We start from the raw sequence: 440,442 nt of genomic DNA, 5'->3' as shown, positions 1-440,442 counted from the left end.
GTTTGATTGGCCTTTCACCCCTACCCACAGGTCATCCGAAGACTTTTCAACGTCAACCGGTTCGGGCCTCCACTATGTGTTACCACAGCTTCACCCTGCCCATGGGTAGATCACACGGTTTCGCGTCTACCACTGCTAACTATATCGCCCTATTCAGACTCGCTTTCGCTACGGCTGCGCACCTGAAGTGCTTAACCTTGCTAACAACGGTAACTCGTAGGCTCATTATGCAAAAGGCACGCCGTCACCACACTAGGTGGCTCCGACCGCTTGTAAGCGTATGGTTTCAGGTTCTATTTCACTCCCTTATTCAGGGTTCTTTTCACCTTTCCCTCACGGTACTGGTTCACTATCGGTCTCTCAGGAGTATTTAGCCTTGGCGGATGGTCCCGCCGGATTCATACAGGGTTTCACGTGCCCCGCACTACTCAGGATACCACTATCAATAACATTTCTTACCTATACAGGGCTATCACCTTCTACGGCTCCTCTTTCCAAAGGATTTTAATTCAAAATGCATCAAACGTTGTGGTCCTACAACCCCATGCAGTCCGTAAACTGAATGGTTTGGGCTATTCCGCGTTCGCTCGCCACTACTAGCGGAATCACTATTGTTTTCTCTTCCTCCGGCTACTTAGATGTTTCAGTTCACCGGGTTTGCTTCCTTTCGGATGACATGTCTTCAACATGACGGGTTGCCCCATTCGGAAATCTGCGGATCACATCGTATGTGCCAATCCCCGCAGCTTATCGCAGCTTATCACGTCCTTCATCGCCTCTGAGAGCCTAGGCATCCCCCATACGCCCTTAATTTGCTTATGGTATTCAATGTCGATTCTCTAACGATAGAAAATCAACGCCTTGCTCTTGTATTCTTATTTTACTAATAACAAACACATCTTTCAATGTGCCTATCTGTTTCTCGTTTAATCTTTTCAATATGTCAATGAACGTTTTCAATATCAAGTAAATGATACCAATAGTGGAGAATATCGGAGTCGAACCGATGACCTCCTGCGTGCAAGGCAGGCGCTCTAGCCAGCTGAGCTAATCCCCCATTTTTAGTTATGAGTTATTAGTTATGAGTTAAGAGTGATCCCACTCGCAACAAACCCAACTTCTAAAATTTCCTTCAATATGTAATGAACTAGGTGCGGTTTAGGCTTCCGCGAAAGCGTAAAAGTAGTCTCAGGCAGACTCGAACTGCCGACCTCTACATTATCAGTGTAGCGCTCTAACCAGCTGAGCTATGAGACTGTAACGAACCCCGAAAGGCACATCACTCGTCTTTCGACATTTTTATTAATAAGATTGACAGTTATAGATAATAATATAAACAAACACGCCATTTGCATGTAGTAGGCCATGGAACTCTCATTTTTAGGTTCCATTATTTCAGGAACTCCAGAAAGGAGGTGTTCCAGCCGCACCTTCCGGTACGGCTACCTTGTTACGACTTAGCCCCAGTTACCGGTTTTACCCTAGGCAGCTCCTTGCGGTCACCGACTTCAGGTACCCCCAGCTTCCATGGCTTGACGGGCGGTGTGTACAAGGCCCGGGAACGTATTCACCGCATCATGGCTGATATGCGATTACTAGCGATTCCAGCTTCACGTAGTCGAGTTGCAGACTACGATCCGAACTGTGATAGGGTTTATAGATTCGCTCCCTCTCACGAGGTGGCTGCTCTCTGTCCCTACCATTGTAGCACGTGTGTGGCCCAGGACGTAAGGGCCGTGATGATTTGACGTCATCCCCACCTTCCTCACGGTTTGCACCGGCAGTCTCGCTAGAGTCCCCGACATGACTCGCTGGCAACTAGCAATAGGGGTTGCGCTCGTTATAGGACTTAACCTGACACCTCACGGCACGAGCTGACGACAACCATGCAGCACCTTGCAAACTGTCCGAAGAAAAGCCTGTTTCCAAGCCTGTCAGTCTGCATTTAAGCCCTGGTAAGGTTCCTCGCGTATCATCGAATTAAACCACATGCTCCACCGCTTGTGCGGGCCCCCGTCAATTCCTTTGAGTTTCATTCTTGCGAACGTACTCCCCAGGTGGGTTACTTATCACTTTCGCTTGGCCACCCAGTACTCAATCGTACCGGACAGCTAGTAACCATCGTTTACGGCGTGGACTACCAGGGTATCTAATCCTGTTCGCTACCCACGCTTTCGTCCCTCAGCGTCAATGTATTGTTAGTGACCTGCCTTCGCAATCGGTATTCTATGTAATATCTAAGCATTTCACCGCTACACTACATATTCTAGCCACTTCACAATAATTCAAGATGTTCAGTATCAATGGCAGTGCCGGAGTTGAGCCCCTGCATTTCACCACTGACTTAAACACCCGCCTACGGACCCTTTAAACCCAATGATTCCGGATAACGCTTGCACCCTCCGTATTACCGCGGCTGCTGGCACGGAGTTAGCCGGTGCTTATTCTTACGGTACCGTCAGCCCTCTACACGTAGAGGGGTTTCTTCCCGTACAAAAGCAGTTTACAACCCATAGGGCCGTCTTCCTGCACGCGGCATGGCTGGATCAGGCTCTCGCCCATTGTCCAATATTCCTCACTGCTGCCTCCCGTAGGAGTCTGGTCCGTGTCTCAGTACCAGTGTGGGGGATCTCCCTCTCAGGACCCCTACCTATCGTAGCCATGGGGAGCCGTTACCTCTCCATCTAGCTAATAGGACGCATACTCATCTATCACCGTAACCTTTAACCAGTAAATCATGCGATTAGCTGGTACCATGAGGCGTTAATCCAAATTTCTTCGGGCTATTCCTCAGTGATAGGTAGATTGTATACGCGTTACGCACCCGTGCGCCGGTCGCCACCATCCGAAGACGTGCTGCCCCTCGACTTGCATGTGTTAGGCCTGCCGCTAGCGTTCATCCTGAGCCAGGATCAAACTCTTCATCGTAGAATCTTGTTAAAAAGATCTCTTGCGAGAATCCCATAACCTATATACTACTAGCAATTGGCGTTCTTGTCTGTTTACACTATATTATTCTTATTCTTACCGATCTGATTCCCCTAAAGGAAACAAACCTGTTCTTTTTGTGCTGTCAATCAATATCTCAATGAACTTATTAGGAGTCTTCAAAATGGAACTTGAAAAGCAGCCTCTTCACGACGCCTGACCTATCAGTATTCCCCATCTCCTAATGAACGTTGCTTCAACTTTCGACTTAACGTCTCTTGCAAAGCGGGTGCAAATATACAGAGCATTTTCTTTTCCAACCAAACTTTTTGAAGAGAAAAATCAATAAATATTTAAAATAAATTTCAACCCGCTGAAAAACACCCAAATACACCTCCAAAAAAAATCAAAAATTCTCTATCCAAACCTACCACCTCACCAACCAAACCACCAATTCCGCAGTCCCGGACATCCTTGACAACACCCCAAGCCAACCACCCCAAACCAAACCCAACAAAAAAAGGCAGCCATAAAGCTGCCTTTTTGTTGGATTTGAGGGGTTAGAATTGCATAGGAACTTCAATAAGTAACAAATCTGATTTTGATGTTGCCCTTATATGAATAGTATCACTTTCTACCACGCCCATGGCATCTCGATGCTTTAACTGGTCGCCATCAATTTCTACATTACCCTCAATCACCATAATGTAAACTCCATTGCTTGGGTTTTTCAATCGATAATCATTAACCGTATCGGGATCCAGACTAATCATATGCATCCAGGCATCTTGATGTATCCATACTCCTTCATCGTCTGGTGAAGGCGATAGTATTTGTTGAAATCTGTTTTTATGATCCTCTAAATTAAGTTTTAGTTCGTCATATCGAGGCGTGACATTTTTCTTGTTTGGAAAAAGCCAGATTTGAAATAATTTCAATTCTTCCGTTTGACTGCCGTTGTATTCTGAATGGGTGACTCCAGTACCAGCACTCATTACTTGAACCTCACCCGTTTTGATTTGGGCAACGTTCCCCATACTATCCTTATGTTCCAACACTCCAGATAGTGGTATGGTAATAATTTCCATATTATCATGTGGATGAGTAGGGAAACCAGCGCCTGGAGCTATGGTGTCATCATTCAACACTCTTATGGCGCCAAAATTGATTCGCTCTGGATTGTACCAACTTGCAAAACTGAAACTGTGGTTAGCCTTGAGCCACCCATGATTTGCGTGACCTCTGCTTTCTGCTCTGTGAATTACTTTTTTCATAATTTAAAACTACTATTTATTTGTATGTACAACAAATATTTAATACATCTTTAGCTATCTCTTCCGCTAGCTACCTAAGCTAAGATCTTTAGGCGGCTTCCTTTCGTTGTTTTATGCGATGAGGATGATGGTAGTACGCTTTCGCGAAAGCGTACCCATGACCATACTCTATTTTATAGTAAACTACCGCGATGCAGCCAGCTATGCTACAAAAGGTGACGATAGCTAATAAAGGCATGATCCCATCTACCAAGAGTTGAGCCACCAAGGTGCTTGCAATACTCCCAAAAATCATACTAACCGCACCCACGAGCGCGCTGGCGCTACCAGCCTGTAGATTGAATGGTTGCAAACTAAGCGCCGTCACATTAGGGTTTTGGAAGCCAATAAAAAAAAGCATGGTGAACAAACCAGGGTAAATCACCCAAAACTGTGGCTGCACCAACAAACTATAAATGGTGATACCACCCGTTAAAAAAGCCATGATGATTGCCACCGTGAATGTTATTTGGAACGTAGTAAATCTTTTTAGAAAAAGCCTGTTGAGCTGACTGCCCAAAATCAAACCAGCTGCATTACCACCAAAAATATAACCGAACATATCTTCGCTCATCCCAAAAAACTCTATAAACACAAAAGGTGCACTGGCGACATAAGCCAGCAGTGCTCCTATCGCAAAGCCTCGAGTGGTTGAAAAGAGGAAGAAATCCTTATTCTTATATATAGACCAGTATTCTCTAGCAACTTTAGTGGGCCGCAGACTTGTCGAGCTATTCGGTTCTGCGCTTTCTGGCAATACATAGATTACATTCAGAAGCATCAGGCCAGCAAATGCGGCAAGACAGAAGAACACCACTTCCCAGTGAAAAGCGGTTATGATAAAACCACCTACCGTAGGCGCAATGATAGGTGCAACACCCATGATGAGCATGAGCGTACTTAAGACATCTGCCACTTGATCCTTTTCAAAATAATCCCTTACCACAGCCTTACTGGCTACCATACCGGCACAACCTCCTAGTGCCATGAAGAATCTGAAAAATGCCAGCGACCATAGATTCCATGCGATTCCGCAAAGTATGCTCATGACAATATAGAGGGCAAGCCCAACAATAAGTGGCTTGCGTCGTCCATATTTGTCCATCAATGGACCATAGGCAAGTTGACCTAGACCTATACCAATAAAGTATGTGGTAAGCGTCAATCCTACAGCACTAGTATCGACATTGAAATCTCCTGCAATTTGTTTAAACGCAGGTAGGTAAGTATCTATGGAAAATGGACCTATAGCAATGAGCGTCCCCAACAATAAAATGATGACGTTTTTTCTTCTTTTGCTTATGTCGGTCTGTACAGTTCTCTTTCTCACGCTGCAAAGGTACTTTTCAATCCTAGGCCCTAAACCTATATTCACAAACCTTTACGATTTCATAACGGCCTATAAATCGTACTTTTGAATCTCATAACCCAACAACCTTTGCCATGAAAAAATTCATATTACCCATTCTATTTTCTATAGCCATCATTTCTTGTAAGAATGAAAAAAATGAGGAGACTACTGTGGAAGAAACTCCAGAACTAGCCATGCAAGTAGCGCAATCCAGCGGCCTTGAAAACTGGAAAGATGTAGAATCGATGGAGTTTACATTTAACATAGAACGCAACGGCGAGACCCTTGCCACCAGAGCTTGGAAATGGAATCCTAATTCTGACCAAGTAACCCTAGATTCAAAAGGAGAGCAAATTACCTATAATAGAACACAACAAATGGACAGCCTTGCCCAGAGTGCAGATCGTGCCTTTATCAACGACGTCTACTGGTTATTGCCACAATTCAAACTGGCTTGGGACACTGGTAAGCAAGTGACCTATCCAGATTCCACTGCAGGTAAGATGGTGCAGGTACAGTATACCGGCGATGATGGCTACACACCTGGCGATCGCTATGATATGGTTATCGATGAGAACATGATGATCAATAAATGGATGTACTACCCTAAAGGAAAAACTGAGCCTGCGATGATCACCTCGTTTGAAGATTATAAGGATTATGGCGGCATCAAAATAGCGACCAACCACAGATCAGAAGACGGTACTTTGAACATCTACTTTTCAGATATCAACATCACCAAAAAATAAAAATGACCTACAACTCCACAAAAGAATTTGCACAATCACTAGACCAGGCAGATGAATTGGCTCGCTTTCGCGAAAGCTTTACCATCCCGAAACATGTTGACGGTACAGAAAGTATTTACCTGTGCGGGAACTCCTTGGGAGTACAACCTAAAAAAGCAGTGGAATATGTAGCCGATGAATTGAATGATTGGGCACAATTGGGAGTTAAAGGTCACTTTGACAAGACCTTTCCCTGGACCAGGTATCATGAATTCTTGAATGAACCTATGGCCAAGGTTGTTGGAGCCTTGCCACATGAAGTCGTGGTGATGAACACTTTGACGCCTAACCTTCATTTTATGATGGTCAGTTTTTACAAACCATCAGGCAAGCGCAGGAAAATAGTAATGGAAGCCGACGCTTTCCCCAGCGATACATATGCCGTAGATTCCCAAATCAAATGGCATGGCGGCGATCCTGCAGAAGATATCATCCTATGGCAACCTAGACCTGGTAACTCTACCTTGCAGATGGAAGATCTGGAACAGATCTTTCGCAAACATGGTGATGAGATTGCTTTGGTCATGATTGCTTCCATCAATTATTACACGGGACAATTTTTTGACCTTAAAAAAATTACAGAATTAGGCCACTCACACGGTGCGATGGTAGGTTTTGATTGCGCGCACGGCGCTGGTAATGTAGATTTAAAATTGCATGACAGCGGTGCAGATTTTGCCGTATGGTGCACCTATAAATACATGAACTCAGGTCCTGGTAGTATAGGTGGCTGTTTTGTTCACGAGCGACATGCAGAAAGTGACAAACTGGATCGCATGGCCGGTTGGTGGGGACACAATAAGGAAGAACGCTTTTTAATGAAACCTAAATTCGATCCTATTTATGGAGCCGAAGGATGGCAACAAAGCAACGCTCCTATTTTAAGTATGGCACCTATTCGTGCCAGCATGGAATTATTTGATGAAGCAGGGTTTGATAATCTGTTGGCCAAATCGAATCAACTCACCAATTATCTGGAGTACCTTATCAATAATATAGAAGGTAATCGCATCAAGATCATAACCCCTAAAAATCCCAAGGATCGTGGTTGCCAATTATCGCTGGCCGTTAAAAATGCTGACAAAAGCCTTTTTGAAGCCATAAGTGACAAAGGTGTTATTGCAGACTGGCGCGAGCCAGATGTGATACGTGTGGCACCGGTACCTCTTTATAATTCCTATATGGATTGCTGGAACTTTGTCCAGATCCTTACTGCTGCGCTATAGCCAGCACCTAGAAAGTTTTAATGAAAATATCAGATACGAATACCAATATATTAATCACCGGTGCTGGTCTTTGTGGTGCACTTTTGGGATTACGATTGGCGCAGCGCGGTTACACCGTCAATGTTTTGGAGAAGCGTCCAGACATGCGTTCCAAAATTGTGGATGCAGGTAGATCCATAAATCTAGCTCTTTCAGATCGTGGATTGAACGCCTTGAAAATGGTAGGCCTGGGCGATAAAGTCAAGGAGCTATGCATTCCTATGAAGGCACGAATGATCCATCCTAAAAATGGCAAGGTGCTCACTTCTAATTATAGTGGTCGTGACGATGACTTTATCAATTCCATATCCAGAGAAGACCTCAACAAGCTTTTGTTGGACAAGGCAGATGAATACGATAAGGTCCAGATCGATTTTAATGACGAGGTACTTTCTGTAGATGTAAAGAAAGGCAGTATAGAATACAAGGATTCAGAAACCGAAACCATTAAACAATGGAATCCTGATATCTTATTGGGAACCGACGGTGCTGGATCTAAGGTACGCCAGGCCATGGCCAGACAGCGCGACTTCTTCTTCTCCTACACGACAGAATGGTTACCGCATGCTTATAAAGAATTGCGCATGCCACCAGCAGACGATGGCGGCTGGCGTATTGACAAACACGCTTTACACATCTGGCCTCGTGGTGGTTTTATGTTGATCGCTCTTCCTAATCTGGACGGTAGCTTTACCATGACGCTATTCATGCGTCGCAAGGAATCACCGCAAAGCTTTGAGCAGATCACCACAGATGAAGAGGTGACGGCTTTCTTCAAGGAAGAGTTCCCTGATGTCTTTGATGAAATACCCGACCTGTTGGAACAATACCAGCGCAATCCTGTGCCACCTTTGGGCACCGTGCGTTGCTCTCCATGGACCGCTCACGGCAAGGTCTTGATGATGGGTGATGCCTGTCACGCAATCGTACCTTTTTACGGTCAAGGCATGAACGCAGGTTTTGAAGACGTGATGGTTTTTGACCAGATCCTCAATGAATGCGACGATTGGGAAGAAGCCATGAAGCGATTCTCGGTCGAGCGCAAACCAGATACAGATGCCATTGCAGACCTCGCTTTGGATAATTTTGTAGAGATGCGAGACAGCGTTTCGCATCCTGATTTTCAAATTAAACGGGCCATTGAGATGAAATTGGAGCACGCTTTCGCGAAAGCGGTATACTCATCAAAATATTCACTAGTCACTTTCCCACCAGCAGGAATGGGTTACCGCGAGGCCATGAGGAAAGGCCGTGCGCAGGACAAAGCTATTTTGTGGTTGATCAATAACGGCGACATCAAATTAGAGGACAGCGCCGAAAGCTTGCTTGCAGCGATAAACAAAAAGACCGCAGAAGTTATTTGGCATAGGAATTAATGAGTCCACATCATACAGTTACGGATGTAATCATAGTAGGCGGTGGCGCGGCAGGCTTCTTCACAGCCATTAACCTCGCCGAACAGCGTCCGGATCTTTCCATCACGATTTTGGAACGTGGTAAGGACGTGCTTCAAAAAGTGCGTATTTCGGGTGGTGGACGATGCAACGTCACTCATGCCGAATTCGATCCAAAACCATTAACGGGTAATTATCCGCGAGGTGAAAAAGAGCTTTTGGGACCTTTTCACAAATTCATGACCGGCGACACCATTGCATGGTTTGCAGATCATGGTGTGGAACTTAAAATAGAGGATGACGGCCGCATGTTTCCCATCACAGATTCTTCTCAGACTATCATCGATTGCTTCCTCAGCCTGGCCAAAAAACACCATATTAAAGTATTGACCTCGCAAAATGTTGTACGACTAGAGCGCGATGAACATTGGAAAGTAGTTACCAAAACCGACGAATTCACTTGCGAGCATCTAGTCGTTACAGCTGGTAGTAGCCCAAAGATTTGGGAGATGATGAAGTCTTTGGGTCATACCATTATAGATGCCGTACCATCACTGTTTACTTTTAATATAGTCGACAAAACCATTACAGAACTTGCTGGTATTGCGCTGGAAGCTCGCGTTGAAGTGCCGCAGTTGCACTTGGAATCTCAAGGGCCGTTATTGATTACTCATTGGGGCTTTTCTGGACCAGCCATTCTCAAAATGAGCGCTTGGGGCGCGGTACAGCTTCATAGTTCCAACTACAAATTTGATGTGGTTATCAACTGGCTTAATTACATTTCGCAAGAAGAATGTTACGAGATGCTGCTCGCCAAACGGGACGATAGTAAAAAACAGATCTCTAACGATCGGTTATATGAGATCCCAAAAAGGCTCTGGAATTACTTGGTTCACAGCATGAATTTACAAGATAAAACTTGGGCAGAATGCTCCAACCAGACCTTAAAAGAATTAGCCATTACTTTAACCGCAAGTGTTTTTAAAGTCGATGGTAAGAGCACTTTCAAAGAAGAATTTGTTACCGCTGGCGGCATTGATTTGAAGGAGGTTGACTTTAGGACCTTTGCAAGTCGCAAACAGGAAAACCTCTATTTTGCTGGCGAGATCTTAAATATTGACGCCATTACCGGCGGCTTTAATTTCCAAAACGCCTGGACTGGTGGATGGATGGTGGCGCAAGCGATTTCGCAATCTTAAGTTCATTTTATCGCAATAATTTGGTGGTTTCCGTACCTTTATTTGCTTAAAACCATTCCATTGAATAAGAAAACCATGTTGATGATCCTGGACGGTTGGGGAATTACCCAAGATCCCAAGGTCAGCGCGATCGCACAGGCAAACACGCCATATATAGACAGTCTTTACGATAAATATCCACACGCCACGCTACGCACAGATGGCGAGAACGTTGGCCTGCCAGACGGCCAGATGGGCAATAGCGAGGTAGGTCACATGAACCTGGGCGCTGGTCGCATCGTGTATCAGGACCTTGCCAAAATCAATAAAGCCGTTCGAGAAAATAGCCTTAAAGATGAACAAGTGCTGGTGGATGCATTCGCTTTCGCGAAAGCGAACTCCAAAAAAGTACACTTTGCAGGATTGGTATCAGATGGTGGCGTTCACGCACACATCAACCACTTGAAAGCATTGATCGATGCTGCGCTGGATTATGGGCTGGAAGATCTTTTTGTACACGCCTTTACAGACGGTCGCGATGTGGACCCAAAATCTGGAGCTGGATTTCTGGAAGAGTTGGAACAGCACATTGCACAGACACCGGCACAAATCGCCAGCGTCATAGGTAGATATTTTGCCATGGATCGTGACCAGCGATGGGAACGCGTTGCCAAGGCCTACCACCTAATGACCGATGGAATGGGCGCACCCAGCCATGAGGTGGTAGCATCGGTACGTGATAGTTATGCGTCTGGATTGACAGATGAATTTATTGAGCCTATCGTCGCATTAAATGGTGGCGAACCAGTCGCCAAAGTAGAAAGCGGCGATGTAGTCATCTTCTTCAATTACCGTACAGATCGTGGTCGTGAACTGACAGACATGCTATCCCAACGGGATTTTCATGAGCAAAATGCGCACAAACTGGACTTGTACTATGTGACGATGACGACCTATGATGAAAACTTCAAGGACATCAAGGTCATTTTTGAAAAACCAAATTTGAAAAACACCTTAGGCGAGATCCTATCGGGTGCAGGAAAGAAACAAATACGCATTGCGGAAACCGAGAAGTATCCTCATGTGACCTTCTTTTTTAATGGTGGAGAGGAGAAACCTTTTGATGGCGAGGAGCGCATCATGTGTAAATCACCCAAGGTGGCTACCTATGACCTGCAACCAGAAATGTCCATCGATTGCGTTTCAGGAAAAATAATCCCTGAAATCAAAAAACAATATGCCGATTTCATTTGTTTGAACTTTGCAAATCCTGACATGGTAGGACACACTGGAAGCATGGAAGCTGCGGTTGCTGCCTGTGAAGCGGTAGACCATGCTGCACAACAAGTAATTGACGCTGCCGTTGATAATGGTTACACGGTGATTGTGATTGCAGACCATGGGAATTGTGAAGTGATGATCAATCCTGATGGTAGTGTAAACACAGCGCATACGACTAATCCTGTACCGCTTATTCTGGTAGATCAAGATATTAAGTCGATAAAAGATGGTGTTTTGGGCGATATTGCACCTACCATTTTAAAATTGATAGGCGTTGAACAGCCGGCAGAAATGACACAAAAACCTTTAATATAAAATTAGAAATGAGAAGAATACTACCTGCAGCCATAGCTGCCATATTACTTACCGCTTGTGGTTCTCAAAAAGAAGCAACCACAACCAGCACTAGCGAGGCTAAAACTGTAGCCACCGTAGAAATGACAAAACCAGAAGCACAAATGGCCACTATGGTTAACGGCAACCTGCAAGGCGTTGCGTCTTTGAAAGATTTCCAGAGTGAGCCATTCAGCACTTGGTTTACACCTAGATATGACGACTACACACCAGATGCCGCAGTGGTGTCAGAATTGAAATCGGAGATGACGGATGTAAGCATTCGCGCTTACATGGGAACTTGGTGCGGTGACTCTAAAAGAGAAACCCCTAAATTTTTCAAGCTGTTGGATGCAGTTGGATATGATCAGAACAATCTTACCATGGTCACAGTAGACCGTTCCAAAAGAGAACCGGCAGATCTTGTCAACGGTTATGACATTAGCAGGGTTCCAACGTTTATCTTTTATAGGGATGGTGAAGAGTTGGGTCGCTTTGTGGAATATCCGCGAGAGACTTTGGAACAGGACATTTTAAAAATCGTCAGCGGTCAGGATTATAAACATTCCTACCAAAACTAAAACCTTTTAAAGGAGAGCAATTCGCTCTCCTTTTTTATTTTCCTATTATGGACAAAATAAATCTAGCTGAAAAATTTGATCTATTCCAAGAAACATGGACGCCTAAAATCATTAGCGAACTCAATGGGCAGCAGGTCAAGCTAGCTAAACTTCACGGTGAGTTTGTATGGCACAATCATGAGCAGGAAGATGAACTTTTTTATGTGGTAAAAGGAACTTTGAAAATTCGCTTTCGCGCCTGCCTGCCGGACAGGCAAGAAAGCGAGGTCATTCTTCATCCAGGTGAAATGATTGTGGTTCCTGCAGGTGTGGATCATCTACCAGTGGCAGAAGAGGAAGTTCATGTGATGCTTATTGAACCAGCTGCGATCAAACACACCGGAAACGTACAACATGAATTGACTAAGGAGCAACTGGACTGGATCTAGATTTCACTTGTTTAAAAAGGAATTGCGTTAGGGATTGAAATGGAAATCCTTTTGTTGCGGCGGTAGCGCAACAAAAGATTGTTGTGTAAAGCCCGACCGTAGGGAACGCCACCATCTTTAATATTACAGGATCCTTACATCTTTCTTATTTTTGCAGCTTGTAAACGACAAGATGATAGTTACCAAAACCAAAGAAGAGCTAGAAATCATGCGCCAGGCGGCGTTGATGGTAAGCAAAACCTTAGGGATGATCGCGGCAGAGATCAAACCTGGCGTAACCTCGCAACGACTGGACGACCTAGCGGAACAATACATAAGAGACAACGGTGCCATTCCTGGATTTAAGGGGTTGTACGATTGTCCCAGCACGCTGCTGATCAGCCCTAATGAAGAGGTGGTTCATGGGTTGCCCAAGGATGTGGCGATCAAGGACGGCGATGTACTATCCATTGACTGCGGTGCGATCGTGGATGGTTTTTATGGCGACCATGCGTACACTTTTACGGTTGGCGAGGTCCCAGAAGAGACCAAGTTGCTTCTCGAGCGTACCAAGAACTCCTTATATATAGGTATTGAGCAATTCCGTTTAGGGAATCGTGTGGGCGATGTTGGTTATGCGATCCAGGAATATTGTGAAGGTTTTGGTTATGGTGTGGTGCGTGAATTGGTAGGTCATGGTTTGGGACGTGTGATGCATGAAGATCCACAAATGCCTAACTACGGGAAACGTGGTCGCGGTAAAAAGTTTGTAGAAGGAATGACTGTCGCCATTGAACCTATGATCAACATGGGAACCAAAAACATCAAGCATTTCCCAGATGGCTGGACCATCAAAACTCGCGACGGTAAGCCCAGCGCACACTTTGAGCATGATGTGGCCATCGTTGATGGCGAGCCTAGGTTATTAAGCACGTTTGACTATGTGCACGAGGTTTTGGGAATTACTTCAGATGAAGAAGATCCTTATCGCTGGAAGGAATAAAATCTCAAGCAGCTATTACATATTATTCTTATATAAAACTGCATTTCAAGAGTTCTTTTGCTTAATGAAACCTTTAGGGTGGCAGTAGGTCGTAGAGATGCTGGCTATCGCCTAATTTAGCTTTAGTAAATAGAGAATATGAAAGATCCTATATACTTCTTTTCCTTGTATTGTATATTAATTTTTACAGCTATTGGGTGTCGTTCTACTAAAAACAATATGAATCAAATGATATCCAGCATGGATACAATTGTTTTAAAAAGCAAGAAGGTGAAAGGATTCGGACCCTTTTCTGGAATGGCTACAGTAATTAATTTTCGAGATACGTCTGATACATTTACTCAGCAGATTGTTTATCCAAACGGTTTGAATGGATTGAAGCGTTTGGAACTAAAAACTGACTTGTGGGATCCAAAAAGTCCTAAAATTGAAATATTGGAAGGAACATTTGGTCAGGATTCTATTTATGTAGTTGATCAAAACAACAATAAAGATTTGAGTGATGATCCTGTCAACATTTATAAAAAAATGGACTGGAGTAAAAATGCAGATATAATACCAATCACCTACTCGATCTCACGAGGTGATAGTATCGTCCAAGACTCTTCATGGATTTCCATCGGAAGAGGTACAGGGGACAATACTTTATTAGGTAAAAGAGAATATCTTGAAGCATCTTTTACGATTGATAAGGAAGAGTTTCAAATAGGAGTCTTTGAAAAAAGGAACACCTCAAGTTTTACTTACGGCTACTTCCCAGAGGCAGCATTACTTTCATCTTTAGGAGTAAGAAAAGACACCATCATCTATTCGGATATGGTTAAAGTGGATGAGTTATTGAACTTAAATGGAAGATTCTATAGATTTCACAGTGTCTCCAGTTATGGTGATCAAATTGTTCTGATAAGGGATACAACTCTGAATACCAAAATTGGAACACAAATTGGAATGATCGCCCCAAGTTTTAAAGCAATTACCACCGCAAATGATACTATTCTTAGCTCTGAAGTAAAGGGTAAGTTTACTGTTATTGCTAATACTTGTGGCTGCGGCGGCGATACAAAATCAACTGATGCATATTTAGAAATCGAAGAAAGATACGGAGACACCATCAGGTTATTACATGTTGATTCTAACATAGGTGAAAGCCTTGCCGGTGTCCATATCGATTCAATGGATGATTTCAATCAAAATTTTTATAATATTTATCGAGAGCAGTATTGTTCACGCATTTGTTATGTCATAGACCGAAACAACCGTATAGTCGACAAATTCGATATTGATGAGTGGGATAATAAGTTACCTACTATCCTGAATATAAATTAAAACTTAAAAGACTTGAAGAGCCAGAGATCTGATTTTCTTATCAAAGCGAAATAATAGCTACAAATCTGTTCTCCAGATCAGGTCAAGCCCGAAGAAGATCGAGCTATCAAACTCTGTATTCAATCTTGTACGGTCGTCTCCAGAAACCTGGAAGGTCAATATTTGGGCGCCAACGGTGTCTCCTTGATTATATAAACCATAGTCCGTAGTGTCATAACCTACTTTTCCTCTTAGGATCATCGTGTTATCAAAGAATGCGTAAGCTGCATAAAGCCCAAAACGTATACTTTCTTCCTGCACATAAAACTGCGAATCGGTTTCTTGAAGATTATAGGCTTTTATAGAGGTTACCAGATTCGCACCTAGGCTAAAATCTTCGGTGAAATTGTAATTGACATCTGTACGAATAGGAAGCGTCGCGTTGATGTAAAACTTATCGTTTTCGCTTTTGTACCACAACCCTACAAGCGGAGTAATAGTAGTACCGAATTGTTCTGTACTTACATAACTACCAAATTTTAAGCTGTAACTACTAGAATATCTCTTTTCAAACAATGCGAGTCCACCCAACTGTAGGTCTGGTGTATCAAGGCTTCCCACAAAGTCGGAAGCGAATTTTGGTAAAAACACATAGGTTCCACTCCATTTATTACCATGGTCCTGTTTCACACCTAGATTGAGACGCGTCATGATAAGATTACTTCTATCTGCATTATACTGTAGGCCCAATCGTGTATTCTCGTAAGTGAAACCACCTATGATGGTCGTCTTTGCAGAAATAGGATAGGGAAAGTAAAATTCAATATTGGTATTGCTCACCTCAGTATCCACCTCTGTTTCTGGGTCAATATTACCTAGATCAGCATAATTATAGGAGTACTTAAATAGGTCAAAATAATCCTGAGCGTTAGAAAAACTAGCCGTGAAAAGTACAGCAAGGATAAATAGAAGATTTCTCATAAAGTTGGTTTTAATTGATGGAAATCTACGTTATAATTATTATATAATAAAATATAAAGTTAAATACTGATACATATGTAATAATTAGCCTGCAAAAATACAGAATTGACAAAGCTGCTCTAATAAAACCAAAATGACACTTTAAACTGTCATCATTTGATCAAGATCAATCTAGTACACGTATTTTTGCTTCAGGATATCTATTAACTCGATTCAAAAGGTTCTCCATCCAGTGAAAAAACTATTCAAATTCTTTCTCAACTTGATACCACGGCCATGGTTGATCAGTGCGAGTTATGCCGTGCGGCCTTTACTTGCCTGGTGGTATCGCGGTGATCGCTATGAAGATCCTATTGATGGGAAGAAATTCCGTAGTTTTTTACCCTATGGCTATGGCAAGGTGCGCGAGAATGTACTGTCACCTTCTACTCTATCGCTAGAGCGCCACCGATTGTTATGGCTGTATTTGCAGCGAGAAACGCGTTTGTTTACCGCACCTACAAAGCTGCTTCATTTTGCACCAGAGCAATGTTTTTATCATCGCTTTCGCGAAAGCGAACTCATTCAATACACCACTACAGATCTTAATTCACCACTGGCAGATGTTCAGGCAGATATCTGCAACCTGCCTTTTGAGGATAACGCATTTGACATGATTTTATGTAATCATGTTCTGGAGCACATTCCTGATGATGCCACGGCCATGAAAGAATTGTATCGCGTTCTCAAACCTGGCGGCAAGGCCATTTTTCAAGTACCGCTGGAAAATGATCGCGCCAAAACTTTTGAGGACGATTCCATCACAAATCGTGCAGAACGTGCGCGCATTTTTGGTCAATACGATCATGTACGCATTTATGGTATGGATTATTTTGATCGCCTGCGCGAGGTTGGATTTAAAGTAGAGGCTTGTGATTACACCAATACCTTATCTCCAGAAAAGATCGATTATTACCGTCTAGCGGCTGGCGAACTTATTCCCGTTGTTACAAAATAGGTTGTTTCACGTACTGATTGAAGCCTGGCGTGGTCTCAAACTTGAGCTTACCGTCGGTTCCCATATACATGATCAGGACTTCAATTTCAGGAAGATTTGATAGCAGCCTTCTGGATTTTTCTAGTGGCATCGCCATAAATGCCGTGGCATATCCATCTGCCAGCGTACAGTTTTCTGCAATTACATTGACACCTAGCACCTCACTGGGAACTGCCTTTCCGGTCAAAGGATTTACGGTATGCACGTACTCCTTTCCAGATTCCTGATCAATCTTGAACTTGCGGTAATTGCCACTGCCAGCCATGGCCTTATCTTTTAGTTTGACCGCAGTGACGAGTTCTCTCTGGCCAGCAACTTGTGTGGGATCATCAATGCCTACACTCCACTCTTGTTGCTTCTCAAGGTTGATTCCCGCAGCGGTGACCTCACCACCAACTTCTACCAAGTAATCTGTGATACCATGATTCTCCAGCATTCTGGCGATGTAATCTACCAGAGTACCTTTAGCAATCGCATTGAATTCCAGATAAATACCGCTATGGCTGCTTTCCACAAAATACTGGTCTTCTTTTCCGGCAGGTACCATATCCAGCTTGTAAAAACCCACGTATTGCAATAAGCTATCGATTTGATAATCTTGTGGAATTTTCTCCTTTTTGCCGTCAGCGCCAAAGCCGTAGGCATTCACTAGATTCCCTACAGTTGGATCAAAATAGCCATCGGTTTTACGATAGATTTCTTGGGCATAATCAAAAACTTCCTTGAACTCCTTTCCTACCGCGACACTGTCCTTTCCATCGTTGATCTGGTTGATTTTGGAATCTGGAACCCAAGTGGACATACTTTGATTAAAAAGGTCAATCAGACTATCTACTTTAGGCTCTAGATCCATGGTCTCGTTAGAAAAGTACTTGATAGAATAAGTCGTGCCTATGGCGTTGCCGTATAACTCCTGTGTGGTTCTAGAAAGGTCCTGATCAGTCTTTTTACACGAACTCAAGAGAAACAAAAACGATATTACTGCTAGATATTTCATAACCTCAATGATTGATGTCCAAAGTTACCAATTGCACACGATCCAATAGGTAGTAAACATTTAAGATTTGGCCGGCTATTATAACTTTTTGTTAGTTCTCCAGCCTTGCCCATCAGTTTACCTTTAAATAAAAAAACAATGGACTTAAAGCTACAAGGGAAAACAGCACTCGTTACAGGATCAACCAAAGGAATAGGAAAAGCCATCGCTCAAAAACTGTTGGAAGAAGGTGCCACCGTAATCGTGCACGGTAGTAGTCAGGATTCCGTGGATAGGAGTAAAAGTGCTTTTAGCTCTTATGAAAAGGTAAGCTTCATGCCAGCCGATTTTGCCGATGTCAATTCTATCAATACCTTCATTGAAAAACTGCCCGAAATTGACATTCTCGTCAATAATCTGGGCATTTTTGGCGGTAAAGAATTTACGGATATTACTGATGAAGACTGGATGTCCTTTTTTGAAATCAACGTCATGAGTGGTGTGCGGTTAAGCCGTGCCCTATTTCCCAAAATGATGGAGAAAAACGAAAATGGCCGGATCATATTTATAAGCAGTGAGAGCGCTCTCAATATTCCCGAAGGAATGATTCATTATGGAATGACTAAAACAGCGCAACTCTCCATCTCAAGAGGACTTGCTAAACTCACTAAAGGTTCTACCGTAACGGTAAATAGCGTGTTGCCTGGACCTACATATTCCGACGGTGTTCAAGACATGCTGGACGACATGAGCGATGATGGAAGTCACGACAAAGAAAAAATGGAACAACATTTTTTCAATGAGGAGCGACCATCCAGTTTGATACAGCGTTTTACAGATCCAGTAGAAATAGCAAATATGGTGGCCTATGTGGCCAGTCCATTATCCAGCGCTACCAACGGTGCATCCTTAAGAGCCGAAGGTGGAATCGTCGATTTTATCTAATCCTTGATTTCTATCAGACCAGCATAGTTGACCACATAATCGTCCTCATGATGGACAGGCATGTCATAATCCCTAGAATTAGCCAGACCTACACCAGCAAAGTAGGTTCTGGCTTTATATTTTACCGCGTGATCATAAACCGTCTTCATCAACTTCTCGTCATACTCTACGGGATTTGCTGGATACGTGATGGCGCGCACCACAACAAAATGTAACTTTTTGTTTTTGAGGGCCACAAACTGCGGGTCCTTTTTGGGCTTGGAATTCACGGCTAGAAATTCAAAGCCTTGCTCCTCCATTTCCTTGCCCACGATATTCATTGCAAGCTGATGTAGTTCTTGAGTTGTCAATGGTGTCATTGTACAAAGATAACGACTGTAGGTAAGTTCGCTTTCGCGAAAGCGAATTCATCCACCAGCTATTTCCTATATTTAGTCGATAATTTTTTAAAATGAAATACGGCAAGCTGTGTTTGATAGCCATGTCTTTGGCTTGGTTCATTTCCTGCGACAAAACTGAAGATCCTATCGAGGCCATCGCCGCAAAACCTGTAACGGAATATGTGAATCCGTTTGTGGGAACTGGCGGTCATGGGCACACCTATCCTGGCGCCACGATGCCTTTTGGAATGATGCAATTAAGTCCAGATACCCGACTGGAAGGTTGGGACGGCTGCAGCGGCTACCATTACAGCGATGATAAGATCTATGGTTTTTCCCATACACACCTGAGTGGTACTGGAGTGAGCGACTATGGCGACGTGCTTTTAATGCCTACCAACGAGCCCATTTTAAACAATGGCGCCGATGGACAGAAAGGATACCGCTCTACATTTTCTCATGAAAAAGAAGAAGCGAGTCCTGGATACTACAGTGTCCATCTGGATGACACTAATATTGATGTGGAACTGACCGTATCGCGCAGAAGTGGCATGCATCGCTACCAATATCCAGATAGCTCTAATCAATTTCTGATTTTGGACCTGGAACATCGTGATAAATTGTTGGAGCATGAATTGAGTCTTGAATCTGCGACAGAGGTTTCTGGAAAAAGATTCTCCAGCGCCTGGGCGAGTAAGCAGATGCTGTATTATTATATTCAAACCTCGCATCCCATAAAAAACTGGGATCAAGATGCAGGTGATTCACCCACGAAGCGAGCGCTAGAGTTTGAGAATCCAAATAACGAACCAATAATTATCAAAATAGGAATTTCTGCAGTTGATGTAGATGGAGCAAAGAATAACCTAATAGAGGAAATTGGAGTGAAGTCCTTTGAGGATATACGTCAGGAAGCGACGACGACTTGGGAAAATGAACTCTCTAAAATCATTGTGGAAGATAGCGATGAGGAAAAAGTCAGCACCTTCTACACAGCTTTGTATCATACTATGCTGGCTCCAAATCTATACCAAGATGTAGATGGTCGTTACCGAGGCATGGATCTAGAGATTCATCAAACCAAAGATTTTGATTACTACACCGTTTTCTCTTTATGGGACACCTATCGAGCCGCTCATCCACTATACACGATTGTTGATCAAAAAAGAACCAACGATTACATCAACACTTTTACGGCAAAATATGATGAAGGCGGCATCATGCCTATCTGGGATCTTAGCGGTAATTACACGGGTTGTATGATAGGCTACCATGCCGTTCCTGTAATTGCAGATGCCTATCTCAAAGGAATCAGGAATTATGATGTGGACAAGGCCTTTGAAGCCATGAAGCACAGTGCGATGCAGGATCATTTAGGTTTGAAATCTTATAAAGAATTAGGTTTCATACCGGTGGAAGAAGAAAGTGAGTCGGTTTCAAAAACTCTGGAATATGCCTACGATGATTGGACCATAGCCCAAATGGCAAAGGCGCTAGGCGCCAAAGCAGACTATGAAGTTTTCATTAAACGAGCGCAGAACTATAAAAATCTATACAATCCAGAAACTGGCTTTTTTCAAGGTCGCTACAGAAATACGTGGTTTTCACCATTTGATCCCTTTGAGGTAAACTTTAATTATACTGAGGCCAATGCCTGGCAATATTCCATGTATGTGCCACAAGATATCAATGGACACATAAGGCTAATGGGTGGCGAGGCTAATTATGAAGCACATCTAGATAAACTATTTACCGCTGCAGCTGAAACCTCTGGTCGCAACCAAGCAGACATTACCGGCCTCATCGGGCAATATGCGCACGGCAACGAGCCCAGCCATCATATGGCCTATTTATATAATTATGTTGGTAAAGCCTCGAAGACTCAAGAAAAAGTTCATGAAATCTTGACGACCCTATACTCCAATACACCTTACGGAATTTCGGGCAATGAAGATTGCGGTCAAATGAGTGCCTGGTATGTATTGAGTTCGCTAGGATTTTATCCGGTAACTCCAGCCAGTAATCAGTATGCCATAGGATCACCCTTATTTGATAAGGCTACGATTCATTTTGAAAATGGAACATCGTTGACCATCAAGAAAAACGGTAGCGGAAAATATATTGACGCCATGCATATGGACGAAGACCCAAATGATTGGGTTAATAGCAGATCGCACAATACTGCTTTTATTACTCACGAACAGTTAATGGCTGGCGGGTTTTGGGAATTTGATATGTCAACCGTTCCAGATTCTTGGGGTAGTTCGCTTTATCAAACACTAACTACCAGAATCACAAATAACTCAATTGTAACGCCACCATTCATCAAAAAAGGTGACATCACTTTTCCCAACCAAACGGAGATAGAACTGGAAACTACCAGCTCCAATCAGGATATATATTATTCACTCAACGATGAGCGATTTACCAAATATGATTCTACCATCACTATTGCTAACTCCCAACTTCTAAAAACCTACTCGGTTTATAAAGGCATTCATAGCGACACGATACAAACAGACTTTTACAAATATGATGCAGATCGATCTGTGACTCTTAATTATCAATTTGCAAATGAATATAGCGCCGGCGGCACGGATGCTTTGATTGACGGTTTAAAGGGAACAAGAGATTACCGTTCTGGCGCCTGGCAAGGAATTAAAAATCAAGATCTTGATATTATGGTAGATCTTGGATCACTAAAGAGCGTTAACGAGGTGAGCATCAATTTTCTTAAAGAACAAAGAAGTTGGATATTCTACCCGCAAGATGTGGAGATAATGCTGCTGGATTCCAAACAAGAAGTTATTACTTCAAAAACAATAGAACTGCCTGAAACAGGAAGGGAAGAAATTAGCGAGATCTATACTGCAAATAGTTCTTTTGAAAAAATGGCTGCAAGGTATGTAAAGGTTGTGGCCACCAATTACGGTGCGTTACCGGATTGGCACCTAGGCTATCCCATGAAAGGAACGGCCTGGATATTTGTTGACGAAATCACTATTGAATAAGATTTGAAAAGAAGAAACTTTATAGCCACCAGTATTAAAGGTAGCCTAGCGTTGAGCATGGGCATCCAATTATTAGCTTGTAAAACACCCAAAATGACAAAACAAAAAATAAATCCCATAGCCATTTGCACTTGGGGTTTTGTATCTGCAAACGAGGCAGCTGGAAAAGCTTTGGATGCTGGAATGAATGCCCTAGACGCATCCATTGTAGGCGTGGCAGTAGAAGAGGAAAATATCAAAAACACCACTGTAGGCAAAGGTGGCGCTCCAGACCGTGAGGGAAATGTGACTCTTGACGCCACCGTTATGGATCATACCGGTAATTGCGGCGCTGTAGTTTGTGTAGAAGATTATACCAACGTAGCCGCAATAGCAAAAAAGGTCATGACTGAAACTCCTCACGTCATGCTCGCAGGCAAAGGAGCCGAAGAATTTGCCGCAAAACAAGGATTTCAAAAAGAAAACCTGTTAACTGAATCTTCAGAGAACGCCTATAGGGAATGGTTAAAAACCAGCCAGTACAAGCCCATCATCAACATTGAGAACCACGATACCATAGGCATGGTGTGTATGGATGGCAACGGCGATATTTCTGGTGCCTGTTCCACCTCTGGATTATCCTATAAAATGAAAGGTCGTGTGGGCGACTCTCCTATCATAGGCGCTGGTTTGTTTATCGATAATGAAATAGGTGGTGCTGCCGCCACTGGAATGGGTGAAGAGATTATGAAATCTGTAGGCAGCTTTTTGATAGTAGAATTGATGCGCAACGGTATGAGTCCGCAGGAAGCTTGCGAGGAAGCTGTGATGAGAACCATACGCAAAAATCCAGGCTATAAAGATTTCCAGGTGGCCTACATCGCCATGAACAAAAAAGGCGAGACAGGCTCCTTCTGCATCCATAAAGGCTTTTCCATGATGGAATATCGTGAGGGTACAAATCGTCAGATTCCTTCCTCATATTATCTAAAAGATTGATTACTTGGTAAAAATCAGTATGTTTAATTACGCTTTCGCGAAAGCGAGAACACCACAATCATTAATTACCTAATTATAGTAATCCTATTACCCCAATGAATTCTAATAAAACCAATTACACCGTTCCGTTTATTATTATAACAGTACTCTTCTTTTTATGGGGTTTTATCACCGTATTGGTAGATAGTCTGGTACCACGGCTTAGGGAAGTTTTTGAATTAAGTTATTTCCAGGCTGGATTGGTACAATTCGCCTTTTTCCTGGCCTATTTTGTGTTTTCCATTCCTGCTGGGATCCTGCTTTCCAAAGTAGGTTACAAAAAAGGAATCGTCATAGGGCTTGCCACCATGGCAGTAGGTTGTTTGTTATTTTACCCGGCATCATCAGAGCGTATTTTTGGAGTGTTTTTGTTGGGATATTTCACGCTAGCTGCTGGTATCACTATATTACAAGTGGCCGCAAATCCTTATGTAGCCGTTCTGGGATCAGAAGAAGGTGCAGGCAGCCGTCTTAATCTTGCGCAGGCATTTAACTCTTTAGGTGCCTCGATCGCTCCTATTGCTGGTGCCGCCTTTCTATTGAGTGACAAAATCCTAACCTCTCAAGAAATCACCACATTAACTGACGCTCAACGGGAAAGTTATTTTATCACTGAAGCCGGTGCGGTTCAAACTCCGTTTCTGTTCTTTGCTGGACTGATAGGATTGCTTGCTGTGGCTTTCATTTTCATCAAATTACCACAACTACAAAAAACTGCCAAAGGTGGTTATGCGGCACTTCTCAAGAAAAAATCCGTATGGATGGGAGCTGCTGGGATTTTTGTCTATGTAGGTGCAGAGGTTGCCATAGGAAGTTACCTGGTCAACTATTTTATCGATCTGAATCTGGAAGAGACCATACGCAATAACGAGTTCATGGGGAATATCGCTTCGTTTTTCCTCAACGCAGATATCAACGATATTGATGCCAAAGCCGTGGTAGGTGCGTTCCTGTTCTTCTACTGGACCGGTGCCATGGTAGGTCGTTTTATAGGATCTGCCTTAATGCGTTTTATAGCTCCATTTAAGGTGCTTATGACATTCACCGCTCTAGCTATTCTGATGATCCTTATAAGTGTATCCACTGACGGCTTGCTGGCCATGTGGTCCATCCTAGCGGTTGGTTTATTCAATTCCATCATGTTCCCTACGATTTTCACCTTGACCTTAAATGGATTGGGCGACTTGAAACCTCAAGCCTCTGGATTGTTATGTATGGCCATTGTAGGTGGAGCTATTGTGCCCATCAGTTTTGGCGCGCTAGCCGACTCTCTAGGCTTTGCACTGGCATTTCTATTACCTATGGCATGTTACGCCTACATCATGTTCTTTGCCTTTTATAAGGGTAGGAAGATTGAGGCTGTTACCGTGTAAATCTTAAAAGCTATTTACGGAAAGGCTGCCTTTTTGGCGAGAACTATTTGAAATACAATTTGTCACACTGATCTATTTCAGTGTGACATTTTAGTTTATACATCTTTTGTACGGCATATAAAAGCATTGATCGCAATTGATGAGTGGTTAAATTAGAGCAAAATTGTAACTCGCCTAACACTCAAAATTTATTTACTAGCAATAATAACTACTTCTAGATAAGCTCTGTGTAGCAAAATTCCCTTCACATAAGCAAGGAAACTAATTAAACAGAAGAAAGATCTATAGGAGATGCTGACCAGCGTCAGTATGACAACTCATAAGGTGATTCGTTTAAGCAATAAAAAATCCCGATCTAAATAGATCGGGATTTTTTAATGTTACGCTTTCCTGCCTGCGGCAGGCAGGCGGAAAGCGAAATAATTTAAAGGTTATCCTCCAAAGTCATCAAAACGTATGTTCTCTGGCGGTACACCGAAGTCTTCTGCCATCTTACCTACAGCGTTATTCATCAATGGCGGTCCACAGAAGTAGACTTCAATATCTTCAGGAGCCTCGTGCTTACTTAAATACTGATCTATTACCACCTGGTGAATGAATCCAACGAATCCATCACCTGACTCATCATCGATGCTTTCTTTCACTTTCCAGTTGTCTTCTTCCATAGGCTCAGAAAGCGCTAGGTAGAACTTAAAGTTAGGAAATTCACGCTCTAATGAACGGAAATGCTCGATATAGAACAACTCACGCTTTGAACGTCCACCGTACCAATACGTCACCTTACGATCTGTTTTCAAGGTCTTGAAAAGCTCGTATAAGTGAGATCTCATAGGTGCCATTCCAGCTCCACCACCTACGTAAAGCATTTCTGCATCTGAGTGGTTGATGAAGAATTCTCCATAAGGTCCAGAAACAATTACCTTGTCTCCTTCCTTTTGGTTAAAGATGTAAGAACTAGCGATTCCAGGATTTACATCCATCCAACCATTCTTAGCGCGATCCCATGGTGGCGTAGCAATACGTACGTTAAGCATGATCTCACGACCTTCTGCAGGAAAAGAGGCCATAGAGTAGGCTCTTTCTACTGTTTCAGGGTTTTTCATAACTAATGGCCATAAGTTGAACTTATCCCATTCTGCTTTAAACTTATCCGGTGAGTCGTGTTCCTCTGGGTGAGCCGTGATGTCGATATCTTCATACCTTACTTCACACTTAGGGATCTCGATCTGGATATAACCACCAGCTTCATAATCCATATCTTCCGGAAGTTCTACTACAAACTCTTTAATAAAAGATGCCACGTTGTAGTTACGAACTACAGTAGCTTCCCATTTCTTGATACCAAAAACTTCTTCTGGAATCTCGATCTTCATGTCTTGTTTAACCTTAACCTGACATCCCAATCTCCATCCAGCGGCAATTTCTTTACGCGTAAAGTGTGGAACCTCAGTTGGCAGTATGGAACCACCACCTTCAGTCACGACACATTTACATTGTACGCAAGTTCCTCCACCACCACAGGCAGATGGTAAGAACAGTTTATTATCACCCAAGGTTCCCAGAAGAGTTCCTCCAGATCCTGTGGTAATGTCCTTTTCTCCATTTACATTGATCGTCACAGGACCAGATGGGAGCAATTTTGATTTTGCCGTAAGCAACAGGACAACTAATAATAATATTAGTGTCAAGAATATAGCTACACTGGCAAGTATGGTAAGCAAGTTAGAATCCATGAATTGTTCTTTCTAAATATTAAATTTCAATTCCCATAAAACTCATGAACCCTAGAGCCATAAGTCCTGTGATGATAAAAGTAATTCCCAATCCACGTAGTGGCGCAGGAACGTTTGAATAAGATATCTTTTCACGTATCGCAGCGATGGCTAGAATGGCAAGAAAGAATCCAAAACCAGACCCTATTCCATAAACCGCAGCCTCATCAATACCTGAAAAGTCTTTTTGTTGCATAAATAATGACCCACCTAGAATCGCACAGTTTACCGCGATCAATGGTAGGAAGATACCCAGGGCTCCATATAATGCTGGAGCAAAACGCTCTACCACCATTTCTACCAGTTGTACCATACTCGCGATTACCGCAATAAACATGATAAAACTCAAGAAACTCAAGTCAATGTTAGCAGCATTTTCCATACCTGTCCAGGTCAAAGCGCCTGGCTTTAATAGATAGGTATCGAGCAACCAGTTGATAGGTACGGTAATACCTAATACGAATACTACAGCAGCACCAAGTCCTACGGCAGTTTTAACCGATTTTGAAACGGCTAGATAAGAACACATCCCTAAGAAATAGGCGAAGACCATGTTCTCAATGAAAATACTTCTTACAGCGAGATTGATTAATTCCATTTTCTAATTCTTAGTATGATTAATTCTGTTCTATTAATGTTCTATTGCGGCTGCGTTGTACCCATATGATGATACCTACCGTGATCAATGCCATAGGAGATAACAACATCAAACCATTGTTCTCATAACCAAATTCATAAAAAGATTCTGGTATCACCTCAAATCCTAGCAATTTACCAGCACCTAATAGTTCTCTAAAGAAAGCCACAAGAATCAAGATAAATGCATATCCAGCAGCATTACCTATTCCATCAAGAAAGGATTTATAAACGCCATTTCCTAAAGCAAATGCTTCCAAACGACCCATCACGATACAGTTGGTAATAATTAGTCCTACGAATACCGATAACTCTTTGGACACGTCATAGGCATAAGCTCTTAATACTTGGTCTACAAGAATTACCAAAGCAGCAACAACTACTAGTTGAACGATAATCCTGATACGAGATGGTATCAAATTACGCAATGCAGAAATAATCATGTTACTAAAAGCCATTACCGCCATTACGGCAATGCTCATAACGATCGCTGGTTTCAATTGTACCGTAATCGCAAGGGCAGAACAGATTCCCAACACCTGGACGGTAATCGGGTTGTTGTCAGTTAAGGGATCAGATAACAATTTACGGTTTTTCTTACCCAGTAGGCCTTCGCGCTCTTCTGTATCAGACAGGAAGAGGATAAGTCCTTGTTTTTTTGATTCTTTATTTTGAGCCATGAGGTGTTTATTTAGTTCGCTTTCGCGAAAGCGTAATCATCAAAAGCAGGTTTACTGCATTGCTACTTTTACGTTGGTTTTTTCTTTAAAGTATGGAAGGTAACGTTGCAATCTTTCAGAAATCATGTCTGTCACCCCATCACCAGTGATAGTAGCACCAGCGATTGCGTCCACGGCATTGTCATCCTTATTGTCACCACCTTGATAACCTTTGGCTACTGATACGCCAATGAAGTTTCCAGATTCGTCCATGATCTTCTCATCATCAAAACGCTTCTTGAACCAACCTTGAGTAATCTCTGCTCCTAAACCTGGAGTTTCACCCTTGTGATCAAATACGGCACCTTTAATAGTATTCACGTCATCCTTGAGGGCTACATAACCCCAAATGGCATCCCAAAGACCTTTACCTCTCAATGGTACGATGTAATATTGCGATCCTTCAACATCTGCTACGTAAAGCGGAAACGCCTGCTCTTCTACCGGTTTTTTAAGTTCCTTTTTAAGGTCTACCGTAAAGGCGTCCACATCAGTACGCTCTTTGCCTTGATCGTTGAGCGCTACTTGCTCTACAATGTACTTGTTAAACAGTGCCTCTGCAGAATCTCTCGTCGTCTCGATACCTACGGTAGCGAGAATGTTCTGCATTTTTTCTTGTTTCACGTTTTCAGCTTGTGCCGGCTGCAGGTTTGTTGCTGCAAAAGCCAGTGCACTTGCCACTACTGCCACCAGGATGATAGCAAATATGAACGTGTATGCATTTGAATTTCTATCCATTTCTTAAGCTGTTTGAAGTTGAACTTTAGCTTTTTTCAATCGTTTCTTTCTTTTATTCACGTTTCCTTGAATCACGTAGTGATCAATAGTTGGAGCGAATACGTTTAGGAGAAGGATGGCAAGCATGATCCCTTCTGGATATGCTGGGTTGAAAATACGTATCAACAACCCGAAGAATCCTATCAAGATACCATAGATCCATTTCCCTTTAGTAGTTTGCGCAGCACTAACTGGATCTGTTGCCATAAAGACAATACCAAATAAGATACTACCTACCACAAGATGCTGGTAGAACGGGAAGTTGAACAATTGATTTGTCCCCATTTCCAACAGTGTTGCATCCCATCCACCCAATTCTAGAGCGGCGACAGCGCCTGCATCGTTTAATACTTGATCCATTGTGATTCTACCACTATCGACCAGTTGCGTCACAAAGTCTTCTCCCAATCCTCCAAAGAAGTTGAAAATAAGTCCCATTACAACACCACCTATCAAACCACCTAATATGATTCTCCAACTACCAACTTTAGTAGCTATCAAAATGATAGCACCTATGATAATCATCAATGCAGAAGTTTCTGCTACAGATCCTGGTATGAATCCCATAAACATGTCATAGAAATCAATACCAGCTAGAACTGATGTCTCGCTTGCTGCAGTCGTATTTGAAAATGCGACGGCGTTACTCGCAGCACCGCTAATCTGACCATCATAACTTCCACTTGCTAGAGCACCAAGAATTGTTTCTCCAGAAACAGCATCTGTAGATCCTTCATGAACCCAGATGGCGTTACCAGACATATAGAGCGGATATGCGAAAAACGCAAAGGCTCTTGCTGTTAACGCTGGATTCAGAATGTTCATTCCAGTACCACCAAAAGCTTCCTTACCTATTAATACCGCAAAAGCTACAGATAAAGCAAGCATCCATAATGGGATATCAACTGGGAAAATCATAGGAATCAAAAGACCTGTTACCAAGTAACCTTCGTTCACCTCGTGACCTCTATAGATGGCAAAGATGAATTCTATCGTCAATCCTACTACATAGGATACAATAATCAAAGGCAACACTAAGATGGCTCCTTCTACAAATGCATCCATAAATGGAACGTCTAGAACACTGGAAAGACCGCGCTCTTGATACAGGTATTGTGCTCCACTATTCCACATTCCAAAGATCAAAGCTGGAATAAGCGCTAAGACTACAGTAATCATTGTACGCTTCAAATCTGACACGTCACGTATGTGCGCTCCTTTTTGAGTAGTATGGTTGGGAGTAAATAAGAACGTATCAAAAGCATTGATTGCCGGAGCAAACTTTTCATACTTCTCACCAGGTTCGAAAGGTTTTCTAGCCTGATCTAATTTATTTCTAAGCCATTTCATAGTTTATCCTACTTCAGTTATCATTAAATCAAGACCCAAACGTATTACTTCTTGAGCCTCTAACTTTGATGTGTTAATATAATCTACAAGGGCAAAATCCTCTGGAGCTACTTCATAGATCCCTAGGTTTTCCATTTTTTCAATATCTCCTGCCATACAGGCCTTGATCAATTGCATAGGATAAATATCCATAGGCAACACTTCTTCCATCTCACCAGTCACCACTAAGGCGCGCTCTTCACCGTTAAGGTTTGTGTCGACTTTGCTGCGACCACCTTTCATCCAAGACAGGGAAGTTCCAGAGATACTTGGAATATTATTTCTTGTGAATGGCAACCACCCTAATAAGGCATATTCATTACCTTCCGGAATAAGGGTTAATGTGTTATGATAGAAATTCAGGAATTGATTGTTGTCAAGTTTATCTCCTGTCAACACATCACCAGAAATGATTCTAGTTTCGTTAGTATTTACATTAGAAACCAATGTAGAAACGTTGGCACCTATGATCGTTCTATAATATTTACGATCTGCATCAGCTACTTCAGATCCCGCTAGTGCTACTGTGCGTTCTCCATGGAATTGACCGGTCAAGAAAAGATTACCAATGGTAGCAACATCTTCTGCTGCAACAACCCAAACCTTCTCGCCAAAGTTGATAGGATCAATCTTATGAATTTGAACACCTGCGTTACCTGCTGGGTGCGGTCCTTTCACCTTATGTATGACTGCGTTTGCAATCGATCCTAGTTTTGAATCCTTACCAACACCTATATGCACATCACCACTTGTTAGTTTACTAAGCGCATCAACTCCTGCTTGAAAAGCTTCCTTTTTACCAGAAACGATAAAATCCACATCACCAGCAAGTGGCGCTGTAGTGTAAACAGAAATAAAAATAGACTTAGGCGTATCTTCAGAGCTGGCGACAATGTCGTAAGGACGCTGAATGATAAACGGCCAGCAGCCACCTTCCAAAATTCTGGTTTTAACCGCTGCAGCATCTGCAGTATTGGGATCCATTTTACCAAAATCAACATGCTCATCAACAGCATCTGCAGTGATACGCACCTCTAGAATGCGCCTTTTGGCACCTCTAACCACTTCAGAAATGGTACCGCTTACCGGCGCCACAAACTTTACAGGCTCGTCGTATTTGGAATAAAAAATGGCTTCACCAGCTTTGACCTTTGCACCTTCCTTGTGCACAAGCTTGGGAACTACCGCATGAAAATCTAATGGTTTGATCGCGTAAACGCTAGATCGCGGCGCATCGACAATTGATTTGTCTGCCACGCCTTTGAGCTTGAGGTCGAGCCCTTTTCTAACTCTAATGTCCTTTGACATAGGATGAATGGATTTAGTCCTTTTTTGAGTCTGCAAATTTAAGTAATAAAGGTTTCAGTTGATCCTGTGAATTTTATTTAGATTACTTCTAAATAGTTATTTAAGGTTGCTTTGGCACTGCTTTGGCAACCTGATTGCCACAGGTTTTTGATTTATATTTATCCAGCCAATTTTCATTCTATGAGGTCGATTATTTTCATGTTCATTACAATGGTTTTTTGTTCCGCTTTCGCGGAAGCGCAAGAACTTTCAGACCTAGTCAATGATCCTGACTACATCAAAACGGTTACCTTCAACAAACCACCAGAAAATATGGTGCCAGTCTACAAACTGGGAGAAACCATCAACATTAGTTTTGATGATATCATAGGCGACGAGGCTGATTATTTTTACCAGATCGAGCATTACGATTATGACTGGAAGCCTAGCGCTCTTTTTAAAAATGAATTTTTGAGAGGTGTGGATGACAGGCGTATACTTAACTATCGCAACTCCTTTACCACACTTCAATCCTACTCACATTATGAGTTGACCATTCCCAATCAATTTACTACCGCGCTTACCGTAAGTGGCAATTACATGGTCCATTTTTATAATGACGACCGCGAATTGGTCTTTTCCAGAAAATTCATGCTGCTGGATGACAAGTCGCTAGTAGGTGTTGCCATAAGACGCGCTCGAGATCTCAAATTTGTATCGGTCAAGCAGCGTGTGGAGTTTTTTGTAGATTCTGAACAGATCAACTTCATTAACCCAAAGGAAAACCTTAAGGTTGCCATCATTCAAAACAGCGACCTCAACACGGCGATCTATAATATCCAGCCACAATTTAATTTAGGCAACAAACAATTGTATGATTATGATGGGCCAACGTCCTTTTGGGCTGGAAATGAATACCTCAATTTTGAAAACAGGGATTTTAGATCACCTAATGTCAATATCGACTATGTACGTCGCAATGAATTGTATGAATCTTTTCTTTTTATAGATGCCTCACGACTCTATCAGGAATACACATATTTTCCTGACATCAATGGCAACTTTCTGGTGACTACAACTACTAATGAGGATAATGACATTCAAGCAGAATATCTCAAGGTGCACTTCAAACTAGACCCATTAGCAGTTCTTCCAGAGAATTCCAGTGTTTTTGTTACCGGTAATTACAACGGTCACCAGTATCAGGATGAGAATTTGATGACTTTTAATCCGCAGACTAATTTGTACGAAGTGACCATGTTGCTCAAGCAAGGTTTTTACAATTATAGATATACAGTGATTGATGAAAATGGCATGGAACTGCCAGGATTGATAAGCGGTAACAAATGGCAAACTGAAAATGAATACACCGTTCTGGCCTACTACCGAGAGCCTGGCGGCCGTTATGACCAGTTGATAGGTTACGGTTCTGGCAATAGCGCCAATATTTCCAATTAATTATATTTGATCGACCAACCATCGATCATGAGCTTACCAGTAAGATTATTGCCAGAGTATCGCAGTGAGAAATGTCTCAATTGCGATACGCCTCTTGAAAAGGCAGATAAGTATTGTCACCAGTGCGGCCAGATCAATTCAAAGAAACGCTTATCGCTATTTGATTTTTTCAGCGAGTTTTTGTCAAATTTCATCTCCTATGATAATCGCATCTGGAGGACAATAAGTGGTATACTTATAAGACCAGGAAAGGTTACTCAAGAATATTGCGCGGGTCGCAGGACACGATATGCCAATCCATTCCGGTTTTTTCTTACTGTAAGTATCGTATTCTTCTTGCTATTACAATTTAGCATCAAAATGGCTCCAGAGACCATGGCACCCATTCAAATCTCTGAAGACAATAATGAAAATACGGCAGAGGCTGGCTTGTTCCAACTCAAGATTGATAGTACCGTCCAGAACAAACAGGATCTGCTTAGACAAATGAGAGAGATCCAGGATTCCATAAGTAAAAACGGATCGCCTATTCAAAGATTTGTCACAGATAAAGCCATTGAAGAATTTGAAAAAGACACAACTTCAATAAAGCTAGGCCGTGATTCTTACACCAGTCAGGCAGAGCTGGACTCGATGTCTTTCATACCGCGGTACATCAATCAAATTGAAAGTTATGCCAACTTCTATGACGACCACCGCAACACAACCGCCACAGAAGCTCTGGAACAATTAGGCCATCGCAAGAACAATTCAAATGTTTTTAGATATCGCAAGGCGTCTAAATTGCAGGACGTTTTCTCCAACCCTATCACTTTATCAGATATTCTGTTGCCTAAAATACCCTTGTTTCTATTCTTTTTTGCACCAGCTTTGAGTCTCATCTTCTGGTTGCTATACGCAAGGCGCAACTTTACCTATATGGAACACATGGTGTTCAACTTTCACCTGTTCACCTTTATATTCCTTTCCTTCTATTTCATGCTGGCAGAGTTTGCATTTTTTGAGAGTAACATTCTAGCAAGCATTTTCTTTGCGCTTATTGGACCCTTCTATCTATATAAGGCGATGCGCAATTTTTATAAACAAGGACGATTTAAGACCATCTTGAAATTTCTAATGATAAATTTTGTATTTTTCATTCTTCTAGCAACAAGCAGTTCCTTGTTTGTAATAGTGAGTATTTTTTTAAGCGTATAATGTTACAGCAAATTACCAGAGGCATCAAGATCACGGTGCGCACGTCTTTCCAGGGTACATTTTATAAGAATTATAAGATGCACTTCGCCTTTGGCTACAACATTACCATTGAGAACCAAAGCAAGGACAGCGTCCAACTCACTTCTCGTCACTGGAAGATCAAGGATAGTTTGAGCCGTACAGAGCATATTGACGGTGAAGGCGTGATAGGCAAGAAACCTGTTCTTAAACCTGGTGAATCACACACGTACAGCAGCGGCTGTTTGCTGGCATCGCCCTTCGGTAGTATGAGCGGCACATATACTATGGTCAATTTTAGCTCGGCAAGACACTTTGCCGTGAACATTCCCAAGTTCAAGCTAAGCGCGCCATTTGCCTTGAATTAAACTTTAGATCAGATCTAAGTTGCGGTAAACTGCAAAATATTTCCGTACAACCTCGACAGCTTTTACTTTTTTAGATGATTTTGAAGGTTACGCTTTCGCGAAAGCGTAATAAAATCAATCTCCTTGCAACTATTTGACATCGTGCTTACACAAGATGTCGTAGAAATTGATCCGAATACGAATCAAAATCTGTTGAGACTTAAATGTAAGTTTAGGTTTATAAAAAGGCATTGCCGTCTCTATTTTGTATTTTCACAGCCAAATTTTAAACCGAGAAAAATACAATCATGGGAAAAGGATTTTTCAATGTACCAGTGGCCATTAACGAGCCGATTCTATCATATGCACCAGGCACTCCAGAGCGCGAGGAAGTTCTAAAAGCATACCAAGATTTTTATAACACAACTACCGAGGTGCCCGTCTACATAGGCGGCGAGGAAATCAAAACCAAAGACACCGGCGAGATAAGACCACCGCACGATCACAAGAAAGTAGTGGGAACTTACCATAGAGCTGGTAAAAAAGAAGTTCAAAAAGCTATTTCTACCGCTTTGGAAGCTCGCAAAGAGTGGTCTCAACTGCCATGGGAACAACGTGCTGGAATTTTCCTTAAAGCTGCGGAACTGATTGCTGGACCGTACCGTGCTCGCATTAATGCGGCAACTATGGTAAACCAATCCAAAACCGTATTCCAAGCAGAAATCGATAGCGCGTGTGAGCTGGTTGACTTTTTAAGATTCAATGTAGAATACATGACCGAGATCTATGCAGAGCAACCAGAATCCACTTCTGGCGCCTGGAATAGACTGGAATATCGCCCACTAGAAGGTTTTATCTACTGTATAAGCCCATTCAACTTTACCGCGATTGCCGGTAACTTGCCTGCGAGTGCCGCTCTTATGGGTAACGTTTGTGTGTGGAAACCTAGTGACCACCAGATGTTGAGCGCAAATGTGATTATGGAGATCTTCAAAGAAGCTGGAGTTCCTGATGGTGTGATCAACATGGTGAATGCAGAACCTGTGATGATGACTAAAGAAGTTTTGACTCATGCGGATTTTGCTGGTGTGCACTTTACAGGATCTACATCGGTATTTAAAGATATCTGGTCTCAAATAGGGCAAAATATCAATACGTATAAAACCTATCCACGTATCGTTGGTGAAACTGGTGGAAAAGACTTTATCGTGGCTCACAAGACAGCCGTTCCTGCACAAGTAGCTACCGCTATCGTACGTGGCGCGTTTGAATTCCAAGGTCAAAAATGTAGTGCTGCCTCTAGAGCTTACATTTCAAAAACCATCTGGCCAGAGGTCAAAGAATTGATAGGGAAAGATATCGAGAGCATCAAAATGGGATCGCCAGCAGATATGACCAATTTCATGACGGCTGTAATTCATGAAGGTTCTTTTGACAAGTTAGCTTCTTACATCGACCGAGCGAAGAAAAGCAAGAAAGCAGAAATCGTTTTTGGCGGTGGTTATGATAAGAGTGAAGGATGGTTTGTAGAACCTACCGTGATCGTGACGACAGATCCTAATTATGAAACCATGGAGACAGAACTCTTTGGTCCAGTGATTACAATTTATGTCTATGAAGACAGCAAGTGGGAAGAAACATTGAAACTGGTAGATGAGACGAGTATTTATGCCTTGACGGGTGCCATTCTTGCACAAGATCGTTATGCATTAAATCAGGCTACCAGAGCATTGGAAAATTGTGCCGGTAACTTCTATTTGAATGATAAGTGTACAGGTGCGGTGGTTGGACAACAGCCCTTTGGTGGTGCGAGAGCATCAGGAACCAACGACAAAGCTGGTTCAAAACTGAACTTGCTACGTTGGGTTTCTCCACGTATGATCAAGGAAACCTTTGTAACCCCAACAGATTATCGCTATCCGTTTATGGGTGAGTAATTAGTTTCTCATTATAGATTTGAAAAACGCCTTCTCATTAATTTGAGAAGGCGTTTTGTTTTAAGTGGGCTAGTCAAAGCTCCTGATAGTTGATCTGACATATGGGGCGCTTACGTCGTTATTATCAAAATTATAATTACTCATAAGGAGTATATTTGAGTTGATATATGTAGTTGTAAAACATTTTGACATAACCAAGTAATGAAAGAAATACTAAAGTCATTTTTTGAATCATCAAAAGAGAGAATTAAAAATCCTCTGATTGGAACTTTTATTATCTCTTGGATCGCTATAAACTGGAAACCTATAACAATTTTGTTGTTCTCGGACGAAATTATTGAGAACAGGATTAATTATATAGAAACTAATTATGCTTCTGTTGACACTTATCTTTTAATACCATTTGGTATTGCTTTAATTTATGTAATAATTCTTCCCTATTTTATGTGGGGAGTTGACGAATTAGTTAGAAAATCTACTATTGGGAGAAAGAAAAACTTAATAAAACAACAAGTCTTTGATTATGAAGGCAAGCAAGAAATCGCTATCCAGGAAAGTAAATTAGAAGATGTAAAAGCAAGTTACAGAGATAAAGCTGATTTTAATAAACAAATTGAACAATTACGAAACCAATTAGACGAAAGAGATGAATATTTAAAATCTCAATCAAAGGAACTGGAAACATTGAATAATGAGAATGAAGAATTGAAAAAACTTATTTCTGACAGTAGTAAAAACAAACAAAATACACAAAATTCAATTTTTGAAAATCAATATATAGAATTTCGAGAATCTGACTTATATGATTATTTCAGAGATGTGGGCGTAAAAATTAGAAATGGTGGAGAATTCCCACGTGGAATCAATGAAATTATCAAGGAAAAATATTTGATACAAGGTATAGTTGAAGAAGTAAGAGAAGAAAATAACTTTTATTATAGGTTTTCTAGCAAAGGTTTGTTCTTTTGGAAAAAATATGTAAATAGTATCCGTGTATCAAAGAATATAAAACCATCAGATGATCTCGATGATGATTTGCCATTTTAAAAACGTTTAACAACAATGGCTATAAGTAATTGCTTGTTCTCGCCTACTTCTGAAAATCCTCATGGATTTTCAGCTTGACGTGCACTTGCTAAGTTAAGTACAACATAACGCAACTGTTCATAGCCCAAACCGTTCAAGCCCATTGCGTGCGGCCGTAACTCACCGCTATGAAATTTTGAATCTAAGGTTTGCAACTGTAAATCATGCGAACACTAGGATTACCAAAACTTTAAATCAGTCAAAGGCCTTCTAAATTTCAAGACTTGCCTGCCGGTAGTAGATAGGGCAAGAAGCAGCGCTTTGAATAGATAAAAGATAGTGCTAAACCATATCTAGACACTTCGACTGCACTCAGTGCAACGCTATCGCTCGATATTGGTTTGAAAGCGATGTGAATTCTACAACGGCAAATGCACCACTTTCTTGGTCTCAAAAAAAGGATCTTCAAAGACCTGATCCAGTTCGTAGATGTCGGCGTGTTTGAAGGGTTTGAGTTCTTCGGTGAGGTCGCCGCCTTTTAGGTAAAGTATCCCATTTTCTATCTCGTGGTAGCTGTCCTTACGCACTTTATTGCGTGTCCAGCTTACAAAATCGGTCATGTTAGTCACGGCTCTGGAGACGATGAAGTCAAATCTGCCTTTTACTTTTTCGGCTCGACCGTGTTCTGTGGTGACGTTTTCCAGTCCCAATGCTTCTACGACCGCATCCACGACCTTCAGTTTTTTGGCAATGGAATCGACTAAATGGAATTTGGTTTTTGGGAACATGATCGCCAGCGGTATTCCAGGAAAGCCGCCGCCGGTTCCCACATCCATGACTCTTGTGCCACCAGGTGTGTTGGGTAAGCTTTCGCGAAAGCGAACTACACTTACAATTCCCAGCGAGTGTAAAACATGGCGCGTGTATAATTCATCAATGTCCTTTCTGGAGATCACATTGATCTGTGCGTTCCATTCTCGATACAATCCTTCCAGTTGTGCAAATTGCTCCTGTTGACGATCTGTTATATGTGGGAAGTGTTCTTTGATGATTTGTGACACGAATGCTGGGTTTTTAAGGTTTTACAAAAATAAACGAATATTATATGGCGATCTGTATTGCTAGTTGCGGATGAATGATATTTTTGTAACAAATACTTGTGATCATGAATGAGCATCTATCAGACCGTATCAACAATCTACCTACCAGTGCCACACTTGCCATGGCTGCAAAAGCGCGAGAATTGCGCGAAGAAGGCAAAGATATTATTGGTCTAAGTTTAGGAGAACCAGACTTTAATACACCAGATTTTGTAAAGGATGCGGCTATTCAAGCTGTTAATGACAACTACAATTCATATACACCAGTGGATGGTTATGTGGAATTGAAGGATGCGATCATCCATAAATTCAAACGCGACAACAACCTGACGTATGACCGCAGCCAGATTGTGGTATCAACAGGTGCCAAACAATCTATCGCCAATGTTGCGATGGTCTTGCTTAATAAAGGTGACGAGTGTATCCTACCTGCACCGTACTGGGTAAGCTACAGCGCCATCGTTGAACTCGCCGAAGGTGTTCCCGTAGAGGTTCACGCTGGTGTGGAACAAAATTTCAAAATTACCGCAGAACAGTTGCGTGCCGCGATCACGCCCAAAACCAAGATGATCTTATTCTCATCGCCCAACAATCCTAGCGGTTCTGTTTTTTCAAAAGAAGAACTGGATGCGTTTGCAGCCGTCTTGAAGGATTATCCAGACATTATCGTAGTGAGTGATGAGATCTATGAGCACATTAACTATGGATCTGGCCATGCGAGTATCGCAGCTTGTGAAGGGATGTATGATCGTACGGTAACCATCAACGGTGTAAGCAAGGCCTTTGCCATGACTGGATGGCGTGTAGGTTATATAGGTGCACCTACCTGGATTGCGCGTGCGTGCAACAAGTTTCAAGGACAAATTACTAGTGGTACTTGCTGTATCGCACAGCGTGCAGTAATCACTGCTCTTGAGGCACCAGTTTCTAAGATCCAGTACATGATCGATGCCTTTGCAGAGCGTCGCAAACTGATCCTAGAATTATTGAACCAGATCGACGGCTTTGTTACTGATGAGCCAGAAGGTGCTTTTTATGTGTTCCCAGATATTTCGGCCTTCTTTGGTCGTGAAATCAAAGGTCATAAAATTTATACAGCAGAGGATTTCTCTTTATTCATATTAGAAAAAGCGCTTGTAGCGACCGTATCAGGTGAATCTTTTGGAGCGCCTAACTGTATACGTATCTCTTATGCTGCAAGTACCGAACAGATCAAAGAAGCAATGGAGCGTATCCACCTAGCTTTGTCTTAAAACGATATTCCCATATTTTAAAAAGCCCGCCAATTGCGGGCTTTTCTTTTTGTTTTAGTAACTCAAATTTAACGGACTACCTACCCTAAGAAACTCTTTAAAGGCAGTACTTTTGCCGGCCAAATTTAAGAGGTGTGTTATGAGTATGGTTTCAGAGTTTTTTGCGGTCATCGATTTTAAAGAAATATTTACGGCAAGCATGATCTTGTTTGCGGTGATTGATATTGTAGGTAGTATTCCCATTATTGTGGACTTGCGTCGTAAAGTAGGACATATTCAAAGTGAAAAGGCCAGTGTCGTCGCTGGAATATTGATGATCGTTTTTATGTTCGTTGGTGAGAGCATGCTCAATCTGATAGGTATTGATGTGAATTCTTTTGCCGTGGCAGGCGCCTTCATCATTTTCTTTATTGCATTAGAAATGATTCTGGGCATTCAACTTTATAAAGACGACCAGCCAGAGACTGCCGCGATTATTCCCATTGCTTTTCCTTTGATTGCCGGTGCCGGTACGCTTACCTCAGTACTTTCCTTACGCTCTGAATATTATGCCATCAATATTATTGCTGCGATTCTTATCAATATCGTATTTGTCTATGCCGTATTGAAAAATTCTGGCCGCATTGAGAAGGCGATAGGAAAACAGGGAATCGATGTGGTAAGAAAAATCTTTGGAGTTATCTTGCTAGCGATAGCTGTCAAACTTTTTGCGACCAACATCAAAGAACTCTTTTAGTTATGAAATATGTATTCTATGCGATCATGATACTGGGAATTGCCAGTATTGCGTTCAATGTCTTTAAAATTGATTTTTCAAATCCGCTGGTAGGTGAAAGTCAGATTGCGGTCATTAGTATCGTTGCGGCACTTTGCGTGGTGATTTTAATGGGCATCATGCTTATTTCCTATAAGATCAAGGCAAAAGCTCCAGGTGGCAACTAGGCATTTTTGCGGTCTCGACTCAACTCTTTTAATCGATCTATCATGGGATCCATAGTGTTGAGCAATTTCACTTTAAGCTCTGTACCATAAAGCTGTTCTGCAAGTGAGGCTTTTAAAAGCAGCATCATGAATTCACGATTGCCCGTCAATCGCAGTGATTTATTATTTCCACCTCTGGCCCTTTGGTAAAATTCCAATAAAAGCGTTTCTGGAACCTGGTAGGAATCTACAAATTCCCTTTCTGGCATGTATCGCAAGTAAGAACCTTCAGTACGCAAGAAATCGTTAGCAATACGATCTGCAAAACCTGTTCTGGCAAAATAATCTAAGGTTTGGTTCTCGTAACCTTTAGGTCCTGCAACAAAAACATCGGGAATAATACCACCACCACCGTACACGATTTTTCCTGCTGGTGTTTTATACATTAAAGAATCGTTGACCTCAATATTGGATTTATCCTGTAGTTCACCATTCTCATAACGTTCAAGATATTCATTGAAGTAATCTTCATTACCAGAATCATAGGGCCTTTGAATACTACGACCTGTAGGCGTGTAATATCTAGCCACGGTTAATCGTACGGCACTACCATCGCCCAGTTGCATTTCCTGCTGCACCAATCCCTTGCCGAAACTGCGTCGACCTATGATAGTTCCCTTATCATTATCCTGTAGGGCACCTGCAACGACCTCGCTGGCGCTGGCACTATTTTCATTGATTAGAATAAATACAGGTTTGTCCTCAAAATCACCATCTGAGGTGGCATAACTGTTTTTTCGCTTATTGTTGCGATCCTTTTGAAATAGCATCAACTGGTCATCTTTCAAAAACTCATCGGCCATGTCTAGAGCCGCTTGTAAAACACCTCCAGGATTATCTCTTAAGTCGACAGCGACTTGCTGTGCTCCTTTTCTTTTCAAAATATCAATGGCACGATTGAACTCTGCCGTGGTGGATTCTGCAAAGCGGTTGACCTTAATGTAACCCAATTCATTAGTCAACATATAGGCGGCATCAACACTTTTAATGGCAATCTGGCCGCGAGTAACCGGTACGTTGAATACAGTACTGTCACCAGGTTTAAGGACACCTAACGTGATTCTTGAGCCAGATTCTCCTTTTAGTTGATCTGTAGAAACCTTGTTTTCTCCATACAATGGTCTGCCGTCCACGGTAAGAATACGGTCACCGCTTTTGATACCGGCTTTTTGGCTAGGTCCATCTTTGATCGTGCTCAAAACTGAAATCGTATCCTGATTTACAAAATACCTAATGCCAATACCCACGAAGTTACCTCGCATATCATCAGCGACGGCTTGTGCTTGATCTGTTGAGATGTAGATGGAATGTGGATCGAGATTTTGAAGAATACCATTGACGGTAACATCCACGATGCTATCTGTATTGACCTCATCCACATAACGCTGGTCAATAATATCTATGAGTCTGTTAAGCTTACGCTTCTTAAGGTTGCCAGAAGTTGTGAAGGCATCATCCATACCGTTGACAGACAATAGATTGCCTATCAAAATCCCTAGTCCAAAGAAGATCCCTAGAAATAATGGGTAGTATAGATATTGTTTTTTCATCAATCGAGTTGGCTAATCTGTTCTGTAATAACGCCTGCTTTCTCGAGGAATTGCAGACCGCTATCGTCCTTATAGGCATTGAGGTATACTACACGTTTGATGCCACTTTGATGGATCAATTTACTGCACTGCTGGCAAGGCGACATGGTAATATAGAGCGTTGCGCCCGTACAAGATTGTGTAGAAGCGGCCACTTTTAGTATTGCATTAGCCTCGGCATGCAACACGTACCATTTGGTATAGCCTTCTTCATCCTCACAAAAGTTCTCAAAACCACTAGGCGTGCCGTTATAACCATCACTTATGATCATGCGGTCGCGCACGATTAGCGCTCCTACTTTGCGACGCTTGCAATAGGAAAGTTGTGCCCATTCCTGTGCCATTTTGAGGTAGGCGACGTCGTATCTATGTTGCTTTTCAGGTTTCAATAGTGTGTTTTGTTAGGGTGATTGATAAGTAGTTCGCTTTCGCGAAAGCGAAATTCCCTTCAACCTCAACGCATGTTACCAGATCCATCTTGCGATCAACATGGGAATAACGATCCCAAAAATGATGGCCGAAATGATCTGTGCCCATTCCCGCTTACTGAAACGGAAAAGTCCTGTAAAGATAAAGTTTAGAATCAAGACAATCAGTACAATAACCAATTGTGCGCCCTCGATTCCCAAAGCAAATTCTGCCAGCGTCAAAAGGATGTTATCATCAGTTCCAGAAGCCAACATGCGGAAGGCTCCAGAGAAACCAAACCCATGAATGAGTCCAAAAAAGATGGCAATAATTACAGTAAGCCATGGCGTATTGTTCTGGTGGCGGCGTCCTGCGGTGAAGATGTTATATAATGCGGTCACTGCAATGGTGACAGGTATCAAGAATTCTATGTAAGCCGATGAAAAAGAAACCTTGCCAAAGGTGACCAGCAGCAAAGAGATGGAATGACCTATCGTAAAGGCGGTTACCAGCAGTAATAGCTTGCGCCAACCGTTAAACAAATAGGGAACCGCGAGCAAAATAATAAAAAGGATGTGGTCATAAGCCTGCAGGTCAAGCACATGCCAAAAACCCTCTAAAAAATAGAATTTAAAATTATCCATCAAAAGAAATCAACTTAGATTAAAAAGGGAAATATAACAAGATAGAAGGTCTATAGAAACACCTAACCGATTTATTCCTACCTAAAAACGAAGATTTAATCCAGTGTAAAAATTGATGCCTGGCGCTGGCTCATAATATCGATTACCGAAGGCATTGATGCGTATGTTGTCAAAGTACTGTGTGTCAAAGAGATTGTTGACACCTGCTCGCAAGGTGAGGTTCACGCGATTGAATTCTATGGGATATCCTAGGTTGATGTTGGAGATGATGGCATCTTCCACCTGGGTAGCGTTTGCATCGTCAGCCAATAGGCTGCCGCGGTAAGTATTGTTCCACTGGATGGTTAATTGATTACTGGCTTGATAGGTAAGTCCTAGAGCGGCCGTATGTTTTGGGATGCCAGGTAAGAGGTTGCCAGATAAATCGTTCTGGTCCAGCGTGTATTCATCATACTCAAACTGTGAAAACGTGTAAGATCCATTTACTGTTATAGATCTTGATAGCAGCAGTTCACCTGAAAGTTCCAAACCATACCTATTGGTGCTACCTGCATTCCTATAAAATGTACGATTGGGAAATTGGGAAATCTCAAACGGTACAAGATCATCACTTGTTCTCATGTAAAACAATGCGGCATTCCATCGCAGCTTACTGGCTGAATTTTTAAATCCAACCTCATAATTTATCGCGCGTTGTGGATCTAGATTTTCATTGAATCCTGTGGCGCCGTCTGGGTTTGACGATAACTCAGTCAACGCTGGTGTCTCAAAGCTGGTCGATACATTTCCATATAGGTAATTGGAATTGGGAAGCTCGTAAGTAACGCCAAGGCTACCGCTCCAGCTATTCAAGTTTTGCTTGCTGTTATTGGCTGCGACAGTTCTGTCTTCGGCCTCTAATGTGTTGATGTCATATCTTAAACCACCTTGTAGATTCCAGTTGGAAAACTCAAGATTATCTATGAGGTAAAACCCATAAGAATTGAACGACTCCAATTGATTAAAATCTGAATTACCTCGCACGCCATTTACGTTGTCAAAACGCTGACGTTGATCTGCCTGAAATGCGAGCGCATAGCCCAATTGTATTTTATTAGTGTAATTATTTCCTGATGTCTCATAAGTCAAGTAACTGCCTTGGCCATAATAATTGCGGTATAATTCCACCTGACCACCACTTTCAAATGGAAGATTATTATCAAAATCTCGATAGGAATAAAACCCGTAGGATTGAAATCCTATTTGGTCCCAACTCTTGTTAAACGAAACTCCTGTCTTGAGTTGGCGAACTTGCTCACGACTATCAAACTCTACGTTTCGTGAACGTGCCTGTCTCCTATCCTGGTTGACCTCTTCAATGGTCAAACCACCAGCGTCGAGAGCTACGGGACTATCAGTATAATTCAATTGGAAATCAAGACTGCTAGAGCCTTTGAGATTAAAGCGGGATCTAATGTTAAGTTGATTGGTTTCAAAGGCAGCGTGTTCTCGGTAACCATCTGTTGTGGTTCTGGAAAGCGATATAATTGTTGCTCCATTATTGTGCTTGACACCACTTAAAAGATCCCACTTGAACATATTATAATTTCCAATCGTGGATCCTGCTTGAACGAAAGAACTGTCAATTTCTCTAACGGTTTTGATATTGATAACACCGCCAGATGCGTTTCCATATAATAGGGATGCTGGACCTCGCAATACTTGAAGTTCATCAATAATACCTAGCGTGAGATTGTCCAGTTGCCCTTGACCATCTGGAGTTGTTTCTGGTATTCCATCGACCACAATCTTAATTCCTCTTATCCCAAAGGCAGATCGCGCTCCAAATCCTCTTAAGGAAATCCGTAAATCCTGTGAAAAATTGTTCGGACTCAAGATAAAGAGACCAGGAATACCTTCCAGATATTCATTAAAGGATAGTTGTTGTAGTCGTTGCCTCGATGTCTGGAACGATCTAGATTCTACAGAAAATGGTACTATTCCTCCGACCGTTTCCAGATCAATAGCTGGTTGAACCTTGATTGTTATGGTTTCTAGACTATCCACTTGTGCCATACAATAAGTGGATACTAATAATATACAAATGGAGGAAAGAAAATTGAAACGCAAGAAGTAGTTGGGATTGGTAAAGAGGCGCAATTTAGATAAGACCTCAACGATATCAGTCTTCAAAACATTTTTTAACGGGACTTTGATTTTGAGTGTTTTAAATATGTGCGAAAATTCTACAACAACAAAAAAATACCGGTTACGCTCTTCGTCTCTAAAGAGTTGCTCTTAATGTTGGCGTATATTTAGGCCTAAACTTTTCAATCATAAACTGTGCAGGCTTTGCATTTTAGGTTATTGTCCTTGTCAACACTACTGTTCTTTGCAGTTGGTAAGGCACAACAATCTGTAGATTCAGATAGTGCTAAGCGTACTTCAGTTGCCACAGACGAGCTTTTAAACGATATGATGTTTGAAAGTTTCAGGCTCTATTCAGAAGGTGATTTTCAAGGTTCGCTCAAGAACAACCTCGCCACCATTAAGCTTGCCGAAGAATCCAACAATCTAGAAATTGCTCACGAATCTTACAGCTATTTAGGATATGATTATCTGATTCTTGAAGACACTGTAAAGGCTTTGGAAGCTTTTGAGAAATCCTACTACTATGCCAGAGAAACCAGAGACAGTCGTCAAATAGCCAATGCTTACACAGATTTTGCTGCGGTTTATGTACAGGATAGCGCTACTTATGAAAAGGGACTGCATTACTTTAAAAATGCTTTTACGATATATCACACCTTAAATGACAGTTCTGGACTTCACGGTAGTTATTATGATTATGCTAAGGTACTTCTAGCACGTGGTGAGAAAAAAGAATTCAATGAGGTAGTGGATTCTCTCATGAACTACTCCAGCTATTCTGATCTCAATCCAGGATACAAAGCGAGGTCGTACAGCCTTAAGGCTCAAAGCTATTTACTTCGTGGAGATGTGGATCGAGCTCTTCAAAACTTAAATATTGCATTAGAACTGGGCGAGGAATCGCATTCCAATATAATCCTTGAAGAAATTTACAGGATTTATGCTACCGCCTTAGAATCAAAGCAAGACTACAAAATGGCCTATGCCATGATGGTCAAATATGATAGCATCTTCAACATCAATCAAAAGGACCGTAGTTATTCAGAAAGCAGGAAGATTGCTGCTAAATATGAAATTGCTCAAGTTCAGGAAGACCTATCACAAGCACAACTAGAAAAAGACCTGGAACAGGAAAAGGTTCAAAACCGCACCATCATCAATTATATTCTTATTGGGGTCATTCTGCTAGGGTTAGGCTTGATTGTATTCCTCTACTATATCTCTAGAAGAAGAAAATCCTATATCACCGCACTCCGAACTAAAAACATACAAGTAGAAAAAGCAAAGCTAGAGGCAGAACGTCTCGCCAAAGTCAAAAGCAATTTCTTCTCTACCGTAAGTCACGAGCTTAGAACCCCATTATATGGAGTGATCGGTTTGAGCAGCATACTCCTTGAAAAGAATAAGGACAAGGACAACCTTCAAGAGTTGCAATCGCTTAAATTCTCCGCAGACTATCTTCTAGCATTAGTGAATGACGTGTTGCACCTCAATAAAATAGACTCTCAAAATAGGCTCGAGAACCATGGCGATGTTTTCAACCTTGTGGATCTTATAGACAACATCACCTCATCCTTTGAATACCTGCGCGTTCAAAACAATAACGAACTGGAAGTTGAGTATGTACAACAGCCACCACATTTGGTAAAGGGCAACAGCACGGTACTCTCACAAATTCTTATGAACCTTATTGGAAACGCCTGTAAGTTCACAGAAAACGGAAGGATTCTGGTTCGAATAGCCTCCAATGCTACAAAAGATAACCATTGCGACATTACATTTTCAGTTCAAGACACTGGTCCAGGCATAGCACCAGACAAAGTAAAACAGATATTTGAAGAGTTCGCTCAAGGCGAAAGCAAAAACATCACCTTCCAGGGAACTGGTTTAGGCCTTTCCATTGTCAAAAGACTATTGCGCGCTTCTGGTTCAGAAATACATGTAGAGAGTACGCTTGGCAAAGGCTCGACTTTTAGTTTCTCAATGACTTACGAGGTCATCGAGCAGGAATCTGCGAAAAAGCTGAACATGCCTCTCAAGGTTTATGATGTTAGCGAACTCAAAGAGAAAAAGATCCTAATTGTGGAAGACAACCAGATCAATCAAATGGTGACCAAAAAAATCCTTGAGAAATTTGAGGTACAGTGCGATATCGCCGGCAATGGAAAAATTGCTGTAGAAAAAGTAAGAGACAACTCTTATGATCTGGTTCTGATGGATATTCACATGCCGGTCATGAACGGTATAGAGTCCACTAAAGAGATACGTAAATTCAGTAAAGTTCCCATTTTAGCACTTACCGCGGTAGAGCTGGAAGAAATGCGAGAACAGATTTACAACAGTGGCATGAACGACATCATTGTAAAACCTTACGATATCAAACATTTTCAACAAGCTATATTAAGAGGTATTCACCTAGACTGGAGAGAAAAACTAGATGTTCAAGAAACATAGGGCAACAAAAAAGCCGAGACTTTAATTGTCTCGGCTTTAGTACCTCAGGCCGGAATCGAACCGGCACGCCTTGCAGCATTGGATTTTGAATCCAACGTGTCTACCAATTCCACCACTGAGGCATAAAATTGGGTTGGCAAAAGTAACAAATAATATCAATGCGCAATGCGATTTATATAGCTTTTTATCTTTCCTCACAGAAAATAGTTTTACATTTGCAGCCTTAAAATCAAGACCCTAAACCTTTGACAATGCCATATTCTATTTCTGAAGCAAAACTTTTTGGTTGTAGACAAAGCATGGATCTCGCAAAATCCATAGCAAAAGAGTATGGTGCACCACTAGGGCAAGTAAACTTCACCACCTTTAGTGATGGTGAGTTCCAACCTTCATTTGAAGAATCTATAAGAGGTAGACGCATCTTTTTGATAGGCTCCACACATCCTAGTAGCGATAACTTGATGGAGTTACTATTGATGATTGATGGTGCAAAAAGAGCCAGCGCAAGACACATTACGGCAGTCATTCCTTATTTTGGTTGGGCACGTCAGGACCGTAAGGACAAACCTCGCGTCCCGATAGGTGCAAAAATGATTGCAAAAATCCTGGAAGCAGCTGGTGCGACACGCATTATTACCATGGATCTTCACGCAGATCAAATTCAGGGATTTTTTGAAAAACCGGTAGATCATTTATTTGCTTCTTCCCTATTCATACCTTACTTGAAAAGCTTAAAGCTTGATAATCTTACCATCGCCTCACCTGATATGGGTGGTTCTAAAAGAGCCTATGCATATTCTAAAACATTGGAAAGCGATGTAGTGGTATGTTATAAACAGCGTCAAAAGGCAAATGTCATTTCCCATATGGAATTGATTGGTGATGTGACTGGTAAAAATGTGGTGTTAGTAGATGACATGGTCGATACGGCCGGCACACTTACTAAGGCAGCAGATGTAATGATGGAACGTGGTGCAAAGAGCGTTAGAGCGATTTGTACACACGCGATACTTTCGGGTAAAGCCTATGAGCGCATTGAGCAATCAAAACTTGAAGAGCTTATCGTTACAGACTCTATTCCATTGAGACAACAAAGCGAAAAAATTAGAGTACTATCCTGTGCAGGCTTGTTCTCTGGCGTTATGAAGAGCGTCCAGAACAACGAGTCCATCAGCGATAATTTTATAATGTAATTTCAGATTAATAATTAAATAACCCAAAATGAAATCAATCACGATCAACGGATCTAAAAGAGAAAGCGTGGGCAAAAAGGCAACTAAAGCCCTACGTAATGCTGGATTGGTACCTTGTGTAATCTACGGAGGAGACGAGCCCATACATTTTTCAGCAGAAGAAAAAGCGTTCAAAGACTTAATCTACACACCAGATGCACACCTTGTGGTTATTGACCTAGGTAAGGACGGTAAATTCAACGCTATCGCACAAGATATGCAATGGCACCCAGTAAGAGAACTTTTGCTACATGCAGATTTCTACCAAATCTTTGATGACAAGCCAGTAACCATGGAAGTACCAGTGCGCAGCACAGGAACTGCTCGTGGTGTATTGAATGGTGGTGTATTGAGAAGAAACCTACGTAAACTACGTGTTAAGGCACTTCCAGGAAACCTTCCTGACTTTATCACGATGGACATCTCAAACATGAAGATAGGCCACAAAAAGTATGTGCGTGACCTAAGAGTAGATGAGTATGAAATCATGCATGCCGATAATATCGTGGTATTGATGGTGAAAAACTCTAGAACTGCCATCGCAGACACAGACGATGATGAAGAAGTACCAGCAGATGAGGTACCAGCAACTGAAGTCAATGATGAGGCTGCTGTTAAAGAAGGAACTGACGAATAGTTCAATTCCTGAATATTATACAAGCCGTTCCCGCAATTGCTGGAACGGCTTTTTTATTTTTGACTCATGAAAACCTTATGGAACAAATGGTTTGGAAATTCAAATTCCAACGATGAACCGCTACAAGACGATCACATGAAAAAATTCCTACTGGTAGGTCTGGGAAATCCAGGAGCTAAGTATGCAGAAACGCGCCATAACATAGGCTTTAAGGTTCTGGACCAGCTGGCGCAAGAAAAAGAAGTTCCTTTTGAGACCTTGAAACTGGGCGATGTGGCCAGCACCACACATAAAGGAAAATCCATACTGCTTCTCAAGCCCAATACCTTTATGAACCTTTCTGGCAAGGCGATAAAGTATTACATGAAGCAAGAAAATATTCCAAAAGAGCAAATTCTAGTCATTACAGACGATCTAAATCTGGAATTTGGCACCATACGCATGAAGGGAAAAGGTAGCGACGGCGGCCATAATGGGCTTAAAGACACACAGGTCCAGCTCAATACGCCCAACTATCCACGATTGAGATTTGGGATTTCAGATGCCTTTTCAAAAGGCAGACAGGTGGATTACGTACTGGGAGAATGGGATGATGAGGAGCGCAAATCCCTTCAGGAGCGCATAGAAACAGCAGCTGCCGCAGCGCTGGCCTTTGTACATGGTGGCCTCGCAAACGCCATGAACCAGTACAACGGTAAATAAATGCAGTGGTGTTTGAGGTTAATTCGCTTTCGCGAAAGCGAACTAAAACAAACCGCCTTTTAGCTAACTTTAAACCTCACACTTTGCGTTATTTTGCAAGTAGTGACTCAAACTTTAAGTGAATTGAACACCTATAAAAATATTGATCAATACCAGGCTCAAAAAAAAGCAGTGGTCACCATTGGCACATTTGACGGTGTACATTACGGTCACCAGCAAATCCTGAAAAAGATGGTGGATCGCGCCCGTGCAGAAGATCTCACGACCATCCTACTCACTTTTTTTCCACATCCCAGAATGGTACTGCAGCCAGAATATGACCTAAAACTCATAAACACTATTGATGAGCGTGTTGCTCTAGTGGCCCAAACTGGTGTGGAGCACATGATCATACACCCGTTTTCCAAAGAATTCTCCAGAACATCTGCCAAGGAGTACGTCAAGGATATCCTGGTGGATCAACTTAATGCTGGTGTGGTCGTTATAGGGTACGACCACCATTATGGTCGTAATAGAAGTGCCAACATCACAGACCTGCGCAAAGATGCGATTGAATATGGTTTTGAACTGATAGAAATCACCAAGGAAGAAATTGATGAAGTTGCGGTGAGTAGCACTAAAATACGCAGCGCCATCAACGATGGTGATGTGCAGACGGCCAACCAGTACCTGAGCAGGAATTTTAGCATTCATGGCTCTGTGGTCAAAGGAAAACAAATAGGCCGTACCATAGGCTATCCTACCGCAAACCTCAAGGTTGCTGAAAAGTATAAGCTCATACCTAAACTGGGCGTTTATGTCACGAGTAGTATCATCGATGGTGAGACCGTCTATGGTATGACAAACATTGGTAAAAATCCAACGGTCACCACATCTGATGGTAGCATTACCATAGAAACCTACTACCTGGATTTTAATAAAGACCTATACGGCCAAGACATGGAACTTTTCTTTCACAAGCGATTGAGGGATGAAGAGAAGTTTGAGTCACTGGAAGACTTAAAAAAGATCATGGCTCAAGATGAATTGAACACGAGAACCTATGCGAGCAACTCTTAATTCGTGGCTGTTTAAACAGGTAGATAATTCTGCTCTGGTCGCTTTTAGAATCATTTTTGGGTTGCTATTGGCTTGTGAGGCTTTTGGATCCATTGCAACCGGAATGGTAAGACGCCAGTTTATAGAGCCAGAATTTACGTTTACGTTCATAGGTTTTGAGTTTTTGGAACCGATACCTGGCAATTGGATGTATGTTTTTTACAGTGTCATGGGCGTTGCTGGTCTTATGGTGATGGTAGGTTATAAATACCGCATCGCCATTACCTACTATGCCATTACTTGGACTTATGTGTATTTGTTGCAAAAATCCAGCTACAACAACCACTGCTACCTAATGATGCTGCTCAATTACATTATGATTTTCTTGCCAGCGCATAGGTCGGTATCTGTGGACAGCACAATAGATCCAAGCATAAAAAGAGAACACATGTCGCGTGGCATCTATGTCTTTATCATAGGTTTGATATGGATCGTGTATGCATATGCTACGGTGGCCAAGTTTTATCCAGACTGGTTGGACGGCAGCTTCCCTAGATATTTAATGAGTACGCGTGGTAAGAACTGGGATATCCTTCAACATGAATGGGCGCATGAGGCGATAAAATATTTCGGGTTGACGTTTGATTTACTCATCGTACCCTTTCTATTGTGGAAAAGAACCAGATGGATCGCCGTTGCGGCATCAATATTCTTTCACTTGTTCAACAGCGTGGTGTTCAAGATTGGGATCTTTCCATACATGGCACTATCGTTCCTATTGTTTTTCTTTTCAGTACAAAAGGTGCACCAGTGGTTCTTATGGAAAAAACCATTTTATGATAAGGGCGAGATCATCGTTCCAAAATATCGCAATGTCATTATCGCTGCGGGAAGTATTTTTCTTGCCGTGATGCTATTGTTACCTCTACGGCACTGGACTATAAAAGATGACGTATTCTGGACTGAAGAAGGCCACCGATTAAGCTGGCGCATGATGCTGCGCAGCCGTACTGGTCGCGCAACGTTCATCATTCAAAATAAGGATACAGGCGATCGAAGTATTGTGAATCTTAGCGATTACTTGTCAAGCAAACAGGAGAGATCTGTACAAAGTAAGCCCGATTTTATGTGGCAGTTTGCACAAAAACTAAAACAGGAATATAAAGCAAAAGGCGAGGATATTGCGGTTTACATTGACGCTCAAGTAGGCATTAATGGTAGGCGTCCCTCACAATTCACAGATCCTACGGTCGATATCGCCGCTACAGAATGGGACCAGTTCAAACACCATGAATGGATCCTACCGTCACCAGGGTATGATCGTCCAAAGCCACCAGGTAAGTAAAGCAGTGATTGCCTGCTATTTTTCTTGATAGAAATAGTAATTTTGACACTTACTATTTAACGATTCCCATGTTACAGATTGCAGCCATTCGTGAGCATAAAGATGACTTTGTAAAAGCATTAAAAAAGAGAAATATCGACGCCGCACCGCTTTTTGAAAAAGCGATCGCGATGGATGAAAAACGTCGTTCCTTGCAAACTCAACTGGACGAGACGCTGGCAAAAAGCAACCTGTTATCTAAGGAAATAGGAAATCTATTCAAATCTGGACAGGCAGAAGAAGCCAACAATCTCAAGGCACAAACCGGAGAACTAAAGGAAAAATCAAAGGACCTGAGCGAGCAGCTCAACAACGCCGTTGAAGGATTGCAGTCTGTTCTTTATTTAATTCCCAACATACCACAAGAAAGCGTTCCTGCTGGAAACAGCGATGAAGATAACGAGGTTGTTTCTCAACATGGCACGATTCCAACGCTGGTAGGGAACGCGCAGCCGCACTGGGAACTTGCAAAGAAATACGATATCATTGATTTTGAATTAGGTAATAAAATCACAGGTGCTGGCTTCCCAGTTTATAAAAGAAAAGGTGCCAGATTACAGCGTGCCTTGATCAACTATTTTCTGGATAAAAACACCGCAGCTGGTTATGAAGAAATGCAGGTGCCTCATCTAGTCAATGAAGAAAGTGGTTATGGAACTGGACAGCTGCCAGACAAGGAAGGTCAAATGTATCATGTAGGTATAGACGATCTTTATTTGATACCTACTGCAGAAGTTCCTATTACCAATCTATATCGTGGTGATTTATTGGAACAAAAAGATCTGCCTATTGCGATGACAGGTTATACGCCATGTTTCCGTCGTGAGGCTGGTAGTTATGGAGCACACGTACGTGGACTTAACAGACTGCATCAATTTGACAAGGTTGAAATACTGAGAATTGAGCATCCAGATCAAAGCGATAGCGCGCTTGATGCGATGGTCGTTCATGTCAAGGGGATTTTGGAAGAACTGGAGTTGCCTTATAGAATTTTACGTCTTTGCGGCGGCGATCTAGGTTTCACCTCTACACTTACTTACGATTTTGAGGTGTATAGCACCGCACAGGAAAAATGGTTGGAAGTGAGTAGTGTATCAAATTTCAAAACTTTCCAAGCCAACCGCTTGAAATTGAGATACAGAAACGGTGATAATGGCACAGAATTGGCTCATACGTTGAACGGTAGCGCACTGGCGTTACCACGCATTTTGGCTTCCATTTTAGAAAATTTCCAAGAAGAAGACCACATCAATATCCCTAAAGTGCTCATTCCCTATTGCGGGTTTGATCGCATAGATTAAAACTAAATGAAGTATATCTTTCTTTTTCTCATGATGTCCTTTGCCTGTTTGGGTCACGCCCAAAACTTGCAACTGGCAGACAACTATGCAGATCAAGGAGAATATGAAAAAGCCTATGCCATCTATGCAAAGGCTTATGCTACGAACAATCGGAATTTTAATATCCTATTTCGCATGGTAGGTTTCCAGCAACAGTTGGAAAATTATAAACGTGCAGATAGTTTATTGGACACAGGTGAAAAAACGGCCTACAACAAGCTCTTGTTCCCTATAGAAAAAGGTTACAACGCCAGTCTGCAAGGCAAAGACAGTCTTGCCAGCGATTATTATCAAATCGCGATACAGCAAATTGATTCCATTCCTAAATATGGATACAACATTGCACAGTCATTTGAAAGACGCAGTCTTCTTAAAGAAGCCATAGAAAGTTATGAGCGCACCATGAAAGTAGATCCCAGTATGGACTACAACTTCCAGACCGCAAGGCTGTATGGTGAACAAGGTGAGTTGGAGTTGATGTTTGAAAAATACATCGACCTCATGGAAAATAATGAGCAGATCGTGCCGCGTATTCAGGCAGTGTTCTCACAGTATGTTACTGACGATGCCGCTACAGAAAGTAACCAGGCATTACGTAAAGCTTTGTTATTGCGCCTGCGTAAAGAGCCTAAACTATTGTACAATCAGATCTTGAGTTGGCTGTTTGTGCAGCAAAAGGATTTTAACGCGGCCTTCATCCAGGAAAAGGCGATTTATAATCGGACTAAGGAAAATATGTTTGGCCTAATGGATCTGGCCGCCACAGCAAATGAAGAGAATGACGATCTCGCGGCACAAAATATTCTGGAATACATCGTTGAGACCAGCCAGGTGGAGCGTATTAGATATCTCGCTCAAGTGCTACAACTCAAAATAGAAACGGCAAATGCCCAAGTTACAGACTACCCAGCAATAAAAACTAAGTATGAATCCATGCTCGAGCAGTATGGTAAAGCAGAAGAATCTTTTTTACTACAGCTGGATTATGCCAACTTTATGGCGTTTAAATCTGGTGATTACCAGCAGGCAATTGATTTGTTGACAGCGCTGGAGCAACAAAAACTAGCCAGCTTTCAAAAGGCAGAGGTAAAAATGCTACTGGCAGATATTCTCGTGTTGCAGGAGCAATTCAATCGTGCCCTCATTTTATACAGCCAGATACAAAATGACCTACCAGATTCTGAAATTGCCCAAGAATCTCAGTTCAAGGTGGCGCGTACCAGTTATTTTCAGGGTGATTTTAAATGGAGCCTGACGCAACTCAAAGTCTTGCGTGGTGCGACCAGTAAGTTGATCGCAAACGACGCCATGCAATTAAGCCTGACCATAAGTGATCACTCTTTGTATGACACGACGTTTGTGGCGTTGAAAGCTTTCGCGAAAGCGGAACTAAAACAATATCAAAACAAAAACCAAGAGGCCTTATCTCTCTACGAGGCCTTATTGCAAGAGCATAAAGGAGACGACATTGAAGACGAGGCGCTTTTACAACAGGCAAAGCTGTTCGAACTGGATGGAAAATGGCAAAAAGCCCAAGAAAATTATAGGTCGATTATAGACAACTTTGGCGATGGAATCCTGGCAGACGATGCTCTCTACCGTTTGGGAATGCTGCTGGAAGAAAAATTACAGCAACCAGAAGAGGCTCAAAAGATTTATGAGAAAATCATCTACAACCATGCAGACAGTATCTTTTTTATTGATGCCAGACGTCGTTACCGCAGGTTGAGAGGTGATTTTGAAACTAGCGAAATATAAGTACATGGTAATTTACAACGTGACCAGTAACATGGCACAATCACTGGAAAAAGAATGGCTGGAATGGACGCGTGAGCACATCGCACAGGTGTTGGGCACTGGCTTGTTCATGGATGCTCGATTGACTAGAGTCATGGTAGAAGAGCAAGATGGCAGCAGTACTTTTTCCATTCAATATAAAGCTTCCAGCCGTGAGGCACTGGAACTATACTATGAGAAGCACGCACCGGCATTGCGCCAGGAAGCCGTCAAAAAATTTGGTGACAGAGTGCTCTCTTTTAGGACAGAACTGGATATGATCGATGAATATCGAGTGACTGGAAACATGAATTAATTAGGTTAGAAAACCAAGATTTGGCTAAAAAGCAATTTAAAAAATACACCACACAGGATAAAGGCGTTACCGCCAAAAAGCATCTGGGACAACACTTTCTCAAGGATGAAAACGTCGCCATACAGATTGCAGACTCGCTTTCTTATAAAGGCTACGATCAAGTGCTGGAAATAGGTCCTGGAACAGGTGTGCTTACAAAACACGTCATAAGAAAAGGCATCAAGGTTACCGCACTGGAACTGGACAGCGAGTCTGTGGTGTATCTCAAACATTCCTTTCCTATTGAGCATGCAAAAATTGTGACGCCTCAAACTTTTGAAGTCATAGAAACAGACTTTTTGCAAAAGGATTTGACGGAGATTTATGGTGACCAACCTTTTGCGATCATAGGTAATTTCCCATATAATATTAGTACGCAAATCGTTTTCAAAACAGTTGAAAATCGGGATCAGATTCCTGAATTTGGTGGGATGTTTCAAAAAGAAGTGGCGCAGCGCATTTGCGCGCAGCACGGCTCAAAAACCTATGGGATTCTATCGGTTTTGACGCAAGCTTATTATGATGCTGAATATCTCTTCACGGTAGGTCCAGAAGTTTTTGATCCGCCACCACGAGTACATAGTGGTGTTTTATCGCTCAAGCGAAAGCCGAATCACGACCAGCTCTCCTGCTCTTATGACAAGCTTAGACAAGTTGTAAAATTGGCATTTAACCAGCGACGCAAGACCCTAAGAAATTCCTTGAAATCTATGGACTTACCAGATGCCATGCGGGAACGTGAGATATTTGATTTGAGACCAGAGCAAATATCAGTTCAGGAATTTGTGGATTTGACTACAGAAATTGAGGCCTTGTCCTAAATGGTTGATGTGTCATAACATTGATCTACGGTCGTATCAGCAGCCTCTTTGATGGAGCATTAAATCTGCGTTAAGCAGCGTGTTGATCTCAAGTTCATAGGTTACATTTATGGTATGAGCAGATTTCTTTTCTACATACTCATCCTAATCACAGGCACTATGAATTCTCAAGATCTTAAAACGCATCAATGGAAAAACCGATTGATTCTAGTATTCAATAATGGTTCAGATGCTACAGAGTACCGTAAGCAGATTTCTGATCTTAAGGAAGCCAGCGCAGGTTGTGAAGAGCGTAAATTACTCATGTATCAAGTATTGCCCAGCGAGGTGAGATTGAACGATTTCACTGGAGCAAAATCTGAAAAATGGAATGCCACTACAGATCTCTTTACAGAGTTCATGCAAAAGGATGATCGATTTAAAGTCGTACTCATTGGTCTAGACGGCACCGTCAAAGAGGAACGCGATGAACCCATCAGCTCAAAAGAATTATTTGAAATCATTGACGGTATGTCTATGAGACAGGCAGAAATGCGCCGGCAAGAATAACTTTTGAGATCACTATAGGTTTAGCGATTGTTTTTACCTTTCTTTTTGACTTAGCTGTGAATCAGCCATTATCTTTACCATTATGGATGCAAAGATTTATGATGTATTGATTATAGGTGCAGGACCTATAGGTATTGCTTGCGCGCTAGAAGCTAAGAAAGCAGGGCTTAATTATGTAGTTATTGAGAAAGGTCCTATTGTCAACTCGTTGTATCACTACCCAACAAACATGCATTTCTTCTCTACCAGTGAGAAACTGGAAATAGATGAAATTCCATTTATTTCTAAAGAAGCCAAACCCAGCAAGCAAGAGGCTTTAGAATATTACCGCCGCATTGCTACCTCCAATAAACTGAACATTTCTCTTTTTGAGAAAGTCCTCAAAGTGAACAACAACGACTTATTTGAAGTCATCACCGACAAAGGAAAATGGTATGCTCAACACATCATTATTGCAACCGGTTTTTACGACATACCCAACAAACTCAAATTACCTGGTGAGGATCTCAAAAAGGTCACGCACTATTATGATGATCCGCATTTATATGCCTTCCAGAAAGTGGCTGTCGTTGGAGCCAGTAATAGTGCTGTAGATGCTGCTCTTGAAATTTACCGTAAAGGTGGTGATGTTACCATGGTGGTACGTGGTGAATCCATAGGAGAACGAGTAAAATACTGGGTAAAACCAGACATTGAAAACCGAATTAAGGAAGGTAGCATCAAAGCCTACTTCAATTCAGAAATCACCGAGATAAGAGAAGATGAAATCACCATTTCCCACAATGGAGAATCGATTGATCTGGAGAATGATTTTGTGGTGGCGTTAACTGGCTACAAGCCTAATTTTGCCTTTCTAACCATGATGGGAATCGACCTGCAAGGTGACAAGATGATACCTAAGTATGATGAGGACACCATGGAAACCAATGTTGAGAATGTTTATCTAGCAGGTGTTATTTGTGGCGGTAAAGAAACGCATAAATGGTTTATAGAAAACAGCCGTGTGCATGCTACCATGATTATAGAAGATATCAAGACCAAAGAAAAAGCTGCGGTCTAATTAGAATTTCTCTATTAGTTCCAATATCCTTTTTCGAAGTAAATCAGCTTGTTCACTATATGCTATCATTCTTCTATCACGCCCTGGTTCTGTATCCTCATTAAATTGTGAATTATTAATGGGATTCCAAATTCTATTTGTTTCAAAATCATACCATTTATTCCATTCTAACTGATCTGCCACAAGAGTTTGAGCGTCATCCTGAACTATCAAATCAGTGTAAATTTCATTCATGAACTCGTGTAGGTTTATAAAATGGTTTCGCTCGGTGCTCAACATATCAACTCCTGTATTTAGCTCAATCTGATTCAGACTATCCATTTCTTTCAATAGTGAACTATAATCGGCTTTTTGAGCAAAACATATAGTTGCAAAACCCAAAAAGAAAACAAAAGAATAGTTCATAGTAAGAAATGTATTGCGGCAAAAGTTCTTTAAATATATGAAAGTATCCTCTCGACTAGAGATTACCTCGCTGTATAACCGCCATCAACCGTGTAATAGGATCCAGTGACATAACTCGCCTGATCACTGCATAACCAGTATACAAGATTAGCTACTTCATCTGGTTTTCCCAATCTACCTATAGGATGTTGGGAAACCAGCGCCTCTTTTTGTTCTTCATCAATTTGATCCAGTAATGGCGTCTGGATGTATCCTGGACCTACAGCGTTGATGCGCACTCCTTTTTGTGCATATTCTATGGCAGCGGTTTGCGTCAATCCTACGACTGCATGCTTTGCCATTACATAAGCTACCGATTGTGGTGACCCGACGGATCCCAATATACTAGACATGTTAACAATCGCTCCGCCATTTTTGAGCATGGCTGGTATTTGCGCCTGGCAACCGTAAAAAACACCATGTTGATTGATGTCGATTACTTTTTCATAGCTCTCTTGGGAATAATCTGCAGACAGCGCCATCTCACCACCTATCCCAGCATTATTTACCGCGGCGTCCAGTCCACCATATTTTTCTACAGTTTTCTTGACTAAATTCTCGCATTCGGATTTACTGGCAACGTTGGCTTTGATAAAATGAGCAGTACCGCCAGCATCTTGAATGGCAGTTACTACTTTATTTGCCGCTTCTTCCTGGATGTCAGAAACCACCACATTATAGCCTTCTTTACCAAATCTCAATGCGATCGCCTCACCTAGACCACTGGCCGCTCCTGTTACTATGACTGTCTTTTTCATGATTTTTATTTCTAAGTTAGAAACTAAATCAAGGCAAGGCAGTTAAGGAACTTAGAAAATCTGATGTCTAGAAAATGATGGATGATGTATTCGCTTTCGCGAAAGCGAACTCTCAAAACAGTTTTCTGCAAAATAAAATCAGTGGTTCTTTAAGCAGATTTGTGATCGCTTAACAAAGCCATCAAATCTGGATCCTGACCCAACAAAACAGCCTCGCTATTGATGCGACCTTCCATGGGACCGTTTTCCAATTTCAAGACGCCACGTGGACACACGGCACTACAAATCCCACAGCCTACGCAGCTGGAGCGCACGATGTTCTCACCTTTCTGGGCATAGGCACGTACGTCGATTCCCATCTCACAATACGTCGAGCAGTTCCCGCAAGAGATACATTGACCGCCATTGGTAGTGATTCTAAATCTTGAGAACATACGCTGTTGAAAGCCCAATATTGCCGCCATGGGACAGCCAAAACGACACCAAACACGATTCCCAAAAATGGGGTAAAAGCCTGTACCTATCACACCAGAAAAGACGGCGCCTATCAAAAACCCGTAGAACTGATTGAGCTTCCAGGATTCAAACAGAAAGAGTTTCCCAGAGCCATCCGTATAGGTGAAAAGCAACAGTCCAATGACAATCACAAAGTAGGCAACGGCGCCTATTTTAGCATCTTTGGCAAGCTGCTCCCGACGGAATAAAAACACCAATCCAAAAACCAGCGTCAGTAACCCAACAACGCCCCAAACAAAGAATTCCTTACTTAGCCAGACGTTATCATAAATGACGCTTTCTGTACCCTTGTCAATGAAAATATCCTCTTTACTGCGATCCATGGGTAATAACGTAGCCTGTTGTTGGTCCATGATCTGAGTAAGGCCTTGAGAGTTGTTTTCTTCCTTGACCACATCAAATGGGATGTTGACACCTTCAGTTGACTGTAATTCTATAGGCGTGTCACCTTCGGTGCGATCTAGATACACTACACGCGATGCACCAGCTTCTTGTGCAGCAAGGACCACTTCATGAACTGGTTTTTGATTTTGAGCGCCTATAAAAACTACTTTGTTGCTAAAGTCATTCCAGCTACCTATACTGCTCGCCGATTCATTTCCTTTTAAATATGAGTACACTACTGCGGTCGTCATGACCACCGCAAATACGACCACGCTGTGAATGACCCATCGCTCGACGTTCCAGGCGTACTTCTTTTTATTGGATAGTTGTCTAAAGGAATCTCCGGCAGTTTCTGCCAGACCACCGCAGCCACAAACCCAGCTACAATACCAGCGTTTCCCGTATTTGTAGGTGAGAATAGGTGTGATCACAAAAATGGATGCCACGCCAAAAATCAACATCGCTACCCCAAAATTCCCAGCACGTAAAAACTCATCAATTTTATATCCATTAAATAAATCATAGTTCAATGGCCAGATGTTTTTAAAGTCATAATACGGCTGATTCAAGCCTGTCATTATTTCAGGGATGATAAACGCAAAGGCCGTCTGGAAAAACATCACACTACCTGTGCGTATCATTTCATATCTATTGTGGCGGTATTTCCAGATAAACTTGATCCCAAAGGAAAGTATGGCAATCGTGTATAACGTACCGTAGACAAACCACTGGCTCGCTGGTCCACCATTTAGAAAATAGGACAAAGGATCAAACAAGGCAATCACTCCAGTGTTATCTCCATCTTGAACCAGTCCCAAGTACTGCGGATAAAAATAGAGTATGACATAAAATCCGCTAAATGCGAGTATGGCACACCAGGCCCAGAAACCACGACTGGAAATCGATTTGAACCAGACACCATCATTCTTGATTCCTGCGCTTTTGCCAGCATATGCAGACCAGGCAAACCCAACGACCCCAGCAAATATGCTACCTAGAGCAATGGACAGCCACAGCGTTTTATTGGGAAAACTCAGGTTGAAATTGGCCAGAATCAAAATGGCCAAGCCAAACAAGCCTAAGGCTGTGAAGATCTTTTGACCAGCGGTGAGCGATTTAGGTGGCTCGCCGGTAAGCGACATGTTACGTTGAAATACAGACATAAATGATATTTATAAAGTGTGATTAGTAAAACACCAATGGTTTTATGCTAAAAGGCAGTGACAGCTTCACCGTTATTGTGATCTAAGCTTCTACCGTTTTTTGAGATGTTGCAAAATCCTTTTTGATGGTTTCAAATGGTTTTTTATAGAACTCTGGATTGAAGCAGGATTTAGATAGATGCTTTACCACGTGATCTACAGACTGTTTCTCTGTAAGCCACTGGTCAAAAACCTCGTGCTTCATTCTAATGCCAAAGGTGTTGATCCCGATAAATACTCTTGAAGCTACATCATATTCTATGGTGATGGCGCGTTCATTTTTTTCGTCCTGCCAGTGGTAGTGCTCGTGACCTTCCTTTGGTTTGCTCCATACCCAGCCGTAGGTTTGATATTCAATATCCATAAACTTGGCACTATTGAACCAGTGTCCGGGATTCCATGGTGTAGGATCGCCGCATATGGTTTGAGCCAGGGTTTCTCCCATCATGCGACCGGTGTACCATACCGCTTCTACCGGTTTGCGCTCACCTACCGGCTCGCGTTGCTGGGCACAATCACCTATCGCGTACACATCGGGAACATTGGTTTGTAGTAAGCGATCCACCAAGACACCTCTATCTGTGTCAATGCCGCTGGAAGCTAGAAAACCTATTTGTGGCTTCACACCAGCACAAAGACCCACTAGGTTACAGTCGATAGTTTTTCCTGTTTTTGTCTTTATGGCTTTCACGCGACCATTTTCATCGCCTATGATCTCATCCAGTTCCTCTTCATGGCGCAGATCAATATGGTGTGACAAAATGTGATCAGAGATCATGGTAGCATCTGGCATAGGTAGAACACCACTCCAGAAAGCCTTTTCCCTTACTAGGAAAGTCACTGGAATTTTCCTGGTATGAAGCATTTCTGCAAGCTCCACGCCTATGAGTCCACCACCTATGATGACGGCCCTTTTACATACATCGTTATTGGGTGCATTTACTTCCAGTAGTTCCAGATCATTGCGAGTAACAAGGCCTTGAACGCCATGCAAATCTTCACCTTTCCAACCAAATTTATTAGGAACGCTACCCGTTGCGATGACCAGTTTTTCATAAGGAAACTGCTCGCCAGATTCCAGCGACAATATTTTAGTATCGGTATGAACGTGTTTTACATAATCACGCTTGAGTTCGATTCTATTCTTTTCCCAGAACCAGTTCTCATACGGCTGCGTGTGCTCAAACTTCATGTGTCCCATGTACACGTACATCAAGGCCGTACGTGAGAAGAAGTAATCCGTCTCGGCAGATATGACCGTGATGCGTTTGTCAGAAAACTTGCGCACATGTCTAGCCAGCGTGATTCCTGCGATCCCATTTCCTATGATAACAACGTGCTCCATACCTTACTTTGGTTTTGATTCAACAATGTAGCATTAAAGCTACAATAAATCACGATGAAACTAGCCGGAAGTCATGTTACATACTTCCGTGATTCGGGTTCATTTTTCCTGAATTTTAGCGTCGTAGTAAATGGCTTGATTGTTGTAAATTACTTAGGCGCAACAGCGTGTAACAATCAATTTATGAGTTTAAGAATTAGAATATTGGTATTGATGATTTTGGGGAGTTTCGCTTTCGCGAAAGCGCAACTATCCACCTTCTCCACAGCCACAAAAGAACTGCTCAATAACCAGGTAGCCAATGGCAATGTGAACTATGCGGCGATCAAAAAGAATCCGCAGAATCTGGATTTGGCCTTAAAATCATTGGAAAAGATCGAGCTGGATCAATTGACCAACAATGAAAGTAAAGCGTTATTAATCAACGCCTATAATTTATTTGTCATCAAAGGTGTGGTGGACCATTATCCCATCAAATCGGTTATGGATAAGGACAACTTTTTTGATGAAAAAGTTTACACATTAGGAAGCCAGAAGGTTTCCTTGAATCAATTGGAGAAGGAAATATTGTTGAAAAGATTCCCAGACGAGCGCCTACATTTTGCGCTGGTTTGTGGTGCGGTAAGTTGCCCGCCATTATCCATGAAACCCTACACAGCAGAAAATGTAGAGTTCATGCTCAAAAAAACGACCAAGGCCGCTATAAACAATCCCAATCTGGTAAAACTAGACATGCATGAAAAAAAGGTCTATGCTTCCAAGATTTTTGACTGGTACAATGCAGATTTCACTAAAAATCAGACCTTGATAGAATACCTGAATCGCTACCGTGAAGACATGATACCTGATGGGTTTGTCGTGCAATTCATGAATTATGACTGGGCTTTGAACGGTAAGTAGTGGTTTATGGAGTAATTTTAAAGCCATTAGTAGCAAGCCTATTAAAATGACGATGTTACCTTATGAATAAACTCCTATCGCTTTGCTTTTTAGGCATTTTACTTAGTGCCTGCAACGCTCAAACTGAACCACCTGCCGCGCCAAAATTAATTAGAGGTGTCTCTTTTGTGGCCACAAGGAATGCCATTACTGAAGAGATCGTACAACCTTTACTCAATTACAACGCCAACTATGTCGCGGTGCATCCTTACGGATTCATGCGGGATCTTGAGAATCCTGCCGTGATTCATAACAGTGAACGGCAATGGTGGGGCGAGCGTGTCGATGGCACCACAGCCACCATTGAAACTTTTCAATCCAAAGGGTTGAAAGTTATGCTCAAACCTCAAATATGGATAGGCCGCGGTATCTATACCGGTACGATAGACATGCCAGACGATTCCAGATGGGATACTCTCGAGGTGACCTATGAGAAATTCATTCTGGACTATGCTCAAGTGGCCCAAAATACAAACGCCGCCATGTTCTGCATCGGGACTGAACTGGAGTCTTTTGTAGCTGCGAGACCCGAATTTTGGAACCGATTGATTCAGAAAATACAAGCCATCTACAAAGGTAAACTGACTTATGCCGGGAATTGGGACAGCTATAAGAACGTTCCTTTTTGGGATCAAATGGATTACATAGGCGTTGATGCCTATTTCCCGATAAGCGACCAAAAAACTCCAGATATTTCATCTGCCATGGAAGGTTGGAGGAAATGGATGGTTGAATTGAGTTCGCTTTCGCGAAAGCATGATAAAAAAATCCTGTTTGCAGAATATGGATATGTCAGTGCAGATTATGCCGGCAAGGAACCATGGCTAACCGCTGATGAAACCAGAGAATCTAATGAAGAAGCGCAAAAGCATTTGTTGCAGGCTCAATACGATCTGGTCTGGAAACAGGACTGGTTTGCTGGCGGCTTTTTATGGAAACACCATTCAGAATATGGCAGACGCGGCTTTGAAAAAACATTCACGCCACAGGACAAACTGGCCCAAAAAACAGTTAGCGATGCCTACGGCGCCATGAAATCTAAAGAATAAGGCTGTTCTCAAATGAGAGTTTCAGGTTAATCAATAAATGATAGTCATTCCACATCCATCCAGAATAAGCTTTTAGTATCCAAAAAAATGAAGAAACAAATTGCCTTTTTATTATTGATCATGAGTTGCATCACTATTGCAGAAGCTCAGGTACTGACCAATAAGTCCCAATTTACACGTCAGGACACCTTGCGTGGTTCCATCACTCCAGAACGCGCTTGGTGGGAACTAACCTATTATCATCTAGATATTAAAGTAGCGCCAGACGATAAATTTATCTCTGGATCCAATACGATAAGTTACCAGGTTCTGGAACCTTATCAAACAATGCAAATTGATCTTCAAGAACCTATGCGCATTACAAAAGTGTTGCAGGATGGTCAGGAACTAGAGGTGCGCCACGATGGTAATGCTCATTTCATCAACCTAGAGAAAGAGCAAGTCATAGGAGCTAATGATAGCATTCAGGTATTTTATGAAGGTCACCCGCGAGAGGCAAAAAATGCGCCTTGGGATGGTGGTATCTCTTGGGAAAAAGATAAAAATGGAAATCATTTTATTGCTTCTTCATGTCAAGGATTGGGTGCCAGTGTATGGTGGCCTAATAAAGATCACATGTACCAAGAGGCTAATGGAATGACCATAAGCGTCAATGTACCCAGTGGTTTGATGAATGTCTCAAACGGTCGATTAGAATCGGTTGAAGCACTGGAAGATGACACTACCACCTACACGTGGAAAGTTGAAAATCCCATCAATAATTATGGGGTCAACATCAATATAGGCGACTATGTCAACTTTTCTGAAACCTACAAAGGCGAGAAAGGTGATCTAGATATGAACTATTATGTACTATCGTACAATCTCGAAAAAGCCAAAAAACAATTTACAGATGCTCCCAGAATGATGGAAGCCTTTGAACACTGGTTTGGGCCGTATCCGTTTTATGAAGATAGTTTTAAGTTGGTTGAGGTTCCATATTTGGGAATGGAGCATCAGAGTTCGGTCACCTACGGAAATCAATATGCGAATGGTTATTTAGGTCGCGACCTATCTGGTACCGGTTGGGGAATGAAGTTTGACTTTATCATCATTCATGAAGCTGGACATGAATGGTTCGCAAACAATATTACAAACAAGGACATTGCAGATATGTGGATCCACGAGAGTTTTACCGCATATTCGGAAAATTTATTCCTGGACTATTATTATGGCAAAGAAGCCAGCGCAGCCTATGTGATAGGCACACGTCGCAGCATAGGCAACAAGACACCTATTATAGGAACTTACAACGTCAACAGTGAAGGATCTGGAGATATGTATTATAAAGGTGCCAATATGCTACACACCATACGCCAACTGGTAAATGACGATGAAAAATGGCGACAGATCTTGCGCGGCTTGAACAAAGAATTCTACCACCGAACGGTGACTACAGAACAAATAGAGAGCTATATATCTGACCAAAGCGGTATGGATCTAAGTAAAGTCTTTGATCAATATTTGCGAGATGTGAGAATTCCAGAATTAGAATATACTATTGATGGAACCGAGTTATCTTACCGGTGGAATAATGTCGTAAACGGTTTTGAAATGCCCGTTGAGATTACAATAGATGGCAATACCCGAACCATAAAGCCGACTCAAGAATTTCAGAAAATGCAATTACCTGTTAAAAAGTTTACATTTAGTGTTGATAAAGATTATTATGTGAATTCTAAAGCGATTACGCATTAAACTAGGTCGCTCAAACATGATTCCACAGTATCATATTTAAAAGTAAATCCAGAGTTCATCAAATGTTGCGGATACACGTATCTGCTTTTCAATAACAGCTCTGTTTCTGTACCTATAAAGATTGCGCCTATTTCCAAGAGCCATTTAGGTTGATCGATACGGAATGGAACGTTTAATTGCTGGCTTAATAATTTCATGAAATTCTCGTTTTGCATAGGGTTAGGTGCTGTGACATTGACGGCGCCTTCCAAATCAGCATGTATCAGGAAATCTACCGCACGACAGAAATCTTGTACATGAATCCAGCTTATGAACTGATTGCCGCGACCTTGTTTACCGCCCATCCCTAATTTGGTAGTCTTTTTAAGCATTGGGAATGCGCCGCCATCATTGCCTAAAACTATTGAAGTACGCATGGCTACCTTTCGTACGCCATCCAGCTGGACAGAAAAGAATTCCTTTTCCCAGGCTTTGGCGATTCCTGTAGAGAAATCATCACCTAGAGTCCCGTTTTCTTCTGTATTAATTTGGGTTTCTGAGTGTGCATAGATAGTGGCCGTACTTGCGTTGAGGAAAACCTTGGGTTTGCTAATTGCCTGTTGCATTGCCAGATTGAGCACTCGCGTGCTGTAAATTCTTGAATCATGGATGGCTTTTCTATTGGTGTCATTGTATCGACAGTCCACCGATTTTCCCGCGAGGTTGATCAATACATCTGAATCTTCCAAATGTTTTGTCCACTCGCCCAGCTCAGAACCGTTCCAGTAAGTGGTGTCTGGAGTTCGCTTTCGCGAAAGCGATATGATTTGGATGTTCTGGTTTTGAAAATAAGCTTTCAAGGCATTTCCTAGGAATCCTGTGCCACCTGCGATAATTATTTTTTTCATAGTTGAAAATTTAATATGAGTAAATACTATTCTCTGGACGCCTTATATAATACTCCTGTAAACAGAAAAGCGAGAATACCTGCTAGGACAATAAGTATTATAAACACATACCTGGATGTGTCATACTCTAAATTGAGTTGGCGGAACAGTACTAAAAAGAAAGCCACAAGTAATGTTATTGCAGCAACAAGATGGTAAATATTCAGCTTTCTAACCGTAGGGCTAGTTTCTCTCCATCGGGTGGTTAACCAAACGCTAGAAATTATTTGAACGCAACCTAGTACAATCATGAACAGCATGGCGGTTGGCAGTTCTATGGCTAGACAACAATTAATGATTAGAACTATTAGATTTATTCTGTACGCTGTTTTCATCTTACAATGGTTAGTTTTTATTTGGATTTTCTAGAACAGTCCTTTTCTCTACCCTACGCTGCTCAGCTTCTTTGCTCTTCCTACGACCTCTAAAAAACAGTATCAAATTCAAGAACAGCATAAAGCCTAAGTAGATAGAAAAACCACCTATTTTACCGCTTAAGATTTCTACTAGGCTTTGATAGGTTTCATCAAATCCATACGAATTGATCTCTAGTATGTACAAGCCAAAACCTAGATTGAGGAGATAGAAACCTACCTCAAAAAGTTTGTTGGTAGAATGCGCAATTTCTTGTTGCCCTTGAAAAATATCCAGCATGAAGATCTTGCCGTTCTTGAATAAGGTTCGCGATACAAAGAACGTCATCCCAATGATGAGTGGAACATATACTAGATAACCAATTAGAATTTTTGAAGTTTCCATAAGATTAGATTTTAGATTTGGATTTATAAATAAGGTTGATCATCATCATATTAACATAGTGTATAAGGGCCAGTATTAAGGTAATGGCGGCGAGATGAGCCGTGACTGTTGATGCAACTTGTACTAGTGTGGTCACACTTTCCCAGGTGGAAATACCGTAAATCCCATAACCTATGTTGAGCAGATAATATCCAACAAGTAGGATGTCATTGATCCTATCACTCAATGCAGGATCCTCTGGAATCAATCGTCTTACATAAACCTTTCCATTGATGTAGCAAATATGACCCACTCGCAGGATGATCGTCAGGACGACAGTGGTGTAAATGGCATAGGCAACCAGATTATACATTGTTTTTAGTTTTAGAACTTTCAGTAAAAACTGAAAGCTTGTTTGAAATAAAAAGACTAGCTTATAGCCTTGATCATTTTCTTTAAGTAATTGTTGTTATTGATTTTAGTAGCTAGGTTCATCAAATTTTCCATTTGGCTAACAAAGTCCGATAAATCAGAAAGGATTTCTTGAAAGTGTTTGACATCTTCCTCATTCCCATCTAACTGTGAATTTTTCAATTCATTAAGCAGCAATCTTACCGGTTCAATCTCACGTCTGCGACGCTCTTCCATTATATGTTGTGCGATAGAATAAACGTCATGGTCTGCTATAAAAAACTCTTTGCGCTCGCCTAATACTGTTTCTTTACGCACCAGTCTCCAGTTAATCAATTCCCGTACATTAGTATTTACATTACCACGAGACAACTGTACCTGCTCCATGATCTCTTCAGCGCTTAAGCCATTAGGCGAGGACAACAGCAATGCATGGATCTGTGCCATGGACTTTGAGATTCCCCATTGACTGGCCAGAGATCCCCAAGCTTGTATAAATTTATTTTTGCCTTCTGCTAATTTCATATTTCAAATATACAACAACTTTTATATGTTTCAATATATTCTGAAAGTTTAATTAATCTTTAATGATTCTTTTAGGTAGTTTCGCTTTCGCTTTCGCGAAAGCGAATTGATAATATTCTCATACCATGCAACAACCCATCATCTCAACCACCATCAACTTTGTCAAACAACAACTCGCTGATGCCGAAGGCGGCCACGACTGGTTTCATATCGAGCGTGTATGGAAAAATGCGCAGCTCATCGGAAGTAAAGAAGCTAGTGCTGATCTTTTAGTGGTCGAATTAGGAGCCTTGCTGCACGACATTGCAGATTCTAAGTTCCATAACGGTGATGAAACCGTTGGGCCTCGCGTTGCCAGTGAATTTTTAACAAAGCAAAACGTAGATGCAGAAGTAATCGATCACGTGGTAAAGATCATTGAAAACATCTCTTTCAAAGGTGGAAATCAGTCCCAAAAATTCAAAAGTCTAGAACTAGATATTGTTCAAGATGCCGATCGATTGGATGCTTTAGGAGCGATAGGGATTGCCCGTACCTTTAATTATGGAGGCTTCAAAAACCGACCGCTGTACGATCCAGCCATTAAGCCAGATCTACATATGGATGTAGCAACTTACAAAAAAAGCAGCGCACCTACCATCAATCACTTTTACGAGAAATTATTGCTTCTCAAAGATCGCATGAACACGCAAACAGGAAAGGACCTAGCCCAGGAAAGACATGCCTTCATGGAGCATTTTCTGGATCAGTTTTATCAAGAATGGAATGGTATCGTCTAGCCTATCTAATCAGATACTTGCTCTACAGCATCTTTGGAAACACCACACCATTTGAGATAATATTCATAAATCTCGTCAATGCTGGAACCGTTACGTTTTTTCCAGTAGATGGTGAGGTAAAACCACTGTAACTTTAAAACACCTACTTCTTCATAACGTCTCGCGCTGGTCGTGAGCCATTTCTGGATCACGTGATAGGTGTTGATATTGTAAAGCTTGTTGATTAATAGGTAATCCTCATAAATAGGCACAGTAGTGTCATAACCTCCTATTTGATGATAGAGTTCGCGAGTAATGTATTGACTCTGGTCACCGCCACGACTAGCTTTCCAGCTAAATCTAGAGAACCAACCTATGATAATCAACCACCAATGCCAGCTCCTGAACCGCATACGGAAACAGCCTGCAGGATGGCCTGCAGCAATGGCTTTTAAAATATAAGAGTCAAAACCCTTAGGTGGATGAGAGTCTGCGTGCAAGAAATAGAAAATATCGTGACTTGCGGCGAGTGAGCCATTGTGCAATTGCACGCCACGACCTTTGGCAGAATCCACACACTTCACCGCTAGATCTTGAAATGAAGATGAAAAACGCTGCACCTCGCTAATGGTATTATCAATACTGCCACCGTCAACGACTACAAACTCAATATTTTTGGGATCATTAGCACGATCCTTCAAGAGTTCCAATAAATTAAAAATCCCATGCTCTTCATTAAGCACGGGAATAATAATGCTCATCATATGTTTAAATATACGATGAGCTTTTCAATATAGTTTTTGATTTTATGACTGTTTATTAAGAGACCAGTCATAATCCTTATAAGTCACTTTTGCACCAGTATTCAATTTATCACTGGCAAACTGATTGACGTATTCTACAAGCGTCATCCCATTAGACGTAAAGTCGCTAGTGTAGAATTTGAAAATACTGCTCAATCTAGGATTGTTGGGATCGCTCAAATCGTTTTTATCAGAATTCACAAACTCTGTAGCTGCGCGATCCATAAGTTCATCCACATTTTTACCGGTATAAGCTGTTCTCAATAGTTTAGGGCAAGAGTAACTGGCACAATTGATCGCAAAATGAATTCTGGGATCGCCCATTTTTTGAAGAACACTTTTTTCAATGTCGGCCAGTGCGTATTGCTTTCCATTGACGGTGATAAAATCCTTAAGCCAGACCTGACCCAGCGGCCCATCAATATCCTTGATACTGCCAGGCATGTCGTTGTCAATGATCAAATCTAGTGTCGATGCATTGTACAGGTTGATGTAATAGGCAAATTGCTCTCCTGTTTCCCAGTCAGATTTTGGAGGGTTTACGCTCAAGTAGGTCAAGTAGGATTTCAGTTTTGCCTGTTCTGTCGCTAGGCCTTGATAGTCTACAAAACCAGCCTCATTGACGTATTTCTTTAATAACTCATCATAATTGGAGTGATCCAGATTTGCTCTGGACGTTTCCATTTGTTCACCATTTTGTAGGGAATCGTAGTGTAATCCACCAGAACTCACGCAGGATGCTGCTATCAACAATACGGCTATTAGGTATGCAATCTTTTTCATAGTGTAGTTCGCTTTCGCGAAAGCGAAATAAGTTCCACTTTCAATCTTCACCTAAAAGTAGTAGGAAAACACGTCAACCCTGCTGGGCTTAACAACAGAATAACATTAGAGCGACTCGATGAGACCCTTGAACAACTGCACCAGTTTAGGCTCTGCCTTGCCCGCGATTTCAATGATCTCTGGAACACTGATGGGTTGTAGACTCTCTGGATCGCACTCGTCTGTCAGGACGCTTACCGCACAAACAGGAAGCTTAAGGTGGTTTGCCACGATCACCTCTGGAACGGTGCTCATTCCTACGGCATCTGCTCCTAGGATCTTGAGCATGCGATACTCTGCTCTGGTCTCAAGCTGTGGTCCTACCACACTGGCATATACACCTTTGTGTAAGGTAATATTGTGTTCCTGTGCCAGGCTTTTAAGAGTCTCGTTCATACCTTGATCATATGGTGCGCTCATGTCCGTAAAACGATCGCCAAACTCTGCAATATTTTTCAATGCCAGCGGGCTGCCGCCTTGCAAATTGATGTGGTCATCGAGCTGCATCAAATCTCCTTTTTTCATATCCAGATTGACCGCACCTGCAGCATTGGAAATCAATAAGTTCTTGATACCAAGACCATGCATCACTCGTATGGGATAAGTAATGTCCATAAAATCATAGCCTTCATAAAGATGGAAGCGACCTTGCATCACCACTACTTTTTTGCCACCTAGATTGCCATAGATCAGTTTACCGGTGTGAAACTCTACGGTCGCCAGCGGGAACGATGGAATGTTGTTATAATGAGCCACCTTCTGATCCTCGATTTGATTTACCAACTGTCCAAGACCAGTTCCCAGCACGATACCTACTTCAGGATTTTCAAAGCCGTGTTGTTTAAGGTATTCTATGGAGTTGTTCAATAATTTTCTGCTAAGCATAATCTTAATTTAATAGTATTTGAAAATCTGGATGGTCCTTGATATCATCTTCTGTATCAACATCATTGCGCTCTTCAAGCATGACATAATCCAGATTTTTTAAGTCTTTAAGTGTTTCTTCCAGTACGGTAGATGTTCCCCAATCTTTATTCTCAAAAATCCCGTGTGGTATTTTATTCTTGAATCCCAGCAAATAATATCCACCATCTGTTGCAGGACCTATGATAGCGTCCTTTTCATTAAGCTTTTTAAAAGCATCATCGATTTCTAATGCGCTCAAGTCGTACATGTCAGAGCCTATGATAATGACGCTTTCATGTCGCTCCAGCGCTTTTTCAAATGCATACTTCATACGTGCGCCTAAGTCTTCACCTTTTTGCTGATACTTTTCATAGGCCAAGTTATCCCAATCATCGTCTTCATGAACCTCTTCTGAATACCAGACTTGCTTGACGCCATAAATATTCTTCGTAATCGATCGCGTATGCTCCAGCAGGAATTTATAGATCTCGAGAGCCTTTTCATCGCCTACTGTGGCAGCAAGTCGTCGCTTTCCTTTTCCTAATTCTGGGTTACGGGTAAATATGATAAGGCAATTGGTCATGTTGTGGCTATACGTTAATGCTTCTAAGTAAAACAAATTGCCATCTATTGAGGTTAAATCACTGTTATGATTGCTTCATAAATCAGAGATGGACAATTTTGATAAAGCTAAAGATTGAAAAATCGCTGTACTACTTTTTAACTCTTTTTTCGTTTTGTTTTACAAACGCGGCCCAACCCGTGTAGCTCTTGCCTACCTCAACCCTACCGCTGGAATAAAAGTGACAAACAGCTGCGGCGAGTCCGTCGGTCATGTCGAGGTTTTTAGGAAGTTCTTTGAGATTCAAGGTGCTCTTGAGCATTAATGCCACCTGTTCCTTGCTCGCTGTTCCCTTACCCGTAATGGATTGCTTGATGCGTCGTGGTGCATATTCGGTAACTGGAATGTCTCTAGAAAGTCCAGCAGCCATGGCGACACCTTGAGCTCGGCCCAATTTGAGCATGGATTGCACATTTTTACCAAAAAAAGGTGCTTCCAGTGCGATCTCGTCTGGATGGTGCGTATCGATTAATTCTAGGGTACGCTCAAAGATTTTTCGCAGTTTGACATATGGATCGGTCACCTTCCGCAGGTCCAATTCGTTCATCTGGATAAAAGACATGGTTTTTCCAGTGATCTTAATGACTCCAAATCCCATGATCGCCGTTCCCGGATCGATACCCAAAATGATACGTTCTCTTGCCAATTGTTGTAATTTCCAGCCGTGATAGCCGTGTCCCACAAATCTAAGCAATTCCTATGGCAGGCCTGCAAGATAGCAGTGGCGTTATTCACGGTAGGATACATTGTTTGGTACTTGCAACAAACCGATTTCCAAGAGCAGAATATCTTGGACTATTTGAAGTCCATGCCATTGTATTTCTGGATGCTATTGCCGGTGTTTTCGATTTCCAGTTGGATGATGGAAACGATTAAATGGCAGCTGCTAGCAACGTCCAGCCAACGCATCACTTTTACCCAAAGCCTTTACCAAAACCTCACCAGTCAAGCTGCCAGTTTTCTAACACCTTTGCGGGCTGGAGAATTTGCCCTCAAGGCTTCCTATTTCCAACAACACCAGCGCAAGAATATCTTGAAGGCCGTAGCCTACGGCAACTTTTGCCAGATGACAGTTACCGTCATCTTTGGAGCAATCGGTTGGTGGTATTTAGCAGATTTGCCTTGGTGGATATTTTTTATAGGCTTTTTAATTCTTCTCATATTAATGATCTTGTCGCCACGATTGCATCAACGGCTTTCCCTATCGGCTGCCATTGCGCCAATTTTGGGATTATCAGCATTGCGATACGTTTTGTTTTCAAGCTCTTGGTTGCTTTTGTTAAGCTATTCCAGCATGTCACCAACACCTATGATTATAAGCTGTATCACAGCGATGTACCTTACCGTATCCATCGTTCCCAGCATGCAACTTTTTGATCTGGCACTCAAGTGGAGCGTGGCTAGCTTTTTTGCTGATTCCCTGGCAATCTCCATGGAGTCCATGACCGCCATCGTTGCGGTGGTCTGGCTATTTAATACAGTGTTGCCGGTTGTTTTGGGCAGCCTGATGTTGCCATTTCCTCAGTTTCAAAAAGCCGCGATCTCATGAGTTTTGTGGTACTGCTCATCAGTTTTGGGTACTGTTTGATACTGTTGGGACTCGCCATGCCAGCATTGAGGTATATACCTAGTTCGCTTTCGCGAAAGCGAACTCAACAACATCATCGCTTTTCCATCATCGTTGTGTATAGAAATGAGGTACGTGCTTTGCCCAGATTACTGGAGTCCATCCGGCAAATGAATTTCCCTAAAGATGCTTGCGAATGGTGGTTTGTCAACGATGAATCTACCGATGGAAGCAAAAGTGTGGTTCAGGATTTTGCTTCTGGAAATCCTTCCATACAGATTCATTTACTGGAACGACCCAAACGCAGCGCCAGTGCTAAAAAAGACGGCATCACCGCTGCGGTTTCACAATCCAGCTATGATCACATCATAACCACAGATGCCGACTGTGTCCTGCCTAAAACCTGGCTATTAAGCTTTAACGATCACTACCAGCAATTTGCCGATGCGATGCTGGTGGCCGCGCCAGTACAGTTATCTGGAAAGGGCTTTATTGCAGCCATACAACAGCTGGAAATGATGGCGCTACAAGCCATCACGGCTGGGTCGTTTGCCATGCGCCAACCTTTTATTTGCAATGGCGCCAATCTTTCCTTTTCCAAAAACGCTTTTAATCTAGTTGATGGTTATGTTGGTAACGACCAGTTTTCAAGTGGTGATGATGTTTTTCTTTTGGAAAAATTAGCCGCCGAGGATGTCCTACAGTGTCATTACCTCAAAAGCGAAGAAGCTATCGTAACCACACTTGCCAAAAGCTCTTTCAAAACTCTCATTGAACAACGCGCTCGATGGTCACGTAAGGGGAAGCACACTAAAAGCCTACTCAACAAACTGGTAAGCGCTCATGTATTCTTGATGAACCTGCTGTTTCTGGGCGTTCCCATATTACTCTTACTGGAGTTGATGGACTTCAAATTAGGAGTCATGGTTATGCTCATCAAGTTTTTTACAGATGCGGTAGTGCTACTGATAGGCAACCAAGTGACACCATTTTTATGGGCACGGTATTTTTTTATTCAGTTTTTTGTGTATCCATTTGTTGTCATCGCTGTTGCGGCGCGCAGTCTAGGCACTATTGAATGGCATGGTAGATCTATTGATCAAGAGTAGTCCCAACGGGTTGTACAACGATAGGCACGAGATAGGACGATGACACTGGTGTACCTTGCTTTAGTGCACTATCGATAGTAGGCAGATCCTGAAATTTTTGCTGCATGATAGAATCCAGGTACATTTTATCCAGATGGTTGGCACATCTGGAAATGCTGTCGTAGGAAATACGTCCTGCCTTATTCACGGTGAATTGTGCGACCAGACTGTCTTTTGCCTTGATCTCCATAGATAAGGTGTCACTAGATAATCTGGACTTAATCAATTGGTGAAGGTTCTTATAAAAACAGTCTGATGAAGAGAGCAACTCATCGCAGTCCTTAAATTGTGGATAGACGTCCACGGTGGTTGTATCCAGCTCTTGAAATCGCTTAGAGGCAATTTGAGCTGCTTCTCGATCCTTGTCCAACTCTGATTTACAAGCTGTGATGGATAGTAGCAATACTAACCCATATGAGAGAGTTAAAGTGATATGTTTTGAAACTAGCCTCACTTTTCTATGTTCATGAAAATTTCCTTCTTGAGGTCATTAGCTCGGGATTCCGCGATCTCTGCATAATCACTGGACGTTCCAAATTTGTCAAGAAAACGCTCATAGTACTTCAGAATGGACTTTTTATCCTTAAAATAACGGTCTGCCGCAACAACTAATTGGTAAGCGGCAACATCGTCTTCTGCGTTTTCTTTGACAGCTAATTGCATCGTTTCAAAAGTACCTTTAAAATCCTCTCTTGCCGCCATAATAGATGCCATTTGAAGATATTCCTGTGCAATAGATGGCCTTTTATACATGATGGCATATTCTATGGCATCTTGAGCCTCATCATATTCTTGAAGTCGCAGATGCGCTTTTGATTTTAGAAAATATAGGTCTGCATCCTTATCGTTATACTGCTCCAGAAAGATTTGAATGTTCTCAATGCCTTTTTGCCATTGAGCATCCTGGATGTAACTGATCGCCAGCGTACGGCGATTGAACTCTGTATCATTTCCCAATTCAAAAAGCCGCTCTAGGTGCTCAATGGCTTTTGAGTAGATCTTGGCATGATAATAGGCTTGAGCAATGAGACTATTGAATTTGATATCATCAGGGTTTTCATTTAAAACCTCAATACAGTATTTGATCGCTGGTCCTGTTTCCCTGTTTTGAATTAACAATGGAACCAGTTCCAATCTTGCCCTGCGGTAATCAGGATCCATTTTGAGGACATTCTCATAAACGTCCATGGCTAGATCCTCTGATTTTAATTGTTCATGAGCTTGTCCCTTATAAAATAGATAGGTTGCGTTTTCTGGAAACTCTTCGTTTAACTGTTTGAATAACCAAAGGCTTTCAAAAACATTGCTGGTCCGTAAATATAAGCGCCCCAATTCAAACCTTGGTCGTATCGCTTCTGGTTCCATTTCCAGGCCTTGCTTGTAAGAGTTGATGGCTTGATCTGTGTCGCCTAATGCGACATAAGCTCGAGCCATTTTAAACGTATTGTCAGCAGTGGTGTCAAGTTCACGATAGGAATTTAATGCCTCGCGGTAATTTCCTATTGCCATCAAGCTATCTGCTTCATACTCTTGAGCGGTCGTATTCAAGAAGTTTGCTAAATAAAGTACAATTAGAGTGAGGCAGGTTTTCATAGATCTTAATTTAGGCATACTTATTGAACTCTCAAAAACCTAAATTACTACATTATGAAAAAAATACTATTACTATTAGCTATAGCCGTTGGTTTTGCTTCTTGTGAAGGCGATCAAGGACCTCCAGGATTTGACGGTCTTGATGGACTGGATGCAGAAACCGCTTTGATTTTTGAGACCACTGTTAATTTCACGGCACCAGATTATTCTGTACCTGTGAATTACCCTAATAATTTTGAACTTTTTGACACTGATGTAGTTCTTGCTTACATCTTGTTTGAACAAGCTAGTACTGATGATGGTCGTACCGTTGATGTATGGAGAGCTTTGCCACAGACCATTTTTAGCGATTTTGGAGATTTCCGTTACAATTATGACTTTACCATCGTAGATGCAAGACTGTTTATCGACGGACCTATTTCCACCGATTTCAATAATTTGACAACAGCAGACGTCAACAACCAAACTTTTAGATTCGTTATTTTACCATCAGAGGTTGCCAGCGATCCAAGACTGGATGTTAGTGACTACAACTCTGTTATCAACATAGCAAATCTAGGATCTGCAGATGTGATCCAGATCCAGAACTAAGTTTACAACTTATAAAACACATCAAAAAGCGACCTACAGGGTCGCTTTTTTGTTGAGTACAAATTCCTCCAGCCATAGGGCCACGCCATCTTCCTTATGATGGGCTGTGATGTGATTTGCGGCCTGTTTGACCTCATCGCGGCCATTAGCTACCGCAACTCCATATCCAGCGCCAGCGAGCATCTCAGTATCATTATAATTATCGCCAAAGGCTGCCACGCCAGACATGGCGATGGATGGATAATTGCGCTGGATCAATAATTCCAGGGCTGATTTTTTGGAGATGTTCTTAGGCGATATTTCAGTATAGGTATCTTTTGAGCGGTACAAATGAACCATTGAGGAATGATATTTTTCCGCTTTCGCGAAAGCGAGTTCCATACGATCTGCATCACCCATGAACATAATTTTATGGGCACCACCGGCATCTTGAGTTTTTTTGAAATACTCCAAGGTCTCTTCCAAATCCTGAACGGTAGGCTCTACACGCGTGTTGTTGATTTCCCTAAGTGTCCACTGGTCCCGTTGGATTACAAACCACTCCTTGCCACGATACAAACTGACGTGGATATCGTGATCCAGGCCTATTGTAGCGAGGTCCTTGATGATATCAAAAGAAATACTATCACTATGTAGAACCTCTTCTTGATGCAGCACCAAGGCGCCGTTATAACAGACAATAGGCAGCCCTTGAATATTAAGCGCTTCCTGCAAGTAGTACATGGCTTGCGGCATGCGCGCAGAAATGAGGATCTTAGGCAGCTCCAATTGATTGAAGATTTCTGCAGTTTTTGCAGAAATAAAACGGTTTCCATCCAGTAGCGTACCGTCGATGTCTGTGGCGATGAGTTGTATCATGTTGTAAAACTACATCTTACCCTTCAGGCGGCATAAGTATTTCAACTTTTTTCAAAAATCATGGGTAAGAACTTGCTAGATTAAAAAACCTAGGTATATTTGCATCCGCTAAAGCAGAAATGTGATAGCATCGTTCTATAAGAACACGGTCTGGTAGTTCAGCTGGTTAGAATGTCGCCCTGTCACGGCGAAGGTCGCGGGTTCGAATCCCGTCCAGACCGCAATTACTTTCAATAGTAATGCAATTCAAGTTGTGTGTCCCCTAACAAAATTGGGGATTTGAAGGCCTCGGTAAACCGAGACTTTTTGAGAAGCTTTTCCGAATAGGAGAGGCTTTTTTGTTTTTGGGTTGATTTGGTACCTTTTCAACCATAGCTGATTCAAATTCTTGAGAGTTTATTCACTTAAAAGTCATGTGCATTAGACATTTTGTTTATGTAATTCACTCTAAAGCTATCGATTGCTATTACAAAGGCTACAGCCAGCACCCTGAGAATAGACTGGCACAACACAATGCTGCTCAAAGCAAGTTTACTTCAAGAGCAAATGACAAGAAATTAGTATTTAAAGAAGAGTTTCCAACTAAGAACGAAGCATTGACAAGAGAAAAAGTCATTTAAAAATATAGTAGATCCCAAATCGAGTATTTGATTAATTTAAACCGGAATATGCTTTGACTTGAAAGGGCTCACAAGTTATATCCACCTAAATATTACGTGCTGCGTCTATAGTTAGGAGAAAAAATGACTTCTAGGTTCAGAAGTTAATTCATTAACAGTTTGATGAAATCATCTGTAAACCGAGACTTTTTGATCCTCAAATTTTGGGGACGAATAAGAGAGGCTTTTTTGTTTTTGGGTTGATTTACTTTTTAGTTGATTTGGCTTTTTAAGGAAAATCTTTTCTATAGTAGTGCGTTAGTGCGCAGCCATTGCTCGCAGGCTGCTGGCCAATTCCTGGCAGGCCCATCTTCATTGAGTCCAAAACCGTGTCCACCTTTTTGATACAAGTGTATTTCTGACGATATATTGTGCTTTTGTAATGCTTCAAAATACATCACACTATTTTGATATGGCACGGATGTATCATCCAAAGCGTGAATCAAAATCGTTGGTGGCGTTTTTTGGTTAATTCTGTTTTCGGTGGAGTATATGTCAATTTGATCTGATGTAGGGTTCTCACCTAGAAGATTGGATTTAGATCCTTGATGCGTAAATTCATCATGCATAGTGATCACGGGATAAATCAACATAGAAAAATTAGGTTTTGCACTTACATCACTATTCTCAATATACACCTCATCATCGTATCCAGTGGATAAGGTAGCGGCTAGATGTCCACCAGCTGAAAATCCCATGACTCCAATTTTCGCTGGATCAATTCCCCAAGTAGCAGCGTTGCTTCTTGCGACTCTCAAGGCCTTTTGAGCATCCTGTAAAGGACCAATGCTTTTTTCATCCATGATAACATCTGATGGCAGACGATATTTGAGAACAATTCCCGTAATGCCCAAGGTATTCAACCATCGTGCGATCTTGGTTCCTTCCTTATGAATGGCAAGATGTTTATAACCACCTCCAGGTAAAATGAGTACAGCGGTACCGTTGGGGTTTTCTGGCTTAAAGATGGTCAAGGTAGGTGTAGTCACCTGAGAGGTCTTCATCAGCTCCTTGCCTTCTATTATTGGAGATTCCTGATAGTTTTGATTATTGATAGCATTAGGAATATTAGTTTCCCATACATCAATTTCAAAAGACTGTGCGATCATAAAACTGCTACTTATCAAGGAGCAAAATAGAAAGATAGATGTGAGAAAACGCATATTAATCTGCTTTTAAATAAACGGATAATGCTGGTACTTTTTGTATCAGGCTGGCTACTGCCAGTCGCGCCACATGAGTGGCTCCCAAAACAGATAAATGTGTATCATCCTCTTTACCTTCCGGGTAATATGCTATTTCTCTAGGCTTATAATGCAGGTAAAGATCCTTTGAATCTTCCTGGCCAAAGGACTCCACTAACAATTCGGTTTGATATTGAAGGTCAATCAAAGGGACATTGTATTCTTGAGCCACCTGACGGACTTCTACTGGGTAATCACCATGTGTATCGACTAGGGTTCCGTTTTCATTGTAATTGCGTCTTACAATCGATGTGAACAAAATTGGAATAGCTCCTTTAGCTCTGCTGTCTTCCACAAACTTGATGAGGTTCGCACGATATGCGGTATGCGGATTGGTATATCGTTTAGGGTCATTTTCCTTTTGATCGTTGTGACCAAACTGGATAAATACATAATCACCCATTTTTAAATTTTCCAGCACTTTTTCCCATCGTCCTTCTGTAATAAAGCTGCGTGTGCTCCTGCCGTTGACCGCATAATTTTCCAGGGCAATGTTACCCGATAAAAATCCTGGTAGCATTTGCGCCCAGCCTCGTTCTGGATTGTCATCTGGGTTGGGTTTTATCGCCATGGTAGAATCTCCAATGCTATGAATGGTGATTACCTGAGAGTCTTCCACATGCTCTTGTGCTATTGCAAAGGAGAATGTCAAAAGCAGCAGCAGTGCAAATTTGTTATAGAGTTTCATACCACTCCTTTTTTGATGATTTTTTATGTTCACCCAATATGTTTTTGATGTTGTACTTTTTAGCTTGGGACTTTTTCAATTGCTTGGACCATGAGACGCGGCGTTCTGGAGCATATCCTTTTCCTCGGTTTTTATATTCCGCATAAAAGGCTGTTTTTTCAGCATCAGGCTTGGACCAATTATCCCAACCTACCGGTAAGATGTGATCACCCATATCGCTATCCATAAAAACGGTTTGGGCATCAATTCTCCATGGTCTGCCTAGGTAGACTTCGTCTACATTTTCAGCAGCAGTTAGCTTACAGTTTTTGAATACAAAACCAAAATCTGCCATCTCATCGGTAGAAGCGGCTGTGATGTAAGAGTCCTTTTTACTGTGAATCTCACAGTTCTCAAAGAACGCCGTGGCGTTGCCAAAAATGAAATCCGTTGTTCCTTCAATATAGCAATCCTTGAAATATTGCTTACCATTTCCAGAGGCGTAAACCGTGTCTTGATTCCCTAACAAGTTGCAGTTGACCATCGCTACCCTATTTGAATTGATCGCTAATGCCACGGCTTGTCCAACTTCTCCAGCCGAATTTTCAATCGTCAAGTTTTTCACTAAAACATCATCTGCGTCTATGGATAAGGTTGGTGTATGGAAGGTGCTGTTGCGGCCTAAGGCCAATTTATCAAAATAGTCATCATAAGTAATGATGGTTTGCTCCTTACTTTCTCCTATCAAATTGATGTGTGTATTCCATTCGTAGATTCTGACCTTCTCTTTATATATTCCATTTTTGACCATAATTGTGATCTTTTCATAAGGAAAGGATTTTGCATTATTAATAGCATCCTGAATGGAAGAATAGTCGCCAGTGCCGTCCTTTGCCACCGTTACATTAAAAGGATCCTTTGGCGCAGCGGTCTTGGCTTTCAATTTTTCAATCACATTATGAGCTTTCACCCATCGGTCATAGGTTTTAAGTACTTCTTTAGGCTCGTTTGTGTACCAACCGTAACCGTTCCTGCGCTCTGCTCCTATCTCATCCAAAGAATATTTTTTGATTCCATCTCTATCACAAAAGAAAGGTCTATTGTTTTCCAGTTCCATAAAACGAGCCCACAATGGTGGTGCCTCTTCATCCTGCACCATTACCTTATTGATCACCTTGCCATCATCATCATAGGTTCTTACTTCTCTCAAGCCTTCAATCTTTACACGTTGCAACCATGCATGAGCGCTGGCAACAGATTCCATAACCGCGATTGATGGGTCCTCGATGGACATGAGTAGAAGAACGATTTTAGCAGATTCCTTTCCGCTTAATGACGGTAATTCATAGGCTCTTCCCATAGCGGGTTCAAGAGTCACCTCATCATGCTGCGCGCACCAGCCTGTCAATATACCATCCTGCACATATTGAGTTTGTAGGATGCAAGAGACACCTTTATCAAAAGCTGTTTTGACCCGTTCCAAAGTTTCCTTGGGCGGCTGGATGGAATAATAGCCAGAATTGTCTTTTACCTCTTTCAGCACATTCATGATATTGACCATGCTATCGTCATTATAGGTGATGTGAGTAGCATAACCCTTCTTGAGCGGATAAAACTGAGGCCAGCCGCCATTGGGATACTGTGCCTCCAGCAGGTAACCCAAGGCTTTTAAAAATGCAGTTCTATATCTTTCATCTGGCTGTTGCTCGTGAATCTTTGAAAGGAATAGCATTTCTTGAAAAGTCGCACCGTTATCTGTGGTAACGCCTTTGGCAGTCGATTGTATCTCGCTTAACTCTTGCTTTTCTTTGGTAGAGAGCGCTTCCTGCATCTGGATATTTTTAGGCCAGCCACCTATGTCTCTTTGATATAGCAAAACGTTTTCTGCTATTTCTCGAGCTTCACTAGACGCATACCATTCTGCGCTACTGTCTGTTACAATATCTCTCCAGGATTTGTCTAGGATTTGCGCCTGAACAGCTTGAAACAGCAGGAAGCAAACTAATGACATGTAAACTCTCATAAATTGATGATTTTTTTTGGCTATCCTGACAAGGATGAATTTAAAGGTAAAGGCTTGATTTTTATATGCTTTATACAACTTTGGTGATTGATAAAGATCTCGCTTTCGCGAAAGCGAAATTCTTCAACCTCCAATCTACTTCTAATCCTGAGTGATATTCCTGATGTTCGCAGCAATATGACATTATATCCCAATCCAAGATATCTGGAGAATCCCAATGGAACATCGAGATTAATTATCCACTTAATTATTTTATTTTCAGTTATTTAAACTATTTACAAGCTAATGATAACACGCTAAGGTAAAAAAATTATATTTACTAATGCAATCGATTACATAAAGAACGATGTAATCCTAAATGAATTGTTATGAAAACAGTTTTACTTTTTGGCATGTTTATGATGGCTTGCGCTTTGTCGACCGCACAATCTGTTAATATCACGGCCGCTACAGGATGGCTGGAGTCTGCCTATGTGACTTGGGAACCAGTGGCCGGCGCAGATCGTTATGACGTTTTTTACAGCGGTAATGGCATGACTGATCAACAGATCGATACCCAGCTCATACGCAGTTATAGCAGCTATTATCGTGCAGACATTATAGGTCTTACGGCTGGAGATTATACGTTTAAAATCGTTCCCGTCACTTCAAACAATCCTGGAGCAGCAGCGGTCACTGGTGTAGTAACCGTTATGGCTCACGATCGCAATGGATTTGCCCATGAAGGTGGTCATGTACCTGGAGCCTATAATCTGGAAGGAACATTAAAGGATAATGCGGTCGTTATTTATATTACTGAAAGTTCTAAAAATACGGTCTCTTTGAACGTCACTGGCGCCAATAGTAACCCTTGTGTTGGTCTACAAAATATACTGGATGGATTTAAAAAAGGTCGCGATAATCGACCTCTCGCGATACGACTTATAGGTAATATTACAGACTTGGATTATATGCTTAATGGAGACCTTGTCATTGAAAACGACAACAATGCTAATGGATCCATCACGTTTGAAGGAATAGGATCTGATGCGGTAGCTAACGGTTGGGGACTTAGAATCAAACGAGGAACCAACATTGAAGTACGCAATCTGGCTTTTATGCTCACTGATGCCGCCGAAGGTGATAACGTAGGGCTACAGCAAGATAACGACCATGTATGGGTTCATAATTGCGATATGTTTTATGGAGCGCCTGGTGGTGATGCTGATCAATCTAAAGGCGACGGTGCGCTGGATTGCAAGCGATCTACTTATGTAACGATGTCTTATAATCACTTTTGGGATACTGGTAAAAGCAATTTGCTGGGATTGAGCGAGGACACAACCACTGGTTTGTATATTACCTATCATCACAATTGGTACGATCATTCTGATTCTCGTCATCCACGAGTTAGATTTTATTCTGCTCACATCTACAATAATTACTTTGATGGTAATTCCAAATATGGCTCTGGATCAACTAACGGCTCTTCCTTATTCATTGAAGGAAATTACTTTAGAAAGTGTAAATACCCTATGCTTACTTCAAGGCAAGGAACTGACATCTCTGGCGGTTCTTCTGGCACCTTCTCTGGTGAGGATGGTGGCTTTATCAAAGCATTTAATAATACTATAAGTGGTCAACAACGTCTCGTTTATTATGACCCTGTCAATGCACCAGTCCAATTTGATGCCTATCAAGCTGCAGCCAGAAGCGAGCAAATCCCATCAAATCTCACCTCTTTCCAAGGAAACAATGCTTATAACAATTTTGATACAGACGCCAGCCTCTATGTGAATACCATTAATATCGATACACCAGAAGAGGCGCGTGACAAGGTCATGCAATATTCTGGCAGAGTCAGTGGTGGCGATATAACTTGGGCTTTTAATAATGCGGTCGATGACAATGATTCTGGAGTCAATTCTGGACTTGCGGCTCTATTGCAATCCTATAGTACTAGTATTGTCTCCATTCAAGGTGATCAAGGAACCAATCAAAGCGCTCAAACCTTGACAATCCCAGACAATAACGAACAAGCTGTAAATAGCGGTGAAAGTATTGAAGCTATGGTCTTTATTTGGGGCGGCGATGCTACGTCTGCCAGCGTTTCAGGTTTGCCTAGCGCTGGGATTGTTTTTACAATTGATTCTTCTGCAAAGACAGTGACGATAAGCGGAACTCCTACAGAAAACGTGAGCTTTACGGTAACGACGACAGGTACAGCAGGTTCACCAGTTTCCGGAACTGGATCTATTAGAATTAATGGAGTCGCAGGTGATGATGAGATCCACAATTTTACGGCCTCTGGTTTAACCAGTAATTTCTATTCCTTTTCAGGTGCAAACATCAACTCAACAGCAGGATCCACCACCTATGATGGTCTTACCTTGACGACACGACTCAAAATTGAGTCTTCCACAAACATATCCTACTCAACATCTACAGAGTCAGAACTTACACTGGTATTTGACCCGACTTTTAACGGTACGATCAAACTAGACAACACGAGCTACACTGCATCAAATGGGTTGCTAATCATCCCTTCAGTAAACAGCGGCTCACATCAGATCACCAAAGGCAGTGTTGCTAACTTATATTATATAAAAACAGCTTACACGTTAGGTATAGGAGACATTGAAGATCTTGAAAATGTCAGCCTATATCCTAATCCTACATCTGGAATAGTCTCTTTAAAACATAGCTTAGATCGCATCGAGCGAATAGAGGTGTATAATGTTTTAGGATCACTAATCAATGTTATGGAAAACCCAACCGATACCGTAGATCTTAGGTCCTTTAGCGCTGGTATCTACTTGATGAAGATCGTTACTCCTAATGGGTCGATTACCAAGCGGATGATTAAAAAGTAATTCGATTTCATTTATCTTAAATCGCCCTGCTGTTTTAGCAGGGCGATTTTTTGTGCTTACCATATCAAAAAATATGCGTTCGTAGAATAGGTTACTATGCGGTACATGCATTTGACACTTATTCCTAACTGTACATAGAAGTAAAGCTTACAAATACAATTAATGCGCCTGATTAGGATGAGCTGGATGTTGCCCTATTCTTGTTTCGCCATGAAGGATCGCGAAAAAGGGCTCAAAATAAAAGGCCCAATGAAATGAATCATTGGACCTTCTAAACTCTAATTAACAATGAAGCTATTGTACTTGTAGCTTGACAGACTTACTCCCAGCTGAAGTATTTATTTTCCCTATATACAATCCTGAAGAAACGTTGAAATCAAAACTAGCATCCTGATCAACACTTACAGATTTTACTAAAGCACCACTTAAATTATAAATCTCAATTTGAGTTTTTGATGTAACGTTAGAAACCAAAACTTGGCCGTCACGACTAATTAAGGTAGTTGGTATTTTGATTGCATTGTCCACACTCAACAATCTGCTTGCTCCAGTTCCAGTCACTTCAATTTTGTGAAGGCTGAAATTGTTATCGCCATAAACGTATAGATCTGCGTCTGAACCTGTATAAGATACTTCAAAAATTTTAGGAACGTCTTGTTCGCCATCGGTTGGTAATGTGCCTAAAATGGTAGATCCATCTGAAACGAAAAGGCTTCTTGCGCTACTTCCACCGGCAGCACACCAGATAGTAACGGTCACATCTCCTGAAACCGGTATTTTTAAATATCTACGAACTGGAAGTTCTGCTGTTCCTCCGGCGCTTCCATTGGTTCTAAATCTTAAGCTAGAAGTGAATCCATCAGAGAAATCTAGGACGCTAATGGTGATCTGTCCCATGTTGTTATTGGATGTATGTGGTTGTATCACAAGATTATCCACTACCACAGGATTAGTCCCATCAGGATCAGCAGCATAACCAGGAAACCCATCGGTTTCTGGCCATCCATCAGAAAAGTTCCAAGTTTTAGTTTGAGCTGTTGTCATTGCACTTACAAATAGTAAAGGCAAGAAGAATAGTAAAGTTTTTTTCATGTTTTTGAGTTTAGGTTAATCGATTACATTGTAAATATAGAGGTAAAAAGTATGTTTCCTAGTTAATATTTTGATTTGCATAACATTGTGGGTTTCATTGGTTTAATGAAACCCACAATAGCTTCTTATTAGTGTGCTATCACCTTAAAGGCTTTTCTGCCTTGATAATTTTCTGCACTAACGATATACAATCCGTCTTTAATTTGAACAGAAGTATCCACATCTGTATCAAAAGTTTGAATCAATGCACCTGCAAGATTGTAGATGCTGATTGTAGTTGGCATGGATACATTCTCAACAAATAGCTGATGACTGTACGCCTTTACAGATACTTGGAATACATTATTCGATTGTATTGTCTCAACATTTAAAGTTGCAAATGGGTCCCAATCATCAGTTCCTTTTGTAAAATTGAAGGTATTAATTTCAGTTCCATCATTAAGTGTTGGTGTACTCAAAACTGTGGACCACGCTACGCGACTATTTGAATTATCCACACCTGATGCATTCTCAATGGTTCCAAATTCATACATCTTATTGGATTCTCCAGCCAATGTATTGGTCCAGCCTACAGGCGATATTAGTGATTGACCTTCAGCACCTGGGAACGTAGATTCATCTATAGTTGTATTATAGAAAACCACCTCACTTGTATTAGGTGCCCATGGTCGACCAAAGAAACCAGGCTTTGATGAGTTTGTAGATGCCGTTTCCACCCCAGGAATAGGTGACTTCACGTTGCATTCGTACATTAAGAAACCTCTACCGCTGGTTTGTTGGGCAGCGGTGATATATGAGGCATCGCTGCTAGCGTCGCTAGTATTCAATACCAAATCTGTTTGATAGAAAACCGCTGTCATACCTCCAAAAAGATAATCAACTGCTCCCATCATTGCTCCTTTGTAGATAGCAACTCGTGCTCCAGCTGCTCCATAAAAAGAATCTTGTCTTCCCACGACTCTGGTTCCATTTAATATAACTCTATCTGCGCTTCCTGCGATACCTATGGCAGCGGCTTGAGTGACATAACCAGCGGCTCTATTTTGAACCGAGGTATTACCGTAATCAGTTGGTCTGGTAGGCTCACTAGATGCCTTTGCTTGAACTACATCCTGAGATTCTCTAAGAGAGATGTATTGATTAAAAGAGTTTTCTAGAATAATGTTCTCGATGGTTACATCTTTGGCCATTATTACAACCGTTGCGTTCCAGTAGGAGGAACCGCCACCAGTACCTTCTTTATTGACGTAATCTGTGAATCCATTTTCTTTATTGACGGCGAGTGTTTCTGCATCATACTTGTTGTCCAGTCCTTGGCTAAAGAAATTGTACTTCTGCCCATAGTAGGATGTAATTCTAACAGCCGTAGGATCTATGTTCACGCCTTTATCCAAAAGGCCGATGCTTGGACTGGAAGAGGCATTCTTAAGAGTCACATTATCCATATCAATCACTAGCATTTCCTCATAATTTCCAGGATCAATCATGACTGTGACCAACTCGTTGTTAGGTCGATCCATTCTTGTTATTGCATCTAGCGCTTCGTTAATCGTCTGGTAGTCTTTATCGACTCCAACAGTGATCTCAGACTTAAATGGGACAATGGTTAGCACTTCAAAAGATCTAAAATAGGTCGTCCCTAAGACATCGATCACCACAAAGCCGTCTGTACTGCCTTCATAAACATATTCTGTGGTAACACTGGTGCTTGTAGAGTTAGAGCTATTGATTACAGGGTCACCCATGTTTACCGTATAATTCGATTGATAATAGTCTTTAATAATGATCTTGGAATTGGGGCTAACAGGTATGCTAATTTTAGAGTTGGTTCCTGCATTAAGATCACCATTAGAACCTCTTACATTTATAGAGCCTTCAAAAAGTAATCCCTTATAAGCCGTTGCCGAACTAATACTGCGTTCATTAAACGCCCATTTTGTGACAGGCTTAAACGTTAAAGTCTTATCCTTTGCAGCTCCAGAAACGGTTAGGTTTGAAGTCAATGCAAGTTCTACAGGGTAATTGTCCAAGCCATCGTAAGAAATGGAATAAGTTCCATCTCTTAATGCAATTGCGGATAGATCGGAAAATGAGTAGCTATAACCATCCTCATCAAGGTTGTTAAAGGTTAATTCAAGATCGTTTCTCTGCTGGGTGTCCAAATCTGGTGTAGAAACATTAATGACATACACTGGTTTTAAAGAGAATTCAATACCTCTAGTACTATTTTGAGCTGTAATAGTCAAAGTATTATCGACGATCTCATAATCGTTTACACCTGTACCAGATATGGTATATTCTATATTGGCTTCCAGATCTACACTATAAGTGCCGTTTGTTTCATTTATGGACACTATTGGGTTGTATATCGTGTTTGCAGCAGGATCTGACGTAAACTGTAGGCCTAGATTACTCAAATCAGATAAGCCGCTGATAGATCCTGTAACTTCAAAAAGCTCAACCTGAAGAACTGTTATCGAGTGAGATGTGGTCGCTTCGGTTACGGTTAAGATTTTTCCACTGGTCACTATATACCCATTAGCATCTGCCAGGCTAACCTCATAGGTAATATCCACTGGCAAATCTACAGTGAACCCGGCATTGGATACTACGGCAGATACTATTTTACCTGCTGGATTGGTAAATTGAACTGAATATCCTGATGGAATATTCATGGCTTGCGTTTCATCAACTGTACCGACTATAGTAATATAGTTTGCCGCCTTCCTGTAAACCCTGAAGAAACTAGGCTTACCAGCGCTATCATAAATGCGATATTCCCCAGCGTATTTTGCAACAAAAACCAATTCTGTTTCCGCGGCAGCGATATCAACTTGATCCAGTTGTAATGCAGGATCCTGTGCATACTCAAAATTAAAAATTCCTCCAGAATCTGTTCTAGCGTTAATCACGACCTCATCATCTTCGGCAAGATTTAGTGACAAATACCTATCAGGACTTCCTGCAGTGTTCACGTATAATCTACCCGTAAAATTTGGAGAACTAGCAATATTACTGTCCCATCTGGTCAATGCCGTATTTGTAGTTCTTAAACGATCGTTGGTACCGTTAGTGACGTAACCTAAATCACCAGCAGTAAAAGAGAGAATATTCACACCAGCTGTTCCCGCAGTTACACCTGGATAAAAATCGTTGATGACTTCCTCAGTCAACAGGTTATTATAAAGTACTGGATCTAATTGTTCTGCACCAAAATCCCAAACATCGGTTGGGACTACAGTCGTTTCAGCATTGATAACCTGTATGGAAGGCGTGTAAGCGTTTGCCCCATCAAAAGTAAAATATAGGGTTCTAGGGCTACCCACATATGTAAACTCATAGTAGCCTGTCCTATCAGACATACCTTCATAAGCATCAAGGTCCACATTTGCGGTCCCTAGTTCGCTGCCATTTTGAGTAGTACCGCCAGACATCGTACCAGCGCTGTAAATCGAGCCCAAAAATCTTATAGTAGTTTCTGGACCAGCGACATCAATTTCCAACATGTTACCGTTTTTGAAGACAACGCCATAGTTGGAACTATGCCATAAGGTTGTAGCTGCTTGGGTTCTTAACTTACCGTCTGGACTTGTAGTAGAAGTTACTGGGTCATTTTGAACGCCAGTATTTGTGAATGTTGACTGGTCTGCAAGATTGTAAATAGAAGAATCTTGACTTAGGCCTGTTCCACATATCAAGAATGTGAAAATAGCAATTAGTGAGTAGAGTTTTTTCATAATTCTAGGTATTAGGTGATGGTAATAGTTACTGGTTAAAAAATTGAACCACAAATGATAATCAGAAACAAGGACTATCTATTGTGGTCTGTTGATGACTTTAAAGGTTTGTACTTTCTCTTTGTTCGAAAATTGACACAAATACACTCCAGGCGGTTGCTGCACAAAATCAACTTGTATCTTACCACCTTCTTTTTCAAGGTTTGCATTGCTATATATTTTTTTTCCGTCAAGCGAAAAAATGCTCAGCGAAGATCCTTTTAGGTCTAGATCAACTAGTTCAATAGTCAAAAGGCTTTCAATGATTGTGGGATAAATTTTGAATTTTGGCGAATTGATATCACCGTTTCCCAGGGTAGAACATTTAGAGCTAATCATTCCAGAGTTACTGATTGATAAAGTTGCTCCGGCTCCGCATTCTTCATCCTTTAGAATAGCGGACACATCCGCTACCGGGAAAGACGTATACGTATAGTTGGGTGCACTCACCTGTCCAATGTTAGATCGACCACCCAGGCAGTCCTCAAAATTGATAGCGACAGTACCACCATAACTGCGATATACCGTTCCAACACTTTCAAAGTCTGTCTTCTCCACTAAGCAGGAAGAAGTGTTGTCACCACCACTTATACCTATTGCTCTAGAACTGGAAACATCAGTACTATACAAACAATTAAAAATATGTAATTGAGCATTGCGAGCACGTGGCATGCGTTCACGGCAACCTTCTGCCCAGTAGCAGTTCTGAAATGTCACGCTATAATGACCATCAACAGGAGCATCAGAATCACTTGAACCTATAAGATTTGAAAAGCGATGATCGTCAGAACCACCAGAACCGCCAGGTGTAGGTGGTTTTAAATATATGAACTTACACCAGGACACGGTAACATTATCTGATAGGCCCTTGATGTCAAAATTGCCATCAACACCATCTCTGAATTCACAATGATCCACCCAAAGATCAGTACATCCATCTGAGGTTAAATTGTCTCTACCGTCGATGTCATAAGCACCAGCTCCCTCAAAAATCAGGTTACGTATGATTACATTTCTAGAGCCCTGTTTGAGATTTAGTATTCCAGAACCAGATTTAGTTTGTGAAGGATTGATAAGTGTAGCTCCCGGTAGACCCAAAATTGTTTTATCGATAACTATCTCACTTATTGATTGTCCAGTTGGTATAGAAATGATCCCAGAAACAAGAATGACACCTGGACCGCTAGATTTGATGGCATTTTTAAATTCCGTGTATGTGGAGACCGTTGTTGGATCGGCATTTCCTCCACCTGTAGCCGCAGCACCAAAGCCTTCTGGAGAATTTGCGGCGTATTGCTGTGATCTACCTATTGTAGCACTGAGTATCAAGATGATGTAAAGAAAACTTTTCATGGAAATAAAAAGATTTATATTTATGTAATCGATTACATAGTAGACAATGGTAATTCTATTTTTGAGATTTTGCAAATTTTATTTGTAGAAACCATATTGTTAACTCACCCATCCAAAAATTATGATTAATAAAAAAATTAAGATATAATTTGCATAATTCAAAATATACAATACATTTGTGCAATCGATTACATTTCAGTAATAGTTTAATTAAATCAGCTTATGGTTTTTAATTTATTTCATTCGTTGTTATTCGGATCAAAAGAAAAAAGACACTCTCGTTTTGCTCAAGGACTAGCAAGAGCATTCCTTTTTGCCACCTTATTTTTATCTGCCAGTTTATTGGCTCAAGGCCAAAATCTTATCACTGGTACGGTAAAAGCGGCAGATACAGGTGAACCCCTATTGAACGTAACAGTTTCTGTCAAAGGCAACCCTCAATTAGGAACTGTGACAGATTTTGATGGTAACTTTTCCTTAAGTACGCCTACAGAAAATCCGATTTTGGTGTTCTCTTACGTAGGATATTTAACTAAGGAAGTTTCTGTAACTAATGAAAGCTCCATCACTGTCTCTCTTGATCCTAGTACTGAATCTTTGGATGAGATCGTCATCATAGGGTATGGAAGCGTAAAAAAATCAGATTTGACAGGTTCTGTAGTATCTGTAGGTGGTGAAGCGCTAACAAAACAACCCATTTCTAGTGTCGCTGAAGCCTTAACAGGACGATTGGCTGGTGTACAAATTTCTTCGTCAGAAGGTTCTCCAGATGCAGAAATCAACATTAGAGTACGTGGTGCAGGCTCTTTAACACAAGATAGCTCACCCTTAATTATTGTTGATGGTTTTCCCATCAACAGTTTGAATGATATTTCTCCAACCGACATAGAAACGATTAGCGTTCTTAAAGACGCATCTGCAACAGCAATTTATGGTTCTAGAGGAGCAAATGGAGTTGTTCTCGTGACCACCAAAAAAGGAAAAGCAGGAAAAATCAGTGTGAATGCAAATGCCTATTTTGGGTACAGTAAAATTGCTAATACTATTGATGTACTGCAGCCTGATGACTTCGTTTTATGGCAACGTGAATATGCCTTGTTGAGAGACCTTCCAGAATCTTATGAACGATTCTTTGGTGAATGGCAAGATTATGATCAATATATTGGTCTTAAAGGTAACAATTGGCAAAAACAAGTGTACGGCGAACAAGGGACGCTTAATAGTAGAGACTTTGCCATAAGAGGTGGATCAGATGCTATTAATTTTAATTTCAACTATGCACATTTTGATCAAAAGGCCATACAAATAGGTTCTGATTTTAAACGTGACAACCTATCATTAGCCTTGAGAAGTGACGCTGGTGAAAAAATAGATCTATCGTTCACTATCAGATATTCTGACACAGAGATCAATGGTGGTGGTGCCAATGAGCAGAATGAATTCTCATCTGCAGATGCTCGATTGAGAAACAGTGTAGGATATTCTCCTATTCCTCTACCAGGCATCACGACAACAAATACTGATGAGGCATTAGCTGGATATCTAGTCAACCCGTTAGTGTCAGTCGCTGATAATCAAAGACAACAATTGAGAAGAAATTACAACCTGCTAGGAGGTTTAGGTTGGGAAATCCTTGACAACCTTAAGCTTCAATCAGACTTTGGTATCGATTTTAGAAATGATCAGGATTTCCGTTTCTATGGTCGTTCGACCTACTATTCCAATAACGTTCCTTCAGTAGAGAATCTTGGCCTTCCATCCTTGATCTTTTCTGATCGCAAGCGAGAATCGTTTAGAAATGCCAACACCTTAAACTATGATTTCGAAGAGTTTTTGAATAATGATCATAGTTTACAACTATTGGTTGGGGAAGAAATCATTATCAACAAGGACACACGCACTACAACAGAAATAAATGGTTACCCGGCAGATTTTGGCTTTGATAATGCTATGAGTCTGACCACACAAGGATCACCTAATTTAGTAGACAACTTCATTAGTGCAGATGATAAGTTATTATCGTTCTTTGGTCGTGCGAATTATGGTTTTCTAAATCGTTATTTGTTAACCGCTACCTTTAGAGCAGATGGTTCTAGCAAATTTGCCAAAGGCAATCGATGGGGTTACTTTCCATCTGCAGCCGTAGCGTGGAAATTAGACCAAGAGGACTTTTTAAACGAGGTGGATTGGGTTGACAACTTAAAACTAAGACTTAGTTATGGTGCCGTAGGTAACAATAACATCCCTCCTAACCAGGCTGTCCAAACCTTTGAATCTAATGATACCAACTATTTGAACAACATTACAGATTACTGGTCTACCTCTAGAACATTGTTTAATCCAGATTTAAAATGGGAAACTACAGTAACACAAAATGCTGGTTTAGACTTCACACTATTCAATGGACGTTTTTCAGGAACAGCAGAGGTTTATAAAAATCTGACTAAAGATCTGCTAGTAAATTTCCCAATACCTGGAACTGGATATATCAGTCAGTATAGAAACTTAGGGGAAATACAGAATTCAGGTGTAGAATTGACATTGAACTATACCCTATTTAATGAGCAGGATTATGGAGCTGACCTGTCCTTCAACGTTGGGTTTAATAAAAACAGGATTAACTCGTTAGGAGGTGATCTAATCAACTTTGGGGAAAACACAAACTGGGCATCGTCTCAGATAGGTAACGACTACCTTGTACAGGTAGGACAACCTATAGGGATAATGTATGGTTATCAAAGTGACGGAAGGTACGAGATTGACGACTTCACTTATGACCCAACTGCTGCTGAACCTTATACTTTGATTGACGGTGTTCCAAGCAATGAAGGTATTGTAGGAACTCCAAGACCAGGAAATATGAAACTAAAAGATATCAATGGTGATGGAGTCGTAGATGTTGATGATCGAACGATTATAGGTGATGCAAATCCAGATGCCGTAGGTGGTTTTAGCTTAAATGCCAATGCTTATGGTTTTGACCTGACTGCTGCTTTTAACTTCAGCATTGGTAATGATGTCTACAATGCCAATAAAATTGAATTCACTACATCAAACTTAAATAGTCAGTATAGAAACTTAAGCACGATGCAAGCAGATGGTGTGAGATGGACTAATTTAAATCCTGAAACAGGTTTACTAGTGCAGGATCCTCAGGAGCTTGCAGCCCTAAATGCAAACACAACCATGTGGTCACCGTTCTCCAACAACTTTGTATTTAGTGATTGGGCGGTTGAAGATGGATCATTCTTACGTTTGAACACCTTAAGTTTAGGTTATACATTACCAGAAACGATCATTTCAAACTACGGGCTTACCAAGGTTAGATTTTATGCTACAGCCAGCAACGTATTTATACTCACTAATTATTCGGGACTTGATCCAGAGGTTTCAACCCGTAGAAGAACACCTCTAACTCCTGGTGTGGACTTTTCTCCATATCCTAGAAATAGACAAATAGTGTTCGGACTTAACCTTAATTTCTAATTAAACATTTTACAAAAGATGAAATATATAAAACTTGCTATAGTAGTATTTACCATCAGTCTTTTAGGTTCTTGCGAGGATGTTGAAGGAGAGTTTTTGGAAGCTCCAGCGCAATCTACCTTAGATGAATCGGTAATATTTTCCACATTTGATTTAGCTAAAGGTGCTGTCGACGGAATCCTAGAACCTATGGGCCAAACAAATTCTTACAGAGGTAGATATTTACCTTTCTATGGATTTAACACCGATGCGGAATGGAATTACAATTCTGACGAAGCCAACAACCCAACAGGTGAATTGATGATCTATGATGCAGAACCTACCAATTCGCAGATGAATACTGACAACAATGCCTGGGCTCAAATGTATTTGGGTATCGAGCGCGCTAACATTTGTATCAAAGGGCTTCGCAGCTTTGGGAATACTGATGTAAATGAGGATTTAGGTCAGCTTTTAGGTGAAGCTTTAACCTATAGAGCTGTTTATTACGCGGACTTAATGAAGGCTTGGGGTGATGTTCCGGCTAGATTCGAACCTATTACCCCAGAGACTCTGTATCTTCCTAAAACTAATAGAGATGAGATATACAAACGACTTTTAGATGATCTAGCTGAGGCTTCGGAACTTGTAGCTTGGCCTAATGAGAATTCGCTTACTACTTCCGTTGAAAGAGTGAACAAAGCTTTTGTAAAGTCTCTAAGAGCGCGCTTAGCGATGGTCGCAAGTGGATTCCAACAATATCCTGATGGAGTAAGAAGATCCAACGATCCAGAGCTTTCGGTGACTAACATGTATACTTTAGCATTGAGAGAAGCAGACACAGTAATCACTAGTGGTCGAGTGCAGCTTTCACCGACTTTTGAAACACTTTGGAGAAATTATAACGAAGAGGTCTTGAGCGCAGGCAGAGAGTCACTTTGGGAAATACCGTTTGCGGCAGGTAGAGGCCGAATGCTTTTTTCTTTTGCTGTTAGACACCGTGGAGTAGACCAACATACCGGTCAGGCACGTGGTGGTATCGCTGGCCCATTACCTAACCTATTCTACGATTACGATGAAGATGATTTACGTAGAGATATTACGTGTATTCCATACCAGTGGGGTATACCAATAGACGGTTTTGCAAAACAAGAACTTGTAGGACTCAATACATGGTATTTTGGAAAGTACCGTTATGAATGGATGAATAGATATGTAACATCAACTAATGATGATGGTGTTAATAAGATTTACATGCGCTATGCAGAAGTCTTACTTATCGCTGCAGAGGCTGCCAATGAACTGCAAGGTCCAGGTGCCGCTGCTCCATACTTAAAAGAAGTTCGTAGAAGAGCATTCCCATCTGCTTTACAAGCGCAGAAAGTGGACGGCTATGTGGATAATTTAAATTCCCAACAGGCAATGTTTGATGCTATCGTTCAAGAAAATAAATATGAATTCACTGGTGAGGCAGAAAGAAAACAAAATCTCATTCGATGGAATTTACTCGGTGAGAATTTAAGAGAAGCAAAAGTAAAATTAGGAAACCTTCAAACGCGATCAGGAGAATATGCAGATGTCCCAACCACGGTTTATTTTAGATATGCTGAGGATAATGAAACCTTGGAAATATATGGACTAAACAGAGGTGAGACCCAACAACCAGGTCCAGAATTTTCAGCTTTTGATTGGACGACATTGACAGATGTAGAAGTAAACAGCTTGTTTAAGGAAGGTGTTGATCCAGATGACCGACAGTTCTGGCCTATCTGGCAAACTTTCATAGACGGTAGCAACGGTCAATTAACCAACGATTACGGATACTAAACGTCAACAAACTAATAACGAGTTATTATGATGAATAAAACCACAAAGGTCTTTAAAATCTTTTTAGGAGCACTATTGTTTCTTTTAGTGACCACCAATTGTACGGATGATGATGAATTAATCACAGAGCTAAATGTTAAAAGAGAATTTGCTCCTGTGAACGTTCGAGCTCAGATTAGAACTCAAACGACAGTAGAGCTGACCTGGAATGCGGACGAGAATGTAAATGACTACATTGTAGAGGTTAGTGAAGACCCTAATTTTGGTACGTTGACCGAATCTAGAGAAGTTACCTTTAACGAGCTTCCTGTTAGAATTCTACTAGCAGCAGAAACCCTTTATTATGTTAGAGTAAAAGCGGTGAGTTCTAGAGGGCTCGAGGATTCAAAATATTCGACAGCAGTTATCGCGCAAACCTTAACAGAGCAGATATTTTTACCTATCCAGGATGGAGACATCATGGCTAACCAAGCTTTGTTGAGATGGGTTCCCAATAGTACCGTTACTACAATCATCCTGAACAGAGAAAGTAACAATCCAATTACTCGTGAAATCACACCACAAGAAGTGATTGAAGGGACAGCTATAATTACAGGTCTAACCGGAGAAACCCAATATAGAGCTACTCTTTTAAATGGAAATAACATTAGGGGAATTATCGACTTTACAACAGAGGTTGATGCCAATTCTGGAAACGTGGTAACTCCTGCCGATGATCTTTTTCAAAAAGTAGCTGATGCCAACCCTGGTGATGTACTGCTTTTAGAAGCTGGCGATTATACAGATCAAGTAGGTACAATTACTCTGGACAAATCCCTGACCATTAGAGGTCTCCTAAGCTATGATAAACCGTTGCTCAAAGTAAGCATCTCTATTGTTGGAGGCGCAACTGATGTGAATTTAATCGACTTAGACCTATCTGGTGACATAGCCACAGATCTTACAGATACTGTACGTTACACTGGCGCTGGTGGCTTTAATACTTTGGTTCTTGATGGTTGTAATGTTCACGACTATAATAGATCGTTTGTTGCAGGCAATCAAACTGGAGCGATCTTACAATCCCTTACCGTTAACAACTGTATAGTAACAGACGTTCTTACTTCAGGTGGAGACTTCATCGATTTTAGAAATTCAGATGTATTGGATACTGCCGTTACCAACAGTACTTTCAACAATTGTGCTCCTGGACGTGACTTTTTTAGGTTGGATGCTGCTGGTGATTCTAATGGAACTACTAACATCAACGTGCTTTTAGAAAACTGTACGTTATATGGTGTTTCTGACACGTCAGACAGAATTCTATATGTGCGCTTTGAAACAAACACCATAACCGTGAGAAACAATCTGTTTGCTCAGACATCAGCATACTACTCTAACCAAAGTAGAACAGACCCGAACACTCTTTTTGATAACAACAATTATTTCAATGCAGAAGGCTTCTATGATGCCAGTAATACTGTTTTTGATGCTACTTCAACCTACTTTACTCTAGATCCAGAATTTGAGAATGTCGAAGAAGGAAACTTCAATGTGTCTAACCAGACCTTAATTGATAATAATATAGGTGACCCTAGATGGTTGCGATAAATAATTTTTAAAATGAGTTTGCAATGAAAAGAGGTATCCATTTTATGCATACCTCTTTTTAATTAAGCTAATTTTCTACAATCCCATAATTGACAAAAAACCCATGTTTAAAAACCCAACTTCTAATCTCAAGATTTATTTGTTGACCCTGCTGTCGTTCCTTACGCTTTTAAGCTGTAAGACATCAATTACTACAGACAATACAGCCGTCGATAATTTTGCTGCTGCAGATCAAATCATTGAGGATATCATCATACCTACTTTTCCTGATGCCACCTTTAATATTTTGGATTATGGAGCCGTAGCAGATGGCGTTACCAAAAACACAGTTGCCATTAAATTGGCAATAGAAGAGTGTAACGCTGCCGGTGGCGGTACTGTCCTAATACCTAGCGGGAAGTTCCTGACGGGCGCCATTTATTTAAAAAGCAATGTCAATCTACACTTAGAAGATGGAGCGGTCGTTTTATTTTCTACGGAAACAAAAGACTACACTCCTTTGGTCCATACATCTTATGAAGGCCAGGAATTGATGAATTACTCGCCCCTAATCTATTCTTATAACGAGAAAAATATTGCCATTACAGGCAAAGGCACCTTTGATGGACAAGCGAGTAACGCCAACTGGTGGAAATGGGCCGGCAAAGAAGAATATGGATATGTAGAAGGAGAACCTAAACAAGGTGACGATCATAACCTACCACGATTATGGGCATTCTCTGATGAAAACAAACCTGTCAGTGAACGTGTTTTTGGTGAAGGGCATCAATTACGTCCGCAATTTATTCAGCCATTTGGTTGTGAAAATGTACTTATTGAAGGTGTCACGATTTTGAATGCTCCATTCTGGGTAATTCATCCTATTAAATCTAACAATGTTACGGTTGATGGAGTAACCATTAATAGTCATGGGCCCAACAATGATGGCTGTGATCCAGAGTATGCAAAAAATGTTCACATCACAAACTGTACGTTTGATACTGGTGATGACTGTATCGCAATAAAGTCTGGTAGGAATAACGACGGGCGCCAGGTCAATATTCCCAGTGAGAATATTGTCGTAGAAAACTGCGACATGAAGGATGGACATGGTGGCGTTGTGATGGGCAGTGAGATATCTGCTGGAGTTCGCAATGTCTACGTGAGAAATTGTACCATGGACAGTCCAGAGCTGGATCGAGCCATACGTATCAAAACCAACACTCTTAGAGGTGGTTTTGTAGAAAACGTTTTTGTAAAGGATATCAAAGTAGGCAAGGTTAAAGAAGCCATGCTTAGAATCAATGCTTATTATGGCACTTACGCAAATCAGGAAGGTGACTTTATTCCTTCCATTAAAAACATCCATCTAGAAAACATAACGGTGGAAGATGGCGGTAAATATGGAGTGCTGATCAAAGGGCGACCAGAAAATATTGTCAAAAATGTGACGCTTAAAAACATCACCATCAAAAGTGCAGATACAGATCTTTCGGTAGAGAATTCTGAGCCACTTCAATTTGAGAATGTGACCATCAACGGTAAAAAATACTAATTCAAGATCTTTTGGATATGAAAAGAATATTGCTACCAGCTATGATTATCTTGATTACGCTTTCGTGTAAACGAGAACAGACAGAGCCGGCTACCCACGAAAACCAAGAAACAGTTACTGCAAGCACGACCTATGCAGAAATTTCTAGAAAGGAAGGTGGTTACTGGGAAGGCCGCGAATACATGGAAGGCAACTTCAAAAATGTAGATACGCTCATGGTACCTGCAGAGCATACAGACCACTCATGGTTCATACGTTATGAAGGTCCAGGATGGGAAAATAACCAGATAGGCTACAGGCTATATCTTGACTGGCGCAATGCGATTGACATTTTTGGGAAAAAGGTAGACACGCTTGTGCTACCGTATGTAGGTCAGGATGGATTTGACTCCTATCATGAAGAGCAACCCTGGGGACAGGACATCTTGAAAGCTGGTAAATCCATGGGAATAGGTGGTTACGGTCGTATTTTAAATGACACCGTTGCGCATTTTAGAAACGTTTCCAACACTACAGCGATAGTAGAAAATCTTGAGGGAAAGTCAATCGTTCACATAAATTATGAAAATTGGAAAACTGGCAACGACAGTATCGATCTCAACACCCAATTAAGCATCTTAGCCAGTGATAGATATACTAAGGCCGTTTTGAAACCTTCTCAAGAAATTGAAGGCCTGTGCACGGGAATCGTAAAGTTTGAAAATGTGCCTTTATCAAAAAAAGAAGGCGCAAAGTGGGCTTACATTGCCACGTACGGGAACCAGACCTTAGTGAGTGATGACGATAAATTGGGCATGGCTTTGTTTTATCGTTTGGACCAGGTAGAATTGCAAAAAGAAGGAGTCAACGACCACCTTGTCATTTTCAAACCTACCACTCAGGAACTCACTTATTATTTTTTGGGTGCCTGGGAACAAGAGCCTAATGGAATCAAAAATGAAACAGACTTTTTTACTGACCTAGACCAGAAATTAAATACTCTAGAAAACACAAACTCCCTATAATGGACCGTACTCATGTTGCCCAATTGGGCCTATTATTACTTTTGTTCACCTCTATAATTGCCTGCAAACCTACTGACGAGTCTTCTAAGAGCAGTGCTACAGCTAGCAAATCGGCAGAGCTGAGCTTACCTAAAGATCTCAAGTGGTCAGAGCGCATGATGCTTTCTGAAATGGAACGTGTACCAAAGGCTTCCATGCTGGATTTTCAAGAAAAGCCGCGTTGGAGCTATACTAACGGTTTAGTTCTTAGCGCTTGCGCGAAAGTGTATGAGCAAACAGGTAAAGAACAATATTATGACTACATCTATGCCTATGCAGATGAACTCATTGACAGTACAGGTACCATCGAAACCTATAAGTTATCCAACCAGAACCTAGATATGATCAAATCTGGTGATGTGTTGCTTTATCTATATCCCAAGACAAAAGAAGAACGTTTCCTGCTCGCGATGCAAACACTGGATGATCAAATGGAATCACAACCCAAAACATCTGACGGTGGTTACTGGCACAAAAAAGTATACCCATACCAGATGTGGCTGGACGGGCTATACATGGCAGAGCCTTTCCATATAAGATATGCACAGGAATATATAGACAATGAGGCAGAAGTACAGCAAATCTATGACGACGTAGTGTTGCAATTCGATCTTATTCAAAAGCATAGCCGTGATGAAGAGACCGGATTATTGTATCATGGCTGGGACGAGAGTAAAGAACAACAATGGGCTAACAAGGAAACAGGGAACTCACCTCATTTCTGGTCCAGAGCCATGGGCTGGTATGGTATGGCGATGGTAGACGTATTGGACTTCTTGCCAGAAGAGCATCCAGGTCATGAAAGAATAGTTACTTACCTCAATCAGTTTGCAGAGGCGATTACAAACGTTCAACACGAGTCTGGCCTATGGTATCAAGTGATCGATCAAGGCGACCGTGATGGCAACTATCTTGAAGCTTCTGGATCCTCTATGTTTACCTACACATTTGCCAAAGCAGTACGTAAAGGCTACTTACCTGAAAAATATGAGGACGTAGCCCAAAAGGCGTATCAAGGGATTATAGACAACCTCATCACAGTTGAAGAAAATGGACTAGTCAATCTTAATCAGGTTTGTGGCGTGGCCGGACTAGGTGGTAATCCTTATAGAGATGGTTCTTACGAGTACTATGTTGGAGAAATCATTAGGCCTAACGACCCTAAAGGTACTGGACCATTCATTTTGGCAAGTTTAGAATTAGATAAATAAACGAATGATAAAACCTTGCTCCTTGCTTTTGATATTATTTTGCATAGAGCTAGCTGTAGCCCAATCTACCCAGCCAGTTATTTCTGAAGTTTGGGTAGCAGATCAAGGCAATGGTTTATATAAAAACCCATTCTCCACGCAGACTATTCAGATCCTGACGTCGTTAGAGTTAGTGAAGATTACTTCATGACCGCTTCCAGTTTCAATGCTGCTCCTGCTCTACCTATTTTGCATTCTCAAGACATGGTCAATTGGAAACTGGTCAATCATGCCTTGCCTAAAATTGTTCCGCTCAACATATTTGAAGTTCCCCAACACGGTAATGGTGTCTGGGCGCCTAGCATTAGATTTCACAATGGCGAATATTACATTTATTGGGGTGATCCTGATTTAGGAATCTATATGGTTAAAACATCAGACCCATTTTCAAAATGGGATGATCCTATATTGGTAATGCCTGGCAAAGGTTTGATAGATCCATGTCCTTTATGGGATGACGATGGTAAAGTGTATTTGGTTCATGCTTACGCTGGAAGCCGCGCTGGTGTCAAGAGTCTACTAACCATCAACCAGATGAATTCTAGCGGTACTAAAGTTATTGATGAAGGTACTCATGTTTTTGACGGCCACGATGGACAAGACACTATTGAAGGTCCCAAAATCTATAAAAGGAACGGCTATTATTACATATTTGCTCCAGCTGGTGGTGTTCAATACGGCTGGCAGCTAGCCTTACGATCTAAGGATGTATATGGCCCTTATGAGGAAAAGCTGGTGCTTGAACAAGGAAGTACTGCCATCAATGGACCTCATCAAGGCGCTTGGGTAGAAAGTTCTCAAGGACAATCGTGGTTCTATCACTTTCAAGATAAGGATGCTTACGGCCGTGTCCTGCACCTCCAACCCATGACCTGGAAGAATGATTGGCCTATTATAGGTACCGATTTTGATGGAAATGGTATAGGAGAACCAATGTTATCTTATGCTAAACCTAAGACTGAAGGTGTTACTCGAATATCCACACCAGCAGAAAGTGATTTCTTTGAGGGATTCAAAATTGGACTACAATGGCAGTGGAACGCGAACCCAGAAGTAATTTGGCACGCAAAGCTTCCTAATGACGATTTTCTTAGACTCTTTTCGATCAAACCTAAGGAACCACGGAAGAATCTTTGGATGATGCCTAACCTTCTATTGCAAAAGTTTCCGGCACCTAACTTTACAGCAACAACTAGAATATCTCTAAATCCAGAGGAAGCAGTTTCAGGAAAGTCAGCTGGTTTAATCGTTATGGGGACAGATTATGCTACACTGACCGTTACTCATGATAAGGACGGATTTACTTTAAATCAAACTGAAGCTACTGACGCCATAGATGGAAATCCTGAACGTATCAATGAATCCATCCAGCTGGAATCCAACTACGCCTATCTTAAAGTTGAAGTTATAGCTCCTGATGCCATATGTCAATTTAGGTACTCTAAAGATGGAGAAGTTTACACCAAAATTGGAAAGCCTTTTAAGGCGCAGCCAGGTAAATGGATAGGTGCCAAAGTTGGCCTGTTTAGTGTAAGTACTATAGAGTCAAAACGTGGAGGTTATGCTGATGTTGACTTTTTTGAAATTAATAAATGAAAAAAATCCAGTTCTACTTAATAGCGTTCACTTTAACGATAGGCTCTTTAGTCCAGGGACAGGAAACCTCTCCTCAATTCAAGCCCTATACTGCTGAATCCACTTTTCAAAAACTAAAAAAAGACCATCCGTTCATAAAGCCTATCAAACCCATCGATGGTGCTCTTTTACTAAGTAAGGAAAATAAGACCTATAAAAAGGCAGGTGGAAAAAAATTAAAACTCGATATCTATCAACCTCAAAAAACTTCAAAAGGCCGATTTCCTGCTGTCATTTTAGTTCACGGTGGCGGCTGGCTCACGGGAAGCAAGGAAAACCAACGAGCGATGGCGCAACATCTATCTCAAAATGGATTTGTTGCGATCACCGTTGCTTACCGTTTAGGGCTTGAAGCTCCCTATCCTGCTGCTGTGCTTGACATAAAAGATGCAATCCAATGGAGCAGAAAGAATGCTAGAAAATATAATATTGATCCTGATCGAATAGCTATCCTTGGTGCTTCTGCGGGTGCGCAACTGGCCACACTGGTTGGAGAAACTGCAGACTCCAATATTTACGAAGTAAATCCGAAGGTTTCAGATAAAGTGCAGGCTATCGTGAACATTGATGGGATTGTGTCTTTTATCCATCCAGAAGCCGCCGCGGAAGGCAAGATGGCAGGAATATGGCTCAATGGCTCTAAAGAAGATAATTTCCAAAATTGGAAAGAAGCTTCTCCTCTAGAATACCTGTCTCCTGAGTCACCTCCTACGTTATTTATAAATAGTACTCAGCCACGATTTCACGCTGGTCGTGATGACATGATTGCTTATTTAAAGCAGAACAACATCTATCACGAGCAATATACCATTCCAGGAACTCCTCATTCCTTCTGGTTGGTAGAGCCTTGGTTCCAATCAACTTTGGAATATACTATTCGCTTTTTGAATAAAGTTTTTGAAATTAAAACTGAATAGCGCCAGACTATTCAAATTCAAAAGCACCTATATCAGGTGCAGGTCCATTGAACGGTAGACCTACATCAACGCCTTTATCGATCAAATCACTGCCAGAAACAAGCCTCAAGGCATCTACTTTGGGCAAATTACCATCTGCATCTCTAGCCGATAACAATAAGCTGATGTCTAAGCTTTTGAAGTCTTGGTCGTTGGTTACCAGTCCGTTTTGCCATCCATTATTAGTGATGTCCGTTTGTGTGGCACTGTAGCTATCTGAGTTAGTACCGTCAAATGATAAAGAGTTCTTGATTAACAAGGATGCTGCAATATTAGTAGTACTGAAACTGAAGTTTCTACGATTATCGTAAGCTGAACTATTGTAGATCTCTATGTTCCCACGGTTGCTATTGTGGTCAAAACCGTCCTGAGTATTTCCTACCGCTACACAGTTTTTGTAGATAGCATTATGCTTAAGTTGCTTGTCATCACTACCGCCAGTTTTAAAGCCGTTTCCATCACCAGCACCTACACTACCATCTTGCAACCTGCCGTTGTTAATGGACCAGCAATCTTCATGTGTGGTGGTAATATTATCGGTATTGCGTAAATAACCATCCCAACCGTCATCAAGATTTTGCCAAGCTCTACAACCTTTGAATTTATTGCCCGTTCCTGCATCGAGCTTACAAGCAAAACCATCTGCGTTTTCTAGTGTTGAATCTGCATTAAAATACGAGTCGCAGTTCAAAATCAAATTATTGCTGGCACCATTGTCGAGTTGTAACCCAGTATCTGCGTTCTCGCTAAATGTGCAAAATTCAATGATGTTGCTGTCTCCAGTAACATGCATTCCGTTGTCTCCTGCGGCATAGACATCAATGCCTTTGACATGCCAAAAGTCTGCAGATAACTCGATGCCTCTATTGGACGAGTTTTCGCTCATAGCGGAAAAATCAAACCTAGGCCTTTCACTATCTGATGGATAGGCATAAAACATAATAGGATTGGCACTGGTTCCATTTTTAGTGATTCTGATAGGTGAGCTAAAAGTATAAGTTCCACCACGTGCGTATATTTCTTCACCTGGCGTTGCGTTAGCAAGCGCATTGATGATTTCTTGTGAGGTTTGAACGATCGTGCCCTCAATTGCTTGAGCAACACCTGATATGGTAAATGTTTTGCTTCCAGACACATTTGAGCCATCCTGAGCCGTTACCGTGATGGTGACGTTACCATTTGATACCGCGCTAAGAACACCAGTTTCAGAAATAGTGGCTACTTGAGGGTCTGAGCTGCTCCAAGTGACTGTTTTATTGCTGGCATTGCTAGGAATAAAGCCTACCGACAGCTGGTTGGTACCACCATCTGCTATATTTCCTCCATAGATTACTAATGTTTCAATCTTGACCTCAGTTTCCTCAGACATGTCTTCTGAATCATCAGTACTACAATTGACAATTGTGAAAGCCATCAGGCATAATAACATTACCTTGAAAACACTTTTAAAATCTTTCATATCATTAAAATTTGAGATTCTTCTCAGACCGAAGGTAATCGATTACATTAAATTAGCCAATCGAAAATCCAGTTAAGTTGGAAAGCTCCTCACACTCATGCTGCAAGTACCTTGCATGACTATTCCATATTAAAGTTTCGTATTTTTACGGTGTACCACCAAACCATTGATGAAGAAGAAAACGACCATTTACGACATAGCGGCAAAACTTAATCTTACCGCAGCCACAGTATCAAGAGCACTTAATGATAACAAAAAAATAAGTGAAAACACTCGCAAGCTTGTAAAGCAAACCGCTCTAGAAATGAACTATGAGCAAAACACGCTTGCCCGAGCTCTCAAAAGTGGTAAAAGCTTTAACGTTGGTGTCATAGTCCCGAGAATGGATAGTAATTTTTTTGCATCTGTTATTAGAGGTATAGAAGAAGAGCTTTATCCTCAAGGATATCACGTCATTATTTGTCAAACACATGATCAGGAAAGCTTAGAAACTGGTAATATCAATTCTTTATTGAATGCTCAAGTGGATGGTGTTTTAATGTCCATTAGTAATTCAAAGGCCAATGGTAAAGTGTTTGATAGCCTGTTTCAAAAACAAGTCCCTTTGATCTTCTTTGATAGAAAACGGGATATGGAAGGTATCAGCTCTGTTACTATTGATGACTTTGATGGTGCCTATACCGCCACTAAACATTTGATTGATCAAGGTTGTAAGCGTATTGTTCATTTATCCAACAATCGTTCTTTAGAAATCTTTAGAGACCGTTATGCTGGCTATAAACAGGCATTGCTGGATCACGGACTAGAATTTGACGAAAACCTTGTAATCGAATCTGCCAGTAAAATTGATGAAGGTAGAAGGATCACTAAGGAATTTCTTGAAATGGAGCATAGACCTGACGGCATCTTTTCTTCCAGTGATTTTACGGCTTTGGGTGCCATTCAGGAAATCAAAGCCCATGGCTTGAAAATTCCTCAAGATATTTGTGTTGTAGGATTTAGTAATGAACCTTTTACCAGGTTTATGGATTTATCCATATCCTCTGTGGATCAATCACCTATCGAAATGGGCCGTCTCACGGCACAAGTTTTTCTGGAAGAAGTAAACAACAAGAAAAAATTGAAGACGCAAAAAAAGATTGTCCTCAAACCTGAGTTAGTAATTAGAAAGTCCTCGCAGCGATAGTCTTACAAGGAGACACCACGTTTCCACGGAATGAAATCATTTTGATTTAAGAGATTTGCTTTTGAAGGCACCTTACCTGAAGCAATTTCTATGATGGCATTGAGAGTTTCCTCTGCCATTTCTTCGATTGTTTTTTCTCCCGTAATAATACCACCGGTATCAATGTCGATGATGTCGCTCATTTTACGAGCCAATTCGGAATTCGAAGACACCTTTACAATAGGAGCAATTGGGTTTCCTGTTGGAGTTCCTAAACCGGTGGTGAACAAAACAATATTTGCTCCTGCACCTACCATCGCCGTAGTACTTTCTACATCATTACCTGGTGTACATAGCAGATTCAAACCTGGCTTAGTCACGTATTCACCATAATCCAAAACATCCACTACCGGTGATGTTCCGCCTTTTTTTGCTGCACCTGCAGACTTCATGGCATCTGTGATCAATCCATCCTTAATATTTCCAGGTGACGGGTTCATATCAAAACCAGAACCAGCATCTACCACAGATTTTTCAAATGCTTTCATTAAGTCTAGAAACTTATTGGCAGATTCTTCTGTCTCACATCGATTGACCAGCTCCTGCTCTACTCCACACAATTCTGGAAACTCTGATAATATTGCGGTACCGCCTAATGCCACAAGCATATCTGATGTGTAACCTAATGTTGGATTAGCAGAAATACCGGAAAATCCATCTGATCCACCACATTCTAATCCTAATTTAAGTTTTGACAGCGGTGCCGGTTTGCGTTCCAGTGTATTGGCCTCTTTGATGGCTTCAAATGAGCTTTTTATAATGCTATTAAGCATATCATCCACTGTTCCCATCTTTTGCTGCTCATACATCAAAATAGGTTTCTTGTTGTTGGGACTAATGGCTTTCAAGGCATTTTCAAAAACTTCTATTTGAAGGTTTTGACACCCTAAACTTAATACTGTTGCGCCTACAACATTAGGATTGTGTACGTAACCAGCAAGCAATCTAGCGAGGCTTTCTGAATCTTGTCGTATACCACCACAGCCTCCAGGATGCGTGATGAACTTCACGTCCACGTTTTTAAAAACTCTTTCTGGCTCATCAACCTCTACCGTTTCTGTATCACCTCCATTTTGAACCAAGGATCTCAAAAGGTTGCGGTAGTTGTTTTTAGGTTGTGTGAGCAGTTCCTTTTCAAAGACTTCTTTAAGAGTCTCAATATTTCTGTTTTCGCAAAATACCAATGGGAAAAACAGCCAGACATTAGCTGTTCCTACTTGTCCATCTTCTCTGTGATATCCCATAAAGGTGCGATCCTTCCATTGCTCTACATTGGGTGGATTCCAGCCAATAGTAGCGGTCTTCTGGGAAACTTCAGCACTTTGGTGCTTGACGTTTTCAATCGTGAGAACAGCTCCTCTTTGAATGGGTGAATTCGCTTTACCTACGAGAACGCCATACATGAAAATATCATCACCTTCATCAAGGTCTACCAGCGATATTTTGTGTTTTGCTTTGACATCTGTAACCGCTACTATGGATTGATCTTCAAAAGAAATTAAATCGCCAGCAAGAATTTTTACTAAGGCTACGGCGACATTATCCTCTAGATGTACCTTGATCAGTTTCTTTTGCATGATGTTTCTATTGATTACTGTTTTTTGTAGCGAAATTTTTAAATCCCTTTTCGATTCCATGGGAATCGATTTCATTTAAGGCTAAAATGATAGCGCTAGGTAAGTGAGGTACTTTTGTCAAGTCTTCATCCCAAAAGTCAGAATTTGATAAGGTCTGTTCCACCACTTGATTCAAGTCATTTGTTGACCAAACTTTTTTGAAAAAAGCGACCACCTCGTCACTATCTTTTATCGGTAGGTCTTCACCATTCCAGGTTCCTTTATAGAACCTGATCAAACAGGCAAAAGCAAAGGTCAAATGAGTAGGCAATCGATTGTATTTCTCAACATACTCTAAAAGGCTAGGTAACACGCGTACCTTGAATTTGGAAACAGAATTAAGGGCAATATCTGCTAATTGATGTTTGATAAATGGATTTCTGAAACGATCTAAAATCTCGTCCGCAAAACTGTCTAGTTCTGCCTTATCCATAGGCAACACATTATTAATCTCTTCAAAAATCGCGTTGTTCACGAAAGTACCCGTAAAGTCATTATCTACTGTTTCCTTTACGGTCGCGTTTCCATACAGTAATGAGAATGGTACCATTGCGGTATGCGCTCCATTTAATATACGCACCTTGCGCGTTCTATAAGGTTGCATATCCTTTACTATTTTGACATCTAGGTCAGTTTTATGGAAAGGTAATTTCGCCTTGAGCTCATCAGCACCTTCTATCACCCAAAGTAAAAAAGCTTCAGCACTCACGATTAAGTTATCCTTATACGGTAGCTGTGCGTTGTATGCTTCAATTTCATCCTTAGGATATCCTGGAACAATACGATCCACCAGCGTGCTGTGAAACGAACAATGGTTTTCCAACCATTTTTTGAAACTTTCATCCAGTTTCCAATCCTCACAATATTTATAGATGATTTCCTTTAGAGTTTCAGAATTATGATTGATCAACTCACATGGGATGATGGTCAATCCTTTCTCTGGATTCCCTTGAAAATGCTGGAATCTCTCGTGCAATAAAACAGTAAGCTTTGCGGGAAATGATGATGGTGGCTTCATTTCCATCGAGTCTGTAGCAACATAAGCAATACCAGCTTCTGTCGTGTTGGAAATAATAAATTGAAGCTCTTCTTCCTTGGCTAGACTCAAATAGTCCTCGAAATCCTTATAGGGATCTACGCCTTTTACGATATTGGTAATCAACTCTTGATGCTGTATTTCTTCACCTTTTTTGATTCCTTTCAAAAACAAGGTATAGAGTCCATCTTGATCATTGAGCATGTCGACCATACCGCGATCAATGGGTTGCACTACGGCGATACCGGCATTAAAGTTTGTTTTTTGATTGAGTTTTTGGAAAGCATATTCTATGAATGCTCTTAGGAAATTTCCCTCGCCAAACTGTACCACCTTTATAGGCAGTTTCTTGCCTGCATCGACATTGGTTCTGTTGAGTGCCGTCTTTTTTTCTACAACTTCAATCATGATTTTTGGTATTTTAGGTTGGAAGAGGTTGAATAGGTTCTATCCTATCACAGCTTCTCTGAGTGTTTTATCAACTTTTAAAATCAAAGTATTCGTTAGCATTGTGGTAGCAAATATTAGACACCATCTTGCCCACTAGCTCCATGTCATAAGGCAACTCGCCTCGCTTCATTTCATCACCCAGTAGATTACAAAGCACGCGTCTAAAATATTCGTGTCGTGGGAAGGAAAGGAAACTTCTGGAATCTGTTAGCATTCCAATAAAGCAGCTTATCAATCCCATATTGGATAAGGCATTCATTTGTTTGATCATGCCATCCTTTTGATCCAGGAACCACCATCCAGAACCAAACTGTACCTTGCCCTTGACACTACCATCATTAAAATTCCCAATCATGGTGGCGATCACTTCATTATCGGCAGGATTGAGGTTGTAAATAATAGTTTTTGTCAATTTATTGGTGCTGTCCAGTCGGTTTAAAAAGGAAGACAATTGCTGGGCTTGAGAGTAATCACCTATAGAATCCCAACCGGTATCAGGACCCAACAATTCATGCATTCTTTTGTTATTGTTGCGCAGTGCTCCTAGATGGAACTGCTGCACCCAACCGTGTTTGTGATAGGTCTCGCACAAGAAAATCAATAGTGCGCTTTCAAACTTCAAACGCTCTTGATCTGATAGTTCCTGACCGTTGCGTCTATTTTCAAATATAGTTTTCACCTCAGACTGCGTAAAAGGAACTGAAGAAATCTGGTTGAGTCCATGATCACATAATCTACAACCATGATCATGAAAATATTGTATCCTAGATTCTAGCGCAGCGCATAAATCTTCATAAGTACGTATGTCAGTATCTGCAGCCTTTGCCAAAGCATCGATGTAATCATTATAGCCGTCATTAGCAATCATGATCGCCTTGTCAGGTCTAAAAGCAGTGCTCACCGTGACCTTATAATCACTGTTTCTTAATTGCTTGTGATGCTCTAGTGTGTCTATGGGATCTTCTGTGGTACACACTACTTTAGCATTTGCCTTAACTAACAAGTTTCTGCAGCTATATTCTGGCGAGCTAAGTTTTTCCTGAGTTTGATTCCAGATACCTTCAGCAGATTTTTCATTGAGAAGATCATAAATATCAAAATAACGAGCCAGTTCCAGATGTGTCCAGTGATATAGTGGGTTTCTTAGCGTATAAGGAACCGTTTTTGCCCATTTCATAAACTTATCCTTGTCAGAAGCATCACCGGTGATGAATTTCTCATCAATGCCCAGTGTGCGCATTGCTCGCCATTTGTAATGGTCACCATCGATCCACACTTTGGTACAGTTGCCAAAAATATGATCCTCGGCAATCAGCTTTGGTGACAAGTGATTATGGTAATCAATGATGGGTTGATCCTTGGCAAACGTGTGGTACAACTCTTCAGAATAGGAGTTGTCCAACAGGAAATTCTCGTTTATAAATGTTTTACTCATTGCTATCTGCTATATAATGGATTACAAGTTTTAATGAATCTATCGCCTTCTACCCAGATTCCTATTTTGAAAATATAATTCACAGTAAGTTATCGTCCCGCATTATATTATTAAAAACAGCTTTGTAATCGATTACACAAATGTATAGATATTTTCTAACACGTTAAAATTTCTTAATAAACGTTTCCATTGGTATAAATGAAGAATAACCCTACAAAAAGTAAATAATCATCATTAGATCAGTTCTTGGTGAATATCCTAGGAAGCACACTTGCACCGACTTCTGGACGGCTTGATGCTGTTTGTCCCTGTAAAAAAGGATGGTTGATGTTTTCGCTTTCGCGAAAGCGAAAACATTAAATATCTACTCGTTAAAAGACCATCTCTCGTTATTACACCTATCAATTTGCTAGTTATGTTTGGGTTTTAACAATCAAATAGGAATCTGAAAGGCGTTGACATGACCGTTTTCTTTAATTTTAATATCAAAACTACATGCCAGAATTACCAGAAGTACATGGTTATAAAGTGTACATCGACAGCACGATCCTGCACAAGACGATCATATCTATGGATTGTCGGGACAAGAAGCTGCTCAAGAAAGCGTACGGTGATTTTGAAAAATTCCTGGTGAGCGAGCAGCTGACTTCTACACAGCGTATTGGGAAATATTTGTTTGTCAACACGACTGGGCCTAAGGTGCTGGTGATGCATTTTGGCATGACGGGTAGGCCCAATTATTATAAGGAAGCAGATGACCGACCTAAATTTGGCCATATCGTATTGGCTTTTGACAACAATTTTCACTTTGCGTTTGAGAACAAAAGAAAGTTCGGCTGGTGGGATTTGATAGATTCTATTGCCGATTATAAAGAGGAACATGGCTTGAGCGATGATGCTCGTGAGCTGTCCTTTGAGGACTTTAAAAATTCTTTAAGCACCCGAAAAACTGACATCAAAAAAGTATTGCTGGATCAGAGTGTTGCGGCTGGCGTGGGCAACTGGATGGCAGATGAGATCCTGTACCAGGCAAAAATGCATCCACAGAAAAAGATTGAGAACATGACCGAAACTGATGTCAAAGCCGTTTTTGACGCCATGAAAAAGGTTATCGAGGTGGCCATTGAAAACGACGCGCATTACGACAGCTTCCCAGAGGATTTTCTCATGCATTTTAGAAAAAAGGAAGGCACCTGTTTCCACACCGGTGGACCCATTGAGAAGATCAAGGTAGGTGGCCGCGCGACCTATTTCTCGCCTAAGCGGCAAGAGAAATAGAACGTACTAATTAGATCTCTTTAAAGCTGAGTTTTTAAAACAAAAAAGCCCTTCAAAATTGAAGGGCTTTTCTTGGTGCGGATGACAGGAATCGAACCTGCACGCCGTGAAGCACTAGATCCTAAGTTTGTGACCTTGTCGTTATTTATTCTTAATCCTCTCATTTACAGTACCTGTTTTTTAGAATATGTTGCAAATATAACCAAAATGATACTCGCTAATGATACTCGGCAAAAATCATGTGAAATGGGAGTTTAAGGGCGCTTAGAAAGGATTTTAGGTTTTGTTTTTATCTCCAATTCATTGCGCTAAAGCTATGTTAAGCATTAACGCTACTGTCATCACTGGTGAGTTTTAAAAAAACCAATGGGCTTAAGGTATTCACGATACTGCGATCAGAAACCCGAGTATAAAGCAATGTTGTCTTGATGTTATTGTGTCCCAATAAATTTTGTATGACTCTTAGGTTTGTTCCTGAATCTAAGAGATGCGTGGCATAAGAGTGTCGTAGGTTATGACAGGTTACATCTTTGGTTATTCCAGCGCGTTTGCATGCATTGTTGAAAACGGCTCGTAGGGATCCCGCACTATATTGTTCCCTTTTTTGACCTTCAAAAAGGTAGGTTTTAGGCTTATACTCTTGATAGTAGGCTTTTAAAATAGGCTTTAGGGAATCTGGGTATGGTACGATTCTATCTTTACGACCTTTTGACTGACTGATGAAAACGCAATTGCGGTTTTTGTCCAGATCAGATATCTTGAGGTTGATGAGTTCACCACTTCTAAGCCCAAGACCATATATTGTGGCCAGCATGGCCTTGTGCTTTTTATTTTCTGTCTTATTAAGCAGTAGAGTTACTTCTTCTAACGACAAGATTTGCGGCAATACTTGCTGCGGAGGCCGAGGTTGTAACTTTTTAAAATCCACCTCTCTTTTGTGCATTTCAAATAGATACAACCTGATGGCGCTCAACAATTGCTTTTGAGTTGTATATACGTAACTTTTAACAAGGATGAGTTCGCCCAATTTGTCAAAAAGGTAATAGTTATCTAACTTTTCTATAGGTGTTTGAAAGCCTATAAAGTCTTGAAATACGTGTAATAAGCCTATATAAGACCTGATAGTGTTCCTGCTGTATTTTTTGATTTGTAACAGCGTTTTAAAGTCTTCAAACATGCTGATATTTTTGTAGGATAAATATCATACAAAAAGAGATATATCCTATGATATTAAGTTAAGAAGGTATTGATTTAATTGGGGTTAAGTATTAACTTGCTTCTATACACTAGTTCAGGCCAATTGCCTGCGGCCGTAGCTCTCCGCTATGAAATTTTGATTTTAAGGCTTAAACACCAATCAATTCGAATGTGAGTATGGCTAAAACTACTAATCAGCCTGAAGATCTTCAAAATTTCAAGACTCCCAATCTACTCAATTGGCCTGAACGGCAAAGGTGTGAAACGCCTTGATCGAAAAGTAGGTCGGTACCTGGCTAGGATCTCGCTTCCTCCAACAACTGGCACGAACATCGCATAAAGCGCATAAGGCGTTCCAAATGCTCCACGCGAGGCTTCAATTCCTCAACAATAACTATCTTCATCAATCAAAACCAATCAATAGCAAGGTAACAGCCAAACGTGAGGGAACGCCTCACACGCATTATACCTTTGCCGTTGTGAGCAATATGAGAAAAACGCTATCGATATTAATTTTACTTCTGATTTTCTCTTGTACACAAAGAGAATATAAGACAATTGACTTCGGACAATTTGAAATAACTGTACCCGAAAATTGGAACAAATACGAAGCCAAAGGAATTGATAGTTATGTTGGCGGAATAATAACTGAAACAAACGACACTTTGGACTTTGATTTTGGAATGTATTCTGGCGATTTAAGTAGAAGTGATTTTCCAATGGTTTACGACTCTCTCGGATTAGCAGAACTGACTGAAAAAGAACTTGAACTACTGCCGAAAACAAAACATCTTATCGTTGACACTATAACTGGAGATATTGACTTTAAAGAATATTTACAATACCAATTTGAATACGATACGATTGATTGTTTCCAAGCAAAAATAATTACACCAAGAAATAAAGGTTTTGGCGGAACTGGAATTTATATAGATAGCTTAACTGGAACAAAACGGAATTTTGACAAAATCAAGTTTGGATTCTATGGTTTTTACCTAAACGATAAAGTACAAGCCGAATTTTTAAAAGCTCTGAAAACATTAAAATTTAAAAAATATTGTGGATAAAATACTGCTCACAACAAGGTATAACCGCAATTACGGCGGATTCGACTACGTCCGAATCCACTCGGAATTGATAAAGCCTATGCTAAACCGAAAATTAACGCATATTAACCCGTAACTGACGGTTATACGAGACCGTTCAGGCCAATTGCCTGCGGCCGTAGCTCTCCGCTATGAAATTTTGATTTTAAGGCTTAAACACCAATCAATTCGAATGTGAGTATGGCTAAAACTACTAATCAGCCTGAAGATCTTCAAAATTTCAAGACTCCCAATCTACTCAATTGGCCTGAACGGCAAAGGTGTGAAACGCCTTGATCGAAAAGTAGGTCGGTACCTGGCTAGGATCTCGCTTCCTCCAACAACTGGCACGAACATCGCATAAAGCGCATAAGGCGTTCCAAATGCTCCACGCGAGGCTTCAATTCCTCAACAATAACTATCTTCATCAATCAAAACCAATCAATAGCAAGGTAACAGCCAAACGTGAGGGAACGCCTCACACGCATTATACCTTTGCCGTTGTCTATAATGCTGAAAAACATCGTTCATTGAAAAAATATTCTCGAAAGAGATAAAAATCTTGATGCTCAAGGTTACTAAGTCTATTGACTTTACTATGCTCGTAATCAGAGTTAGTCTGTCGATAAATCCACAAAATTTATTAACATACACAAAAACGAAGATTATGAAAAAAATAGAACAGATTAACGGAATTCTGAAAAGAACAAAAATTATGAATTTTATAAAAAGTATAGTTTTAGGAGTCGCATTCGTGGAGAAGATGGTCTAACTTCTGATTATAAAGTATAGAAATAAATAGGTGCTTAGTGGCTATTCAAGACTGAATGCGTGGGCAGGTTCGATTCCTGCCTTCTCTACCATTCAAATATAAATTTTATGGAAATAGGACATTTTAAAATATCAGGACATTCAACAAAACGGAATTGGGCGGTTTACATTTTCGTGGCTACACCAAAAAATAAGTCTAAGAAAAAGATTCTTTATGTAGGTAAAGTTGGCGATAATCGAGCTGGTTGCAATCCTGTAATTTCAAGAGTTGGAAATCATTTTTCTCATAATAAGATTCATTCTCAAATCCGAAACGCAATTCCCGATACAGAAAATTATGATTATGAATATTTTTACTGCCATTTTGACGAATACAATACAAAAAAAGACTTGTGGGAAAATGGTCGTGAAAAAACAAATGAACTTGAACGAGAATTAAACAGAATTGTTCAAAAGAATATGAATAAAGCAACGTACGAATTATTAAATCCTTTTGGTGGAAAATCAGTTTCCACAGCGGACAAAAAATATCGTGCGAAACTGCTATCGAAAGAAGAAAAAGAAATGTTGGAAAAACTGTGTGCGAAAGCACTATAGACAACATTGTATATAAAAAATAGCGCAAGTCATTGCTAACACTATGATTTGGGCATTTTTGGAAAGTCGCCAAATTTTTAAATTTGACGATTTCCAATAAAAAAGATAAATAGTAAAATTTAAAAATTCGGCTTGTGTTTAATCCGAAAAGTTATCGCTTATTTTCAGCGCTACTTTTCATATACGGAGCCGTTCAGGCCAATTGCCTGCGGCCGTAGCTCTCCGCTATGAAATTTTGATTTTAAGGCTTAAACACCAATCAATTCGAATGTGAGTATGGCTAAAACTACTAATCAGCCTGAAGATCTTCAAAATTTCAAGACTCCCAATCTACTCAATTGGCCTGAACGGCAAAGGTGTGAAACGCCTTGATCGAAAAGTAGGTCGGTACCTGGCTAGGATCTCGCTTCCTCCAACAACTGGCACGAACATCGCATAAAGCGCATAAGGCGTTCCAAATGCTCCACGCGAGGCTTCAATTCCTCAACAATAACTATCTTCATCAATCAAAACCAATCAATAGCAAGGTAACAGCCAAACGTGAGGGAACGCCTCACACGCATTATACCTTTGCCGTTAGGCAATATTTGAAAAAAATGCAACTGAAATTAATCGCATCACATATTTTAATATTTATAATTTCCATTTTCGGAATCACACATCTGTATGAATATGTTGGAAACGGAACAACTGAAATAATTTATGCTATTTTTCATCTGACAATAGTTCTTATACTTTATTTAGTTAGCGGATATTTACTTACCGATAAAACTGAAAAATTTAAATTTTGGAATTATTATATTATAGCATTAATTGGAGCCGTAATTTGGTTGTGTGCTTTTCTAAATTCCCCTACTGATTTGGATTGGAAAAATGGAAACGGAGGAATTTTATGGCTGATTTACAGAATGTATATAAGTGGAATAGAAACGCCATTTAATTTTAGTGATAGTTTCTCTATTCATACAAAAAACATAAAACTCGAAATTATAATACTTCTGATTTTGACAATAACGCCTTCAATATTACAAGCATTTGGAGGTTTTATAAAAACTAATCGGAATAAAAAAACATTGCCTAACATTGGCTATAAGTAATTGCTTGTTCTCGCCTACTTCTGAAAATCCTCGCGGATTTTCAGTTTGGTGTGTACTTGCAATGGTAAGTGCTAAACCACGCAACTACTCATAGCCGAGACCGTTCAGGCCAATTGCCTGCGGCCGTAGCTCTCCGCTATGAAATTTTGATTTTAAGGCTTAAACACCAATCAATTCGAATGTGAGTATGGCTAAAACTACTAATCAGCCTGAAGATCTTCAAAATTTCAAGACTCCCAATCTACTCAATTGGCCTGAACGGCAAAGGTGTGAAACGCCTTGATCGAAAAGTAGGTCGGTACCTGGCTAGGATCTCGCTTCCTCCAACAACTGGCACGAACATCGCATAAAGCGCATAAGGCGTTCCAAATGCTCCACGCGAGGCTTCAATTCCTCAACAATAACTATCTTCATCAATCAAAACCAATCAATAGCAAGGTAACAGCCAAACGTGAGGGAACGCCTCACACGCATTATACCTTTGCCGTTACCACACATTTGAAAATGACCCGAACATTAAAAATAACACTTTCTATAATAACAGTAATTTTAGGTTGGTTAATGATTGGAATTGGATATACAGCGAAAATTGGTCATCCAATTAGTACAATTCTGTTTTTGCTCGGAATTGTTTGTTTTTTTATTGGATGCATATGGTTTATTCTTTCAATTAAATCAACTAAAAATATTAATTAATAACTTGAATTGAAAACAGCCGAATTTTTAAAAATAAAGACGAGTTATCTCGGAATCGGAATTAAGTCAGTTCTATTTTTCGGAATTCTGCTACTTCTGATTTTAATTCAGATATTAGCTTTTTTCTTAATATTTGGCTCTGGAGCTGGTGCAAGTAAAGTTTCCGAATTATGGTATGTTGAATTAAGATTTAACTATCTGCCGATTTTAATTGTTGACGGATTTTTAGTTTATAGAATTATTAAAAATACAACAATGGAGAATACGTGAAATTCAAAACGAATTTGATTACACTTTTGATTTTGATTCTTCTATTCTCAATCAGAAATCAAATCGAGCAACTGATTTACTGAATGGCTAATAAAATCGTGTGGTAACACCGTGTATAATTAATGGCTAGTTTTAGCTTGCTTACGAAAATCCTCGCGGATTTTCTATTAGGTTTTTATTTGCTAAATTATGTGCTTAAACAAGCCACTAATCATACACCACAACGTTGTGTTTAATTATGAACGACTTACCATTTGAAATATTTGCTTTTGGAGGGCTTTTACTTTTGTACTTGGCTTTATACTATTTGTCTGAATGGATAATAAAAATCGAGCTGAAAAAGAAAAAGACTAATAGAATATCCAAGGCAATAACTTACAGAACGATAACAAAACGTGGTGAGAAATATGATTATGAATTCCCATTGAACCCAAACATTGACGGATTTTGGATTAGACTATTTGCTAAGTTATTTGACTACGGAATTTATTTGAGTGTTTTATATTTGATTGACAGGTATCTGACAGAAATAAATCTTTACCCATTTTTGTTAGCATTTTTTGCTTTGTTTGTCATTAACCCGATTTTCGAATCTCTAACTGGAAGAACCTTTGGAAAATATATTTTTGGAATGAGAGTCATTGACGATTTTGGAGATAATCCGTCATTTTTGACATCATTTATAAAAAACTTATTGCAACTTTTCAGTATAGTCTTTTATGTACTATCAAGTGCAACAATATTGGAAGATGAAATGTTTTTCCATAATAAAAGGACTTTTACATACACGATTTGGAATAAAGACAAAGAAAAAATATTAACTGAATTAAATAACTAAACACAACAATGGCTATAAGTAATTGCTTGTTCTCGCCTACTTCCGAAAATCCTCGCGGATTTTCAGTTTGGTGTGTACTTGCAAAGTTAAGTGATAACCCACGCAACTACTCATAGCCGAAACCGTTCAGGCCAATTGCCTGCGGCCGTAGCTCTCCGCTATGAAATTTTGATTTTAAGGCTTAAACACCAATCAATTCGAATGTGAGTATGGCTAAAACTACTAATCAGCCTGAAGATCTTCAAAATTTCAAGACTCCCAATCTACTCAATTGGCCTGAACGGCAAAGGTGTGAAACGCCTTGATCGAAAAGTAGGTCGGTACCTGGCTAGGATCTCGCTTCCTCCAACAACTGGCACGAACATCGCATAAAGCGCATAAGGCGTTCCAAATGCTCCACGCGAGGCTTCAATTCCTCAACAATAACTATCTTCATCAATCAAAACCAATCAATAGCAAGGTAACAGCCAAACGTGAGGGAACGCCTCACACGCATTATACCTTTGCCGTTGTGCAACATTGAAAAAAAACATCGCGAATTGAAATTTAAAATCGGATTATCATTATTTTTTGTTGGCGGATTTTTCTTTTTTTGGATTTTAGGTCCGATAATAACTAACAAACTAAAAAACGGACTGAAAAAGCGGAACTCGATATTAGTTGAAAAGGCACCTGCGATTTTCAAGTTTTATCACTATTTCTTCAGAGCATTTGCAATATTTTGCCTGATATATATAGTTTTAATTTGGTCAGGATATGTACAAATTCCAAATGAATAGAAAATGAAAAATGTTCTGATTAACGCATTACTATTTATTCTTTTAAGCGGATGTTCGATATTGAAAAGTGAAAAGATTTATCAAGGCAGTTATAAAGAACATAACATCGAATTATCCTTTTTGAACTCGAAAAAAGGTAGAATTATAATTAACGAAAATGATACAATTCCTTTTGCATATAAGATTGAAAAAAACCGAATAAACCCAAAAACCAATAAAATTAATGACGTGGAGTTTTACGTTTATCGCTTTACGATTAATGCTGAATATGAATTGGATTTTCCGATTGGATTTTATGAAATCGGACAAAAAGGTGGCGATCTTTTACAAGGAAATGACGGAATAATTTTAGTGAGAAAACGGAACTAAAACTTAATAAAACAACGTTGCACAACAACGTATATAGCTCATAGCTAATTTGTTTCTTAATCGAAGTTAAGGCGTATTTGCAAGTCCGCCAAATTTTTTAATTTGGCTTTTTGACAAAAAAAGATAAAAAAGGAAATTAAAAAATTCGGCTCGTACTTAACCGAATATTTATCGCTAATTTGCACGCTACTAGCCATATACACAACCGTTGTAACACATTTTGAGAAACCTATTAACTTACATATTGATTTTTACTATTTGTTTCGGATGTTCTGACAACAACTCTGAATGGAAATCTGAAATGAATGCAACAATATTCTTTGGAGCAGTACCGAAAAATGAAAAGTTTAATTTGACTTTCAAAAAATCGAAAAATACACTGAATTTTAGATACGTAAATCAAATTGATACAACAAAAACGATAGCGATAAGCAAAATAATTAATGCTGACACTCTTCTTTTTGGATTTGACAAGTTTCTAAAAACTAACAAAAAGCCTTTCACAAATGATGAACTTCAAGGATTGGAGTTTGACTATTATGACACAATAGATTATGCAGATGACGCAACTGGACCGATTTTATTTAATGAGAAATATGGACTTCTCGCAATTAACAATGTATTCGGACCGACAATCATATTTTTGGATAAAAAAGATGATTATCTGACTGAATATATAATTGATAAACTAAATGAATAAAAAACGTGTTACAACAATGTATAACCGCAATTACGGCGGATTCGACTACGTCCGAATCCACTCTGAATTGCTAACGTCAGTGCTTAACCGAAAATTAATGCATATTAACCCGTAACTGCGGTTATACGCACCGTTCTACATCATATGACCAAAATCACGAAAGCAATTTTATTATGTACAGCTCTTCTAATTATAGGTTGTAGTAAGAAAATATATGAGTTTGACGACGGTAAACGAAAATCACAGTTCATTTTAAAAAATTTAAAATTTACGTATGTTGAAGAGAGTAACGCTGAGTCCTTCAGATCTGCTGGAACTTTCTATGCAACGGATACATCAATTGTCTTCAACTTTCGGAAAAGCTTAAAGCTTCCGTTTAGCTATGCAACTAAAAATATCAAGGTTGTTTCAAGTGTTAACCAAGATGAATTTCCAGAAATCACAGTAATAAGTAATTTCGATGACTTTCCAGAATTTGATGCCCAAGTAATACTTCGTGACGCAGAATTAAAAACGCTTGAAAGGTTGGAAACTGATTTTGATGGAAAAGTAAAAATTAAAAAACCAAGTAAGGTTTACGAAATAGAGATTTCTAATAATATTGGCTCTCGAAAATCAATTTTTAAGTTTAAGCCTTATACAAACAGCAATATCCAAGTCCATTTGTCAACTATCGATTATGGTGGCAAACCTATAGAAACTCCTTGCCTTTCTGTGCTCATAGAGCCGATTATAATCGCTGATATTCTAAAAGAAAACGAAACCGATGGGGTATTTGTTCTTAATAGCTACAAATACAAGCTAATCGAATAAATACGATGTAGAACACTGGCTATACGCAATTGCTCGGTTCTTGCTCATCCCTAAAATTTCTGCGAAATTTTCTATGGTTTGGGTATATTTGGGAAGACAAGGCTAAGACACGCAACTGCGCATAGCCTAAACCGTTCAGGCCAATTGCCTGCGGCCGTAGCTCTCCGCTATGAAATTTTGAAGCTAAGGCTTCGAATCACAAAATATTTGAGTGCCTAAATTCTCAAGATCTTCAACCAGTCACGGTACCACAAAATTTCAAGACTCCCGATCTACTCAATTGGCCTGAACGGCAAAGGTGTGAAACGCCTTGGTCGAAAAGTAGGTCGGTACCTGGCTAGGAGCTCGCTTCCTCCACCAACTGGCACGAACATAGCATAAAGCGCACGAGGCGTTCCAAATGCTCCACGCGAGGCTTCAATTCATCAACAATAACTATCTTCATCAATCAAAACCAATCAATAGCAAGGTAACAGCCAAACGTGAGGGAACGCCTCACACGCATTATACCTTTGCCGTTGCCCACAATTTGAAAAACATACTCTAAATGAAAAAAATACTGATTTTAATTCTATTCATTTATTCCAATATTGGATTTAGTCAATCAAAAGCAATTGATTCTCTTAAAATTAAAACGACTGAAATTTCTGCAGAATATAAAACTTCTGAGAAGTTGGAATGCCAAGCAGTGCAATCAAAATTGCTTTACGAAAATCCCGAAATGTATAGTTTTATTCTTGGAGAAACTATAGATAAAAGATTTCAAACTTTTGAATACGATGGAAAAAAAGGTTCTATATTATATTTCGAATTTGACAAAGACGCCGAAAACGGAAAAGGATTTATCGAAAGTCTACTCTGGGGCGGAAAAAAACCGAATAAAGCTCATCCCGAACAAATAATTACTAAAGGAAATGTAATGATTATATTGAGTTTCCCTTTCAAAAGCAAAGTGGGAAAAGAGCTAAACGAATTGATTACGAATAAATAAACTGTGGGCAACAATGTATATAAAAAATAGCGCAAGTCATTGCTATCACTAAGGTTTGGGCATTTTTGGAAAGTCGCCAAATTTTTAAATTTGACGATTTCCAATAAAAAAGATAAATAGTAAAATTTAAAAATTCGGCTTGTGTTAATCCGAAAAGAAACCGCTTATTTTCAGCGCCACTTTTCATATACGGAGCCGTTGTAAGCAAGCTGTAAAAACCGAAAATGAACGAAATTTTGAGTTGGAATATTAACAAAGAAAAACTGATTGACTACAAATCGGAAGGTTGGACTGAAGATTATTTCGTTTCATCGCCAAATAATGAATACGGAATTATAGTTTACAATATTGAAGAATGGAGAATGGGAGCTTATGCTGGACTAATTGGAATTTACTCAAACTCTGACAATCCGAAACTTGAACTGAATTCAAGCCGAACTTGGATATATTTTCAAAACGACAAAACGTTTGACTTCCTTGAAAAGTCGGAATGTATAGTTTGTAGAAAACCTGCCCACAATCCGAATAATCCGAAAGGTGGTTTTCCTTTTGTTATCATTAATCTGAAAAATAGAAAATTTGCATTCTTTGATTTTGACCCAACATCAATTTATTACGGACTTGAGGAAACTGAAAAAAATAAAGCAAAATTAATTGAGATTCATCCGAGAGATTTAGAATATCTGAACAGAGAAAAACGGACAGACGAAATTGTGGATTTAGATAAATTAAAATGGCTCGACTTGATTGACTTTGACCGAGCATTGGAAAAATATTATGAATAAAAAAAGCCAGCTTACAACAATGGCTATAAGTAATTGCTCGTTCTCGCCTACTTCTGAAAATCCTCGCGGATTTTCAGTTTGGTACGTACTTGCAAAGTTAAGTGCTAACCCACGCAACTACTCATAGCCAAAACCGTTCAGGCCAATTGCCTGCGGCCGTAGCTCTCCGCTATGAAATTTTGAAGCTAAGGCTTCGAATCACAAAACATTTGACTGCCTGCATTATCAAGATCTTCAACCAGTCACAGGACCACAAAATTTCAAGACTCCCAATCTACTCAATTGGCCTGAACGGCAAAGGTGTGAAACGCCTTGATCGAAAAGTAGGTCGGTACCTAGCTAGGATCTCGCTTCCTCCAACAACTGGCACGAACATAGCATAAAGCGCATAAGGCGTTCCAAATGCTCCACGCGAGGCTTCTATTCAACAACATTAACTATCTTCATCCATCAAAACCAATCAATAGCAAAGTAACAGCCAAACGTGAGGGAACGCCTCACACGCATTATACCTTTGCCGTTACCTGCAATTATGAAAAACATTCTGCTTATCATTATTATTTGTTTTTTAAACCAACTTTCTGCTCAAGAAATAGTCGGAATGAAAGACTTATATGTTGAAAATGATTTGACTTACAAAGTTGCGGACGATAAATTGTTTTCTGGACAAGCTCAACACGTTCGGAAAAATGAACATTTAGTCTATGAAGAATATTTTGAGAATGGAAAATTGACTAAATCTATTACCTATTACAACGGAACTGAAAAGCCAACACCTGCAAGTGAAACTGAATATTATTGGGAAACTCAAACAAAACGCAAGGAAACGAATTACGGACTGAACAAACCAACAACTGAATTTAAGCACTACAATAAAAACGGAAAAAAGACTCTAATCGAGCAGTACGAAAATGACAAACTGATTTATCGTTGTGAATATCAAAAAAATAAAAAGCACGGAACTGAATACTGCCTGAAAGATGATGGAACTGAATTACGAATTGAATATCGGAATGGCAAAAAAGTAAAAAAATAACAGCAGGTAACAGTGTATAACCGTAATTACGGCGGATTCGACTACGTCCGAATCCACTCGGAATTGCTTAGATCGGTATCATACGGAAAATTAACGCACGTTAACCCGTAACTGACGGTTATACGAGACCGTTGTGCCTAATTGCAGAATGACAGAAACTAAAGAAAAATACGAGAAAATTTTATTCAAATATCACAGCAATGTTCTTGATGAACTGACTGTAGAAACTATGTGGGCAGAAATAATTGACAAGGATAACGGAATTTATAAATTGGACAATATTCCTTTCTACGGACCACAAATCGCAACCGATGACGAATTTTACGCGGAATTTGACGAATCGGAAAAAATGCTGACTTATAAAAAAACAACCAAACATTCTGGAAATTCTATAGTTTTAGTAATCATAACCAAAAAAGGATTTGACAAAGAAATTATTAGAAACCGATTTAAAGAATTGGATTGTGAAAGTGAAGGACTTAATGACATTTACTTTTCAATGGAAATTGTAAAAAAAGTTAATTATTCGGGAATAAGAAAAATATTAGACGAGTATGAAAATGACGGAATTATTGAATTCGCAGAACCTTGTCTATCGGACAAACATCGAGCTGAATTAAAAAACAACTAGGCACAACAATGTATAAAAATAATTGCTCAGTTTTGGGCTTAACCAAAGGTAGTTGCAAGTTTACTACGTCTGATTTTCCTGCGGAAAATCCTCGCACGTAAACCCGCAACTATTCTTATACGAGACCGTTCAGGCCAATTGCCTGCGGCCGTAGCTCTCCGCTATGAAATTTTGATTTTAAGGCTTCGAATCACAAAACATTTGAGTGCCTGCATTATCAAGATATTCAATCAGTCACAAGACCACAAAATTTCAAGACTCCCAACCTACTCAATTGGCCTGAACGGCAAAGGTGTGAAACGCCTTGATCAATAGGTAAAGGTATACTTGGCAAGGCTACGCTTCCTCCAACAACTGGCACAAACATAGCATAAAGCGCATAAGGCGTTCCAAATGCTCCACGCGAGGCTTCTATTCAACAACATTAACTATATTCATCCATCAAAACCAAACAAAGACAAGGTAACAGCCAAACGTGAGGGAACGCCTCACACGCATTATACCTTTGCCGTTGTAAGCAAGCTATAAAAACAGAATGGCAACATTATTAGACGATATAAAAAAGCAATCCGATTGGACGGTTAAAGCGTTCAAATCGGATGGAATTGAACTTGATTATTCAATGGGAAGTTTAATTGAAATTGACCGATTTATCCAAAAATACACTAAAGACGGACAACCGATAAAAGGTGGTCGACTTGCCAAAGGTTATGGCGGAAAGATTTTTTCGATTGGCTCATATATTGGAGAAACTTTAATAAAAAATGTTCCTGATTCGAAATGGATTACTGATGACAATGACCCTCACGGAGAAGTGAATATCGAAGTAAATTTATCAGACGGAACTCAATGTTGGCCAATTCAAAAATTAATGAAAAGGATTCAAAACGGACTTGAGGACGGGATTTATCCTTATGGAGTAAGCGTGACAAACAATAAAGCGGATGAAAAGTGTGACGGAGAGTTTTGGAAAATAGAAAGTGAAGTAAAACCAATGGAACCGAAAAAACCTTGGTGGAAATTTTAAAAATAAAAAAGCCAGCTTACAACATTATATAACCGCAATTACGGCGGATTCGACTACGTCCGAATCCACGCGTAATTGCTACCGTAGGTGCTTATCCGTAAAACATTAAATTTAATCCCTTAACTGCGGTTATACTAAACGTTGGCATTAATTTGATGAAACACCCGGAATTAATCATATTATTTATAATGATAGTCCTTACTTCTTGTTTGTAAAATGTAGAAATGACTGAATATAGCTACGTTTACAAACAAAAAAGCTTGAATGAAAAATATGCTATTTATCAATATAGCAGACCTGGATTAATGGCTTTCAGCAGCGATATAACAGGAACAAGATTATTGCCAATTAATAAAGAGTTTTCTGAAAAAAACGGAATCGAAATAAATGGAAGAATAAAACAATGGATTTCTGAAGACACATTAGAAATTTATCGATTCAATAATCCAAAAGATTTTGAACAACCAAAAGATACTTTAAAAAAAGTATATTACGAGAAAGCATATGATTTGACTTTAAAAGTTGTCGAAAATGACAGAATAAATGCTGGAAGACTACAAGAAAAATATTTTGACTCATTGAAAATTAACCAAAATAAAATTACATTTTTCGGACTAAAGCACAAATTTGGACCTAAACCAATTAACGAAATTGAAACTTATAATTTAGGTGATTTTAAAATTCTATCGATTAAAGATTCAATCCAAAAAATTGAACACCACTTCCTCGAAAAAGGAATGGATCTTAAATATCACAATTCAGACGGAACTATAACTGAAAATCTACCTCGAATTGAAATTAAAACGGTTTGGTTTTACCCAACCAAAAAGTTAAAGACAAATGATTATAATGAAAAAAACGGAATATTTAACGAAATAAAAACTAATGCCAACAATGGCTATAAGTAATTGCTGGTTTTCGCCTACTTCTGAAAATCCTTGCGGATTTTCAGTATGGTGTGTACTTGCTAAGTTTAACGCTAAACCACGCAACTGCTCATAGCCGAGACGTTCTGTGCAAGCTGAAAAACAAATGAACAGCAAAAAGAAATGGAGGAAAGATTATTACGCTGGACAATTACTTTGGTTCGGAATTGCTTGTATTGGTTGTGCATTTTATTTTTTTGCGCCTACCCTATTCACAACAGAAAAGTCTCTAATTGAAAAACGTGGAGAAGTAGAGAATGTAAAAGCATTTTACACAAGAGTTAGTTCTAAAGGTCATAAAAGCGTGAAGTCGGAACTAATATTAAATCTTAAAAATGATACTCGAAACTATAAATTAGCTAAAAACATTGAACAGAGTTGGAATAATGAAAAGTATGAGCTAATTGAGAGAGAATTAAAAAAATCTGGAAAAGCAATTGTTTGGATTAAGGAAAGTGAACAATCTGAAATGGAACCTGAAGTATTTCAAATTGCAACTGGAGAAAACAATATACTCTATGATATGAATGACGTGAAATCTGAATTAAGATTTCTCTTTCCTTTTTTGTTAATAATGGGATTTTTTGGAATTGGAGTTTACCTAAACCATAAGTATCCGAATCGAATTAAAAGTTTGATGAGAAAAAAGCCAGCACACAACAATGTATAACCGCAATTGCGGCGGATTCGACTACGTCCGAATCCACTCGGAATTGCTAACGCCAGTTCTTAACCGAAAATCATTAACTTTAATCCCGTAACTGATGGTTATACGAGACCGTTCAGGCCAATTGCCTGCGGCCGTAGCTCTCCGCTATGAAATTTTGATTTTTAAGGCTTGAGCACACATCAATTCGAATGTTAGTATAGCTAAAACTACTAATCAGCCTTAAGATCTTCAAAATTTCAAGACTCCCAATCTACTCAATTGGCCTGAACGGCAAAGGTGTGAAACGCCTTGATCAATAGGTAAGTGTATACCTAGCAAGGCTACGCTTCCTCCAGCAACTTTCACGAACATAGCATAAAGCGCATAAGGCGTTCCAAATGCTCCACGCGAGGCTTCTATTCAACAACATTAACTATCTTCATCCATCAAAACCAATGAATAGCAAAGTAACAGCCAAACGTGAGGGAACGCCTCACACGCATTATACCTTTGCCGTTGGGCACAAGCTGAAAAAGATATGAGTTCGAAAAAAGAAAAAGGTCTATTTTTATTAGAAGAAGTAATCGAGAATCTTGAAAATCCAAAATTTTCTCTTTTTAGCTGTATCCAAAAGTTAAATAGAATTGGAAAATTACTTAATGAAAAAAAACTTATAATTTGGACTGAAATTCAATTAGGTAACACTATTTATACTACAAGTCTCAAAGAACTTATATCTGCATTTATTGAAAATGAAAATGAAAACAATAAAAAAACTAAGGAAAAACTTAAAGCAATTACTAAAACAGTAAAAGAATTAGGAATTGATGTAGGAATAGATATTACAAATGAAGAATTAACTGCAAAAGCGACTGATGCTGGTGGAAGTTTTTCTAATATTGGATACATAGAAGATAAATACAAAGACTATGTAAAAACGAAAAGGGGAAATGATGGAACTTACTATACTGCAAATTTATCTCAAACACTTTCTGTCGTAAAATCATTAGCATATAAAAAAGCTTCCTTTTATCATAAAAAATACGCTTACGAACATTTACCTGAATCAAATTTTGAGATTCTTAAAAATCAAGTAGAAGATGTACTTTTTGAAATCGACCCTGAATTAGCAGAACAACTACTTTTAGCATTTAAATCAGTTTCGTCAAATAGTGAAGAAGAATGGTCTCAAGGTTTAACAAGTTGTAGGCGATTCTTTGAAAAATTAGCAGATAATTTATATCCACCAACTGAAGAAAAAATAAATGGAAGAAGTTTATCCAAAGAAAATTATATAAATCGTCTTTGGGCTTATATGGACGAAAATATAGTCAGTAAATCTAATAAAGATTTAGCAAAAAAACACGTTGACTTTCTTGGTCTATACCTACAAAGTACATTCAAACTAACAAATAAGGGTGTACATTCAAGCTTAACTAGAGTTGAAGCAATTAAAACTGTAATGCATATTTATTTAGTTTGTGCTGACTTACTTGATTTTCTTGACAAGGATAAATTTTTAGATAAAAAGCCAAGTATATATTCTGCAACATTAGATGAAATTGTAGTTGTCGGAAATGTTTCTAAAAATATCGCTAAAGAAATAATTAAATTAAGAGTTAAAAAAAATAAGATAACCGAAGATGATTTAAAAGAAATTCCTGGACTTGGAGTTAAAACATTAAAAAGGTTATTAGAAAATATAACATTAGAATCAAAATAAAGCCTGTGTACAACACCGTATATAATTTATTGCTAGCTTCTTGCCTACTAGCGAAAGTCCTCGCGGACTTTCTTGGTCGGTAATTATTTACTAAATTAGTTGCTTAAACCACGCAACAAACCATATACAACAACGTTTAGGCCAATTGCCTACGGCCGTAGCTCTCCGCTATGAAATTTTGAAGCTAAGGCTTCGAATCACAAAACATTTGAGTGCCTGCATTATCAAGATCTTCAACCAATCACTGGAACACAAAATTTCAAGACTCCCGATCTACTCATCTGTCTTCCTCTCGCTCCTACCTCGCTCGTCGGAGACAGAAACGGCAGAGGTGTGAAACGCCTTTTCATGAGGTAGGTGTTTACCTAGCTAGAATCTCGCTTCCTCCACCAACTGGCACGAACATAGCATGAAGCGCAAGAGGTATGCATTCCTCTCGCTGTGCTCGTCGGATGCAGGATGCTCCACGTGAGGCTTCTATTCAACAACATTAACTATCTTCATCCATCAAAACCAACTAAAGGCAAGGTAACAGCCAAAAGTGAGGGAACGACTCACACGCATTATACCTTTGCCGTTAGCCACTATTTGAAGAAAATGGACCTATTCAATTTTAGTAAAAGGAAAATTCAAGGATACGTTTATGCATCGAATGATGAAAACGAATTATTTGAAAATGCTAAGGTTGGTGACTCAATTATTAAAAAGAATAAGAAACCACCTTTCATTGTAGTTGACCATTCATTAGAAACCAAAATTGTTACTCAATGGCCAGGGAAATTATTTAAAGTAGAAGTAATTAATCCTTCAAGAGAGAAAAGAATAAATAAAGGATTAGTAAATGATGTATGGTACACAAGAACATTTGGAGTTAAAATATTAGAAGAAGTTGCAATCAAAGAATTATTTGGAGACAATGGACAAGAGATTGAGCAAATTATCAACTTAACAAGAAATATATCCGAAAATAAAGTTCTGGAACTATCAAAGTTTGACAAAGGATTGAACAGTGAACTGTATACAAAGGCTTGGCAAAACTGTATAAAGATTTATGACGCTAATCATCCTTTTGTTAATGATAACCACGATAACACGATTGAGCTATCAGCTAAAAATGAAAGGTATAGTTCACCAATTAAAGAAGGTTTATCTATTATATCGTCTCAATTTGACATTAGAGCAAGAGAATTAGTTGGAGATTCTGCGTTCGGAATAGATGAAGATGGAGAGATTTATCTAAAACCTGTTTGGGCAAAAGCTGTGGAGAAAATACTTCACGCTGGAATGTCATATGCTTCGGACAATATTTTAACCGAAAGTGAAGGAAAAAAATTAAGAGAACCTTTTAAAAAAGTGTTCGGAATAAATTAAAAAAACAGTGGCTAACAATGGCTATAAGTAATTGCTGGTTCTCGCCTACTTCTGAAAATCCTCGCGGATTTTCAGCTTGGTGTGTACTTGCAAAGTTTTGTGCTAAACCACGCAACTACTTATAGCTGTGACCGTTCAGGCCAATTGCCTGCGGCCGTAGCTCTCCGCTATGAAATTTTGAAGCTAAGGCTTCGAATCACAAAATATTTGAGTGCCTGAATTCTCAAGATCTTCAACCAGTCACAGTACCACAAAATTTCAAGACTCCCGATCTACTCAATTGGCCTGAACGGATTTCCGTTTGGAAAGGATAAAGTGACTCATTCATGCGGAGAAAAAGATAGCTATGCATATTTTAAAATGGAATTCTATAAAATTGGATTGACAGGTAAATGCGGATTGCAAATCACATTGGAAGAAAATGTGGCAACGGTTTATAGAAAAGAAGAAAAAGACAAACTAACAATGGAGTTAATAGTTGACCCAAATTCGATTGATATATTTTGCCGAGAGTTGAAAGTATTGGCTCAAAAAGAAAGTGGGATTGCTGAATTAAAAGCTGTCGGAAAATACACTAACAACATTGCGTAGAATAACGCACTACAACAATGTATAAAAATAATCGCTCAATTTTGGGCTTAACCAAAGGTCGTTGCAAGTTTACTACGTCTGATTTTCCCGCGGAAAATCCTCGCACCTAAACTCGCAACTATTCTTATACGAGACCGTTGTAGCCAATTTACAAAATGGATAGAAAAGAATTTTTAATCACTGTTTGGAAACAAGGAATAAAACCAATTCTGATAATCGGAGTAATCTTTTTCTGCGGTAAATTTATCTACAACATCTTCGCTGAAAGTGGAACCGAACGATTTGTGACAATCTTGATTATCGGATTCGGACTCTTAATGTTGACAGCGCATCTTATTGGTTATTTCTTCAACTCATTGACAGAAAAACTTAAAACAATATTTCCAGAAAAAGTCAAAATTTGGCTTGGAGTAATTAACAGACTTCTTGATTACATATCACCAATAATACTAGGTGTGATAATTTACCACTTCTGGAAAGAAGATTGGATAACAGCTGCAATAGTATTGGGTGTATTGTTAATCCAAAGGATAGGAGAAATTATAAAAGAAGAAAAACTGGCTACAACAATGGCTAAAAAATCATAGCCACCCTACGAGATGGCAACGCTTTTTAGCTCAACCGTTCAGGCCAATTGCCTGCGGCCGTAGCTCTCCGCTATGAAATTTTGAAGCTAAGGCTTCGAATCACAAAACATTTGAGTACCTGCATTACAAAGACCTTCAACCAGTCGCAGGACCACAAAATTTCAAGACCTGCCTGCCGGCAGGCAGGCTCCCGATCTACTTCTGTGTCTTCCTCTCGCTCCTAACTCGCTCGTCGGAGACAGAAACGGCAAAGGTGTGAAACGCCTTGATCGAAAAGTAGGTCGGTACCTGGCTAGGATCTCGCTTCCTCCACCAACTGGCACGACCATAGCATAAAGCGCCTCAGGTATGCATTCCTCTCGCAGTGCTTGTCGGATGCAAGATGCTCCACGAGAGGCTTCAATTCCTCAACAATAACTATCTTCATCAATCAAAACCAATTAAGGCAAGGTAACGGGCAAACGTGAGGGAACGCCTCACACGCATTATACCTTTGCCGTTGTGTATAATGTAAAAATAGTGAAAGCGAAAAAAATCGTTCAGAACATAAATTTCAACTGAATAAACCAATAAAAATAAATTGAAACGAAAAGAAATATTTTGGCTGATTGGAACTCTAATAATTTGCTTTCTAATTCATTTTTCTCTTGACGGATTTGATAGTTTTACCGCAACGTCAACTTTAGATTTTAATTTACACGATAGCTATTTTGTAATTCCAAATATTTTCTTTTTTCTGTTATTGACGTCATTTATATTTTTCGGAGTATATCTCGTTAGAATGTTGCGACAGAATTTTAAAAATTTGTTCGCAAATGTTGTGTTTATGATTTCAAGCATTTTAGTCATTTTGATTTTAGTAAATGTGATAACGACAATAAATTCACTCGGTCAAATATATTCTTCGATGGATTATTCAAATATTGGCGACGAAGTAAAAGAGCAAACTCAAAACAGATATAATAATACCGCGAATAGCATTTTGACTATCCTACTGATTATATTGTTATTATTGACATATTGCGGATATAAAACAGGCAGAAATTATAAGCATCGTGAGGAAAACACTATGCACAACAACGGCTATAAGTAATGCAAGATTAAGTGCTTAACACGAAATTAATCGCTAATTTGCTATGACCGCCAAAACCTTGTTTTGGCTTTTGAAATATTAAAAAAAAACCGAAAACAAGGTTCTGGCTCTGTGCTCAACCGAAAGGAAAGTAGGTGTTTGCGCCCGCAGTACTCATAGCCAAGACCGTTGGGCAACATTTGAGAAATGACCGAAATCAAATTATATAAATCAAAGAAAAAAGTTCTGAAACAATTTCTACTTGCTGCGTCATTAATTGCAGCAGGAATATGGATGATTAATAGAGATGGAGGGTCTGAAACTGACCGAATAATGGGCTGGATAGGAACTTGCTTTTTTAGTTTAGCAATTCCAGTAGGACTTTTCCATATGTTTGACAAAAGACCTCAAGTAATAATTAATGAAATCGGAATTTATGATAGAACGACTCACGACGAATTTATAAATTGGGAAATTATCAAAGATGCTTATCCAGTAAATGTTTATGGACAACATTTTATTTGTCTTTTAGTGCCAGATAATTTCAAGCCTTCCAAAAGGAAAGGGAAGTTTCATAAAGCTATGAGCAAAATTAATGAAGCTCTTGATTTTCAAGAATTGAATATACAACTTGGACAATTAGAAATGGACACAATTAAACTGACTGAATTTATAATCGCAATGACACACGCTGAAAAAAATAAAAAAGCGGAATTAATAAAAACGTTGCCCAACAATGTATAACCGCAATTACGGTGGATTCGAGTACGTCCGAATCCATTCGGAATTGCTAACGTCTGTGCTAAAGCGAAAATTAACGCATATTAACCCGTAACTGACGGTTATACGAGACCGTTCAGGCCAATTGCCTGCGGCCGTAGCTCTCTGCTGTGAAATTTTGAGGCTAAGGCTTCGATTCAGAAAACATTTGAGCGCCTGCAATATCAAGATCTTCACCCAGTCACAGGACCATAAAATTTCAAGACTCCCAATCTACTCCAGTGTCTTCCTCTCGCTACTACCTCGCTCGTCGGAGACAGAAACGGCAAAGGTGTGAAACGCCTAATCTGTAATTAGATTTGTTCCAGTATAAGCTTCTCCGCTCCAACAACTGGCAGAAACTACAAATAATGCACATCAGGAAATTAATTCTTCTCGCTGCCCACGTCAGTTCTTGACTGCTCAACTTGAAGCTGCTGTTCAACAACAACACTAACTAATTTCAACAATAATAAACAACAACAAGGCAAGGCAACAGCCCAATGTTAAGAACGTCTCACACGCATTACACCTTTACTGTCAAGTAATTTTTCTCAGAAGACTAAATCATCACTCTATTAAACCATTGGTTTAAACCAATGGTTTACATAAATCTCTAGCTTTATTCACTTTGTCTTTACTAAATATTAATAATTTGATTTTCAATGTTTTGAAAACCTCAAACCTCGTTATCCCAGAGTCAACCAGAGGTTTTAAAAAATAGATAGTCAATCTTAGTAAAAAGAGGCTATATGCTAAGAACCATTTCCATACAAAAATTAGCAACTATAAGTTGAAAGTAAAACGCTCGCTATAATCAGGCGGTAACATGGCTCCAACTTCACGCAAATACGCAGTTAGTTCTTTTTCACTCTTATGACGAGTAATGGGCAACAGCTTATTGATGATCTCAGAATGAGATAGGCCATCATCCATATAGGATTGGTATAAGTGGTAAATCGCAGTATGACGAAAGCTATACAGTCCATAATTTTCATCAAGACCTATCTTGTCTTTAATTTTTTTAAACCTACGAGTAAAGACATTTGTTTTTCCCTTCTCACTTGCGGTCCAAACCATTGGTTTATTTTGATAAGTCAACAAAGTGTCTTCATCACTGCTGCATTGAGCAACAAGTTCAGAAACCAGAGGTTTTAGCTTATCAATTATATTGATCGTAGCCATTCCCTTTTTAGTATCGACAAATATTAAATTGTTGGTAATGCTCTTTTTTTGAAGACGAATTACTTCTCTAGGCCTAAGCATTGCAAAAACCATGAATTTGATAAAATTCAATATGTAAGGGTCATTCATCTCACAACATTGCAATACCTGCTTCAATTGAGAGGCCGTAAATGGTCGATTCTTCAAAGGCTTGCTAGTCTCGGTTTTAATCCCTGCTACTGGATTTATTTCAATAACAAAATCCGCTACCAATTTGCTAAATAAGGCACTTATTGCCCTTTTATTGTTATTAATACTCGTAGGGTTATTTCCTTCTTTTTTTAAGTAGTTTAGATACGTTGCAAACTGTTTCCTCTTGAACTCATGAATCAATATTCCAGCTATAAAATTTTGCTTACACCAAGTCATAAATCGGTTATAAGCGTTCTCGTACTGGCTAAAAGTACTTTCTTTTAAAACACTTTTTTTGTTTTCCAAAGCCGACTTGAGCGCCTGCTCTAGAGATAATTTCTGTTCTTGTTGATAGTTGTTATGGTTGTTGATACGGTCTAAAGGAGACCATCCACGTCTTAGCATTTCAGTAAATGCATCTATTAATGCTTGGCCCACCTTTTTTCGTTCGCTAACAGTTTTAAACTGATTTAAACCACTATATCTTTTTATGAGTTTGCCTTCGTACCTAAAGTATATATACCAACGTTTACCAGGATCAACTGTTGGCACCTTCTTACCATTTTTAAGAACTTTAGGAATGTAAAGCTTTGGTCGTTCGTAGTTTTTTTTACCCACGGTGATTTTAAAATGATACTCGCCTTGATACTCGGCAGGCGATTCTTGTTCAACTATTAAAGTTGTCAAACATAAGAAAAGCCGCTGATATAGCGGCTTATTCATAGAAGTGCGGATGACAGGAATCGAACCTGCACGCCGTGAAGCACTAGATCCTAAGTCTAGCATGTCTACCAGTTCCATCACATCCGCATACTGGTATTCCCTATTTGGGACGGCAAATATACATACTTTCCCGATATTACAAATTCTTTGTAATAAGAAAATTTCCTGCTGCTTATCTTTACATCAAACTCCTATTGAATGAATACCAAAACATACGTTGACCAACATAAAGACAGATTCACTAATGAACTCGTCGATCTTCTCAAAATACCGTCCATTAGTGCAGACAAAGCCTATAAGGACGACGTCATAAAAACAAGCGAAGTAGTAAAAACTGCTCTTGAAAAGGCAGGATGTGACCACGTAGAGATTTGCGATACACCTGGTTACCCTATTGTTTATGGAGAAAAGATTATCGATAAAGATTTACCTACGGTTTTAGTCTACGGTCATTATGACGTTCAACCGCCAGATCCTATTAATTTATGGGACAGTCCTCCTTTTGAACCTGTCATTAAAAAAACCGACCTACATCCTGACGGCGCCATATTTGCCCGCGGCGCCTGCGACGATAAGGGACAAATGTACATGCATGTCAAAGCCATGGAGTTCATGACGGCTAATGATGCTTTGCCCTGCAACGTAAAATTCATGATTGAAGGTGAAGAAGAAGTAGGTAGCGAGTCACTCGGTTGGTTCCTAGAACGCAATCGTGAGAAACTGGCTAATGATGTGATCCTTATTTCTGATACCGGAATGATTTCAAAGGAAACTCCTAGTATCACAACAGGACTGCGAGGCTTAAGTTATGTAGAGGTAGAAATTACGGGTCCTAATCGCGACCTGCATTCTGGTTTGTATGGTGGCGCGGTGGCAAACCCCATCAATATATTATGTCAGATGATCGCTTCACTGCATGATGAAAACAACCACATTACCATTCCTGGTTTTTACGACAAGGTAGAAGAATTGAGTAAGGAAGAACGCGCCGAAATGGCTAAAGCTCCATTCTCTCAAGAAGAATACAACAAGGCGCTCAACATAGCCTCAGAACATGGTGAGAAAGGCTACACCACTAACGAGCGTAATAGCATACGACCAACGCTGGATGTCAATGGCATTTGGGGTGGTTATACCGGTGAAGGTGCTAAAACCGTAATCGCAAGCAAGGCTTTTGCGAAGATCTCCATGCGCCTGGTTCCAAATCAAAACTGGAAAGAAATCACAGAACTTTTTAAAAACCACTTTGAAAGCATCGCTCCAGAAAGTGTTACCGTAACGGTAAAACCGCACCATGGTGGTACGGCCTACGTTACGCCTATCGACAGCATAGGTTATCAGGCCGCCAGCGCTGCTTATGAAGACACCTTTGGGAAAACACCAATACCACAACGCAGCGGTGGTTCCATTCCTATCGTCGCGCTGTTTGAAAAAGAGTTGAATTCCAAATCCATTCTGATGGGCTTTGGGCTGGACAGCGATGCGATTCACTCGCCTAATGAGCATTTTGGTATATGGAATTATCTGAAAGGTATAGAGACCATCCCACATTTTTACAAGCATTATGCAGCGATGAAAAAGTAATGTCATTTTACTCTTTGAAAAAGTCCCATGACTTGTTAATGGGATTTTTTTATTTACGCTTTCGCGAAAGCGTGACTTAAATAAAACAATTACAACTTACCTAGCTTTGTGCGTTCTGGTAATTACATATCTAATATCATAGATGTCTGTACTAGCGGTACAGGAAACCTTAACGAGGCCACCGTTTGCTTGCCATGTCCCCAAGGTGTAGGCGTTGAAAGAACTTAAATAAAAGTGTTCCACATCCTTACCTTTTGACAAAACAAAGTCCCTTGTGTAAATCTCATTTACTGGGGCACCAATGTCTATAGCTATTGTCAGTCTAGATTCTGTGGTGGTATTAGGCCTTGCTTTAAATTCAATAACGATATTGACTCCATCGCCATTTCGGCCAGTTATACTTTGACTTGCCGAGTCGTAAAATGTAGTCACATCTATAGGCTTCTGAGTATCCCTTATCGTACCAGCATTATTAGGAAGCGTCACACGATTAGGTGAAATGCTTGATGAAATGTCGCCGACGATAAATGGGTTATCTGTATCATGGATGGTATCGACATAATCGGCCCAACCAGTAAAATCGTTTGCTGCGCTAGTACCACCTATTGCTACCCATGCAGTACCATTATAAAATGAAAAACTTTCCTGATCGATATCATAAACCAAAAGTCCGGTCGCTGGAGTAGCGATGGCTGTTTTTTGGGCGGTAGTGAGTCTCGGCATAAGCATCCCACTATTATCAGACTTAACTTCAAGCATCGCACTAGGGTCTGGTGCGGCTGTATTGATACCTACCTGGCTAAATAGAGAATAAGTCCCTAGCAGGAAAACAAAGAGACAAATTTTGAACATAGGGAAGGATTTACCTACGAATTTAAATGAAATAGTATGTAAAATGTATCATTTAATAAATTTTAAGTGTTACATAGATGAAATACATCTTTTTCTGTCCTTAAAAGTGTATTTCATCGATTTTATTTAAAAATAGTTTTTTGAATAATTTTTATTAAAAACCAGGTTTGTTGGGTAAAAGATTATCAAATTCACAAAACCCTACATCGACACATCGTAAGCGTTTCAGGATTGTAACATTTTAAATGGAGCGAAGTCCTATTAAGGAACCAACCATTCACATCATGTTACTAACACAAGAGTATCGCGCGCGGTGGTCGCCGGCTTCCAAGATTTTTTTCAGATTCTTTTTTCTATTCTTTACGGTCTACATCTTGTTCATGTTTGGGCGGATTTTTATGGACCCCATTCTATCATGGATAGGACGCACCATTTTTGAAACGAACGGCAGGCTGGAGACTGTTTCTACCGGTAGCGGCGACGATACGATGTCATGGTTGTCCCTTTTTCTGCAAGCCGTCGTGGCCATTACCGGTACTGTTGTCTGGACCGCCATTGATTACAAAAGGCCTTCTTACAATCAACTGCGATATTGGTTTATCGTGGCGCTGCGCATCTTCTTGATATTCTTTATGATTACCTACGGCATGGTAAAAGTGTTCAAGATCCAATTCATGGATCCTTCACTGCTCAGGCTTTTACAACCTGTGGGCGATATGTCGCCTATGGGACTGGCCTGGACCTATATGGGACATAGCAATGCTTTTAATGTCTTTGTTGGTTTTGCAGAGGTTTTGGGAGGTTTGCTACTCATTCCCAGACGCACGCAAACGCTGGGTGCGCTCATCGTTACTGGCGTTATGACGCATGTGGCCGTGATGAATTTTACCTATGATATTCCTGTAAAGATCTTCTCGGTTCATCTGGTGCTCATGGCGTTGTTCATTTTCCTGACAGACAGCCGGCGCTTTATAGATGTTTTCTTTAAAAACAAAGCCGTCAAGAGCTATGAATATTACAATCCAGCAGATGGTAACACATGGAACAAAATTGTGATCTATTTTAAATGGATTGCTACTGGATTGTTGCTGGTGGCATTCTCCATTGGTGGATTCATAGGCGAGCATAGCCTAGGCCACAAAAGGGACAAGCCAGATTATTATGGCATCTGGGAAGTGCAATTGCATGTCGAGCAAGGTGATACTCTTATGCCGTTAACCACGGCAACGGGTCGCTGGCGGTATTTGATCTTGGACAACGAGAATATGGCATCCATCAAAATGACTAATGACAGTATCGAGTCTTATAAATTTGAACTGGACAGTACCAAAACGAGGATTAAGATGTATCCGAAAGATTCAGAGTTGGATGGCTACAATATAACATTGAGATCCATGGATTCCACCAACATGAGGCTGCAAAGCTCGCGTGATAATGATTCTTTGATCGTAGACCTTAGGCTTAAGGACTTGAAAAGCTTCCGTTTGTTGAATCGTGGTTTTCACTGGGTGAATGAATATCCCTATAACAGATAGTGCGAGTTCGCTTTCGCGAAAGCGAAATACATCAATCTCTAGGTAAATTGCGAATACCTGTAGACCTATCGGTGTTATTGTACACTTAGGTTTTCTGAAAAAATTACCACAGAGTCTGTACCAGTACCCGTCAATCGGTTGGTGAAGACCTCGATCCTGTCGCCAGGTTGCATGGTAAGCACTCCTGTGAGAGCGACATTTTGGATTTGAGTGTCATTATTGATAATAACCGTACTATTTGTCTCCGTCGCGATAACACCATTTTTTGCAATAGCAAAAGCATAAAAATCACCGGCAGCATTTACCACTCTTACACTCAAGGAAACGTTTACCTTAACCGTTCTTCTTTTTTTACCTTCATAAATCAAATCATTGTTATTGTCCTGTGCGGCAAATCTGAAAAGATCACTAGCAACAAAATTGCTACTGCTTTTAAGCTGTACAGGCGTATTATTAGATATGGGTTGTGTATATCCAGTGGTCAAGGTCCCATTGTAATAAAAATTTGCTGTGGCGTTTTGATCAACCTCAAGCGGTATTCCAGAGCAATTGACATTCCAGTCTTTGGTGAAGTTATATCCCGTATAGCTACCTGTTGTATATCTATTGACCAACGTCCCATCACCGACAAAACTAAGCTGTGCCAGTGTCGCGTCATTAACGATAGTAGGATTTGAGCTCACATCAATACCAGTCTCGCCAGTACCTGCCTCAATACGACCACCATTCATCTGCAGGTTTTCAAAAGTTCCCGTAAATCGCATAAAGGTTCCAGCGTTAGAAGCCGACCAAAAAATATTACTGACAAAGAAGTTATCAATGTTATCTATGGTGAGCCCATCTGCATTTGAAACATATTGTGTGACGCTTAGAAACACTGTACCTAAACCACTCAAGGTTCCAACGGTGCTCGCACCTGCAATGACGGTATTATTAATCAACAACAAATCTGTTGCGGTACCGGTGATGTCAAAGAGTTGCTTGCCGTTACCTGACAAGGTCAGGTTGCGCAAACCACCACCACTGGTCCCTTCAAATAGACTAACGCTGGAATTATTTACAAGTATATCTTCTGAAGAATCTACTCCTTCTATATAAGCGCCGTTCAAATCAATCGGGAAATCAAAAATGATGGTCCCATTAATCTCATAAAGAAAATCTGTGTTTAATACATATTTAGATCCACTTCCTGCGGTAAGCTCCTCAGAGAGGTCTGCAATAGACTGGACCAGCTTGTAATTGGTTCTTTTTTTTATTGGATCCAATGACGACCAGGAGTCACCTTCATAAAAGAAAAAGCTATTATCGTTTGTATCATAAACTAACAACCCATTGGCTGGTGAAACAATAGCTTGCCTTTGGGTAGTAGTCATTCTAGGAGCCAGCATTCCTTGAGTAGAAGAACTAATATCCAACAAAGCCGAAGGGTCTGGCATTGCCGTACCTATTCCCACTTGTGCGAACGAAATGACAAAACACAGAAAGCAAAAGATGAATAGGGACTTTTTCATAAATGCATATTTTATAAACAATTGCGAACCTTTTTAGTTTCCACTGAACTAATATACATTCATTTAACTGTATATTCATTATTTAGACTTATAATTTTACCTTTCATCTTGTTTTTTAAACACTTTATCTATTTATAGGTTGGGTATAATAGTTTTTAAACATCATTAAGCTGTTGAAATAGGTATATGGTTAAATTATTTATCTCTTATTCGGTATACTGGAAGCAGAATTACAATCTTTCACCTCTACACTTGTAGAATCAAATTATTATTCTACATTTGTAGAACATATTCTAAAATTGTAGAAATGAAGTTGTCAAAATCTGAAGAGGAATTAATGAATGTGCTTTGGAAACAAGAAAAAGCCTTTATGAAAGATTTGCTTGATGCTTATCCAGAACCCAAACCTGCCAACACGACTATTGCTACCATGCTCAAACGCATGACCGATAAAGGTTTTGTTGGATATGATCTTTTGGGGAACAGCCGCCAATATTATGCACTGGTAGAAAAGAGCACCTACTTCTCCAAACACGTGAACGGTCTTATCAAAAATTTCTTTAACGACAGCGCCTCACAATTCGCGTCCTTTTTTACTAAGGAAACCAACCTGTCTCAAAAAGAATTGAAGGAACTCAAGAAGATTATCGATGACCAAATCAGAGATCAATAGCCATGCAACACTTCTTAATCAATAGCTCTGTTTGTTTGTTCAGCTTATGGCTGGTGTACAAACTGTTGCTGGAAAATACGAGTTGGCATCAATTCAAGAGGTTTTATTTCCTGGCAGCCATCATCATTTCGGCCATAGTTCCTTTTGTGGTGGTCCGTACCGTAGTGGTTCCTTTAAATTACGGACCTGCACCAGATTTCACTACCATGGAATTGAACCCTGATACCATTGTAGAAACTGGTTTTACAATGGATTGGAGCTGGATCTTATGGGGTGCTTATTTGATAGGAGTTTTGATTATGGGTTACAGGTTTTCAAAAAACCTGTATGACCTACGCATCAAAACCACAGATGAAGTCACCACTTACACCTCTTACAAACTGATTTTAAGGGAATTGGTTCAGGTGCCTCACTCCTTCTTCAACAGTATCTATGCTTCAAAGAAGGATTACCACGCAGGCGATATTCCAGATACCGTACTACAGCATGAAAAGGCACATCTGGATCAAAGACACAGTGCCGATATCTTATTTATTGAACTTCTTATTGTTTTGTTTTGGTTCAACCCATTGTTGTATCTGGTCAAATATTCCATGAAGCTAAATCATGAATTCCTTGCAGATCAAGCGGTGCTTTCCAGTGGCGTACCCACAAAAACATATCAAGAAACATTACTCGCCTATTCGTCCAGCAGTCAACATCGAGCGCTGGCCAACACCTTTAATTTTCCCATCATCAAAAAAAGATTTACCATTATGAAAACACACACCACCACCGCCAGCGGACTCTTAAGAAGTCTTGCTATTGTACCTGTCCTTGCTTTACTCGTTATTAGTTGCGGGCAGGAAGAAGTCATGGTAGAATCCTCTAATAATGATGTAAAAAAGCTAGAAGATTCTAGGATTAAAAGCGATTCAATACCTGATGCAGTTATCTTATCTGAACCTACACTTGTTTATCTAAATGGCGCTCAAAATTCGGGTACCATTGAGCTAGATAATCAAGTGTATTACTACAATTTGAAAGAAAAAGGGATGAGTCTTTACAATGAAAAAGGAGATAAAATGAAACATACAAAAGACTTTGGTTTTGTTCCATTTGCACTTTGGGAGGCAGAGACCAAATATTCTGATTTACTCAATAATGCAGAAATCGAAAATTATTTTATTCAAGGTAAAGCTTGGGGTTATTCAAAAACTGGTGATTATTTTAATACATACAATGAGTTTAAAAATTTAGATACAAGCGATACTTACATTTATTACATAAAAACAAAAGAAGATAAGTATGCCTTTTATTTTTGGCCTAAAGAAAAAGTGAAAGAAACTTCTGATAAGGTATTGTTTGCTCCAAATTTCAATATTTAAAGATGATAGCATCGGTTTCCTTTAGCTTAATCTTTAATCACTCGAAGTAAGAATCATGCAACACTTCTTAATCAATAGCTCGGTGTGTTTGTTCAGCTTGTGGCTGGTGTACAAACTCTTGCTGGAAAATACGAGTTGGCATCAATTCAAGAGGTTTTACTTATTGACTTCGCTAGTCGTTTCGGTGATGGTACCATTTCTTGTAGTGCGCACGGTAATTTTACCGGTGCAAACAGCAATTCCCGCGATGGAATTCACAGCATCGGAAATACCAACCGAAGTGGTAGAACCTATTGCCGCAGCTCAAGAATCATTCACTGTAGATTGGAGTTTGATCGTTTTAGGCTTGTATCTCTTAGGCGTTGCGATTATGGCTGCGCGACTAACGCGAAATCTCTATAACCTGCGCATCAAGAAAACGGATGAATTGTCAATTTATAATGACCACAAATTGGTTTTGCGTAAGGATGTAGAAGTGCCACATTCCTTTTACAATCGTATTTATATCTCTGCAAAAGAATACAGATCAGGCAAAATACCTGAAGTGGTTATGGAGCACGAAATGGCGCACCTAGAACAACGACACAGCATTGATATATTATTAATGGAATTTTTGATCGTCGTCATGTGGTTCAACCCTTTATTGTACTTGATCAGGTTTTCCATCAAGCTCAATCACGAGTTTCTAGCAGACCATGCTGTACTTGCTAAAGGCTATCAGACAAGTACCTATCAAGAAACCTTGCTTGCCTTTACGGCAAGATCGCAATACCAAACCATCACCAACACTTTCAATTTTCCTATCATCAAAAAAAGATTTACGATTATGAAAAGTCATACTTCAAACGCTAGTATGCTAATGAGAAGCATAGTTGTTATTCTAGTCTTGGCCTTGCTGGTTGTAGGTTGTGGTAAGGAAATCACCGTCAAATCACAAGATAGCAATGAAATAATTCGAGAATCTAATTTAACTTCTCAGGACACTCTTAATGAAGAAAAAATATCTCTGGTACTGATTGATCCTGTTGCAGAAAATAAGAGCACTACCTTAAAAAACAAAAAGTATCGTTACTCCATAAAAGACGATGATATAATTTTTTACGATGAAAATGAAAATGTTTTTGACATCGCCGATATAAACTACAGACCTATTTTGGGTTCCTATAATTTTGAGTGGCCAGATGCAGAACGAACTACGGTAGCCAATATGAATCTTTTACAACAAATAGTTTATAAGATGAACAATGAAGTCCGTACAAATAAAACTTTTCTTATAGACGATCAACCTTATAATTATGAAGAAATGATGCGTCAATTGGAAAATATAGATGAGGCCAGTCTTAATATGGGAATTGGTAAAAGAGAAAAATGCATAATCTCTGTTGATACCAAGAAAGCTGGATTTTCTAAAAATTATTCAAATACCTTAAAAAATGTAGATGACTACTTTAACATCTACCTAGCTGAACTAGAGAGAATAGAACAGACTCATAATTAAGTGTTCCTGGATTTTACATCTATTTCAACTGAAAAACATACGGAACATTTCATTTCAAAATAATAAGACAATCAAAATGATGTATTCAAATAAATTAAAATCAAGTAATTATACTCTCAAAATAGCAAATCGTTTGATTTACGCTCTATTTGTGATAACTATTTTAACAGGGTGCGAAAACAAACAAAAAGATTTCGAACAATTAGAAAGTCAAGTCGAGAAAGAATACAAAAAAATTAAAAAGTTAAGCTATGATGTGCAGAACATAATGCATTTCGCCGACGGCACTATCTGGGATAATCAAGGTAGTGCCATCATTGAGAGAGATGAAAATGATGAAATATTTGGATTTTCGTTTTACGGAATAAGAAATGATTTAAATAGAGCATTGGTTTATGATAATGGAGAAGCCTTTCAATTATACAACCAAGATAAAAAGATTCGTATTGAAACTCCAGATTCACATTTACTTGGTACGCCTGGTGGTCAGATGATTTACGAAGACATTTTCAAGTTAGAAGAAGAGTATCAAAGCGTTGATCTAGTCGAAACAGACAGCACTTACCATGTCAGATATAAATTTGCGGATGACACTATATACAATAGCACGGAAAGGACAAAAGAGTTAATTCTAAGACATCATGATTTACTTCCAATTTACGTAAAAACAGAAGTCCAGCCAGAGGTAGGAAACAAATTTCAAAGCATTTACAAATTCAGCAATTATAAACTTAATGATAGTGTTCAAAGTTCAATTGAAAACAAAAAAAGAATACTGAACGAGTATGAACCAATAGTATATGACGAGCCAGCACCAAATCCTATTATTGGTAAAAAAATACCCGAAATAACTTTACCCAAGCTATTTGAACCAGAAACACAATATGCGCTGAATCAAAAAAAATTGACATTGATAGACTTTTGGGAAATATGGTGTGGTCCATGTATTCAATCATTTCCTAAAATTCAAAATCTAAATGATACCTATAGTGATAATTTACAGATAATTGGTGTAGTTACCGAAGATTATGACTTTGCTCAAGATCTCGTTAAAAAACGAAATGCAAATTTTCTGAATCTTAGAGGTAATAAAGATTTGAAAAAGGAATTTAGGGTATTCGGTGTACCTAATTATTTTTTAGTAGATGAGAAGGGCATTGTTCTACATCAATATGTGGGATATACAGAGAAAATTGAAAGCGATATTAAAGAGTATTTGAGCAAACAGATCAAAAGCAAACCAAAAGTTATGATGTGAGAAGGTTCGATAGCTTTTTTAGCGATTTGTAATGCTGATTCCGATACATCAAGTCAATATTTGATTCGGTAATTGCTCGTTATTTATCTAAATGAACGCTCAATTCCGATATAGGCAATCCAATTTTGCGTCAGCAAATAATAATTAGTAATTATTCCAAATCATCCATGTAACATTTTACCGCCTAGAGCGTTATAACCTCCTAACTTAATGTTTTCATGCAATCATTTTTCATTTTTTGTAGCGGTGCAGATGCAGATCTGCTGGATAAGTGTAGCGCTGGAGAGCGCAACAAATACGCCGGTATAGGCGCTACCGTTTTCTTTACCGCGCTCATGGCCTTTTTTGCCTCGGCCTACGCGCTATTTACCGTTTTTGACAGCTATCTGGTCGCTACGGCTTTTGGCCTGGTTTGGGGATTGTTGATTTTTAACCTGGATCGTTATATCGTTTCCACACTTAAGAAAAGCGACAAGAAAATCAACGAGATCTGGCAGGCGACGCCACGTATTTTGCTGGCCATCATCATTGCCGTGGTGATCTCAAAACCTCTCGAACTCAAAATGTTTGAGAAGGAAATCGACCGCGTGCTCCTTGCCGAAAAGAACGAGATGACCCTCGAGAATCAGGAGCAAGTAGGATTACTGTTTGCTGCTGAGGAGTCCGCTTTCGCGAAAGCGATACAAGATCTAAAAGACGAGGTCACCAACAAAGAGGCCGAAGTCGAGGCGCTCTATGCCACCTACATCGCAGAGGCTGAAGGTACCGCGGGAACCAACCGCCTAGGGAAAGGACCGGTCTACAAAGAGAAGCGCGACAAACACGACGCAGCCCTAGCCGAATTACAGGCACTGAAACCCGTCAATGCAGAAAAGATCCTGGCGCTGGAAACCCAGCTCGCCGAGGTCCAGGAACGTGAAGCAGCACAGTTACTCGCTACCCAACCCATCATCGATAACTTTGATGGACTCATGGCACGCATTAGTGCGTTGAACAAATTGCCGTTTTTGATTTCGTTCTTTATTTTCCTGTTGTTTCTAGCGATCGAGACCTCGCCCATTATTGCAAAATTACTCGCTCCTAAAGGTGAGTACGACTTCAAACTGGCAGAGCGTGAAGAACTGGTCAAATCATGGGTCACCCAGCAAAAGCAACAGCAAACGGTCATGGTGCAAACCGACCGCGACCTGAACAATCGCGTCTATGCGGACATAGCCGATGAGGAAGAACTGTACAACTACAAGAAGAAAACCGCACGCCAACTCATGCAAAAACAAGCCGATGCTTTTTATGAAAAGCAGAAAGGAATTTTGGGTTAGACCAAAAGTCAAACTTTTTAGAAACATGGCTGTAAGATGTATCTTGCAGCCATGTTTTTTTTACCCAAAGATCTAGACGACTACATCGTCAACCACTCACAGGATGAACCGCAGATTTTAAAAGATCTGACCCGGGAAACGCATTTAAAGGTGCTGCAACCCATCATGTTGTCTGGTGCTTATCAAGGTCGCGTGTTGAGTATGATCTCGCATTTGCGCGCTCCTAAACGTGTTCTGGAAATCGGTACGTTTACGGGTTATTCTGCGATATGTTTGATGGAAGGCATGCCGTCTGGCAGTGAATTGGTGACCATCGATATCAATGAAGAATTAGAGGATTTTGCGGGCAGATATTTTTCTCGCTTTCGCGAAAGCATAAACCCTAAAATCACGGTGCATCAAAAAATAGGCGATGCCACCCAAATCATCCCGCAACTTGAGGGAACTTTTGACCTGGTCTTTATCGATGCCGACAAACCCAATTATGTCACCTACTTGCAACAAGTGATGGAAAAGGTGAATTCTGGATCCTTGATCATTTCTGACAATGTCCTATGGCATGGAAAAGTAGTGGAAGAAGTACTGCCTAAAGACATTTCAACACCTGTATTGCTGGAATATAATAGACTACTTAAGGAAGATCCCAGATTGCAAACGGTGCTCCTATCCGTACGTGATGGATTAACGCTTTCTCGTGTTCTGTAGCACGTCAAAGAGAAATAGCGTCAGCTTGTAAAAAGCATAGCCGGTGAGAAGCCCGACGATCATTCCCACGGTGACATCTGCAGGGTAATGCACGCCCACAAATATTCTGGAAAGCGCAAAAACGATGGGCCAGATATAAAAAAGATAATACCATTTGCCGGGTTTATAATGCTGCAGCAATAGCACCACAATTGTCGTGGCTGCAAAACTTACGGCACTATGACCCGACCAGAAACTAAAGTTTTCTGGCTTTTGCAGAATGTTGATGCTATCCATCAACATGGGTTCATTGTTAGGTCGCAGGCGCTCCACATTGTTCTTGACAAAATTGGTACACCACAAGGTAAAAACAGCAGTGGTCAACACCATGCCAATGCTGGCCAATCCTTTGCGCCAAGACATAGATTTGTAGAGTAAATAAAAGAAGAAAAGGTAAAGCGGTATCCAGTGTTCTATCTGGGTAACAAACAGCCAAAAGTCGGTAAACCTACCTATCCAAAGACCATTGATAAAACTGAATATGTCACGATCTAACTGGACGAGTTCTTCCCACATTAGAACTTGCGTTTGATGGATCCAGAATCTTCAATCTGATCCTTGACTTGCTCAATTTGTTTGGTGATTTCCTTGATATCTTTTGAGAAACCATGCTCATCGGCAGATTTAGTGATCTCATTCTTGATATCGTCAGTGGCATTGCGCACGGTATTCATAGCCTTTGCGATACCTCGAACAATTTCGGGTAGCTTATCAGAACCAAATACCAAAATAATGACCAATCCTACGATCATCATTTCTGGCATGCTTATAAAAAGGGGCAATGAAACCATGATGCAAATATACGATCCCAGCAAGATCTTAGATATTCAAAAGCGTTAATTAAGGTAGGTAATTAAAAGTCTCTACCGTGGTTTGAGTGCCGGTTGCCGTAGTGGACGATACGGTTCTAGAACTGGGAAAATCGTCTTCCTGCAAGGTGTAATCGTAAGACACAAACCTACCATCTACAGGTGGACCGTTGGAATTGAATCGCTCTTCCAGCGTTGCAGGTAAATACCTGGTATAGGGAACGAACTCTTCAAAAATCAAAAACCGTATCACATCGTTCATGTCCCTAAACGGATTGTTGTTGAATAGATAGGTAAGCTCTGTAGTGGATTCAATAGAGTTTCCTGTTGGTCTCAAGTCGTTAATGCGCTCCACATTGAAGTTTTGCGAGTACACGTATTGGGTTTGATCAGTAGCAGTTCTGGAGCCGTTAGTGGCAACATCAAAAGTTCTAACGAAGTTGATCCTGTTTTGAAAGTCAATACTTAATTCCTTTTGCTGTACGGTGGCATCTGGGAATGTTGTAGTCAAGGTGATGAGGTTATTATTATAATCCAGCGTATTGCTAGTCGTTTGACCGTTCTGTACTTTCTCAAAGGCTATCAACCGATCATTAATCGCATACGTCATGTTATAGAGGACATTTTCCATGCCCGAGAACGTGATCTGCCTGATTAATGATTTCTCATCATAATCAATCTCTATTTCTTGAATCACGGTAGCCGCATCGTCTTCTATTGTGATGCCCTGCAATCTCACAAGATCATCTACAGGCTCAATGACTTCGACCAGCTCGTCATCACTCATGATATCATCATCACAAGCAACAAAGCTTAAAGCCAGAAAACTAACCGCGATATAGAAAAAGTGTTTTCTCATAACGTACAAACATAAAAAAGCCAGATTCATTGTAAATCTGGCTTGATAATTATTCCATGAGAATTTTTAGTTCTTCATTTCTTCGAACTTGTCTACTGTGGCTTCTTGCGGCCATGCATTGTTAGACACATCAATATCTGCTGTCTCAAGATCTGGATCGATAACGATTTTAGTGATCTCCTTAGCAGAACCTTTAGACAAGGTCACTTGCTTATCATTGTATCTCCAGATTTCTGCTGGGTGCGTTACTTTTTCAGTAGTTCCATCAGCATAGGTGTATTCTAGAATGATAGGCATAACCAATCCACCTGGTTTATCAACAGTGATTTGGTAGAAGAACTTAGGGTTTTTAAGCTGTGCTCTTTCTTCTGGTGTGAAGTTATCCATCAAGTATTCTTTCAAAGCAACCGCATCTTCTTTAGGGTCTTGACCGTCCATTTCGGCTTTGTAGTCTTCAGAGTCTTTTTTGACCATGAATACCAAACCTTTGAATCGCTCAAGTGGTATGTTGCGTTCTGCCGCTAGTTCTTTCATTTCAGCATTTACTTCATTGGAAACGTAGTATTGATCAACACCACCTATCGCCATATCTGTATATTGAGTGGAATAGAACCAACCTCTCCAGAACCAGTCTAGATCCACTGCACTGGCATCTTCCATAGTACGGAAGAAATCCTCTGGCGTTGGGTGCTTGAACATCCATCTGTTGGAATACTCACGGAATGCGTAGTCAAACAAGTCTCTACCCATGATCGTTTCACGTAGAATGTTTAGACCCGTAGCAGGTTTCGCGTAAGCGTTAGAACCAAACTGATAAGTGTTCAAACCTTTGGTCATAATTGGTGCAATATAACGCTGGTCACCGCCCATGTAAGGAACGATGGCTGCTGCTGGACCGCGACGTGATGGATATTTATCAAGATCTGTGTCACCTTTAAGGGCTTCTGGATAGCTTTCGCCAAAATCCTGCTCTGCTACATACTGTACAAAAGTGTTCAAACCTTCATCCATCCAAGTCCACTGGCGCTCGTCAGAGTTCACGATCATCGGGAAATAGTTGTGTCCTACCTCATGAATAATTACGGAAATCATTCCATACTTCACACGGTCAGAATAAGAACCGTCTGGCTCTGGACGACCATAGTTCCAACAAATCATAGGATATTCCATCCCTTGATTTTTAGCGTGTACAGAGATCGCCTTGTGGTAAGGATAATCAAAAGTCATTCTTGAGTACGACTTCAGTGTTTGTGCAACGGCATAAGTGGACCATTGTTCCCATAGAGGATTACCTTCTGGCGGATAGATGGAAACTGCCATCACATCGCTCTTTCCTACTTTTACGGCCATAGCGTCTGCAATGTATCTTCTAGAAGATGTCCATCCAAAGTCACGTACGAAGTCTGCTTTTAACTTCCATGTTTTGGTAGTTGTTGTGGTTTCTGCACTTCCTTGAGCAAACTTTTCAGCTTCTGCTTGTGTTCTAATAATCACAGGCTTCTCATAAGACTTCATCGCTCTTTCATAACGATTCATTTCTTCTTTGGTATAAACATCCTTACGGTTGGTCAATTTACCAGTACCGTCTAACCAGTGGTCAGAAGGAACAGTGATATTCACTTCAAAAGAACCGAATGGCAACGCAAACTCATCACGTCCCCAGAACTGGCTGTTTTGCCATCCTTCAACGTCATTATAAACTGCCATACGTGGATAGAATTGAGCGATAACATAAGAGCGGTTCCCATCAGGAGTTTGCTCATAACCACTACGGCCGCGACCGTTCACGTGATCGTTAATGTTGTAATCCCATTCAATATCAAATTCAAAATCGTCTCCAGACTCTAATGGTTCTGGCATCTCTACACGCATCATGGTTTGGTTGATGGTGTATTTTAAAGGATTTCCTTTACTGTCCAAAACCTTGGTGATGTTGAAACCACCATCAAATGGCTGCTCCAAGAAGCTACCAGTAAACCCGGCTGGAGTTGCATAAGGATCGATTCTTCCACCTTCAATCAAAGGGGTTTTACTGTCCTTGGCACGCATATTTTGATCCAGTTGTACCCATAAATAGCTTAGGACATCTGGAGATTTGTTAGTATAGGTAATGGTTTCATAACCGTATAGGTGATGGTTTGCATCATCCAGGCGTACGTCCATTTTGTAGTCTGCGCGCTGTTGATAGTACGCAGGACCTGGAGCACCACTGGCGCTACGGTATTCGTTAGGAGTTGAGAACTCCTGATACATTTGACGGAATTTGTTCTCGTTGTAGTGTTCTGGTGCTTTTTCTTCGGCAGGTGCATCTTGTGCAAAAGCGCCAAAAGAAATGAGCATCATACTCATGAACAAAAATTTAATTGCTTTCATTAATTGGTGTTTTTTTCTAATTGCTGCTAATTTAAGAATATTGGGATCGAATTATGGTATCCCTTTAAAAGTTTACGCGATCTGTAGGCGTATCCATGCTGTTAAGCAGTGATTTACGCTGGCTGCCCATTTTGAAATGCACGAGGTTTTTTTGCTCGGGAAAAAGTTCGAACAAGGCCTTGTAGCTCACCTCAACAGTCTTAGGCTGTTTTGCGGCCGGTAATTCTATGTAGATGATAATTTGGTCGGCATCGTATTCTGCGCCTATAACGGTAGGATCTGTGGTAGTTCCATCGGCCTTAACACGCAGTCTGCTATTGATGTAGCGGTTCAAAATCGGTTTGAGTTGTTCAAGACCATCGGGATTTCCCAGCGTGACCTTTTTATCCATGCGTTCATTAAGAACATCTTCCAGGTCATCAATAAAAAATCTAGAAACCATTTGCAGGGCCTTACTTTTCTCATTGTATTTCACGTTGGAAACAGACAGATAATATTTGTGATACTGTTGGGTGATTTCGCTTTCGCGAAAGCGAGAATCCTCAACAACCATGGGTAAATCAAAAGCCTCCTTGATTGTGGAAGCAGTGCTTGCAAGGGCACCAAAAAGAACCATGATCATTACGGCTACTTTAGTCAATTTCATAGGATGTGTATTCAATTATGGCGATTGCCAATATATTTTGAGCAATAACAATGCCTAAAAATGAACCTTTTATTCTTTTTTAGCGATCCTTTTCTTGAATGTAGTCGCCTGCTCATCCAGGAATTGCAACAATTGAAATTCATTTTCTGGCAACAACATGGCTTTATTCAAACCTTTTTCTTGGGCGAATACCATGAATTCAAAAAGTTTGTCTTCTGGAATGTCAAGGTAATCCACAAGATACTCGGTGCTGTACTCATTTTGAAGCAGCGTCTCTTTGAATCGGGTTTCTTGTTTGCTAGGTGCGTCGACAGATAGGTCAACGTTGCGCAATGCGCCTTCAATCAACAAACCACCTAGCAAGCCCACAAGATTGAAGGAGTTGTATCGCAGCTGGCTCTGATTGAACGCTGTATTTTCCAACGGGATTTCTTCTGGCTGGCGTATACGGTCAGAAAAAGTGTTCTCGATGCGGTCTACGGCGGCAACTCTTATGTTGCGCTCGCTTACCTTGTCCAGTCCAGTTTCAGGCATTTCAGTCTTCTTAACCGCGACTACAATCGACTCATCTGTCACAACGACTTCATCCAGCAAGTTGACGCCTTGGGTAAAAACGAGCTGGGTTTTTCTGTTTTCCACCGTGGTTTCTGTCACTGTTAAAGTAAATGGATCGTATTGCAAAGCGCTAAAGGACAATTTGTCGCCGACGCGCACATCCATATAAAATTTTCCATCCAGATTAGTCACCGTACCTTCTAAGGTATTCCCATTAAAAATGGTGATGCCGTCCAGCGGTTCTTTAGTCACGCCTAAGATGGTTCCTTCTATCTGGACGCGATCCTGTGCGAACGCAGCGCTGGTCATCAATAAAAAAAGTAAGAGATATTTCATGGGATGGGATTAAATACTAATATAAAGTTATAAAGAGTGTGCCGTGCATACTGCCTGAAAATTGTTAAATACCTTTGGTTAAAACCAACTCATCGCCATGAGAAATATGATTGTTGCCAGTACCTCGACGCTTTATGGCGGCGGCTATCTGGAGTATCTGACACCTTTTCTTTCCAAAAGATTAAAAGCAGCATCTATCAAAGAGCTTCTTTTCATTCCTTTTGCCAGACCTGGTGGCATTAGCCATGATGATTATACCAGTAAGGTTAGGGCTGTTTTTCAAACAATGGATGTGAACGTAAAGGGTGTTCATGAATTTGAGGATCCCATTAAAGCCATTCAAGATGCCCAAGGAATCTTCACTGGCGGCGGCAACACTTTTCAATTAATCAAAATGCTTCACGATTTGCAGTTGATAGAACCGTTGCGCAAAGCCATATATCAAGGTATTTTTTATCTGGGAACCAGTGCCGGCAGTAATATCTGCGGGCTCAACATAAGAACCACCAATGATATGCCGGTCGTGCAACCTTCCAGTTTTAAGGCCACTGGAGCTTTGGCTTATAATATCAATCCGCATTATCAAGATCCTATTGAGGGCGATCAGCACATGGGCGAGACTCGCGAGCAACGCATCAATGAATTTCACATATACAATCACATTCCAGTCATAGGGCTGCGTGAAGGTAGCTTTATCGATGTCCAAGGAACGACCGAAATCCTTAAAGGCACGCTCAAAGCCAGGCTTTTTCAGGCAGGAAAAGCACCCATAGAAATTGAACCAGAAACCGATTTTGCAACCCTTAACTTAAACCACTAAATTTATCTAGACACCATGAACACAGACAATATCCAACATAAACAGAACGACCGTCGCGGTATTTTTTACCTCAAACAAGACGATCAAACCATTGCAGAATTGACCTACTCACTGGAAGATGGCGTGATGACCATTGACCATACAGAGGTACAGCCAGAACATGAAAATCAAGGTCTAGGCAGCAAAATGATTGAGGAGAGTTATGCTTACGCGAAAGCGAACCACTTAAAGATCAATCCGCTATGTCCATTTGCCGAAGTCGTTTTTGACCAGCATGAAGAATGGAGTGACGTGCGCGTGGGATGAATCTAAATTTTGAAACCGAAAGATTGTTGTTGCGTCCTTTTGAAAAAAGGGATGCTTCTCATTTCTACCTCATGAACAATGATGAGGAAGTGATGAGATATACTGGCGATGTACCCTTTGAATCCATTGCCGCTGCAGAGGATTTTATTGAAGATTATACCAACAATCCAACGGGACAAATTCAAAAATATCACATGGGACGCCTGGCAGTACTTGATAAAATATCCAACAAGTTTGTTGGGTTTTGCGGCATCAAAACACACGAGGCATCACAGATTACAGACATAGGCTACCGACTGCTCAGATCCCAATGGGGAAAAGGGTATGCTACCGAGGCTTGTCACGAAATGCTGAAATTCGCCTTTGACCACCATCAAAAAGATCAAATCATCGCTCATGTACATGAACAAAATATTGGATCCCAACGCGTGGCAGAAAAGTTGGGGTTTCAGTTGGACCATCGATTTTTATGGGATGGATTATTGCCTGGACGTTATTATAAATTGACTAGAGATGCCTATTACAATTAAGGAAATTACGGCGTTAGAAACCTACAGCGTGCGCCACGTTGTTTTACGAGTAGGGCGACCACTGGAAGAATGTGCATTGGATGGCGATGATCTTTCAACCACCTTTCATTTAGGTGCTTTTGATGGTGACCTGCATGTAGGCGTCGCGACCTTTTTGAAATCGGAAGCTGTGGATTTACCCATAAGTTTCCCTGCAGAAACCACGTATTATCAAATGAGAGGAATGGGCGTTGTACCAGACCATCAAGGAAAAGGCATTGGAGCATACTTAGTGACCCAAGGCATCCGTCGTTTGAAAGAACTAAATATTGATGTCCTATGGTTCAATGCACGCATCAAGGCCGTGCCATTTTATGAACGTTTAGGTTTTACCAGTTATGGTGAGCCGTTTGAGGTCAAAAACATAGGCACTCATTATAAAATGTATGCAGCATTATGAGACTTTTATTAGCATTATTCTGTTTTTCAAGCTTCCTAACTACCGCTCAAATCACTCCAGCAGTATTGACTGGTCAATCTGCAAATCCATCCAACTCGTTAGAGAAAGAAACACAGATTGCGTTGAAGAAAATGCAGGCAGCAGCGCTTAAAGACGGTATAAAAATAGAAGTGGCTTCTGGATACCGCAGCTTCAATCGCCAGCGTCAAATCTGGAACGGTAAGTACTCAAGGTATCAAGCACAAGGCCTAACACCAGATGCCATTTTTGATAATATCGTAGAATATTCGACAGTTCCAGGAACATCCAGACATCATTGGGGAACGGACATGGATTTGATAGACGGCAATGCCAAGTACACTGGTTCTGTTCTTGTGACCGATAAATTTCACGGTGATGGTCCATTTTGTAAATTAATGGATTGGATGGATCAACATTCCACGGAGTATGGTTTTGAATTGGTTTATACCATGAATAATAACCGTACAGGTTTTGAATATGAACCTTGGCATTATAGCTATGCTCCAGTTTCCAAAAAATACCTACAGGAATATCTGAATCAAATAGACTTCATCAAGTTTCTACGCTCTCAAAATATCATGGGAATGGATGACATAAGTGATGCCAGGTTAGAACGTTACTACAAGGAACATATTCAAGGGATTAACGCAGAACTATTTTAAGAAAAAGAGTAAATTTAAATTCTAATCTATTTTATATGAAACGTGGCTCTGGTACCATAAGACTCTTCATAGGCCTAGCCATTGTGGCTTTTGCCGTTTTTAAATTTTGCTCTAGTGAGACCACCAATGAATACACAGGTCAAAAACAATATGTAGATCTAACCGTAGAGGAAGAAATAAGCATGGGATTGAGTGCCGCGCCCAGCATGATGCAGCAACACGGTGGATTACTTCAAAATCAAGCTGCTCAAGACCAATTGGATCGTATAGGTTATCAATTAGTACAAAGTAGCGTTGCTAAAAACAGTAACTATAAATGGGACTTTCATTTGTTAGCAGATGACCAAACCATCAATGCTTTTGCATTACCCGGCGGCCAGTGTTTTATTACTGCGGCATTGTATGCACAACTTGAAAATGAAGATCAGCTTGCAGGTGTGATGGGCCATGAAATAGGACACGTAATTGCAAGACACAGCGCAGAGCGCATCCAATAACAAGGACTGGCTAATGGTGTCATTACTGGTGTTTCCGTTGCTGCAGAAGGCGGCGGCGAGGCCGCTCAAGCGATCGCCCAGATGCTTACCATGAAATACGGTTGTGAAGATGAATTACAAAGCGATGAACTAGGCGTCAAAATGATGATTGATGCTGGTTATAATCCTTACGAGATGATAGGCGTTATGGAAATTCTTGCTGCCGCAGGCGGTCCTAACCGAGTGCCAGAATTCCAATCCACACATCCAGATCCAGAAAATCGGATCCAGAAGATTAAGGAAGCTATAGAGAAGTATCAGTAGAAAGAGGCAGGAGAAAAATTTAACGTCGGGTCGTGTATTGCCCTGAATTTATTTTCAGGAGCTTACTTCTTTAAACGATTTCAACCAACCTATGAGATGCTGAAACGAGTTCAGCATGACAGAGGTTAATTTTTTCAATTGCAGCCGCTTCGAGAGATAGTCTAGCAGTTGCGTTGTGTTTGCAACAAAAATCTTTTCAGAAAAACCATATCTCGACTGTCGCTCGATACTGGTTTAAAAGCTTCGACTTTACAAAACAAAATGCAGCCGCTTCGAACGATAGTCGAGAAGGAGCGTGTCTATAACACCTACTCTTTAATCGTCACTCGCACGCCTTCACTGTGGCTGGAGAACTCTGGTGCGTACATGCATTCCAGCTGAGTGATACCGTTAGAGAATTGGCCGGCGTTGTTGGCTCGTACGTCGTATTCAAAAACGTAGGTTCCCGGTTTTAACTGGTCAAAGAAAAAGTGCGTGGCCACATCTTTGGTACTTTGGTAGTAACCCAATCCATCCTGGTATTTGTGTTGCGAGATCACGTCTACCGGCTCAAAACCGCTGGCGCGCATATCCTTCAAATGAACAAAATCCAAATCCTTGGTGGATCGTATCTCCATGCGTACGGTAACCAGATCGCCTATTTCCAATGCATCCTCTGTAGTAATTTCTACCAGCTTCTTGCCAGCGTCTGTATTGACCTTCTTGAACAATCGTTTTTTGATAGACATGGGCAGGTCATCGTCAACGGTGATCTTGTCCAGGTCTTCAAAATATTGCCAGTACAACCCACCATATCCTGTGACTTCACTCTTGTTTTTTACATCAACAGTGGCATAGACAGGCTTCACTGCTTCTTCATGGAGCGACACCTTGAAATAACCGGTTCCAGCTTCTTTTTTTACGTCCTTCATCAACGATTCTGGAATAGGCTTGTCGCCCCATTTGATCACGTTACTTTCCTGGACATCCAGCCATTTATTGCCCTGCAACAGCAATGCATAGGTGGCATCTGCCGTGGCTTTGGTGGATTTCCAGCGGTTGGTGCGCTTGTTTTGCAGCAACCAGACTTTGAGTTCCTCAACGTTTTTGAGATCATTTGCCACTTCGCCAAAGGTCTCAATCGCCAGCGCCTGCGTCTCAATATCGCTGGAATACCAATTGTAACCGGTCACGTTTTCCTTCCAGTACATTCCGTTTTCACGGCTGTTGACGGCGCTTTGGCGCAATCCTTCCACGATTTTTTGTGCGGTTGCCACATTTCCGTTGCGGTGCAGGCTTATGGACATCAACAACTGCTGGTAGATGGATTGTGAGGAGAATGAGGTATTCGCTTTCGCGAAAGCGAACTCACGACCAGCTTTCAAAACACCGGTCAAGTTCTTGTCCTTCTTGAAACTACGTGCATATTGATAGTGCCAGTAACTCACACCATAGTTGAAATTCTCTAGGGATTTGTTTCTCTTCAAGTGCTCGTTGAAACTGTTTTCCCAAGAACGATCCAGCGCCTTGATGGCGTTCTCATAGATGCGGTCGGTTTGTGGGCGATCGCCATCATTGACTTGCAACTGGTTCAGATGACCTATTCCAGCAGCGATGTGGCGGGTGATGTACTCGCTCATGCGGCCACCGGCAAACCACGGGAAACCACCATTGGAAAGTTGTTGCCCTTCCAATTTTGCCAGCGTTTTCTTTTTCTCTCGAGCCGTTTTGGCCAAATCAAACATGGTAGCGAGACGCTTTTGCTTTTCGGCTTCTGACTGTGCGTCGCGCAGCCATGGCGTATGGGCGAGAATTACGCTTTTTAATTCTTCGTTCTTCTCCAGATTGCTGGAAGGTACATCGTTTGCTGCCCAGCTGTCAAACACCTCTTTGACCTTAGGGTTGCTGTTCAAGATGTGCGCTGCCATAGCATTAGCATAATACCTGGAGAAGGTTTGCTCTGCGCAATCATGCTCATACTCCATCAAATATGGTAATGACTGGATTGCGTACCATGATGGGTTTGAGGTGTATTCAAAGGTCAACTGGTGGTTAGTTCTGGAATCTGACGTGGTGTTTGCCAGCTTATCCATGGTGACGCTTTGGGTCTCTCCAGCTCGTACCCAAAGGGCGCGACTTTCCGTCACCAACATACGGTTAGTGAGCACCGGCAACGTATTTTCCTCACCATCAGAGAAGTTTCCGGATGTGGCGAGCACTCTGTAGGTTACAGCTTGCGTGCCCTTAGGTACATGAAACGTCCAGTTGACACTGGCGTTGCCACCGGTGGCCGCTTCAAAGGATTGAATGCTATCGGTATTTCCTAATTCCTGATCGATGGGTTGCATGGTGAGCGCATCGTACAATTGAAGCGTTGCTTTACCGCTCATGGGTTTGCCAGAGAGGTTGGCTACTTTAGTAGAGAATCTGATGGTATCTGTTTCCCTCAAGAATCTCGGCGGATTAGGAACGAGACTCAGCTCCTTTTGGGTTTGCACCAGTGCTTCATACTGCGCCGTTTGCGCTTGCTTATTGTGTGCCAACAATCTGAACCTCCATTGGGTTAATGCCTCTGGCGATGTAAAACTGAATTTTAAATTTCCGTTTTCGTCTGTGGAGAGCTCTGGTAAGAAGAAGGCGGTTTCGTCTAAGTTTTTGCGGACTTGTACGTTTTGCAATGCGAGATATTCATTGACAATATCTGCCGTGGAAACTCCATTTTTGGTGCTGATGACGATCACTCCATTGGCTCCACGGTTGCCGTAAATAGAAGTTGCGGCAGCATCTTTAAGAACAGCTACTTCTTGAATAGCATTTGGATCCAGAGCGCGGAATTCCGATTCAGTCATAGGTACGCCATCAACAATGATCATGGGCTCACCATTTCCAGAAGCAGAAGCCGCGCCACGTATAGTAATGAATGAATTTGCACCAGGCTGACCTTTTTGATAAGTGACCTCAACACCTGCCGCAAACCCAGATAACGTGTCAGAAATCATGGACGGCGCCATTGCATCACTGGGCATCATTTCAGTTTCTTTCATGACCGTCATAGCGGCCGTGCGGGATTTTTTAGATTGAGCAGCATAGCCTACAACAACAACCGAATCCAACGAGTCAGTATCTGATAACAAAGAAATATTCTCTACTGTATCGTTTGCTTTAATCTCCTTACTTACATATCCAATCATGGAAAATTGAAGGGTCGAACCTTTTACCGCATCGATCTCATACACGCCATCAAAATTAGTAGTTGTGCCTATTTCCTTACCTTTTACGGTAACAGTAGCACCCATGATAGGTGACCCATTCTCATCTGTAACCCGACCTACAATTTTTCCTGCAATGGGTTTGATGTGTGACAGCTTTCGCGAAAGCGAATTCTTATATGTTCTATAACGATATTCAAAATTTTGGAACGTCAATCCAAATAAATGGAGTTGTTCCTTTTCCAAGGCAAACACGGGATCGATTTGATAATCTATTCGACTGAAAAGATTAATGATCGTTGCACCCGCCAAATCACTGGCTGAGGATGAATTAAAATCCCTGTTGTAATTATAGAAATAGAAACCGGGCCAAGAGCTGCTGGCAAACTCATCCAGGCTTTTATCGTACATACTGGCAAGAACTTCTGCCTGCATCGCTGTACTGTCCTGATCCTTGATGGTAAATGACCATTCCTCATCTGTTCCTGGATACAACTTATTGCGAAAGGTCTGCGTCTGGATCGTGAACTGTTGGGTTGGTTTTACTGGTTTTGTAGCCTCAAAACTTCCTGATCTAAAGTCATTGTATTTATAGGTGTAGTATTGGAACTTCAAAGAATTTCCCATGGCCTGGCCCATAGGAAACTTCATGGTGGTTCTTCCACTAGGCAAATAGACCCATTTGGATTCTAGAATGCGTTTGCTGTCATAGGTTGTAAGGTAGATGTAGATGCCATCTGTACTGGTATAGAAGTCAACAACTGCTTGATCTCCATCGACGTTTACGTCTTGACTTACAATAGATGGCGTGGCTGGCAAATCCTTGTCCGCCCAGATTTGAACTTCTTGTTTTTCTTCCACATAATCTTTCTCGTCATCTAGGCTTAGGTTTTTGTCTGCTTCAACGGCTTTGGCGTAGAGGATGTAGTTCCCATTGTTCCAATCTACAGTAATTGGAATTTCAATGGTAGCGAGCGAATCTGTGGTAATCGTTTTTTTGAAAATGATGGGTGTTTTTTTCCAATCTTCTATCTTTTCTTCCTTGCGCAATTCGGCTACTGGGAACTGATCGCGGTATGCTTCCAGACCTAGTTCGTGAAACTCGGCATCCTTGAGGTTACTGTTGACGATGACATGATCACTCTCGATATTCTCGCGCACTTGTATCTCAATAGTGGCATTGATGGGTTTACCATTAAGATTACGAGCGATTACTTGAATCTGATTGTTTTGAACCGTGAGATTTCCTGTGGTAGAAATCTGTACCTCGATAGGTTTGTAGCCTACTCGCACACTGGTCTGTGCGGTTCTGGTCTCGCCATTCACGTCTGTGACGCTGGCCTCGATGCGGTAGTTGTAGTTGGATTCAATATCCTTAGCCACCAGCGTGGAATCTGGCAATGCTTTAAAAGGAATCGTAAAAGTTCCGTCTGATTTTGTAAAAGTAGTATCATTTGCCATGACTTGCTGGTCGACCGGTACATAACCGTATTTCCAGTAAGGTACGTTTGCTACACGCGTCACGGTATAGGTGACTTGGGCGTCTGTAATATTACTGCCTAATAAGGCTTTGGCAAATCCTTCTACTTTTACACTATCACCTACAATGTAGGTTTCAGTAATGTCATTGAATTCCGTTTTAAATCTGGGACGTTTGTATTCTTCTACTTGGAAACTTATTCCGCCTTCGTCGAAATTATCAACATCATCCCAATAGCTTCCATCCTCATCAGATTCTAGATAAATGGTAAATCTTCCGGTAAGTACCTCAGACGGCAAAGTGAATGAACCATTGATGCTTCCATATGCGTTAGTAGTAAGCTCCTGAGTGAAAACCTCTTCTTCATTGAAGTCTTCTACTACGACCTTAAATGTTTCATTGGGAAGCACTCGAGATTTGTTATTGTCATTCTCCACTACAATGGACTTGAAATAGACCTTTTGTCCTGGCCTATAGATCGCTCGATCTAGATAGATAAATGCTTTAACCTGTTTCTCTGAATCTGCATATGAACCTCTGTAATAGCCGCGATTGACGTAAGTCGAAATCGTATCGCCATTTTTAGAAGCCTCTACTCTATTTCTGTAATAACGATCTGCAAACAAAAATGAAACCTGACCATTTTTATCTGTTTTACCTCTGTAAATGGTGGATTTATCATCCCCAAAAATCTTGACGGAAACATCTTCCATGGGTTTTCCCGTATTGCGATCTGTAGCCGTTATCACAGTTTTACCAGATACCGTATTACTCGTCAGCGCGATTCCTGAAACCGTCATGAACCTACCAGAGGTGACTTCTTTTTGATCCTTTTCTCTAATCAACACAAGATATTTTCCGGCTTGCAATCCCGGAATCGCATATTCATACGTATGGGAAAAAGTGTCGTCGCCCTGTGGTAATTGTGCTTGTTCTATATGAGCAAAGTCGTTGTTTTGATTCGCTTTCGCGAAAGCGGCATTGTGAATAGAGTCTAGATTACCTTGTACCTCATCAAAATCCTGAGCGACTTTGAGGTAATAAACCGTAGCGTCTGTGACATTGCGATAGGATATCACACCGCGACTGGGCTGATTGGGAATGACATTAGTTTGCAATTGGGAACTTAATTCTGGCTGATAGATCTGTGATAATAGCCTTGTGCACTGCAGACTACCGTAGGTTTCTGGGTGCTTCTCGATGGCATCTTTGGCAATGCGTATGGCTTCTTTACGGTCTAACATACGATTCTCATTGGTTGTATCATGAGATCGTTTTAAAAAATACAAAGCAAGACTGTGTTGAATGATAGTTATCGCTCCATGATCTGCATATTTTTGGATCAACAGATTGTACAAACCAACCAATTCAGGTAATTCTTGATTTTGATCAATTTTAGATTGAACATAACCCATACGTCCATTTATCGCTGCGAGATAGGCTGGAATTTCCTTACGCTTTTTATGCAAGTTTTCCAGCTGTCCATAAAGCTGTAACACATCATAACTAGAATAAATAGTGTCATTTACCGGTCGTTTGAGTTGGATCAGTTCTTCAGTAGGTAGAAATCCGTTCTCTTTAGTGATCGTGAAAATTTCCCGTGGCATAGTAATACCATAGGCGCTGGACTTATAGAAATCTAAAGCATGTCCTACAAGAATATCAAAAAGGCTTGGCCATAACTCTCTACCTTGTGGTTTGATGTGCAAAATTGGGTCGTAGCTGGCTACATTGATTTTGGAAAGCCTATCACCATCAACTAACGATTTTTGGAAAACATCAGAGATCTCGCTGTAAAATCGTTTGAGATCCCAAGCCATAAAATCATCTCCACCAGCATCAGTACTGGTGCGGTTATTTATACGGTATCTATTTTCTTGCAAGTATTGCTCAAAAAGCTGTCCTTTGATAGAATAATAGATGTTGCGCTCTGGGAATTTAGAAGCTGTAATGCGCTTGTCCAAAGCTGCGATGATCTTTTTCTGGGCATCTTCTTCCTTGATAAGCCAGAATTTGGATTGAAAAATAAAGGCTTTGATAAGTTGTGCCTCGTCGTTTTTACGCGATGCTTTTTTAAAGACCTCATCAAGTAACTCTTGGGCTTCCTCAATTTTATTCTCTACCTCCAACTGTTCAATGGCGCGCCATTGCTCTTGATAATCTTGTCCAGAAACATTTTGAAATCCTAAAATAGTTAGGACGAGAATGATGAGATAGTTCTTCATAGTAGATTGGAATTATTTAAAGTTAGCCAAATTCTAGGCGCACCTCTTTTAAAAAACACTCCAATTCCCATACCACAACTTAATTGGTATTCTTTTTGCTAGTTTTGCCACACATGAGACATCTATTGATCATTTTAGGGGTATTGGTTTGCACTGGCGTTAGTGGTCAGTCCGCTTTCGCGAAAGCGGAACAGCTATTCAAACAATCCAAGTACAAAGCAGCCTTACCAATATATCTGGACCTATTGGAAGAAAAACCACAGGACCCAAAATTATTGCGCAAGACTGGTCAGACCTATGGCGAGATGGAACAGTTTGAAAAAGCCACGGCCATCTATAAACGATTACTGGCTACCGATGATACCAATGCAGATTATCATTTCTACTATGGTGGTTCCATGGGTTTGTGGGCAAAAAACGCATCTAAATTCAAGGCGCTGGGATTGCTGGACGACGTCAAGTTCCATCTAAAAAAAGCAGCCGAACTTGATTCAAAACACGTCGACACACGATGGGCACTGGTCCAGTTGTATACAGAATTGCCAGGTATCATAGGTGGTTCCCTCACAACTGCACGCAGTTATGCAGACCAATTAAAGAAAATCTCACCTGTCGATGGTTATCTGGCTCACGGTTATGTTGATGAGTATGACAAGGAATACACAGATGCCGAAACGGCTTATAAAAACGCCATCAAAGTAGGCGGCTCGCCACTTACTTACATGAAGCTTGCCACGCTCTATGCAGACAAAATGGATCGCACCTCAGATGCCAAGGCCATTTTAAAAAAAGGCTATGAAATCCATAAGGATGCCCAATTGCTGGCCCAGTTGGAGAAATTGGATTCCTAACCATTATCTATTCCAAAATCTGAAGTAGTTGCGCCGTTAAAATCTTATTTTTAACAGCAAAACCCATTTCTATGCGCGTACACTTTATCGCGATAGGCGGCAGCGCCATGCACAATCTAGCACTTGCTCTTCATCAAAAAGGGTATCAAGTAACCGGTAGCGACGACGCTATTTTTGAACCTAGCAAAACACGGCTTGAAAAAAAGAAGCTACTTCCTAAAAAAATGGGCTGGTTTCCAGAAAAAATTACAGCAGACCTTGACGCGGTAATCCTAGGTATGCATGCCAAAGCCGATAATCCCGAACTTCTCAAAGCTCAAGATCTTGATCTTAAAATTTATAGCTATCCAGAATATCTGTATGAGCAGTCCAAAGATAAAACGCGTGTCGTCATAGGTGGCTCGCATGGTAAGACCACCATTACTTCCATGATACTTCACGTGATGCATTATCATAGCAAAGAAGTGGATTATATGGTAGGAGCGCAACTGGAAGGTTTTGACACTATGGTTCATCTTACCAATGACAATGAGTTTATTGTTCTGGAAGGTGATGAATACTTATCCAGTCCCATCGATCGCAGACCTAAATTTCACTTGTACCAACCTAACATCGCTTTGATTTCTGGGATCGCCTGGGATCACATCAATGTTTTTCCAGACTATCAAAATTATGTAGAGCAGTTTGAAGAATTTGTGGACCTCATGAAGAACGGTAGTATCCTGGTCTACAATGAAGAAGATCCAGAAGTGAAACGCATTGCAGAAGCCAGCACCAAACCTACCAGAAAACATGCCTACAACGTACCACACCATACGGTAGACAACGGCACAACTTATCTTGAAACACCAGAAGGTGATATGCCTATAGAAGTTTTTGGCAAGCACAACTTGAGCAATCTGGCTGGAGCCAAATGGATTTGCCAGCACATGGGAATTGATGAAGATGATTTTTATGAGGCCATAGCAAGTTTTAAAGGAGCTTCAAAACGTCTTGAAAAAATTGCAGGAAATCAGCGGTCGGTGATCTATAAAGACTTTGCTCATTCGCCCAGTAAGGTTCAAGCGACTACTAATGCTGTGGCAGAACAATATAGCGAGCGCAAAATTATTGCCTGTCTGGAATTACACACCTATTCCAGCCTCAACCCAGAGTTTCTTAAAGAATATGCTCATACGCTAGACGCTGCAGATGTTGCTGTGGTGTTTTATAGTCCAGATGCTGTGGAATTGAAAGGTTTGGATCCCATTAGTAAAGATCAGATCAAGGAAGCATTCAATAATGAAGATCTTATTGTCATGACAGATCCTGCCGCTTTTAAAGAATGGTTGTACAAGCAAAAACTAGCCCATGCCGTTCTTTTGCTTATGAGCAGCGGTAATTACGGCGGTCTTGATTTTGATAAGCTGGGTAAACTACTTTAAACAATTCCCATTTTCTTCAATAGAAAACTAGCATTCATATTAGTAGCGACGCCATCTTTGAAAGCATAGTCAAAGAACAATTCATCGTCAATAATTTGTGCGTCAAAATAATAGTTGGAGATATGCTCGTGATCTTTGGCGACTTCGGTCAGGCTTAAGTCATGGGTTGCGATGATGCCGGTTGCCTGATTGAGCGTTAATTTCTCAATGAGTTTTCTGGAGCCACTGGCCTTGTCAACGCTATTAGTTCCTTTAAGGATCTCGTCCAGAACAATGAAATATTTTTCCTGTTCCATTTTGTCCACGATAAATTTCAAACGCTTCAACTCACTGAAGAAATAACTCTCATCGTCTTTTAAGGAATCACTAGTACGCATACTGGTAATAAGTTTGATGGGCGCATAGATCGCAGATTGTGCGCAAACAGGCAAACCTGTATTTGCCATTACGATGGACATGGAAACCGTTCTTAGAAATGTGCTCTTTCCGGCCATGTTGGCACCGGTTATAATGAAAAACTCACCAGAATGAATGTGAATCGGGTTTCCTACGGCTTTATCAGGATTAAGCAACGGATGCACCGCTTGAGCGGCCTGAAACTTAAAGTCTCCTGTTTTGATTTCGGGAAACACGTAATTGGGATGGTTGTAGGCAAAATTCCCTAGGGAATTTAAAGCATCCATTTGCGTTACGGCATCCAACCATGGTGCGATGTAGCTTTTGTTAGAAGTCAACCAGGCCTCAATACTGTAGACTTGCTTCAAATTCCACAACGCAAATGCATTGATAAAAACACCAACGAGTAAATTACTGCCTTGGTCCAGCCTTACCAGTGCTCTTCCCAGATCGTACAGCCGTCGTGATGCCGGTTTACCATCAGTGAGCACATTGCTCTTCAAGGTTTTCAATACTTCTCCGTTAAAGTCAGCCTTTTCAATAAGTTCCAGGAGCTTTCCATACTGGGTAAAGAAATCCTCCAACTCTGAAATGTACTTGTTGAGTTCAATAATCTTGGCAGCATAATTACCTGAGACCAATAAACCCACTAGGAAAATAACCAGCAGCCACCAGCCACTTAGCACATCGATCGCATAAAGAATCCCAATCGCTACCGAAACCGCAAATTGAACATAACACAACCACGAGAATACATTCGGCACAAAATTTTGATAGCTCTGTATCCAGCTTCTAATCGCCGCTGGTTTAGTGTCGTTCTCCAGCAATCTTGCCGTCGCCTCATACTCTTGACGATAATCCAGCATTTTGGCTAGCTCTTGAACGGCTTCTTGTCGCTTGGGAATATCGTGAATATCGTTTGCCATCAAACGAGCAGCCAGCAACTTCTTGCCTTCCTTCAATGCCGTTCTATTCATGAACTGAAAAAACGAACCCATACCGAACAAGTCTATATCACGGCTGTAATCGTGATCGTCGTCGTTAAATTCTGCTCCATCTGGAAGGTCTGTATAGTTGCCTTTGCCTACCTCAATTTCCTGCTCGTTAATGCGTAGCAATTCTTCATAATAATTGCGTTTCTTTTTGAGATCCTCGTGACGAGAAACCAAATAAAGAAAAAGCGCGATACCACCTACAGCAATCAATACAGCCGTCAAGGTAGAACTCCAGAAAAAATAAATCCCTGCAACAACGGCGATAAAGACCAGCAACCGGACCACACCAGAAATGCGCAACTGTTGATTGTATCGCTTTCGCGAAAGCGAAAACCCTTCAACTCGGGCTTCATATATGGATCGTAGTTCCTTCAATTAGATGGTGTTTAATTGGGCTTGTAGTTTTTTAGTCAATCCAGCTACAACAAGTGCATAACTGTGATCGATCCATTTCAGGACTTCAGCATCTGTCATGGACTGATTCAAATGTATGGTGTTCCAGTGGGTTTTATTCATGTGCCAGGCGCTGGTAACTACACCGTCATATTGCTCACGCAATTCAATGGCTTTTTGAGGATCACATTTGACATTTATGGATGGCTCACCGCGTTCCCAACGTTCCAGTCCCAGCAGCATGAACATCTTCCCCATAACTTTAAATACCAGTGTCTCGTTGTCAAAGGGCATTTCTTGCGTGGTTCCTTTTTTTGCGAGGCAATAGTCCTGAAGCTGGTCAATTTCCACTATTCTGGTAGTTTTTTGGTGTCCATCGCCTTGTCCAAAATCAAAGCGGTGTAATCCAATTTCCAACCTATGGTTTGCGCCAGTCCTTCCATGAGTTGGATGGTATTTAGGGCTTCCTTTCTGGCTTGTTCCATAAGACCGCTTTCTGGGATCTTATCGACGATGTGCTGTTTTGCATTGCGAGTGACCTCAGTCAGGTCATCACTGGTAAAATAATTGGCCCAACCTTCGCTCTTGTCGTAGTAATTAAAATCGGTCTCGATACTCATGAGTTGCGGTTGTGGGAACTCGGTCAAACGTATGATTTTATTGTCAGTATCGCTCTCCATGCGGATTTTTGTCAGGTCAAATCCTATGTGAGCTTTGGCATTGATAAGGATGATGGCTTTTTTCTTGCCCAGCAGGAAGTTGGCTATTTTGTCCTTGACATTTTGATAATGGTAGATTTCGGCAAAGTCGCCTTCAACCGTGATGAATTTACAAACCGTCCTGATTTTTTCCATCAACACCACGCTTTGCTCCTGCCGGTTGTCTTTAGAAGACCCACCGAACCATCTAAAAATAAAGAATGCAGCTACTGCTCCTACTGCAAGACATATGAATAAATACTCCATATGACAAAGTTAGGATTTAATCGCATATAGGATAGGCCGCGATGGCGCGGCGTCATTTTCAATTGGCGCCACCTGCAGGTCTAGAATATATTTCCCGTCAGCAACAGCGCTAGGAACGTAGATCAACTCTGTGATTGTGGCATTTAATCGTTGGTTTCCATCAAAATCCCAGAAGGCTTTGTGAGCCAGCAAGGCACCGTTATCTCTTTCTTTATCAACACTGGGTAAATCGATGAGGACGTGTTGGGTGCCGCTTTCGCGAAAGCGTAACATCACCTCTTCCATCAAATATGGCGGATTCGTATTGCTGTAATTCTTGCTTTTTTTGTCATCTGTATTGGGCAGCGTGCGTATGATCACTGCATCTACTTTATCCAAATCCTCAAACATGGCAGCCGTGATTACTTGGTCGCCATCACGACTTTCTGGAGTCACCGTGATGAGTTGAGCTGTGAAAAAGCTTTTATCCAGCGCCTTATTCACGCTATGAAATTCTTCGGTAATGTGACCTATGCATTCTGTATGCGTCCCATGACTGTGTGGATTGAAAAACACATCATTAAAATTAGTGCTGCCGCCCATGGAAACCTTGCCTACGTAACCGTCCACTTCAACATGTGTAATTTTGGGCTGATCGATATACCAGGCGCCAACGCCGGCATTGTTTTTTACCGCAAGACTTATGTCAATAGGATTGTTAAGATCGATGGAGAACGGTTGGTCGTCAATGAGTAAGGTAGTTTCCATAGGGTCGTTTTTTGTAGTGATACAAGAGACCAACGTGGCCAGAAGGAATAGGGTTATAACTTTCATTAGTTCAGTGGTTTTTGGACAACGCTAAATTCAATGTCCCAATGCGCCAGATATTCTGATAACGGGCCTAAGCCAACTGTGGCTCGTCTTGCATCTACCCTTTCTGGATCTTGTAACTGGTACAGCTCATAGATGCCGTCATTGATCAAAACTTGAGAACCGTAAATTTGAGGTTCATTCTTGTCCAGCAGCATGCGGTCCTTCATCAATGCGATGTCCTGCAAATCCAGATCACCTCTTTGTGCTGCCTTTTCCAATAACGGAAAATATTGCTCACGTTTGTCGGCACCAGCGTGCTGGATAACCAGCCAGATGCCTTGAAGGGATTTGCTACTGCTGGTATCACTGGTAGGCATGCCGCACTTGTCCAGAATAAGCTCAATAGCTTCCAGATTGTTCTGGTCGATAGACTCGTCCATCAAATTGTCGGTTCTATTTTGTTGATCGCGATCGTAGATTTCTTCAAGAATAGCATCAAGCCTGGCGCAATCCAGGTTATCGATGCTGGTAAATAAGGGCTCTTTCTTGCGACGTTTTCTTTCGGCGTCAGAATCATTTAATTGGACTTTGATGAGCACCAACTCGTTATTGATATACCAGTCTGCATAAAGCAGATCTTCAGACGCGGCTTCTCTTTCCTCTTCACTGAGCAATGTACCGTCCAGCCCATAATACTTCACATCATCAGGTAGTACCAAGGCATTAGAAATGACTAGATCTGTCATTTGATCATAAGTCAATCTGGTAAGCTGGTCTTCTTCCTCAGTTTTACAAGATGAAAAGATCAATAAGGAAATGAAAAGGAGTAAGAAATATTTCATGAATTAAGGTTGAGCATGAAGAGTTCACTGGCGATACCATCACTCAGAAATTTTCCCTTGCGAGTGACGCGCAATGTATCATCATCTAAATATAGTAAATGATCCTTGAGATAGTTTGTGGATTGCTGTAAGAGATACTCCTTGAATTTGGAACCGTATTCACGTTCCACATGCGATAAGGAAACTCCATAAATGGTGCGCAGACCAGTCATGATGTATTCATTGTAACGATCTACTACCGTAAGCTCCTCAATTTCTTGAGGCAAGTCTCCAGCCTCAATGGCTTTTACATATTTGACATTGTTGTTGATGTTCCAGGCGCGCCTTTTACCGTCAAAACTATGCGCGCTGGGACCAATGCCTATATAGGATTTACCTGTCCAGTAAGCGGTATTGTTGCGAGAGAAAAAGCCTTCTTTGCCAAAGTTTGAAAACTCATAATTCTCATAGGAATGCAACTGCATGGTATCCAGCAAAATATTGAATTGGCGTTGCGCCTGTTCATCGTCGACCTCATCAATAATACCTTTCTCAATAAACGTCTTAAGCGCGGTATCATCTTCCACGGTAAGCGCATAACTTGAAATGTGCGGTACTTTCAGGTCAATGGCCTTGAAAAGGTTTTCGCGCCAGCGGTCGTCAGTCAATCCTGGGATGCCGTAAATAAGATCAATGGATATGTTGGGAAAACGCTTTCGCGAAAGCGAGATACACTCCATCGCCTCTACCGCATTATGAGCTCTGTTCATTAACTTGAGATCTTCTTCAAAAAAGGATTGCACGCCTATGCTCAATCTATTGATTTTGGTCTTTGCAAGTGCTTCTATCTTTTCTGGTGTCAAGTCGTCAGGATTTGCCTCAAGAGTGATTTCTGGATCAGCAATTACCTGATAATTGGAATAAACGGTCTCAATAATAGCATCGATAGCGGTGCTTTCCAGAACGCTAGGAGTTCCACCGCCAAAATATATGGTCTCAATACTGGTGTTTTTTGCCTCGCTACTGCGCAGCCGCAATTCTTCCTGAAGCGCCGCCACTACACGATTCTTGTGTTTCATGGATGTCACAAAATGAAAGTCACAATAGTGACAAGCTTGCTTACAAAAAGGAATGTGAATATAAATGCCGCTCATGTGCAACAAATGTAACGTTCAATCGTTAAAAGGATGATTCAAATCATAGCCTAAGGATAAAAAGTGTTAAATGTTGGTTTTTAACGTTTTAAAACCATATCATTAAATACATTCGGCATGGTTTATGAATCTTTTAACATGAATCGAAAAACCCTAAAAATCAGTATGTTAAACAGAATTCTTATTTTTCTATTCCTAGCAGCTTCTTGGAATATGAGTGCAGCAGACGATGATGCACCGCTAGTAAACTTAGCATTGAATAATAAAGATGTTAAAACGTTTCAAAACACTACCCTACAACTCAATCTAAAAGCTCAATTGATGGCAAACCCTGACTGGAGGAAGTTGATCCAGCAAAAAAGGATGTCAGTAAGCCTAGTTGATCTTAATGATGCAGAGAATATAAAATACGCCAGTATCAATGGTAGCAACATGATGTATGCTGCCAGCCTTCCTAAAATTGCCGTTTTATATGCAGCAATGGACGCGATTGAAAATGGTGAACTAAAAGATACGCCTAAGGTTAGAGATGACATGTGGTTGATGATTTCAAAATCAAACAACGCAGCATCTACCAGAATGATTGATCGTGTAGGTTTTCAAAAGATTGAAGACCTGATGTGTGATCCATCCAATCCATTTTATGACAAGGATGGCGTTGGTGGTCTTTGGGTAGGTAAAAGATATGCCGCTCAAGGAAAAAGAAATCCAGAGCCTATAAGAGGTTTAAGCCACGCAGCAACAACAGATGCAGTAGCAAAATTCTACTATCAATTGGCTACCGGTCAATTGATCAACAAAACAAGAAGCAAGGAAATGTTGGACATTATGGAAAATCCATCATTGCACCACAAGTTTGTAAATACTCTTGATCGTATTGCGCCAGACGCACGCCTTTTTAGAAAAAGCGGATCATGGAAAAACTGGCATTCTGACTCTATCCTAGTTTGGGGAGAAGATGGCAGAAAGTACATTCTTGTTGCGCTGATTGAAGATCCTAACGGTGAACAAATTATCAGAAATTTAGTACAGCCAGCAGAATTGGCATTGCGCAAATCTGTTATCTTGCCTGTAGAATTAGAACAAGAGAATGAAGTGGTTGTCCGACAGGATACGTAAAGTTTTTGACATAAGGAGTGGCGAGCTTTCGATCTCGCTTCTCATGCAACTCTACATATTTTTAATTATAAGTGCGTTACTCGTAGTCAAGCCTACGGTTAACGCACTTTTCCTTTCTGAACTGGGCGCAGATGCCCTAGCGGAAGCTTTTGTGATCATCGCCCTTGCTGCAGTTGCAGGATCATTACTCTATAACAAGTCATTAGAGCGGTTCAAGCTCAAGTCACTCATACGCTACACATTGATGGTGTTTACCGTGATCTTTATGATCATGGGTGTCCTCATTGCTGTAGGTTACTTTAACGGTTTTCTAGCCTATTGTTTTTACACGATCGTTGCCTTGTTTGCCCTGTTGGCTACCAGTCAGTTTTGGGTTATGGCAAACGTCGTCTTCAATGTTAGAGAAGCAAAGCGACTTTTTGGTTTTATAGGTGCTGGTGGTATTGCTGGTGGTATTGTAGGTGGTTATCTCACGTCCCTACTGGCAGAACATGTTGGGAATGGCGCCCTATTGATACTGGCAAGTTTCATGATCATGGGCTGCATCTTTGTGATGAATTCCATCTGGCGCAATCGCGTTGATAAGTTGAGTTCTTTTAAACGTAAGGAACGTGCCACGGTTTCTAGCGAGAGCAGTGTTAAACTTATATTTAACTCAAAACACCTGTCTGCGCTGGCAGCAGTCATTGGGATAGGCGTTCTGGTGGCAAAACTGGTGGACTATCAATTTAGCTACATCTCGTCGCGCAATATTCCAGACTCGCAGGAACTGGCTTCCTTTTTTGGATTTTGGTTTTCTACATTCAATATAGTTTCTCTGGTTATTCAGCTATTTATTACAAGACACATTTTATCAAAAAGTGGCGTGAGTACTGGCCTTGCCGCACTTCCTATAGGAATCGTCTTTTGTTGCGTCGTGCTATTGTTCATACCAGAATTATGGGTAGTGATTGTTCTTAAAGGCCTAGATGGTAGCTTGAAGCAGTCGCTTCATAAGAGTGCGGTAGAACTACTCGCACTGCCTATTCCTAGCGATGTAAAGAACAAAACCAAAACCTTTATCGATGTCGTCGTGGATAGCGTTGCCACTGGACTCGCGGGTCTGATTCTGATATTCATTGTAAGGGCGTTTGATCTGTCGCCTGTTTTTATTACCATACTCATTCTGGTATTAGTGGTTGCATGGGTGATCATGATCATGAAGGTACGTGATGCGTACTTTGGCACCTTTAAGGAAATGATCGTGAGCAAGGAACAGATCAAACTCGAGAAACGCTCGAACAGTTTGATACGCAACAACATGAAAGTAGTCTTTGAATCTGGTGGGTCAAAAGACATCCTATACATGCTGGATCGCGTCCCAGAACTGGCACATCGATCTCTCAAAGCGCCCATCATCAACCTTTTGGAACATTCAGATCCACACGTGGTGGCTAGTGCGATTGCCAATTTAAAATATGTTGATCGAGGCCATCCCGTAGGTAAAGTTCACGACCTGATTTACACTGAAAACGACGAGGTCGTTCTCGCGGCCATGCAATACCTAATGAGCCAGGACACTAAATTCCCAGAGCAGTTTTTTGAAAATTACTTGGATCACGAGAGCGACTACATTTCCAGTGCAGCATTATTATGTCTGGCTCAGGAAACCGAAGACAATCCTAAGCTGGCCGCAAAATATAACCTAGACCTACGTATCAATCTATTTTTGGACGAACTGGACCGCAATGAAGGAAACTTCAGGAAAGAAGAAGTCATCGAACTGGTCAAGGCTATAGGGTATGCAAAAGGTGAAAATAGACACCGTTTTATCCTTAGATATTTTGAAAATCCAGATCACGAGTTGCGCACCGCAGCCATACTTGCAGCAGGAAATACAGCTCATGAAAACTTTTTACCGTTGTTAATCAATGAGTTGGATGATGCACGCTTTCGCGAAAGCGCCATAATAGCCATCTCTAATTATGGAAACAGCATCATTACATATTTGATAAAGCGTTACAAGGATCCAGTGGCTCCCATAGCCGTCAAGAAATATTTACCAGACATTCTTTTAGAACTGGGAACCACCAAGGCAGTGCGAGCACTCTTGAGCTTGAGTCAGGAAGGCAGCCTGAAATTGCGTACGAGAATCACTAATGAGCTTTCGGTTTTCAAAAAGGCCCAAGGCGACCTTCACATTCCGCAACGCGTATATTTTAAGATCATCAGGTCTGAATGTGAACAATATCGCCTCTTAGAAGCCTGCTATTACTGCCAGCGCATTGTAGAGCGATCCAATTTACATCCAGAAAGGGTGATTGACATCCATGAGACAGGTTCCAGAAAAGAACTCATCATAGGGTTGCGCAAGGCCCTGGACAACAATTTGAAGAGAATCTTTAATATCCTGGCGCTGCATTTTAATTCCAGGGATGTTTTCATCGCCTATCGCGGACTACAAAGTGATAAAAAGGAAACTCGTAGAGCCACCATGGAATTTCTGGAAGGGCTTATTTCACGTAATTTCAAAACCCAGCTGTTCCCTATCATTGAATCTTCCATAAGCAGCCATGATGCAAACCTATCAGAGATAAATGACCGCATTCATTTGCCTACTGAAAAGCAATGTTATCTACAATTACTAGAGCTACAGGATCGTGCTCTTAATAAACTTGTCATTCAAGTCATAGTAGATTCAGGAAACGAAGATTTCATGCCTTTACTGGTTAGAGCCACAACAAAAAAAGACCCCATAGTTGCTGCTGCAGCTAGTGAGGCCTATTTGAAAATGCGCAACATTAGAAATATTGCGTAATCCTTATTTAATCTTCTGAGCGGATGGCTTTATCGATAGCACTTGCTAAATACATGTGGTCTCCAGCAGAGTTCTTACCCAAGATATTTGACATCAAACAAACAATGTAATTCGTTCCATCTGGATGTTCTACCATGATGACACTATTCATATAATTGAACTTTGTCCCTGCATATTTTGCGCCACCACCGCTGTAATAACTTCCTGACTTAAAGTACACAGAAGCATCGTTCAATCTTGAACTGTAGGCATATCTTATACGGCGATCTGTCATGTACATCAATCTTTTCAATTCAAGACTGGATTGACGATCTACAATTTGACCTTGTTCCAGCTTAATGAACCATTTCATCAATCCCGCAGGTGTTCCTATGCTTCCACCAGTTGCTCTTGCAATACGATCAGGACCATTAGTGAAGAAACTACCCAATCTCCATTCATCATGAGTGATGCCTAAATCACGTAAAGGTTGATTGACCAACTCTGTAGCTACCTCACTGAGCATTTTCTTATCTGCGGTTTCCCAGTACTCATCGGCTTCTTCTTGAGTGAGGTCAAAGTACTCATCCCCAAAAAGCTTCATCAACAAGGCCTCTCTCCAGACAATGCTGGCTGCTCCATTATTACTCACGCTTAACATATGGTCTACCCATTCGTACAAGCTAAATTCATCACTGGCAATAACTTGTCTTTTGACTAACTTATCTTTTTCGATATTGTAAATAGGAACGGTATGGTGATCACCAACTCCCCAAATTCCAGAGCGCACCACTTTCTCACGCATCAGTTTTGTGCGTACTTCAAAGTCGTCTGGACACAGAGCTGCCAATTGTGTGAAGAATGCAGTCGCTACCGCTAGTTTACCTACACTACCTGGCTGGAAGCCACTGTTCTCGTTCATCTCTGCATAACGCATGTTCTCAGGATCTGTGATATCCAATACGGTAATCGCATATCCACTGCGTCTGGGAAAGAGTCGAGTCATTTTGTTTTGAAAGTCCTCGTCGACGATCATGATACTATCCGTCGCAACGGTGTCCTCGCACAACCATAGATTGATTTCATCAGTTTTTTTGAAGGAACCTGGTTTTAGATAATATTCCGTTATGGTGCTATCAAGCGTTTTTTCCAATCGCTTGAGGCGCTTTATTCCTGTTCTTTCATATCCATCTATGGGATAGATTGCCATAGTGATTACGGCAATGATCAAAATAGATGTGATGTAATAATGCTTTTTCAATTTCTTATATTTTTGTTGAGATACAGTTCTGTATTTAGGTTAACATCACTGTCTATCGATGATAGATATTCTGAGTTTTTTGCTTGATTGTTTTCTACAAACGGTCTGATCTGGAAGAGATATAACTTACCATCCTTGAAACCTAGCTCAATATCCCAAGCTCCAGTATAACTACCATTCTTGGAACCAGGCATGGTTTTATGAGCTTCTTCTGCAAATCTTTTAATCGTTTTTAAGTTTTCTGGAGTCAATATGCTAGAATTAAAATCTGCATGCTCCATGATAGAACCGCCAGTGATCGGTAATTTACGCTGCTTGTTTTCTCGTGCCGGTGATATGAGTTGGCCCATTCCGTCGTTATCGATGAGATAGGTTTCTGCAGATTGACCGTCTACGGCACCACCAGCACCACGACTCATAGCAACAGTTACTCTATCATCACTATTATTGATAAAATCCTTAGTAATCAAAACACCGCTGTAGTCCACATCCACGGTTGGTATGATAAGGATCGATGGGTACACATTTTCTGGATTTTCTAAATAGGCTTGTCTCCATTTAAAACTACGTTCTGTATATGGAGATGCCCATACATCTCGTATACCTTGAATGATCTTATCACGCTCTACAGCGTTAAAAACGGTAAGATTCAGTCCAGCACCAGTAAATTCTTCCAGGTCTTCCATATTGGTATCACTGCGCAAAAACACAGGAACAGTTCCTATTTTACCGTTAAGAATGGTTTTAAAATCACTCTCCAATTGACCTATAAAAGCCGGCTTCATAGGCATTCTATTGATCTCAGCTCTTAGTTTGGTAAATTCTGCTAGTTGATACTTGATCACTTCAGCCTCATCAACTTTTGCTTCATGCATAGATTTGGCCGTATTAAATATTTGAGTGAGGTATTGCCAATATGTTTGATCTTGACCAGGTATTTGCTGATTCATATGATCCTTAAAGACTCCAAAAGGAATCACGATGCCGTTGACCACATGTTCTGGAAATAACTGTTTGAGTTGTCCTAGATTAGCTGCTTTAGGGCCGCTCAATATGCCACTATCCGCACTAGAAACCTTACTCATGTCAAGTGGCATAGTGCCATCTAACTTCAACTTACCTTCAGGAATGCGAATGGTCTTCTTCTCCTTTTTGTTATTACTAAAGAGTGCTTTCTCAGTGTCAGACATCTCTTCAGCAGATTTGATTACTACCGTTCCACGACCACTTACAGCATAAAATATTTCCTTGCCATTAAATGCTTTCAAGTCGGCTAGGTTATCTGTAGAGATGGCCGCATTGGGAATCCCTAGATTTCTAGCTAATAATTGTACGTGTGACACTAAGTTACCTTCTGACACCGTTGCAATTCCAGCCACTGGTTTCAAATCACTAGGCGGTCTGTCAAAAATGTAGATCTTATTAGGGTCAACGGTCATGCCTTCTGCATTTCCTTCAACGACTACAAGTTTTCCTTTGGCATATCCAGCATTCAATCCACGAACCGTTGATGGGTTGCTTATCTTTTCGACTTGACTGGTCAAGCCTATTTGTCTAGAAACCAATCCACCTAAATCGCCAATAGCATCACCTAATGGTAGTAATAAAGAACTGCGTATGCGGTCGTCATAGAATCCATACGCCAAAGGTTCAAACTGCACATATTCTTCCACCACATCGCCATAGATGGCATTGACCATTCCTGTTCCCCATTCTACCTGACTGCGAGCTGCAGCGATAAAATCCAGTAACTTGCTTGTTTTAATGGTCTCACCTTCTGTTATGAAAAGTCTAGGTTCTACCGCATCCCATTCCCATTGTTCTACATAACCACCAGCAGCTAATGCCTCGCTGATTGCATAAATCTTGTCTAGATGTTCTTGTAAGGTATTTGGTTCCCAATTGGGCACCGTTTGAAAAATCAATTCTTCTAACCTCAAGCTCAGTTCCAAAGCAGAGGTCCTGCGTGTACCACGCTTATCGTCCTTTATGTTGTTTCTAATATCACACATCAATCCAGCAGCTGCAGGAACTAAAATGGAAGGCTCTGTGTCGTTTGTATATGTAGAAGAAAACAATATTGCTTGCTGTCTTATGTAAGAATCCTTATCCCAGTCAGCAACCATTTTTTCTAGACCAGCTACCGGCACCGGTTCAAAAAATTCCTGCATCACTTCAATGAGCTTTTCAAATTCTTCTCGCTCCTTAAAGCTCAACTCATCATTATGTTCTTTGACCCATTCGCGTGTGGAGGCAATGTCCTTAGCCTCTGGATTGCCATGAATCTTGATGCGTAAATCCATGAATTTGGGATGCTTTTCGGCAAGGGTTTTACTAATGCTACGCACTTCTTGCGCCAGGTTGGTATCGCCATCGTGTGGCAGATCGCGCAGGCTTTCTCTTAAAAGGAAAAAATCACGATCGATCAAATCATTGTCACCTAATACGGTATAATAAAACTTGCGACCCCATTCCTCTTCGTCCTCAATTTGTTTGGCACCACGGTAAAATCTGGATTTTTCCTGGATCCAACCATTATCTGCCGCAACTAGATAATTATTAAGCTGGTATTGCTTCAATCTAGAGTGGTCGTTGTCACCATCCCAAAAGCTCCACAAGTCTGCCGCTGCCAGAATCTCTCCAAAATAAATGTGGTTTCTCTTTGCAAGTTGTTCCACTTCAGTTTTATAGCTAGCATGCTGTATACCGCCGCCTAAGGCGTCAGGACATGGATCCTTAGAGTCGCGACGCGTCCCATCTGCACAAAACCATTCGATTCTTTTATAGGGACCACGATCCAGATCGCGATACTCTTCTATCATGGCTGCAATACGGTCGTTAGTAAATTCTTGAGCTAGTGCTGGAGTGGACAAAAGCAGCACTGCAAATAGTAGTAGGGTAATGTTTTTCATTGTTCAAAAATAGGATTTTGAATGTAAGTAAATACTGTTTAAGAGCGGTTTAACTAGGTAAAAGTCAATTACCGTACCGTAATGATGAAGATGTTTTCGCTTTCGCGAAAGCGAAATTACCTACAAGCCTAGTGATACCGAAGGACAAGTGACTGACACCAGCACATCGATCTAATATTACGCTTTCATTAACACGGCGATGCTGCCCTCTAAAGTAAATTGTTACAAAAATTAGAACTATGTCCATTTTCAGTAAAATAAAGGGAACCATCGATTTGATGAAAAATATTGATCTAGAGAAACTCGCGGCACTCAATGCCAAGGTGGACTTGTCAAAAGTGATGGATACGGTTGGTGAACTGGATGATCGACAACTTGCGGGATTGATGAAAATGCTGTCGACCAAAAAGAAAAAAGGACAACACAAACTGCCGCCTATTGATGGTGATTTTTACAATCTGAGCCTGGAGTTGACTGAAAAACAACGCGAGGTGCAAATGAAGGTACGCAATTTTATGGAAGATGAGGTGCAGCCTATTGCTAATGATTACTGGAATAGAGCCGCTTTCCCGCACGATCTTATTCCCAAAATGGCAAAACTGAACATCGCAGGTATCGCCTATGAAGGTTATGGTTGTCCAGCAATGGACTTTGTGACTGAAGGTATCATTGCAGAAGAAATCGCACGTGTGGATGTGTCTATTTCGACATTCTTCGGTGTGCATAGCGGTCTTGCCATGGGATCCATTTACATATGTGGTAGTGAAGAACAAAAACAGGAATGGCTGCCTCAAATGGCCCGAATGGAAAAGATTGGTGCCTTTGGTCTTACAGAGCCAGAAACCGGTAGCGGCATCGCTGGCGGTATGGAAACCACTTGTAAATGGGATGGCGAGAACTGGATCCTCAACGGTCAAAAGAAGTGGATAGGTAACGCCACTTTTGCAGATGTGGTGATCTTGTGGGCACGAGATGTGGACTCCAACCAGGTAAAAGGATTTTTGATACGCAAGGGCAATCCAGGTTTCCATGCAGAAAAAATGGAAGATAAAATGGCCTTGCGCATCGTGCAAAATGCGATTATCACACTGACTAATTGTGTGATACCAGAAGGTGATCGCCTGCAACATGCAGAGAGTTTTAAAGACACGGCCAAAGTATTGCGCATGACTCGCGCAGGTGTGGCGTGGCAAGCGGTAGGATGTGCTCGTGGCGCCTATGAGAACGCGTTGAAATACACTAAGAAGCGAGAGCAATTTGGTAGACCTATTGCAAGCTTCCAACTGGTTCAAAACCACCTCGTAGAAATGATATCCAATCTCACCAGTATGCAGACACTTTGCTTTAGACTGAGCGTAATGCAGGATCAAGGAATTTTGAAGGATGAGCACGCATCACTTGCCAAAGTGATTTGTTCCATGCGCACCAGAGATATCGTATCTCGTGCCCGTGAAGTTTTAGGTGGTAACGGAATCCTACTGGAACACAACGTCGCCAGATTTGTGGCAGATGCTGAAGCCATCTACAGTTATGAAGGAACCAAAGAAATTAATTCCCTAATTGTAGGTCGAGCGATCACTGGTTATAGCGCCTTTGTGAGCTAAAGTATTAAGCTTAACATAAAACCGTAATAAGGTTGACTTAAAGACTACTCTTGTGCTCTAGTAGGATTGTACCTTCATAAGGTAAACAATCAAACGATAAACTATTATGAGCGATAAAGGAATAACCACCATCAATCCAGCTACGGAAGAAAAGCTAAGTTTCTATCCATACATGACAGACCATGAACTAACTGGAACTATTGAAAAATGTCACAAAGCCTTTTTAGAATGGAAAACCAAAACCGTTGAAGAACGTGGCGAAGTATTAAAAGCCATTGGTAAAAAATTAAAGGAATACAAAAAAGAGCTTTCCCAACTGATGACTGCAGAAATGGGAAAACTTTTGTCCCAAAGTGAATCTGAAGTCGATCTTTGTGCCGGTATTTGTGATCATACGGCGCAAATTGCCCCTAAAGAATTAGCAGATGAAAAGCGTGAGTTGCCTAATGGCGGTCGCGGATTAATCACCTATTCTCCAATTGGTGTTATTTATGGAATACAGCCATGGAATTATCCAGCATACCAAGTTATAAGATACGCGATTGCTAATCTAGCTGCTGGAAATGGAGTTCTACTAAAACATGCGGAATCAGTTACGGGATGCGGTGAGAAAATCAGAGAGATTTTTGAAGAAGCCGGATTACCTAAAAATCTATTTACCACTCTAGTCATTAATCATGACCAGTCTGACAAGGTCATCAACAATGATCTAGTACGTGGTGTGACTTTGACCGGAAGTCCGGTTGCAGGAGAAATCATTGGAGAAAAAGCTGGAAAAGCATTGAAACCTATGGTATTGGAACTGGGATCAAATGATGCCTATTTGGTTCTTGAAGATGCAGACCTTGATGTAGCCGTTGAAGCTTGCGTGAAAGGAAGAATTTATAATAATGGTGAAACATGTATCGCAGCAAAACGATTTGTAGTTGTTGAGGCTGTTTATGATGAATTCAAGAAAGGATTTGTAAAGGCGATGAAAGACATCAAGCATGGAGATCCTACTAGCGATGAGTTTGATATGGGACCTATGGCTCGTAAAGATTTGAGAGATGATTTGCATAAGCAGGTTAAAAATAGCGTCACTAATGGAGCCAAGGTATTATGTGGTGGAGAGATGCCAGATGGAAAAGGATTTTATTATCCATCTACCGTTCTAGAAAATGTTCACCCAGGACAGCCAGGATATGATGACGAACTATTTGGACCAGTTGCTTCATTGATCAAAGCAAAAGATGCTGAAGATGCTATGCGCATTGCCAATGATAGCCGTTTTGGTTTAGGTGGCGGAATTTTCACCAAAGATGAAGACAAAGCCTTTGAACTTGCCAGCAAACATTTTGACACAGGAATGGTATTTATTAACTCCTTTGGACTAGCGCAGCCTAATATGCCATTTGGTGGTGTAAAACGTTCGGGATATGGACGTGAACATGGCGGGTTTGGTATCAAAGAGTTTGTAAATGTTAAAGCAATTATGCGATTAGAAAACTAATCTTTGTACGCACAGTAATAAAAAAGCCACTGCAATGCCGTGGCTTTTTTTATGACTCATTTTGTGACTATTCTAGTGGATCCAACTGGTCTGTAGGATCCCAGAAAATAGATTCAAGATCTTGTACCTGATCTTTCTTTACCCTAACGCCTTCACTCTCCAAAAGCTGCACCATTAAATTAGAACCTTGAAAATGATGCTTGCCCGTCAATAGACCTTTGCGATTGACGACGCGATGCGCCGGAACATCTGTTTGTGAATGTGAAGCGTTCATAGCATAACCTACCGCACGACTGCTGCGCGGCGCTCCTAAATGAGCAGCTATGGCGCCGTAACTAGTTACTCGACCTGCAGGAATTTGTTTGACAACTTCGTATACCTTTTCAAAAAAATCTCCAGCCATTAGTTAATTCTTATCAAGGTAAATACAGCAATTGCTAGCGTTAATGCAGACAACAGGTAATGAATTTTTCTGGCAAAAGTGTCGCTGTCAAATTTTAGCTTCTTTACATATTTGATATAGGCACATAGCATTAAAAATGTTCCAGTTGTGGCTCCTATGATAAAGAGATGTGCCATGGGAAATTCAAAAGTAAAGGCATTCCTACTCGCTAGAAAGGAGCTAAATCCTATATAAAATGGTATAGGAAATATATTGAGCGCTGAAAGAATAATTCCCTGACCAAAAACTTTATAATCTGACTTGTGAACCGTTTTAAATTCTGGTTTGCTATCCAGCCGAGCGCGTATAAAAAAGAAGATGCTAAGACCAAAGAATATGATGATCGCAAAACGCTCTACCATCAACAACACATCTGGATTGAGACTTAAAAGCTTAGAAAAGAAAACACCTATATAAACTTGCGCGATCACTACTGAAGAGGCTCCTATCGCAAAAATAATTGCCGCTCTTTTTCCACTCTTTACACTGATTTTTGCCGCGGTCAAATTAAGGAGTCCTGGTGGTATGACACCTATAAACCCTATGGTAAAACCGAACAGTAAGTGTAAAAAATAGGTCATCTACGCAACTTGAACTTCATATAAGTTATGGCTTTTCCAGCCTCAAGGTACTGCTTTTCATAGAATGTTTGCGTTCCTATGACCTCATCAGGCGCCTCGGTATTTGTATAGATGTTATGATGCGCATATAAAATCTCTTCTCCTAGTCCTTCCAGCAAACCTAGTGTGTACCCATGCATGTACTCAGAATCGGTTTTGAGATGAATGATGCCATCGGGCTTTAAGATCGTTCTGTACCGATCGAGAAATTCTGGATTGGTCATGCGGTGTTTGGTACGCTTGTATTTAATTTGCGGGTCTGGAAAGGTGATCCAAATTTCTGATATTTCCGCTTTCGCGAAAGCGAGATCCACCAACTCAATCTGCGTTCTCAAAAACGCAGCATTTTCAAGTTTCTCCTCGACAGCTGTTTTTGCACCACGCCAAAAACGAGCTCCCTTGATATCAATCCCTATAAAATTGCGGTCAGGATACTTGCGGGCCAGTGCCACGGTATACTCACCTTTTCCACAGCCCAATTCTAGTGTTATGGGGTTGTCATTCTTGAAGAACTGAGACCATTTTCCCTTCCATTCAAATCCATTAACCATCTGTTCTCTAGAGGGCTGGACCACATTGGGAAAGGTTTCATTCTCCCTAAAACGCTTCATTTTATTCTTACTTCCCACAACAATTATTTAAAGGTTAGATAAAGTGCAATTTCCACACTGCACACAGGCAAGGTGTATTTTTACCGCATGCAAATATCCAAAAACATTTTGGTTGCACCTCTTAATTGGGGTTTGGGTCACGCAACTCGCTGTATTCCCATCATAGAAGCCTTGCTGGACAATGGTGATCGCCCTATCATTGCCAGTGATGGTGATGCGCTGGAACTGCTTAAGAAGGAGTTTCCCAATCTGGTTGCCGTTGAACTTCCTGCCTATGATGTCGCTTATGCAGAAAAAGGCGAAAACCTCAAGCTCAAACTGCTTAAAGACTCGCCTAAAATTTGGAATGCCATACGGTTGGAGCATCAATTACTGCAACACCTTATTTTAGAACACGATCTACACGGTGTCATTAGTGACAATAGATTGGGACTTTACACAAGAACCATCCCTTGTGTAGTCATGTCGCACCAGCTGCAAGTATTGTCAGGTGGCACCACTTGGTTAAGCACTCAATTGCATTTGCACTACATTAAAAAATTTGATGCCTGCTGGATTCCAGACCATCAAACCGCACCTAACCTGACTGGCAAGCTTTCTCTAAATACAGACCCTACATTACACAAAGTCTACTTAGGCCCCATAAGCCGATTCAAAAAATCGAACGATGCCAAGGTCACTTATGATCTGCTCATCCTTTTGTCGGGTCCAGAACCTCAGCGCAGTATTCTAGAAAAAAAACTGTTGCGCCAAATAAAAGATTATCAGGGCAAAGTCCTGTTTGTCGCTGGTGTTATTGAGCCAGAGCAGCGCGTAGAAATAAAAGGGAAAGTTACCTATTACAATTATTTATCTACCAGCGGCCTTCAAAAAGCTATCGAAAGGTCCAAAGTTGTTCTATGCCGCAGCGGTTACACAAGCATTATGGATTTGTGCGAATTAGAGAAAAAAGCATTTTTAATACCAACGCCAGGACAATTTGAGCAAGAGTATCTGGCAAGGCACCTTAAGTTACAAAGAGTTGCTCCTTTTGCCACACAAGATGAGTTTGAAATAGAAATGCTAGAGCAAGTAAATGACTATGAAGGCTTAGCTAAACTTCAAGATGATGCAGCCTCTTTAGCCTTTTTGATCGAGTTGACTTTTTCTAAAGTGAATGAAAACTCAGACCCTATTCCCAACTCGCTATCCACATAGATCCTTTCCTGGTGTGCCTCTACGATATGCTTCACGATCGCAAGCCCTAATCCAGAACCACCTTCACGCCTTGAACCTGTGCGGTCCACTCTAAAGAAACGCTCAAAAAGTCGTGGTATGTAGGTCTTGTCGATTCCCTCGCCGTTATCGGTAACTCTTAGGATAATCTTATTGTTGATGAGATCTTCAATAGCGACCTCTGTGGTTCCATTAGGCTTACCATACTTTATAGAGTTCACCAAGAGATTAGAAATGACTTGCTGGATGCGTTCCTGATCTGCATGCACCATAATAGGTTTTGAATAGACCATGTCAAATACTAGAGAGATGCTCTTCTTTGCGGCTTTCATCTCAAACTGATCAAAAGTCTGCCTTACCAATTCTACAATATCAAAATCGGTTTTTTCAAGGTTCATGTCACCTATCTCCAGTTTTGTAATCATGTCCATATCGTTGACGATATAGGTAAGGCGTTCCACACCTTTTTGAGCACGCGCCAGATATTTCTTGCGTATAGCCTTATCCTTATGCGCTCCTTCAATAAGCGTATCAATATATCCTTGAACCGTAAAAAGCGGAGTTTTTAATTCGTGTGAGATGTTACCCAGAAATTCCTTCCTGTAGGCTTCTCGCACCTTAAGTGTTTCAATCTCAATTTTCTTATTGCGTGCAAATTGCTCTACCTGCCTGGTAAGTGTGCGCATGTCTGTCGCAATTTCACGATCTGCAAAGTTGGTTGACTCCAGTAAGGACACGTCTTCATAGATTTTTTTTATGCGGCGGTAGATGAATTTCTGAACGCGATATTGAATGACCAGAAAGCAGATAATAAAAATACTGGGAAGCATCACACCAAAGTGCCACACTTTAAAAGTTGCCCCAATTAACTGAAGTGCCACCATCAACAGCAACACAATAAGCACTATGAAAATAGAGGATCTTAAAGCAAATCTATAGCTGGGTCTGGTGCTGCTCTTATTTGGACTGGACATATTTGTAGCCTACTCCTTTGACGGTTTTAAAACGCTTATCGCCTAGTTTTTCTCGCAGTTTTCTAATGTGGACATCTATGGTTCTGCCGCCTACTACGACTTCATTTCCCCAGACAACATCCAGGATTTCTTCTCGCGTGTAAACCTTTCCCGGTTGACCCGTAAGTAAGGAAAGAAGTTCAAACTCCTTACGTGGCAATATGAGTTCTTCCTTTTTGAAGAAGATCTTATACTGGTCACGATCAATGACAAGATCTCCCAACTTCTTCACATTGTCTTCGGTTTCCTTCTCGGCCACGTTGCGTCGTAGTAGGGATTTTACTTTAGAAACCAAAACACGTGGTTTTACAGGTTTAGTAATATAATCATCTGCACCTGCATCAAATCCTGCAATCATAGAGTAATCCTCGCCTCTTGCGGTAAGGAAAGTGATAATGGTCTTATCCAGCTCTGGCATCTTGCGCATCTTCTCGCAGGCCTCGATACCATCCATCACCGGCATCATAACATCTAGGATCACTAGGTCTGGTTTTTTCTTTTTCGCCTTTTTGATGGCTTCCTCACCATTTTCGGCGGTATATACTTGATAACCTTCGTTTTTGAGGTTGTAGCTCACTATTTCCAGGATATCCGGCTCATCATCAACCAGTAGGATTTTTGCTTTGGATTCTTTCATAGATCAGATTAATAAAGGGCTAAGTTACTCAACTTTACAAACACTAAGGTTAGCATATGGTTAAGTGTCACATTGATAATTTAGGGAAGGAATTCTTGATGATATCGCTTTCGCGAAAGCGAACTACACCTCATCCCATCGCCTAACAATGTAGTTTATCGAACATAGTGTTATCTAATCATTAAATCCCAAAAACCAGCCGTCTATAATGATTTCAACCCCATATATTTGTGAAAAACATATTCAAATGAAACAAACTTACTCTTTGATCGTGATGTTCTTTATGGCCACGATCGCCTTTGCTCAACAACCTATAATTACGGGTATTCTGGATGCTACTTGTTCTGGTGGTACGCCTAAAGTAATTGAAATTTATGCCGACGGTGAGGTAGATTTCTCACAATATAGTCTAGAGAAAGAGGCTAATGCAAACGTTGGTTTTAGTGATGCGCAGGCACTCTCAGACTTAGGGATCAAGACGGATGAGTTCGTCTATGTTTACAGCAACGGGAACAATGCTAATGACATATTTGCTCAGGAGTTTCCTAATGTTCCTGCTGGAAATTCTTTAGAATCCAATGTCGCAAACAACAATGGTGATGACCGCGTACGTCTTGTAGACGGTTCTGGTGCCGTCATTGATCAATACGGCGCTAGCGGTACCGACGGTACGGGCGAGGTTTGGGAATATACAGATTCCTATGCTACCAGAATTAACGGTACTGGACCAGATGGAGGTTTTAGCGCAGGTAACTGGAGTTTTAACGCAACAGGTTCTCTTAATGGAGAAGGTTCATGTAATGGAGGATCTTTCTATGAAAACTTATTTGGCACCTATACTACAACGGCTAGTGAAGAGCCTACCATTAATGTTAACGGTAGCCCGGTAACAGGTCTAGACTACTTTGAAAACAATGGTCCATCCCAGGAAGGTCAATTCACGGTTTCTGGTATGAATTTAGAAGGTTCCGTTCTTGTTTCTTCAACTGTTTTTGAAGTTTCCTTAACGAGTGGCGCTGGGTTTTCTGACAGTGTAGAAGTAGCTTTTCCTTCAAACGGTGAACTTCCTATTACAGATATATATGTAAGACTACCTGCTGGTTTGACCGCAGGTGATTATGCAGAATCTATTGAGGTAAGTTCTGTAAATGCAACCACGCAAACGGTTGCCGTAGCAGGAACCGTTACCGCAGACGATCCACAAGTTACTATTTCAGGAAATGTAGATAATCTACAGTATACTGAGGGCAATGGTCCATCAACGGCTGATTCATTCACCGTTTCAGGATTGTTTTTAGATGCATCTGGTATCAATGTAGCCGTTAATGCACCATTTGAAGTAGCGCTTGTAGAAGATGGAACTTACAGCACATCTGTAGATATACCATCTGTCGATGGTGGAGTTGATTTTGTGGATGTCTTTGTAAGATTATCAGCTGGACAGACTCTTGGTGAATTCACTGGAACTGTAACCGCAACTGCTAACAATGCTCCAGATGATACTTTGGATATCACCGGTAGTGTTCTTGCATCTGCCACCTGCGCTCCAGTAGGTAGTATCATCATCACAGAAGTGATGCAGAATCCATCTGCCGCTGGAAACGATCCTAACGGTGAATACTTCGAGCTTTACAACACAACCGCAAATGATATAGACATTCAGTCTTGGGTGATTTCAGATGACAATCAAGCTGCCGAAACTCATACCATAGCGACGTCAGTTATTGTTCCAGCTGGTGGTTACATTGTTATCGCAAACAGTGCAACTCCTAACGGTGGTTTAACTCCTGACTATACCTATGGTAACGACATCTCTTTAGGCAATGGAACAGACGGCGTAATCATTAGTTGTGGCGCAACTGTAATTGATCAGGTCATTTGGGATAATGGAGTGACATTCCCAGATCCAACAGGAGCAAGTATGGAATTAATGAGTAATGCTTTCACAGCAGAACTTAATGACGACGGGACTAATTGGGTAACTGCAACAACTCCATACGGTGATGGTGACCTAGGTACTCCAGGAGCACCTAATGGAGCAACCGCTTCTAATGAATCCCAGTCCGTATTACAGTTCTCTATGTATCCTAATCCAGCAACTTCTGGAACGTTGAACATCAACGTAACTAACGGTGGTAGTGTAGATGTAGAGATCTTCTCCACATTAGGACAAAGAGTCGTGAACCAAAAAGCAGTAACGACTTCTGTTAACATCAGTGGCCTAAACACAGGTCTTTACATTGTGAAATTGACTCAAGGAGAAGCTTCCCAAACTAGAAAATTAGTAGTGAAGTAAATCCTTTAAAACAGATTATATCAAGAGCGCCGCAGGATATCCTGCGGCGCTTTTTGTTTACTTTTGAATCAAAATAGTTCAAGTGAGGTTTCCCGTTTTTGATATTGAAGATAATGAGCAGTTCGAACAGCTCGCCATGGAAATCTACCGGTATCAACTAGAACACAATACAGCTTACCAGCAATATTGTTCATTTTTAAGAAAACCCCTGGCTAGTCAGGTTAGCGACATTCCTTTTCTGCCTATTTCGTTTTTCAAAACGCACAAGATAACTACAGAGCCAGAAAAAAAACCAGAAATAGTATTTACGAGTAGCGGCACCACAGGAACCTCAACTTCAAAGCACCTCGTCCACGATCTGGAAATCTACAATCAAAGCCTTGATCATAGTTTTGAAAAATTCTACGGCAATCCTGAGGAATACACCATCCTCGCGCTTTTACCCCATTATCTAGAGCGTACAGGTTCTTCATTGGTCTACATGGTAGATCGATGGATCAAACATTCTAATAATTCAAAAAGCGGTTTTTACCTGAACAATCTTCAGGATCTATCTGTGATCCTTAAAGAATTACAACAATTAGATCGCAAGGTAATTTTGATAGGAGTCACTTTTGCGCTGTTACAGCTGGCAGAAAAATTCCCAATGGCCCTTGATAATACGATCATTATTGAAACTGGTGGCATGAAGGGAATGCGAAAAGAAATCATCAAACCAGAATTGCATAAAATTCTAAGCAGCGCGTTCCCAAAGGCACAAATTCATAGTGAATATGGTATGACGGAATTGCTATCACAAGCCTACGCTCCAGACGGCATCCACTTTAAACTACCATCATGGATGCAGGTAAGCGCAAGAGACACCAATGATCCCTTGAGCAGCATCGCTCATGGAAAAACTGGCGGACTCAACGTCATCGACCTAGCCAATATTGAATCCTGCTCTTTCATCGCCACTCAAGACCTTTGCAAAACCTATGCAGATGGGACTTTTGAAGTTTTGGGTAGATTTGATAATTCTGATATACGTGGCTGTAATTTACTGGCAATAGGCTAACGCATCAATTTAATGACGACCTTATTTTGAAAGATGTAGCTTGGTTCTTGTAACCTACTTTGTCTTTTTGATCACCAGCACGGCAAATCCTATGAATATGAGAAATCCTGCAAGCGCAGCAAAAAACTGCCATGAACCTGGCTTGTCAAGCTGTTGTATAAAGAAAAAGCCACCAACAATACAGGCAGCAACCACCAGTATTCTTGCCATTATTGACTGTGATTTTTTCATATTTGTTAGTCGACTAACACCAAGAAATAATTCTTTTTACCACGTTGCAGCAGTATCAAACTACCCGCAATCACATCGTCTAAGCCCACAATCTTATCCTCTTCAAACTTTTCCTTGTTGATAGCAAGGCTGTTTTCTTTTAAGGCTCTACGCGCTTCACTGTTTGAAGGCAAAAAGCCTGTAACATCAGTAAGGAAAGGAACGATTTCAATACCTTTTTCAAGATCTGATGTTGAAATGGTAGTCTGTGGAACGCCTTCAAAGATTTCTAATAGGGTTTCTTTATCAAGCCGGTTCCATTGCTCCATGGACACTTTCTTACTGAACAAAATCTTACTGGCTTCTACGGCAGTTTCATAGGCCTCTTGACCGTGAACCATAACAGTTACTTCTTCGGCCAGTCTTTTTTGTAAAATTCTAAAACCTGGATCCTTGGCGTGTTCCTCGATCAAGTCATTGCAGGTTTTCTCATCCAGAAACGTAAAAATCTTGATCCAATTAATCGCGTCCTCATCAGTTGCAGTGATCCAGAATTGGTAGAATTTATAAACACTAGTCTTATCAGCATCCAGCCAGATGTTACCAGATTCTGTTTTTCCAAATTTTGTACCATCAGCTTTTGTCACTAATGGAGTTGTCAAAGCATAAGCCTTGCCACCAGTGATTCTACGAACCAACTCTGTTCCCGTTGTGATATTTCCCCATTGGTCAGAGCCACCTATCTGTAGCTTGCAGTCCAACTTTTTATAAAGGTGTACAAAGTCGTAACCTTGAAACAGTTGGTAGGTAAACTCTGTAAAACTCATTCCATCACCTTCGCCAGAAACTCTCTTTTTGACAGAATCTTTCGCCATCATATAATTGACTGTGATATGCTTACCTATATCTCTGGCAAAATCAATCAAACTGAAATCCTTCATCCAGTCATAATTATTGACCAGTACGGCACGCGTTTCTTCTGGACCATCTTCAAAATCAATAAACCTAGAGATGACAGATTTTACACCAGCGATATTTTTATCTAGAATTTCCTGAGTGAGCAAGTTGCGCTCTGCACTTTTACCAGATGGATCTCCTATCATCCCAGTCGCACCACCTATCAACGCAATGGGTCTATGGCCAGCACGTTGCAGGTGCATGAGCAAAATGATTTGGACCATACTTCCTATGTGCAGGGAATCTGCCGTTGGGTCAAAACCTATGTAACCACTTACCGTTTCAGCGTTGAGTAATTCTTCCGTATCAGGCATGATATCGTGAATCATACCGCGCCATTGCAGTTCTTTTACAAAATCGTAGGACATAATCTAGCTTTAAAACCTGCAAATATATGGGCTTTACGCAACTTGCGGGCGCACAACGGCGGCTATTGTGTATTTTTACAGACATGATTCTAGTCACAGGAGGAACTGGTCTGGTAGGCGGCCATTTGTTATATCGCTTTCGCGAAAGCGAACTAACCATCAACGCCATTTACAGGACTAAAGCTTCTATTGATAAAACCAGGCGCATCTTTGAATCCTATGAGGGTGGAGCAGCCTCGCTGGTGGATGACATCAACTGGATCCAGGCAGATATTCTGGATTTACCCAGCCTTGAAAATGCGATGAAAGGTGTAACACAGGTGTATCACTGCGCCGCGGCACTAGATGCCGATTCCTTTGAGCAATTGAAGAAAGTGAACGTCACTGGAACCCAACACCTGATTGATCTATCCATTGCTCGTAAGGTGGAAAAGTTTTGTTATGTAAGCAGTATTGCGACGCTGGGAAATCCTCTAGGCGACCAGTCCATCAATGAGGAAGATTTTTTCAATCCAGATGCTAAAAATACCGATTATGCCATTTCAAAATACGGCGGTGAGATGGAAGCCTGGCGTGCTTCTCAAGAAGGTTTACCAGTTATCATAGTGAATCCTGGAGTTATTCTGGGAGAAGGTTGCTACGATACGGGTAGCGGTCAATTGTTTAGCAAAACGGCCAATAACCAACCTTTTTATGTCTCCGGAAGTTCTGGTTTTGTGGACGTGAGAGATGTGGTGAGTATCATGCAGCAACTCATGGAATCCAGCATCAAAAATGAACGCTTTATTCTAATTGCAGATAATCAGCTTTTTAAAGATTTGCTAGATCTTATCGCTACATCACTTAAATCAAAGAAACCCTATTTCAAATTGAGAAAATGGATGTTGTATACAGTCTATGCGCTTCTTAAAATACCATCTTGGCTAGGTATTACAAAGGGTCTAAGTCTCGCTCAGATTGAAACGTTTACCTCAAGAACCATTTACAGCAATGAAAAGGTAACCGATGCGCTATCCTATGAATTTAAAGATCTCAAGCCAACTATCGAGCGCGTTGCTCTAGATTACCAGAAACAGAAAAATTAAAACGGTTAATCGTTATCAGGATCCTTTTCTAAGGATACCTTAGGTTCCAGGCTTGCTGGACCTGATGTTTTTGGCGTGCGCATATTAGCGTCGATGGTGTCCCGCAAAACTTCCATCTTAGTTTTTACCTGCTCCATCAACTCCAAGTATTTGTCATTGCGGTCTGTGTAGTACTCAAGATTTTCTGCAAATGTGAGGCTATCTGTTTCGTATTTATCGTAGATAAATTCGTGAGGCAGTACCTTTAAATCTGTAAAAGTTACTCGATTTGTAGTCATGGAAGCTTCCATTAGATAAAGATCTGTCATGATCTCGATCATCTTGTCATCGCCATAGAAATCATCAGGTTTAGGTGACTTTTCTATATTTTGACAGCCAGCCAACCAGAACAATATACTACACGTCAATAATTTTCTCATCGCTTGAAAGTTAGAGCCTGCGCGGCTTTGTTTTCATTGACTTTGAAATTCTGATACACTACGTGACCATTGACAAGCGTGTGCGAGATTCTGCTTTTAAAGGTGACTCCTTCAAAAGGTGACCAGCCACATTTAGCAAGGATGTTCTCTTTAGTCACCGTCCATGGATTATTTGTGTCTACAACAACCAGGTCTGCTTTGAAACCTTCACGTATAAAACCTCGATCTGGAATATCAAATAGGATGGCAGGATTATGACACATTTTTTGTACAACCTTCTCTATGGTGATGCGTTCCTGGTGGACAAATTGCAACATAGCTGTAAGTGCATGTTGTACAAGCGGTCCACCACTAGGTGCTTTAAGGTATTTGTTGGATTTTTCTTCTAATGTGTGAGGTGCATGGTCTGTCGCAATAACATCGATCCTATCGTCCAGTAAGGCCTTCCATAGCTGCTCACGATCGTCTGCAGACTTGACTGCTGGATTCCATTTAATTTTTGATCCCTTTGACGCATAGTCTTCGTCAGTAAACCACAGGTGATGTATACAAACCTCTGAAGTGATTTGCTTGTCCTTTAGAGAGGCCTTTTTCTCAAACAAAGCCGTTTCCTTTCCTGTGGAAAGATGGAACACATGAATACGGGCTCCTGTCTTTTGTGCTAGTTTGATAGCTTGGGAACTGCTCTTGTAACAAGCGTCCACATCACGTATTACTGGATGTTGATCAAACGGAATGTCCTCGCCGTATTTTTCAATGGCTTTTTGCAAATTAGCCTTAATTGTACCTTCATCCTCGCAGTGTAGCGCGATTCTTAACTTGACCTTTGAAAATATTTTCTTGAGCACTTCTACATCATCGACCAACATATTACCAGTAGAAGATCCCAAAAACAATTTGAGTGCTGGAATACGTGAAGTATCAGCTTTAAGGATTTCGTCAAGATTATCGTTCGTGCCACCTAGCATAAAGGCATAGTTTGCATAACTATCTCTAGCGGCAATGTCCATTTTCTTTTGCCATTCTTCCATACTGGTGGTTTGGGGAATGGTATTGGGCATTTCCATGTAGGACGTGATTCCGCCAGCGACGGCAGCTGCGCTTTCACTAGCGATGTCACCTTTGTGTGTCAATCCTGGCTCTCTAAAATGCACCTGATCGTCGATCACTCCTGGAAGGACATATTTACCTTCTACATCAATGATGGATGTGTCACCACTTTTGGCACTGATGCTATCTGCTATCTCAACAATGGTGTCGCCTTCAATATATATATCACCATCGAACACTTTCATGTCTGTAACAATCTTGGCGTTCTTTATCAATGTCTTTTTCATATTTCCAACGTGCCTAAAAGGCTTTTCAATTTCATTTTCAAAATGCCGGTAACGGCTTCTCCTATAATACCTGTACTCATTTTTGACTGTCCTCTAGAGCGGTCTGTAAAAATTACCGGTACTTCAATAATCTTTGCCTTCAATAAGTAGGCCTTAAATTTCATTTCTATCTGGAAGGCGTAACCTACAAACTTAATCTTGTCGAGATTCAGCTTTCGCAAAAGCGACATTCTAAAACATTTGAATCCTGCTGTAGTGTCATGTATATCCATTCTTGTGATGAACCTCACATATTTTGAAGCTGTATAGGAAAGTAGTACTCTGGACATGGGCCAGTTCACAACATTTACTCCTTTTACATATCTACTGCCTATAGCCAGGTCCGCACCGTGAACCGCACAGGCTTCATACAAGGTTTGAATATCTGCTGGGTCGTGAGAGAAATCTGCATCCATTTCAAAAACATATTCATAATCTCTCGCCATCGCCCATTTAAAGCCATGAATGTAAGCCGTTCCCAATCCAGATTTTTTAGTACGGTTTTCAAGGAAAAGCCTATTAGGAAAATCCTTCATCTTTTCTTGCACCAATGCTGCCGTACCGTCTGGTGAATTATCATCTACAATCAACAAATGAATCTCTGGATAGTCCCCTAAAATAGCATCGATAATGGGCTTAATATTCTCGCGCTCGTTATAGGTTGGTATAATGACTAAAGTGTGATTCATAGCAACCCACAAAAGTAAGAAAATATAGTGCCGCCTTATCCTGACGATTATAAAATCCTCTTATTTTTACGTTCCTATGGACGCGTTGTATCGTATTACAGAATCCCTTGATTGGATAAGCATCATCATCTTTATGTGCCTGCTTTCTTTTGCAGTCGCAAGGCAGTTTACGACGCTACCGGTAAGTGAATTCTTGAGCGTTTACGTAAGCTCCAGATTTATTAAAATTTCTAGAGATGGCAGGATAGACAATCACCATGGCTATAAATATCTGGGCTTGATCATTTATGGAATAAGCATAGCCTTGATTTTATTTAAACTATCCACGGTACAAAATGGTTCCCAATCCTTGACCAATTTCATCCTGATTCTTACAGCCGTAAGCACTTTTTTGATCTTTAAACACTACCTGTCAAAGCTTCTTTCAACCATCGCAAATTTTGAAGATTTATTGATTTCCATTGATCATGAGCGCAATCTTTACCGGGCAGCATTAAGTGTTTTATTGATGGTGATCGTGATCTCGATTTACTACATCTTTCCTACATCAAAAGGCTTTATTCAAATCACGGCAGCCGTTGCTGGTGCTGTGATTATCGTCTATCATTTTTTGGTTTTTTACAACCATCGCAACGCCTTGTCCGCTTCATTTTTCTATTTTATTTTGTATCTTTGCACGCTTGAAATCGCACCCTACCTGCTTTTGTATAAGTATATTACAGTGTGAACCCTTTACTAATAAAGAAAATAGTGTATGAAAGTGAAAACGATTTTAGTTTCCCAACCTGAACCTAAAATGGAAAATTCACCTTACCAGAGTCTCGTTGATCGGACAAAGGTAAAGATAGATTTCCGCTCCTTTATTCATGTAGAAGGCGTGTCTGCAAAAGAGGTACGTGAGCAAAAAGTGGACCTCAACAAATACACCGCCATAATTCTTACCAGCCGCAATAGTGTCGATCACTTTTTTAGGGTGGCAGAAGAGATGCGGTTCAAAATTCCAGACACCTTAAAATATTTTTGTCAGAGCGAGGCTGTGGCCTACTACCTCCAAAAATATGTGGTCTATAGAAAGCGTAAGATTTATGTAGGGAAACGTACGTTTCCAGAGTTGATGCCTCTTATCAAAAAGCATAAAAACGAATCTTTCCTATTACCTACCACCGACAAGCTCAAGGACCTTGTTCCAGAGCAGTTGGATGAGTTAGGCATCAAATGGAAAATGGCGACGTTTTTCAGAACCGTTATAAGTGACCTTTCAGATCTTGCAGATGTGAAGTATGATGTACTGGTATTCTTTAGCCCTAGCGGTATTGAATCCCTTTTCCAAAACTTCCCTGATTTCACGCAGGATTCCACAAGAATAGCGGTTTATGGCAACACGACCAGCCAAGCGGCAAAGGATAAAGGATTACGCATCGATATTCAGGCACCTACACCAGAGTCTCCATCCATGACCATGGCCATTGAAAATTACATCAAGTCCTTAGATAAGGCTTAGAATGTTTTCGCTTTCGCGAAAGCGAAACTTCTCAAAATCATAGCATAAATAAAGCGTCCCATTCAGCTGAATGGGACGCTTTATTACATTTAAGGTGTATCTGATCTTATTTGAGTGGGCCACCAGCGATAATCTCTGGAGATGCCTGCGCCTCAAACTTCTTGAAATTCTCTCTGAAGAATCGGGTCAGTTTTGCAGCGGTCTCATAATAGCCGGTATCGTTGTTCCATGATTTACGCGGACTCAAGACTTCAGTCGGGACGTTAGGTACCACGCGTGGTTGCGCCAGTCCAAACATGGAGTGAACGTGGTAATTATCCTTATTTGCAGCTTCTAATGAGCCATCTAGAGCAGCAGCAATCATCGCTCTGGTATATTTGAGCGGCATGCGGTGACCGACACCATATGGACCACCGGTCCAACCTGTATTGACCAACCATACGGTAACGCCTTGCTCCTTCATCTTGCGACTCAACATCTGTGCATATTTAGTAGGATGTAACGGCATGAAGGGTGCACCAAAACAAGCCGAAAAACTAGGTTGAGGCTCCGTTACTCCAGCTTCAGTTCCTGCGACTTTTGCAGTGTAGCCACTTATGAAGTGGTAAGCCGCCTGGCCTGGAGTTAGTTTTGAAATAGGAGGTAAAACACCGAAGGCATCTGCCGTTAGAAAGAAAATATTCTTTGGATTCTTACCGACTGATGGTTCCTTGATGTTATCAATGTGGTGTATAGGGTAACTCACCCGTGTGTTTTGTGTGATGGATGTGTCCTCAAAATTCACGGTTTTGTCATCATTCAAAACCACATTTTCAAGAATAGCACCTGGCTTAATAGCATTAAAGATCTCTGGCTCTTGCTCTGCATTAAGATTGATGACCTTTGCATAACAGCCGCCTTCAAAATTAAAAACTTCATTATTAGAGGTCCAGCCGTGTTCATCATCGCCTATCAATTCTCTTTCAGGATCTGTAGATAAGGTAGTTTTTCCAGTACCACTTAAACCAAAAAAGATTGCTGTGTTGCCATCCTTCCCAACATTTGCACTACAGTGCATAGGCAAGGTGTTTTTGTAGACTGGTAAAATAAAATTAAGGGCACTGAAGATTCCTTTTTTAATCTCTCCAGTATAACCTGTACCGCCTATTAGCGCGATTTTTTGGGTAAAATTTAGAATAGCAAAATTATGCTGACGAGTACGATCCAGTTTGGGATCTGCCATGAAACCTGGCGCATTGATGATCGTCCATTCAGGTGTGAAGGATTCCAGTTCACTTTCTTCAGGTCTTAGAAACATATTGTGAGCAAACATGTTGGACCATGGATACTCATTTATGACTCTCAAATTCAAACGATAATCTTCATGTGCACAAGCATAAGCGTCTCGTACAAAGAGCTCTTTTCCATCCAGATAATCTGTCACACGAACCATAAGATTGTCAAAATCTTTTTTATTGAATGGGATATTTACATTTCCCCACCAGACCAGATCTTCAGTGACGTGGTCTTTGACGATAAATCGATCTAGAGGCGATCGACCTGTAAACTCACCTGTGTTGATGGCTAGAGTACCATTTTTTGTTTCTCTGCCACCATAATCTTCCAGAGAACGTGACTGTAACTCTTCTGGACTGAGTTGATAATTGATTTTTGAATTGTTGATACCAAAATTAGATAACGAAATCGTTTGCGTTGCTACCTTGTTAGAAGCCATGATTTAGTAATTATTCAAGTTGTTTTTGCAAAAGTAGAGATATAATGCGCTCTTCAACAACTATTCTACAATTTATATAGGCAAATTTTAACTATTCCATAAATCCAGCCTGATATAAGGAGCAATCCGCCTAGAGGCGTAATGGGACCTAAAAAACTAGCGTCAATACCATAAATAGAGCCCGTCGACAACAAGAAAATACTCCAGCTAAATAGGACCGTACCCGTAGAAAACAAGATCCATAGCACTTTTTTTGAAGAGTTCGATAAAAGTTTTACCTGGGAAAAAATCAATAAGGCCAGACCATGATACATTTGGTACCTCACACCTGTTTCAAAGCTACGCAACTGATCGATAGTAAGATAGTTTTCCAGAGCATGAGCAGCCATGGCACCTAGAACGACTGCCATTAAAATGAAAACACAACCTGTTACCAATAACTTCTTTTCCATTTGAAGGGTTATTAAAGTGAAGAATTTTAACTTCAACCAAAATTACGACAGGCATGCGACACATTCTGATTATAGGTGCTGGAAAATCCACCGGAGTTCTAGTTGATTATCTTTTAAAAAAGGAAGAAAAGGAACAATTTCATATCACTCTGGCAGATAAATCTGTTGAAGCTGCTCAGGCACTTGTAGATGGGAATGATAACGCCAAAGCTATGGAGTTGGACATATTCAATGCAAAAGCAAGAACGCAGATCATCAAAACGGCAGACATCATCATTTCCATGTTGCCAGCACGATTTCATATAGAAGTAGCAAGAGATTGTGTCAAACTGGGAAAAAGTATGGTTACCGCAAGCTACGTGAGTCCAGAAATGCAGGAACTGGATGGTCCGGCAAAAGAAAAGAAGCTGGTATTGATGAATGAAATAGGCGTGGATCCAGGAATCGATCATATGAGCGCCAAGCAGGTGATTGATCGTATTCAAAACAAAGGTGGCAAAATGATTCTTTTTGAATCCTTTACCGGTGGATTAGTAGCGCCAGAAGATGATAACAACCTATGGAATTATAAGTTTACCTGGAACCCACGTAACGTAGTGGTTGCCGGTCAAGGCGGTGCAGCAAAGTTCATACAGGAAAATAAATACAAATACATTCCATATCACAGGTTATTCCGTAGGACGGAATTTCTGGATGTGGATGGCTACGGTCGTTTTGAGGCCTATGCCAATAGAAATAGCCTGCAGTATCGAGAGATTTATGGGTTAGACGATATTGCCACGCTGTATCGTGGTACCATGCGTCGCGTAGGTTACAGCAAAGCTTGGAATATGTTTGTTCAACTAGGAATGACAGATGATTCCTATGTTTTGGACAACTCAGAGAACATGACCTACCGGGAATTTGTAAACAGCTTCCTGCCCTATTCGCCCACAGATAGTGTCGAGCTTAAAATGCGCCATGAACTCAAAATCGACCAAGATGATATCATGTGGGAAAAATTGATGGAACTGGACCTTTTCAATAACCAAAAAACCATAGGTATCAAGGACGCCTCACCAGCCATGGCGCTTCAAAAGATTTTGGAAGACAGCTGGACGCTCCAAAAAGGCGAAAAAGACATGATCGTGATGTACCACAAATTTGGCTATGAACTAGATGGTGAGAAGAAGCAAATAGACAGTACCATGGTATGCCTGGGCGATGGCGACCGACAAACGGCCATGGCCAAAACCGTTGGCCTACCCGTTGCTATGGCAGCCTTGGCTATCCTAAACGGCACCATCAAAACCTACGGCGTGCAAATCCCAATTTCTAAAGAGGTTTACGAGCCTATATTATCAGAACTGCAGGAATATGGAATTCGCTTTCGCGAAAGCGAAACTCCATATCTGGGCTATAACGCTTTGAATCGCTAACGTCTGCGCATATAAATCGATAGGAAATAAAGCAAGGTAGCAAGTGAGCCAATGGCAGCGACCAAATAAGTGCGTGCAGCCCATTTGAGGGCATCTTTGGCACCGGCGTGCTCATTTTGAGTGAGCATGCGCTCATTTACCAACCAGGCCAAGGCTCTGTTGCTCGCATCATACTCTACGGGCAAGGTGATAAACGCAAACAACGTTCCCGTGGCATACATGATAATACCTATCAAGAGTAAGGTGTTGCCAAAAGCGGTACTGGCCGCAAGTGCGATCCCACCTATAATGACCCATTGGGAATACTTAGAAGCTATACTTACCACAGGAACCAGTTTTGAGCGCATTCCCAACCAGGAATAGGCACGCGCGTGTTGCACGGCGTGACCTACCTCATGTGCTGCAACGGCTGCTGCAGCAGCATTGCGCATGGAATATACAGGTTCACTTAAGTTCACCGTTTTATTGGAAGGATTATAATGATCTGTTAGTTGACCTTTTACAGAGATCACATCAACATCTGTAATGCCGTGATCTGACAACATTTTTTGGGCGATTTGCGCACCGGTCAACCCATTTTGCAGTTGTATCTGTGAGTATTTCTTAAATTTTGATTTGAGCTTATTGCTTACAAACGCACTGATCAGAAATACAAGTCCGCCAATTATATAATATCCTATCATGACAAAAAAAATGAGTTTAAATGTAGCGCAATCTCATTGGATCTAATGATAATCTGTTCTTAAAACGCTATTTCTAGCGATCAAATCCCCAATTACTGATGTCAGTACGTATACCAAAATTGAACCAAGTTGTCGTGGCATCCTGCACCACGGCGTTATCAATCTCTGGCGATATGTTGCGATAAATGAATTGACCATAGACCTTCAGGTTACTCGCTGGGTTAATGAGGTAACCAGCCTCCAATTCCGCATAGGAGAAAGGTGCGTTATTACCTTGAGCTAGAGCGTTTCCATTGTCTGCGATGCGATCATCTTCCGTTCTATAAATATTACCACCATAATAGGCGTTGTCACCGTTGGACAAGATGTCAAAACCTCGTTCACCTATAATCGCTTTGGCAATTCCGTACCAGCGATCTTTAGTATATCTACCTATGAGTATCGCTTCATAAAAACTAGCACCCCATGGATGCGCAAGCGCTTGATTGCTGTTCCCGTAATTAAGCACGATGGTGTTGTGACTATACGTATAAGGTCGCACTCTGTTATATTCTGCCTGAAGCATCAAATTAGGAACTGAAAACGCATTCTGATACTTAACACCTAACTGATAGGCACTCTTATTTTGATAGCTTCCATCACCGCTAATGACAGAGCTGCTGGCAAATTCATCCAGCACCAATTGACCGTATGCCGTAACGCGATCGCTTATCTTGTACTTACCAGTGATTCCCAGCAAGGCGTTTCCACCTCTGGATCCGGTTTCTAGTTCTACAGTTTGATAGAATATCAATGGGTTAATGTAATTGAAATCAAAGCCGCGACCATTATCGTCTTGCCATAAAACACTCTCAAAAAAACCAAGTGTCAAACGTTTAGTTGCATTCCAACTCAAATAATGATGCGTCATGTACTTCGTCCTGAAAGAATCGTCCGCGGTCACTTCAGGTCGTACATCTCTTAGGGAAGTGTATAACACCGTGTAGTCGATCTTCCAGAATTTGGCATTCACTTTTACATATGGAAAAGGTTGTGAGTTATCACTCAAGACCAAAGACCTGTAACCATCACCTATAAAATGCTGCCCATGGCCTATTTGTAGATCAAAATATTTACTGGGCTTATAATTGACATAACCTGTCGCTACAGGGTAGTCATAGATGTTCTCGCCGCCATCCTCGGCAATACCACGGCCAGGAACAATTCCAGGATTACCACCATCTGGAGCACGCTGCGTGATCTCGCGATTAAAATACTGTGCAAACCGTCCTTGGGATTCTTGAATGGTTGCACCAAAGGTAATCTGTTTGCCTACGCCACCGTTTAGGGCTACCAGTCTTGTGTTGTTAAAGGTATTGACATCTTCGCCTGTATCCTTTCCCAATTGTAAATCCACACCTGGGTCGATAACAAACCAGTAATCCTCGCCTGCCACTTCAAAGAAATGCTCATTCCAAAACTTGCGACCTAGCCATGTATCGCTATCCGTTAATAAGGAATTGCGTTCTTCTTCCAGATCAAAATATTGATTCACATAGTTGAACGTATAGGGTTTGACCGCTGTATGCGCATTATTGCCCACCTTATTCATCGCAGCCTCATAGCGATGGTACCTCTGGTAAGAAAATGGAATGGTCGCATTGGACTTCAATTCTTGCCCATCGTAATTGTTGGATGTAATACTGTTGTAATTGTTGTTCGCTTTCGCGAAAGCGATATCACTACCATCATCTTGACCAGCATTAGCCGTTAGGTCCTCGTTCTGATTGATAATGTAGAAAGATCCATTCTCCTTCATAGGCAACTGAACATTAACGATGAACTGCATAAACGTAGGGTTGCCATTGTAGACCGCAGGAGTAATAGGTTCCAGTTTACTGAAAGCCTCATAGAGTGACTCCTTGAGAGCTGCAGTAGGCGCATCAAAAATAATAGGCTCAAATTTACCCTCGCGACTTACCTCAAAACGCAATGTAGCCTTACTTGAAGTGCTGTCCATGGCAGTCTGATCATAGGCTTGGCATAGGTTTTTGTATAGTTCACGGTAGAAGCATTGTTCCAGTGCAGCATTGTTATCTATTCGATCACAGGCCGGAAATATGGGAAAGGTCTCCAACTCGCTTTGAGCAACTGCAAAACATCCAAAAAAAAGAGCCCAAATGGCGCATATCATTCTCATAGAACATGGCAAATTTGGGCTAAATATACTGGAAATCCTTTGTGCAGTTGACATTAAGGCTTTGAATTCAATAGCAAAGGTATCGAATGTATCACCTTACTCCATCCTGATTTACTCTAGGATTGAATTGAAAGTATTACCGTACAATTGTTTTTACTGTATCCTAAAAATGATAGGTAGGGCATAAGTCGTATTGACGTCTGCACCCTCAAATTTTCCTGGTGTCATTTTAGGCAATTTTGAAACGATGCGATAGGCTTCTTTTTTCAACTTCTCATTAGGGGCTTGCACAATCAAATCTTTAGGCAACCCATCGGTTCCAATAGTAAAAACCACGGTGATATTGACTTGTTTTGTATTGTTTAACTCGTTGGCAAGGCTTAAATCAAAACGTCTTTGAACAAACCGCTGCATTTTTTCATTTAAACAATTGATACGCTCTTCGTTATTCAATGAAGCACTACAACCTGGGAACAAAGGGACTTCTGTAACACTCATGACATTACGAGGCTCGCTGGAAACGGGCGCTGTTTTTGACGGTTCAGACGTGGTAGTTGTGGGTGAGTCTTCTGCAGGCTCGTCTACAGGCGTATCGTTGGGCTCTGGATCTTCAGTTGGTTCTGGATCGCTGTTGTCAACAATTACCGGTGGTTTGATTTTATTGACTTTAGGTTCTTGAACTTTTGGCTCTTTAGGCTGCTTTACAGGACGTGGCTCTGGCTGTGACTTTTCAATCCTGAACCTGTCCAGATTGGACTCAATAACATAATCATCCCGTAGGCTTATGGTATATTCCCGATCGATTTTGGGAGTTTGTAATTCAATGACCACAAACGAAAACATCATTACCGCACAGAGCCCGATAAGGAAGTTGATGGATGAATTGGTCTTGATGCTCACGGATTTCTTGTCCGCTCTACTGGTTCCAGTTGGTGTTGCAGCACCTACCTTGGAGTCTAGATTTCTCATAATAATGGTTTTATGTTATTTAAAACCATCTTCAAGAAACATACCATAAAAAAATCCGCTCCATAAACATGAAGCGGATTTTTGTTAATTCTTTAAAGATTCTTAGTCTTGAACCTCAAAAATGATAGGAAGTCCATAAATAACACCTACTGGTTTACCTCTTTGTTTACCTGGTGTCATTGTAGGTAATTTATTAATGACTCGGGCAGCTTCAGTTTGTAGCTTAGGATCTTTTGCTCTAGAAACGATGTTAACCACTTTACCGCTTTTGTCGATTTTAAATTGAACACTTATCGTTTGCTTTCCAGAAAGACCTACTTCGTTTGCAATACCCGTATCGAATTCTTTTCTCACAAAACGTGTGATCTTCTCCTGCATACACTTTTTACGGTCTGCATTGTTTTTCTCATTTTCACAACCAGGATAAACAGGTACGTTTTCAATGATTGCAAATGGTACGTCAGCAATTTCTTCTACAACACCAACTTCTTCAGCTACCTCTTCAACTTCTACAATTTCCTCTTGCTCGTCAGTTTCAGTATCTTGAATTTCAACTTCTTCAATTTCAACTTCATCCTCAACGACCTCGATTATTTCAGGTGCTGGTGGCGGTGGTGGCGGCGGTGGCGGCGTATCCAACATCTGTGTGATAGGGATATCTTCCACTTCTTCCATTACCATAGGCTCATCATAGATTTCTTCTACGTCTACCTGCTTAGATTCGTATTCTAGTCCTTGCCATGAGAGCAATAACATAAATGCTAGCCCCATCAGGGCATAGATGGTAATGTTTTTACGCAAGTCTGCGTTTTCTGATTTTTTTACTTCCATGATGGATTAATTAAAGGCTAAAAATATATAAATACTAATTCAAATAAAAGCAAATGAAGCTTTATCTAGGACTCCTCATTGAAGATATAAGCCACAAAACTAAAACTGCAATTATAATGCCAGTCCCATTTGCCAGCATATCATAGCCGTCCATTGTTCTATTTTGCGAAATAAATCCTTGACCCAGCTCTAAAAAACCGCCTATGACTAACGAAAAAATAGAAGCTGCCACAGCAATCGTTCGTGACCATTGAGAGAGAATCATACCCAGATTGTATTCAAAATGAACCTGACGCTCTAAATATCGATGGTAAAAAAACAAATACCACACTACCATCATCAAAAAATAGGCGCCAGCATGATACGCTTTATCAATATTTTTAACATCAATGGAAGGAACCGTACTACTGGACAGAGAACCGTAGGCAATCAACGCCGTATAGAATGGTGCTATCCAGTAGAGAAGCTTTTGCATCTACCCTACTAATTCCTTATACGCGTCTGCGCTTAGCAAACTAGACAGTTGGGAATCATCTGAAATTTTCATTTTGATCATCCAGCCATCTCCATAGGGATCAGAATTCACCAATTCTGGTTCATCTTCTAGTTTCTCATTGAATTCCAGAATTTCACCAGACAGCGGCAAGAATAGATCAGAAACAGTTTTTACGGCTTCTACCGTACCAAATACTTCTTCTTGTTCAAGAGTTTCATCTATAGTTTCTACCTCTACATAGACGATATCACCCAACTCGCCTTGAGCGAAGTCCGTAATACCTACAGTTGCGATATCACCATCTATTTTGACCCACTCGTGATCCTTTGTGTATTTTAATTCTGCTGGAATATTCATAGTATAATTTGTAAGGGACAAAAGTAAAAAAGTATAACGTTATTTAGGCGCTGTGCCTCTTAATTCCCAAAAGTATATTGTAGGGTGATACCACTTCTAATGGTGGTTTGCGGGAATGCTGTAGAAATAGCAAATTCAGAAAACGTATGATCATAGTAAAAGAGCGCTTGAAATGCTCTACTAAAGGCATACTCTGCCGTGAATTTAGCACCATAAATGGTTTGTCCAGCTGTTGCTTGACTGTTTTCCAGATCCAGATATCTTATGATAGTGATATTATCCCTAACCGATCCATCCAGCCTTAAGTTAAGATCGCTTTTGATAACCCTGCTGCGACCACCTACACTCGTTCTAAAAGGAACGTCTTTAATACGGTATCCTACACCCAGAACAAGCTCATTACCGCTTATCTCAGTCAATAGGTTGTTATCAAAGCTCAAGGATATCGCTCTATCCTTTCTCCACTCGGCTGCTATGGACAGCGAGTTTCTCATTTCAAAATCTACCTTGATCAACGGGCTAAAAGCTTCGGTTAAATTGATGTTGTAATACAAATTGGCAGGCTTATAATCTCCGTTTTGATTCAATACCTGCTGGTTTTGCTGCTCATATTCTAAACCACCGTTTCCTGCAGAAAAATTCAAATTAGTCTGGAACCTGTTGATGGTATAATCAGAACGGTAACCATGTTGTAGGCTAAAGCGCTTGAATGTTTTTCTAAACCAGGCCAACTTCATGAGACCTGTGTACTTGATATCCCAGTTAGGCAATGGTATATCCTTAAAGGCATTATCATCTTGGTCGTTGACATCACGACCTTCGTAGGCTGCTAAAAATGATGGCAACAATACGTTTTGACTATTGCGGCTAAACCCGTTAGGGAAACCATCGTCATCACGTGAGAAATTATCAGTCCCATAAAATTCTCTTGCAAGCCTGTTTGCCACCTGCAATCTATTGTCTCTAAACTGGTCAAAAGTCTGGGAATCCTCGATACTACTTTTAGAAAAAGCCGTACCTAACATAAGTGTTGAAATACTGAAGTTACCAAAGGTTTGCGGCGTTAACGATTGATACGTCAGATCATCTGGATCTACCCTATAATTTTCATTAAAAGTCTCTTGATACTGTCTGTTGGAAACGATGTCGATCTTAAGGTCTGGCAACAAATCCACACTAAAGTTCACGTTCAGTTTACGTCGCTCGATTTCTGCATATTGCTCGTTGAAGTCTTGGTACAACGTCAACCATCCACGTCTAGCGGCGAGATCCCTAATTTCGGCTTGACTACCAAAAGTAAATCCTGTACTAGGTCTTAAGGTCCCAATAAATCCAACGCTAGGTGTATATCCTGGCAAGAAAATACCGTTACCTTCTTCATAATTAATGGTCGCTCGTTTTACAGATGTTGCGATCCCTATCAGCGTGTTGTAAGCCTGGTTGGCAAAATTCTTCTTTGGAATTTTTATTTCTTCAGTTTTTTCTTGCTCTTCACCTTTTTCCTGTCTGGCTGTAGGCAGTCGATTGCGCGATCTACTTGCCGTGCGTTGTTGTGCTTCTTTACGCGCCGCAGCGCCAAATTTCTTCTTCTCCAGTCCTACGTAGGAATACAATTTACCCAAATCCAAATTACCATTGATACGGTGCGTATTGGCGTTTTGGACACTGTTTCCTAAGTTGGGAATGCCGTCTAGCTGTGCAAATTGTTGTGAGTTACGCTGCCAGTTGAAATCTGCTGTGTAGGTGTATGTCGCTTTCGCGAAAGCGAGAAAAGGAAACTTCTCGAACGGCACCTCATAAGTCGCTCTAAACTGTCTGGTGTGCGAGTCTGGTATACCTTCATCCAAGAAATTAGTCCACAATGTGTAGCTCTCGTCAATGGTGTTGTCCTCTGTATTGATGTAACTGCGTATGATGCGGTCGTTGTTAGCTGTCAGGTTCAAGTTCAAGGAGTTGGTAAGGTCCCAAGTGATGGCATATTGATTGGCCAGTGTAAAATTACGATTGGTCAATGGTGCCAGAGCAATATTTTGCGCATCTGGGATACCATCACCATCCAGATCTACTGGGTTGGTATCCAGCTGTAAATCCCTAAAGGTTTGTGTGTTGAATTGACGACGTACAGTACCGCTGGCAGTAAACACATTAGGCAACAGATTGACGTTGAAATCCCTGAGGAATTTGAAATAATCACCTGAGAATGTAGTGTCTGCCTTAACGAGCGGTTCAAATTTCAACTCTGGAAATGCATAATTATAGGTAGCATTCACGTTCACGGATTGATCCTTGAACTCTTCGATTTCAAAATTGCGCTGGTCAGTCTGATTGTATGATCCAGAGAACACAAAGTTTTCTATATCATAAGGCATAGGCTTGCTGTCGCCTGTTCTGGCCTTACTAACACCTATAAGGTTAACGCTCTGTCTCTTTGTATAATCTTCTGACTGATTTCTAATCGCCTCACGTTCCTGGTCGCTGGTAGCATTTGCCAGTCTTGTATCCAACTCAATATCTTCAAACTGAGGATCAAATTGAGGTGTCACCGTTTCTTCTTCTATGCGATAGGAGAACGGCAAGTTCAATCCCCATTTTTGCGGGAACAACTGTCCTAGACTTAGACTTGTAGTGACATCATACTGGGTCACATCTTCACGACTGCGCTCATTGGGACCTTGTTCAATGGATCCAAAACCAATGGTACTGCGTCTACCGTTGGCACTGACCGTGGCAAAATCTGCCATGTTTGCATCCAGATTGAGAATGGCCGCATAACCTCCTTGATTTTGAAGTCCAGAAAGGCGCAATTCATTAAACCACACCTCACCACTAATGGAGCTTTTGACATTATTTCGTACACCCAACATGACCGCTCGCACATCTCCATAATTAGGGTTTCCTTTGATACCATAGATCTGCTGGTTGGGTTCACCTGCTGAATCTGGATCAAGATCTGCCTGATTAAAAAAGTTTACTTCACTATTGATCAAAGCAGGATCACTCAATACTCTGGACTTAATCTCCTGTAATAATGAAAGATCTATGTCAAATCGATTTGCGGCAGGCCAGATTTCTTCTGGACTAGTACTATTGAATGGTGTAGGCGTTAAGGGTAATCGTATCTCGTAGTAATTTTCAGTAAAGTCAACACCTATACGTATAAAGGCTTCCAGTTCACCATCAAGAAGCGGCTGCTTGTCCACCATAGATTCTGCATGTACAAACATCTCAAGATTTTCGTACTGCCTCATGTCAATTCTAATGTTCTTGAAAACGGCTCTTCTATCAAAAGCTTCTAGATCTTCCACTAAAAGAGCTAGCGACTGCTCATTCTGACGAATATTTTGGTTTTGAGTTCTCAGTTCTTCCCTGATCACACCTGGAGGCAATACATAAGGAATAGGTTCTCTTCTATCGTTATTCTCAATGTTGACGGCTTGAACCTCAAACGAGGTCTGATCATTATCAACGTTAGGATCATTAGGGTCGAGTGAAGCCGTGTATCTACGATAATCACCACGAACTAAATCCATCGCACCAAACCTCAAGAAAGTATCCACCTCAAAGTCTGACAGGTACATTCTCATAAATCGAATCGCCCTGAAATCTGCAATTTCTCCAATGGACTCACGAGTAGGATCATTTAATGGCACTCTAAATTGAACCCATCTAGTATCGATTGTAGAACCGTTAGGCAAGGTTGAAGTGACAAGTCTGGAGTCTGAGACATAAGGATTAGTACCTACTTGCATTCTGCCTGGTGCGATCTCGATCTCGTACTCAAAATAACTGTCGATGGTATTCATCGTGTTGTCACGGTTGATGTCTTCCACATCTGGTTGAGTGGTAGATCCACGATCTGTTTGGGTGACATCTGTAGGTGAGTTTCCTTCAGTATTATTGTATCGTTTGTAGCGCTCCAGGATATTTCCATCTGCAGCTATGAAATATTCATAATTGTCTGCCGCAGGATCTGGACCAAATTGAGGGAAATTTGCAATTTCTTCGGCATCGCTAAATCCATCGAGACCTATATCTTGATTGATACGTTCCTGACCTTCCGTATCAAAAGCATAAATCAGTGATTGGTTCAAGGGAACTTTTCCAAAAGCGGTTGAAACCGTCAAATCGGTGCCGCCATCTTCTGGCAACCCGTTTTCATATTGCTTGCGGTTATCCTTTAAAATATCTTCAGAGATACTTCCCAAGTTGATGGAGATCGTTCCACCATCATTTGTTTGATCATACATGAATGGATCCATGACCCAGAACTGGATGTACTCCACATTAGTAGCCTCAAAATCTGTACTTAAGAAACTGCGTGTGATTCCACCCCAACTGTCTGCTGGGTTAGGAAGAATATCGGTTCCAGCTGCTGCAGGATTGTAATTGTAGGATCCTCGTTCGTCTGGATAGAAGGATAAGTCCAAGGTGTTGATCACTTGGGTCTGTCCTTGCTGAATATCCACCTGTGGGAAAATCTCATCTATAAACACGCGCCTTGTACGGTAGTCAGAAACATCTGCATCGGTTATCTCATCGGGACGTTGATTACCATAAAATATAGGGTCAATAGTATACCAAGCCAGTCGACCGCGAGAATAATTGTAAGCTAACGGGTTGGAAGGTGATCCTGCTCCTTCAAAAGCTACTGGTGTACTCGCTAGGTTCCAAGCTAATGGAGATAAGATATTTATGGATGTTTGTGAACCTTCAAAATCATCCACATAGGCTGCGGCTCTACCATCAAAATTATCACTGTCTGGTGATCCCGGAAATAAATACGCGGCTTCACCTCTAACAGATAAATTGGAGATGACATCCGTATCAATATTGGGTAACTTATTGGCCAACCTTGTCAAAAACGGAACTTCAGTATTGTAGAGGAAGTTGGCACCTATGATCGTATTGTTGATAGGCTCCGTACCATAGTTGGACTTTTGGGTAATAGGTCGCTCTTTAAGATTCAAAAATGTTCCACCTACGATAAAGTTTTCATTGAAAGTATGCTCGACATTGATACCCGTAAACCTTTTGGTTTGCTGGTTAAAGGTTGAATTGTTTTCGGTAGAAACCTGTATAGGAGTATTTGAATTCAAGAGCGCTTGGTCGAGAATGATAACGCTACCTCGCGCATAATCCACTGTATAATCAATACCTTCTTGTAGCGTTCGACCACCAGCGGTCACCGTAACCGAACCTCGTGGTATATTGAAACCACCTATGGGAATTCCTTGCTGACCTGTCGCTTTGTATTCACCCTTGATTAGGTATTTATTTTTTTCAGCCGTTTGTAGCGCCTGTGCCTTGGTAGTACGATACATGTCTCTATAGACATATTTCGCCTGGTTAGCATTGTACGTATCTGGATTGTTGTACACTTCTGGACCTCCATTTGGGGTATTGTCCAGCTTATTGAAGAGGTACTCTCCAAAAGGTTCTACGCTGGTAAAGATGATTCGGCCTGTTTCAGAATCAATGGTGAGTCCTTCCACATAATCAAAGAACCCATCACCTGCTGGTTGCGGGTCGTTTTGCTTGTTTAAACGGTCCAGATTAAATACACGTATCAGGGTCGTCTCTTCCACATCATCAGGCAGTGGCACTGCAGGATTTGCCAGCGTACCTTCTGCTGGAGTGATGTAATTTAATTCTGGTGGGAATTGATAAAATATATTGAGTTTGAAATCTTCCTGAGATAATCTAGAACCGCCTAAGTTGTAGATGTTCTTCATCATCAAGTCCCAGATAGGTTCTGATACATTAGTGAGATTCCCTTTTAATAATTTGACAACTAGGTTTTGATTGGTTACCGCTTGCTCATTTGCAGCTGGGTTCTGGTTGACTTCTGTGGCGTTGACACCATCATTGGCAAATTCACCTACTTGAAATACCTGACCGCCTACGGTGTATTGAAATGCTACGGCTACGATTTCGTCATTACTCAATCGCTGGTTCAAAGAAATGTAACCCAACTGTGTGTTGAGTTTAAATTCATTTGGATTAAGCTGCCGCGCATTTTCAAGAGTAACATAATCAAAGCCTTCATTCACCTGCACACTTCCAAAACCTTGCTCTACAGTTGCGATATCTCTTATTTGACGATTAAGCACAGTCTCACCGCCAGAATTAATTGCAATAGGGTTAAAGTCATTGTTCCCGTTGCTAGGAAAACTACCTGCAGGAACATTGAGAAATCCTGGTGGCTGCTGGTCCAGACCTATATTGGTGGGATCTGATTCTCCAAGATCCTGGATCGCCACGAGGTTACGAACATCTTCAGTACGATTACCACGATTAGTGATCCAAACTTCAGCTCTTGTGATTTGTATGTTGTTATTGATGAAAGGATAGTTGACCAGCGATTGATCATAGGTATCCCTAAAATAATGTGCTAAAAAGAAGTGTCTGTTCTCGTCATAGTCCAGTGAGAAAAAGTCAAAATCGTTGACGGTGGCTCCACCAGCAGCCTGTACCGTACGGGATTCTGATTGCTGTTCTGAAAAGACGGTTGTGATGCGTGTTTTACCGAATTGCAAATCTGCCTTCACACCAAAAAGACTTTGAGCACCACGTATCAACTGGGAATTGAGCGGCATGCTCACATTACCTACCTCGATACCTTGAAGGATATCATCCTCAGTAGGCGTGTAGTCCAGTTTTATTTGATTCTGGAAATCAAAGGAACCTTGAGTGTCGTAGTTGGCGTTCACATTCAGTCGGGTTCCAACGGTTCCCGAAAGACTTAGGTTAATTCGCTGGTTAAAATCAAAAGTGACGTTTTGCCTATTTCTAGGAGAAAAGCTAGGGTTATCTGTCTTGTTATACAGCACGCCCAGATCGATCGCCACATTTCCCTGCGGAATGATACTGATCTCCGTACCGCCAAAGATGCTCTCAAAAAGATCAGAATCCACATAGAAATTGGGCAACAAATTCTTTTGCTTCTCCTTATCCGCTTCGGTTTTACCGGCAAGAAGTTTTGATTTCTCCCTAAAATAGGTGCGCATCTGTTCCTTGATCACGATTTTTTGGTATTCCTCGCGAGTCAGCGTGAATGGGTAATCGATACGATATTCTCCAAAACGCTGGTTAAAAATGTAACGATCCAGATCTGCATCATAGATGTACAGCGAGGTGATGCTAGGAGGATCTGGCAAGGTGATTCTTCCTAATTGTATTTGAGATGCAGTGGTGTCTGCAGGAGTGGTTGTGGGTTGTTGCGCTTTCGCGAAAGCGAAAACAATGAAACACATTACGACATATAAATACTTGCGTATCAGGTTAATATATACGTATCTCAAATCCTATAATTGTTTAAGTGCTTCCTTAATGAGTTGTTCTGTGCTGGCATCTGGCTTGCTGGAAAGGATCTTGTCGACCACCTTTTGAGCTTGTTTGCGCAGATAACCTAGGGTTTCCAATGCAGATAACGCCTCTTCGCGGCCTCTATTGCTTGGCAATACAGAAATCTGTGGATCTTCCAGTACTTGAAGAATTTTGTCGCGCAGGTCCAGAATGACACGTTGCGCCGTTTTTGCTCCTATTCCCTTGACACTTTGAATGGTTCTAACGTCACCATTTGCGATAGCTTGCGCGATCTGGGATGGATCTAGACTAGACAACATGGTACGCGCCGTGTTTGCACCTATACCAGAAACTGAAATGAGCAGTTTGAAAACTTCCCGCTCACTTTTTTCCATAAAACCAAAAAGTCGGTGCGCATCTTCCCGCACCAGCATATAGGTGTATAGCTTGACAAGGTCGCCATCTGGAATTAAAGAATAGGTATGAAGTGATATCTCTACAAAATAACCTACGCCGGCACAGTCTATAATGACATCAGTAAGATTTTTCTCGACCAGCTGGCCTTGCAATTGGGCTATCATTTAACAGGATATTAGCAATCGATCAAATGTAACAAAATAAATACAAGGATGCCGATAATATCTACCGGCATCCTTGTGGTCCATGAGAAGATGGTATGACTATGCCGTCTTCCCGCTTTTAGAAAGTTCAGCTGCTCTTTTTTCCTTTTGTTGTGCATCGATCACGGCCACAGCGGCCATGTTGACGATCTCGTCAACACTGGCACCCAATTGTAGTATGTGACAGGGTTTTTGCATTCCCATCATGATAGGTCCTATGGAGTCAATGCCACGCAATTCTTTCAACAATTTGTAGGTGGAGTTACTGCTTTCCAGGTTAGGAAAAATAAGCGTGTTGACTTTTTTTCCTGCCAGTTTTGAGAAAGGAAACTTTTGCTGGAGCATATCGGCATTCAAGGCAAAGTCCGTCTGGATCTCTCCATCTACCACTATACTAGGATAATATTGATGCAGGTATTTGACAGCGTCGGTCACCTTTGAAGCATTAGGGTGTTTGCTCGATCCAAAGTTAGCATAAGAGATCATAGCCATTACAGGATCAATACCAAACATGGCTGCAGTCCTGCCAGTCATTTGGGCAATTTTGGCCAACTCAATAGCGTCAGGATCTATGTTGATGGAAGTGTCAGAAATGAACAACGGCCCTCGATCTGTGATCATGAGGTTTGTCGTAGCGATTTTATCGACACCAGGAGCCATTCCTATAATTTCCATCATGGGTCGCACGGATCGCGGATACGATTGTGCCACACCAGTGATTAACGCATCTGCATCTCCTACCTTAACCATCATCGCTGCAAAATAATTGCGCTGTCGTATGGTTTTACCTGCATCAAATTCGGTGACTCCTTTGCGCTGGCGCAGTTTCCAGAATTCATGAGCATAACGATCACGTCTCGCAGACTCCTCATCTGTTTTAGGGTCAATGATCAAACACGGCTGATCAAAATCCAGATCTGCCATCATTTCTTCAATGACATCTTTTCTTCCTAAAAGTATAGGTGTTCCTATGCCTTCTTCCAACACGATTTGTGCGGCTTTTAGAACGTCAACATTATCTGCTTCGGCAAAAACAATTCTTTTTGGATTTGTTCTGGCACGGTTCAACAATAATCTTACGAGCTTATTGTCAGATCCCATACGGCTAAGCAATTGCTCCTCGTATTTTTCCCAATCTGTAATAGGCTCTTGAGCCACTCCAGATTCCATTGCCGCTCTAGCGACGGCTGGCGGTATGGTAGATATCAATCGTGGATCGAATGGCTTAGGGATGATGTAATCACGGCCAAAGTTGAGCTTCAACTCTCCATAGGCAATATTGACTTGCTCTGGTACGGCTTCTTTGGCTAGGTTAGCCAGTGCATAAGTCGCCGCCAGCTTCATTTCTTCATTGATTTTTGTGGCGCGAACGTCCATCGCACCTCTAAAAATAAATGGGAAACCCAATACATTATTCACCTGGTTAGGATGATCGCTGCGACCTGTGGCCATAATGATATCCTCACGAGCCGCCATGGCTAGATCATAATCAATTTCTGGCGTCGGGTTTGCCATCGCAAAAACAATGGGGTTATCACTCATGGATTGCACCATTTTTTGCGATACAATATTACCTGCAGAAAGTCCCAAAAAGACGTCTGCACCTACCATAGCCTCTTCTAAAGACATCGCCTCGCGACTGGTGGCAAACTGCATTTGCATTTTACCTAAATCCGTTCTATATTTTGTGATAAGACCATCTATATCAAACATCATGATGTTCTCCAACCTCGCTCCTAGTTTCACGTAAAGTGATGTACAGGAAATCGCGGCACTTCCCGCACCAGAAACGATAATCTTGACGTCCTCAATATTTTTTTCGGCGAGTTCTAAGGCGTTCAATAACGCTGCACTGGAAATAATTGCCGTACCGTGTTGGTCATCATGCATGACCGGTATGTCCAGTTCTTCCTTGAGTCTGCGCTCAATTTCAAAAGCCTCTGGAGCTTTGATGTCTTCCAGATTGATCCCACCAAAAGTAGGTGCGATATTTTTGACCGTTGCGATAAACTCTTCTACGTCTTTGGTATCTACCTCAATGTCAAAACAATCAAGGTCTGCAAAGATTTTAAACAGCAGTCCTTTTCCTTCCATGACGGGTTTACTGGCCTCAGGACCTATGTCGCCCAAGCCCAAAACAGCGGTACCGTTACTGATCACAGCCACTAAATTCCCTTTAGTAGTGTATTTATAGACGTTTGCTTTATCCTTGACAATTTCCAGACAAGGCTCTGCAACGCCAGGACTGTAGGCCAGTGACAAATCTCGCTGACTGCTATATTTTTTGGTAGGTACTACCTTGATTTTTCCAGGTGTAGGTTTGGCGTGATAAACCAGTGCTTCTCTTCTTCTGCTAGGTTTGCTGCTCATAGGTTGCTTTTTAGGCTGTGACAAAGGTAGCGATTATAGGGCTCAACCTGTTTTATCAAAACCGCATATATAGGTAAGAAAAGGGTAGTTTATAAAGAATTCGCTTTCGCGAAAGCGAACTCATTTACACATTCATTTTCCTGTCAAACATTTGAGCTAGCAATTTGCTAAGCTCTAGCAGTGAAGGTGACATGGGCGTTTTTGGGTCGTAAAGTGATCAACGGATGGTACTCGATGACATCGCCAATAGGCTTGAGATCATAGTTTTTCAAGATGTTCTTGATGACCAAAGCCATCTCGTACATCGCAAAATTATTACCTATACACATGCGTGGCCCAGCGCCAAACGGAAAGTATTGGTCGTTCCATTGCTTTTTGATTTCGGCATTAAAGCGTTCTGGCAGGAAGGTTTCTGGCTGGTCCCATAAATCCTGACGCCGATGCATTTCATAAAAACTGATGAGCCAGATGCTGCCAGCAGGTAATGAGATATCACCGCAAACATCGTCTTCTACCGCCACGCGATCTGTCACATAAGCTGGCGGATACATTCTCATGGTTTCTTCAAGGACTTGTCGTGTGTATTCCAGTTCCTTCATCTGGACCATGAGGTCATCGCTTTCCAGTTGGTCAATTTCATTTCTGGCAATGGCGGCCTTATCTGTATGATGTGCGAGCAATTGCGTGGCAAAAGTCAATGCGTTTGCCGTGGTTTCATGACCTGCGATAAACAATACAAGGATCTCGTCTATCAATTGTGGATCGGTCATATGGGACCCATCTTCATAGGTGGATTGCAACAGCATGTCCAGTAGATCGCCGTATTCCTTTTTCTCTGTCCTGCGCTGATTGATGATTTCCTGCAAAATGGATCGTGCCTCTTCTATCAATTCCATGTGATAAGAAATACTCGAGGTTCCTGAAAGCCATTTACTATTGAAGTACCAAAGCATCCACGGCACACGTAGTTCTTTGATCAACATTTTTTGAGCCGCCTCGGTAATATATTGCAAGCGTGCGATGCGCTCATCCATATCTTCTAGATAGAACAGGCTGCGCGCAACCACTTTAAAAGCTAGATCACTGAATATTTCATGAATATCAACGGGTTTATCCAGAGTAATCCTGGACAGCTCTTTTTGAATCACCTGATCCATGGAATCCATGAGTGTGGCAATTTGTTTCTTGTAAAATGCCGGCTGGACCAGCTTGCGGTTGGCACGCCACTTCTCGCCATTTTCAGTTAACAATCCGTGACCTATGTATTTACCAAGATCATCTGTTTGTAGGCTGGACTTGTTGTAATTGCGCTGATTGGTTTGGAGGATATGCTTTGTAAGCTCTGTGTCGCAGGTAAAATGAATAGTCAAGCCAGGCTTAGGGCTTATCTTAAATGTATTGCTGTACCTCTGGAAATTCTCCCTATGAAAAGGCAGCGGATCATTGTAGATCTGCCTGGTTTTTGACAAAAACCGTAACGTGGGTACTTTTTCAATCGATCGCATAGGCTATTGGTCGAAAAGACCACCCATTCTTGCATTAGGCGTTCTGCCTAGATGTTTGTAGGCATGCTCTGTCACTTCACGGCCACGAGGTGTCCTGATGATAAAACCTTGCTGAATCAAGAACGGCTCGTAGACTTCCTCGATGGTTTCCGCACTTTCTGAAACAGCTGTAGAAAGCGTAGTGATACCTACGGGTCCACCTTTAAATTTGTCGATGATGGTCGTCAATATTTTGTTGTCCATTTCATCCAGACCGTGTGCATCTACGTTCAGTGCTTTAAGTGAATATCTGGAAATATCCAGATCGATATTTCCTGTTCCTTTGATTTGAGCAAAATCACGCACTCTTCTAAGCAATGCATTTGCAATACGCGGTGTACCACGACTGCGTCCCGCAATTTCAATGGCAGCTTCCTGATCGATTTGTACCTGTAGGATCTCGCTGCTGCGTTCCACGATGGTGGATAAAAGTTCTGTAGTATAATATTGTAATCTTGATGAAATCCCAAATCTGGCTCGCATGGGTGCGGTTAATAGACCGCTACGAGTTGTCGCTCCAATAAGAGTGAAAGGTGCAAGATTGATCTGTACCGTACGGGCATTAGGACCAGTCTCGATCATGATGTCGATCTTATAGTCTTCCATCGCGCTATAGAGGTATTCTTCTACAATAGGACTAAGCCTATGGATCTCATCTATAAAAAGGACATCACGCTCGTCAAGATTGGTCAACAATCCAGCGAGATCACCAGGTTTATCCAGAACTGGTCCTGAAGTCACCTTGATGCCTACGCCTAATTCTGCAGCGAGAATATGCGCCAGTGTGGTTTTTCCCAATCCTGGAGGACCGTGAAAAAGAGTGTGGTCTAAAGCATCACCACGTTGATTTGCCGCCTGGACGAAGATTTTTAAGTTCTCCAATATTTGGTCCTGACCAGCAAAATCGTCAAATGATAACGGCCTTAAGGCACGCTCTATGTCGTGCTCTTCATTAGAAAAATTATCGCCGCTTGCGTCTAGGTGCTCATTCATAGTTTCAAAGATAGTCGATAGTGAAATTGTTCGTCGTGTTTTTGCTTTCGCGAAAGCGTAACTATTCTCAACATTATATCAATTAGCTTGAATTTAGTAGAAATAGGAAAAGGCAGCGCTATATTGAAAATAAAAATATGAAACCTACTCAAAAAGTACCACATCTAGAACTCGATCTCATCAACGATACCCAATGGTCCATGGCAAAGCAGGACCCAGAAAAGTATACGTTGATCTTGTTTTATCGTGGCTATCACTGCCCAGTTTGCAAAAAGCAATTGGAATCTTTGAAAGATAAATTAACTGATTTTGTAGATCGCGGCGTGAATGTTATCGCGATAAGCATGGACACTGAAGAGCGCGCTAAAAAAACGGGCGATGAATGGGATATTGAAAGCATTCCTGTAGGATACAACCTAACGAAAGAACAAGCCCAAGAATGGGGTCTTTACCTATCTGAAGGTATTAGCGAGAAAGAACCTGAATTGTTCTCTGAACCAGGACTGTTCCTCATCAAAAAAGACGGAACGTTATATGGTAGTACCGTGCAAACCATGCCATTTGCCAGACCACAACTGGATGATCTTCTAAACGCTATCGATTTTATTGAAGACAAGGGTTATCCTGCTCGTGGAGGAGCTTAAGCTGGATCTCATTACATCACACAAAAAAGGTGGAGCGAATGCTCCACCTTTTTTATTTAAGATCAATGATTTCTTAGTGATTCATTTCTTCTTCTTTAGGCTGTAGTGGAATGTGCTGTGGCACATAATCCTGTCCGGCTATAACATACTCATCATCTTCATTAAGTTTTGAGTAATCATAAGGCCATCTGTGTACATGAGGTATGTCTCCAGCCCAATTACCGTGGATGTGCTTGTCACCAGTAGTCCATTCCAAAGTATTGGATTTCCAAGGATTCGCTGGTGCTTTCTTACCAAAGAAGATACTCTTCACAAAGTTATATGCAAAGAACAATTGGGCTACCGCAGTAAAAATCGCGAAGTAGGTAATCAACGAGTTGGTATCTGCTAAATCATCAAAGTATGGAAAGTTTGTATTGGTGTAGTAACGTCTAGGTAATCCTGCCATTCCCACAAAGTGCATTGGGAAAAACACACCGTACGCTCCAACGGCGGTCATCCAGAAGTGTGCATAACCTAAATTCTTATCCATCATGCGGTTGAACATTTTAGGGAACCAATGGTAAACTCCAGCAAATAACCCATACAATGCAGATATACCCATTACCAAGTGGAAGTGAGCTACTACGAAATAGGTGTCGTGGACATTTATATCCAGTGTACTGTCACCTAATATAATTCCTGTAAGTCCACCCGTGATAAATGTTGATACTAGCCCAATAGAGAACAGCATCGCTGGATTCATCTGGAGGTTACCCTTCCACAAAGTGGTGATATAGTTAAATGCTTTTACTGCAGATGGTATCGCGATCAAAAGAGTTGTGAACGTAAATACCGATCCCAAGAAAGGATTCATCCCAGAAATAAACATATGGTGACCCCAAACAATTGTAGATAAGAATGCGATTGCAAGAATGGATGCAACCATGGCACGATAACCAAAGATAGGTTTACGAGAATTGGTAGCAATAATTTCAGATGTGATCCCTAGTGCAGGTAGCAATACAATGTAAACTTCTGGGTGACCCAAGAACCAGAATAAGTGTTCGAACAATACTGGAGAACCACCTTGGTTTGCTAAAACTTCACCTTGAATGTAGATGTCAGATAAGAAGAAGGAAGTTCCAAAACTTCTATCCATAATCAATAACAACGCTGCAGCAAACAATACTGGGAACGAAACAATACCAATAATAGCGGTAACGAAAAACGCCCAGATGGTCAATGGCAATCTTGTCATTGACATTCCTTTAGTTCTTAGGTTGATTACGGTTACTACATAATTCAAAGAACCTAATAATGATGAGGCAATGAAAATCGCCATAGATACTAGCCACAAGGTCATACCCATTGCAGAGCCTGGCATAGCCTCAGGCAATGCACTAAGTGGTGGATAAATGGTCCAACCAGCAGCGGCAGGTCCTAACTCTACGAATAAAGAACCAATCATTATCGCGGAAGACAGGAAAAACAACCAATAAGATACCATGTTTAAGAATCCAGATGCCATATCTCGAGCACCGATCTGTAATGGAATCAAGAAATTAGAGAACGTACCACTCAAACCAGCAGTTAGTACAAAGAATACCATGATAGTACCATGAATAGTAACCAGTGCGAGATAAATACCTGGATCCATAACTCCACCTGGAGCCCATTTCCCAAGTAGTGCTTCAAAGATTACGTTTGGCTCTTCGGGATTGGCAATTTGCATTCTCATTAAAAGAGACATGGCAATACCAATAACACCCATGATTAACCCAGTAATAAGATATTGCTTTGCAATCATCTTATGATCCTGAGAAAATATATATTTAGTTACAAAGGTTTCTTTGTGGTGGTGATGCCCATCGTCATGTCCGTGGTCATCGTGTGCAACTGCAACAGCTTGTCCCATAAGTACTAATTTTCAGCTTTCGCTAATGTTTGATCAAATGTTTCCTGAGCAGCTAGCCACTCATTAAATTCTTCTTCAGTCTCTACGACTATTTTTGCTTGCATATTGTAGTGGGATTTTCCACAGATCTTATTACAAAGCAAATAGTATTCAAATTCATAAGGATCTAAACCAACATCTCCTGCGGCTAAAAGCTCCTTGCTTTTTTGTCGTCGTATCTCATTAATCTTACGAACTTTTTCAGTCATAAATTCAGTAGACCTATAATCTTCGGAAGTAACCGTAGGCGTGAATTTGAATTGCGTGACCATTCCAGGTACAACGTTCATCTGTGCTCTAAAGTGTGGCATATATGCAGAGTGCAACACGTCTTGAGAACGGAACTTGAACAATACTGGTCTATTTACCGGCAAGTGCAATTCTTGCGCAAGTGCATCGTCCATACCATCTGCATCCGTTGGGTCTATACCAACAAGGTTAGTACCTTCAATAAAACGGACGTTTGCATCTCCTAGGGTATTATCTGCACCGCTATAACGAACTCTCCAACCAAATTGATAGGCATATACTTCAACGATCAAAGGATCATCATCGGTATTAGCATCCATGATATCATTCCATGAGAACAATCCCCATAAAATCAATCCAGCTAACACTACAACTGGGATAGCCGTCCAAATAAACTCTAGACGGTCATTATCAGCATAGAATAAGGCACGTTGACCTTTCTTTCCGTGATATTTATACGAGAACCAATGCAACAATGCTTGAGTCAAGAACTGTACAATCATGATCACCACTGTTGTTAGTAACAGTAGGTTGTCATATTCCACACCGTGCTCAGATCCAGCATCTGGTAAAAAGTAGTCTTGATAGCCTATGAAACAAGCTATCATCATGATGTACATCGCAATTACGAATATGAGCATTCCTTGCCCATTACGCTTGTTGTCATTGTCGTTAGCAACTTCGCTCTGATCCGTATCAGGATCTGGAGCCTTGCCTAGTTTAACAATCTTGGATATTTGCCAGATCGAAACGGCAAGAAGTGCTGCAATTAATATGATTAGAAATGCTGTCATTACAGTTTTTTTCTATGAAATTTTAATAATGAAAATGTTTGCTCTCACCTAGGAAAGGATCTCCTTTAGCCAATAGTGGTGCCTTCGTCATGGTATTGAATACGTATAGCAAGAATAGACCTGCAAAAAACATAAATGCTCCTATCTCTGGAAAACCAATAAACCAAGATGCTCCTACGGTTCCTGGCATCACCATCACATAAATGTCAAGATAGTGACCTATAAGGATGAAAATACCAGCCGTTACAACAAACCAATTCACACGTTTAAAGTCGGAATTCATCAGAATTAATAACGGGAAAAGGAAGTTAATTGCGACCATTCCAAAGAACAAAATGTTGTAGTCGTTGATACGTGTAACAAAGTATGTCACCTCTTCTGGAATATTAGAGTACCAGATCAACATGAACTGTGAAAACCACAGGTAAGTCCAAAAAATACTGAAACCGAACATGAACTTTGCAAGGTCATGGATGTGGGAATCGTTAACGAACTCCAAGTAACCTTTTCCTTTAAGGAATATAGTTACTAAAGCGATGACCGTTATAGCAGAAACCAACATACTCGCTAGAACATACCATCCAAATAATGTAGAGAACCAGTGTGGATCAAAACTAAGGATCCAATCCCAAGCCATGATAGATTCCGTAACAATAAAGAATACTAAAAACATAGCACTGTGCTTAAATGCCTTCTTGTACCAAACATTACCTTCTGGGCTCTCATCTTGCTTTAAACTGAACTTACGAATGTTCATTCTATAGATATTCCAACCTACCAAGAAAATACCGGCACGAATCAACCAAAATGGAACATTTAAAAATCCAGTCTTGCCAGCTACGATATGATCATAGGCTTCACTTGTTGGATCATCAATTCCCGGAGTCATCCAAGTAAAAATGTGGTTCAGACCTAGGCCTGTTACCAGTAACAATAAGAACATTAGAATACCACCAGGCAGTATGTAACTGCTGATACCTTCCATGACTCTAAATAGTACCGGAGACCAACCTGCTTGCGCTACTTTCTGGATGGCATAGAATGCTAAAACACCTAAACCAATCATAAAGAAAAAGAAACAAGCTACATATACCGCAGACCATGGACGATTTACCAACTGGTGATAAACATGCTCTGCATGAGAACCAGCGTGGTCTTCGGCCTCGTGTGGTGTCGTGGTATGAGCGTCGTCAGCATGAGCGACGTCGTTATCCGTAACATAACCCGTTTCCATGTGCATGTCTTCCGTGTCATGAGACTCCATAGCATGGTCACCAGCTGCACCTTCGTGTGTGGATCCAGAATGATCTTCACCGACTTGATGTGTTTCACCATGAGCACCGCCGTGAGCTGCTTCTTCTTTAGCAAGCATTTCCTCAACAGCTGCCTCATCTGCAGGAACAGCAAGAAAGCCAATAGCTGTAAACACAGCGCCCACAACCATTAGGATTATGGCAAATACTTTTAATTTAGTTGTAAGAGTATACATATATAATATCTTCTTGAATCCTTTTACTGGCCTTGGTTCATATTATCACCTTGAGCGTTCGCACTACCAGTTGTAGGCGGCACATCTGCTTCGATTTCAGAATCCTTATCTGTGTTTTGTGTAGAAAGTGAATCTGTTTCTTCTTGAGCGGCTGGCGTTTCAGGTGCTACCATCTTACCATCTTCGGTTAAGACAGGTTTACGAGCAACACCCATAAGGTCAGCTCTTAAGGCTTCCACATAATGAGTAATTTCCCAACGCTCTTCAATACTGGTTTGAGAAGCATAAGATCCCATATAGTTTATACCGTAATACATGACGTGATAGATAGACCCTTCCGTAATCTCACGAGCATCATAACTAGGAACACCTAAAATCTTTTCTGTAGTTACTAAATGACCTTGACCATCTCCTTTTGAACCATGACAAATCGCACAATATATATTGTAAAGGGCTTGTCCGTTCGTCAAATGAGCTTCAGTTAACGGTACTGGATTTTTTAAGTTCGCTTTCGCGGAAGCGTAACCATCATTATCATCTTCATAATCATAAGGCATCCAACCTCTGGAAACCGTTCCTTCTACTGGCTTTTGAGCCTCAACATCTCCTGGGAAAATGTCGCCTTCCTGATAAGTCTCATAACCTACAGATTCATACATGTTAGGAAAGTACTGAACGCTACGGTCAGATTTAGGACTCACTTCCTTAGTGCTACTGTCTCCACAGGAAACAAGCACCAGAGCCAAAATGGCAATCAGAAATGTGTTTGATAACTTATTCATCAGTGATTTTCTTTGTCAATTAGTACAAGTTCTACAGCACCTGTATCATATAAAAACTTAGTAATGGAATCAATGTCCTCACCATGTGCATCCAGTTCCATTAAGAAGTGATCGTCTGTAGTTCTTACGTCTGGATTTTCTGCCTTTTTGAATGGCCACAATCTACTGCGCAGGTAAAAAGTAATTACCATAAGGTGTGCAGCAAAAAATACCGTCAATTCAAACATGATAGGCACAAAAGCTGGCATGTTTTCCAAATAGGAAAAACTAGGTTTTCCACCTATGTTTTGAGGCCAGTCTTCTATCATTATGTAATTCATCATCACGGTCGCTACCGCAAGACCTACGATTCCATAAAGAAATGCGTTAATAGCTAGACGAGTGTCTGCAAGTCCCATGGCTTTTTCTAGACCATGTACGGGAAAAGGGCAAAAAACCTCTTCTATGTGATAATGTTGTTCTCTAATTTGCTTTATAGCACGCAACAAAACGTCATCGTCATTGTATAAAGCATGTATTTTGTGTGTCGCCATATTAATTTACTCGCTAGGATGAGCTATCGGGTCACCGGAAGCTTTATCGTGATTAGACGTCATTTTACTTTCTCTCAATTCCTTGTACTTATTTCCACTGGATTTAAGGATGGATTTCACCTCTGCCTGAGCAATTACTGGGAAAGTTCTGGAATACAACAAGAATAATACAAAGAAGAATCCAATAGTACCTATGAAGATACCTATATCGACAAACGTAGGTGAGAACATCGTCCATGAAGATGGTACGTAGTCACGGTGCAATGATGTGACAATAATTACGAAACGCTCAAACCACATTCCTATGTTTACTACAATGGATATTGCAAAGGAGAACATAATACTTGTTCTTAATTTTTTGAACCACATGAACTGCGGTGAGAACACATTACAAGTCATCATTGCCCAGTATGCCCATGCATAAGGACCTGTTGCTCTGTTCAAGAAGGCATATTGCTCATATTCTACTCCTGAATACCAAGCCATAAATAGCTCAGTGATATAAGCCACACCTACAATGGATCCGGTAATCATAATGACCAGATTCATCAACTCAATGTGCTGAATAGTAATGTAGTTTTCTAAGTGGCATACTTTTCTCATCACGATCAAAAGCGTATTCACCATGGCAAAACCAGAGAATACCGCACCAGCAACGAAGTATGGTGGGAAGATAGTAGTGTGCCATCCTGGAATAACTGATGTTGCAAAGTCAAAGGATACGATGGTGTGTACCGAAAGTACTAATGGTGTAGCCAAACCAGCTAATACGAGAGAAACCTCTTCAAAACGTTGCCAATCCTTAGCTCTACCAGACCATCCAAAAGATAGGATACCGTAAATCTTTTTGTTAAAGGGAGTTATCGCTCTATCGCGTATCATAGCAAAGTCAGGAAGCAATCCTGTCCACCAGAATACCAGTGAAACCGAGAGGTATGTTGAGATCGCAAATACGTCCCAAAGCAATGGTGAATTAAAGTTCACCCATAAGGAACCAAACTGGTTAGGTATAGGTAACACCCAGTAAGCCAGCCATGGACGACCCATGTGAATAATCGGGAACAAACCTGCCTGAATTACCGAAAAGATTGTCATCGCCTCTGCAGACCTATTGATCGCCATTCTCCATTTTTGACGGAATAATAACAGTACCGCCGAGATCAATGTCCCTGCATGACCTATTCCTACCCACCAAACGAAGTTGGTAATATCCCAAGCCCATCCAATGGTCTTGTTCAATCCCCAAACTCCAATACCGGTAGATATTGTGTAAGTAATACATCCTATTCCATAAAGAAAAGCAATTAGAGCGATAGTAAATACCAGCCACCATTGCTTATTTGCCGGTCCCTCAACAGGAAAGGCAATGTCCTTAGTAACATCAGCATACGTTTTGTCGCCGGTTACCAGTGGTCTTCTTATGGACGCTTCGTAATGAGCCATAATGCGTTGATTAGTTTCTTAATTATTATACGTTTCTTACCTTAACCTGATACATCACGTTAGGCTCTGTTCCTACTTCTTCCAACAAGTGGTACATACGATCTTGTTGCTTCAATTTAAATATCTCAGACTCCTTATCGTTGATATCACCAAATTTGATAGCTCCATTGTAACAAGCGTTAGAACATGCTGTTGCAAATTCACCATCTTTGATCATTCTACCGTCTTTCTTGGCTTCAAGAATGGTCATTTGCGTCATTTGCATACACATGGAACATTTTTCCATCACACCACGAGATCTCACGGTAACATCAGGATTGATCACCATACGACCTAGATCGTTATTCATGTGGTAGTCAAACTCGTCATTGCCATTATACAAGAACCAGTTGAATCTACGTACTTTATAAGGACAGTTGTTAGCACAATATCTTGTACCTACACAACGGTTGTAAATCATGTGGTTTTGACCTTGACGACCGTGTGACGATGCTGCAACTGGACAAACCGTCTCACATGGAGCGTGGTTACAGTGTTGACACATCAAAGGTTGGAAAGCAACTTGTGGTTGGTCTGCTGGAATTTCCAACTCACCAAAACCACCTAGAGAACCATTCTCACCAAACAATCCTGAGAATCCATCTTTTTTGGATTCATCATCTTCAAAACTATCTGTGGATGAGTAATATCTGTCAATACGCAACCAGTGCATATCTCTGGATCTTCTTACTTCTGTTTTTCCAACAACAGGTACGTTATTTTCTGCATGACATGCTACAACACACGCACCACAACCGGTACAAGCATTTAGGTCAATGGACATATTAAAATGATGTCCTACTGAGCGGTCAAAACTTTCCCAAAGGTCAACATCTGGCGATGTTACTGGAGTTTCAATGTGATTCAAAGAAACTTCAGGCATTGGGTTAAACTCATGCTGATCACCTGCAATATAAGTAGCAAGGTCTGTCTCACGAATAATATCGCGACCCATCATGGTATTTTGCAACTGTGTACATGCAAATTCATGAACCTCACCTGCAGCTTCAACACTTACAGATTGAACTGAAATCCCATCTTTATAGAAAGGGAATGCATTGACACCGGTTTGCATTTCTTCTTGTATACCAGAAGTTCTACCATAACCTAAAGCGATACCTATAGTTCCTGGCGCTTGTCCTGGCTGGATCAAAGCAGGAATCTTACGTTCCACACCGTCCATTTTCACAATGGCGTAAGTACCATCAAGGGCACCGTTGGCAACGTTGAAGTTTTCAATACCTAAAGCATCTGCATCCTTTTGCGAGATGGTCAAGTAATTATCCCAAGTGGTTCTAGTGATAGGATCTGGTAATTCTTGTAACCATGGATTGTTGGCTTGTGTACCATCACCCATTGATATTTTAGTGTACAATACCAACTCAAAATCTCCAGCAGCGGTAGCTCCAGAAAGATCTCTTAAGGCAGAAGTATTGTTTATATTAGGAACTTGATCGCCAGAGGACAAAGTTTCAGAACCTGCTGCAGCATAAAAACCATCCTGTAAGGATTGATTCCATGAAGCACCATTTGCAGTGGAGAAGGTTTTGATATAATCTTTATAAGACACATCACTTCCAGACCACTTCAAAAGTGAGTCCTGCATCTGGCGTGTATCAAACAATGGCTTGATCGTAGGCTGCATCAGGGAAACTGTTCCCATTTTCATTTCTACATCACCCCAAGATTCCAGATAATGAGGAGTTGTTGCCACATACATCGACTCCTTTGCAGTTGCATCTAACCTAGATGCAAATGAAACGGTTAAGGGTACATTTTTCCACGCTTTCGCGAAAGCGTCACTATCAGAATAGCTATATACTGGATCAACTCCAGCTACAAAAACAGCACCTACAGCACCGCTTTCCATATCTTTTACTAATTGAGCTACGGCGCGACGATTACCTTGACGGGTCATCACAGGCGCTGCTGTATCAATGATCGTACTACCCAATTGCTCATTGATTTCCAATGTCAATTGTTGGGCACCTTGATCAGGCAATCCACAAAGAACAACGGCTTTACTACCAGCTCTTCTCAATTTTTGAGCAGCTTCTTCAACTGCTTTATTTACTTTTTCAGAAAGGTTGTTGTTTGCCGAACCGCCTACCAACTTGCTGTAAAGCGCAGCAATAATTTGCTTTTGCTCTGTAGGAGTTACCGGATAACGCTTGTCTGCATTAGCACCAGAAAGAGTCATGTTAGCCTCAAACTGTATGTGGTGCGACATCTTACCATTCTTAGGAACCCTAGATTGTGCATAGTTGGTGTCAAAACCACCACCTTGCCAGTCGCCTACAAAGTCGGCACCTACACCTACAATGCATTCTGCATCCTCAAAATCATAATCTGCAAGACCACGCTGGAAGTACTTTGCCTCAAATGCATCAAGAGCAGCATCTTCACCAACCGTGTCATAAATTACTTGACGTACGTTAGGATAAGCCGCTTTAAAATCTTCAATCAGTCTAGCTGTTGATGGGCTAGCGAATGTCTGTGTCAAGAAAACAATTTGTTTCCCAGCATTGGCATTCAATTGCTGACGCACTTCCTTGTCAAGCTCTGACCAAGTCGCTTCTTTACCTTTAACTAAAGGAGTCTTTAATCTATTGTTGTCATACAATCCCAAAACAGAAGCATGAACTCTTGCGTTTGCGTTACCACGCGCAGCAATATCACGATTCCCTTCAACCTTGATAGGTCGACCTTCACGTGTCTTGATAACAACACTAGCAAAATCATAACCATCTGCTATAGTAGTGGCATAATAGTTTGCCATACCAGGAATGATACGATCTGGTTGGTTCACATAAGGAACCGAATGGATCACAGGACCTTCACAGGCAGCAAGTGATGCCGCTGCAGTGCTAAACCCAACATATTTCAAGAAGTCACGACGCGTAGTGCTGGATGCTTCCAACACTTCATCATTTCCTAAAAATTCTTCAGTAGGAATAGCTGTAGCGAACTCATTTTGCTCGAGATTTTTCACCATCTCATTGCTCTCATCGAGTTGTGCTGTGCTCTTCCAGTATTTTTTAGTAGTAGCCATAAATTTCTTAAGCTATAATATTAATAGTGGCACTTACCACATTCAAGTCCTCCTAAGTCTGCGATAGTCAATTGGCGACCGCCACGCTTTTCAGATAACTCCTTATGAATCTCTTCGTAATACCCGTTTCCTTGTAAGTCAACATTAGTCTCACGGTGACAATTGATACACCAGCCCATGGTTAATGGTGAGTATTGGTACATGATTTCCATTTCCTGTACTTCACCGTGACACGTTTGACATGCTATGTTACCCGCTTGTACGTGCTGTGCGTGATTAAAGTAGGCAAGATCTGGTAAGTTGTGAATACGCACCCATCGTACAGGCTCCTCTTCACCTACAAATGCCTGCTCTGCATCAGACCAACCCGTGGCTTTGTAAAGCTTTTGGATCTCTTTGTTATAGTCGATACCGTATTCTTCCATTCCTTCTGCATAGGTAGATTCAGCAACCTCAGCGATGGACTTGTGACAGTTCATACAAACTTTAAGCGATGGAATACCTGCATGCTTAGATTCTCTTACACTGGAGTGACAATATTTACACTCTATCTGGCTCACACCCGCGTGAATCCTGTGTGAATAGTGAATAGGCTGCACTGGAGCATAACCTTGATCCACACCTACACTCATCAAGCCACCATATACAAAGTAAGCACTTGCAAGCAATAGAAACACTGCAGACACTAACACTAGGAATTGATTTTGTATAAATGATTGCCAGATAGGCGTACGAGCAGGCTTCTCTTCTTCAAACTCTGTCTGTATACCGTTAGCTGCAGCAAATCTTTTTAAAGTTGTATTAACTGCAAAAAGGACTACGATCAACACGACAAGCACTAGAGCAAGCGCACCTAAAACAATGTTGTTCGTCATTGAATTGTCAACAGGAACTACTTCAGTCGTTGTTCCGCCACCACCAGAAGGCACCGGCTTCGGCGTGTCCGTGTAGGCAAGAATATCGTCAATGTCGCTGTTGCTCAATTGCGGGAAGGCATTCATGTTGGACTGTCCCCATTCATTGTAAAGAGCTACAGCTTCTGCATCACCACTTGCGATAAGTGCAGATGAATTCTTAATCCATTTGTACAACCACTCGCGATCGTGTCGTTGTGTCACATTAAATAACGCAGGACCTACCGCATCCTTATACAACCTGTGGCAGGATGCACAATTAGCTTTAAACAGCGCTTCTCCTTGAGTCGCGTTTCCTCCAGCGCCAGAATCTGCAGGAGCATCAGTGGCTTCTACAGGAGCTGAAGATTCACCATCAGAGGTTGTTGCATCCTCTTGTGCGGCCACTCCAGAAAAGGAGAAAACCACAAAAAGGGAAGCGATAATAAACTGATATAGTGAAATATGTAATTTCTTTTTTGTCATCTCGTTCTATAATTATTACGATAACTTTGGCACAATATTTACAGTAGTCAACTGTTTCCTTAATGCCTTGCAAAAATAGGTCATAAATGGTTTAATTTTGAGAGGAGATAATGAAGAAATTAATTTATAAAGGTTCTAAATAGATGTTCGCTTTCGCGAAAGCGAACTCATCAAACATACTGCTATGATTAGAAAAAACATCAAAAACACATTATGCGCTGGCGCTCTGATTTTTACACTTCAGATGACCACGGCACAGACAACCGACAAGGTGAGCGAGAGCACTCTTGAGCGCCTAATTACCACCAAAATTTCCATGGATAAGGAAGGTGCGTTCAACGATCGCTATACCATACACATCTTCCAGGGAGAAAATCAGCCGGCCAATGCCGTAAAGTCTAGATATGATGCGTTGGGCCTGGCTTGGAAATCTGAATTAAGGTATGAGTCACCCAACCATAAGGTTTGGGTAGGAAAATACAGTAACCGATTGGAAGCTGACCGTGCATTGCTGGAGATCAAGAAGACCTTTCCAAACGCTAAGGTTTTAAAGCCTTAAGAAACTGATCATTTTAAAAATGACCTAGTGGCAGTGATCTGACATAATTTGATAACCAAGCCACCTCAATCATTTCAAAGCATAAAAAAAGCCGTTTCAAATACTTGAAACGGCTTTCTTTTTATAATGACCTCAAGGTTTTACTTGAGTTTCTTTCTTACCTCTACTTCACGGAAACTTTCTATAACATCACCTTCCTGTAGGTCGTTGTAGTTCTTGATCTGTATACCACACTCGTAGCCTTTGGCCACTTCCTTGACATCGTCCTTAAATCTCTTCAAGGTAGCGAGCTCACCTGTGTACACCACTACTCCATCGCGTATCAATCTCACGCCACTGTTGCGGTAGATTTTCCCGTCTTGAACCATACAACCTGCAATGGTTCCCACTTTGGAAATCTTGAAGGTCGCACGAACCTCTGCAGATCCAGTAATCTCTTCCTTAAGCTCTGGAGAAAGCATTCCTTCCATCGCATCTTTAAGATCATTGATCGCGTCATAGATGATGGAGTACATTCTGATATCCACTTCTTCCTGATCTGCCACTGATCTAGCATTCCCTTGCGGACGAACGTTAAATCCAATGATGATCGCGTCTGAAGCACTTGCAAGAAGTACATCACTTTCAGTTATCGCACCTACAGCCTTGTGAATAATATTCACCTGAATCTCTTCGGTAGATAATTTCTGGAACGAGTCCGTCAATGCCTCTACAGAACCATCCACGTCACCTTTAAGGATCAAGTTCAATTCTTTAAAGTCACCTAGTGCAATACGTCTACCTATCTCGTCAAGAGACAATGTTTTCTGCGTTCTAACCGATTGCTCACGTTGTAATTGAGTTCTACGGGAAGCAATAGATTTAGCCTCTCTTTCATCTTCAAATACATGGAACTTGTCACCTGCTTGTGGTGCACCGTCCAGACCTAGTATTGAGACTGGAGTCGAAGGACCTGCTTTTGCCACATCATGACCACGCTCATCCTGCATCGCTTTTACTTTACCATGCGTACGTCCTGCGAGAACATAATCTCCAACTTTAAGCGTTCCTGCTTGAACTAGAATGGTAGATACATATCCACGACCTTTGTCAAGGAATGCTTCTACAACCGTACCTGTAGCTTGCTTATTAGGATTAGCTTTAAGATCCAATAATTCTGCCTCCAACAACACTTTCTCTAGAAGTTCTTCAACTCCTAAACCAGTTTTTGCTGAAATATCCTGAGACTGGATCTTTCCACCCCAATCTTCTACCAACAAATTCATGTTAGCTAAGGATTCTTTAATTTTTTCTGGGTTTGCCGCATCACGGTCCACCTTATTGATCGCAAAAATGATCGGTACATTAGCCGCTTGAGCGTGACTTATCGCCTCTTTAGTTTGAGGCATCACATCATCATCTGCAGCAATTACGATAATAGCAAGGTCGGTTACTTGAGCACCACGTGCACGCATTGCGGTAAACGCCTCGTGACCTGGTGTATCAAGGAATGCAATTTTTTGACCGCCTTTCAGTTCCACACCATAAGCACCAATGTGCTGTGTGATACCACCACTTTCACCTGCTATTACATTCTCTTCACGGATGTAATCCAGTAAGGATGTTTTACCGTGGTCAACGTGACCCATTACGGTAACGATAGGAGCACGAGAAACCAAGTCCTCTTCAGAATCTTCTACCTCTGCAATACTCTCTTCAATGTCTGCATTAACGAAGTCCATTTCAAAACCAAACTCCTCTGCAACGATGGACATCGTTTCTGCATCCAGACGTTGGTTCATGGTAACCATCATACCTAATGACATACAGGCACCAATTACTTGGTTCACTGGCACATCCATCATGGTAGATAAATCACTTACGGTTACGAACTCTGTAACTTGTATTTTTTTGTCTTCTGCTTGCTCTTGTTCTTGAGCCTCCACTTTTTCACGGTGAGTATCACGTTTATCACGACGATATCTTGCAGCTTTAGACTTTGAAGATTTCCCTTGAAGCTTTTCAAGAGTTTCTCTTACCTGCTTTTGGATTTCTTCTTCAGTAGGCTCTGCCTTGACAATATTTTTGCGACCACCACTTGGTGCTCCACGTCGATTACCCTTAGCGCCACCACCAGTGGCAGCTCCAGGTTTTGTAATACGTTTGCGCTTGCGTTTGTCGTCCTTCTTCTTAGGTTTGGCAAATTTGGAAAGGTCGATTTTTTGACCTGTCACTTTTAAGCCTCCTAATTTTTTGTATTCTGTTTTGATGACCTCAGACTCTCCTGATTCTGCGTCAGCAGTTGCAGCAGGCTCTTCTTTCACTGGAGTCTCAGCAGCTTTTGCCTTAGGCTCATCAGTGGTAATTTTTTCAGCTGGCTTAGAAGTCTCTTTAGATTCAGGTGCTTTTGCAGTTTCTGCTTTTGCTTCTGGAGCTGGCTTATCTGCTGCTTTCTTAGGCTTGTCCTTATCTAAATCAATTTTACCCTTGATGGTAGTTCCACCTGCCTTAGGCCTATTGGATACCACTTCTGGCTCTTGAACAGCTTCCTTGACGGCCTCCGCCATCTTTTCTTCAGGCTGCTTGTTGACCTCTACGTTATCCGTCGCCTTTTCAGGAGCCGTCTTTTTAGAGGCATCAAGATCGATACTTCCAACCGTTTTAGGGCCAGTAACCTCAGCCTTGGCCTTGATGACCTGTTGCTGCTTGCGCTGTCTCTCTTCTTGTTCCTGCTCACGTTGGATGCGCAATTCTTCCTGCTCTTTCCTGCGTTCAGCACCAACTTCTTTGGAGGCTACTTTTTTGCTTTTGTCTGTTTGAAACTCATCAGCAAGTGCTTGATAGACCGTCGCATCTATTTTTGTGGTAGGACGAGCCTCGATCTCAATACCTTGGGCATTGAGATGTTCCACTGCGCGATCTAAGGAAATATTGAATTCCCTAAGAACTTTATTGAGTCTCATGTTTTTTACTTCGGCCATAAATACCTAAAAGTTGTCTTTAATTTCTAATCTTCAAATTCTGACTTGAGGATGTTCATCAATGCTACGATGGTTTCCTCTTCCAGATCTGTACGCTTTACTAAATCGTCTACATCCTGCTCCAATACACTTTTTGCAGTATCTAGACCTATTTTACTTAGTTCTTCAATGATCCATCCTTCGATTTCATCAGAGAACTCTGTCAATTCTACATCTTCCTCAACACCTTCTCTTATCACATCAATTTCGTAACCGGTAAGCTTACCAGCTAGTCTAATGTTATGACCTCTACGACCTATGGCCTTAGAAACCTCTTCTGGGTTGAGTCTAACTTCTACCTTCTTGTTTTCCTCATCGATCACCATGGAAACGATTTTGGCAGGACTTAAGGCACGTCCTATATATAATTGAGTATTTGCTGTCCAGTTGATGACATCAATATTCTCATTACCTAACTCACGAACTATACCATGAATACGGCTACCCTTAACACCTACACAGGCACCAACCGGGTCAATTCTATCGTCATAACTATCAACAGCAACTTTAGCCTTTTCTCCTGGCTCACGAACTACCGCTTTTACAGTAATAACACCATCAAATACTTCAGGAATCTCTTGTTCAAAAAGCTTCTCCAAGAATCGTGGAGATGTTCTGGAAAGAATGATATTAGGCTTGTTACCTCTTAACTCTACACTTTCAATGATACCACGCACACTTTCTCCTTTACGGAAGAAGTCTGAAGGTATTTGTCGGTCTTTAGGCATAATAATTTCATTGCCATCGTCATCCAACAAAATAATAGCACGATGTCTTATGTGGTGCACCTCTGCATTATACAGCTCACCTTCTAGTTCTTTAAAGTGCTTGAAGATGTTCGTATTATCGTGCTCGTGAATTTTGGAAATTAGATTTTGACGCAATGCCAGTATCGCTCTACGACCCAACTGGATCAGTTTTACTTCTTCTGCAACGTCCTCGCCCACTTCATAATCCGGCTCAATTTTTCTCGCTTCAGTCAATGAAATCTCAGAATTGTCATCTTCAACCTCACCATCTGCCACAACCACACGATTACGCCATATCTCTAGGTCACCTTTATCTGGATTGATAATGATGTCAAAATTGTCATCCTCACCATATTTCCTTTTCAAGGCACTTCTAAAAACGTCTTCCAAGATCGCCATCAACGTGACGCGATCTATCATTTTATCATCTTTAAACTCAGAAAAAGACTCGATCAGTGCGAGATTTTCCATATTCACTTTTTAATTAAATGTTATAACAACTTTTGCTTGCTTAATCTTATCGTACTCTATTGACCATTCCTTGTCAACGGTAACTTTGCCTTTTCCTACTGGTTTGGGCTCTCTAACTTTCCAGACGATCTTGATACCGTTTTCATCGGCAGCTTCAAGGGTTCCTGTCTCCTTTACCTTCTCACGATCCAGAACTTCCAGCTTTCTACCAATGTTTTTGACAAATTGCCTGTGGTGCTTTAACGGTTTACCTACTCCAGCACTAGTGACTTCAAGAGAGAAATCCTCTTCTTCTCTATCTAGTTGATGTTCAACGGCGCGAGACACAAAAATACAATCTGCAACCTTAACATCCTGATCACCATCGATGATCACCTTAATGATATTTCCAGATGTGATATCCAGATCGATCAAAAACAGGTCTGGTCTTTCTTCAAATGCTGCGTCTAGCAGCTCACGAACTCTCTTTTCCAACATATTTTATAAAAAGAGGGGACTTTTTGTCCCCTCATATTGCTCAAATACCGTGCAAAGATAGTAATTTTTTAAGGTTCTGCAATAGGTCTGTAACGCATTGCTTTTTAAAGAGTTATTTTAGGTGGACAATTTTAAAAACAATGACGGTTTCAAAACGGCTGGAGATTATTTTTAGTTCGCTTTCGCGAAAGCGAAACCCATCAACTATCTACCTCATTAATCTTCTAACTTCTCTGCAGGAAAGAGCATTTGAAATGAGTTTGCTTAATGTGCAGCATTTTGAATAACAAACTACTTCCAACTTTTATGCTCGCCGGTCATAGAGGCACTCGCGGGCTCATACCAGAAAATACCATTCCCAGTATGATCAAAGCCATTGAAGACGGCGCCAACGTGCTGGAGATGGACATACAGTTTACTGCAGACGGCAAGGTGGTTGTAGCGCATGATCCCTACATCAATTATCGTTATAGTCTCGATCCTAAAGGACAGGAAATACCCCAAAAGCAAAAACTTGTCATCTACCAAATGGATTACCAGCAGGTTCGTCAGTACGACGTGGGCAGCAAGCATTATCCCGCATACCCCAAACAGCTCAAATTAAAAACCCATATCCCAGAATTGGGTGAGCTCATTGATGCCGTAGAAGAATTTACAGAATCCAGCAAACGAGATCCTATTATCTATAACATAGAGGTCAAAGCCAGCCCTAAAACCGATGGAATGTATCATCCATCTCCACAGCATATAGCTACCATGGTTGTATCTCTATTAAAACAAAAAAACATCAATAACCGATTCTACATTCAGTCATTTGATATACGCCAACTTCAAGAAGTGAGAAGGCTGGATAAGTCCATTCCTTTGGGTTATCTGACCGAGGAAAAAAGAAAGACCGTAAAGGATCAATTAGATAGGCTGGGTTTTAGACCCAACTTTTATAGTCCTTACTACAAATTAGCCCATCAGGAACTAGTCAATGAAGTCCAATCGATGGGCATGAAATTCATTCCATGGACGGTCAACCAGAAAAAAGACATGAAAAGGTTACTACAGATGAATGTAGATGGCATCATCACGGATTATCCTGGACTGCTGCACGAGATAATGACTGGTAAATACTAAAAACTTGATCTTGAGAACTTAGTTTAAGCATCTCAGATACACGCAGATTCCACCAATGATTTTAAAAACCGTGGACTGAGGTAACAAACTCCTTACACAGCAACCGCTTGAACGACAAGAAATTAATCAAAATAAACGCAACAAAAAATCCCGATTCTAAATAGAATCGGGATTTACCAGTTGTCCCACAAGGATTCGAACCTTGAATGACGGTACCAAAAACCGTAGTGTTACCATTACACCATGGGACAATTGCGGCTGCAAATTTAAAACAATTCTTTTTTTATGCAACTACTTTTAAATTTAATCTTGCATAAAATGAAAATAGACTAGCTGCGTTGTTATTACTCGTGTCCTTATAGTTTTACTATTTTAGCAGCTGTTAAAAATTCCCATGAATCTAAGTTACAATCAACTCAACAAAATATTAGGCTGGACGGTCTTCTTGATCGCCCTAACCATATACTGGATCACCCTAGAACCTACGGTAAGCTTCTGGGATGCTGGAGAATACATTACCACCTCAGCAAAATTAGAAGTAGGCCATCCACCTGGTGCACCACTGTACCAAATGATGGTAGCGACCGCGGCCATATTTGCCACAGACGTGACTAACATCGCCTACATGGTCAACTGGATGGCTGGATTTTCCAGCGCTTTGACCATTTTATTTATGTTCTGGTCGATGACTTTGTTGCTCAAACGCCATATTTTGAAAGGGAAATTTGATACCACTGTCGTCTTGGGATCGGCATTTGTGGGTTCGATTGCCTTTGCAGTATCCGACAGTTTTTGGTTCAACGCCGTTGAGGCAGAAGTCTATGCACCAGCAGCACTGATCATGAGCAGCATGTTCTATCTGGGCTTGTTGTGGGAGCGCGACATGATGGAGCCACGCGGTAATCGCTGGTTGATCCTCATGTCATTTATTATAGGGCTATCGTTTGGAGTTCACTTCTTGGGGATTTTAACCATTCCTGCCATAGGAATGATGTGGTTCTTTAGGCACTATAGAAAAGTCACACCAATCAATTTTACCGTGGCATTAATTGCCGTGGTAGCCGTGTTATTGTTTGTCTTTAAATTGCTGTTGCCTACCACGCTCAGTATCTTCGGTTACCTTGAGGTCTTTTTTGTAAACGACATAGGGTTGCCCTTCAACAGCGGTACTATCATCGCCTTTATCTTGATCGTGGCAGCTTTTGTTGGGTTAATATCGCTTTCGCGAAAGCGTAACAAACCACTTCTCAATACCATTACAATCTGCGTCATGTTTGTCCTTATAGGTTTCTCTAGCTGGACCATGCTGCCTATAAGAGCCAATGCGGGAACACCTATTAATGAGAACAACCCTAATGATGCTCGCGCGCTGCTCGCCTATTACAACAGGGAACAATATCCATCGCCAGCATTATTTTTTGGAGAAGCCTTTACAGATATGTATGCCGGTTTAGACCCAGATGATCCATATATTGATGAAAAACCCAAATACGAGCGCGATTATGAGCAAGGAAAATATGTGATCGTCAACCAATTTGAAAACGCACTGCAAAACACTCATGATGACCATAAAGGTTTCTTTCCCAGAATGACAGATGCGAGTCGCGCCAGCAATTATGTAGAGTTTATGGGTGGACTGGAATATGAAATCAAGCCAGGCTATCAAGGCAACCAAGAGCTCATAAGTGTACTTGATGACTATGAACGCCAATTTGATCGTGGGCGCATAAGCGCAGATGAGTATATACAGACCATAGCTTCCCTTTCTGAAGCTGTAGATATCAAGAAACCTAGTTTTGGTCAGAATTTAAGTTACTTATTTAATTACCAGATCAGTTACATGTACCTGCGGTACTTCATGTGGAATTTTACTGGTAGACAGAATGATATTCAGGGAATGGGTGATCGCTTTAACGGGAATTGGTTAAGTGGTATAGACTTCATTGACGAGCTGCATATAGGTTCGCAAGATGAGTTAAGCGATGACATGCTTAGCAACAAAGGTCGCAACCTCTATTATTTCTTGCCGTTGATCCTGGGGATTTTAGGCGCTGTGTTCCATGCCAAAAAAGATTGGAAGTCTTTTGTAGTGACCATGATGTTATTCCTCTTCACGGGTCTAGCGATCATCGTGTACCTTAATCAGAGCATGTACCAAGTGCGCGAGCGTGATTATGCTTATGTGGGATCCTTCCTGGTTTTTGCCATGTGGATAGGAATGGGCGTTTATGCGATCTATGAAGGCCTACTGGAGTATACCAAAAGTAAAGTTGTCAAATTTGCCACGATAGCAGTGTGTTTTGCCGCTGTGCCTCTATTGATGGGCTTCCAGAATTGGGATGACCACGATAGATCTGAAAAATATACAGCACTAGCCAGTGCCAAAAAATATTTGGACAGCTGCCTGCCCAACGCGTTACTGTTTACCATAGGTGATAACGACACATTCCCATTGTGGTATGCTCAAGAAGTAGAAGGCTACCGCACCGATGTACGCATCGTTTGTACCTCACTATTGAGTACTGATTGGTATATGGACGACATGAAGAAAAAGGCCTATGAGAGTGAGCCAGTGCCATCTACCTTGACGCATGACAAATATGTCTACGGTACGCGCGATGCCTTATGGTATACAGAAAAGGAACGCATCCAGGAACGCTTGCGTCAAGCCCAACAAAATCCCAACTATGTATTTCCAGACACCATGGATCTCAAAGACTGGATGGAATGGGTAGCAAGCGATAGCAAAATCACACAAGAATTGATGCGCAACGATCACTACGAGCATACGTTCCCAACTAAATACATTCGCATTCCAGTGAACAAAGAAGCCGTTTTGAAAAACGGTGTGGTAGCCGCAAAGGATGCTGATAAGATCGTGGATGAGATTATCATCAACATAGAATCCAACCTGGTTTATAAAAACCGCATGTTTATGCTGGACATCATCAATGCCAACAACTGGGAAAGACCGGTGTATTTCTCTGGTGGTGCCTTTGGAGATGAAGATTACATCTGGATGAAGGATTATTTGCAACTCGATGGAACCGCCTACCTATTGACGCCTATTTATACGCCACCAGTAGATCAAAGGGATCCATTTGATATGGGACGCATCAATCCAGATAGAGCCTATAAAATCATCAAAGGATGGGATTGGGGCAACAGCGGTAGTCCAGACATCTATCATGATGTAGAGACCCGTCGCAACAGTGTTGGATATAGAAGTAATGTAACTAAAGCTGCGCACGCGCTTATTGCAGACAACCAGCTGGAAAAAGCAGAAGAAATTCTTGACCTAGGTATGGAAAAAATGCCATTGGAATATTTTGAGCACTATTCCATGATCGAGCCCTTTATAAGTAGTTATTATGAAATAGGCACTACCGCAAAGGCTCAGGACCTACTCAACCGTGTGGTACTTAAATACCAAGATGAGTTGGATTATTATAAAGCCATGCCACTGGAAGAACAAAGTCTAATAAGTCGCGAAATCATCACCGCCATAGAGCGCTATCGCGGTTTAGTACGCACGGCGATCGACAATGATGATGACCTAATGATCGAGAAACACCTAGATGCCTTCAATAGTTATGTGAAGTCATTCCCTAGGGTTTACAATGACGACGAGCAATTGAGGCTGCCAGGAGAGGTTGGAGATGAGGAACTGATCAAGCTTCTTGAGAGCGAAATCGATAATGCAGACGCCGAAAGAACAGTTGAACCTGTAGGCGATACGGTCAACGAATAATGTGGTATCCAGATCGCATACCCGACTGGTTAAGCGGTTTGTTTCCAAAATATCATTGGCACGGTGACCGCAACAAATCCCAGGTGTATCTTACCTTTGACGATGGTCCTACACCTATGGTGACCCATTTCGTTCTGGAGCAACTGGAGCGTTTTGGATTTAAGGCCACCTTCTTTTTAATAGGTGATCGCGCCCAGCGTTTTCCCGACCTAAAAAAGGAAGTTCTGGATGCTGGACATTCCATTGGGAATCATACCTACCACCATTTGAACTCATGGAAGGTTTCCAGTGAAATGTATTTGAAGGATATCGCTTTCGCGAAAGCGAACACCAGCAACAGCCTATTCAGACCACCATACGGCCGCATCCATAGAAAAGTTGCCCAACAACTCGTGGCTGATGGTTATAAGATTGTTCTTTGGGATGTGCTATCAGGAGACTTTGACACCAATAGATCTCCAGGAAGAAGTTTGAAAAGCCTTAAAAGACACACTAGAAATGGAAGTGTAGTCGTGTTTCATGACAGTGAGAAAGCGTTTCCCGTTTTAAAAGAAGTTCTTCCAGCATACTTAGAATGGTTACAGGAGCAACAATTTGAGTGCCTACCTATTTCTTAGGATGCGTACTGCTTCAATAAATTGATGAGTGCCTCGCTATCCTGGGCACCGCTTTGTCGCCACTTCATCTCGCCCTGCTTGTAAATGATCAAGGTAGGCAAACCTTTGATGCGTAAGGCATCAGAGAGTTCTGGATTCTTATCTACATTGATTTTTATGATTCTGGCGTTATCACCTATTGCGGCTGCTACTTCACGCAGTACGGGATGCATGCTCGTACTTTCCTCGTTCCAATCTGTGAAGAAATTGAATAGAACAGGAACATTGGAACTGATTAACTCACCAAATTTTGACATAGAAAGCCGTGTTAGTATGGTAAATGTAATGAAATTGAATAATTATGCTGTAAACCTCTTCTTAACGGTATGATTAATGAGCCACACTGATCATCGTATTATGAACCTGCGCCCTTTCTTAATGTGATTACGGTAATCTCTGGCCAGATCCCAGCGCGGCCAGAATATCCCAAAAACCCAAAGCCTCGATTCACGTTCAAGAATCTGTCGTATTCCTTATAAATACCAGCCCATTTCTTGTAGACAAACCATGCCGGGCTCAGTTTGATCCATCCTGGGATCTCAATTCCCATTTGCATACCGTGCGTATGACCGCTCAATGTCAAGTGAAAGTTGGTTGGATTATCCTTAACCTGTGCATCCCAATGGGTTGGGTCGTGAGACATCAATACTTTAAAATCCTCAGGTTGCAAACCGGCAGAAGCCTTCTTGAGATCACCATATTTAGGAAAACGGCCGCCACCCCAATTTTGAACACCTACGAGCTTTAAGGAATCCGCGCCACGGTCGATGGAAACATTTTCATCAAGCAGCAATCGCCAGCCCATGGATTTTTGAATATCAAGAAGTTCTTGCAGATTGGCTTTCTTTTCCGCATCAGATTCCCAGGTGGCATAATCTCCATAATCATGATTCCCCAATATGGAATAGACTCCATCTTTAGCACTTAAGGAACCAAATAGTTCTTCCCAGCCATACATTTCTTCTGACACGTTATTGACTAAATCGCCTGTAAATAATATCACGTCAGATTTCTGTTTATTCACAAGTTTCAGTGCATAACTTACTTCTTCCCTATCGTCAAAAGACCCTACATGGATGTCACTTATCTGGGTAATCTTATAACCTTCAAATGCATCTGGCAAGTCTTTAAAAGTCAATTCGTACTCACGTACCTGATAATCGTATTTGCCTTTAAAAGCGCCATACAGTATCGCACCAAAAGGCAGCGCCGCAACGCCCAATCCAACCATGGAAATAAATTTACGCCTGCTGGAGAGAAAAGCATCACTTGTGGAGTCACCTTTGATTTTATGAAACAGACCTTCGGCCAGTCGATACAGATCTTCTCCTAGCATAAAAATTGTGAAAATCACTTTGGCGAGTAGCAAGGCAAGAAACAAGGTCACTGCAAAATCCCGTGCTCCAGAGACCACGGTACGGTCTGGATGCAGATAAAATTGCAAAATTAAGTTTGCAAACACGCCTATGGATATGGCTAGGTAAACCCATTTCCACCAGTGGCCACGTGATAAGGTTCTGATAAGTTGAAACGAATAAAATTCAAATACAACTACAACTAATAAGGCTACAATCCATCTCATACTGCGAAACTACTAGGAACAAACCCTGCAACCACCTTTTGCTCACTTAAGTTTGTCATAAATACATTCTAAAAATTAAAAATACCCGCAGTACGTCGCGAGCTTTTACAACTAAAGAACAAAGATACAGCAAGATGAAAACCATTGTTCGCATCCTGGAACGATTACACGCCTTGTCGGTCATTGTTTCACATTACAAAGCTAAACGGTAACCACTCGTGAACCCAAAGATCAAAGCATCTCTAGAGTTTCATTATTAATAGCCGCTTGTAAATTGTTTCGCTTTCGCGAAAGCGAACTACCTCAACATCAATCTTATAAATGTTAAAGTTGTTGACGTGCCTAGACTTTGAGTAACTTTAATGGTCTTAGTACAAATCACTGATATGAATAAGCAAGCCATATGGTCGCTACGGCTGGGATTTAGCACTGCGCAACAAGATTTGATTAGTGATTTGGGGTTTGCTGGATATCTCGCAAAATCCTTTGCCTATAACGATCCCATGGACATTCCAGAGTTTTTGGAAGGACAGCCCATGGATTTTCAATCGATCAGGTCTCGTCGCAGGGAACTGAACCAATTATCTCCAGAACAAAAAGCCGAAGCCCGACGGGAACAACGGCAAAACCTGCGCAGTATAAGCCTTGACTGGATACAGCGCATGCAGGGTGCCCAATTCCCTTTGCGCGAAAACATGGTGTGTTTCTGGCACAATCATTATGTGGCTACTTACCAGAAGGTCAAGGTAGCGCCATGGATTTTTGAACACTATACAGCGCTGTATGAACAGGCCTTCGGTAACTTTAGGGAATTGACCAAAACGATGGTTAAGTCCAACGCAGTGATTTCCTATTTGGACAATGATAAAAACCGAAAGGGCAGCAATAACGAAAATTTGAGTCGTGAACTGTTGGAACTTTTCACACTAGGCATAGGCAACTACACAGAAGCAGATGTAAAAAGTGGTGCCAAAGCTCTAGCTGGACTTACTTATGGTAATCAAAAAGGTAACTACCGCAACAGACAGCGAGAAAATGAAGAGATCACTTATTTAGGAAAAACTGGTTTTTTTGATAGCGATGCCATCGTGGATATTATTTTTGAACAAGAAGCCATTCCTTATCTTATTACAGAAAAGATCCTCCAATGGTTTGTATACGACAATCCATCTACAGCATTGATTAAGGAATACGGTGATTATTTTAGAGAGCAGGATTTTGAGATCCAACCGCTTCTTGAGAAAATATTCCTAACGGAATACGATAAAAATCCCATCGCTAGCAAAGTAAAGGATCCATTACGTTTTGCATTACAAACCATACAGGAGCTGCACCTTGAGGATCGTATAGAACCCAAACAAATTGTGACATTCCTGCGCGATCAATCCATGGATCTTTATAATCAACCGAATGTTAAGGGTTGGGAAGGCGGCAATTCCTGGATCACCTCTTCCATTTTATTAAGACGCAATCAAGTCGCTCGTATGTTAATTTCTGGGGAACGCATTTCCAAGCGCAACGTGATGAACAGGTCTACAGATCCTGAATTGCCTGATTTACAAATTCCAAAAGAATTGGAAAACAACAAGCAAATCATCGCGTACCTATTGGATCAGACCTTAACCATCACGACACCTACCATACAGGCAGATTTAGAAGAAATATTGAAGTATGACTTCCAACCCCATAAGGAAGGCTCAGAATTAGGAATTTTACGAGCCTATGAATACATCATCACCACACCAGAATATCAGGTGATTTAAAAGGCAGCCTCATGAACAGAAGAAATTTTATGACCTTGACCGCTACCGCATCCAGCGGTGCCATGATGCTGCCCAACTTTTTAAAGGCAGCTGCCCATAAATATGCTTCTATGGGTGAGCAATCTTTAGTTTTTCTACAATTGGATGGTGGTAACGACGGGCTCAATACTTATGTGCCATTTGAGGATCCTTTATATCAGGAATATCGTCCTACCATAAAACTATCTGCAGATGATGTGATCAATAAAAATAAAGGAATGGGATTTCACCCAGCATTGAAAGGCCTTGCGGCGATCCAGCAAGCTGGTGATTTAACGGTTCTTCAAAATGTAGGTTATCCAGAACCGGTGAAATCACATTTCCGTAGTCAGGAAATATGGCAAACCGGCAGCAAGTCCAGTGAATATTTACGCAATGGGTGGTTGGGACGTTATCTAGATGTGCAGTGTGATGATATCATCCCAACCGCTGGGATGAATGTGGATCGCATCGACAATCTCGCTTTAAAAGGATCTGAACCCAACAGCATCACGGTACGAGACGTCAACAGATTCAAGACTAACCTGCAAACTGAAATGGACCTATCTGGTCATCCATCACTAGACTTTGTACGCACTATAGCAGCAGGAACTCAAGATGGAAGCAAGGAAATCCAGAAAGCACTGAAAAAAGCCGGACAAGAATATGGTTATCCAAAATCTGCTCTTGCGGTACAGCTCAAATGGATTGCCCAGCTTATCAAAGGCGAGTTGAATTCTAAGGTCTACTACACATCCTTGGGTGGTTTTGATACGCACAACAATCAGTTGGGAACCCATGCGAGAAAACTAACTGAGGTAAACGATGCCGTATTTTCCTTCTACAAGGATTTGAAAAGTGCCGGACTTATGGACCGCATCACATTGGTGATTTTTTCAGAGTTTGGTCGTCGAGTCAAGGATAATGGCAGCGGTACAGATCACGGCACAGCGGCGCCAGTATTTATCGTGGGTGGCAACAATCGCGGTCGCGTACTGGGCAAGAATCCAAATCTCGCCAACCTATCTGATGGTGATCTCATTCATGACATTGATTTTAGAAGCGTTTATGCCTCTCTATTGAAAAATAAGCTAGACTTTGATCCGTCACTCATCGGGATTAACAATAGCGCTTACGCGGGAATTTTCTAGAATATCATTTCATTTTTACCTACCGAACTAAATAGTAACAATGAACGTGCTCATTCGAGCTTAATCTTTTGTCTCTGGATACAACATCGATATTCGGATGTAACTCTCGACCACAGTAGGTTTAGCACAAACACGTATTTCTTTGGAATTGATTTAATTTCGCATTCACAAAAATTCCACCTTGGCCATAAACGATCCTTACGCAGCACTGCGATATAGAGAATTCAACATTTTCCTGCTCATGCGTTTTTTGCTGGTCTTTGGGTGGTCCATGCAATTTATCGTCATAGAATGGGAAGTGTATTCGTTGACTAAAGATCCGTTGTCGCTTGCTATCATAGGTTTGATGGAATTTATTCCAGCATTTGGAATGGCACTTTTTGCAGGTCATATCGTAGATCAACGAGAAAAACGGAATTTACTGGCTTTGATCATTGGAGCATTTTCATTGATCAGTTTGGGTTTGTTTTTATTGACCTGGCCAGCATTTATTGACGGCTGGGAAACCAACACTATTTTATATTCTGTGTATGCGTTGGTGTTTTTTGGTGGCTTTTTGAGATCCTTTTTCGGTCCTATTTTGTTCTCGTTAATTGCGCTTATCGTTCCCAAAAAAGTCTATCCCAACGCAGCGACTTGGAGTAGCTCCTCGTGGCAAATCGCCTCTGTAGTAGGACTGGCTTTTTCAGGCTTTGCGATAAGCTGGTTTGGTGTGCACTGGTCGCTACTCATTGTATTTAGCCTCGTGATGCTGGCGTTATTAGCCGTCATGTTTATAGGCAAGAAACCCATCCTTAATACCAAAATCAACGAACCCATCAAACAAAGCCTTAAAGAAGGTTTGACTTTCGTATTTAAAACCAAATCGATTTTAGGAGCGCTCACACTAGACATGGTATCGGTACTTTTTGGTGGTGCCGTGATCCTGCTGCCGATTTTTGCGCAGGACATTCTTAAGGTAGGAAGTGAAGGTTTTGGCATCCTGCGAGCGGCACCATCGGTTGGAGCGATATTGACCATGATTGCTACCGCTTACATTCCCATCAGTAAAAACGCAGGTAAAAAGTTACTGGTAGCCATCTTTGGGTTTGGCCTTTGTATCATCGCATTTGGATTGTCCTCCATTTTTTGGGTATCTCTGGTGGCGCTCTTTTTTAGCGGAGTGACAGATGGAGTTTCTATGGTCATACGCCAGACCATCCTGCAACTCAAAACACCAGATCACATGCGCGGTCGGGTCGCCAGCGTGAATTCCATGTTTGTGGGATCTTCCAACGAGTTGGGTGCTTTTGAAAGCGGCGTCACTGCAAAGCTTATGGGTACCGTGACAGCCGTGGTCTTTGGTGGTACGATGACACTCATCACGGTGATCACTACTGCCGTGGTATCGCCTACTTTTAGAAACCTGGACTTGACCAAAGACTTTGAGGACAACGATAAGGATTGAATTATAAACCTGACTTTTAATTAGTTCGCTTTCGCGCCTGCCTGCCGGCAGGCAGGCGCGAAAGCGAGATAACATCAATCCTTCTCTTATGGGAGCCGCTTCGAGCGACAGCGCTGCATTGAGCTTACCGAAATGTCGAGAAGGAGCGTTTTCGTTCGATAAAAATTGTACTACAACCATATCTCGACTGTCGCTCGATACTGGTTGACAGACCTCAGGTTATTTTTCCATCCCAAGTTCGAGTTCAATTTCAAGTTCATTCTCGCAAGAGAATTTTATCTTAGCATTCCTAAAATCCACACACTTTGACAAACGACGGAACTGACGATAAAAGACTGTTTTTACTTGATGCCTATGCCCTGATTTTTAGAGGCTATTACGCACTCATCAAAAACCCGCGAATCAATTCGCAGGGCATGGATACCAGTGCCATCATGGGTTTTACCAACTCTTTATTTGACGTCATACGCCGTGAGAAACCGGAATATCTGGCCGTTGCTTTTGACAAGGAAGGAAGCGCAGAACGCACCGAATTGTACGAGGATTATAAGGCCAATCGCGATGAAACACCAGAAGCCATACGACTAGCCATTCCCTACATACAGCGCATCCTTAAAGCCATGCACATACCTATCGTGGTAGAAGCTGGTATCGAGGCAGATGATTTGATTGGGACACTTTCAAAACAAGCGGAAAAAGAAGGTTTTACCGTCTATATGGTCACGCCAGATAAGGATTATGCACAACTGGTTTCTGAAAAGATTTTTATGTACAAGCCAGCCCGCATGGGTAATGGTATTGAAATATGGGGCATTCCAGAGGTTCAAAAACGTTTTGAGGTAGAGCGACCAGAACAAGTGATTGATTATCTAGGAATGATGGGTGATTCCAGTGATAACATTCCTGGATTGCCTGGTGTAGGTGATAAAACCGCCAAAAAGTACATCAAAGAGTACGGCAGCATGGAAGCCTTGCTGGAAAATGCAGAGAATATCAAAGGCAAACTGGGCGAGAAAATTAGAGAGAATGCAGAGTTGGGGCGTCTTTCCAAACAACTCGCTACCATCAAATTAGATTGTCCCGTCACTTTTAGTGCCGACAAATACACGCTGGACGATCCAGATGTGGAAGCCGTTCACGAGATTTTTGACGAGTTGGAATTCCGTAGGGCTAAGGAGACGCTGGCTAAGATTTTTTCTAAAGAAATCCTTGAATCAACAGATTCAAATTCTAGTTCAAGTTCAGATTCATCAGCAGGAGCTGGTCAGTTTTCCTTGTTTGATACGCCTGGTTCTGGAACCAAAGCCGAAGCCCAAGCCACTGGAAGACAAACGCTCGCTACTACAGATCACTTATACCAAGTCGTACAGGAAGGAATGGGAACCAAGTTGTTCTTACAAACCCTCATGAAGCAAACCAGCGTCTGTTTTGATACAGAGACTACCAGTCTGGATCCACTAGCTGCAGAGCTGGTTGGGATCGCCTTTTGCTGGGAAAAAGGAAAAGGATATTACCTGCCTATTCCAGAGGATCGCGAGCAGGCTCAAGCCATAGTGGATCAACTCAAGCCATTTTTTGAATCGACGGAAATTGAGAAGATTGGACAGAATTTAAAGTATGACATTAAGGTGTTGGACAAGTACCAGGTAGATGTCAAAGGACCCATTTTTGACACCATGCTGGCGCATTACCTCATCAATCCAGACATGCGTCACAACATGGATATTTTGGCAGAAACCTATCTCAACTACACGCCTCAATCCATCGTGAAGCTGATCGGTAAAAAAGGCAAGAACCAAAAATCCATGCGTGACGTGGACGTGGAAAAAGTCAAGGAATATGCGGTAGAGGATGCAGATATCACCTTCCAACTCAAGCAACATTTCACGCCAGAGCTCAAAGCCGCAGGCACCGATAAACTCTTTGCAGACATCGAGATCCCATTGTTGAGAGTTCTTGCAGACATGGAAATAGAAGGAATCAATCTGGATGAGGATTATTTGAGTTCGCTTTCGCGAAAGCTAACAGAAGACATCGCTGCGCTGGAAAAAAATATCTACAAGGAAGCTGGCGAAGAGTTCAATATAGGCTCACCGAAGCAGTTGGGAGAAATCCTTTTTGGGAAATTGAAGCTGGTGGACAAGCCTAAAAAAACCAAAACCGGTCAATATTCCACCGCTGAAGATGTGTTGAGTTACCTTGCCAAAGACCACCAGATCATCGCAGATGTCCTGGAATATCGCGGTCTGGCAAAGTTGCAAAGCACCTATGTGGATGCCTTGCCTAATCAGGTGAATCCAGACACGCAACGCATCCATACCAATTACATGCAAACCGTGGCGGCTACCGGTAGATTGAGCTCGACAGATCCCAACCTGCAAAATATTCCTATCAGAACCGAACGTGGTCGACAGGTGCGCAAGGCCTTTGTCCCACGTGATGAAAATTACACGCTTCTCGCAGCCGATTACTCGCAAATTGAATTGCGCATTATCGCAGCGTTGAGTGAAGAAGAAAACATGATGGCTGCGTTCCAGAGTGGTGAAGATATTCACGCCTCTACGGCGGCTAAAGTTTTTGACGTCGCTCTGGAAGACGTGACTAGAGAACAGCGTAGCAATGCCAAAACCGTGAATTTTGGAATCATCTATGGCGTTTCGGCATTTGGGTTGAGCAATCAAACCGACCTGGACCGCAGTGAAGCCAAGGAACTAATCGACACCTACTACAAAACCTATCCCAAGCTGCGCGCCTATATGGATGATCAGGTCGCCTTTGCGAGAGAGAACGGTTATGTGGAAACGGTGCTGGGCAGACGTCGCTACTTAAAAGACATCAACAGTTCCAATGCCGTCGTACGAGGCGCTGCCGAGCGTAATGCCGTCAACGCACCTATACAAGGTAGTGCGGCAGACATCATTAAGATTGCGATGATCAATATTCATAAGAAATTTGAAAAGCTCAACTGCAGGTCAAATATGTTGCTTCAGGTACATGATGAATTGGTCTTTGACATTCACAATGATGAATTGGAGGACATGAAAAAACTAATTCAGGAAGAAATGCAAAACGCCTATAAAATGAGCGTACCGTTAGATGTGGAAGTTGGTATTGGTGAGAATTGGTTAGAGGCGCATTAAGCCTTTTTCTGCTCGATAGAAATACTTCTTATACTCTCCTTGTCTTAAACTTAAGCAAGCAAAAAACCCAGCAACTAGCGTTGCTGGGTTTTATGTTTTGGTGAACTTGAAAACTAATAGGTCACTGATGTGGTATCTACATTGATATACACCTCATCATCCTGTGATGCGTTCATTACATAGAACCCTAGATCTGTAATCATTTGGGTTTGGCCTTGATCGTTAGTGAATACAATACCATCTGCAATGGTTTCAAACTCCATATCTGCATCATACTCGCTATTGTATGTCAAGGTGATCTTCTTATCATATATACCATCGACATCTTTATCGATCCAAACGGTTTTGATGATTTTAGTAGGTGAACCATCTAGATCCAATTCTTGATTGGTATCGTTAGCGTCTTCTTTTTTGAACTGTAGATTTTTAATCTCTTCGGTAATTACTTTGTATTCAAAGACTTTTTTGCCGTCCTGCATCACTTCTTTAGTGACGGTTTCAGTGGACATGTCTTTGATCTGTTGACCGGTAGCGATAAATGAGGCACATAAGGCCACAAACACTGTTGCAAGTATATTTTTCATAATCTGTCTGTTTAACTATTTAAGTACCTTAAAATTATAGATAAGCTGGATATAGCAATTAAGCTTTAACCACGTTTAACCTTGATTCACAGTATTTAACAGAACAAATCGTTAAAGAAAAACAGATCGATTGAATGGACATTTGTCTTGAAATTTCACTATCGCGCCTGCCTGTCGGCAGACAGGAAAGCGAAATCATCAACCATCCTCTACTGGATGAGCAGTCGTTTGGTAGTTGTAGTATTCCCAGCAGTTACTTTTACCAAATACATGCCACTGGCAACGTTTTCAACTGCAAAGCTGTTCGCCGAATTCAAATTAACGGGAATCTCGGTACCCAGCATGCTATATAACTGTACGCTATCGATAGTTTGCTGCGATTGAATTGTCACCAGGTCTGTCGCCGGATTGGGAAACAATTGAAAGTCCGTTTCTTTGACCTCGCCTATTCCCAAGGTTTGATTTTGATACACTTTGACATAATCAATGATCATGGGACTTTGTGTAAAACCAGGCTCTACGTTTCCAGAAATACCACCTAATGCTACGTTTAATAGAAGGTAATGATCCTTGGCAAATGGCCAAGTGCGATCGTCCTTTACTTCTGGATTGTAGGTGTAGAAAGGCTCATTATCAACCAGGAACGTAATCTGGTTAGGCGACCAGTTCACAGAGTAGATATGCCAGTTGTCGGTCACATCGCTAACAAATTGGGATCTATAGTTGCGAGTCGCTCCAAAACATCCATCACATGGCGAGTGCAATGCACTTGAGGTCTCATTTCTTTGACCCAAACCGTGTTCCATAATATCAATCTCGCCGCTTGCAGGCCAGTTCGCCGTACCAAATTCATCATCCCAATAACCACCATCCTCATTCACGTCTTTACCAAGTGTCCAAATGGCCGGCCAGGTACCTTCGCCCAGTGGTAATCTAGCACGTACGTCTACTCTACCATAGGTGAATGCAAATTTTGAGTTGAGCCTGGCAGAGGTAAAATCCTTTGTCACGTTTTGATCTGTGAAGCGCTCACGCTTTGCGACAATATGAAGAAATCCGTTTTCTACATAAGAGTTATCGATACGGTCTGTATAATGTTGGATCTCTCCATTGTACCAGTTGCCACCTGCGGGAAGCTGTGTTTGATGAAACCAGTTTTCGCTATTGATGGGTTGCTTAGCACCATTCGGCGAGTCAAACTCGTCTGACCATACCAGTACATCGTATTCTTCATCAATAACATTGTTGTCCACAGCCTCAGAGCCATCGTCAATGTTGTCAATTAAATAGGTTCCTTCAATCAGAGCACCATTATCTATGAAAATTGTAATGCGTGAATAGCTTCCTTTATTTTGAACGGCAGAATAATCAAAGGTCAAGTTTTGCCAGGTATCCTGAGAATTTCCGGGAATCACAGCACTTACCTCAACGTCTTGTTCGCTACCTCTTTCTAATTTGAGGAGTACGTTATGTGAAGCATTATCTGTTGCGTAAAAATCCATAGTTATGAAATCTCTAAAATCAAGATCCACAACACGCTCCAGATCCAGGAAAAATCCTTGTGATTGATCTCTACCATTGTTTAAAAATCGTCCAACTTGATTAGCCGAGTCGTTGGGGTCTGTAGATGCTGAAAATGAAGAGCCGCCAAATCCTTCAAAAACCTCTAGCGATTCTGAAAAATCAACTGGCATTTGCTGCGCCTGAGCAGATGAAAAAACCAGTAATACGGCAAGGAGAAAACTTCTATAAACAAACATGGAATACAATTTTATCAAACTTAGAGCTTAGCCTAACCATTTTCAAAGAAACCGACTATACATGACCACAACACCCTTCAAAGTTTGAGATATGATATTACAGTCGTAATAAAAGCGTATTCTTTAAGATTCGTCTTGACAAATAGGTGACTTAAATCAATCTCCAATTTTAAGTTGACGACTGTAGTAACGTTAATTGCTGTCGATCACATCCAACAAGCGATGCAGGTCATCCATCGTGTTGTAGTAGGAAAAGCTCACGCGCAAGCCATCGCCACGCTGTGATACAATGATGTTTTGATCACTTAGACGTTCCTGCAGGACCTCATCACCGGTAATATTAAAAATAGAAGAGTGTCGATCGCGTGCCGTTACTTCAGGCTTTAAAAGATTACGTTGTGTAAAGGCTTTCATCGCGGCATCAGTAAGGGTTTTTATTTGTTTTTCAATGTGCTGCATACCGTATTCATCGCAAAACTCAACAGCTTTTTGTAAACCACCGAAGGCCATCATGTCCTGATGTCCAGGCTCAAAATGCCCCATAAAACTGCCGCGGTCGTTCTTGAAATCCTGCACGCTATTGAACCCAGTGAATTTTGGTTTGATCTGTTCCACCACATCTTCTTTGAAGGTGATAAAAGCATTACCGTCGCCAGCGTTGAGCCATTTATAACAGGATGCGGCGAGTATGTCTATTCCGCTTTCGCGAAAGCGAAATTCTTCCACACCTATAAATTGGGTTCCATCTGCGATAATGATCAAGTCTGGAAATTGGACTTTTAAATCCTTCAAAAACTTCAAGCTTATCCTAATACCAGAAATATATTGGACTACGGACAATGCCAAGAAATCCGGCTGGTGCTGCTCACAGGCTTGCCATATATTTTCTTCTAAAGTGGTATTGAGGTCTGCATAACAGCATTGAAATTTACGAGCCTCTACCGGCCAGTTGACGGATGGGTAATCGCCTTTGACCAGTAAAAATTTCTTCGAGGCTGGTATACCTTCCAGCAATGCATTGAACGCGAGTGAAAAATTAGGTACTAGAGCCGTGAGATGGTAATGTGCATCAAGATAGCTGGAAAGACTGTTGCGCACTTCATTCATAAATGGCGTACGCCGCTCAGCAAAATGAGCTGGATGATGAAGTAGCTCATGATTAAGAGAAGCCTTATAATCTGACACAACGGTACTAATCAATCCATGGGCTGCGGTGTTGAGATAGGTGTAATCCTGTAGCGCAGGATAGTGCGTTCTTAAATTATACATAGGTTAAGAAAGTGAATGGCGTGTAACACGTAAATTTGATATAAATGTAATCCAATGTTAGGTAGTAAGAAAAGAGAACGTACGGCAATCGATCCCGATCAAAAAGAGATGATTGAGAATGCGAGATTGCGCATCAAGCAAAAACGTAGATTATTCACGCATTTTGTGGTTTTCCTGATAGGATCAGTAGGTTTGATCATTGCGAGCCAGGTGTTGATCCAGGAAGAAATACCGCAGTTTTTGGGTATTGACTGGTGGATCTGGGTCATCATGGTCTGGTTTCTACTTCTTGCCTATCACGCCTTTAATGTTTTCATTACTAAAAGAATTCTTGGTCCAGAATGGGAAAAGCGACAGTACGAGAGACTGGTTCAAAAGCAAGTGGACAAGATCCAAAAGCTCCAATCCAAGGTGGACAAAAATCACCCGTTGCCAGAGGTGAAACTGGATAATCCCATGGCTCCACTTCCCAAAAGCAAAACAATCACCATGATCGCAGCCGCTGGAGAAAATAATGAGCTAGGTAAAAATGGCGAGATGGTATGGCATTTACCAGATGATTTCAAGAGATTCAAGGCTTTGACCACAGGTCACCATATCATCATGGGTCGCAAAACCTTTGACAGCTTTGACAAGCCATTACCCAATCGTACTCATATCGTGATTACACGTGATAAAAATTATACCAGTGATCATGCCATCATCGTTCACGATATGGACACGGCACTAGCTGCTGTAGGTAATGACGCTAATCCTTTTATTATAGGTGGCGGCGAGATCTACTCGCTAGGTATGTCATATGCCAATAAAATTGAGCTCACAAGAGTACACGGAACCTTTGATGCTGATGCCTATTTTCCACGCATCGACAAATCCAAATGGAAACTGGTAAACAGCACTTCTCACGGCACGGATGAGCGCCACAAGTATTCTTTTGATTATGAGACTTGGGAGCTTCGTTAGTTCTTAGGTTGTTTGCATTACAACATTGAAGATTTCGTTATTTAAAGTGAGTCTTCCTAGAACAGACAGCTAAAGCTAAACTCCAAATAATCCCTTAAATTTGAATTAAGAAAGTAATATATGAAAGCATACGTATTTCCAGGTCAAGGAGCCCAGTTTACGGGAATGGGAAAAGACTTATATGACCACTTTGAGGTGGCTCGTGATCTATTTCATAAAGCCAATGAGATTTTGGGTTTTGATATTTCTAAAATCATGTTTGAAGGCACTGCCGAAGAGCTTAAAGAAACCAAGGTGACGCAACCTGCGGTTTTTTTACATTCGGTTATTCTTGCCAAAGTACTGGGTGATGATTTTGCTCCAGATATGGTCGCAGGTCACAGTCTAGGCGAACTAAGTGCTTTGACTGCCGTTGGAGCATTAAGTTTTGAAGATGGATTACGCATTGTAAGCGAGCGCGCTCTTGCCATGCAAGATGCCTGTGAGATGCAGGCCAGTACCATGGCTGCCATTTTAGGTTTACAGGACGACATTATCGAACGTGTCTGTAGTGATACTCGTGGAGTTGTGGTTGCGGCCAATTATAATTGTCCAGGCCAGTTGGTGATTTCTGGAGAAATTCCTGCCGTTGAGGCGGCTTGCGAAAAACTCAAGGAAAAAGGCGCCAAGAGAGCATTGGTCTTACCTGTTGGTGGTGCGTTTCATTCTCCATTAATGGAACCAGCCAGAGAACGCCTTGCTAAGGCTATTGACGCAACAGAATTTGAGAAACCTAAATGTCCCGTCTATCAGAATGTGACGAATCTAGCTACCACAGCAACAGACGATATAGTAACTAATTTAATCTACCAGCTAACAGCTCCCGTAAAATGGACGCAGTCTATTCAAGAAATGATCAAAGATGGTGCTACCGAATTTATCGAGGTTGGTCCAGGAAAGGCATTACAAGGTATGATTGGAAAAATAGATCGGAACATTCCAGTGAGTCAAGCTTCTATTGCAGATAGGATTTAGTCTTATCTGAAAACCTACAACATCAAGCCATCTTGAAAAACCTACTGTTTTTCTCGATGGCTTTGTTAGTTTATTGTGTTAATTGCTTTTGCCGAAAACAGCAGTTTTTACTCCTTGTACACCAGGTTTCACTACAAAAACAGAACCTGCCAGAGGATATTTTTCAATCTCTTCATCTGTCATATCTTGGGTTGCGGTTGTGATGTAAAGCTCGTCCAGATTCTCACCGCCAAAAGCGCAAGAAGTCACATTATGTGCTGGAACTTCAATTTTAGATAAAAGTTCGCCGCTTTTAGGGTCATAGTGGGCAACGATACCGCCGTCCCATAATCCAATCCAGAGCTGGTCATTTTCATCAATCGCCATACCGTCTGGATTTCCCAATTCTTCCGGAACTTCAACAACGACACGCTCGTTACTTATGGTACTGGTAGCGACATCATAATCAAAAGCTCGCACGTTATTGAGCTTGGTGTCTATATAATACATGGTCGATTTATCCTTTGTCCATACAATACCGTTAGATATACCTATACCGGTGAGCATCACGGTTGCGTTTCCTTCACCATCAATTTTGTACAGCTTACCCGTTCTAGCTTCTTGATCCCACGGCATAGATCCTACCCAGAAATTCCCATTAGGATCTACTTTGCCGTCATTAAATCGACCCGGAACTTCCGTGTCTGTGGTGTCTGAAAACAACTCAACAGCTCCAGTAGTCAAGTCAATGGAAAAAATTCCCTCTACCAAAGCGACCATCACTTTCTCATCATTTACGGAAACTACCGTTCCTACCACCGATCCTGTATCATAGGTTTTGTCTGTATTCGTTACTGGATCAAAAACATGCAGTTCCTTTCCAAAAATATCGATCCAATAAAGCCTCTGCGTTGCTGCATCCCATAAGGCGCCTTCACCTAGTTGAGCTTTGTATTGATAAGCCAATTCGGCTTGATCGGTTTTTACTTCGTTTTCTGATTGTGGCGTTTCTGGTTGCTTTTCAGACTGATTATCATTTTTGCAAGAGAAAAATAATACTGGCAAGATGAATAATAGGTATCTCATGTATTTGGATTGTTTTGAATGGCAAAAGATACTGCGCCATTCCATCAGAATGACCTCAGCGTCTGAATTATTTCGCTTTCTCGTCTGACAACAGGCAGGCGCGAAAGCAGTAAAATAAAAAAACGACCTCATTTGAGATCGCTTTTATTTTAATTTTTCAAAACAGTGTAGTTCTCGACTTCGCTCGAACTAACATCGTAACTACTAATTACAGCTCCAAAGCCTTCTTAACATCATTATCCATCAACAGCTCGATTGGGTTTTCTAGTGCTTCTTTGATGGCTACCAAGAAGCCGACAGATTCCTTACCGTCGATGATTCTGTGGTCGTAAGAAACGGCTAAGTACATCATAGGTCTTGCAACAATATCACCACCAATAACCACTGGTCGCTCGATGATGTTATGCATACCTAGGATCGCACTTTGTGGCGGATTGATAATAGGTGTACTCATCATACTACCAAAAACTCCACCATTTGTGATGGTAAACGTACCACCAGTCATTTCGTCCACGGTGATCTCACCGTCACGAGCTCGTAGTGCAAGGCGTTTTACTTCTTGTTCTACACCTCTAAAAGATAGATTCTCTGCATTTCTAATTACTGGTACCATCAATCCTTTAGGTCCTGATACAGCAATGGAAATGTCCTTAAAGTCATAAGACACCATTTCCTTACCGTCGATCATAGAATTAACTGCTGGATACATGTCTAATGCTCTTACCACTGCTTTTGTGAAGAAGGACATAAACCCTAGAGAAACGCCATGCTTAGCTTTGAAGGCGTCTTTATATTCTGTACGCAATGCAAAAATCGCGTGCATGTCTGCCTCGTTAAAAGTGGTGAGCATTGCTGTCTCATTCTTGGCACTTACCAGACGTTCTGCGACTTTTCTACGTAACATAGAAAGCTTGGAACGTGACTCGCCACGTGATCCATTTCCTGGAGTTCCCATGGATGCTTTTCCTTCTGCTTTTACGGCATCGTCTTTAGTGATGCGGCCATCACGACCAGAACCACTCACAGAATTGGCATCAATTCCTTTCTCATCAAGTACCTTTCTTGCAGCAGGACTAGGTGTACCGCTCGCATAAGTATCTTTGGCCTGATTAGGCTGTGGTGCCTTTTCAGAATTCTTTTTGTCCGCAGTTTTGTCGTCTTTTTTGGCGATCTCCTTTTCTGGAGCCTTGCCGCCACCTTCATCACCTTTACCCATGGACGATGGTGCTTTTTTAGCATCTTCTTCATTGCTATCTGCGTCAGACTTTTTGTCTGATGAGCCGCCAGCGTTAGGGTTTTCTGCTTCAGTATCGATAAGGCAGACGACAGCACCTACGGCAACAGCGTCTCCTTCTTCAGCTTTGAGAGTGATGATACCGCTGGCCTCTGCTGGTAATTCCAGTGTGGCCTTGTCGCTATCTACCTCTGCAATGGCTTGATCTTTTTCAACCCAGTCACCATCGGCAACCAGCCATTCTGCTATTTCTACTTCTGTAATCGACTCGCCCGGTGAGGGCACTTTCATTTCTAGAGCCATAATGCTATTTGTTGGTATTAAATACGTCTTCTATTACTCGTGCCTGTCTCGCTTTGGATCTCGTAGAGCTTCCACTAGCTGGTGCGGCATACATGTTTCTTGAGCACACGCGCCATGTTCTGGTTTCTGGCATGTGTAACATTAAATGGGAATAAGCTCCCATGTTGCGCGGTTCTTCCTGCGCCCATACGACATCCTTGGATCCGTATTTTTTGATCACTTCCTTGATCTGCTCCACCGGTAGCGGGAACAATTGTTCCACACGTACAAGGACAACGTCATTGCGGTCGTGTTCTTCTCTATATTCCAATAGATCATAGTAGAATTTACCACTGGTGAATACTAGGGTTTCCGCTTTCGCGAAAGCGTCACCATCCACATCGATCACTTCTTGAAAATGACCGTTGACAAACTCGTCAATAGAGCTCACTGCACGTGGGCTTCTCAACAATGATTTAGGCGTAAAAACGGTCAACGGCTTGCGGTAGTTGACCAGCATCTGGCGTCTCAACAAGTGAAACATGTTTGCTGGCGTCGTACAGTTTGCCATCCACATATTGTCTTTAGCACACAATTGTAGATAACGCTCCATTCTTGCACTGGAATGCTCTGCACCTTGGCCTTCATAACCATGTGGCAATAGCAATACCAGTCCGTTTTGATTTTTCCATTTGTCCTCGCCAGCACTGATGTACTGGTCAATCATGATTTGTGCACCGTTTGAGAAATCACCAAATTGTGCTTCCCAAATGGTCAAGGTCTCTGGCTGTGCCATGGCATAACCGTATTCAAAACCTACCACTCCATATTCTGAAAGGTGTGAATTGTAGATTTCCATCTTACCTTCTGCATCCAAGAAATTGTGCAGAATAAATTCGTGCTCGTGATTCTCGGATTTCACTACCGCATGACGGTGAGAAAAAGTACCACGTTCCACGTCCTGACCGCTCATTCTTACATTGTAGCCTTCCAGCATCAAGGAACCATAAGCTAGGTGCTCGCCCATGGCCCAATCCAATTTGTCCTCATCCCACATTTGCTGACGGGATTCTACAATCTTCTTGATCTTGCGGATGAAGTTCTCATCCTTAGGTAATGTTGATATAGTTTTAGTGATCTCTTCAAGGGTCTTTTTCTTCACGCCAGACTTGACGACCTTCATCATCATTTCTTCATCTGCCGTTTCATAACCTTCCCATTCATCCTGCATGAATGGCGTGATCACTGTATTTTCTTGTTTTCTGGAAGTGATCAATTGATCCTCCAATTTGTCTTTGTAGTCCTTCTCTAGATCTGCCACTGTATTTTCCTCAATGACTCCAGCTTTCAACAATTTATCTGCATAAATATCTCGCGGATTTTCATGCTTGCTGATAGCCTTATACAATTGTGGTTGCGTGAATCGTGGCTCGTCACCTTCATTGTGACCGTATTTTCTATAACCCAACAGGTCGATAAATACATCACTCTGGAACTGCATTCTATATTCAAATGCAAAGTTCATGGCGTGTACCACAGCTTCTGCATCGTCTGCATTAACGTGAAGTACAGGCGACAAAGTCACTTTGGCAATGTCGGTACAATAAGTACTGGATCTTGCATCTAGATAATTAGTGGTAAAACCTACCTGGTTGTTCACCACTAGGTGAATGGTACCAGCGGTTTTGTAGGCATCCAGTTTTGCCATTTGCACCACCTCATAAACCACGCCTTGCCCTGCGATCGCCGCATCACCGTGCAATACAATAGGCAATACTTTAGAAAAATCGTCTGGCGTGTGCATGTCTTGTTTTGCTCGTGCAATACCTTCTACTACAGCGCCTACGGTTTCTAAGTGTGATGGGTTGGGAACAATGTTGATGTTGATTTGATTCCCATTATCGGTTTTACGTTTGCTGGTGTAACCTAAGTGATACTTAACGTCACCATCAAAAATATCCTGCTCATAATCCTTACCATCAAATTCTGAAAAGATATCAGACACCGGCTTGCCGAAGATGTTACTCAACACATTCAAACGACCACGGTGCGCCATTCCCAGTACAAACTGATTCACGCCTTTATCTGCAGCGTTTTCAATCAAGCTGTCCAATGCAGGAATCAACGACTCGTTCCCTTCCAGAGAGAAACGTTTCTGTCCTACGTATTTTGTATGTAAAAAGGATTCAAAAGAAACAGCCTCATTAAGCTTCTTAAGAATCTGTAATTTTTGGGATTTATCAAATTCTGGATGGTTGTTGTTTCTATGCAACCAGCTCTGTATCCATTTGACCTGCTCTGGAGAACGCACATACATGTACTCTACACCAATACTCTCACAATACACTTGCTTCAAGTGATTGACAATATTCTTCAAGGTGGTTTTACCTAAACCGATCAATTCGCCAGATTCAAACTCTGTATTCAAATCTGCATCAGACAGTCCAAAGTTGGATAGTTCTAAAGTAGGCTCGTATTTGCGACGTTCCCTTACTGGGTTGGTTTTTGTAAATAAGTGACCACGAGTCCTGTAGCCATCAATAAGCTGGACGACCTCAAACTCCTTGCGCATCTTTTCAGACACGTCCACTGTTTTGGTCTCGCCTCTATCTTCATAAACTACCTGTACCTCACCATCACCAGCAGACTCCATTCCAAAATCAAAGCCTTGGAAAAATGCGCGCCACGATGGCTCCACGCGGTCTGGATTGATTAGATATTCATCGTAAAGTTGTGCAAAGAATGCAGTGTGTGCTGCATTTAGAAAAGAAAATTTATCCATAAATCTATCGGGAAAAGTCCCGTTTTCGATAATTATAGCAAAAGTAAAGAATTGGCTTTGTACGGCATAGCGTTTTGTATATTTATAACGATTGCACTATAACTTCAGACAATGGCTTCTATTTTTTCTAAAAAACTGATAATCACTTTACTTTTTGGGATCTCGATTTGCAGCAGCATGGTTGCTCAAGATGCTGGTTCAGACTTTTGGAATCGCGTGCGTTATGGAGGTAATCTAGGTCTCAATTTTAGCACTGGATACACCGCAATTCAAGTAGCACCGCAGGCGATCTATCAGGTCAATCCATATGTAGGCGTTGGCATTGGTCTCAATGGTAGTTATGTAAAGCGCAATTTTGATAACCGCAATGGCTTTAACGATGGGCTGGATTTTACCAGCACCATTCTAGGTGGTAGCCTTATCGGTATTTTTCAACCCATTCGTGAGATCCAACTCAGCTCTGATTTTGAATTGCTCAATGTGAATAGAAATTTTGAGGACGATCAATTTCTCGATGACAATTATTGGGTTCCTGCATTATTCCTGGGCGCTGGTTATTCTAATGGTCCTGTGGTCATAGGTGTTCGCTATGATGTATTGTTTAATGAGGATCGCAGCATTTATAGAAACGGGTTGCAGCCGTTTGCACGAGTGCTTTTTTAAGAGTTCGCTTTCGCGAAAGCGAAATCATCCCACACATCCCAACTCCTTTCCATGCAGGTGCTGCCCATCTTGTGGCCTCACTATGTTAATACGGTTTTAATGCGGTAATAATATGTGTTAATTATCAATCGGTATAGGCTTCCCTACGCCAGACTTATGATTAAATTAAGGGTAATTCCTACACAATGGTCGTATGTTGCTATTAGAAAACCAAAAAATTATGAAAAAGATATTTATAACAATGATTGCTGTTTCTCTAGCAATGACAGCATGTAAAGAAGAAAAAACGGATGAGACACTTGTGATGGAAGTCTATGATGAAGATGCCGCAACGGAAGATGATTCTGACGTCGTTGCTGTTGTAACCCGTGAAGATGCCGAAACGATGGCAAATGAAATGAAAACCAATGTGAATGTGGATAAGGATAACAACTTAACCATTACAGGTTTTGAGGAATATGGCCAGTTGCAAAATGATATTAAAAATCTTTCTACAAGTCCCAATCTAAGAGACAAGATGAATGGTGAAAAAGCATACGCTTCTTTTGAAACCTTTGTAGCACAAATGCCGGCTTATTTAAAAACTAATCTGGTAATGAAAGAAGTAAGTGACGTTAGAAATAGAATGGATCGCTTAAACGCTACCTTAAATAATGCTAATGCTACAGAAAGTGCTATCAAAAGCCGTATTGTAGATGTAGAAGAAGCGGTGCAGGACCTTAATGATGAGATTGTAGACATACGCCTAAGTCTTGAAAACGATACTTCCATAGATTATGATGCGTACAGAGATTTTGTAGACAATGTGAATTATGACGATGCTGGATATGTGACCATCATCAATTTTGATAATTACGCAAAAGTACAGGATGATCGCATAGCCTTATATGAAGCTGCAGACGACGAAAAAAACACCTATCAAAAAACCTTGAGAGCGAGTTTTAATGAGATGGTGAATAGAATGCCAGCCTACTTAAAAATTGACGATGTGATGGATGCTGTTGCAGATGTGCAAAAGGAGATGAAAGAGTATGAGATGGAGAAAAACAATGCCGAAACAGATCTTGATGAGAATCTAGAAAACCTAGAGGAAATTGACGAGGCATTATACGACCTAAACAAGGAACTGATCAAGTCACGTAAAAAATATGACGATCAAAAAAGTGATGCTATTGAAGAGTTTATGGAAGAATTCAACAGCAATAGCAATCAAACTATGAGTGAGCGTATTAAAGATGCTACTGAAGAGTATAACGAAGAGATGAACAATTAAAATTATTGTTGATGATTGGTTTGGGCTGGTACGCCAGCCCTTACTGATTCAATCGATACTTAATTTTGATCCATTCTCTGGATAAGAAACCTAGAATAATTCCATGTTCTAGGTTTTTTTCTTGGACATCGGCGAGATAATAGAGTTGCTGTAGCTTAGGGTCTCCATCTTCAATCGCCTCATTCAACAAGTCGATCAAGGCTGCTAAAAACTCTTGCGGATTATTCTCTACGATCGCATCATAACCAGATCGTTCCAGATCTTTATTCACCTGATTGCGGTACACCATAAAAATGTGATGTTTCGCTTCCAGCTGTTCTTGAATGCGCGCCAGTTCCATGGTTAACTTATTCTAGACATAAGATCTTGAGAGAACTTTTTCAAGATCGTTTTGTGCTCCTTTTCCATATCGAGTGACTCGATGGTTTTGAGGGCTTTTTGAGTGTAATCTTCAATCGCTTCCAGTGTGCGATTAGCGCCACCGCTATTGACAAAAAGTTCTTTTGCTCGGTCCTTTTTATCTTCAATTTCTTGATCGGTCAGACTGCGGTAGTCCTGAGCAAAAAGATCTTTTAGTTCTGTAGCAAAATCTTTGTTGTCGATGGATTTCAAATACAGATAGGTTTTCTTGTTTTCTCTAATATCACCACCTACTTCCTTTCCAAAAGTCTCTGGATCACCAAAGGCGTCCAGATAGTCATCCATCAATTGAAATGCCATTCCCAACTCGATACCATAGTTGTAGATTTTTTCCTGCTCTGCAATATTCTTTTGCGCAATAATCGCTCCCATTTGCAGGGCACAACCTACTAAAACTGATGTTTTGAGCTTGATCATCAATAGATATTCATCAACAGTAACATCATCCCTAGTTTCAAAATCCACGTCATACTGCTGGCCTTCACAAACCTCAAGGGCTGTCTTTGAAAATAGTTTGTTTAGATCGTAAAAGGTTTTTGGCTCATAGGATAGAAACTGTTGATAGGCCATGATCATCATCGCATCACCACTCAAAATACCGGTATTGACATCCCATTTTTTATGGACCGTAGCCTGGCCACGACGCAAGTCTGCAGCATCCATAATATCATCATGCAACAAGGTGAAGTTGTGAAAAACCTCAACGGCTACAGCGGCATCCATGGCACTGGTGACAGGCGCGCCATACATCTGCGCGCTCATCAAAGTCATTAATGGTCGCAATCGCTTGCCGCCTAGTTGCAGGATGTAATGTACGGGATCGTAAAGCCCGGCAGGCTCTGTTAAAGTTACCTTTTGCTGCAGGTATTCTAGAAATTGGGATCGCAAGTGTTCCATTGATGTCATGGTTTCAAAAATAGGCAAGGTTACATACATCTTCTATGAAAAATAGTCCAATGTTAAATAAATATAAAACTTTGGAAACTTTCTTAGTTTTTAAAGTTTCCTAGCTGTACTTTTGCAGCTTCAATTATGGAAACTAAAGAACTAATTTTAACGGAGTCGCTGGACATGTTCATCAACCATGGTTTCAAAAGTGTGACCATGGACGAGATTGCCAACAAGATGGGAATGAGTAAGAAGACGCTCTACACCCATTATAAAAACAAGAGCGAACTGGTCGCAGCCACCTCGTTGCACATGTGTCATCACATATGCAATGGTGTTGAAAAAATCTCTACCTGTGAGGACCGCAATCCCATTGAGGAGCTTTATGAGATCAAGAGCTATGTCATGCGGGAACTCAAAGGTGACAACACCTCTTCTATTTATCAGCTTCAAAAGTACTATCCTGAAATACACAAGCTGGTCAACAAACAGATGTATGATTTTATGGACAACTGTATCTATCGCAATGTAGAAAGAGGCATCGAGCTGGGACTTTACCGCGATAATATTGACAAGACCTTTGTTGCACGCATGTATTTTATTGGCATTCAAGGAATAAAGGATATTTCCATTTTTCCAGTAGATCAGTTCCCACAAGACAAACTGTACGATCAATATCTGGAATATCACCTGCGCGGTATCGTCACGCCTACCGGACGTAAAATATTGAACCAACTAACCCAATCAAACCACGACTAAATGAACAGATTATCCTATGTGACGTTGATTTTGATGTTTTTCGCTTTCGCGAAAGCGAACTCGCAACAAACCACAACTGGTCTGGAGAGTTATGCTTTCACTCTGGAAGAAGCCATCGATTTTGCGCTCAGCAACAACTACCAAGCCTTGAACGCCAAGCGAGATATCGCCGCAGCGCTCAAGCAAAAATGGGAAACTACAGCAACTGGCCTGCCGCAAGTCACTGGTACGGCAGACTATCAAAATCAGCTCAAACAACCCATCACGCCACTACCAGGAGAAATTGCTGGCGGCGAGCCTGGAACTTTTGTTCCCGTAGCATTCTCGCCTAAACAGAGTGCTAATCTTACGGCCACTCTTTCCCAGATCATCTTTGACGGTAGCTACATTGTGGCGCTGGAAGCCTCAAAAACATTCCTGGATTTTTCTGAAAATTCCAATAACAAGACTAAACTGGAAGTGCGCAAAGGTGTCATCAACGCTTATGGCGGCGTGCTATTATCCCAAGAAAACGTGGATATCGTAACCCGGAATCTTGAGACAGTAGAAAAAAACCTCAACGAGACTCGCAAGATTTACGAGAACGGACTTACTGAAGAAGAAGATGTCGAGCAATTACAAATCACATATTTACAGTTGACCAACCAGCTCAACAGCGCGCGTCGACAAACTGAGATTGCGATGAATATGCTCCAACTGGCTTTAGGAATTGACCTTAAGGAAACCATTACCTTAAAAGATGATTTGGAAAGTCTGGCCCTAAAAACCATCGATCCTGCGTTAACCAATGAGAACCTCAACCTGGAGCAAAGCGTGGATTATCAAATTGCTAGAAACCTTTCTGAACAACGCAGACTGGAATACAAACTGGAACGCAGCAAGGCGTTGCCTAAAGTCACTGCCTTTGTGAATTATGGGACGCAAGCATTTGATGATGATTTTGTGTTCTTTAATAGCAACACGCAATGGTTCCAACAGTCCATTGCTGGATTGAGCATTAACTGGCCCGTGTTTACTTCTTTTGGTAGAAAGGCGCGAGTGGATCGTGCAAAAATTGCATGGGATCAAGCATTGACAGATCAAGTGCGTGCAGAACAGGAAATTGAGTTGGAATATGAACGTGCCGTCAATGAATATCAACTGGCGATAGACACCTATTTCACAAGCAAACAAAATCTGCAGCTCGCAGAGCGCATTGAAAACAAAAACGAAATAAAATTTACAGAAGGTATCGCTACCAGCTTTGATTTGAGACAGGCACAAACCCAACTTTATGAAGCACAAAGCGAGTACCTCAACAGTATGTATCAGGTCATCACAAATAAGGCTGCCCTAGAGACCGTACTCAACACACCAGAATATCTAACCAACAATGACCAAGACTGATTCCATTATGAAAACTAAATATTTATACCTACTGTTATTGCCTGTAATCGTTGCCTGTGGTGGTGGCGAGCCCAGCGTGGACGAACTTATTGCCAACGGTGATACAGAATCGATCTCACAAAAGAAAACAGAATTACTCAACCAGAAGAAGGAACTGGAAGATGAGATCAAAGCCATTGAATCCTACCTGGACAAAAACAGTGTAAAAAAAGAAGGATCGCTCGTGAGTGTGGAACCTATCGAGGATACGTTGTTCAACCACTATATCGAGCTTCAAGGTAGTGTAGATACTAAACAAAACATTACCGTTAAGGCAGAAACTTCAGGAATACTGCAGCGCGTCTATGTGACTGAAGGTCAAAAGGTGTCTAAAGGACAAACTCTTGCCAAAATTGATGACGGTGGTCTCTCTCAACAGATCGAACAAATGAAAGTCCAGGCGCAACTCGCTAAAACGACATTTGAAAGACAAAAGAGATTGTGGGATCAAAACATAGGATCTGAAATTCAATACCTACAGGCAAAAGCTAACTATGAATCCCAACAAAATGCGATTAATTCCATGCAACAGCAACTTGCTAAATCTGTCGTGAAAGCACCATTTGCTGGAGTAATTGACAATGTAATGACAGAACAAGGCAATGTCGTGTCTCCTGGTATGACAGAACTTTTTAGACTTGTCAACCTAGATAACATGTACATCGAGGTAGAAGTGCCAGAAACCTACATTGCATCCATCAATGAAGGTACTGATGTGCAAATTGAATTCCCAGTTTTAGGTGAAAAAATGGACAGTAAAGTGCGTCAGGCCAGTTCATTCATCAATCCTGCCAACCGTTCGTTTTCTATTGAAGTTCCCGTAAAGAATGAAAAGAAGAACGTGAAGCCTAACCTAACGGCCAAGCTAAAAATCAACGACTACACTAACAAAGAGGCCATTTTGATTCCTCTTGCCGTGATTAGTGAAAATCAAGATGGTGAGCAATATGTGATGGTCGCCGTGGATCGTCAATCTGGAGATGATTTTGATACCGCTGTCGCGAAAAGGAAACTGATTAAAACCGGTAAAACAAGCGACAACATGATCGAGATCGTAAACGGTCTAGAAGTAGGCGATGTCATTATCGTTGAAGGAGCACGTAGCGTGAAGGACGATCAACAAATTAGAATAAAAGCATAACAATGGGAAAGAAAAGCGAAAAGGAATTTGGTCTCTCCTCATGGGCGATCAATAATTCCACGGTGATATGGATCATAATAGGCTTGGTTCTCGTATTGGGAATTCAAGGCTATTTTGCCATGCCTAGAGAAGACTATCCAGAGGTAAAAGAGACTAAAATCTACATATCCAGCGTCTACCCAGGTAACACTGCTGAAGACATTGAGCGACTCATCACAGAGCCTTTAGAGGACAAGTTAAAAAACCTCTCTAATGTGGTGGAGATTCTATCCACCTCACAAGAGGATTACTCCATCATCACGGTAGAGTTTGATGAAAAAGTAAGCGTTGAAGAGGCCAAACAAAAAGTAAAGGATGAAGTTGATGTAGAGACCTCTAATGAGGACTGGCCTACTTTCAATAATGCCAAGATTGAGCCCAACATTTTTGACCTCAAGCTGAGTGAAGAAATGCCTATCATGAACATCAACTTGCGTGGTGATTATACCGTACGCGAGCTCAAGGAATATGCAGAATACCTGCAGGATGAGATTGAAGGTCTGGACCAGATCAAAGAAGCCAGTATACGTGGTGCTCAAGAACTAGAGGTTGAAGTTGCTGTCGACATCTACAAAATGACGGCAGCTCAAGTGAGCTTTGATAATGTAATCAATGCCGTTTCTGGTGGTAATGCTACCATGAGTGCCGGTAACATCAAAACCGAAAGTCAGCGACGTACCATCCGTATTTTAGGAGAAATTACTCGACCTGACCAGCTGGAAAACTTTGTGGTCAAAAACGAGAAAGGACCTATTTACCTAACTGACATTGCAGAGGTTCACTTTCAAGAAGAAGATAAAACAACCTTCGCACGGGAATTTGGTGATCCAGTGGTGATGATTGATGTCAAAAAGCAATCTGGTAAAAACACCATTGAAGCTGCAGAAAGCATTCGGGAGATCATAGCCGCATCACAAGAAAACGACAGGATTCCAGATGATGTGGAGATCACTATTACGAACGATGGTTCCAGCCGTACGCTCAATCAAGTGGACGACCTTGTAAACAATATCATTTTTGGGGTGATTCTCGTGGTCACAGTTCTCATGTTCTTCTTAGGCTTTAGAAATGCCTTATTTGTTGGTTTTGCGATCCCTATGTCCATGCTTATGAGTTTTATTATTCTAAGCTTTTTAGGATACACCTTAAACACAATGATCCTTTTTGCCATGATTATGGGACTAGGAATGCTTGTGGATAATGGTATTGTGGTGGTTGAGAACGTCTACAGATTGATGGATGAAGAAGGAATGTCACGCATCAAAGCAGCAAAAATCGGTATCGGTGAAATCGCCGTGCCTATCATCATCTCGACATTGACTACCGTGGCGGCTTTTGTCCCAATCGGTTTATGGCCTGGCGTTATGGGAGAATTTATGAAGTATTTCCCTATCACACTTTCCATTGTGTTGGGTAGTTCACTGATAGTGGCCATATTCTTCAATTCCATGTTAGTGTCCAAGTTCATGAGTGTGGATGAGAAAAAGATTCCTTTCAAGAACTTGATTTACATCACGGCCATCATGGGCGGCATAGGAATACTCATCATGATTTTTGGTGGTGCGATACGCGGTATTGGATCTGTGATGGTGGTGACCGTTATTCTTTTATGGCTTTACAAATACGTGGTAAAAGGATGGACTCTAAGATTCCAGAAGAACACGTTGAAAAGACTGGACAATGCCTATGAGCGCTTTTTGAAATATGCCTTGAGAGGGAAAAAGCCCTACTATCTTACAGCAGGTATGTTGGTCATGTTTGTAACGGTGTTGTTCCTCTACTTTGGTGTATCTGTAGCTAGTGGTAGAACAAAAGTGGAATTCTTCCCAGAGAACAAACCCAACCAGATCATCGTTTATATTGAGTATCCTGAAGGTACCTCTATTGCCAAGACCAATAGGACTACCAAAGAGATTGAAGATGTCGTTTATGAAGTTCTCAATGATCCAGAATACATTGAAGACGGTGAAAACTTCCTAGTAGAAAGCGCCGTTTCCCAGGTAGGTGAAGGTGCCGGTAACCCACAAACAGATGGCGGTAGCGCTGCCGAAATGCCCAATAAAGGGAAAATAACGGCTTCCATGCGAGAATATAAATATCGTAATGGTAAAGACAGTGAGGTACTGCGTAAAAAGGTCCAAGAAGCCGTTCAAGGCAAATTTCCTGGTATCGCCATAAGTGTTGAAAAAGACCAAGCAGGACCACCAGCAGGTTATCCTGTGAATATTGAGCTTCAAGGTGAAGATTATGGTGAGCTTATCGCAACAGCAAACCGTATGGTGAAATTCTTGAATGAGAAAAACATCGCACCGGTAGACGAACTTAAAATCGATGTGAACAAAAGCAAGCCTGCTTTACAAGTCAAAGTCGATCGCGAGAAAGCAGGAGAATTAGGCATTAGCGCTGGACAAGTAGGACAGCAATTGCGCAGATCTATTTTTGGTGAAAAAGCTGGTGTCTACAAAAAGGATGGCGAGGATTATGACATCTATGTTAGATTCAATGACGAGAACCGCTATGATCGCAGTGCGCTATTCAATCAGCGTATTACGTTTAGAGATATGGCGAGCGGTCAGGTGCGTGAAGTGCCTGTAAGTGCAGTGACTACACAGGAGAATGTTAGCGGTTTTAGTGCCATCAAGCACAAGGACAACAAACGTGTGGTCACCGTGTACAGTGCGCTCAAACCAGGTTATACCGATGCTGGCGCCGCTGTGGCACAGATACAGAATGAGATGCTGGATTTTGAGAATCTTCCTGATGATATTAAAATCGACTATACTGGGCAGCTAGAAGAGCAAAACAAGCAGCAAGCATTCTTGATGACCGCACTTTTAGGCGGACTGGCTTTGATTTTCTTCATTCTCATCTTTCAGTTTAGCGGTATTTCAAAACCTACCATAATCATGATCTCCATCTTCCTAAGTTTTATTGGGGTATTCCTAGGCTTGATGATTACAGGATGGCCATTTGTGATCATGATGACCATGATGGGAATTATCTCGCTCGCTGGTATTGTGGTAAACAACAGTGTGGTTCTTATTGACTACGTGGACATTCTAAAACTTAAAAGACGTGAAGAGTTGGGAATCGATGATGACAAATACCTTATAAGTAAAGAGGATTCATTTAACGCGATCGTTCAAGCTGGAAAGGCCCGTTTGCGACCTGTATTACTTACGGCAATCACAACAGTTCTAGGACTTATACCACTGGCCATAGGTTTGAATATTGACTTCTTCTCGCTATTTAGTGAGTTTGATCCTAACATTTACATGGGTGGTGACAATGTGATTTTCTGGGGACCACTGGCCTGGACGGTAATCTTTGGATTGTTGTTTGCGACGTTCCTGACACTTATCATCATACCTGTATTGCTCTACTTGGTACACAGGGCAAAGCTAAGATTCCGTAGGAAGTTTGGGGACCAACCTGAAGAAGGTGAAGAAATCCCAACCCAAACGGCAGCATAACTTAAAAGTGCTTAAAAAGTAAATCCCAACCGGTTCATGGTTGGGATTTTTTTATTGTCCTCAATTCGGGAATGTGAGGTACTGTATTTATATCAAAGAGATGTTGAAGTAGTTCGCTTTCGCGAAAGCGAACCCTATTCAATCCTTACTACTTTTACTCGCTTTCCTCGTTATCGAACCTGCTCGCGTCGTATTCTGAATAGTACTGCTCTGCCACCTGAATGGTCACGTTCATAAGGTCTCTGGTCTCGAGCAACAAACCGAAGTATAGCGTGGTGTTTTTAGGAGACTCGTCAGTATTCTTTGTGCGCTTGACCTGCTTTTCAATCTTGCTGTCCACCAGTTGAAGCAACTCGCGCTTCTCGTAAATGATCTTCTCAAGACCGCTAAATTCCTTAGACTTAAAGATCTTTTTAGAATCGTCAAAAATCTTCTGAATGCGCTCAATGATCTCTTTTAAATCCTTGATCTGCGTAAACTTAAGGCTCTTGTGATTGTTGTTGATGTGGTCTGTACTGGAACGCGAGATGTATTCCAACGACTGGGAAATATCCTGTAAATGTCCCAACACGTCGATGTAGAATTTACTGGCTCCTATACTTTTTTCATCAAGGTTTTTGATAAAAAAGTAGATGTTGTTGCGCAAACCATCGATTTCTACCGCCAGTTTTTTGGTGGCCTTGCGACCCGATTTAAGACTACCCAGATCTTGGGTAATCAATCCTTCCAGCGTGTTGCTATACATATCTCTAGCACGTTTAAAGACGGTAGCGACCGTTTCAGAGCTTTCCTCGATAATTCCTTGTATGGTGTTGCTTTCGGCCTTTTGAAGCTCGTCAGTCACCTTTTGTTGTGTCTGTGATCGCTTGTGCATGATAAAACTGCGTGTGATCAAGACCACGGCAAGAACGACCAATCCTATAATAGCATAAAAGCCACCCCAATAAATGATATAGGCAAATATCGCAGCTGCGGTAAACGCACTAAAGGCAGTAAAGAACCAACCACCTATTACGTTAAGAACTCCAGCAATACGGTACACCGCGCTTTCTGTTCCCCAAGCTTTATCTGCCAGCGAGGTTCCCATAGCCACCATAAAGGTCACATAAGTCGTGGATAATGGTAACTTATAGGATGTTGCCAAAGAAATAAGTATACTTGCCACCATTAGGTTGACTGACGCTCTAACGTAGTCAAAGGCCGGTTTATCTGCATTTTTTGAAACGATTCCCAGCGATGGTGCCTTCTCAAATCTTTTTGAGATGTAGGCACTTGCTTTGGCAGGCATGATGCGTTCAACGCCTTCGGCGGCTAGAATGGAGTAACGTACAAGGTATCTAGACAAGGCGTTAGATTTGAAACGCTCTGTACCGCTGTCTTGTCTCGCGAGGTCTACAGAAGTCTTCACTACCGCTTGGGCTTTAGACGAGAACCATAAAGTCAATACCATTACAACACCCGCGAGTAGTAATAACCATCTCTGGCTAGGCAGTTGACCTGCAAGTGCATCCATGGTAAAGTCTGCTGGCGAACCTGCTGCAGACCATACGTTGTAGGCATCGTAGGCACCTATTGGCACACCAATGAAATTCACAAGGTCATTACCGGCAAAAGCCATCGCAAGACCAAAGGTTCCCAAAATGATAATCAGTTTATAGATATCCCATTTCAAGACGTACACATAGATCAAACTGAATACCAACCAAAATATGAATCCATAACCTAAAGTGGTATAAACGTCTGTCGTGTAATCAAATATAAAATTAAGCGCGCCCAGGTCTGCGCCTTTAAGTCCTTTGACAAGGATGAAGTAATACAAGCTGGTTAGGGAAAGACCGCCAAAAATACCGGCCAGAAAAGCGGGTCTTTTGCTGTAATTAAAGGTCAGCATCAATCGCGATAAAAACTGCACCAGCGCACCTATAGTAAAGGCAATAACCACCGATAGTAGGATGCCGCTAACAATCTCTATGGCCGTATCACTGGCGATATACTTGCCCAGATCCAGAAAAGTCTCTGTGTCGCTCTCGCCTATCTTGAGCAACGACATACAAACCGCGGCACCCAACAATTCAAAAACGATGGAAACCGTAGTGGATGTAGGCAATCCCATACTGTTGAAGAAGTCCAACAAGAGGACGTCTGTAATCATCACAGCCATAAAGACGATCATGATCTCGTCAAAGTAGAACTCACCTGGATTAAAGATTCCCTTACGTGCCACTTCCATCATACCGCTGCTGGATAGCGCGCCCAGCGCGATTCCCAGACTGGCAATGATCATGATGGTCTTGAAGCTTATGGCCTTGGAACCTATGGCACTGTTCAAGAAGTTTACCGCATCATTACTAACACCAACAACAAGGTCAGTGATCGCCAGACCGGCGAGAATGATGAGCATGTAGATATAAATGTCTCCCATTTTTATAGAAATATTAATCCGCAAAAATGGTCTTTTGCTGGAACTTGTACGTTATGATAAGGTTATAAATATAGGAGTGTTTTAGTTCGCTTTCACGAAAGCGTATTCCATACCAGCTTTACCGCAATAAAAAAGCTGCCCATTTGAAGGCAGCTTTCTTTAAATTAACATGCAGGATGTCTTTATTGATACTTAGTTTCTAGTCCAACCTGCACCCCAAGTGGCATAATCTGTACCTGTTGCATTTGCAGAGGTACCTTTTATAACATCAGCTTGAGTTGGTGCTGGGTTTGCGGTTCCTACTCCAGTTTCAAATCCATAAGAATACTCTGTAGTCACGTTTGTAAAGGCTACATCAGTAAACAATAAGTCGTCTGGTATGTTATCGCTTGTTCTGAAGGCAGACTCGTCATCTTCTACTACAACACCTCTACCTGTGTTTGATATTACGACATTTGTGAAGATTCCGCCAGATCCTGCACGAACTCTAAATGCTCTACTGTTGTCATTGTTACCAACAATACTTACGTTGCTCACGGTTGGTCTTGATAGTAAAGAAGTGTCTTCTAGAGAGAAATCTGTATTGAAACCATCCATTTCAAATCCACTGTCTCCATCTGCACTAGCTAGCTGCTCTACATAAACGTTAGACAAGTTACCTCTATAACCTTCTGTCCAGTCAATAGAATCGTCCTCTGCTCCAACTACTGAAACAAAATCAAGATTTACCGTACCACCAAAGAATTCGACACCATCATCGGATCCTAGGTAAACCTGAACGTGATCGATACTTGTTCCATTTCCAACTGCGTATAAAGAAAGACCGTTCAATTCTGCATTTCCGTCGATTGCTCCACCTGCATATTCAATACGTAGGTAAGAAATAGTTCCAGAATTATCAGCTACTTCATTACCACCATAAGAAAGTTGTCCAACTTCAGAAGTTGCAGTGTCTGTAGAACCAGCAGCAGTCGAATTGATAGGTGCATTTCCTAATATGATCAAGCCACCCCAATCTCCAGATTGAGGATCTGCTGCTGCAGAAGTCAATACGATAGGATTGCTTTGAGTACCGCGAGCATCAATTCTTGCTCCTTGCTGTATTGCGATATACGCATTAACACCTACTGGCTGTGCTTTAAGTGTAGTACCTGCAGGAATAGTAAGCGTGGTACCTCTACTCATCAACAATGGACCATTGATAAGATATTCTGTGTTTGCATCTAGTGTTAGATTCTCTGTGTAGACACCGCTAATATTCACAGCACCACTCGTACCTGTACCGCCATTATTTATGTTGATTACGATATCTGCAGTATCATCGCTCGTACAATTAGTAAGTGCAATAGCAGATAAAAACAGTATTAAAAGTTTATTCAGTTTCATTGCTTCAGTTTTTATTGATTATTTGATTGTTTTAGAATTTATATTTAAGACTCATGCCTAAGTTCACACCAACTTTAAAGCTACTTATGGTGATATCACCACTACTGGTTTCTTCTCTAACATACTCGATGTCAGGATTAAGTAGGTTTTTAGCGCTAAATTTCAGACTTAAGTTTTCAGATAAAGGACTGCTCCATACAAAATCAAGAGTCGTCACTGATTTTTCTACTATATCTCCCAAAGAACCAGCACCAATCGCAGAAATACGATCACTAAAATAGGATGCCACTAGCGATGCAGTAGGTTTGTAGGTATTAAAGGTTGGAGTATAAGTCAAGTCTGCATTGAATATAAATGGAGACGCGCCCTGCAGTTCAATCTCATCACGGTCGAAGGACGTGGTATAAGTCACGTTATCTCCTGATATATTTTTAAGATCCTGAGTGGTATGCGTGTAAGCCATGTTAAGGCCAGCAACTAATACATTGTCATCCTCTTGATCTTTGATGACTCCAATTCTAGTTTCCAATTCAACACCTACAACATCTGCACTATCACCAGTCCTGAAATAACGCTGTGTCCCAGTAGCATCTGCTGCAACAACTCTGTTGACAGGATCGTTAATTTGTTTGTAAAAACCTCCAACAGACAGCACTTCTGACTTATTGAAAAACCATTCAAATTTTAAGTCAACATTGTTAATGGTTGAGTAAGTTGGGCCGCTACCATCTCTACCACCAAGTAAGTCTGGGTTACCACCATATCTAACGGTTACATCTTCATAGACAAAAGGTGCCACTTCTTTAAACTCTGGTAATGAGGCTGTCTGACTGTATGATCCTCTCAAGTTGATATCATCAGTTAAGGCATATTTCAAGTTCAAGCTAGGTAACAAGATGTTTTCATAAACACTTCTCAAGCCTGGATCATTAGGTGGTAAATTCACTACGTCGTAAGTAATGCTTTGATCCCACGTTTCAAAGCGTAATCCTGGGATTACTAATAATTTACCTATGTTGATTTCTGCATTTGCGCTAACACCTTGGTAGCTCATCTCACCGTTATAGATATTTTCTGGCAGTCCTGGAACATTCGTGTTTCCAATTTCATTAGAAATAGGATTGAGTACTACAGTATTATAAACGCCATTCCCATCTGTATTTAGGTTATTCAAGTTGAAGATCGCATCAAGATTATTGACGTGAAGAACTGGAACGTCGCTTCCATTAAGTTCTACCTCATACCCATATCTATAAGACGTAAAATCTCTCTCCTTTACCTTACCGCTATAGCGCAGATTAAGCTTGACTTTATCATTTAATTTTTTCTCTACGTTAAGAAAACCAGTCCATTCGTCATCCTGAACTGCCTGAGTAAATCTCTGGTTATCAAAGGCAATGTTTGAGAATAAATTTGGATTTGTTGTAGGGTCATTATCAAGGGCAAACTGATAATCCTCAAGCGTATTTCTACGTCTGTCTGGTTCGTCAGAAAAAACTTTGTTGTACGCAGCTCCCCAATTGATTGTCCAACTATCTGTCACTTCATGCTCACCTAATAATTGGGTTACGTGAACTCTGTCTTGGTTGAACTGTGTGTTTCTTACAAAATATCCATCTTCACTATCGTTAGCATCACGATTAAAACCTAAACCATTGATACCATAATTAGAAACCTCATTTGCTGATTTGTTTACAAACAAATTCACCAACTTAAATCGATTATAGCTATCAATACTAAAATCAATGTTAGCCTGTGCGGTAGTTCTTGCCGTATAACTAAATTCTTCGACTGCAGGAAAGTCCACCTTTAGAACGTTTGTATAATCGCGCGCTACACCAGTCTGGAAATAAGAACCATTAGAAAAACTTGCAGATCCATAAATACTCAATCTCATATCGTTATTAAACTTAATGGTATGACCACCATCAATACTCGCGTCAATGTTCACTGGAGCATATCCATCTACTGGATCAAGACCATGGGATAATAAAACAGCAAATGGATCATTGTCATATTTATTGTAGTAACCAAAGAAACTCGCGCCATCCATTCTTAGAAAATCCTCTCCTATGGCATTAGTATTTGCACCACTTCCCAGTGAAATGTTGATGAAACTATTACCCGTATGTTTTTTAGATCTTACATTCACATTTCCTGCAGAAAAATCTCCAAAGAAACGGACGTCATATGCCTTACTCACATCAATACTCTCAATAACATCAGAAGAGAAAATATCAAGATCAATGTTTTTCTTATTCACATCAGTTGATGGAAGTGATAAACCATTTAAGGAGGAGTTTTGGTAGCGGTCACCTAAGCCTCGAACATAAACATTGCTGCTGCTTTCCTGTTTTGATACTCCAGATATTTTTGCAACTGCTCCAGAGGCATCACTTACCCCTTTTTGAGAAAGCTCTTCTGCACCAATAGACTGTACGATCGTTACTGATTTCTTTTGCTCTTGTAGCAAAGCCTCTGCGCTCTCGCGGGATTTCGTCACTGTTATGGATACCGCATCTAGAGATGCAGCCTCTGCACTCATCGCTACATCAACGGTTGTGGTAAATCCGTTTCTCACGACCACATCTGGGATCTCCACTGTCTTCATACCTACAAAGGAAACTACAAGAGTGTAAGTTCCTGCAGGAGCTGTGATGGTATACTTACCATCAATATCTGATTGAGCGCCATAGTTAGTGCCCTTTAATACCACAGACGCAAACGACACTGGTTCATCTGCAGTTTGAGAATCTTTGTCTGTAAGCAACCCATTTACCTTACCTGTTTGGGCAGAAGCCACCACAGTTATAAAAAAAGATAAAATGAAAATCAATCTGTTCATTACGCTTCGTTTTGAGGTTACAAAAAAACAATCTTAATGCACTTGGATAGGTTATTACAGTATTAGCTTTATGATCGGGATTGTTAAGAAACGGTTAAGCCATGTTATGCCCTTCATTTACCTTATGGTACTTATATTGCAACAAAAAATAATATGAACTGGCTACAGCTCCTTTCTCTTAAAAAACATGGCGACACCACGCCCAGGGACAGAAAGGATCAGGACGATTTGCGACTGGGTTTTGAGGTGGATTATGACCGTATTATTTTTTCCTCACAGTTCCGCAGTCTGCAGGATAAAACGCAGGTAATTCCTTTAAGCCAGACGGGTTTTGTGCATACAAGGTTGACGCATAGCCTAGAGGTTTCGGTAGTAGGGCGATCCTTGGGTCGTATGGCTGGAAAGCACCTGCTGGAAAAGCATCCAGAATTACAGGAAAACGGGTACCAGCATCAGGATTTTGGCGCCATTGTGGCAGCAGCAGCGCTGGCTCACGATATAGGAAATCCACCCTTCGGTCACAGTGGTGAAAAGGCTATAGGCAGTTATTTTGCCAGTGAGAAGGGAAATGCTTTGATGAGTTCGCTTTCGCGAAAGCAACAACAAGACCTGCTTGATTTTGAAGGAAATGCCAATGGATATCACCTGCTTAACAAAACGGTAGCTGGATCGCCAGGTGGTCTTAGACTTTCTTATGCGACCTTAGGAGCCTTTGTGAAATACCCGAAAGAGTCTTTGCCAAAGAAGCCCACCACACACATATCTCAAAAGAAATATGGAATTTTCCAGGCAGATGTGGAACATTTCAACGATGTCGCTCTAGAACTAGGACTTAATTCCACAGATGAGAATCAGCCATTTCATCGCCATCCATTGACCTACCTGGTTGAGGCTGCAGATGATATTTGCTACACTATTATTGATTTTGAAGATGCCATCAACTTAGGCCACATTGCCGAAGATCATGCGCTGGAACTGCTCATCAATCTCGTACGAGACAACATAAAAACGGACACCTACACGGCTCTGACCACCACGGCAGATCGCATCGCATATTTAAGATCTCTAGCCATTGGTAGCCTAATTACGGATTGCGTCAATGTATTTATGGACAGGCAAAATGCTCTATTGGATGGCAGTCTCACTACATCTCTTACAGATTTGTCCAGGTTCAAGCCACAAATTGAGGATATACTTTCCATTACTAGAGAGCAACTGTACCGCCATCCAGATGTAGTGGAGAAGGAAATTGCGGGATACAAGATATTGACGTCTATCCTTGACGCCGTAATCACAGCGAGTGTCAATCATTTGAATGGTCAAGTCTCCAGTTACGATCGATTGATTTTGGAAATTTTACCCGCATCCGCATTAGTTTCAGAAGGTCTATACGACAGATTACTAGCGGCTTGCTGTTATGTGGCATCACTCACTGATACCAAATCTTCCCGATTATTTCACATCATCAACGGGAAAATTTAAGATTATCATAAAACTGAGACCATACCATTCCCGTACCTTTAAATAATAAAATTTACAAATGAAAAAAATTATTCTCGCGTTCGTTTCTGTTGCGTTAGTAGCTTTTGTTACTTTCTTACTTATCGATTTTTCCTCTAATGACGGAGAAATCGATGTGATGAAACAAAAACGTGATAAACACAGAAATTTTCTTGCAGAATCGCCATTCAATGAAACAAAAAACCTCACTAAAACCGAGAGAAAGAAATTAGGCCTTCCTCCTAACGCTTACAATGAAAGACTTTGGGAGCTCACCATGAATCCAGATCTTGGGTATCCTACACCTTTTAAAGTTGAACCTTATGACGTTAATTTAATTCAACAAAAAGCAAGTCCTGGCTCAGTTACATCACCGTGGATAGAGCGTGGCCCTCTAAATGTTGGTGGTCGTACAAGAGTAGTGTTTTTTGATCCAAACGACGTCGGTGACAATAATGGTGATGGTGTGGACTATAATAGAGTATTTGCTGGTGGCGTAGGTGGTGGTCTATGGGTAAATAACAATATCAATAGCTTGACAAGTCAATGGAGTATTGTCTCTGGATTGGCTGCGAATTTGAGTGTAAGTGCATATGCAATAGATCCTAACGATTCCCAGACAATATATATAGGTACTGGAGAGCAATATACAGATGGCGCTGCAATAGGTAGTGGACTCTATAGAAGTATAGATGGTGGAGTCAACTGGGAAAATGTAGAAATTGAAGTCGCGGGTGATGAAAGTACGAGTAATGATGAATCTTTATTTAAAGCTGGAATTTTTCATATAAATGATATTATTGCAAGAGATGTTAGTGGCACAACTGAAGTATATGTCGCTGTTGGAGCAAGTCTATATTCTAGCCCCAATTTCAGCACTCAAAACCCGGTAAATTTTTTAGGCTTACGCAATGCAGGTATTTATCGCAGTATAGATAACGGTCAAAATTGGGCTAGAAACGAAAGCGCTATTTTAAAGATATTTACAGAAGATGGGAGATTCCCAGTTATACCTAACGATTTTGAGCTTTCAGCGGATGGAACTTTATATATGGGTTCCATTAATAGTCCAGGGATCAACACTGGTGGTGGTAGGATTTACAGAAGTGTAAATGGAACAACATGGAGTTTAGCTCAAAATATTGCAGGAGCTAGTCGCGTAGAAATTGCAACCTCTGCAACGGATTCTGACAAAATCTATGCTTTGGCTAATGTAACTGGTCAAGCAGATATATTCGTCACAGAAAATGGATTCTCAACTTTTTCCAATCTTAATGAACCTGATGATGCAGATAATGGGATTCCAGCGTCAGATTTTACTAGAGGACAGGCATTTTATGATTTAGTTATTGAAGTTAATCCAACTAATGATGACGAAGTTTATGTAGGTGGTATAAACATTCATCGTACGAGAAATGGCGGCGACACCTGGCAACAAATGTCAAAATGGTCTCAAAATCCTAACATGAACCAATTAAATGTACCTTTCGTTCATGCAGACATTCATGCAATCTCATTTCAACCCAATAATGTCAATAGAGCTTTAATAGGCTCTGATGGTGGTGTTTCTTTGGCTTTAAATTTAAATAAGAGCGTATTATCAGAAAATGATATTCAAAACAGAAATTTTGGATATAACGTAACACAATTTTACTATGGTGACATCAACCAAGTTGATTTTGAGGATGGAGATGATTTTTTAGGAGGAACGCAGGATAATGGTTCTCCTGTGATAGACAGGTCAGTCGTAGGACCATTAATTTCTCAATCTTTTGATCCTCTAGGAGGTGATGGTTCTTACAGCGCAATAGATGATGAAGGCGGTTATGCCATCCTAGGATATACTAGTAGAACTCATGCCTATTTTGAATATCCAATAACTCAATCGAGCTCTAGCTACTTTATATCTGACGAGAACGACGGTGATTTTATCAACGTAGCAGAACTTGATAGCCGTTTTGATATTCTTTTTGCTAATTCCAGAACATCAAGTGGTGCTAACTCAATCACTGCATGTCAATTAGGAGACAGTTCTGCTGAATGTACTGAAATAGTAGCTGGAGCAATTTCTCAAGGAAGACCTACTGCGATGACCGCATCACCTTTTTCTACCGGCAGCCCGACATTATTTGTTGGATCTCAAGATTCAAGATTTTTCAAAATTACAAATGCAAATTCCTCCACAGCAAGAACGGTGACCAACTTGACAGGTCCAGATTTTCTAGGTAGTGTGTCTGATATTGAGTTTGGAGAGACAGAATTGGAAATCTATGTTACCTTCCATAACTACGGTGTTAATAACGTGTGGTTCACCAACGATGGCGGGCTAACTTGGGCACAAAAGGATGGTAACCTTCCTGATATACCCGTGAAAGCTATTTTGAGAAACCCATTAGTGCCTAATGAGGTGATCATAGGTACTCAGCAAGGTATTTTTTCCACCACTGATTTTGATAGTGCAAGTCCTACCTGGACACCATCCATGAATGGTATGACTAATGTTCCTGTTTACGACTTAGACTTAAGAACTGCAGACAATACCGTTCTAGCGACCACTCATGGAAGAGGTTTGTTCACCGGTAAGTTCACTGCAGATACTGCCAGCATAACGGCGACTATAGATGAAAATCAATTAAAAGTGTTTCCAACTCAAGCTACCTCAGAGATATTTATTTCTACTAAGCTGAACTACAACAACGCAGATATTACCATTTTCAATCTTAATGGTCAGCAAGTGTATCAGCAAAAGAAATCCTTGTCTTCCAGCCGTCAACGCATTGACGTTTCTGGATTAAGCACTGGATTGTATCTATTGAAGGTGCGCGGCAACGGCATTGACCAGACCGTCAAATTCGTCAAGGAGTAATTAAAGGCTTTTGATAAGTCTCAACAAGGTCTCACGATCGATTCCTGCTATTTGTTGCAGGTCGCTTGTGGGACCTTGTTCTATAAAAGAATCTGGTAAACCTAGTTTGTGGATGGATCCTTTGTACGCTTTCGCGAAAGCGTAATCTCCAACAGTACTACCCATTCCACCTACCATGGTGCCATCCTCAATCGTGATAACATGATCATGATTTTCAAAAAGACTATCCAGCTGACTCTTATCCAACGGCTTCAAGAACCTCAAATCTAAATGTGTGATATCGAGCTTTTCTGAACCGATCAATTCTTGAACCATGACGCCTATAGTTCCTATACTGATCACTGCAACCTGTTTCCCTTTTTGCAGTAATCTAGATTGTCCTATTTCCAATTTTGAAAAAGACTTTTTCCAATCTAAAATAGACCCGCGACCTCGCGGATAACGTATGGCAATAGGAAGGTCCAAGCCCAATTGTGCGGTGTACATCATATCGCGCAATTCAATGGCGTCCATGGGTGCGGCGATAATCAAATCAGGAATACAATTAAGAAAGGCCAAATCGAAGGCACCGTGATGTGTCGCACCGTCTTGACCCACTAATCCAGCGCGGTCCAGACAAAACACGACTGGTAACTTTTGCAATGCGACATCATGGATCACCTGATCGTAGGCGCGCTGTAAAAAGGTGGAATAAATATTACAAAAAGGAATCAGTCCTTGGGCTGCCATTCCGGCTGCGAGCGTCACCGCATGTTGCTCTGCAATGCCCACATCAAAAGCACGATCTGGTAACGCATCCATCATGATTTTCATGGAGCTACCCGTCGGCATCGCCGGTGTGATTCCCACGATCTTTTCATTTTGTTGCGCCAGTTCTAATAGCGTATGCCCAAATACATCCTGAAACTTAGGCGGTAACTTACTGTCATCTTTGGTAGGAATATCACCGGTAATTTTATCAAACTTTCCAGGCGCATGGTACCGCACTTGATCAAGTTCGGCTTGTTTGAGGCCTTTGCCTTTTGTGGTTCGCACATGCAACAGTCGCGGTCCATCGAGAGTTTTTTGCCTTTCTAATTCCTTAACTAAGGCTGGAAGATCATGACCATCGATAGGTCCTGAATAATCAAAATTGAGGGATTCAAAAATGTTATCGCGACCTGTTTCCTTACCGCTTTTTGTTTTAGTCAAGTAATCTTTGAGCGCACCAACCGCCGGATCAATCCCTATCGCATTGTCATTAAGAATCACGAGCAAATCGGCACCGCTCACGCCAGCATGGTTGAGTGCCTCAAAGGCCATACCGCTGGCAATACTCGCATCGCCCACCACGGCAATATGCTTGTGGGATTCGGCTTTTAACTGGCTCGCCATCGCCATACCTAGCGCAGCGCTTATTGCTGTAGAACTGTGACCTACACCAAAGGTATCGTACTCACTTTCCGATCGCTTTGGGAATCCAGAAATGCCACCTAGTTCACGATTGGTGTGAAACACATCGCGGCGACCCGTCAATATTTTATGCCCATAAGCCTGATGGCCTACATCCCAAACCAGTAGATCTTGCGGTGTATCAAACACATAATGTAATGCAATGGTAAGCTCGACAACGCCCAAACTAGCGCCCAGATGACCTTCCTTTGCAGCCACAGCGGCGATGATAAACGCTCTCAATTCTTGAGCTAGAATGAGGAGTTCGCTTTCGCGAAAGCGTCTTAAATCAACCGGTGAATCAATCTGTGAAAGTAGGTTTTGTGCCATGATTCAAAGGTAATTCTTATTGAAACTGAATGCGAACTCCTATCTGAAATTTGAATTTCTTATTTCAGAATCCGTTGGAAGTTGTAATTACACGTACATTTATATCATGCTAGAACCTTTTGACGACGCCGTTTTCATGAAGAAAGCCCTGCAAGAGGCAGAAGCTGCACTGGATCGCGGAGAAATTCCTGTGGGTGCCGTAATCGTCACCGATAACCGCATCATCGCCAAAGGTCACAACCTCACAGAAACCCTAACAGACGTCACGGCTCATGCCGAAATGCAAGCCATCACCGCTGGATCCAGTTTTCTAGGTGGTAAATACTTAAAAGATTGCACGCTGTATGTAACGCTGGAGCCTTGCCAGATGTGTGCGGGCGCCTTGTACTGGTCTCAAATTTCAAGAATCGTCTTTGGTGCCAGTGATGACCATCGCGGGTATCGCAAAATGGGAACGCAGTTGCACCCAAAAACACAAGTTAGCCATGGGATTTTAGCCAGTGAATGTTCGCAAATTCTGGATGATTTTTTTAAAGCTAGAAGACGGTTGAACTAGTTCCACCTGCTTTTATCATCCCAATCCTCATCTTCTTCCTCTTCCTGCTCTTCTTTACTCTTGTTATTGAAGTTGAATTTTGACAAATCCTTGTTCTTGTATCGCACTACAATAAACGCAGGCATCAATATGAGAAACATAAACAAGGTAGAAAAGCCGACAAGTTTGTTCCCTAATACAGGATCGCCATTATTCACAAAATAAAAACCCAATCCTATCACACCTAGCGTGCATAGAAGAAGAATCCCAATAAATTTTGTGGCGTTCAAGTTAGGCTCTGGATTTATTTAGACGGTCACTTTCAAGTTAAGTTCCTTCAACTGCTCATCGTCAATTTTTGATGGTGCGTCAATCATGACATCACGGCCATTATTGTTTTTAGGGAACGCGATAAAATCACGTATGGTTTCCTGACCACCTAAAATGGACACCAATCGGTCAAAGCCAAAAGCCAGTCCTGCGTGCGGTGGCGCTCCATATTCAAAAGCATCCATCAAAAAGCCAAATTGCGCTCGAGCTTCTTCTGGTGTGAATCCTAGATGATCAAACATCAAAGACTGCAGTTTTTTATCAAATATCCTTACAGATCCGCCACCTATCTCGTTACCGTTAAGGACAAGGTCGTAGGCATTTGCTCTCACATTTCCAGGATCTGTTGATAGTTTCTCGATATCTTCTGGTTTGGGCGATGTAAATGGATGGTGCATCGCGTGGTAGCGGTTGGTTTCTTCATCCCATTCCAGCAATGGGAAATCCACTACCCATAATGGAGCAAATTCATCGGCTTTTCTTAGGCCTAGACGCTCTGCCATTTCCATTCTTAGGGCACTCAATTGCGCTCTAGTTTTGTTAGCTGGTCCAGAAAGTACACATATCAAATCGCCTGGTTGTGCGCCAGTGGCTTCAGCCCATTGAGCAAGATCTTCCTGATTGTAAAACTTGTCAACACTGGACTTGAAAGTACCGTCTTCGTTGTATTTGGCATAGACCATTCCCATAGCGCCTACCTGTGGGCGCTTTACCCAGTCGATCAATCCGTCGATTTCCTTTCTAGTCATGGATGCACCGCTAGGAACTGCGATGGCGACAACTAATTCGGCTTCATTGAAGATTTTGAAGTCTCTCGCTTTCGCGAAAGCGGAAATATCTCCAAACTCCATCCCAAAACGAATGTCTGGTTTATCGTTACCGTACTTCTCCATCGCCTGCTGGTAGGTCATGCGAGGAAATTCTGTCACATCCACATTTTTCACTTTTTTAAGCAAGTGGCGTGTCATCTCTTCAAAAATATTGAGCACATCTTCCTGCTCTACAAAGGACATCTCGCAGTCAATTTGCGTAAACTCTGGCTGGCGATCTGCTCGCAAATCCTCATCCCTAAAGCATTTCACGATCTGGAAATATTTGTCCAATCCACCTACCATAAGCAGTTGCTTAAAGGTTTGTGGCGATTGTGGTAGGGCATAAAATTGGCCTTCATTCATTCTGGATGGCACCACAAAATCACGGGCACCTTCTGGAGTGGATTTGATCAGCACTGGTGTTTCCACCTCAACAAAATCTTTACCTGCAAGGAAATTGCGCACCTCCATGGCAACCTTGGAACGGAAGATCAGATTCTCACGCACAGGATTGCGACGTATATCCAGATAACGGTATTTCATACGCAGTTCCTCACCACCATCGGTTTTATCCTCTATGGTAAAAGGCGGCGTTTTTGACTCGCTCAATACTTTGAGTTCGTTTACAAGAATCTCGACATCGCCAGTAGGCATTTTGTCGTTTTTAGATTCACGTTCAATAACGGTTCCTTTGACCTGGATCACAAACTCGCGTCCTAGTTTTTGAGCTTGTTCGAGTACAGCTTTGTCGGAACGTTCTTCATCAAAGATCAATTGCGTGATGCCGTATCGATCTCTTAAATCTACCCAAACCATGAATCCTTTATCGCGGCTCTTTTGAACCCAACCGGCAAGTGTAACTTCCTTATTGATATCGCTGGAGCGCAAGCTGCCACAATCGTGTGATCTGTACATAATTAATTCTTGTAATAAGCCTGCAAAAATAAGCCGATTCTACCCATTTTATAGCTTAAACATACAGAGAATAGCTACCAAAATAGTTCAAAACCCTATTTAACGGTGTTTAATATTTATGTTTAACTGTTGATTGTCAGCGGTTTGTATACGTAATGTAAATTTAATGTTATCTAATGATGTATTTAATGTATATTTATGTTTAAATTTGAATGAATTAAACGGCATAACTATGAAGAATTTATTGATCCTATCTGTGATGATGTTAAGCATGATCACATTTGCACAAGAAGTTAAGCCCAAATTTGACCAGTTAAAAGATGGCAAGATTGCGGCAACTTATTTCCACGAAGATGGAACCATAGCCCAACAAGGCTTTTTCCTGAACAACAAACGACACGGTGAGTGGATAAGCTACAACAAAGAAGGCCAGAAGACAGCGCAGGCAGAATTCGATAACGGTAAGAAAACTGGAAAATGGTTTATCTGGAACGGTGATGAATTGACTGAGGTTGATTACCAAAACAACCAGATTGCATCTGTAAACACGTGGATCGATAAAGATCCAGTAGCAAGCAACAAGCCGTAATTGGTAAAAACACATTTAGTAAAAACCGCCTTTCTTATTTGAAAGGCGGTTTTTTTGTAGAACCGTTTTAAAAATGATACAGTGCACTGCAATTTATATGCACTTTTAACGACTTAATCTTAACACAGTTTTGTTTAATAAAATATGCAGAAACATTAAACAGACTGTATCTTTACCTAAAGAATTGATATTATGGCGACTGTGAAGAAAACGACTACAAAAAAGACGACCCAAAAAAAGGAAATCAATCGTCAAGATGTGATTACCGCTTATATGGAATACGTGCTTGAGCATGAGAAGACTCCTAAAAGTGTGTTCAAATTTGCTAAGGATAACAACATGACTGAAGCCGATTTCTACGGTTTTTTTGGAAGTTTTGAAGGTTTACGCAAAGAGATCTGGAATACCTTCTTTACCATGACCATGGATGTGGCTCATAAAAGCGAGGATTACCACAGCTTTTCCAACCGTGAGAAAATGCTCACCTTTTTCTATACGTTCTTTGAATTATTAACACTCAACCGCAGTTATGTCCTGTTTGCATTGCAAGAGAACCAGCACATGATGAGCAAGATGGAACAGCTTAAAGGTTTGCGCAAACACGTGAAAGGTTTTGCCAAAGAATTGATTCAGGATCGTAATGAGAACAAGACCAACATCCTTTTGGAACGCTCTGAAACTATATATAGCGAAGGTGCATGGGTTCAAATGTTATTCCTACTCAAATTCTGGATGGACGACGACAGTGCTGGTTTTGAGAAAACAGATATGGCGATCGAGAAGTCGGTCAATACCATTTTTGATGTTTTTGATAACACACCACTAGATGCTGTCTTTGATTTTGGAAAGTTTTTGTGGAAAGAGCGAATGGCCTAAACTTATTTCCATCGGCTAAATTTTAAATATTACTGACTGTAGGTTGAAAATGATTTTAGAAAAGTTCGCTTTCGCGCCTGCCTGTCGGCAGACAGGAAAGCGATAACATCAACCAACAGCAGCACAAGATTCAGTGATCTGAATTCATAATCAAGCAATGAAAACACTAGATAAAATACCCACCAGCAAAATAAGTCGCACAACAGAGCTTGTGAAGACTGGAGTGAAAATAGGTGGGAATTATCTTAAATATTATTCCAAGAAGGCTGTTTATCCAGGCATGGATCGCAGTGAGCTGGATGAAAATAATGCCAGCGATATTTATGACGGCTTGAAGAGTCTTAAGGGCAGCGCGCTCAAGGTCGCACAAATGCTGTCCATGGATAAAAGTTTATTGCCTGGCGCGTATGTAGAAAAGTTTAGCCTGGCTCAGTTTAGTGTGCCACCACTATCGGCACCGCTGGTACGCAAAACGTTCAAGCGCTATCAAGGAGCTTTTCCTGAAGAGATCTACGATACTTTTTCTAAGGATTCCATCAATGCCGCGAGCATTGGGCAAGTTCATAAAGCTACTAAAAACGGTAAGGAGCTCGCAGTTAAGATTCAGTATCCTGGTGTTGCAGATTCCATAAGTAGTGACCTTGCGATGGTAAAGCCTATTGCTATCAAGATGTTCAACTTAAAGGGTGAAGATTCCAAAAGATACTTTGCCGAGGTTGAAGACAAGCTCCTAGAAGAAACCGATTACAATCTTGAAGTTGAGCAAAGCATCGCTATAACTGAGGCTTGCTCGCACATACCTCATTTACATTTCCCTGAATACTACCCAGATCTATCCAGTAAACGCATCATCACGATGGACTGGATGAACGGCCAGCACTTGAGCGAATTTGCCCTAACCGAATTTGCTCAAGAAACTGGCAACAAACTGGGACAGACGTTATGGGATTTTTATATGTTCCAGATGCACGGCCTAAAAGCAGTTCATGCTGATCCACATCCTGGGAATTTCTTGATCTCAGAAAACAATGAGTTGATTGCGATTGACTTTGGTTGTATCAAGCAAATTCCAGATGAATTTTATCAGCCGTACTTTGAACTAGCGGTTCCTGCAAGTATCAATAATCCTGAAATCTTTGAGCAGAAACTTTATCAATTAGAGATTTTACGTGAGGACGATAGCGAGAAGGAAGTAAAGTATTTCTCTGCGTTGTTTCACGAGATGTTGAGTTTGTTTACCAAACCATTTCAAGAAGAAACCTTCAATTTTGCAGATGAATCCTTCTGGGATCAGATCAGTTCGCTTAGCGAGAAATACAGTAACGATAAAGAGTTGCGTAAAATGAATGGTAATCGTGGTAGCAAGCACTTTTTATACATTAACCGTACGTTCTTTGGTCTTTATAATTTGTTGCATGATCTAAAGGCAACCGTGAATACTCGGGATTATGTGCAGTATCTAAAAGACAAAGGATTTAAGAACCATCCAGCTTTATAAAGGATTTATTTATAAAACAAGAAACGCCGCGGATTGCGGCGTTTCTTGTTTTCTGCGATATTCAAGTTTTTTTTGAACTAATCCTTATAAACCTCACCGTCTTTCATCACAAACTTGACGTCATTAAGTGTAGCCACATTCTTTTCAGGATTATCTGAAACAGCGATAATATCTGCAAAAAAGCCTTTTTGCACTTGACCTATCTGGTCTTCCATCTGTAGGATTTTCGCAGGTGTGATGGTCGCACTTTGAATCGCTTCCATGGCGGGCATTCCTGCTTCTACCATATAACCAAACTCCATTGCGTTTTTACCGTGCTTAAACACGCCTGCATCAGTTCCAAAAACGATAGGTACACCACGTTTGTAGGCACGACCGAAGGTTCCCTGAATTTGCGGACCAACTGCTTTTGCTTTAGGCACAACGATGTCTGGATAAAAACCATCTTCTTCAGCTTTCATGGCGACTTCTTTTCCGGCAGTGATCGTTGGAACTAGATAACAGTTCATTTTTTTCATCAGGTCCATAGTTTCCTCGCTCATGTAAGTACCATGCTCAATGGTTTTAACGCCACCTTCTACCGCGCGACGCATTCCTTCATCACCATGGGCATGTGCCGCCACGTGAAAACCATAATCTGCTGCGGTGCTAGTGATTGCTTTGATTTCTTCAACAGTAAATTGCGGATTGCTACCATTTTTGGCGACGCTCAAGACGCCACCAGTAGCAGTAATCTTAATGCAATCGGCACCATTTTTATAGCGGTGACGCACGGCTTCACGAGCTTGGTCAGCACCATCGGCTACTCCTTCACGTGGTCCAGGATTTCCCATAAATGCTGCATTACCACCGTTGGTGGGATCTGCGTGACCGCCAGTGGTAGCGATGGATTTTCCAGCCGTGAAGATTCTAGGACCTACTAGCTTTCCTTTATTGATGGCATCTCTCAAGCTAATGTTGATACCGCTACCGCCTAAATCACGTACGGTTGTAAATCCCTTCATCAAAGTAGTTTCTGCAAAAGCGACCGAGTTGTACGCCACATCTGCTGGATCGTCAACAAATTTTGATATGTACGCCTGTGGATTATATTCCGTTTCCATGTGGACGTGCATGTCCGTCAGGCCTGGCAGTACCCATTGGTTTTTAAAATCAAAATATTTGACATCTTGAGGTATGGCGGCATAGCCTTTAGAAACATCTGTAATTTCAGTACCGCTCACCTTGATCGTCATCTCATCCAACCACTTACCAGATTTTGTGTCCAGTAAATGACCTGCATGAATAAATGTAGTGGTTTGTTGGGCAAACGCAGTAAAACTCAGCATTACCGAAAAGAGAAACGCAAATAGATGTCTCATGTTAGGATTTTAAAGTTTAATTATAGAGTTGTTTATAAGTTCCTTTACCGTCTGCCGGCAGGCAGACGCGAAAGCGAAAAAAACTACCCATTCACAAAGTCAATAACGGTTTTAGTAATAAAAGCGATCTGCTCGTCATCCAGCTCTGTATGCATAGGCAACGAGATACATTCTTGAACCAGCTTGTTCGTCACAGGGAAATCAGCCTCGTTGTAGCGCTCGTCCTGATACGCTTTTTGTTTGTGTAGCGGGATTGGGTAATAGACACCACATGGAATCCCTTTTTCATTCAAGTGCTTGACCAGTGCGTCGCGATCTGCATCCTTGATGATCAAGGTATATTGATGGAACACGTGGCAATCGCAGTTATCGCAAATAAGCGGTGTGATGATTTTTTCTTCCTGCGCAAAAGCAGCGGTGTATTTTCTTGCTGCACTGCGTCTCGCGTCATTGTAATCGTTCAAGTGGCGCAACTTAATGCGCAACACGGCCGCCTGCATGGAATCCAGTCTTGAATTGACACCAACCACATCGTGGTGGTATCGCTCATACATACCATGGTTGACAATCCCACGTATGGTGTGCGCTAGATCATCATCATTGGTAAAAATAGCACCACCATCGCCGTAACAACCTAGATTCTTAGAAGGGAAAAATGAAGTCGTTCCTGCATGGCCTATGGTTCCCGTTTTGGACTTTGAACCGTTGGAATGCATGAAATTGGCACCTATTCCTTGAGCGTTGTCCTCAATGACATAAAGATCGTTTTCTTCGGCAAGCTTCATGATCTCGTCCATATTTGCTGCTAAACCAAATAAATGCACCGGTACGATGGCTTTCGTTTTAGGAGTAATAGCACGTTTAACGGCCTCTATGTCGATATTGAAATCAAAAGGATTCACGTCGACTAGAACCGGCGTGAGTTGTAGCAATGCAATGACTTCTACCGTGGCAGCAAACGTAAAATCTGCAGTAATAACCTCGTCGCCAGGCTTGAGCCCCAATCCCATCATGGCAATTTGCAAGGCATCGGTACCGTTGGCACATGGAATCACGTGTTTCACGTTGAGATATTCCTCGAGTTCTTTTTGAAAAGCGTGTACCTCTGGTCCATTGATAAAAGCGGTCGTCTCAATGACATCCATCACGTTTTTATCAACTTCTGGTTTGATCTTTTCATACTGACCTTTTAGGTCTACCATTTGAATCTTGCGCATGCGATTTTCTAGATTAACAGCTGTAAACAGCGACATTATTGTAAAAATACGATATAAGTAGCGCATCACCCAACGGCTATTTTATGCTATTTTTACTGCCTATGCCTATTTTAAAAAGTTTGTATGATACGGGTTCCGCTTTCGCGAAAGCGGCACTTCCCATCGCAGGTTTCTTTAACAAGAAAATGAAGCTGGGATCACAAGGTCGGGAACGATCCTGGGACATTCTGGACACCAAAGTTAAGAGCACGATACCAAAAATCTGGGTGCACGTGGCTTCTCTAGGTGAATATGAACAAGTGGTACCGATCTTAGAAAAATTGAACCGAAGGAAATATCAGGTGGTACTCACCTTTTTCTCACCATCTGGATACGAGAATAAAAAGAACACCCAACTTGCTGATGTGGTTTGTTACCTGCCTATTGATGCGGTGTCAAACGTTTCAAAGTTTATGGGTCTGGTCGAGCCATCGCTGGCCATAATGGTCAAATATGAGTTCTGGCCCAATTATTTGAATGCGCTCAAGTCGCATAAAATTCCCACCATTCTAATAAGCGGAATCTTTAGAGAAAAGATGAGTTTCCATAAATGGTACGGCTCGTGGATGACCAGCTCTTTAGAAGCCTTTGACCATTTTTTCCTGCAAAATGAATCGTCCTTAAGAGAGCTCAAAAAGCTGGGTTTTGAAAACGCCAGTGTAAGTGGCGACACGAGATTTGATCGCGCCAGCCAGCTTATTGAACGAGATAATCGCATACCAGCATTGGAAAAATTCATCAACGGCAAGCCTTGTCTTGTGGTAGGCAGTAGCTGGCCCAAGGATATTGAGGTGATGAAAAAATGGCTTGTAGAGAATGACAAGACAAAAGAGATCAAAGTGATCATCGCACCGCATGAGGTGCATGAAGAAAAGGTAACAGAGTTAGAAAATAGTCTGCCCTTTGACACCTTGCGATGGACAGAAACCAAAGTTCACGAGAAGTTACTGACTTCCAACAAGAGCGTTCTTGTCATAGACACCATAGGATTACTCACTAAAATATACAGCTATGCAGATGTGGCCTATGTAGGTGGCGCCATGGATAATTCTGGCCTGCATAATATTTTAGAGGCAGCCACCTTTGGCGTTCCTGTTATGATCGGGAAGAATTATGACAAGTATCCTGAAGCTGGAAAACTGGAAGATCTAGGTGGACTTTTCTCCATATCTAACGCGCAGGATTTTGCAGATACGGTCAACAAGCTATTTGAGGATGATTTTTTAAGGGAGAAAACAGGCATGGTTTGTGGGCATTGGGTCAATAGCAACACCGGCGCGACAAATCACGTGCTCGAACACTTAAAAATCATTGATGAAGAACTTATTACTTCTTAGCTTACTTTGTACTGCCGTTCTCTCGAACGCACAAAAGATCACGCTCTTGGACTCGATTTCAAAAGAGCCGGTTTCTTTTGCGACCATCAGCTTTGGTAATGGGAAAGGCACCTTTGCAGATGGCGATGGAGTGTTTACGCTTTCGCGAAAGCGATATCCAGACGTAGATTCTCTAACAGTATCATCCATAGGTTATGAAGACTTGAAGGTTGCTACAGCAAATGTGGTTGATGAGCTGTACATGAATCCATCAACAGCGCAGATGGATGCGATTGTGGTACTTGCAAAACTGGAAGGAAAATTTAAGGAAGAAGAGATTGATGCGATCGTTCATGACAATTATTTTGATTGCTGGCTACCTACCGTAGAATCTGAAATTGCGGTAAAATTTGAACGACAGGATGGACGCCGCACATTGATCAAAACCCTACAAATACCGGTTGTTCTTGAAGAAAGTCAGGCCAGTAAAAAGGGAAAGCTGCGAGCATTTTCTACCATGTTTAGGGTGCAATTCTACAACGTCAACGGCGATGGTTCACCTACTAGACAATCCAATTATCCTGCGCAAACTTTTGTGATCACTCAAGAAACCGACGAGATCCATGAACTGGATGTAGAGGAACTGGGAATTCAAATTCCAGAAAACGGAATTTTTGCCGCTATTCAAGTGTTGGGATACACTTATCCGGATGGAAGATTGATAGACGCCAAAAAATATAGAGAGATCAAAACCCGCCGCGGTATGGAAAAAGTGTCCACGACCTATAGGCCACTCTTACCGTTTACCGATGAAATTGATGGTAAGCAAACCTGGGTACGTCGTATTTTTTTCAACAACAAAACCTGGCAGCTTTTTGACCTGACTTACAACCCCAACAGCAAGCTGGTAAGATCTGGTCATGACAATTACGGAATGGGTGCGGTTCTTAAGGTGTACGAGCCAAAAGATTAAACCGTCACGGCCTTATTGAGATATTTTCTAAAAGGCAACATTTCCTTGTATATCTCTACACACTTTTCCTTGAAATCATCCTGCATGACTTCTTTTTGAGTCACATCATGTTTTACTGCAAAACTCTTACGTCGCAGTAGATCTATGTGTTCATGATCTTGTGAATAGCCCTTGGGCGAGGTCTTGAGTTTATTCTCATCTTCAATCATTTCACCAAAGGTTTGCATAAAAGACTTTTTAGCCATGATCTTCTTGAATTCGGCACCATTATAGTCGATAGCGTCGCGTATTGAGTCAAGGGTTTCCTTTTTGGGATTGTAAAAACCGCCAGCGATAAAAGAGCCATTGGTTCCTAAATGGATATAAAAATCACCTTGTTTACCATTTTCTGATAGATCCAGTCCAGCGCCAAAATGGTCTTTATATATAGGTTTATTGGGATGATAAAGTAGATTATTGTTGATACGGTTGATGGCTCTTTTGCCTTCGGTAGAATGATAGTCTTTGTCTATTTTGCCTAGTTCTGCATCCAGCTCATTGAGCCAGCATTTATACCAGTCGCGCACTTCTTCATAGGTGTCGCGATGTGCATCCATCCATTCCTTGTTGTTATTTTTTTGTAGCTCTCTTAAGAAAGAAAACATTTTATGAAAACTCATCTACTTTTTGCTATAAAGATAGAAATGAGACAATTAAATTGTTAATAAGTTGTGAGAACATTAGTAAAAGTTTTGAGCAAAAAAAATACTTTTGCCGCTTTAATCATTTAATCATCAACCATGAAAAAAGTTGTATTAACCCTAGCGGTATTTGCTACATGTGCTACTGCATTCACCTCTTGTCGTGAGACTGAAACTGAGACTATCGTTAGAGAAGTAGAAGTTGAAACAGAAGAGGCTACTGAAGAAGCTGGCGGAATTCTTGAAAGAGCTGGAGAAAAAGCTGATCAAGAAGTAAACAAAGAAATCGATCAGGCTATCGACGAGATAGGCGACGATAACTAATCGATCGTAGAATATTGCCGTTAGGCAGTGATCTTGATCGACAATTATATATTTATCATCATTTAACTTAAAAACTATTACAATGAAAAAATTAAACTTATTATTTATCGCTCTTTTTGCAGTTGCTTTATTCACTACTTCTTGTAGAGAAGAAACTACAGTTGAAGAAACTAACATCGAAGAATCTATGGAAGAAGTAGGTGAAGATATGGAAGATGCTGCAGAAGATGTAGAGGACGCTGTTGAAGATGGCGCTCAAGAAGTTGAAGACGAAGTAGAAGGAAACGATGACGCTGCTTAATTAAGCGTTTGTTATCTCATACTTAAAAGCTGTCCCAAAAAGACAGCTTTTTTAATTTAACAAAAACCCTGTAAAACGTCACAATATTTTATATTTACCCCTTAACCAAAAACTTTTTTATTATGAAAAAATTAAACTTACTCTTCATTGCACTATTCACAGTGGCATTATTCACTACTTCTTGTAGAGATGAGGCAGATAGTGCAGAAGAAAAAATGGAGCAAATGTCTGACGACATGGAAGATGCTGCAGACGATGTAGAAGAGGCAATGGAAGAGCGTGCTGACGAATTAGATGAGCAAGCTGAAGAAGTTGAAGATGCAATGGACGATCGCGCTGATGATCTAGAAGATGCAGCAGACGACATGTAAAAACCACGTGTTTTTATAATCCCTATAGAAAAGCTGTCTCTCGAGACGGCTTTTTTGCTTTTGTTACCATTGGTTTGCCCTACAATAATTTATATTTAGCATTGTTGGGTTTGATCACTATAGTGATCGATTATCAAGCTGAGTTATATTTAAAATAAACAAAGCTTTCCAATTACTAGAAATAAAAAACCGCGACGAGTACGACGCACAAAATTAAAAACCATGAAAAGACTATTTATTGCTTGCGCATTATGCGCGATACTTGCACCGGCATTGAACAGCTGTCGTGAAGAAAAAGAAATCGAGGTAGAAACATTAGCACCAGATGCAGATGATAGCAGCGATGATGGCTACGACACAAACCCTACACCTAGTGATCCAGATTAAATTAAATCATACATCATAAAAAAGGAACCTAATCAGGTTCCTTTTTTTATGCTTGCAATCTCGTCTCTTAAACTATCGAGTCCTTGTTTGAGCGATATCATCGCCTCTTGGCCTTCATGAACATCCAGGTCAAAACTCAATTTTGAATTGACTTCCCAAAGTTCAGATATCTCTGCCACGTCCTGCTCGATAATAGGATATTCATTGTTCAGGGAAATAAGCATCACGCGCTCTTGTGAATCTTTACGCAACTTCTTTACAACGACAGTGTCACTGGTAACAACGACATGGATCTTACCGTCGTTTGCCTGGCGTAAGCTTTCTACCGCACGACCCATCACCCATTCATTAGGCTGTAAAACGGGCAACATGCTATCGCCCTTTACCTGGAATGCGCGGTAACTTCCTTCTCTATATTGTGGTAACGGTATATTAAAAGCCGGCAACTCATTGAACCAGTCCGTATCCTGTAGATTATTGGCATAACCAGCACTAGCCTTGATAGGCACCATAATCATATTCTCTCGCTCACTTACATCCATGGTGATGATTTTGGGAGCCGTGCTTTGGCTGGTTTCCAGATGCTTGTTATAACTATTTCCATACAACCATAAAGGGTTGATGTTGAACTGGCGTAACAGCTCGGTCACGATCTTACCCGTGATCTTCTTTTTACCACGTTCAATGTCTGCCGTGGATGATCCCGCATCTAGCATTTGTGCAAACTCGGCCTGCGTTTTACCTAGGCCTTCACGTACCATTTTGAAGCGCTGTGCCTCTATAGAAATATCTTGTCCCATAATTCAAATATACTCCTTTTGGGAATTATTCCAATTTTAACACTGGAATATTTCCATATATTAGGAATTATTCCATACTTTTGAAGTGTAAACAGAACTATTCCTAGGAATATTTCCAAAACCTAAAGTTATGTGTGGAAGAGCATCAGTTATAACACCAGCAGCGTTGTTGGAGCAGCGTTTTAATGCCGCTTTCGCGAAAGCGGAACAACTATCAGAAAATGTGAACATAAGTGCCGGCAATAAAATACCGGTAATCACCAGTGCAAGACCCAACCACATACAGATGTTCACCTTAGGTTTTACGCCACACTGGGCACACAAGCAAACCTACATGATCAATGCCAGGGCAGAAGGAAGCTACAACCCCAACAACGATCCCAACTATGATGGACCGGCAGGTATCTTCCAGAAGCCTATGTTTAGACACGCCATCAAGTCACAACGATGCCTTGTACTTGTAGATGCATTCATTGAAGGTCCTAAACTGGAAAAACTCAACAAACCACATCTGGTTTACCCTAATAAGGATCGTGGGCCATTTGCACTAGCTGGCATCTATGATGTATGGCAACATCCCTTAACTGGTGAGCAGCATCATACCGTTGCCATAGTGACCACGGCTGCTAACAGGCTTACACAACGTATAGGCCACCATCGTGCACCAGTGGTATTGACTAGAAAACAAGAAGAAGAATGGCTGGATAAGGATCTTTCCACGGCAAGATTGTCCAGTATCATGAAGCCATTTGATGATAAGGGATTCAATGCCTACCCTATCTCGCAAAAAATCAAGAATCCAGAACAAAATGGATTGGAATTGTTAAAGCCTATAGGCGAGAAACTCTTTAAGGATTATGACCGCAGTTTATACGAGCGTTTGAAGTATGTTGAAGAAAAACCGTTTACCATACGTGAGGAGCGACTCGTGGCTGGAGATCAATTTGTATTGTTTTAAATAATGGTGATGGACATTGAGCACATAAAAGCAGATCTAGCCCTAAGAGTCCAGAACTTGATGGCTTCCAGGCGCAAAGCAAACTCCACTATTCCACTTAAAACCTGGAAGGATAAAGTGGCAGATGCGGATAACCTGGTCAAAAAAGTATACGAGACCTTGTATGAAATATTACAGACGAACGGTATCGAGTTCTCCAGCAATAAAGAGCTGGATGGATTGATCAGTATGCTGGAGCCCAGCGTCAACGATATCATCATCAAAAACATAGAGGACTAGAACCACCTCTCATTATTTGAAATACCGGCAACCTCACAGTAAAAACTGTGAGGTTTTTTGACCACTTATTTTAAAAATACCAATACCGAGTAACTATCATGGCTGACAAGAATATCATGCATATTGATCTGGATACATTTTATGTTTCGGTAGAGCGTAAGATGGATGCACGGCTTAAAAACAAACCGCTTCTAGTAGGTGGTACCAGTGATCGTGGTGTGGTGGCTGCCTGTAGTTATGAGACGCGTGGTTATGGCGTCCATAGTGGTATGTCCATGAAGCTGGCACGACAGTTGTGTCCAGAAGCCATTGTCATACGCGGTAATGCAGGCACCTATTCCAAACACTCTGACGAGGTGACTGAAATCATCAAAGAACAGACACCGCTCTTTGAAAAATCCAGCATTGATGAGTTCTATGCAGACCTCACAGGAATAGATAAATTCCACGGCTGCTATAAACTAGCCAGTGAGGTGCGCAGCAAAATCATTAAAGAGACTGGTTTGCCTATATCCTTTGGACTGTCTATCAATAAGGTGGTTTCAAAAATTGCGACTGGTGAGGCAAAACCCAATAACCAGCTTATGATAGAGCATGGGCATGAAAAACAATTCATGGCACCATTATCCATTAAGAAAATACCGCAAGTAGGCGATAAAACCTATCAAACCTTGAGGCATCTGGGCGTGAGAAGAATTCACACGATCCAGGAAATGTCAGAAGAGATGCTCATCAACGTACTGGGCAAAAACGGCAGCCTTATCTGGCGCCGAGCGCAAGGTGTCGATAATAGACCCGTGATTGCATTCAATGAGCGCAAGTCCATCAGTACAGAACGTACGTTTGACAATGACACCATAGACGTCAAAAAGCTCAAGTCCATATTGATTGCGATGACAGAAAATCTGGCCTATCAATTGCGCCGTGGCGATAAACTCACGGCATGCATCAATGTGAAAATCAAATATTCTGATTTTAATACCTATTCCAAACAAATGCGCATTCCCTTTTGCAGTGCAGACCACATATTGATTCCTAAAATATTGGACCTTTTTGACAAGCTGTACAACCGCAGGGTTTTGGTGCGTCTTATTGGAATACGCTTCTCGCATCTTGTAAGCGGTCATTATCAAATCAACTTGTTTGAAGATGACGAAAGTGCGTTGAATCTATATAGTGCCCTAGATAAAATCAGGGAAAAATATGGAGATCGTATGGTGGTGAAAGCCGCTGGAATGGAGGCTAGAACCATAGGTAGAATGGTCAACCCGTTCAACGGTTTGCCGCCAGTAGTTCTAGCGCATAGAAAACAGTAGAGAGTAAAGAGTAAGCAAAAACTTACTCGAGCGTAGTCAAGAGCTACCTAGAAGTAAAATGTTTAAGCCATTTGTCCATTGTAGATAAGCTTGTTTTTAAAAATGTACCTGAATAACCACACCTATTATTCCATGCGATACGGCACCTTTGATGAAGAGGCGCTCATCGACCTTGCGATAAAAAGTGGGCTGGAAACCATTGTACTGACAGACATCAACAACACCAGCGCCTGTCTCAACTTTGTGCGCCTGCTGGAGAACAAGCCGCAAAAACCGGTAATAGGTATCGACTTTCGTAATGATCACCAGCAGTTGTATGTAGGACTTGCAAAAAACAACGCTGGCTTTCAAGAACTCAATGATTTTTTGTCACCGCACCTTCACGGCAAGACAGCCCTGCCAGAGATCGCGCCAGCATTTGAAAATTGTTTTGTCATTTACCCACTGGAGAAAGTGGTAGCGTTGAGGAAAACTCGCTTTCGCGAAAGCGAATTCATAGGAGTCTCCATAACAAGCCTACGTAAACTGCCCTTTACCGATTATCTCAAGTACAAGGATAAATTGGTGATCCTGCAGCCCGTAACGTTTAGAAACAAGAAGGATTTTAACGCACACCGATTGCTGCGCTGCATCGACCTGAATATTCTCTTGAGCCAGTTGCCCACACAACAACAAGGCACTGAAGCTGATAAAATGATTCCTGTTGATGAACTGGAAGCCCTGTTTAGCGAGTATCCATTCATCATTGAAAACACCAAAAAACTGCTGGACCAGTGCAGCATAAGTTTTGATTACGACAAGTCGCAACTCAATGCTAACCAGAAGACCTACCACCGCAACGGTACACCAGAAGAAAACTCTAAAGCAGATTTCAAACTGCTCCAGCAACTGGCTCAGGAAGGAATCCCATTGCGGTACGGCGCATCGACACCAGATATTGACGCACGCATAGAAAAGGAAATCACCACTGTGGTAAAAAAGGGATTTGTTGCCTATTTCCTGATCAATTGGCGCATTTGTCAATATGCTCGTGAGCAAGGTTATTTCTATGTAGGTCGTGGTAGTGGCGCTAACAGTATCCTTGCCTACCTATTACAAATCACCGAGGTCGATCCCATTGAGCTGGATCTATATTTTGAGCGGTTCATCAATGATTACCGTACCAGCCCACCAGATTTTGACCTTGATTTTTCCTGGGACGACCGTGAGGACATGACCCGATTCATCTTTGAGGAATTCGGGAAGCGAGCTAATGTCGCGTTGCAGGGAACCTATGTCACTTTTCAGTATCGTGCGGTGCTGCGAGAATTGGGTAAAGTATTTGGATTGCCGCGGGCAGATATTGACATGCTCACCTCTGGAAACTGGAATTTTACACTACTGGACCACATGCACCAGCTGGTGATCAAGTATTCCAAATATTTGATGGACATGCCCAACTATACCAGCATTCACGCTGGCGGTATTCTCATTACAGAGCGTCCCATTCACTATTATAGCGCCACCAACCTGCCGCCCAAAGGTTATCCTACCGTACAGTTTGACATGCACATTGCAGAGGATGCCGGCATCCACAAGTTTGATATCCTGGCACAGCGCGGTCTGGGAAAAATAAGGGACGCCATCCAGATCATTAAGAACAATCAGCCAGATGCTGTACTGGCAGATGTGCGTCGTGACGTAAAAAAGTTTATGAAGGACGAGAGCATCAACGCCATGATCTCACGCGCAAAATGCATAGGTTGTTTTTACATCGAGTCACCAGCGATGCGCATGCTTTTGAGTAAACTGGCCACCAATGATTATATAGGACTAGTCGCAGCCAGCTCTGTCATCAGGCCTGGCGTGGCGCAAAGTGGTATGATGCGCGAGTTTATCCTGCGCACACGTTATCCAGAAAAACGTGCCGAGGCACATCCCATCATGCAAAGCATCATGCCAGAAACCTATGGCATCATGGTCTATCAAGAAGACGTGATCAAGGTGGCTCACCATTATGCAAAGCTCGACCTGGGCGAGGCAGACGTGCTGCGACGCGGTATGAGCGGTAAATATCGTTCGCGAGAAGAGTTCCAAAAGGTGGAAGAAAAGTTTTATAAAAACTGTCGCAAAGAAGGTCACGATCCAGCAGAATCCCAAGAGATATGGAACCAGATCAAGAGTTTTGCTGGGTACGCTTTCGCGAAAGGTCACTCTGCCTCATACGCCGTGGAAAGCTACCAGAGTTTATACTTAAAACGATATTTCCCGCTGGAGTACATGACCGCAACACTTAACAATGGCGGTGGTTTCTATAAACCAGAACTCTACGTACACGAGGCGAGAATGTGCGGCGCCACTATTGAAGCACCTTGCATCAATAACAGTGATGTGGCAAATGTGATCAAAGACACCTCGATATACTTGGGTTACAGCTACATCAATGAACTGGAGAAAAAAGCAATGCTGTCCATTGTAGCATCCAGATGGCGCGATGGAGAGTTTACATCGCTGGATGATTTTATCAATAGAGTCGCGATAAGCATAGACCAGATGAGTTTATTAATACGCATTGATGCCTTTAGGTTTACGGGAATAGATCGATATGAACTCTTGTGGCAAGCACATTTCAAGATGGATAAAACGCCTAAAAAGGCATTGCAAAAACAGTTGTTCGTGCCCAAGTTTAGACAAGCACATATTCCTAAATTGACGACGACACAACAGGAACTGGCCTTTGAGCAGATCGAACTTCTAGGGTTTCCCTTGTGTTCCCATTTTGACTTACTGGTAGATGAGCAGCGCAACAATCATACTTGCAGGGACTTATCGAGATATCTCAACAATAAGATCTTGATCTACGGCTATGTGGTAAACATCAAAACGACACATACGGCCAAAGGCAAGCGCATGCAGTTTGGGACCTTTCTGGATCGAGATGGTCATTTTTTCGATACCGTAATGTTTCCACCAGTGGCGGCAAAAATCAGCTTTCGCGGCAGCGGTATTTATGCAGTATATGGCAAAGTAGTTGAAGAGTTTGACTTCTGTTCCATAGAGGTTGAGGACATGAGAAAAATGGATTACATACAAGATCCACGGTATGCAGAGGATAATCCGCAAACCATGCAGCGGCTGGACAAACAGGCAAGCCTGCGCGATCGTCGCATGGGAAACGGCAATGGGTACCGTCGCCTGGAACTGCCGCATGAGAATGCAAACATTCATCAGTCTGGTGCTGGTCGCAAACCAGGTAAGATTAGAGAATAATAGAGTCACTGATGTTCTTTTAAGGAGCATTGAGATCACCTCTAACCAGTACCGCTATGTAGCGGCGTGACATAAAGAAGATTTGAACTAAGCAAAAACACTCACATACGTGGGCAACGATTATGAATTACGAGAGAATAAAGGAAAAACTGGAGATACTGGCAGATGCTGCAAAGTATGACGTGAGTTGCAGCAGTAGCGGTAGCAAACGACAAAACAAAAACAAAGGACTGGGCGATTCCAGCGGTATGGGAATTTGCCATAGCTATACTGAAGATGGTCGTTGTGTATCACTGCTCAAAATTCTATTGACTAACGTTTGCATCTTTGACTGCGCCTACTGCGTGACCCGCAAATCAAACGATATCAAACGTGCTGCGTTTACCGTTCAAGAAGTGGTAGATCTTACCATCAATTTTTACAGACGCAATTACATTGAAGGCCTTTTCTTGAGCTCTGGAATCTTCAAAAGTCCAGACGCCACCATGGAACGGTTGATACGAGTGGCAAAAAAACTGCGCCTGGAAGAAAACTTCAACGGGTACATTCACCTCAAATCCATACCTGGCGCGAGCGATGAACTGATGCAGGAAGCTGGACTATATGCAGATAGGCTATCAGTAAATATTGAGATTCCTACAAAAGCTGGCTTGAAATTACTGGCGCCAGATAAGGACCACAAGGATTTTATACAGCCCATGAAAGCGGTTCAAAACTCTATCCAGATTTATAAGTCAGAAAAAAAGATCATCAAGAGCACACCAGTTTATGCACCTGCCGGGCAAAGTACCCAAATGATCGTGGGCGCTACTGGTGAAAGCGATCGTGATGTGATGTACAGCGCCAACTATTTTTACAATAAGTTCCAGATGAAGCGCGTCTATTATTCTGGTTACGTACCAGTGGCAGATGACTCCAGATTGCCTGCCTTAGGAACTGAAGTCCCTATGATGCGTGAGAACCGACTCTATCAAACGGACTGGCTATTGCGCTTTTATGGTTTTGACGTGCGGGAAATACTCAACGACCAGTACCAGAATCTGGACATGGATATTGATCCCAAACTTTCGTGGGCACTACGCAACCTGGATCAATTCCCTGTAGACATCAACAAGGCAGAAAAGAGAATGCTGGCACGTATTCCTGGAGTTGGTTTAAAATCAGTAGGCAAAATATTGAGTGCACGCCGTTATAGAAAACTCAACTGGGAACACTTAAAAGCCATTGGGATCTCTATGAACCGTAGCAAGTATTTCATCACGTGCAATTCAAGGGAATTTGAGACGCGCGATCTTACGGGCATACAAATAAAGAACCAAATCCTATTATCAGGCAATAGCAAGTACAGCAAGAACTTCACCAATCAATTAAGCCTATTTTCATGAACAATGTCTTGACTTATGATGGTTCTTTCAATGGTTTTTTGACCACGGTTTTTACCATTTATGCCCACAAGATAAAAAGCCCCATCATCCAGCCAGAATCGCAGGTGCAGAACCAGCTGTTTGGTGAGGCACATACCGTAATTACAGAACACGACAAGGCAGAACGTGTTTTAAAAAAACTGCAGGAACTCACCAGCAAAAACGATTTTTACGATCTCTATCGCGCCTTTTTAAGTGAAATTATAGGAATCGAGAATACGCTTTTTGAGTATTGCAGGACCACCTTTGAGAATAACAAAGCACCGTTTGGAGATTACGGGAACTCGACCGTTTTGAAAATTTCGCAAGCTGCCAAAATGGTAGGCCGCGAGAAGCACCGCATGGAGGCCTTCATACGCTTTCACCTCATAGACGGCGACGTGTATTATGCTAATTGCGAGCCAGATTTTAATGTGTTGCCACTCATAAGCAGCCATTTTAAAAATAGATATGCAGATCAAAAATGGATCATTTACGATTTGAAGAGAGATTTTGGGATCTCCTATGACTTGGAAAAAGTAGAAGAGATCACCATAAAATTTGATGATCCTATAGCAAAAAGAGGCGTGACTAATAAGTTAGCTGGTCAGGAATCTCGCTTTCGCGAAAGCGAAAACAACTACCGTGATCTATGGAATCAATATTTCAAGAGCGTCAACATAGAATCGCGCAAAAACATGAAGCTGCACCTGCAACACGTCCCAAAACGATACTGGAAATACTTGAGTGAGAAAATAGACTAACCCATCCATTTTCCAGGACGGCAAAAGTCGCGATCGTAACCTTGCCATCAAAAAGCGGAAATTGATGGCTGGCAGCGCGCTTTCACGTTTAAGAATAATGACCTAGATTTAGTCATCCATTAAACAACATCATTATGAGAAAAATATTCCTAAGCACCGCTGTCCTAGGTTTGTTACTGGCGACCACTTCTTGCCGTGAATCCACCGCTGAAAAAGCAGAAGATGCCATCGAGGCCGCTGCAGAAGATACTGAGGACAACCTAGAAAAAGTAGGTGATGAAATCGAGGAACTGGGCGACGAGATCGAAGAAGAAATACAGGAAGAGCGCACTGATGCAGATGATAATTAATCAGTGAGTCTTTAATTTATAGAATGCAGCGGTAATCGCTGCATTTTTATTTGCGTAGGTTTTGAAAAGTGTGCGCTTTAGCGTTCGCCAGTCGGCAGAAAGGAAAGCGAACTCTAATGTATTGCTAAACAGTAACAGATCTAGTCGATTCTCGTTTTACCAGTGCGGTATCCAGCACTTTGATTGTGGGCGGCAATTGCTTTTTTGACTTGACGGCCTGCATTTCTTTGTACAAACGTTTGAATGCTACTTTACCCATCTCAAAACCCGGCTGATCAATGGTAGTCAACGATGGAGAAATCGCTGATGACATGAACCAGTTACTAAATCCTACAATGGATATTTGGCCCGGTACATTAATTCCCATATCTCTAAGTCTGGTGATGGCGCCTATGGCAACCATATCTGTATTGATAAAAACACCGTCGACATCTGGATGTTCCTTGACCAACTGCTCTGCATAATTACCACCTTCTTCATAGCTCATATCGTTGCATATATAGACTAAGGACGGGTCGTACTCCATATTGTTATCACGCAGTGCCTTGCGATATCCCAGAAACCGATCAATAGAATTTTGAGGCAACAACGGCCCTCTAAAATGGGCAATGCGTTTACAACCGGTATCGATGAGATGCTGTGTGGCAGTCTCTGCAGCCTTGCGATCGTCGATGATGATTTTTGAGCAGTTGACAATCTTTGCCACTTTATCAAAGAGCACTAGAGGTTTACCTTGTTCCATAAAATTGGTCAAGTGATCAAAGTCTGCTGTGGCATTTGCCAAAGAGATTAAAAGTCCATCCACATTTTTGTTAAGCAGCAACTCCATTTGCCTTTTCTCTAGAACGTAGGACTCATCACTTTGTAAAATAATGACCAGATAACCCTTCTTTTCTGCCTGACTAATAATTCCTTTAATGACACTTGAGAAAAAATGATGGACAATCTCTGGGATGATCAGACCTATGGTTTTGGATTCCTTGGTACGCAAATTCACGGCAAAGGAATTAGGCCTGTAATTCATGGTGACCGCGAGTTCCTTGACCATGGCTTTGGTCTTCTTGCTTACATCGGGATAGTCCTTCAATGCTTTAGAAACCGTGGTGACGGAAATGCCTAGGATTTCTGCTATTTCTTTGAGTGTGGTAGGTTTCATAAATAACGCGTTAATCGAATTTAAGAAAATTTATCGAAAACGTTTTCGGTACTTTCGAAAACGTTTTCGTTTTCTATTTCGCTTTTTTAACTGCCTAATGCCAATAGATTAGCAACCACAATAGGAATTATTCACAAATCCATAATGCATCATGAAAACAAATACTTCAATTCATAAGATTGCCTTTCTACTGGCTTTCTTTGTTTGTCTAGTAGGTTTCTCACAGTCCAAGATCACTGGGAAAATCACAGACGCGAGCGGTACGCCATTACTTAATGTCAATGTTGTACTACAAAACACTACAAAAGGAGCTATTACAGATTTTGATGGGAACTACACCATTACTAATGTAGAAGACGGCGACTACATCGTTGTTGCGAGCTCCATAGGTTACACCAAAGTAGAAAAGTCCTTAAGCGTTATAGGTGTTGACCGTGTCCTCAACTTTGAACTTGCTGAAGATGCTGCTTCCCTAGACGCCATCGTTGTTACTGGTGTGGCAAACCCAAAGTCAAAATTAGAATCATCTGTATCGATTACTACCCTAACGCCTACGGTGATTGAACAATCTGCACCTAGAACAACGGCAGAGATCTTCAGAACCATTCCAGGGATACGCGCAGAATCTTCTGGTGGTGAAGGGAATTCCAACATTGCTGTACGTGGTGTGCCGGTTTCTTCTGGTGGATCAAAGTATGTACAGATTCAGGAAGATGGTTTACCGGTGCTGCTTTTTGGGGATATGTCTTTTGCAACTGCAGATATTTTTACCAGATACGATTCCAATATCGCTAGAATTGAAGCCATACGTGGTGGATCTGCATCAACACTTTCTTCAAATTCTCCTGGTGCCATCATCAACTTGATTAGCAAAACAGGTCGTGTAGAAGGTGGATCTCTAGGGACAACCTTTGGAGCAGATTACAATAGCTTTAGAACTGATTTTGAATACGGCGCTCCTATCGCCGACGGGCTTTATTTTCACATGGGTGGTTTCTACCGTGTAGGTGAAGGCATACGAGATGCTGGTTATACGGCTAACAATGGTGGTCAGTTTAAGTTCAATATCACTAAAGAATTTGAAAAAGGATACGTAAGATTATATGCTAAATACCTTAACGACAAGGCTATTGCTTACTTACCTAATCCAATTGCTGTTTCTGGAACAAACGCCGATCCTGATTTTAATGACATCGCAGGGTTTGATGCTAATGGTCAAACATTACACACACCATTCTTACGTCAAAATGTAGGTCTAGGTGACAGTGGAGAATTGAGAAGATCTGACGTTGCAAACGGTATGAATCCTATTTCAACCTCAGTAGGTGTTGAGGCTTCCTTTGATCTGGTAGACGGTTGGAGATTTGATAATCGCGGTAGATTTTCCTTCAATAAAGGTGGATTCAACTCACCATTTCCAGCGAGCGTCTTGACGGCTAACGATTTTCTTGCAGGTGATTTTGCTACCTCACGTGACTATGCAAACTTGACTTTTGCAAACGACGGCAGCCCAGTTCCTGGCAACACCATTCTTGCTCCAACGGTTTTGTTTGACACACAGCTCAACAACTTCAACAACTTTATGAATGATGCGAGGTTGTCCAAATCATTTGACAACATCGATATCACTTTAGGATACTTCAAATCTTATCAAAATGTAAGCATGTCCTGGTTGTGGAACTCTTATTTGCTAGAAGCATCTGGAGACCGCGCTAGATTGATCAACGCAACAGCAGCTAATGGCGACGCTCGTAGTGAAAACGGACTTATTGGCTATGGCGCTACCCTATTCGGTAACTGTTGCCAGCGCAACTATGACACTGATTATAATGTGAGCGCTCCTTATGTGGACGTTTCCATTGAGGCCAATGAAAACCTCAACTTCAATGCAAGTGCTCGTTTTGATAAAGGCCGTGTAGATGGAACTTTTGCAGGACCAGTTCAAACCACTTATGACGTGAACAATGACGGTGATATTTCGTTTATCGAGCAGTCTGTTTCTGCTATTGACGTTGCAAACCCTACCACGGTAGATTACGATTATGACTATTTCTCTTATTCCTTAGGGGCTAACTTGAAGTTATCAGAGTCTCAAGCTGTGTTTGGAAGATATTCTAGAGGCGCTTCCGCGAAAGCTGACAGAATACTCTTTGCGGGACTCAACTATCTTGATGGTGATGCAATCAACGCATTGGACTTTATCAATCAAGCAGAAGTAGGTTACAAACAAGGATTTGAAAACGGTGCATTGTACGCGACTGCTTTCTATGCAAAAACAACAGAAGAAGGTGGTTTTGAAGCAACCTCACAGCAAATTATTGAGAATGATTATAAGTCTATAGGTATTGAACTAGAAGGTACTTACAGATTTGACAACCTCAACCTGCGTGGTGGTGTAACGTATACCAATGCCGAAATTGACTCTGGTGACAATGCAGGAAACACTCCTAGAAGACAGCCAGACTTTATCTATAACTTCTTGCCATCCTACAGCTTTGGCGCTGAGTCACAAAATAATGTAGGCCTAAGTTTTCTAGGACAGTCTAAGGCTTTTGCACAAGACAGTAATCAGTTGGTATTGCCTGCATTCTTGATTGTAAGTGGTAACGTGAACTTCCAGATCGCAAACAATTTGACAGCAAACCTATCTGCCAACAACATCTTTGACACCTTAGGGATCACAGAGTCTGAAGAAGGCGCAATTACTGAAGGTCAAACCAATTTCATTAGAGTACGTCCAGTACCTGGAAGATCCATTTCCCTAGGATTAGGATACCGATTCTAAAAATTAGCCCTTTTACTTTAGTTTAGATGAGTACCTTGGAGTTGCTGAAAGCGAGGTTTTCAGCAACTCTTTTTACCTAAAGCCTTTCTCATGAAATCCCTTTTTGTCTTACTCTTCTTGTTCACCAGGGCGCTTGCGTTCTCACAAACCGAAACGTCAACGCAGCAAGAAACCCAGCTCATCGTTTATGGAATAGACGACTGTCATTACTGTCACGATTCAAGAGCTCTTTTGGACAAAAACAAAGTGGAATACACGTTTTATGATGTGGATACGAATGTTGCCAAAAGAAAGGAAATGATCGAAGGTTTGAAGGCAGCGTCCATTGACCTAAAAAACTTAAACATGCCAGTGATCAAAAAATCTGGCAGATACCTCATCAATGACGGTGATTTTGACCAATTTCTTGAAAAATTAATCCCTTTTACAAAAGATCATGTTTCAAAAAGCTAAACTAAGTTTCTGGCAAATCTGGACCATGAATTTTGGGTTCTTCGGGATTCAATTCAGCTTTGGGTTGCAACAAAGTAACATGAGCGCCATTTATAAATATTTAGGCGCTGAGGAAAGTGAGATTCCTATTTTGTGGCTTGCTGGCCCTGTGACTGGATTGATTTTGCAACCTATCATTGGTGCCATAAGTGATGGTACCTGGTCGCCACGATTTGGTCGTCGCAAGCCTTTCTTTTTGATAGGTGCGATCTGTGCCAGTGTAGCGCTTTTATTTATGCCCTACTCGCCTTCCATCTGGATTGCGGCAAGTTTGTTATGGATACTTGATGCTGGAAACAATATAGCCATGGAACCTTACCGTGCTTTTGTTTCTGATATCTTACCTAAAAAGCAACATTCTCTTGGATTTTTGATGCAGAGCTTTTTTACGGGCTTGGGTACAACTTTAGCCAATTTCACTCCAGCTATCTTAATCTCCATAGGCTTCTTTGCTTTGACAGATACCATGGATAACGGTATACCAGTAGCGACGTACTGGGCTTTCTTTATTGGCGCCTTTGCCTCCATTGCCAGTATTCTGGTATCGGTTTACACTACTAAGGAATACCCGCCAACTCCAGAAGAGCTCGCTGCCATCAAAGCCGAAAAAGAACACGGCAATATCCTGACAAGAACCTGGAAGGATATCGTCACGGCCTTTAAAGAAATGCCACTTACCATGAAGCAATTGATACCGGTAAAATTCTTTACCTGGTACGCTATGTTTTGCTATTGGCAGTACTTGACCTCTGCGATGTCTTTATCCTTTTTTGGAACGTTAGATACCGATACGGCAGGTTTTAAAGAAGCCCAAGTACTGACAGGTCAAGTGAACGGCTCCTATAACATCGTTTGTTTTATGGTGGCCTTTGCGTTAGTACCATTAGCCTATAAAATTGGAGCAAAAGGAGTTCATTTCTTTGCTTTGATCCTAGGTGGTATAGGTGTGTTTTGTATTCCATACTTAAGCGTTACAGAAGTTTTGTTCTCGATCCCTAATCCATTTGGTAGTGGTGCAACGCCTATTTATACCTTGTATCTGGCAACCGTAGGCCTAGGTATCGCATGGGCATCCATGCTGGCAATGCCGTATCAATTACTAGCTGGATCCATCCCAAAAGAAAAAACAGGAGTCTACATGGGTATTTTCAACATGTTCATCGTGATCCCTATGATCATCCAGATTTTGACCATGCAGGGATTTGTCTATGAATTGTTGGGTAGCAACCCTATTAACGTTATTAAGATGGCAGGTGTGTTCCTGGGACTGGCAGCGGTATTTACCCTATTTATCAAAGTAAAACGCAAGAATCAAGTAGTTCAATAATTATGGAAATCACTCAAGATCCATCAAGTCTTTTGGCTGCTGCACGATCAGATCGCGGTTTTCTCGCCAGCGCTTCAGATATTTCCAACTACAAGCGCATCTGGGCTAGAGACGGCGTTATTTGTGGACTTGCCGCATTGCTGGATGGTGACGACTCGTTGATCGCGACCTTTAAGTCTACGCTAGAAACCCTAGCCAGCCATCAGCATGAATTGGGTCACATACCTTCAAACGTCCACTTCAAAGAAAACGGATCTAGTGAAGTTAGCTTTGGCGGTCTTGCCGGCCGTGTTGACACCATTTCTTGGTTTATTATAGGAGTTTGCAATTATGCATCACATACCGGTGAAAGGGACTTTTTCAAACAAATGCTTCCCAAAATCCATAAAGGACTCCAGCTACTCAAGGCTTGGGAATTCAACAACAACCATTTGATCTACGTTCCCAGATCAGGAAACTGGGCAGACGAATATATTACGGAAGGTCACATCTTCTACGATCAAGTATTGCGACTTTGGGCCTTACGCTGCGTACACAGTTTAGAACCTTCAAGTGTCTTGGAAGAACAAATTAGTACCATCACTACGATACTGGAAGGCAACTATACCGCAGGTAATTTTGAGCATCCGTTTCATCCTAGGGCCTATAAATCACTGGAAGACAAGCCTTATTGGATGGCTTCGATCAATCCATCGGGTTATCAGACCATGTTTGACGCCTTGGGAAATTCCATTGCTTTGTTACTGGGATTGGGTTCAGTTCGCTTTCGCGAAAGCGTCATTACCTACTCAGAACAGCTGCGCTCTACTTTACCGCTTAACTTATTACCTGCTTTTTGGGAGCCTATCCAGGAAGGCGACAAGGATTGGGAATTATTGACGGACAATTGCAAGTATGAATTCCGCAACTATGCCTATGAATTCCATAATGGTGGCACCTGGCAAATGGTCAACGGCTTTTATGGAATGGCACTGGCCGGACAGCATAAAGACAAGAGCCAAGAAATCCTAGCCCACATAAAACAACTGAACAGCGCCGAGGATTACGGCTATTACGAAAACTTCAATACGCAGACCACAGCCGCCATAGGAATCAAATATTGCACCTGGAGCGCTGCTGGAGAGATTCTCTTGAGGGAATACATTAACGGTAAAAGACTGCTATCCTGATGAAAGACAACAACAAACAAGTCATTTGCATGGGCGAGATCCTGATCGATTTTATAGGCTTGCACAGCAGTCCAGACATCGCCCATACGGCAGAGTTCAAGCGTTTTCTAGGTGGATCGCCCGCAAATGTGGCGATGAATCTCACCAAGCTGGGTTGTAAGGCCACGCTGGTAGCAACCATAGGAGACGATGGTTTAGGAGATTTTCTATTGCAGGAAATGCAATCGCTGGGTATGAATCAGGATCATGTGAGAAAAGTAACTGACGTTCCCACGAGCACCATACTCGTATCAAAAACTTCTGAAACTCCAGACTTTATAGCCTATAGAGAAGCAGACTGTAAAATCATCAACTCACAGCTTCCTGACGATGTCATCAAATCAGCCGCTGTTTTTCACACGACTTGCTTTGCTTTAAGCCGCAATCCGGCACGTGACACTATTTTAGAAAAGGTCAAGGTGGCCGCTACTGCCGGTTGTTTGATAAGCATCGACCTCAACTATTCTGCTAGAATATGGCCCGATAAGAATCAGGCGATCAAAACGATTAAGAAATACTGCTCCTACGGCGCCATGATAAAAATAAGTATGGATGATATGCAGCGCTTGTATGGCGATGCGATGACCAGCAGTGAGCTTTTTGAAACGCTTCACGGTTACGGCGCGAATTTGATTTGTCTTACTCGCGGCGGTAATGGAGTGATAGTTTCGCGTAGAGATCACGCCTTACTCGAAATGCCTGCCATTCCCATCACATCTGTAGAAGATGCTACTGGTGCTGGAGATGCATTCTGGTCTGGATTTTTATGCGCCATGCTGGAGAACCGCAGTTTAGACCAGTGTGTTGAATTTGCGCTTAAAGTAGCTTCCATCAAACTGACTACCATTGGCGGCTTACCTGCAAACTTATCGCTACAACCGTAGATAAGCAGTGTGAAAAATGTGTTGTTAGTTCGCTTTCCTGTCTGCCGACAGGCAGGCGCGAAAGCGAAATTCATCATCAACCTCATCTATAAATTACCAGTATTTTGCTCAAAAAGGTCTGAAGAAAGATAACGGTCGCCGCGGTCACAGATGATACTCACAATCACACCGCTTTCCAGTTCATTGGCTAGTTGCAAGGCTGCCGTGGTGGCTCCACCACTACTCATTCCAGAAAAAATGCCTTCTTCCCTAGCGAGACGTCTGGCCATGGCTCTGGCTTGATCTGTACTTACTTCCATCACACGATCTACTTTTGAGGCATCAAAGATGGCTGGCAGATATTCTTTGGGCCATTTACGTATTCCCGGAATGCTGGAGCCATCTGTAGGTTGTACGCCGACGATCTGGACGTTTTTGCTTTGCTCCTTCAAATAGGTAGAGGCTCCCATGATCGTTCCTGTGGTTCCCATGGAGGAGACGAAATGCGTGACTTTGCCATCTGTGTCTTCCCATATTTCTGGACCAGTGGTTTTGTAATGCGCCTTCCAGTTGTCCTCATTAGCAAACTGGTTGAAGGAAAAATATCCTTCTTTTTTTACTTTATCTGTGGCATAATCTCTCGCGCCTTCAATGCCATCTGGATGAAGGATAACTTTTGCGCCATAAGCTTTCATAGTTTGCACACGTTCTATTGTGGCGTTCTCTGGCATGACCAGTTCTATATCCAGTTGATAGATCCCAGCGATCATGGCAAGCGCGATACCAGTATTACCGCTGGTTGCTTCAATTAGTTTGGAATTCTCATCAATCTCACCTCTTTCCAGTGCGCTCTTGATCATGTTAAATGCAGCTCTATCCTTAACACTGCCACCAGGATTATCGCCTTCCATTTTAAAATAAAGAGTGACGTTGGGATTTGTATTAAGCACCATGGATTTTACCAGTGGCGTGTTACCTATCTGATCTAGAATCGAGTGACTCATGAATTTGTTTTTTGGGTTGATGTTTTTATCTGTGCCGTGTATATCGCCACTGTGTTTTTATCTACAGATGAAGTTATCCAAGCGTTTCCACCAATAGTGCTACGTGCGCCTATTATAGTATCGCCACCTAGAATAGTAGCGTTAGCATAGATAGTAACATGATCTTGTATGGTAGGATGTCTTTTTTGATCCTGCAGAGATTTTTTTACCGTTAGCGCGCCTAGAGTTACACCTTGGTAAATCTTAACGTGATTATGGATCTCTGCCGTCTCGCCTATGACGACACCTGTACCGTGATCAATGAACAAAGAGGCACCTATGGTTGCTCCTGGGTGGATATCGATTCCTGTAAGCTGGTGCGCATATTCGGTCATGAGCCTAGGAATAAGTGGTAAACCTAGCTTGTAAAAAACTCTAGCCATTCTATAAATAGCAATCGCAAAAAATCCAGGATAGGCCAGGTATACTTCTTCCAGAGATTTTGCTGCTGGGTCATTATCATAAATAGCCGTAGCATCCTTTTTTAAACTGCAAAATAAATCTGGTATCGCAACCGTAAAGTCTTCCCAAGTCTTGCAGGGCTTGCCTTTAATGTCTGGGCAGGCCAAATTCCGTATGACCAGAAAAAGATCTTCCAACTCTCTTAGTGCTGCGACAGTGTCTGTTTCTGAATCAAAGAATGCATGAAACAGCAACTGGCTAAATCGTTGTGATTCGCTTTTTAATCTCATGGAAACCGAAACTTCCTTCTTTTGGGCGGTGATCGCGTCTATGAGTTGAGTCGAAAGCATGTTTTATTAAGTTTTGAAGGCAGTGGTCAGCCAGGTAATCAATTAATCCAAAATCATCAAATGATTTAAAACCATCTGCATACTGCATTTTAGTATACCACCAGCTATTCCTGTAAAGATAATATAGCACTAAGTTTTGATAAGAAGCGGGCTGAGAATGTTACGTTAAGATTGGACCTCTTGTTTTTGATAACGATATCTTAAGTAGGCTTGATAGATCTCTGCATACCAGCGAACATGTATATTGAAAGCAGTATTAGAATCAAAAAAAGTATTGTTAAACCTAACGAGCTACTGTCTCGAGCCTGATAATAACTCGGTATCAAATAAGTATCTTTATGATTTAAAATAGGATGGAGATGAACTTATTTAAAAGGTTGAGAATTAAAGACTATCTATACACTTTCTGCTTTTTTGCACTTGCCCTAGCAAGTTGCGAGGAACAGGAAAAAATGAGTTCCGTCAATCCAGAGAACTGGTCTAAAAGAGCTGCTGATACCTCTCAACTGGATTCTTTAGAAACTGGAAAGACCTACCTATCTATCTATTCGCAGATTTATAACCTATCAGAACATAAGCGTATCAACCTAACCGCCACGGCAAGCCTGCGCAACACCAGCGATACGGATTCTATTTACGTACTGAGTGCCAAATATTTTGATACGCATGGTAAAATGATCAGAACCTATTTCGATCAGCCCATCTATCTAGCACCTATGGAAACCGTGGAGATTATTATAGATGAAGAAGACGTCACTGGCGGCACAGGATCAAATTTCCTTTTTGAATGGAAAGCCTCAACTACGACTCCAGAACCTATGTTTGAAGGTGTCATGAACTCTACCAACAGGCAGCAAGGCCTTTCCTTTACCACACAGGGAAAAAGAGTAAAATAACATGACAGAAATCATCACCACCATTTTATTCCTGATCGCGGTAATTGATCCGTTGGGGTCTGTACCTGTGTATCTGGAAGCAACAAAAAACTTTGACAAGAAACACAAACGTAAGATTGCCCTACGAGCTTCCTTCATCGCCTTCTTGATCCTATTGTTTTTTATCGTGGTAGGCCAACTTATCCTGGAAGGGATGGAAGTCTCTTTGAATGCCTTTCAGATTTCAGGTGGAGTTATTCTGTTTCTTTTTGCCTTGACCATGATTTTTGGAGAAGGAAAACCCGAAAGCGAAAAAAGTAAAATCACAGACTATAAACACGTTTCCATCTTTCCCATCGCGATCCCTTCCATCGCTTCTCCTGGTGCGATCATGGCCGTGGTACTCATGACTAACAACAACCTATACAGCATAGAGCAACAAGCCATAACCACGGTCCTCGTTCTTATCGTCATCACCTTAACAAGTCTACTGTTGATTGCTGCAAATGCCGTTCAAAAAAGAATAGGTTCCTACGGAATTACAGTCATCAGTAAGGTGATGGGTTTGATACTCGCATCCTATGCGGTACAAAGCATTCTTACCGGATTAAAGGATTTCTTCACCGTCCTTAATTAAGCTGAACTTAAGTTTATAATCCACCTCGATTTGAGCACTATTATGGATGATTATTTCGCTTTCGCGAAAGCGAACTCCATACACATTACATCTTCACACTTAAAAAGCTGCGGTTGAAAACTAAGGAGGAAGATGTACGAGTGAAGCTGAATGATTATAAAATGCAATAAAACTAAAAAAGCCTCTCTAAAAGAGAAGCTTTTTTGTACTCGAGACGGGACTTGAACCCGTACGAACATTACTGCTCATTGGATTTTAAGTCCAACGTGTCTACCAATTCCACCACTCGAGCGATTGTGTCAGCGACACATCATTGGTATGATCAAAAAAGCCGACGTTTAATCGGCTTTTTCTAGAGCGAAAGACGGGATTTGAACCCGCGACCTCCACCTTGGCAAGGTGATGCTCTACCCCTGAGCTACTTTCGCATTATTGTATTTCAAAATTTGAAGAACAATCACTTTAAAACTACGTTTCAAAGCGGATGCAAATTTAATAACTTTCCTTATTCTGCAAAGGATTTAATGTAAAATTATCCTGTGGCTTTATCCTTTCCCACGAGCATGCGTTTTATCTCGTTCAATTTCATTAATGCCTCGACTGGCGTTAAGGTGTTGATGTCAACCTGCAGTATTTCATTGCGCACTTCCTCCAGCAATGGATCGTCTAGGTTGAAGAAACTCAATTGCATTTCTTCATCTTGCACCGCTTTCATGGCAGCTTTAGAATCTTCTCGTTGGTGCGACTTTTCAAGAGTTTTTAAAATCTTTTGAGCTTTATGAATCACTTGTTGAGGCATGCCCGCCATTTTTGCTACGTGAATTCCAAAACTATGATGACTACCGCCAGGAATTAGCTTGCGCATGAACAGCACTTTATCCTTCAATTCTTTGACCTCAACATTATAATTTTTGATGCGGTCAAACTGTTCCGTCATTTCATTGAGCTCGTGATAATGGGTAGCAAACAAGGTCTTTGCCTTAAATGGATGCTCGTGAAGATATTCTGTGATGGCCCAGGCGATGGAAATACCGTCATAGGTACTCGTACCACGACCTATCTCGTCTAGCAAAATCAAACTGCGGTCACTCACGTTATTCAAGATACTTGCGCTCTCGTTCATTTCTGTCATGAAGGTAGATTCACCTTGAGATATGTTATCGCTTGCTCCAACTCTCGTAAATATTTTATCTACGATTCCCATTTTGACCTCATCTGCAGGAACAAAACTTCCTATTTGAGCGAGTAGGACAATCAATGCCGTTTGTCTTAGGATCGCACTTTTACCACTCATGTTGGGTCCAGTGATCATGATGATTTGCTGTTCCTCTCGATCTAGTTGTACATCATTAGGAATATAAGGCTGATCTGCGGGCAACATTTTTTCTATCACTGGATGACGTCCACCTTTAATGACCAATTCATCAGTCTCTAAAATCTCTGGTCTCGTGTAATTGGACGCCACAGCATGATCTGCAAAGGACAACAAACAGTCCAACTGTCCAATCAAATGTGCATTGTTTTGAATGGCCTTGATAAAGGGAATGATTTCCTGAACGACCTTTTCAAACAGCTCTTGTTGCAGGGCATGGATACGTTCTTCTGCACCCAATATTTTTCCCTCATATTCCTTAAGCTCCTCAGTAATGTAACGCTCTGCGTTGACAAGGGTTTGTTTACGTGTCCAGGATTCTGGGACTTTATCTTTATGGGAATTGCGGACTTCTATATAATAGCCAAATACATTATTGCTGGATATTTTTAGGCTGGAAATACCAGTTTCCTTACTGTGTCGATCCAGCATCTTATCTAGATAGTCCTTTCCTGAAGTTGCTAAGTCCCGCAGCTCATCCAGCTCTTCATAAAAGCCATTAGCGATGGTTTTTCCTTTTAAGATGTTGACAGGTGCTTCTTCATCCAGACGCTCTTGAATGAGCTCAACAAGGTGCGTGCAGTTGTTGAGGCTCTCGCCCAAGACCTGTAATGAACTGTCTGGAGCTTCCATCGCCAGTTTCTTGATAGGAGCAATGGCTAACAAACTATTCTTCAATTGAATCACCTCTCGCGGGCAAATCTTACCGACAGCGACTTTTGAAACCAGACGCTCAAGATCATTCATACTTTTGAGCTGATTCTTGATAGCTTCTCTGATTTGTGATTGAGCTTTAAAATAAGCGACCACATCGTGTCGCTTTTTTATTTGATCTGCATTTTTAAGCGGGAACGCCATCCAGCGCTTGAGCAAACGTGCGCCCATGGATGTTGTCGTCTGGTCAATGACATCAATCAACGTAACGGCACCAGAACTGAGTGCCTGATACAGCTCCAAATTACGCACGGTAAATCGATCCATCCAGACGAAGCTGTCATCTTCTATCCTGGATATGGTGGCGATGTGGTCAATTTGATGGTGTTGGGTTTCGGCGAGGTAATGTAAAATGGCTCCTGCTGAAATTAGGGCTTCATCCAGCTTTTCTACTCCATAACCTTTTAAGGAATTTACTTTAAAGTGTTTGAGTAGGCTTTCTCTGGCATAATCAATCTGGAACACCCAATCTTCTAAGTAGAAAAAAGGCAAATCATAAGGAAAGTCTTGAGCCAGTTGCTTTTTATCGCTGCGAGACACCAAGACCTCACTAGGATTGAAGTTCTGCAATAATTTATCGGCTTCTTCTTTTGTTCCTTGGCTTATCAAAAACTCACCGGTGGATATATCCAGAAATGCCACGGCATAGACATTTCGCGAAAGCGATATTGCCGCCAAAAAATTGTTACTGCCCGCCTGCAAGACTTCATCGTTGAGGGAAACACCAGGCGTAATCAACTCTGTCACACCACGTTTGACGATATTTTTAGTCTGTTTAGGATCTTCCAGTTGATCACAAATGGCCACACGCTCACCAGCACGGACGAGCTTAGGCAAGTAGGTATTCAAGGAATGGTGCGGGAAACCTGCCAGCTCTGTGCGCTCGCCACCATTGTTCCTGTTGGTCAAAACAATATTGAGAATACGTGCGGTCTTGACGGCGTCCTCGCCAAAGGTCTCGTAAAAATCGCCCACACGGAAGAGCAACAAAGCATCAGGATATTTTACCTTGATCTTGTTGTATTGCTGCATTAAGGGTGTAACCTTCTTACTTTTGGCTGCCAATGTGCTTGATTTTAGGAGCTTTAAAAATACAATTTAGGTAAGGGAAGCGCGATGGCTCGTCTCTAGACTTTTCAACAGTGGGCAGAAGTTATTCAAAAATCCAATGAGGCAATTGTAGCATTTTCTACAGGCTGAATAAGCTCTTCCAGAACCGTAGGATCTGCATTTGAAAAGAGCCGATGCTGTCCTGAGTCACTACTTGTATTGAGAAGATTCTGCTCTTGTAAAACCGCCAAGGTCTGCCTTGCCACGGCTGCACCAGAATCTATGATCTTAACGTTTTTAGGTAGCAATTCCTGCAACGTGGTTTTGATATATGGGTAATGACTACACCCCAAAACCAAATAATCAATGCCTGAAGTCATGAATGGCTGTGTGATTGCCTGCAGTAGGGATTTCATCTCACGACTGTCTTTCTTGCCAGATTCAATAAGTTCCACGATGCCAGTACCTGTGACTTCAATTGTGGCAATATCTCTTGTGAATTTTTCTTGAGTGGTTTTAAACAATTGGCTGGACAAGGTACCTTTAGTAGCTAAAATGCCAATTTTTTTGGTATCAGAATTTAGGGCTGCGGGCTTTATGGCCGGTTCTATACCTATGAAGGGAACCTTGTAATTAGCTCTCAAATAATCAATGGCATTTGTGGTGGCCGTGTTACAGGGAACGGCAATTAACTTACAACCTTGGGCAAGCAGATACTCTGTGTTCTTGATGCTCAAATCAATGATCTCTTGCCTGGATTTAATACCGTAGGGCGCATTTTTAGAGTCGGCGAGATAGATAGTGTTCTCATGTGGCAAGAGCTGAACCACTTCTTTCCAAACTGAAGTGCCGCCAACGCCGCTATCAAAAAAACCTAAGGGTGCCTTACTCAAAATGATGTGTTGTTTGAGATCTTAATTTACGCCAAAAATAAAACCGCCTCTACATTGTAGAGACGGTTTCTTGTATTTTTAAGTGTATTCCTATTGGATACCTAATGCTTTCTTCACGTCTGGCATCAAATCATAACCATCTGCCATGATCACTCCAGTTCCCGTAGTAGAATCAAGAACATAGTCAAAACCTTTTGCTCTAGCTACTTTAAAGATCGCTTGTCTTGCCTCTTCATAAACTGGCTTTAATAGATCAGTTCTTTTTTGAGAAAGAGACTTTTGAGAATTGGTATAAAACTCTTCGATAGTCTTGCGGTCTGCCTGGATTTGCTCCAAGATACGCTGGTTCTCCTCATCAGTACGTGTAGGAGCTTTTTGCTGTGCTTCTTGGGACTTCGTTTGTAAAGCTTTATCCATGTTTACCAGCTCTGCCTCATAAGTTTTTGCAAGGTTTCTCAATTGCTTCTCGGCTGCTTTTGCCTTTGGCATAATTTCAACCAATTCTTGAGATGCAATGTGACACACTTTTGACGCGGCTGTCTGTGCGGTCGCTGTAAAGGTTCCTGCAACTACAAATGCGGCAATGGCTATTAAATTTTTTACTTGTTTCATTATCAACTTTGTTATTTTATTTTATGGTAACGGGCTGCAAATATAATGGGTTTGAAACCTTTATTTATTGTCTGGAGGATTGTTATTTTCCTTCTTTTCTTTATCTGCTTTGCGAGCGGCAAGAACACTGTCTTTTCTACGTTGTCGCTCTTTGATACTTGCCTCTTTACGTTCTTGGTATTCTCTTGCTCTAGCTTCTTTTACGCTGTCTCTAAATCTTAATTTTGCTGCTCTGGCGGCTTGCTTCTCATCAATGATCGCCTCTTTTGCAGCTACTTTTTCCTGACGATCTGCAGCTTCTTGTACTGACATATACGGCTCGTCCTTGACATCCTCAACTGGAGTATTTCTGGACTGATTTCTTTCTTCACGATCTGCCTTCTTGCCGGTACGACCTATGGCTCTTAATACATCATCACTCAAATCATGACGGTCATCGCTGTAAAGCATGGTAGTCTCTGATCGCTCAAGGATCATGTCATACTTCTTTTGCTCACCTATCTTTTGCATCTCGTTGAATACCTGATCTTGGACTGGTTGAATCAACTGTTGTTTTTGCTTGATGAAATCACCTTGCGCGCCAAATCTTTTTTGCTGGTAATCATTTAGGGCTTGTCGCTTGATGCCTATTTCTTCTTCACGCTCCTCTATCAATTCCTTAGTAAGCAAAACGCGTTCGTTCTTGAGAGAAGTCTCCATTTGGGCAATTTCAGACTCCATCTTTTCGATTTCGGTCTTCCATCCTTGCATGCGCTGCTCTAATTGCTCTGACGCTTTCTGGTATTCTGGAACGCTTTCTAAGATGTACTCCATATCAACGTAACCAACTCTTATGCCTCTTTGCGCTTTCGCGAAAGCGAAACATAAAACCATCATTGACAGTAAAAGGTAATTCTTGATTCTCATGATTATATCATTTAAAGAAATAACCGTGCCATTCTAAAATTGTTGCCCGATTATAAAGTGAACATTCCAGCCACTAGGATCTGTACTGTTTGAAATAGGCGCTGGATCAAATCCATAACCGAAGTCAATACCCAACAAACCAAAGGCTGGCATAAATACTCTAAGACCTGCACCTGCAGATCGCTCTACATCAAACGGATTATAACTCCTAAAAGTATCGTAGGATCCAGCAGCCTCTGCAAACGTCAACACATAAATAGATGCCGCCTGCTCTAGCGTGATGGGATAACGCATCTCTAAAGAGAATTTGTTATACACGGTATCACCATCTGCACTGGTGGTCAACGCACTGTTGTCATAACCACGCATTCTAATAATATCGCGACCGTCTAATGAGAAAGCTCCCAATCCATCACCACCTACAAAGAATCTCTCAAATGGAACTAGACCACGATCGTTGTTGTATGCTCCCAAAAATCCAAATTCTGACTTAGTCTGCATAATTAACTTGTCATAAATCTGCGTGTACCAAGTTCCTTCAAACTTGATCTTGTAGTATTCCAAGAAACGGAAGCGTTCCTGATCGATTTTGGCAAGATCTGGCATTCCATTCGTCTGGAAGTTAGGATCATTTTCTAGGTTCTCATAATCTGTACCATTCCATAAGGAGTAAGGCAAGGTCATTTTGGCCGTAAGGGCAAAACGCGAACCATACGTAGGGAAAATGGGGTTGACACCTACATTATCTCTAGTAAGACCTAAGGTATAAGCAAAGTTGTTTGAGAAACCATTAGGGAAATTAAATAGATTGGTCTGGTAGTTTTTCAAGTTATAGTGCTGGAAGGACAGCGCTTGTGAAAACTGGAAGTATGGATCTGGCCACTCCAGCCTTTTAGCTAGTCCAACCGTTGCTCCAGTAATCAGGAAACGCTGGTTTCTATCTACCTCTCTAAAGTTTTGGGCATTTACTCTATACTGCTCACTATGCGAGAAAGAAACGTTGAAGGAAACAGGTTTTCTACCACCTAACCATGGCTCTGTAAAATTCAAGGAGTACGTACGGAAAATGGTACTTGCCTGTGCTCTCAAGGCAAGTGTCTGTCCATCACCTTGTGGTACCGGTTGATATGCTTCTTTATTGAAAATATTGCGTAGCGAGAAATTGTTGAACCTCAAACCTAGAGTTCCCACAAAACCACCGCCACCATAACCACCTTGTAATTCAATCTGGCTGGCACCAGCTTCTTCAAGCTCATACTCCACATCTACGGTACCATCTTGTTGCGATGGATTCAATATACGTGGATTGATATTTTCTGCATTAAAAAAGCCTAGCTGTCCCAATTCCCGAATGGAGTTGATGATAGCTGCTTTTGAGTATTTGTCGCCAGGATTGGACTGTATGCTACGGTAAATCACGTGGTCATTGGTACGTGTATTTCCTTTAACGCTAATGTGATTGAAGTAAGCCACGTTATCTTCAATAATGCGAATTTCAAAATCAATGGTATCATTTTCAACTTTAGTTTCAACAGCATTGATGCGTGAGAAAAGGTAACCGTTGTTTTGATATTCATTTTCTAAGGTTCTCGCATCTGGATCTGTTGGGTCAGAAATCTGGTTGTCAAAGGCCACTCCATTATATACGTCACCTTTTTCAACTTTGAGCAACCGCTGCAATTGATCATCAGTATAAACCGTGTTCCCGATAAATTTGATATCACCAAAATAGTACTTATTTCCCTCTTCTACCTTGATGTCCAGCGCGATGGTTTTATCATCTATTTTAGTAAGCGTGTCACTTACTACTCGCGCATCTCTAAATCCGTTTTCCTTATAGGTTTCCACCAAGTTTTTGAGATCTTCTTGATAGTCTTCTTCTACATACTTGGATCTTTTTAAAACACGAAAGAAGTTTTTCTGCTTTGTGTTTTTCAAGGCCTTTCTTAACTTTTTATCAGATAATTGCGTGTTACCTTCAAAGTCAATGCTCTTGATTTTGACCTTCTCATTTTTGTCTACCTCGATCTTCATGTCGACGTAATTGTTCCCTAATGTGTCTTCAACATCACGGATGCGCACCAGCGCATCTGCGTATAAAAATCCCTTGTCTTGATACTTTTTTTCTATAAAGTTGCGTGTGTTGGTAATCAGGTTTTCATTGGCCTTAGTCCCTTTCGTCAGGTTAAGTTCTTTTAAAAGGTCTTTTGACTGATTCTTTTTTAGACCATCAATTTTGATCGTATTTAAAGTGGGAACTTCTTCAATCACAAACTCTATATCAAGTATATCTATTTTGTCATCATTAGGATCACCTGTAATACCAACAGCATCCACCCTGATATAACTAAATAGCTTTGTACCCCAAAGCTTTGTTATAGCATTACTCAATCGCTCACCAGGACTATAAACCCTATCACCACTGCGCAGACCTGTAAAAGCAACAACAGTGTTTTCATTATAGCTTTTAGTACCAGTGACTGTGATGTCTCCCAAAATATATTCCGTAGATTCTCCTATGGGAATATCGCCTGGTCTTTGTGAAAAGGAAATGGCACTTGTGAGAAGTAGTATTACTAAAAGTAGCTTAGGTGCTAACTGTTTTGTCATGTTGTTATAATTGTTCACTCGTTTTACCGAATCGCCTTTCGCGATCTTGATAATTTTTTAAGGCCACCATTAAATCCTTTTTACGAAAATCTGGCCACAGCGTGTTTGTAAAATAGAGCTCTGCATAGGCTATCTGCCATAGCAAAAAGTTACTGATTCTATGCTCACCACTGGTACGTATCAATAAATCCACGTCTGGCATGTCCTTGGTAAATAGATAGTTCTCAATGGTGGACTCTTCTATTTGTTCAACTTCTAGATCACCTCTGACCACATCTTTTGCTATTAGTTTAACGGCCGTAGTCAATTCTTCCCTAGATCCATAGCTTAAAGCAAGGACGAGATTCATCTTGTTATTGTCTTTAGTAAGTTCGACAACCTCGGCAAGTTCCTTCTGGGCTTTATCCGGCAATTGGTGCAATGACCCTACTGCCTTAAGTCGTATGCCATTCTCTCTAAGAGTAGGCAATTCCTTGCGTAAACTGGAAACCAAAATTCTCATTAAAGTATCCACTTCTAGCTTGGGCCTTTTCCAGTTTTCTGTACTAAAGGCATAGAGTGTCAGGTATTTGATACCTAACTTTGCGCAGGTCTTTACGGTCTGGCTTACGGCTTTCGTACCTTTTTCATGGCCACGCACTCGCATCAAACCCTGATTTTTTGCCCAGCGCCCATTCCCATCCATGATGATGGCGACGTGTTCTGGCAATTTAGTCTGATCAAGTAAAATTTCTTCCATTCCTAAAAGTTACAATAACAAGGTTTACGGCCAAAAGTATAGCTCAAGGTTAGCCCGCTAAACACATACCAATCGTTATTATTTATATTCCCAAATTGAAGATCTGTTCGATCTTCCATTGAGCCGTTAGGCTTACTGCCATCCAGATTATCAGTAAAGGTAAACCTTGCTCCTATTTCTACACCTAAAATGAGGTGCTCTGTTATATTTGACTTGACGCCCAATATGAAGGGTATCGCAACTTCTATATCGCGATCGTATTGCTGCAATTGCCCATTACTATTTAAAGCTTCCTGACCATAACTAAAGGCTGTGATTCCAGAATACATATAGGGCGTGATGTGTCGCTTACCAGAATACAGTTCCCATTCCCAAAATGTGTATTCTATACCTACCGATGCTTCCAACATATTGTACTCGTAATCCAAACCTCTCAATTCTCTGGAACGATCATCACTCTTGCTATCATCACCGTTAAGCCTGGTGTATATCAAGGACCCTCTAAAACTATGGCGATTACTGCGATTCCATTTTGCCACGCCACCTATAGCTACCCCAGATGGATTCACGTATCTTGTACTCCCAACATCACCAATCACGTTTGAACCACCAGCCCATACACCTAACTCGTAGGTCTGCGCTTTCGCGAAAGCGAAAACAAAAAAAGCAATCAATAATAGTACTAACCGCATTGGTTTTTTTTCAAACGTGCAAATATAACAATTCTCACAAGGCAGCATAGGTAAACGCCGCCCATTGTGACTCATGTTAAAACAATGGAAGCGTCAAATTATTGTCTAGTTGCGCTTATCTTCTCCCCATAACAATTTATGGCGTAGCGTTTCTATAAAGCTTTGATCCTCCAACTCTATGAGATCGATGGTGAAATCTGCCTTTTGTAGGGTGATTTGGGTGCCGTCTGGATAAGAAGCGATGCGATTGTCCAGTGATGCGAGAAATTCATCTTCACGACCTATGACCTTGACTTTGATGATGGTGTTGTCAGGAATAACAAGCGGTCTAGCATTTAAATTATGGGGCGCGATAGGTGTGATGACAAAAGCATCTGTATCTGGAGAAATGACTGGGCCGCCGCAACTCAAACTATAACCTGTAGACCCAGTTGGCGTTGAAACGATCAATCCATCTGCCCAATACGAAGTGAGCAACTCGTCATTCAAGTAGGTCTCAATCTCGATCATAGAGGTCGTGTTCATGCGGCTTACCGTGACCTCGTTGAGTGCAAAATTATCTGGCGGCAAATGGTTCTCTTCATGTTTTGATGCGGCAGTGATCAAAGACCTTTTGGACAGCTTATAATTTCCATCCATCACTCGCTGGACGACTTTTTCCACCTCGTCTTGCTGTACCGTGGCGAGAAAACCCAGCCTACCCGTATTAATACCTAAAATGGGAATGTTGAGACGGCCTATATAGGTCACGGCCCTCAAAATTGTCCCATCACCACCTATACTTATGAGCAAGTCATAGCTTTCATCCAGCTGTTCAAAACTGTCAATGGGTTTACTAAATTCCAAGTCGTTGAGAATACCCGCAAATTTTGATTCTATTTTTACATCGCAGGATCGCTGGAGCAAGGCCTCTACCATACTGCTTACCGTTTTGTGTGAACCAGTATGCAGATATTGTCCATAAATGGCGATTTTCTTCATCAAATATTGAGGTATTTATCCAGGTAATCTGACCGTTCTTTGAGAGCATCCAGATAGGAGTCATCTTCTGCTGCACTTACCACTACATAACTGTAACGTCTAAAGGTTTGCAGGAGTGCGTTGATGTTATTGGGGCTCACTTTAAGGGTGATTTCTGTGACATGATCTTTATAGTTGCTTACAAAACAGCCATAGACCTTACAGTCATTGGATTCTACGATCTGGGCGATTTCGCTAAAACTATAGTCTGTCGCACCTTTCTCCAGCACTATCACGGCACCAGATTCATATAAGAAAGGAGAATCGCTAAAATGCTGCATGATATCCTTCAACTCATAATAACCCAAATATTCATTTTTGTCATCGAGCACCGGCATCACATTGGAATTGTGCTGCGCAAATGCCTCAAGCACGTCCAGCCAGTGCGTATCTGGTTTTACCATAAAGGTATCCAGTGAATATTTGACGTCCCGTAACGACTGGCCGTCTTCAAAACAGTATACATCAGTTTCTGATACGCAACCCTGGTAAACTTCATTATCCATGACAGGTAAATGCGAAAACGTGAGCTGCTGGAAGAGCTTCTGCGCCTGGCGCACATCGTCATCCATTTTCAAGGGTGCTACATCGCTTATGATATACTCCTGAATGTTCATAACTGGCTTTTCCTGCAAATTAAACATTTCTCCAGTTATAGGGTGCAGCCTTAGTTTGTATTTTTGATGTTCTAAACTATTGTTATGGCTATTTTAAGCGTAAATATTAATAAGATCGCAACCTTACGTAACTCAAGAGGTGGCAATGTTCCAGACCTACTTCAAGTAGCGATGGATCTTGAGAGGTTTGGTGCGCAAGGCATCACAATCCATCCACGACCAGACGAGCGTCACATCAAGTACCAGGATGCGCGAGATCTTAAAAAAATAGTCACTACAGAGCTGAATATTGAAGGGAATCCCATTGACAGTTTTGTAAAACTGGTCGATGAAGTGCGCCCAGCACAGGTAACATTAGTACCAGATGCTCCAGACGCCATTACCTCAAATGCAGGTTGGGACACCATCAAGCACGCTGATTTTCTCAAAGACATGGTCGCACACTTCAAAAGCAATGGCATACGCACCAGTATTTTTGTAGATCCCGTGGAAAAAATGGTGGAAGCTGCAGCACAGACTGGTGTTGATCGTATTGAGTTGTATACTGAGGACTATGCGCGTCAATACAGTACCGACAAAGAAAAAGCTATCGCTCCTTATATAAAGGCTGCACAGGTGGCCACTCAAGTAGGATTGGGCATCAATGCGGGCCATGACTTATCGCTGGAGAACTTAAAATACTTCAGTGAGCAGATTGTTGATTTGAAAGAAGTAAGCATAGGCCACGCATTGATTTCTGAAAGCTTGTACCTGGGTCTTGAGAATGTGGTCAACATGTACAAACACAGACTGGCATGATATTACACAGCATTATATTAGGACAAGGCAAGCCATTTGTCATCCTTCATGGGTTTTTAGGGATGGCAGACAATTGGAAAACGCTAGGTACACAATGGAGCGAATCTGGATTTGAGGTTCACCTACTGGACCAGCGCAACCATGGCCGCAGCTTTCATAGCGATGAACACAACTATGATGTGATGGCAGCAGATCTTAAAGAGTATTGCGACCATCACAACCTTGAAAACATCATTCTTTTAGGTCACAGTATGGGCGGTAAGGTCGCCATGCGCGCTGCCGTATTATATCCAGAATTGATCGATAAACTGATCATTGCAGACATTGCGCCTAAACCATATGATCCACACCACAGCGACATCATCCATGCGCTCGAATCTGTCGATTTTACTACGATCAATTCTCGTAAAGATGCAGACGCAGCAGTAGGCCGCACCATTAGCGACAAAGGCACCAGACAGTTTCTACTCAAGAGCCTTTTTAGAAAAGACAAGACCAGTTATGGCTGGCGTTTCAACTTACCGGCATTGTCTCAAGCCCAAAGTATGGTAGGCAGCCATGAGCCTATTGAAATGCCCGTTCAAATTCCAACCATGTTCATACGTGGTGGTAAGTCCGGTTATATTCTGGATAGCGATAAGGCTGTTATAGATCACGCTTTCGCGAAAGCGGAACTCCATACCATCTCTAATGCAGGACACTGGCTGCATGCCGAGCAACCTGATGAATTTAACAGACTCGTTGAGAATTTCGTAAAATAAATTTGTTATGCTTGCATAATGATTACGAAAACGCTTGCGTAATATTAATTTAATATTAAATTTGGTCAATAATAATCCTTATCCCTTTTTAAACAACTGAATATGAATAAATTAAAAGTTTTTGCTGTGCTTTGTTTGGTATCTGCCCTTTCTTATGCTGGTGGTTATCGTGTAAGCACGCAAAGTAACAAGCAACTTGCTATGGGACACACCGGTGTGGCTGTTGTCAATAGTGCAGATGTACTATTCTTTAACCCAGCAGGTCTTGTACATCTAGAAAATAAACTTAATGTGAGTGTAGGTGGTTTTGGAGTATTTTCAGATGTGAAGTACCAGAACTCTGACACAGGAGCTTTTGCAGAAACAGAGAGTCCTGTAGGAACTCCGTTTTATGCTTACGCAAGCTATGCATTGAGCGATAAGTTTGCAGTTGGATTGGGAATTTATACACCTTACGGTAGTAATGTAACCTGGCCTACTGATTGGGAAGGTTCACACTTGGTAAATGAGATCGAGTTACAAGCGATTTTCATACAGCCTACTCTTTCTTACCAAATTTTTGAAAATGTAAGTTTAGGTGTTGGCGCCATGATTGCGATAGGTGCTGTTGACTTTAATAGAAATGCCTCTAGATCATTAACAGACGAGCAAGGAAACAGATCAAATGTTGCTATTAGTGACAGTGGTGTTGTAGGTGTAGGCTGGAATGCTGGTATTATGTTCACGCCAACGGATAATCTATCCATTGGATTTAACTATCGTTCCCTAATCGACATTGAAAGTGAAGATGGAGAAGCTACATTCACGAACTTCCCAAATAGCCCACTAGTTCCAGCAAATGGGACACAAGGGTTCACGGCTACACTACCTTTGCCAGCTGAGGCAACTTTAGGTGTTGCTTACTCCTGCGACAAATGGTTGTTTGCGTTTGATTACAACAGAGCCTTCTGGAGTGAATATGAAAACCTTGATATTGAGTTTGAAAATGGTACTTCATCCATCAATCCTAGAAATTACAAGGATGCCTCATCGTACAGATTAGGTGTACAATACCTAGCAACAGACGCATTGACCTTGAGAGGTGGTTGGTATTTTGATGAATCACCTGTTAGATCTGGTTATTTTGCTCCAGAGACACCACGTAACGACTCTGTAGGATACACTGCTGGATTATCGTATTCCTTCTCTCCTAGTTTCTCTATTGATGCTTCCTTCTTGTACTTAAGATTTAAAGAAGTAACTGAATCTTATGATTTCTATGCAGATCCAGGTGGACAACCAGCACCGTTTAGAGGTACATATAAGTCCAGAGCACTTATTCCAGGGATAGGTATAACATATAGTATGTAATGAAAAAGATAAACATGAAAAACAGTATAAAATATATAGCTTTATTTGCAGCAGCTGCTGTTTTGGTAAGCTGTGAAAACGAATTTGACGAGTCTATAGAAGATGGTGGCGTTTACACCGCTGGAGAAGCTGATTTTACCAAGTTTGTAAGTGTCGGTAACTCGTTGACTTCTGGATTTGCAGACAATGCGCTTTACTTAGAAGGTCAACAAAACTCCTTTCCAAATATTATGGCTCAACAGTTTGAGCTAGTTGGTGGTGGCGAGTTCAATCAGCCATTAGTGAATGACAATATAGGCGGTCTGTTATTTAATGGAGCTCAATTACCTGGGTTTAATACTAGGTTAGTCTTGACTGCAAACGCAATGGGACCTGTAGGACCATCAAATATCGCTGGAACTCCCACGACTGATATTTCAAACGTTTTTGACGGACCATTGAATAACTTTGGTGTTCCAGGAGCAAAAAGCTTTCACTTGGGAGCCTCTGGTTATGGTAATCCACAAGCACTACCTAATGCAAATCCGTTTTACATTCGTTTTGCATCAACTCCTAACGCAACTGTCATCGGTGATGCAGCAGCGGCTGGAGGAACCTTTTTCACCTTGTGGATAGGTAACAACGACATCTTGAGCTATGCGACCTCTGGAGGTTCTGGTGTAGATCAAAATGCAGCAAACAACATTGATCCAACTACATACGGCCCAAATGACATTACTGATGATAATGTATTTGCAAGCGTTTATTCTGGTTACGTTCAAGCATTGACGGCCAATGGCGCAAAAGGAGCATTGATCAACATACCTGATGTAACTTCCATACCGTTTTTTACCACGGTGCCATCACAAGCTTTGAGCCCGTTGGATCCTGATTTTGGACCACAGATTCCTCTATTGAATCAATTATATGGTGGTTTGAACTCTATTTTTACGGCTTTTGGACAACCTAATCGTCGGATTCAATTTTCCACCACAGCTGCCAGCGGTCTCGTCGTTAGAGATAATGATTTGACGGATTTATCAAATAATCCTGCTTTTGTTGATGCTCTCGTGCCTCTTATTCAAGGTGTAGCAGCTGCAGTTCAACCACCACTGCCGCTTACCCAGGCTCAAGCACAAGGCCTTGCACAAATCCTTGCTCCTCAATTTGGACAGATTCGCCAGGCAACCGCAAATGACCTAATCACCTTTCCAGCAGCCTCATTATTAGGCGGAAACAATCAAGCAATATTCTCAACATTGACTGGTGCTGGATTACCAGCTGAACTTGCTGGAGCACTGACTGCTAATGGTGTTACGTTCCCGCTAGCAGACAACTTCAATCTTGACGAAGATGAGCAGGCTAGCGTTGCGGCCGCACAAGCATCTTACAATGCAACCATTGCTGCTTTAGCTCAAGCAAACGGTCTAGCTTTAGTAGATGCAAGAGCTGCGTTACAAAGTGTGGCACAAGGTGGTATAGCCTTTAACGGTGGTACGCTGACGAGCACTTATGCTTCTGGTGGCGCCTTCTCTTTAGATGCAGTTCACCCAACGCCTAGAGGTTATGCGTTTACTGCAAATACGGTTATCAATGCGATAAATGCTACCTATGGTTCGACTATACCTACCGTAGATATAGGTCAATACAAATCTGTACAGCCTAGTAATAGTGTAGCCCAATAACTCATACTGCCATTTTTGAAACATCCGCTGGAAAATACATTCCAGCCGATGTTTTATTTTTATAAAAACCTATACCATGAAATTTATTCTCAAGTTGCTTCTTACCGCAGTATTGGTCATACTGTTGTCTTACATCTTACCTGGTGTTTCTACAGACGGTTTTCTTACGGCTGTCTTTGTGGCGCTCGCCTTGTCTATACTCAATTTTATCGTAAAACCTATATTGGTCATCCTCACCTTACCCGTGACAGTACTTACTTTAGGGATATTTCTTTTATTCATCAATGCTTTCATCATCATGATTGCAGACTGGTTGGTGGACGGTTTTCAAGTGGATAATATCTGGTATGCGCTCATCTTTGCCTTTCTACTGGCCTTGGCCAGATCTCTTCTTTTCAAGACAACAGAAAGCGAAGATTAACTCACAGTCATCTATCGTTTTGATAACATGCAAATAAAGACTAATTTTGCAGCCCGAATTTAACAGCATAAAAGTCTTTAAATGAATATCAAGCGCACTGACTCAGACGCACTTAATGCTACTATCACCATTGAAGTGGCACAGGCAGATTATAAAGAAAAGGTGGACAAGATTCTTGCAGATTACCGCAAGACAGCAACCATCCCAGGTTTTAGAAAAGGACACGTTCCAGCAAGCCTGATCAACAAAAAATATAGAACACCAGTATTAGTTGATGAGATCAACAAAATCATTCAAGAACAATTGAATGAATACATCACTAAGGAAAAACTAAATATTCTGGGGAATCCGCTTCCTGTAGAACAAGAAGAAATTGACTGGTCCAGCGACGATTTTAAATTTGATTTTGAAATAGGACTTGCTCCAGATTTTGAAGTGGATGTCAAAGGAAAAAAAGCAGTAACGCATTACCAGATCAAAACCGATGATGAAACGATCAACAAGCAAATCGATCGCATCAGACAGCAGTATGGTAAGCTCGTAAGTAAAGAAGTTGTTGAAGAAGGTGATCAAGTGACTGGTATCTTCCGCAACGACGATGAGGACATCAATACTGATGCTACTTTCTCAATAGTTAAGATCAAAGGTAAAACCAATACCAAAAAATTCATTGGTGCTAAAAAAGGGGACTCTTTAGAGCTAAAGACAAAAGGTCTTTTTGAAGACGATCATGATTTGATGTCCAACCTTAAAATCGAACATGATAAGGCTCATGACCTAGACGTTCCTGTGACTTTTGAAATTACAGAAGTCAACAAGCGCGAGATGGCAGATTTGAATCAAGAGTTCTTTGATAAACTTTTTGGTCCAGATGTAATCAAAAGTGAGGATGAGCTTAGAGAGCGACTAAGAGAAGACGCTAAGAAGCAGTTTGCGCAACAAACCGATCAAAAGCTTCTTACTGATATCACTGAAGGTTTGATAGAAGACACGAAGTTTGACCTTCCTGCAGAATTCTTGAAGAAATGGATCGCAAACAATGGCGAGAACGAATTGACAGAAGAAGAAGCTGCCGCAGAATATGAGCGCTCTGAAAAAGGATTGAGATATCAATTGATTGAATCCAATATCTTAAAGGCTAATGAAGACCTTCAACTTAAGTTTGAAGAGCTTAAGGATTATGCCAGCGCGCAGATAAGAGAACAGATGAAGCAGTATGGACACACTAATGCTACTGATGAGGAAGTAGATCAGGTAGTGGCCCGTATCATGCAAAATCAAGAAGAAGTAAAAAGAATGAGCGAGCAACTTCAAAATGAAAAAATGTTGAAGTTCTTCAAAGACAATGCAAAGCTCAAGGTTAAAGAGGTTACTTATGAAGATTTCATAAAAGAGGCTTACGACGCCTAGGCGCTCTTTAATCATTATCTTTAGGCGTTGACTTTACAATTAGGTTAACGCCTTTTTCATTCATTAAAAAGTAATATTACGGTTATGGATATAGCTAAGGAATTTGAAAAATATGCGGTTAAGGATCGTGGTGTAAATCCCATGTATTACGATAAACTAGTAGGCAGCATGACGCCTACTAACCTCACTCCCAATATCATTGAAGAACGTCAAATGAACGTTCTTGCCATGGACGTTTTTTCACGATTGATGATGGATCGCATCATCTTTATGGGAACTGGCGTGAACGACCAGGTGGCAAACATCATACAGGCACAACTTCTATTTCTTGCCAGTACAGATGCAAACAAGGACATACAGATCTACATCAATTCTCCAGGCGGTAGCGTCTATGCAGGATTGGGAATCTATGACACCATGCAGTTCATCAAGCCAGATGTGGCAACGATCTGTACGGGAATGGCAGCCAGTATGGGCGCTGTTCTATTGTGTGCCGGTGAAAAAGGAAAGCGCAGCGCGCTGCCTCATAGCCGTGTAATGATTCATCAAGTGTCCAGTGGCGCTCAAGGTCAGGCATCTGACATTGAAATTGCCATTAAGGAAACCATCAAGCTCAAAGAAGAGTTGTACGAGATCATCGCAAAGCATTCTGGAAAGACATACGAGCAGATCAACGAGGATAGCGACCGTGACTTCTGGATGCGTGCAGACGAGGCAAAGGAGTACGGCATGATCGATGAAGTACTAACGAGAGATAACTAATAGTACCGCGGTTGATGACAGGTTCGCTTTCGCGAAAGCGAACTCATCCATCAGCACCCATGCAATAAGAAAGTCTTTATAGAGGTTTTCTACATTGTAAAAACGCAACATTTATGAGTAAGGAACAACTAGAATGTAGCTTTTGTGGCCGCAATAAAGCAGAAACCAATCTGCTCATTGCCGGTTTAGATGCGCACATTTGTGATCGATGTATTGAGCAGGCACACGGCATTGTTATAGAAGATAGCAAGGATGAGGAAAGTGGCGTGTCAAAGGCAGACTTGACCCTTAAAAAACCTAAGGCAATCAAGGATTTTCTGGACCAGTATATCATTGGTCAGGAATTCACTAAAAAAGTGATGTCTGTAGCGGTGTACAACCACTACAAAAGACTGCTACAACCATCAACTGACGATGATATCGAGATCCAAAAGTCCAACATCATGATGGTGGGACAAACAGGAACCGGTAAGACTCTTATCGCAAAGACCGTAGCCAAAATGCTTAACGTGCCTCTTGCCATTGTGGATGCCACAGTGCTTACTGAGGCTGGTTATGTAGGTGAAGATGTGGAAAGCATCCTTACCAGGCTATTGCAGGCTGCAGATTATAACCTTGAAAAAGCACAAACAGGAATCGTATTTATCGACGAGATTGACAAGATCGCCCGCAAGAGTGATAATCCATCGATTACTCGCGATGTTTCTGGAGAAGGCGTACAGCAAGGATTATTGAAACTGTTGGAAGGAACCGTTGTGAATGTACCGCCTAAAGGTGGTCGCAAGCATCCAGATCAAAAGTTCATTGAAGTCAATACAGAAAACATTCTGTTTATCGCAGGTGGTGCCTTTGATGGTATTGAAAAAGTCATACGCAAGCGATTGAATATGCAGGCTGTGGGTTATGCTGCCATTAAGTCAAACGACCTTGTGGCAGATCAAGAAAACATTTTACAATATATTATCCCTAAGGATATCAAAGATTTCGGAATGATTCCAGAAATCATTGGGCGTCTTCCAGTTCTTACCCATATGAATCCGCTAGATGCTGGGACGTTGAGAGCTATTCTAACAGAGCCTAAAAACGCCATTATCAAACAATATGAAAAGTTGTTTGAAATGGACGGTATTAAATTCACGGTAACTGATGGTGCCTTGGATTACATCGTTGATAAGGCTATTGAATACAAACTAGGCGCTCGCGGACTGCGATCCTTATGTGAAGCGATCCTGACAGATGCCATGTTTGACATGCCAGGTAGTGATGAGAAGGAATTTAAAGTCACAAAACATTACGCAGAATCAAAACTAGATAAGAGCGGCATTCAAAAATTGAAAGCTGTTTCTTAAGCTATTTATAGGCAAAGGTTCAACCGTTAAGAACTCCATTCTTAACGGTTTTTTATTTTTAATAATTTTCACGCAACCTTTATCAAATTATTGCATCTGGTTAATAATAGGGTTAAAGATTTATCTATGAAATTATCTATGTCAACAAAGATTCTGACGATATTACTTTTTGCAATGTTCCTTTTATTTTCATGTTCCGATACAGATGACGATATTATCATCATTGATTCTGGTGGATCATCAGAGTATTTTTTAAATAATCAAACCAATAAAAGAATCATAGCCATTTTCCAAAAATCTGAAAGCTTAGGGCTGGAAATCGACACCACAGACATCGTAGAGATCAATACATCTAAAGAAATCTTTCAAGATTTTATGATTGGTGTAAATCCAATGCCTACTGATTCTTTCAACGAAATAAAATTTTTTGAAGCTGACGATTTAGACAATCCAATTCTGATTTTATCACCAATTCAAAACCAAGATTGGACACTCAAAACCCAAGATTTAAACGATTCAGGTTACGGTTTATCAACTTTTGAATTTACAATTACCAATTGAATTCATTTAAAAGGTGTAGACTATCAATTTGGATTGTCTAAGCTCTAGGAAAACACCTATGCCTTATCCAGCACAATTTCAAAAGTCGTCCCTTGATCTGGTTTGCTTTCCTTAACCCGCAGCTTTCCTTTATGGTAATCACTAATGATGCGTTGCGCTAGAGATAGACCCAAGCCCCAACCGCGCTTTTTAGTAGTGAATCCAGGATTGAAAATGCGCTTCCACAAACGTTTAGGGATCCCTTTGCCAGTATCGCTCACTGTGATGTATACTCTACTGGCGTCGTCTTTCAAACGCACTGTAATATTTCCTTTACCGCGCATGGCATCAATTCCATTTTTGATCAGGTTTTCAATGACCCAGGCAAAAAGTTGTTCATTCACCATGACCTCAATGCTTTTATCAGGCACTTCAATAGTGAATTTGATCAAATTGGAAGATCTGGATTCAATGTAATCGGCTGCACTTTTAGTTTGCTGGACAATGTCTAGCTTTTTTAGGGTTGGTATGGATCCAATTTTTGAGAATCGCTCAGTGATCATCTGCAAACGATTGATGTCCTTGTCCATCTCATCCACATAACTCGGATCTACATCTGACTCTCTTAAAATAGCAGTCCAACCTACTAAGGATGATAGTGGTGTTCCTATCTGGTGAGCACTTTCTTTGGCCATTCCAGCCCAAAGCTTGTTCTGTTCTGATGCCTTGGTGGATCTGTAAAAAAACAAAACCACGGCGCCAAAAAGAAATATGATCAACAACAACGCTAGCGGGTAATACTTCAGCTTATTGATAATCACACTATCACCATAGTAAATCGTGTTCAAGACTTTACCTTGAAACGTTGTCACGATGGGCTGGTTTTGACTTTTATACTCAATGATGAGTTCCCGCAGTTTAGCGGTGTCTTTCATCACTTCTTCAGGAAGATTACGTGCGTTAAGTTCTCCTTTGTAATCTTCGCTTATGATGGGTGCACCAGTAGTGTTCCCAGCCACAGTCAACCCTAACTCACCTATGTCTGCATCCAGCGACTCGTTGCTCAAGTCCTTGAGCATGATCGCATATTCCTGCATATTCTTACGCTCAGATTCCTTCAGCTTTTGAAAGAATAGATAGGTATTCCATAAAATGATTGAAGTAATAAATATGGCAAAAGCAATGATGATCCATCGCAGTATATTCCTGTTTGAAGTAAAATTCATGAAGTGAACTATCCTATTTATGGGCTGCGTCAAGCTGCTGTGCCTACCTATGCCCTACTAAAAATACAACTATTCCAATAACGTGATAATCTCTTCAAAAGTACATGCAACTATCGCAGTTGATATTGCAAACAGCTTACAGAATCTGTACCTTTGAAATCTTGCAGCAACCGCATGAAAATTAGACCAGAAGATATCGAGAATCCGCAGTTGTATGGCCACCTTGTAGGTGCCGTACAGCCACGACCTATTGCGTTTGCGAGCACGGTAGATAATGATGGCAAGGTAAATCTATCACCATTTTCATTCTTTAACGTGTTTAGCGCAAAACCGCCTATACTCGTATTTTCACCAGTGCGCCGCGGTCGTGATGGAACAATAAAGGATACGCTTATCAACGTGCAGCAAAATGCCGAGGTAGTGATTAGTGTGGTAAATTACAATATGGTACAGCAAATGTCGCTGGCCAGTACAGAGTATGCTACTGGCGTTGATGAATTTGTAAAGTCTGGCCTTACTGCTGTAAAAAGCGAACTGGTCAAACCACCTAGAGTTGCAGAAAGTCCCGTTCAATTTGAGTGTAAAGTCATTAACATTAAAGAATTGGGAGACAATGGTGGCGCTGGCAGCCTCGTTATTTGTGAAGTCGTGATGATTCACATTGACGACCAAATATTGGACGAGAACGATAGCATCGACCCATTCAAGATTGATACAGTCGCGCGCATGGGCGGCAACTGGTACTGCCGTTCTAAAGATGCCATGTTTGAAGTAGAAAAACCTACCAGAAACCATGGCGTAGGCGTTGATGCCTTGCCAGATCACGCTAGAAACAGCGAGGTACTTACCGGCAATGACCTGGGCAGACTAGGAAATTTGAGCGAAATACCTGAGGATGATGAGGTTCTCGCTTTCGCGAAAGCGGAAAACCTTTCACACCTCGACACAAAAGAAAAACATAAGAAAGCAAAGGAACTGATCGCTAAAAACCAGATCGCCGATGCTTGGAAAATTTTATTATCATAATTATGGAAGTTCAAGGAAAAATCAAACTAATAGGAGAAACCAAAACTTATGGATCGAATGGTTTCCAGAAACGCGAGATGGTCGTAACGACTGAAGAGCAATACCCACAACCCCTTATGATTGAGTTCGTACAGGACAAGACGAGTCTGTTGGACGCCTTCAATGTAGGCGACCCAGTTAAGGTTGGTATCAATTTGCGCGGTCGTGAATGGCAAAGCCCTCAAGGCGAGATCAAATATTTCAACTCCATCACAGGATGGCGTATTGAAAAAGTAGGTGCAGCTGCGCCAGGCGCTGGTGAAGTACCACCATTTGATGAGTATGAGCCCATCAAGAATTCTAGCGATGAAGATCACGACGATCTTCCTTTCTAGGAAAATAATTTATTGAAATAAAAGCTGCTTCACGGTGAGGTTGCCTATGTTGTGTCACAAGTTGCTCATCAGTTTTTGATGGCGATCGCAGCACGCTAGAGCAAACATTGAGAGGCAGCTTTTTTATTAACCACACTCTTTTAGACATTTAAGTAACCATGAAAATTTTAGGTCCTGATCTTGAATTCCCGCATCCCAACACGGCAGATGCTCATGGCCTACTGGCCATAGGTGGTGATTTGAGTGTGGAGCGCTTGCTGCTCGCCTACCGGTCTGGAATTTTTCCCTGGTACAGCGACGGTGATCCTATCTGCTGGTGGTCTCCAGATCCCAGAATGGTTTTTGACCTCAAGTCTCAAAAGCCCATGAAGGTTTCAAAATCTCTGAGACAAAGCCGCAGAAACAAAGGATATCACATCAAGGAAAACACCTGTTTTGAAGACGTGATGCGCGCCTGCATGAATGCCAAAAGAGGTTTACATGAAGGTACCTGGATCAATAAAGAGATGATTACCGCATACACGGCACTACATCAATTAGGAGTGGCAAAGAGCATCGAGGTTTTTGATAATGACCTGTTGGTAGGTGGTTTATATGGTATAGACCTTAAAACTCAAGGAATATTTTGTGGCGAGAGCATGTTCTCCCATAAAACCGACGCTAGTAAAATGGCGCTTTGGTATCTGGTAGAGAAGTTGACCAAAGACGATTATAATCTGATCGACGCACAACTGTACAATGATCACCTCGCCAGCTTGGGCGCCATAGAGATCGATAGACAGGTTTTTCTATCCTATCTATAGGCTGGCGTAAAGAGCCACATTCAAAAATAGGGACGTTGTCGTCGCAGCTGTGATATCCAGCCATCGATATTGTGTGTTGAATTGCAACTTGTAGTTGGATCCTATCTGCCTACCTATTCCTAAACCGACGCGCTGTTCATAGATGGGACGTAAACCATCTTCCGCAATGAATAAGGTTTCTAGATGGGAAACCACATAATATTCTGACGGATTCAAATCGTTACCGTTGAGAGGTATGGATCCTGAAAGACGATAACGCCAGCGATGTGTTAAGCGATCACCTCGCAAACGCTGGTCCCAGCGCAGTCGATGAGCTAGTTGTAATTGATTGTATTTTTTAGTGTAGACATACTGTTCCATAAACCGTACTTCCTCAGGCAGGTTGTCATCAAATAATTCCCTATACATCACGCCTATTCCTATCTGGGAATAAAAACCTACTTCATACTGTCCAAATTGAGTAAGCTGCATACTAATCGCCTGCGCATCATCATTAATCTGCGTTCTTTGTTCCACCGCTGTGTTAAAGCTCCATCTAGAAGCTGGGTTCCACGAGACTTTGATCGCTGGCTGAAAAACCAATCGATCTGCCACCTGACTCATGGCCAGTACAGGCATTAAAAGCATTAGAATTCTAAAAAAGAAGGAAGTCATAGGCTATTCTTTTTACATCTCTAGATAGTTTCAAAGATCCTTTTGAGTTAAACAATAATTCCTTTCTGTATATTTTTCCATCTGTTTTAAAAGCTACGATAAGCTCGAGATTGTCAAAGGTGCGTTCATCGATATTTTGATTTAACTGCGATATGCTAGACTTTGGCAAATATTGCTCTTGTATCTTCTCGATGCGCCAGCGACTTGCAATACTATCAAGCCTAGATGCAATGGCGGTGCGTAAGTTTTCATCCAACGATTTTTTTTCCACCTCAACTTCTACATCTTCCAGTATTCCTGTGACATTGAATTCTGCACTATAACGATTACCATCTTTTTTGAATTTGCCTTCAAAGCTTACTCGGTCGCCATCTGTCTCTTTGTAGTATTTGACGTTGCGGTCTTTGGCTAGATCTGCAATGGTTGCAATGATGGGTGCTGGAACGTTAGTTTGATCAATGCGTTCTTCCTTTTCGATTTTTACTTGAGAAGATTGCGCTTGTAATGAGTTCGCTTTCGCGAAAGCGATAACCATAAAAAACCACCAACTATACTTCATCATAACGGTAACAATTGATCTCGTGATCATTAACCATTCCTGTCGCCTGCATGAAGGCATAGACAATGGTGCTGCCTACAAACTTAAAACCCATTTTTTTAAGATCTTTTGAAAGTTGGTCTGAAAGTGGTGTGTTTGGCGGGATGTCCTTGTAGGTTTTCCAGTGATTGGTAATGGGCTTGTGATCGACATAGGACCAGATAAATTTTGAGAAACTGCCGTGTCTTTGCTGCAGATCCAAGAATATCTGCGCATTTGTGGTGATGGATTTTATCTTGAGCTTGTTTCTTATAATACCAGGATTTGAGAGTAGTTCTTGATGCTTCTCATCATCGTATTCGGCAATTTTTACAGCGTCAAAATGATCCAACGCTTCCCTATAATTTTCTCTCTTTTTGAGAATGGTGATCCAGCTCAATCCTGCCTGCATGGTCTCTAGAATAAGAAATTCAAACAGCCGCTGGTCATCATAAACGGGAACGCCCCATTCTTGATCGTGGTATTGTTGATACAAAGGATCCTGCCCGCACCAGCCACAACGATGTTTTTTATTGTCGATTTTCATGGTATGAAAATACCTTTAATTATATTGAACTTCAATTTATCGATATGAGATCTTTTCTGTTTGTAGCATTCCTCGCACTTTTCATCACTGGCTGTTCAAGCTATCAAACCATACCTGAACCTCAAGTGAACCAGGTCATAGATCAATGGCACAAAGCTGCTGCTAATGCGCAATTTGAAACCTATTTTGACCTTATGTCAAACGATGCTGTTTTTATAGGAACTGATGCAACAGAAAACTGGCAGCTAGAAGAATTTAAAGCATTTGCTAAGCCCTTTTTTGATAAAGGAAAAGCCTGGTCTTTTACCTCGCTGGAACGTAATGTTTACAGCGTTAATGGTGTCACTTATTTTGATGAGCTGCTGGACACACAAATGGGAATATGTCGTGGTAGTGGCGTGATTAAAGAACAAAATGGCAAGCCTGTCATCGCTCATTATGTTTTGTCCATCGCGGTACCCAATGACAATGTAGCTAGCCTGACTGAAATGAAAAGAAACTGGGATGCTTCCTACATCAAAGAATTGAAATCCCGATAAGGCACAAATTAAGGCTCGTGTGTCAATCGCCGATGAAGGAAACCTTTTCTCTAGTCACCTGAAACCACTCCAAAGTCCTATTATACAAGAGTTTCAAAACGCATCCCGTTTTTTATTAACACATTTTAACAACAAATTTTATCGTTTAACGGACCTCTATAAGCGCCGTTAATCGAGTATTGTTGCCATTGAACTCATAACGCTACCAGCTAAAGAATAGTGAAAACCGTACGCCTCTTACAGGAGTATATTGCTTGAACATTGAGCACAGATTTATGAGAATCATTACTTTAATTATCCTTTTAGCATCCTTTACGGTTTCTGCCCAATTGGGAACCGATGCTCCATGGATGAAAGACATCGCGGTACAAAAAAGTACTGGCGATATCAAGTATGATCAAGTCAAGACTGCTGGAGAACAATACTGGTCTTCTCATAACAAAAACGCCAAAGGAAGTGGTTACAAGCCATTCCTAAGATGGCTTGAAAGAGCCAAACCTTATGTAAAACCTGATGGTACTGTACAATCAGGTCAAGAAGTAGCTGAGCAACTTCTAGGGTTCATGCAACCAAAAGATGGTTACGTAGATAAATCCAGCTGGAATCCGGTTGGACCTTTTACTTATGAAAACACTTCTTCCTGGTCACCTGGTCAAGGAAGAATAAATACTATAGCGGTAGATCCTAATAACAGTGACGTGTATTATGTGGGCGCGCCTTCTGGTGGCTTGTGGAAATCTACCACCGCAGGACAACACTGGACTCCACTGACTGATTTTCTTTCCCAAATAGGAGTTAGCGCTATCGCAATTGACGCTAATAACTCTAATGTTGTTTATATAGGAACTGGTGATGATGACGCTGGTGATTCCTCAAGCATAGGAATGCTTAAGTCTACTAATGGTGGCGACAGCTTTACAACAACTGGACTTACTTTTAATGATCCTGGTGCCAATATAAGCGAGATTTATATTGATCCATCTAACAATGACAACCTCTACATTGCATCCAACAAGGGATTGTTCAAATCCATGAATGCAGGGACTACCGTGAAGAAAATTTTTAGCGGTAACGTAAAGGATATCAAGATAAATACGAGTAACCCCAACATTATCTACCTAGCAACGCCCAACTCCTTCTATAAGTCGGTTGATGCTGGTGAGACTTTTACCCAAATCAATTTAGGTTTACCTACTGGCATTACACGAATGGTTATAGGTGTTACAAAAGCAGATGCATCAGTAGTCTATATTTTGGCAGCAGGTGTTGAAAATAGCTTCATGGGCGTTTACCAGTCTACTGATGGTGGTGATTCTTTTGCTAGAAAGGATGATGGTGTTGATATTCTTGAGAATAAACAAGCTTGGTACAACCTAGCTTTGGAAGTATCGCAATCTGATGCCAATGTAATTTATACTGGAGCACTCAACGTGTGGAAGTCTGTTGATGGTGGTAGTAATTTTGATCGCATCAACACTTGGAACAATCCAGAATCACCTACCTATACACATGCAGACATTCACCAAATAAGAGAATTTAATGGTGAGCTGTTTGTTCTTTCTGATGGTGGTGTTTATAGAAGTAGTAACGAGGCCACTTCATTTACAGATCTAACTAGCGGTCTTCAAATAGGCCAATTTTACCGTATCGCGGTAGGGTCTAAATCCAGTAGCAACATCACTGGTGGTTTACAAGACAATGGTGGGTTTACTCGCAGCGGCAACACTTGGAAAAATTTTCATGGAGCTGATGGAATGGATGCAGGTATAGATCCTAACAACTCTGATGTACGTTACAGTTTTACACAGTTTGGTTCTGGTCTTTACATTACAGACGACGCTGGATCATTTAAGAAGAAAATAGAAGGACCTACACAAGGGAACTGGATCACTCCTCTTAAAACTACCAGCACAGGTGATATCTATGCCGGTTATAACAAATTATACAAAGTAGACGGCGATAGATTTGTAGCCGTATCCTCAAGCTTTACGGGTAATATCGATGTTTTGGAAATCGATCCTATCAATGAAGATATCATGTATGTGGCGGTGGATGCGCAATTGTTTAGAAGTACAGATGGTGGTAAGGAATTTACCTGGATCAAAGAACTTCCTGGAGAAATCACAGCGATTGAAGTAAACAACAATAACGATAATATCCTTTATGTAGCTACCGGATCAGCTTATGGTAAAATAATGATGAGCAATGATATGGGTGCTAATTTTGAAGACATTACTTCTAATTTACCACACTTAGGTAAAAACACTTTGGCTCACCTAGCAAACAGTGCAGACAATGCCTTATTTGTTGGAACAACGGTAGGTATTTTCAAATATCTGGAAGCGTCTGGAAATTGGGTTAAGTTTTCCAATAATCTTCCTAACGTAAATGTTCGTGACATCGAGATCAATCCTAATGATATGATCATGACCGCTGGAACCTATGGTCGTGGTGTATGGCAAACTAAAGTAGAGTTTGTACAACCTATGGATGACATTCGCATGAAATCTGCCTCTAACAATAATGGTGGTTCCATCGATTGTGGCAGTAACATCGTAGATGTCCTGCTTGAGAATACAGGTATGAACCCTATCAACAAAGTAACTCTTACTTATTCCATCAATGGTGGTGCAGACCTGTCCAGAGATTACGAGCTAGAAATCGACCCTCAAGAAGAAGTAATCGTCTATATTGATGATTTGAATCTTGAACCAGGATCGTACACACTTAGATTACAAGTGTCTGCAGACAACGATGAGTTTTTGAGCAACAATTTTAAAACATTGACCATCGTTCAAAACAATTCTGCAAATCTTAACCAGAACTACGGTTTTGAACAAGAAACTCTGGTGACTTTAAATGAAAAAAGCACAAACATCCTTTGGGAGCGCGGTACACCTAAAGGCAGATTGTTGAATAAGGCTGCAGATGGTCAACAAGTTTATGCCACAAATCTAGATGGTAATTATACAGACCTGACCGTTGCCTACCTATACACTGGATGCTACAACCTAGCTGATGTGGATACGGCCCAGTTCAAGTTTGATATGGCCTATGACCTAGAGCAGGATTGGGATATATTCTATGTTCAATACTCGACAGATAATGGGAATAACTGGAATCTACTAGGTAATGCAGATGATGAAGACTGGTACAGCTCCAACAAATCAAATGAAGGCAATAACTGCTTTAGCTGTCAAGGTGGACAATGGACAGGCACTAACAGCCAGATGACCACTTATAAGACCTCACTAGACGATCTTGTAGGTAACGAACGTGTCATTTTTAGATTTGTATTTCATTCTGACCAGTCGATCAATCAAGAAGGTGTCGTGCTTGATAATGTTGAGATCACAGGAAAAAATACCAGTACAAATGCAAAGCAGGAGCTTCAGTACACCGTTTATCCTAATCCATCCAGCGGTATTTTCAACCTTAATTGGAAAATGGATAGTGAATATAATTATCAGGTAACAGACATCACGGGCAAGCAAATCTTGCGATCTGCAACGATTGACAATAAAAAAGAAACATTGGATCTTACTGGTTTCGCACCAGGAATGTATTTCTTGACCCTATCATCTAACGGCGACTCGACAACTCAAAAACTACTCGTACGCTAACAACGCTTTATTTACTCTACATTGAAGAGCTTTCCATAGAGGAAAGCTCTTTTTTATTGTAACAAATCCTAGTCAAGATGCACCTATAGATTGGAAAGTATCGCTTTCGCGCCTGCCTGTCGGCAGACAGGAAAGCGAATTCCACTACAACCACTCCATTACAACCACAATGTTAAATCCGTATAATAATGTTGTTGCAACGGCGGAAAACAAATTACATTTATCACCCTAAAATTCAATACAATGAAACACCATTGGAGCGCTGTTAGATCACTCATGATCATAGCCATAATCACCGTTTTCGCATCCTGTAAAGATGAAAAGGAAACCGAAATCGCTGAAAACAAAACCTATCCCGGCATAGACTTTACCGCCATGGACACCTTAGTGAGTCCTAAGGATGACTTTTATAGATATGTCAACGGTACCTGGATCGATTCTACCGAAATTCCAGCAGATCAAACCGTTTGGGGCGGCTTCAACAAGCTGCGCAAGCAAACAGACGCAGACGTACTTGCCATTCTTAGAAAAGCTGAGAAAGATGAGAATCTAGACCCAGCGTCTGACCAGGCAAAAGCCGTGTACCTGTTTCAATCCATCGTCGATACAGAAAATCGAGACAACACAGATTACCAACCACTTCTTCCCTATTTACAACAGGTCGATGCGGTGACTAACATCAACCAATTGCCAGAATTGCTAGGTGATCTTTCCGCTTACGGGATTAACGGTTTGATATCCTTCTATGCATCACCAGATGCCAAGGACACTAACATCAACGTTGCACAATTAGGAACAGGTAGCCTGGGAATGGCACGCGAATACTATGTGGAACAGGACGAAGACAGCAAGCAAAAGCTTGAAAAATACAAGCAGCACGTGGCTCGCATGTTGAGCCTAACGGGAACGGATAGTCTTGCTGCAAAAACCACCGCTGCAGAAATTGTAGCCTTTGAAGGGAAATTAGCTAAGCCTATGATGGACAAGGTTTCTAGTAGAAACCCTTTGCTATCCTACAATCCTATGCCTAAAGAAAACTTGAAAAAACTGGTTCCTGCGATGGACTGGGAAAGTTATTTTGAAACCATAGGTGTAAAGGATTTTGATACCATCATCGTTTCACAACCAGATTATTTGAAATCCCTACAGCCTATGATCGCGCAAAAGAATCTGCCAGTGATCAAGGATTACCTTAAATGGACCATCATCAATCAATCGGCCAGCAGCTTATCCAGCACCTTGGAAGATGCCAACTGGGATTTTTACAGCAAAACGATGCGCGGTGCCGTAGAACAAGAACCTTTGGAAGAACGTGCCCTAGATGTGGTCAATGGAACTGTTGGTGAAGCTTTGGGTAAACTATATGTAGTTGAAAAATTCCCAAAAGAAGCAAAGGACAAAGCTTTAGAGATGATCGACTATGTCAAAAAAGCTTATGAAGTGCGCATCAATGCCCTAGATTGGATGAGTGCAGATACCAAGAAAAAAGCCATTGACAAACTTAACGGCATGACGATCAAAATAGGATATCCCGACAAATGGAAGGATTACAGCGCTCTGGAAATAAAAAGCCCAGAAAACGGCGGTACACTTTTTGACAACATGATGGCGGTAAGCAAATGGAACCGTCAAGATAATCTTAACGATTTAGGCGAGTCTGTGGATAAGACAGAATGGTTCATGTCTCCACAAACGGTGAATGCCTACTACAATCCATATTATAACGAGATTGTTTTCCCGGCAGCGATTCTACAACCACCATTTTATGATTATAATGCAGATGCTGCGATCAACTTTGGCGGTATGGGCGCAGTAATAGGTCACGAGATCTCTCACGGTTTTGATGACAGTGGCGCTCGATTTGACGCATCTGGAAACATGACCAACTGGTGGACAGACGAGGACAACACAAAGTTTGAAGGATTGGGAACCAACCTTGCAGACCAGTACAGCGCCATTGAAGTAATGCCAGATGTTTTCATCAACGGTAAATTCACTTTAGGCGAGAATATAGGTGATCTAGGTGGTGTAAATGCGGCCTATGATGCCCTACAAATGTGGCTGGACGATAAGGGCAGACCAGAAGAAGATATTGATGGATTCACTCAAGAGCAACGCTTTTTCATAAGCTGGGCAACCGTATGGCGTACCAAGATGCGTGATGAGGCACTCCAGCAGCGCATCAAGGGCGATGTACACTCACCTGGTATGTATCGTGGCTATGTGCCGCTTCAAAATATCCAGGCTTTCTATGATGCTTTTGATATCAATGAAGGCGACGGAATGTACGTCAAACCAGAAGACCGCGTGATAATCTGGTAACACCATTTGAACACTCAAGAAAGGCCTCCTAGTTGGAGGCCTTTTTTTGTCGCATTGACTATCTTTAAGCCATATCTATTTCTCATGAAAAACATTTTCGTTACCGTGCTGTTGGTTGTTGGGTTCGCTTTCGCGAAAGCGCAATCTTCATCCACCTATGTACAAGACAATTACACTAAAACCGTACAATATATTCCCATGCGTGATGGTGTGAAGCTGTACACTGTTATCTATGCGCCGAAGGACACGTCAAAAAAATATCCCATTATGATGCAGCGCACCTGCTATAGTGTGGCGCCCTATGGTGAGAATGAATTCAAGAGATCATTGGGTCCCAACCAATACATGATGGAAGACGGCTACATCTTTGTCTATCAAGACGTGCGCGGTCGCTGGATGAGTGAAGGCACCTTCAACAACATGACACCTAATATTCCAGGGAATGATGTCAAGAACACTAAGGATATCGATGAAAGTTCAGACACCTATGATACGATTGACTGGCTGGTGAATAACCTTAAGAACACCAATAAAAAGGTAGGCCAATGGGGTATTTCATACCCAGGATTCTACACCGCAGCAGCCTTGCCAGATGCGCATCCAGCACTAGTAGCCTCATCACCACAAGCACCTATTGGTGATTTCTTTTTTGATGACTTTCATCACATGGGCGCCACCTTACAAAGCTATTTGATGGCCTATCCAGTATTTGGGCACCAAACGGAAGGACCAACTACAGAGAGCTGGTACAACGATAAATGGGAAGCCATGCGAGCTGCAGGAAACACAAAGGACTCTTATGCCTATAACATTGCATTGGGCCCTTTAAAAAACGTGACCGAGAATATTTATCCAGACAACGAATTCTGGAAGCAAGTGACAGAACATCCCAACTATGACGAGTTCTGGCAAAAAAGATCCATCGTCAATCATCTGGAGAATGTGGACCATGCGGTTATGACCGTAGGTGGATGGTTTGATGCAGAGGATTTGTATGGACCGTTAACCATCTATAAAAATGTGGAACGCAACAATCCAAAAAACAAAAATAACACCATCGTGATGGGACCATGGAGCCACGGTAACTGGGCTCGTGAACCAGGCACGCAAATGGTTAATCACATCGTTTTTGGTGACAGTATCTCGACTTTTTACCAGCGTAATATTGAAACACCATTCTTTGAGCACCACTTAAAAGGTGCCAAGAATCCGCAGTTGCCAGAAGCTTATATGTTTGATACCGGCTTGAAGCAATGGGAACAATTCAACGTATGGCCGCCTAAACAAGACCAGATCGTTTTTGGTTTCGGCAAAAACGGTAAGTTGTTGATGAACGAAAAGGAAGACGAGACCACTAGCTTTGATTATGTAAGCGATCCTGCGCATCCAGTACCTTTTCGTAGTGAGGTAACGCCGGTGACTTTCACGCCTCGCGCCTACATGACAGACGACCAGCGCCATGCCTCCAGAAGACCTGATGTGCTTACTTTCCAGACCGACATCCTAGAAGATGATACCAGACTTGCCGGCGAGATACAAGCCAATCTGGACGTGATTCTCAAGGACATCACAGATGCAGATTTTATCGTCAAGGTCATCGATGTCTATCCAGACACCATGGAAAATGAAGAAAAGACACCAGACCATGTGACTCTCGCGGGATACCAGCAACTGGTGCGTGCAGAGACTTTTAGAGGACGTTTCCGTAATGACTTTTCAAAGCCAGAAGCTTTTGTGAAGGGTCAAAAAACTTCAGTGAACTTTCCGTTGCAGGATGTACTGCACACTTTCAAAAAAGGGCACCGCATCATGATCCAGATTCACAGCACCTGGTTTCCTTACATTGACAGAAATCCACAGAAATACGTGGACAACATCTTTGAAGCGACCGAGGAAGACTTTACAGCAGGAACCGTTCAGATTTTAGGTTCTAGCGAGGTAAGTGTAGGCAAGAGACCGGACTTTGAAATCACCCCTTCCAGTCCTAAAAATTAAGATTATGGTTTCAAAAATATACCTCGTTGCAATAGTGGTTTTGGGAAGTTTCGCTTTCGCGAAAGCGCAAAAATCCACCAACCAGTTCACTAAAGAACAGCAAAGCATGATCATGGATGCTGGAGCGACAGTACCCATGCGCGTTTTCAAGATTACCAAAGAGTCTGACTCGCTGCTGTTGCGCAAGAACAGTATCGCAGTTGATGTCGATCCCAAAGATGCAACCCTTAAAAAACTGGTGGATCGCATGTACGCCACCGTGCGCGATAGCCTGTCGCTAGGTGCTGGTATCGCCGCGCCACAAGTTGGGATTTTAAAACGTATCGCTTGGGTGCAACGTTTTGACAAGCCTGATTTCCCATTTGAGGTAATCTTAAATCCCGTGATCAAACAGTATTCTGAAAAGAAGCAAGAATGTGCAGAAGGCTGTCTTTCCATTCCTGATCGACGCGAGACGCTTAATTCACGAGCCTATGCGATCCTGGTAGAATATGATACGATGGATGCAGGTCATAAAATCGAGATGGTAGAAGACTTTACCGCAGTGATTTTCCAGCATGAGATTGACCACTTGAATGGGATCTTATATCTGGATCACCTAGCGCAGGAACAGCGTGATGCAGAGCGCTCCAATTAACATATTATGTAGATCAAAAGTGCTTTTAATCGAATAATTATGCACTTATACTGTTTTATTAGGTTTTAATTATGATATTAGAGCTTCCTAATTACAAAATTTTATATCGTGCAAACTTCAATTCAAAAATCCAATAGTATCGTTTCTACCTTTAGATTTATTAAAGGTCTTTGTAAGCTAGTGGCGCGAACGTTTTTTGCGTTTTAGGCTGTTGCTTTCAAATTCAAATCCCATCTAGGAATACCGCCTGGATGGGATTTTTATTTGGTAGTATTCTTAGGGAATCGCTTCAATCAGCTTTTTGGTATATTCCTTTTGCGGATTTAAATAGAGTTCATCCGCCTCGTTTTGTTCCTCGATTTTTCCTTTATTCATCACGATCACCCTATCGCAAAAATACTTGACCACGCCTAGATCGTGTGAGATGAAAATATAGGAGAACCCAAGATCTTCCTTAAATTCATTGAGCAGGTTGAGCACTTGAGCTTGTACACTTATATCCAGTGCACTAACAGACTCATCACATACAATCAATTCTGGTTCTAAAGCGACCGCACGTGCAATGCCTATGCGTTGTCGTTGACCACCACTAAACTCATGTGGATAGCGATCAAAATAGCTGCTATCGAGCCCAACACGCTCCAGCAACTGCTCGACACGATGCCTGCGGTCCTTATCGCTGGATCCTATGCCATGCCACTTCATAGGCTCCATAATGGCATCACCTATCTTCAACCGCGGATTGAGCGACGCAAATGGATCCTGAAAGATGATCTGGATCTTTTTGCGCAATTTTCTCAACGCGTTAGAAGAAATCTGACTCAAATCTTGATTTTCAAAAACCATCTGGCCGCTTGTCACGGGAAGCAGTCCTAGGATCATGTTGCCCAGCGTACTCTTACCACAACCGCTCTCACCTACCAGTCCAAGGCTTTCGCCCTTGTAAAGTTCAAAACTGACATTATCTACCGCTCTAAAATAGTGTCGCGGCTGGAACAGCTTTTTCTTAAGCGCATAATCCTTCACAACGCTATCTACTTTCAAAATAGGAACACCACGATACATCTCGTGATGCCGTTCCTTACGTTGGGAAGTACTTTCCACCTGTTCCACCGGTCGCTTTTCCATAAAATCCCTAATGGTAGGCAGTCGTTTTAATCTGCGATCTGTTTCTGGTCTGGCAGCTATCAATGCTTTAGTATACTGTTCTTGTGGATTTTGAAAAAGATCTTGAGCATCATTGGTTTCTACGAGACGACCTTGATACATCACCATAATACGATCTGCAATGGAACGCACCAGCGATAGATCGTGAGAAATGAACACGATGCTCATTCCATATTCCTTTTGCAGCGATTTGAGTAGTAAGATGATCTCTCGCTGGACCGTAACATCTAGCGCCGTGGTAGGTTCGTCTGCGATCAAAATTTTAGGTTTGCAGGCCACTGCCATAGCGATCATGACTCGTTGCATCTGGCCACCACTTATCTCATGTGGGTATTTTTGGTACGTGACCTCGGGCGATGGTAGCTTGACTTTCTCAAAAAGTTCCAACACGGTTTGGTGCCGTTCCTTAGCATTGAGCTGGGTATGAATTTTTAAAATTTCGGCGACTTGTTGACCGCAAGTGATGGTGGGATTGAGCGAGCTCATGGGTTCTTGAAAGATCATGGAGATCTCGCTTCCGCGAAAGCGAGCCCATTCACCAGCATCCATCTTTAACACATCTTTTTCTAGTACAATAGATTTTTTTGCATGCACCTGAATCTGCCGTGTGTCCAGCAAGCCCATAAGTATTTTACTGGTAACCGATTTACCACTACCGGATTCTCCTACAATCGCGAGTATTTCATCCTTGTGTAATTGGATATCGACATCATGCAGCACTTGCGTGAATTGGTTACCGTTTTTGAAGGAAAGGTTCAATCCCTTCACATCAACCTGGAGGTTATTTGGAGATGATCTGGTCATCCTGCAGTAGATTTTCATTGCGCAACTTAAGAATCACTTGCGCGACTGCGATCACGTCACGCTCGCAATAACGTGTGATGCGATCGAGATCCTTTTCTTTGTAATAAACGTCTCGTACTTGGGAACCATCGATATCGTCCTTGGGCGATTCTATACCTAGAATACGAGTGAGTAATTTAAGGCTGGTAAAGTGTTTGTAGTCGCCAAACTTCCACAACTCCATGGTGTCCAGATGTGGTATTTCCCAAGGTTTTTTCCCGAATAGATTAAGCTTAGACGGCAGTTCCAAACCGTGAATGATCATACGTCTGGCAATAAAGGGGAAATCAAACTCTTTGGCATTGTGACCGCAGAGCAGATGCTCATTTCTGGAGAAGTGTTCTTCCAGCATCTGAGCAAATTCCTTTAATAATTGAGATTCCTCACCTTTATAGCTGTGGATCCTGAAAGTTCTTTTAGATCCAGTATCCCTAAAAAAGCCTACTGAAATACAAATGATCTTACCAAACTCTGCCCAGATACCAGCACGGTCATAGAACTCGGCCGGCGTGAATTCTTCCCGGCGTTGATACTGTGTTTTTTGAGCAAATAATTCTTGATCCAACGACTCTAAGTCCTCAAAGTTTTCATGTTGAGGAACTGTTTCTATATCCAAAAAGAGGATATTCTCAAGAGTCAGTTTTTGTATCATAATTACATATCTAGCTCACCACCATCATCTTCTTCGCTTGGACTGCCATTTTCTTGTTGATAAGCGTCACAATCTGTTTGTATGGATAGGTTAGCCGGTCTTGGGAAGCTTTCTTTAGAAACTTCCAGGTTTTCATTTTTGTAAACACCTTTCATATAAGAACCCCATATAGGCAGCGCCATAGAAGCACCTTGACCATATGTAATCCCAGGAAAGTGAACGGCGCGATCTTCACCACCAACCCAAACTCCAGTTACCAGATTAGGTACCATTCCCATGAACCATCCATCACTTTGGTTTTGTGTAGTTCCCGTTTTACCTGCAATAGGGTTCTGTAAATCGTAAGGATAATCTGTTAGAATGTTAGCATAAGACTGGTTTCCTCTCCAAGAGTCCTGTAATCTAGCTCCACTACCATCTTGTACAACGCCTTCCATAAGTTTAACTGTCGTGTATGCCACTTCAGGATTCATCACATCTTTTGAATCTGGCCTATATTGATATAATACGGTTCCATTTTTGTCCTCAATACTGGTTACCAACACAGGTTCATTATAGATACCACCATTAGCAAACACACCATAAGCCGCTACCATTTCATAAAGGCTCACATCTTCTGTTCCCAAGGCAAGTGCTGGTTGAGCGCTCATATTACTTGTATCAATACCCAACGTTTTGACTCTGTCAATCACTGCTTGCGGCCCTACCTCATCAATCAATCTGGCAGATACCGTATTGACAGAATTAGCTAATGCATTTTTGAGCGTTCTCATTTGGCCATATCCACCACTAGAGTTTTTAGGAGTCCAATCACGCTGATTCCCATAACGGCCAGCCGGAATGGTATATTCACCATCGCTGAATTTCATACATGGCGAAAACTTCAAAAGATCAATCGCCGTAGCATATAAAAATGGTTTGAAAGTAGAACCTGGCTGGCGCTTTCCTTTTTTGACGTGGTCAAACTTGAAGTTTTCATGATTGATTCCACCAACCCATGCTTTAACATGACCTGTTTGCGGCTCCATAGACATCATACCAGCTTGCAAGAACTTTTTATAATACCTAATGCTGTCAATAGGCCTCATGAGTGTGTCGATAGGTCCGTTCCATGAAAAAACCGTCATGTCTGTTTTCTCGAGGAAACTGTCCTTTATTTCTTGATCACTCTTACCATCTGCTTTAAGGATTCTCCATCGCTCTGATCTGCGCATGGCAGATGCAAGGATCTTCTCGTCCACTTCTTTCTCTGTAACATCTCTAAATGGTGCCGTCTTCAAGTTTCGGTTTTGATGATCAAACTCGGCTTGCAAATTTTTCATATGATCCTTAACCGACTTTTCTGCGATGGCTTGCATGCGGCTATCAATGGTCACATTGACTTTAAGCCCATCGCGGTAGAGGTTGTACTTCTCACCGTCTGCAGGATTTGGGTTATCTTCTATCCAGTCATCCAGCCAGCTTCTTAGGTATTCCCTAAAATAGGTCGCCATTCCATCGTTATGGGTTTCTGGGCTAAAGTTAAGTTCAATAGGTTGTTCCCTAAGGCTATCTTTCATAGCCTCAGTCATCTTACCGTTACGCACCATTTGCACAAATACCTGATTGCGACGTTGGAAGGACTTCTCTTTGCTTATTTCCCTACGCGGATTGTACTGTCGCGGATTTTTAAGCATGGCAACGATAACCGCACTTTCTTCCACATTAAGCTTTTTGGGCTCTTTTCCAAAGTAAATTCTTGAGGCAGATCTAACACCATCTGCATTGTACAAGAAGGTGATTTGATTCAAATATTGAGCAATGATTTCTTGCTTGGTATACTGTTTTTCCAGCCTGATGGAAATAATCCATTCCTTAAGCTTTTGACCTATACGCTCCACGATATTAGTGGCTGGTTTCTCTGTGAAATAATTTTTGGCCAACTGCTGTGTGATGGTACTGGCACCACCACGTTGTCCCAAGAAAACCACGGCTCTCATGGTACCGTACCAATCAATACCACTGTGTTCAAAAAATCGCTCATCCTCTGTAGAAACGAGCGCGTCCACCATGTTTTGCGGTAAGTCCTCAAAATTTACTGGCGTACGATTATCCTTATAGAATTTACCTAACGTGATACCGTCAGATGCGACAATCTCTGTAGCGAGGTCTGTATCTGGATTTTCCAATTTTGTGTGGTCTGGCAAGGAGCCAAAAACGCCCCAACTGGTCAATAAAAATAGGAGGACCAGCAATCCTATTGCCGTACCGACGAGTTTCCAGAACAGAATCACATTAGCTCGCAAATCTTCTTTGCGCTTTGCTTCCTGGGCTTTACTTACTGCCATCTTGTATTTCTTTTTCAATAGTATATCCGACGTCAAGCACGCCTTCCAGCTGTTCCAATGGTTGGGCACTACCGCTTTTTCTCATAGCTTGTTGCAGGGTGAGTTGATATGTCCCGCTTTCGCGAAAGCGAAATTCTTTCTTATATATTAATTTGTTTTCCACCACATCGCTACCAGTACCCAAAAATGCACCTCTAGCATCTGCCATGGCATACTCCAATGTATCTGTAACGATCTTTCCCTGCGGAAATTTCATTTGAGTGATCAACCAAAGGTTTTTATACGCATAACTCTTGTTGTTGCGCATATTCAAATATATCTGAAAATCAGTAACCGTATCAACCGGTTCGATCAAAAACTGGGCTGGTTCACTAGCCGGCCAAGATGCGCCATCAAAGGACTTACTGTCTGTAGCCACCAGATTGTCATCACATCCGATGATCACCGGGATCGCCAATAAACCGAAAGCAAGTCGACGTACCAGATTCATTTATTTCTTCTCGTTATTGTTGTTGCCACCCTTAGGTGCGCGACGTTTATTCCTGCGAGGTTTGTTGGGTTTGTTCTGGCCGCCATTGCTGGCTGGCTTAGAAGATGTCTTGGCAGCCGTTTTTGCTGCTGGAGCATTTCCTGCTGGCGCTTTCTTCTTATTGCGGTTGTTGCGACGCTTTTTGCGCTTATTCTTGCCTCCGCCAGATTTATTGTCAAAACGGGTAAGACTATCCTGACCTACCACATTCTCAAAACTTACTTTTTCTTCTATGACCAGTTCACGGGCGTATTCTTCAATACCAGCTACCTTTTCCTTGGCCTTATTTTTTGCCACAATCTCGTGAACCTGTTCAATGGTTAAGGTGTGCCAGTTCATCCACTCGCCATCGTAACAATACCACATGAGGCCTTTGAAGATATCTACCTTTTGGCACAAAGCAACTCCTTTCTCAGTATAGAGTTTTTGATTTTGTTTTGGGAACGTGCTAAGTGCATCCAGATAGGAATCCAACTCGTAATTCAAACAGCATTTCAATTTACCGCACTGACCCGCCAGTTTTTGCGGATTGAGCGACAGGTTTTGATAACGAGCAGCGCTGGTGGTAACAGATCTAAAATCTGTCAACCAGGTGCTGCAACACAATTCGCGACCGCAAGATCCTATACCGCCCAATCGAGCCGCTTCCTGACGCAGTCCTATTTGACGCATCTCAATACGCGTGCGGAATGTTCCTGCATATTCCCTAATGAGCTCCCTAAAATCCACGCGCTGATCTGCCGTGTAAAAAAAGGTGGCTTTAGAGCCATCTCCTTGAAACTCAATATCCGAGATTTTCATTTTGAGCTTCAATCGTATGGCGATTTCTCTAGCCTTGATCTTCATCTCATCCTCACGATTGCGGGCTTCTTTCCACTTGTCTACATCGTTTTGATCAGCGATGCGATAAATTTGTAGAACCTCTTCACTGTCAGGCTTGACGCGCTTGCGCTTCATCTGTACACGTACCAGCTCGCCGGTGAGTGTCACGATACCTACATCATGACCCGTTGCGGCCTGGGTTGCGACTACATCGCCTATTTTTAAAGGCAGGTTCTCGTGATTGTGAAAGAACTCTTTGCGGCTGTTCTTGAAACGAACTTCAACATAAGGGAATTGTTCTTGTCCTTCTGGCAACTCCATGTTTGCCAGCCAATCAAAAACGGTAAGTTTATTACATCCTGAGGTACCACAGGTACCGTGATTCTTACATCCACCTGGCGCACTATCGCCAGTTCCACAACTATTACAGCTCATTCTCCTATGTTATATATTGAAATCCAATTACTTGAGTAATGGATTGAAAGTTTTTGCACTAATCGTAAATATAGGGAATATGAAAATGGTATTGAAGCCGCAGTTTTCAAAAATTGAGATCGCCTTAAAGAGGCGTCATCATCAACTTTCAAATTAAGCCCCAATAAAAATCCCAACCATTGCTGATTGGGATTTTGTTTTTATTTCCCGATAACCATCGGGACAGACAAAGGGCAAACCGTATCAAATGCGGCAGAGGCTTATTGCCCAATATGTTGCACAAAAAAACCAGCCTTTTCAGACTGGTTTGTTTTGCTCCTCTTCTTGGGCTCGAACCAAGGACTGAGTTATCCCAATTTCATTAGGTTGATTAGCTTTAAGATCAGAATGGTATCCGTATTGTGTGTTTTTGGATTTTACCAATTTCTATTGCCAGTTTGAATCTTTTAAACTTAAATACAAAAAGAATATACAGATAGATGCTTTAAATTAAAGCATTTTAGATTTTAAAAAAAAATTAAATCCATAGTTTTCCTAAGATAATAGAACGACCTTGAATGTTCTTTCAGGCAGGGTAAAGCGTCTTGAGAAATCAACCGTGTCTGAAACCTACAGAACTAAACTCATAGTTTAACACTACATTTGTTAGAAACCAAAATACGTATGTTTAAAAACCTGCATATTAACTTCAGAAAAGATAGAATGGGCCCAGAGTCGGAACTTGTAGAGCATTTTTTGAGTTATTGCGATAATTTATTTAAAAAAGAAAATCTTGAATACACTGTAATAACTGAACTATATGCGGAAGTAGGCATTCCAGATATCCTGATTGTTGCTTGGGATAAGGATGTAAATTGGAACATAAAGCGTAATAATCTTGACAAAACAGACATAAGAGTTTTACACCATCTCTCTTCTAAAGGAAGAAAAGGATTGAAGTTTCAAACCATTATCAAACATTTAGGTTATTCAGAAAGCAGGACTTATAAATCACTTGACAGGTTACTTTCCGCTAATTTAGTGCAGATTGAGAATGGTGTTTATCGGATATGTGATACTGAAAAAGCATTTTTTTTAAAAAAAATAATTTCAGTAGAAGCTAAAATGAGCGATTGGAGAAAAGCTATGCATCAAGCATCAATCAATCAAAATTTTTCTTCACATTCTTATATCTTAATGCCTAACGAAAAAATATCAGAAAAACTTTTGTCCTCTTTGAATGGAAATATCGGCCTCTTGGCACACCATTCTGATGGTGCAACACTCAAGAAAAGAGCGAAAAAAAGCAAACTACCTGGATCTCATTTTTCGTGGGTGTTGAACGAGTATATTGGCAGAAAGTATTTAACAACCACCTAAACTTATGAAAGATGAGCTTTTAAATATGTCGGTTTTAAGGAGAGGAGGCCAAAAGGAAGTTTTTTTAGCAAAACATCCGGTAGAAGGTAATGTCGTTTTTAAAAAAATATTCCCACATTCAGATAGCACTGAAAGAACAAAACGTGAGGTGAGAGCAGTATCGTTAATGCATGATTTGGAATTCGTTCCAAATATTTTAGCTCATAATTGTGATGAACAAGATCCAGAATATCTATGGCTAGTAGAAGACTATATCGATGGACAAAATCTCCGAGATATAATTACCTCTGGCCGCAATTTCTCAACGGCTGAAATTGTTATATTCCTAGAAACAATGCTTCAAATAGCAGAAGTTTCGGAATCACGAAATCTAGTTCACAGGGATATCAAGCCTGAGAATATAATAATGGATCCTGCTGGGAATTTCTGGTTACTAGATTTTGGTATAGCTAGACATCTAGATCTAGAATCCATAACAGATTCCAATAATCATTTTGGCCTTTTTACTGTTGGATATGCATCGTCCGAACAGTTTAGAAATTTAAAAAAAATGATAGATATAAGAGCTGATCTTTTTTCAATAGGAATAGTTTGTCATGAGATGATAAAAGGAGAGAATTTTTACACTACAAATGTAGATAATGACATATTTAAAGTGATTAAAAAACTCGAGAACAGCTCTTTACCTCCACTCCGTATCAATGGTGACACTCAATATTTATTGTCGACATTTTTAAGCCTTTTAGGTGATCATAGAAGAAATAGAAGACCTAAAACAGCAAGGGAAGCTCGATTAATATTAGAAAGTTTGAGGAACTCACTAAAATTGAACTAAATGAAACTCTATTTACAATTTGGATATGGAATGATGGGGCACTGCCGCCATCTTATTGAAAACTGGGGTTCTGGTACGGTTATTTTGAGCCCTCGAGACATGGAAAAAAATCAAATGAATTCATTTGTCACCAGCTTAATGGAAATAAATGGTTCTGTTATTTTCGATCCTCAGTTTTACCTTCCACAAGCAAATCATAGCCGTCTAATAAAACATGAGTATTGGCCAGACGATTATTCAACTGCTTTATTTAATAGAGTAGAAATAAGGAGAATGCTTGAAATTTTGAGAGACCAATATAATACGCCATTTGATACGCCTTTTTTCATACTCCCAGGAAAGAGAAGCTCAGAAATCAATGATGATTGGTACAATTTTTATTCACTTATAATAGAGGTGGCTAGGGAAATGAACATTCATAATAGTGTATACCTTACTTTATGTTTGTCTCAAGAAGCAATGCGCTCTGAAGATGCAATTCACAATCTACTAGAATACCTAGACACGTGGGATGTAGATGGATGTTATGTGGTTCCAGAACCTTCAAACAACAGTTATTTAGTGAATGACCCTATTTGGATAGTAAATCTGATGGATTTGACAGCAGGTATCAAATTGCAAGGTAAAAAGGTTGTTGTTGGATATTCAAACCACCAGATGCTTAGTTTAGGCCTTTCTAAAGTTGATGCAATAGCATCCGGCACCTGGTTAAATGTAAGAAGTTTCAACATAAGTCGATTTAATAATCCTAATGGTGAAATTGCCAGGAAATCCACGTGGTACTATTGTCCACAAGCCCTTTCAGAATATCAAATACCATTTTTAGATATAGCACAGCGTCTTGGGATACTTCAAGATCTCGCTTCTGCAGCTGTATTTAATTCAAATTATTCTAATATCTTATTTGCTGGAGCACAACCCTCTTCAGTAAATTTTGGGGAAAAAGATGCATTTAGACATTATTTACAATGCCTTAAAATACAAGCGGAAGACTCTGTTAGGGATACATATCTAGAAACTAAGGAACATATTCAACTTAGATTAAATACTAGTGAGCAGCTTACGAATTATTTTAACAGTTCTGGTATTAGAGGAAAAAACAGAGATTTCTCGGACTACATTGATACCAATCTTGCTGCAATCGATGTCTTTCACAGATTAAGAGGCATGGTTCTCAATCACCGATGGCCCGTGATTTGATTATTTATATTTCACAATGTTATACCACAATTGATCAAGGCAATTAGAGAAAATCCCTTTATAAAAAATGGTCGCCAGTAGTTTTAATTCTATATGTATTAATTCTCGAATAAAAAGTCAATAAGATTTATCCTATCTGTGAAATTGTAAAACCTGCTCTTTATGCTAGAATCGTAGATTCAGAATATGACCCAAGCATTTTTTTTATTTGCGAATCATTCTTAAAGAGGCTTTACAATATTTTTATTATTTGGAAAAGGCAAGTAAGAGTAGTTGTTATGTGCATTGATCCTTTAAATTCTATAAAATAAAAAGCCCCACTAAAATTAATTAACAGGGCAATTAGTCATTAGGTTACTCCTCAAATATTCAGACAGATCCTTTAGTAGATCTTCTCTCTCCTCTGCAAACCCTAGCTATACAAGATTTGCTTATTCCAGTCGATCTGCTAGCTTCTGCAATGGATTTAAACTCATTTATTCAGTTACCATCAAGATCAAGTTGGATTACTATTTTCCTTCTCTTATCATCCGGAAGCGGTAAAACTTCAACCTCATCATAGCTTCATAGATAGCCTGCAAATTCATTGTTCACAGACAAGGCAGCTCTTGATATGTCTTGTTTGCTTGCACTGCATGCACTAGCTGCACTATTAAGGTCAGGATACTCGTTTATCAATTGACGTGATTCAATATCATATTGATATACAGTCTTTTTAAACCCACCGCCTTCATCTGAATTATATCCATCCACTTTTGAATTGTACTGCTGAATCCAGTACTTTTCTTTTTTAGCTAATTCATTAATAGACTGTGCGGTATCTATGGTTCTCCATATGAAGGCTTCAGGACCGTAAGTCCTGATAGCCTCATATAGTTTACCATTTTGACCTCTTTCCGCTCTTTCCTGATGGTCTAACTTCCTTTGCTTTATAGAGTTTCTAGTTACCCCAATGTAAACCTTTCCTTGCATCATATTGTAGGCTTTGTAAACGATTAAGCCCCTCCCTTCCATCGATAAACACCATTGTCATTTTCAAGAATGCCTTCCTTATACAATCTCATTGCGTAATCTTTGACCGATCTAGGACTCCAACCAAACTGTTTAATAAAGATTATTACAAGGTGTTTTAAAGGGTAGCTTTTAGATTTATTATCTCTAAAAAACTTTGTCATTTCCCTTTCTCGATCTGATTTTCTACCATCTGTCCGACTCAATAAATCATCCTCGTCACAGGTACCAATCTGATTAATTATCTTATTAGAGTCTATTTCAAACTCATTTGATAATTGATCCTCAACCGAAGCATATCTAGAAACAACATCTTTAAAGTAACGATGACCTTTACTACTTCTTGCTATACCGATTGCAAAGTCTATTTCTTGAGCAAAAGTGCTACTTCCTTTGATACTATCCATAGTCAAGTTACTATCTCTCATTTTGTGAGTATGGTGTATACAAATCAAAGTAACCCCAGTTTCGTAAGTAATAGATCTTAGGTTTCGTGTAATGTACTCTGCATTACTTGAGTCCTCTAATTTTTTGGTATTCAATCTAGTAATACTATCAATCACTACAACCTCCGCTTCTGATTCAACTATCAGCTCTTTAATCAAAGTTCAGTGATCTTCTGAACAAATATGAGTAGGAAAGTCAAGTTGTTGATACCTATAATTAGTATTGAAAAGATCTTTTTCCTGATCGCTCAAAGTGTTAGATTGATCAACATTCCGAGCCACCCTTTCAGCTCAGAATTCTTCTAAGCCTATAAAAAGGGTTTTTTTAGGAATCCCTGAGAGCTTAGAGTTCAAAAAGCTTTTTCTACCAACCGCAATTGACATTGCTAAGTTTTCTGAAAAAATACTTTTACCACTTTTTGCTGGGCCAAAAATTATTCCGAATGATTTTTCTTTTATTCCTCGGAAAAGGAATTCAGGCTTTGGCATTGTTTTGAGTGCTTCTTGCATTTCTGCAAATGACACTGATTTTCTTCATTGTTTATTCATAAAAAAGTTTTAAATAATTGCTTCGTTGCAATTACGACCCAAAGGTAAATCGAAGTACGACCACCACTAGGTATGAATAAAATGATACCCACAATCAAATGAGGAAAAAACCATCATTATCAAATAGTTTTTCCAACTCATTAGCCGCGTTCACTTGCGACTTTTCACCGTTTTGGCTTCCAAAATCAGAAATAAGACTAGCTACCCCCTTCATAGAATAATGCTTTTTCTCATTGCTTGAATAGCGAGTTGTAAATTGTAAAAACCTAGACAGGTCAGCATTAGATATGCTACGATTAATTATATTTCTTTCTCTGAGTACGCAAAAGAAATATGTGAGAGTAGATCGGTTTAGATTAAAGTCCATTTTCACCAAATTCTTAGGATATGGATTTTGTGCATATTCAGATAATAGGTCGTTAATAGACGCTATTGCTGATACAAGTTTATCAGTGATATTTCTATCCTTAATGAACGAATTATATGACTCGCGACTAAGTTTCTGCAAATAAGAAATCAGATTATTAGCCAGATGGGATATGTTTTCAGGTGTCAAGTATAAATTTGACTCTATACGATCAATGAATACGTTCTTTGTAAAGTCTTCTTCTATATCTATAAAATCAAGGATTCTTTGTCTTAAAGTAGCTTCATCATGAACTAGTTGCCCTGTATCATCCAAGAGAGATCGCTCTACTCGGAGTTCTAAATTATATGCTGAATTATCAAGATCCTGATACCTGCTTTTAGAATCACTTTTTAAAATGGTATCAATAAAAAAATGGTAAGATTGAGAGCTCTTAAATTCAGAAAAAGGAAGTTTGTTCATTGAATAATTTTACACATGACGGCATTACTTGCTGCTTAAAAATAGTGCAAGTAATGCAGACAGTGCACATATCTAGCTAGTCGTTTTCAGTGGTTTTGTTGATAAAGCAGAAACCGTCTCAAAAGTTTGCATCAAAATACAGCATAACTGCTACGAACGATCTACATAATGTCAAAGTGGAAATAGTGGTATGCTAGTCCTGATATTATATAGACAGTAATTAAATCTTTAGTGACCTTCACGGATGAAACCACCAAGATTTGGTTTGACGTATACAAGCCTATTGGCCGAATAACTTGTACACGAAAAGGGCATATTAGCTCCACCAATCTGTTCGTTTTAGTCACAATCAGAATGCTATTAGGGGAGCTGTATTTCAATATTTCAGCTATCTGTCCATCCGTCATTTTGGTGATAAAGGCTATGTATATTTAATCTAGGTACCAACTAGGAGTACCTGTTTCCATGCTTTTTCCCAGGTGTTTGACCAATTCAAAGCAGTTAGCATTACGTTGAAAATTACGATCGATGTAAGATGACTTGTTGGCTGATGTCATCAAATTGTATAATGACCACAAGGTTATAGACCCGTCAGATTCTTTCGCAAAGTTCTTATCCGTATGATATTCTTTTACGATAGTTGAAGCTTGACTTTCTGACAGAGTACAATTCATCACATCAGGATTTTTTGAACGATCTAAGTAGGGCAGCATTCTCAATTTTCCAACCAGTAATGAAAACTGCTTTTCAGATAACTTGTATTCTAGGAGCTGTTCCATATCAAGCAATTGTTTTTGAGAGTCAAAGCTGTCAATTAAATTTGACGCCTTCTCTCCCAGTTCTTCTAACCTTGATACACGTACAGAATCCATCAAACCATCTGTACTAATGCATAGGTTGGTACATACCCAGTTTTTAAAACCTATGAACAACTTGAACTTCTCCATGGACTTAGTGCTATAGAGGTTTTCTTGATTATAGGCTCTAACCCCACCTATACTTAGTGACAGCTTACTATTTCCAATCACCTGATAAATCTCAGGGATATCTATTGTAAATGCACATCTCTCATAATATCTAGTCTTTTCGTGCTCAAATAGATCCTTGACTGATTTACCAACAGCACCAGGCACTCTTCCTTTTATGACATGACTAACTCTTATAGAAGCATCATTGACATGGTAATCAGGTAAAGCGTTTCTAACGCTCTGATTGACCATATCAATAAATTGAAAATGGCTTATCGTAGTTTCGTTGTCTTTAGTAAAGACTGGAACAATGCAATCATTTCTCAGATGCTCCAAAGTGACCACCTCTGTATTAGCCACTATAAAATCATTTCCTATGTGATTATGTTCTTCAATCACCATTTCCAATGGTTTAGGGTTGTATTCTATTAGATTATTCATTTCACGATTTGATTAGGGTTAATAATATTTGAGTTTTCACTGGCTTTTTCAATGGGTTTTAGGAGCTCATTTTTCCTAGCACTAAGCAATGGAAGGATTATACTATGATGGTTTTTATAACTATCATATATAATCTTTAGCTCAGCTTCTGTCCTAGCTAATAGGATCTCCTGTTTGATATCATCCAATGACTTTCCTGTATTGCACCAGCTCTTCAACTTTCTACCGGTCGCTGAATTGATTACAAACTCAGGTTTATTCATAAACAGACCAGTTCTATCTTTTGAAACGCTTACTAAGTGCTTATCATTGACCAACTCAAAGTTTACCGTCAATTCATACTCAAAGCCTTCACGTGTAATTTCCTTTGTTCCGTGCTTGATGACTGTGGTTCTACCATTGCCATTTGTATCCAATGAATAATCTATTTTCCTCCTTACAGTCGTTATAATGTGAGCTGTAGAATTCAATATTTTGTCAATGAAAGATTGATGTCTAGGGGAAACCTTTGCCCAATCTTGAAACCGTCCACCCAATTTTTCGTGAATGCTTAAGCAACCTCCAGCTCCTTGCCATTCGTGAGTGATACTATCAATGATAATGACCTCCATGCCTTGTTCTTCACAGATACTGATAGCTTCTATGTATCTCTCTGGAGAATAAGGCTCATTTAGAGGTAATACGTTGTAGTCCCCTAGATGAGAGTATAGACTAGCACTATTATTCTCCGTATCAATAACACAGATTTTTGACCAATTTTCTGTTATTCCATAAGCTAACAGCAGTGCTGACATTGTTTTGCCAAATCCAGAAGCTCCACTTAATCCTAAGCGTAGTTTCACTTGATGCCTTTCGGCTTTAATTAATTTCATTTTGTTGAGTTTTTAGCATAAGAAAAGAGCCTCTCAATAGAAAGGCTCCTCATTCATAATTATTACGTTGTTCTAATACACTACTTCACGTGAAGCAACTTGTTCGTTGATTATGGTGTCGTTTTCATCAACATACTCATAACGGTGTGACAAGGTTATAACCTCATCTGTTCCTGCAATTGCATATTCATAAGGCTCTACCGTTACCTTCTTGACACTACCTTCAATCTGCTGACCGACAAGTGACTTACACATAGCTTCATCAAATGTGCTAGACACACTAGCAGTTTTTGCGGTGAAGTAAGTTTTACCTGTTGATTTGCTCTTTTCGGCTTGAAGCCCTCCTGTGACAATCAAAATGTTGAATGACTCTCCGTTTTCTTTTTCAATTGTTTTGAAATCTGTAATCGTTACCATGGTTTTAATTATTTAAGATTGTTGGTGGGGATTATTCCCTTTTGTTAAAAGGCATGGGGGTGATTTGTGAGTTGGTGAGCGGTGAAAATTTCAAAAAAAAACGGGAAAAATTTTAGAAAAAATTGAATGAGACTTTTGGGGTTTATATTTGGGGTATTTGTAATAGATGTTGAGCAAAATGAAAATTTCCACAGTAATAAACCTTCTTATTCTAATTGTCCTATGCTCGTCTTGCGAAAAAGAAAAGGAAGTGGAGTATTCTATTTTCAAAGGGAATATTAAAAACACCTCAGGAGCCTTACAGTTAAGACCAGCTAAAGGTTTTGAGAACGAGAGTAAAACTATTCGTTTGGATGAGTTTGGTAATTTTAATGACACATTGTTTACAGATGAGGGTCTGTATTTATTGTTCGATGGAACAAACATGATAAATTTCTTCCTTAAGCCTTCTAATACGTATGGATTAGAATATGATGCTAAGAAATTTCGTCAAGACGGAATAAAATTGACTGGCAGTGACATAGCCTTCAATGAATATTTTGTTGAAAAATCACGTACACAAGTATTTCTTGATCCGACCGTGAAAATGACTGAAACGGAGTACAGGGATCTTCTTAACGATATAAAAACTAAACAGCTCGATAGACTTAATGACTCTGGCCTTTCAGCGATTATTAATGACTATGAAAAAAGTAAAATCGAGTACCAATACCTTAGGGATCTGAAACTGTTTTTATTTTATGCAGGGATAAAGAAACCTACAAAAGAATCAATAAATGAGTTGAATATTAACTATTCAAACGATGAGCATTATACAAAGTTTGGAGCATATAACAGTATGGTAGACGACAGAGTTATATTGCAGATGGAAGAAAAAGCAAAGAAGGAAAAGTTACGGGACACTTCCTATAGCAACAACCAAAACTTTATCAAAGGTGTTAATGAGTTCGCTCCTACCGAACTAATTAAGAATTCAATAATAAGCACTTTTGGGCCTCAATACATTGTAGAAGCAAAAGATAAAGAAAGCTTCTACAACGATTTTATATCTCATTACACAGGAAATGACAGTATCTTCAAAAACGAGATGTCAGAACTCTATCTTGATCTTTCAAAGTTGCAGAAAGGCACCACATCTCCAACTTTCCAGAATTATAAAAATTATACAGGAGGTCTGACTTCGCTTGATGATTTTAAGGGGAAAGATGTACTTATAAATCTATGGGCTACATGGTGTTTGAACTGTTACGAATCCATCCCTGTTATCGAGACTTTGGTTGAGGAGTATCCTGAAGTCGTGTTCTTAAACATAGCATATCAGGACGAGGAAAAGAAATGGAGGAAGATGATCAAGGATAAAAAATTTGCTGGGGAGCACATACTAGCAGATAGAAAGGATGAATCTTTTTTTGAGGAATACGCAGTTACAGGCATTCCCAGATATATATTGATTGACAAAAACGGTAATATTATCGATAATAATGCGCCAAGACCGACAGAGGAAGGATTGAAGATATTACTTGATAGTCTATAAAATAGTTACCGAAGTATACTTATCTTGGAAGAGCCGTCTTGTTGTTCTGTTTGACATAAGACCAGTAATGTTTCAAAAGTGATAAATTGATTTAAGTACAGCGAAGTAACGGCATCCATGCTACCTCTAAAGAACTTTACGCAGGTTCTCAATATCGCTTGGCCTAGGTGCATTTTTATTCACGATTTTACCACTTTCATCGGTAATCATATAAAGAGGGATAGTAACAGCATTACTGCCAACCTCACCGTAATTTTTATGGAATGAATCCGAAAAATCCTTTGAAGCAATCATATGCATCCCTGACAACTGGTTGCTTTTGATCTGCGTCTCCCATGCGTTCTTATTTGCTTGCTGGTCGATGGAGATGTATATTTTTTTATAGCCTTTTTCTTTCAACAAAGCATTCAATTTACCATTATGCTTAAATTCCTCGATACATGGAACACACCATGAAGCCCAGATATCTACGAAATACTTTTCCCCTTTCAAAGTTGACAAAAGTTCATCCATGTTTGCGATCTCGCTATTTTCTAGAAAAATGGCGTCAGAGGGCATCTTTTCAGTAAGTGCCTTCTGGTACTCTTTTACCTTATTGATATTTGGATCAAGGTAGGATAGATAACGACTTTTAGGATATTCGTTTTTGAAATCATCATATAGTCTGATCAGACTTTTCGGATTGTCTGACCTCTCAGCTCTATTGTAGATAAATAAGGCGCTGATCTGTTCCCTTGATTTCGATTTTGGAAACTCTTTGATTGAAGCATATTGCATGTCGTTCATTTCATCCGCTTCAAAGAGTGCCCTATAACGATCCATGGAAGCCTCTCCACTCATTATAGATTCAACAAAAGGCTTGTTGACCATTATTGACTCTCCATAAGCTCTCCAGTAGGTCGATTTATAATCGGCTTCAAGTGGATTGCTTCGCTCGACGCTGTCCCATATCTTTTTTACTTCATTGTAATCATCACCTTTACCAGCGTAGAATCTTTGGCTAAAAATATTATCTATATTGTAGGCATAGTAATAGTTTATTTCTGTTTTCAAAAGATCGCTAAACTCACTATCGATGCTATCCTTTTTCTCTAGAGCAGTAACAGTTTTGAGGTCTGAATCTCTAAGGCTCCAATACTTATTTAGCGTCATTTGAAGGGTAGTGTCATTTTCATAGATCCCAGAACCAACCCGATGTGTTTCTGGCCTGTCGAATTCGTTCAACAAATTAAGTCCAGAGGCGTTCGTTCCTTCAAAAACGACCGCTGAATCCCTAAATACCAATTTGCTTTTGGCTCCAGGAACCATGATGTTGTTTTTGAACTTGCCATTAACTATGATCTTTGAGTTTTTAGGCCTTTCAATATTTTTTGTTACGATATATTTCCCTGATGCATTCGGTTTAATGGTATCTCTATCCATCTCGTAGAAAAGAAGATCATCTTCTGAATAGAGTATTTCAACAAACTCAATATTCTCTCCACTTATCTCTAGTTCATATGGCTTCGAATCTTCTTCACAGGATAAAAGGAAGAGAGCGATAAAGGGAAGAATTATAAATTTTTTCATTGGACTCGATTTATTGAATAAGTTGGAAAAGATAGTTATTGCTATCTAAACACCTACCTTAAGTCAGCCCGATAAAGTTCTGCTTGACATAACACCACAACTATTTCACAGTTTATGGTCAGGACATTTTCAAATAATTTTTAAGCTGTTGATAATTGCCAATCTTTAGGGCTATCGTGCCATCTGTATTCAAAAGTATATAAGTAGGGTATCCCTCAATAGAAAACTCCTTGTCCATTTCTTCACGATCAGAGTTGTTTGGATTGAACCTTAGATTATACCAGTCATATTCATTTTTTTGAAGATAATTTTTCCAAACGTCAAACTCTTGGGTAGTTGAAATACTAACCAGTTTAATGTTTTTGTCTTTCAATGCTTTCAAATCCTTGGCAATTATCTTGTGGTCACGTTCACAGGGAGTGCAACCTACAAACCAAAAATCCATTAAAATCATTTTATCGCTTGAAATACCAATCGATTCTGACTGGTTATCCCAATTTAAGAAGCTGTATTGAGAAACATCAAACACCTTGTTCTCAATTAATGACTTGGTATCCCTGTATGATGTAAACATCGGATGGTTTTTTAGTAGTGGATTTTTTTTCTCTAATATGGCATTCAATTTCTTCAGCTCTTCAATATTATTTTGATTTCTCCTTGCAAATAAATCTGCAACGTCCATTGAAAATATCTCATCTCTTCCCAAATCAGAAACTGTTTTGAGCAAAAACTTATTTATCTCGACGGTGTCAGATTTTTGACTCGTTAATTCTTTAAAGTTTTTTCTGAAGGCAAGGGATTTATAATGCATGTCGGACCCTATAAGTGTATCAATCACGAGTTTTCCATCATACCTTCCTTTAAGTTCAATATTCTCACCTTTGAGCCAAAGCTGGTCATATGGGAACGGATTTGGAATCTGATTACCGTCTTTCAAAAACTTTATCTGGTAATTATCATTTATACTATCGTTAAACTTGATTCTCATTGTATCCGTAAATGCTACTTTATGTAACTCCCTTTGCTGTGTAAGATCAAAAATGATCAGACTATCTATTTTTTCATTTGTAGTCAGGTATAAATTCAGATCAGCAAGTTCCTGGAGATCATTTTTATTTTCATTGCCGCAACCGTAAATTGATATGCAGAGCAGTAGTATTATCATTTTTTTCATACACAATTAGCTATTGATTTCTAAATATTCTTTGATCTCTTCATATGAATTGGTTGAAAATTCAATTTTTCTTTCAGTATTCAACAGCATATAATTTGGAAATGAACCAAGTCTCAAGTCCTTGTTTATTTCTTCCATGGTTTCATTTTCGTCAACTCTATAATTTGTCCAATTATATCCGTTTTTCTCCAAGTATTCGTTCCAAACCTCATGTTTTTGATCAACAGAAAGTCCGATGACATCTATTCCTGCCGAGTCAAATAATTTCAGTTCTTTAGAGAACGTTTTATGATCTTCAATACATGGTGGACAATTCACAAACCAGGCATCTATTAGATATTTCTTTCCAGTCTTCAAATTAATTTTTACTGGTTTATTTTCAATATCACGAAAAGAGTATTTTTCAAAATCTATAGGAATATTGTTAAGGCTAGAGTTTACCCTTTCCCAAACTCGGAAGAATTCGTGATCTCTGATTGTTTTATCTTGCTTAGACATAATCTCATACAATACATATAAGTTCTCTGGATTGTTTTGGTTCAAACCATAGTAGATATCCGCAACAGCAAGTGAGAAAGGGTTATCCATATTAGATTTTATAGTTCTGAGCGTTAATTCATTTTTTACCTCTAGACTCGCTCCATCCTTATATATTTTTCTAGATTCTCTGTTGTATTCCTCTCGTGCATAATGTACCTGTGAGCCTATAATGGTATCAATGATGAGTTTCTTGTCAATCGTACCTTTTAACTGAATCTTCTCGCCTTTTAGCCATATCTGGAAATGTCCCATGGGACTGGAAACAATTTTCCCATCTTTGATAAATTGGATGTTATAGAGATCGTTGATACTGTCCTTAAATTTAAATCTAAGAGTATCGTTAAAGGCAACTTTATGATTCTCCCTATTTCTATAGATATCAGTTATAAGAACGCTATCAATATCTTCGTCCGTTGATAGGTATAAATTTAGATCCGAAAGGTTTTCCTCTACCGGCTCTTGATCTGATTTGCAACCAACAACTAGTATAAAGCAGGCTACAAGTAGGATTTTATTCATAGGTATTTGTTTTAAGGCTGGACTTAAATATAAAAAGGAGCGTTGAAAAAGTCCTTGATACTCAAATAGGTTGCTCTTTCCAATCTCCCGTTCTTTTCCTATTTTAAGTTAGCTCAATTCGGTTCTGCTTGACATAATACAGGCTAAGGTTTAAATCTTCCTATTTCTAGTTTATTTGATCAATTTAATAAAACCTAGCCAACTCTCTACTAACCTGCTTATTTAAAATCTTGCCATAACTCTGTTCAGTTATCGTAATACTAGAATGTCCTAGTAGTTTCTGAACAATCTCCATGGGAACATCATTATAAAGCAGTACGGTTGATGCAAACGTCTTTCTAGCTGTGTGGTGAGTCAATCTTTTATTGATATCTAAGATGACTGCAATCTCCTTTAAATAGCTATTGAACCGCTGATTTGAAAGTTTAGGTAAGCTATTATTATTGTAAAAATCTAAATCAAGTAGTACACGATTTGCTTTTGGAAGTAAAGGAATAGAAATAGTTTTGGAGGTTTTCAACCTAGTTATGATTATCCAGTCCTTACCATCAAATCCTTTTTGAATGTGTGTTCTTTTCAATGCTGTCATTTCTGCATACGCTAGTCCTGAATAACAACAAAAAATAAATAACTGCCGTACCAAATCAAGTCTGCTCTGAATTAATGAAGTATTCTCAAAAATCTCAAGCTCTTCAGGTGTCAAGAAAACAACTCTATTTGACACTGTTTTAGTTTTATGCTCAGCAAACGGATCTTTTGGTAGTAATCCTTGACTAACTGCTGCCTTAAATGGTTTTCTAAAACGTTGAATGGTTTTATTGATAGTTATCTGCTTTTGATTTTTTGTCACTTTTAGCCAATATTCAAATTCCTCTAGAAATGAAATATCCAACTTATCAATAGCTGTATTTTTTATAGTCTCTAATTTTACAAATTGAGCAAGGTGGTCATTGATATATTTGAATTTTTTCCAGGTTGACAACTTGATATCCTTGTCAATAAGCCTTTCTAGCTTGCTTACGTAGTTATCGTAGAATTCTGTTACACTTATGGCTGATTGCCTATTAACGCCTTTATATCTATCGTAGATAGAACTTATATTTAAGATCTTGGATTCCAATTGCAGCTCTAATTCAATTTTTTGGAGTTTAGACCCAATGGTTTGTAGCAATCCATTTTTAGTGATGTAGTCAACATCATCTTCCGTTACAGCCTGATCATCTTTAGACCAAAGGTCAGGGTCAACAAAAATCCCGGTTGAGAATTTTTTGATGGCTTTAGCAAATGAGATTTTACAATAAATTGGGCAAAGACCTCTGTTGTTCTGTTTGTTCAGGACAGCATAGTACCTGATGTAAAGTTTTTGATGTTTCATGTCTAATTATTTGATTTTTAATAATTTGACACAATACAGAATGGGTTCCCTTTTTTATTTATATGGGTTCCTTATTGTTACCTTATTTTGAGCTAAAAGCTTCTATCTAATGAACTTATTGTTTTGTAACTTACTGAATATCAGTAAAAACAAAAATCCCAACCATTGCTGATTGGGATTTTGCTCCTCTTCTTGGGCTCGAACCAAGGACCCTCTGATTAACAGTCAGATGCTCTAACCAACTGAGCTAAAGAGGAATGTGATATACACATGCTCAAGCTATTTGCTTAAGCGGATGCAAATATAATAGGTTTTGGATTTTACGCCAATATTTTTCAATAAAAATAAAAGGTTGATTTCTTATCCAAACAACCATTTGTAAACGTCGTTACCATTTGCATAAAGCATCAAGACTAATAAAATCAAGATCCCAATGATCTGTGCGCGCTCCATAAACTTATCTCCAGGCTTGCGTCCGGTAACGATTTCATACAGCAAAAACATCACGTGGCCACCATCCAGCGCAGGAATAGGCAAGATATTCATCACGGCTAGAATGAACGAAATCAAAGCCGTGGTACCCCAGAATTCAATCCAATTGAAGGTGTCTGGATATAATTTAGCAATGGTTCCAAAGCCACCCAATTGTCCAGCACCTTTTTTAGTAAATACATATTTGAACTGTGCGATATAGTCATGCATGGTCCAGTAACCACGGGAAATACCCGCAACCAGACTTTCACCTATAGAATAATTACGAACACTCACGTCTGCAAACTCTCTTAAATTATTGGTGTAAACTCCTAATCCTTTTGCGATTTCAGGTCGCGATAAGGTCAATTCTATGTCTCTTTGGTTCCCATTTGAAAGTACCGATAGAATAAAAGGTTGGTCAGGCTCAACACTATAATTCATGGCATAAGTAAAGTCGGTTTGAAATTCAATGGGTTTTCCTGCAACCGCGATAACATCATCTCCTTGTTTCAGGCCTAAAGAATCTGCCAGCATACCAGGAGCAATAGAATCTATAGCAAATGGATATCTAAATTCTGGTCTTCCCATGATACCATCCTCAAACATTCGATCGCCTATGTCCTCAGGAATGTTGATCTCTACAGGTGCGCCATTTCTCAAAACAGTAACGGTCTCAACATCTCTAAACACAAGCATTTTATTGAGGTCCAATGCATTTTCAAGCGTATCACCATTGATGAGCATAGGTTGGTCTCCTTGCATGAAACCTACTTCTTCAAGGGTTTTTGAATACCCAAAACCGTACTTAAAATCATCACCATGAGCCACCTGTGTTCCCTGAGAATACATGATCCCGGCATAAATGATAAACCCTACGAGCACGTTAACGATCACACCACCCAGCATCACGATCAATCGCTGCCACGCCGGCTTGGATCTAAACTCCCATGGTTGTGGTGGTAGCGCCATTTGCTCCTTGTCCATGCTCTCGTCAATCATTCCGGCGATCTTGACATAACCACCTAGTGGCAACCATCCTATTCCATAAACGGTCTCGCCTATCTTTTTCTTAAAAAGGGAAAATTTGATGTCAAAAAACAAGTAGAACTTCTCTACTTTGATTTTAAAAAGTCGGGCTGGTATAAAATGACCTAATTCGTGAAGAACGATGAGCAGGGAAAGACTCATCAAGAAGTTAATAATCAATACAATCGTGGGATGCATGTGTCTAATCGGTTTTCAAGCGGCAAAAATAAGGGATTCGGCTTTGTAAAAGCAAAAATCTCAAAACTAACAGATAACATCATCCATGCCGCTGTTGATCTTCCTGCCATACAGGTGGTTTTTTTTTGAAAGTTTGATTGTGGTTAGTTCGCTTTCGCGAAAGCGAAATTCCCATCAGCTGCCCTAATAATTCCAGCTTCAATAGAGGCCATAATTATGTTAGGAAAGCCTTATATACACCACTAAACTTACAATAAGGTCGTAATTTTGTATTTAAGCTGAACGATGAAAGAATTTTTGATACATAACAAGTGGCGCATCCTTTTTATGGTGGTGCTTTGTGGTGGGATTTTGGCGGCATTTCAATATGCGCTCACTCCAGATCGCCAGCTTGCCGTGCTACAACCAGACCAGTTTGATCCTTCATTAGTGGACGACAGCATGCTTTTTGTTAAGAAATACCACAAAATTGCTCCGTTTGAGTTGATCAATCAAAATGGAGACACGATTACCCAGGCAGATTATCAAAACAAAATCTACGTAGCCGATTTCTTCTTTACCACATGTCCCAGCATTTGTCCCGTGATGACCAAAAATATGACGATGCTGCAGGAAGAATTTAAAAATGATCCAGAGGTGCTGTTACTCTCGCACAGTGTTACTCCAGAGATTGATAGTGTCCAGGTCTTAAGAGAATACGCAGATCGCAAAGGTGTGATCGATGCCAAATGGAACCTAGTCACAGGCGATCGCAAACAGATCTATGATCTGGCAAGAAAATCCTACCTAGCTGCCAAAAAGAATAAATATGGCGGCGAGAACGCCATGATCCACACAGAGAATTTCTTGCTGGTGGACAAAGAAGGTCGCCTACGTGGTCGTTCCTATGACGGTACTGATGAAGAAGATATCAAAGCACTCATTGAGGATATTTATGTGCTTAAGGAGAGTTATCAAGTTGAGGAATAAGAACATTTTACAAAGCGTTGAAAGCCGTTAGTGTATTCCTTATTTTTGCGGGCTAATTGTATCCATGAGCTTTTTCGGTTATATTTTTCTTTTCTTGGTATTGCGATGGTTGTACTCGCTATTTGTAAATAGTTCCACCACAACCCAGCGCACTGGAGCACCATTCCAGCAGCGCTCTACCACAGTAAGTCCAGAAGATTTTGAGCTGCACTTGTTGACACTTTCGTCCATCGTCATGAAGGCTGATGGCAAGGTCACGCAAAATGAGATACAGTACGTACAACAGTATTTTGTAAGCAGCTATGGTAAAGATCGCGCTAATGCGATTTTCAAGGTATTCAATGAGGTCGTAAAAAAAAGGGAGATCAATCCTGCTAGAGTTTGTCAATACCTCAATGCCAGAACCCGATATGAGTCCAGGTTGCAGATTCTGCATTTTCTATTTGGTATCGCGCAAGCAGATGGTCATGTAAGCTCTCCAGAAGTGAACATGCTACAGCAAATTGCTGGTTATCTGAGATTGACTCAGCGTGATTTTATCTCCATCAAGGCCATGTTTGTCAAGGATCAGGACAACGCCTACAAAATCCTTGAGATCGACAAATCTGTGCCAGATCATGAAGTGAAAAAGGCTTACCGTACCATGGCTAAAAAATACCATCCAGACAAACTTATTGATATGGACGAGGCTTACAAAAAAGGCGCCGAGGAAAAATTCCGCAAGGTGCAGGAAGCCTATGAAACCATCCAGAAAGAACGCGGAATGGTGTAAATCTTAATGGCTAATCACTACAACCTTAATCGATTAATGATTAAGGTTTTTATTTGCCTCTGTTTTTAGACAAGACTAAAAATATATTTTTACCGTTCAAATTAATAATTTACCTTTGCCGCATGCACTCAGTATCAGAAGAGAACTATATCAAAGCCATAAATCACCTGCAGCAGGGCGATGCGCTGGTATCTACTAATGAAATTGCGGGACAGATGAATACCAAAGCCTCATCTGTTACAGATATGCTCAAAAGACTAGCAGATAAAAATCTTGCCGAATACATTCCCTACAAAGGTTCCAGGCTCACAAAACTGGGAATGGATCATGCTAACCAGATTGTGCGCAAGCACCGGTTGTGGGAAGTGTTTCTGGTAGAAAAACTAGGTTTTAACTGGGACGAGGTTCATGACGTGGCAGAACAGCTGGAGCATATACAATCCCGCAAACTCATTGATGAGTTGGACAAACATTTAGGCTTTCCCAGGAAAGATCCGCATGGCGACCCTATTCCAGACCGTGATGGGAATTATGAAGAGGTGCAGCAAGTTCCTTTGGCCCAACTTGCTAAGGGCGATCATGGCGTTATCACTGGTGTTGTAGACACTTCTCGCAAGTTTCTAAAGTATCTGGACAAACACCAGATAGAGCTAGGTAGCAAGGTAGAGGTTTTGGAGCGTGAGGAATTTGACGGGTCGTTTCTTATTAAAACCGACCATAAAACGCTGCACATTTCAGAAAGCATCGCCAGCAATATCTATTTAAAAACAACATGATGCGACCACTGCTCTACATCATGTTATCTTTTTTGGTCAACTTCATTTATGGCCAGGAAGTGGTAGAGCCCGCAACGACGATGAATCCTGGCGAGTTTCAAGCACAGATCGCCACTATTTATACAGAAAGTCGTGAGTTACGCTTTCGCGAAAGCGAGATCGCCTACAACAATACCTTATTACTTTACGGCATCGTGCCTAACCTAGAACTTAGATTAGGGATCGATATAACCTCGTCTGAAACACGTGAGAATGGCCTGCTCATTAATGACCGGTTGCAAGGGACAACTCCTTTACAAGTAGGTGCTAAATATAGATTCATACAGCAAACCGAAGCATTTCCAGAGGTTTCGGTCATGAGTCATGTGTTTCTGCCGCTTACTGCCAGCAGCGATAACAAACCTGATTATTTAGGTTACGATTTGTGGCTGTTGGGGCTGCATCAACTTAATGATCAACATGCGTTGCTTGCAAACATTGGAGCGGCTACCGGTGGCGATTCAAGGGATATTTTACCCTTATACATACTTGCACACAACTGGTTGCCATTTGAAAAATGGGGTTTGAACACTGAGGTCTATGGCGAGTTCCCTAAAGACAGTGTCGCAATGCATTATTTTGATATAGGCATCAGCCATTTTTTTAAGCCTACCATACAGTTGGACTTGAATGCTGGCCGTGGCTTGAATAACAACCAGACCATACTCGCGAGCGTGCGACTTACCTACACCATTATCTAGCTTTATGAAAAATTCGATTTATATAATAATAGCCATATTCCTTGCCTCATGTGCCAACAAAGAGAGCAATGGAAAACTTAACATCGTGACCACCACCACCATGATTACTGATATGGTAGAAAACATAGGTGGTGATAAAGTAAACGTACAAGGATTGATGGGTAGTGGCGTGGATCCACATTTGTACAAGGCGAGCGAAGGCGATGTTTCCAAACTATTTAATGCAGACATCATTTTTTACAGCGGCCTGCACCTGGAAGGAAAGCTGGTAGAGGTTTTTGAGCAAATGGCTTCACAGGGAAAGAATACGATCGCCATAAGCGATGCGCTGGACAAAAAGACTTTGATAGGTAGCGAGTATTTTGCCAGCAATTACGATCCTCACATTTGGTTTGATGTGGATTATTGGGCAACGATGACCGCATATGTCAGCCAGCAGCTATCAAAAGCAGACCCAGAAAACGCCGATTATTATGTCGCTAACCGTGATGCGTACCTTGAAAAGATCCAGCAATTAAAAACAGAGCTTACTGCCAAAATCAATGAGTTACCTCAAGACAAACGTATTTTGGTTACTGCGCATGATGCCTTTAATTATTTCGGTAGGTCGTTTGACTTTGAGGTCGTGGGGTTGCAAGGCATCTCAACCGCTACAGAAGCTGGTGTGCAGGATGTACAGCGCATCACTCAATTTATCATCGATAATAAAGTAAAAGCCGTTTTTATAGAAAGTAGCGTACCGCGACGTACAGTTGAGGCCTTGCAAGCCGCTGTAAAAGCCCAAAACCATGAGGTAAGCATAGGCGGTGAATTGTACAGCGATGCGCTAGGCAGCGCAGGAACTGCAGAAGGTACTTATGTGGGAATGTACCAACACAATGTAGAAACCATAGTTAACGCCTTAAAGTAATGGAAGATAAAATCGCAGTTGCGGTAGACGATCTAACCGTCGCCTACAATTACAAACCAGTGCTTTGGGACATCGACCTTTCCATTCCAGAAGGTGTATTGATGGCTATTGTAGGACCTAATGGCGCGGGAAAATCCACGTTGATCAAGTCCATTTTAGGCATCATCGATCCCATTGCGGGATCTGTCGCTATTTATGGAAAGCCATACGCAAAACAACGCGATAAAGTCGCTTATGTACCACAAAAAGGTAGCGTGGATTGGGATTTCCCAACCACGGCACTGGATGTGGTTATGATGGGAACCTACGGCTCGCTGGGCTGGATCAAACGACCTGGCGCCAAAGAAAAGAAACAATCCCTAGAGGCACTGGAAAAAGTAGGTATGCTGACTTTCAAAAGCAGGCAGATAAGTCAGCTTTCTGGTGGGCAGCAACAACGCATTTTCTTGGCAAGAGCTTTGGTTCAAAATGCTGCCATTTATTTTATGGACGAGCCTTTTCAAGGTGTTGATGCTACGACAGAGATTGCCATCATTAACATTTTGAAGGAGTTGAGAAAGGCAGGAAAAACCGTGATTGTCGTGCACCACGATCTGCAAACCGTACCAGAATATTTTGATTGGGTAACATTCCTCAACGTGAAGCATATCGCGACCGGACCTGTCAAGGATATTTTCAATGATGATAATTTGACGAAAACATACGGTATCAATTATAAAGTAGCGGTGCAGCAATGACGTTCTTAGAATTTATTTTCCCAGTTTATTTTCTGTTTTTGTATTTCTGTTATATGCTTATTCCTGTTCTTATTTTGCTAGGATATATCTACGGTGGATCAAAGCTAGAATATAAAATTCATGCACTTGTATACTTCCTATACTTTGCCGTAATGGTTAAAGTGTTCAGCAATGAAGAAGCTATAACCGGTCCAGGAGCTTTTTTTGTTTTTATCATGGGATTGTCATTTGCATTTTCTCATGTTACCATTTACTTAGTTTATCATTTTTTTAGAATAATAATCAGAGTAAGAAATAAAAAATCATAGTGGATATCACACAATACTTCACGGACTATACACTACGCACCATCACGCTGGGAACGGCCGTGCTGGGTGCTATATGTGGTATGCTGGGAAGTTTTGCCGTGTTGCGCAAGCAAAGTCTATTAGGTGATGCCATCTCTCATGCCGCTTTGCCAGGTATCGCTATTGCCTTTTTAATTACAGGTGCCAAGGATTCAAATGTGCTCTTGCTAGGTGCTCTAGTGAGTGGACTGGTAGGTACTTGGTGGATTCGTGGGATCACTACAAAAACTCATTTAAAAACCGACACGGCTCTAGGCTTGATTTTGAGCTTGTTCTTCGGTTTTGGAATGTTATTGCTGACCTATATTCAAAAGCAACCCAATGCCAATCAAGCTGGACTGGATAAATATCTGTTTGGACAGGCAGCAACTTTAGTAGAAAGTGATGTGATGTTGATGTCGGTCGTCACGGGCGTTAGTTTGATCGTAATGTTGCTGTTTTGGAAGGAATTTAAATTGCTTTTGTTTGATAAGAACTACGCCATGACCTTAGGATTCAATACCAAGTTTATTGATGGCCTGATTAGTTTCTTTATCGTGCTGGCGATCGTTATCGGTCTTCAAACCGTTGGTGTGGTTTTGATGAGTGCAATGTTGCTGGCGCCAGCGGCGGCAGCGCGACAGTGGACCAACAGTTTAAGCGTTATGGTCTTGCTGGCGGCGATTTTCGGTATGTTTTCAGGAGTATTTGGAACGGCTATAAGCGCGAGTCAGCCCAATCTCTCTACGGGTCCGGTTATAGTTTTGGTGGCCGCTGTATTTGTGGCAGTTTCATTCATCTTCTCGCCAGGTCGTGGGATTCTCTTTAAACAACTGCGCCTGTTACGCAACCGCCGCGAACTCGAACTGCAAAAAACACTCTATTTCATGTATACCATCGTACGCAAGCACGATGATATTTCCAGACCACACGCCATTAAAATCCTGAACAATTTCCAAGGGTTTACTAGAAACACCTTGTCACAACTGGAACATAAACACTGGATAGAAATTAATGGAAATCAATGGTCAATGACCCATTCTGGTTTTGAAACCGCATCCAATTTGTACAATACTAATCTTCCAGAATCATGAACCCTTCGATAGAAATACAGCTTATCGCTGCAGTTACCGCTGCTGCCTGTGCGATTCCAGGAGTTTTTCTGGTGTTGCGTAAAATGGCATTGATAAGCGATGCGATAAGTCACTCGATCTTACCGGGAATCGTAATTGGGTTCATGATCACGCAAGATCTTGCCTCACCGTGGCTGATCCTTTTGGCAGCTGTGAGCGGTATCATTACCGTTGTACTGGTAGAAATGATTCAAAAAACTGGACTGGTTAAAGAGGACACCGCTATTGGCCTCGTTTTTCCAGCGCTGTTTAGCATTGGTGTGATTCTTATCGCCCAAAACGCCAATGACGTTCACCTGGATGTAGATGCCGTATTGTTGGGTGAATTGGCTTTTGCACCGTTTGATAGACTTTACATAGGCGGAACAGATGCAGGACCCAAGGCTCTATGGGTTATCTCAACGATTTTGGTGATTACTGTTGGACTCTTACTCGCCTTCTACAAAGAATTGAAGCTGAGCACCTTTGACATAGGACTTTCATCGGCACTAGGATTCTCACCGGTGGTGTTACATTATGGTTTGATGAGTGTGGCCTCTGTCACTACCGTTGCCGCCTTTGATGCGGTAGGCGCGATCCTAGTGGTCGCCTTGATGATCACACCAGCCGCTGCGGCCTATTTGTTGACCACAGATTTAAAAAAGATGCTGTGGTTGTCTTTGCTTTTTGGCGTTGGTAGTGCCATCGGTGGTTATTGGTTTGCAAAATGGCTGGACGCGTCTATTTCTGGCTCCATCACCACGGTTTTGGGAATATTATTCTTTGCGATTTATCTGTTTGCACCGAGTAAAGGATTGATCGCCATACTATTACGTCAAAACAGACAGCGCAAAGAAGTTTCACTATTGACGTTCCTATTGCACCTTAATAATCATGATAGCCTGGAAGAGCGCCATGTCTCACATTTGCAAGAACACATCAATTGGCGCAAAGTAAAAGCAAAATCGGTACTCGATCTCGCCGAACAAAATAATATGATCACCATAGAAAATCAGGTGGTCTCCTTAACAAAAAAAGGCTTGGAATTTACCGAAAAAGCTCTTGAATACATCATCACCAACAAGGATGAGAAGATCGAAGATATGAAGGACGATTTTTTCTTATTTAGGGGTTGATGGATGTTTCGCTTTCGCGCCTGCCTGTCGGCAGACAGGAAAGCGAACTAAAACTCCGCTTTACGCTTTTCCAAAAAGGCTGTGGTTCCTTCCACAAATTCATCAGTCCCAAAGCAGCTCCCAAAATTGTCGATCTCTACCTGATAGCCATCAGTGCCATCGACAAAGCCGGCGTTAATCGCATCAATGGCCGCGGCAATGGCCATAGGGCTGTTGCGCATGATTTTTTTGGCGATGCCATAGGTAAAGTCTAATAGTTCTTCCTGCGAGACCACATGATTGACCAGACCGTACGTCAACGCCTGGTGGGCATCGATCATTCCTGCCGTCATTACCATTTCCATAGCACGGCCTTTACCAACCAATTGTGGCAAACGCTGCGTACCTCCATAACCAGGAATGACGCCTAAGGAGGTTTCTGGCAAGCCTAGCCTCGCATTGTCACTGGCTACTCTAAAATGCGCTGCCATGGCTAGTTCTAGTCCACCACCAAGAGCAAAGCCATTGACGGCTGCAATTACTGGAGTGGAACAATTTTCAATCACATCAAAAAGATCGTTCTGACCTTTACCGGCTAGTTTTTTTCCTTCCAGCTCATCAAAATCTGCAAACTCAGAGATATCTGCACCCGCAACAAAAGCCTTCTCGCCAGATCCAGTCATGACAATGACGCGTACATCTTCGTTTTCTTCCAACTCGCCGAAGGCCGTTCCCAATTCTTCAATAGTTTCCTTATTGAGCGCATTGAGTTTATTAGGCCTATTGATGGTTATCGTAGCAATCTTGTTTTCTATATCAACGATGATGTTATTCATGGTGTTCTATTTTGGTTCTTCTCAAAAATACAGAGAATTTGAGAGTTCCGTGTTTGGGATTTGAGACTTTATCGCAGGCGATTAAGTGCTGCTTTAAGGAAATCCACACGATTTCTTGTCGTGTTACTTACCTATTTACTTTTAGGCAGGCAAACGGTAAAGGTCGTGCCGTAACCATAATCCGTTTGCATGGTGATGTTCCCATTGAAGTTTTCTACGATTTGTTTGACCATGGCAAGACCCAAGCCCATACCGCTATTCTTTGTGGTGAACTTAGGCTCAAAGATCTTGAACTCATTTTCTGGCGAGACGCCGGTACCATTATCGGTTACTTTGAGATAGATATTATTTTTATCATGAGTTACTGATACAATAATTTTAGGATCACGATCTGGATGTGCTGCCTGTATGGCGTTTTTGACCAGATTAGTCACCACACGTATCAATTGCGTGCGATCAAATATTGCATACAGCTCTGGTGCGTCCTCGTAATATTCTATATGTGAATCGTTGAAGATGTCCAGCGCCAGTTGCGTGATCTTAGGGACATTAGTCTCTTCAGACTGCTGTGCCGGCATGGTGGCATACGTAGAGAAGGCACTTGCAATGTTGCTCATCACATCAATCTGTTCAATGAGTGAGTTGGAGTATTCGGCTAGTTTTTCCTTTGCTTCTGGATCTTGAGGATCAAACCTGCGCTCAAAACTTTGCACGGTCAAACGCATGGGCGTCAACGGATTTTTGATCTCGTGCGCTACTTGCTTTGCCATCTCTCGCCAGGCCTGTTCTCTCTCGCTGGTCGCCAGCTTGACCGCACTTTCTTCCAGCTCATCCACCATGCCGTTGTAAGATTCTACTAGTGTGTTGATTTCTTCAGTTCCAGATACATCCACATCAATCTTTTTGTTGCGTTTAGCAATGCTCAAATTCTTGATGCGTTCGCTTATTTCCCTAATGGATTTAGTAATGTATTTAGACAACACGTAAGCGATCAAAATGGAAAATAGAATCATCAAAATATAGACGATACCTATGCGGTATAGAAACTCTCGCAATTCATAGTCTATAAAATCATCGTTCTCCAGATATGGCAAGTGAATGATCGCAATATTCTTGAATTGGTTGTCTTTTAAATAGGTATAACTGGAGCGGTAATTTTCATTATGGTCCTCAAACTGCGTTACATATCTACCAGAATCAGAGTTCTTGAGTTCCCTAAGGATTTCTGCATCGATATGGCGGCGTAGGCTATCTGTAGTGAGTTCCCTGCTGCTGGTCTTGATCAAGTTCCCACGCAAATCGTACATGTTGATGGGCAGCTCATGAATGTCGCTTATATCAGAAATCAAAGTCCTGAAAATAATGGGCAAGTTGGCCGTGTTGACCACAAAGTCCGTTTTTCTAAGCTCGTATTTGAAACTCTCCAGCACCGCTGCTTCCTTACGTTCCAGTCGCTTGTTATGGTAATCTTTCCCTTGTTCAGAAAACTGGTAGATCGACATTCCAGCAATCAAAATACTGGAGATAAGAGTCAACAGGATCATGGAGAAGAAGATCCTGTTGCGCAGGCTGTTTCGGTACAATTTCATGGCTTTAAATGTAGCAATTATTGAGCCAGTCGTGCCTCGATGATGGATTTGAAAATTTAAGATGGCTTTTAGTCCGCTTTCGCGAAAGCGAAACTATCTTAAACCAAAAAACAAGATTATGGCTTTGGAACGATACTATACATTGGGAAATACGGGACTGCGCGTGAGTAGGCTTGCGCTGGGAACCATGACCTTTGGTAAAGAATGGGGTTGGGGAAATGAGAAAGCAGACGCCGAAAAGATATTTGATTATTACCTGGATAACGGCGGCAATTTTGTGGACACTGCAGATATGTATACGGGCGGCAGCAGCGAGGAATTTTTGGGAGATTTTATGCAAGCGCGCAAGAATCGCGAGGAAATCGTTTTGGCGACAAAGTTCACCTTTAACACCAGTCCCAACGGTCACGTCAATGGTGGTGGTAACTCGCGTAAAAACATACACCGTACGCTGGAAGAATCCCTAAAACGACTCAAAACCGACTATATCGACCTTTACGTCATGCACTGTTGGGATCGCATGACGCCGGTAGAAGAAGTGATGCGCACGCTCAATGATTTAGTAAGTGAAGGCAAAATCTTGCATTATGCGTTGTCCAATGTACCGGCATGGTACGCCAGCAAGGCGCAGATGATCGCACGTTACAATAATTATGAACCTATAAGTGCATTGCAGCTGGAATATTCCATGATCCAGCGCACGATTGAACATGAATATATCGATTTGTGCCAAGATATGAACACTGGTATCATGGCGTGGTCGCCGCTAGGTGGCGGATTACTTTCTGGTAAATACAAACCCGGCATTGATGATCAAAGTGATGTAGAAGGTCGTCTTAAACATATTACCGATAATGGTGGCGAGGTAAGTTCCAAGGACAATGAGCGCAACTGGAATATTGTCAAGGCGCTGCACGAGGTAAGTGAGGAAATCAATCAGCCGATGGCGAGCGTGGCACTGAACTGGACGGCAAATCAACCAAGTGTTGCGAGTGTCCTTGTAGGCGCCACTAAAATGAGTCAGATCGAAGCCAATATGAAAGCGCTGGATTTTAATATTCCAGCCGAATTGATGAAGAAGTTAAATGATGCCAGCGCGCCAGATATTCCTTATCCGTACACCTTTTTCCAGCCGGAAATGCAGGAACGCATCTATCCAGATACTAAGGTAGGCTTGAAACCCGATGGCTATTGGAAGGATTTGAGGATTGGGTAGTATTGTGGTCACTTCGACTTCGCTCAGTGACCTTAAACTCTTATAAAAGCAAAAGGCTTAAATTAAAAACTCCCATCGAGGCTAGCCTCGATGGGAGTTTTTGAATTGCATGTGGATCTATAAATCGCCTAGATAAAACATACTGTCGTAACTACAATACATATCTGAACACGAGCGCTTTCCTTCCTCAATTACCTGATATGTATGCTCACCATTCTTCAAGTCATGGCTAGTAACGTAGGCTGTTAATTGATGAGAAACTCTTTCATTTGTTTCATTCTTTTCTGTTTCAATCCCTTTGATAGGTCTACTATCTGCAAAATAAAGTGTTGAAGTCAAAATACATTCCTTGAATGCATACTGCTGAAAGACCTTGACGATCTCATCACCTTTTTTCCAGATTTTGGTAATCGAGGTTTCAGTGGAATCTACACTCTTAGAAAATGAAAATAGGTTTTCATTTATTTCTTCAATTTGCCTGTCAATTATCTCAGTATTTTGAGCAACAGCAATTGACGCAGCACCCAATAAAAACAAGAAAAGAACAAAGGGTTTCATCAATTTGAGTTTGATTAAAAATAAAAAATCCTTGAAAATTAATTCAAGGATTTACTTATTAAGATACCAATGCTGGCTGTACCCATTTGAATTTATGGGACTCTGCTGGGATTTTCATGCGTTGTGCGATGCGTTCCATGCGTGCTGGTAATTTCATCAAGTAATCACGAGCTTTCTCTGCATCTTCAGTAAGTTCAGACATATTGCTGATGTTCCACTGATCGATAAGATTTTGTAGGATATCAATATAGTCTTGAGCTGTGTAGACACCTATGCGCTGTGCGCTATTTGAGAAATCTTCAAATGCGGCACCTATGGTCTGTCCAGATTCACGTAAAAAGTGTGCTGGCATCACAATCTTATGTACCATCATTTCTTTAAAGGCAATCATCATATTGCTAGGATCAACCTTAAAGATCTCATCCACAAAGGTGGAATAGGCTTTATGGTGGCGCATCTCATCACCAGAAATGATTCTACACATGCGTGATAGAGCGGTATTGCCGTACTCACGTGCCATTTTTGCCACACGGTTGTGTGATATGTAAGTCGCTAGCTCTTGGAAGCTAGTGTATACAAAGTTCTTGTAAGGATCACGATCTGTACCTATGTCAAAACCGTCTGCGATCAAGTGTTGGGTAGTCACCTCAACCTCGCGCATGTTGACACGACCAGATAAATAAAGGTATTTATTAAGTACATCACCGTGGCGATTCTCTTCAGAGGTCCACTGGCGCACCCATTTAGACCAAGCATTGCCTTTTCCTTCCATCTGGTTGATGCCTTCTACATCCATTAACCAGGATTCATAGGTAGGAAGTGCCTCTTCTGTAATAGTGTCGCCCACGAGCGTCACCCAGAAATCGTAAGGTAGCTCCTTTGCCAACTCTCTCATTTCCTTAAGCTTGTCTAGAAATCCGTCTGCCTGGGAATCTGGAAGAAAGTCAGTAGGTTGCCAAATTTTCTCTACCGGAATCAGGAACTTGTCCATGAAGGACTCCACCTTGGACTCCAGTGATTGCATTACTTCTATGCGAATATTTTTTAAGGGTTGAACCATTTTAAAAATTTGATTTGTAAAGGTAAGATTTTGAGCTTGGTACGCTTTCGCGAAAGCGAAACATTAACAACTATACTGCACTTAAACGGCAGTACTCGTGATACTACTATGTACCACAGATTGTGCCGCTTCTATAATTTCATTAGGATCTGCGCCCGCTATAGGCATAGGTTTATGCACCGTAACGCTTATATGGTTGCCTATCCCAAAGGGAAACTTACCATATCTGTCGACTTTCCAGCTATTGTTTACAGTAACAGGCACAACAACAGCATCTGGCACATGACTAAAAATAGTCAATAATCCACCACGCTGGAAAGGTTTAGGCACGCCAGTACGGCTACGGGTTCCTTCTGGAAAAATAACGACACTGCGTTTTTTTTCATGGACGTTTTTTGCAAATGCCGTCAATGCCTTCAAGGCTTGCAGTCGATCCTTGCGGTCAATGGCGCAGTTCTCTCCTATTCTTAAATTAAGGGAAATGCTAGGAATATTTTTTGCTAACTCCTTCTTTGCCACAAACTTAGGGTAATACTTTCTCAAATAGTAGATCAACGGTGGTATGTCAAACATACTCTGGTGATTGCTGGTAAAAATATATGACGGCCCTACAGGTAATTCCTGCTCATAAGTAATGCTGAAGGTGTTGAATAATGGTAGTTGCGTACCCATCAAACACAGGTTGAGGAGTGCCACGCTTTTTTGATGTAGGTTATGACCACCTATCCAGTGACAAATCAATTGGATGGGATGAAAAATCAATAGCATCAGGAAAAACAACACCAGATGTATGACTGACAAAGGGTACGAAAGAATTTTCTGCATCAGGCAAAGATAGGATGCTTTGAGATGCGCGATATCGATTGCGTCATGAATCAGTATGCATGCATAGTAAATTTAATTTCTTGTTCTAGTACATACGACAGCGCTAACTTTTCCACAGGTTTAATGCAGCCTTGAACTCTTGAATACACTTCAAGTACTCTTTTGATATGGCTACCAAATAAAAAACGCATCCCTTTAAAGGATGCGTTTCTGGTATTTTAAAGGATGGCTGTTCTAGCAATTCTCGTTGTAGGCTTCTTTAAGGTTTTCTGCGATCATTTCTGCAGGGCGACCTTCAATGTGGTGACGTTCCAACATGTGGACCAACTCACCATCCTTGAACAATGCCATGCTAGGTGAACTAGGTGGAAAAGGCACCATTGCAGCTCTTGCTGCATCGACTGCCTCACGATCCACACCTGCAAATACCGTCACGATATGGTCTGGTTTCTTATCATTTGCAAGAGACATTTTTGCTCCTGGTCGTGCATTTGCCGCGGCACATCCACAAACAGAATTTACAACCACTAGAGTTGTTCCTTCTTTATTGATGGCTTTGTTTACTGCGTCTGCCGTATATAAGTGTTCAAAACCTGCGTTTCCTAAATCGTCACGCATGGGTTGAACTAATTCTGCTGGGTACATAATTTAAATTTTTACAAAGTTATGGATTGATAGAGAGTCTGCGATTACTGTACCATCGTTTATAACTATGACACATTAGCACTTGACTTATTCCTCGTCTTCGTCTTCTTCAAGTAATTCGTCCAGCTCCTTTTTGTAGAGGGTTTCTGCAAGATCTTCTGCAGTGCGCTCATATAGGTTTTCAATCTCTGGATCTGCTCCATGCTCGATAAGCTGGCGCACGAGTCTAAAGTCACCTTTAGAATTCATGAGAGCTACCCATAATGGACCATTCTCATGCTCGTCCAGTAGGTTGGGATCTGCAAAGTTGTTCAAAAGGATCTGTGCGGTGCCGGTTTGCTTTTCCAGACTGCAGTGATGCAAGGCGCTATAGCCTATCTTGTCTTGATGGTTGACATCTGCACCACGCTTGATCAATTCTTCCAGCAATTCTTCCTTGCCAAAAAATGAGGCGTGCATCAATGCCGTTCTACCGTCAGAATCCTTGGCATCCACGCCGTGGTCATCCAGTAATTGTTTTAATTCTTCTGTCGCATCGCGGTCCACGAGACTGCGCATACGTCTCAACGCATCGTAGGGGACCAATGGTTGTTTGTCTTCTGCCATTTTTATTTATAACTATTATTAAATCGTTCCTGCACTCGATCTGCAATGTCTTGCATGGTTTCTTTATCGAGTGAAACCTTGTTGGAAAACCTCATGTCTTCCATATCTCTCAACGGTATCAAATGAACATGCACGTGAGGCACTTCCAGTCCTATGACAGACATGCCTATACGCTTGCACGACACTTCTTCCTGCAGACACAACGCCACTTTGCGAGAAAATTGCATGAGTTCATTGTACGTTTTTTTGTCAAGGTCAAATAATTTGTTCACTTCCTTCTTAGGAACACACAAGGTGTGTCCTGGCGCATTAGGATTGATATCGAGAAACGCAAAAAAATCGTTAGTCTCTGCCACCTTGTAGGATGGAATCTCTCCACAAATGATTTTAGTGAATATGCTCATTATTAGTCTCTGCTTATCTCAAGGATTTCAAGCTTGATGGTTCCCACTGGAACGGTCACCTCTGCCACATCACCTACTTCCTTACCCAGTAATCCTTGACCTATAGGGGAATCTACACTTATGTGACCTTTGGAAAGGTCTGCCTCACTTTGCGCTACCAGCTTGTAATTCATCACCATATTATTGTTATGGTTTTTGATTTTTACCGTGCTATGAATCAAAGCTTTAGATAAATCTAGTGTATTTTCATCAATAATGCGTGCATTTGAGACAATAGCCTCCAGTTTTGAGATGCGCATTTCCAGCATTCCTTGAGCTTCCTTGGCCGCGTCGTATTCTGCATTTTCACTTAAGTCGCCCTTATCGCGTGCTTCTGCGATGGCTTGTGAGGCTGCTGGTCTATCGACGTCCTTCAATTGTTTAAGTTCGTCTTTAAGCTTTTTAAGTCCTTCTTCAGTGTAGTATGAAACGTTACTCATGATCATAAAATATTAAGATGTTTGCGGGATGATTAGGCTTTCTTACCATGATGGTGCAAAGCGTGAACATTTTGTTTAGTTCGCTTTCGCGAAAGCGAAACAACCATCCGAACTTCCCTTACAAAGACATAGGTCTCTACAAAACAGAAAATCCCACGATTGCTGCGGGATTTCTATGCAAATATACGAAATATGGAAATGAACGTTATATTTTTAGCATCTTACCGCTGTGCCTTTATGAAAAAGATCCTTTTAGCGCTTGCCCTGATGTGTATATTTGCCTGTCAAAGTGATGACGATGCGAGGCGCAATCCCTTTTTGATCGATCTTTCCTTTCAAACAGCTTTGAACACAGACTTACCGCAATATTCCAGTCTCAATTTTGCAAATAACTATGTTGTGGTGCGCAGTCAAGGCATAAGAGGCATCGTGGTTTACCATCTAGGGAACGACCAGTTTGTGGCCTATGAGTTGAGTGATCCCAACCACTCGCCCAGTTCCTGCTCGTCCATGAATATCAATGGGATTATTGCCACTTGCAGCTGTACAGATGACAACAACACGTACAACATTATTGACGGCAGGCATCAAACAGATCCCGAATTATTCCCTATGAAACCTTATCGTGTCTCGCGTGTAGGTAATAACGTTGTGGTGTCCAATTAAAGGAATGCTTGCGGCGAATAGGATTTTGAACGCCTTTGTTTCACTTCAGTTTCCTGACAAATTGGAGTATAAAAAATCCGATCATCAGCTGAGCTGACCATCGGATTTCCATGTTTATGACTTGTGCAGTCTATTAATACCTCATCTTAAAAGGTAAACGTCACGCCAGCTAGGAAGTTGATTCCCGCTTGCGGATAATATCCAGCTCCTTCTTGTGTGGCAATGGTTCCTGGGTTTGAGAAATCATCATCAAACGTGAAATAATAGCCGTTTGAGACATACTGCTCATCAAAAATATTGTTGATCAAACCCGTGAAAACGATGGTGTCAAAAATAGATTTGGGCTGTATGGTATATATTAGATTGATATCGTTCACAAAATAGTCGGCGAGTTTTGAAGCTTGAGCCTCTGTATTGCTCATGAACTGCTCGCCTACATATTTGCTCAATAAAGAAACCTGAAAATCTCTCACTGGCTGGAACACGATGGCATTGGCCGCGATAACATTAGGAGAAAAAGCAATGTCAGTACTGCCTAAGTTTTGAAGACCACCATCAAAAGAGCGTATGGTCTCCACATTCTTATTGCTACTCAAGGTAAAATTGGGCTGTAAGGTGAGTTGTCTAGTGACAGGTATTATAGCTTCCAACTCTACTCCTAATCGATAGCTTTCACCACTATTGGTTCTCAAAGGTGCTCCTACATCATTAATCTCACCACTCAAGGTCAACTGCTCTTCATATAACATCAAGTATCCATTAGCATTAAAGGTGAAGTTCCCTTTGTTGTGACGCCATCCCAACTCAAAATCGTTAAGTTTCTCTGGTTTGATTTCTGGATTGCTCTCAAAATCATTCCTATTAGGTTCTCTATTAGCTCTAGCATAGGACAAGTAAAGATCATTATCGTCGTTTAGCCTATAGGTAATACCAGCTTTAGGATTGAAAAATGTATAGTCTTCATCTACTTCAAGCTCTACAAGGTCAGAAGTGATACCAGATGTTTCATAGTTGACATTTCTTACCTGTAGATCTCCATAAAGTTGCACACGATCATTGAGTTTATAGGTCGCTTTCGCGAAAGCGGAAAAATCATTTTTCTTTCCATTACCGTCGTAATAGCGATCTCTTATCTCGCTCTGACTCGCAAAACGCGCCCAAATAATCTCACCAAAATGATCTCCGTCATAATGACTAAATGAAGTCCCAAAAATCAAATCAATCTCGTTGTTTTTATAATTGGCACTGGCATTAATCACATAGTAATCATTGTCCAGCCATCTGCGTCGTATAAGATCTGTAGTGTTTACTTGCTGGCCATTTACTGTAAGTGGATCAAGGCCATAGGTGGCAAAATCGTCATCTTCTCGATATTGCTCAAAGAAACCGCGGCCATAGGTATAGTTCAAACCTACGTTTGTGGACCAGTTTCTATTGTAACGTTCGTTCCAGTGCAACTGGTAGTGATCCTGACGGTAGTCGTCTACTTCATTGTCATAAAATCTGGTGATTCCATTTTCATCTTCATATTGTCCAGCAGGATTGAACCTGCGATCTTCCCGCAACTGGTCCCTATCGATACCAAACCACGATTGATACGTGACATTGTTACCTCCAAAGAGCACTGCCTTGATCAATCGATTATCATCTACATAAGAACCTTGCAGGAAATAAGATTTTAAAGAAGTGCTGGCTCGATCTATATAACCGTCAGATTCTATGTTAGATAGTCTACCGGCGATTTCAAAATGATCATTCATCAATCCCGTAGAATATTTAACCGTGTGTTTTCTACTATTAAAGCTACCATAAGAGTTAGCAATCTCTCCTGTAGCTTCTTTTGAAAAAGCATCAGTCAATAAGTTGATGCTCGCTCCAAAGGCTCCACTACCATTAGTACTTGTACCTACACCACGCTGTACCTGCAGATTTTCTACAGATGATGAAAAATCGCCCAGGTTTACCCAGAAAGTACCTAAAGACTCTGCATCAGAATAAGGAATACCATTGATGGTCACATTAGTAGATTGCGAACTCACACCTCTTATCCTCAATCCTGTGTACCCTATTCCAGCACCAGCGTCACTGGTGGTCACGACAGATGGCAAGAAGTTGAGGAGAATAGGAATGTCCTGTCCCAGATTGCGCTTTGCAATTTCCTCTTTAGACAGGTTGCTGTGTGTGATGGGTGAGTTGGCATCTACACGCACGGCTTTTACAAGAACCTCATCAAGCTTCTCTGCCTTGGTGGTGTCTTGTGGCTGTTGGTTTTGTGCTGTTACCGTGCTGGATAGTGTTAACGCAACGGCAATTACAGCGACTGAAAAATGTTTCATATGAACTTAAATTAGTTCAAATAAAAGGGGCATTTATTCGGTCTTGGTTAAAATAAAATGTTTGAGAGGATTCTCGTTTATTGCCATAGAGCCATTATCGACTGTCGCTCGAATCGGCCTTATGTCAAATCCCTTGGCAGCATTACCTGCCCAGGTTCCTCGGGTATAATCTCAGCCCTTTTTAAGGAGCACCCCTTGAGATGGCGCAAAAGTAGTATGCAAAATGAAAACTACCGTAAAAAGTGAAGATAATTTGTGTAGGTTTTCGCTTTCGCGCCTGCCTGTCGGCAGACAGGAAAGCGAACTAAAAACAGCTTCAATAATCTAAAAAAACGATATGGCAAAAGTTAATTGCTGCTGTAAATTTCTGGCAGCGTTTAATTTTACAGGAATTGCTTGAGCTATGTATTCTGCACCGATTTTCTATATCATGCCTTTATTTATAGTGTTATGGATCTACTGTGTTTATGACATCGTGACTCATAAATATCAGAATGATAGGGACAAGCTGATCTACCTTTTATTGGTAATAGTGGTGCCCGTGATAGGCATCCCTTTATATCTCATATTCTGGAGGACTAAAAAAACGGGTAACTTGAACAAGTCGATCTTTTAATTCCCGTTTTACTTTTATCCCATATCTTTAATTTGAAGAACAGCTAAAGCTCTGCCTTGAGTTTCTAACCATTTAATTTTCTAAGGATGTCCAACACGGGTTTGATTATAGAAGAGCGCAGTCGCGACATAGGCGACTTTTTAGTAGGTAGGTTGATACCATTCCGTAAGAAGCGCATGGTAGGTCCCTTTATTTTTATTGACCACATGGGTCCTGAGGCGCTGGGACCAGACAAATATATGGATGTGGACCAGCATCCACATATTGGACTATCGACATTGACCTATTTGATGGAAGGCCAGTTGCAACATCAAGACGGTATAGGCACAGATCAAACGATCTTGCCAGGATCAGTTAACTGGATGGTAGGCGGTAAAGGCGTCACGCATACGGAGCGTACACCGCAAACCTTGCGCGATTCCAAAACCGAATTCACTATGCATGGTTATCAGATTTGGGTAGCGTTGCCTAAAGAGCTGGAAGATTGCGAACCCGAATTTCATCATATCGAGGCAGATGCCTTGCCTACATGGCAAGATCAAGGAGCAACTTTTACACTAGTTGCTGGAAAAGGCTATGGCAAGGAATCGCCAGTGCCTGTGCATTCTGAGCTTTTTATGATCGACATCAAAACAGAGGCCGATTATCCCTTTCACGCTGCCGGTAATCTAACCGGTGAAATAGGTATCACAGTTGTCACTGGTAGTGTGACTGCTTGCGGCGATGTGATTGAAGAAGGAAATATGCTGGTAAGCAAAACTGAGGACGTTTGTGATCTGGTCATTTCAGCAGGTAGTCACATCTTGATTTTTGGCGGTGAGCCGTTCCCAGAAGAGCGCCATATCTATTGGAACTTTGTAAGTGATTCCAAAGAAAAGATTGAAGCCGCTAAGGAAGCCTGGAAAAACAAAACGTTCCCCATGATGGCGAACGATGATAGTTATGTGGCGCTGCCGGAGTGATCTCATCAGGTTACTCAAAATCTTTAACTTTATCTAAAATTATTTTCAAATGATTCCTGCCTCTTTTTTTATCATCATCGCATTAACTTTTATTGGTTTATGGGTGTATTGCATCGCAGACATTGCTAAAAGCAGGTTTGTCAATGAAAACAATAAATTGATTTATATCCTGGTAGTGGTACTTGCACCAGTCATTGGGATCTTGCTGTATTTGACCCTATGGCAAAAAGAAAAGGTGACAATACCAAGGGACATTTAAAGCATGTGCTTCATTATGAAGTGCCATTTGATCCTGTTTCTGTTGATCTCATTTTTGAGTTTTTCCCAAGAATCTCAGACAGACCATATTTATTACGACTCTGTTAATCTTCAAGTTGGGTACCAATTCAGTTTCGAAGGACCCAACAAACGGAATTACCATTTACTTGAAATAGGTGTCAATAAATTACATTATGGCGGTCGTCACGGTGGTGGATTTCAATATGGGATAGGTTCAGAAATAGGTTTGAATACAGAAGATTTTCTTCTAGGTCCCAAAATAGGCGGCGTGATTTACTATCAGTTTGTGGTTTTAGGAAGTGAGTTAGTCACCTACACTAATTTCGATTCTTGGACTTTACGATATGTGCCAATTATTGGCTTGGGCGGTAATGGATATTCTCTCACTATAAAACCGCAAGTCATATTAACAAACAAAAATTTCAATCCTATTAATAAAGTCAGCGTACAATTAAGCGCTAGTATTTCACTGTGGAAAGAAAAAACGCATCGTTAAGAATTATGAGATTATAAAGTATTGTTAGCAACCAAGTCTACTGGCATTCGTTTGTTTAACTTGTAGGAAATCGCTGTAGAGCGATGAACTAATTAAAAAAGAACACTATGAAAACGCCAAACTTTGAAGAAACAAAAGGAAAACACCCAATACCTCACGCCAAGGGAATCGCCAAAGACGATAACCTGGAACCTAAATCCATCAAGACTGGTGATGATGCAAAAAGTGAGGAAGAGTAGTTATCAACTATTTAATTCTTAATAAAACCGAGCACAATTAATTCTGCTCGGTTTTTAAGTTATTTTTTAAAAAATTCTCAAGATCTGTAGGTTTAAAATCCTTAGCGATAATGATCCCGGTTTTATCCAATAAATAATTCGTGGGAATCGAATAAAGATTGAATTTTTGGACAATTTCACCTTCTACACCTTTTTTACTGTGTACGTTACTCCATTTGAATTGATCTTTATAAATCACTTCTAGCCATTCTCCTTTCTGGTCATCAATCGAGACAGCTAGCATATCAAAACCTTTATTGTTGTATTGATTATAAATCAGATTTAATGCAGGGAATTCTTCTCTACATGGTACACACCATGTTGCCCAAAAGTCGACGAATAAATATTTACCGCGAAAATCCTTAGGTGATATTTGAACACCTTTTTCGTTTAATAAAGTGAAGTCTTTTAATTCTGTACCTATCTCATCATATTTTTCAGGCATAATGTTTTTTGCCGTTTGATATTTACGGAAAGGATCTTGATGGCTCCAGTTTATATAAGAATATAGTTTTCTTAACTCCTTATTGGTCAAAATGGAGTCTAGGGTTTCATCGTAAAGCAGGTCAGCACTCAATTCACTGTCCGGATACTTTTGAAAAATTTTTTCGAGCCGGCTATATAGCCGTTTGTTCCAGTCTGGTTTAGTTTGATTTTCTGTTTTGAATTTATTAAATGCAATAAAACTTGAATCAGTTTCAGAACCTTTGGAATCTTTTATGGTAAACCAGTCAATAGTTAGATCTGGATTTATATATTTTTTTTCAAATGATAACTCGACGCTTACATCGGAGTTTTCCAGATAAAACTGCCGTTTACTTGCAAAAACTTTTTTTGAAGTAAAAATCACGGATTGTGATTTTGTTAAATTCCCTTGGAATTTAAATTGACCATTTTCAACTATTGAACTGTCTTTTCTACCATCATAGGAAATATTATAAACCTTCATGCTTATCAACCTTTCCTGAAAGAACAAACCCTTCATCCTTTTGGTTCAAGTGATCGTTATCAACTTTGTTACAAGAATCAAACAAAATTAAAAGCCCTAATGCTATAAAATATCTCAACGTTCTCATTTGCAAAGCATTAACATGATCCTCAGACTTCAGTAGGGCTCAATAGTTTCAATTACGCTATCGTCGCCCCATTCAGAATCGCATCATCTGGATTGACAAAAACCAATTTCCCATCTGGATCTTCGGCGAGTAGAATCATTCCTTGAGATTCAACACCCATCAATTTTCTGGGCGCGAGGTTGGCAAGGACGGTTACCTTTCTGCCTATGAGTTCTTCTGCTGTGAAGTGTTTTGCGATACCGCTCACGATGGTTCTTTTGTCTATTCCTGTGTCCACCGTCATGACCATTAGTTTGTTGGACTTTGGTAGTTTTTCAGCAGTTAGGATTTCTGCGACACGCAGGTCCATTTTCATGAAATCATCGTAGTTGGTTTCTTCTTTTTGTGGCATAAGATTAGGTGTTGTGGATTTGTTTGAGGCTTTAGTAGCTTCTAGTTTGGCAAGTTGTGCTTCTATTTGTTCGTCCTCTATTTTAGAGAAAAGTAATTCGGCTTTATTGATTTTGTAGCCGTGGTGCAACAGCTCTTGTTTTTCAGCAATGTCATTCCATTCGATCTTGACCAGGTCTGCACGCAATCGTGCAGCTGGATTGGATGCAATGTTAAGCATGTCTTGTAGTTTCTTAGCCGTATGAGGCAAGAATGGCTCTGCAAGTACGGCAAGTGCTCCCGCAATTTGTAAGCCTACGAACATCACGGTTTTGACGCGTTCTGGGTCGGTTTTGATGAATTTCCAAGGCTCTTCATCGGCTAGGTACTTGTTTCCCAATCTTGCAAGATTCATGAACTCGTTGGCGCTTTCGCGAAAGCGATATCTCTCCAGACTGCCTTCTATACTGGCTGGAAAGGCACTGACCGCGTCTAGCGTCTCTTGATCTACCTGTGTAAACGCACCAGGCTCTGGCACGACTCCATCGTAATATTTGTGTGTCAATACCAGTGCACGATTGATGAAGTTCCCAAGAATGGCGACCAACTCATTGTTGTTGCGCGCCTGGAAATCCTTCCAGGTAAAGTTGTTATCCTTAGTTTCTGGAGCATTGGCAGTCAACACATAACGCAATACATCCTGCTGTCCCGGGAAATCCTCTAGGTATTCATGCAACCAAACCGCCCAATTGCGTGAGGTTGAAATTTTATCGTCTTCAAGATTCAGGAACTCATTTGCCGGAACATTGTCTGGCAAAATGAACTCGCCGTGCGCCTTGAGCATCGCCGGGAAAATGATACAGTGAAAAACGATGTTGTCCTTGCCTATAAAATGAAGGAGTTTTGTATTCTCGTTCTTCCAGTAATCTTCCCAATTCTTGCCTTCACGAGCTGCCCATTCCTTAGTGGACGAGATGTAACCGATAGGCGCATCAAACCAGACGTAGAGCACCTTACCATCAGCACCTTCTACGGGAACAGGAATTCCCCAATCCAGGTCGCGGGTTACTGCGCGTGGCTTTAAACCATCTGCGATCCAGCCCTTGACTTGTCCTAATACATTAGTTTTCCAGTCGGCGGCATGGCCTTCTACGATCCAATCGTTGAGCCACTCGCTGTACTGGTCCAGCGGCAGGAACCAGTGTTTGGTGTCGCGCAATTCTGGGACGTTGCCGGTGATGGCACTTTTGGGCTCGATCAAATCGGTGGCGTTGTGGGAAGTCCCGCAGCGCTCGCATTGATCACCGTAAGATTCTGGGTTGCCGCACTTGGGACAGGTTCCCACGACAAAACGATCGGCTAGAAATTGGTTGGCCTCTGCATCATAAAGCTGCTCGGTAACCTGCTCGATGAACTTTCCATCGTTATATAATTTGGTGAAAAAAAAACTGGCCGTATCATGATGGATGGGCGCGCTGGTGCGGCTGTAATTATCAAACGAGATCCCAAATTCTTCAAAGGAATCGCCAATGATTTTATGGTAGCGGTCCACAATTTCTTGTGGGGTGACGCCTTCTTTTTTGGCCTTTAAGGTAATGGGCACACCATGCTCATCACTACCGCAAATAAAGGCGACATCTGCACCTTTTAATCGCTGGTAGCGCGCATAAATATCTGCCGGGACATAAACGCCTGCTAGGTGACCTATATGGACTGGACCGTTAGTATACGGCAATGCCGCTGTAATTGTATATCGTTGTTGATGGCTCATGAAATGGTTTCAAAGCCACAAATTTACAATAACTGTAGCAGCTTTAATGTTCCATTGGGAGCAGTAAGGTTTGTAATTTGTTAGCTTTCGCGAAAGCGAACTACTCAACGATCCCCATGAAAAATTATATTCTTCTTCTTACCGTTGTCCTGATTGCTATAAGTTGTAAAAACCAAGAGCGACCAGCGCTGGAGCCTGCCGTACCTATCGCAGAAATCCCTGAAGATGCCGACTACTGGACGCTGGAACACCTTGCAGAATCCCTGAAGGACGGCTCCTACCTAGACATTTATCAAGAGCTGGACATGAATGAGACCAGCATGCAATTTGAGGAAGGAAGCGTGAGGCGCAAAGTGATGTTTATGGGTGAAGGAACGTCTAACGAGCTTTTTATATCCTTTGAAAATGAGGCGCCTTATGAGATTTTTGTCTTGAAACGCGGTCCATGGCGCACTAAGGGTGCTTTGAAGGTAGGCAGTTCCATTGAACAATTGAACGAGATCAACGGTGTGCCGGTACAGTTTGCAGGTTTTGAATGGGATCATAGTGGTTATGTGATTCTAGGTGATGGCAATATTGATGCAGACCACTACTCGATTTCCCTATCGCCCAATTATGCTGATATACCAGAAGATGCTGTAAATGAGTTTATAGGAGACCAAATTTATGATTCAAAAGATCCAGATGTTGAAAAACTGCAACTTTACGTAGATCGTATAGTCTATAAGTTCTAAAAAGCACGGCTATATTTGCAACCGGTAAAATGATTTCATGAAAAAGATATTGCTCGTATTTATAGCTATTGCTATTATTTCCTGTCAAAAAGATAAAGAACCCGCTAACCCATTTGATGCACAACAGCTGGTAGAAGCAATCTCTACCAATCCTGATTGGGAAGAGGAATACAGCGATGCTAACATTACCAAGGAAACCAAGTTTGTAGACGAATACAACGGCATTAGAACGGTTGTGACCCTATATCCCGAAACGCTTGACGAATTGAAGGTCATCTACAATGATTCCCTACCACAAGAACTATACTGGGATAAATCTGGTCAGTGGACTACCGATTATGGCAAAGTAGGCGATCCCATCGAAGTATTGGAAAAAGCCAATGAGGCGCCTATTGCTTTCTATGGTTTAGGATATGATTTGCCAGGTAAAGTAAAAGCGGACAAAGGTATTCTTGCCGATAAGAAGATCACGTACACCGTTAGACCAACATCTGACATGATCCCAGCAGAATATTACAGCTATGATCTTTTTGATCTTTCTTCTACAGCGTCCAAGGATTTGAAACTCTACATCAATAGGATTCAAATGGAGATTCCTAAACCTGGAACTTCCACTGCTGTCGAATAACTATATTGTCTTAGTTGATTTAGATTGCTGATTGCAAAGTGATTCACAGCCTTAGTGCTCCTCGCACAAAGTGTTTTGATTTATTTTATCGCTGCTATTATTTCCAGTACTTTTAGAGGAAGGCTTGAGGCATAATCCAATCCATGTAGTCTACTGAAGACCGTCATTTATGAAAGCATATCAACCATTTCCATCGCTGCGTGAAGGTGACCATATTAGGATCTTATGTACTGCGCGATCTGTTGAAGCGGTAGACCTACAGCCAGCTAAAGAATGGTTAAGCTCTTTGGGTTTTCAAGTTAGTTTAGGAAAAACCATTGGTAAGAAAGATCACCAATATGGTGGAACCAATGAGGAACGTCTCATCGATTTCATGGAAGCCTTAAAAGATGAAAACGTCAACGCTATATGGATTGCTCGTGGTGGTTATGGCACGGTTAAAATGGTGGATCAAATTGATTTGAGCATTTTGAAAGGCAAGAACAAACTCTTAATAGGCTACTCTGATGTTACTCACTTACATGGACTGTGGCAGCGCAATGACCTTCAAAGTATGCATGCTTTTATGCCTAGGGAAATAGGAGAAAAGTCCAAAGCCGTTCGAGAAAGCTTTCAATACGCAGCTACCCAAAGTCCACAAAACTTTACAATACCAAATACACAACATCTAAAGCCTGTCACACTCAAGGCGCCGCTTGTAGGCGGAAATCTATCTGTGCTGGTAAGTATGTTAGGTTCTGCTACGTTTCCTGAATTGGACGGACATTTTCTATTTATAGAAGATCTGGATGAGTTGCTGTATCACGTGGACCGTATGGTCACCGTCTTAAAAAGAGCTGGAAAACTGGCCCGCTTGAAAGGTCTTATCGTTGGCGGCTTTACCGACATCAAAGATCACGATACACCATTTGGAAAAACGGTGGAAGAGATTATTCAAGAGCACACTGCAGGCTATTCATACCCTGTGATCTATGGATTTCCAGCAGGGCATGTGGTAGATAATTATAGCTTTGCTCTAGGGAAAGACATTACGGTTTCCATAAAAAAGGAATACATCACTATCTCGCAATAATCATTGATATGGCGCAGCACAATGAATTAGGTTCAGTAGGTGAAGATCTTGCGGCTGCACATCTTCTTAAAAAAGGGTATCAAATATTGACACGTAATTACACCTATCAAAAAGGCGAGATCGATATTATCGCGCGCATGGATGATCTTATCGTGATTGTCGAGGTGAAAACAAGGTCCACACCAGATTTTGGTGATCCACAAGATTTCCTGAAACCACTACAAATCAAAAGGCTGGTAGAGACTACCCATCATTTTGTAGAAGAATTGGACGAGCCCGATGTTGAGGTACGCTTTGATATCGTTGCCATCATAAAAAACAAGGCAGGAACGAGAATAGAACATCTAGAAGATGCCTTTTACCATTTCTAAAAAAACAATGCGCTCCTTGAGCGCATTGTTTTTAAAGACTAAGTCTTGAATAAATATCGTATTTCTAGTGCTAGTCACGATCTACATTGGTCTGATCATCATTAGTTATTTCCTTGACGACATAAACATATACAGGAAAGTGATCACTAAAACCACCTGTAAAGGTGCTCCCTAAAAAGCTTCGGTAAGGATAACCTTTATACTGTCCCGTTTTATTGCTCATAAAACTAGGGTTATAAATATGGGATTGCCAGTATTGATAACCGGACTGGTTCGCCTCCATTAGCATAGGATAGGTAAACATGATCTGATCAAATAGGTTTCCCGCATCTCTATAGAATAGCGTACTGTAACCATCTCTATGCATTTGTAGATAGGGATTATAGATCATTTGTGGCTTTACCTCTTCTCTATTTTCTTGAGCGTTGAGGATATCCTTGACGCTTTCATTTGTTGGGTCGTCATTAAGGTCACCCATCACAAATATTTTAGACATGGAATCTATACTGTGAAGACTGTCAATAATAGATTTATTGAGTTCAGCAGCAGCATTTCTTTTACTACGGCTTTTTTGTTCTCCACCACTACGTGATGGCCAGTGATTAACGATAAAGGTCATCTTGTCACCATTCAGCTCACCTGTAACGATAATCGGGTCTCTGGTATAAATACGATCTCCATCTACAGCATCGTAAATCAACAGTTCTTTATGGGTACTGTTCAATACCTTGAATTCGCGCTTTTTGTATAAAAAGCCCGTATCAATACCGCGACGGTCTGGAGAATTGAAATGTTCGATACCATAATCAAACTCTCGCAGCAGTGGATGATTCACCAGGTCTTCAAGAACCTTACGGTTTTCCACCTCACAAACGCCTAGAATGGTAGGTGCAGATTGAGATTTTTCTGCTCCAATTTTACGGATGACTCTGGCCATGTTAGACAGCTTCTTTTGATACACTTCTTCACGTATACCTGCGTCCATCTCCATAATAGGGCTAGCCTCATCAAAGATGGTGGTATCATCTTCAGTGTCAAAAAGGTTTTCCAGATTGTAGAAGGCGATGGTTTGAACCTTATACTGCTTGGCTTCAGGGGTTTGTGCTGTTGCCGCTTTCGCGAAAGCGAAATAAGACAAAACACTCATTATCAAATATTTGTACATATCTTGAATACTTCTAAGTTTATGTTTGTGTAAAATTTAAAGCAAACGACAGGCCAAAGGTACGTTAGCCAATATAATTATGTAGTTTTGCCCGCTCATACATAACGTTATAATAATATTAACTAAAAATGAATCAATTCTACTCCAGACTTTTCCTGGCTGTCATGATGCTCACTTCTACTCTAGGAATGGCACAAGAACTGCTTAAAGGTCGCGTCATTGACGAGACTACTGAAGAACCCATTCCTGGTGCGATCATCACGATAAGAGGTTCAAACCTTCAAGCAACTACAGACGCGCAGGGATATTTTGTTTTTGAACAGGACCTTGAGGAAGGTGACCAAATGGTAATCATCGAGTCCAATGAATATCTAACCCGCAACATTCCAGTGGTGATCATTAAAGGTTCCACGGTAAATCTAGATCCTCTTTATTTAAAGGTGGATAATGTACAACAAGAACAGGCTCAAGGAATCGTTTCCTTAACTGAGAATGACCTCGCTGATGACGATAATGCCGCAAACAATGTTTCTGGATTATTACAAGCCACTAGAGATCAATTTTTAAGAGCGGCTGCTTTTGATTTTAGTGCGACATTCTTTAGACCTAGAGGTCTTAATAGTGAAGACGGTAAAATCCTCATCAACGGTCTTGAAATGAACAAGCAATTCTCTGGTAGACCACAGTGGTCCAATTGGGGCGGCATCAACGACCTGCAACGCAACCAGACCTTCACCATGGGACTGGCACCTGCAGACGATACCTTTGGTGGATACGGCGGTGTACAAAGTATTGACATGAGAGCTTCACAACAACGTGCAGGTTCACAGATTTCCTACGCCAGTGCCAATAGAAGTTACCGCGCTCGCTTTATGGGAACCTATAAAAGTGGTTTGCTTAGCAGCGGTTGGGCTTATGCGATTACTGCTTCCAGAAGAAGCGGTGAAGAAGGCTTTGTAGATGGAACTTTATACGATGCAAATTCAGTCAGTCTTAATGTAGAACGTAAGCTGAGTGAGAATCACTTCTTGAATTTTACCGGTATATATGCTTCTAACAGACGTGGTCGTAGAACTGCGATTACAGAAGAGATCAAAGACCTTAAAGGTATAGAGTACAACCCATTCTGGGGAATACAGGACAACGCACAACGCAACTCCAGAATAAGAGAAATTGACGAGCCTATCTTGATGTTGAACCACTACTGGACGATCTCTCCTAAAGTACAGCTGCAGACCAATACTTCTTACCAGTTTGGTAAAATTGGAAATACCAGAATTGACAATGGTGGTACAAGACTGGACAACACTCTAGGCCGTGATGTTTACATAGGTGGCGCGCCTAACCCTAATCCAGATTATTATCAAAATCTACCCAGCTATTTCTTGAGACGCGGTAACACGCCGATAGACCTTGCCAACGCCTACAGAGCAGAACAAGCCTTTATCAATGATGGGCAATTGGATTGGGAAGATTTATACAGACAAAATTTGACCGTTCGTGAGGATGGTGGCAACTCTATTTATGCGATTCAAGAAGACAGAATCGATGACAATCAGTTTCAAGCAAGCACCATTCTTACAGCAGACCTAGCAGACAATATCTTGCTTACTGCAGGTGCTAATTACAGAAAGCTTAGAAGTGAAAATTATGCATTGTTACAAGACCTTCTAGGTGGAACTGGTTTTCTAGACGTAGATTTCTTTGCAGAAGAAGCTTCCAACATAGATCAAATTCAAAATGATGCTGCGCAATCTGATGTACGCAACCCAAACCGAATCGTAGGTGAAGGTGACCGTTACAAGTACAATTACATCATTGATGCTAATGTAGTCAACGCGTTTGCACAAGCACAGTTTAAATCCAATAAGATTGATTACTTCGTGGCGGGATCTGTTACCCAAACAGACTACCAACGTGATGGACTTTATGAAAATGGAAACTTTTTAGGAAACGAATCTTTTGGAAAAAGTGAGAAAGTTGATTTTACAAACTTTGGTGTGAAAGGTGGTGCTACCTACAAAATCAATGGTTTGAACCTACTTAACTTTAATGGAGCATACATCACAAGAGCACCATACATAAGAAACACCTTTGTCAATGCTCGCCAAAACAACCTTATCGTTAACGGACTGGAATCAGAGAAGAGCTACAGTTTTGACGGTAGCTACATCTATCGTTCTCCTATTCTAAAATTGAGGGCTACAGGTTACTATACTCAATTTGAAGATGGAAATGACATCAACTTCTTCTTTACAGAAAACTTTCAGGGTGAAGAAGGTGGATTTATCCAAGAAGTAGTAACGGGTATCGACAGAAGAAACTACGGTATGGAACTAGGTATTGAGTATCAAATAACACCTACCATTAATTTGAAGGCTGCGGTGGCAGCGGGACAAAATGTGTACTCTGATAATGCAGAAGTGTATTATACCAGCGATGACTTTGATGGAGAGATTAGATTTGGTGACGGTTCTGTAAACATCAAGGACTACCATGTCGCAGGTGGACCAGAAACAGCTGCACAAATAGGTTTTGAATATCGTGATCCAGAATACTGGAACATAGGAGTTACTGCCAACTATTTTGCCAATGGTTATATTGATCCTAGTATCATAAGAAGATCTGACCGATTTAGATTAGATGTTGACGGTCAGGAATTCAATGATTTTGATCCAGTACTTGCCAAAGAACTTTTAAAGCAAGAACAATTTGACGATTATGTACTTGTGAATGTCATAGGCGGTAAATCGTGGAGAATTGACGATAAGTATGTTGGTTTCTTTGCTACCATAAACAACGTATTTAATATTGAATACAAAACAGGAGGTTTTGAGCAGTCGCGTACTGCTACTTTCCAGTCCTTAAATGATGACGTGAACAACCCAACTCAGGTTTTTGCACCTCGATACTTTTTTGGTAATGGGGCTACCTACTACCTAAATGTTTACCTAAGATTCTAAAAAAGCTATAATGAAATTTATAAATAACAGAGAAATGAAAAATTTAAATAAACTCTTTGCCTTTCTAGCAGTAGTTGCGATCTCTTTTTCTTGTGTAGAAGATGATGATTTTGCAATACCAGATTTGAATGAGGTTGTGGTAGAAGCTCCTGCTGGCACCGCTAATCTCACAACCATTATTAACCAGTACGAGAATACCTTTGGTGGACAAGATCCAGAGCCTATTACATTTGATGAAACAGATGGCTTTGTTGAAGGTTATGTCGTTTCTAGCGATGAAGGTGGTAATTACTTTAAAGAATTAGTGATCCAGAATGCTCCTGAAAATCCTACTGTTGGAGTAAACGTTCAGGCAGATCTTAGTCCTTTGTTCACCCGTTTTAACTTTGGTCGTAAAGTGTATATCAAATTAGATGGTTTAACATTAGGAGAATCCAATGGTGTTTACACATTAGGTATAGGCGAGGATCTTGAAAGAATATTTGCTTCAGAAGTTTTGAATACTATCCTGCGTGATGAAGAAACAGCGACAATCGTTCCTAAGCAAATTTCTTTAAGCGAGGTAAGCGAGTCACTAGAAAACCAATGGGTAAGAGTGTCTAACGTTCAGTTTTTAGATTCTGAATTAGGAAAGACATTTGCGACAGAAAGAGGTGACACCTTTGACGGTGACCGTCTGATTCAAACTTGCGAAGACTTCTTTGCGACGCCTTTAGTTTTTCAAACTTCAACCTTTGCAGATTTTAAATCCATCAGAGTTCCTGAAGGTAGTGGCTCCATCGATGGGCTTATCTTGAGAGATTTTAGAGATGAGTTTTTTGTATTGAAAGCAAATGCTCCATCAAATTTTGATTTTGATCCAACTACTCGTTGTGAGTTTGACGTGGTTGCCTGTGGCACTGCAAATGGACCTGGTGCTAATACCTTAATAGATGAAGACTTTAATGGTGGTGTGAACAATACTGCTACCATGCCAGCCGGTTGGACCAATTATGTACAAGCTGGTACCGTGCAATGGGAATCTTATTTTGATGGCGATAGAAACAGCCCTGCAACAAGAGCAACTACCTTTAGAAGTGGTGATGATAGCTCTATCGCCTGGTTGATCACTCCACAAATAGACTTTGATGCACAAACCGGTGAGGTGCTCAACTTCTTTACTTCAAATGATTTTGCAGATGCTTCGACTCTAGAGGTTCTTTTCTCCAATGACTGGGATGGAACACCTGCAGGTGTTGAAACGGCTACTTGGAGCGCATTGGCAGACGCCACTGTAGTTCCTAACAGCGAGTTCTTTAGAAACTTTGTTTCTTCAGGAAATGTTTCTCTTGACTGTGTGGACGGCACTGGTGCAATTGCCTTTAAGTACACGGGTAACGAGGCTGATGGCGGTGGTAACAGCGGCGCAGCAAATGGTGGTTATCAATTAGATGATGTCACTATTACCAGCAACTAAGACTTGATGGATTTCGCTTTCGCGAAAGCGTAACAAATACAAAGAACCACTGCTTTGATGGCAGTGGTTTTTTTATGTAATCAATTACGTCTCAACACGGTGTACACGGGAAAGTGATCACTAAATCCACCAGCATACCTACCACCGGCAAAAGTACGCGCTGGCTGTCCGCGGTATTTTCCTTTCCACTGGCGCAACATGATGTCGTCAAAAATATCTGCCTTGTGGACAAACAAATCGCCAGGTATATCATTGTGCAGGTTCTCGCTTACCATGATCTGGTCAAAAAGATTCCATTTGAACTTATGGTTGAGCGATCCGCGATGAAAGTTCTTGAGCGGTGCCGTTATATTGTCAAAACCATGCGGTAAGATACCTTTGGTAATACTATCGTTTTCTGGATCGTCATTAAAATCGCCCATGATGATAATGAAGGTATTGTCCTTTTCCAGTCGTTGCCTACGGTTTCCCGCATCGTCTATGTGATAGACATGCTCCATGAGCTGTTGGGCAGCAAGTGCTCTTTTGTACTCAGTCGTTCCAGAACCATTACGCCTGGACGGCCAGTGATTCACATAGATATGTAGCGTGGTGCCTGCAAGCTTGCCTTTCACATACAGAATATCCCTAGTGGTGTCCCTTATTCCCATATCATCTTCAATCAACAAAGTGATAGGCCGCGATTCCAAGACTTCAAAAACATCGGTCCTATATAGTAAGGCCACATCAATACCGCGTTCATCCGGACTATTGAAATGCACGTAGCTGTATTTATGATTACGTAGCTTGGGTTGTTGGATCAAGTCGTTCAGGACTTTTTTATTCTCTACCTCGGCAACGCCCAGGACAGCTGGAAGGTTACCTGTATAATCGGCACCTATCTGACTTATGGCATCACTTATTTTTTGGAGCTTCTTGTTGTACCTGTTTTCATTCCATTCATTACGACCTAGTGTGGTGAAGCTGTCATCGAGGATATGTTGGTCATTCTGGAAATCAAAGAAATTTTCTAAGTTGTAAAACCCTACAGTATATTGCTCAAATGCTTGTGATGGAATGCTCAAAAATATTTTTTGAAATGAAATTATATTTTCTTGAGCTGATAATGTACTGAGGTTCCCTTTTCACCTCTTAATAAAAGTAGATATGATCCAGCGCTTAATAATGATGTGTCAATATTTTCCGTCCTAGAATCTACAGTTTTGAAAAATAGTAATCTACCAGTCATATCGTACAACAAAAAAGATTTTACATTTTCTGATGGGAATTTAATTATGATTTCAGAATCGAATGGATTTGGATACACCATCAAATCATTACGGTTTAATGATTCCTCACTTAAAGCAGATTGCTGTGTAAATGTGTACATTGCTGATTGAATTTGAGTTCTCCTAGCTGCATCTATTGCGTAAAATTGATAGTAATATTGATGGTCCTGTTTGATATTGTATAAATGGAATTTCTTATTTAAGAAACCGTTCGTTGGTTGATTGGATATATCAAATTCAATATTATTCTTCATTGTGGTGTCCTCGCCGTAGTTAATTCCAATTGAATTAAATTTATCATTCTTGCTGTACCCCAACATTTCCAAAACAGGACTGCTTAACAATGAAAAATCATTTTTACCATTGATAAGCCAACGATCCTGACCTAGGATAATTTTACTAATTTCAGAGTAGAATAATTTACCATCAAGAGTTGCGCGCAATCTAAACTTATATAAAACATCGTTGTCTAATCTTGGTATGTTGAACTTTATATTTGAAATCAAACCGCTTTCCACATTGTTTATATTTCCGACCGTAGTATTATTAAAAAAATTATCGCCATATTCTAAAGTAATATTAGAGGCATCTCTGAACCATGGCTTCACAGTTCCATTTATTGTAATAAAGTTGGGGTCTTCTTCTATTGAGGTGATTTGGAAATCAATTGCGCTTAGTGTTCTTACTGTATAATAATCTGATTCAAAATAATTACCGTTAATATAGCCAGCTAATCTCAAATAATAATTAGTATTAGGAATCAGGTTGTTGACAAAAGTTATTTGAGATGTAGTTTGTTCAGCAGAAATCGAATTAATAGTTGGAATAATTGACCCATCATTGCCTTCACTATTTGAGGAGTAGATTAATCTAAGATCCTCGACTGAATAATCAGAACTTGTGATGCTATAATTTAACCCAATGTAATCATAAAAAGTTTCTACACTGATTAATTCGATTTCAACATCTTTTTCGGTTTTGAAAGATTTGATTTTACTATAGTAAAACTTCCCATTAATATTACATTTTAATCTATAGTAATAGGTAGTGCTAGGGTTGAGTTGCTTCAAATTAGATTCAACTTTAAACTCACCGTTTGTGATAGGTGTAATGGACTGTTCTAAAGAATCAACTGGTATATAAGTAACACCATTTGCAGAATACTCTAGACTAAGTTCATTTGGATTGATTAAAGGACCGCTTGCATATGCTTTAATTGATGCTTGAGTACTGCTCTGATCTGTTGTTTGATCGGTTATAAGTTCAAAATGAATTTCGTTCAAATCCAGTCGCAAAATGCGATCAGCCGTTCCATATAAATAATCGCCAACGATTTGCAATGTTTTACTACCAGTTGTTAAACTGGCAAAGTTCAAACCACCATCAAGAGTATATCTAGTTTTGTTAGATGTAAAAAAACCCATTTTGTCATCCAAAAATTCGATGTCATTAATGATTTCATTTTGAAATTGATTAATCAATTCCCATTGATTACCACCATTGATAGTTTTCCACAAATCACCATCATTAGTTCCAGCGTAGCCTATTAAGTCATCAACAAAATCGAATGATTTTATGTTAGTCATAATAGTATTTGATATTTTTTGCCAAGATTTACCCGAGTCAATGGTTCGGTATAATACTTGTTCATCAGCCTCAATAGCAAAACCTAGTTGATCGGTTAGCCATTCTATTTTTATAAAAATATTGTCACTGACTATCTCAAAATCTTGTCCGTCATTGAAAATAATCTTAGAGTATTTTTCCCTTTGAGTATTCTTACCGCTGATGATTATATTATCGTTACCAATAGCTTTCAAGTAAGTTATCGACCCATTAGACTCAAAAAAATAGCGGCTCCATGTTAAACCACCATCAATAGTTTTAATAATTTCATGATCTCCTTTTCTAGCATAACCTACTTCTACACTAATGAAAGATGCTTCATGGATTGCATTTGTTTGATTGAAATTTGGATTTGCCTCAGTCATCCTGACCCATGCAAAACCGCCATCAATAGATTTATAAAGTTTTCCATTGTTAATGTGATAACCGGTATAATTATCAAACATTACAAGGTTTTTGAAATTAGGACTACCAATAAACTTCAATTCCCAATCAACTCCATTTGAAGATATTGCTAAGGATTTTTTATCACCGCCAGCAATAAATCCAGATCCTTTTTGGTAATCTATGCTATTGACATTATTATATAAACTTATTTCGGAGATAAAAGTTCGTCCACCGTCTTGAGAATAATGAATATCTGGATTAATTAAAAAAAATTCGTTTTCACTAAGAAAATAAATATCAGAAAAATTGTGATTAGCATTTTGCATCAAATCCCAACTTTGGCCACCATTATTGGTATTAAAAACCTTACCATTTGTTGAAAGGATGCCAAAATTTGGATTGTAAAATTTAATCGCTGTATTGGAAACTGAAGTTTCAGGGACGTTTAAGACATTTTCCCAAGTGACCCCACCATCTTCTGACTTAAGGATTGACCCTTCACGAAGCAGAGCAAAACCTAATTTGTCGTTTACAAAATATAATTGTGAAATGTACGTGTCACTTCCTACTTCCTTTTCAGTCCAACTATCCCCTCCATTTTTTGTTACGAAGTAACTATAACCATTTGTAACATAAAATAGATTTTTATTAACCATATTGAATTTGGCATCGAAGGAAGAATTTCCAGTGTTTTTAGATTCCCAAGTACTACCATCATCCCCAGAAATGAAAATGCGGGATCCTCCGAACAATACGATTGTATTATCAACTATTGATGCACTGGAAAAATTAGAACCAGTAAATCGTTTCATCATAACCCAAGTCTCACCAGAATCAAATGATTTATAAAATTCATTGGCAGTAACAACGATACTTTGGCTTTCATTTAGATGATCTACCAAAATGATTTTACCTGGAAATATATCAGGGTATAATTGCTCCCACTCGTTTTGAGCAAAAATCAAGTAGGATATTAAAAAAAAAATTACTGTGAAAAAGTACTTCATAGCATTCAGTATCGTAAATGGATATATCTATTTATAAATATAGTTATAAGAAATTGAATTGATAATTTAGAACACAGTTCCAGAATCAATAATTTCGCTGATATAATTCCTTCAGTATGAATTATGAAAGACTACTTTCCACTCAACTCATTGTTAATAATGCACCAACTATCCTATTCCTTCACGGCTTTTTAGGAAGCAGCGATCAATGGAACAGGTTGGTCGAGCATTACAAAGAGTCGTATCAAATACTGCTGTTGGAGTTGCCGGGTCATGGCGACAATTCTTGTGAGATGAAATACACGGTAGATGATTTGGCTCAAGAGATCCATCAGGTATTGTTGCAACATGCTGTTGACGAAATTCACTTTGTGGGTCATAGCATGGGCGGCTATGTGGGTTGCGCTTTCGCGAAAGCGTACCCTTCAAAGCTTCTGTCACTCACATTAATCAACAGTTGCGCGACAAATGATTCTGCCAGTCGTGTGGAGCAGCGCGACAGATCCTTAAAATTGATCCAGAAATATCCACAGGCATTTACTAAAATGGCCATTTCCAATCTTTTCACCGAGACTGAAAGGGAAATGTACAAAGCAGAAATCGAATCCATGAAACAACAGGCAGCTCGTATTTCCATGGCTAGCATTAGTAATGCTCTCCTTGCTATGAGAGATAGACCATCGTATTTGCCTATTCTCGAAGACACTTCCATCCCACTACAGTACATATACGGTTTACGTGATGAGATCATACGACCAGCTATCATTGAAGTGGAAATAGAAAAATTAAAAGCTATAAACTATAAGCTGGAATCAGGACATATGAGTTTGCTCACACATCCAGACGAGATTATAAAATTGCAGTTGGTCGAAAAAACAGTTCGTTAAACGTGTTTTGTGAATAACTTTCTCTAGATTTAACAATCCTTTTAAATCTGAATTACGTTCAACCCCAAAAATACGACACATGCAAAACCCCTTTAAGCGTCTGGTCTGCTCCATTTCTGGGCATCAAATGGAAATATCACACGTGGTCAATGATCGCGTTAATGAATGGTGTTGCACCAAATGCAACAAGCAAGTTACTAACAATATCTATGGTGAGACCGTACCGCTTAATGACATTTATGAGCGTATCAACAAGTCACTAGCACAGCTGGCGCGTAAAAAAGCCGGTCGCCCAGCTAGAATTATTCAAAAGGCAAAAGCGGCCTAGCTTTCAAAGCTATTCCATCCCATTGCTTTAATGGCAACCTGCTCGCCGCCTCGCGTGACCAGATGTATACCATCGCTTTGCGGTAAAACGTGCCCGATGATGGAAAGGTTAGGATTTGCTTTAATCTTAGGGAAATCTTCCTGCTTCACAGTAAACAACAGCTCATAATCCTCGCCACCACTCAAAGCCACGGTAGTACTATCCAGATTGAATTCTTCACAAGAACTAATGACTGTTGGGTCCAATGGGATTTTATCCTCATAGATTTTCATCCCAACACCAGATTGCTTGCACAAGTGAATTATTTCAGAGCTTAAGCCATCACTAACATCAATCATGCTGGTAGGTAACACATCCAGCTCTTCCAACAATTTAGGAATATCCTTTCTAGCCTCAGGTTTGAGTTGACGCTCAATCAAATAACTGTACGCCTCGATATCTGGCTGGCTATTTGGGTTTGCTTTAAAAACTGCTTTCTCACGCTCTAGGATTTGCAATCCCATATAAGCCGCACCTACATCGCCAGAAACTACCAGTAAATCACCATCGCTAGCACCAGATCTATATACGATCTTGTCAGATTCCTGTTCTCCCAGCGCAGTTACTGAAATGATCAAACCACTGTTGCTGGCCGTGGTATCACCACCTATAAGGTCGACACCATAATTTTGACAAGCCAGTGCGATACCGTCGTACAATTCTTCTACCGCTTCTACAGGAAAACGGTTGGAAATGGCAATGGAAACCGTCACTTGTGTCGCGATGGCATTCATGGCATAGACATCTGACAAATTGACCATCACTGCTTTATAACCCAAATGCTTGAGAGGCACATAACTTAAATCAAAGTGGATGCCTTCCACCAGCATATCTGTTGTGACAACCGTGTGCTTATCGTGCTTGATGACGGCCGCATCGTCGCCTATGGCTTTTACGGTTCCGGCATTTTGGGTCGCAAAGTTCTTGGTAATATGGTCTATCAAACCGAATTCGCCCAGTTGCTCAATCGGTGTTCTTAAGGGATTTTTATCTTCAATCATGCTACAAAATTACAATTATGATTCGGGATGGACTAACGATCTGACAAGTGCATTCATAGGCATAGTCTTTGCACATACTACCATATGAGATTATCATTGCATCCTAGCGTTTACCGCTGTTTGTATCGTATCTTTGTACACATTTATTTAATCAATTAGTAATATGATTAATGTTTCTGAAACAGCAAAAAACAAACTGACCTCGCTCATGAGTGAGGAAGGTTATTCCATCGACAAGGATTTTGTTCGTGTGGGCGTCAAGAGTGGCGGTTGCAGCGGTCTGTCCTATGATTTGACCTTTGATAAAAATACCGTTGAGACTGACAAAATATTTGAAGATAACCAGGTACGCATCGTTGTAGACAAGCGCAGCTTTCTGTATCTAGTAGGAACGACCCTAGAATTTAGTGGTGGTTTAAACGGTAAGGGTTTTGTTTTTAATAATCCCAACGCGCAACGCACCTGTGGATGTGGAGAAAGCTTTTCTCTATAACAATAGAAGTAGAATGAGTTCGCTTTCGCGAAAGCGAAACACGCCTTAAGCTATCAGGCAAAACAATGAATAGCACCTAGGTCCTGGTTTTGGACTTAAAACAAGCAACAGATTATGGCAAAATATACTGAAGAAGAATTACAAAAAGAACTCGAGACCAAGGAGTACGAGTATGGATTCTATACAGATATTGAATCTGACACCATTCCCGTAGGCTTAAGTGAAGATGTGGTGCGCATGATAAGCGCCAAGAAGAATGAGCCACAATGGATGACAGAATGGAGACTTGAGGCATATCGCCACTTTGTAAGCATGCACGAGCCAGAATGGGCAAACGTGACTTATGAAAAGCCAGACTTACAAGCCATTTCCTACTATTCTGCACCTAGTAAGAAACCGAAATATGAAAGTCTTGACGAGGTTGATCCAGAATTACTGGATACTTTTAAAAGATTGGGTATTTCTATTGATGAGCAAAAAATGCTTGCTGGTGTAGCGGTAGATATCGTGATGGATTCAGTTTCTGTAGCGACGACCTTTAAGAAAACACTTGCTGAAAAAGGCATCATCTTCTGCTCCATTTCTGAAGCTATTCAAGAGCATCCAGAATTGGTGAAGAAATACTTGGGAACCGTGATCCCGCAAAAAGATAATTACTATGCCTCATTGAATGCCGCCGTATTCTCTGATGGTTCTTTCTGTTACATTCCTAAAGGCGTACGTTGTCCTATGGAATTGAGCACTTACTTCCGTATCAATCAAGCGGGAACAGGACAATTTGAAAGAACCCTGGTAGTGGCAGATGAAGGTAGTTATGTAAGTTACCTAGAAGGTTGTACCGCACCATCGCGCGATGAAAACCAATTACACGCGGCTTGTGTGGAATTGATTGCCCTTGATGATGCAGAGATCAAATACTCTACCGTACAAAACTGGTATCCAGGAAACAAAGAAGGAAAAGGTGGCGTCTACAATTTTGTAACCAAGCGTGGTATTTGCGAGAAAAACGCCAAGATCTCTTGGACACAAGTAGAAACTGGTAGTGCCATCACATGGAAATATCCAAGTTGTATTTTAAAAGGTGACAACAGCGTTGGGGAATTCTACTCTATCGCGGTAACCAACAACTTCCAGCAGGCAGATACGGGAACCAAGATGACGCACATTGGTAAAAACACCAAGTCTACGATTATCTCAAAAGGTATCAGTGCCGGTAAATCGCAAAACTCTTATCGTGGCCTAGTACAAATCAACTCAAGAGCCAGTAATGCCCGTAACTTTTCACAATGTGATAGTTTGTTGATGGGTAATGAGTGTGGTGCGCATACATTCCCATATATCGAGACTAAAAACAACAGTGCTAAAGTAGAACACGAGGCAACGACCAGTAAAATAGGTGAAGACCAGATTTTCTACTGCAACCAGCGTGGTATCGATACTGAAAAAGCAATTGCCCTTATCGTCAATGGCTTCTCAAAAGAAGTATTGAATAAGCTACCGATGGAGTTTGCCGTAGAAGCACAAAAACTACTGGAAATAAGTCTAGAAGGATCTGTAGGATAGAAGGTTCCAATCATTTAAAATCAATCAAAAAACCAAAAACAATGAAAAACATAGTTTACATCCTTGCGACAGTATTGTTGCTTACCTCATGTAACGACTTTAAAAAAGGATTTGAAGAAGGAATGGCAAATGCAGAGGCTGAGGCAGCCCAGCAAGATAGCCTTGCCAATCTACCAGAAGTAAAACTCCACATTTTTGATGGTGGTAGTGTTTTGGCAAAACAAAAAGTCATGTTCTCTGAAGGTGATCGTTATGAAGGAGAATCCATCCAACTAGCGGCACCGTTTTATATCATACAGCATCCAGAAGGAACTTTATTATGGGACACAGGTCTTCCAGAAGGACTTGTAGGTCAAGGCGATGTCACTCCAGAAGGTGACGCGTTTACCATTTCACGTAGTGAGAAAATTGTTGATCAATTAAAGTCGGTTGGATTAACTCCAGCGGATATTGACATGATTGCTTTCTCTCACGTACACTTTGATCACACTGGTGCTGCAAACAACTTCCCAAATGCAAAATGGTTAGTACAACAAACTGAGCTGGATTTTATCAATAGCGACGCCATCAAAGGCAATGCATTTTATGCTCCAGATTCATTTAGCGAGTTGAAAGATACGCAGGTACTTAATGGAGACTTTGATATCTTCAACGACGGTAGTGTGGTTGTTAAATCCTTTCCAGGTCACACCGCAGGACACCAAGCGCTATTCCTTAGCTTAAAGGAATCTGGCCCGACCCTATTATCAGGTGACACGTACCACTTTGAGCAAAACCGCGAGGATGCTGTAGTTCCACAATTTAACTATGACATTCCAGAGAGTAAGCAAAGTATTGAAGAGTTTGAAGCTTTCGCGAAAGCGAAAAACGCAACAGTCATTATACAACATGACCTAGATGACTTCAAAAATACAGTCGCCAAAACACCGCTTAAGTAATGAGAAGCCTTCTCCTTTCACTCTTCTGCATCGGGCTACTGGTAGGTTGCAAAAATGAATCTGAACCAAAAAGTACAAAAGAAAACGTGCTTACCTATGATGAGCCACGATACAAAGGCGATTTCATCTACCTAGCAGATGCGGCGGTATTGTCCACCAGCGACGATATCTATGCGGTGAAAATTGACGAAAAGGTAACAGAGCTGGCCAGCAAGGCAAAAGAGTTTCAAAGAACACCATACGATATGGTGCAAGTAGTTGTGACTGGCGAACTAGTTCCCAATCCACTAAAAGCAGAAACCGGCGAAGGCTGGGATCAAATGCTGGTCATTGATAAAATTATAGAAGTGCGCAAATCAAAATCATCCAGTGTGATTCAAGCGCAAGAACAAGAAGATAACTAACAGATATGTTGAAAGTAAAAAACCTGCACGCCACTATTGACGGCAAGGAAATATTAAGAGGAATCAATCTAGAGGTAAAGGCTGGAGAAGTCCACGCGATCATGGGACCTAACGGTTCTGGAAAATCTACGTTAGCAAACGTGATTGCCGGTCGTGAGGAATATGAAATGTCAGAAGGTGAAATCTCCATGAATGATGAAGATATCACAGAGCTGGATCCAGAAGAAAGAGCGCACAGAGGCGTTTTTCTATCCTTTCAATATCCCGTAGAAATTCCTGGTGTAAGCGTTACCAACTTCATGAAAACGGCCATCAATGAGACACGTAAGGCTCAAGGTAAGGACGAAATGCCTGCAAAGGACATGTTGAAGATGATACGCGAGAAGTCAGAACTTCTTGAGATCGATCGCAAATTCCTATCCAGATCATTGAATGAAGGTTTTTCTGGTGGTGAAAAGAAACGTAACGAGGTATTCCAGATGGCTATGTTAGAGCCTAAACTGGCCATTCTTGACGAGACTGATTCTGGTCTTGACATTGATGCTTTACGTATCGTTGCTAATGGTGTCAACAAATTGCGCAGTAAGGACAATGCAACTATCGTGATTACTCACTACCAGCGTTTGCTAGATTATATCGTTCCAGATTACGTACATGTTCTTTTCAATGGGCGCATTGTGAAATCTGGTGGTAAAGAATTGGCGCACGAGTTGGAAGAGCGCGGTTACGACTGGATCAAAGAAGAAGTAGAAGCATAGATTGAATAAGTAAAGCTTTGATGATTTTGTTTTTTTCGCTTTGCTGTCTACCAATAGTGAGGAGCGAATGCCAAATCACCATCCAGCTTAAAAGTAAAACTATATGAGTTTTAAAGATAATATCCTTTCCTCTTTTATGGCCCTTGAAAATGAGGTCGATACAGATAGCTATGTGCATGAACTGCGCAACAAGGCGCTGTCTGATTTTGAGGAAAAAGGACTGCCGTTACGTAAAGATGAAGCCTACAAATACACATCCTTAAAAGCGCTTTTCAATAAAGATTACAGCCTATTTCCTAAAAAGGAAGTGACGCTGGATTATGCAGAGATCAAAAAGTACCTCATCCATCAAATCGATGCTTATCGTGTAATATTTGTTGATGGCGTTTACAGTTCACAGCTTTCGCAAACCACACACGAGCAATTTGATGTGTGTTTGATGTCCAGCACATTAAACAATCCAAAGTATGCTCCGATAATTGAAACTTATTATAACCAGTTAGCAGGTAAGGATAGTTTGACGTCTCTAAATACGGCTTTTGCCAGAGAAGGTGCATACATCCATATTCCTAAAAACATAGCCGTCAATAAACCAATAGAGATCGTTTATTTCTCCACAGGTAGTGAGGCTGCTATGATGGTCCAACCACGTAATCTTGTGGTAGTAGGTGAAAATTCACAAGTACAGATTATAGAGCGTCATCAAAGTTTGACTGAAAACACCGTACTGACCAACAGTGTCACTGAGGTTTTTGCAGATCAACGCTCTTTAGTAGATTATTACAAGATCCAAAACGACCAACAAAGCGCATCCCTTATTGACCATACCAACGTGCAGCAACAAACCAATAGCGAGGTGCGTTTGCACACGTTCTCATTTGGCGGTGCTTTGACACGTAACAACTTGAACTTTTTCCAATTGGGCGAGCACTGTAATTCACTGCTCAATGGTGTGACGATAATAGGTGACAAGCAACATGTGGATCATTCTACGTTAGTTCACCACACTGCACCTAATTGTGAGAGTTATCAAGAATACAAACAGATTTTTGATGATCGCGCTGTCGGTGTCTTTAATGGTAAGGTACTGGTAGATAAGATTGCCCAAAAGATCAATGCCTTCCAGCAGAATAACAACATTTTGGTTAGTGATAAAGCAACCATAAATGCCAAGCCGCAACTGGAAATATTTGCAGATGATGTGCGCTGTTCACACGGTTGTACTATAGGACAACTGGATGAAGAAGCCATGTTCTACATGCAATCTCGTGGTATAGGTAAAAAAGAAGCTAGAGCGCTTTTGATGTTTGCATTTGCTAATTCAGTATTGGAAAGTGTCAAGATCCCTGAAATCAAATCGCGCATCACAAAATTGATCGCCATGAAATTAGGTGTAGAGATCGGGTTTGATTTGTAGATTCAAATCAATATAAATTTAAAGCCCGATCTGTTGATCGGGCTTTTGTTTTCAAGGTTATGAATGCACCACATCGTACCTTTACATTATGCTAGACATCAAAAAAATACGTGCCGATTTTCCCATTCTCAACCGTGAGGTGAATGGGCAGCCTTTGGTTTATTTTGACAATGCAGCGACTTCACAAAAGCCATTGCAAGTCATTGAAAAAATCACGGAATACTACACACTTTACAATGCCAATATCCATCGCGGTGTTCATGCCTTAAGTCAGGAAGCCACAGATCTATTTGAAGCTTCCCGAGAAAAGTGTCGCGCATTTTTCAACATCCCAACCGCTAGACAATGCATTTTCACTTCAGGAAACACGCACAGCATCAACGCTGTTGCTAGTGGTGCTCACGTTTTTGTAAAAGAAGGTGATGAAGTTATCGTTAGTGCCGTGGAACATCATTCCAATATCGTTCCATGGCAAATGCTGTGTGAACGAGTTGGAGCTTACTTGAAGGTCATTCCTGTAATGGATAACGGCCAGCTGGACATGAAGGCCTATCATGATTTGTTGAATCCCAAAACCGCTTTTGTAGTTGTCAATCACATTTCAAACGCATTAGGTGTCACAAATCCGGTAAAAGAGATCATTGCTGGCGCCCATAAACATCAGGCTAAAGTGCTTATCGATGGCGCACAATCCTGTGGTCACATGAAAGTTGATGTACAAGAACTCAATGCAGACTTTTACACCATGGCAGGTCACAAAATGTGCGGTCCAACAGGAATAGGATTGCTTTATGGCAAGGAAGAGGCATTAAACGAACTACCACCATATCAAGGCGGCGGCGAGATGATTGATCAGGTGAGCTTTGAAAAGACGACTTATGCAGGATTACCTCACAAATTTGAGGCTGGTACGCCTAATATCGCTGGTGGTATCGCCTTAGGTGCTGCAGTAGATTACCTCAATAGCATAGGCATGGATGAAATCGCTGCATATGAACATGAATTACTGGTTTATGGAACAGAGCAAATCAAAACCATTCCAGGAGCTACCATTTACGGTGATGTGGCTGACAAAGCGGCGGTAATTTCATTCAATGTTGATGGGATTCACCCATACGATATAGGAACCATTATTGACAAGTTGGGTATTGCCGTGCGCACGGGCCACCACTGCGCACAACCTGTAATGGACCGCTATCAAATAGCAGGTACCATAAGAGCCAGCTTTGCATTTTATAATACAAAGGAAGAGATTGATGTTATGGTACAGGCTTTGCACCGTGCAGTAAAGATGTTATCTTAACATCACTAACCAACGCTAATTGAATAGTTATGAAAGCTAAATTTTTACTTTTTGGGATGATGATCTTAACACTTATTGCCTGCAATGAGCTGGAAGATATCAATGGGTCTTATGAGGTCGTTACCGTTGATGGTCAAGACATGGCCGGTCAAGGCATCACCATCAACATCGATATGTCAGAAAAGGAAAACCGTATCTCTGGAAACAATAGCTGTAATCAATACAGCGGTAACTTTGAGAATCCAGAAGCTAATCGAGTAGAGATGGGAATGATGATCTCAACAAAGATATATTGTGAAGAAAAGGCAAAAACAGAGCAGTTATTCATGAATCAGCTGGCGTTAGTCAAAAAAGCAGAATATAAAAACGATCACTTGAAGTTGATGGATGAAGATGGAATGGTATTGATCAAGGCAAAAAGAGTCAATGAGTAGCATAAAAGAAATACAAGAAGAAATCGTAGACGAGTTCGCCATGTTTGACGACTGGATGCAACGCTATGAATACATGATCGATCTAGGTAAAAGTTTGCCCATTATTGATGAGCAATACAAAGACGAGGATCACATCATCAAAGGTTGTCAGTCTAAAGTATGGGTTCACGCAGATCTTGACCAAGACAAAGTCGTTTTTACTGCAGACAGTGATGCTATCATCACAAAAGGTATCATTGCTATTCTCATACGCGCCTGGTCCAACCAGAAACCGCAGGATATTCTGGAAGCAGATACAGATTTCATTGATGAGATAGGCCTTAGAGAGCACTTGTCTCCTACTCGCGCAAACGGGTTGGTATCAATGATCAAACAACTTAAAATGTACGCAGTGGCGTATCAATCACAACTTAATTAAACCATGGAAGAAATCAACGGACAAGAACTAGGTGAAAAGGTCATACGCGTTATCAAAACCATTTATGATCCAGAAATTCCAGTGGATATTTATGAACTGGGATTGATTTATGACGTGATGGTAAGTGAAGAAGCAGAGGTCAAAGTGCTCATGACTTTAACATCACCCAACTGCCCAGTAGCAGAATCACTGCCTGCCGAGGTTGAGGAAAAAATTAAGTCTCTCAAAGAAGTCAAGGATGCAGAGGTGGAGATCACCTTTGATCCACCATGGAACAAGGACTTAATGAGTGAAGAGGCAAAACTAGAACTGGGAATGCTCTAAAAATGAGAGAAGAAATCATCAATCGTGTTGCAAATTCCAAGCTCAAGAATTTTGACCTTGAGGATTATTATGTCGCGGGACCGCGCACAGAGATTGATATCTCGCAATGGTTGATGGAAGGATTAGTGTTGATGGAAACTCGCTTTCGCGAAAGCGTAAAAAATACAGACTTCACGGTCTATAAAAATCATCACGTTGCCCTTAATTGCAGTACAGACGCCATAGTGCCGCCATGGGCATGGATGTTACTGCAATCTCAATTGACTGGAATAGCCGAGACCGTAGTCCTTGGAACTCTTGAAGATTTGGAGACTCATTTGTACCGCAATGTAATGGCGCATATTGATCTGTCCAGTTATAAAGACCTACCGGTGATTGTAAAAGGCTGTTCTAAAAAGCCAGTTCCCGTTGCAGCATACCTAATGATTACCGAGAAGCTTCAAGGCATAGCCAGCAGCGTGATGTATGGAGAAGCTTGCTCATCAGTTCCTGTTTACAAAAAAGGTCGATATGGTGCGTCTTAAGCCGTTCCACGCCACTGCTTTCATTTTTCTATTTAGGATTTACAAAAAGAACCTTAGTTTTGGGGTTTCCTTAAACTAGTTTATATGAAAAAACTTCTACTTTCTGCCCTATTGCTAGCAATGGTGGCAACCACACAGGCACAAGATGCAGATCCTGATGCTCAACCACAAGGTTGGTCAAAAGGCGGTACGTTTCAATTACTGTTCAATCAATCTGCTTTTAATGCAGAATGGACTGGTGGCGGTACTTCCAGTATTGCTGGAAACGCAGGAATCAATTACGATTTTAATTACCTAGAGGGTCGCACCACTTGGGACAGTAAGATCATAGCAGAGTACGGTATCACTAAGCAAGATGGTGATGACTTTACTCGCAAGACCAACGACAGGTTGGAATTCAATTCGGTTTATGGGTATAAAGTGTCTGAGGAAAGCAAGTGGTCTTATTCCTTCTTCTTTAATGCACTTACTCAATTTACTAAAGGATACACATTTAGTGAAGATCCTGATACTGGCGAGACAATTCGCACCGAGCGTACTCATATTCTTTCTCCAGGATACTTTCAGGCTGGTCCAGGTATGCTGTATAAGAGAGACGAAAATTTCTCTGTAAACATCGCACCTGCAACTGCAAGATTGATTGTTGTTGACGATCAATTTACATCTGGAGTTGATTATCAAGATGGTGCGTACTTTGGTGTAGATGCAGGTGAGAGTTCCAGATTTGAATTTGGTGCCTCTGTAAATGCATTGTACAAATTTGATATTGCAGAAAACATCACCATGGACAATGTCCTATTGCTGTACTCCAACTACCTGGACAAACCAGGAAATGTGGACATCAACTACTCTGCAGCAGTGAACATGAAAGTCAACGAGTGGCTAAGTGCCAACTTGATTTTCCAAGCGATTTATGACGACAATGCCGTTGGAGCCTTCCAGATACGTGAGGTGTTTGGATTGGGACTTAACTACAAACTATAGCGTTATACTCTACAGAGATATCAAAAGCACCCTAATTGGGTGCTTTTTTAGTTTTGGTACATCAAAAAATCCCAGAGGACACAAGAAGTCCAAAAATCATTCGTTTTTAGAAAAAACAAGAAGATTCTATCTTTGCCAAAATCGAAAAACCACCACCTATGAGAATATTGATGTGCCTTTTACTTTTTCTAACCTCGATGGTAAAGCTACAGGCTCAAGATGCTGGAGATGAAGACGTAAACCAAAACGGCTGGAAAAACACCGGCAAACTCCAGTTTCTATTCAATCAATCTGCCTTTAATGCAGACTGGACCGGTGGCGGCACATCCAGTATTGCGGGCAGTTTTGCAGCAGACCTTGATTTTAATTATACAGAAGATCGCATTGCATGGGAAAACAGCATTAGTGCAGAATACGGTCTAACCATTCAAGAAAATGAGAAGTTTACCCGCAAGACCAATGATAGAATAGAACTTAACAGCGTCATAGGCTATGAAGTCAATGAAAATGACGACACGGCCTACTATTCGTTCTTTATCAACGCAATGACGCAAGCGACTAAAGGCTATGTCTATGCCACAAATGAAGATGGTGAGATCACAAGAACAGAGCGCACTAACATGTTTTCTCCTGGGTATTTTCAAGCTGGCCCAGGATTTTTGTACAAAAAGAATAAGATGCTTACGCTTAATATAGCGCCATCGACTGCACGATTGATCATGGTGGATGACATGTTTACCAGTGCAGAAAATTATGAGGACGGCAGTTACTTTGGCGTGGCAGCTGGAGAAAGTAGACGTTATGAACTAGGCGCCTCCATTAATGCGGTGTACAAGCTCAAGATCATGGACAACATTACCATGGACAACAAGCTGCTCATATATTCTAACTACTTGGATAAACCAGGAAACGTCGATATCAATTATGCGACTAACATCAATATGAAGGTCAACGATTACATTAGTGCCAAGTTGATCTTTCAAGCCATCTATGACGATAACGCCGTTGGTGCCTTCCAGATACGCGAGGTTTCTGGATTAGGGTTGAATTATACCTTGTAAAAAGTATTAAAAGAGTTCGCTTTCGCGAAAGCGAAACTTCTCTAAGTCATCGTCTTAATCAAGGCAGATAGAATACTGATCCACACAAAATTGAACACAGATTGCGTCTTGTTGCGGTCTGCCTCACCTTTTCCTTCACGATATTTCTCGCCGTTTTTACGGCTATCATTAGCGACAAATAGGTTGGCGATACCAGAGAGCAACTTATTGATTCCCATACCATCCTTTTTCATCAGGTCGATCTTAAAGTCTTCATAGGCCATTTTCATTGCAGTCTGTGAGCGGTTATTGTTCCCTGAAATGTCAAAATAGATTTCCTGCAGTGTGCCTTCAAATCCTACATTAAGATTGGGACCTGTGAAAGAATTGATATTTGCAGCCGGCAGTTTCCCTAGATTCCCACTAAATCTAAAGGCATCACTGGTGTCGTGTACATTAAAAGTCCAATCCACATGCAATTTGCTTTGTTGGAAAAGACCATCGGCTGTGATTTTTGTGAGCTCTCCAGCAGGTTGCGTGTTTCCTACGGTGGACATATTCAAATCCAGATTTGTGAATTTGATGGAGCCTGCAGGTTGATCTGCCTTAAGCTTTTCTTCATAGGTAATCGCACTGTTGGAAACCGTGATGCTATCTACCATGAGATCCATTTTTAAATCTCTCAGCATTTTGCTGTACAGAGGTTTGAATGTTGGATCGTCTGCTACCAGCTTATCCCGATATATGGATAACTCTGGTGTTTCTAGATGGATCTTGTCCACCTTAGTAAACAAGGTTGAACCATCAAACCCGAAGTCGTAGCCCAGAAGTTCAACAACCGGAACGTCAAGAACGGTATAATCACGTTCCTTATCAATAAGTCTTTTGTATTGGTTTTTAGAGTATTTCGGCTTGATGGAAAGCCTATCGATCGTGATGTTTTCCTGTGTCAAACTGATATGTCCTACACTAAGCGTTTCAAAAGGGCTGATTTTTAGAAATAATGAGTCGCTTTCTAGGTGTACATCCTCATAAGTAACAGGAATACGTTTGCGTATGGTTTTTCCATCAGTACGAACGTCTCTCGCTGCGAATGCAGCTTTGGCAACATGCAACACCACAGAATCTTTAGAAGAGTCATAAATAGTAAAAGAAGTGGCTCCAATATCCACATTCTCGATAAGTACGCTTTTATCCAGCGTCGCCAACGGATTTGCCTTTATCGTATCAATTTGTGCGGTTGATTTGAATTTATCCTTGAAATAGACAATGTTGTTTCTATCAATATTGATTCTCTCAAACTGGATTTGATCCTTGACAAAAAATTTCCAATAGCCAAAACCAGATAAGGACAACTTATCTACGGTAGCTCTGGTGTGTACTAGAGTATCGGTTTGATTGGAGAGTTCAACATTGATATCCTTTATAGAGATGGTTCCCGTTAAGGTACTCATGTCCAGATCTCCAAATTGAAAATCAAGTTCGGGTGACAGTTGTTCTGCTAGAAAGGATTCCAGCTTGCTTTTTACAAGATAATTGGCATAGAAATAACCTCCAACCACCACTGTCAAAAGGCCTATAAAAACGTACAGTATGGTTTTTTTCATGTATTTCTAGCTATAAATTGAACCTATTACTCTTCTTCTCCCATGATATCAGGATATAGAAAAGCATTGTATGGGAATCGAGACACGTGTATTTCTCTCACCTTATCGTACACCTTCTTACGGAACTGCTCCATGTTCTCCTTCTCGATAGCGCTTATAAAAATCACATCATCGCCAGTTCTTGACATCCAGGTGTTTTTCCATTCTTCTAAAGAGTAGTGAACTGAGGTGCGCTCTACCATAAGGTCAGTTTCATCATAATCTTCTGGTTGGTATTTATCGATTTTGTTGAACACCATAATCGTAGGCTTATCAATGGCGTCAATCTCATCCAAAATTTTATTCACGGACGCTATGTGATCTTCAAAGGACTCGTGTGAGATGTCAACCACATGCAACAGTAAGTCAGACTCTCTTACCTCATCTAGGGTTGATTTAAAGGACTCTACCAGCTGTGTAGGTAGTTTGCGTATAAACCCAACCGTGTCTGTTAACAGAAAAGGTAAATTCCCGACTACCACTTTTCTCACGGTGGTGTCTAGCGTTGCAAAAAGTTTGTTTTCGGCAAAAACATCACTTTTTGACACCACATTCATCAGGGTGCTTTTACCAACATTGGTATAACCTACCAAGGCAACACGTACCAGTTGACCGCGATTACCGCGTTGAGTGGCCATTTGCTTGTCAATCTTGATCAGCTTTGCTTTGAGTAAGGTGATTCGATCCCTTACGATACGTCTATCTGTTTCAATTTCTGTCTCACCAGGACCACGCATACCTATACCACCTTTTTGTCTTTCCAGGTGAGTCCATAATCCCACAAGTCTAGGTAAGAGGTATTCATATTGAGCCAGCTCCACTTGAGTACGTGCATAACTGGTTTGTGCGCGTTGCGCAAATATGTCCAGAATCAAATAAGTACGGTCAATGATTTTTGCCTCCAGCGCTTTTTCAATATTGCGTTGTTGAGCAGGCGATAGTTCATCATCAAAGATGACGGTATCTATATCGTGGGCCTTGACATAGGCCTGTATCTCTTCCATCTTTCCAGTCCCAATAAAGGTCTTGGGGTTGGGCTTTGCCATTTTCTGGCTAAATCTTTTACGCACCGTCGCACCTGCCGTATAGGCAAGGAACTCCAGCTCGTCCATATATTCATTGAGCTTTTCCTCATCTTGTGATTGCGTGATCACACCTATGAGAATGGCCTTTTCGTATTCGTGATTATCAGTTTCTAGCATATATATAAAACAACTTATCTCAAAGATACCTTTATAAAGAAGCTTAAAGGTGTCTTTGAGATAAGGTTAAGAGTTTGTAGGAAAAGTTATGAGTTGGCCAGCAACTCTTCTGCGTTTTTAATTGCGGCTTGTGTATCGCTTTGTACCTTTTTGATGCTTTCAAGAGAACTCTTGATCATGGGTAGTTGGTTTTCCAGCTCTTCTACTGTAGATGGAGTTTCTGCTTCATAAGGAAACTTTTCAGAATAATCCTTCATCCAGTCCATCATAGCATCATGAGCCTCGTCCAGTTCTACTTGTGCGTCAAACAGTTGTTCTACTTGAGCGTCACTCAAAGCTGCATCTTCCATTTTTGAGTCAATTTCTATGCTCAAGTCCATGAGGCGTCCCATTTCTGGCATGACTTCATCGTGGACTTCCATGGTTTGTTCTGTCAATTGATCAAAAGATGCGATTTCTTCTTCTAACGGATCTTCTGCAACGTTTTTACAGGAAAATGCGATCATCACTATCGCAAACAAATAGATTATTTTTTTCATAATTTAGAATTATTACCAGCTGCAATCTCAATGATCAAAAAACTCACTGTCAACATATTGAGCTTTAACAAGAGTGCTGTTTAAGTTGCCACAAAGGTACTGGCAAAATCGTTGCCGTTCGAATTTATCAATTACAACCTTCTTAAGTCTTTCCATATTTTTCAAGGCTTAATTTTGTAAACGCTGCTGCTGGTTAGCTGTTGTGATCAATCACGACCATTAGTAGCAGTTTGCCGTATTGAATTCCAAATTGTACATCCACTCGCATGCTTCCCATCGCATTTCATCCTATTTATAAGCATCCGTTACCAGAAGGGCATCGATTCCCCATGATCAAATACGAATTGTTACCAGAGCAATTAAAATTAGAAGGTATTGCAACCGAAGCCGATTTTTTTGAACCCAGCAAATTGTGCGAGGATGTTGATGTCCTACGAGTTCACACGGCTAAATATCTGGACGACCTTAAAAACCTGACGCTGGACAAGCGTGCCGCGCGCAAACTGGGCTTTCCGTTAAGTAAAGAATTGGTCAGTAGAGAATTGCGCATCGCTCAAGGCACCATTGAAGGCTGTCTCAAGGCTATCGACCACAAGGTCGCCATGAATATTGCTGGTGGCACGCACCATGCCTATACCGATCATGGCGAGGCGTTTTGCCTGCTCAATGATCAAGCCATTGCTGCAAGATATTTGCAACACCATGGACTTGCTGAAAAGATTTTGATCGTGGATCTGGACGTACATCAGGGAAATGGAACGGCAGAAATCTTTACCGGCGACGACAGCGTGTTCACTTTTTCCATGCATGGCGCGAGTAACTATCCGTTTAAAAAGGAAACCTCAGATCTGGATATCGCCTTGCCTGATGGTACGGATGACGAGGCTTTCCTGAAAGAGCTGCGCCACCATCTGCCAGATTTGATTGCACAACAAAAACCTCACTTTATCTTCTACCTCGCTGGCGTTGATGTGTTGAGCACTGATAAACTGGGCAGATTGGGCCTGACACCTCAAGGTTGTAAGATGCGCGATGAGTATAGTTTTTCCGCTTTCGCGAAAGCGAACCACATCTCAAAACCTTTCATACCCGTACAATGCAGTATGGGCGGCGGCTACTCACCAGAGATCAAGATCATCATTGACGCGCATACCAATACCTATCGCGCGGCAAGAGATATTCTATTGTAATTTAAGCGATCCAGTTTTTCCACTTGCTATAATGGGTGAAAAACAGCAAGGCCAAATCAAAGAATAGGATGATATATAAAACATTCCAATTGTAAAGGCTATTATCAACCAGGCTGAAGGCAAATTGCGTGAATGCAACATCGATGATTACGGCCACAAATGAAATAGAGGCCAGTAGGGCAGCTATCTTTTTACGCATGATGAGAAATATGCTGGATGCCGTACCTGTGACAATCGCAAAAGCCAAAACCCCAACATACCATAGTGGCAGTTCATCATTAGCAACATTAGTCACAGAATTATTATCAAAAGATGGCGGGTTTGCCATAAAGGTATCTAGAACCAAAAAGGTAAGATCTGCCAAGCTCCACAACAACAGGAGAAATGAAATAATCCAAAATACGGTAGGTGGTGCTGTTCTTGTGGTCATTGAAAATGGATCTTAAGTGCTACTAAAAATAAGCATGTTCTCGTACAAAGGTTTCATGACCATTTAGTTATTTCAAATAATCGGCGACGGCCTTAAGCGATCCAACGCTTTCTTGCGGCAAACATGGCAAAAAGCACCAGTATCAAATCAAAAACAAGTACGAGATAAAACAAGACTTTATCAGACATTCCCACGAGATCCAAGGCGCCAGAATAAACGGTATAACCTGTACTAATAAGCACCGCTAAAAAAGAAAAAATGGCCAAAGTGACGGCAAATTTCTTGCGCGCAAGCAACATAATACAGGAGAAAGTGCCTGCAAATACGGCTATGGCAAAATTGTACATATACCACGATGGGCGGTTATTGTACATGTCCAGTTGTTCTTGATTAAAGGTTTCTGTCATGAGTTGCGGCGCAACGGCTTCAGTTAAGAAGGCCAGAAGCCCCATGATATTCCATAAGAGAAGCAGCACGGCAACGATCCAGAACCAGACTGCTGGTTTTTTCTTGAATTTCATCGGTTCGATTGGTTTGGTTTACCTTAAAACTACAGAATTTTTTCAATTCACATCAACTGCAGTTTTTGGACGTTATAGCTTTGGCACTCTTTTCGCAGGTCAGGTTCTGTTATATTTGAAACTATCTATGAAATACCTTTTCACCATTTTACTCGCAAGCTTCTCTGTGGTAGCTGTGGCTCAAAATAAAGTCTCCATGAGCATTGACAAGCCACAAAGCTGTGGTGATGTACAGAATGAAACCATGACCTTTCTTGTAGATGGATCCCTGCAAAGCGCTGCCGTGGTAAAAAGAGAAGTATCCAGATTGAGTTCCTGCGGTCTTGACGAGTATGACATTCGGTTTTTTGGTCGTATTGAGTCGCTATCAACGCTACTTAAAAAGCTTACTAAGGACAAGCTTATCGACAACTTGACTTATGGAGATCTGCTTACCGGCATTAACGATATGAAGCAAACTGCCAACTATAAAGAGTTGAAGCAGATCGCGCTGCTAAGTCAAAAACTTGCTGAAACCAAAGGAGATATAAGAACCTGGGAAACGGACGTTCGTTTATTCCAAGAATTGGGAGCTTCACAACAGGTGATCGATAAAGTGTACAAATACTTGCGAGAATATCCAGAAAATGAATTGTCTTACCAGGAATTACTCATGAAGATTAGGAAGTAGCGGTCCAACAATTATATTTGACGCTTATCTTTTAACCAGTTTCATGTCAAATACATCTACTCGCTCATCTCGCTTGCCGCTTTTTACCACTTGCATTCTTTTCTTGTTTTTCATTTTAGGAACTCAAGCTCAACCTAAAGAAGGTCGGTTTATTGAGGGCTCCATCGGTTTTGGTCTAACTTCGCCTTACGAAGAGGCTATTGACGTGTTGGGAAATGGTTTTTTTGTCCAAGGAGAATACGTCATTGCCATGAAAAGTTGGTTCGGGATCAGACCTTATGTAGGCTTTGTGACCACCAAAACAGATCCAGAATCTTCTGATGACGCTGCATTAGGTTTCAAAGCAAACACCACGGCTTTATTGTTGGGCGGTAAAATTAGACTGGCAGCACCTATTCCTTATGTAGCTCCGTATTTTGAAGTAGGCTATGGGATGTCTATCGGTAAATTTGAAACGCTGACACGAACTTATGACATTGATAAAAGCGGTGTCGTAGGCCACATACCAGTGACACTAGGTCTAGCTCTTGGTAAAAATCACGAGGTTGAAGTCGAGTTTACCTACTTCTTTCAAAATTCTGTGGAACAATTTACTGGTGCTGCTGCTATAGGGTTAAGCTTTCCTATTGGCAATCCTTCAAACCAAAATTGATTCGGACAAAAGATCCTTTGTAGCTATCTTTAAAACTTGACCTATTTCAGACTTAAATTATGGTTTGCCGTTAGAGTAGCCTTCTTCTCTGCGGTGATTTCCTTTCCTACCATGGCAAGTGCTATGCCTCAAATAACGCTGGCAACATTTGCAACCTTTGGTATTCCTATCGGTATTCTCGCCTATCATTATTTCTATAAACCAGAGCGTTTTGTGTTCCAAAACCTAGGGATTAGAAAACGGGAATTGTACCTGTTTGCCTCTGTTTTTATTTGGATCATCACAATACCATTGGGGACATTAGTGACTTTGATATATGGATAGGCATACACTTCATATCAAAAACCTCCATCTTTCCTACGGTCGCAAAACGATTCTAGACCAGATCGATTTCAAACTAAAAACCGGTGAGATACACGGCTTGTTGGGTTTAAATGGTGCTGGAAAGTCGTCGCTCATGCAAAGCCTCTCTGGCAGTAACAAAAAAGCAGATTACCATGCGTTTGTTAACGAGCACTCGGTTGATTTGACCCAACAGCATCTGCAGCATGTAGCTTATTTACCGCAAGATCCGTTTGTGATGAAAGGAGTCAAAGTGACAGATGTAGTTCAATTTTGGTATCCAGATCACGAAGATCAAGACAAGATCCTCTACGAGCCCATGTTGCATTCCATACACCACAAAAAAGTGCGCATTCTCTCCATGGGCGAGCGCCGCTTTTTAGAGTTTTTACTGGTGTTCTATTTACCGCATCCATTCCTCATGCTGGACGAGCCGTTTTCTGGACTAGCGCCCTTACAAATCCAGCGTGTGCAAGAACTCATCAAAGAAAAAGGATCCCAAAAAGGAATCCTTATGTCTGATCATTACTATAAAAACATTCTACAAATCACCTCACACAACTGGATGTTACAACATGGGAAATTATCCTTGATAAAGACAGATGAGGTTGATAAAGTTTACCGCAAGAAATAATCAATCAGCCGTCACATATTTCTTAGGCGTCGTTCCATACTTCTTTTTAAAGGCACTAATAAAATGGCTGCCGGTACTATAACCTACTTTTAGACCAACTTCATTGACATTGTGCTGACCGCTGTCCAGCAACTGGCGTGCATATTCCAGTTTATGATCCAGCAAAAATCCATAAACCGTGTCGCCGTACACTTCCTTGAAACCTTCTTTAAGTTTCTTGAGCGACAAACCTATCTCCAATGCCAGATCTGATAGTGACGGAGGATCTGTCATGCGCTCGATGATGATATCTTTGGCCATCTTGATTTTGGCCATGTTTTTTTCATCCACGAGAAATGGGCAGGACTCTGTATCTGGATCGTCTTTAGTATTGAAATACAGCGAAAGCAATTCATAGGATTTACCCTTGAAATACAAACGCTTGATCGCGTCGTTCAAATTGTAATTCATCAATTGGTGCAGCGCCACAGCCATAGATGGTGATACCTTTCCATCCACATAATATTTTTTATCCCGATTTTCTGCACTTAAAAAGCTCACGTGATCTGCGTCTGGAGAGAACAACGAGTGAAATTTTTTGATGGAAACCAACACAACAATTACCCAGCTATTGGTCGATACATCGATGTTTACTGGTAAATCCCTGGTAGGATTGTACAACAAATAAGAATTTTGCTCTAGAAGCGGCAATTGATAACTGCCTTCGTTAAAAGCCAGCTGGACGTTACCTTTCAAACAGAAATGAAACTGTATAAAAGTACGGTCCACGGCATGCTCAAACCTCACATTTTCAGCGGTTTCATTCTTGATGCGCACCACTTGAAACCCATCTTCAATATGCGTTACTTCTGCAGCTCCTTTAGCGGTATTTTTCATTGTTCATTTTATTTGTAATGATTATAAATAGCATGCTTTCGCGAAAGCGTAACTTCCCAAAACCATTGTTAATAGTGATAATACACCATTTGACATCAAAATTAGCACATTGCGACGAAAATGAAACCTCTAGCGTTATTTTTAACGAAATGCTACCATTAATTTTGCGACTTATTGCAAAAGCAGTCCATGCCGCAAGTTTCGGGAAAATCTTATAAGTTCTATGCCATAGGCATCAGTTATCGCAAAGCCGATGCTGAGATGCGTGGTTCGTTCGCATTGAGCGATACCGGCATATCCAACTTATTGGAGCAGGCAAAAGAAGAAAAAATCCCATCACTTGCTGTCATTTCTACCTGTAACCGTACAGAGCTGTATGGATTTGCCCAGCATCCCAATGATTTAATCCAGCTACTTTGTGCCCATTCCCATGGGACCATGGAAGAGTTTGAGAAAGTGGCTTACATTCATGAGGAAGAGGCTGCAATCCAGCATCTATTTCAAGTAGGAACAGGTCTAGACAGTCAGATCTTAGGTGATTTTGAAATCATTGGACAGCTTAAGATGACTTTTAAAAAGTCCAAAAAATTGGGCTTGCTCAACGCCTATATGGAGCGTTTGATCAATGCGGTGATACAGGCCAGCAAACGCATCAAAACCGAAACCCAATTAAGCAGTGGTGCGACATCGGTTTCCTTTGCCAGCGTTCAATATATTTTGAATGAAGTAGAGCGCGCTCAAGAGAAGAAGATTTTGCTTTTTGGAACGGGAAAAATAGGCCGCAACACCTGTGAAAACCTGATCAAACACACACAGAACAAACAAATCACACTGATCAATCGTACCAAGGATCGCGCAGAGCGCATCGCTGGTAAGTTTGACCTGGTCGTGCGTGATTATGCACAGTTGGAAGAAGAAATCGCAGGAACAGATATTATGATTGTCGCTACTGGCGCACAAAACCCTACGGTTTCTAAAAATCTGATTGTTACGAATAGACCTTTGTTGCTATTGGATCTTTCCATACCACGCAACGTGGATCCTGATGTAAGCGAACTGGAAAATGTGACGCTCATTCATCTGGACGAGCTTTCTCAAATCACCGAAAGCACACTCCAAAACCGAGAGCATTTCATACCACAAGCGCAAGAAATCATTGCAGAGATCACGGCAGAGTTTGATGCCTGGCGCGAGTCTCGCAAATTTGCGCCTACCATGTTTGCCCTCAAGAATAAACTATCCTTACTCAAAGAGGCAGAAATCAAGAGCAACCGCACCAAAATCGACAACTTCAATCAAGAACAAGCCGATGTTCTTGCAGATCGTATCATTCAAAAAATTGCGGGTCATTTTGCTAACCATTTGCGCGATGAAGATGAAAACACACAGCAAGCCATTGAATTGCTCAACAAAGTCTTCAAACTAGACGCACAGACCATTGCGCATGACTAAACAGATACGCATAGGAACTCGCGATAGTGAGCTGGCCATGTGGCAAGCACGCACGGTTCAAAACGAACTGGAATCACGAGGTCATCAAACCCTACTTGTTCCCGTAAAATCCCAAGGCGACCTCAATCTTGACGAGCCGCTGTACGAGATGGGAATTACTGGCATCTTTACCAAAACACTGGATGTTGCTCTGGTTAAAGGTGAGATCGATATTGCCGTTCACAGTCTTAAGGACGTGCCTACACAGTTGCCGAAAGGCATGATCCAGGCAGCCGTCCTGGAACGCGCTGACCAGCGCGATATCTTGGTTTATAAATCGACCTTCAATCCTGACGATCACATGACCATCGCCACGGGTAGTTTGCGACGCAAGTCGCAGTGGCTCAACATGTATCCTTTGCACAAGGTGGTGGATTTGCGCGGTAATGTAAACACCAGGCTCGCAAAACTGCAAAACAATACCGACTGGCATGCCGCTATATTTGCCAAAGCTGGTCTGGAACGCATCAATATCC

At 41.1% G+C, this 440,442-nt stretch carries 376 protein-coding genes, 10 tRNA genes, 2 rRNA genes, 1 pseudogene and 1 riboswitch (2 of these 390 cut by a window edge); of the genes and pseudogenes, 209 read left to right on the top strand and 180 right to left on the bottom strand.

Translation table 11 applies throughout. The features are described from left to right. From AAU57_RS05100 to AAU57_RS05075, 6 genes are all read right to left on the bottom strand, one after another. Positions 1-822 (bottom strand): 23S ribosomal RNA (locus tag AAU57_RS05100); it reaches 2,001 nt to the left of the window's first position. A gap of 161 nt (positions 823-983) precedes the next feature. After that, a tRNA-Ala gene (locus AAU57_RS05095) sits at positions 984-1,057 on the bottom strand. A gap of 126 nt (positions 1,058-1,183) precedes the next feature. Then, positions 1,184-1,257: transfer RNA gene (locus AAU57_RS05090), tRNA-Ile, on the bottom strand. 151 nt (positions 1,258-1,408) lie between these two features. Continuing rightward, positions 1,409-2,928: ribosomal RNA gene (locus tag AAU57_RS05085) — 16S ribosomal RNA — on the bottom strand. Together the 16S and 23S rRNA genes with 2 tRNA genes alongside form the textbook arrangement of a ribosomal RNA operon. A gap of 560 nt (positions 2,929-3,488) precedes the next feature. Then, positions 3,489-4,202 (bottom strand): pirin family protein, encoded by a 714-nt coding sequence (locus AAU57_RS05080; RefSeq protein ID WP_055411891.1) that lies wholly within the window; start codon positions 4,200-4,202, stop codon positions 3,489-3,491. An 88-nt stretch (positions 4,203-4,290) separates the two neighbouring features. Further along, positions 4,291-5,571 (bottom strand): multidrug effflux MFS transporter, encoded by a 1,281-nt coding sequence (locus AAU57_RS05075; RefSeq protein ID WP_055411890.1) that lies wholly within the window; start codon positions 5,569-5,571, stop codon positions 4,291-4,293. A 113-nt stretch (positions 5,572-5,684) separates the two neighbouring features. Between AAU57_RS05075 and AAU57_RS05070 the strand changes: the two genes are divergently transcribed. From AAU57_RS05070 to AAU57_RS05030, 9 genes are all read left to right on the top strand, one after another. Further along, the gene (locus AAU57_RS05070; RefSeq protein ID WP_055411889.1) at positions 5,685-6,341 is read left to right on the top strand and encodes a hypothetical protein; all 657 of its coding nucleotides are present in this window, start codon (positions 5,685-5,687) and stop codon (positions 6,339-6,341) included. A gap of 2 nt (positions 6,342-6,343) precedes the next feature. After that, positions 6,344-7,606 carry a kynureninase gene (kynU, locus tag AAU57_RS05065; protein WP_055411888.1) on the top strand — a complete coding sequence of 421 codons (1,263 nt, stop codon included), beginning with the start codon at positions 6,344-6,346 and terminating at the stop codon, positions 7,604-7,606. 20 nt (positions 7,607-7,626) lie between these two features. Beyond that, positions 7,627-9,021 (top strand): FAD-dependent oxidoreductase, encoded by a 1,395-nt coding sequence (locus AAU57_RS05060; RefSeq protein WP_055411887.1) that lies wholly within the window; start codon positions 7,627-7,629, stop codon positions 9,019-9,021. Further along, positions 9,021-10,238, top strand: a complete 1,218-nt coding sequence (locus tag AAU57_RS05055) for an NAD(P)/FAD-dependent oxidoreductase (RefSeq protein WP_055411886.1) — start codon at positions 9,021-9,023, stop codon at positions 10,236-10,238. Before AAU57_RS05060 ends, AAU57_RS05055 begins: the two co-directional genes overlap by 1 nt. 60 nt (positions 10,239-10,298) lie before the next feature. Next, a complete protein-coding gene (gpmI, locus tag AAU57_RS05050; protein WP_055413677.1) occupies positions 10,299-11,813 on the top strand; it encodes a 2,3-bisphosphoglycerate-independent phosphoglycerate mutase in 1,515 nt (504 codons plus the stop codon). An 8-nt stretch (positions 11,814-11,821) separates the two neighbouring features. Beyond that, positions 11,822-12,412: a thioredoxin family protein gene (locus AAU57_RS05045; RefSeq protein WP_055411885.1), complete on the top strand. Its 591-nt coding sequence runs from the start codon at positions 11,822-11,824 to the stop codon at positions 12,410-12,412. Positions 12,413-12,459: 47 nt separating this feature from the next. Continuing rightward, positions 12,460-12,840 (top strand): cupin domain-containing protein, encoded by a 381-nt coding sequence (locus AAU57_RS05040; protein WP_055411884.1) that lies wholly within the window; start codon positions 12,460-12,462, stop codon positions 12,838-12,840. A 172-nt stretch (positions 12,841-13,012) separates the two neighbouring features. Beyond that, positions 13,013-13,822 carry a type I methionyl aminopeptidase gene (gene map / locus AAU57_RS05035; RefSeq protein WP_055411883.1) on the top strand — a complete coding sequence of 270 codons (810 nt, stop codon included), beginning with the start codon at positions 13,013-13,015 and terminating at the stop codon, positions 13,820-13,822. A gap of 138 nt (positions 13,823-13,960) precedes the next feature. Continuing rightward, positions 13,961-15,148 (top strand): hypothetical protein, encoded by a 1,188-nt coding sequence (locus AAU57_RS05030; protein WP_156340000.1) that lies wholly within the window; start codon positions 13,961-13,963, stop codon positions 15,146-15,148. A gap of 57 nt (positions 15,149-15,205) precedes the next feature. On the opposite strand, the gene AAU57_RS05025 is transcribed toward AAU57_RS05030, so the two are convergent. Next, entirely contained in the window at positions 15,206-16,108 is a 903-nt protein-coding gene (locus AAU57_RS05025; RefSeq protein WP_055411881.1) for a DUF6268 family outer membrane beta-barrel protein, read from the bottom strand. 232 nt (positions 16,109-16,340) lie between these two features. On the opposite strand from AAU57_RS05025, the gene AAU57_RS05020 reads away from it, so the two are divergent. Then, positions 16,341-17,105 carry a class I SAM-dependent methyltransferase gene (locus AAU57_RS05020; RefSeq protein ID WP_055411880.1) on the top strand — a complete coding sequence of 255 codons (765 nt, stop codon included), beginning with the start codon at positions 16,341-16,343 and terminating at the stop codon, positions 17,103-17,105. Here AAU57_RS05020 and AAU57_RS05015 read toward each other — a convergent pair. Continuing rightward, positions 17,095-18,141, bottom strand: coding sequence for an FAD:protein FMN transferase (locus AAU57_RS05015; protein ID WP_055411879.1), 1,047 nt, complete (start codon positions 18,139-18,141; stop codon positions 17,095-17,097). The genes AAU57_RS05020 and AAU57_RS05015 overlap by 11 nt on opposite strands. Before the next feature lie 138 nt (positions 18,142-18,279). On the opposite strand from AAU57_RS05015, the gene AAU57_RS05010 reads away from it, so the two are divergent. Next, the gene (locus AAU57_RS05010; protein WP_055411878.1) at positions 18,280-19,065 is read left to right on the top strand and encodes an SDR family NAD(P)-dependent oxidoreductase; all 786 of its coding nucleotides are present in this window, start codon (positions 18,280-18,282) and stop codon (positions 19,063-19,065) included. Here AAU57_RS05010 and AAU57_RS05005 read toward each other — a convergent pair. Then, positions 19,062-19,424, bottom strand: coding sequence for a hypothetical protein (locus tag AAU57_RS05005; RefSeq protein ID WP_055411877.1), 363 nt, complete (start codon positions 19,422-19,424; stop codon positions 19,062-19,064). The two genes, AAU57_RS05010 and AAU57_RS05005, sit on opposite strands and share 4 nt — an antisense overlap. A 92-nt stretch (positions 19,425-19,516) precedes the next feature. Between AAU57_RS05005 and AAU57_RS05000 the strand changes: the two genes are divergently transcribed. The 3 genes from AAU57_RS05000 to AAU57_RS04990 all read left to right on the top strand — a co-directional run bounded on the left by AAU57_RS05000 (position 19,517) and on the right by AAU57_RS04990 (position 24,846). Then, positions 19,517-22,456: a GH92 family glycosyl hydrolase gene (locus tag AAU57_RS05000; protein ID WP_055411876.1), complete on the top strand. Its 2,940-nt coding sequence runs from the start codon at positions 19,517-19,519 to the stop codon at positions 22,454-22,456. A gap of 3 nt (positions 22,457-22,459) precedes the next feature. Beyond that, entirely contained in the window at positions 22,460-23,434 is a 975-nt protein-coding gene (locus AAU57_RS04995; protein ID WP_055411875.1) for a N(4)-(beta-N-acetylglucosaminyl)-L-asparaginase, read from the top strand. A gap of 95 nt (positions 23,435-23,529) precedes the next feature. After that, entirely contained in the window at positions 23,530-24,846 is a 1,317-nt protein-coding gene (locus AAU57_RS04990; protein WP_055411874.1) for a sugar MFS transporter, read from the top strand. A 431-nt stretch (positions 24,847-25,277) separates the two neighbouring features. Here the strand turns inward: AAU57_RS04990 and nqrF are convergent, their stop codons facing one another. Genes nqrF through AAU57_RS04960 form a run of 6 tightly spaced genes read right to left on the bottom strand, consistent with a single transcriptional unit; the run spans position 25,278 to position 31,447 of the window. Continuing rightward, on the bottom strand, positions 25,278-26,579 hold the full coding sequence (gene nqrF / locus AAU57_RS04985; protein ID WP_055411873.1) for an NADH:ubiquinone reductase (Na(+)-transporting) subunit F: 1,302 nt from the start codon (positions 26,577-26,579) through the stop codon (positions 25,278-25,280). Between the two features lie 19 nt (positions 26,580-26,598). Then, complete coding sequence (gene nqrE / locus AAU57_RS04980) at positions 26,599-27,216, bottom strand: NADH:ubiquinone reductase (Na(+)-transporting) subunit E (RefSeq protein ID WP_055411872.1); 618 nt, start codon at positions 27,214-27,216, stop codon at positions 26,599-26,601. A 19-nt stretch (positions 27,217-27,235) separates the two neighbouring features. Then, a complete protein-coding gene (locus tag AAU57_RS04975; protein WP_055411871.1) occupies positions 27,236-27,934 on the bottom strand; it encodes an NADH:ubiquinone reductase (Na(+)-transporting) subunit D in 699 nt (232 codons plus the stop codon). Between the two features lie 51 nt (positions 27,935-27,985). Then, on the bottom strand, positions 27,986-28,711 hold the full coding sequence (locus tag AAU57_RS04970) for a Na(+)-translocating NADH-quinone reductase subunit C (protein ID WP_055411870.1): 726 nt from the start codon (positions 28,709-28,711) through the stop codon (positions 27,986-27,988). A gap of 3 nt (positions 28,712-28,714) precedes the next feature. Continuing rightward, a complete protein-coding gene (locus AAU57_RS04965; RefSeq protein WP_055411869.1) occupies positions 28,715-30,100 on the bottom strand; it encodes an NADH:ubiquinone reductase (Na(+)-transporting) subunit B in 1,386 nt (461 codons plus the stop codon). A 3-nt stretch (positions 30,101-30,103) separates the two neighbouring features. Further along, positions 30,104-31,447: a Na(+)-translocating NADH-quinone reductase subunit A gene (locus tag AAU57_RS04960; protein WP_055411868.1), complete on the bottom strand. Its 1,344-nt coding sequence runs from the start codon at positions 31,445-31,447 to the stop codon at positions 30,104-30,106. 180 nt (positions 31,448-31,627) lie between these two features. Between AAU57_RS04960 and AAU57_RS04955 the strand changes: the two genes are divergently transcribed. The 5 genes from AAU57_RS04955 to AAU57_RS04935 all read left to right on the top strand — a co-directional run bounded on the left by AAU57_RS04955 (position 31,628) and on the right by AAU57_RS04935 (position 37,430). Then, positions 31,628-32,884, top strand: coding sequence for a DUF5103 domain-containing protein (locus tag AAU57_RS04955; protein WP_055411867.1), 1,257 nt, complete (start codon positions 31,628-31,630; stop codon positions 32,882-32,884). Between the two features lie 27 nt (positions 32,885-32,911). Next, the gene (locus AAU57_RS04950) at positions 32,912-34,081 is read left to right on the top strand and encodes a DUF3667 domain-containing protein (protein WP_055411866.1); all 1,170 of its coding nucleotides are present in this window, start codon (positions 32,912-32,914) and stop codon (positions 34,079-34,081) included. Further along, a complete protein-coding gene (gene apaG, locus AAU57_RS04945; protein WP_055411865.1) occupies positions 34,081-34,467 on the top strand; it encodes a Co2+/Mg2+ efflux protein ApaG in 387 nt (128 codons plus the stop codon). Before AAU57_RS04950 ends, apaG begins: the two co-directional genes overlap by 1 nt. Positions 34,468-34,754: 287 nt before the next feature. After that, on the top strand, positions 34,755-36,383 hold the full coding sequence (pruA, locus tag AAU57_RS04940) for an L-glutamate gamma-semialdehyde dehydrogenase (RefSeq protein ID WP_055411864.1): 1,629 nt from the start codon (positions 34,755-34,757) through the stop codon (positions 36,381-36,383). Between the two features lie 201 nt (positions 36,384-36,584). Beyond that, positions 36,585-37,430, top strand: coding sequence for a hypothetical protein (locus AAU57_RS04935; RefSeq protein ID WP_055411863.1), 846 nt, complete (start codon positions 36,585-36,587; stop codon positions 37,428-37,430). A 398-nt stretch (positions 37,431-37,828) separates the two neighbouring features. Here the strand turns inward: AAU57_RS04935 and rsmG are convergent, their stop codons facing one another. After that, a complete protein-coding gene (gene rsmG, locus AAU57_RS04930) occupies positions 37,829-38,470 on the bottom strand; it encodes a 16S rRNA (guanine(527)-N(7))-methyltransferase RsmG (RefSeq protein WP_055411862.1) in 642 nt (213 codons plus the stop codon). A 104-nt stretch (positions 38,471-38,574) separates the two neighbouring features. On the opposite strand from rsmG, the gene AAU57_RS04925 reads away from it, so the two are divergent. From AAU57_RS04925 to AAU57_RS04915, 3 genes are all read left to right on the top strand, one after another. After that, the gene (locus tag AAU57_RS04925) at positions 38,575-39,762 is read left to right on the top strand and encodes a pyridoxal phosphate-dependent aminotransferase (RefSeq protein ID WP_055411861.1); all 1,188 of its coding nucleotides are present in this window, start codon (positions 38,575-38,577) and stop codon (positions 39,760-39,762) included. Positions 39,763-39,907: 145 nt separating this feature from the next. Continuing rightward, a complete protein-coding gene (locus AAU57_RS04920) occupies positions 39,908-40,498 on the top strand; it encodes a MarC family protein (protein WP_055413676.1) in 591 nt (196 codons plus the stop codon). A gap of 2 nt (positions 40,499-40,500) precedes the next feature. Next, on the top strand, positions 40,501-40,704 hold the full coding sequence (locus AAU57_RS04915) for a hypothetical protein (protein WP_055411860.1): 204 nt from the start codon (positions 40,501-40,503) through the stop codon (positions 40,702-40,704). Here AAU57_RS04915 and AAU57_RS04910 read toward each other — a convergent pair. The 4 genes from AAU57_RS04910 to AAU57_RS04895 form a co-directional block, all read right to left on the bottom strand. After that, complete coding sequence (locus tag AAU57_RS04910; RefSeq protein ID WP_055411859.1) at positions 40,701-42,293, bottom strand: S41 family peptidase; 1,593 nt, start codon at positions 42,291-42,293, stop codon at positions 40,701-40,703. The two genes, AAU57_RS04915 and AAU57_RS04910, sit on opposite strands and share 4 nt — an antisense overlap. Next, positions 42,293-42,721, bottom strand: coding sequence for a deoxycytidylate deaminase (locus AAU57_RS04905; RefSeq protein WP_055411858.1), 429 nt, complete (start codon positions 42,719-42,721; stop codon positions 42,293-42,295). Before AAU57_RS04905 ends, AAU57_RS04910 begins: the two co-directional genes overlap by 1 nt. 75 nt (positions 42,722-42,796) lie before the next feature. Further along, complete coding sequence (locus tag AAU57_RS04900) at positions 42,797-43,384, bottom strand: HupE/UreJ family protein (protein ID WP_055411857.1); 588 nt, start codon at positions 43,382-43,384, stop codon at positions 42,797-42,799. Positions 43,385-43,465: 81 nt separating this feature from the next. Continuing rightward, positions 43,466-45,439 (bottom strand): TonB-dependent receptor family protein, encoded by a 1,974-nt coding sequence (locus AAU57_RS04895; RefSeq protein WP_055411856.1) that lies wholly within the window; start codon positions 45,437-45,439, stop codon positions 43,466-43,468. Between the two features lie 297 nt (positions 45,440-45,736). On the opposite strand from AAU57_RS04895, the gene AAU57_RS04890 reads away from it, so the two are divergent. Beyond that, complete coding sequence (locus tag AAU57_RS04890; protein ID WP_055411855.1) at positions 45,737-47,968, top strand: ATP-binding protein; 2,232 nt, start codon at positions 45,737-45,739, stop codon at positions 47,966-47,968. Positions 47,969-48,008: 40 nt separating this feature from the next. Here AAU57_RS04890 and AAU57_RS04885 read toward each other — a convergent pair. After that, a tRNA-Leu gene (locus AAU57_RS04885) sits at positions 48,009-48,090 on the bottom strand. A gap of 129 nt (positions 48,091-48,219) precedes the next feature. On the opposite strand from AAU57_RS04885, the gene AAU57_RS04880 reads away from it, so the two are divergent. The 11 genes from AAU57_RS04880 to AAU57_RS04830 all read left to right on the top strand — a co-directional run bounded on the left by AAU57_RS04880 (position 48,220) and on the right by AAU57_RS04830 (position 58,862). Next, positions 48,220-49,161 carry a ribose-phosphate pyrophosphokinase gene (locus AAU57_RS04880; protein WP_055411854.1) on the top strand — a complete coding sequence of 314 codons (942 nt, stop codon included), beginning with the start codon at positions 48,220-48,222 and terminating at the stop codon, positions 49,159-49,161. Between the two features lie 28 nt (positions 49,162-49,189). After that, positions 49,190-49,837 (top strand): 50S ribosomal protein L25/general stress protein Ctc, encoded by a 648-nt coding sequence (locus AAU57_RS04875; protein WP_055411853.1) that lies wholly within the window; start codon positions 49,190-49,192, stop codon positions 49,835-49,837. A 66-nt stretch (positions 49,838-49,903) separates the two neighbouring features. Continuing rightward, positions 49,904-50,539 carry an aminoacyl-tRNA hydrolase gene (pth, locus tag AAU57_RS04870; RefSeq protein ID WP_156339999.1) on the top strand — a complete coding sequence of 212 codons (636 nt, stop codon included), beginning with the start codon at positions 49,904-49,906 and terminating at the stop codon, positions 50,537-50,539. A gap of 102 nt (positions 50,540-50,641) precedes the next feature. Beyond that, positions 50,642-51,598, top strand: a complete 957-nt coding sequence (locus tag AAU57_RS04865; protein ID WP_231717773.1) for a bifunctional riboflavin kinase/FAD synthetase — start codon at positions 50,642-50,644, stop codon at positions 51,596-51,598. Next, positions 51,582-52,922 carry an HTTM domain-containing protein gene (locus AAU57_RS04860; protein WP_055411852.1) on the top strand — a complete coding sequence of 447 codons (1,341 nt, stop codon included), beginning with the start codon at positions 51,582-51,584 and terminating at the stop codon, positions 52,920-52,922. Before AAU57_RS04865 ends, AAU57_RS04860 begins: the two co-directional genes overlap by 17 nt. A gap of 68 nt (positions 52,923-52,990) precedes the next feature. Continuing rightward, complete coding sequence (gene serS / locus AAU57_RS04855) at positions 52,991-54,262, top strand: serine--tRNA ligase (protein ID WP_055411851.1); 1,272 nt, start codon at positions 52,991-52,993, stop codon at positions 54,260-54,262. A 6-nt stretch (positions 54,263-54,268) separates the two neighbouring features. Beyond that, positions 54,269-56,059: a tetratricopeptide repeat protein gene (locus AAU57_RS04850; protein WP_055411850.1), complete on the top strand. Its 1,791-nt coding sequence runs from the start codon at positions 54,269-54,271 to the stop codon at positions 56,057-56,059. 4 nt (positions 56,060-56,063) lie between these two features. Next, positions 56,064-56,393, top strand: a complete 330-nt coding sequence (locus AAU57_RS04845; RefSeq protein ID WP_055411849.1) for a DUF4286 family protein — start codon at positions 56,064-56,066, stop codon at positions 56,391-56,393. A gap of 20 nt (positions 56,394-56,413) precedes the next feature. Continuing rightward, on the top strand, positions 56,414-57,253 hold the full coding sequence (gene rsmA, locus AAU57_RS04840; protein ID WP_055411848.1) for a 16S rRNA (adenine(1518)-N(6)/adenine(1519)-N(6))-dimethyltransferase RsmA: 840 nt from the start codon (positions 56,414-56,416) through the stop codon (positions 57,251-57,253). A gap of 114 nt (positions 57,254-57,367) precedes the next feature. Further along, a complete protein-coding gene (locus AAU57_RS04835) occupies positions 57,368-57,802 on the top strand; it encodes a DUF4174 domain-containing protein (RefSeq protein WP_055411847.1) in 435 nt (144 codons plus the stop codon). A gap of 82 nt (positions 57,803-57,884) precedes the next feature. Then, entirely contained in the window at positions 57,885-58,862 is a 978-nt protein-coding gene (locus AAU57_RS04830; protein ID WP_055411846.1) for a YpdA family putative bacillithiol disulfide reductase, read from the top strand. On the opposite strand, the gene AAU57_RS04825 is transcribed toward AAU57_RS04830, so the two are convergent. From AAU57_RS04825 to AAU57_RS04810, 4 genes are all read right to left on the bottom strand, one after another. Beyond that, positions 58,863-59,267, bottom strand: coding sequence for a lysozyme inhibitor LprI family protein (locus tag AAU57_RS04825; RefSeq protein ID WP_055411845.1), 405 nt, complete (start codon positions 59,265-59,267; stop codon positions 58,863-58,865). Positions 59,268-59,329: 62 nt separating this feature from the next. Next, entirely contained in the window at positions 59,330-60,064 is a 735-nt protein-coding gene (locus AAU57_RS04820; protein WP_156339998.1) for an SDR family NAD(P)-dependent oxidoreductase, read from the bottom strand. Between the two features lie 149 nt (positions 60,065-60,213). Then, positions 60,214-62,127, bottom strand: a complete 1,914-nt coding sequence (locus AAU57_RS04815) for a 4Fe-4S binding protein (protein WP_055411843.1) — start codon at positions 62,125-62,127, stop codon at positions 60,214-60,216. Between the two features lie 82 nt (positions 62,128-62,209). Next, the gene (locus tag AAU57_RS04810) at positions 62,210-63,511 is read right to left on the bottom strand and encodes an NAD(P)/FAD-dependent oxidoreductase (RefSeq protein ID WP_055411842.1); all 1,302 of its coding nucleotides are present in this window, start codon (positions 63,509-63,511) and stop codon (positions 62,210-62,212) included. Between the two features lie 183 nt (positions 63,512-63,694). Here AAU57_RS04810 and AAU57_RS04805 point away from each other — a divergent pair, with 183 nt between their 5' ends. The 3 genes from AAU57_RS04805 to AAU57_RS04795 all read left to right on the top strand — a co-directional run bounded on the left by AAU57_RS04805 (position 63,695) and on the right by AAU57_RS04795 (position 67,236). Then, the gene (locus tag AAU57_RS04805; protein ID WP_197275390.1) at positions 63,695-64,411 is read left to right on the top strand and encodes a DUF547 domain-containing protein; all 717 of its coding nucleotides are present in this window, start codon (positions 63,695-63,697) and stop codon (positions 64,409-64,411) included. 62 nt (positions 64,412-64,473) lie between these two features. Continuing rightward, positions 64,474-65,499 carry a glycoside hydrolase family 113 gene (locus AAU57_RS04800; protein WP_055411840.1) on the top strand — a complete coding sequence of 342 codons (1,026 nt, stop codon included), beginning with the start codon at positions 64,474-64,476 and terminating at the stop codon, positions 65,497-65,499. An 87-nt stretch (positions 65,500-65,586) separates the two neighbouring features. Then, on the top strand, positions 65,587-67,236 hold the full coding sequence (locus tag AAU57_RS04795) for a M1 family metallopeptidase (RefSeq protein ID WP_055411839.1): 1,650 nt from the start codon (positions 65,587-65,589) through the stop codon (positions 67,234-67,236). Here AAU57_RS04795 and AAU57_RS04790 read toward each other — a convergent pair. From AAU57_RS04790 to AAU57_RS04770, 4 genes are all read right to left on the bottom strand, one after another. Then, positions 67,233-68,123, bottom strand: coding sequence for a TIGR01777 family oxidoreductase (locus tag AAU57_RS04790; protein WP_055411838.1), 891 nt, complete (start codon positions 68,121-68,123; stop codon positions 67,233-67,235). The genes AAU57_RS04795 and AAU57_RS04790 overlap by 4 nt on opposite strands. Positions 68,124-68,507: 384 nt before the next feature. After that, the gene (locus tag AAU57_RS04780) at positions 68,508-68,921 is read right to left on the bottom strand and encodes a hypothetical protein (protein WP_055411836.1); all 414 of its coding nucleotides are present in this window, start codon (positions 68,919-68,921) and stop codon (positions 68,508-68,510) included. 4 nt (positions 68,922-68,925) lie between these two features. Beyond that, positions 68,926-69,273 (bottom strand): hypothetical protein, encoded by a 348-nt coding sequence (locus AAU57_RS04775; protein WP_055411835.1) that lies wholly within the window; start codon positions 69,271-69,273, stop codon positions 68,926-68,928. A gap of 56 nt (positions 69,274-69,329) precedes the next feature. Continuing rightward, complete coding sequence (locus tag AAU57_RS04770) at positions 69,330-69,836, bottom strand: GbsR/MarR family transcriptional regulator (RefSeq protein ID WP_055411834.1); 507 nt, start codon at positions 69,834-69,836, stop codon at positions 69,330-69,332. A gap of 125 nt (positions 69,837-69,961) precedes the next feature. Between AAU57_RS04770 and AAU57_RS04765 the strand changes: the two genes are divergently transcribed. Further along, on the top strand, positions 69,962-70,615 hold the full coding sequence (locus AAU57_RS04765; RefSeq protein WP_055411833.1) for an HD domain-containing protein: 654 nt from the start codon (positions 69,962-69,964) through the stop codon (positions 70,613-70,615). A 5-nt stretch (positions 70,616-70,620) separates the two neighbouring features. Here the strand turns inward: AAU57_RS04765 and AAU57_RS04760 are convergent, their stop codons facing one another. The 5 genes from AAU57_RS04760 to ruvC all read right to left on the bottom strand — a co-directional run bounded on the left by AAU57_RS04760 (position 70,621) and on the right by ruvC (position 74,393). Next, positions 70,621-71,358 carry a TIGR04283 family arsenosugar biosynthesis glycosyltransferase gene (locus AAU57_RS04760; protein ID WP_055411832.1) on the bottom strand — a complete coding sequence of 246 codons (738 nt, stop codon included), beginning with the start codon at positions 71,356-71,358 and terminating at the stop codon, positions 70,621-70,623. A gap of 42 nt (positions 71,359-71,400) precedes the next feature. Next, positions 71,401-72,231 (bottom strand): DUF547 domain-containing protein, encoded by an 831-nt coding sequence (locus AAU57_RS04755; RefSeq protein WP_231717772.1) that lies wholly within the window; start codon positions 72,229-72,231, stop codon positions 71,401-71,403. Between the two features lie 54 nt (positions 72,232-72,285). Next, positions 72,286-73,104, bottom strand: a complete 819-nt coding sequence (locus tag AAU57_RS04750) for a purine-nucleoside phosphorylase (protein WP_055411830.1) — start codon at positions 73,102-73,104, stop codon at positions 72,286-72,288. Between the two features lie 4 nt (positions 73,105-73,108). Next, entirely contained in the window at positions 73,109-73,708 is a 600-nt protein-coding gene (locus AAU57_RS04745; RefSeq protein WP_055411829.1) for a TIGR04282 family arsenosugar biosynthesis glycosyltransferase, read from the bottom strand. Between the two features lie 130 nt (positions 73,709-73,838). Further along, a complete protein-coding gene (gene ruvC, locus AAU57_RS04740) occupies positions 73,839-74,393 on the bottom strand; it encodes a crossover junction endodeoxyribonuclease RuvC (RefSeq protein ID WP_055411828.1) in 555 nt (184 codons plus the stop codon). Positions 74,394-74,420: 27 nt separating this feature from the next. Here ruvC and AAU57_RS04735 point away from each other — a divergent pair, with 27 nt between their 5' ends. Continuing rightward, complete coding sequence (locus AAU57_RS04735; RefSeq protein ID WP_156339997.1) at positions 74,421-75,296, top strand: hypothetical protein; 876 nt, start codon at positions 74,421-74,423, stop codon at positions 75,294-75,296. Beyond that, entirely contained in the window at positions 75,293-76,423 is a 1,131-nt protein-coding gene (locus AAU57_RS04730) for a glycosyltransferase (protein ID WP_082438547.1), read from the top strand. Before AAU57_RS04735 ends, AAU57_RS04730 begins: the two co-directional genes overlap by 4 nt. On the opposite strand, the gene AAU57_RS04725 is transcribed toward AAU57_RS04730, so the two are convergent. Further along, the gene (locus AAU57_RS04725) at positions 76,407-76,865 is read right to left on the bottom strand and encodes a hypothetical protein (protein ID WP_055411825.1); all 459 of its coding nucleotides are present in this window, start codon (positions 76,863-76,865) and stop codon (positions 76,407-76,409) included. The genes AAU57_RS04730 and AAU57_RS04725 overlap by 17 nt on opposite strands. Before the next feature lie 47 nt (positions 76,866-76,912). After that, the gene (locus AAU57_RS04720) at positions 76,913-78,055 is read right to left on the bottom strand and encodes a tetratricopeptide repeat protein (RefSeq protein WP_055411824.1); all 1,143 of its coding nucleotides are present in this window, start codon (positions 78,053-78,055) and stop codon (positions 76,913-76,915) included. Positions 78,056-78,109: 54 nt separating this feature from the next. Here AAU57_RS04720 and AAU57_RS04715 point away from each other — a divergent pair, with 54 nt between their 5' ends. Then, the gene (locus AAU57_RS04715) at positions 78,110-78,646 is read left to right on the top strand and encodes a hypothetical protein (RefSeq protein ID WP_055411823.1); all 537 of its coding nucleotides are present in this window, start codon (positions 78,110-78,112) and stop codon (positions 78,644-78,646) included. 33 nt (positions 78,647-78,679) lie between these two features. Here AAU57_RS04715 and AAU57_RS04710 read toward each other — a convergent pair whose 3' ends face one another. Beyond that, positions 78,680-79,504, bottom strand: a complete 825-nt coding sequence (locus tag AAU57_RS04710; RefSeq protein ID WP_055411822.1) for a Cof-type HAD-IIB family hydrolase — start codon at positions 79,502-79,504, stop codon at positions 78,680-78,682. Positions 79,505-79,651: 147 nt separating this feature from the next. Here AAU57_RS04710 and AAU57_RS04705 point away from each other — a divergent pair. Together AAU57_RS04705 and AAU57_RS04700 are read left to right on the top strand one after the other, a co-directional pair. Beyond that, positions 79,652-79,725 (top strand) — tRNA-Asp (locus AAU57_RS04705). 192 nt (positions 79,726-79,917) lie between these two features. Then, positions 79,918-80,124 carry a GIY-YIG nuclease family protein gene (locus AAU57_RS04700; protein WP_055411821.1) on the top strand — a complete coding sequence of 69 codons (207 nt, stop codon included), beginning with the start codon at positions 79,918-79,920 and terminating at the stop codon, positions 80,122-80,124. 284 nt (positions 80,125-80,408) lie between these two features. Here AAU57_RS04700 and AAU57_RS04695 read toward each other — a convergent pair whose 3' ends face one another. The 3 genes from AAU57_RS04695 to pelA are packed head-to-tail and all read right to left on the bottom strand — an operon-like array spanning position 80,409 to position 84,097. Next, positions 80,409-81,272, bottom strand: a complete 864-nt coding sequence (locus AAU57_RS04695) for an alpha/beta hydrolase (protein WP_231717771.1) — start codon at positions 81,270-81,272, stop codon at positions 80,409-80,411. Between the two features lie 55 nt (positions 81,273-81,327). Continuing rightward, the gene (locus AAU57_RS04690; protein ID WP_055411819.1) at positions 81,328-82,095 is read right to left on the bottom strand and encodes a rhamnogalacturonan acetylesterase; all 768 of its coding nucleotides are present in this window, start codon (positions 82,093-82,095) and stop codon (positions 81,328-81,330) included. Beyond that, positions 82,082-84,097, bottom strand: coding sequence for a pectate lyase (gene pelA, locus AAU57_RS04685; protein ID WP_055413673.1), 2,016 nt, complete (start codon positions 84,095-84,097; stop codon positions 82,082-82,084). Before pelA ends, AAU57_RS04690 begins: the two co-directional genes overlap by 14 nt. A gap of 368 nt (positions 84,098-84,465) precedes the next feature. Between pelA and AAU57_RS04680 the strand changes: the two genes are divergently transcribed. Further along, on the top strand, positions 84,466-86,949 hold the full coding sequence (locus AAU57_RS04680) for a T9SS type A sorting domain-containing protein (protein WP_055411818.1): 2,484 nt from the start codon (positions 84,466-84,468) through the stop codon (positions 86,947-86,949). Between the two features lie 294 nt (positions 86,950-87,243). Here AAU57_RS04680 and AAU57_RS04675 read toward each other — a convergent pair whose 3' ends face one another. The 3 genes from AAU57_RS04675 to AAU57_RS04665 form a co-directional block, all read right to left on the bottom strand. Next, positions 87,244-88,041 carry a T9SS type A sorting domain-containing protein gene (locus tag AAU57_RS04675; protein ID WP_082438545.1) on the bottom strand — a complete coding sequence of 266 codons (798 nt, stop codon included), beginning with the start codon at positions 88,039-88,041 and terminating at the stop codon, positions 87,244-87,246. Between the two features lie 128 nt (positions 88,042-88,169). Further along, entirely contained in the window at positions 88,170-91,778 is a 3,609-nt protein-coding gene (locus AAU57_RS04670) for a pectinesterase family protein (RefSeq protein WP_055411816.1), read from the bottom strand. 78 nt (positions 91,779-91,856) lie between these two features. Further along, positions 91,857-93,170 carry a T9SS type A sorting domain-containing protein gene (locus AAU57_RS04665; RefSeq protein WP_055411815.1) on the bottom strand — a complete coding sequence of 438 codons (1,314 nt, stop codon included), beginning with the start codon at positions 93,168-93,170 and terminating at the stop codon, positions 91,857-91,859. A gap of 246 nt (positions 93,171-93,416) precedes the next feature. On the opposite strand from AAU57_RS04665, the gene AAU57_RS04660 reads away from it, so the two are divergent. The 8 genes from AAU57_RS04660 (at position 93,417) to AAU57_RS04625 (ending at position 106,431) form a co-directional block, all read left to right on the top strand. After that, complete coding sequence (locus AAU57_RS04660; protein ID WP_055411814.1) at positions 93,417-96,656, top strand: SusC/RagA family TonB-linked outer membrane protein; 3,240 nt, start codon at positions 93,417-93,419, stop codon at positions 96,654-96,656. Positions 96,657-96,674: 18 nt separating this feature from the next. After that, positions 96,675-98,462, top strand: coding sequence for a RagB/SusD family nutrient uptake outer membrane protein (locus AAU57_RS04655; protein ID WP_055411813.1), 1,788 nt, complete (start codon positions 96,675-96,677; stop codon positions 98,460-98,462). Between the two features lie 27 nt (positions 98,463-98,489). Continuing rightward, complete coding sequence (locus AAU57_RS04650) at positions 98,490-100,052, top strand: DUF5123 domain-containing protein (protein ID WP_082438543.1); 1,563 nt, start codon at positions 98,490-98,492, stop codon at positions 100,050-100,052. 103 nt (positions 100,053-100,155) lie between these two features. Further along, positions 100,156-101,586: a glycoside hydrolase family 28 protein gene (locus AAU57_RS04645; RefSeq protein ID WP_055411811.1), complete on the top strand. Its 1,431-nt coding sequence runs from the start codon at positions 100,156-100,158 to the stop codon at positions 101,584-101,586. A gap of 17 nt (positions 101,587-101,603) precedes the next feature. After that, entirely contained in the window at positions 101,604-102,590 is a 987-nt protein-coding gene (locus tag AAU57_RS04640; protein WP_055411810.1) for a DUF4861 family protein, read from the top strand. After that, positions 102,590-103,840: a glycoside hydrolase family 105 protein gene (locus AAU57_RS04635; protein WP_055411809.1), complete on the top strand. Its 1,251-nt coding sequence runs from the start codon at positions 102,590-102,592 to the stop codon at positions 103,838-103,840. The genes AAU57_RS04640 and AAU57_RS04635 overlap by 1 nt, the downstream gene beginning before the upstream one ends. Before the next feature lie 129 nt (positions 103,841-103,969). Then, positions 103,970-105,475, top strand: a complete 1,506-nt coding sequence (locus tag AAU57_RS04630) for a glycoside hydrolase 43 family protein (RefSeq protein ID WP_316931662.1) — start codon at positions 103,970-103,972, stop codon at positions 105,473-105,475. Beyond that, the gene (locus AAU57_RS04625) at positions 105,472-106,431 is read left to right on the top strand and encodes an alpha/beta hydrolase (RefSeq protein WP_055411808.1); all 960 of its coding nucleotides are present in this window, start codon (positions 105,472-105,474) and stop codon (positions 106,429-106,431) included. The genes AAU57_RS04630 and AAU57_RS04625 overlap by 4 nt, the downstream gene beginning before the upstream one ends. 7 nt (positions 106,432-106,438) lie before the next feature. On the opposite strand, the gene AAU57_RS04620 is transcribed toward AAU57_RS04625, so the two are convergent. Next, a complete protein-coding gene (locus AAU57_RS04620; protein ID WP_055411807.1) occupies positions 106,439-107,929 on the bottom strand; it encodes an Ig-like domain-containing protein in 1,491 nt (496 codons plus the stop codon). A 169-nt stretch (positions 107,930-108,098) separates the two neighbouring features. On the opposite strand from AAU57_RS04620, the gene AAU57_RS04615 reads away from it, so the two are divergent. Continuing rightward, positions 108,099-109,115, top strand: coding sequence for a LacI family DNA-binding transcriptional regulator (locus AAU57_RS04615; RefSeq protein ID WP_055411806.1), 1,017 nt, complete (start codon positions 108,099-108,101; stop codon positions 109,113-109,115). A 2-nt stretch (positions 109,116-109,117) separates the two neighbouring features. On the opposite strand, the gene AAU57_RS04610 is transcribed toward AAU57_RS04615, so the two are convergent. The 3 genes from AAU57_RS04610 to uxaC form a co-directional block, all read right to left on the bottom strand. After that, entirely contained in the window at positions 109,118-110,731 is a 1,614-nt protein-coding gene (locus tag AAU57_RS04610; RefSeq protein ID WP_055413672.1) for a UxaA family hydrolase, read from the bottom strand. A 7-nt stretch (positions 110,732-110,738) separates the two neighbouring features. Continuing rightward, complete coding sequence (locus AAU57_RS04605; RefSeq protein ID WP_055411805.1) at positions 110,739-112,214, bottom strand: tagaturonate reductase; 1,476 nt, start codon at positions 112,212-112,214, stop codon at positions 110,739-110,741. Positions 112,215-112,284: 70 nt separating this feature from the next. Further along, positions 112,285-113,691, bottom strand: a complete 1,407-nt coding sequence (gene uxaC, locus AAU57_RS04600; protein ID WP_055411804.1) for a glucuronate isomerase — start codon at positions 113,689-113,691, stop codon at positions 112,285-112,287. A 495-nt stretch (positions 113,692-114,186) separates the two neighbouring features. Between uxaC and AAU57_RS04595 the strand changes: the two genes are divergently transcribed. Beyond that, the gene (locus tag AAU57_RS04595; protein WP_055411803.1) at positions 114,187-114,969 is read left to right on the top strand and encodes an Fpg/Nei family DNA glycosylase; all 783 of its coding nucleotides are present in this window, start codon (positions 114,187-114,189) and stop codon (positions 114,967-114,969) included. A 319-nt stretch (positions 114,970-115,288) separates the two neighbouring features. Here the strand turns inward: AAU57_RS04595 and AAU57_RS04590 are convergent, their stop codons facing one another. After that, on the bottom strand, positions 115,289-116,146 hold the full coding sequence (locus AAU57_RS04590; protein WP_055411802.1) for a tyrosine-type recombinase/integrase: 858 nt from the start codon (positions 116,144-116,146) through the stop codon (positions 115,289-115,291). Positions 116,147-116,654: 508 nt separating this feature from the next. On the opposite strand from AAU57_RS04590, the gene AAU57_RS04585 reads away from it, so the two are divergent. From AAU57_RS04585 to AAU57_RS04470, 21 genes are all read left to right on the top strand, one after another. Beyond that, positions 116,655-117,233, top strand: a complete 579-nt coding sequence (locus AAU57_RS04585) for a hypothetical protein (RefSeq protein WP_055411801.1) — start codon at positions 116,655-116,657, stop codon at positions 117,231-117,233. 774 nt (positions 117,234-118,007) lie between these two features. Continuing rightward, positions 118,008-118,114, top strand: a tRNA-OTHER gene (locus AAU57_RS14980). A 16-nt stretch (positions 118,115-118,130) separates the two neighbouring features. Further along, positions 118,131-118,619 carry a hypothetical protein gene (locus tag AAU57_RS04575; RefSeq protein WP_055411799.1) on the top strand — a complete coding sequence of 163 codons (489 nt, stop codon included), beginning with the start codon at positions 118,131-118,133 and terminating at the stop codon, positions 118,617-118,619. 596 nt (positions 118,620-119,215) lie between these two features. Then, the gene (locus AAU57_RS14975) at positions 119,216-119,716 is read left to right on the top strand and encodes a hypothetical protein (RefSeq protein WP_055411798.1); all 501 of its coding nucleotides are present in this window, start codon (positions 119,216-119,218) and stop codon (positions 119,714-119,716) included. 705 nt (positions 119,717-120,421) lie between these two features. Continuing rightward, positions 120,422-120,682 (top strand): hypothetical protein, encoded by a 261-nt coding sequence (locus tag AAU57_RS04560; protein ID WP_055411796.1) that lies wholly within the window; start codon positions 120,422-120,424, stop codon positions 120,680-120,682. 238 nt (positions 120,683-120,920) lie between these two features. Beyond that, positions 120,921-121,520: an RDD family protein gene (locus tag AAU57_RS04555; RefSeq protein ID WP_055411795.1), complete on the top strand. Its 600-nt coding sequence runs from the start codon at positions 120,921-120,923 to the stop codon at positions 121,518-121,520. A 782-nt stretch (positions 121,521-122,302) separates the two neighbouring features. Next, entirely contained in the window at positions 122,303-122,668 is a 366-nt protein-coding gene (locus AAU57_RS04545; protein WP_055411793.1) for a hypothetical protein, read from the top strand. 301 nt (positions 122,669-122,969) lie between these two features. Beyond that, positions 122,970-123,368, top strand: a complete 399-nt coding sequence (locus tag AAU57_RS04540) for a hypothetical protein (protein ID WP_156339996.1) — start codon at positions 122,970-122,972, stop codon at positions 123,366-123,368. Positions 123,369-123,512: 144 nt separating this feature from the next. Then, the gene (locus AAU57_RS04535) at positions 123,513-124,181 is read left to right on the top strand and encodes a hypothetical protein (RefSeq protein ID WP_055411791.1); all 669 of its coding nucleotides are present in this window, start codon (positions 123,513-123,515) and stop codon (positions 124,179-124,181) included. 547 nt (positions 124,182-124,728) lie between these two features. Beyond that, complete coding sequence (locus AAU57_RS04530; RefSeq protein ID WP_055411790.1) at positions 124,729-125,172, top strand: hypothetical protein; 444 nt, start codon at positions 124,729-124,731, stop codon at positions 125,170-125,172. Between the two features lie 224 nt (positions 125,173-125,396). Continuing rightward, positions 125,397-125,957: a hypothetical protein gene (locus tag AAU57_RS04525; protein ID WP_055411789.1), complete on the top strand. Its 561-nt coding sequence runs from the start codon at positions 125,397-125,399 to the stop codon at positions 125,955-125,957. Between the two features lie 532 nt (positions 125,958-126,489). After that, positions 126,490-126,993, top strand: a complete 504-nt coding sequence (locus AAU57_RS04520) for a hypothetical protein (RefSeq protein WP_055411788.1) — start codon at positions 126,490-126,492, stop codon at positions 126,991-126,993. 148 nt (positions 126,994-127,141) lie between these two features. Next, positions 127,142-127,624, top strand: coding sequence for a DUF4265 domain-containing protein (locus AAU57_RS04515; protein ID WP_055411787.1), 483 nt, complete (start codon positions 127,142-127,144; stop codon positions 127,622-127,624). Between the two features lie 535 nt (positions 127,625-128,159). Next, positions 128,160-128,651 (top strand): hypothetical protein, encoded by a 492-nt coding sequence (locus AAU57_RS04510; RefSeq protein ID WP_055411786.1) that lies wholly within the window; start codon positions 128,160-128,162, stop codon positions 128,649-128,651. A gap of 224 nt (positions 128,652-128,875) precedes the next feature. After that, a complete protein-coding gene (locus tag AAU57_RS04505) occupies positions 128,876-129,559 on the top strand; it encodes a hypothetical protein (RefSeq protein ID WP_055411785.1) in 684 nt (227 codons plus the stop codon). Between the two features lie 124 nt (positions 129,560-129,683). Next, positions 129,684-130,247 (top strand): hypothetical protein, encoded by a 564-nt coding sequence (locus AAU57_RS04500; protein ID WP_055411784.1) that lies wholly within the window; start codon positions 129,684-129,686, stop codon positions 130,245-130,247. Positions 130,248-130,764: 517 nt separating this feature from the next. After that, positions 130,765-131,949, top strand: coding sequence for a hypothetical protein (locus AAU57_RS04495; RefSeq protein WP_055411783.1), 1,185 nt, complete (start codon positions 130,765-130,767; stop codon positions 131,947-131,949). A gap of 597 nt (positions 131,950-132,546) precedes the next feature. Beyond that, the gene (locus tag AAU57_RS04490; protein WP_055411782.1) at positions 132,547-133,320 is read left to right on the top strand and encodes a hypothetical protein; all 774 of its coding nucleotides are present in this window, start codon (positions 132,547-132,549) and stop codon (positions 133,318-133,320) included. Positions 133,321-133,680: 360 nt separating this feature from the next. Then, positions 133,681-133,911: a hypothetical protein gene (locus AAU57_RS04485; RefSeq protein ID WP_197275389.1), complete on the top strand. Its 231-nt coding sequence runs from the start codon at positions 133,681-133,683 to the stop codon at positions 133,909-133,911. Positions 133,912-134,066: 155 nt separating this feature from the next. Beyond that, the gene (locus tag AAU57_RS04480; RefSeq protein ID WP_055411781.1) at positions 134,067-134,498 is read left to right on the top strand and encodes a hypothetical protein; all 432 of its coding nucleotides are present in this window, start codon (positions 134,067-134,069) and stop codon (positions 134,496-134,498) included. Positions 134,499-135,777: 1,279 nt separating this feature from the next. After that, the gene (locus AAU57_RS04470) at positions 135,778-136,314 is read left to right on the top strand and encodes an STM3941 family protein (RefSeq protein ID WP_055411779.1); all 537 of its coding nucleotides are present in this window, start codon (positions 135,778-135,780) and stop codon (positions 136,312-136,314) included. An 801-nt stretch (positions 136,315-137,115) separates the two neighbouring features. On the opposite strand, the gene AAU57_RS04465 is transcribed toward AAU57_RS04470, so the two are convergent. After that, positions 137,116-138,408: a tyrosine-type recombinase/integrase gene (locus AAU57_RS04465; RefSeq protein ID WP_055411778.1), complete on the bottom strand. Its 1,293-nt coding sequence runs from the start codon at positions 138,406-138,408 to the stop codon at positions 137,116-137,118. A 5-nt stretch (positions 138,409-138,413) separates the two neighbouring features. Beyond that, positions 138,414-138,495, bottom strand: a tRNA-Leu gene (locus tag AAU57_RS04460). A 111-nt stretch (positions 138,496-138,606) separates the two neighbouring features. Here AAU57_RS04460 and AAU57_RS04455 point away from each other — a divergent pair. Continuing rightward, the gene (locus AAU57_RS04455) at positions 138,607-139,992 is read left to right on the top strand and encodes a dipeptidase (RefSeq protein WP_055411777.1); all 1,386 of its coding nucleotides are present in this window, start codon (positions 138,607-138,609) and stop codon (positions 139,990-139,992) included. A 96-nt stretch (positions 139,993-140,088) separates the two neighbouring features. Here the strand turns inward: AAU57_RS04455 and AAU57_RS04450 are convergent, their stop codons facing one another. Further along, the gene (locus tag AAU57_RS04450; RefSeq protein ID WP_055411776.1) at positions 140,089-140,844 is read right to left on the bottom strand and encodes a hypothetical protein; all 756 of its coding nucleotides are present in this window, start codon (positions 140,842-140,844) and stop codon (positions 140,089-140,091) included. Positions 140,845-141,224: 380 nt separating this feature from the next. Between AAU57_RS04450 and AAU57_RS04445 the strand changes: the two genes are divergently transcribed. Beyond that, entirely contained in the window at positions 141,225-142,379 is a 1,155-nt protein-coding gene (locus tag AAU57_RS04445; protein ID WP_197275388.1) for a DoxX family protein, read from the top strand. Between the two features lie 74 nt (positions 142,380-142,453). Here the strand turns inward: AAU57_RS04445 and AAU57_RS04440 are convergent, their stop codons facing one another. Beyond that, positions 142,454-143,890 carry a hypothetical protein gene (locus AAU57_RS04440; protein ID WP_055411774.1) on the bottom strand — a complete coding sequence of 479 codons (1,437 nt, stop codon included), beginning with the start codon at positions 143,888-143,890 and terminating at the stop codon, positions 142,454-142,456. 307 nt (positions 143,891-144,197) lie between these two features. On the opposite strand from AAU57_RS04440, the gene AAU57_RS04435 reads away from it, so the two are divergent. The 6 genes from AAU57_RS04435 to AAU57_RS04410 all read left to right on the top strand — a co-directional run bounded on the left by AAU57_RS04435 (position 144,198) and on the right by AAU57_RS04410 (position 150,710). Then, positions 144,198-144,563: a BlaI/MecI/CopY family transcriptional regulator gene (locus tag AAU57_RS04435; RefSeq protein WP_055411773.1), complete on the top strand. Its 366-nt coding sequence runs from the start codon at positions 144,198-144,200 to the stop codon at positions 144,561-144,563. A 2-nt stretch (positions 144,564-144,565) separates the two neighbouring features. Beyond that, a complete protein-coding gene (locus tag AAU57_RS04430) occupies positions 144,566-145,930 on the top strand; it encodes a M56 family metallopeptidase (RefSeq protein WP_082438542.1) in 1,365 nt (454 codons plus the stop codon). Between the two features lie 55 nt (positions 145,931-145,985). Further along, positions 145,986-147,428: a M56 family metallopeptidase gene (locus AAU57_RS04425; protein WP_082438541.1), complete on the top strand. Its 1,443-nt coding sequence runs from the start codon at positions 145,986-145,988 to the stop codon at positions 147,426-147,428. Between the two features lie 76 nt (positions 147,429-147,504). Beyond that, positions 147,505-148,686 (top strand): TlpA family protein disulfide reductase, encoded by a 1,182-nt coding sequence (locus tag AAU57_RS04420; protein ID WP_082438540.1) that lies wholly within the window; start codon positions 147,505-147,507, stop codon positions 148,684-148,686. Positions 148,687-148,904: 218 nt separating this feature from the next. Continuing rightward, entirely contained in the window at positions 148,905-150,005 is a 1,101-nt protein-coding gene (locus tag AAU57_RS04415; RefSeq protein WP_055411769.1) for a DUF4407 domain-containing protein, read from the top strand. A gap of 51 nt (positions 150,006-150,056) precedes the next feature. Further along, complete coding sequence (locus AAU57_RS04410; RefSeq protein WP_055413671.1) at positions 150,057-150,710, top strand: O-methyltransferase; 654 nt, start codon at positions 150,057-150,059, stop codon at positions 150,708-150,710. Here the strand turns inward: AAU57_RS04410 and AAU57_RS04405 are convergent. The 6 genes from AAU57_RS04405 to AAU57_RS04380 form a co-directional block, all read right to left on the bottom strand. Then, complete coding sequence (locus AAU57_RS04405) at positions 150,687-151,265, bottom strand: phosphatase PAP2 family protein (RefSeq protein ID WP_055411768.1); 579 nt, start codon at positions 151,263-151,265, stop codon at positions 150,687-150,689. The genes AAU57_RS04410 and AAU57_RS04405 overlap by 24 nt on opposite strands. Continuing rightward, the gene (locus AAU57_RS04400) at positions 151,265-151,540 is read right to left on the bottom strand and encodes a twin-arginine translocase TatA/TatE family subunit (RefSeq protein WP_055411767.1); all 276 of its coding nucleotides are present in this window, start codon (positions 151,538-151,540) and stop codon (positions 151,265-151,267) included. Before AAU57_RS04400 ends, AAU57_RS04405 begins: the two co-directional genes overlap by 1 nt. 49 nt (positions 151,541-151,589) lie before the next feature. Then, positions 151,590-152,417 carry a DUF4595 domain-containing protein gene (locus AAU57_RS04395; protein ID WP_055411766.1) on the bottom strand — a complete coding sequence of 276 codons (828 nt, stop codon included), beginning with the start codon at positions 152,415-152,417 and terminating at the stop codon, positions 151,590-151,592. A gap of 66 nt (positions 152,418-152,483) precedes the next feature. Then, the gene (locus AAU57_RS04390) at positions 152,484-154,790 is read right to left on the bottom strand and encodes a M1 family metallopeptidase (RefSeq protein WP_055411765.1); all 2,307 of its coding nucleotides are present in this window, start codon (positions 154,788-154,790) and stop codon (positions 152,484-152,486) included. Positions 154,791-154,854: 64 nt separating this feature from the next. Beyond that, positions 154,855-155,436: a DUF6702 family protein gene (locus AAU57_RS04385; RefSeq protein ID WP_055411764.1), complete on the bottom strand. Its 582-nt coding sequence runs from the start codon at positions 155,434-155,436 to the stop codon at positions 154,855-154,857. Between the two features lie 69 nt (positions 155,437-155,505). Next, complete coding sequence (locus AAU57_RS04380; RefSeq protein WP_082438539.1) at positions 155,506-156,327, bottom strand: carboxypeptidase-like regulatory domain-containing protein; 822 nt, start codon at positions 156,325-156,327, stop codon at positions 155,506-155,508. 97 nt (positions 156,328-156,424) lie between these two features. Between AAU57_RS04380 and pepE the strand changes: the two genes are divergently transcribed. From pepE to AAU57_RS04350, 6 genes and pseudogenes are all read left to right on the top strand, one after another. Further along, positions 156,425-157,147: a dipeptidase PepE gene (gene pepE / locus AAU57_RS04375; protein ID WP_055411762.1), complete on the top strand. Its 723-nt coding sequence runs from the start codon at positions 156,425-156,427 to the stop codon at positions 157,145-157,147. Positions 157,148-157,162: 15 nt separating this feature from the next. Then, positions 157,163-157,453: a GNAT family N-acetyltransferase gene (locus tag AAU57_RS04370; RefSeq protein WP_055411761.1), complete on the top strand. Its 291-nt coding sequence runs from the start codon at positions 157,163-157,165 to the stop codon at positions 157,451-157,453. Then, positions 157,450-157,983, top strand: a complete 534-nt coding sequence (locus AAU57_RS04365; RefSeq protein ID WP_055411760.1) for a GNAT family N-acetyltransferase — start codon at positions 157,450-157,452, stop codon at positions 157,981-157,983. Before AAU57_RS04370 ends, AAU57_RS04365 begins: the two co-directional genes overlap by 4 nt. After that, positions 157,967-158,422, top strand: coding sequence for a GNAT family N-acetyltransferase (locus tag AAU57_RS04360; RefSeq protein ID WP_055411759.1), 456 nt, complete (start codon positions 157,967-157,969; stop codon positions 158,420-158,422). The genes AAU57_RS04365 and AAU57_RS04360 overlap by 17 nt, the downstream gene beginning before the upstream one ends. Continuing rightward, positions 158,419-159,105: a M15 family metallopeptidase gene (locus tag AAU57_RS04355; protein ID WP_055411758.1), complete on the top strand. Its 687-nt coding sequence runs from the start codon at positions 158,419-158,421 to the stop codon at positions 159,103-159,105. Before AAU57_RS04360 ends, AAU57_RS04355 begins: the two co-directional genes overlap by 4 nt. A 35-nt stretch (positions 159,106-159,140) precedes the next feature. Beyond that, positions 159,141-159,905: pseudogene (locus AAU57_RS04350) on the top strand (M48 family metalloprotease). Positions 159,906-160,213: 308 nt separating this feature from the next. Here AAU57_RS04350 and AAU57_RS04345 read toward each other — a convergent pair. Then, positions 160,214-166,798: an MG2 domain-containing protein gene (locus tag AAU57_RS04345; protein WP_055411757.1), complete on the bottom strand. Its 6,585-nt coding sequence runs from the start codon at positions 166,796-166,798 to the stop codon at positions 160,214-160,216. Positions 166,799-166,911: 113 nt separating this feature from the next. On the opposite strand from AAU57_RS04345, the gene AAU57_RS04340 reads away from it, so the two are divergent. Together AAU57_RS04340 and AAU57_RS04335 are read left to right on the top strand one after the other, a co-directional pair. Further along, a complete protein-coding gene (locus AAU57_RS04340) occupies positions 166,912-167,649 on the top strand; it encodes a tetratricopeptide repeat protein (RefSeq protein ID WP_055411756.1) in 738 nt (245 codons plus the stop codon). 71 nt (positions 167,650-167,720) lie between these two features. Beyond that, positions 167,721-169,073 carry a UDP-N-acetylmuramate--L-alanine ligase gene (locus tag AAU57_RS04335; RefSeq protein ID WP_055411755.1) on the top strand — a complete coding sequence of 451 codons (1,353 nt, stop codon included), beginning with the start codon at positions 167,721-167,723 and terminating at the stop codon, positions 169,071-169,073. Here AAU57_RS04335 and AAU57_RS04330 read toward each other — a convergent pair. The 6 genes from AAU57_RS04330 to hemW are packed head-to-tail and all read right to left on the bottom strand — an operon-like array spanning position 169,070 to position 174,589. Next, positions 169,070-170,839 (bottom strand): MutS-related protein, encoded by a 1,770-nt coding sequence (locus AAU57_RS04330; RefSeq protein WP_055411754.1) that lies wholly within the window; start codon positions 170,837-170,839, stop codon positions 169,070-169,072. The two genes, AAU57_RS04335 and AAU57_RS04330, sit on opposite strands and share 4 nt — an antisense overlap. Then, positions 170,840-171,208, bottom strand: coding sequence for an MmcQ/YjbR family DNA-binding protein (locus tag AAU57_RS04325; protein ID WP_055411753.1), 369 nt, complete (start codon positions 171,206-171,208; stop codon positions 170,840-170,842). Next, positions 171,208-171,822, bottom strand: a complete 615-nt coding sequence (locus AAU57_RS04320) for a DUF4230 domain-containing protein (protein ID WP_055411752.1) — start codon at positions 171,820-171,822, stop codon at positions 171,208-171,210. The genes AAU57_RS04325 and AAU57_RS04320 overlap by 1 nt, the downstream gene beginning before the upstream one ends. A gap of 9 nt (positions 171,823-171,831) precedes the next feature. Further along, positions 171,832-172,635 carry a cyclase family protein gene (locus tag AAU57_RS04315; RefSeq protein ID WP_231717769.1) on the bottom strand — a complete coding sequence of 268 codons (804 nt, stop codon included), beginning with the start codon at positions 172,633-172,635 and terminating at the stop codon, positions 171,832-171,834. After that, positions 172,635-173,456: a DUF6624 domain-containing protein gene (locus AAU57_RS04310; RefSeq protein WP_231717768.1), complete on the bottom strand. Its 822-nt coding sequence runs from the start codon at positions 173,454-173,456 to the stop codon at positions 172,635-172,637. Before AAU57_RS04310 ends, AAU57_RS04315 begins: the two co-directional genes overlap by 1 nt. Then, positions 173,453-174,589, bottom strand: a complete 1,137-nt coding sequence (gene hemW, locus AAU57_RS04305; protein WP_055411751.1) for a radical SAM family heme chaperone HemW — start codon at positions 174,587-174,589, stop codon at positions 173,453-173,455. Before hemW ends, AAU57_RS04310 begins: the two co-directional genes overlap by 4 nt. A gap of 165 nt (positions 174,590-174,754) precedes the next feature. Here hemW and AAU57_RS04300 point away from each other — a divergent pair, with 165 nt between their 5' ends. Then, the gene (locus AAU57_RS04300) at positions 174,755-175,708 is read left to right on the top strand and encodes a serine hydrolase (RefSeq protein WP_055413668.1); all 954 of its coding nucleotides are present in this window, start codon (positions 174,755-174,757) and stop codon (positions 175,706-175,708) included. Continuing rightward, complete coding sequence (locus AAU57_RS04295) at positions 175,680-178,505, top strand: Npt1/Npt2 family nucleotide transporter (protein WP_082438538.1); 2,826 nt, start codon at positions 175,680-175,682, stop codon at positions 178,503-178,505. The genes AAU57_RS04300 and AAU57_RS04295 overlap by 29 nt, the downstream gene beginning before the upstream one ends. Positions 178,506-178,512: 7 nt before the next feature. Here AAU57_RS04295 and AAU57_RS04290 read toward each other — a convergent pair whose 3' ends face one another. Further along, positions 178,513-179,745: a serine hydrolase gene (locus tag AAU57_RS04290; protein WP_055411749.1), complete on the bottom strand. Its 1,233-nt coding sequence runs from the start codon at positions 179,743-179,745 to the stop codon at positions 178,513-178,515. After that, positions 179,742-182,657, bottom strand: coding sequence for a PEP/pyruvate-binding domain-containing protein (locus AAU57_RS04285; protein ID WP_055411748.1), 2,916 nt, complete (start codon positions 182,655-182,657; stop codon positions 179,742-179,744). Before AAU57_RS04285 ends, AAU57_RS04290 begins: the two co-directional genes overlap by 4 nt. Positions 182,658-182,896: 239 nt before the next feature. Between AAU57_RS04285 and AAU57_RS04280 the strand changes: the two genes are divergently transcribed. Continuing rightward, entirely contained in the window at positions 182,897-184,261 is a 1,365-nt protein-coding gene (locus tag AAU57_RS04280; RefSeq protein WP_055411747.1) for an acyl-CoA dehydrogenase family protein, read from the top strand. A gap of 106 nt (positions 184,262-184,367) precedes the next feature. Further along, positions 184,368-185,753 carry an NAD-dependent succinate-semialdehyde dehydrogenase gene (locus tag AAU57_RS04275; protein WP_055411746.1) on the top strand — a complete coding sequence of 462 codons (1,386 nt, stop codon included), beginning with the start codon at positions 184,368-184,370 and terminating at the stop codon, positions 185,751-185,753. A 67-nt stretch (positions 185,754-185,820) separates the two neighbouring features. Here AAU57_RS04275 and AAU57_RS04270 read toward each other — a convergent pair whose 3' ends face one another. The 3 genes from AAU57_RS04270 to trmB are packed head-to-tail and all read right to left on the bottom strand — an operon-like array spanning position 185,821 to position 187,444. Then, a complete protein-coding gene (locus AAU57_RS04270) occupies positions 185,821-186,156 on the bottom strand; it encodes an MGMT family protein (protein WP_055411745.1) in 336 nt (111 codons plus the stop codon). Next, complete coding sequence (locus AAU57_RS04265; RefSeq protein ID WP_055411744.1) at positions 186,156-186,776, bottom strand: LysE family transporter; 621 nt, start codon at positions 186,774-186,776, stop codon at positions 186,156-186,158. The genes AAU57_RS04270 and AAU57_RS04265 overlap by 1 nt, the downstream gene beginning before the upstream one ends. Beyond that, positions 186,773-187,444, bottom strand: coding sequence for a tRNA (guanosine(46)-N7)-methyltransferase TrmB (trmB, locus tag AAU57_RS04260; RefSeq protein WP_055411743.1), 672 nt, complete (start codon positions 187,442-187,444; stop codon positions 186,773-186,775). Before trmB ends, AAU57_RS04265 begins: the two co-directional genes overlap by 4 nt. Positions 187,445-187,513: 69 nt before the next feature. Between trmB and AAU57_RS04255 the strand changes: the two genes are divergently transcribed. Further along, positions 187,514-188,623 (top strand): glycosyltransferase, encoded by a 1,110-nt coding sequence (locus AAU57_RS04255; protein ID WP_055411742.1) that lies wholly within the window; start codon positions 187,514-187,516, stop codon positions 188,621-188,623. On the opposite strand, the gene AAU57_RS04250 is transcribed toward AAU57_RS04255, so the two are convergent. After that, on the bottom strand, positions 188,527-189,471 hold the full coding sequence (locus AAU57_RS04250; RefSeq protein WP_410503885.1) for a sensor histidine kinase: 945 nt from the start codon (positions 189,469-189,471) through the stop codon (positions 188,527-188,529). The genes AAU57_RS04255 and AAU57_RS04250 overlap by 97 nt on opposite strands. A 127-nt stretch (positions 189,472-189,598) precedes the next feature. Further along, positions 189,599-190,291 (bottom strand): response regulator transcription factor, encoded by a 693-nt coding sequence (locus tag AAU57_RS04245; RefSeq protein WP_055411740.1) that lies wholly within the window; start codon positions 190,289-190,291, stop codon positions 189,599-189,601. Positions 190,292-190,538: 247 nt separating this feature from the next. On the opposite strand from AAU57_RS04245, the gene AAU57_RS04240 reads away from it, so the two are divergent. Together AAU57_RS04240 and AAU57_RS04235 are read left to right on the top strand one after the other, a co-directional pair. Continuing rightward, on the top strand, positions 190,539-192,587 hold the full coding sequence (locus AAU57_RS04240; protein ID WP_055411739.1) for a lamin tail domain-containing protein: 2,049 nt from the start codon (positions 190,539-190,541) through the stop codon (positions 192,585-192,587). Positions 192,588-192,669: 82 nt separating this feature from the next. Further along, on the top strand, positions 192,670-193,644 hold the full coding sequence (locus tag AAU57_RS04235; RefSeq protein ID WP_231717767.1) for an acyl transferase: 975 nt from the start codon (positions 192,670-192,672) through the stop codon (positions 193,642-193,644). 54 nt (positions 193,645-193,698) lie between these two features. Here AAU57_RS04235 and AAU57_RS14970 read toward each other — a convergent pair whose 3' ends face one another. After that, positions 193,699-193,854, bottom strand: a complete 156-nt coding sequence (locus AAU57_RS14970; protein WP_156339994.1) for a hypothetical protein — start codon at positions 193,852-193,854, stop codon at positions 193,699-193,701. Between the two features lie 26 nt (positions 193,855-193,880). After that, entirely contained in the window at positions 193,881-195,179 is a 1,299-nt protein-coding gene (gene tyrS, locus AAU57_RS04230; protein ID WP_055411738.1) for a tyrosine--tRNA ligase, read from the bottom strand. Positions 195,180-195,205: 26 nt separating this feature from the next. Here tyrS and AAU57_RS04225 point away from each other — a divergent pair, with 26 nt between their 5' ends. After that, complete coding sequence (locus AAU57_RS04225) at positions 195,206-196,264, top strand: NAD-dependent epimerase/dehydratase family protein (RefSeq protein ID WP_231717766.1); 1,059 nt, start codon at positions 195,206-195,208, stop codon at positions 196,262-196,264. A gap of 5 nt (positions 196,265-196,269) precedes the next feature. On the opposite strand, the gene AAU57_RS04220 is transcribed toward AAU57_RS04225, so the two are convergent. Genes AAU57_RS04220 through AAU57_RS04210 form a run of 3 tightly spaced genes read right to left on the bottom strand, consistent with a single transcriptional unit; the run spans position 196,270 to position 198,748 of the window. Further along, positions 196,270-196,683 (bottom strand): DUF4296 domain-containing protein, encoded by a 414-nt coding sequence (locus tag AAU57_RS04220; protein WP_055411736.1) that lies wholly within the window; start codon positions 196,681-196,683, stop codon positions 196,270-196,272. Then, complete coding sequence (locus AAU57_RS04215) at positions 196,680-198,020, bottom strand: dihydroorotase (RefSeq protein WP_055411735.1); 1,341 nt, start codon at positions 198,018-198,020, stop codon at positions 196,680-196,682. The genes AAU57_RS04220 and AAU57_RS04215 overlap by 4 nt, the downstream gene beginning before the upstream one ends. After that, positions 198,017-198,748 carry a polyprenol monophosphomannose synthase gene (locus AAU57_RS04210; RefSeq protein WP_055411734.1) on the bottom strand — a complete coding sequence of 244 codons (732 nt, stop codon included), beginning with the start codon at positions 198,746-198,748 and terminating at the stop codon, positions 198,017-198,019. The genes AAU57_RS04215 and AAU57_RS04210 overlap by 4 nt, the downstream gene beginning before the upstream one ends. Positions 198,749-198,824: 76 nt before the next feature. On the opposite strand from AAU57_RS04210, the gene AAU57_RS04205 reads away from it, so the two are divergent. Continuing rightward, positions 198,825-199,475 (top strand): DUF4271 domain-containing protein, encoded by a 651-nt coding sequence (locus tag AAU57_RS04205; protein WP_055411733.1) that lies wholly within the window; start codon positions 198,825-198,827, stop codon positions 199,473-199,475. Between the two features lie 27 nt (positions 199,476-199,502). Further along, a complete protein-coding gene (locus AAU57_RS04200; protein WP_055411732.1) occupies positions 199,503-200,249 on the top strand; it encodes a uroporphyrinogen-III synthase in 747 nt (248 codons plus the stop codon). Between the two features lie 106 nt (positions 200,250-200,355). Here AAU57_RS04200 and pckA read toward each other — a convergent pair whose 3' ends face one another. Next, positions 200,356-201,963 carry a phosphoenolpyruvate carboxykinase (ATP) gene (gene pckA, locus AAU57_RS04195; protein WP_055411731.1) on the bottom strand — a complete coding sequence of 536 codons (1,608 nt, stop codon included), beginning with the start codon at positions 201,961-201,963 and terminating at the stop codon, positions 200,356-200,358. Positions 201,964-202,028: 65 nt separating this feature from the next. Next, positions 202,029-202,415: a DUF423 domain-containing protein gene (locus AAU57_RS04190; RefSeq protein ID WP_055411730.1), complete on the bottom strand. Its 387-nt coding sequence runs from the start codon at positions 202,413-202,415 to the stop codon at positions 202,029-202,031. Between the two features lie 53 nt (positions 202,416-202,468). On the opposite strand from AAU57_RS04190, the gene AAU57_RS04185 reads away from it, so the two are divergent. Further along, on the top strand, positions 202,469-203,833 hold the full coding sequence (locus AAU57_RS04185; RefSeq protein WP_055411729.1) for a saccharopine dehydrogenase family protein: 1,365 nt from the start codon (positions 202,469-202,471) through the stop codon (positions 203,831-203,833). On the opposite strand, the gene AAU57_RS04180 is transcribed toward AAU57_RS04185, so the two are convergent. The 11 genes from AAU57_RS04180 to ruvB all read right to left on the bottom strand — a co-directional run bounded on the left by AAU57_RS04180 (position 203,830) and on the right by ruvB (position 222,180). Beyond that, positions 203,830-204,516, bottom strand: coding sequence for a zinc metallopeptidase (locus tag AAU57_RS04180; RefSeq protein WP_055411728.1), 687 nt, complete (start codon positions 204,514-204,516; stop codon positions 203,830-203,832). The two genes, AAU57_RS04185 and AAU57_RS04180, sit on opposite strands and share 4 nt — an antisense overlap. Positions 204,517-204,589: 73 nt before the next feature. Continuing rightward, positions 204,590-206,695 (bottom strand): capsule assembly Wzi family protein, encoded by a 2,106-nt coding sequence (locus AAU57_RS04175; RefSeq protein WP_231717765.1) that lies wholly within the window; start codon positions 206,693-206,695, stop codon positions 204,590-204,592. A gap of 153 nt (positions 206,696-206,848) precedes the next feature. Further along, complete coding sequence (locus AAU57_RS04170; RefSeq protein ID WP_055411727.1) at positions 206,849-207,664, bottom strand: energy transducer TonB; 816 nt, start codon at positions 207,662-207,664, stop codon at positions 206,849-206,851. A gap of 102 nt (positions 207,665-207,766) precedes the next feature. Beyond that, on the bottom strand, positions 207,767-208,495 hold the full coding sequence (locus tag AAU57_RS04165) for an energy transducer TonB (RefSeq protein ID WP_055411726.1): 729 nt from the start codon (positions 208,493-208,495) through the stop codon (positions 207,767-207,769). A gap of 61 nt (positions 208,496-208,556) precedes the next feature. After that, positions 208,557-208,970, bottom strand: coding sequence for a VanZ family protein (locus AAU57_RS04160; RefSeq protein ID WP_055411725.1), 414 nt, complete (start codon positions 208,968-208,970; stop codon positions 208,557-208,559). Further along, the gene (gene gcvH / locus AAU57_RS04155) at positions 208,971-209,348 is read right to left on the bottom strand and encodes a glycine cleavage system protein GcvH (RefSeq protein ID WP_055411724.1); all 378 of its coding nucleotides are present in this window, start codon (positions 209,346-209,348) and stop codon (positions 208,971-208,973) included. A 59-nt stretch (positions 209,349-209,407) separates the two neighbouring features. Then, positions 209,408-216,601, bottom strand: coding sequence for a cell surface protein SprA (sprA, locus tag AAU57_RS04150; protein ID WP_197275434.1), 7,194 nt, complete (start codon positions 216,599-216,601; stop codon positions 209,408-209,410). 51 nt (positions 216,602-216,652) lie between these two features. Continuing rightward, positions 216,653-217,234, bottom strand: a complete 582-nt coding sequence (gene ruvA, locus AAU57_RS04145; RefSeq protein ID WP_055411722.1) for a Holliday junction branch migration protein RuvA — start codon at positions 217,232-217,234, stop codon at positions 216,653-216,655. Between the two features lie 99 nt (positions 217,235-217,333). Beyond that, positions 217,334-219,643 carry an NADP-dependent malic enzyme gene (locus tag AAU57_RS04140; protein ID WP_055411721.1) on the bottom strand — a complete coding sequence of 770 codons (2,310 nt, stop codon included), beginning with the start codon at positions 219,641-219,643 and terminating at the stop codon, positions 217,334-217,336. 167 nt (positions 219,644-219,810) lie between these two features. After that, the gene (locus AAU57_RS04135) at positions 219,811-221,112 is read right to left on the bottom strand and encodes a cytochrome P450 (protein ID WP_231717764.1); all 1,302 of its coding nucleotides are present in this window, start codon (positions 221,110-221,112) and stop codon (positions 219,811-219,813) included. Positions 221,113-221,151: 39 nt separating this feature from the next. Next, the gene (ruvB, locus tag AAU57_RS04130; RefSeq protein WP_055411719.1) at positions 221,152-222,180 is read right to left on the bottom strand and encodes a Holliday junction branch migration DNA helicase RuvB; all 1,029 of its coding nucleotides are present in this window, start codon (positions 222,178-222,180) and stop codon (positions 221,152-221,154) included. 137 nt (positions 222,181-222,317) lie between these two features. Between ruvB and AAU57_RS04125 the strand changes: the two genes are divergently transcribed. Beyond that, the gene (locus AAU57_RS04125) at positions 222,318-222,824 is read left to right on the top strand and encodes a peroxiredoxin-like family protein (RefSeq protein ID WP_055411718.1); all 507 of its coding nucleotides are present in this window, start codon (positions 222,318-222,320) and stop codon (positions 222,822-222,824) included. Positions 222,825-222,897: 73 nt separating this feature from the next. Here the strand turns inward: AAU57_RS04125 and AAU57_RS04120 are convergent, their stop codons facing one another. From AAU57_RS04120 to AAU57_RS04085, 8 genes are read right to left on the bottom strand one after another with little or no spacing between them, the layout of a single operon-like run. Next, entirely contained in the window at positions 222,898-224,721 is a 1,824-nt protein-coding gene (locus AAU57_RS04120; RefSeq protein WP_055411717.1) for a cbb3-type cytochrome c oxidase subunit I, read from the bottom strand. A gap of 5 nt (positions 224,722-224,726) precedes the next feature. Further along, positions 224,727-225,803: a cytochrome c oxidase subunit II gene (locus AAU57_RS04115; RefSeq protein ID WP_055411716.1), complete on the bottom strand. Its 1,077-nt coding sequence runs from the start codon at positions 225,801-225,803 to the stop codon at positions 224,727-224,729. 22 nt (positions 225,804-225,825) lie between these two features. Then, complete coding sequence (locus AAU57_RS04110) at positions 225,826-227,292, bottom strand: hypothetical protein (RefSeq protein WP_055411715.1); 1,467 nt, start codon at positions 227,290-227,292, stop codon at positions 225,826-225,828. Positions 227,293-227,315: 23 nt separating this feature from the next. Beyond that, positions 227,316-228,074, bottom strand: coding sequence for a c-type cytochrome (locus AAU57_RS04105; protein ID WP_082438535.1), 759 nt, complete (start codon positions 228,072-228,074; stop codon positions 227,316-227,318). After that, positions 228,074-228,607: a DUF3341 domain-containing protein gene (locus AAU57_RS04100; protein ID WP_055411714.1), complete on the bottom strand. Its 534-nt coding sequence runs from the start codon at positions 228,605-228,607 to the stop codon at positions 228,074-228,076. Before AAU57_RS04100 ends, AAU57_RS04105 begins: the two co-directional genes overlap by 1 nt. Positions 228,608-228,613: 6 nt before the next feature. Beyond that, positions 228,614-230,050, bottom strand: a complete 1,437-nt coding sequence (gene nrfD / locus AAU57_RS04095) for an NrfD/PsrC family molybdoenzyme membrane anchor subunit (protein WP_055411713.1) — start codon at positions 230,048-230,050, stop codon at positions 228,614-228,616. 25 nt (positions 230,051-230,075) lie between these two features. Beyond that, positions 230,076-233,141 (bottom strand): TAT-variant-translocated molybdopterin oxidoreductase, encoded by a 3,066-nt coding sequence (locus AAU57_RS04090; protein WP_055411712.1) that lies wholly within the window; start codon positions 233,139-233,141, stop codon positions 230,076-230,078. Between the two features lie 20 nt (positions 233,142-233,161). Next, a complete protein-coding gene (locus AAU57_RS04085) occupies positions 233,162-234,520 on the bottom strand; it encodes a c-type cytochrome (RefSeq protein WP_055411711.1) in 1,359 nt (452 codons plus the stop codon). A 184-nt stretch (positions 234,521-234,704) separates the two neighbouring features. Here AAU57_RS04085 and AAU57_RS04080 point away from each other — a divergent pair, with 184 nt between their 5' ends. Beyond that, complete coding sequence (locus AAU57_RS04080) at positions 234,705-235,079, top strand: translation initiation factor IF-2 (RefSeq protein WP_231717763.1); 375 nt, start codon at positions 234,705-234,707, stop codon at positions 235,077-235,079. A 140-nt stretch (positions 235,080-235,219) separates the two neighbouring features. Here AAU57_RS04080 and infB read toward each other — a convergent pair whose 3' ends face one another. The 3 genes from infB to rimP are packed head-to-tail and all read right to left on the bottom strand — an operon-like array spanning position 235,220 to position 239,775. Further along, complete coding sequence (infB, locus tag AAU57_RS04075; RefSeq protein ID WP_055411710.1) at positions 235,220-238,039, bottom strand: translation initiation factor IF-2; 2,820 nt, start codon at positions 238,037-238,039, stop codon at positions 235,220-235,222. A 26-nt stretch (positions 238,040-238,065) separates the two neighbouring features. Further along, positions 238,066-239,298 carry a transcription termination factor NusA gene (nusA, locus tag AAU57_RS04070; RefSeq protein WP_055411709.1) on the bottom strand — a complete coding sequence of 411 codons (1,233 nt, stop codon included), beginning with the start codon at positions 239,296-239,298 and terminating at the stop codon, positions 238,066-238,068. Positions 239,299-239,307: 9 nt separating this feature from the next. Beyond that, positions 239,308-239,775 carry a ribosome assembly cofactor RimP gene (gene rimP / locus AAU57_RS04065; RefSeq protein WP_055411708.1) on the bottom strand — a complete coding sequence of 156 codons (468 nt, stop codon included), beginning with the start codon at positions 239,773-239,775 and terminating at the stop codon, positions 239,308-239,310. A gap of 279 nt (positions 239,776-240,054) precedes the next feature. Here rimP and AAU57_RS04060 point away from each other — a divergent pair, with 279 nt between their 5' ends. After that, positions 240,055-240,900 carry a glycerophosphodiester phosphodiesterase family protein gene (locus tag AAU57_RS04060; RefSeq protein WP_197275387.1) on the top strand — a complete coding sequence of 282 codons (846 nt, stop codon included), beginning with the start codon at positions 240,055-240,057 and terminating at the stop codon, positions 240,898-240,900. A 180-nt stretch (positions 240,901-241,080) separates the two neighbouring features. On the opposite strand, the gene AAU57_RS04055 is transcribed toward AAU57_RS04060, so the two are convergent. Next, positions 241,081-241,151 (bottom strand) — tRNA-Gln (locus AAU57_RS04055). Positions 241,152-241,294: 143 nt separating this feature from the next. Between AAU57_RS04055 and AAU57_RS04050 the strand changes: the two genes are divergently transcribed. Together AAU57_RS04050 and AAU57_RS04045 are read left to right on the top strand one after the other, a co-directional pair. Further along, complete coding sequence (locus tag AAU57_RS04050; RefSeq protein ID WP_055411706.1) at positions 241,295-244,651, top strand: DUF2723 domain-containing protein; 3,357 nt, start codon at positions 241,295-241,297, stop codon at positions 244,649-244,651. Then, on the top strand, positions 244,651-245,268 hold the full coding sequence (locus tag AAU57_RS04045) for a polysaccharide deacetylase family protein (protein ID WP_197275386.1): 618 nt from the start codon (positions 244,651-244,653) through the stop codon (positions 245,266-245,268). Before AAU57_RS04050 ends, AAU57_RS04045 begins: the two co-directional genes overlap by 1 nt. Here AAU57_RS04045 and AAU57_RS04040 read toward each other — a convergent pair. Both AAU57_RS04040 and AAU57_RS04035 read right to left on the bottom strand, forming a co-directional pair. Beyond that, positions 245,265-245,564: a thioredoxin family protein gene (locus tag AAU57_RS04040; RefSeq protein WP_055411704.1), complete on the bottom strand. Its 300-nt coding sequence runs from the start codon at positions 245,562-245,564 to the stop codon at positions 245,265-245,267. The two genes, AAU57_RS04045 and AAU57_RS04040, sit on opposite strands and share 4 nt — an antisense overlap. Before the next feature lie 98 nt (positions 245,565-245,662). Continuing rightward, positions 245,663-246,889, bottom strand: coding sequence for a metallophosphoesterase (locus tag AAU57_RS04035; RefSeq protein ID WP_055411703.1), 1,227 nt, complete (start codon positions 246,887-246,889; stop codon positions 245,663-245,665). 386 nt (positions 246,890-247,275) lie between these two features. Between AAU57_RS04035 and AAU57_RS04030 the strand changes: the two genes are divergently transcribed. The 4 genes from AAU57_RS04030 to polA all read left to right on the top strand — a co-directional run bounded on the left by AAU57_RS04030 (position 247,276) and on the right by polA (position 254,408). Then, complete coding sequence (locus AAU57_RS04030) at positions 247,276-248,652, top strand: DUF1800 domain-containing protein (RefSeq protein WP_055413664.1); 1,377 nt, start codon at positions 247,276-247,278, stop codon at positions 248,650-248,652. A gap of 11 nt (positions 248,653-248,663) precedes the next feature. Then, entirely contained in the window at positions 248,664-249,821 is a 1,158-nt protein-coding gene (locus AAU57_RS04025; RefSeq protein WP_055411702.1) for a DUF1501 domain-containing protein, read from the top strand. 181 nt (positions 249,822-250,002) lie between these two features. Continuing rightward, positions 250,003-251,268, top strand: coding sequence for an MFS transporter (locus AAU57_RS04020; RefSeq protein ID WP_082438533.1), 1,266 nt, complete (start codon positions 250,003-250,005; stop codon positions 251,266-251,268). Positions 251,269-251,573: 305 nt separating this feature from the next. Beyond that, on the top strand, positions 251,574-254,408 hold the full coding sequence (polA, locus tag AAU57_RS04015; RefSeq protein WP_055411701.1) for a DNA polymerase I: 2,835 nt from the start codon (positions 251,574-251,576) through the stop codon (positions 254,406-254,408). Between the two features lie 113 nt (positions 254,409-254,521). Here polA and AAU57_RS04010 read toward each other — a convergent pair whose 3' ends face one another. The 3 genes from AAU57_RS04010 to AAU57_RS04000 form a co-directional block, all read right to left on the bottom strand. Beyond that, positions 254,522-254,992, bottom strand: a complete 471-nt coding sequence (locus AAU57_RS04010; protein WP_055411700.1) for a hypothetical protein — start codon at positions 254,990-254,992, stop codon at positions 254,522-254,524. Positions 254,993-255,201: 209 nt separating this feature from the next. Further along, positions 255,202-256,752 carry a family 16 glycosylhydrolase gene (locus AAU57_RS04005; RefSeq protein ID WP_055411699.1) on the bottom strand — a complete coding sequence of 517 codons (1,551 nt, stop codon included), beginning with the start codon at positions 256,750-256,752 and terminating at the stop codon, positions 255,202-255,204. A 192-nt stretch (positions 256,753-256,944) separates the two neighbouring features. Then, the gene (locus AAU57_RS04000; RefSeq protein WP_055411698.1) at positions 256,945-258,021 is read right to left on the bottom strand and encodes an aminotransferase class V-fold PLP-dependent enzyme; all 1,077 of its coding nucleotides are present in this window, start codon (positions 258,019-258,021) and stop codon (positions 256,945-256,947) included. Positions 258,022-258,075: 54 nt separating this feature from the next. Between AAU57_RS04000 and AAU57_RS03995 the strand changes: the two genes are divergently transcribed. Next, positions 258,076-258,984, top strand: coding sequence for a dihydrofolate reductase (locus AAU57_RS03995; RefSeq protein ID WP_055411697.1), 909 nt, complete (start codon positions 258,076-258,078; stop codon positions 258,982-258,984). A gap of 120 nt (positions 258,985-259,104) precedes the next feature. Continuing rightward, the gene (gene fabD / locus AAU57_RS03990; protein WP_055411696.1) at positions 259,105-259,998 is read left to right on the top strand and encodes an ACP S-malonyltransferase; all 894 of its coding nucleotides are present in this window, start codon (positions 259,105-259,107) and stop codon (positions 259,996-259,998) included. A gap of 78 nt (positions 259,999-260,076) precedes the next feature. On the opposite strand, the gene AAU57_RS03985 is transcribed toward fabD, so the two are convergent. The 3 genes from AAU57_RS03985 to AAU57_RS03975 all read right to left on the bottom strand — a co-directional run bounded on the left by AAU57_RS03985 (position 260,077) and on the right by AAU57_RS03975 (position 265,361). Further along, complete coding sequence (locus tag AAU57_RS03985; RefSeq protein ID WP_231717762.1) at positions 260,077-261,063, bottom strand: SMP-30/gluconolactonase/LRE family protein; 987 nt, start codon at positions 261,061-261,063, stop codon at positions 260,077-260,079. Between the two features lie 208 nt (positions 261,064-261,271). Then, positions 261,272-262,600, bottom strand: coding sequence for a 2-oxoglutarate dehydrogenase complex dihydrolipoyllysine-residue succinyltransferase (gene odhB, locus AAU57_RS03980; RefSeq protein WP_055411695.1), 1,329 nt, complete (start codon positions 262,598-262,600; stop codon positions 261,272-261,274). A gap of 4 nt (positions 262,601-262,604) precedes the next feature. Continuing rightward, positions 262,605-265,361 carry a 2-oxoglutarate dehydrogenase E1 component gene (locus tag AAU57_RS03975; RefSeq protein WP_055411694.1) on the bottom strand — a complete coding sequence of 919 codons (2,757 nt, stop codon included), beginning with the start codon at positions 265,359-265,361 and terminating at the stop codon, positions 262,605-262,607. Between the two features lie 111 nt (positions 265,362-265,472). Here AAU57_RS03975 and AAU57_RS03970 point away from each other — a divergent pair, with 111 nt between their 5' ends. Next, on the top strand, positions 265,473-266,024 hold the full coding sequence (locus AAU57_RS03970; protein ID WP_055411693.1) for a hypothetical protein: 552 nt from the start codon (positions 265,473-265,475) through the stop codon (positions 266,022-266,024). Positions 266,025-266,244: 220 nt separating this feature from the next. Further along, positions 266,245-267,297, top strand: coding sequence for a hypothetical protein (locus tag AAU57_RS03965; protein ID WP_156339992.1), 1,053 nt, complete (start codon positions 266,245-266,247; stop codon positions 267,295-267,297). Between the two features lie 40 nt (positions 267,298-267,337). On the opposite strand, the gene AAU57_RS03960 is transcribed toward AAU57_RS03965, so the two are convergent. Continuing rightward, on the bottom strand, positions 267,338-267,637 hold the full coding sequence (locus AAU57_RS03960; protein ID WP_055411691.1) for a hypothetical protein: 300 nt from the start codon (positions 267,635-267,637) through the stop codon (positions 267,338-267,340). Between the two features lie 2 nt (positions 267,638-267,639). After that, entirely contained in the window at positions 267,640-268,623 is a 984-nt protein-coding gene (locus AAU57_RS03955; protein ID WP_055413661.1) for a polyprenyl synthetase family protein, read from the bottom strand. A gap of 126 nt (positions 268,624-268,749) precedes the next feature. Here AAU57_RS03955 and AAU57_RS03950 point away from each other — a divergent pair, with 126 nt between their 5' ends. Genes AAU57_RS03950 through AAU57_RS03935 form a run of 4 tightly spaced genes read left to right on the top strand, consistent with a single transcriptional unit; the run spans position 268,750 to position 275,442 of the window. Further along, positions 268,750-269,364, top strand: a complete 615-nt coding sequence (locus AAU57_RS03950; RefSeq protein WP_055411690.1) for a TetR/AcrR family transcriptional regulator — start codon at positions 268,750-268,752, stop codon at positions 269,362-269,364. Continuing rightward, positions 269,365-270,750, top strand: coding sequence for a TolC family protein (locus AAU57_RS03945; RefSeq protein WP_055411689.1), 1,386 nt, complete (start codon positions 269,365-269,367; stop codon positions 270,748-270,750). It abuts the gene before it with no gap. Between the two features lie 7 nt (positions 270,751-270,757). Next, a complete protein-coding gene (locus tag AAU57_RS03940) occupies positions 270,758-271,930 on the top strand; it encodes an efflux RND transporter periplasmic adaptor subunit (protein WP_055413660.1) in 1,173 nt (390 codons plus the stop codon). A 2-nt stretch (positions 271,931-271,932) separates the two neighbouring features. Next, positions 271,933-275,442, top strand: coding sequence for an efflux RND transporter permease subunit (locus AAU57_RS03935; protein ID WP_055411688.1), 3,510 nt, complete (start codon positions 271,933-271,935; stop codon positions 275,440-275,442). A 154-nt stretch (positions 275,443-275,596) separates the two neighbouring features. On the opposite strand, the gene AAU57_RS03930 is transcribed toward AAU57_RS03935, so the two are convergent. The 3 genes from AAU57_RS03930 to AAU57_RS03920 all read right to left on the bottom strand — a co-directional run bounded on the left by AAU57_RS03930 (position 275,597) and on the right by AAU57_RS03920 (position 282,095). Beyond that, on the bottom strand, positions 275,597-277,864 hold the full coding sequence (locus AAU57_RS03930) for an inorganic phosphate transporter (protein ID WP_055411687.1): 2,268 nt from the start codon (positions 277,862-277,864) through the stop codon (positions 275,597-275,599). A 192-nt stretch (positions 277,865-278,056) separates the two neighbouring features. Further along, positions 278,057-279,250, bottom strand: coding sequence for a hypothetical protein (locus tag AAU57_RS03925; protein ID WP_055411686.1), 1,194 nt, complete (start codon positions 279,248-279,250; stop codon positions 278,057-278,059). Between the two features lie 31 nt (positions 279,251-279,281). Then, positions 279,282-282,095: a TonB-dependent receptor gene (locus tag AAU57_RS03920; protein ID WP_055411685.1), complete on the bottom strand. Its 2,814-nt coding sequence runs from the start codon at positions 282,093-282,095 to the stop codon at positions 279,282-279,284. 153 nt (positions 282,096-282,248) lie between these two features. On the opposite strand from AAU57_RS03920, the gene dgt reads away from it, so the two are divergent. Together dgt and AAU57_RS03910 are read left to right on the top strand one after the other, a co-directional pair. After that, the gene (gene dgt, locus AAU57_RS03915) at positions 282,249-283,577 is read left to right on the top strand and encodes a dGTP triphosphohydrolase (RefSeq protein WP_055411684.1); all 1,329 of its coding nucleotides are present in this window, start codon (positions 282,249-282,251) and stop codon (positions 283,575-283,577) included. Between the two features lie 58 nt (positions 283,578-283,635). Next, positions 283,636-286,461, top strand: coding sequence for a T9SS type A sorting domain-containing protein (locus tag AAU57_RS03910; protein WP_055411683.1), 2,826 nt, complete (start codon positions 283,636-283,638; stop codon positions 286,459-286,461). Here the strand turns inward: AAU57_RS03910 and AAU57_RS03905 are convergent, their stop codons facing one another. Continuing rightward, positions 286,462-288,222, bottom strand: a complete 1,761-nt coding sequence (locus AAU57_RS03905; protein ID WP_055411682.1) for a 1-deoxy-D-xylulose-5-phosphate synthase — start codon at positions 288,220-288,222, stop codon at positions 286,462-286,464. A gap of 106 nt (positions 288,223-288,328) precedes the next feature. On the opposite strand from AAU57_RS03905, the gene AAU57_RS03900 reads away from it, so the two are divergent. Beyond that, positions 288,329-288,778, top strand: coding sequence for a nucleoside deaminase (locus tag AAU57_RS03900; RefSeq protein WP_055413659.1), 450 nt, complete (start codon positions 288,329-288,331; stop codon positions 288,776-288,778). On the opposite strand, the gene AAU57_RS03895 is transcribed toward AAU57_RS03900, so the two are convergent. Together AAU57_RS03895 and aspS are read right to left on the bottom strand one after the other, a co-directional pair. Further along, on the bottom strand, positions 288,775-289,047 hold the full coding sequence (locus AAU57_RS03895; RefSeq protein WP_055411681.1) for a hypothetical protein: 273 nt from the start codon (positions 289,045-289,047) through the stop codon (positions 288,775-288,777). The genes AAU57_RS03900 and AAU57_RS03895 overlap by 4 nt on opposite strands. Positions 289,048-289,065: 18 nt before the next feature. Further along, on the bottom strand, positions 289,066-290,814 hold the full coding sequence (gene aspS / locus AAU57_RS03890) for an aspartate--tRNA ligase (RefSeq protein ID WP_055411680.1): 1,749 nt from the start codon (positions 290,812-290,814) through the stop codon (positions 289,066-289,068). A gap of 232 nt (positions 290,815-291,046) precedes the next feature. Between aspS and AAU57_RS03885 the strand changes: the two genes are divergently transcribed. From AAU57_RS03885 to AAU57_RS03875, 3 genes are all read left to right on the top strand, one after another. Next, positions 291,047-291,403, top strand: a complete 357-nt coding sequence (locus AAU57_RS03885) for a toxin-antitoxin system YwqK family antitoxin (protein WP_055411679.1) — start codon at positions 291,047-291,049, stop codon at positions 291,401-291,403. A gap of 192 nt (positions 291,404-291,595) precedes the next feature. Further along, positions 291,596-292,279 carry a TetR family transcriptional regulator C-terminal domain-containing protein gene (locus tag AAU57_RS03880; RefSeq protein WP_055411678.1) on the top strand — a complete coding sequence of 228 codons (684 nt, stop codon included), beginning with the start codon at positions 291,596-291,598 and terminating at the stop codon, positions 292,277-292,279. Between the two features lie 157 nt (positions 292,280-292,436). Continuing rightward, positions 292,437-293,777, top strand: coding sequence for an ABC1 kinase family protein (locus tag AAU57_RS03875; RefSeq protein ID WP_055411677.1), 1,341 nt, complete (start codon positions 292,437-292,439; stop codon positions 293,775-293,777). 77 nt (positions 293,778-293,854) lie between these two features. Here AAU57_RS03875 and AAU57_RS03870 read toward each other — a convergent pair whose 3' ends face one another. Together AAU57_RS03870 and AAU57_RS03865 are read right to left on the bottom strand one after the other, a co-directional pair. Continuing rightward, positions 293,855-295,138, bottom strand: a complete 1,284-nt coding sequence (locus AAU57_RS03870) for a metal-dependent hydrolase family protein (protein WP_055411676.1) — start codon at positions 295,136-295,138, stop codon at positions 293,855-293,857. An 83-nt stretch (positions 295,139-295,221) separates the two neighbouring features. Beyond that, on the bottom strand, positions 295,222-296,355 hold the full coding sequence (locus tag AAU57_RS03865; protein ID WP_055413658.1) for a DegT/DnrJ/EryC1/StrS family aminotransferase: 1,134 nt from the start codon (positions 296,353-296,355) through the stop codon (positions 295,222-295,224). 83 nt (positions 296,356-296,438) lie between these two features. On the opposite strand from AAU57_RS03865, the gene AAU57_RS03860 reads away from it, so the two are divergent. Next, positions 296,439-297,731 (top strand): 3-deoxy-D-manno-octulosonic acid transferase, encoded by a 1,293-nt coding sequence (locus AAU57_RS03860; protein ID WP_231717761.1) that lies wholly within the window; start codon positions 296,439-296,441, stop codon positions 297,729-297,731. Next, on the top strand, positions 297,709-298,683 hold the full coding sequence (locus tag AAU57_RS03855; protein ID WP_055411674.1) for a carboxypeptidase-like regulatory domain-containing protein: 975 nt from the start codon (positions 297,709-297,711) through the stop codon (positions 298,681-298,683). Before AAU57_RS03860 ends, AAU57_RS03855 begins: the two co-directional genes overlap by 23 nt. On the opposite strand, the gene AAU57_RS03850 is transcribed toward AAU57_RS03855, so the two are convergent. Continuing rightward, positions 298,680-299,342: a DUF2461 domain-containing protein gene (locus AAU57_RS03850; RefSeq protein ID WP_055411673.1), complete on the bottom strand. Its 663-nt coding sequence runs from the start codon at positions 299,340-299,342 to the stop codon at positions 298,680-298,682. The two genes, AAU57_RS03855 and AAU57_RS03850, sit on opposite strands and share 4 nt — an antisense overlap. Positions 299,343-299,462: 120 nt before the next feature. Between AAU57_RS03850 and AAU57_RS03845 the strand changes: the two genes are divergently transcribed. From AAU57_RS03845 to AAU57_RS14965, 4 genes are all read left to right on the top strand, one after another. Continuing rightward, positions 299,463-299,687 (top strand): hypothetical protein, encoded by a 225-nt coding sequence (locus tag AAU57_RS03845; RefSeq protein ID WP_055411672.1) that lies wholly within the window; start codon positions 299,463-299,465, stop codon positions 299,685-299,687. 82 nt (positions 299,688-299,769) lie between these two features. Further along, complete coding sequence (locus tag AAU57_RS03840; RefSeq protein ID WP_055411671.1) at positions 299,770-299,988, top strand: hypothetical protein; 219 nt, start codon at positions 299,770-299,772, stop codon at positions 299,986-299,988. A gap of 122 nt (positions 299,989-300,110) precedes the next feature. Beyond that, entirely contained in the window at positions 300,111-300,359 is a 249-nt protein-coding gene (locus tag AAU57_RS03835) for a hypothetical protein (RefSeq protein ID WP_055411670.1), read from the top strand. A 222-nt stretch (positions 300,360-300,581) separates the two neighbouring features. Next, positions 300,582-300,746, top strand: a complete 165-nt coding sequence (locus AAU57_RS14965) for a hypothetical protein (protein WP_156339991.1) — start codon at positions 300,582-300,584, stop codon at positions 300,744-300,746. Positions 300,747-300,778: 32 nt separating this feature from the next. Here AAU57_RS14965 and AAU57_RS03830 read toward each other — a convergent pair whose 3' ends face one another. Then, positions 300,779-301,546, bottom strand: coding sequence for a helix-turn-helix transcriptional regulator (locus AAU57_RS03830; protein WP_055411669.1), 768 nt, complete (start codon positions 301,544-301,546; stop codon positions 300,779-300,781). A gap of 130 nt (positions 301,547-301,676) precedes the next feature. Here AAU57_RS03830 and AAU57_RS03825 point away from each other — a divergent pair, with 130 nt between their 5' ends. The 7 genes from AAU57_RS03825 (at position 301,677) to AAU57_RS03795 (ending at position 309,865) form a co-directional block, all read left to right on the top strand. Further along, on the top strand, positions 301,677-302,504 hold the full coding sequence (locus AAU57_RS03825) for an SOS response-associated peptidase (RefSeq protein WP_055411668.1): 828 nt from the start codon (positions 301,677-301,679) through the stop codon (positions 302,502-302,504). Positions 302,505-302,513: 9 nt separating this feature from the next. Then, positions 302,514-302,783, top strand: coding sequence for a hypothetical protein (locus tag AAU57_RS03820; protein WP_156339990.1), 270 nt, complete (start codon positions 302,514-302,516; stop codon positions 302,781-302,783). A gap of 98 nt (positions 302,784-302,881) precedes the next feature. Further along, positions 302,882-304,099 (top strand): DNA polymerase IV, encoded by a 1,218-nt coding sequence (gene dinB / locus AAU57_RS03815; protein WP_055411666.1) that lies wholly within the window; start codon positions 302,882-302,884, stop codon positions 304,097-304,099. 102 nt (positions 304,100-304,201) lie between these two features. Next, a complete protein-coding gene (locus AAU57_RS03810; RefSeq protein ID WP_055411665.1) occupies positions 304,202-307,348 on the top strand; it encodes a DNA polymerase III subunit alpha in 3,147 nt (1,048 codons plus the stop codon). Positions 307,349-307,470: 122 nt separating this feature from the next. Beyond that, positions 307,471-308,733 carry a putative DNA modification/repair radical SAM protein gene (locus AAU57_RS03805; protein ID WP_055411664.1) on the top strand — a complete coding sequence of 421 codons (1,263 nt, stop codon included), beginning with the start codon at positions 307,471-307,473 and terminating at the stop codon, positions 308,731-308,733. Continuing rightward, a complete protein-coding gene (locus AAU57_RS03800; protein WP_055411663.1) occupies positions 308,730-309,515 on the top strand; it encodes a TIGR03915 family putative DNA repair protein in 786 nt (261 codons plus the stop codon). The genes AAU57_RS03805 and AAU57_RS03800 overlap by 4 nt, the downstream gene beginning before the upstream one ends. A gap of 134 nt (positions 309,516-309,649) precedes the next feature. Continuing rightward, on the top strand, positions 309,650-309,865 hold the full coding sequence (locus AAU57_RS03795) for a hypothetical protein (protein ID WP_055411662.1): 216 nt from the start codon (positions 309,650-309,652) through the stop codon (positions 309,863-309,865). A 124-nt stretch (positions 309,866-309,989) separates the two neighbouring features. On the opposite strand, the gene AAU57_RS03790 is transcribed toward AAU57_RS03795, so the two are convergent. Then, complete coding sequence (locus tag AAU57_RS03790; protein WP_055411661.1) at positions 309,990-311,021, bottom strand: LacI family DNA-binding transcriptional regulator; 1,032 nt, start codon at positions 311,019-311,021, stop codon at positions 309,990-309,992. A gap of 151 nt (positions 311,022-311,172) precedes the next feature. Between AAU57_RS03790 and AAU57_RS03785 the strand changes: the two genes are divergently transcribed. From AAU57_RS03785 to AAU57_RS03765, 5 genes are all read left to right on the top strand, one after another. Next, a complete protein-coding gene (locus AAU57_RS03785) occupies positions 311,173-313,806 on the top strand; it encodes a TonB-dependent receptor (protein ID WP_055411660.1) in 2,634 nt (877 codons plus the stop codon). Positions 313,807-313,896: 90 nt separating this feature from the next. Next, on the top strand, positions 313,897-314,259 hold the full coding sequence (locus AAU57_RS03780) for a glutaredoxin family protein (RefSeq protein WP_055411659.1): 363 nt from the start codon (positions 313,897-313,899) through the stop codon (positions 314,257-314,259). Further along, positions 314,243-315,625: an MFS transporter gene (locus AAU57_RS03775; protein WP_055411658.1), complete on the top strand. Its 1,383-nt coding sequence runs from the start codon at positions 314,243-314,245 to the stop codon at positions 315,623-315,625. Before AAU57_RS03780 ends, AAU57_RS03775 begins: the two co-directional genes overlap by 17 nt. A 2-nt stretch (positions 315,626-315,627) precedes the next feature. After that, positions 315,628-316,794 (top strand): glycoside hydrolase 100 family protein, encoded by a 1,167-nt coding sequence (locus AAU57_RS03770; protein WP_055411657.1) that lies wholly within the window; start codon positions 315,628-315,630, stop codon positions 316,792-316,794. After that, positions 316,794-317,717 carry a carbohydrate kinase family protein gene (locus tag AAU57_RS03765; RefSeq protein WP_055411656.1) on the top strand — a complete coding sequence of 308 codons (924 nt, stop codon included), beginning with the start codon at positions 316,794-316,796 and terminating at the stop codon, positions 317,715-317,717. The genes AAU57_RS03770 and AAU57_RS03765 overlap by 1 nt, the downstream gene beginning before the upstream one ends. An 86-nt stretch (positions 317,718-317,803) precedes the next feature. On the opposite strand, the gene cysM is transcribed toward AAU57_RS03765, so the two are convergent. Further along, positions 317,804-318,700, bottom strand: coding sequence for a cysteine synthase CysM (gene cysM, locus AAU57_RS03760; protein WP_055411655.1), 897 nt, complete (start codon positions 318,698-318,700; stop codon positions 317,804-317,806). Beyond that, positions 318,697-319,491: a serine O-acetyltransferase EpsC gene (gene epsC / locus AAU57_RS03755; RefSeq protein WP_055411654.1), complete on the bottom strand. Its 795-nt coding sequence runs from the start codon at positions 319,489-319,491 to the stop codon at positions 318,697-318,699. Before epsC ends, cysM begins: the two co-directional genes overlap by 4 nt. A gap of 359 nt (positions 319,492-319,850) precedes the next feature. Here epsC and AAU57_RS03750 point away from each other — a divergent pair, with 359 nt between their 5' ends. Then, a complete protein-coding gene (locus AAU57_RS03750; protein ID WP_055413657.1) occupies positions 319,851-320,387 on the top strand; it encodes a DUF3124 domain-containing protein in 537 nt (178 codons plus the stop codon). Between the two features lies 1 nt (position 320,388). Continuing rightward, entirely contained in the window at positions 320,389-321,003 is a 615-nt protein-coding gene (locus AAU57_RS03745) for a MarC family protein (RefSeq protein ID WP_055411653.1), read from the top strand. Between the two features lie 206 nt (positions 321,004-321,209). On the opposite strand, the gene AAU57_RS03740 is transcribed toward AAU57_RS03745, so the two are convergent. The 11 genes from AAU57_RS03740 to AAU57_RS03690 form a co-directional block, all read right to left on the bottom strand. Further along, positions 321,210-321,295: transfer RNA gene (locus AAU57_RS03740), tRNA-Leu, on the bottom strand. Positions 321,296-321,359: 64 nt separating this feature from the next. Next, positions 321,360-321,431, bottom strand: a tRNA-Gly gene (locus tag AAU57_RS03735). Between the two features lie 104 nt (positions 321,432-321,535). Then, positions 321,536-324,154 (bottom strand): DNA mismatch repair protein MutS, encoded by a 2,619-nt coding sequence (gene mutS / locus AAU57_RS03730; protein WP_055411652.1) that lies wholly within the window; start codon positions 324,152-324,154, stop codon positions 321,536-321,538. A gap of 92 nt (positions 324,155-324,246) precedes the next feature. Continuing rightward, positions 324,247-325,035 (bottom strand): glutamate racemase, encoded by a 789-nt coding sequence (gene murI, locus AAU57_RS03725; RefSeq protein ID WP_055411651.1) that lies wholly within the window; start codon positions 325,033-325,035, stop codon positions 324,247-324,249. An 87-nt stretch (positions 325,036-325,122) separates the two neighbouring features. Continuing rightward, positions 325,123-325,644: an OmpH family outer membrane protein gene (locus AAU57_RS03720; protein ID WP_055413656.1), complete on the bottom strand. Its 522-nt coding sequence runs from the start codon at positions 325,642-325,644 to the stop codon at positions 325,123-325,125. Positions 325,645-325,704: 60 nt separating this feature from the next. Then, positions 325,705-326,550, bottom strand: a complete 846-nt coding sequence (locus AAU57_RS03715; protein WP_055411650.1) for an OmpH family outer membrane protein — start codon at positions 326,548-326,550, stop codon at positions 325,705-325,707. A 33-nt stretch (positions 326,551-326,583) separates the two neighbouring features. Continuing rightward, the gene (gene bamA / locus AAU57_RS03710; protein WP_055413655.1) at positions 326,584-329,160 is read right to left on the bottom strand and encodes an outer membrane protein assembly factor BamA; all 2,577 of its coding nucleotides are present in this window, start codon (positions 329,158-329,160) and stop codon (positions 326,584-326,586) included. A 4-nt stretch (positions 329,161-329,164) separates the two neighbouring features. Continuing rightward, complete coding sequence (locus AAU57_RS03705) at positions 329,165-329,899, bottom strand: isoprenyl transferase (RefSeq protein ID WP_055411649.1); 735 nt, start codon at positions 329,897-329,899, stop codon at positions 329,165-329,167. Positions 329,900-329,901: 2 nt separating this feature from the next. Then, positions 329,902-330,591 (bottom strand): DUF6089 family protein, encoded by a 690-nt coding sequence (locus AAU57_RS03700; RefSeq protein WP_055411648.1) that lies wholly within the window; start codon positions 330,589-330,591, stop codon positions 329,902-329,904. 105 nt (positions 330,592-330,696) lie between these two features. Next, positions 330,697-331,572 carry an NAD kinase gene (locus tag AAU57_RS03695; RefSeq protein ID WP_055411647.1) on the bottom strand — a complete coding sequence of 292 codons (876 nt, stop codon included), beginning with the start codon at positions 331,570-331,572 and terminating at the stop codon, positions 330,697-330,699. Continuing rightward, entirely contained in the window at positions 331,572-332,228 is a 657-nt protein-coding gene (locus tag AAU57_RS03690) for a CBS domain-containing protein (RefSeq protein ID WP_055411646.1), read from the bottom strand. Before AAU57_RS03690 ends, AAU57_RS03695 begins: the two co-directional genes overlap by 1 nt. Before the next feature lie 84 nt (positions 332,229-332,312). On the opposite strand from AAU57_RS03690, the gene AAU57_RS03685 reads away from it, so the two are divergent. The 9 genes from AAU57_RS03685 (at position 332,313) to AAU57_RS03645 (ending at position 341,304) form a co-directional block, all read left to right on the top strand. Next, positions 332,313-333,026: a pyridoxine 5'-phosphate synthase gene (locus AAU57_RS03685; RefSeq protein WP_055411645.1), complete on the top strand. Its 714-nt coding sequence runs from the start codon at positions 332,313-332,315 to the stop codon at positions 333,024-333,026. Next, the gene (locus AAU57_RS03680; protein ID WP_055411644.1) at positions 333,023-333,787 is read left to right on the top strand and encodes an alpha/beta fold hydrolase; all 765 of its coding nucleotides are present in this window, start codon (positions 333,023-333,025) and stop codon (positions 333,785-333,787) included. Before AAU57_RS03685 ends, AAU57_RS03680 begins: the two co-directional genes overlap by 4 nt. Before the next feature lie 102 nt (positions 333,788-333,889). Then, the gene (locus AAU57_RS03675; protein WP_055411643.1) at positions 333,890-335,137 is read left to right on the top strand and encodes an OmpP1/FadL family transporter; all 1,248 of its coding nucleotides are present in this window, start codon (positions 333,890-333,892) and stop codon (positions 335,135-335,137) included. Positions 335,138-335,151: 14 nt separating this feature from the next. Further along, positions 335,152-336,801: an SGNH/GDSL hydrolase family protein gene (locus AAU57_RS03670; protein ID WP_055413654.1), complete on the top strand. Its 1,650-nt coding sequence runs from the start codon at positions 335,152-335,154 to the stop codon at positions 336,799-336,801. 76 nt (positions 336,802-336,877) lie between these two features. After that, on the top strand, positions 336,878-337,222 hold the full coding sequence (locus tag AAU57_RS03665) for a phage holin family protein (protein WP_055411642.1): 345 nt from the start codon (positions 336,878-336,880) through the stop codon (positions 337,220-337,222). Between the two features lie 81 nt (positions 337,223-337,303). Then, a complete protein-coding gene (tig, locus tag AAU57_RS03660) occupies positions 337,304-338,632 on the top strand; it encodes a trigger factor (RefSeq protein WP_055411641.1) in 1,329 nt (442 codons plus the stop codon). Positions 338,633-338,716: 84 nt separating this feature from the next. After that, a complete protein-coding gene (locus tag AAU57_RS03655; RefSeq protein WP_055411640.1) occupies positions 338,717-339,394 on the top strand; it encodes a ClpP family protease in 678 nt (225 codons plus the stop codon). A 113-nt stretch (positions 339,395-339,507) separates the two neighbouring features. After that, on the top strand, positions 339,508-340,743 hold the full coding sequence (clpX, locus tag AAU57_RS03650) for an ATP-dependent Clp protease ATP-binding subunit ClpX (protein WP_055411639.1): 1,236 nt from the start codon (positions 339,508-339,510) through the stop codon (positions 340,741-340,743). 126 nt (positions 340,744-340,869) lie between these two features. Then, entirely contained in the window at positions 340,870-341,304 is a 435-nt protein-coding gene (locus AAU57_RS03645; protein WP_156339989.1) for a hypothetical protein, read from the top strand. 56 nt (positions 341,305-341,360) lie between these two features. Here AAU57_RS03645 and AAU57_RS03640 read toward each other — a convergent pair whose 3' ends face one another. Further along, positions 341,361-342,509: a sensor histidine kinase gene (locus AAU57_RS03640; protein WP_055411637.1), complete on the bottom strand. Its 1,149-nt coding sequence runs from the start codon at positions 342,507-342,509 to the stop codon at positions 341,361-341,363. A gap of 174 nt (positions 342,510-342,683) precedes the next feature. On the opposite strand from AAU57_RS03640, the gene AAU57_RS03635 reads away from it, so the two are divergent. From AAU57_RS03635 to aat, 3 genes are all read left to right on the top strand, one after another. After that, on the top strand, positions 342,684-343,535 hold the full coding sequence (locus AAU57_RS03635) for a flavin reductase family protein (protein WP_055411636.1): 852 nt from the start codon (positions 342,684-342,686) through the stop codon (positions 343,533-343,535). Positions 343,536-343,537: 2 nt separating this feature from the next. Continuing rightward, positions 343,538-343,909: a DUF3127 domain-containing protein gene (locus tag AAU57_RS03630; RefSeq protein ID WP_055411635.1), complete on the top strand. Its 372-nt coding sequence runs from the start codon at positions 343,538-343,540 to the stop codon at positions 343,907-343,909. A 158-nt stretch (positions 343,910-344,067) separates the two neighbouring features. Then, entirely contained in the window at positions 344,068-344,712 is a 645-nt protein-coding gene (aat, locus tag AAU57_RS03625) for a leucyl/phenylalanyl-tRNA--protein transferase (protein ID WP_055411634.1), read from the top strand. Here the strand turns inward: aat and AAU57_RS03620 are convergent. From AAU57_RS03620 to AAU57_RS03610, 3 genes are read right to left on the bottom strand one after another with little or no spacing between them, the layout of a single operon-like run. Continuing rightward, positions 344,707-345,366: a DUF2490 domain-containing protein gene (locus AAU57_RS03620; RefSeq protein ID WP_055411633.1), complete on the bottom strand. Its 660-nt coding sequence runs from the start codon at positions 345,364-345,366 to the stop codon at positions 344,707-344,709. The genes aat and AAU57_RS03620 overlap by 6 nt on opposite strands. Further along, positions 345,347-345,928: a hypothetical protein gene (locus AAU57_RS03615; RefSeq protein WP_156339988.1), complete on the bottom strand. Its 582-nt coding sequence runs from the start codon at positions 345,926-345,928 to the stop codon at positions 345,347-345,349. Before AAU57_RS03615 ends, AAU57_RS03620 begins: the two co-directional genes overlap by 20 nt. Further along, the gene (locus AAU57_RS03610) at positions 345,915-346,490 is read right to left on the bottom strand and encodes a DNA-3-methyladenine glycosylase I (RefSeq protein WP_055411631.1); all 576 of its coding nucleotides are present in this window, start codon (positions 346,488-346,490) and stop codon (positions 345,915-345,917) included. The genes AAU57_RS03615 and AAU57_RS03610 overlap by 14 nt, the downstream gene beginning before the upstream one ends. Before the next feature lie 44 nt (positions 346,491-346,534). Here AAU57_RS03610 and AAU57_RS03605 point away from each other — a divergent pair, with 44 nt between their 5' ends. The 5 genes from AAU57_RS03605 to def all read left to right on the top strand — a co-directional run bounded on the left by AAU57_RS03605 (position 346,535) and on the right by def (position 355,606). Further along, complete coding sequence (locus AAU57_RS03605) at positions 346,535-347,029, top strand: nuclear transport factor 2 family protein (RefSeq protein ID WP_055411630.1); 495 nt, start codon at positions 346,535-346,537, stop codon at positions 347,027-347,029. Positions 347,030-347,304: 275 nt separating this feature from the next. After that, complete coding sequence (locus AAU57_RS03600) at positions 347,305-350,652, top strand: T9SS type A sorting domain-containing protein (protein ID WP_055411629.1); 3,348 nt, start codon at positions 347,305-347,307, stop codon at positions 350,650-350,652. Positions 350,653-350,895: 243 nt separating this feature from the next. Continuing rightward, positions 350,896-352,974, top strand: coding sequence for a M13 family metallopeptidase (locus AAU57_RS03595; RefSeq protein ID WP_082438530.1), 2,079 nt, complete (start codon positions 350,896-350,898; stop codon positions 352,972-352,974). A gap of 84 nt (positions 352,975-353,058) precedes the next feature. Then, positions 353,059-354,969, top strand: a complete 1,911-nt coding sequence (locus tag AAU57_RS03590) for a CocE/NonD family hydrolase (RefSeq protein ID WP_055411628.1) — start codon at positions 353,059-353,061, stop codon at positions 354,967-354,969. A 4-nt stretch (positions 354,970-354,973) separates the two neighbouring features. Next, positions 354,974-355,606: a peptide deformylase gene (gene def, locus AAU57_RS03585; protein ID WP_055411627.1), complete on the top strand. Its 633-nt coding sequence runs from the start codon at positions 354,974-354,976 to the stop codon at positions 355,604-355,606. A 276-nt stretch (positions 355,607-355,882) separates the two neighbouring features. Here the strand turns inward: def and AAU57_RS03580 are convergent, their stop codons facing one another. The 5 genes from AAU57_RS03580 to AAU57_RS03560 are packed head-to-tail and all read right to left on the bottom strand — an operon-like array spanning position 355,883 to position 362,381. Beyond that, positions 355,883-357,577: an ABC transporter ATP-binding protein gene (locus tag AAU57_RS03580; protein ID WP_055411626.1), complete on the bottom strand. Its 1,695-nt coding sequence runs from the start codon at positions 357,575-357,577 to the stop codon at positions 355,883-355,885. Beyond that, the gene (locus tag AAU57_RS03575; RefSeq protein ID WP_055411625.1) at positions 357,555-358,268 is read right to left on the bottom strand and encodes a 3'-5' exonuclease; all 714 of its coding nucleotides are present in this window, start codon (positions 358,266-358,268) and stop codon (positions 357,555-357,557) included. Before AAU57_RS03575 ends, AAU57_RS03580 begins: the two co-directional genes overlap by 23 nt. A 2-nt stretch (positions 358,269-358,270) precedes the next feature. Next, positions 358,271-360,595: a penicillin-binding protein 1A gene (locus AAU57_RS03570; protein ID WP_055411624.1), complete on the bottom strand. Its 2,325-nt coding sequence runs from the start codon at positions 360,593-360,595 to the stop codon at positions 358,271-358,273. Further along, positions 360,582-361,085, bottom strand: a complete 504-nt coding sequence (locus AAU57_RS03565) for a gliding motility lipoprotein GldH (RefSeq protein ID WP_055411623.1) — start codon at positions 361,083-361,085, stop codon at positions 360,582-360,584. The genes AAU57_RS03570 and AAU57_RS03565 overlap by 14 nt, the downstream gene beginning before the upstream one ends. Beyond that, on the bottom strand, positions 361,086-362,381 hold the full coding sequence (locus AAU57_RS03560; RefSeq protein WP_055411622.1) for a stage 0 sporulation family protein: 1,296 nt from the start codon (positions 362,379-362,381) through the stop codon (positions 361,086-361,088). A gap of 663 nt (positions 362,382-363,044) precedes the next feature. Here AAU57_RS03560 and AAU57_RS03555 point away from each other — a divergent pair. The 3 genes from AAU57_RS03555 to AAU57_RS03545 are packed head-to-tail and all read left to right on the top strand — an operon-like array spanning position 363,045 to position 365,775. Then, complete coding sequence (locus AAU57_RS03555) at positions 363,045-363,740, top strand: hypothetical protein (protein WP_055411621.1); 696 nt, start codon at positions 363,045-363,047, stop codon at positions 363,738-363,740. Between the two features lie 4 nt (positions 363,741-363,744). Then, positions 363,745-364,575, top strand: coding sequence for a serine/threonine protein kinase (locus tag AAU57_RS03550; RefSeq protein ID WP_055411620.1), 831 nt, complete (start codon positions 363,745-363,747; stop codon positions 364,573-364,575). Continuing rightward, the gene (locus tag AAU57_RS03545; protein WP_055411619.1) at positions 364,576-365,775 is read left to right on the top strand and encodes a hypothetical protein; all 1,200 of its coding nucleotides are present in this window, start codon (positions 364,576-364,578) and stop codon (positions 365,773-365,775) included. Positions 365,776-366,339: 564 nt separating this feature from the next. Here AAU57_RS03545 and AAU57_RS03540 read toward each other — a convergent pair. The 7 genes from AAU57_RS03540 to AAU57_RS03510 all read right to left on the bottom strand — a co-directional run bounded on the left by AAU57_RS03540 (position 366,340) and on the right by AAU57_RS03510 (position 371,308). Beyond that, the gene (locus AAU57_RS03540; protein ID WP_082438529.1) at positions 366,340-366,789 is read right to left on the bottom strand and encodes a GIY-YIG nuclease family protein; all 450 of its coding nucleotides are present in this window, start codon (positions 366,787-366,789) and stop codon (positions 366,340-366,342) included. After that, the gene (locus AAU57_RS03535) at positions 366,771-367,391 is read right to left on the bottom strand and encodes an AAA family ATPase (RefSeq protein WP_055411617.1); all 621 of its coding nucleotides are present in this window, start codon (positions 367,389-367,391) and stop codon (positions 366,771-366,773) included. Before AAU57_RS03535 ends, AAU57_RS03540 begins: the two co-directional genes overlap by 19 nt. Positions 367,392-367,523: 132 nt before the next feature. Next, positions 367,524-367,757, bottom strand: a complete 234-nt coding sequence (locus AAU57_RS03530) for an AAA family ATPase (RefSeq protein WP_231717760.1) — start codon at positions 367,755-367,757, stop codon at positions 367,524-367,526. Between the two features lie 118 nt (positions 367,758-367,875). After that, positions 367,876-368,610 carry a hypothetical protein gene (locus AAU57_RS03525; RefSeq protein ID WP_055411615.1) on the bottom strand — a complete coding sequence of 245 codons (735 nt, stop codon included), beginning with the start codon at positions 368,608-368,610 and terminating at the stop codon, positions 367,876-367,878. 431 nt (positions 368,611-369,041) lie between these two features. Then, on the bottom strand, positions 369,042-370,019 hold the full coding sequence (locus tag AAU57_RS03520) for a DUF3871 family protein (RefSeq protein ID WP_156339987.1): 978 nt from the start codon (positions 370,017-370,019) through the stop codon (positions 369,042-369,044). Then, positions 370,016-370,891, bottom strand: a complete 876-nt coding sequence (locus AAU57_RS03515) for an AAA family ATPase (protein WP_055411614.1) — start codon at positions 370,889-370,891, stop codon at positions 370,016-370,018. The genes AAU57_RS03520 and AAU57_RS03515 overlap by 4 nt, the downstream gene beginning before the upstream one ends. A 72-nt stretch (positions 370,892-370,963) precedes the next feature. Continuing rightward, positions 370,964-371,308 carry a hypothetical protein gene (locus AAU57_RS03510; RefSeq protein WP_055411613.1) on the bottom strand — a complete coding sequence of 115 codons (345 nt, stop codon included), beginning with the start codon at positions 371,306-371,308 and terminating at the stop codon, positions 370,964-370,966. A gap of 178 nt (positions 371,309-371,486) precedes the next feature. Here AAU57_RS03510 and AAU57_RS03505 point away from each other — a divergent pair, with 178 nt between their 5' ends. Beyond that, on the top strand, positions 371,487-372,842 hold the full coding sequence (locus AAU57_RS03505; RefSeq protein ID WP_055411612.1) for a TlpA family protein disulfide reductase: 1,356 nt from the start codon (positions 371,487-371,489) through the stop codon (positions 372,840-372,842). Between the two features lie 126 nt (positions 372,843-372,968). Here AAU57_RS03505 and AAU57_RS03500 read toward each other — a convergent pair whose 3' ends face one another. The 6 genes from AAU57_RS03500 to rseP form a co-directional block, all read right to left on the bottom strand. Continuing rightward, positions 372,969-374,411 carry a TlpA family protein disulfide reductase gene (locus AAU57_RS03500; protein WP_055411611.1) on the bottom strand — a complete coding sequence of 481 codons (1,443 nt, stop codon included), beginning with the start codon at positions 374,409-374,411 and terminating at the stop codon, positions 372,969-372,971. A gap of 118 nt (positions 374,412-374,529) precedes the next feature. Continuing rightward, positions 374,530-375,585 carry a TlpA family protein disulfide reductase gene (locus AAU57_RS03495; protein ID WP_055411610.1) on the bottom strand — a complete coding sequence of 352 codons (1,056 nt, stop codon included), beginning with the start codon at positions 375,583-375,585 and terminating at the stop codon, positions 374,530-374,532. 6 nt (positions 375,586-375,591) lie between these two features. Further along, positions 375,592-376,644, bottom strand: a complete 1,053-nt coding sequence (locus tag AAU57_RS03490; protein WP_055411609.1) for a TlpA family protein disulfide reductase — start codon at positions 376,642-376,644, stop codon at positions 375,592-375,594. Between the two features lie 184 nt (positions 376,645-376,828). Then, positions 376,829-378,019: a site-specific integrase gene (locus AAU57_RS03485; RefSeq protein WP_055411608.1), complete on the bottom strand. Its 1,191-nt coding sequence runs from the start codon at positions 378,017-378,019 to the stop codon at positions 376,829-376,831. Between the two features lie 183 nt (positions 378,020-378,202). Then, positions 378,203-378,276, bottom strand: a tRNA-Asn gene (locus tag AAU57_RS03480). Positions 378,277-378,379: 103 nt separating this feature from the next. After that, on the bottom strand, positions 378,380-379,717 hold the full coding sequence (gene rseP / locus AAU57_RS03475; RefSeq protein WP_055411607.1) for an RIP metalloprotease RseP: 1,338 nt from the start codon (positions 379,715-379,717) through the stop codon (positions 378,380-378,382). A 285-nt stretch (positions 379,718-380,002) separates the two neighbouring features. Between rseP and AAU57_RS03470 the strand changes: the two genes are divergently transcribed. From AAU57_RS03470 to AAU57_RS03430, 8 genes are all read left to right on the top strand, one after another. Continuing rightward, positions 380,003-380,686: an SCO family protein gene (locus tag AAU57_RS03470; RefSeq protein WP_055411606.1), complete on the top strand. Its 684-nt coding sequence runs from the start codon at positions 380,003-380,005 to the stop codon at positions 380,684-380,686. A gap of 64 nt (positions 380,687-380,750) precedes the next feature. Then, positions 380,751-381,458 (top strand): TerB family tellurite resistance protein, encoded by a 708-nt coding sequence (locus tag AAU57_RS03465; protein WP_055411605.1) that lies wholly within the window; start codon positions 380,751-380,753, stop codon positions 381,456-381,458. A 122-nt stretch (positions 381,459-381,580) separates the two neighbouring features. Then, entirely contained in the window at positions 381,581-382,234 is a 654-nt protein-coding gene (locus tag AAU57_RS03460; RefSeq protein WP_055411604.1) for a metal-dependent transcriptional regulator, read from the top strand. Further along, positions 382,231-382,974 (top strand): transporter, encoded by a 744-nt coding sequence (locus AAU57_RS03455; protein WP_055411603.1) that lies wholly within the window; start codon positions 382,231-382,233, stop codon positions 382,972-382,974. Before AAU57_RS03460 ends, AAU57_RS03455 begins: the two co-directional genes overlap by 4 nt. 4 nt (positions 382,975-382,978) lie before the next feature. Beyond that, entirely contained in the window at positions 382,979-383,884 is a 906-nt protein-coding gene (locus AAU57_RS03450; RefSeq protein WP_055411602.1) for a metal ABC transporter solute-binding protein, Zn/Mn family, read from the top strand. Beyond that, entirely contained in the window at positions 383,884-384,621 is a 738-nt protein-coding gene (locus AAU57_RS03445; protein WP_055411601.1) for a metal ABC transporter ATP-binding protein, read from the top strand. The genes AAU57_RS03450 and AAU57_RS03445 overlap by 1 nt, the downstream gene beginning before the upstream one ends. 307 nt (positions 384,622-384,928) lie before the next feature. After that, positions 384,929-386,041 (top strand): metal ABC transporter permease, encoded by a 1,113-nt coding sequence (locus tag AAU57_RS03435; RefSeq protein ID WP_055411599.1) that lies wholly within the window; start codon positions 384,929-384,931, stop codon positions 386,039-386,041. Then, positions 386,038-387,195 carry a metal ABC transporter permease gene (locus AAU57_RS03430; RefSeq protein WP_082438526.1) on the top strand — a complete coding sequence of 386 codons (1,158 nt, stop codon included), beginning with the start codon at positions 386,038-386,040 and terminating at the stop codon, positions 387,193-387,195. The genes AAU57_RS03435 and AAU57_RS03430 overlap by 4 nt, the downstream gene beginning before the upstream one ends. Positions 387,196-387,242: 47 nt before the next feature. Here the strand turns inward: AAU57_RS03430 and AAU57_RS03425 are convergent, their stop codons facing one another. Continuing rightward, positions 387,243-388,010, bottom strand: a complete 768-nt coding sequence (locus tag AAU57_RS03425; protein ID WP_055411597.1) for an enoyl-CoA hydratase/isomerase family protein — start codon at positions 388,008-388,010, stop codon at positions 387,243-387,245. Positions 388,011-388,141: 131 nt separating this feature from the next. Next, a complete protein-coding gene (locus AAU57_RS03420; protein ID WP_055411596.1) occupies positions 388,142-389,599 on the bottom strand; it encodes a sensor histidine kinase in 1,458 nt (485 codons plus the stop codon). A gap of 118 nt (positions 389,600-389,717) precedes the next feature. On the opposite strand from AAU57_RS03420, the gene AAU57_RS03415 reads away from it, so the two are divergent. Continuing rightward, complete coding sequence (locus AAU57_RS03415; protein WP_055413651.1) at positions 389,718-390,815, top strand: aldo/keto reductase; 1,098 nt, start codon at positions 389,718-389,720, stop codon at positions 390,813-390,815. Between the two features lie 117 nt (positions 390,816-390,932). On the opposite strand, the gene AAU57_RS03410 is transcribed toward AAU57_RS03415, so the two are convergent. The 7 genes from AAU57_RS03410 to greA all read right to left on the bottom strand — a co-directional run bounded on the left by AAU57_RS03410 (position 390,933) and on the right by greA (position 395,392). Further along, positions 390,933-391,373 carry a hypothetical protein gene (locus AAU57_RS03410; protein ID WP_055411595.1) on the bottom strand — a complete coding sequence of 147 codons (441 nt, stop codon included), beginning with the start codon at positions 391,371-391,373 and terminating at the stop codon, positions 390,933-390,935. Between the two features lie 58 nt (positions 391,374-391,431). Beyond that, positions 391,432-392,433, bottom strand: a complete 1,002-nt coding sequence (locus AAU57_RS03405; protein WP_055411594.1) for an acyl-ACP desaturase — start codon at positions 392,431-392,433, stop codon at positions 391,432-391,434. Between the two features lie 81 nt (positions 392,434-392,514). Continuing rightward, complete coding sequence (locus tag AAU57_RS03400) at positions 392,515-393,258, bottom strand: lysophospholipid acyltransferase family protein (RefSeq protein WP_055411593.1); 744 nt, start codon at positions 393,256-393,258, stop codon at positions 392,515-392,517. A gap of 234 nt (positions 393,259-393,492) precedes the next feature. After that, complete coding sequence (locus tag AAU57_RS03395) at positions 393,493-393,903, bottom strand: BrxA/BrxB family bacilliredoxin (protein WP_055411592.1); 411 nt, start codon at positions 393,901-393,903, stop codon at positions 393,493-393,495. Between the two features lie 87 nt (positions 393,904-393,990). Then, positions 393,991-394,509 (bottom strand): ankyrin repeat domain-containing protein, encoded by a 519-nt coding sequence (locus tag AAU57_RS03390; protein WP_055411591.1) that lies wholly within the window; start codon positions 394,507-394,509, stop codon positions 393,991-393,993. A gap of 2 nt (positions 394,510-394,511) precedes the next feature. Beyond that, positions 394,512-394,916 (bottom strand): HIT family protein, encoded by a 405-nt coding sequence (locus AAU57_RS03385; RefSeq protein WP_055411590.1) that lies wholly within the window; start codon positions 394,914-394,916, stop codon positions 394,512-394,514. After that, a complete protein-coding gene (gene greA / locus AAU57_RS03380) occupies positions 394,916-395,392 on the bottom strand; it encodes a transcription elongation factor GreA (protein WP_055411589.1) in 477 nt (158 codons plus the stop codon). The genes AAU57_RS03385 and greA overlap by 1 nt, the downstream gene beginning before the upstream one ends. A 237-nt stretch (positions 395,393-395,629) precedes the next feature. Between greA and AAU57_RS03375 the strand changes: the two genes are divergently transcribed. Beyond that, positions 395,630-396,058 carry a Rieske (2Fe-2S) protein gene (locus AAU57_RS03375; protein ID WP_055411588.1) on the top strand — a complete coding sequence of 143 codons (429 nt, stop codon included), beginning with the start codon at positions 395,630-395,632 and terminating at the stop codon, positions 396,056-396,058. Positions 396,059-396,204: 146 nt separating this feature from the next. Here AAU57_RS03375 and AAU57_RS03370 read toward each other — a convergent pair whose 3' ends face one another. Beyond that, the gene (locus tag AAU57_RS03370; RefSeq protein WP_055411587.1) at positions 396,205-398,394 is read right to left on the bottom strand and encodes a TonB-dependent receptor; all 2,190 of its coding nucleotides are present in this window, start codon (positions 398,392-398,394) and stop codon (positions 396,205-396,207) included. A 112-nt stretch (positions 398,395-398,506) separates the two neighbouring features. Next, positions 398,507-398,600, bottom strand: a riboswitch (TPP riboswitch). Between the two features lie 197 nt (positions 398,601-398,797). Here AAU57_RS03370 and AAU57_RS15355 point away from each other — a divergent pair. The 5 genes from AAU57_RS15355 to AAU57_RS15280 all read left to right on the top strand — a co-directional run bounded on the left by AAU57_RS15355 (position 398,798) and on the right by AAU57_RS15280 (position 400,986). Continuing rightward, positions 398,798-399,010 (top strand): PLD nuclease N-terminal domain-containing protein, encoded by a 213-nt coding sequence (locus tag AAU57_RS15355; RefSeq protein WP_082438524.1) that lies wholly within the window; start codon positions 398,798-398,800, stop codon positions 399,008-399,010. 86 nt (positions 399,011-399,096) lie between these two features. Beyond that, complete coding sequence (locus AAU57_RS03365) at positions 399,097-399,972, top strand: pirin family protein (protein ID WP_055411586.1); 876 nt, start codon at positions 399,097-399,099, stop codon at positions 399,970-399,972. 49 nt (positions 399,973-400,021) lie between these two features. After that, complete coding sequence (locus AAU57_RS03360) at positions 400,022-400,231, top strand: PLDc N-terminal domain-containing protein (RefSeq protein WP_055411585.1); 210 nt, start codon at positions 400,022-400,024, stop codon at positions 400,229-400,231. 54 nt (positions 400,232-400,285) lie between these two features. After that, positions 400,286-400,747 carry a hypothetical protein gene (locus tag AAU57_RS03355; RefSeq protein WP_231717759.1) on the top strand — a complete coding sequence of 154 codons (462 nt, stop codon included), beginning with the start codon at positions 400,286-400,288 and terminating at the stop codon, positions 400,745-400,747. Positions 400,748-400,854: 107 nt separating this feature from the next. Then, positions 400,855-400,986 (top strand): hypothetical protein, encoded by a 132-nt coding sequence (locus AAU57_RS15280; protein ID WP_262491928.1) that lies wholly within the window; start codon positions 400,855-400,857, stop codon positions 400,984-400,986. Between the two features lie 37 nt (positions 400,987-401,023). On the opposite strand, the gene AAU57_RS03350 is transcribed toward AAU57_RS15280, so the two are convergent. Further along, complete coding sequence (locus AAU57_RS03350; RefSeq protein ID WP_055411583.1) at positions 401,024-401,974, bottom strand: TlpA family protein disulfide reductase; 951 nt, start codon at positions 401,972-401,974, stop codon at positions 401,024-401,026. A 179-nt stretch (positions 401,975-402,153) separates the two neighbouring features. Beyond that, a complete protein-coding gene (gene metG, locus AAU57_RS03345) occupies positions 402,154-404,241 on the bottom strand; it encodes a methionine--tRNA ligase (RefSeq protein ID WP_055411582.1) in 2,088 nt (695 codons plus the stop codon). Positions 404,242-404,357: 116 nt separating this feature from the next. On the opposite strand from metG, the gene AAU57_RS03340 reads away from it, so the two are divergent. The 4 genes from AAU57_RS03340 (at position 404,358) to AAU57_RS03325 (ending at position 407,046) form a co-directional block, all read left to right on the top strand. Then, on the top strand, positions 404,358-404,975 hold the full coding sequence (locus AAU57_RS03340; RefSeq protein WP_055411581.1) for a hypothetical protein: 618 nt from the start codon (positions 404,358-404,360) through the stop codon (positions 404,973-404,975). A gap of 37 nt (positions 404,976-405,012) precedes the next feature. Next, positions 405,013-405,603 (top strand): hypothetical protein, encoded by a 591-nt coding sequence (locus AAU57_RS03335; RefSeq protein ID WP_055411580.1) that lies wholly within the window; start codon positions 405,013-405,015, stop codon positions 405,601-405,603. 169 nt (positions 405,604-405,772) lie between these two features. Further along, complete coding sequence (locus tag AAU57_RS03330; protein ID WP_055411579.1) at positions 405,773-406,675, top strand: LD-carboxypeptidase; 903 nt, start codon at positions 405,773-405,775, stop codon at positions 406,673-406,675. Positions 406,676-406,683: 8 nt separating this feature from the next. Further along, a complete protein-coding gene (locus AAU57_RS03325; protein WP_055411578.1) occupies positions 406,684-407,046 on the top strand; it encodes a YraN family protein in 363 nt (120 codons plus the stop codon). A 70-nt stretch (positions 407,047-407,116) separates the two neighbouring features. Here AAU57_RS03325 and AAU57_RS03320 read toward each other — a convergent pair whose 3' ends face one another. Continuing rightward, the gene (locus tag AAU57_RS03320) at positions 407,117-408,193 is read right to left on the bottom strand and encodes an endonuclease (RefSeq protein WP_082438522.1); all 1,077 of its coding nucleotides are present in this window, start codon (positions 408,191-408,193) and stop codon (positions 407,117-407,119) included. Positions 408,194-408,339: 146 nt separating this feature from the next. Between AAU57_RS03320 and AAU57_RS03315 the strand changes: the two genes are divergently transcribed. Both AAU57_RS03315 and AAU57_RS03310 read left to right on the top strand, forming a co-directional pair. Beyond that, positions 408,340-411,174, top strand: coding sequence for a TonB-dependent receptor (locus tag AAU57_RS03315; RefSeq protein WP_055411576.1), 2,835 nt, complete (start codon positions 408,340-408,342; stop codon positions 411,172-411,174). A 34-nt stretch (positions 411,175-411,208) separates the two neighbouring features. Further along, positions 411,209-412,630: a DUF5689 domain-containing protein gene (locus tag AAU57_RS03310; protein ID WP_231717758.1), complete on the top strand. Its 1,422-nt coding sequence runs from the start codon at positions 411,209-411,211 to the stop codon at positions 412,628-412,630. An 80-nt stretch (positions 412,631-412,710) separates the two neighbouring features. On the opposite strand, the gene AAU57_RS03305 is transcribed toward AAU57_RS03310, so the two are convergent. Then, positions 412,711-413,694: an endonuclease/exonuclease/phosphatase family protein gene (locus AAU57_RS03305; RefSeq protein WP_055411574.1), complete on the bottom strand. Its 984-nt coding sequence runs from the start codon at positions 413,692-413,694 to the stop codon at positions 412,711-412,713. A gap of 20 nt (positions 413,695-413,714) precedes the next feature. Further along, positions 413,715-416,918, bottom strand: coding sequence for a T9SS type A sorting domain-containing protein (locus tag AAU57_RS03300; RefSeq protein ID WP_055411573.1), 3,204 nt, complete (start codon positions 416,916-416,918; stop codon positions 413,715-413,717). 116 nt (positions 416,919-417,034) lie between these two features. Between AAU57_RS03300 and AAU57_RS03295 the strand changes: the two genes are divergently transcribed. Both AAU57_RS03295 and AAU57_RS03290 read left to right on the top strand, forming a co-directional pair. Beyond that, positions 417,035-417,805, top strand: a complete 771-nt coding sequence (locus AAU57_RS03295) for an alpha/beta fold hydrolase (RefSeq protein ID WP_055411572.1) — start codon at positions 417,035-417,037, stop codon at positions 417,803-417,805. Positions 417,806-417,884: 79 nt separating this feature from the next. Next, entirely contained in the window at positions 417,885-418,133 is a 249-nt protein-coding gene (locus AAU57_RS03290) for a hypothetical protein (protein WP_156339986.1), read from the top strand. Here the strand turns inward: AAU57_RS03290 and thiL are convergent. Beyond that, complete coding sequence (gene thiL / locus AAU57_RS03285) at positions 418,130-419,173, bottom strand: thiamine-phosphate kinase (protein ID WP_055411570.1); 1,044 nt, start codon at positions 419,171-419,173, stop codon at positions 418,130-418,132. The two genes, AAU57_RS03290 and thiL, sit on opposite strands and share 4 nt — an antisense overlap. Before the next feature lie 163 nt (positions 419,174-419,336). On the opposite strand from thiL, the gene AAU57_RS03280 reads away from it, so the two are divergent. The 13 genes from AAU57_RS03280 (at position 419,337) to AAU57_RS03220 (ending at position 429,794) form a co-directional block, all read left to right on the top strand. Next, positions 419,337-419,666: a HesB/IscA family protein gene (locus AAU57_RS03280; RefSeq protein WP_055411569.1), complete on the top strand. Its 330-nt coding sequence runs from the start codon at positions 419,337-419,339 to the stop codon at positions 419,664-419,666. A gap of 114 nt (positions 419,667-419,780) precedes the next feature. Further along, entirely contained in the window at positions 419,781-421,229 is a 1,449-nt protein-coding gene (gene sufB / locus AAU57_RS03275; RefSeq protein ID WP_055411568.1) for a Fe-S cluster assembly protein SufB, read from the top strand. A gap of 41 nt (positions 421,230-421,270) precedes the next feature. Further along, positions 421,271-422,167 (top strand): N-acyl homoserine lactonase family protein, encoded by an 897-nt coding sequence (locus tag AAU57_RS03270; RefSeq protein ID WP_055411567.1) that lies wholly within the window; start codon positions 421,271-421,273, stop codon positions 422,165-422,167. Beyond that, positions 422,167-422,571, top strand: coding sequence for a hypothetical protein (locus AAU57_RS03265; RefSeq protein ID WP_055411566.1), 405 nt, complete (start codon positions 422,167-422,169; stop codon positions 422,569-422,571). The genes AAU57_RS03270 and AAU57_RS03265 overlap by 1 nt, the downstream gene beginning before the upstream one ends. Positions 422,572-422,576: 5 nt before the next feature. Then, a complete protein-coding gene (gene sufC / locus AAU57_RS03260) occupies positions 422,577-423,329 on the top strand; it encodes a Fe-S cluster assembly ATPase SufC (protein WP_055411565.1) in 753 nt (250 codons plus the stop codon). A 103-nt stretch (positions 423,330-423,432) separates the two neighbouring features. Continuing rightward, positions 423,433-424,746, top strand: a complete 1,314-nt coding sequence (gene sufD / locus AAU57_RS03255; RefSeq protein WP_055411564.1) for a Fe-S cluster assembly protein SufD — start codon at positions 423,433-423,435, stop codon at positions 424,744-424,746. Between the two features lie 88 nt (positions 424,747-424,834). Beyond that, entirely contained in the window at positions 424,835-426,049 is a 1,215-nt protein-coding gene (locus AAU57_RS03250) for an aminotransferase class V-fold PLP-dependent enzyme (RefSeq protein WP_055411563.1), read from the top strand. Between the two features lie 29 nt (positions 426,050-426,078). Then, positions 426,079-426,483, top strand: coding sequence for an META domain-containing protein (locus tag AAU57_RS03245; RefSeq protein ID WP_055411562.1), 405 nt, complete (start codon positions 426,079-426,081; stop codon positions 426,481-426,483). Next, a complete protein-coding gene (locus AAU57_RS03240) occupies positions 426,476-426,901 on the top strand; it encodes a SufE family protein (protein ID WP_055411561.1) in 426 nt (141 codons plus the stop codon). Before AAU57_RS03245 ends, AAU57_RS03240 begins: the two co-directional genes overlap by 8 nt. Positions 426,902-426,904: 3 nt before the next feature. Further along, positions 426,905-427,225, top strand: coding sequence for an SUF system Fe-S cluster assembly protein (locus AAU57_RS03235; protein WP_055411560.1), 321 nt, complete (start codon positions 426,905-426,907; stop codon positions 427,223-427,225). A 2-nt stretch (positions 427,226-427,227) separates the two neighbouring features. Next, entirely contained in the window at positions 427,228-427,749 is a 522-nt protein-coding gene (locus AAU57_RS03230) for a DUF2480 family protein (protein ID WP_055411559.1), read from the top strand. 84 nt (positions 427,750-427,833) lie between these two features. After that, entirely contained in the window at positions 427,834-428,733 is a 900-nt protein-coding gene (locus AAU57_RS03225) for a DUF3078 domain-containing protein (RefSeq protein WP_055411558.1), read from the top strand. Positions 428,734-428,891: 158 nt separating this feature from the next. Continuing rightward, complete coding sequence (locus AAU57_RS03220; RefSeq protein WP_055411557.1) at positions 428,892-429,794, top strand: DUF3078 domain-containing protein; 903 nt, start codon at positions 428,892-428,894, stop codon at positions 429,792-429,794. Positions 429,795-429,835: 41 nt separating this feature from the next. Here AAU57_RS03220 and AAU57_RS03215 read toward each other — a convergent pair whose 3' ends face one another. From AAU57_RS03215 to AAU57_RS03205, 3 genes are all read right to left on the bottom strand, one after another. Then, entirely contained in the window at positions 429,836-431,380 is a 1,545-nt protein-coding gene (locus AAU57_RS03215) for a hypothetical protein (RefSeq protein ID WP_055411556.1), read from the bottom strand. 26 nt (positions 431,381-431,406) lie between these two features. Beyond that, positions 431,407-432,621 (bottom strand): GTPase HflX, encoded by a 1,215-nt coding sequence (gene hflX / locus AAU57_RS03210; protein WP_055411555.1) that lies wholly within the window; start codon positions 432,619-432,621, stop codon positions 431,407-431,409. An 86-nt stretch (positions 432,622-432,707) separates the two neighbouring features. Beyond that, on the bottom strand, positions 432,708-433,160 hold the full coding sequence (locus AAU57_RS03205; protein WP_055411554.1) for a hypothetical protein: 453 nt from the start codon (positions 433,158-433,160) through the stop codon (positions 432,708-432,710). Positions 433,161-433,426: 266 nt separating this feature from the next. Between AAU57_RS03205 and AAU57_RS03200 the strand changes: the two genes are divergently transcribed. Further along, positions 433,427-434,350 carry a histone deacetylase gene (locus tag AAU57_RS03200; RefSeq protein ID WP_055411553.1) on the top strand — a complete coding sequence of 308 codons (924 nt, stop codon included), beginning with the start codon at positions 433,427-433,429 and terminating at the stop codon, positions 434,348-434,350. Position 434,351: 1 nt separating this feature from the next. Here AAU57_RS03200 and AAU57_RS03195 read toward each other — a convergent pair whose 3' ends face one another. Next, a complete protein-coding gene (locus AAU57_RS03195; RefSeq protein WP_055411552.1) occupies positions 434,352-434,780 on the bottom strand; it encodes a hypothetical protein in 429 nt (142 codons plus the stop codon). Between the two features lie 92 nt (positions 434,781-434,872). Further along, entirely contained in the window at positions 434,873-435,301 is a 429-nt protein-coding gene (locus AAU57_RS03190) for a hypothetical protein (protein ID WP_055411551.1), read from the bottom strand. A gap of 127 nt (positions 435,302-435,428) precedes the next feature. Between AAU57_RS03190 and AAU57_RS03185 the strand changes: the two genes are divergently transcribed. The 4 genes from AAU57_RS03185 to AAU57_RS03170 are packed head-to-tail and all read left to right on the top strand — an operon-like array spanning position 435,429 to position 437,599. After that, positions 435,429-435,971: a hypothetical protein gene (locus AAU57_RS03185; RefSeq protein ID WP_156339985.1), complete on the top strand. Its 543-nt coding sequence runs from the start codon at positions 435,429-435,431 to the stop codon at positions 435,969-435,971. Between the two features lie 43 nt (positions 435,972-436,014). Then, complete coding sequence (locus tag AAU57_RS03180) at positions 436,015-436,623, top strand: outer membrane beta-barrel protein (protein WP_156339984.1); 609 nt, start codon at positions 436,015-436,017, stop codon at positions 436,621-436,623. A gap of 36 nt (positions 436,624-436,659) precedes the next feature. Further along, entirely contained in the window at positions 436,660-436,947 is a 288-nt protein-coding gene (locus AAU57_RS03175) for a hypothetical protein (protein WP_055411548.1), read from the top strand. Then, positions 436,940-437,599 (top strand): ATP-binding cassette domain-containing protein, encoded by a 660-nt coding sequence (locus AAU57_RS03170; protein WP_055411547.1) that lies wholly within the window; start codon positions 436,940-436,942, stop codon positions 437,597-437,599. Before AAU57_RS03175 ends, AAU57_RS03170 begins: the two co-directional genes overlap by 8 nt. Here AAU57_RS03170 and AAU57_RS03165 read toward each other — a convergent pair whose 3' ends face one another. Beyond that, a complete protein-coding gene (locus AAU57_RS03165; protein WP_055411546.1) occupies positions 437,600-438,475 on the bottom strand; it encodes a helix-turn-helix transcriptional regulator in 876 nt (291 codons plus the stop codon). It abuts the gene before it with no gap. A 189-nt stretch (positions 438,476-438,664) separates the two neighbouring features. Between AAU57_RS03165 and hemA the strand changes: the two genes are divergently transcribed. Further along, on the top strand, positions 438,665-439,927 hold the full coding sequence (gene hemA / locus AAU57_RS03160) for a glutamyl-tRNA reductase (RefSeq protein ID WP_055411545.1): 1,263 nt from the start codon (positions 438,665-438,667) through the stop codon (positions 439,925-439,927). After that, positions 439,920-440,442, top strand: partial view of a hydroxymethylbilane synthase gene (hemC, locus tag AAU57_RS03155; protein ID WP_055411544.1) — the 5' portion only. 422 nt of this gene lie beyond the right edge of the window; 523 of the gene's 945 nt are visible here — the first part of the coding sequence; it begins with the start codon at positions 439,920-439,922; its stop codon lies off the right edge, out of view. Before hemA ends, hemC begins: the two co-directional genes overlap by 8 nt.

Origin of the sequence: Nonlabens sp. YIK11, assembly GCF_001413925.1 — a bacterium.
Lineage (GTDB): Bacteria > Bacteroidota > Bacteroidia > Flavobacteriales > Flavobacteriaceae > Nonlabens.
This window is presented reverse-complemented; position numbering and strand designations above follow the sequence as displayed.

Excerpts from the sequence above, each read along its gene's own strand:
- AAU57_RS05080 (WP_055411891.1), bottom strand. The coding sequence starts at position 4,202 with ATGAAAAAAGTAATTCACAGAGCAGAAAGCAGAGGTCACGCAAATCAT.
- AAU57_RS05070 (WP_055411889.1), top strand. The coding sequence starts at position 5,685 with ATGAAAAAATTCATATTACCCATTCTATTTTCTATAGCCATCATTTCT.
- kynU (WP_055411888.1), top strand. The coding sequence starts at position 6,344 with ATGACCTACAACTCCACAAAAGAATTTGCACAATCACTAGACCAGGCA.
- AAU57_RS05060 (WP_055411887.1), top strand. The coding sequence starts at position 7,627 with ATGAAAATATCAGATACGAATACCAATATATTAATCACCGGTGCTGGT.
- AAU57_RS05055 (WP_055411886.1), top strand. The coding sequence starts at position 9,021 with ATGAGTCCACATCATACAGTTACGGATGTAATCATAGTAGGCGGTGGC.
- AAU57_RS05045 (WP_055411885.1), top strand. The coding sequence starts at position 11,822 with ATGAGAAGAATACTACCTGCAGCCATAGCTGCCATATTACTTACCGCT.
- AAU57_RS05040 (WP_055411884.1), top strand. The coding sequence starts at position 12,460 with ATGGACAAAATAAATCTAGCTGAAAAATTTGATCTATTCCAAGAAACA.
- map (WP_055411883.1), top strand. The coding sequence starts at position 13,013 with ATGATAGTTACCAAAACCAAAGAAGAGCTAGAAATCATGCGCCAGGCG.
- AAU57_RS05030 (WP_156340000.1), top strand. The coding sequence starts at position 13,961 with ATGAAAGATCCTATATACTTCTTTTCCTTGTATTGTATATTAATTTTT.
- AAU57_RS05025 (WP_055411881.1), bottom strand. The coding sequence starts at position 16,108 with ATGAGAAATCTTCTATTTATCCTTGCTGTACTTTTCACGGCTAGTTTT.
- AAU57_RS05015 (WP_055411879.1), bottom strand. The coding sequence starts at position 18,141 with ATGAAATATCTAGCAGTAATATCGTTTTTGTTTCTCTTGAGTTCGTGT.
- AAU57_RS05010 (WP_055411878.1), top strand. The coding sequence starts at position 18,280 with ATGGACTTAAAGCTACAAGGGAAAACAGCACTCGTTACAGGATCAACC.
- AAU57_RS05005 (WP_055411877.1), bottom strand. The coding sequence starts at position 19,424 with ATGACACCATTGACAACTCAAGAACTACATCAGCTTGCAATGAATATC.
- AAU57_RS05000 (WP_055411876.1), top strand. The coding sequence starts at position 19,517 with ATGAAATACGGCAAGCTGTGTTTGATAGCCATGTCTTTGGCTTGGTTC.
- AAU57_RS04990 (WP_055411874.1), top strand. The coding sequence starts at position 23,530 with ATGAATTCTAATAAAACCAATTACACCGTTCCGTTTATTATTATAACA.
- nqrF (WP_055411873.1), bottom strand. The coding sequence starts at position 26,579 with ATGGATTCTAACTTGCTTACCATACTTGCCAGTGTAGCTATATTCTTG.
- nqrE (WP_055411872.1), bottom strand. The coding sequence starts at position 27,216 with ATGGAATTAATCAATCTCGCTGTAAGAAGTATTTTCATTGAGAACATG.
- AAU57_RS04975 (WP_055411871.1), bottom strand. The coding sequence starts at position 27,934 with ATGGCTCAAAATAAAGAATCAAAAAAACAAGGACTTATCCTCTTCCTG.
- AAU57_RS04970 (WP_055411870.1), bottom strand. The coding sequence starts at position 28,711 with ATGGATAGAAATTCAAATGCATACACGTTCATATTTGCTATCATCCTG.
- AAU57_RS04965 (WP_055411869.1), bottom strand. The coding sequence starts at position 30,100 with ATGAAATGGCTTAGAAATAAATTAGATCAGGCTAGAAAACCTTTCGAA.
- AAU57_RS04960 (WP_055411868.1), bottom strand. The coding sequence starts at position 31,447 with ATGTCAAAGGACATTAGAGTTAGAAAAGGGCTCGACCTCAAGCTCAAA.
- AAU57_RS04955 (WP_055411867.1), top strand. The coding sequence starts at position 31,628 with ATGAGGTCGATTATTTTCATGTTCATTACAATGGTTTTTTGTTCCGCT.
- AAU57_RS04950 (WP_055411866.1), top strand. The coding sequence starts at position 32,912 with ATGAGCTTACCAGTAAGATTATTGCCAGAGTATCGCAGTGAGAAATGT.
- apaG (WP_055411865.1), top strand. The coding sequence starts at position 34,081 with ATGTTACAGCAAATTACCAGAGGCATCAAGATCACGGTGCGCACGTCT.
- pruA (WP_055411864.1), top strand. The coding sequence starts at position 34,755 with ATGGGAAAAGGATTTTTCAATGTACCAGTGGCCATTAACGAGCCGATT.
- AAU57_RS04935 (WP_055411863.1), top strand. The coding sequence starts at position 36,585 with ATGAAAGAAATACTAAAGTCATTTTTTGAATCATCAAAAGAGAGAATT.
- AAU57_RS04925 (WP_055411861.1), top strand. The coding sequence starts at position 38,575 with ATGAATGAGCATCTATCAGACCGTATCAACAATCTACCTACCAGTGCC.
- AAU57_RS04920 (WP_055413676.1), top strand. The coding sequence starts at position 39,908 with ATGGTTTCAGAGTTTTTTGCGGTCATCGATTTTAAAGAAATATTTACG.
- AAU57_RS04915 (WP_055411860.1), top strand. The coding sequence starts at position 40,501 with ATGAAATATGTATTCTATGCGATCATGATACTGGGAATTGCCAGTATT.
- AAU57_RS04910 (WP_055411859.1), bottom strand. The coding sequence starts at position 42,293 with ATGAAAAAACAATATCTATACTACCCATTATTTCTAGGGATCTTCTTT.
- AAU57_RS04900 (WP_055411857.1), bottom strand. The coding sequence starts at position 43,384 with ATGGATAATTTTAAATTCTATTTTTTAGAGGGTTTTTGGCATGTGCTT.
- AAU57_RS04895 (WP_055411856.1), bottom strand. The coding sequence starts at position 45,439 with ATGGCACAAGTGGATAGTCTAGAAACCATAACAATCAAGGTTCAACCA.
- AAU57_RS04880 (WP_055411854.1), top strand. The coding sequence starts at position 48,220 with ATGCCATATTCTATTTCTGAAGCAAAACTTTTTGGTTGTAGACAAAGC.
- AAU57_RS04875 (WP_055411853.1), top strand. The coding sequence starts at position 49,190 with ATGAAATCAATCACGATCAACGGATCTAAAAGAGAAAGCGTGGGCAAA.
- pth (WP_156339999.1), top strand. The coding sequence starts at position 49,904 with ATGAAAACCTTATGGAACAAATGGTTTGGAAATTCAAATTCCAACGAT.
- AAU57_RS04860 (WP_055411852.1), top strand. The coding sequence starts at position 51,582 with ATGCGAGCAACTCTTAATTCGTGGCTGTTTAAACAGGTAGATAATTCT.
- serS (WP_055411851.1), top strand. The coding sequence starts at position 52,991 with ATGTTACAGATTGCAGCCATTCGTGAGCATAAAGATGACTTTGTAAAA.
- AAU57_RS04850 (WP_055411850.1), top strand. The coding sequence starts at position 54,269 with ATGAAGTATATCTTTCTTTTTCTCATGATGTCCTTTGCCTGTTTGGGT.
- AAU57_RS04845 (WP_055411849.1), top strand. The coding sequence starts at position 56,064 with ATGGTAATTTACAACGTGACCAGTAACATGGCACAATCACTGGAAAAA.
- AAU57_RS04835 (WP_055411847.1), top strand. The coding sequence starts at position 57,368 with ATGAGCAGATTTCTTTTCTACATACTCATCCTAATCACAGGCACTATG.
- AAU57_RS04830 (WP_055411846.1), top strand. The coding sequence starts at position 57,885 with ATGGATGCAAAGATTTATGATGTATTGATTATAGGTGCAGGACCTATA.
- AAU57_RS04825 (WP_055411845.1), bottom strand. The coding sequence starts at position 59,267 with ATGAACTATTCTTTTGTTTTCTTTTTGGGTTTTGCAACTATATGTTTT.
- AAU57_RS04820 (WP_156339998.1), bottom strand. The coding sequence starts at position 60,064 with ATGAAAAAGACAGTCATAGTAACAGGAGCGGCCAGTGGTCTAGGTGAG.
- AAU57_RS04815 (WP_055411843.1), bottom strand. The coding sequence starts at position 62,127 with ATGTCTGTATTTCAACGTAACATGTCGCTTACCGGCGAGCCACCTAAA.
- AAU57_RS04810 (WP_055411842.1), bottom strand. The coding sequence starts at position 63,511 with ATGGAGCACGTTGTTATCATAGGAAATGGGATCGCAGGAATCACGCTG.
- AAU57_RS04805 (WP_197275390.1), top strand. The coding sequence starts at position 63,695 with ATGAGTTTAAGAATTAGAATATTGGTATTGATGATTTTGGGGAGTTTC.
- AAU57_RS04800 (WP_055411840.1), top strand. The coding sequence starts at position 64,474 with ATGAATAAACTCCTATCGCTTTGCTTTTTAGGCATTTTACTTAGTGCC.
- AAU57_RS04795 (WP_055411839.1), top strand. The coding sequence starts at position 65,587 with ATGAAGAAACAAATTGCCTTTTTATTATTGATCATGAGTTGCATCACT.
- AAU57_RS04790 (WP_055411838.1), bottom strand. The coding sequence starts at position 68,123 with ATGAAAAAAATAATTATCGCAGGTGGCACAGGATTCCTAGGAAATGCC.
- AAU57_RS04780 (WP_055411836.1), bottom strand. The coding sequence starts at position 68,921 with ATGGAAACTTCAAAAATTCTAATTGGTTATCTAGTATATGTTCCACTC.
- AAU57_RS04775 (WP_055411835.1), bottom strand. The coding sequence starts at position 69,273 with ATGTATAATCTGGTTGCCTATGCCATTTACACCACTGTCGTCCTGACG.
- AAU57_RS04770 (WP_055411834.1), bottom strand. The coding sequence starts at position 69,836 with ATGAAATTAGCAGAAGGCAAAAATAAATTTATACAAGCTTGGGGATCT.
- AAU57_RS04765 (WP_055411833.1), top strand. The coding sequence starts at position 69,962 with ATGCAACAACCCATCATCTCAACCACCATCAACTTTGTCAAACAACAA.
- AAU57_RS04760 (WP_055411832.1), bottom strand. The coding sequence starts at position 71,358 with ATGATGAGCATTATTATTCCCGTGCTTAATGAAGAGCATGGGATTTTT.
- AAU57_RS04750 (WP_055411830.1), bottom strand. The coding sequence starts at position 73,104 with ATGCTTAGCAGAAAATTATTGAACAACTCCATAGAATACCTTAAACAA.
- AAU57_RS04745 (WP_055411829.1), bottom strand. The coding sequence starts at position 73,708 with ATGACCAATTGCCTTATCATATTTACCCGTAACCCAGAATTAGGAAAA.
- AAU57_RS04730 (WP_082438547.1), top strand. The coding sequence starts at position 75,293 with ATGAGTTTTGTGGTACTGCTCATCAGTTTTGGGTACTGTTTGATACTG.
- AAU57_RS04720 (WP_055411824.1), bottom strand. The coding sequence starts at position 78,055 with ATGAAAACCTGCCTCACTCTAATTGTACTTTATTTAGCAAACTTCTTG.
- AAU57_RS04715 (WP_055411823.1), top strand. The coding sequence starts at position 78,110 with ATGAAAAAAATACTATTACTATTAGCTATAGCCGTTGGTTTTGCTTCT.
- AAU57_RS04710 (WP_055411822.1), bottom strand. The coding sequence starts at position 79,504 with ATGATACAACTCATCGCCACAGACATCGACGGTACGCTACTGGATGGA.
- AAU57_RS04700 (WP_055411821.1), top strand. The coding sequence starts at position 79,918 with ATGTGCATTAGACATTTTGTTTATGTAATTCACTCTAAAGCTATCGAT.
- AAU57_RS04695 (WP_231717771.1), bottom strand. The coding sequence starts at position 81,272 with ATGATCGCACAGTCTTTTGAAATTGATGTATGGGAAACTAATATTCCT.
- AAU57_RS04690 (WP_055411819.1), bottom strand. The coding sequence starts at position 82,095 with ATGAAACTCTATAACAAATTTGCACTGCTGCTGCTTTTGACATTCTCC.
- pelA (WP_055413673.1), bottom strand. The coding sequence starts at position 84,097 with ATGAGAGTTTACATGTCATTAGTTTGCTTCCTGCTGTTTCAAGCTGTT.
- AAU57_RS04680 (WP_055411818.1), top strand. The coding sequence starts at position 84,466 with ATGAAAACAGTTTTACTTTTTGGCATGTTTATGATGGCTTGCGCTTTG.
- AAU57_RS04675 (WP_082438545.1), bottom strand. The coding sequence starts at position 88,041 with ATGAAAAAAACTTTACTATTCTTCTTGCCTTTACTATTTGTAAGTGCA.
- AAU57_RS04670 (WP_055411816.1), bottom strand. The coding sequence starts at position 91,778 with ATGAAAAAACTCTACTCACTAATTGCTATTTTCACATTCTTGATATGT.
- AAU57_RS04665 (WP_055411815.1), bottom strand. The coding sequence starts at position 93,170 with ATGAAAAGTTTTCTTTACATCATCTTGATACTCAGTGCTACAATAGGT.
- AAU57_RS04655 (WP_055411813.1), top strand. The coding sequence starts at position 96,675 with ATGAAATATATAAAACTTGCTATAGTAGTATTTACCATCAGTCTTTTA.
- AAU57_RS04650 (WP_082438543.1), top strand. The coding sequence starts at position 98,490 with ATGATGAATAAAACCACAAAGGTCTTTAAAATCTTTTTAGGAGCACTA.
- AAU57_RS04645 (WP_055411811.1), top strand. The coding sequence starts at position 100,156 with ATGTTTAAAAACCCAACTTCTAATCTCAAGATTTATTTGTTGACCCTG.
- AAU57_RS04640 (WP_055411810.1), top strand. The coding sequence starts at position 101,604 with ATGAAAAGAATATTGCTACCAGCTATGATTATCTTGATTACGCTTTCG.
- AAU57_RS04635 (WP_055411809.1), top strand. The coding sequence starts at position 102,590 with ATGGACCGTACTCATGTTGCCCAATTGGGCCTATTATTACTTTTGTTC.
- AAU57_RS04625 (WP_055411808.1), top strand. The coding sequence starts at position 105,472 with ATGAAAAAAATCCAGTTCTACTTAATAGCGTTCACTTTAACGATAGGC.
- AAU57_RS04620 (WP_055411807.1), bottom strand. The coding sequence starts at position 107,929 with ATGAAAGATTTTAAAAGTGTTTTCAAGGTAATGTTATTATGCCTGATG.
- AAU57_RS04615 (WP_055411806.1), top strand. The coding sequence starts at position 108,099 with ATGAAGAAGAAAACGACCATTTACGACATAGCGGCAAAACTTAATCTT.
- AAU57_RS04610 (WP_055413672.1), bottom strand. The coding sequence starts at position 110,731 with ATGCAAAAGAAACTGATCAAGGTACATCTAGAGGATAATGTCGCCGTA.
- AAU57_RS04605 (WP_055411805.1), bottom strand. The coding sequence starts at position 112,214 with ATGATTGAAGTTGTAGAAAAAAAGACGGCACTCAACAGAACCAATGTC.
- uxaC (WP_055411804.1), bottom strand. The coding sequence starts at position 113,691 with ATGAGTAAAACATTTATAAACGAGAATTTCCTGTTGGACAACTCCTAT.
- AAU57_RS04595 (WP_055411803.1), top strand. The coding sequence starts at position 114,187 with ATGCCAGAATTACCAGAAGTACATGGTTATAAAGTGTACATCGACAGC.
- AAU57_RS04590 (WP_055411802.1), bottom strand. The coding sequence starts at position 116,146 with ATGTTTGAAGACTTTAAAACGCTGTTACAAATCAAAAAATACAGCAGG.
- AAU57_RS04585 (WP_055411801.1), top strand. The coding sequence starts at position 116,655 with ATGAGAAAAACGCTATCGATATTAATTTTACTTCTGATTTTCTCTTGT.
- AAU57_RS04575 (WP_055411799.1), top strand. The coding sequence starts at position 118,131 with ATGGAAATAGGACATTTTAAAATATCAGGACATTCAACAAAACGGAAT.
- AAU57_RS14975 (WP_055411798.1), top strand. The coding sequence starts at position 119,216 with ATGCAACTGAAATTAATCGCATCACATATTTTAATATTTATAATTTCC.
- AAU57_RS04555 (WP_055411795.1), top strand. The coding sequence starts at position 120,921 with ATGAACGACTTACCATTTGAAATATTTGCTTTTGGAGGGCTTTTACTT.
- AAU57_RS04545 (WP_055411793.1), top strand. The coding sequence starts at position 122,303 with ATGAAAAATGTTCTGATTAACGCATTACTATTTATTCTTTTAAGCGGA.
- AAU57_RS04540 (WP_156339996.1), top strand. The coding sequence starts at position 122,970 with ATGAATGCAACAATATTCTTTGGAGCAGTACCGAAAAATGAAAAGTTT.
- AAU57_RS04535 (WP_055411791.1), top strand. The coding sequence starts at position 123,513 with ATGACCAAAATCACGAAAGCAATTTTATTATGTACAGCTCTTCTAATT.
- AAU57_RS04530 (WP_055411790.1), top strand. The coding sequence starts at position 124,729 with ATGAAAAAAATACTGATTTTAATTCTATTCATTTATTCCAATATTGGA.
- AAU57_RS04525 (WP_055411789.1), top strand. The coding sequence starts at position 125,397 with ATGAACGAAATTTTGAGTTGGAATATTAACAAAGAAAAACTGATTGAC.
- AAU57_RS04520 (WP_055411788.1), top strand. The coding sequence starts at position 126,490 with ATGAAAAACATTCTGCTTATCATTATTATTTGTTTTTTAAACCAACTT.
- AAU57_RS04515 (WP_055411787.1), top strand. The coding sequence starts at position 127,142 with ATGACAGAAACTAAAGAAAAATACGAGAAAATTTTATTCAAATATCAC.
- AAU57_RS04510 (WP_055411786.1), top strand. The coding sequence starts at position 128,160 with ATGGCAACATTATTAGACGATATAAAAAAGCAATCCGATTGGACGGTT.
- AAU57_RS04505 (WP_055411785.1), top strand. The coding sequence starts at position 128,876 with ATGACTGAATATAGCTACGTTTACAAACAAAAAAGCTTGAATGAAAAA.
- AAU57_RS04500 (WP_055411784.1), top strand. The coding sequence starts at position 129,684 with ATGAACAGCAAAAAGAAATGGAGGAAAGATTATTACGCTGGACAATTA.
- AAU57_RS04495 (WP_055411783.1), top strand. The coding sequence starts at position 130,765 with ATGAGTTCGAAAAAAGAAAAAGGTCTATTTTTATTAGAAGAAGTAATC.
- AAU57_RS04490 (WP_055411782.1), top strand. The coding sequence starts at position 132,547 with ATGGACCTATTCAATTTTAGTAAAAGGAAAATTCAAGGATACGTTTAT.
- AAU57_RS04485 (WP_197275389.1), top strand. The coding sequence starts at position 133,681 with ATGGAATTCTATAAAATTGGATTGACAGGTAAATGCGGATTGCAAATC.
- AAU57_RS04480 (WP_055411781.1), top strand. The coding sequence starts at position 134,067 with ATGGATAGAAAAGAATTTTTAATCACTGTTTGGAAACAAGGAATAAAA.
- AAU57_RS04470 (WP_055411779.1), top strand. The coding sequence starts at position 135,778 with ATGACCGAAATCAAATTATATAAATCAAAGAAAAAAGTTCTGAAACAA.
- AAU57_RS04465 (WP_055411778.1), bottom strand. The coding sequence starts at position 138,408 with ATGAATAAGCCGCTATATCAGCGGCTTTTCTTATGTTTGACAACTTTA.
- AAU57_RS04455 (WP_055411777.1), top strand. The coding sequence starts at position 138,607 with ATGAATACCAAAACATACGTTGACCAACATAAAGACAGATTCACTAAT.
- AAU57_RS04450 (WP_055411776.1), bottom strand. The coding sequence starts at position 140,844 with ATGTTCAAAATTTGTCTCTTTGTTTTCCTGCTAGGGACTTATTCTCTA.
- AAU57_RS04445 (WP_197275388.1), top strand. The coding sequence starts at position 141,225 with ATGTTTGGGCGGATTTTTATGGACCCCATTCTATCATGGATAGGACGC.
- AAU57_RS04440 (WP_055411774.1), bottom strand. The coding sequence starts at position 143,890 with ATGAAAAAGTCCCTATTCATCTTTTGCTTTCTGTGTTTTGTCATTTCG.
- AAU57_RS04435 (WP_055411773.1), top strand. The coding sequence starts at position 144,198 with ATGAAGTTGTCAAAATCTGAAGAGGAATTAATGAATGTGCTTTGGAAA.
- AAU57_RS04430 (WP_082438542.1), top strand. The coding sequence starts at position 144,566 with ATGCAACACTTCTTAATCAATAGCTCTGTTTGTTTGTTCAGCTTATGG.
- AAU57_RS04425 (WP_082438541.1), top strand. The coding sequence starts at position 145,986 with ATGCAACACTTCTTAATCAATAGCTCGGTGTGTTTGTTCAGCTTGTGG.
- AAU57_RS04420 (WP_082438540.1), top strand. The coding sequence starts at position 147,505 with ATGATGTATTCAAATAAATTAAAATCAAGTAATTATACTCTCAAAATA.
- AAU57_RS04415 (WP_055411769.1), top strand. The coding sequence starts at position 148,905 with ATGCAATCATTTTTCATTTTTTGTAGCGGTGCAGATGCAGATCTGCTG.
- AAU57_RS04410 (WP_055413671.1), top strand. The coding sequence starts at position 150,057 with ATGTTTTTTTTACCCAAAGATCTAGACGACTACATCGTCAACCACTCA.
- AAU57_RS04405 (WP_055411768.1), bottom strand. The coding sequence starts at position 151,265 with ATGTGGGAAGAACTCGTCCAGTTAGATCGTGACATATTCAGTTTTATC.
- AAU57_RS04400 (WP_055411767.1), bottom strand. The coding sequence starts at position 151,540 with ATGGTTTCATTGCCCCTTTTTATAAGCATGCCAGAAATGATGATCGTA.
- AAU57_RS04395 (WP_055411766.1), bottom strand. The coding sequence starts at position 152,417 with ATGAGAAAACACTTTTTCTATATCGCGGTTAGTTTTCTGGCTTTAAGC.
- AAU57_RS04390 (WP_055411765.1), bottom strand. The coding sequence starts at position 154,790 with ATGAAAGCAATTAAATTTTTGTTCATGAGTATGATGCTCATTTCTTTT.
- AAU57_RS04385 (WP_055411764.1), bottom strand. The coding sequence starts at position 155,436 with ATGAAATTGACTAAAGTAGCCGTAATGATCATGGTTCTTTTTGGTGCC.
- AAU57_RS04380 (WP_082438539.1), bottom strand. The coding sequence starts at position 156,327 with ATGAAATATCTCTTACTTTTTTTATTGATGACCAGCGCTGCGTTCGCA.
- pepE (WP_055411762.1), top strand. The coding sequence starts at position 156,425 with ATGAGAAATATGATTGTTGCCAGTACCTCGACGCTTTATGGCGGCGGC.
- AAU57_RS04370 (WP_055411761.1), top strand. The coding sequence starts at position 157,163 with ATGAACACAGACAATATCCAACATAAACAGAACGACCGTCGCGGTATT.
- AAU57_RS04365 (WP_055411760.1), top strand. The coding sequence starts at position 157,450 with ATGAATCTAAATTTTGAAACCGAAAGATTGTTGTTGCGTCCTTTTGAA.
- AAU57_RS04360 (WP_055411759.1), top strand. The coding sequence starts at position 157,967 with ATGCCTATTACAATTAAGGAAATTACGGCGTTAGAAACCTACAGCGTG.
- AAU57_RS04355 (WP_055411758.1), top strand. The coding sequence starts at position 158,419 with ATGAGACTTTTATTAGCATTATTCTGTTTTTCAAGCTTCCTAACTACC.
- AAU57_RS04345 (WP_055411757.1), bottom strand. The coding sequence starts at position 166,798 with ATGAAGAACTATCTCATCATTCTCGTCCTAACTATTTTAGGATTTCAA.
- AAU57_RS04340 (WP_055411756.1), top strand. The coding sequence starts at position 166,912 with ATGAGACATCTATTGATCATTTTAGGGGTATTGGTTTGCACTGGCGTT.
- AAU57_RS04335 (WP_055411755.1), top strand. The coding sequence starts at position 167,721 with ATGCGCGTACACTTTATCGCGATAGGCGGCAGCGCCATGCACAATCTA.
- AAU57_RS04320 (WP_055411752.1), bottom strand. The coding sequence starts at position 171,822 with ATGGAGTATTTATTCATATGTCTTGCAGTAGGAGCAGTAGCTGCATTC.
- AAU57_RS04315 (WP_231717769.1), bottom strand. The coding sequence starts at position 172,635 with ATGAAAGTTATAACCCTATTCCTTCTGGCCACGTTGGTCTCTTGTATC.
- AAU57_RS04310 (WP_231717768.1), bottom strand. The coding sequence starts at position 173,456 with ATGAAATATTTCTTACTCCTTTTCATTTCCTTATTGATCTTTTCATCT.
- hemW (WP_055411751.1), bottom strand. The coding sequence starts at position 174,589 with ATGAGCGGCATTTATATTCACATTCCTTTTTGTAAGCAAGCTTGTCAC.
- AAU57_RS04300 (WP_055413668.1), top strand. The coding sequence starts at position 174,755 with ATGTTAAACAGAATTCTTATTTTTCTATTCCTAGCAGCTTCTTGGAAT.
- AAU57_RS04295 (WP_082438538.1), top strand. The coding sequence starts at position 175,680 with ATGAAGTGGTTGTCCGACAGGATACGTAAAGTTTTTGACATAAGGAGT.
- AAU57_RS04285 (WP_055411748.1), bottom strand. The coding sequence starts at position 182,657 with ATGAAAAACATTACCCTACTACTATTTGCAGTGCTGCTTTTGTCCACT.
- AAU57_RS04280 (WP_055411747.1), top strand. The coding sequence starts at position 182,897 with ATGTCCATTTTCAGTAAAATAAAGGGAACCATCGATTTGATGAAAAAT.
- AAU57_RS04275 (WP_055411746.1), top strand. The coding sequence starts at position 184,368 with ATGAGCGATAAAGGAATAACCACCATCAATCCAGCTACGGAAGAAAAG.
- AAU57_RS04270 (WP_055411745.1), bottom strand. The coding sequence starts at position 186,156 with ATGGCTGGAGATTTTTTTGAAAAGGTATACGAAGTTGTCAAACAAATT.
- AAU57_RS04265 (WP_055411744.1), bottom strand. The coding sequence starts at position 186,776 with ATGACCTATTTTTTACACTTACTGTTCGGTTTTACCATAGGGTTTATA.
- AAU57_RS04255 (WP_055411742.1), top strand. The coding sequence starts at position 187,514 with ATGCAAATATCCAAAAACATTTTGGTTGCACCTCTTAATTGGGGTTTG.
- AAU57_RS04250 (WP_410503885.1), bottom strand. The coding sequence starts at position 189,471 with ATGCTTCCCAGTATTTTTATTATCTGCTTTCTGGTCATTCAATATCGC.
- AAU57_RS04245 (WP_055411740.1), bottom strand. The coding sequence starts at position 190,291 with ATGAAAGAATCCAAAGCAAAAATCCTACTGGTTGATGATGAGCCGGAT.
- AAU57_RS04240 (WP_055411739.1), top strand. The coding sequence starts at position 190,539 with ATGAAACAAACTTACTCTTTGATCGTGATGTTCTTTATGGCCACGATC.
- AAU57_RS14970 (WP_156339994.1), bottom strand. The coding sequence starts at position 193,854 with ATGGCAAGAATACTGGTGGTTGCTGCCTGTATTGTTGGTGGCTTTTTC.
- tyrS (WP_055411738.1), bottom strand. The coding sequence starts at position 195,179 with ATGTCCTACGATTTTGTAAAAGAACTGCAATGGCGCGGTATGATTCAC.
- AAU57_RS04225 (WP_231717766.1), top strand. The coding sequence starts at position 195,206 with ATGGGCTTTACGCAACTTGCGGGCGCACAACGGCGGCTATTGTGTATT.
- AAU57_RS04220 (WP_055411736.1), bottom strand. The coding sequence starts at position 196,683 with ATGAGAAAATTATTGACGTGTAGTATATTGTTCTGGTTGGCTGGCTGT.
- AAU57_RS04215 (WP_055411735.1), bottom strand. The coding sequence starts at position 198,020 with ATGAAAAAGACATTGATAAAGAACGCCAAGATTGTTACAGACATGAAA.
- AAU57_RS04210 (WP_055411734.1), bottom strand. The coding sequence starts at position 198,748 with ATGAATCACACTTTAGTCATTATACCAACCTATAACGAGCGCGAGAAT.
- AAU57_RS04205 (WP_055411733.1), top strand. The coding sequence starts at position 198,825 with ATGGACGCGTTGTATCGTATTACAGAATCCCTTGATTGGATAAGCATC.
- AAU57_RS04200 (WP_055411732.1), top strand. The coding sequence starts at position 199,503 with ATGAAAGTGAAAACGATTTTAGTTTCCCAACCTGAACCTAAAATGGAA.
- pckA (WP_055411731.1), bottom strand. The coding sequence starts at position 201,963 with ATGGCTTCTAACAAGGTAGCAACGCAAACGATTTCGTTATCTAATTTT.
- AAU57_RS04190 (WP_055411730.1), bottom strand. The coding sequence starts at position 202,415 with ATGGAAAAGAAGTTATTGGTAACAGGTTGTGTTTTCATTTTAATGGCA.
- AAU57_RS04185 (WP_055411729.1), top strand. The coding sequence starts at position 202,469 with ATGCGACACATTCTGATTATAGGTGCTGGAAAATCCACCGGAGTTCTA.
- AAU57_RS04180 (WP_055411728.1), bottom strand. The coding sequence starts at position 204,516 with ATGATAGGATATTATATAATTGGCGGACTTGTATTTCTGATCAGTGCG.
- AAU57_RS04175 (WP_231717765.1), bottom strand. The coding sequence starts at position 206,695 with ATGAGAATGATATGCGCCATTTGGGCTCTTTTTTTTGGATGTTTTGCA.
- AAU57_RS04170 (WP_055411727.1), bottom strand. The coding sequence starts at position 207,664 with ATGAGAAATCTAGACTCCAAGGTAGGTGCTGCAACACCAACTGGAACC.
- AAU57_RS04165 (WP_055411726.1), bottom strand. The coding sequence starts at position 208,495 with ATGGAAGTAAAAAAATCAGAAAACGCAGACTTGCGTAAAAACATTACC.
- AAU57_RS04160 (WP_055411725.1), bottom strand. The coding sequence starts at position 208,970 with ATGCAAAAGCTTCTCTACTGGATAGCACCATTCTATACGGCGTTGATT.
- gcvH (WP_055411724.1), bottom strand. The coding sequence starts at position 209,348 with ATGAATATTCCAGCAGAATTAAAATACACAAAGGATCACGAGTGGGTC.
- sprA (WP_197275434.1), bottom strand. The coding sequence starts at position 216,601 with ATGTGTTTCATTGTTTTCGCTTTCGCGAAAGCGCAACAACCCACAACC.
- ruvA (WP_055411722.1), bottom strand. The coding sequence starts at position 217,234 with ATGATAGCCCAATTGCAAGGCCAGCTGGTCGAGAAAAATCTTACTGAT.
- AAU57_RS04140 (WP_055411721.1), bottom strand. The coding sequence starts at position 219,643 with ATGAGCAGCAAACCTAGCAGAAGAAGAGAAGCACTGGTTTATCACGCC.
- ruvB (WP_055411719.1), bottom strand. The coding sequence starts at position 222,180 with ATGAATGAGCACCTAGACGCAAGCGGCGATAATTTTTCTAATGAAGAG.
- AAU57_RS04125 (WP_055411718.1), top strand. The coding sequence starts at position 222,318 with ATGAAACCTACTCAAAAAGTACCACATCTAGAACTCGATCTCATCAAC.
- AAU57_RS04120 (WP_055411717.1), bottom strand. The coding sequence starts at position 224,721 with ATGGGACAAGCTGTTGCAGTTGCACACGATGACCACGGACATGACGAT.
- AAU57_RS04115 (WP_055411716.1), bottom strand. The coding sequence starts at position 225,803 with ATGACAGCATTTCTAATCATATTAATTGCAGCACTTCTTGCCGTTTCG.
- AAU57_RS04110 (WP_055411715.1), bottom strand. The coding sequence starts at position 227,292 with ATGTATACTCTTACAACTAAATTAAAAGTATTTGCCATAATCCTAATG.
- AAU57_RS04105 (WP_082438535.1), bottom strand. The coding sequence starts at position 228,074 with ATGAATAAGTTATCAAACACATTTCTGATTGCCATTTTGGCTCTGGTG.
- AAU57_RS04100 (WP_055411714.1), bottom strand. The coding sequence starts at position 228,607 with ATGGCGACACACAAAATACATGCTTTATACAATGACGATGACGTTTTG.
- nrfD (WP_055411713.1), bottom strand. The coding sequence starts at position 230,050 with ATGGCTCATTACGAAGCGTCCATAAGAAGACCACTGGTAACCGGCGAC.
- AAU57_RS04090 (WP_055411712.1), bottom strand. The coding sequence starts at position 233,141 with ATGGCTACTACTAAAAAATACTGGAAGAGCACAGCACAACTCGATGAG.
- AAU57_RS04085 (WP_055411711.1), bottom strand. The coding sequence starts at position 234,520 with ATGACAAAAAAGAAATTACATATTTCACTATATCAGTTTATTATCGCT.
- AAU57_RS04080 (WP_231717763.1), top strand. The coding sequence starts at position 234,705 with ATGATTAGAAAAAACATCAAAAACACATTATGCGCTGGCGCTCTGATT.
- infB (WP_055411710.1), bottom strand. The coding sequence starts at position 238,039 with ATGGCCGAAGTAAAAAACATGAGACTCAATAAAGTTCTTAGGGAATTC.
- nusA (WP_055411709.1), bottom strand. The coding sequence starts at position 239,298 with ATGGAAAATCTCGCACTGATCGAGTCTTTTTCTGAGTTTAAAGATGAT.
- rimP (WP_055411708.1), bottom strand. The coding sequence starts at position 239,775 with ATGTTGGAAAAGAGAGTTCGTGAGCTGCTAGACGCAGCATTTGAAGAA.
- AAU57_RS04050 (WP_055411706.1), top strand. The coding sequence starts at position 241,295 with ATGAATCTAAGTTACAATCAACTCAACAAAATATTAGGCTGGACGGTC.
- AAU57_RS04045 (WP_197275386.1), top strand. The coding sequence starts at position 244,651 with ATGTGGTATCCAGATCGCATACCCGACTGGTTAAGCGGTTTGTTTCCA.
- AAU57_RS04040 (WP_055411704.1), bottom strand. The coding sequence starts at position 245,564 with ATGTCAAAATTTGGTGAGTTAATCAGTTCCAATGTTCCTGTTCTATTC.
- AAU57_RS04035 (WP_055411703.1), bottom strand. The coding sequence starts at position 246,889 with ATGAGATGGATTGTAGCCTTATTAGTTGTAGTTGTATTTGAATTTTAT.
- AAU57_RS04030 (WP_055413664.1), top strand. The coding sequence starts at position 247,276 with ATGAATAAGCAAGCCATATGGTCGCTACGGCTGGGATTTAGCACTGCG.
- AAU57_RS04025 (WP_055411702.1), top strand. The coding sequence starts at position 248,664 with ATGAACAGAAGAAATTTTATGACCTTGACCGCTACCGCATCCAGCGGT.
- AAU57_RS04010 (WP_055411700.1), bottom strand. The coding sequence starts at position 254,992 with ATGAAAAATATACTTGCAACAGTGTTTGTGGCCTTATGTGCCTCATTT.
- AAU57_RS04005 (WP_055411699.1), bottom strand. The coding sequence starts at position 256,752 with ATGTTTGTTTATAGAAGTTTTCTCCTTGCCGTATTACTGGTTTTTTCA.
- AAU57_RS04000 (WP_055411698.1), bottom strand. The coding sequence starts at position 258,021 with ATGTATAATTTAAGAACGCACTATCCTGCGCTACAGGATTACACCTAT.
- AAU57_RS03995 (WP_055411697.1), top strand. The coding sequence starts at position 258,076 with ATGTTAGGTAGTAAGAAAAGAGAACGTACGGCAATCGATCCCGATCAA.
- fabD (WP_055411696.1), top strand. The coding sequence starts at position 259,105 with ATGAAAGCATACGTATTTCCAGGTCAAGGAGCCCAGTTTACGGGAATG.
- AAU57_RS03985 (WP_231717762.1), bottom strand. The coding sequence starts at position 261,063 with ATGAGATACCTATTATTCATCTTGCCAGTATTATTTTTCTCTTGCAAA.
- odhB (WP_055411695.1), bottom strand. The coding sequence starts at position 262,600 with ATGGCTCTAGAAATGAAAGTGCCCTCACCGGGCGAGTCGATTACAGAA.
- AAU57_RS03975 (WP_055411694.1), bottom strand. The coding sequence starts at position 265,361 with ATGGATAAATTTTCTTTTCTAAATGCAGCACACACTGCATTCTTTGCA.
- AAU57_RS03970 (WP_055411693.1), top strand. The coding sequence starts at position 265,473 with ATGGCTTCTATTTTTTCTAAAAAACTGATAATCACTTTACTTTTTGGG.
- AAU57_RS03965 (WP_156339992.1), top strand. The coding sequence starts at position 266,245 with ATGAAAAAGATATTTATAACAATGATTGCTGTTTCTCTAGCAATGACA.
- AAU57_RS03960 (WP_055411691.1), bottom strand. The coding sequence starts at position 267,637 with ATGGAACTGGCGCGCATTCAAGAACAGCTGGAAGCGAAACATCACATT.
- AAU57_RS03955 (WP_055413661.1), bottom strand. The coding sequence starts at position 268,623 with ATGACATCAATGGAACACTTGCGATCCCAATTTCTAGAATACCTGCAG.
- AAU57_RS03950 (WP_055411690.1), top strand. The coding sequence starts at position 268,750 with ATGGAAACTAAAGAACTAATTTTAACGGAGTCGCTGGACATGTTCATC.
- AAU57_RS03945 (WP_055411689.1), top strand. The coding sequence starts at position 269,365 with ATGAACAGATTATCCTATGTGACGTTGATTTTGATGTTTTTCGCTTTC.
- AAU57_RS03940 (WP_055413660.1), top strand. The coding sequence starts at position 270,758 with ATGAAAACTAAATATTTATACCTACTGTTATTGCCTGTAATCGTTGCC.
- AAU57_RS03935 (WP_055411688.1), top strand. The coding sequence starts at position 271,933 with ATGGGAAAGAAAAGCGAAAAGGAATTTGGTCTCTCCTCATGGGCGATC.
- AAU57_RS03930 (WP_055411687.1), bottom strand. The coding sequence starts at position 277,864 with ATGGGAGACATTTATATCTACATGCTCATCATTCTCGCCGGTCTGGCG.
- AAU57_RS03925 (WP_055411686.1), bottom strand. The coding sequence starts at position 279,250 with ATGAAACTGAATAAACTTTTAATACTGTTTTTATCTGCTATTGCACTT.
- AAU57_RS03920 (WP_055411685.1), bottom strand. The coding sequence starts at position 282,095 with ATGAACAGATTGATTTTCATTTTATCTTTTTTTATAACTGTGGTGGCT.
- dgt (WP_055411684.1), top strand. The coding sequence starts at position 282,249 with ATGAACTGGCTACAGCTCCTTTCTCTTAAAAAACATGGCGACACCACG.
- AAU57_RS03910 (WP_055411683.1), top strand. The coding sequence starts at position 283,636 with ATGAAAAAAATTATTCTCGCGTTCGTTTCTGTTGCGTTAGTAGCTTTT.
- AAU57_RS03905 (WP_055411682.1), bottom strand. The coding sequence starts at position 288,222 with ATGGCACAAAACCTACTTTCACAGATTGATTCACCGGTTGATTTAAGA.
- AAU57_RS03900 (WP_055413659.1), top strand. The coding sequence starts at position 288,329 with ATGCTAGAACCTTTTGACGACGCCGTTTTCATGAAGAAAGCCCTGCAA.
- aspS (WP_055411680.1), bottom strand. The coding sequence starts at position 290,814 with ATGTACAGATCACACGATTGTGGCAGCTTGCGCTCCAGCGATATCAAT.
- AAU57_RS03885 (WP_055411679.1), top strand. The coding sequence starts at position 291,047 with ATGAAGAATTTATTGATCCTATCTGTGATGATGTTAAGCATGATCACA.
- AAU57_RS03880 (WP_055411678.1), top strand. The coding sequence starts at position 291,596 with ATGGCGACTGTGAAGAAAACGACTACAAAAAAGACGACCCAAAAAAAG.
- AAU57_RS03875 (WP_055411677.1), top strand. The coding sequence starts at position 292,437 with ATGAAAACACTAGATAAAATACCCACCAGCAAAATAAGTCGCACAACA.
- AAU57_RS03870 (WP_055411676.1), bottom strand. The coding sequence starts at position 295,138 with ATGAGACATCTATTTGCGTTTCTCTTTTCGGTAATGCTGAGTTTTACT.
- AAU57_RS03865 (WP_055413658.1), bottom strand. The coding sequence starts at position 296,355 with ATGCGCAAGATTCAAATGGTAGACCTAAAAGGTCAGTATGAAAAGATC.
- AAU57_RS03860 (WP_231717761.1), top strand. The coding sequence starts at position 296,439 with ATGCTATTTTTACTGCCTATGCCTATTTTAAAAAGTTTGTATGATACG.
- AAU57_RS03855 (WP_055411674.1), top strand. The coding sequence starts at position 297,709 with ATGAAGAACTTATTACTTCTTAGCTTACTTTGTACTGCCGTTCTCTCG.
- AAU57_RS03850 (WP_055411673.1), bottom strand. The coding sequence starts at position 299,342 with ATGAGTTTTCATAAAATGTTTTCTTTCTTAAGAGAGCTACAAAAAAAT.
- AAU57_RS03845 (WP_055411672.1), top strand. The coding sequence starts at position 299,463 with ATGAAAAAAGTTGTATTAACCCTAGCGGTATTTGCTACATGTGCTACT.
- AAU57_RS03840 (WP_055411671.1), top strand. The coding sequence starts at position 299,770 with ATGAAAAAATTAAACTTATTATTTATCGCTCTTTTTGCAGTTGCTTTA.
- AAU57_RS03835 (WP_055411670.1), top strand. The coding sequence starts at position 300,111 with ATGAAAAAATTAAACTTACTCTTCATTGCACTATTCACAGTGGCATTA.
- AAU57_RS14965 (WP_156339991.1), top strand. The coding sequence starts at position 300,582 with ATGAAAAGACTATTTATTGCTTGCGCATTATGCGCGATACTTGCACCG.
- AAU57_RS03830 (WP_055411669.1), bottom strand. The coding sequence starts at position 301,546 with ATGGGACAAGATATTTCTATAGAGGCACAGCGCTTCAAAATGGTACGT.
- AAU57_RS03825 (WP_055411668.1), top strand. The coding sequence starts at position 301,677 with ATGTGTGGAAGAGCATCAGTTATAACACCAGCAGCGTTGTTGGAGCAG.
- AAU57_RS03820 (WP_156339990.1), top strand. The coding sequence starts at position 302,514 with ATGGACATTGAGCACATAAAAGCAGATCTAGCCCTAAGAGTCCAGAAC.
- dinB (WP_055411666.1), top strand. The coding sequence starts at position 302,882 with ATGGCTGACAAGAATATCATGCATATTGATCTGGATACATTTTATGTT.
- AAU57_RS03810 (WP_055411665.1), top strand. The coding sequence starts at position 304,202 with ATGTACCTGAATAACCACACCTATTATTCCATGCGATACGGCACCTTT.
- AAU57_RS03805 (WP_055411664.1), top strand. The coding sequence starts at position 307,471 with ATGAATTACGAGAGAATAAAGGAAAAACTGGAGATACTGGCAGATGCT.
- AAU57_RS03800 (WP_055411663.1), top strand. The coding sequence starts at position 308,730 with ATGAACAATGTCTTGACTTATGATGGTTCTTTCAATGGTTTTTTGACC.
- AAU57_RS03795 (WP_055411662.1), top strand. The coding sequence starts at position 309,650 with ATGAGAAAAATATTCCTAAGCACCGCTGTCCTAGGTTTGTTACTGGCG.
- AAU57_RS03790 (WP_055411661.1), bottom strand. The coding sequence starts at position 311,021 with ATGAAACCTACCACACTCAAAGAAATAGCAGAAATCCTAGGCATTTCC.
- AAU57_RS03785 (WP_055411660.1), top strand. The coding sequence starts at position 311,173 with ATGAAAACAAATACTTCAATTCATAAGATTGCCTTTCTACTGGCTTTC.
- AAU57_RS03780 (WP_055411659.1), top strand. The coding sequence starts at position 313,897 with ATGAAATCCCTTTTTGTCTTACTCTTCTTGTTCACCAGGGCGCTTGCG.
- AAU57_RS03775 (WP_055411658.1), top strand. The coding sequence starts at position 314,243 with ATGTTTCAAAAAGCTAAACTAAGTTTCTGGCAAATCTGGACCATGAAT.
- AAU57_RS03770 (WP_055411657.1), top strand. The coding sequence starts at position 315,628 with ATGGAAATCACTCAAGATCCATCAAGTCTTTTGGCTGCTGCACGATCA.
- AAU57_RS03765 (WP_055411656.1), top strand. The coding sequence starts at position 316,794 with ATGAAAGACAACAACAAACAAGTCATTTGCATGGGCGAGATCCTGATC.
- cysM (WP_055411655.1), bottom strand. The coding sequence starts at position 318,700 with ATGAGTCACTCGATTCTAGATCAGATAGGTAACACGCCACTGGTAAAA.
- epsC (WP_055411654.1), bottom strand. The coding sequence starts at position 319,491 with ATGCTTTCGACTCAACTCATAGACGCGATCACCGCCCAAAAGAAGGAA.
- AAU57_RS03750 (WP_055413657.1), top strand. The coding sequence starts at position 319,851 with ATGAACTTATTTAAAAGGTTGAGAATTAAAGACTATCTATACACTTTC.
- AAU57_RS03745 (WP_055411653.1), top strand. The coding sequence starts at position 320,389 with ATGACAGAAATCATCACCACCATTTTATTCCTGATCGCGGTAATTGAT.
- AAU57_RS03720 (WP_055413656.1), bottom strand. The coding sequence starts at position 325,644 with ATGAAACAAGTAAAAAATTTAATAGCCATTGCCGCATTTGTAGTTGCA.
- AAU57_RS03715 (WP_055411650.1), bottom strand. The coding sequence starts at position 326,550 with ATGAGAATCAAGAATTACCTTTTACTGTCAATGATGGTTTTATGTTTC.
- bamA (WP_055413655.1), bottom strand. The coding sequence starts at position 329,160 with ATGACAAAACAGTTAGCACCTAAGCTACTTTTAGTAATACTACTTCTC.
- AAU57_RS03705 (WP_055411649.1), bottom strand. The coding sequence starts at position 329,899 with ATGGAAGAAATTTTACTTGATCAGACTAAATTGCCAGAACACGTCGCC.
- AAU57_RS03700 (WP_055411648.1), bottom strand. The coding sequence starts at position 330,591 with ATGCGGTTAGTACTATTATTGATTGCTTTTTTTGTTTTCGCTTTCGCG.
- AAU57_RS03695 (WP_055411647.1), bottom strand. The coding sequence starts at position 331,572 with ATGAAGAAAATCGCCATTTATGGACAATATCTGCATACTGGTTCACAC.
- AAU57_RS03690 (WP_055411646.1), bottom strand. The coding sequence starts at position 332,228 with ATGAACATTCAGGAGTATATCATAAGCGATGTAGCACCCTTGAAAATG.
- AAU57_RS03685 (WP_055411645.1), top strand. The coding sequence starts at position 332,313 with ATGGCTATTTTAAGCGTAAATATTAATAAGATCGCAACCTTACGTAAC.
- AAU57_RS03680 (WP_055411644.1), top strand. The coding sequence starts at position 333,023 with ATGATATTACACAGCATTATATTAGGACAAGGCAAGCCATTTGTCATC.
- AAU57_RS03675 (WP_055411643.1), top strand. The coding sequence starts at position 333,890 with ATGAATAAATTAAAAGTTTTTGCTGTGCTTTGTTTGGTATCTGCCCTT.
- AAU57_RS03670 (WP_055413654.1), top strand. The coding sequence starts at position 335,152 with ATGAAAAACAGTATAAAATATATAGCTTTATTTGCAGCAGCTGCTGTT.
- AAU57_RS03665 (WP_055411642.1), top strand. The coding sequence starts at position 336,878 with ATGAAATTTATTCTCAAGTTGCTTCTTACCGCAGTATTGGTCATACTG.
- tig (WP_055411641.1), top strand. The coding sequence starts at position 337,304 with ATGAATATCAAGCGCACTGACTCAGACGCACTTAATGCTACTATCACC.
- AAU57_RS03655 (WP_055411640.1), top strand. The coding sequence starts at position 338,717 with ATGGATATAGCTAAGGAATTTGAAAAATATGCGGTTAAGGATCGTGGT.
- clpX (WP_055411639.1), top strand. The coding sequence starts at position 339,508 with ATGAGTAAGGAACAACTAGAATGTAGCTTTTGTGGCCGCAATAAAGCA.
- AAU57_RS03645 (WP_156339989.1), top strand. The coding sequence starts at position 340,870 with ATGAAATTATCTATGTCAACAAAGATTCTGACGATATTACTTTTTGCA.
- AAU57_RS03640 (WP_055411637.1), bottom strand. The coding sequence starts at position 342,509 with ATGAATTTTACTTCAAACAGGAATATACTGCGATGGATCATCATTGCT.
- AAU57_RS03635 (WP_055411636.1), top strand. The coding sequence starts at position 342,684 with ATGAAAATTAGACCAGAAGATATCGAGAATCCGCAGTTGTATGGCCAC.
- AAU57_RS03630 (WP_055411635.1), top strand. The coding sequence starts at position 343,538 with ATGGAAGTTCAAGGAAAAATCAAACTAATAGGAGAAACCAAAACTTAT.
- aat (WP_055411634.1), top strand. The coding sequence starts at position 344,068 with ATGAAAATTTTAGGTCCTGATCTTGAATTCCCGCATCCCAACACGGCA.
- AAU57_RS03620 (WP_055411633.1), bottom strand. The coding sequence starts at position 345,366 with ATGACTTCCTTCTTTTTTAGAATTCTAATGCTTTTAATGCCTGTACTG.
- AAU57_RS03615 (WP_156339988.1), bottom strand. The coding sequence starts at position 345,928 with ATGATGAAGTATAGTTGGTGGTTTTTTATGGTTATCGCTTTCGCGAAA.
- AAU57_RS03610 (WP_055411631.1), bottom strand. The coding sequence starts at position 346,490 with ATGAAAATCGACAATAAAAAACATCGTTGTGGCTGGTGCGGGCAGGAT.
- AAU57_RS03605 (WP_055411630.1), top strand. The coding sequence starts at position 346,535 with ATGAGATCTTTTCTGTTTGTAGCATTCCTCGCACTTTTCATCACTGGC.
- AAU57_RS03600 (WP_055411629.1), top strand. The coding sequence starts at position 347,305 with ATGAGAATCATTACTTTAATTATCCTTTTAGCATCCTTTACGGTTTCT.
- AAU57_RS03595 (WP_082438530.1), top strand. The coding sequence starts at position 350,896 with ATGAAACACCATTGGAGCGCTGTTAGATCACTCATGATCATAGCCATA.
- AAU57_RS03590 (WP_055411628.1), top strand. The coding sequence starts at position 353,059 with ATGAAAAACATTTTCGTTACCGTGCTGTTGGTTGTTGGGTTCGCTTTC.
- def (WP_055411627.1), top strand. The coding sequence starts at position 354,974 with ATGGTTTCAAAAATATACCTCGTTGCAATAGTGGTTTTGGGAAGTTTC.
- AAU57_RS03580 (WP_055411626.1), bottom strand. The coding sequence starts at position 357,577 with ATGACCAGATCATCTCCAAATAACCTCCAGGTTGATGTGAAGGGATTG.
- AAU57_RS03575 (WP_055411625.1), bottom strand. The coding sequence starts at position 358,268 with ATGATACAAAAACTGACTCTTGAGAATATCCTCTTTTTGGATATAGAA.
- AAU57_RS03570 (WP_055411624.1), bottom strand. The coding sequence starts at position 360,595 with ATGGCAGTAAGTAAAGCCCAGGAAGCAAAGCGCAAAGAAGATTTGCGA.
- AAU57_RS03565 (WP_055411623.1), bottom strand. The coding sequence starts at position 361,085 with ATGAATCTGGTACGTCGACTTGCTTTCGGTTTATTGGCGATCCCGGTG.
- AAU57_RS03560 (WP_055411622.1), bottom strand. The coding sequence starts at position 362,381 with ATGAGCTGTAATAGTTGTGGAACTGGCGATAGTGCGCCAGGTGGATGT.
- AAU57_RS03555 (WP_055411621.1), top strand. The coding sequence starts at position 363,045 with ATGTTTAAAAACCTGCATATTAACTTCAGAAAAGATAGAATGGGCCCA.
- AAU57_RS03550 (WP_055411620.1), top strand. The coding sequence starts at position 363,745 with ATGAAAGATGAGCTTTTAAATATGTCGGTTTTAAGGAGAGGAGGCCAA.
- AAU57_RS03545 (WP_055411619.1), top strand. The coding sequence starts at position 364,576 with ATGAAACTCTATTTACAATTTGGATATGGAATGATGGGGCACTGCCGC.
- AAU57_RS03540 (WP_082438529.1), bottom strand. The coding sequence starts at position 366,789 with ATGGAAGGGAGGGGCTTAATCGTTTACAAAGCCTACAATATGATGCAA.
- AAU57_RS03525 (WP_055411615.1), bottom strand. The coding sequence starts at position 368,610 with ATGAACAAACTTCCTTTTTCTGAATTTAAGAGCTCTCAATCTTACCAT.
- AAU57_RS03520 (WP_156339987.1), bottom strand. The coding sequence starts at position 370,019 with ATGAATAATCTAATAGAATACAACCCTAAACCATTGGAAATGGTGATT.
- AAU57_RS03515 (WP_055411614.1), bottom strand. The coding sequence starts at position 370,891 with ATGAAATTAATTAAAGCCGAAAGGCATCAAGTGAAACTACGCTTAGGA.
- AAU57_RS03510 (WP_055411613.1), bottom strand. The coding sequence starts at position 371,308 with ATGGTAACGATTACAGATTTCAAAACAATTGAAAAAGAAAACGGAGAG.
- AAU57_RS03505 (WP_055411612.1), top strand. The coding sequence starts at position 371,487 with ATGAAAATTTCCACAGTAATAAACCTTCTTATTCTAATTGTCCTATGC.
- AAU57_RS03500 (WP_055411611.1), bottom strand. The coding sequence starts at position 374,411 with ATGAAAAAATTTATAATTCTTCCCTTTATCGCTCTCTTCCTTTTATCC.
- AAU57_RS03495 (WP_055411610.1), bottom strand. The coding sequence starts at position 375,585 with ATGAAAAAAATGATAATACTACTGCTCTGCATATCAATTTACGGTTGC.
- AAU57_RS03490 (WP_055411609.1), bottom strand. The coding sequence starts at position 376,644 with ATGAATAAAATCCTACTTGTAGCCTGCTTTATACTAGTTGTTGGTTGC.
- AAU57_RS03485 (WP_055411608.1), bottom strand. The coding sequence starts at position 378,019 with ATGAAACATCAAAAACTTTACATCAGGTACTATGCTGTCCTGAACAAA.
- rseP (WP_055411607.1), bottom strand. The coding sequence starts at position 379,717 with ATGCATCCCACGATTGTATTGATTATTAACTTCTTGATGAGTCTTTCC.
- AAU57_RS03470 (WP_055411606.1), top strand. The coding sequence starts at position 380,003 with ATGAAAGAATTTTTGATACATAACAAGTGGCGCATCCTTTTTATGGTG.
- AAU57_RS03465 (WP_055411605.1), top strand. The coding sequence starts at position 380,751 with ATGAGCTTTTTCGGTTATATTTTTCTTTTCTTGGTATTGCGATGGTTG.
- AAU57_RS03460 (WP_055411604.1), top strand. The coding sequence starts at position 381,581 with ATGCACTCAGTATCAGAAGAGAACTATATCAAAGCCATAAATCACCTG.
- AAU57_RS03455 (WP_055411603.1), top strand. The coding sequence starts at position 382,231 with ATGATGCGACCACTGCTCTACATCATGTTATCTTTTTTGGTCAACTTC.
- AAU57_RS03450 (WP_055411602.1), top strand. The coding sequence starts at position 382,979 with ATGAAAAATTCGATTTATATAATAATAGCCATATTCCTTGCCTCATGT.
- AAU57_RS03445 (WP_055411601.1), top strand. The coding sequence starts at position 383,884 with ATGGAAGATAAAATCGCAGTTGCGGTAGACGATCTAACCGTCGCCTAC.
- AAU57_RS03430 (WP_082438526.1), top strand. The coding sequence starts at position 386,038 with ATGAACCCTTCGATAGAAATACAGCTTATCGCTGCAGTTACCGCTGCT.
- AAU57_RS03425 (WP_055411597.1), bottom strand. The coding sequence starts at position 388,010 with ATGAATAACATCATCGTTGATATAGAAAACAAGATTGCTACGATAACC.
- AAU57_RS03420 (WP_055411596.1), bottom strand. The coding sequence starts at position 389,599 with ATGAAATTGTACCGAAACAGCCTGCGCAACAGGATCTTCTTCTCCATG.
- AAU57_RS03415 (WP_055413651.1), top strand. The coding sequence starts at position 389,718 with ATGGCTTTGGAACGATACTATACATTGGGAAATACGGGACTGCGCGTG.
- AAU57_RS03410 (WP_055411595.1), bottom strand. The coding sequence starts at position 391,373 with ATGAAACCCTTTGTTCTTTTCTTGTTTTTATTGGGTGCTGCGTCAATT.
- AAU57_RS03405 (WP_055411594.1), bottom strand. The coding sequence starts at position 392,433 with ATGGTTCAACCCTTAAAAAATATTCGCATAGAAGTAATGCAATCACTG.
- AAU57_RS03400 (WP_055411593.1), bottom strand. The coding sequence starts at position 393,258 with ATGCAGAAAATTCTTTCGTACCCTTTGTCAGTCATACATCTGGTGTTG.
- AAU57_RS03395 (WP_055411592.1), bottom strand. The coding sequence starts at position 393,903 with ATGTACCCAGCAGAATTAGTTCAACCCATGCGTGACGATTTAGGAAAC.
- AAU57_RS03390 (WP_055411591.1), bottom strand. The coding sequence starts at position 394,509 with ATGGCAGAAGACAAACAACCATTGGTCCCCTACGATGCGTTGAGACGT.
- greA (WP_055411589.1), bottom strand. The coding sequence starts at position 395,392 with ATGAGTAACGTTTCATACTACACTGAAGAAGGACTTAAAAAGCTTAAA.
- AAU57_RS03375 (WP_055411588.1), top strand. The coding sequence starts at position 395,630 with ATGAAAAAGATCCTTTTAGCGCTTGCCCTGATGTGTATATTTGCCTGT.
- AAU57_RS03370 (WP_055411587.1), bottom strand. The coding sequence starts at position 398,394 with ATGAAACATTTTTCAGTCGCTGTAATTGCCGTTGCGTTAACACTATCC.
- AAU57_RS15355 (WP_082438524.1), top strand. The coding sequence starts at position 398,798 with ATGTATTCTGCACCGATTTTCTATATCATGCCTTTATTTATAGTGTTA.
- AAU57_RS03365 (WP_055411586.1), top strand. The coding sequence starts at position 399,097 with ATGTCCAACACGGGTTTGATTATAGAAGAGCGCAGTCGCGACATAGGC.
- AAU57_RS03360 (WP_055411585.1), top strand. The coding sequence starts at position 400,022 with ATGATTCCTGCCTCTTTTTTTATCATCATCGCATTAACTTTTATTGGT.
- AAU57_RS15280 (WP_262491928.1), top strand. The coding sequence starts at position 400,855 with ATGAAAACGCCAAACTTTGAAGAAACAAAAGGAAAACACCCAATACCT.
- AAU57_RS03350 (WP_055411583.1), bottom strand. The coding sequence starts at position 401,974 with ATGAAGGTTTATAATATTTCCTATGATGGTAGAAAAGACAGTTCAATA.
- metG (WP_055411582.1), bottom strand. The coding sequence starts at position 404,241 with ATGAGCCATCAACAACGATATACAATTACAGCGGCATTGCCGTATACT.
- AAU57_RS03340 (WP_055411581.1), top strand. The coding sequence starts at position 404,358 with ATGAAAAATTATATTCTTCTTCTTACCGTTGTCCTGATTGCTATAAGT.
- AAU57_RS03335 (WP_055411580.1), top strand. The coding sequence starts at position 405,013 with ATGAAAAAGATATTGCTCGTATTTATAGCTATTGCTATTATTTCCTGT.
- AAU57_RS03330 (WP_055411579.1), top strand. The coding sequence starts at position 405,773 with ATGAAAGCATATCAACCATTTCCATCGCTGCGTGAAGGTGACCATATT.
- AAU57_RS03325 (WP_055411578.1), top strand. The coding sequence starts at position 406,684 with ATGGCGCAGCACAATGAATTAGGTTCAGTAGGTGAAGATCTTGCGGCT.
- AAU57_RS03320 (WP_082438522.1), bottom strand. The coding sequence starts at position 408,193 with ATGAGTGTTTTGTCTTATTTCGCTTTCGCGAAAGCGGCAACAGCACAA.
- AAU57_RS03315 (WP_055411576.1), top strand. The coding sequence starts at position 408,340 with ATGAATCAATTCTACTCCAGACTTTTCCTGGCTGTCATGATGCTCACT.
- AAU57_RS03310 (WP_231717758.1), top strand. The coding sequence starts at position 411,209 with ATGAAAAATTTAAATAAACTCTTTGCCTTTCTAGCAGTAGTTGCGATC.
- AAU57_RS03300 (WP_055411573.1), bottom strand. The coding sequence starts at position 416,918 with ATGAAGTACTTTTTCACAGTAATTTTTTTTTTAATATCCTACTTGATT.
- AAU57_RS03295 (WP_055411572.1), top strand. The coding sequence starts at position 417,035 with ATGAATTATGAAAGACTACTTTCCACTCAACTCATTGTTAATAATGCA.
- AAU57_RS03290 (WP_156339986.1), top strand. The coding sequence starts at position 417,885 with ATGCAAAACCCCTTTAAGCGTCTGGTCTGCTCCATTTCTGGGCATCAA.
- thiL (WP_055411570.1), bottom strand. The coding sequence starts at position 419,173 with ATGATTGAAGATAAAAATCCCTTAAGAACACCGATTGAGCAACTGGGC.
- AAU57_RS03280 (WP_055411569.1), top strand. The coding sequence starts at position 419,337 with ATGATTAATGTTTCTGAAACAGCAAAAAACAAACTGACCTCGCTCATG.
- sufB (WP_055411568.1), top strand. The coding sequence starts at position 419,781 with ATGGCAAAATATACTGAAGAAGAATTACAAAAAGAACTCGAGACCAAG.
- AAU57_RS03270 (WP_055411567.1), top strand. The coding sequence starts at position 421,271 with ATGAAAAACATAGTTTACATCCTTGCGACAGTATTGTTGCTTACCTCA.
- AAU57_RS03265 (WP_055411566.1), top strand. The coding sequence starts at position 422,167 with ATGAGAAGCCTTCTCCTTTCACTCTTCTGCATCGGGCTACTGGTAGGT.
- sufC (WP_055411565.1), top strand. The coding sequence starts at position 422,577 with ATGTTGAAAGTAAAAAACCTGCACGCCACTATTGACGGCAAGGAAATA.
- sufD (WP_055411564.1), top strand. The coding sequence starts at position 423,433 with ATGAGTTTTAAAGATAATATCCTTTCCTCTTTTATGGCCCTTGAAAAT.
- AAU57_RS03250 (WP_055411563.1), top strand. The coding sequence starts at position 424,835 with ATGCTAGACATCAAAAAAATACGTGCCGATTTTCCCATTCTCAACCGT.
- AAU57_RS03245 (WP_055411562.1), top strand. The coding sequence starts at position 426,079 with ATGAAAGCTAAATTTTTACTTTTTGGGATGATGATCTTAACACTTATT.
- AAU57_RS03240 (WP_055411561.1), top strand. The coding sequence starts at position 426,476 with ATGAGTAGCATAAAAGAAATACAAGAAGAAATCGTAGACGAGTTCGCC.
- AAU57_RS03235 (WP_055411560.1), top strand. The coding sequence starts at position 426,905 with ATGGAAGAAATCAACGGACAAGAACTAGGTGAAAAGGTCATACGCGTT.
- AAU57_RS03230 (WP_055411559.1), top strand. The coding sequence starts at position 427,228 with ATGAGAGAAGAAATCATCAATCGTGTTGCAAATTCCAAGCTCAAGAAT.
- AAU57_RS03225 (WP_055411558.1), top strand. The coding sequence starts at position 427,834 with ATGAAAAAACTTCTACTTTCTGCCCTATTGCTAGCAATGGTGGCAACC.
- AAU57_RS03220 (WP_055411557.1), top strand. The coding sequence starts at position 428,892 with ATGAGAATATTGATGTGCCTTTTACTTTTTCTAACCTCGATGGTAAAG.
- AAU57_RS03215 (WP_055411556.1), bottom strand. The coding sequence starts at position 431,380 with ATGAAAAAAACCATACTGTACGTTTTTATAGGCCTTTTGACAGTGGTG.
- hflX (WP_055411555.1), bottom strand. The coding sequence starts at position 432,621 with ATGCTAGAAACTGATAATCACGAATACGAAAAGGCCATTCTCATAGGT.
- AAU57_RS03205 (WP_055411554.1), bottom strand. The coding sequence starts at position 433,160 with ATGAAAAAAATAATCTATTTGTTTGCGATAGTGATGATCGCATTTTCC.
- AAU57_RS03200 (WP_055411553.1), top strand. The coding sequence starts at position 433,427 with ATGCTTCCCATCGCATTTCATCCTATTTATAAGCATCCGTTACCAGAA.
- AAU57_RS03195 (WP_055411552.1), bottom strand. The coding sequence starts at position 434,780 with ATGACCACAAGAACAGCACCACCTACCGTATTTTGGATTATTTCATTT.
- AAU57_RS03190 (WP_055411551.1), bottom strand. The coding sequence starts at position 435,301 with ATGAAATTCAAGAAAAAACCAGCAGTCTGGTTCTGGATCGTTGCCGTG.
- AAU57_RS03185 (WP_156339985.1), top strand. The coding sequence starts at position 435,429 with ATGAAATACCTTTTCACCATTTTACTCGCAAGCTTCTCTGTGGTAGCT.
- AAU57_RS03180 (WP_156339984.1), top strand. The coding sequence starts at position 436,015 with ATGTCAAATACATCTACTCGCTCATCTCGCTTGCCGCTTTTTACCACT.
- AAU57_RS03170 (WP_055411547.1), top strand. The coding sequence starts at position 436,940 with ATGGATAGGCATACACTTCATATCAAAAACCTCCATCTTTCCTACGGT.
- AAU57_RS03165 (WP_055411546.1), bottom strand. The coding sequence starts at position 438,475 with ATGAAAAATACCGCTAAAGGAGCTGCAGAAGTAACGCATATTGAAGAT.
- hemA (WP_055411545.1), top strand. The coding sequence starts at position 438,665 with ATGCCGCAAGTTTCGGGAAAATCTTATAAGTTCTATGCCATAGGCATC.